Origin of the sequence: Allobosea sp. RAF48 (assembly GCF_052114025.1) — a bacterium.
Lineage (GTDB): Bacteria > Pseudomonadota > Alphaproteobacteria > Rhizobiales > Beijerinckiaceae > Allobosea.
Window position 1 is genome coordinate 1 of record NZ_JBFRDZ010000003.1, and the last position, 446,763, is coordinate 446,763.

The window sequence follows — 446,763 nt, forward strand, 5'->3', positions numbered from 1 at the left end:
GCGACTGCGACGACACGCGCGCCGGATACCTCTTCTGCGATATTTCAGAGATCGATCCCGCCGAGCTCTTCTACCGGCTGCGCGTGATATGCGATGACGGCAAGCAGATACTTGTCGCCGTGATGCATTCCAGCGATCGGTATCTCGCGGTCACAGGGCGGGAAAGCCCTGAGGCAGCCTGAACAGCAAAAGGCCCCTCCAGCCGGAGCGGACGGGGCCGTGTCTGAACTGATGCTGTCAAATTTGCTGCGGTAGTGGGATCGGAAGCACCCTGCCCGACTGCATCAAAAGGCCGCTTTGGGACGCAGCGTCACGAAGCGGGATTCTCTGCAGATTGGCCTCATCGTGGGCCTGGACTAATGCCGTCTCTGACGTCGCACGACTGCTGCAGCACCGCAGTTCGCTTAGGAGATGATCAATGCTATTCGAGGGCGGTTTTACGTTTGCGAATTTTGTCGTCGACGCATTCGCTGTTTTTATGTTTATCCTCTGGTTCTGGCTCTTCATAACCGTAGCGAGCGACCTCTTTCGGCGTCACGACGTATCTGGCCTGAGCAAAGTCCTTTGGATCATCGCGCTAATCGTATTGCCTTACTTTGGTGTGTTCGCGTACTTGCTTACTCAGGGACGAGGCATGGCCGAGCGTAACTTAGAGCGAGCGCAGCATGCACGCGAGGAACTTCGGAAGGTCGTCGGCTTTAGCGCTGCCGACGAGATTGAGAAGCTCATCAAGTTGAAGGCAGCGGGGACCATAACTGAAGCTGAATACGCGAGCCTGAGGCGCCAGCTCGTTTCCTGACGTTCGGCATCTAGCAGCGGTCGGTGAACGGTTTTCGGTTGGCGCTTTGGTCGTAGCTTACGCCGTCGAAGCGAAAAGGCCCGGCCCCCTTTCGGAGACCGGGCCAAGGTTAGGGAGGAAACGTCCGAAGGCAGCCGGTTAGGCCGGCAAGTCCATCTTGCGGCGTTCAGCCGCTCGAGTTCCTCATGGGCTTCGACCTGATCCTCGGACGAAGCTAACAAGCAGGTCCCAGCGATCTCCCAGCCAGACGAACGCTCCCACAGCGATTGGAGCGACCCAAATCAGGAAGCGACCTAGCCGACCGCCGACGCGGGCGAGCATGACGCCGTTGCGGATGATCGCTGTATCGGTCTTGAGCCCAGCCACACTCGTTCTGAGGCGGGTGATATCGGAGCGCATCTCCGTCATGGCCTCGCCACGCTGCGAGCCTTGGTCGAGCAGGAGGACGGTACGTTTCATGATGGTGCTCCGATGTGAGGGAAGCGGCGAACCCGGCCGCTGCGGGATCAGGGTCGAGCTGCTGCGATCGCCGCCATGAACTGCTGGTAGAAGCCGGCGATCTCTTCCCAGTGGTCGGTGATGTTGACCGTACGGCGCGCGTTCATCAGGTCGTCAGGGCCGCCTGTTGGCAGGTAGAAGGCCAAGCCCCTGCCCTGCCCGTTCCAGCGGCCGTCCAGCAGGCCGACAAACATCAGCTCGGCGGCGAAGACAGGATCCAGGGCGCGATCAGGATCTGCCGCGATCCCCTCGCGATCGTAGTTGTCGAACCACGTGAGCTGGACGATGCCGCGCCCGTAGTAGACATGGCCCCACGGTCCGGCCGGCTTCGAATAGCCCTTGTTCGGATAGTGCTTGGCGACATAGGCGCGAGCTTCGGCATCGGACTTCTTGAAGCCCTCGCGCACCGGCACCATGCCGGCGCCGACCTCGCGGCGCGCAGTCGCCAGACCATATGCAACCCGCGTCGCAGCCGGCTCGATGAAGGAGGCCGAGGCTGCGTTTCAGATCGGCATCTTCGAGGAGATGGAGGCTGAGTTCCGCCAGCGCGCCGAAGCCGAGGATCGGGCCGGGAGGCTTCTCTGATGCCTCCCCTCCAAATGAAGGACGCCACGATCCCGGTTCTGCCTCATGCTCCACTCGCCATCCGATGCGTTGCGTTGGCGGGTGCGCGGGCTGCCGGCGTTTGCTTAGCTCCCAGGCCCCGAGCGTCGGCAGCCAATTCCGATCGAATTTACATCTACCGCTGGGATCGCTGCAGCCGGAAGGGCCAGCGCTGCCGCGTGTTCGCGCGTGGCACCATGAATTCCGTCGGCCTCGAATTCGAAGACGGCTTCCGCATGGTCTCCTCCGGCAACGCGCTGAGGAGGTCATGACGATGGCCCGGACGCTCCCTGCCCGATACCCGCCGCACGGCGCCTGGCCGGCGCTCTTGCGCGCTGATTCCGCTGCCGCGTATTTCGACTGCAGCGACACCAAGGAGTTCTTCCGGCGTGTTGCAGCGGGCGAGGCCCCTCGCCCCTGCGACATGATCGGGAAAGGTGCGAAGCGCGAACCGATCTGGACGGTTGATTCCTGCAGGTCTTTCATAAGGGCTCGCTTCGAGCACGACGCTCCTCGCGCCCTTAAAGCTGAAGACGTTGCGGAGTTGATCTGATGAAGCCGCGGCAGCGCCCCCGATACGTGACCAAGAAGTGGCTCAGCGGAGCCAGGAAATGGGCATTTTACTTCGGGGTGCCGTCTTGGGCCCGCGCGAAGGGTTGCCCAGTGGAGAACCGCGCGCTGGGTTTCGAGCGCGACGCTGCCTACGACCTCGCCGAGACCGTTTGCCTTCCCCAATTCGATTCATGGCGGACCGAAGGAATGTCCGACATGGTCCCGGCCCGCACGATCGAAGGGACCTTCGATTGGTTGATCAAGACCTACCGCGACGACAAGCGCTATCTGAACCTCGACGAGGGCACGAAGAAGCTGCACGAGAACGGCTTCGGCCTGGTCGCCAACCACAGCTTGAAGGATGGCCGGCGCTTCGGCTCCCTTCGCTTGGAAAGCATCACCCCGCGCGCGGCTGATCGCCTGCTCGAGGCCATCTCGACGGTCAAAGAGGAAGACGAGGACGGCAACGAGGTCATTCGCTCGCGGCAGACGACGGCGAACCACGCGATGAAGTCTTGCCGGCGGGCATGGAACGTTGCCTATCGCGCCGAGCCCGACATCGTGCCGAAGGAGAACCCGTTCGCGAAGATGGGGCTCAACGACGTCTCGAAGGAGACGCCGGCCGCCACATACCAGGAGCTGCTCGATTTTGTCGCCGCATGCGACGCGAACAATCGATCGTCGATCGGCACGGCGGCCCTGATGACGTGGGAGTGGCTTCAGCGCGAGCGGCACATTTTCATGGATTTCGTAGTGGACCACTACCGGCCGAAGTCGAACCCCGACGCCGTCCTGGTCGTACATCCGAAGACGGGGAAGCAGGTCTGGTGGCCGCTGTACGATCCGGAGCAGCGGGAGCGCGTTCCGCTCTTCCCGGCCCTGATGGCTCGCCTCGATGCGATTCGGTCGAACCGGATTGGCGGCCTGATGCTGGTCCGAGACTGGAAGGACGAGAAGAAGGGCGCCCCGGTGCCCTGGGCTAGCGATTCGGGGGACCTCTCCTACCTCAGCCATCAGGCCAAGAAGATCTTCGCCAAGGCCGGGCTTCGCCCCGAGCTCACCTTCGCATCGTTCCGGCACGGCGGCCTGACCGAGGCCGGAGACAGCGACATGACCGACCGCGAGATCATCGCCCAGTCGGCCCATAGCTCGCCGAAGGTGCTCAACCGCTACGTCAAAAAGACGATGAAGCAGGTCGCCAGCGGCGCCAGAAAACGGACGGCCACCAGAACGAAAGAGGCCGATCCGTCAGAATGAGCAAGAGCATCCTTGTCAGAATGGCGATTCGAACAAAGGAAGATTCCTCAATGAAAACAATGGCGAGCCCGGCAGGATTCGAACCTGCGACCGATAGCTTAGAAGGCTATTGCTCTATCCAACTGAGCTACGGGCCCGAAAGCGAAGGGAGGGCCCCTCGCCTGTCGTCATCGCGTCAATGCGTCCACTGACCGACGCGCGTATACTTGAAATTGTCCGAGTAGGAGACCGAGCGGCGCTTCGGCTCATGCGGCTGCTCGACGCGGAAAGGAATGCCATTGCGCGTGGCATAGGCGACGGCTTCCGCCTCGTTGTCGAACCAGAGCCTGAGCTGGCTCTTCATGTCCGACGAAGAGGTCCAACCCATAAGAGGCTCGATCTCGCGCGGCCGCTCCGGCTCGTATTCGAGCAGCCAGCGCTCGGTTTTGGCGGTGCCGGACTGCATGGCCGTACGGGCCGGTCGGTAGATACGTGCGGTCATGAATAGCGCTCGGCCGTCACCAGATTTGCTCCGGCCCGGGAGCCGGGCCGTATTGTACCGGTCTGGAATGGTCGGGGCACCAGGATTCGAACCTGGGACCCTCTGCTCCCAAAGCAGATGCGCTACCGGGCTGCGCTATACCCCGACAGTCCGCAAGTGTATCGTATCACTCGCAAAACCATCACGACAGTTCCAAAACCACCTGCCGCAACGCGGAACGAAATAGCATCGTCGGGACGGTTTGGGAACAGGAAGTTCCCATTAACGCCCAGCGATGTTTTCCGGCCGTTTGTCTCGTCCCTCCATCGCTCTTGGGAACGAGCATCGCTCCCCTCCCATGTAACCCGGCGGCCGACGCTATCGCCGCTCGAGAAGCGGCTCGCCTCTTGCGGAAGGCGGCGGCCTTCGGCGGGCGCCGGTGGCGCACTCCTTGAAGCGCTCGGCTCCACGCCACAAGGAACGCGCCGATATGAAACAGGTCGCACCGTTCCGGCACAGCCGGGGTCCTGCCGAAGCCTCACCGATCAACGCCTGGATCAGAGTGCTCGTTGTGCTCGTCCTGGCTGCGTACATCGCGCGTGCAGCCCTGCATCTCCACCAGCTTCTCATAGCTGCAAAGCCCTGAAGGAACGCGCCATGAAACGAGGAAATCCGCTCTCGCGCGCTGCGCGCCTGGCAAAGACGAGGCGCGAGCAGGAAGAGGCCAGAAGAGAGCGCGAGAAGCACTTCCCCAAGCCGCACCTTGTGCGGGAGGTCGACCCGTCGAACAGGGACGAGAACGACGAATCGGAGAAGCCGCGGCAGGCCCTGACAGCGGAAGCGGACGGATCCCACGTTCGCCGGGAGCTGCCGCGTTCGCTGCGCTGGCGCATCCCGGGCGTCGTCCCCGCCTCGTCGTGGGAGAACGTGATCTTCGCCTTCGTCCCCGCACGGTAGCGCAACCCGAAGCCTGGCCGGCCGTTCACGAAGTTTTGCGGGCGGCCGTCACGAAGCGGGCTTTATTCGCCAGCAGCCCCCGCCTCGCCGCCTCTCAGCGTTTGAACAGCGGATGCTCGACCTTGTCTCCAGGCTTGAGGCCAAGCTGCTTGCTGACGCCGCCATTGATCTCGAGCACCGACAGCACCGGCTCGCCGGCGGGAATCGTGCGCGTCGAAAGCGGCTCCGTCCGCTCCGCGATGCGCGCGATGGTGCCGTCCGCTCGAATGAACAGCATGTCGAGCGAGATGTAGGTGTTCTGCATCCACATCGCCACCGGCTCGCTGGCGCCGAAGTCGAACAACATACCCCGATCGGCCGGCATGTAGTTGCGGAACATCAGCCCCTTCGCGCGCTGGTCGGGCGTGCGCATCACCTCGACCTGGAAGGCATGCCGCGTGCCGCCGCTCACGATCACGAGCGGTTCGAGCCCGGCGCCGGCTGAGGCAGGCTGGCTCTGGGCGGCGGCGGGCATCAGCGCCATCAGGACGAGAACGATTGCGGCGAAAGCGGTCTTGAAGGCGTGCATCGCGTCCCAACTCCATGGCGGCCATCGCCATTCTCATGCTTTAGAAGCGGCGGATGGCGAATCTTCGGCAGATGGCCGTGTCCGCCATCTTCCGGTCAAGCCTTTCCTCGTCATATGAATGCAGGACGCTGCCTCCCAGAGTTCGGCGGCTTTCTTTCGCTATCCGCTCGCGGCAGTTTCGCCCGGCCAATGAAGCAGGAGTCCCTTATGTCGATCGCGCGCCTTCGTCGGCCGACGCATCTCACCGGCACGGCCTTGACGGCCGTCCTCATCGCCTTTGCGTCTCCCGTCTGGGCCGCCGATTTCCAGATCGACAACGTCAAGATCGATCTCGGCCGGATGGTGATCAATGCGCCGAAGATCACCGTCAAAGGCTCTACGCTGGAGAAGGATGTCTTCCTCGCCCTGTTCACCAGCACCGCCGGTGATTCGGCGGCGGCGCGCGCGGGCCGGCTGAATGCGACCGAGATCAGCGCACCCGAGCTGACCATGGTGCAGAATTTCGGCGATCAGAAGCAGACGACGACCTATCGCGACATCCGCCTCACCGACATCCGCGAAGGCAGGATCGGCCACGGTGAATCCGCCAGCGGAACGATCGTCGGCGACGGTGGCGCCACCGGCCCGATCAAGGGCGAGCTGAAGCGCACGGCCTTCGACGCCTTCGACCTGCGCCAGAGCGCGCGGGTGCTGACCGAGAAGGCTGCGCCGGRCGTCGAGGAGAAGATGTCGCCGCTGATCGGCAGCTTCGAGCAGGACGGCTACACCCTTGACATGGGCAAGGCCGGCAAGGCGTCGCTGGGCAAGACCACTGCGCGCGGTTTCGCCGCCAAGGTCGGCCCCGAGCCACTGCTCGACGTCGTCAACCAGCTCGCCGCCGCCTCCGAGGAGGTCGAGAAGAAAGAGGCCGGCAAGAAGGACGGCAAGGCCGAGCAGAGCGAGGAGAAATCCGCGCAGAAGAGCGACGCCGAGAAGCGACTCGGTCTGTCCATGCTCTCGCTCTTCGACATGTTCGAATATGGCAGCGGCGAGGCTCGCGACTTCGCCATGACCGTTTCTGCCCCGCCGCAATCGGACACCAAGCCGGATGCGGTCGACATCAAGATCGCCCGCATGGCCTTTGGCGAGAATACGCCGGCCAAGTCGGGCTTCGCTCTCGAAGGTTTCCGCTTCAGCTCCGGCCCCGCCAAGGGCGGCATCGACACGATCAGCTATTCCGGCTTCTCCTTCGCGCCGGTCTTCCGCGAGTTGCGCGCAGCGCTGACGGAGCCTGACAAGCCGATCGAAGAGCTCGACTTCCGCCGCTTCATCCCGACCATCGGCACGGTGCGCCTCGCCGGGATCTCGATCGACGCGCCGCCGGCCATCACCGGCAAGGACGCGATCAAGATCGCGCTCGGCACCTTCGAGCTCAAGGCCGGCGAGCAGCTCAACGGCATCCCGACCAGCCTCGCGCTGACCATCGACAAGCTGGTGACCCCGATCGTCGACACGGCCGGCAACCCGGCCGCCAAGGACATGATCGCGATGGGCATCCGCTCGCTCGATCTTTCGGCCAAGCTCGACTTGGCCTGGGAGGCGGCGAAGAACGAGCTCGCCATCCGCAGCCTGTCGCTGGGCAGCGCCGGCCTCGTCCAGCTTGACGCCTCCGGCACGCTCGGCAACGTCACGAAGGACCTGTTCTCCAGCGATMTCGCCCTCGCCCAGGTCGCCGCGCTCGGCGCCACCGCGCGCAATCTGCAGGTCAAGCTGCAGAATTTCGGCCTGGTCGAGAAGATGATCGAGAACGAGGCCCGCAAGTCGAAGCGCAAGGTCGAGGAAGTCCGCCAGCAGTATGCGATGATCGCAAGCCTCGGCCTTGCCGCGATCCTCGGCCCCTCCGACGCCGCCAAGACGCTGACCGCGGCGGTCTCGCGCTTCGTCGCGAAGCCCGGCACGCTCAACGTCCAGGCCAGCGCCAAGTCGCAGACCGGCCTCGGCCTCGCCGACGTCATCACCATGACCGAGCCGACGGAAATCTTCGACAAGATCGACCTGAAGGCCGATGCCCTCTGATCTGGAGGGCGTCATCGCTGCCGAGGATCGCGACTGGCGCCCCTCGCGCCTGCAAGGATGGTGGGCAGGACTGCCCGCCGTCCCGCGCGGCTGGCTGCGCAAACGGCTGAACCCGAACAACCAGACCCGGCTACACTTGGCGCATCTCCTTGCACGGCGGCCGGGGCAATTCGTCTTCGGCCGCTACACCTATGGCCGCCCGAAGGTGCGCTTCCCCGAAAGCGGGGCGAGGCTCGCCATCGGCCGCTACGGCTCGATCGCCGACGGCGTCGAGATCCTGCTGGGCGGCAATCACCGGCTCGACTGGGCGACGACCTACCCCTTCCCCGCGCTGCCTCGCCTCTGGCCGGAGACGGCGGGCGTGAGCGGCCACGACACCACGCGTGGCGACGTCGTCATCGGCCACGATGTCTGGCTCGGCTCGCAATGCATGATCCTGTCCGGCCTCCGCATCGGCCATGGCGCCGTGGTGGCGGCCCGGGCCGTCGTGACGCGCGACGTGCCGCCCTATGCGATCGTCGCGGGCAATCCGGCCCGCGTCGTCAGGCTGCGCTTCGGCGAGGCAACTGTCGCGGCACTTCTCGAGAGCCGCTGGTGGGAGCTTCCGCGCGAACGGCTCGCCCCCCTCCTTCCGCTCCTCATGAGCGAGCGGATCGGGGAGTTCGTCGCCGCGGTCAGGACGCGCGCAGCAACCGGCGCTTGAGGTTGAGCGCCGGCTTCTCGACCAGGAACCAGGACAAGGCCGCGATCACGAAGGTCGCAACCATAGAGGGCCACAGCAGCGCAACCGCGCCAAGGGCCGGAAACAGCGCGTGCAGAGCCTGCTGCACCGGCCAGCCATAGAGATAGACGCCGTAGGACAGGTCTGCCGGCGGCTCTACCGAGCGGCGCGTCAACGCCGGGGCGAGTGCGATCACGAGAACGCCCCAGGCCGTGACGAGATAAAGCGCCGCCTTGTAGAACGGCGTGTAAGCGAGCGGCACCAGCGCGAGAAGCGCGAGCGCCAGCAGCGGCAGCGAGAGCGTCACCCGCTCGCGATAGAGATAGATGACGCCGCCGGCGAGGAAGATCAGCGGCAGGCGCAGGGCCGTCTCCGTGCCCTTCGGTCCGTGGGGCATCAGCACCTCGCGCAGGACCACCGCCATGGTGAGGGCAGCAAGCGCGGCCAGGGCCAGCCGCGGCCTGGCGAGCAGGCCGGCGAGACCCGCGACCAGAACCCCGAGATAGCAGAGCGTCTCGTATTTCAGCGTCCAGACCGTCCCCATCGGGAATTGCAGCGGATTGCCCTCGAACACGCCCGGCAGGGCGGCTGCGCTCTTGAAGCTGGTCAGCGTCGCGCTGATGAAGCGCCACAGCCGCGGATCGCTGAAATACGCCGCCCGGTCGAGGTTCGTCATCAGCGCGCCGAGCACGAGGGCCACGATCAGCGTCGCCGCAATCAGGCCGGGCGCGATGCGCAGCACCCGCGCCAGCACATAGTCGCGCCAGCCACGTCGCAGGAAGCTCATCGTGACGAGGAAGCCGGAGATCGCGAAGAAGCCGTTGACGGCATGCTCGCCCAGCGTGAAGCCCGTCGTCGCGAACCAGGGCTCCTGCTCGAGCCGCCCGTCGGTGACGCTGAAGGCGTGCGAGATCACCACGGCCACGGCCATGACCAAGCGCAGCACGCCGAAATTGTTGTGCGGATTGGCGAGCGCTTTCGCGACACGCGGCGCACGCCCGATCATGGCGAAACCTCCAGCCCCTCATGCGCCAGCGCCGTCCTGCCGCGACGCCAGGCCCGCGCCCCCGCGACCGAGCCGGCATGGGCGCTCATCTTCTCGCGGTTGAGCAGAAGGCCGTAGCCGATCGCCTTGCCGAAATTCTCCAGCGTGCGGATCGGGCCCGGCTCCGGCAGGCGGTATTTGCGGGCGATATAGCCTTCCGACCAGGCCAGATGCCAGCGTGCCTTGAACCGGCGCTGCGGCGATGGCGCGCTCGAGCGACCGCGGCCATGCCGCGCCTCGGCACGATGGACATGGATCAGCGCATGGCCGGCATCGCGCATGCGCCGGCACAGGTCGTCATCCTCGTAGAACAGGAAGATCGCCGGGTCGAAGCCGCCCAGCGCGACGAACAGCTCGCGCCGGATCAGCAGGCAGGCGCCGGAGAGGAAGGGCAGGCAGGCGTCGCCTTCCGGCACGACCATGCCACCGCTGCGGTTGAGATGATCAGGCGAGAGCAGCGAACGTGGCTGCAGGAAGACCCGGCCCGAAGGCTCGATGATACGCGGCGCCAGCATCCCGGCATCGGGATAGCGCCCGGCCGCTTCCAGCAGCGCTGTGGCCGCGCCCGGGCGTAGTTCCAGATCGGGATTGACGATCAGCACATACGGCGTGTCGGCCGCGGCGATACCGATATTGTTGCCGCGTCCGTAGCCCTCGTTGCGGGCGTTCGCGATCACTCTTGCGCCCTTCGCCGCGGCGACGCTGCGGCTTTCGTCCTGGCTGGCATTGTCGACGACGATCGCCGGCACGCCCTCGGCCGCCAGCGCATCAAGGCAGGCGGGCAGAACCTCGGCGCTGTCGTAGCTGACGACGATGGCGGTGATGGCGGCGGCGGGCATTGCGGCCTTGTGGCCTCGACACTGCGCGGGACGCAAGCGAATTCACAGCATCGGACCGAAAAGCGGAATCCGGCTTTCGGAGGAATCCGTTGCTTTCACAAAGAGCTAGTTGCCGCGCTGCGTTCGGCATGACGCACGGCGATCTAGCGCCGGGCGAGCGCGCCGATCTCGCCTTGCACGCGCTCGCGCTCCGCCGTGTCGCAGCGGTGCGGCGCCTTGTAGGATTTCACCGCGTAGCCGGCATTGGCCTCGATGAAGCGCTGGCGGTCCTGCCGGTCGAGCCGGGCGATGATGCGGCCGCGGTCGACGCGCAGGCCGCAATCATAGGCGCGCGAGACCGTCGCGGCGGCATACTCCACGGTGCCTGGCGGCGGGCCGGCCACGCTGGTGCACCCGGCAATCCCGAGGAGCATCAGCCCCGCGGCGAACAGCTTGGCAGTGGTCATGAAATCGGCAGCCGCTCAGGAGGCGTCGAAGTTCCCGCCGCGGATGCGGCCCATCCGTTCCTTGAGCTGCCCCCGCTCCTCGACCGTGCAAGGCTCGGGGCGGATACCCTGGTTGACGGTCTCGGCCTCGGACACGCTGACATAGGCAGAACGGGCAGCGGCAAGCTGTTCGTCACTCGCCCCGCGCGCCTTCTCCGCGGCGAGGAAGCGATCGAGCGTGCCGCGCTGCGGCTTGGCCGCCTTGCAGGCCGTCGCGCGCGAGACGGTCGTGGCCAGCGCCGAGGCACGCCCGGCGCTGGTATCGGCTTCGCCGGCGACGCAGGCGCCGAGCGGCAGCGCAAGAAGGCAGGCGAGCGACAGGGCTCGCCCGGCAGGCAGCGAAGGCATGGTGGTCAGCCGTTCTTCTCGGGCAGGTTGACGCGCAGATGCGCCTCGCGCAGCTGCTTCGGCGTCGCCTCGGCCGGCGCGCCCATCAGCAGGTCGACCGCCTGCTGGTTCATCGGGAACAGCGCGACCTCGCGCAGGTTCGTCGCGCGCGCCAGCAACATGATGATGCGGTCCACGCCCGCCGCCATGCCGCCATGCGGCGGGGCGCCGTACTGGAACGCGCGATACATGCCGCCGAAGCGCTCGATCACCGTCTCCTCGCCATAGCCGGCGATCTCGAAGGCCTTCACCATTGCCTCGGGGCGGTGGTTGCGGATGCCGCCGGAGGCCAGCTCGAAGCCGTTGCAGGCGATGTCGTACTGGAAGGCCTTGAGCGAGAGCGGGTCTTCCTCGGTCAGCGCCTTCAGACCGCCCTGCGGCATCGAGAAGGGGTTGTGCGAGAAATCGACCTTCTTCTCGTCCTCGTTGTACTCGAACATCGGGAAATCGACGATCCAGGCGAAGGCGAAGACGTTCTCGTCGATCAGGTTGAGCTCCTGGCCGACCTTGTTCCGGGCGCTGCCGGCGAACTTGTAGAACTTGTCCGGATCGCCCGCGACGAAGAAGCAGGCGTCGCCGCCCTTCAGCCCCATCTGCTTGATGATCGCGGCGACGCGCTCAGGCCCGATGTTGTTGGCGATCGGCCCCTGGCCCTCGCCGTCTTCCTTGACCATCAGGTAGCCGAGGCCGGGCTGGCCCTCGCCCTGCGCCCAGGAGTTCATCCGGTCGCAGAAGGCGCGCGAACCGCCGCCCGGCGCAGGGATCGCCCAGACGCGGTTCTTCTCGCCCTCGAGGATGCGCGCGAAGACCTTGAAGCCCGAGCCGCGGAAATGCTCGGAGACATCCTGCATCACCAGCGGGTTGCGCAGGTCGGGCTTGTCGGAGCCGTATTTGGCGATCGACTCGGCATAGGGAATGCGCGGCCAGTTCTTCTGGACGGTGCGGCCCTCGGCGAATTCCTCGAACACGCCGGTGATCACCGGCTCCATCGTCGCGAACACGTCCTCCTGCTCGACGAAGCTCATCTCGACGTCGAGCTGGTAGAACTCCCCCGGCAGGCGGTCGGCGCGCGGATCCTCGTCGCGGAAGCAGGGCGCGATCTGGAAATAGCGGTCGAAGCCCGCCATCATCAGGAGCTGCTTGTACTGCTGCGGCGCCTGCGGTAGCGCGTAGAACTTGCCCGGATGCAGGCGGCTCGGCACCAGGAAGTCGCGCGCGCCTTCCGGCGAGGACGCGGTCAGGATCGGCGTCTGGAACTCCGAGAAGCCCGAATCCTTCATGCGGCGGCGCATCGAGTCGATGACCTTGGTGCGCAGCATGATGTTGTTGTGCAGCTTCTCGCGACGCAGGTCGAGGAAGCGGTACTTGAGGCGGGTATCCTCGGGATATTCGAGATCGCCGAAGACCGGCAGCGGCAATTCGGCCGAGGGACCGAGCACCTCGATGCCTGTCGCGAAGACCTCGACCGCACCGGTCGGCAGGTTGGCGTTCTCGGTGCCGGCGAGACGGGGCTTGACCTTGCCGTCGATGCGCACGACCCATTCCGAGCGCAGCGTCTCGGCATCCGCAAAGGCCGGCGAATCCGGATCCACCACTACCTGCGTCATGCCGTAATGGTCGCGCAGGTCGATGAAGAGCACGCCGCCATGGTCGCGGATGCGGTGGCACCAGCCGGAGAGGCGAACGGTCTGACCGATGTCGCTCTCGCGGAGCGCGCCGCAGGTGTGGGAACGGTAGCGATGGAGGGTCACGGCACTGTCTTTCGGAAAGGCAATGGAAGCCGGCCAAATCGGGCCGGCCGCAGCTTGCGGGCTAACCACACGCGCGCGCCTAAAATGTCAAGAACGGCCGCGACATCCGGCCCCGGACTCTGCTAAGAGCCGAAGGCCATGCATCTGATCACTGATACCGCCGAGCTCGCCGCCGCCTGCGACCGCCTCGCCGCCCACCCTTTCGTGACGGTCGATACCGAGTTCCTGCGCGAGACGACCTATTATCCGAAGCTCTGCCTGATCCAGCTCGCCTCGCCGGACGAGGCCGTTCTGGTTGATCCGCTGGCGCCCGATCTCGACCTCGCCCCGTTCTTCGGGCTGATGGTCAACGCGTCCGTGGTAAAGGTCTTCCACGCCGCCCGGCAGGATCTGGAGATCGTCTGGCTGCTCGGGCGCGTGCTGCCGGCGCCGCTTTTCGATACTCAGGTCGCCGCCATGGTCTGCGGCTACGGCGACTCGGTCGGCTACGAGCAGCTCGCCAACGATCTCGCCAAGGCCCGCATCGACAAGTCCTCCCGCTTCACCGACTGGTCGCGCCGCCCGCTCACCGAAGCACAGCTCGCCTATGCCGAATCGGATGTCACCTATCTGCGCCAGATCTATCTCGCGCTGAAGGCCGATCTCGATGCGAGCGGCCGCGAGAGCTGGGTCGCCGAGGAAATGGCGGTGCTGACCTCGCCCGGGACCTACGAGGTCAAGCCGGAGAATGCCTGGCAGCGGCTGAAGGGGCGTGTCCGTAAGCCGCGCGAACTGCCGATCCTGATGGAGGTTGCCGCCTGGCGCGAGCGTGAGGCTCAGGGCCGTGACGTGCCGCGTCAGCGCGTTCTCAAGGACGACGCGCTGATGGACATCGTCCAACGCGGCCCACGCACGGTCGAAGCCCTTGCCGAGTTGCGCTCGGTCCCCAACGGCTTCGAGCGCTCGCGCAACGGTGCCGAGGTTCTCGCCGCGATCGAGCGCTCGGCCGCGATCGATCCAAAGACCTTGCCCAGGCTGGAGCGCGAACGCGGCCGGCCGGCCAACGGCGCCGTGCTCGACCTGCTCAAGGTGCTGCTCAAGGCGGTTGCCGATGCCGAGCGCGTCGCACCGAAGATCATCGCCTCGAGCGACGATCTCGAAGCCATTGCCTCGGACGAGCTCTCCGATGTGCCCGCACTCAAGGGCTGGCGGCGGGAAGTCTTCGGCGAGAAGGCCCTGGCACTGAAGAACGGTTCGCTCAGCCTACGCATCCAGCGCGGCCGGGTCGTGGTAAGCTGAAGCTTACGGGAGCCGCACCGTCATTCTCGGGCGAAGCGAAGCGCAGACCCGAGAATCTCCGTCCGGTCGAGGCTCCCGCGGCCACGCGTCACGAGATGCCCGGGTCAAGCCCGAGCATGACGAGCGACTTCCTCAGCCCCCGACCCCGTAGCTCTTCACCAGCGAGCCGGTGACGAGCCCCCAGCCGTCGACCAGCACGAAGAAGATCAGCTTGAATGGCAGGGCCACCGTCACCGGCGGCAGCATCATCATGCCGACTGACATCAGGATCGAGGCCACCACGAGGTCGATTATCAGGAAGGGCACGAACAGCAGGAAGCCGATCTCGAAGGCACGTCGCAGCTCCGAGATCATGAAGGCGGGAACCAGCACCTCGACGCCGACGTCCTGCGGCTGCTGCGGGCGCGGCCCCTGCGACATGTCGAGGAAGAGCGCCAGATCCTTCTCGCGGACATGCCTGAGCATGAAGGTCTTGAAGGGCACGACGCCGCGGTTATAGGCCTCCTGCGGCTGGATCTGCCCCGCGACAAGCGGCTGCACGGCGTTGGTGTAGGCCTCCCGCAGCGTCGGCGCCATGACGAATCCGGTGAGGAACAGCGAAAGCCCGATGATCACGGCATTGGGCGGCGCGGTCTGCGTGCCCAGCGCCGAGCGCAGCAGCGACAGCACCACCACGATCCGGGTGAACGACGTCACCATGATCAGGATCGAAGGCGCCAGCGACAGCACCGTGATGACGGCGATGAGCTGCAGCGCCCGCTCGGCGACGCCGCCACCCTGCCCCAGATCGAGCGACAATGTCTGCGGCAGCGCCGGTGTCGCCTGCAGCGCGAGCAGGAGCGCGGCGGCCAGCAGGGCGCGCCCGAAACGATAGCGTCTCGCTGGTCTGGAACTCGATGTCACACGCGGCTGCCGCTACGCCCGACTCACGCGATCGGACCGCACGAGGCTAGTCACGGCAAAGCGCCGCGCAACCGGTGCGCGGCGCCTCAGGACCGGAGGGCCGACATTCCTGTTGATGGCCGCCGGCAGCGGCATCAACCGAGATCGTTCAGGACTTCGCCTTGGGGTCGCGTCCGAGCAGGCGGGCGAATTCCGCCTCGATGGCATCGACCGAGAAGGGATCGAGCTCCTTCGTCTCGGGCTCGGCCGGCTTGTCGGCCTTGGGCTTCACCTCGGGCTCGGGCTCGGGCACGGCCTCGGGCTTGGCCTCCCGCTCGGGCTCCGGCTTGGCGACGGCTGCGAAAGCCTCCTCGAACTCGTCCTCGTCGATCACCGGCGTGGGCTCGCTCGGCTTGGGAGGCGCAACCGGCGGTGGCGGCTCCGGCGCCTTCATCTCGACCGGCTTCGGCTCGGGAGCCTTCACGGCAGGCGCAGGAGCAGGAGCAGGCACCGGGGGCGCGGCGGGCTTGGGAGCCGTACGCTCCGGCGTCAACCCCAGCGCGGCCGCAAGCTCCGCCTCGACATCGCTCGGGAGCACCGGCTGGCGCGGCAGCGCGGCCGGGACCGGGGCCGGTTCAGGCTTCAGCGTGACCTTCGGCTCGGGCGCCGGTGGCGGCGGAAGCGGCGGTGGCGGCTCGACCGGCTCGGCGGGCGGCTTCGGCGCTTCCGCAACCGGCTTCTCGAAGGGCCTGACCGGCGGCACGGGCGGCTTCACCGGCGGGGCAGCGCTTTCCTGCACCGCTTCGCCCGGCAGATTGGCGGGGCGCACCGCAGAGAACGGGCGCTTCAGCGCCTCCTCGAGCTGGCGGGTCATGTCGTCGAGCTCGCCCGCGCTGACAGCCGGCGGCGGCGCGTGTTCGCGTGCAAAACTCGGGGCTGGGCCCGTTGTGAGGGGCGGGATCGGAGCTGGCGGCGCCGGCGGAACGATAGGTTTCGGCGCCGGCTGTGTCTCGCCACCACCAAGGCCGAGCGCAGCTGCAACTCCCGCGCTCGCGGCGGCAGCAGCGGCGACCTCGCCATGCGTCGGCCCCGAACGCGTCGGCAACGGCGGCAGAACGTCGGGAGCCTCGGCGACGGCAGGCGTCCTGCGCAGTTCGTCGCCGGGGCGCGCAGGCGGTTCGGCCGGCGGAACCAGCGTCTCGAAAGGCGGCAGCGGGCGGTCGGGCAGCGCCGTCTCATTGTAGTTCGGCGCGACCGCGCGGCTACCGCTGCGCATGATATTGGCTTCGACCACGACGTCGGAGGCACCGCCGATCATGACGAGGTGTTCGACATTGTCGCGCCTGATCAGAACGAGCTGGCGCTGGCGGTCGAGATCGTAGCTGTCGACGACACCGAGGCGAGGCTGGCGCTGGCGCCCCCCGGCCTGGCCGCGCAGCCGCAACCGCCCGCCTTGGATCTGCCGCACGAAAAGTCCGAGCAGGGCGAGAAGCACAAGGATGACGACAGAGGCGACGATCACCTTCTGTGCGGTCGAGAGTTCCAATCCGAACAAGCTCTGCAAGGTCTGCCTCATCTGCGAAGACGGCCCCCGGCGGCCGAAGTTCCGCACGAGGTTCAACACCTTAGCTATAGCATAACGCTTTCACCATCGGGAAACATGGTGAACGCGTGGTTAACGCGACCTATGAAATGCCGCAGACTTAACCGGTTGTTAACCATGAGCCCGGCAGGATTTGCCTAGTATCCGGCAGTGCAGCGAGGGGCTGGGCCATGGCGAATGACGGCTTGAGCATCGGCGGCGGCCTGATGCAGGCGCTGAAGCTGCGCATGCAGTACCAGCAGTCGCGCCAGAAGATTCTGGCCGAGAACGTCGCCAATGCCGACAGCCCGGGCTTCCGCCCGGTCGACCTGAAGCAGCCGAGCGTCGACCCGGCCCGCGCCGGCGTGGCCCTCGCCCGCACCAGCGCCGGCCATATGAGCCTGTCCACCGGCAATGGCGGCTTCGACGGCACCGGCGCCCCGCGCTTCGAGACGACCCCGAACGGCAATGCGGTGAACCTCGAGGACGAGATGCTCAAGGTCGCGCAGAACCAGTCGGACTACCAGCTGGCCGCCTCGCTCTACAGCAAGGGTCTCGGCCTGATGAAGATCGCCATCGGCAAGGGACGCTAAAGGATGGGGCGCTGATCATGGATCTGATCAAGAGCATCGCCGTCGCCGCTTCGGGCCTGCGCAGCCAGTCCGGCCGCATGCGCGTCATCTCGGAGAACATCGCCAACGCCGATTCAGGCCCCGAGCGCGCCGGCGCCGAGCCCTATCGTCGCAAGGTCCCGACCTTCCAGCGCCATTTCGACCGCGAGCTCGACGCGCAGCTGGTCGCGCTCGGCAAGGTCCAGCGCGACCAGAGCGCCTTCAAGGTCAAGCATGAGCCGGGCAATCCGGCAGCTGACGCCAAGGGCGACGTGCAGATGCCCAACGTCAATTCGCTGGTCGAGATGGTCGACATGCGCGAGGCCCAGCGCAGCTACGAGGCCAACCTCAACCTGATCTCTTCGACGCGCCGGATGATCCAGCGCACCATCGATATCCTGCGCGCCTGAACCGCGCGGCTCCAGAAGGGGACTGAACCGCCATGGCTACTCCGGGTTTCGCTGCGGGCGCCTACGCCTCCATCCAGGGGGTGGGCGCCGGCAATCTGATGCGCAAGCCGCTCGCCACAAGCGGCACGGAATCAGGCGGGCCGGACTTCTCCGCCCTGCTCGGCAAGGCGCTGGACGCCACGGCCGAGGCAGGCCGCAAGGCCGATACCCAGACCGCCACCGTCGCCGGCGGCCGGGCCGACATCGTCAATGTCGTCACCGCGGTCGCGGAAAGCGAGGCTGCGATCGAGACGCTGGTCGCCGTGCGCGACCGCGTTATCGCCGCCTATGAAGAAATCATGCGGATGCCGGTCTGACGGCCAAGGGATCGAGATAAGATCATGACCTCCGGAGCCATTCTCGACGTCGCCCGCGATGGTATCGTCGTCTTCCTCAAGGTCGGCGGACCGCTGATGGTGATCGCGCTCGTCGTCGGCCTCGCCGTCTCGCTGGTACAAGCACTGACCCAGATCCAGGAACAGACACTCGTCTTCGTCCCGAAGATCGTTGCCGTCTTCGCCGCGCTGATGCTGTTTCTGCCGTTCATGGGTGACGCGCTGGCGGGTTATATGGGGCGAGTCGCCGCCCGAATCGCCACGGGCGGATGAGCCTGTCGCGACTGCAGCCGGCCTTTGCCGGCGCAGGCCCGCGGCACCCGCGCTGGCGGAAAGGTGCCTGCGGCACGATGCAGATCGCGATCCTGCCCGAGATCAGCGCCCTTTTTGTGCTCGTCTTCGCGCGGGTCGGCACGCTGGTCATGCTGATGCCCGGCATCGGCGAGCGCTTTATCTTTTCGCGATCGCGGCTGTCGCTCGCCTTTTTCATCGCCCTGATGATCGTGCCGGTCGCCCGGCCTTCCCTGCGCATCCCGCCCGATGTCTCCGGTATCGTCGCGCTGCTCATCGGCGAGCTGCTGATCGGCCTGATCATCGGCGTCTGCGCCCGGCTGGTGATGGCGTGCCTGCAGACGGCCGGCACGCTCGTCGCCCAGACGATGGGCCTCGGCTTCGCCATGACGGTCGATCCGACCGGCGGCCTGCAGAACCCGTCGATCGGCAATTTCCTGACCATGCTCGGGACCACGCTGATCCTGACGACCGATCTGCACCACATCGCCATCGCGGCGATCCATGAGAGCTACCGCCTGCTGCCGCCCGGCGGCGTGCCCGAGATGCCGGATATCCTGACGCTCGCCGTGCAGTCGGCAGCGCGCGGCTTCGCCCTCGCCGTGCAGATCTCGGCGCCCTTCCTCGTGTTCGGCCTCCTTTTCAATCTCGGCCTCGGCGTGCTGGCGCGGATGATGCCGCAGCTCCAGGTCTTCTTCCTCGCCGTGCCTGCCTCGATCCTCGGTGGCATGCTTGTCCTGCTCGTCGTGGTCGGGGTGATGATGAGCGTCTTCCTCAACGATCTCGGCGCCTTCCTGCGTCAGTTCACGGGGGGCTGAGCACGCCATGGCCGAAGATACCGAGAACGAGGACAGGACAGAGGACCCGACCCAGCGAAAGCTGGACGAGGCCACCGAGAAAGGCGACGTCCCCCGATCGCAGGAGATCGGCACCTTCTTCGTGCTTTGTGGCTTCACGCTTGCGTTGCTGGTCGCCGCGGGCTGGTCGGCGCGCGATGCCATGCTCTCGCTGCGCTCCTTCCTGATGAACGCCCATCAGGTGCCGCAGGACGGCGCTGCCTTCATGCATGTCACACGGCAGGGCGTGCTGACCGGCTTCATGGCGCTGGGCCTGCCCTTCGCCTTCATCCTCTGCGCCGGGCTCGCCGGCGCCCTGCTCCAGCACAAGCCGCTCTGGACCTTCGAGCCGCTGATGCCGAAATTCGACCGCATCTCCCCGATGGCAGGCGCCAAGCGCATGTTCGGCAAGGAGGCCTGGGTCAATTTCGCCAAGGGCCTCGCCAAGACGGCGCTGATCGGCGCGGTGGTCTGGATCACGCTCTGGAACCAGCACGACCGGCTCGAAGCCTTCGTGCAGATGAACGTTTCCGCCCTGATGCCGGCGACACTCTCGCTCGCCATTAAGCTGATGGGCGCGGTGCTCGCCCTCTTCGCCATCGTCGCCATCGGCGATTTCGCCTGGCAGCGCTTCAGCTGGTACCAGCGCCAGAAGATGACGAAGCAGGAAATCAAGGAGGAGTTCAAGAACTCCGAAGGCAATCCCGAGGTCAAGGCGAAGCTGCGCCAGATCCGCGCCCAACGCGTGCGCAAGCGCATGATGGCCGCGGTGCCGAAGGCGACGGTGATCATCACCAACCCGACCCACTTCGCCGTCGCCCTGCAATACGAGCCTGGCATGGCGGCGCCCCTCTGCCTGGCGAAAGGCGTCGACACCATGGCCCTGAAGATCCGCGAAGTCGCCGGCGAGCATCGCGTGCCGATCGTCGAGAACCCGCCGCTGGCGCGCGCGCTCTACGCCACGGTCGACATCGACCAAGAAATTCCTGTCGAACACTATCAGGCGGTGGCCGAAGTCATCGGTTACGTCTTGCGCCTGAAGGGCCGGCGCGCCTAACTCGGCAGCGATGCGAAGAAGGATGGCCGCAACGTTCCCGATGCGGCCCAGCAGCGAACGGACTTCACCGCATGAGCGGCACCACGGCGACCACAATTGATCGCTCCGACAAGCCCGGCCATATCGGCATCATCCTGCTGGTCGCGGGTCTGCTCGTCGGCGCGGCCATCGCGCTCGGCTTCCTCGCCAATGAATGGGCGCAGCCGCTGATCCTTGGGTTGCTGGCCCTTCTTTCGGTCATCGGCGTCTTCGGTCTCTTCGCCTTCGCCATCGGCCTCGTCCAGTTCTCAGGCCGCGCCGCCCGCAACGACCTGACCAAGACGATCGTCGACAGTGCGGACGAAGGCATCGTCGTAACCGAGGGCGAGAACGAGATCGTCTACGCCAACGAGGCCTATCTCGCGCTCGCGGGCGCCACAGGTGCGAACGACCTCAAGCCGGTCGGGCGTCTCCTGACTGGCCGCGCCGACGTCTCGGAGGCGATCTACAGGCTCGCCGCAGCCGCCCGCGAGAACCGCCGGCTGGTCGAGGAGGTCCGTCTCGAGCCTGCTCTCGGTGGGCGCGGCGAGGTCGGCTGGTATCGCGTGCGCGTCACGCCGGTGCGCCGCGAGACCGGCAACGCCACGCTCTGGTCGGTGACCGACATCACGCCCGAGCGCGAGCGGCAGGAAAACGCCTTCCAGGAGCTCCAGCACGCGATCGACTATCTCGACCATGCGCCGGCCGGCTTCATCTCGATCGACGCCGACGGCGAGGTCTCCTATCTCAACGCCACGTTGTCGAGCTGGCTCGACTTCGACCTAGCCCGCTTCGGCTCCGGCGGCCTGCAACTCGACGACATCTGCACGCCGGCCGCTGCCGCGCTGCTCCAGGCGATCCGCGGCCAGCCCGGCGATGTCCGCGTCGAGGTGCTCGACGTCGACCTCAAGCGCCGCAATGGCAACCCGCTGCCCGTGCGGCTGCACCATCAGGTCGCATTCGGGCAGGACGGCCGCGCCGGCCCTTCCCGAACGCTGGTCCTCAACCGCGCGCCCGGCGAGGCCGGCGCCGATCACGGCAGCGATGCCGAAGTCCGCTTCGCCCGCTTCTTCCACTCGACGCCTATGGCCATCGCCACCGTCGACAAGAGCGGGGCGATCCTGCGCTCCAACGCCGCCTTCGCCCGGCTCGCGCCGTCCGGTACGCCGCTTCGGACGATCTACGATCTCGTCGCGCCCCATTCCGGCCTCGAACGCGGCGTTGCCGAAGTCGTGGAGGGCAGCTCCGCAGTGAGCCCGCTGGATCTCGCCCTCGCCGGCGAGGACGGGCGCTCCGCCAAGCTCTACCTCGCGCCGGTCTCCGCCTCCGAGGACGGCGACGGCGAGCGTGCCATCGTCTATGCGCTGGAGACCACGGCCGAGCGCAAACTGCGCGACAACATGGACCAGGCCGGCAAGATGCAGGCCGTCGGCCAGCTCGCCGGCGGCATCGCGCACGATTTCAACAACGTGCTGCAGGTCATCATCAACGCCTCCGAGTTCCTGCTCGCGAGCCACCGGCCGACCGACCCGTCCTTCCCGGACATCATGCAGATCAAGCAGAACGCCTACCGCGCCGCTGCGCTGGTGCGGCAGCTGCTCGCCTTCTCGCGCCGCCAGACCCTGCGCCCGCAGGTGCTGGAGCTCGGCGAGGTGCTCTCCGACCTCTCGCTGATGCTGAAGCGCGTCGTCGCCGACAAGGTGACGCTCGACGTCCGCCAGGGTCGCGACCTCTGGCCGGTCAAGGCGGATCTGGGGCAGCTAGAGCAGGTCATCGTCAACCTCGCCGTCAACGCCCGCGACGCCATGCCTGATGGCGGCAAGCTGACGGTCCGCACCCGCAACGTCGCCCGCGAGGACTGCGTGAGCTTCAGCCACGCCGGCCTTCCCGCGGACGACTATGTCCTGCTCGAGGTCGAGGACACCGGCACCGGCATCCCGCAGGAGCATCTCGACAAGATCTTCGAACCGTTCTTCACCACCAAGGAGGTCGGCAAGGGCACGGGTCTCGGTCTTTCGATGGTCTACGGCATCGTCAAGCAGACCGGCGGCTATGTCTTCGTCGATTCCACCATCGGCAAGGGCACGGCCTTCCAGATCTTCCTGCCGCGCCACGTCCCGAGCCAGGAGGAAATCGCTGCCGAGGTCGCCGCCAAGGAGGCACCGAAGAAGCTCGCCGCCGACCATACCGGCGCCGGCGTCATCCTGCTGGTCGAGGACGAGGATGCAGTGCGCGCGCTGAACGCCCGCATGCTGGTCTCGCGTGGCTACACCGTCCACGAAGCCGCATCCGGCGTCGAGGCTCTCGATCTCTTCCTGAAGAATGACGGCCAGATCGACCTGGTCGTCTCCGACGTCGTCATGCCCGAGATGGACGGCCCGACGCTGCTCGGCGAGCTGCGCAAGCGCAACCCGAACACGAAGGTCGTCTTCGTCTCCGGCTATGCCGAAGAGGCCTTCCGCAAAAATCTGCCGGAAGGCGAAGACTTCCACTTCCTGCCCAAGCCGTTCACGATGAAGCAGCTCGTCGAGACGGTGAAGGCGGCGATGGGCTGAAGGCGCCGGTCGTCATCTCCGGAGCAGGCCGGTGGCCTGAGCCCGGGATCGACGAGCGCGACGATGTTCAGGACGCCGTCATGCTCGCCCTTGTGGCGAACACGGCGCTTACCCAGCGAAGACGTGGATGGTCGGGACAAGCCCGACCATGACGCGAAGCGGGCTTCAGCGCGCCGGAACCGCGCCGGCCTCATCGTCCTGGCGCGAAGCCAGCGCACTCACCCCGATCAGCGCCAGGATCGTCACCACGGCCGAGAGGCTGAGATAGTAACCGACGAAGGGCAGGCCCTTCTCGGTCGCGAGCCAGGTCGCCACGTAAGGAGCGAGCGAGGCGCCGACGATCCCACCCAGGTTGAAGGTGAGCGAGGCGCCCGTGTAGCGCACGGCCGTCGGGAACATCTCGGCCAGCGCCGTGCCGAGCGGTCCGTAGGTGAAGCCCATCAGCGACAGCCCGACGACGAAGAAGGCGAGCACACCGAGCGTGCTGCCAGAGCCGAAGAGCGGCGCCAGCAAGAAGCCGAAGATGGCAATGCCGAGCGTCGTCGCCAGGAGGGTCTGGCGCCGGCCGAAGCGATCGGCGAGCACGGCCGAGACCGGGATGGTCAAGCCGAAGAACACGACGCCGATCATCTGCAGCGGCAGGAACTGGTCGCGCGAGAAGCCGAGCTTGGTCGTGCCCCAGCTCAGCGAGAACACGGTCATCAGGTAGAACAGCACGAAGGTCGCGAGCGCCGCGAAGGTGCCGCAGAGCAGCGCGAGCTTGTGTTCAGCGAAGATGCTGATGAAGGGCACGCGCACCCGCTCATGCTTGTCCATCGCCTTGCGGAAGGCCGGGGTCTCGCTGATGCGAAGGCGGACATAGAGCCCCATGAAGACCAGCAGCGCGCTGGCGATGAACGGGATACGCCAGCCGAAGCTGAAGAACTGCTCGTCGGTCAGGAGCGCATCGAGCGCAAGGAAGCTGCCGGTCGCAAGGATGAACCCCACGGGCGCGCCGAGCTGCGGGAACATGCCGTACCAGGCGGACTTGCCCGGAGGGGCGTTCTCGGTCGCCAGCAGCACTGCTCCGCCCCACTCGCCGCCGAGTCCCAGCCCCTGCCCGAGCCGGCAGAGCGCCAGCAGCAGCGGCGCGAGTACGCCGACGGCGGCATAGGTCGGCAGCATGCCGATGGCGACGGTCGAGAGCCCCATCGTCATCAGCGCCGCGACGAGCGTCGCCTTGCGGCCGATCCGATCGCCGAAATGGCCGAAGATGGCGGCGCCGATCGGCCGCGCGAAGAAGGCGATCGCGAAGGTCGCGAAGGACTGGAGCATCGCGGAGGTAGGATCGCCGCCCGGGAAGAACAGCTTCGGGAACACGATCACCGCAGCCGTCGCATAGATGTAGAAGTCGAAGAACTCGATCGTCGTGCCGATCAGGCTGGCCAGCAGGATACGGCGCGGCGAGTTCGGGGCCTTTTGGGCGGGGGCGAAGGACACGTTGGCAACTTTCGAAAACAAATGGAGATTCCGGGCGCAATAACAGGAAACAGCAGGCGCCGGGATGGGAAACGCAGCGCCTTGATATGCACATAGCGCATGCAAGAACGATTCAACGAAATTCAGACCGATAAAATAGCATGACTAGAAACATAAAAGCCCCTCCTGACACAAGCTGACACCTGGAACAAAAAAAGAACTTGCCGGCCAGAACAAAGCGTGACCATCCTCATGTCAAGACGCATTGAGATGTCCCCCTCGCCCTGCCATAAGGAGCCCGAACCGTGAATCAGGCGAATCTCAAACTCGTGGAAGGCTCCTCGATGGATAAGGCCAAGGCGCTCGATGCAGCGCTCTCCCAGATCGAACGCGCCTTCGGCAAGGGTTCGATCATGCGGCTCGGCAAGAATTCGCCCTCAATCGAGATCGAGACGATTTCGACCGGTTCGCTCGGTCTCGACATCGCGCTCGGCGTCGGCGGCCTCCCCAGGGGCCGCGTCATCGAGATCTACGGACCGGAATCCTCGGGCAAGACCACGCTCGCGCTCCACACCATCGCCGAGGCCCAGAAGAAGGGCGGCGTCTGCGCCTTCGTCGATGCCGAGCACGCGCTCGATCCGGTCTATGCCCGTAAGCTCGGCGTCAATCTCGACGACCTCCTGATCTCGCAACCCGATACCGGCGAGCAGGCGCTGGAGATCACCGACACGCTCGTCCGCTCCGGCGCGATCGACGTGCTCGTGGTCGATTCCGTCGCCGCGCTGACGCCGCGCGCCGAGATCGAGGGCGAGATGGGCGATGTCCAGCCGGGCCTCCAGGCCCGCCTGATGAGCCAGGCCCTGCGCAAGCTCACCGCCTCGATCTCGCGCTCGAACTGCATGGTGATCTTCATCAACCAGATCCGCATGAAGATCGGCGTGATGTACGGCTCGCCGGAGACCACCACCGGCGGCAACGCGCTCAAGTTCTACGCCTCGGTGCGCCTCGACATCCGCCGCGTCTCGACGCTCAAGGAGCGCGACGAGGCGACCGGCAACCAGGTTCGCGTCAAGGTCGTCAAGAACAAGGTCGCGCCGCCCTTCAAGCAGGTCGAGTTCGACATCATGTTCGGTGAGGGCATCTCGAAGGTCGGCGAATTGATCGATCTCGGCGTCAAGGCCGGCATGGTCGAGAAATCCGGCGCCTGGTTCTCCTTCGACAGCCAGCGCCTCGGCCAGGGCCGCGAGAACGCCAAGACCTTCCTCAAGAACAACCCTGACATGGCCGCCAAGATCGAGGCCACGATCCGCCAGAATTCCGGCCTCGTTGCCGACCGTATCCTCGACCAGGCGGAACCGACCGACGACGATCTCGACGAGGGTGAGGCCTGAGCCTGAGCGCTCCGGCACGGAACGATGCAAGGGCGGCCTTCGGGCCGCCCTTTTCGTTTGAGAATAAGGCCTTGCCGGGTGTGCGCTGCATCAAGCTTTCTGGACAGCGGCGAGCCGCCTGACTAGAACCGGACCTTCCCGCCGGGCGCGCCCGGTCTCCTGCCCAAGATTCAGAGCGCAAACAGCGATGAGCGGCGTCAACGATATCAGGTCGACCTTCCTCGACTACTTCAAGTCCAACGGCCATGAAGTCGTGCCGTCGAGCCCGCTCGTGCCGCGCAACGACCCGACGCTGATGTTCGCCAATTCGGGCATGGTGCAGTTCAAGAACGTCTTCACCGGGCAGGAGAAGCGTCCCTATTCCCGGGCCACCACCGCCCAGAAATGCGTGCGCGCCGGCGGCAAGCACAACGACCTCGACAATGTCGGCTACACCGCACGCCACCACACCTTCTTCGAGATGCTGGGGAACTTCTCCTTCGGCGACTATTTCAAGGAGCAGGCGATCCACCACGCCTGGACCCTGGTCACGCGCGAGTTCGGCCTGCCCAAGGACAAGCTCCTCGTCACGGTCTACTCCGAGGACGACGAGGCGCATGGCCTCTGGAAGAAGATCGCCGGCCTGACCGACGACAAGATCATCCGCATCCCGACTTCGGCCAATTTCTGGCGCATGGGCGACACCGGCCCCTGCGGCCCCTGCTCGGAGATCTTCTTCGATCACGGCGACCATATCTGGGGCGGCCCGCCCGGCTCGCCCGAAGAGGACGGCGACCGCTTCATCGAGATCTGGAACCTCGTCTTCATGCAGTATGAGGAGGCCGCGGGCGGCATCAGGACCGACCTGCCCCGCCCCTCGATCGACACCGGCATGGGCTTGGAGCGCATCGCCGCCGTGCTCCAGGGCACGCATGACAATTACAATATCGACCTGTTCCGCGCCCTGATCGGCGCCATCGCCGACCTGACCTCGGTCGATGCCGACGGGCCGATGAAGGCGAGCCATCGCGTCATCGCCGACCATCTGCGCTGCTCGTCCTTCCTGATCGCCGACGGCGTACTGCCCTCCAACGAGGGCCGCGGCTATGTGCTGCGCCGGATCATGCGCCGCGGCATGCGCCATGCGCAGCTCCTCGGCGCCAAGGAACCCCTGCTCTACAAGCTCGTCCCGGCGCTGACCCGCGAGATGGGCCGCGCCTATCCCGAATTGCTCCGCGCCGAGGCGCTGATCACCGAGACGCTGAAGCTGGAGGAGACCCGCTTCCGCACCACGCTGGCGCGCGGCCTCACCCTGCTCGACGACGCCTCGAAGGACCTGAGCGCCGGCCAGAGCCTCAAGGGCGACGTCGCCTTCACGCTCTACGACACCTACGGCTTCCCGCTCGACCTGACGCAGGACGCGCTGCGCGCCCGCGAGATCACGGTCGATACGGAGGGCTTCGACGCCGCCATGCAGCAGCAGAAGGCCAAGGCGCGCGCCGCCTGGGCCGGCTCCGGCGAGGCCGCGACCGAAACCCTCTGGTTCCCGCTGCGCGACAAGCTCGGCGCCACCGAATTCCTCGGCTACGACACCGAGACCGCGGAGGGCGTTGTCACCGCGCTGATCCGCGACAATGCCGAGGTCCAGTCCCTGAAGGCCGGCGAGAGCGGCTTCATGCTGGTCAACCAGACGCCGTTCTACGGCGAATCCGGCGGCCAGGTCGGCGATGCCGGTCTGGTCAAGGCGCCGGACACGGTGGTCGAGGTCAGCGACGTCCAGAAGAAGCTCGGCGATGTCTTCGCCCACAGCGTCACGGTCAAGCAAGGCGAGCTCAAGCTCGGTGCGGCCGTCGAGCTGATCGTCGACCATGAGCGCCGCACCGCGATCCGCGCCAATCACTCGGCGACACACCTGCTGCACGAGGCGCTGCGCCTCGTCCTCGGCGACCATGTCGCGCAGAAGGGCTCGCTGGTCTCGCCCGATCGTCTGCGCTTCGACTTCTCGCACCCCAAGCCGATCAGCGAGGAGGAGCTGCGCGAGGTCGAGGAGATCGCCAACGCGATCGTGCTGAAGAACGAGCCGGTGACGACCCGCCTGATGAGCGTCGACGAGGCCATCGCCTCCGGCGCTCGCGCCCTCTTCGGCGAGAAGTACGGCGATGAGGTCCGCGTCGTCGCGATGGGCACGAATCCGGCCGGCCGGGCCTATTCGGTCGAGCTTTGCGGCGGCACCCATGCCACCCGCACCGGCGATATCGGCCTGGTCAGCATCGTCGGCGAAGGCGCCGTCGCGGCTGGCGTGCGCCGCCTCGAGGCCATGACCGGCAATGGCGCACGCCTGCGCCTCAACGAGGAATCGCGCCTGCTCGAAGGACTGGCGGGCCTCCTCAAGGTCCCGGCCTCCGAGGCCGGCAACCGGCTCGCCGCGCTGATCGAGGAGCGCCGCAAGCTCGACCGCGAGCTCACCGAAGCCCGCAAGAAGCTCGCCATGGGCGGCGGCGGCGCGGCCGAGGATCCGGTGCGCGAGATCGCGGGCGCGAAGTTGCTCGCCCGCGCCGTCACCGGCATCGAGATGAAGGATCTCAAGAGCCTCGCCGACGAGGCCAAGGCGCGTGTCGGCTCCGGCGTCGTCGCCATCGTCGGCGTCGCCGATGACGGCAAGGCCGGCGTCGTCGTCGGCGTCACCCCCGATCTGACCGAGCGCTTCGATGCGGTGGCGCTGGTGCGCGCGGCCTCCGAGCAGCTCGGCGGCAAGGGCGGTGGCGGCCGGCGCGACATGGCCCAGGCCGGCGGCCCGGACGGCAGCAAGGCGCAGGCTGCGCTCGACGCCGTCGCGGCCGCGATGGGCTGATGACGATCGGCGGGACAGGCCAGGCGCTCTCCCGCCGCGCTTTGCTGCTGGCTGCCGGCCTCTGGCCGGCCGCTGCCTTGGCGCAGAAGAAGATGCCGGCGCCCGCGGACGAGCCCGCCATGTCGGCGGCTCGGACCATCGTTGCCGGCGCACCGCTCAGCGTCTTCCTCACCCGACCACCGCAGGGTGCACGCCTCGCCATCGCCCGCCCCGACGATGCCGCAAGCACCGCCATCGTCGTGGTCGAGCCGCGGAACACGGTCCCTGCCCTGCCCACGCCCGGCCTGGCCGGAACCTATGAGCTGCGCCTGACCGTCGAGAAGGACGGGGCGCCGGTCATCCTGCTGCGTCAGCCGCTCGTCACCACCGAGCCCGGCGCGACGCTCGCCGCCCCCGCCCGCGTCGGCCGCGGCCAGACGCTCCCGGTCCGCGGCATCGGGCCGAACGGCGAGCAGGATCGTGTCGTGCTGGTTCCCGCCGGCGCTCCCGCCGAAGCGGAAGGGCCCCGCTTCTTTCCGGCGGAGAATGTCGAGGCGGTGCTGGAGGCGCCGGAGCAGTCCGGCCCCTACGAGCTGCGCTATGTGATGAACGCCCCGATCAGCGGACCGCGCATCCTCGCCCGCCATCGCGTCATCGTGGAGTGACGCGGACTGCCGCACTCGGCAGCAGCAGCCGTTCGGCGGGCGCCTCAGCCCATCGCTTCGCGCTTCTTGAGCAGCTCGTTGAGCAGATCCTGCTGCTCGTTGAGCCGCGTCGCCAGGCGCTCCTCGGCGGCGGCGCCTGACACGCCCGTCGCCTGCTCCATCAGCTCGGCGATATTCCTCCGGGCAATGGCGATCCGCTCATCGAGCTCCATCTGCGAAGCGTTCTCAGGCATCCCAGCTCTCCGTATCGGCCAGTCTTCTTCAGAATGCGGCGACAGTCAGCGCCCCTCGCCCGCGGGATAGGGCTCGCCATCCCTGTGCACGAGGCGCCTATCCGCATCGGCGCTCATCATATCGATATAAGAGCAAGCGGTCACGTCGTCCGGCGGTCGAGAACGCCCGGAGGGCCCGCGCGTTCCATCCGTTGCGCAAGGCGCCAACGAAAAAGCCCGGCCTTTCGGCCGGGCTTGATGACGTACGCGGGGAGGCAGTCTCAGGCCGCCATCGCCTTCTTCATGTTCTCGCTGACCTTCTCGAGGAAGCCGGTGGTCGAGAGCCACTTCTGCTCGGCGCCGACGAGCAGGGCGAGATCCTTGGTCATGTCGCCTGCCTCGACGGTGTCGACCGTGACCTTCTCGAGCAGCGAGGCGAACTTCGCGAGCTCGGCGTTGTTGTCGAGCTTGGCACGGTGGGCGAGGCCACGCGTCCAGGCGAAGATCGAGGCGATCGAATTGGTCGAGGTCTCGCGGCCCTTCTGGTGCTCGCGGTAGTGGCGGGTCACCGTGCCATGCGCGGCCTCGGCCTCGACGGTCTTGCCGTCAGGCGTCATCAGCACCGAGGTCATCAGACCGAGCGAACCGAAGCCCTGCGCCACGGTGTCGGACTGCACGTCGCCGTCGTAGTTCTTGCAGGCCCAGACATAGCCCCCGGACCACTTCATCGCCGACGCCACCATGTCGTCGATCAGGCGGTGCTCGTAGGTGATGCCGAGCTTGTCGAATTCGGCCTTGAACTCCTTCTCGTAGATCTCCTGGAAGATGTCCTTGAAGCGGCCGTCATAGGTCTTGAGGATGGTGTTCTTGGTCGAGAGATAGACCGGGTACTTGCGGATCAGGCCGTAGTTCAGCGACGCCCGCGCGAAGTCGCGGATCGAATCGTCGAGATTGTACATCGCCATGGCGACGCCGGCGTCCGGGGCCTTGAAGACTTCCTTCTCGATCACCGCGCCGTCCTCGCCGACGAACTTGATCGAAAGCGTGCCCTTGCCCGGAAACTTGAAGTCGGTGGCGCGGTACTGGTCGCCATAGGCGTGGCGGCCGATCACGATCGGCTGGGTCCAGCCCGGCACGAGGCGCGGCACGTTCTTGCAGATGATCGGCTCGCGGAAGATCACGCCGCCGAGGATGTTGCGGATCGTGCCGTTCGGCGACTTCCACATCTGCTTGAGCTTGAATTCCTCCACGCGCGCCTCGTCCGGCGTGATGGTCGCGCACTTCACGGCGACGCCGTGCTTCTTCGTGGCGTTGGCCGCGTCGATCGTGACCTGGTCGTTGGTGGCGTCGCGGTTCTCGACGGAGAGGTCGTAGTAGTCGAGCTCGAGGTCGAGATACGGGAAGATCAGCGTGTCCTTGATCTTCTGCCAGATGATCCGGGTCATCTCGTCGCCGTCCATGTCGACGACCGGGTTGGCGACCTTGATCTTGCTCATGCGATGACCCCTGTTCTCTCCAGATAGAACGATCCGAAACTGCGGCTTTCGGCCACGGTCCCCGGCTGGTCGCTTCCTAGCGGGTTCGGGCCGGCGGGGGAAGCGCAGCTTTCGGGCAATCTGTCGCCCCCCTGCCGGTCATGTTGCACCGCCGCAAAATCGGCACCTTCCCAGCCTAACCTGATCTGCCGCTCGTCATAGCGACAGGACGAACGACGTGTTTCGCTTCATATCTGCCCGCAGTGCTGCCTGGAAACCGGCGGCCCTGCTCCTTGCCACCTCACTCTCTCCCGCTCCGGCGCCGGCTCAGGACGCTCTGCAGGAAGCTGCCGTGCAGTTGCCGATCCCACGCGCAGCCCTGCAGGATCCCGATGCCGCGGAGATGGAAGCCGCCGTCACGGCCGACTCCAGCAGCGATGCGGTCCTCTTCAATCCGGCACTCGCGGCGCTCGGCCGCGCCAACGCCAACTCCGGCGCTCACCTGCGTGCCCGGGCTCCGATCCCGGTCGACATCATCCGCAACGGCTTCGCGGCGCGGCAGGATACGATGAGCGCCGCCCAGGACCGGTCTGTCGGCTTCAAGCTTGGCCAGGATGTCTTCTCGCTCTCGACCACGCTCTCCGCTCCGGCAAGCGCCGGTGCAACGCGTGATGCGCGGCTGAACTGGCGGCTCGCCCAGCCTATCGGCACGGGGCCGGGATTCATCTGGGGCGTTGCCACCGGTGGCGGCGGCTCGCTCTACGGCAATCCCGAGCAGATCGGCGAAGCGCTGATCGGCTATCGACAGGAGTTGCTCCCCCACCTCACCCTGACCTCCCAGCTCGCGATGGCCGGCAACTACGTCTTCGCCGCCGGCGACGGTCTCCACACGGCATTGACGCCGGAGATGAAGCTCTCGATCGATCTCGCCAAGCTCGCCGACCTGCCCTGGCAGACCTCCTTCGATGTGACGCTGGCGCGCAAGCTTCCGCTCGTCGCCTCCGACTACGAGACGCGTGGCCAGGCCATGCTCTCCCTCAAATACAAGCTCCAGTAGCCGGCCCGGCCGCCATTGCATGGCGGCCTGCACGGGGCCGCCTTTCCCGTTGCCGAAGGCCGCACTAGCCTTCGGTCCATGACACAATCGACCTCGACCAAATTCGCTCTCGTCACCGGCGGCACGGGGGGCATCGGCGCAGGCGCCGCCCTCGCTTTGGCCCAGGCCGGCTACGACGTTCTCGCCACGGGCCTGACCGAGGAGGAAGTCGTGGCGTCGCCGGCCCACCCGGCCATCCGCCACGCCCGGCTCGACGTGACCAGCGACGACCAGGTCGCTGCCATCGTCGCGACCTGTCCGCGCCTTGACGCGCTGGTGAACTGCGCCGGCATGATCCAGCGCGGCGGCAAGGAATTCGAGATCGACGCCTTCCGCCTGACCATAGAGGTCAACCTCAACGGCACGATGCGGATGTGCATCGCCGCCAAGGACAAGCTCGCCGCCAATGGCGCGGACAAGGCCGGCGGCGCCATTGTCAACATCGCCTCGATGCTGACCTTCCACGGCTCGCCCTTCGCCCCCGGCTATGCGGCCTCCAAGGGCGGCATCGGCCAGCTCACCAAATCGCTCGCTGCCGCCTGGGCACCGGAGGGCATCCGCGTCAACGCGGTGGCGCCGGGCTGGATCGAGACCGAATTGACCCGGCCGCTGGTCGAGGACGCCGAGCGCTCCGCCCCGATCCTCGCGCGGACGCCAATGGGTCGCTGGGGCAAGCCGGGCGATGTCGGCGGCGCCATCGCCTTCTTGTTGTCCGATGCGGCGCAATTCGTCACCGGCGCGATCCTGCCGGTCGATGGCGGCTATCTCGCAGTCTAGAAAAGCGCTTCCGTCTCAATAGCTTGGATGGAAGCGTTGAATCGGATTGAGCACCACTTGAAGCAGAACATCAGCACGGGAGAGACGCCATGAACACGACGAGCCCGATGCCCGTCGCGGCCACGCAGGAGGAGCGCTGGACGCCCTATCGCCACCCGCAACCGAAGGAATCGCCGCCGGAGCTGATCGTCCCCAATGTGATCCCCACCGACGACCGCGTCTGGGTGCCGGTGGACGACAATGTCTGGTTCCGTCCCCTCCTCTTTTGCGTCTCGCGGGGATACTGGATGAACCTGCTCAAGGTGCGCCGCGCCGGCGTGCTCTCGCGCCATCGTCACCCACTGCCGGTCCATGGCTATGTGCTCAAGGGCAAGTGGCGCTACCTCGAGCATGACTGGGTCGCGACCGAAGGCGCCTATGTCTACGAGGCGCCGGGCGAGACGCATACGCTGGTGGTCGATCCCGATGTCGAGGAGATGATCACCATGTTCCAGGTCAACGGCGCGATGATCTATGTCGACCCGGACGGCAAGTGCCTGGGCTATGACGACGTCTTCACCCGCATCGACAAATGCAGGGCGCACTACGCGGGCAATGGGCTGGGCGCCGAATACGCAGACCAGTTCATCCGGTGAGCGGCGCCGGCGCCCGGCTGCGACCGATGCCCGGCCGCTGAAGCAATTGCTAAACGATATCTGGGCTAGTCACCGGAGAAGCTGAAGTCTGCGCCCGCTCGACGGAGAAACATTTATGCGGCTCGTCATCGCCCTACTGATCTCGATGTCGGCTGCCTTCTCCACCTCCCCGGCCGGGGCACAGTCGGATTTCTACACGCCGACGACCGCCGAAATCGCCGGTGGGCGCCCCGGAACGGTGATCCGGACGGAAACCCTGAACGGAACGCCTGAGGGCGCAACCGCCTATCGGATGCTCTATCGCTCGCTCGGGCTCGACGGAAAGCCGATCGCCGTGTCCGGCGTCGCGATCGTCCCCTCAGGCCCGGTTCCGCCGGGGGGCCGTCCGATCGTGGCCTGGGCTCATCCGACGACCGGCGTCCAGCCGCAATGCGGACCATCGCGCGCCGGCGACATCTTCCAGTCCATCCAGGGCCTGCGCGCGATGATCGCGCGCGGATACATCGTCGCGGCGACGGACTATCCGGGCCTCGGCGCGCCGGGGACACATCCCTATCTGGTCGGTGAGAGCGAGGGCCGGTCCGTGATCGACTCGGTGCGGGCGGCCCGTCAGCTTGCCGGCGCCTCCGCCGGGCGACGCTTCGCCGTCTGGGGTCATTCGCAGGGGGGACACGCGGCGCTGTTCACCGGCATTCTGGCGAAACGCCTGGCCCCCGAACTCAATCTGGTCGGCGTCGCGGCCGCCGCCCCTGCGACCGAGCTCGGCCCGCTCCTGGCCGACGACATCGACACCGATGGCGGCCGCAATCTGACCGCGATGACCCTCTGGTCATGGACGCGCGTCTACAAGGCCCCCCTGACGAAGATCATCTACGAGCAGGCGATCCCGGTCGTCGACACGCTCGCCGCGGACTGCATCGAAAGCCTGCCCGACATCCTGAGCCGGTTGCGCCCGACCAAGGCGCTGGAGCGCAAGTTCCTCATTGACGAAGACTTTGCCGCCCGCCAGCCCTGGCACTCTCTTCTCGACCGGAATTCGCCCGGTCTCGTGCCGCGCGGCATCCCAGTCTTTCTCGCGCAGGGCACGGAGGACACGCTGGTCAGACCGCAGGTCACGCGCAACTATGCAGACAAGCTCTGCGCCGCCGGAAGTGCGGTGCGGTTCGAGGCCCTGCAGGGCGTGGGCCATCTGCCGGCAGCCCAGGACAGTGCCGCCGCTGCGGTGGACTGGATGGAACAGCGCTTCAAAGGCGCGCCGCCACCGAGCGACTGCACCCCGCTCAAATGAGGATTCGCGCTCTGCCGCGATGCTCCGTCTCGGGCAATCCGGCGAAGCCGGCTACCGGCTGAGCTTGGCGAGTTCCACCGCGGCACGCAGCTCGATATGGGCCAGCACCTCGTCGAGCCGCGGATCGTCGGTCGTCTCGCGCCGGAGCGCCAGCGCCGTGCGCAGCCTCTCCAGCTCGGAAGGCAGCACCCGGCCGGCGAGCAGCGCCGCCTTCAGCCGGTCGAGCCCGTCGAGCAGATCGTGCCCGCGCCGGGCCTGCCGGCGCTTGCGCTCCTGCGTATCCTCCTGCGCCTGCACCGCCAGCAGCGTATCGAGCGGCCCAGTCGCGCCGACCCCGCTGCTGCGGCTCGCCGTGGCGGAATCCTGCGTCGGAAGCGCGAAGGAAGCGCCGCTCGAGCGCCTTGCGGAACTGGCCGGGCCGGCGTTCGAAACGGGCGCGCGCTGGTCGATCCTGATCATCGGCGGCCTCGTGTAATGGAATTCCCAACCTCGCCCGGCATGGTTAACAGCCGGTAAATTGCCCGGCAGAAACTGCCGCCCCGGCAGGAAGCGCAGCGTCGGCAAGTCGAAGCCGACAATGGCGCATAACTCCAAATGACTGACAAACAAGGCTTTTCAATTTTGAGCTGACTGGCACGCCGCTCGCAAGGGCCGACGGACTTTAGAACTGTCCCCTGGTGCCGCAGCATGTTCCGCAACTCCGCCCTGTCGACTCTGCTGAAGCCGCTGGCCGCCCTGCTGGCCGTGGCGATCGGCTTGTCGTCGCAGCCGGTGTTCGCGCTCTCGCGCATCAAGGATCTCGCCGCGGTCGAGGGCGTGCGCACCAACCAGCTGCTCGGCTACGGCATCGTCGTCGGCCTCAACGGCACCGGCGACACGCTCAACAATACCCCCTTCACCAAGCAGTCGCTGCAGGCGATGCTCGAGCGCCTCGGCGTCAACACGCGCGGCGCCAACATGCGCACCGCCAACGTCGCCGCCGTGATGGTGACCGCCAACCTGCCCCCCTTCTCCACTCAGGGCACCCGCGTCGACGTCACCGTCTCGGCCATGGGCGATGCCAAGTCGCTGCAGGGCGGCACGCTGCTTGTCACCCCGCTGCTCGGCGCCGACGGCGAGGTCTATGCGGTGTCGCAGGGACCTGTGGCGATCTCCGGCTTCTCCGCTGAAGGCGAGGCCAGCAAGATCACCCGCGGCGTGCCGACCGTCGGCCGCATCGCCAATGGCGGCGTGGTCGAGCGCGAGATCGACTTCGCCCTGAACAAGCTCTCGACGCTGCGCCTGTCGCTGCGCAACCCCGACCTGACCACGGCCCGCCGCATGGCCGCCGCGATCAACGACTTCGTCGGCGGCGACTCCGCCGAGCCGACCGACCCCTCGACCGTCGTCCTGCAGATCCCGCCCCGCTTCAAGGGCAACATGATCCGGCTGCTCACCGACATCGAGCAGCTGCGCATCGAGCCCGACCAGCTCGCCCGCATCGTCATCGACGAGCGCTCCGGCATCATCGTCATGGGCAAGGACGTGCGCGTCTCAACCGTCGCGGTCGCTCAGGGCAACCTCACCGTCACGATCAGCGAAACGCCGCAGGTCAGCCAGCCCAACGAATTCGCCCGCGGCCGCACTGTCGTGACGCCGCAGACCAGCGTCAAGGTCGACACCGGCGGTGGCAACAAGCTCGCCCTCGTCAAGGAAAGCGTGACCCTGGCCGAGCTCGTCGACGGGTTGAACGCGCTCGGCATCGGCCCGCGCGACCTGATCTCCATTCTCCAGGCCATCAAGTCGGCAGGCGCCCTGCAGGCCGAAATCGAGGTGATGTGATGACCGCCGCTCTCGCCCTCCCCGCCGCCAATCTCGCGCTCGGCATCGCCGGGAAAGTCGCCAACGGCATCGCCGACGCGCTCGACCCGGCCAAGGCCAAGCTCAAGAAACAGGCGGATGATTTCGAGACGATGTTCCTCGAGCAGATGACCGACCGCCTGACGGCGAGCGACGGCACCGAAGGGCCGCTCGGCGAGAACGGTACCGGCGGCGGCATCTGGCGCTCGCAGCTCAGCCAGCAATACGCCAAGCAGATCCAGAAGGCCGGCGGCGTCGGCCTTTCCGACCAGATCATGCGCGACCTGATCAATCTTCAGGAGCAGTCCGCGTCCGGAGCACAGAATGTCAGTGGCTAACCTGATCCTGGATGAGAGGCCGCGCATCGCCGATGCGCTGAGTGCGCGTGCGCTGATCGAGGCCGTGCTGGAGGCGCTCGGAGCCTTGTCGCATCTCGTCGGCGAAGAGACTGAACTCGTCCGCGCAGGCCGCCTGCCGGAGGCGATGACCCGCGAGCCGCGCAAGACCGAGCTCGCCGGCATCTATATGCGCGGCGTCGAGCAGGTGAAGCTCAACGCGGTCGCTCTCGCCCGCTTCGCGCCCGATCAGGTCAAGCGCCTGAAGAACGCCCACCTCGCCTTCCAGAACCTGATCGAGACCAACCAGATCGTGCTGGCGACAGCTCGTGCCGTTTCGGAATCCGTCATCCGCGACCTGGCCGCCGACGCCAACAGGCCCATGCGCGCGAATGGCTATGGCCCCGCCGCCTCCGTCGGCGCCGGCGCCTTCGCCCGGCCGAACTCCGGCCCGCTCGTCGTCTCGCGGAGCCTGTGAGACGCAGTTCGCTCCAGGCGGTAACTCGCCTTGCGTATCCGGCGCGGCTGCGCCGGAAGCCCTCAATATTTACCTAATTCCCTAACGGCAGATTCAATCTTTTCTGTCACGATCGGCAGTGTCGGGCAGGTGTGTCCTGCTTCCGGCAACCGAGAAGACCGGCGCAACGGCGTCGCGAACGGCTCCAGAAGGAGTGGTCATGGAATTCGGCAACGCACCCAGAATCGTGGCGCCGACCGCCGGCCCGCCGGTTACCCGCTCCGACGTTACCGCGCAGCCGGGCAGCGTCGCTGTCGACCTTCCGCCCGAGAAGACCGTCCAATCCGCTTCAGCCGGCGCAGCGGTGAATGTCGAGGTTCGTGCGGAGGCTCGCGATGCGCAGAGCCGTGCAAACGGCGAACGCCGCGCCTTCTTCAATGACCAAAATGGACGCACCGCCAACCGCACCGTCGACGAGACCGTGGAACGCAAGCTCGTCATCGACCCGCAGACCCGGGCGGTCGTGCTGCAGAAGAAGGATCGCGACACGGGCGAGACGATCTCGCAGCTGCCCGACGAGGTCCTGCTGAAGCTGCGCGCCTATTCCCGCGAACTCAGCGATCGGGCGCGCGAGACCGAGGAAGAACGCCACCAGGTCGAACGCACGGCCTGACGTCTCGCTCGTTCCATCCCGATTGCCGACGGCATGTCGCCCGCGCCCCGCGCGGGCGTTTTTGCGTCGGCGCACCGCCGCCTGTTCAGGCGTTCCGAGACCATTAGCGCCTGCTTAACCATGGTCCGACGAGCCCCGCCTTGCGCTCAATTTGCGGAGGGAAATTTACCGGTTGTTACGGGCTGGCGCTCCAGGGTCGCCCCGTCCTGGCCAGAACGGCCCGGACGCCAGAAGGCATCCTACCAGAAGGTAAAAACAGATGGCCGTCTCTCTCAATGCGGGCGTGCGCAACGCGCTCTCGTCGCTGCAGTCGATCACCGCCCAGGCCCAGGCTTCCCAGTTCAAGCTGGCGACGGGCAAGAAGGTGAACTCGGCAGTCGACAATCCCGTCAACTACTTCACCGCCGCTTCGCTCAATGACCGTTCCAGCCAGCTCACCGGCTTGCTCGACGGCATGTCGAACGGCATCCAGACCATCCAGGCGGCCTCCAAGGGCATCGACGGCATCACCAAGCTGGTGAGCTCCCTGCAGTCGACCATCAAGCAGGCGCAGTCGGACGCGGCTCAGAACCGCCCGACCAAGGCCGGCACGGCCCTCGCAACGGCCGGCGAGCAGGTCGCGACCTCGAAGAGCCTCAAGGACGTCGCGCTCGACAAGAAGCTTGTCGACGTGACCGGCGGCACTGCCGCCACCGCCGACGCTGCGACCGCAACCAGCTCGGGTGACGTGGGCATCGCCGACGACGCCGACGGCGTGCGCGCTGCTATCTCGATCAAGGCGGGGTCTACGACCTACACCGCCTCCTTCGACGCCAAGAACGCCTCGGTTCGTGACGTCGTCAACGAGATCAACAAGTCGGGCGTCGCCACCGCCTTCGTCGACGAGAAGGGCCAGCTCAACGTCAAGGGCACCGGCTCGGATGATGTCGAGTTCGGCTTCGGCACCGCCGCCGTGACGGCGGCTTCCGCTGGTAATCCCACGTCGGCGGAAATCGATACGGCCAACACTGCCGCTATCACCGCCGCCGGTACCGGCACCAGCAACACCGCCATCGGCTTCCTGGCCGCTGACGCCACCACCGCCGGCGCGATCAAGGGGCAGAGCATCACCTCGGCGGTGCGCTCGAACCTGATCGACCAGTACAACGACCTGCGCGGCAAGATCGACGATCTCGCCAAGGACTCGAGCTTCAACGGCATCAACCTGCTGAAGGGTGACCGTCTGTCGATCCAGTTCAACGAGAAGGCCGGCAAGAACCAGACCAAGCTCGACATTCAGGGGTCGGACGTCACCTCCGACAACCTGGGTATCGCCCAGGCTGGCAACACCCAGCTCGCCGGCCAGGTCAACTTCCAGAACGACTCCGACCTCGAATCCGCGACCAAGGCTCTCACCGGCGCCCTGACCTCGCTGAAGTCGCTGTCGTCCAGCCTCGGTGCCAGCCTCTCGGTCGCGCAGACCCGTCAGGACTTCACCAAGGACATGGCGGACGTGCTGAGCACCGGCGCCTCCAATCTGGTTAACGTCGACGCCAACTCGGAAGCCGCCAACCTGCTCGCGCTGCAGACCCGTCAGCAGCTCTCGCAGACGGCGCTATCGCTTTCGAACCAGAGCGACCAGGCGGTCCTGCGCCTGTTCTGATCTTCGGTCCGCAGAAGCGGATCAGCCCGCAGAACGCGGGGCGAAGTCAAAGAGCGGCGGAGCTTCGGCTCCGCCGCTTTTTCGTTTGGGCGCGGCAACGGGATCGGCGCCGCGATTAACCTTTTGTTATCCCTAACGCGGGATGATCACCCCTGAAATCAGGTTGCATCGCGCCGGAGTCGCGCGTTCAGGGGACCGAAGATGGCCAGCACGATCCTTTCCAGCGGTGTCCGCAACAACCTGCTGACGCTGCAGCAGACCACGGCCCAGCAGAGCGTCATCCAGAACCGCCTCGCCACCGGCAAGAAGGTCAACTCGGCGATCGACAACCCGGTGAACTACTTCACCGCCCTGTCACTGAACGATCGCTCCAGCCAGCTCACCGGCTTGCTCGACGGCATCTCGAACGGCATTCAGACCATCCAGGCAGCCTCCAAGGGCATCGACGGCATCACCAAGCTCGTCCAGTCGCTGCAGTCTACGGTCAAGCAGGCCCAGGCCGATGCCGCGCAGAACCGTCCGACGAAGGCCGGCACGACTCTCGCCACGGCGACCGAAGCGGCGGTGACGAGCAAGAGCCTCAAGGACATCGCCCTCGACAAGCGCGTGGTCGACGACAACGGCGCCGGCGCCAATGCCGCAACCGCTACGTATTCCGGTAATGTCGGCGGTCCGGTTCTCGCCGCGGGCGACGAGGCGACGACCTCAATCACGCTGACCTCGGGCTCGACGACCTATACCGCCAGCTTCCTCAGCACGAACGCCACCGTTCGCGACGTCGTCAACGAGATCAACAAGTCGGGCATCGCGACCGCCTTCGTCGACGAGAAGGGCCAGCTCAACGTCAAGGGCGTTGGCTCCGAAAAGGTTCAGTTCGGTATCGGCACCGCGACCTTCACACCGGCCGCGCCCGGCGCCCCGACCGCGGCTGAAATCGCCGGGGCCGGCGCCACAGCCCTGACCACGGCCTCCGGCGTCGCCAGCGACAACACCGATTTCGGCTTCGCGCTGACCGACAATACCGCCGCCGGCACCACGATCGTCGGAGCCAGCATCACCTCCGCGGTGCGCTCGAACCTGATCGATCAGTTCAACGACCTGCGTAACAAGATCGACGACCTCGCCAAGGACTCGAGCTTCAACGGCATCAACCTGCTGGCCGGCGACCGTCTGACCATCCAGTTCAACGAGAAGACCGGCAAGAACCAGACCAAGCTCGACATCCAGGGCTCCAACCTGACCTCGGACAATCTCGGCATTCCGAAGGCCGTCAACACACAGCTCACGGGCTTCGTCAATTTCCAGAACGATGCCGACCTGGACAAGGCCACCCAGTCCCTGACCGGCGCCCTCACCTCGCTGAAGTCGCTCTCCTCGACGCTGGGCTCCAACCTCTCGGTCGCGCAGACCCGGCAGGACTTCACCAAGGAGCTGTCCAACCTTCTGACGACCGGTGCGGGGAACCTCGTCCTGGCCGACCCGAACGAGGAAGGCGCGAGCCTCCTGGCGCTCAACACCCGCCAGCAGCTCTCGCAGACCGCGCTCTCGCTGGCGAACCAGGCCGACCAGGGCGTGCTGCGCCTCTTCGGCTGACGCCTTCGGGTCAGGTTCGCCCCCCTCCCCTCCGCCAGAAGGCAGGACAGACATGGCTCTCAAGGTCGAGCTCAAGCCGCGCGAACGGATCATCATCGGACAGGTGGTGATCCGCAACGACGAGCAGCGCACGCGCTTCTTCATCGAAGGCGACGCGCCGATCCTGCGGGAGAAGGACATCCTGACCGCAGCAACCGCCGACAGCCCGGCCAAGAAGATCTACTTCGCCATCCAGCTGATGTATCTGGCGCAAGACCCGACGCACCAGCACGAGATCTTCTTCGAGCTCGTGCGCGATTTCGCCCAGGCCGCACCCAGCGCTCTGCCGCATATTCACGAGATCAATAACTGCATCTTAAGCGGGGATCTCTATAAGGCTCTCAAGGCAGCCAAGAAGCTGATCGCCTACGAAGCGGAACTGATCGAGCATGCAAAACGGGTTTAACGCCTACGCCGCCGCCGCCAAGACCGCCCAATCCGTCGTTTCACCCCGCGAGCTCGAAGCCTCCCTCCTGATCAAGGCCGCTACCCGCCTCCAGATCGTCGCCGACGACTGGGCCGCGCGCGAGCGCGAGCTCGACGAAGCCCTGACCTATAACCGCAGGCTCTGGACGCTGCTCGTCTCGGCCGTGATCGCAGAGGACAATCCGCTGCCGGTCGGCATCAAGCAGAACATCCTCAGCCTCGCCAATTTCATCTTCAACCACACCTTCAAGCTCGCGGCCGATCCGCAGCCTCAAGGTGTCGGCATCCTGATCAACATCAACCGCGACATCGCGGCCGGCCTGCGCGGCCGCTGACGGGTTACCCAAAGCAGCTCACGAGATCGCAAGCGAAAACGCCGCCCGAAGGGGCGGCGTTTTCGCTTGTAGCCAGGCGAGTGCGGCGTTCAGAGGAAGTTCGTGAGCGACAGCTTCGAGAGCATCGAGGTCACCTGATAGCTCGCCTGAAGCTGCGTCTGCAGCGACAGGATCTGCGTCGCGACGTCCTCGGTCGAGACGTTCTCGATGCCCGAGAGCGTCGTCGTCAGGTAATCCTTCGTGCTCTGGTGGCGCTCCTTGGCGCTGGCGAGCGCCGTCTGGGCGGAGCCCAGCTCGGTGATGATCTCCGCCGGCTTCTGGGTGCTGCCCCCAAAACCCAGCTTCTCGCTGACGCGGGACGTCATCGCCTCGTAGCGCGCCTGCGAATTGGCGTCGCCGGCCGGGAAGTTCTCGACCGCCATGATCGCGAACTGCGCGAGGCCGACGCGGAACGCCTCCTCATTCGCCCGGGCGCCTGTCCCGACCGTTTGCCCCTGGTCGATCTGGACCGTCGAGGTGCTGCGCGCCGGATCAGCGCCGTCATCGCCGCGATACCAGATCACGGTCGTCGCCGCGGCACCCGCATTGGTCGGCGCAGCTGTGGCCGTGTCGAAGGGCGGTCCCGGTACCCGCTTGGGCGGATTGTTGAGGCTGCCCGCGAAGAAATCCTGGGCCGCAACCTGCGAGGAGGCGGCCGAGAGCGTCGTCTTCGCCTCCTTGCCGAGAGCCGCGTTGATCGAGTTGCGCAGATTGGCCGCCGTGGCGTTGGGATCGGCGCCGATCTCGAAGGAATCGGTATCCGAGCCGGTCGTTCCCGTGGCGCGGGCCGTGAGGACGATTTCCTCCTGCGTCCCGTCCGGCAGGTTGAGCTTGAGCCGCACCGTGTCGCCCGCCACCGGCTGCGACGCGACGTTGACGGAGACATCCGCCGGCGGCCCGGGATTGAACGTCGTCGCCAGCGCTGCGGAGCTGCCGGAAATGCCGGCGATCTTGAAACCATAGGGATGAACGGTCGCCTCTTCGGCGATGGTCGCCGTCGTGCCGGCGCCGCCGGCCGTCAGCCGCCCGAGCCCGGAACCGAAATCGGCCTGCCGGCGCTCGTCGATCAGCTGCTTCAGCCCGGCCTTGCCGGCACCGTCGCCATTGATGATCTCGTCGAAGCCGGCGGCGGGCTGCGTGTCCGAGGTCTTGCCGGAGAAGAGGTAGCGGCCGTTGACCGAAATGTTCAGCAGGTCGAGCGTCTGCTTGAACTTCTCCTCCGCCAGCACCTGCGGCGAGGACCGCCCGCTGGCGCTCGGCACATAGCTGTTGGAGCGCGTGTCGTTGCGCGTCTCGCTGGTGAGTTTCGCGAAGTTCTCGACCGACGTCGTCTGCAGCTTCACGTTCACATTGCTCAGATCGATGCCGCTCAGCCAGGAGTTGAGGGTGGAGATCTTGGCATTGAGATCGAGGCTGACGCGCCGATCGATGCCGAGGTCGCCATAGCTCGTGCTGCGCTGCTTGGTGTCGAGCTGGCGCTGGAGATCGTCGAACTGGGCGCGGGTCGAGACGAATTCGTTGGGCTTGGCCGCGCGATAGGCACCGGTTCCATAGGCGGTGATGGTCATGGCGGGCTCACACTCTCAGCAGCACGTCCATCATCTCCTTCACGGTGGAGATGATGCGGGCATTGGCGGCGTAGGCGGTCTGCAGCTCGATCAGCATCGACATTTCCTGATCGACATTGACCTGTGCGGTCTCCTGGAAGCGACTCTGGATCGAGGCGAGCGCGACCTGCTGGCCCTCATCGAGGCGCTTGGCGGCCTCGACAGCCTGTCCCTGGGACGAGACCACGCGCTGAACGAAATTGCCGATCGTCGTGYTCGAGGTCGCGCCGTTGCCGTCGAGACCGACCGTGTTGGTGAAGGAACGCTGGCTCTGCGTCAGCCGGTCCAGCATCAGCTTCGGCCGGGTGACATCGCCCTGCGCCGTCGCCGGCGACGTGCTGTAGACCGCGAGCAGCGAGCGATCCGCGACGAGCGCCGGATTGACCGCGATCCGCGATGCGAAGCCGACGGTCTGCGAGCCGCCTTCATAAGAGCCGGTGAAGGGGACGCCCGCCGAGCCATCGACGAAGAAGGGCAGTTCCGGCGTGCCGCCTGCCGAGGACAGCGCCGTGTTGGTCGGCCGCGACGTCAGGCCGATCACGTCACGCGTGCCCGCAGCACCATCGTCGACGATGCTCAGCACCGAGCCGGTGTTGGAGACCGTGAAGCCGGGGCCGACGGCCGCCTGGATCTGAGCCGCGACCGAGGCCGGACCGCCGGAGAAATCGATGCCGACCACGCGGTTGTTGGCATCGCCACCAGCCGAGGCCGGCAAAGGCAGCGAGGAGGCGGAATCGACGCGAACGAAGGTGAAACGCTGGGTCTGGCCGCCCGGCGTCACCTTGTAGTCGAGCGTCATCGTGTTGCCGGACTGCAACCCGGCCATGTCGACCTCGAGGCCGGAGGCCGCGCCGGCCGTCACGGCCGTGCCGGCGATCTCGCGGTCCGAGAGCGCCTTCGACATCTGCGCCGCGATCTCGTCGAGCTGGGCCTGCGCCTGCACCAGCGTCTTGTCGCGCAATTCGATGTTCGCCGCGATCTCGCCCGAGCGGAAGATGCGGTTGGCGATCGCGTCCGAGACGTTGCCGGACGAATCCTTCATCGTGATCGTGCCGACGCCGCGCTTTGCCGGGTCGGCGTTCCACTGGTCATCAGGGCCGAGCCCGCTATGCTCGTCGAAGCCGAAGGTGACGGAGGGCTGGCCGTCGAAGAGCTGCGTGCCCGATCCGGTGACGACCGAGACCGAGCCCCGCGCATCCTCCGTCGTCTTGATGTCGACGTATTGCGAGAGCTCGGACAGGATCAGATCGCGCTGATCTTTCAGAGTGGCCGTCGAGCTGTTGTTCGGCGCCGCGACGATGCGGGAGTTGACCTTGGTCAGCGCGCCGAGCAGGTCGTTCACCTTGGTGACGGCATTGGCGATGCCGTTCTCGGCCTGGGCGCGCAGGGCCTGCACGCCGTTCGAGAGCGTGTTGAGCTGCCGGGCCAGCTGCGTCGCATTGTCGATCACCTGCGAGCGCAGGCTGTAGGATGACGGGTCGTTCTGCAACGACTGCAGCGCGCCGGTGAACTTGCTGAAGATCGTGTCGAGCGCTGTCGAGCTGCCCGGCGCGCCGTAGAGCTTGTCGAGGTTCGATAGCGCGCTCGCCCGCGTTGAGGTGTAGGCGGCGCCCGAGGCTTCCTGCCAGAGCTGATGCTGGACGATCTTGTCGAGCAGGCGCTGGACCTGCGTGTTCTGCACACCGATCGTGAGCCCGGACAGGCTGTCGGCAGTCGATACCGACCGCCGGACATAGCCCGTCGTCCCGGCATTGGCGACGTTTTGCGAGACGACGCCGATGCCGACCTGCGTGGCATTGAGCCCGCCGATCGCCGTGTTGAGGGAAGTACTCAGACCCATCGCCAACTCCTGTCGCTAGCCGCGGCCCTTCTGGGCCGCTCTCAACCCGGATGTGCTGCTCAGCGGATGATGTTGAACACGGAGGTCAGCATCTCCTGCGCGGTGGTGATGACCTTGGTGTTGGCCGAATAGGCCTGCTGGGTGACGATCATCTTCGAGAACTCATCGGCGATGTCCGTGTTGGACTGCTCGACCGAGCCGCCAACGAGCTGCGAAGTGCCGAGGCCGATGATCGGCGGGCCGGATTCGATCGTCTCCTCGAAGGCACCGCCATCGAGCCGCTTCAGGGAGTTGTCGGCGTTGAAGCGCGCCACCGAGAGCTGGGCGAGCGCAACGACCTGACCGTTGCTGAACGTCCCGATCACCTGCCCCTCGGCCGAAACCGAGACGCGATCCAGCGTGCCGGCGGTGTAGCCGTCCTGACGGATGCTGCGCGCATCGATCTGGCCGCTGACGTCGCCGTTCTGTGTCAGGCCGTTGCCACCGGTGGTGAGGTTGATGCCGGTGACGGTCGTCCCGCCGATCGTCATCGTCGGCAGCGCGATATTGCCACCGGCCGGATTCGTCATCTGCCCTGTCGCATCGAAGGTGATCGAGGTGTTGGCGTTGCGATAGGCGACTGCGGCGCCGGCCGCCCCGGTGTTCTCGGCGACGAACAGGTTCCAGGTATCGGTCGTCGCCGGCGGGCCGGCCGAAGCATTCGTGGTCTTGGCCCAGCGCAGCTCCACGCTCGTCGCCTTGCCGAGCGTGTCGTAGACCGTCACGGACCCGCCAGGGATCGACTGGCTCAGGAAGCTCGTCATGTCGCTGCCGATGACGACGCCGGCGCCGCCCTGGGTGGTCGAGAGTGGGTTGGACGTGAAACCCGCCGGGCTCAGCAACTCCGAGCCCGGAACCGTGCTGTCGGCCTTGTTGGTCTTCGGATAGGCCGGGATGTTGGCGCGATACTCGATCGAAGTCGTCGCCTTGGCCGGGAACTGCTCCTTGGTGATGCGCAGCACGTCCGGCTGGGTGCCGATGAGCTGGCCGGTCACCTGGTCGATCTTCAGGCCCTTGAGGTAGTAGCCCGCGCCGTTGACCAGATAGCCGTTGGCGTCGAAGTCGAAGTCGCCGCGGCGGGTATAGAGGTTCTTGTTGGCGAACTGCGTGTTGGCGCCCACGCCGCTCGAGCGTTGATCGACCACGAAGAAGCCATCGCCGTTGATGGCGACGTTAGTGTCGATGCGGGTCGGGTTCAGGTCGCCCTGGATCGAGTTGGTCGCCCGGCTGTAGGCCGCGACCGAACCGGCGATCTGCCGGTTGAGCGCAGCATCGGGCACCAGATCGGCGAAGCTGGTATCGACGCGCTTGTAGCCAGCCGTCCGCGAATTGGCGATGTTTCCGGAGATGTTCTCGAGCGCATAGGACTGCGCCGTCATCCCCGAAACCGCTGTCGTCAGCGCACTGAAAACACCCATGGAACCCTCACCTCGACCGGCGCCCCCCAAGGGCAGCCCACAACTCGAGGCTTGATCTGCATGGCGCATGCCATAGGTGTATTCGTTTTATTTCAGAGGGTTACATCGTTTACGAAGGGTTTTCCGGCAGTCCTGACCGGGCAGATTCGCCTGCGGCCGGCAGAATTTGCCGGGCTCAGGCCTCGTTGTTCTTGCCAGCGCGCCAGGAAGCGAGATCGCCCGCAACTTCGGCGAGCGTCGGCGGCTTCGCCTCGACGAAGGGCAGCGGCCGACAGACCTCGAGCGCAGCAAGCCCGATGCGGGCGGTCAGCATGCCGTTGATCACGCCCTCGCCGAGCTTGGCCGAGAGCCGCGCCGCGAGCCCCTGCCCGACGACCTGCTGAATCACCGCATCGCCCGCTGCGATGCCGCCGGTCAGGACGAGATGGTTCATCACCTGCCGCGCCAGCCTGAGCAGGCCGAGCGTGCCGGGCCGCCCCGCATAGATGCCGGCGATCGAACGCAGCAGGCGGGCGCAGGCGACCAGCACGAAGACGACATCGACCAGCGCCCGCGGGCTGACCGCCGTGACCAGCGAAACCCGCCGCGCTGCCTGCGCAATCTGCGCCTGGGCCATCGCGTCGAGCGGCACGAGCAGGTTGCGTTCCGCCACCGTCAGCATGTCGCGCGCCGCGAAGAGCTGCGGCAGCGCCTCCTGCAGCGCCGCCCGGCCCTGCGCCGTCTGCGGCCGGGCCTTGTAGAGACCAACGAGCTCTTCCGTGATTGCTCGGCCCTCGTCCGGAGTCCCGCCCGCGAGCGCCAGTGTCGCGCGCTCGCGCAGGGCCTCGACCTTCCGTTCGCGCAGGATGTCGCGCAGAACCCGCGCCAGCATGACGAGCAGCGCCAGCGCGGCGATGGCGGCGCAGACCAGCGCCGCATAGCCGAGCACCGGATTCTGGCTCATCAGCGCCGAGATCGTGTTCTCGACCCAGACGCCCGCCGCCAATGCCAGGAAGCCGGAGAGCCCCGCGACGAACAGCGAGCCCCAGGAGAAGCCGCGCTTCGCCGCCGGGGCGGCCACCGGCACGATGGTGTCGATCGGCTCGCTCTCCGGCAGGATCGCGACATCGCCGCGCCGAATGGCGCTCTCGCCGACGACTTGCTCCTGCCCCGGTTGGTCGAGGCGGATCGCGCGCGGTGCCTTGGTCATGGCCGGAATCTGCTCATGACAGCCTCCCTATGCCAGCCTGTCGCCGATCAGGAATTCCAGCGCGCGGTCGAGGCGAATCTGCGGCGGCGGCTTCGATCGCCCGCCCGCATCGGGCGCGACCAGCGGGGGCCGGAAGCGGGGCGCCCTCACCTGCCAATGCGCCTTGGGGTCGAAGATCGCCTCCGGCCGCTCCGGCAGATCGCCCGGAAAGATCGCCGCTTCCGCGACGCCGTCGAAAACCTGTCCGTCGATCTCCTCGCCCGCCTCCGGCACGCCGGCGATCGCCGGCAGCTCCTCGCGGCCCTGCTTGATCCTGACCTCGTCCGTCGCGCGCACCGCCGCAAGCGCCATCGACTCGACCCTTGCGCCCGCACCCTGCGCCCGCGAAAGCGCCCGCCCGACCAGATGCGCCATCACCGCCGCCAGCCGGTCATGACTGCTGTGATGGATGTGGTCTGCCTTGGTCGCAGCGAAGAGCACGCGCTCGATGCGCGGCGCGAACAGGCTCGACAGCCAGGAATTGCGGCCGACCGAGAAGGCGGCGAGCGCCTGCCCCAACGCGGTCTCGAGATCGGCCAGCGCGGGGGCGCCGGCATCGAGCGCCGCCAGCACGTCGACCAGCACGATCTGCCGGTCGAGCCGGGCGAAGTGATCGCGGAAGAATGGGGTGACGACGACGCGCTTATAGGCCTCGAAACGCTCCGCCATCAGGCCGGCGAGCGTGCCGGCCCTGGGCTCGCGATCATGACCGAGATCGAGCGGCGCGAAGGTCAGCGCCGGCGAGCCTTCGAGATCGCCCGGCATCAGGAAGCGCCCCGGCGGCGTCACCGCCACCGCCTCGGGATCGGCCCGGAGGCGCGCGAGATAGCTTTTGAACAGGTCGCTCGCCGCCTCGGCCACGAGCTCGTCCGGCGGCCCGTCCGGATCGCGCGCCGGGAGATCGGTGAGCCAGGCCTCGGCGGCAGCGCGCCGGTGCGCCTTGCGCGCATCCGCCACGGCCTGCGCCGACCATGTCTTGTAGTCCTGTCCGATCAGGGCAAGGTCGAGCAGCCACTCGCCGGGATAGTCGACGATGTCGAGCGTCAGCGTCGCCGGGCCTTTGAACCACCCGGAGGCGCGCTCATAGTCGATCTCGACGCGCAGCTCCGCGATGCGCTTCGTCGAGTCCGGCCAGCGCCTGTCGGCCCCGGTCATAGCGGCGCGATGCGCCTCGTAAGGAAAGCGCGGCACGTCCGGGTCGGGCTGCGGCACCAGGCGCACGCGGGCGATGCGGCCTTCCGAGGCTGCCTTCAGTACCGGCAGCCTTGCCCCTTCCATCAGGTTCTGGATCAGCGCCGTGGTGAAGACCGTCTTGCCCGAGCGCGACAGGCCGGTGACGCCGATCCGCAAACGCGGCCGCGCCAGCCCGAGCAGGCTGTCGCCAAAGGCGAGCGCCGCATTGCGGGCACTGTCGAGATAGGAGGTTTCGCTCATGAAGAGGAGGCGCGGAGAGAGCGCCCGAGGCTTCGCCGAGGCAAGCCGGCCGGCGCGGTTGCCGAGTGCCGGAGCGGAACGGACATGAGTCCGCGGGCACAGGAAACACAGGCAGCCGCGCTGTACGGTCGCGTCAGTAGAAGTACCGGGTATTCTCTCACTCGTCGGGACCTTCGCCGAGCGAGGCCGGAGTGACAAAGCGGTCGAGCCTGCCGCCGCGCTCGGCCACGTCGCGCCAATCCTCGACGGCGAAGTCGAGCACGGCAAGGCCGCAGGTCGGGTATTTCTGGCTCATCCGCGCCGCTGCATAGCGGTCGCCATGGCCGGTCAGAAGCGTCGCAAGTTCGGCGAAGCCAGGATTGTGACCGACCATCAGCAGAGTGCGGACATCGCCTTCGACGTCCTGCACGACATCGAGGAGGCGCTCCACCTTGGCTTCGTAAATGCGCGGCTCGTAGTGCGTCGCAGGCTTCTCCGGCAGCATCGGCGCCACCAGCTCCCAGGTCTCGACCGTGCGCTTGGCAGGTGAGATCAGCACGAGGTCCGGCAGCAGCAGCTCATCGGCGAGATAGCGCCCCATCACGGGGGCGGCCTCCCGGCCGCGCGCAGCAAGGGGGCGGTCGCGGTCGGCCACACCGGCGGGCCAGTTGGACTTGGCGTGGCGCAGAAGCATGAGGCGTCGCATGGGAAGAACCTAGCGATGCCGTCGATGATTTGCGAGGGTCAATCGCCCTCGATTTCCTCTCCCGGCTCGTAGCGCAGCAGATCGCCCGGCTGGCATTGCAGCACGGCGCAGATGCGCGACAGCGTATCGAAGCGCATGCCGCGGACCTTTCCCGATTTCAGCTGCGAGACCTGCTGCTCGGTCAGGCCGATCCGCTGGGCGAGTTCCTTCGAGCGCATCTTGCGACGCGCCAGCATGACATCGAGTTCGACGACGACGGGCATGGCGCCGGCTTACACGAAACTTTGATTCTCGTCCGACAGCCGGATCGCTTCCCGCAGCACATGGCCGAAGGCGATGAGCGTTGCTCCAGCAGCCAGCGCGGCGAAGATGCCGGGATCGAGCATGACCGCAATCTGCCTGTGGCCTGCGGGGTTGTCGAAGGTGAGCGCCATGCTCTGCACCGCGCGGACGATCGGGGTCGCGGCGCCGAAGCCAGCCAGAAGCCAGCCGACGCTCAGCAGCCCTGCAGCGTTCTCCTCGACGAGAACCCTCCCCTCGCCGAACGCCCGAAACAGCCTCCCCAGCCGCAGCATCGCCAGAATGAAGAGCCCGGCCGGGATCCAGGCGAGAGCGAACGCCGTCCAGTAGCCTCTCGCCGAAGGGGCGACCGGAGCATTGTCGATCCCGATCCCGATCGTACTCCGGGCATGGCGAGTGAGCGCTTCCGCATCGGTCCACAGCCAGATGAGACCGAAGAGCATGAGCAATCCTGCGGCATAGCTGAAGGCGCGTGCCCACAGGCTGACACTGCGCAGGCGGCCGGCCGCCTGCCGGGAAAATGCGGTCATAGGCAGGGATGATGTCGGCACGATTATTCCCTCGATTGACAAAATTAAACTAATAGATGAATTTTTGAATGTCAAAGCCAATATCAGAAGGACATCATGCGTATCGCCCCGCCCGTCTGCCTCGTCCTTGCAGGCCTGCTGGCCGCCTGCGGCCACGTCCCGCTGACGTCGCTGCCGAAACTGTCGAAGATCGATATCCGGACGACGCAACTCACCGACCTGCGCGCCGGTATCAGCCTGCCCGCCGACATCCGTCCGCTTCCGGGCGGCGTCACCATGACGATTGTCGCCTTGCCCAAGGACGGCGGCCGTCATGAACGCAAGGTCGTACTGGAGGAAGTGCGGGACGCGAACGAGCTCGCGAAGCTACCGGTCCTAGCGGCTCCCGGGCGCCGCTTCACCGTGTTCAGGCTGAGCGACGGCGACGCCGCCCGCATCAGTGCATTCCGGGAGGAAATGTTCGTCGGACCGCAGAACAGCGGCAATCGCGGCAGCCTGGCCCTGATGGCCGAAAAGGCCTGCCGGCTCGGCGACCTCTTGGGCAAGCCGATCCCGATGACGAGCTATCTGAAGACATCCGAGACGCAGGACTATGTCCTGCTGACCCGCGATGTCGATCTGGGCGAGGCCGTCCGCTCGGTCGATCCCAAGCTCGATCTGGCGACGGCGATCCCGCCCTGCGATGCGGTCGCCGGCCTCAGCGGCTCTCGCGCCGCGCCATGAAGGCGAGTTTCTCGAACAGCGAGACGTCCTGCTCGTTCTTGAGCAGCGCGCCGTGCAGCGGCGGGATCAGCTTGCGCGGGTCGCGCTCGCGCAGCACCTCCGGCCCGATATCCTCGGCGACGAGCAGCTTCAGCCAGTCGAGCAGTTCCGAGGTCGAGGGCTTCTTCTTGATACCGGGCACCTCGCGCACCTCGAAGAACAGGCGCAGCGCCTCCTCCATCAGCCGCTTCTTGATGCCAGGGAAATGCACCTCGACGATCGCCTGCATCGTCTCGGCATCGGGGAAGCGGATGTAGTGGAAGAAGCAGCGCCGCAGGAAGGCGTCCGGCAGCTCCTTCTCGTTGTTGGAGGTGATGATCATCACCGGCCGCTGCGCCGCCCTGATGGTCTCGCCCGTCTCGTAGACATGGAACTCCATGCGATCGAGCTCGAGCAAGAGGTCGTTCGGGAACTCGATGTCGGCTTTATCGATCTCGTCGATCAGCAACACGGGCCTGGCCGGCGAGACGAAAGCTTCCCAGAGCTTGYCGCGCTTGATGTAGTTGGCGATGTCCGAGACCCTGCTGTCGCCGAGCTGGCTGTCGCGCAGGCGGCTCACCGCATCGTATTCGTAAAGACCCTGCTGCGCCTTGGTCGTCGACTTGATGTGCCAGGTGATGAGCGGCGCCCCGAGCGCCGCCGCCACCTCCTCCGCCAGCACGGTCTTGCCGGTTCCCGGCTCACCCTTCACCAGCAGCGGGCGCTCGAGCCGGATCGCGGCATTGACCGCGACGGTGAGATCCTCGGTCGCGACATAGTTCTCGGTGCCGGCAAAGCGCATGGACAGTCCTTCTAAACGAACCGGCGGACGCTACCCCATCCCAGTCGGCGGCGGAAACGGCTTTTCGCGGGGCGACCTGAACCCTCTTGCGTAAGGGCTCGGCAGGTAAGGCAAATTCCTCACCGCCATAGCGATTCCAAGGTTGTGTTGCGCCGCGGCGAAACGCAAGAATTGCCGGACCAATTCCGCTCGCTCGAATCGCAGGATCGCCCTTTGGCCGGAACAGTCGATCCCTCCTTCTACAAGGACGCCGTCGTCGTGCTCGCGACGGCAGGGGTGATCGTGCCGCTGGCCAAGAGCCTGAAGGTCAATTCGATCATCGCCTTCATCGCCTGCGGAGCCCTGGTCGGCCCCTATGGTCTGGGCGGCCTCGCGGCCAAGCTTCCCCTGCTGAGCACGGTCACGGTCTCGAATGCCGAGGCGCTGGCCGGCCCGGCGGAGCTCGGCGTCGCCTTCCTGCTCTTCGTCATCGGGCTCGAACTCTCCTTCGAGCGCCTGATGACGATGAAGCGCCTCGTCTTCGGGCTCGGCCTCGGCCAGGTCGGGCTGAGCGCCGCAGCCATCGGCCTTGCCGCCTATGCCGCCGGCCAGCCGGCGGCGGCCTCCCTCATCATCGGCTTTGGCCTCGCTCTCTCCTCGACCGCGATGGTGGTCGAGCTGCTCGCCGCCAAGAGGCGCATGACGACCTCGGCGGGCCGCACCAGCTTCGCGATCCTGCTGTGCCAGGACCTCGCGGTCATCCCTCTGCTTTTCCTGATCAGCGTGCTCGACGCGCAGAACGGCTCAGGCTCGCTGCTCGTGGGCCTGGCGCAGGCCTTCGTCCAGGCTTTCGCCGCCATCGCCACCATCATCGTCATCGGCCGGTTGGCGCTGCGCCCGCTCTTCCGCCTGGTCGCCTCGACCGAGTCGACCGAGAGCTTCATGGCAGCGACGCTTTTGACCGCGCTCGGCACTGGGCTGATCGCGGCGGCGGCCGGCTTGTCGATGGGGCTCGGCGCCTTCATCGCCGGGCTGCTGCTCGCCGAGACGGAATTCCGCCGCGCCATCGAGGTCACCATCGACCCGTTCAAGTCGCTGCTGATCGGCGTCTTCTTCCTCACCGTCGGCATGGGCGTGAACCCGGCCGAGATCGCGGCCAATCCCGGCGCCATCATCGCTGTCGCGGTCGGGCTGCTGCTGGCCAAGGCCGCGATCATCTTCATCCTCGCCCGCCGCTTCCGGCTGTCGGCCGCGACGGCGCTCGAAACCGCGATCATGGTCGCGCCAGGCGGCGAGTTCGCCTTCGTCCTGCTCAATGCCGCGACCGGCACGGGGCTCATCGACCATCGGGCAACCAGCATTGTGCTCGCCGCCGTGTCGCTGACCATGGTCGCATTGCCGCTGCTTGCCCGGGTAGCCCGCCATCTCGCGCAGAAGCTGGCGCCCCCCGTCATCTTGCCCGACGAGGCGGCGGTGCTGCCTCCCACCGACCATGCACCACGCGCGATCGTGGTCGGCGGCGGGCGCGTCGGCCGGCTCGTCGCCTCGATGCTCGACGAGCACGGCAAGTCCCACATCGTCGTCGATTCGGATGCCGCGCTGATCACCGCCCAGCGCCGCGCCGGCCGCCCGGCCTTCTACGGCGATGCGAGCAAGCCGGAATTCCTGCGTCTCTGCGGCCTGGAGGAAGCAACGGCCTTGATCGTGACGATCGACAATTCGCGCGCTGTCGACGCCATCGTCCAGGCCGCCCGCACGCTAAGCCACGATATCGTCATTGTCGCCCGCGCCCGCGATGCGGCCCATGCCCGCCATCTCTACGAGATCGGCGTCAACGATGCCGTGCCTGAGACGATCGAGGCGAGCCTGCAGTTATCGGAAGCGGCGCTGGTCGGTCTCGGCGTGCCGATGGGTCTCGTCATCGCCTCGGTCCATGAGCGGCGCGACGGCTTCCGCGCTCAGCTCAAGCCGGCAGGCGCCGCGAAAGCCCCTGCCGTTCCGCGCCACGCCCGCTCGCGAAGGTTGTGAAGCTGGCGGCTCCCGCCTCGCGCGGCAGATAGCCGGCCTGCTGCGCCACGCGCCTGATATGGCCGTAGAACTGCGCCGCGCTGCTCGCCCAGCTGTGCCGGCCAGCCAGTTCGAGGCAGGTCTCGTGCGGCACCCTGAGCGCCTGCATGGCGGCGCTGCGTAAATCCTCGTCGAGCACCGCCGCGCCACTGCCGGCGAAGACATCGCGCGGTCCCTGAACGGGGAAGGCGGCGACCGGCAGGCCGCTCGCCGCCGCTTCCAGCAGCACGATGCCGAAGGTGTCCGTCAGGCTCGGGAAGATGAAGACATCCGAAGAGGCATAGATCGCCGCCAGTTCCTCGCCTTCCTTCACCCCCAGAAAATGAACGTCGGGATAGGCGCGCTGGAGATCGCTGCGCGCCGGCCCATCGCCGACCACGACCTTGCTGCCCGGCAGCCGCAGCGACAGGAAGGCGTCGAGATTCTTCTCCACCGCTACGCGCCCGACGCTGAGAAAGATCGGCCGCGGCAGATCGAGCACGCTCTGCGGGCGCGGATGAAACAGGCCGAGGTCGACGCCGCGCCCCCAGCGCACCAGATTCTGGAAGCCATGCTGGCGCAGTTCGTCCTCCACTGTCGCCGTGGAGACCATCACGGCGGCGGCAGGATCATGGAAGCGGCGCAGCAGCCGATAGCTCCAGCTCTCCGGAATCGGCCAGCGGGCGGCGATATATTGCGGGAAGCGCGTATGATAGCTGGTCGTGAACGGGCGCTTCTGGGCAAGGCAGACGGCGCGCGTCAGCCAGCCGATCGGCCCTTCCGTCGCGATATGGATATGGTCCGGCCCGAATTCGGCAACGCGCGCCGCCAGCGCACGGCGCGTCGCCAGAGCCAGGCGGATATCCGGATAGCTCGGCAGGCCGATCTGGTGGAAACCTTCCGGCGTCAGCGCCTGTGCGGTCACGCCGAAATCCGGCGCCGCCGCGATCATCCGCTCCAGCGAGCGCACGACCCCGTTGATCTGCGGGCGCCAGGCATCCGTTGCGACGAGGACGCGCATCAGTGCGCTTTCCGCTCAGCCGTTTCCGGCTGAACGCCAAGAATGCGCGCCAGCTCAAAGGGCCGGAGCTTGCTCCGGGCCGCCTCGGCCAGTTCCGGCACGGCGACTGGGTGGGTAGGCACGACGACCGGCACCGCCGTTTCGCCCTTCAGGCGGCCTTGCGGCCAGCGGATCAACTCGAAGCGCCCGTCATGGTGCTCGACGAAGGCCGTGCAGCTTTCGACCCAGTCGCCGGTGTTGATATAGGTCAGCCCCTCGATCTCGCGATAGGCAGCATGGTGGATGTGGCCGCAGATCACACCGTCGGCATTGTGCCGTCGCGCTTCGCTGGCAAGGCAGGTCTCGAACTCGCCGATATAGTTCACGGCGTTCTTGACCTTGTGCTTGGCCCAGGCCGAGAGCGACCAGTGCGGCAGCCGCAGGAAGCGCCGGACCTTGTTGATCACCATGTTGAGCCCGAGCGCGACCGTGTAGGCCCAGTCGCCGAGCAGGGCGAGCCATTTGGCGTTGCGCACCACGAGATCGAACAGGTCGCCATGGATGACGACCAGCCGCTTGCCGTCCGCCGTCTCATGGACGATGTCGTCGACCAGCGTGATGCCGCCGAACTGCAGCCCCGTGAAGTCCCGCAGGAAATCATCGTGATTTCCGGTGACGTAGATCAGCTTTGAGCCCTTGCGCACCTTGCGCAGCAGCTTCTGGACCACGTCGTTATGCGCCTGCGGGAAGTACCAGCCGCTCTTCAGCCGCCAGCCGTCGATAATATCGCCGACGAGGTAGATGGTCGGCGCATCATAGGCGCGCAGGAACTCCAGGACGAGGTCGGCCTGCGCTCCGCGCGTCCCCAGATGCAGATCCGAGATGAAGATGCTGCGAACCTGCTTCGCGTCGTCCTCGTCGGCCATTCCGGAGAGCCCCCGCTGTTGCGATGCTCCGGGCGTGTGTCTGATTTGCGTTGCGCTTTGATGACGGCGCGTCCAATCCATGGTCAGGCTTGCCGATGCGCATGGGCCGAAGGCGCCTTGCCGAGCTTACGGAGAAACGTGATGGATCTTGGAATTTCCGGCCGCACCGCCATCGTCTGCGCCTCCAGCAAGGGGCTTGGCCGCGGCTGCGCCGAGGCCCTGGCCCAGGCCGGCTGCACCGTCGTCATCAACGGCCGCGACGCCACGACGCTCGAGGCCACCGCCAGCGCCATCCGCGCGGCCACGGGCGCAACGGTCATCGCCGTCGTCGCCGACGTTTCGACCAAGGCCGGGCAGGACGCTCTGCTGGCGGCCGCTCCCAATCCCGACATTCTCGTCAACAACAATGGCGGCCCGCCGCCGAAGCCCTTCCGCCAGGTGACGCGTGAAGGCCTGCTGGAAGGCGTGGTGCAGAACATGGCGACGCCGCTGGAGCTGGTTCAGCGCGTCATCGACGGCATGATCGAGCGTCGCTTCGGCCGCATCATCAACATCACCTCGGCGAGCGTCGTCACGCCACTGACCGGCCTCGACGTTTCCTCGGCCGCGCGCGCGGGCCTCACCGCCTTCCTCTCGGGCGTGGCCCGCGAGGTGGCGCATGCCAACGTCACCATCAACAACATCCTGCCGGGTGTGTTCGACACCGACCGGATCAAGACAGCGACCAACAAGGTCGCCGAAATGCAGGGCATCAGCATCGAGGAAGCGACCAAACGGCGGCTCGCCGCCGTGCCCGCCGGCCGCCTCGGCACGCCCGACGAGTTCGGCAAGCTCTGCGCCTTCCTCGCCAGCACCTCTGCCGGCTACATCACCGGCCAGAATTTCCTGATCGACGGCGGAGCCTTCCGCGGCACCTTCTGAGCCGCGCGTCGCCGGCCTGACGGGGTTGCAGAGTTCACGCTTCGCCTCCCTGCTTCGACGTGGTCTAAGGAGGAACGGTTTCGCCCGAAACCGTTCCCGCCCTCCCGTCGCGCGCTCCGTTGTCCCCTCTTCTCGGCATCACCCTCAAGCTGATCTCGGCGCTCGCCTTCACGCTGATGTCGGCCGCGATCAAATCGATCTCGACGCGCTATCCGACGGGCGAAATCGTCTTCATCCGTTCCTTCTTCGCGATGATTCCGCTGCTCATCTGGCTCGCCTGGCGTTCCGAGCTGCCGGCGGCGCTGAAGACCAGCAATCTGCGCGGCCATCTCAAGCGCGGCATCATGGGCTCGACCGGCATGTTCTGCGGCTTCGCGGCCCTGCAGTTCCTGCCGCTCTCGGAGGCTGTCGCCATCGGCTATGCCGCGCCGCTCGCCGTGGTGGTGCTCGCCGCACTCGTGCTCAAGGAAAAGGTGCGCATCTATCGCTGGACGGCCGTGACGATCGGCTTCGTCGGCGTGCTGATCATGCTCTCGCCGCATCTCGGCGCTGGCAGCCACCCGGTCGGCGGCAATGCCGCGATCGGCGCGGCGCTGGGTCTGGCCGGCGCGTTCTGCTCGGCCTTTGCCTCGGTCGAAGTCCGGCTTCTCACCCAGACCGAGCGCACGGGCGCCATCGTGTTCTACTTCATGCTGCTGACCAGCCTGCTCGGTCTCTCGACCATCCTGCTCGGCTGGAACATGCCGGATCTCAAGGACGCGGCGCTGATGGTCGTCATCGGCATCCTCGGCGGGCTCGGCCAGATCCTGATCGTGCAGGCCTACCGCTATGGCGACGCCTCGCTGATCGCGCCCTTCGAATACTCGACCATGCTCTGGGCGGTGGCGATCGGCTGGCTCTGGTTCGGCGAATGGCCGGCCACCGCGATCCTGATAGGCGCCTTCATCGTCATCAGTTCCGGCATCTATGTGATCCTGCGCGAGCGCCAGCTCGGCCTCGCCCGGCGCGAGCAGCGCGAAGTCGGCCCCAGCCGCATCACCTGAGCGTCAGGCGCGCGCTTCGGCAGCCCGCAGTCCGATGCGATGTCGAAAGCATGGGTCACCGTTGCCGCGTCCCATCGAACGCACGGCGGTCCAGCGCCGGGCTTCGGCATTGTTCGCTTGTTCAAACGATCGTCCGCCGTTACAAACGGCCTCACAGTCGAAAGGGGCCGAATTCATGGGAATCGAGACGAAAGAGCGCGGCGGGCGGGAGCTTGAATCCGGGGCTCAGGTGATCTCGGGCCAGCTCGGCAAGACGATCCAGCGCCTGCGCAAGGCGTATAATTTCTCGCTCTCGGACCTCGCCGAACAGTCGGGCGTCGCCAAGTCGATCATCAGCCAGATCGAACGCAACGAGACCAACCCGACACTGGCGACGATCTGGCGGCTTTCGCAGGCGCTCGACATTTCGATCGAGCGAGTCCTCTCCAGCGGCGAGGAAGAGCCCTTCATCGAGAAGACCACGCGTGCCGACACGCCGATCCTGGTCTCCGAGGACGGCAAGCTGCGCCTCGCTATCATCGGCTGGATCAAGACCGTCGAATGGCTGCAATGGTACGACGTCTCCGCCGAGCCCGGCGGCGAGCTCGACTCCGAAGGCCACCAGCGCGGCTCGATCGAGTCGCTCTCGGTCACGGCCGGCGAATTCGAGGTCGAGGTCGGCGACATCATCCAGCGCGCCAAGGCCGGCGAGACGCTGCGCTATCGCTGCGACCGCCGCCACGTCGTTCGCTGCGTCGGCAACGAACCCGGCCACGCCCTGATGGTCTGCATCCTCAAGGCTGCGGTGATGGAGTAGCCCGCTGCCGCCCCGGCTCGGCCGGGCTGGCGGTCGGCGCGCGGCATCGGAAGGCTCGTATCCCGAGCCAACCGCCCCGTCTGCCATCAGCATCGCTGGGCAGAAGCGTCGGCGCATTGCCTGATCGGCGCACAGCTTGGTCCCACAAGCTGTAATTAACCTATCTGCCCCAGATTGCCCGCGCTGGGGAGCTGGGAGCGTTCGATCATGTCTGGAACCGGACGCAGGGGCTGCTGACGACGGTACCGATGGACCTTGCTACCCTCTGGTATTTGACGACCGGCACGCTGCTTGTCGCCACCGCTATGACTCTCTGGGAGCGCAACGCGCAGACGCAGCGCTCGCGCGAGCTCGGACTCTGGGCCTCGGCCTACGCCGCGTTCGCCCTAGGCTGCATCCTGGCGATGAACCGGAGCGTCCTTCCCGGCGTATCCGGCCCTGCCCTCACCAATGTCGTCATGATGCTCGGCTATCTGCTGGTGCTTCAGGGAATCTTGGCTCTCGATGGCCGGAAACTGCATCCCGCCCTCATGACCGGCCTGCTGGTGGCCATCGGCGCCGCCTGGCTCCTGGCCGGAGCCGGAGCGGTGGGCCTGTTCTGGAACCATGTCAGCTCATTTCCGATCGCGGTTATCTCCGCGCTGACCGCGTTAGCACTTCTTCGCAGCCGCACCGCGAGACGGCTGCGCTCTCGCCCGGTCGCGATCACCGTCTTCGCCTGCCACGCCCTGTTCTATGCCGGCCGCACCTTCGCGGTCCCCGTCATGACCTCGATCTACGGCAGCGACGTGCTGAGCACCGTGGCCGAGATCACGATGTACGAGGCCGTGCTGTTCACTGTCGCGATGTCGATGTCGATGCTGGCTCTCATCCGTGAGGAGGATCGGGCGCGCCTTCTTGCGACGACCCGCACCGACTTCCTCACCGGGCTCAACAACCGCCAGGGCTTCTTCGAACTCGCCCCCAGAAGCCTCAGCCGACACGGCAAGGGCACCGCACACTCGCTGCTCGCCATCGACCTCGACCACTTCAAGGCCATCAACGACCGCTACGGACACGAGGCCGGCGACCACGTGCTGAAGCTCTTCGCCAGCATCGCCAACGAAATCGCCGGGGCCGAGGCGACGAGCGCGCGTCTCGGCGGCGAGGAATTCGCGATCCTGCTCCCGAATACGAACGGCGAGGACGCCCGCGCCATCGGGCAGAGCATCGCCCGGCGCTTTACCGAGACGGCGGCACGGCGCGACGGGCTCGCGATTCCGGCGACGATCAGCATCGGCCTCGCCGAGGCCAAGGCGCAGGAAGCTGATCTGGTCGCCTTGCTCGCGGCGGCTGATCACGCCCTCTACCGAGCCAAGACACTGGGCCGCAACCGCATCGAGAGCGCCAAGCCCGGGCAGGTCGCCAAGGCCGCCTAAGGGTCTTGTGCTCGCTCTGAGCGCTCCACCGCTCCTCACGTGGACCATCAGGGCCTTGAAGCGCATCAGGCGACGTTAAGCGCACCGCCGGCCCCGATTCGGACGTCGCTACTTCGTCTGCGGTCGCGGCGGGCCATCCACCGCCGGCAGCGACTTCAGATACTCCGCCATCGCCATCCGGTCGGCATCGGGGAGTTGCGCCATGTTGCGCACCACCGCCCCCATGGAACCGCCGACGCTGTCGAAGGTCGGGGTGAAGCCGGTCTTGAGGAGTTCGGCGATCTCCTCCTTCGACCACTTCGCCAGGCCTTTCTCGGACTGGGTGATGTTCGGCACCCAGCCCTTGCCTTCCGGGTCCGGACCGCCGGCGAGGCGGGTCGCCGGAATGATCGCGCCGAGCGCGTTGCGGGCCGAATGGCACTCGGCGCAGTGGCCGGGGCCGTTGACGAGATAGGCGCCGCGGTTCCAGGCCTCGCTCTTCGTCGGATCGGGCCGGAATGGCGCGCCCTCGAAGAACAGCAGCTTCCAGCCGCCGACGATGCGCCGGATGTTGAAGGGGAATGGCAGGTCATGCGGCGGGGCCCTGCCCTCCACCGGCGCCAGCGTGCGGATATAGGCGAAGAGATCGGCCAGCGCCCTGGGCGGCATCATCCGGTAGGAGGTGTAGGGAAAGGCCGGGTAGAGATGCTGGCCGCGCGGCGAGACACCGGCCGCCATCGCATCGACGAAGTCCTGCACGCCCCAGTTGCCGATTCCGTCGCGCGTATGCGGCGAGATGTTGGGCGCATGGAAGGTGCCGAAGGGGGAGGCCAGCGCCAATCCGCCGCCGAGCCTCAGTTTGTCGTCCTGGCCGGGCGTCGCGTGGCACGAGGCACAGCCCCCCGCCGAGAACAGCAGCTTGCCGTTCTCGATATCGGCCGCCGGCAGCGCACCGATTTCTGGGGATGGCGAGACGACGCGCGGATCGGTGAGGACATAGAAGCCGGCGAAAGCAAGAGCCGCCAGTACGACGAGGGTCACGAACAGGCGGCGCAGCAACAGCATCGGCATCTCCAAGGCGTAATCAGCAGGGCGGTTCAGTTGGCCTGGGCAGGCCGCCAGCTTCGAACCGCGGCAGTTCTAACGTGGCGCAGCCGCAAGGGCTCCCGCAAGTCGGGAAAACGAGGTCATGAAAAAGCGGGCGGCCAATGTTGGCGCCCGCTTCCGGCTCTCCGCCTAGGCGGACCGCCTCACTTCTTGATGCGATAGGCCTCATGGCAGGCGCCGCAGTTCTTGGTGGCCGCGCCGAAGGCGGTGCGGAAACCGTCAAGGCTGGCCACGTTCGCGCCGGCTGCGGCATCGCTCTCGAACTTCACGAAGGCCGCCTTGAAGCCGGCCTGATCCTCCCAGATCTTCGGCGAGGCCGTCGTTTCGCCGCCAGTCTTGGAGCTGTCGGGGAACAGGGCCGGCACCTTCTTGGCGGTGTCGGCATAGGTCTTGAAGACCGCCTGCGCCTTGGTGGCGTCAAAGGGAGCTTCGCCCTTGGCCATGGCTGCGCCTTCGCGCGTGGCAGCGCCGAGCGCCTTCATCGCCTGCTGGCGCTCCGCGATGGGGTTTGACTGCGCCAGGACGGCGGTGATGCCAAGCCCGAGGCCGGCGAGCACGAAAGCGGTGCGGATCATTCAGTTTCCCTTTGAGACCAGCCGCTCCGAATGGCACGGCTTAGAACGCGTCCAAATCAAACGATGATCACAACACATCCAAATAGCTTTTGCGTGAACGAGCTTGCAAAACCGCAAGTCGCCCCTTGCATCAAAGCCGATAACCCGCCTCCTTCAGCGCGGTGAACACCTTGAGCGGCGTCGCCGGCATGTCCATTGCCTTGATGCCGGCGGCACGGTCGAGCGCATCGACCATCGCGTTCATCACCGCCGGGCAGGCGCCGATCGCCCCCGCCTCGCCCGCGCCCTTCACGCCGATGGCGTTGGTGATGCAGCGGACATTGCGCGTCTCGAAATGGAAGTTCGGGATGTCGACCGCGCGCGGCAAGGCGTAGTCCATGAAGGTCGCGGTCAGCATCTGCCCGTCGGGATCGAAGCGGATCTCTTCCATCAGCGCCTGGCCGATGCCCTGGGCCGAGCCGCCATGGACCTGGCCCTGCAGCATCAGCGGGTTCAGCGTCACGCCGAAATCATCGACCACGACATAGTTCAGGATCTCGGTCGCCCCGGTGCCGGGGTCGATCTCCAGTTCGCAGACATGAGTGCCGTTGGGATAGGTCGCCTCCGGCGGCGTCCAGCTCTGATGGACCTTGAGCATGGTCGGCGTCGCGCCCGGCAACGCTGCGATGGCGGCGAGGTCGAGCGACTTGTCGGTGCCGACGATGCGGACCGCACCATTGGCGACCTCGAGATCGCCCACCGCCGCCTCGAGCTTCTCGGAGGCGAGCTGCTTGAGGTTGTCGGTCAGGATCTCAGTCGCCTTGTTCAACGCCGCGCCTCCAACGGGGATCGAGCGTGAGCCGCCGGTGCCGGAGCCGGTCTCGACCCGGTCGGTATCGCCCTGCACCACGCGGATGCGGTCCATCGGAATGTCGAGGTGCTGCGAGACGAGCTGCGAATAAGCCGTCTCATGCCCCTGCCCGTTCGACTGCGTGCCGATCAGCACGGTGACGGTCCCGTCCTTCTCCAGAATCACGGTCGAGCTTTCCGGGCCACCGCCGCCGCAGGCCTCGATATAGCTGGCCATGCCGATGCCGCGGATCTTGCCGGCCTTGGCCGAAGCCTTCTGGCGGGTCTTGAAGCCCTTCCAGTCGGCCACGTCCATGGCGCGTCGCATATGGCCCTCGAACTCGCCGGAATCGTAGACCGGGCCGGTCTGCGTCTTGTGCGGCATCTCCGACGGCTTGACGAAGTTCTGCGCGCGCACCGCATCCGGCGTCTTGCCGGTCTCGCGGGCGATGGCGTCGACCAGCCGCTCGATCAGATAGGCAGCCTCCGGGCGCCCCGCGCCGCGATAGGCATCGACCGGTGTCGTGTTGGTCAGCACGCCGCGGAAGACGACGTGCACGGCCGGAATGTTGTAGCAGCCCGGCGTCATGGTGGTGCCGACCCAGGGGATGAAGGGCCCATACTGCGAGAGATAGGCGCCCATCTCGGCCGAGAGATCGACCTTGAGTCCGATGAACCTGCCCTTGGCGTCGAGCGCCATCGTCGCCGTCGTCAGATTGGCGCGGCCATGGGTATCGGCGAGGAAATGCTCGTTGCGGTCAGAGACCCAGCGAACCGGGCGCTTCAGCTTCTCGGCCGCGATCATCGCCAGCGGATATTCGCGGTAGAGGAAGATCTTGGTGCCGAAGCCGCCGCCGACATCCGGGGTCACCACGCGGATGCGCTTCGGGTCGACCTTGAGCACGTAGTTGGCGATCAGGTCGCGCATGCCGTGGCTGCCCTGGCTGCCCAGCGTCAGCGTCCAGCGCTTCTCGGCCTTGTCGTACTCGGCGATGCAGGCGCGTGTCTCCATGTAGTTGGAGGCGAGCCGGTTATTGACGACGGTCAGCGAAACCGTGCGCGCGGCCTTCGCGAAGGCCTTCTCGGTCCTCTCGCGATCGCCCTGCTCGGCCTCGAAGGCGACATTGCCCGCCCGATCGGCCCAGACCTGCGGCGCGCCGTCCTCCAGCGCCTCCGCAATCCCTGTCACCGCCGGCAGCGGGTCCCAGTCGATCTCGATCGCTTCGGCCGCGTCGCGCGCCTGCGCCAGCGTTTCGGCGACGATGAAGGCCACGGCCTCGCCGACATGGCGGACGGTGTCGGTCGGCAGCACGGGGACCGGGAGGGATTTAGACATCTCGCCCGAGACGGTCGTGACGTGCCCCTTGCAAGGCAGGTCGCCATACTCAGCGACATCCTTGCCGGTCAGGATCAGCTTCACGCCCTTCAGCTTCCGGGCGGTCTCGATGTCGCCGATGCTGAAGCGGGCATGGGCATAAGGCGAGCGCAGCACGAAGGCGTGCAGCGCACCCTCCGCGGCGATGTCATCGGTATATCGGCCAGTGCCGGTCGTCAGGCGTTGATCTTCGACCCGCCGCACCGGCTGGCCAAACCCGAATTTCATGGGACGCATGAGGCATATCCTCAGTTAGGTCTAATGAAAGAGTGAAGCAGAAATCGCGCGACGTCAGCCCCGGCATGTGCCGCGCCGGGGTGCGCCGCACGCATCGATCTCAGCGCGGCATGCGGACCGCCGTCTCCGAGAGTGAAACCATGGTATTGTAGTTGTTGACGATCCAGTTGGCGTCATTGGCCGCCCCGCGGCGGACATCGCCCTTGCTCTTGGCGAGCTTCTCGCTGAAGTCGCGCAGCTTGCCGAGCCAGGAGCTCGCCCTGCTCTCGATGAAGGGCACGCCGCCCGGGTTCTTCTCCTTGAAGGCGTCCATCTCGCGGATCGCCTCGGCATAGTCGGCGATGGCGGCGTTGAAGGCCTTGAGATCGACGATCGGCTGCTCGTTGCTCGGCATCAGGTCCATCGCGGCGCGCGCGTTGATCATGATGTTGCGCACCTGCCAGCGGACGGAACGCCCCTCGCGCTGCTCCACCGAGGCGAGTTCGCGCTGATCGAGCCCGCGCTTGTAGACGCGCATCAGCGCGTCGAGCTTGGCGCGCTCCTCCAGGAAGGTCTTGGCCGCCGGCACCATCGCCGCGTGTAGCTTCTGCCCCTCGGTGAGGTTGTCGTCGCGATAGTCCTTGCGGTCGTAGTAGCGCTCCGCGCGGGTGATCAGCGGCGCCAGCTCCTGATAGGCCTTGATGTAGCGGCCCATGGTCTCGTCGATCGCCGGCAGCTTCGGCTCGCGCGCCATCGCCTCCTCGGCCTTGTTGATCTCGCCGGTCACGTCATAGAGGCTGTAGAGCCCGTAGGTGATGTAGCGCTCCTTGCCGGTCGGGCCCTTCTTCATATCGACCCAGCTGCCGTAGCGCTCCCAGGACTGGATGGCGCGCAGCGTGCGGTTCATCAGCGCCGTATAAGCGTTCGACTTGGTGATCGCGGCCTGGAGGTCGTCATCCTGCGCCTTGCTCGCGCTGCCCGCCGGAACGGTCGCCGCACCTTGTGCCCAGGCGCCCGCTGGCGCGGCGAGGACGAGGGCGGCGGCGCAGGCCGCACCCCGGAGAAATGCTCGGGTCGTCATGTATCCAGTTCCGTCGTCTGCGGCATGTCGCGCGGATCGGGCACTCGCCGTCAGTCTTCAGCGATCGGCTCGCCATGCATCAGCCAGTCCTTGAAGCCGCCGGCATAATGGCTGTCGATGTCGAGACCGGCCGATTGCGCGAACTCCAGCGCCCGCCGCGAGCGGACGCCGGCAGCGCAGGAAAGCACGACCCGCTTGCCCGGCTCGTTCGGCAGGTCGGCCGGATCGAACTGTGAGAGCGGCCGCGAGACCGAGCCCGGGATATGCCCGGCCGCGAATTCATGCGGTTCGCGCACATCGACGAGCAGGATGGAGCCGTCGCTCAGCCCCGCCTTGATGGCGTCGATATCGAGGTCGTTCACGATCATGGCCAGCATCTCCCGCTCGGTCCCGTTGATCCGTCCAGATAGGGCGGCGCGGCAGGGTATGCCAGCAGGAGGATGGCGGTGTCGGTCGAAAAGGCGGCAGCCGCGGACGGACGGTCCGCGGCTGCGTGATGGTTGAAGGTTCAGCCCTGCGGCGGGATGCGCAGCACCCAGCCCGGCAGGATCAGGTCGGGGTTCTTCACCGGCGGCGTATTGGCCTTGACGATCTCGGTGTATTTCGCGCCCTGGCCCTTGCCGTAATGCTCCTCGGCGATCTTCCAGAGCGTGTCGCCCTTCTTAACCGTGTAGAAGACGGCGGCCGGCGCCTCCTTGGTGACCGCGAGGTCCGATTCAACCTGTGCCACGCCTGTGGTGTTGCCGAGCGCGAGGATGATCTTCTCGGCCTGCTCGGTCGAGACGGCGTTGCCGGAGACCTTGACCTTGTCGCCGTCGATCTGGATGGCGACGTCGGAAGGCAGGCCGTGCCCTGCCAGTTCCTTCTGCAGGTCATCGGCCGTCGCGGCCTTGGCCGAACCGGAACCGAAGATCTTGGCGCCCGCGTCCTTGATGAAACTGAACAAACCCATGGAATGCCCTCCTTGTCTCGGGTGGCTATCAAGCCCTGTCGCGGCGCCCTGCGCAAGCCGTGGCGGAAAAGGTGTTTTCTTCCGACCCGACCATCGATTGCGCGGAAAGGGCTCCAAGAGCCCTTTCCTGCTCGCCGCGCGGCTGGCAAGAACGCGGTATTCAAACCGGAGTTCCCCATGCTCAGTCTCGCCCAGGCACAGACCATCCTCCAGGTCGCGCTCGCCCATGCCGAAGCCAACGGCTTCAAGCCGCTCGCCATCGCCGTCCTCGACGCGCGCGGCGCGCAGAAGGCCTTTGCGGCCCAGGACGGCACCAGCCTGAAGCGCGGCGAGATCGCGCTCGGCAAGGCGCATGGCGTCGTCGCGCTCGGCGTCGGCTCGCGCGCACTGCACAAGATGGCGCTTGACCGCCCCTATTTCGTCGAGGCGGCCACCCATGCAGTCGGCGGCTCGCTGGTGCCGGTTCCCGGCGGCGTGCTGATCCGCTCGTCCGAAGGCGCGGTGCTCGGCGCCATCGGCATCTCCGGCGACACCTCCGACAACGACGAAGCCGCGGCCTGTGCCGGCATCGCTGCGGCGGGCCTCAACGCGGACACCGGGGCCTAATCCCCCGTTTTTGCACTTGCCATTCGGCCCCCGAAGGCTCATTTCCTCCCGGAATCTGAGTTCGTTATACCGTACAGTTTGGACCGGATCGAAGGTAGGACCATGAGCGAAGCGGCAGCGGCCAACGAAAACGAAGTCATCACCACCGACGTCGTCATCATCGGCGCCGGCCCCTGTGGTCTCTTCGCGGTCTTTGAGCTCGGCCTGCTCGACATCCGCGCGCATCTCGTCGACATCCTGCCGAAGGTCGGCGGGCAGTGCGCGGAGCTCTATCCGGAAAAGCCGATCTACGACATCCCCGGCTTCCCGCTGGTCACCGGTCAGGCGCTGGTCGACAACCTGCTCGAGCAGATCAAGCCGTTCGGGCCGACCTTCCACCTCAACCAGATGATCGAGTCGGTCGAGCCGACCGGCACGGCCGCGGCACCGCGCTTCCGCGTCACCACCGACGCCGGCACGGTCTTCGATACGAAGACGGTCGTCATCGCAGCCGGCGGCGGCTCCTTCCAGCCGAAGAAGCCGCCCATCCCCGGCATCGAGTCCTATGAGAACGGCTCGGTCTTCTACGCCGTGCGCAAGATGGAAACCTTCCGCGGCCGCAACATCCTGATCGTCGGCGGCGGCGACTCCGCCCTCGACTGGACGCTGAACCTCCAGCCCATCGCGAACCGCGTCACGCTGATGCACCGCCGCGACGATTTCCGCGCCGCGCCGCACTCGGTCGAGCAGATGCGTACGCTCGTCGCCGAGGGCAAGATGGACATGAAGCTCGGCCAGATTACCGGCCTGAAGGGCGAGAACGGCAAGCTCGAGGCAGTCGTCTGCCGCGGCACCGACAACGAGCCCTTCGACATCGCCTGCGATACGCTGCTGCCCTTCTTCGGCCTGACCATGAAGCTCGGCCCGATCGCCGACTGGGGCCTGAACCTCCACGAGAACTTGATCCCGGTCGATACCGAGAAGTTCGAGACCAGCGTGCCCGGCATCTTCGCCGTCGGTGACATCAACACCTATCCGGGCAAGCTCAAGCTCATCCTCTCGGGCTTCCACGAAGCCGCGCTCTGCGCCCAGAAGGTCCACCGCTATGTCTATCCGGAGAAGCGGCTGACCTTCCAGTACACGACCTCCTCCAGCAGCCTGCAGAAGAAGCTCGGCGTCGCCTGAGCGGCGCTTTCCGGAGGCTGCGGATGATCTGCGGAGCCACGCCGTCATCCCCGCGTGACCCGGGATCCCACCGAAAGGCGCGGCGCTCTCTGATGGCTCTCCGCTTCGCTTCGGCCGGGATGACCCGCATTGCCGTGAAAGCACGGCTCGCTGGATAAATTGAATGCAAAAAGCCGCGGCCAGGGCCGCGGCTTTTTCAATGAGCGATCGTTTCGCGCTGAATCTGGGCAGCGGCTGTGCCGCTGCGCGCCGCGCTCTGCGCCGAGACGAGGCCGAGCGAACTACGCACGCTCTCGGAAGGCCCGGCCAGCACCGGCCCGTTGCCTTGCGGGGCGGCGACGATCTGCGGCGCGTCGCGCTCATCCATCGGCGGCAGCGGCAAATGATCCTCCGGCTCGTCCGGTCCGATCCGCGCCTTGAGCTCAGCGAGCGCGCCCCAGAGCGGCTGGAAGGTGAACCGGATCTTGTGCGTGCCGGCTGGCACCTGCACCGCGCGGAACAGCACATTGGCCTTCAGGATCTCAGTCTCGACCCCATCGACCTCCACCTTCCACCAGGGGTGCCAGATGTCGTTGAGCACGACGAATCCGGCCGCTGGCGTCGTCACCTCGATCTCGACGAGCACGTTGCGATATTGCGTGAGCTTGACATCGGCCTGCACCGCGACAGGCCCCTCCGGCGTCGCGACGGGCGGCTCGACATCGAGCAACACGGCCTGCTGCGGATCGGTATCCGGCCAGCGGCCCGAGAGCTTCATGCTCTCGAAATCGGCGAACTGCCAGCCGCCTACGAACTGCACCCGCGGCAACGCGTGCGGGTTTTCGTAGACATAGCCCTCCTTGGTTCGCGCAACCAGATTGAGATCGCCGCTCCGCAGCGAATGGTCGACCTGATCGATCGGCACCGGCGAGGCGATGTAGCGCAGCCCGAGCAGGTTCGCGAGCCGGCAGCGATAGGATGGGAAGAGCGGCGTGAACTTGCGGTCCGCCGGCTTCGCGATGCCGTCGCCCGTGCCCACGGCCTCGGAGAAATCCTCCAGCCGCAGAGGGTTGTAGCCGAGCGTGTGGTCGAAGCCGTGGACCATGCCGGCATTCGGCCACTCGAAGCCCATGCCGAGCAGCTCGACCCGGTCGCGACGCGGCGAGCCGGCCGGCTGGGACGTCAGATGCTTCAGCACCGCAATCGTCTCGTTCTTCGTGCCGGGCTCCAGCACGTCGTACATCTGCGGCGGCAGCGCCGTGGATTCGTTCGGGCCGTTGTTGAAGCCGAGATCCGCCGCGACCACGCCGGTGACCAGCACGGCGGCGGCAACCGGACCGAGCGCGCTGCGCCAGCGCTGCAGGATGAGGAAGGCGCCGCCCGCGACTACGAACCAGCCCAGCGCCAGCGCAACCGGCTTCCAGGCATCGGCGAGATGGCCCGCGCCGCGCGAGACGACGAGCGCAAGGACGACCGTGGCCAGAACCACCCCCGCGCCGATCAGGAGATCGCGGCGGAACGAGGTCCCCTCCTCCGCCGTCAGGATGCGATGCAGCACATAGCCGGAGAGCACCGCCGCCAGCCCGCCGATGAGGAAGGTCGCGTCCGCCGGCCGGCGGAACTGCTTCACGCCCGGCAGGTACTCGTAGGCGAAATGGAACAGCGGCGTGTAGCGCCCGAGCGCATAGAGCACCATGAACAGGAAGAGCAGCGTCAGCGGCCGCACCGCCTTGTCCCAGAGCCAGCCGCGCGTCAGCCCCGGCGCGAGCAGCAGCAGCATCGGCAACGCGCCCATATAGACCTGCGCCATATTCTGCGACAGGTAGAGGACCTGCGGGTCGTTGTAGGGCCCCCAGAACTCGACGTTCGGATCCTTGGCGCCGAACAGGTCTCCGATGAAAGCGGTGAGCAGCGACACAGGGTGCAGAGAGCCGCGCCCCGCCACGCCGAAGTCGATCTCGGGCCGCGTCGTCGCCTCGGCGAAGAGCCAGGTCCAGAGCAGCGGCATGATGATGACGGCGAGGCCGACGACGCTGGCGGCAGCGATGGGCAGCAGGCTGGTGCGGAAGGCGGGCCAGCCACCGGATATCCAGTGCGCCACGACCATGCCGAACAGCACATAGCCGCCGAGCAGCGCGACCTGATCCGGCTCCAGCACCATCAGCCCGGCAGCAAGGCCAGCGAAGACACCGGAGAGAATCGAGGAACGCTGCAGCATCCGCGCCGTCAGCCAGAAGGCGATGGCGAAGAAGGCGAGGCTCGCGATCTGGCCGACATGCTGCACCCTCCACGCGGCCGAGGCGCCGAAGGCGAAGACCAGCGCCGCCATCAACCCGCCGGCCGGGTGCCAGCCGCGGTCGCGGAAGAACATGATGAGCGCGAGGCCACCTGCGAGCAGATGCGCCAGCACATAGGCGTCAACATCACGGAAGCTTGGAGTCGGCGTTAGCAGGGCGAGCAGGATCGCGGGCGAGAAGATCAGCGACTGCGGATCGGCGATCTGCGGCGAGCCGGCGAAAACGTTGTGGTTCCAGAAGGGCGACTGGCCGGAATGGAGCGCGTTCGCAAGGAACTGAACCTGCGCCTGGAAATGCGCCTTCGCGTCGAACGGAATCGTCACCGACCCCGAAAGCCAGGGCCAGCACAGGATGCCCCATGCCACGACGAAACCTATGGCCGCCAGCAGGTAGCCGGCGCCCCTTGCATCCACGCGTCTCAAATGGACCCCCACGGTCCTCGGCACGAACGGTCCCGTTCTGGGATCCTGTCTCCAGCCTGTCAGTGGGACGGACCTTGCTGTCGCGCACCTGAACCGAATCTGAACGCAATCCCGCATCCGTGAGCGGAGCTGAGGACAAGCTGAAGAAAGCGGAAATCCGGGTGACTATGTCGCCGTCACGGCTCTCCAAAGCGCAATCCCCGTCATGGTCGGGCTTGTCCCGACCATCCACGTCTTCGCCGGTCGAAGACCGTGTTCAAGACGTGGATGCTCGCCACAAGGGCGAGCATGACGGCGGTGGCGGCTCAGCGCGCCGCCGCGGCGAGCCAGCCGGCCAGCGCCTGACGCTCCGCCGGCGTCATGCCGGAAAGATTGTTCGGCGGCATCGCATGGGTCATCACCGCCTGCGTGCGGATGGCGCGGGCATGGATGGCGATCTGCTCTGGCTCGTGCAGCAGCACGCCCTTCGGCGCGATCTGGATGCCCGGCCAGGAAGGCTCCGGCGCATGGCACATCGCGCAGCGCCCCGTCACGATGTTGGAGACCTCGGCCGGCGGCAGCGTCATGCCGGCCATCAGGACGGGTTTCGGCACCTTCCGCGGCACCAGGCCGAGCTGCTCGCGCCCACCCGGCGAGGACGACATCGCCACCCAGAAGGCGAACCAGAGAGCCAGGATCGCCACCGCCCAGTACCACCAGGGCGATTTCGCATGGTCGCCATGCCGGACATTGAAGAAGTGCCGGATCAGCGCACCGGCCACGATCACCAGCGCCACCAGGAGCGGAATCGCGGCCGAATTGGCATAGGTCACCGGGTAGTGGTTCGACAGCATCAGGAACAGCACCGGCAGGGTGATGTAGTTGTTGTGCGTCGAGCGCTGCTTGGCGGCCTTGCCGTATTTCGGATCGGGCTTTTCGCCGGCGACCAGCGCCGCGATCACCTTCCGCTGCCCCGGCATGATGTTGAAGAAGACGTTGGCGGTCATGATGGTGGCCATCAGCGCGCCGGTATGGATCAGCGCGCCGCGCCCGGAGAAGACGTTGGCGAAGGCCCAGCTCGCCGCCACGACATAGCCGAAGCCGACCAGCCCGAGCAGCACGTCGTATTTGCCGAGCGGCGACCGGCACATCAGGTCGTAGACCAGCCAGCCGAGGACGAGCGCCGCGATGCCGATCGCGCCCGCCGCAAAAGGCGAGAGCTGCATCACTGCCGGGTCGATCAGGTAGAGCTCCGACTGGGCGTAATAGACCCAGACCAGCAGGAAGAAACCTGAGATCCAGGTCCAGTAGCTCTGCCATTTGTGCCAGGTCAGTTCGGCCGGCATCACGGGGGGCGCGACCATGTATTTGCGCATCTCGTAGAAGCCGCCGCCATGAACCTGCCAGGCCCGGCCGCCGGTGCCGGGCGGTATGTCCTGCGCCGGCTTCAACGAGGCATCGAGATGGATGAAGAAGAAGGAGGCACCGATCCAGGCGATCGCCGTGATGACATGGAGCCAGCGCAGCATCATGCCGCCCCATTCCATCAGATAGGCTTCGAGCATGGCGCTGGCTCCGCGAGGGCTGGTGGTGATCCCGAATCCGGAGGATGCCGCTCCGGCACCACGAAGCTAACCTGCTTTCGCCCCGCCCGAAATCGCCCGGATGCCTCGGAGATTTGACATCCGGGAACATGATCTTATCGCAAAAGCCGATATCCATTGTCGCGGATGCCGCTTTACAGTCACGTAGAGCGAAGTGGCCCCGGAATCGGCGCTCGCCGGACACCGGTGCTTTCAGGAGAACGGCAGGGAATGGGACGTCTCTCGACGCATGTGCTCGATACGGTCAACGGCCATCCCGCCGCCGGCGTCGCGATCACGCTGGAACGCCTGAACCCAGATGGCTCGCGCGAGCGGCTGGCACAGGCCGTCACCAATGCCGATGGCCGCACCGACGCTCCACTGCTCACCGGCACGCTCGCGCCCGGTACCTACGAGCTCAATTTCGCCATCGGCGCCTATTTCCGCAGTCTCGGCACCTCCCTGCCGAAACCCGCCTTCCTCGATCTTGTCCCGATCCGCTTCGGCATCGCCGAGCCGGAGGGGCACTATCACGTCCCGCTCCTGGCCTCGCCCTGGAGCTACTCCACCTATCGCGGCAGCTAGACGACCATGACCCAGACGACCTACCCCCGCGACATGAAGGGCTATGGCCGCAATGCCCCTCACCCGCACTGGCCGGGCGAGGCCCGCGTCGCGGTCCAGTTCGTGATCAACTATGAGGAAGGCGGCGAGAACTGCATTCTTCACGGTGACGCCGCCTCGGAAGCCTTCCTTTCCGAGATAGTCGGCGCCGCGCCCTGGCCGGGCCAGCGCCACATGAACATGGAGTCGATCTACGAATACGGCTCGCGCGCCGGCTATTGGCGGCTGTGGCGCATGTTCACCGAACGCAACCTGCCCGTCACGGTCTTCGCGGTGGCAAGCGCGCTGGCGCGCTACCCCGAGATCGTCGGCTCGATGCAGGAGGCCGGCTGGGAGATCGCGACGCACGGGCTGAAATGGATCGACTATCGCGACGCGCCGAGGGAGCGCGAGCGCGCCGACATCCTCGAAGCCATCCGGATCCAGACCGAGCTTACCGGTGAACGTCCGCTCGGTTGCTATCAGGGCCGCACCTCGGAAAACACGATCCCGCTGACGATGGAGGAAGGCGGCTTCCTCTACACCGCCGACGTCTATGCCGACGAATTGCCCTACTGGCTTGCGGGCCCGAAGGGGCCGCAACTCGCCGTGCCCTATACGCTCGACGCCAACGACATGCGCTTCGCCACGCCGCAGGGCTTCAACAGCGGCGACCAGTTCTTCGCCTATCTGAAGGATTCGTTCGACACGCTCTATGCCGAGGGCGAGACCGCGCCGAAGATGATGTCGATCGGCCTGCATTGCCGCCTCGTCGGCAGGCCGGGCCGCGCCGCGGCGCTCGCCCGCTTCCTCGACTATGTAAAGAGCCACGACAGAGTCTGGGTCGCGACGCGGCTCGACATCGCCCGTCACTGGGTCAGGACGCATCCGCCTACCGACGGCTATGTGCCCTCGAAGCTGCCGAAGGCGCTCTTCGTCGAGGTCTTCGGCCGCATCTGGGAGAACTCTCCGTGGGTGGCCGAAGCGACCTACGACGCTGGGATCGGTGCTGCGCTGGATACCGCCGAAGTCCTGCACGCGGCGATGGTCGCCGCGATGCGCAAGGCCTCGCGCGAGCAGCAGAAGTTCCTGCTCAACGCCCATCCCGACCTCGCCGGCAAGCTCGCCGCCGCCGGTGAGATGACGCAGGAATCGACGCTGGAACAGTCCTCGGCCGGACTGGACCGGCTGACCAGTGACGAACGCGTGCGGTTCACGGCGCTGAACGAGGCCTACAAGGCCCGCTTCGGCATCCCCTTCATCATGGCGGTGAAGGGCGCGACCAAGGCTCAGATTCTGGCGGCTTTCGAAGAGAGGCTGAAGAATACGCCCGAGCAGGAATTCGCGACGGCGTTGGCTCAGGTCGAGAAGATCACGCTGCTGCGGCTGAAGGAATTGCTGCCGGCGGGCTGAGCCCGGCCGCCGTAGCACCGTCAAGCTCGGGCTCGACCCGAGCATCTCGGAAACCAGCTCCCTCCGGCCTCGCGATGCTCGGGTCTACGCTGCTCTTCGGCGGAGAATGACGCGTTCCCGGAACCTCCCCTCCTGCCGCCACGTTGATGAGCCGGGAAAGGAGGCGCGTCCGTGTTCCGCCTGTTGCTGATCATACTCGTGCTGGTCATCGGCTATGATGCCGTTGCACATCAGGGCGCCTATACGCGCGAAGCCTGGAACGCCGTGACTCGGCTGACCGGCTCGGCCATCGAGGGCGCTAAGGGGCTGGGCGAGCGCGCGCGGGACGACACCAACGCTCCCCGCAACTGAGCGTTTCTTCAGGCCGCCGCCCGCCCCTCGACGATCCCCGCGATGGCCTCGAGCATGCGCGTGTCGTCGCCCGCCAGCCCCTCCATCGCCGCCATGCGCTGGATCACCGTGCCAGCAATCGCTTCCTCAACCGTATCCTCGGCATAGGTGTAGAAGATCGTCGCGTGCTGGCCGTCGCGATGGCAGCGACCTTCGATCTGCTGCAGCTGGATTGCGCTGTGGCGCATGTCGTGGACCACCAGCGACCGCTCCCGCTCACCGCCCGGCATTTCGCCGCGATGCAAAGAGATGGACTCCGTGACGGTGAAGATCACCGCGTCGAGCGCGCCGGTCTGGAAGGCGATGCGCGTCTCCTCGTTCTGCGCGCCCGAGCGCTCACCGTTGATCTCGCCGACACGCCAGCCACGGCCTCTCAGTGTCTCGGCCAACATCGCGCTGGTTTCGAGAAAGGCGACGGAGATCGCCACCTGCTCGTCGTTCCCGAGCAGATCCTCGCAGAAATCCGCCGTGCCGGGGATGCGCAGCAAACTGGCCTTCTGGCGGAAGCGCAGATCGGCGGCCCAACCCTGCGGCTTGCGCGTCGAGCCGCCCGCCAGCCCGAGCTCCCGGCGGAACTCCCGCCAGGTTGCCTCGTAGAGCTTGCGCGCGGCGGCATCGAGCGCGACGGGCGCAAGCTCGCGCTGCACCTCCGGCCAGCCGGCAATTTCCTCCGGTCGGCGGCGCAGGCCGATGGCGTTCGCGCCGCGATAGAGCAGATCCGCCATGATCTTCCGGTCGGCCTCGTTCGGCTCCCAGCTCCAGTTCTTCCAGCGGCCCTTGGCTCTGCCGATCTTCAGCCGCTTCATCAGCGTGCGGAAGCCATCGAGATCGGCGGTAGGCATGCCCGCCGCCTTCGCCAGCAGCGGCGCGAGATAGGAGAGCTCGTGCGGCGACTGGCCGGCCGTCGCGCTCATATAGATGGTGAAATCGGCCGCTTCCGCGATCTGCCGGCAGACCAGCCCCTGCTGCGAGTTCGGATTGCGGATGCGGTGCGCTTCGTCGATCACCACGAGCGGCCAGACGCGCTTCGGCCGGCCATGCTTGGCGAGTTCGTTGTTCTTCGCCCGCGTCGAGCGCTTCCGGCTGTCCGCGACTGGGGCCAGCAACGATTTCGTCTTCTCAAAATTCATCAGCGTCACGCGCTTCGCCGGCAGGCCCGACAACGCCATCGTGCGCCGCCATTGCGGGATCGCCCCTTTCGGGCAGATTACCAGCACCTCCTCCTCCGGCATGGCCGAGAGCGCGAGCCAGGCCGAGAGCGTCTTGCCGAGCCCCGTGAGGTCGCCGAGCAGGAAGCCGGATGCCCCCTTCGCCCGCGCGGCCAGGATCGCATCGCGGGCAACGAGCTGGTGCGGATGCGGGGTGAACGTCATGCGGAAGGGAAGATCCTGATCGATGTCTGGCCGCCCGCCCTGCCCGGCGGGCATGGCGCGCCCGGCTCTCTTGGCACTGGCGCAACCGCGCGTCCACCGGCACTGTGCCGGCCGTAAATCCGGGAGACCTTACGACCATGACCCGCGCGCAGGCGATCGCGAAAGCTCAGGACTATTTCGATTCGGGCCGAATGAAGAGCGACCTCGGCCGCCTCGTCGCGATCCCCACCGAGAGCCAGAACCCGGATCGCGCCCCCGTCCTCGGCGAATATCTGGAGCAGGAGATGCAGCCCCTGCTCGAATCGCTCGGCTTCACCTGCCGCACGCTCACCCATCCGAAGGCGCGCGGCCCCTTCCTTTATGCCGAGCGCATCGAGGACGAAGGCCTTCCGACCATCCTCGGCTACGGCCATGGCGACGTGATCCGCGGGCTTGATGCCCAGTGGAGCGAGGGCCTCTCGCCCTGGAAGCTGATCGAGCGCGACGGTCGCTGGTATGGCCGCGGCGTCGTTGACAACAAGGGGCAGCACCTGATCAATCTGAGCGCACTGCGCGCCGTGCTGGAGACCCGCGGCAAGCTCGGCTTCAACGCCAAGTACCTGATCGAGATGGGCGAGGAATCGGGTTCGCCGGGCCTGCGCGAGCTCTGCAGCGAGCAGAAGGAACTGTTCAAGGCCGACATCCTGATCGCCTCGGACGGGCCGCGCCTCAACGCCGAGCGCCCCACCGTGTTTCTCGGCGCGCGCGGCGGCGTCACCTTTGACCTCTCGATCAACGCCCGTGAGGGCGGCCATCACTCCGGCAACTGGGGCGGCATCCTCTCCGACCCGGCGATCCAGCTCGCCCATGCCATCGCCTCGATCACCTCGCCGACCGGCCAGATCCGCATCCATGAATGGGTGCCCAAGGAGCTTCCGCCGGCGGTGCGCAAGGCGCTGATCGGCTGCGAGATCGACGGTGGGCCGGACGGCCCGGCGATCGATCCGAACTGGGGCGAGCCTGGCCTGACGCCGGCCGAGCAGGTCTTCGGCTGGTGCTCCTTCGACGTGCTGGCGATGAAGTCGGGCGTGCCCGAGACGCCGGTCAACGCCGTGCCGCCCAGCGCTTGGGCGCGCTGCCAATTGCGCTTCGTCGTCGGCATCGACCAGAATGATGTCGTGCCGGCGCTGAAGCGGCATCTGCAGCGCCACAACTTCCCCATGGTCGAGGTTTCGCTCAGCCGCTCCGAGATCTTCGGCGCGACGCGCCTCGACCCGGAAGATCCCTGGGTCGACTTCGCCCTGGCCTCGATCGCCGAAAGCACCGGCAAGAAGCCGGCGCTTCTGCCCAATCTCGGCGGATCGCTGCCGAACGACATCTTCGCGGACATACTGGAGCTGCGCACGATCTGGGTGCCGCATTCCTATCCGGGCTGCTCGCAGCATGCGCCGGACGAGCACCTGCCGGTCAGCATCGCCCGCGAGGGCCTGACCGCCATGGCCGGTCTCTACTGGGACATCGGCTCGGGCGAGGCGCCGCCGGTCTGAAACAGCGGACCGAAAAGTGGGATCCACTTTTCGACAAAGTGCGACGCTCGAACAATGAGCCAGATCGCCACCTCGTCTCCGAGAGCACGCGCGGCGGTCTGGCGACCGCTTGAAGGCTATTCCTGCGGCTGACGCGGATCGCGCCCCGGCGGCAGGTCGATCGGCGTCGCCGGAGGCGCTTCCGGCGGAGCGTTGGGAGGCAGTTCCGGCGGAGGCTCGGTCGGGATGCCCTGCGGCTCCTCGTCCGGCGGCGACTCGACCGGGGGAGCCGGCGGAACATTGCCTGGGGTCAGCGGCGGGGCCTCGGGCGGCGGATCGGGAATAGCCGGTGTGTTGCCGGGCGCGGCCTCAAGGCCGTATTTGAGCTGCATCATGCGAAATCTGTCCTTTCGGACAGAAACGCCTCAACCGGAAAAAGGCTCCAACCTGGCTGGCGCTGGTAAGAGGCAACCGCATCCTCAGTCCGGCGAGGAACCTGCCTCATCGTCACGCGCAGGCAGCGGGAGGCGCTCCTGGAGCCGACGTTCCAGCGAATGATCGAGGGCCAGCAGGGCGAGCGCCAGAGCGGTCGCGGTCAGCGTCACCAGCCACTTCCCCAGCCCCGCGGAACAACCCAGCGCAGCCGTCACCCAGATCGCTGCCGCCGTGGTCAGCCCGTGCGGCGCCATCTCGCGATCGCGATGGATGATCAGGCCGGCGCCGAGAAAGCCGATCCCGGTCAGCACGCCCTGCACCACGCGGCTCGCCGCATCGGGATGGAGCGTCTCGCTGAACAGGCCCGCAGCCGCCGCCGTGCCGATTCCCACCAGACCAAAGGTGCGCAGGCCCGCACTCTTGCGGTGAAGGGTCCTTTGCCAGCCGACCGCCACGCCTGCGACGAGGCCGGCCAGCAGCCGAAGCATCAATTCGAGTTCGTCCACGATGCCGTTCGCTCCGCCGTCGCCAGGAAGCGACGATTGCACAGCTGCGAAGCCGCCGAAGCGACCGCGACGGCCGCTCGATCAGCGAAGTGTTTATCCAGCGATGTTCAGGAAAACCGTGGTGGGTGATGTAGGGCTCGAACCTACGACCCGCTGATTAAGAGTCAGCTGCTCTACCAACTGAGCTAATCACCCATACGCCACGAAGCGTCGCCGGTCAGCGGCGTCAGCCGCGTCAGGCAGGGGGCGTGTAGCAAAGCCCCCGCCCCCTGTCCACCCATCCATGACAGATTTTTCAAACTCGGCGGGAAAGGCCCTGCCGAGCTGTGGATAGTCACGCCGCGCGGCGGTTCAACAGGTGATAGAGCACGATCGCGCCGAAGGTCGCAGTGCCGATTCCGCCGAGCTCGTAACCGAAGATCGGCAACTTCAGATCGCCCGCTCCGAGAATCAGCGCCGTCGCGACGGTGATCAGATTCTTCGGCTCGGAGAAGTCGACCCTGTTCTCCACCCAGATCCGGCCAGCCGTGGCAGCGATAAGGCCGAAGACCACGACGGCGAGCCCGCCGAGCACCGCGACGGGGATCGTGCCGATCACCGCGCCGAACTTCGGCGAGAAGCCGAGCGCGAGCGCAATGATGCCGGCGGCGACGAAGACCAGTGTCGAATAGACCCGCGTCACCGCCATCACGCCCATGTTCTCGGCATAGGTGGTCACGCCGGTGCCACCGCCAGAGCCGGCGATCATGGTGCCCAGCCCGTCGGCGAGGAAGCCGCGGCCGATCAGGTGGTCGAAGTTGCGCCCGGTCATCACCGAGATGCCCTTGATGTGGCCGAGATTCTCCGCGACCAGGATGATCGCGACGGGCACGATCAGCGTGATCGCCTTCATGTCGAAGACCGGCGACACGAAATGCGGCAGGCCGAACCAGGAGGCTGCGCCGATCTTGCCGAAATCGATCGGCGGCGCGCCGAAGGTCGGGGCCGAGATCGCATAGAGGATGTAGGCCGCGAGCCCACCGATGAGGATGGGCAGGCGCTGCGGCAATCCCCGCCCGTAGACCGCGACCAGCGCCACCGCGACGACCGTGAACAGTGCGATCCACTTGGTGTAGGGGCTCGCCGAGATCATGCTGATCGCGACCGAGGTCAGGTTGAGGCCGATCGCCGCCACGACAGCGCCGGTAACCACCGGCGGCAGCAGCTTCTCGATCCAGGCCGTACCGACGCCCTGCACGATCAGGCCGATCAGCGCATAGACCGCGCCGCAGGCGATGATGCCGCCGAGCGCCACGCCGATGTTCGGATTGGGACCGGAGCCGGCATAGCCCGTCGCCGCGATGACCACGCCGATGAAGGCAAAGGAGGAGCCGAGATAGCTCGGCAGCTGCCCGCGCGTGATGACGAAGAACAGCAGCGTCGCGATGCCCGAGAAGAAGATCGCGACATTCGGGTCGAAGCCCATCAGCACCGGCGCCAGCACCGTCGAGCCGAACATGGCGACGACATGCTGCAAGCCGGCGATGATCGTCTGCCCCGTAGGCAGCCGCTCGTCCGGCATCACCGCGCCGGAAGTTTTCAGGGTCCAGTTCGGAAAATAGCCCATCGCGATCGCTCCCCAGGGTCGCCGGGGGGCGACCGCACCGGAAGAGCAGATGAAGGCAAGAGACAGGCCAGCGCCAGATCGCGCCGGCGTCATCCACCGGAATCACGGACCTGAACGCGTCATGCTCGGGCTTGGCCCGAGCATCTCGAGCGGAGCGAGGCTCCGGTATTCTTCGCGTCCGGAGATTCTCGGGTCGGCACTTCGTACCGCCCGAGAACGACGCTCTTGAACTTACTCCGCCGCCTGCGCGTGCAGGCGCCCGCCGCGCGCGATCAGCTTGTTGAGCGCCACCAGATAGGCCTTGGCCGAGGCGACCAGTGTGTCCGGATCGGCGCCGCGGCCGGTGACGGAGGAGCCGTCGCGCGAGAGACGCACCGTCACCTCGGCCTGGGCGTCCGTGCCCTCGGTCACGGCATGGACGTCATAGAGTTCCAGCGTCACCTCATGCGGCACGATCGTCTTGATCGCATTGAAGATGGCGTCGATCGGCCCGTTGCCCTCGACCTCCTCGGTGACGTGCCGACCTTCGACATCGAGCTTCATGGTCGCGCGCTGCGGCCCGCGCGTGCCGGCGATCACGGTCAGCGATTCCAGCTTGATGCGGTCATGGGCGGTGGCGATGTTCTCGTCGACCAGCGCCTCGATATCCTCGTCGTAGACATGCTTCTTGCGGTCGGCCAGCGCCTTGAACCGGGTGAAGGCGTCCTCGAGCTGGTTGTCGCCCAGATCGTAGCCCATCTCCTTCAGCTTGGAGCGGAAGGCGGCGCGGCCGGAATGCTTGCCCATCACCAGCGAGGTCTTGGTCACGCCGACCGAGGCCGGGGTCATGATCTCGTAGGTGGTGTTGTTCTTCAGCATGCCGTCCTGGTGGATGCCGCTCTCATGGGCGAAGGCGTTCCGGCCGACGATCGCCTTGTTGTACTGCACAGGGAAGGAGCAGGCGCTCGAGACCGCCTTTGAAGCGCGCATCAATTGTGTCGCGTCGATGCCGGTGTCGTAGGGCAGCACGTCCCCGCGCACGCGCAGCGCCATCACCACCTCTTCCAGCGCGGCATTGCCCGCGCGCTCGCCGATGCCGTTGAGGGTGCATTCGACCTGCCGCGCGCCACCTTCGATGCCGGCCAGCGAATTGGCGACGGCCAGGCCCAGGTCGTTGTGGCAATGCACCGAGAAGATCGCCTTGTCGGCATTCGGTACGCGCTCGCGCACCGCCTTGAACATGGCGCGATACTCGTCAGGCGTGGCGTAGCCGACGGTATCCGGCAGGTTGATCGTCGTGGCGCCGGCCCTGATAGCGGCCTCGACCGTGCGGCAGAGATAGTCGATCGGCGTGCGAGTGGCGTCCATCGCCGACCACTCGACATCCTCGACCAGGTTGCGCGCCTGCGTCACGGTCGCGGTGATGATCTCCAGCACCTGCTCCTGGCTCTTGCGCATCTGGTGCTCCAGATGGATCGGCGAGGTCGAGACGAAGGTGTGGATGCGCGGCTTTACCGCATGGCGCACCGCCTCGCCGGCACGGGCGATGTCGGCGCTGATGGCGCGGGCGAGGCCGGCGACCGTGGCGCGCTTCAGCCGGCGCGCGATCTCCGAGACGGCCTCGAAATCGCCTTCGGAGGCGATCGGGAAGCCGGCCTCGATGATGTCGACGCCCATTACGTCGAGCGCCTCGGCGATCTCCAGCTTCTCCTCGAAGGTCATGGTGGCGCCGGGGCACTGCTCGCCGTCGCGCAAGGTGGTGTCGAAAATCAGCACGCGCTCTTTGGAGGAGCTGTTCTGGGTCGGATTGGTCATGGTCTGCTTCCGGTTTCGGTGCGCCGCGAGATCGGAAAAGGCGGGCGCTGGGTTTGCTGTCGGCGGTTCTCGTCACTCCCCTGAGCGCCCAGGCAGCATGCCCGGCCGGCCCTCAGGGGCAGCTAAGGAGAAGAAGGCCAAGAAGCGAGAACGAAGCGCGTGCGAGGGGAGCGCGAGCGCACATGCTGACGGCCTGCGCAGCGGCGCAGTCCTTCGTCAGGTCATGGCGGGCGGTCGAAACCACGGGCGTTCCTCAAATCGACGGGACAGGATGTAACCGAAAGCAGGTGCCGAGCGCAAGCATGTGTCTCATGCGCGCGCATCAAATGACAGAGACGATCTGTGGATTATGCTGGCGCGGTGCGATTCGGCCGGCGGTCGCGCCATGCTGGAAGCCGGCCGCGTGCTGCCGGAGACCCGCGCCGATGATGCGCTATGACCGCCCCGCCATTGGACTCGCCTTCTGCCTCACCGGCCTCGCCGGCTTCGTCGATGCGCTCGGCTTCATCAGCCTCAGCGGCTTCTTCGTCTCCTTCATGACCGGCAACACCACCCGCCTTGGCATCGAACTGGCCGGGCGCCATGCCGGCGGCATCGTTCTGGCCGCGACGATCCTCGGCCTTTTCGTCCTCGGCGTGGTCTGCGGGTCGCTCATCGGCCATTTCGGCAGGCAACAGCGGAAGGCGGCGGTACTCGCCTTCGTCACCGCGGTGCTGATCTTCGCAGCCAGCCTCGACACCATCGGGCTCAGCACGGCCGCGGCCGGCATGCTCGCCTTGGCGATGGGCGCGGAGAACTCGGTCTTCCAGCGCGACGGCGAGGTCACGATCGGCCTGACCTACATGACCGGCACGCTGGTGAAGATGGGGCAGCGCCTCGCCGGCGCCCTGCTCGGCGGGCCGAAGCTCGCTTTCCTGCGCCATCTCGTGCTCTGGCTCGGCCTGCTCAGCGGCGCCGTCGTTGGAGCCTTCTCGCACAGCCGTATCGGCCTCGACGCGATCTGGCTGGCCGCCGCTGCGGCTGCCGTGTTCACGGTGCTGGCGTTCTTCATGCCGGAGCGCGGATAGGCCCGACCTCGTCGGGTCTTTGGTTCTTTCCCCGACATGAGAGCAATGCTAGAACATTCCCTAACGTCATCCCGTCAAACGATGTCCAACTGCTCGAACAGATCGGTGCAGCGGAAACGACTGCACGAGACGCCAGGGGGCAATCATGCAGCAGACGATCTTCGGCGCGCTCATCGTCATCGGCCTCTCGGTGCCCACGGCGCTCACGGCGCAAACGGCACCGTCGCAGGAGAAGCTGCGTCGCGGCGAGTACCTCGCGAGCATCATGGATTGCGCCGGCTGCCATACGCCGGGCATCTTTCTCGGGAAGCCCGATATGCAACGGCGGCTCGCGGGATCCGAGGTGGGCTTTCACATTCCGGGCCTCGGCACCTTCTTTCCGCCCAATCTCACGCCGGACAAGGAGACGGGGCTCGGCTCCTGGTCGGAGGCTGACATCGTCAAGGCAATCCGTCTGGGGACCCGGCCCGACGGCCGCGTCCTGGCACCTGCCATGCCCTACAATGGCTATGGCAAGCTGACCGATGCCGATGCTTTCGCGCTGGCCGCCTATCTCAAGAGTCTCAAGCCGGTTACGAACCGGGTCCCGGCGATCGTCGGCCCCAACGAAAAGGCGACCGCGCCATATCTCGCCGTCAACATGCCGCAATAGGCGGCCGGTCGGACAGCGCGATTTCACCGATCCCGAGAATCAGACATCGTCGGGCGGTCTTGTCTCCGCGGAGCTTTCCGATGCGCCATCTGCCCGTCCTTGCACTCTGCGCCATCCTGCTATCGGCCTGCCAGACTTCGACCGTCAGCACGCCCTCCGCCCCGCCGCCGGAACAGGCTGCGCCGGGCGTGACGCCCAGCACCTTCCGCATGCCGACGGGCACGGGCTGCTCCGGAGAGGTCGAGCGCTTCCAGGCGGTGATCGACAACGATCTTGCCACCGGCCACACCACCAAGGGCGTGCATGACCGGGTCAGCGGCGAGATTTCGCGCGCCCGCTCGACCTGCGCGGCCGGCAACGACGCGGGCGCGATCAGCCAGCTCCACGCGACCAAGGCGAGGTTCGGTTATCCGGGCTGAGACAGCCGCTCGGGACCGGTTGAGGGAACACGCCGATGAAACGCCTGATAGCCACTGCCACCGTCGCAGCAGCCGTACTAGGGCTCGGCATCCCGGCATCCGCATTCGCCTTCTCCGCCTCATTTTCCTGGAAGGGAATAGGCGCTTGCGGCGGAATCTCGCCCGCCTTCGTGGTCCGAAACGCTCCGAAAGGCACGAAGAGACTGCGCTTTGCCATGCGCGACTACGACGCGCCCAATTTCCGGCATGGCGGCTCGACAGTCGCCTATGACGGCAAGGGGCGAGTGGCGCAGGGGGCAATCAGCTATGTCGGCCCCTGCCCTCCGACGGGGCAGAGACATCGCTATATCTGGACGATCGAGGCGCTCGACAAAAGCGGTGCCGTCCTTGTCCAGACCGAGGCTCAGGGCTCGTTTCCGCCCTGAGCGCGGCGGTTCGCCATGCTCCCGCTCAGGCGGCCAGCCCCCGCTTCTCGAGCAGCGCATCCGGGGTCGGCAACCGGCCGCGGAAGAGCGTATAGGCCTCGGCAGCGTCGCGCGTGTCGCCGGCCGAGTAGATGTAGCGCTTCAGCTTTTCGGCGAGCTGAGCTGAGAACACGTCGCCCGTCTCGATGAAGGCGTTGAAAGCGTCGGCGTCCATCACCTCCGACCAGAGATAGCTGTAGTAGCCGGCCGAATAGCCGTCGCCCGAGAAGACATGGGTGAAGTGCGGCGTGCGGTGGCGCATGATGATCTCACTGGGCATGCCGATGCGCGCGAGTTCCGCCGCCTCGAAGGCGAGCGGATCGACCTCCGCCGGCTCCTCCAGCGAATGGAAGGCGAGATCGACCAACGCCGAGGAGGTGTACTCCACGGTGGCGAAGCCCTGGTTGAAGGTCTGCGCCTTCTCGATCTTGTCGATCAGCGCCTCCGGGATCGGCTCGGCCGTCTCGGCATGCAGGCAATATTCGCGCATCACCTCGCGCGTCAGGAACCAGTGCTCGTAAAGCTGCGAGGGCAGCTCCACGAAATCGCGCGCCACTGCCGTGCCGGCGAGCGAGCCATAGGTCACGTCCGAAAGCAGCCCATGCAGCGCATGGCCGAACTCGTGGAAGAGCGTGCGCGCATCGTCGAGCGAGAGCAGCGCGGGCTTGCCCTCCGCCGGCTTCGCGAAATTGCAGACATTGACGATGATCGGCCGGGTCTCGCCGTCGAGCTTGCGCTGGCCGCGGAAGGCACTCATCCAGGCGCCCGAGCGCTTCGAGGAGCGGGCGAAGTAGTCGCCGATGAACAGGCCGATATGGCGCCCGGAGCCGGTCTCCGTCACCTCGAAAATGCGGACATCCGGGTGATAGCCCGCGAGCTCCGGCTGCTCGGCGAAGGAAAGCCCAAAGAGCTTGCCGGCGACGTCGAAGGCGGCCTGCCTGACGCGGTCGAGCTGCAGATAGGGCTTCAGCACGGCTTCATCGAGCGCAAAGGTCTTCTGCCTGACCTTCTCGGCATAATGGCGCCAGTCCCAGGGGCGGATCGGCCCGTTCTCGCCCTCGTCCTGGGCGAGCGCCGCGAGATCGGCCGCCTCGCGCGCCGCCCGCGCCTTGGCCGGCTTCCAGACCAGCTCCAGCAGCCCGCGCACATGCTCCGGCGTCTTCGCCATGGCGTCGTCGAGCTTGAAATGCGCGAAGGTCGGATATCCCAGCAGCTTCGCCTTTTCGGCCCGCAGCGTCACCATCTCCGCGACGATCGCACGGTTGTCGCTCTCGCCGCCATTCTCGCCGCGCTTGCTCCAGGCGATGAAGGCTTCCTCACGCAGATCGCGGCGGGTCGAGAAAGTCAGGAAAGGCTCGATGATCGAGCGCGACAGCGTCACCGCATGCTGGCCCGGCTTGCCGCGATCGGCCGCAGCGCGCGCCATCGCCGCCTTCAGGAACTCTGGAAGACCGGCGAGCCCGGCCTCGGCTTCGATGAACAGGGCATAGGAGGATTCATCCTTCAGCACGTTCTGGCTGAACTGGGTACCGAGCGCGGCCAGCCGCTCGTTGATCGCAGCAAGTCGCTTCTTGCCCTCGGGGTTCAGCTTCGCACCCGAGCGGATGAAGCCCTTATAGGTCCGCTCCAGCAGGCGCGCCTGCTCGGCATCGAGGCCGAGCATATCGCGCGCGGCATTGACCGCGTCGACGCGGGCGAAGAGCCCCTCATCCATCATGATCGCCGACCAGTGCCGCGAGGAGATCGGCGACATCTCGCGCTCGATCGCCTGCAGCGCCTCGTTCGTGTCGGCGCCGGTCAGGTTGTAGAACACGCCGCCGACGCGGCTGAGCGCACGCCCTGCCCGCTCCAGCGCTTCGATCGTATTGGCGAAATCGGGCGCAGCCTTGTCGCCGACGATCGCGGCGATCTCGGCCCTGTGCTTGGCGAGCGCCGCGTCGAAGGCCGGTCGGATGTGCTCCGGCTTGATCGCAGCGAAGGGCGGCAGGCGGAACGGCGTTTCCCAGCGCGTGGCGAAGGGGTTCTCAGCCGGCAGCGCGAGAGCCTCGGGATAAGCGGATTCAGTAGAGGTCATCGGATCACTTTCGTGAGGCAGGCGGACAAGGCAGCTCTGAACCGTTTGGATTGTCAGCCCTCATCCTGAGGAGCCGCGAAGCGGCGTCTCGAAGGATGCTCCAGATGATTCCGGAGCCTCCTGAAGCATCCTTCGAGACGGCCCTATGGGCCTCCTCAGGATGAGGGCTTTACGAATGACCGAACAAGTTCAGGCACCGCCGAACATATGTGCGAGATAGCGGCGCATGAAGGGCGGCATGTCGTGCTTTTCCGTCTCGGCGAGGTCGCGCACGATCACGATGTCGGAGAGTTCCTCCTCTTCGAGATGCTTCATCCGCTCCAGCATTAGTACGCGCGCCGCCTCCGCCGGCAGGTCGATGTGGACCTCGCGCATGAAGGCGATGCGCCCCTGCTCGATCACCGCCGTCCAGCCCTCGCCCACATCGAGTTCCTCGACGTGCAGGCCCGTCTCCTCCGCGAGCTCGCGCGTGACGCTTCCGGCCAGGTCGAGCCTGCCGTCGGGGCGGGCATCCTCGCGGTCGGGCGTGCCGGCGGCGAAATAGACCTTGCCTGCATTGGCCGTGTGCTCGCCCATCTTGCCGCAGAGGAAGGCGCCGTCCTTGGCCCGAAGCGCCGCCATGGCGAAACCGTTGCGGATCACCGGGCCGGGATGGCCGACGTCGCGCCAGGTCATGAAGGCGGCATAGTCGGTCTCGAAATAGCCGGCCTCGAACACGCCGTCGCGGATCGCGGCGCGGTGCTGCAGCATGACGCGACCGTTGAACATGGCCGGCTTGCCAGCACTGATCCTGGCCCAATGCGCTTCGATGTCTGCGGCGCTCTCGCGCGCAAAACGCCAGTCATAGGACTCGATCTTGGCATCGACCTGCGACAGCCGGACGATCGTGCCGTTCTCGACGCCGTCGCTCACAGCAACACGCCCTCGCTGACCACGATGGCCGAACCGCCGATGCGCGCCGAGACGAGTGCGCCGTTCCGCACGCTCAGTTCCAGCGCGATCTGCGAAGGCCGGCCCATCTCGTAGCCTTGTTCGACGACGAAGCGATGGTCGCCGTCATCCGGCTTGTCATAGGCCATGACGGCACCAGCGAAGGCCGCGACCGCGCCGCCCRTCGCCGGATCCTCACCGATTCCGGTCCCGGGCCAGAACATTCGGGCATGAAAGGCGTTCCCGGCCTCTGCAGTCTCGGCGCTGTAGAGGAAGGCACCGCCCGCGCCGATCGCCGCTTGCCAATGCGCGGCCTCCGGCCTTGCGCGGCCCACGGCCTCCCGCGTCGCCACGGGCACGCAGAGGAACGGCACGCCGGCAGAAAAGACCGTCGGCCTGTGCGCTGCAAAGCCGAGATCGCTGGACTGAAGCCCGAGCGCTGCCGCGATCGCGCCGGCAGTCGCCGCCTCCCCCACCTGCTCCGGCAGACGCGGCAAGGTGAAGATCGCATGCCCGGCATGGCTGCCGGTGATCTCGACGGCGCAGGAAACCGGCCCGATCGTCTCCTCCAGCACCAGCATATCGGCGGGCGCGCCCGCGGCATGGTCGGTGAGCGCGAGCCAGACGGCGGTGCCAACAGTCGGATGGCCGGCGAAGGGGAGTTCGGCGCCCGGCGTGAAGATGCGGACAGAAGCGCGATGCCCCTGCTTCTCAGGCGGCGAGACGAAGACCGTCTCCGACAGATTGAACTCGCGCGCGATGGCCTGCATCGCCTCCGTATCGAGCCCTTCCGACTGGAGCACCACCGCCAGCGGATTGCCGGCATGGCGGCGCGTGGTGAAGACGTCGAGCGTGACGAAGCGGCGTTTCATCGGGGTCACCCTGCGGGAATTTCGAGGTCGATCGTGAGCGGACAGTGGTCGGAAGCCTTCGGACGGTCCCAGCCGACACGCGGGTAGCGGTCGGCGCAGGTCGCCAGCCGCGCCATCGAGCGGTCAGGCGCACGCGGATCGAGCGGCACGCGATACGGCAGACCGCTCCGGATCATCTGCATGGCGGGCTGCGGATTGGCCGCCGCCAGTGCCGGCGAAAGCAGGATGTGGTCGAGCGGCATATGGCTGTCGATCAGCTTCTCCTGGTCCTCAGACCAGTAGCGCCGGAAATGCGTCCAGCGTTCATGCGCCGGCAACGTCTCCATCGGATCGACGGCAAAATCGTCCAGCAAAGGTTCGATGCCGCTCGCGCCCTCGTCGGCCCGCTCGGCGCGCGGCCCAAGGCTGTAGCGATAGCCGTTGAGATCGCCCAGTACGATCCAGTTCGTCTCGCGCCAGCCGCCGCCGAAGCGTTGCTGGATCAGCCATTTCACCGCCCGCGCCTCGGCGCGGCGGACGGGCAGCGTCATTTCCCGGCCATCCTCGCGGCCGTTATTCATCGACTTGAAGTGGCAGCCGAACAGGCTGAGCCGCCTTCCGCCTAGGGTCAGCTCCACCTCAAGGCAGTCGCGCGCGAAGACCTTGCCATGCGGCCCGATGCCGAGCCTGGCGAGCTCACGGTCATGCACGCCGGCTTCTGCGAAGGTCAGGTCCTTGTGCGAGCGCACCTTGAGCTGCCCCGGGCCGAACAGGTCGCGCCGCGCCGCGAAGCCGATGTCGATGCTGCGGCGGTCGTTGCCGTCGATCAGCGTGAAATGGCCGTAGCGATGGTCGGCGATGCGATGGACGTAGTTGGCGAAGAAGGCCTGCAAACTCGCGAGCGAGTCGACCTCCTGCAGCATCCAGAGATCGGCCTGCGCCTCGGCGATGGCGAGCGCGGTCATCTGGCGCTTGTCGTCCTCCAGCGCCACGGCGAGAGAGCGCTCCACCGCGTCGCGCTCGTCGGAGCGGGGGAAATGGAACAGCGACATCGCTGCCGCCGTCTCCGTGCGCCCGCCCGGCTCGAAGCGGTGGCGCGTCAGCAGGTTCTCGACGTTGAAGGTGCCGACACGCAGCCTCATCGAAGGACACTCTTCGAGCTCTCACCCTGAGGAGCCGCGAAGCGGCATCTCGCAGGATGGTCCAGATGGTTCCTGAACCTCCTGGGACATCCTTCGAGACGTGCCTTGCGGCGCTCCTCGGGATGAGGGCTGAGGGAAGTCCGCCGCATCGACGTCAGATCGCCTGGGGCTCGAAGACCTGCGAGGGCGTGACGAACTCGTCCTGCGCCGCGACGGTCAGGATCTCGCGCGAGCCCGCCTCCTTTGTGCGCTTCAGCAGCCCGTAGATCGAGGACGACGCCTTCGACAGCGCGGCCGCGGCCGATTCCTCGCGCAGGTAATGGGTGAAGAACAGCGCCGCGATCGCATCGCCTGCGCCGTTGACGCTGACGTCGAGCTTCGGCGTGCGCACCCGCCAGGTCCCCTTGGCGTCCGCCGCCATGAGGTCGATCGAACCGGCCGGCGTTTCCTCGGTCACGAGCGAGGTCACCATCACCACCTTCGGCCCGGCGTCGCGCAGAGCCTCGACGGCGCGGTGCGCATCGGCGACGGTCTTCACCTCGATATCCGTCAGCAACTCCAGCTCGAACTGGTTGGGCGTCACGATATCCGCGGCAGGCACTGCCTGCTCGCGCATGAACTCCGGGATGCCGGGGCGCACGAAGATGCCGCGGCCGACATCGCCGATCACCGGGTCGCAGCAATAGAGCGCCTTCGGATTCGCTGCCCGCACCTTTTCGACTGCGGACAGGATGGCGTGGCCGATATCGGCAGAGCCCATGTAACCGGAGATCACGCCATCGCAGCTGGCGAGCACGCCGCGCTCGGCGATGCCCTCCATCACCTCATCGATCATGCCGCCATCGAAGACGCGGCCCTTCCAGTTGCCGTAGCCGGTATGATTCGAGAACTGCACCGTGTGGATCGGCCAGACTTCGACGCCGAGCCTCTGCATCGGGAAGGTCGCCGAGGCGTTGCCCACATGGCCATAGGCGACATGGGACTGGATCGAGAGAATATTCATGGTCCGAAGCGATACCCCGTTCACGATGAGCCCGCGAACCTAACGGCTCTCGCGCAAGGCGCAAATCGAAAGCGGTGATGTCCGCGATCAGCGCGAAGGCTGGGGCATCGACAGCCGGGCCACGCCGGCCGTGTCCGTGAACTGGGTGAGGCTTTTCACCTTGCCGTCGGCGATGGTGAAGATGTCCATGACCTCGAAGGAGCCGGTGCGGCCAGTCGGCCTGCACTCGACATCGGCGCGCCAATGCAGCATCGCCCGGTCCCCATCGACCGTCAGCGCCAGCTCTTCGATGTTACGGAACACATAGGTCGCGATCAGCCCGGCCATCTGCTCGCGCACGGCGGAATGCCCGTCCGGCTCGGCAAAGACCTCGGCCGCCTGCGGTCCGCCGGCGAGCCGGTAGCTGCAATCGGGATGGAGGTATTCCATCAGGGCATCGAGATCGCCCCGATGGCGGGCAGCGTAGGCATCGCGGATCAGGGCTTCGACGGCGGCGCGTCCTGTCATGTCGCCTCTCCTTACGTCAGCGCCGCACTGTCGCGCCGCCGCCCCGGCAAGTCCAGCGTGCAGTTGAAAGGCGTGCAAAAAGGAAAAGGACCCACCGCGACGAAGCGCAGGTCCCTTGTCATCGCTGGGACAGAAAGCAGCGCATGGCCTGCGGGACAGTCACTCGCGCGGCGCGACATTCACCATCGTGGTGGCCAGCAGATAACGCAGCCCTTCCGGCCGATAGTCCAGCTCAACCTCGCCATGGAACTTCTGCGACATGACGCGCTCCACCAGCCGCGAGCCAAAACCCTGGCGGCGCGGCTTCACGACGGGAGGGCCACCGCTTTCACGCCATTCGAAGCGGAAGGCGTCCTCGCTCTGCGGACGCCCGATCGACCAGCCGATCGAGACCTCTCCGGCCTCCACCGAGAGCGCACCGTACTTCACTGCATTTGTCGCGAGTTCGTTGACCGCGAGGGCCAGCGTCATCGCCTGATCGGCCGGCAATCGCAGCAGCGGCCCCTCGATGCGGATCGTGCCGAGGCCCGAGCGATGCGGCGCCAGCGCCCCTTCGACCACCGTGCGGATCGGCGCGCTGCTCCAGCTCGACTGCGTCAGGATCGAATGGGCCTCGCCGAGCGTGGCGATGCGCTCGCTCAGGACTGATTGCGCCTCTTCGAGCGTTTCCGCCGAGCGGAAGGTCTGGCTGGCGATCGCCGCGATCATCGCGAGCGTGTTCTTCATGCGGTGGGCAAGTTCGGCGTTGAGCAGGCGGCCGTTGCGCTCGGCGAGCATCTTGCCGGTCGTCTCCATCACCGTGTCGATCATGCCGAGAACCCGGCCGGCCTCGTCCCGGATCGGACTGTAGCAGAAGGTGAACCACACCTCTTCGGGATGGCCGTATCGATTAATGGTGAGCGGGAAGTCTTCGATGAAGGTCGCCTCGCCGGCCAGCGCTTTGGCCGTCATCGGGCCGATCTCTTCCCAGACCTCGGACCAGACCTCATGAAAGGAGCGGCCGAGGGCGGGCGGCTTGTCGCCGAGGATAGACCGGAAGGCATCATTGTGGATGGTGATCAAATCCGCGCCCCAAGCGATGCATTTGGGGAAGTGCGAGTTGACCATCATGCCGACCGCCGTCTTCAGGGCCACCGGCCACTGGCCGATCGGCCCAAGCGGGGTCGTGCTCCAGTCATAGTCGCGGATGGCGGCGGCCATCTCGCCGCCGCCATCCAGAAATGCCGTATCGCTGCTCACCTGATCCCCCCAGCGCGAATCCGCGCAGCATGCACTGGATGCAGATTGCACGCGACATCAAATGACAGCTCTAAGCCAAATGCATGGCTCAGGAGCCGGAGGCTGCCTTCTTGGCGAAGCTGTCGATGAAGGTCTTCGACAGGTCGACATTGGAGTTGGTCAGCTCCGGGTCGAGCAGCTTCAGCGAGTCATACATGCTCTTCATGGCGTCGGGCGTGGAGATGCCAGTGCGCGAATAGCTCTCCTGCGAGTTCTTCACCGCGCGGATGTAGAGCGGCTTGTCGCCGAGCAGGAACTCTTCCGGCACGAGGTCGGCAACCTCTTCAGGCTTCGCGGTTTCCAGCCATTTCAGCGACTTCATGAAGGCGTTGACCAGCTTCTGCGTCGTGATCGGGTTCTTCTCGGCGAAGTCGTTCTTGAGATAGAGCACCGCCGCCGGGTTCGAGCCGCCGAACAGCGCCTTGGTGCCGGCCTCGGTGCGGGTGTCGATCAAGGAGACGATGTCGCCGTCGGCCTCGAGCTTCGAGGTCACCGGATCGAGATGCGAGATCACGTCGACCTGCTTCTGCTTGATCGCCGCGACCGCGCTCGCGCCGGCCCCGACACCAATGATCGGCGCGTCCGTCGCCTTCAGTCCGGCCTTGACCATGGCGTATTGCGCGGTCAGCGCCGTCGAGGAGCCCGGCGCCGTCACGCCGATCTTGAGTCCCTTGAAATCGGCCGCCGATTTGACCTTGTCGGCGAGGTCCTTGCGCACTGCGATGGTGATCGCCGGGAAGCGGCCGAGCTCGATCACCGCGCGGATGTCCTGCCCTTTGGCCTGCATGCGGATGGTGTGCTCATAGGCGCCGGTCACGACATCGACCGAGCCGCCGACGAGCGCCTGCAGCGACTTCGCGCCGCCGCCGAAATCGTTGATCTCGACGTCGAGCCCCTGCTCCTTGAAGAAGCCCTTCTTCTCCGCGACGGTGAGCGGCAGGTAGTAGAGCAGCTGCTTGCCGCCAACGCCGAGTGTAAGCTTCGGCTTCTCCGCGTTCTGGGCGAGCGCATGGGATGCCGCGCCGAGCGCGGTCGAAAGAGCAAGCGCAGCCAGCGCGCTGCGGCGGGACAAGAGCATAGGCGTTCCTCCGGTTTGGATCCTGCTGGCGCTTCTGACGGGCGCGCATTTGCGTCGAACATAGGCTAGATTGAACGGCGGGAGCAAGAATCCCGAGCCAGCCGGCAAAGCGCCGCCGCCTGGCATGTCCACGCATGTCTACCCGTTGCATCTGCAAGACGAGGGCCGACCGTGAACGAGATGCGCATCGCCATATTCGTGTTTGTCTGCCTGATGGCAGCCTCTCTGGGCGCACTGTTCTCCTACGAGCGGCTTCCGGAGCATCAACGGCTGGACGACACGCAGAAGGTCTTGCATCTAATCGCCAATATTTTCGTCGTGATGACGTCTCTGGTGCTCGGCCTGATGATCACCTCGGCGAAGAGCAGATTCGACGGGGTCAACCGGGACGTTCACAGCTACGCCACCGAGCTGATCCTGCTCGATCGGATGTTGTTCCTCTATGGCCCGGAGGCCGGCGAAACCCGCCAGGGGCTTGTCGCCTATACCGAGCGCGCCGCGAACGGCCATTGGACTGCTGAAGGCGGGCTGTCGGACACAACATCCGAACGGTTGCTCGAGAATGTCGGAACCCGCCTGCGCGCCTTCGAACCGAACCGCGCCTCTCAGCTCTCGATCTGGAACGACATGCGCGAACAATATCGCAAGGTGCTGGAGCTGCGCTGGAGCCTTGTGGAACAGGCCGAGGGTTCGCTGCCGCGGCCGCTGATGCTGATGGTCGTCGCCTGGCTGGTCCTGATCTTCGCGACCTTCGGCTTCCGCGCCCCGCGGAACGCCGTGGTCGTGACCTGCTTCATCGCGGCTGCGGCGCTGATCGGCGGAGCGATCTACCTGATCGTGGACATGGACGGACCCTTCGAAGGGCCGATCCAGGTCTCGCCCGCTCCCCTGCAGAGGGCGCTGACGGAAATGCGCCGGTAGAACAGCCAAAAAAGCCCACCGGCCGGAGCGGCGGGGTGCCCGCCCCGCCGACCCGCATGGCCCTGGCCGTCCGTAGCTCAGCCCGCCGGCACTGCGGGAACGAGGCCGTGACGGACCATGACCTCCCTGACCGCGGCGGGATCGGGCGGCCCGCCACCGACCAGCAAGCCGGCGATCTCACGAAAATATCCCGGCCCCAGCACGCCGGGCGACAGGATGCAGAGGCAACTCGCCGCCTGGTCGCTGTCGTTCCGGAAGCCGTGGATGACGCCGCGCCGGATGAAGGCCGACTGACCGGGCCTCAAGGCGACGTCGCGGCCGTCGATCGTGAACGTCAAGGTTCCGTCGAGACCGTAGACCGTCTCGTCCCAGCTCTCGTGATGGTGAGGCACGGGAACCTTTCCCTTAGGAGCCACGGTCATCCGAAAGACGTCGACGCTGCCTTCGGTTTCGTCCTTGTCGTGCAGGAACTCCAGGAGCAGCCCACCGATGCTGATCGTTTCGGCCACCGGAACCTCCCACTCTTGAGCGCGATGCTCCGATCCTAGCGAGCTGACGTTGAGGAAGCCATGGTTTCCGCCACGGCCTCGGCCGCCATCAGGCCACCGTCGTCGAGCTCTGCCCCGGCCGCCAGACCAGCAGCCGCTTCTCGACCAACGTGACCAGCGCGTCGATGGCGATGACGAAGATCGCCAGGATCAGCATGCCCGAGAACACGCCGGTGACGTCGAAGACGCTCTCCGCCTCATGGATCTTGTAGCCGAGCCCCGCCGAGGAGCCGAGATATTCGCCGACCACCGCGCCGACCAGCGCGAAGCCGACCGAGGTGTGCAGCGAGGAGAACATCCAGGTCAGTGCCGAGGGCCAGTAGACATGCTTGAAGAGCTGGCGCTCGTTCATGCCGAGCATGCGCGCATTGGCCAGGATCGTCGGCGAGACCTCGCGCACGCCCTGGTAGACGTTGAAGAACACGATGAAGAAGACGAGCGTGAAGCCGAGCGCCACCTTCGACCAGATGCCCAGCCCGAACCAGAGCGCGAAGATCGGCGCCAGCACGACGCGCGGCAGCGCATTAGCCGCCTTGATATAGGGGTCGAACACCTGAGAAAGCAGCTCGCGCCGCGCGAAGGCGAAGCCGAACAGGATGCCCGCGAGCGAGCCGATGACAAAGGCGAGCACCGTCTCGGTCAGGGTGATGCCGAGATGCCAGTAGATGTCGGCGCTGGTGAGCTGCTTGAAAGTGCGCGTCAGCACCGCGACCGGCGTCGAGAAGAAGAACTGGATCGTCTTGACGTCGCCGAACAGGCTCGTGGTCGTCGCGACATGCCAGAACAGCAGAAATGCGATCATCACCAGGATCTGGAGCGAGATGAGCTTCATGCGCTTCATGATGCGTCTCCTCCGACCAGCTCGCGTCCCTCGCCCATCGCATAGGCCTTCTGCACCTCGACGCGCAGCGAGGTCCAGATGTCGCGATGGATCTCGTGGAAGGCCTTTTCCAGCCGGATGTCGGCGATGTCGCGCGGGCGCGGCAGGTCGACCTTGTAGTCGGCGACGATCCCCGCCGCCGGGCCGGCCGACATCACCACCACCCGGTCGGAGAGCGCGATCGCCTCTTCGAGGTCGTGGGTGACGAACATCAGCGCCTTGCGGTCGCGCGACCAGAGATCGAGCAGGAGGTTGCCCATGATCTGCCGGGTCTGCGCGTCGAGTGGCCCGAAGGGCTCGTCCATCAGCAGGATCTCGGGATTGCGGATCAGCATCTGGGCGAGGCTGACGCGCTTGCGCTGGCCGCCCGAGAGCATGTGCGGATAGCGGTCGACGAAGGTCCGCAGGCCCACGCGGCCCAGCCATTCGCGGGCGCGCTGATCCGCCTCGCGCTCGGGCACGCCCATCGGCTCCAGCGCGACCTTGACGTTGTCCAGTGCCGTCTTCCACGGCATCAGCGCGTCCTGCTGGAAGAGATAGCCGGCGCGGCGGTTCAGGCCCGCAAGCGGCTTGCCGAAGATGCCGACCGAGCCGGCCGAGGGCGAGAGCAGTCCAGCCGCCGCGTTGAGCAGCGTGGACTTGCCGCAGCCTGTCGGCCCGACGATCGAGACGAACTCGCCGGGATGGACCTTGAGATCGATGCCCTTGACCGCCTGATAGCGACCGCCATCGGCGAGATGGAAGGTGATGTCGACACCACCGAGCGCAACCGCCGGATCCCCCGACGAAACCGGCGCTTTCCCCGCATGAGCATGCGGGCGATCCTGCAACTCCATGAAATCCGTTTCCTCGTCGGCAGCCTTGCGCCGTGCCGGCAGCTTTTCTGTATTGCCGAAATTAATAGGCGATCGTTCCGGGAAGGCAACGCCGCCACGCACTGCGGCTGCCCGTCGCTTGCATCGTTCCGCCGACACAGCCATATGCCTGAGCCGACCCGACCCCGCAGGAGCCGAGCCGAACGCCATGGCCGACATCGAACAAGCCATGAAGGCGCTCGTCGAGTTCATGCAGGCCAATCAGCAATGGGCGATCCCGATCGTCTTCGCGGTCGCCTTCGCCGAATGCGTCGCGATTCTCTCCTGGCTCGTCCCGGCCACAGTATTCTTCACCACCTTCGGCGCCGTCGCAGGCGCTTCGGGCCTCAACCTCGTCCCGCTGGCGCTGGCGGCTTCGCTCGGCGCCGGTGCCGGCTTCTGGGTGTCCTACTGGGCCGGGCTCGTCCTCGGCCCGCGCGTCCACGACTACTGGCCCTTCACCAAGAACCCTGAACTCCTGGACCGCGGCCACGCCTTCTTCGAGAAGTGGGGCATCGCCAGCATCCTGATCGGTCACTTCTTCGGGCCGTTGAGGGCGGTGATCGCGATCGTGGCGGGCATCGTCGCCATGCCGTTCTGGGCGTTCCAGCTCGCGAACTGGGGTGCCTCCTTCGCCTGGGGCTTCGGGCTGCTCTACGGCGTCGGCCGCGTCAGCGAGTTTCTCGCCCGCTGAACGCGCCCCGAACCTGACTGCCCGGTGAACGCAGCATTCGGCATCTGTTCAATTCGAAAGGCGTCTATTCGCATCGTCGCATCGCGGCGCGCCACCATCATCGGCGAGCCCCGCGCGGCGCGCTGAACGGCCCCGCGCCGCCAGCGTCGTCCGGCAGAGGGACCCGGCCCCTGTCGAACGCGATGATCCGGGCCGACCCAGTGAGGTCTTGCCATGACGATGTCCCGTTTCCTGCTCCCCCTCGTCGCGCTCGCCGCCATGGGCGGCCAGGCTTTCGCCCAGACCGTGACGCAGCCAGCTCCCGCCGCGAAGCCCGCCGCACCTGTCACGGCGCCCGCCGCCCCGGCAACGCAGGGAGCCCCCGCAACCAAGCCGGCGACACCCGCCGCCCAGCCCGCGGCTGCCCAGGCCAAAAAGATCAATATCAACACGGCGACCGCCGCCGAGCTCGACACCCTCAAGGGCATTGGCGAGGTCCGCGCCAAGAAGATCATCGAGGAACGCGGCAAGGCGAAGTTCAAGGATTTCGCCGATCTGGTGAAACGCGGAACCCTGCCCTCGAACGTCGAGGCCGAGATCAAGGACAAGGTCACCTTCTGACCGACGAAAAGGCCTCCGGCGCCCTGCGCCGGAGGCCTTCGCCGATTTCGGCATCGATCGCGGCTCTGCCGGCGCTTACAGCAGGCCGAGAACGATCGCCAGCATCATCGCCAGAGACAGCGCCAGCACCGTCCGGATCACGGCCGGCGCTTCGAAGATCCGCAAAAGTTCCATCGCAGCCTCCCCAGGCAGCAGGCAAACACGATCCGTCTCACGCAAGAAATTCAGTAGACGAGCAGATCGACCGCGATCCACGCAATCACGGCCAAGGCGAGCCCCGCGACCAGCACAGTCAGGACCGGCCGCCCCAGGAAACCCTGCCTCGCCTCGACGGGCGTCTCCACCGCCGGGTGGGCATCGCTGTGATCGGCGGCCCGCAACGGTGGCAGCGGGTTACCCCCGCGCAGCCTCTCCAAATCCTGTTCGGGCACTCTGGGTCGAACGTCGACCGTCATGACCGTCTCCCATGATGTTTCCCTGGCCTTTCGGCCCTGCACCGGAAGTGAAACTCCTGTCGGCCCGCGGTGTTCCTGCGTCCGCCTAAACGCAGCGGGCGGCAGCCTTCCGGCCGCCGCCCGCAAAGATCCGAAGACGTTCGGTATCAAGCAGTTACGAGAACAAGCGGAATCAAACCCGCAACCACTTGAATCAAACTCTCAAGCCTGTGCCTCTCACGTCATTCCCGGGCGCCGCGGAGCGGCGACCCGAGCTTGACGGAGATCGAAAGGGCTCAGTTCTTCGACTTGTCGACGAGAGCCTTGGCCTTGATCCACGGCATCATGTCGCGGAGCTTGGCGCCGACTTCCTCGATCGGGTGGGCGGCGTAGCGGGCGCGGGTCGCCTTGAACGAGGTCTGGTTGACCTTGTTCTCCAGCATCCAGTCGCGCGTGAACTTGCCCGACTGGATGTCGGTCAGCACGCGCTTCATCTCCGCCTTGGTCTCGGCCGTGATGATACGCGGGCCGGTGACGTACTCGCCGTACTCGGCGGTGTTCGAGATCGAGTAATTCATGTTGGCGATGCCGCCTTCGTAGATCAGGTCCACGATCAGCTTCACCTCGTGGAGGCACTCGAAATAGGCCATCTCGGGGGCGTAGCCGGCCTCGGTCAGCGTCTCGTAGCCGGCCTTGATCAGCTCGACCAGGCCGCCGCAGAGCACGACCTGCTCGCCGAACAGGTCGGTCTCGCACTCTTCCTTGAAGGTGGTCTCGATGATGCCGGCGCGGCCGCCGCCATTGGCCGAGGCGTAGGAGAGGCCGAGGTCATGGGCGTTGCCGGTGGCGTCCTGATGGATCGCGATCAGGGTCGGCACGCCGCCGCCGCGCTGATACTCGGAGCGGACGGTGTGGCCGGGGCCCTTTGGGGCGACCATCAGCACGTCGAGGTCCTTGCGCGGCTCGATCAGGTTGAAGTGGACGTTGAGACCGTGCGCGAACAGAAGGGCGGCGCCCTCCTTCATGTTGGCGTGCAGCTCGTCGCGATAGATGTCGCCCTGCAGCTCGTCGGGGGTCAGCATCATCATGATGTCCGACACCTTGGCCGCCTCGGACGGCGTCATCACCTTGAAGCCGGCATCCTCAGCCTTCTTGCGCGTGGCCGAACCGGCCTTCAGAGCGATGATGACGTCCTTGACGCCGGAATCGCGCAGGTTCAGCGCATGGGCATGGCCCTGCGAGCCGTAGCCGACGATGCAGACCTTCTTGCCCTTGATCAGGTTGATGTCGGCATCACGATCGTAATAGACGCGCATGGGTGTCTCCTTTGTCACGCGTTGTTCGTCTTCCGGCCCGGATCGTTCTGCGCCGTGCCGTAGAGGGTGAGAAACTGCTCGGTTGCGCGCTCCGCGTCGCGCGCGATTTCGGCCCTGCTCAAGGTCAGCGTATCGCCGAGCAGCAGCCGGATCTGGACGTCGCGGCCCGCGAGACCGAAGAAGGTGCGGAAGGCCGTCTCTGTATCGTCGAAGGCGATGAGACCCGCTTCGCGGCCGGCATCGAGCACCGGCTTGAGGCGCTCGCCGATGGCGAAGCGGCCATTGGCCAGCACGATCGAGCCGAGATTCCCGTCGCGGGACGCCGCCTGGCTGACGGCGACGCGGTTGAGCGCGATCGAAGTCGGGCTTGAAATCACGTCCAGCCAGTTCGCAGCGAAGCCCTTCAGGCTCTCGCGCAGGGTGCCGGCGTCGAGATTCTGCCGGTCGTAATTGCCTGCCCTCACCTTTGAGGCTTGCCACTGCACCGTCGCCGTCAGCAAGCCCTCGCGGTCGCCGAACCACTTGTACAGCGTTTCCTTGGAGCAGCTGGCGCGCCGCGCCACGGCGGTCATGGTCAATCCGCTGCCCTTCTCCACCATCAGGCTGAGCACGGCATCAAGCACGGCCTGCTGGCGCACCGTCAGCGCCTCGCCTTGTGCCTCTGCCTGAGCCTGCGTCATGGGTTCGGAGAAATCCAGTACCGTACGTTACGGTTCAGTCGTCTAGCGCAGCCGCCGCATGCGGGCAAGCGTTTTTCGGGGCTGGCGGCAAGCCGGAGAGGAATTATCTCTGAGGCCCTGTCGCCTGAAGAACGGAACCGCCCATGACCCTGCCGAGCGCCCCCGAGATTCTCGCCTTCTGGCGCGAGGCCGGCCCCGAGAAATGGTTTGCCAAGGACGAAGCCTTCGATGCGGAGATCACCCGGCGCTTCCTGCCCATTCATGAGGCCGCGGCAGCCGGCAAGCTCGACGCTTGGGAGGAAACCCCGGAAGGCGTCTACGCGCTGCTGATCCTGCTCGATCAGTTCCCGCGCAACATGTTCCGCGGCAGCCCGCGCGCCTTCGCGACCGATGCGCAGGCCCTCGCCGTTGCGGAACGCGCGATCGCACGCGGCTTCGACGACGCCTACGAGGCGCCGGAGAGGCGCTTCTTCTACATGCCCTTCATGCATTCCGAAGAGCTGGCCGATCAGGAGCGCTGCATTGCGCTCTGCGCCGCGGCCGAGGACCCCGAAGGCGTGAAATACGCCGAGGTCCACCGCAACATCATCCGCGACTTCGGCCGCTTCCCCCATCGCAACGAGGTGCTGGAGCGCGACACGACGGCGGAGGAAAAGCGCTTCCTGATGGAAGGCGGCTTCGCCGGCTGATTAGAGCCTCGATCTGCAAACGAAGCACGGTCATCCCGGACGGCGCGAAGCGGCGATCCGGGATGACCTCGCGTTTCCGCGAAGAGTGAGGATAGGAGCCTCAGCCGCCCTGCTGGCTCGCCATCCGCTGCACGAAGATCGCGGCGATCGTCAGAATGAACCCCGCCCACCAGAGCGGGGAGCGCAAGCTCCTGCCGCTCCCCATCGGTTCGGCCGGCGCCCGGCCGGACAGGCGCATCAGCACCGGCATGGCGAGGCAGGCAAAGCCGACGAGGCCGAGCCCGAGCGCGATCAGGCTGAGAACCTCTGGCGTAAGCGCCATGCTCACATAGCCTCGGGGCCGCGGCTCATCGCGGCGATGCCGGTGCGCGAGACCTCGGTGAGTCCCACCACGGTCATCAGCTTGATGAAGCGCTCGATCTCTTCGGTCGAGCCGGTGAGTTCGAAGACGAAGGAGGTGAGCGAAGCATCGAGCGTGCGTGCACCGAAGGCGGAGGCCAGCCGCATCGCCTCGACGCGGTGCTCGCCCTTGCCGACGACCTTGACCAGGGCGAGCTCGCGCTCCAGCGCCTCGCCCTGCTCGGTCAGGTCGACGACGCGGTGGACCGGGACGAGCCGGTCGAGATGCGCCTTGATCTGGTCGATGACGCTGGCRGTGCCGGAGGTCACGACCGTGATGCGCGAAAGGTGTTTCTCATGCTCGGTCTCGGAGACGGTGAGGCTCTCGATATTGTACCCGCGCCCCGAGAATAGCCCGGCGATGCGGGCAAGAACGCCCGGTTCGTTGTCAACGATCACCGCCAGGGTATGGCGCGCGCTCGGCTGGGCCTTCGGGGCATTCGGATAATGGGTGGCGGGCTTCGACATGACGGACCTGTAGGCGGGTTGGAGCAGACGATTGGCGAAAGGGAAAGCTCAGGAGAGACGGAGGTCGACGAGGGCGGGCTCGTCCACCTCGTCCTGCGTTACGATCCAGGGCTCGGCCAGCGCGGCGGCAAGCCACTCGCGATAGGCGGGAAGCGCGAGGATCGCCCGCATGTAATCCTGCGAAACGGGGTCGACGGCGATGCCATAGGTATCGAGGCGGGTGACGACCGGCGCGAACATCGCATCCGCCGCCGAGAAGGCGCCGTACAGGAACGGCCCATCGCCAGCAGCACCGAAGCGCTCGCGCGCCTGCCGCCACAACCCGGTGACCCTCTCGACGTCGCGGGCGACGCCCGGACCGCGGTCGCGGCCCGCAAAGCGCTTGCCCAGATTCATCGGGCAGGTACTGCGTAGCGCCATGAAGCCCGCATGCATCTCACTGGAGACGGCACGCGCATGGGCGCGGGCCGCGATGTCGCGCGGCCAAATCCCGGCCTGCGGATGCGTGTCATGGAGATACTCGCAGATTGCCAGCGTCTCCCAGACGGCGATATCGCCATCGACCACCATCGGCAGGGTACCGCCGCTGCCGGGCGCCGCGGCGAAGACGGTCTCCTTGAAACCGGGCTCGTCGAGCGGCACGAGCTGCTCGGTGAAGGCGATCCCCTTGGCGCGTAGCAGCAGCCAGGCCCGCAGCGACCAGGACGAGTAGCACTTGTTGCCGATGAGCAGCTTCATGCGGCCACGCTCTCCACTTCGCCGGCGAAATCGAGCGCCGCCGCGACATGGAGCGCGGTGGTGTCGAAGACGGGAACCGTGAAATCCGCCTGAGAGACCAAAAGCGTGATCTCCGTGCAGCCGAGGATCACGCCATCGGCGCCCTCCTCCCGCACCGCGCGTTCGACGACCGCGCGATAGCACTCGCGCGACGCCGGCTCGACGCGGCCGCGGCACAGCTCGTCATAGATGACGCGGTGAATCTCGTCGCGCTCCTGCGGCTGCGGCACCAGCGCCTCGACGCCGAAGGCCTTCAGCCGGTCGCGATAGAAGTTCTGTTCCATGGTGAAGCGCGTCGCCAGCAGCAGCGGTCGGCGCGACGGCGTGGCGCGGATCGCCCGCGCCGTCACATCGGCCAGATGCAGGAAGGGCAGCTTGGTCGCGCTCGTGATCCGGTCGGCCACCTTGTGCATGGTGTTGGTGCAGAGCACGAGGCAGGAAGCGCCGCCGCGCTCCAGCCGGCGTGCGCTCTCGGCCAGCGCCGCGCCTGCCGCCGCCCAGTCACCCTGAGCCTGCATCTCGGCGATACCAGCGAAGTCGACCGAATGCAGCAATACATCGGCCGAGTGCAGTCCGCCCGCACGCGCGCGCACGCCCTCGTTGAGCAGCCGGTAGTAGACCGCGGTCGACTCCCAGCTCATTCCGCCGATCAGACCGATCGTAGCCATGTCGTTTCCTTTGCCATGCCGCCAGCGTCATTCTCGGGCGGAGCGAAGTTTCGCCCGAGAATCTCTTCGAGGGCGGAACGCCCCGTCGGCCTGAGATGCGCGGGTCAAGCCCGAGCATGACGATGCTTCGTCAAACGAGCTGCTTGCCCTTGGCGTCGATGATCTGGCCGGTATCGCCTTCGAAATCGGGCAGGATCATCTCGTTATGCGCCTTGCCCGACGGGATCATCGGGAAGCAGTTCTCTTCCTTGGCGACATGGCAGTCGAAGATCACCGGGCCGGGCGTCTCGATCATCTCCATGATCGCGGCGTCGAGCTTGGCCGGGTCGTCGCAGCGGATGCCGTGGCCGCCATAGGCCTCGGCGAGCTTCACGAAGTCCGGCAGCGACTGCGAATAGCTCTCCGAATAGCGCCCGCCATGCAGCAGTTCCTGCCATTGGCGCACCATGCCCATATACTCGTTGTTGAGGATGAAGACCTTGACCGGCAGCCGGTACTGCACCGCCGTCGACATCTCCTGCATGTTCATCAGGATCGAGGCCTCGCCGGCGACGTCGATGACCAGCGCCTTGGGATGCTTCATCTGCACGCCAATGGCCGCCGGCAGGCCGTAGCCCATCGTGCCAAGGCCGCCCGAGGTCATCCAGCGGTTCGGCTCCTGGAACTGCAGGTACTGCGCCGCCCACATCTGGTGCTGACCGACCTCGGTCGTGATGTAGGTGTCGCGATCCTTGGTCAGCGCATGGAGGCGCTCCAGCGCATATTGCGGCTTGATGATCGTATCGGATTGCTTGTAGGCGAGGCTCTTGCGACCGCGCCAGCCTTCGATCTGCGTCCACCAGGTGGCGAGCGCGGTCTTGTCGACCTGCGGGCTGCTCTCGCGCCAGATCCGCACCATATCCTCGAGCACATGGGCGCAATCGCCGACGATGCCGATATCGGCCTTGACCGTCTTGTTGATCGAGGACGGGTCGATGTCGATATGGATCTTCTTCGAGCGCGGCGAGAAGCCGTCGATCCGGCCGGTGATGCGGTCGTCGAAGCGCGCGCCGATATTGATCATGACGTCGCAGTCATGCATCGCCAGATTGGCCTCGTAAGTGCCGTGCATGCCGAGCATGCCGAGCCACTGCTTGTCTGCGGCCGGAAAGGCGCCGAGCCCCATCAGCGTCGAGGTAACCGGGAAGCCCGTCAGCCGAGCGAGCTCGCGCAGCAGCGCCGAGGCGTGCGGGCCGGAATTGATGACGCCGCCGCCGGTATAGAAGACCGGTTTCTTGGCGCCTGCCATCAACTCGACCGCCGCCTTGATCTTGGCGAGGTCGCCCTTGACCACCGGGCGGTAGGTCTTGTGCTGGTTGTCGCGCGGGCGGCTATAGGTGCCGGTCGCGAACTGGATGTCCTTAGGGATGTCGATGACGACCGGGCCCGGACGACCATTCGCCGCGACATAGAACGCCTCGTGCAGCACGCGCGGCAGATCGTGGATGCTCTTCACCAGATAGTTGTGCTTGGTGCAGGAGCGGGTGATGCCGACCGTGTCGCATTCCTGGAAGGCGTCTGAGCCAATCAGATGCGTCGGAACCTGGCCGGTGATGACGACGAGCGGGATCGAGTCGAGCAGCGCGTCGGTCAGGCCGGTGACAGCGTTGGTCGCGCCGGGGCCGGAAGTGACGAGCACGCAGCCGACCTTGCCGGCGCCGGAGCGCGCATAGCCCTCGGCGGCATGGACCGCTCCCTGCTCGTGGCGGACGAGCACGTGCTTGACCTTGTCCTGCTGGAAGATCGCATCGTAGATCGGGAGTACGGCGCCGCCCGGATAACCGAACAGGTGCTCGACACCCTGGTCCTGAAGCGCGCGGACGACCATCTCGGCGCCGGTCATCATCTCGCTCATTACGCTCTCCTGAGGCTGATCTTCTGGTCTGTCTGGGAATTTAGGCAATAAAAAAGGCCCTCGGAGGGGCCTGGGCGTGCGCTGGCGTCGGGGACGCCCGGTTGTGAAACCGGCCCCTACCAGCGCACCTCTACGATAATAAGCTTGCGCATCGCGCTCACGGTCCTTAGCGGAAGTTGCGGAAACGCTAGCGGAGAGCGTCGTGTCGGTCAAGCGCCAACAACATGGTTACCGGCCGATCTGCGGCACACACAAAAATCAGGTGCCGTTACGGAACGATTTCTCAATGCGTCCCTCGTAGTATCCGCGAGCTCGAACCGGGACGGACATGTACTACGAAGTCCACAGCGAGAATATCGCAGCACGCAGCCATGCGGCGCAGATCGCAGAGATCCTGCAGCGGTTCGCATTGCACGGCCATGGCGATGGCCCGGTCGCCTATGAAGCGTTCTCCGAAGAGATCCTGCCCCTGTTCGGGAAGGATCTCATGATCTTGGAACCCACGGGCGACGGCGATTACCGGTGGCTGCATTTCGGGCGCGAGATCGTACGCTATTCCGGCGCCACGCGTCTGGGACAGCGCGTCTCCGGCATGCGCCCGCAGGTTGCCCGCTTCACCATCGACAGCCTTGACCAGGCTCTGGCCGAAAACCGGCCGCTCTACACCGTGCATCGCTCAAGCGGCACGGTGCGCGTCGCGCTCTGGGAACGGTTGCTCCTCCCGACGATCGCGCAGGATGGGCGCCGCTTCGTCATCGCCTTCAGCCGGCCGCTGCAGTTCCGCGAGGATCTGCTGAACGCCGTGCTGGAAACCTCGCCGAGCGGCATCGTGGCGCTGAGGGCCATCCGCGACAATATCGGTGGAATCGAACAGACCGTCATCGTCACCGCCAACCGGCGCGCAGCCGAACTCAGCGGGCGGCCGGACGTCGATCTCCTGGATACGGACGGCCGAGAGAGCCTGCCCTTCCTCTCCGACCCGTCGATCTGGCAGCGCTGCGTCTATGCGATGAACCTCCAGCGCGCCGACGTGCTGGAAACCTCCTTCACCCAGCAGGGCAAGACCCTCTGGCTGCGCATCGCCATCGCCCCGCTGGGGGACGGGCTGCTGCTGACCCTCACCGACATCACCGACCTCACCGTCGCCAACCAGACGCTGCAATTGCGGGCCGCCACGCTCGCGCTGGAGATCGGCCGCGAGCGGGCGACTCGGCGCGCGCTTTCGGAGGAGATCGGCCAGCGCGAGGAGCGCGAGCGCGAGCTCAGGCGCCTGGCCGAGACCGACCCGCTCACGGCGCTGCTCAACCGCCGCTCCTTCACCGAGAAGGCCAATGCCGCCATCGCGGCAAGCGAGGCGGACGGCTCCGCTGTCGCGCTCATCATCGTCGATCTCGATCATTTCAAGCAGGTCAACGACAGCTATGGTCATCCGGCCGGCGATGCCGTGATCCGCGCCTTCGCCGATCTTCTGCTCGGGCAGTTTCGCAACGAGCACAATCTCGTCGGACGCTTCGGCGGCGAAGAGTTCGCCATCCTGCTGCAGGACTGCGACCTGGCCTCCGCTGCTTCGAGCGCACGCCAGATCCAGGACACCCTGCTCACCCGCTCCATGCCCGTTTCGGAGACGCTGGCGCTCTGCGTCACTGCCAGCCTCGGCATCGCCGCGCGTCATCCCGGCGAAGCCCTAGCATCCCTGACGGCGCGGGCGGACCAGGCGCTCTACCGGGCCAAGAACGAAGGCCGCAACCGGTTGGGCCTGGCGGCTCCGCCGGAGACCATCGTGGCGGCCGCCTGATCAGATCGCCAGCTCCTCGCAAGCGATCTCCAGCGCCGCGGCCGGCGCGACCGCCCGCCAGCCCGTCATCTGATGGCGGAACCAGGTCACCTGCCGCTTGGCATAGGCGCGCGTATCGGCCTGCCCGCGCCTGATCGCCTCCTCCAGCGTGATCTCGCCACCGAGATGGGCAATCAGCCCCGGCACGCCATGGGCGCGCATGATCGGCAGCAGCGGATCGAGCCCGCGCGCCTTCAGCCGCGCGACCTCGTCGAGCGCACCTGCCGCGATCATCGACTCGAAGCGCCGGTCGATCTGTCGCCGGACCGTCTCCCGCTCCGGATGGATGAACAGCCGCAGCAGCCCCTCCTCGCCAAGCGGACCGGGCTCGCGCTCGCCCTGAAAGCTTGCGAGCGAGCGCCCGGTCGCGCGAAAGATTTCGAGCGCCCGCATGACCCGCATCCGGTCGGTCGGCCTTAGCCGCTCCGCCATCAGCGGATCGCAGGCAGCAAGCTCGGCATGGAGCGCGGCCGTATCCAGCCCATCGGCGTGAGCGCGAAACGCGGCCCGCACGCCCTCGGGAACCGCCGGCATCGCCGAGAACCCCTCGGTCACGGCCTTGAAATAGAGCCCCGTGCCGCCGACCAGGATCGGCAGCGAGCCCCGCGCCTGCAGATCCTCCAGCAGCTTCGCCAGATCCTCGGCATAGCGCATCGCGGAATAGTTCACGGCGCCGTCGACATGTCCGTACAGGCGGTGCGGCACCATCGCCTCCTCCGCCTCGCCCGGCCGTGCCGTCAGGATGCGCAGATCGGCATAGACCTGCATGGAATCCGCGTTGACGACGGTGCCGCCGGTGCGGCGCGCGATCTCGATCGCCAGCGCGGACTTGCCGCTGGCGGTCGGACCTGCGATGAGCACCGCCCTGACCTGTCCTTCCGCCTGTCCCACTGGTCCTCGCATGCTTGTCGCCACACTCGTATCCGCCCACGGCCAGGCGCTGGTCGACGAGGCCCTTCTCGCCCGCCTCACCCGCACCATTCCGGGAGCCGTCCGCACCGCCGCGCTCGACGGCACGATCGCCGCCGACCTCTTCGCGGAAGCCGCCGACGCGCGCAAGCTCGAAGCCGATATCCGGACGGCATTGGAAGGCGCCGCGATCGACGTCATCGTCCAGCCGGTAGCGACACGCCGCAAGGCGCTGTTTCTCGCCGATATGGATTCGACCATGATCGGCCAGGAATGCATCGACGAACTCGCCGCCGTCGTCGGGCTCAAGGAGCATGTCGCCGCGATCACCGAACGGGCGATGCGCGGCGAGATCGATTTCGAACCGGCACTGCGCGAGCGCGTTGCGCTGCTCAAGGGCGTGCCGCTCTCGGTCGTCGACGAGATCATCCGCGACCGCATCACCCTGACGCCCGGCGGGCGCGAGCTCGTCCGCACCATGCGCGCCAACGGCGCCTACGCCGCCCTCGTCTCGGGCGGCTTCACCGTGTTTACCGGCCCGATCAGCGCGACGATCGGCTTTGACGAGCATCGCTCCAATCTGCTGCTGGCCGATAGCGGCATCCTGCGCGGCGAGGTCGCCGATCCCATCCTCGGCAAGCAGGCCAAGCTCGACGCCCTCATCGAGTTGCGCGCGCGGTTCGGCTTGACGCCTGAAGCGACGCTGGCTGTCGGCGACGGCGCCAACGATCTTGCCATGCTCGGCGAAGCCGGGCTGGGTGCAGCCTTCCGCGCCAAGCCGGCGGTTGCCGCGGCGGCCGACGCCAGGCTCGACCATGCCGATCTCACCGCCCTGCTCTACGCCCAGGGCTATGCCGGCCGCGAGTTCGTCCGGGCCTGATCCACACATCGGAAAGCGCGTGTCATCCCGGCTCTCCCTCCGGTCGCCCGGGACGGCCTGCCCGTCAGAAAACCCGCTCAGTCGACGATGAAGAGCTTCGCGCCGGTCTTGGTCGCCGAGCGATGGGCTTCGGCGCCGTCGGCGACCTGATAGCTCATGCCGGCTCTGAGCGGCATCACGCGCCCGTCCGCGAGCGTGGTCTCCATCTCGCCCTCCAGGCACAGGATGATGTGGCCCTTGGAGCACCAGTGGTCGGCGACATAGCCGGGCGAGTACTCGACCATGCGCACGCGGATACGGTTCTCCTCCGGCCCGAAATACTGGACGCGCCAGATCGCTTCCCCGCTGTCGCCGGCATGGTGCTCGGGCGGGATCGTCGACCAGTCCGTGGTGACGAAGGGAATCGCGCTGATCTTCATCTGGCCTCTCCCGGCGCTTCCGGATTTCCGGAGCAGCGTCGCGAAGCTCTAGCCATGTTCCAGCGCCCTGCGCCAGCGCGCTCCCCTCGTCGCCGGTCTGCAATCACGACATGCGAAGCACGGGCCGGACTGCCCTCGTATCCAGGTCCGCCTCGACCTCACGATTACGGAATGCCACCCTTCCCGAGCGACGGGACTCGGAATGTGCTCCGATCGAGAGGAGATATGCCTTGAACGACCAGCCCCTTGTCGGTTGCGATGCTCGGCTGTTGTTGCGTGCGGATACCGCTGTTCGGAGCAGCAGGAACAAGTCTGGACGATGACAGCACACATTCCGGGTGCGGTTCGCAGGGCCGCGGAGCAGCGGGCTTGTCCTCCGCCATCGCCATCGGACCGGCAGAGATCGTCAACAACGCGATCGACAGAAAACGCATCATCATTTTCGTCCCTCTCCAGGTGTTGACGGTACGATCGACGTCGAGACGGCCCTGAAGCCGAACACCACCGGTCGCTCCAGAAGCTGTTTGAGGGCGAACTCGTTGCTGTCGGCCCGGCTGTAAGTTCCCCCTGGCCCGCCGCTCAGCAGCGCCGACACGCGATCCTCGAGGCTTTTGATGCGCGCCTCGCTCGAGGATGCAGCTCCGGCTCCGACAGGTTCGGCCTCAGCAGGCGGAACTGCAGCGCGGGCGGATGCGCCGAGCGCGAAGTCACGGGTTTTGCGATGCTCGATCTCGCGGGTCATGAAGACGCGGTTGACCAGCCTGAGCTGAATCTTGGCCGTGTAAGCGCCATCCTTTGTCGCGAGAACACGTTCGTTGACAGCGAACGCCATGACGCGTCGAAGAAATTCATCGCGGCAATATAGCTGCGTCGGGGGGTCCTTACACCAGATATCAAGGCGGGCCGCTGCAATACCTGCGGAAACGCCATAGGTTTCCGATATCGGGATCTTGATTTCTTCGGCGTCGTTTCGGCCGCTGGAAAGGCCGAATGTCAGACCGACACTATCGATAAGGCTAGAAGCCTTGACGGATTTATTTATCGTAATGCCCGGAAACAATGCCAGAGACAGCTTGATTTTATCGCTGACATCGCCGGCATCGACCTCATAATTGCTTTGTTTCCTGATCTTTTTTCCGTTCTCAAGCTCGACCGTTCTGCTGAATGTCGGCCGCTTGAGATTTGCCTCCCGCTTCAGGTCTTCGCGGAGGCTGATATGCGCGATTCTGACCGCCTTGCCTAAAATCGCTTGGCTTTCATCGGCATCTTCGATCACCGCCCAGACATCGCCGACATGGAGATCTTCCTCCGGCGGAAACACAGGGGTGATCCCCAGCTTGGCGATGCTGCTGTTCCACGACGCAGCAATCGACGCCGCCGTAACCGGCTCTTCCTCTCGAAACGTCAGGTACTGCCAGATTGCGATGCCTGCCGCAAAAAGGGCGACGCCCACGAGGCTCACCTGCGCCGAGGCAAGCGTCTTGATACGCTTCCAGATGGCGACTTCGCCTGGAACTGTTTGAGCTGCGCTCGTCCCCCTTCCGCCTGGGTGCCAAGACGATGGCTCCGACGGCGGCACAGGAGTTTCTGCTGGGGGCCGCTCATCGGGCATGCAGCACATCCAGGCAAGAAATGCAACCTATAGATGATTAATGCAACCGATCGATCTGTCAACCGCCCTTACGTCAACAAAAAAGGAGCCCTGTGAAGGGCTCCTTTCCAACCAGCAGATCGCCATGTCGGCAGAGACGACCGACGAGGTATCTCAGTTCATCGAGACGGCAACGAAGCGGACCTCGCCCTGGCCGTTGGAGACGAGCAGGAGGGCGGACTTTTTGCCCTCCTTCTTGAGGGTGTCGAGTCGCTTGGTCACGTCCTGCGGAGCGTTCACCGGCTCCTGGCCGACCTCGACGATCAGTTCGCCGACGAGGATGCGCTTGTCGGCGGCGTTCGAGTTGGCGTCGACCTTGGTGATGAGCACGCCCTTGAGGCCGTCCTTGATCGAGTAGCGCTTGCGCAGCTCATCGGTCTGCGCCGAGAGCTCGAGGCCGAGCGCGCTCGTCACTGCCGGCTTGGGCGCCTCGGCGGCCGGCTTGTTCGCCGACGCCGCCTGGACCTTCTCGCCATCCTCGAGGCGGCCCAGCTTGACCGTCCTGACCTCTTCCTTGCCCTTGCGGATCACTGCGATCGGCACATCCTTGCCCACCGGCGTCGCCGCGACGATGCGCGGCAGGTCGCGCGAATCCTTCACGTCCTTGCCGTCGAACTTGACGATGACGTCGCCGGTCTCGATCCCGGCGGGCTTGGCCGGGCCCTTGTCGTCGACGCCAGCGACGAGCGCGCCACGCGCCGTGCCCAGGCCGAGCGCTTCGGCGGTCGCGTCATCGACGGTCTGGATGCGCACGCCGAGCCAGCCGCGCCGCGTCTCACCGAACTCCTTGAGCTGGTCGACGACATTGGTCGCCAGCGTCGAGGGCACAGCAAAACCGATGCCGACCGAGCCGCCGGTCGGCGACAGGATCGCCGTGTTGATACCGATGACCTCGCCCGCCATGTTGAACAGCGGGCCGCCTGAATTGCCCTTGTTGATGGCCGCATCGGTCTGGATATAGGTGTCGTACGGGCCCTGGCTGATGTCGCGGTTGCGGGCGGAAACGATGCCCGAGGAAACCGAGCCGCCGAGGCCGAACGGGTTGCCGATCGCCATCACCGGGTCGCCGATCCGCATTTTGTCGGAATCGCCGAACTTGACGGCCGGCAGCGGCTTGTCGTGCTTCACGCGCAGCACGGCGAGGTCGACCTTGGTGTCCTTGCCGATGACCTCGGCCTTGAGCCTGAGCCCGTCGTTGAAGATCACCGTGATCTCGTTGGCATCACCGATGACGTGGTTGTTGGTGACGACGATGCCCGACGGATCGACCACGAAACCGGAACCGGCCGATTGCGAGCGGCGCTGCTGCGGCGCCTGGCGCTCGCCCTGCTGGTTGCGGCGGTTGAAGAATTCCTCGAACAGGTCGCCGAAGGGGGTGTCCGGGCCGAGCTGAGGCAGCTGCGGCAGGTTGCGGCCCTTCGTGTCGTTGGTGGTGACAGCCGAGATGTTGACCACCGCCGGCATGACCTTGTCGACGAGATCGGCAAGGGAAGATTGCCCTTGCAGCAACGGAGTGTTGGCCTGCGCGTGCCCCGGCGTCAGAACCGGCGACGCCAGCAACGCGAGGCCAGCGACGCCGGCAGCGAGAGCGATGCGGACGGACCGGACTGCGGGAACGGATTTCGATGCCATATGAATCCTCATGACGGAAAGATGCGGGCCGATCGATCCAGGCAGGCGCGCGCGTTGATTGAACTCCAAAATGCGGCGGAAGGGCGACACACGATCATGTCAGTGAACACGATCGCGTGCCCTATGCCGTCATTCTACCAGCTACCACGCGCGAACCATACCAGGAACACACCCAGCACCGCCGAGCCGAGGCCGATGAGCCGCATCCGATCCGGCGGGGTTTCCGCCGCGCTTCGCAGGGCATCCTTCGCCAGATGCGGGATCGCCGCGAAAAGGATGCCCTCGATAGCGAAGACCAGGCCGAGCGCCGCGACGAAATCAAGCATCCGCGTCGCTCGCCATGATCAGGGCCGGGCCGGTGCAGGCGTGGCAGGCGTCGCCGGAGCTCCCGCCTGACCATCCTGACGCTGCGCGTTCGGACCGTTGAAGTAACGGAAGAACGGTGAATCCGGCGTCAGCACCATCCGGGTGTCTCCTGGCTTGATGCTGGCCTCATAGGCCTGCATCGAGCGGTAGAAGGAGAAGAACTCCGGATCCTTGCCGAAGGCTTCGGCGAAGACCTTGTTGCGTTCGGCCTCGCCCTCGCCCCGGATCACATCCGAGCGCTGCTGCGCCTCGGCGACGATGACGGTGGCGTCCCTTTCGGCCCGCGCCTTGATCTCCTGCGATTGCTGGCCGCCGAGCGCGCGGGCTTCCGCGGCCTCGCGCTGACGTTCGGTCTGCATCCGCTGGAACACCGCCGCCGAGTTCGCCGCCGGCAGGTCGACGCGCCGGAGCCGAACATCGACCACCGTCATGCCGAAGCGCGCCGCCTCACGGTTCACGTCGTCGCGGATGCGGTTCATCAGCCGCGAGCGTTCGGTGCGCACCACCGAGGTGAAGGTCGCTTCCGCCAGCACCGAGCGGACATTGCCGTTCACGATCGAGGCGAGCTGCGAGTTCGCACGAGGGATGTTGTTGACCGCCTGGTAGAAGCGCAGCGGATCGGAGATGCGATAGCGCGAGAAAGCATCCACCACGAGACGCTTCTGGTCCGAGGCGATGATTTCCTGCGCCGGCAGGTCGAGATCGAGGATGCGGTTGTCGAGCAGCGTCACCGTCTCGATCGGCGCGAACCACTTGAAGTAGAGGCCGGGCGCAGTCTTGACGGCACGCACCGCGCCGAGCCGGAGCACGATCGCCGACTGCGTCTGCGAGACCACGAAGGTGCAGGCATAAAACACGACTGCGACGGCGGCGACGACGACCAGCAGCGCCGCGCGAAGGTAGGAACCGTTCATCGGTTGGCCCCTCCCTGCAGACGGGAGCCCTGGGCCTGTCGGCCCGCATTGAGCTGGTCGAGCGGCAGATAAGGCACCACGCCCTGCCCACCCGCGGGGTTGTCGAGGATGATCTTGTCAGTCCCGCCCATCACGCGTTCCATCGTCTCCAGGAAGAGACGCTCGCGCGTCACGCCCGGAGCATTCTTGTATTGCTCGTAAACCGCGTTGAAGCGGCTCGCCTGACCGCGCGCCTCGGCAACGGTCTGTTCCTTGAAGGCTTCCGCCGACTGGACGAGCTGGGCCGCCCGGCCACGCGACTCCGGCACGACGCGGTTGGCATAGGTCTGCGCCTCGTTGCGCAGGCGCTCCTGGTCGGCGCGCGCCGCCTGGACGTCGCGGAAGGCGTCGATGACCTGCTGCGGCGGATCGACCTTCTGGAGCTGGACGAGACGAATCTGCACGCCCGCATTGTAGCCGTTGAGCGTCTCCTGCATCAGCTGGCGCACCTCGGTCTCGATCGCGCCACGGTCAGTGGTCAGCACCGGCTGGATGTTGCGGCGGCCGATGATCTCGCGCATCGCGCTCTCGGCCACGGCCTTCACCGTACCCGGCGGATCCTGGATGTTGAAGACGTAGTTCTCGGGCGCGGCGGGATCGATCTGCCACTGCACGATGAAATCGATGTCGACGATGTTCTCGTCACCGGTGAGCATCAGGCTCTCTTCGATGACGTCGGTCTGGCGCGAGGTACGCACCGATTCGACCGTGCGGAAGCCAACCTCCGTGGTGATGACGTTCGTCACCTGCGGCTTGATCACGCTGCCGATCGGATAGGGCCAGTTCCAGTTGGCGCCCTCGCCCGTCTTGCCGGCGAAGCGCCCGAAGACGACGTTGAGGCCGACCTCGTTGGGCCGCACGAAATAAATGCCGGACCCGAGCCAGATCAGCACGAGCACCAGAAGGCCGAGCACGAGCCCGCGCCCGCCGATATTGCCGCCCGGTATCAGGTTCTTCAGCCGATCTTGGCTGCGCCGCAGGATTTCCTCGAGATCGGGCGGATTGCCGTTGCCTCCGCCTGAGCCGCCCCCCCATGGGCCGCCACCACCGCTACCCCCGCGCTGGCCCCAGGGTCCACCCCCGCCGCTGCCACCGCCGCTCTGATTGCTCCAAGGCATTCCCGAGCCGATCCCTTCCGTTCTGTCGAGGCCGAGCCATAGGCGAATAGCGGCCGCTTGTCAGCGCCTTCGGCTGAAGACGCTGGGCTGAGTTGGTCATGGGCCACGGATTCGTCAACCGCGCAAGCCATTCATCGTGAACGGAAAGCGGCGATCAGCCGCGCCTGCGGTAGGTGACGAAGGTATAAGGATACTCGTTGTCCGCATCGGCATGGTGATGCTCGTTTGCTCCGGCCTCGAAGGCGCCGCGCTCCCAATCGGGGAAAAGCGCGTCTCCGGCCGGCTCGGCATGGACCAGCGTCAACTCCAGCCGGTCGGCGAAGGGCAGCGCCTGCCGATAAACCTCAGCGCCGCCAGCGACCGTGACGGAATCCGCGCCGCTCGCTGCTGCCACCTCCTGCCCCGTCGCCAGAGCCTCGTCGAGCGAATGCGCGACCCTGACGCCGTCCGGGGCGAAGCTCCGATCGCGGGTCAGCACGATGATCTCGCGCCCCGGCAGCGGTTTGCCGATGGAGAGGAAGGTCCTGCGCCCCATCAGCACCGGGCGGCCCATCGTCAGCCCGCGAAACCGCTGCAGATCCTTCTTGAGCCGCCAGATCAGGCGGTTGTCGTCGCCGATCACGCCATTGTCGGCAACGGCCGCGACCACCACGATCGGGCGCTTCTCCATGGCTTCAACCCTCCGCGCCCAATCGCCTGAGCGCCTCGCCCTCCAGCCGCTTCACCGTCCACTCGTCCTGCGCCTTGGCGCCGATCGACCGGTAGAAAACGCGCGAAGGCTCGTTCCAGTTCAGCACCCACCAGGCGAGGCGCGGCAGATTTTCTGCGACGCAGCGACGTGCCAAGCCGGCGATCAGCCCCTTGCCGATGCCGCGCCCCCGCTGTCCCGGCCGGACGTAGAGGTCCTCCAGCCAGATGCCGTGGCAGCCCGAGAAGGTCGAATAGGTGTAGAACCAGACTGCGAAGCCGACCGGTTCGCCATCCCATTCGGCAATGTCGCAGAAGACCTTCGGATTCGCGCCGAACAGCGCCTCGCCGATCTCCGCCTCGGTCGCGACGACCTCGTGCAGCAGTTTCTCGTATTCGGCCAGTTCCTTGATGAAGGCGAGCACGAGCCCGGCCTCGCCGGAGCGGGCGGAGCGGATGTTGAGGGTCATGCTGCGATCGGCGCCTTGATAGTGGGGTGGGAGTCGTAGTCCGGGATCGTCACGTCCCCGAACTGGAAATGCTCGAGCCGCGACACTGCCGGATTGAGCGAGAGCTTCGGCAGCGCCCGGGACTCGCGCGAAAGCTGCAGCGGGGCCTGATCGAGATGAGTATCGCCGAAGGAATGGAGGAATTCGCCTGCGCCCAGCCCGGTCACCTGCATCACCATATGGGTCGGCAGCGCATAGCTCGCGACATCGAACGGTCTTCCGGTCACCGCTGTTTGGCCCAGAATCGCTTTGATGGCGGTATCTCCACTGCAGGACTAAGCGAAAGAATCGGCTGCAACCAAGATTACGGTTACACCACAGCTAGGGCTTGTGCACATGGGTTGCCCCGCGCGCCCATCGAAATACGGCGTGAGCGGCACGGTCGGGATTGGCTCTAATAGTCTCGCGAAGGCGCGTGCGAGCAGAATGGCAGAGCGATGCTCGATTCACGTAAATCGTCACACGCTTAAGCCCGCTCGGCTCGGTACATCAGCATTCAAGCCCCAGCACGAGGCCGGGGCTCAACAGTGCGTCGTTGAATTTCGGTTGGAGGCGAGACGCGAACCGGTACCGCAGATCGCTTCACGCGATCTGCGGGAGGAGTTTGTCGACGGACGCCTTGGCGTCGCCGTAGAACATCCGCGTGTTCTCCTTGTAGAAGAGCGGGTTCTCGATGCCGGAATAGCCCGTGCCCTGCCCGCGCTTGGAGACGAAGACCTGCTTCGCCTTCCAGACCTCGAGCACCGGCATGCCGGCGATCGGCGAGTTCGGGTCCTCCTGCGCCGCCGGATTGACGATGTCGTTCGAGCCGATGACGATCGCGACGTCCGTCTCGGGGAAGTCTTCGTTGATCTCGTCCATCTCCATGACGATGTCGTAGGGCACCTTCGCCTCGGCGAGCAGCACGTTCATGTGGCCCGGCAGGCGCCCGGCGACCGGATGGATCGCGAAGCGCACGGTCTTGCCGGCGGCGCGCAACTTGCGCGTCAGCTCCGAGACCGATTGCTGGGCCTGCGCCACCGCCATGCCGTAGCCGGGCACGATGATGACGCTGTCGGCCTCGTTCAACGCCGCCGCAACGCCGTCGACGTCGATCGCGATCTGCTCGCCCTCGATCGCCTGGGCCGGACCGGTGGTGTTGCCGAAGCCGCCGAGGATGACCGAGATGAAGGAGCGGTTCATCGCCTTGCACATGATGTAGGACAGGATCGCGCCCGACGAGCCGACCAGCGCGCCGACGACGATCAGGAGATCGTTGCCCAGCGTGAAGCCGATCGCCGCCGCCGCCCAGCCCGAATAGCTGTTCAGCATGGAGACCACGACCGGCATGTCGGCGCCGCCGATGCCCATGATCAGGTGGTAGCCGATGAAGAAGGCCAGCAGCGTCATCAGGATGAGCGCCCAGATGCCGGCGCCCTTCACATAGAGGATCAGCAGCAGGATCGAGAGGATGGCGGCACCGGCGTTCAACAGATGACCGCCCGGCAGCTTCTTGGCCTTGCCGTCGACCTTGCCGGCAAGCTTCCCGAAGGCGACGATCGAGCCGGTGAAGGTGACCGCGCCGATGAAGACGCCGAGGAAGACCTCGACCTTCAGGATGCTGATCTCGACCCCGGTCTTGTGCGCCAGCACAGCGGCAAAGCCGGTCAGCGCCTCACGCGCGGCCGGCTCCAGCGCCTGGACCGCACCGAGCTCGAGATGGGCGTTGAAGCCGATCAGCACGGCTGCGAGGCCGACGAAGGAGTGCAGCGCCGCGACCAGCTGCGGCATCTCGGTCATCTGCACCTTCATCGCCACCTGCCAGCCGATGGCGGCCGCGATGGCGAACATGATGATGACGAGCCAGAGCTTGCCGCTGCCCGGCCCGAAGACCGTCGCGACCATGGCCAGCGCCATGCCGACGATGCCGTACCAGACCGCACGCTTGGCGCTCTCCTGATTGGACAGGCCGCCGAGCGACAGGATGAAGAGGATGGCGGCGGAGATATAGGCCGCGGAAACGATACCGATGCTCACCTCAGAGCCCCCCTCAGGACTTCTGGAACATGGCGAGCATCCGGCGCGTGACCAGGAAGCCGCCTACGATATTGATGGATGCGATCAGTACCGAGACCATCGCCAGGATGGTGACGAGCCAGCCCGAGGAACCGATCTGCAAGAGCGCGCCGAGCACGATGATGCCGGAGATCGCGTTGGTGACCGCCATCAGCGGCGTATGCAGCGAATGCGACACGTTCCAGATCACCTGGAAGCCGACGAAGCAGGAGAGCGCGAACACGATGAAATGGCTCATGAAGCTCGCCGGCGCATAGGCGCCGACGACCAGCATCACGACCGTTCCGACGGTCAGCAGCGTCAATTGCGAGCGGGTCTGCGCCTTGAAGGCAGCCGCCTCCAGAGCGAGCTTCTCCTCGCGGGTCGGCTCCTTGGCCTTCTCCTTCGGCTTCTGCGCCGCGATCGCGGCGACCTTGGGCGGCGGCGGCGGGAAGGTGACGGCGCCCTGATAGGTCACCGTCGCGCCGCGGATGACGTCGTCCTCCATGTTGTGGACGAGCTTACCGTCCTTGCCGGGCGTCAGATCCGTCATCATGTGACGGATATTCGTCGCGTAGAGCGTCGAGGACTGGGCTGCCATCCGGCTCGGGAAGTCGGTGTAGCCGATGATGACGACGCCGTTCGGGGTAACGGTGCGCTGGTCGGGCTTGGTCAGTTCGCAATTGCCGCCGCGCTCGGCGGCGAGATCGATGATGACGGAGCCGGGCTTCATCGCCTCGACCATGTCCTTGGTCCACAGCACCGGCGCATCTCGGCCGGGGATCAGCGCGGTCGTGATGACGATGTCGATCTCGGGAGCGAGCTCGCGGAACTTCTTGAGCTGCGCCTCACGGAACTCGGGGCTCGACGGCGCGGCGTAGCCACCGGTCGTGGCGCCATCCTGCTGCTGGCCCTTGAAGTCGAGGAAGACGAACTGCGCGCCCATCGATTCGATCTGCTCGGAGACCTCCGGGCGCACGTCGAAGGCATAGGTCACGGCGCCCAGCGCGGTCGCCGTGCCGATCGCGGCGAGGCCCGCGACGCCCGCGCCCACCACCAGCACCTTGGCCGGCGGCACCTTGCCGGCGGCCGTGATCTGGCCGGTGAAGAAGCGGCCGAAATTGTTGCCGGCCTCGATCACGGCGCGATAGCCGGCAATGTTGGCCATCGAGGACAGGGCGTCCATCTTCTGGGCGCGCGAGATGCGCGGCACCATGTCCATGGCGATGACGTTGGCGCCCTTGTCCTTGCAGAGCTCCATCAGCTCCTTGTTCTGCGCCGGATAGAAGAACGATATCAGCGTCTTGCCGGCCTTCAGGCGCTCGGCTTCCGCCGGCTCGGGCGGCCGCACCTTGGCGACCACGTCCGCCTCGTCCCAGAGTGCGGAGGCTGTCTCGACCACCGTCACGCCAGCAGCGCGGTAGGCATCGTCGGTGAAGCCCGCAGCGACGCCCGCCCCGGTCTCGACCAAGCAATCATAGCCGAGCTTCTGGAGCTGCAGCGCGCTCTCGGGCGTCATTGCAACCCGCGCCTCGCCAGCCAGAACTTCCTTCGGTGATCCGATCCTCACGGTGCCCCCTCTGGTAAATTGGCGTTGTGACGGATGAAAGCCCCATCACAGCCAAACGATTTTTGGTCGCGTTCCACCTTCGGCAGATACAGGCGATGGACCGCGACGGGAACCGCTGCCTTTCACCTGCCAATTCGTCAAGTCGCCGAAGGGTTCGTAGCTGGCTGCAGATTCGCGATCGTCCGCAAGGCTCCGTCCAGCATCGTCCCGTCCTCGTCGGCGAGCGCGGCGCGAACCAAGCGGTTCAGCCAACCGGCCGCATCCGGCAGGCTGGACAGCATCGGCACGGCAGCGAGGACGCGATCGAACTTCGACAAGCCCCTCGCGTGAGTATCCGAATAGCCTTTCACCAGGCGCCTGCTTGCGAGCACTTCGACGGCGAGGTCGTAATCTTGGCTTATGAGTTTCTCGGCGCGCTCCAGCCACCCGTGGATGTGCTCCATTTCGCGCTGATGGCGCAGTAGGCTGCGGCGAACCGGACGCAAGGCCGATATCCCATAGAGCAGCAGGAACCAGGAGACCGTGCCGGTGCGTACGCGCCGTCCACGATCGGTCAGACGCCCCAGACGGCGTAGCAGGCCGGGGCGCTTTTCCATGCTGCGGCCGAGGGCAGCGGGCAAGGAGCCCACGATCTCCTCGATGCGCGGATGCATGAACTCGGTCATGTAGAGGACCTGGTCGGGCTTGCGCCCGGTCTCGCGATCGATCCGGGCGAAGCGAGCGGGGCGGGTCTTCAGATCGGCAACCCGGATGACGTCGTCATAGCTCATCGCGGCGGCGAGATACTTGGCCGCAGCCGCCGCGAACGCATAGGCCTTTTCAGCGCCACCGGCCGCGCGGTCCCGCTCAAGCAATCGCGATAGTTCCGCCAGATATTCGGCTCCATAGGCCGTATCCTGGTAATCGACGCAGCGCCGCAAGCCGGCGAAGAGGATCGGGTGCAACGGCTCGGGAAACCCGTCATGGAGCCGGCCGAGCAGTGCATCAAGTTTCGGGGCTCCGACGCTGCGTGGAGGCGGCAGCAGCGTTTTTCCGACAGGCTGCGGCAATTCGATCGTTCGTCCTGCCGCCCGCTCCGCCGCCGCCGCGAAGGCGCGCAGGCTGGGCTCGACGCCCTTCCCCCCGGCGCGTATCGCCTCCTCGAAGGCGCTGCGCGGAAAGGGCAATGCAGCCGCGCCGGCCAGCGCGCCGAACAGAGCGGCCGAAATCACGCTGCCATTGCGCTCCGCCAGCGCCTGCATGTCGAACAGAACGGAGCGCTGCGCCGCTATGGCAACCGCGGCCGTCACCGTACCGGGGTCGGCGATCCCGCCGCCCGGCTTCTCCTTTTCCGCCACGGCGAAGGAGCGATGGGTCGAGGCGATCAAGGTCGTCCGCTCCGGCGTTACGAAGCCACGCAGAAGCGAGCGGCCCGCTTCCATGAACTCGGCCGCCATCACCACATCGACGTCGCCCGGCGTCGGCGTCAGCGACAGCACCGGCAGGCGCCCCGCGCGCGCCGGGAGCATTTCTATGTAATAGATCGTCGCACCGGTCCGCTGGGCGACGCCTGGAACCGAGGTGGATTGCGCGACCCAGCCTTGCCGCTCGGCCAGGTCGACGATCCAGTCGCAGAGCACGCCGCCGCCCTGGCCGCCCATGGCGAGGATCGCGATCGAAATCGGCCGTTCATGCCGTTCGCCGGCTGCGGCGGGGGAAGCGATGTCGGTCATGGCGGTTCAACCGAAAACGATGCGGCGACGGTCGCGCCGGCGCTGCAGGAAGCCGATCACAGCGCTCCGAACCCGGGAGAGCAGCCGGTCGCGCAAGGACGGGTTGTGGATGATCTCGGCGCGGTAGAAGGAGGGGCAAAGCACCGCCGCCTCGGCGACCTCGCCGCAATTGCCGCAGCCGACGCAGCTATTGTCGATCGACGCCACGGGATCGTCCCTCAGCGGATCGTCGGTTTCCTTGACCGAGAGCGAAGGGCAGCCGGACAGGCGGATGCAGGCGTGATCGCCGGTGCAGACGTCCTCATCGACCCCGAAGCGCTCCTTGACCATGCGCCGGCCGTCCTTCACCGCGCGATTGAACAGCGGCTTTTCGCGGCGCTGGCGGTTCAGCATGCATTCCGAGGAGGCGACGATGACCTTCGGGCCCGGTTCGGTCGAGGTGAGCGCCTCCTTCAAGGTATCTCGCATCCGGCCGACATCGTAGGTGCGCTCGATCTGGCGCACCCAGCCCGCGCCGATCCCCTTCACCGCCTGGACGATCGAATGCTTGGTCGAGCGCGTGTCGCTCGTCGCGCGCGACGACAGGATGTCCTGCCCGCCGGTCGCCGCAGAATAGAAGTTGTCGACGATCAGGATGACCTGATCCTGCTTGTTGAAAACCGCATTGCCGACGCTCGATGTCAGGCCGTTATGCCAGAAGCCGCCATCGCCGAGCACCGAGATCGGCTTCTTGCCGGCCGGCACGTTGAAGGCGGAGGCAGAAGCGCCCGCGAGCCCGTAGCCCATGGTCGTCCCGCCGAGATTGAACGGCGGCAGGATCGAGAAGAGATGGCAACCGATATCGGACGAGATATGGTGCGGACCGAGCTCCTTCTCGACGAGCTTCATCGCCGCGAAGATCGGCCGCTCGGGGCAGCCGATGCAGAAGCCGGCGGGGCGCGGCGGCACGACCGTTGCCAGTTCCTTGACCTCGGGGGTCATGAGGACCGCATCGGCATTGGGCGGTGGCGCCCGGTTGCCCAACAGCGGACGGGCATGAGCGGCCAGAAAGGTATCGATGCCCTTGGTCAGCACGGCCGCCGTATAGTCGCCGCCGAGCGGCAGCACGTCCTTGCCGGCAAGCGTCGCGGATAGCCCGTGCTGGCGCAACACCATGCCGACGGCCTGTTCCAGATAGGCGGGATGGCCTTCTTCGACCATGAGCACGGCGCGCTTGCCGGCGCAGAACGCCGCGACTTCCCCGTCGACCAGCGGATAGGTCACGTTCAGCACGTAGAGCGGCACGGCGGTTTCGCCATAGGCGTCGGCCAGGCCAAGATATTGCAGGGCGCGGATCACGGAATTGTACATGCCGCCCTGCAGGATGATGCCGACATCCCCTGCGGCCGGCCCGAAGAACTCGTTCAGCCGATGCGTGCGGATGTACTCGACGGCAGCGGGCCAGCGCTCCTGCAGCTTCTGCCGATCCTGGAGCATCGAGGCCGGCGGCAGCACGACGCGGTCGACGTCGCGCCGCGGCTGTTCCAGGGCCTCCCGCAGCGGGAAGGGTGGCGGCTTGTTCGCCTTGGCGACGAAATGGCCATGGACATGGCAGGCACGAATCCGCACCTGCAGCATGACCGGCGTATGCGACGCCTCCGACAGGGCGAAGCCGTCTTCCACCGACTTGACGATGGATTCGAGATTGGGGCGCGGATCCAGCAGCCAGATCTGCGATTTCATCGCGAAGGCGTGGCTGCGCTCCTGCGGGATCGAGGAGCCCTCGCCATAGTCTTCGCCGAGAATGATCAGCGCACCGCCATTGACGCCGCTGGAGGCGAGATTGGTCAGCGCGTCGGAGGCGACATTGGTGCCCGCCGTCGATTTCCACGTCACCGCGCCGCGCAGCGGGTACATCACCGATGCCGAGAGCGTCGCTGCGGCGGCCGCTTCCGAGGCGGATGACTCGAAATGAACGCCGAGCTCGTCGAGGACATCCTTGGCGTCCGCGAGCACATCCATCAGATGCGAGATCGGCGAACCCTGATAACCGGCGACATAGGCCACACCGGACTGCAGCAAGGCCTTGGTCAGAGCGAGGATACCTTCGCCGCGGAAGATTTCCCCTTCCGTCAGGCGCAGATCCTGCACTTCCTTCGCGAAGGACCGTTCGGCCATGGCGCTCCCCTTATCGCGCTATCGAATATTTATATGCACGTTCATCTAATAAGCACCGTCGACTGTCAATTGGTACCTTTATGCGCATCGGCATGCCGGTACCTCGGCGCTATCGGCCTCAAAGGGGTCAGGAAACGTGACAGGCAGATCGCCTCCCAAGGAGATAAACGCGCCATTCTGCATCGTGTCATCGAATTTATTTGCATTATCATATTTATCGGCGACAATCGCCCGGTGGCCTGCATGCTGTCGGCTGCAAGACAGAAAAAGGGGATGCTGACATGAACGCTTCGGCGCTGATCTCGGGCGTCGCCACGGCCATCGCGTCGGGCGCCATATCGGTGGTGGATCTCACCGCGCCGCTCGGGCCGGACACGCCGGTGCTCTATCTGCCGCCCCAGTTCGGCAAGAACACGCCGCATTTCAAGATGCACGAGATCTCGGCCTATGACGGCAACGGTCCCTGGTGGGCCTGGGGCTGGATGGAGCTCGGCGAGCATACCGGCACGCATTTCGACGCACCCAGTCACTGGATCTCCGGCAAGGATCGGCCGGACAACACGACGGACAAGCTGCCGCCGCGCGATTTCGTGGCACCCGCCGTGGTGATCGATTGCAGCCGCGCCGTCGCGGAAGATCCCGACTTCCTGCTGACGGCCGCTGGCGTGCGGGCCTGGGAAGCCGAGCATGGCGAGATCGAGCCCGGTTCCTGGGTGCTGATGCGCTCGGATTGGCACCACCGCAACACGAATGCCCAGGCGTTCCTCAATGCGGACGAAAACGGCCCGCATTCGCCTGGTCCGAGCGTCGACTGCATCGAGCTTCTCCTGTCGCGGGGTGCGATCGGCTTCGGCAGCGAATGCGTGGGCACCGACGCTGGCGGTGCCGCCGCTTTCGAGCCGCCTTTCCCCGCGCATGCGCTGATGCTCGGCCAGGGCAAATATGGGCTGGCCAGCCTCTGTCATCTCGACAAGCTGCCACCGAAGGGATCGCTCCTGCTGGTGGCGCCTTTGAAGATCGTCGGCGGAACGGGTAGCCCGGTGCGCGTTCTGGCGCTGACCCCGGCGGGCTGAGTGCCGGGGTTGCCTGCGCCGGAAACTCCGGTACCTATGCCGTTAAGCTTGAGCATGCGGACCCGATTTCTTGGCCAGTGACGTCAAACGCAAGAGCGTTCCGCGGCCCGCTTCCCGGCGGGCCGCCACCGGCGACGCGACCCGGCACCGTCCTCCGACCATCGGGGAATTCGGGCTGGAGAATTTCGCGCCCTATCTGATCAATCGCACCGCGATGCTGTGGAATGCGCGCATGCTCCAGGCCGTCCGCGGGTTCGGGCTGACCACCACCAAGATGCGTGCGCTCGCGGTCCTGAGCATCTACCCGTCCCTGACGGTGAACGAACTCGCCCAGTATGCCGCGACCGAGCAATCGACCATGAGTCGCACGCTCGACGCGCTGGAGAGGCAAGGCTTCGTCAGCCGCCAGATTCATGAACAGGACGGGCGCGTGCGCAGCATCGCCATCACCGCTGCCGGGGCTGCCTTCTTCCAGCAGTTCTGGCCGACGATGCTGACCATGCATGCGGACCTGATGGAGGGCGTCGACGAGGCGGAGTTCGCGGCCTTTGCCGCGACCCTGCACAAGCTCCTCGCCAACCTCGCCCGCTGACAATCAGCCGGCCCGCCAGCGGATTTGTTGCCCGATTCCCGAAGCCTGCGCCTTGCGAAGGGCGCAAACGGCCGCCGCCATGTCCTCGACAGCCATGCCGAGGGATTTGAAGACCGTGAGCGCGTCGGGGCCGGACCGGCCGGGCCGGGAACCGACCAGAACCTCGCCGATCTCGGCGCGGACGTGATCCTCGCCGATCACCTCTTCTCGCATCGGCAGCAGCAATTCACCGCACTCGACCATCGCCTGCGCCCGCGAATCCACGAAGAACTCGGCCGACGAGACGATGTCCGAGCCGAGCTCACGCGCCTGGGGCGAACTCGCGCCGACGGCGTTGACGTGGCAACCTGCCTTGAGCCAATCGAGCCGCAGCAGGGGCTCGCGGGCGCCCGTGACCGTGCAGATGATGTCGGCCTCGACAACAGCGCCTTCGATGCTCGAGGCCAGGCGGCACCCGGTTTCCCCGGCCAGCTGCTCGGCCTGCTCGGGAGAGCGGGCCCAGATGACGATCTCGGCCCGCGGCAGGGCGAAGCGCAAGGCTTCGATATGGGCCCGAGCCTGCGTTCCGCTTCCGAGGATCGCGATCCTCAGGGCGTCCGGGCGCGCCAGGGCCAGCGTCGCGACCGCGCTGGTTGCCGCCGTTCGCAAGGCGGTGATCGCCGTCGCGTCGACGAGCGCCAGCGGTTCGCCCGTCGTCCCGTCATGAAGCAGGATGGCGCCCTGATGACTGTCGAGGCCGCGCGCGCGATTGCCCGACGCGACCAGCACGTCCTTCAGGCACCAGACCGGCGCGTCGCCGCCCCGAAACGCCGGCATCAGCCCCATCAGCGGCGCGTCCGTCCCCGGCTTGAGCTGGAGGCGTGGAAACTGTTCGCACTCTCCGCGCGCGAAGGTTTGCAGCGCCTCGCGCACCGCCCCGATGCAATCCTCCATCGTGAGCGCGGCGCGAACGTCCATTCCATCGAGGATCAGCATCGTCAAAGCCCCGCTTGCTTGTCCTGCCAGCGCGCCTGCGCGATCGCGAAGGACGGAGCGGCCACGGCGAGCGTGCGCAAGGGAATGCCCCCCGGATGCGCCAATCCAATCGGCAGATCCTGGAGGCGGGTGCCTCCCGCGGCTGCGGCCATGACCTCGCCGAGCATGGCGGTCAGTGCGATACCGCGCCCGTTGCAGCCGATCCCACCGAGGAAACCCGGCCCAAACTCGTAGAGATGCGGCAGGAAATCGGTCGTCATCGCCGCGGTGCCGCGCCAGACGAAAGCGGCCTCGGGCCTTTCCGGCAGGGCGAGTTCGCGCCGGAGGCGCGCGACGATCATGCGCGCCATGCGCTCTTCGGCCCTGACCGGCAGCATCGCCATGCCGCCGCTGATCAGGCGGTTGTCGCGGTCGAGACGGTAGGTCAGGAGGTTCGCGCGCGTATCAGCGATGGGATTCCGGCGGGGCGAAATCCTGCGGACGGTCTCCTCGTCGAGCGGCTGCGTAGCGACCTGATAGACCGTGAGCGGCACGGTCGACCGGCCGAGGCGGCGCGCCACGCCCTGCTCGAAGGCATTGGTGCAGAGCAGCACCTGACCGGCTTGAACCTTGCGTCCCCCGCAGACGAGGCGCCAACCGCTTCCCGAACGCTCGACGCTGTCCACCGGGCAGCCCTCATGGATATGCCCCCCGGCGGCGATCACCGCACCAGCGAGGCCATAGGCATAGTTCAGGGGATGGAGCATGCCGCCGCTCGCGTCGAACAGGGCGCCGGCGCAATGCTGCAGCCCGGAACGACCGCGCGCGCTCGCCTCGTCCAGCATGACGACCGGCCTGCCGAGTTCCTGCCAGGCTTCGGCACGGCGCGAGAGCATCTCCGCCGTCCCAGGCGAATGGGCGACTTGCATCCAGCCGACCTGCTCCGCGTTGCAGGCGATATCGTGGTCGCGGATCGTCGCGAAAACCCGGTCGGCACCGGCGCCGATCATGGTGAGGAGGTGCTCTCCACGCTCCCGTCCAAGCCGCGCGATGACGGCGGCCGGATCGGCCTTGGCGAAGTTCGGGACGACGAACCCGGCGTTGAGGCCGCTGGCCCCCGAGCCGATCGCATCCGCCTCCAGCACGACCAACCTGGCGCCTGTCCTGGCAAGATGCAGCGCCGCGGTCAGGCCGGTAAAGCCGGCACCGATGACCGCGATATCCGCGGTGATATCCGCCGCGAGCGTGCTGGTGTTCGGTCGCGGTGCGGCCGTGCTCCACCAGACCGTCCTTCGGTATTGTGGCGTCGCCGGATCGTATCGCCTCGCTGGCGTCATCGCGTCGTGAACTCCGGCAGATCGAAGGCGGTGACAGGGGGAAGCTCCCCCGTCCAGGGAGCGATCTCGACGAGGCAGCTTTGCGCGCTGCAGCCCTGGGACAGGGTGGAGGCCGGCTCGTCGAGCGTCAGCACGTTCGGGTTGCCGTGCCGGTCGAGCCCCGTCGCAGGATCAGGGTCGTACCAGGCGCCGGTGCAGAGGCGCGCGACGCCCGGCATGATCTCGTCGCTCAGGATCGCCCCGGCCAGGCAGCGTCCGCGATCGTTGAACAGCTCGACCACTTGCCCTTCGGCTATGCCGCGGGCGGCCGCGTCGGCCGGGTTCAGATAGACTGGCTCGCGCCCGGCGATCTTGCCGGCGCGGCTATGGGGGCTCGCGTCGAGCTGGCTGTGCAGCCGCCGCGCCGGTTGATCGGTCAGCAGATGCAAGGGGAAACGCTTCGCTTTATCGGCGCCCAACCACTCTGTGGGTTCCCGCCAAACCGCGTGGCCCGGACAATCGGGCAATCCAAAGCCGGCAACCCGCCGCGAGTGGATCTCGATGCGGCCGGACGGCGTTCCCAGCGGGTTGCGCTCCGGATCGGCAACGAAGGCCGCGAGCATCGTCGCCGGGCGATCATGCGCCGTCAGATCGACGAGCCCCGTTCGCCAGAAGCTCTCGAACTCGGGCAGCGTGATGTTACGCCCCTGATTGATCTTGCGGCTTTCGTCATAGAGGCGACGCAGCCAACCCATCGTGTCGAGGTTTTCGGTGAAGGTTTCGGCGCAACCCAGCCGGGCGGAGAGCGCCGCGAAGATATCGTAATCGTCGCGGGCTTCGTTCTCGGGAGGCACGGCGCGCTTCATCGCCACGAGAAAGGCTTCCAGTGTCGCGGAGCCGATATCGTCGCGCTCGAGTGTCGTCGTGGCGGGCAGGACAATATCGGCGCGCTTGGCCGTCGCGGTCCAGTACTGCTCGTTGACCACGATCGTCTCCGGCTTTTGCCAGGCCCGCCTCAGGCGGTTGAGATCCTGATGATGGTGGAAGGGATTGCCTCCCGCCCAGTAGATCAGGCGGATGTCGGGATAGGCGAAGCTCCCACCGTCATAGGTGAAGGGTTCACCCGGCCCGAGCAGCATGTCGGCGATCCGCGCGACGGGAATGAAGTCGGGAATGCCGGGGCGTCCTTGCGAGAGTGTCGGCCCCTTCACCCTGGCATGCGCGCTGCCCACCAGATTGGCGGCGCCGTAGCCGAGGCCGAAGCCGCCGCCGGGGCGACCGATCTGCCCGAGCATGGCTGCCAGCGAGATCACCGCCCAGAACGGCTGCTCGCCATGGCTGGCGCGCTGCATCGACCAGGAGACGTTGAGCATGGTCCGCGACGCGGCCATGCGCCGCGCCAGCGCGGTAATCGTCGCCGCCGGCACGCCACTGATCGCCTGCGCCCATTCGGGAGTCTTGGCGATGCCGTCGGAGGCTCCCGTCAGATAGGACGCAAAGGCGTGGAAACCGACGCAGAAGCGCTCGAGGAAGTCGTGATCGACGAGGCCCTCCGAGAACAGGACGAAGCCGAGCGCGAGCATCACGGCCGTGTCGGTGTTCGGCCTGCACGGAAGCCATTCGGCTCCCGCCTGCGCTGCGCCGATATTGTCGCGGACGGGGCCGATATTGACGAATTGCACGCCGGCCTCGCGCATCATGGCGAGACCATGCGCCACGCCGTGCAGCGCGACGCCGCCGGCGTTCATCTGCGCATTCTTCACCGGCACCCCGCCGAAGGTGACGAAGAGCTCGGTATGCTCAGCCATCACCTCCCAGGAGGTATGGCTCGCCATGAGCTCGTCCATGCTGGCGACGATGTGTGGCAGCACCACGTTAGCGGCGCCGAGGCTGTAGGAGTCGACATGTCGGACATAGCCGCCGGCGGCGTTGAGGAAGCGGTGCACCTGGCTCTGCGCATGGTGGAAACGCCCCGCGCTCGACCAGCCATAGGAACCGCCGAAGATCGCGCTGTTGCCGAAACGCTTGCGGACACGCTCGATTTCGCAGGCGACGAGGTCGAGCGCCTCGTCCCAGGGGACCTCGACAAAAGCGTCCTGCCCGCGTCGTTCCGGTGACGCGCCAGGTCCATCGCGCAGCCAGCTTTCACGGATCGCTGGCCGCCGCACCCGCAGGCGCTTCAATGCGGGATCGAGTTGGTGCAGGCCGATCGGGTTCGGGTCGGGATCGCGCCGGAACGGAGCGATGGCGGGATCGGTCCCGGTCCGCGGCTCGACTTCGTAGAGCCCCCAATGCGACAGCGTGTAGTTCGTCATGGCCCTCTCAGCCGGTCGGCCCGGGCCGCGAGCACGGCCCGGGTCCGTCCGGAACCTAGCCCCCTATGTGTCAGCCATCGATCTGCTTGAACAGCTTCTGCATGTCTTCGGTCGAGAAGCTGCGGTCGATGACGAGATTGGAGCCCTCGACACGCCAGGCCAGGGCCGGACCGCTGACGTCGCCGTTAGCGTCGAACTCAACCGGCCCGGTCGCCCCGAAATACTTGATCGGCGCGCCCTTCGCGATCAGCGCGAGCGCCTTCTTGAACTCGGCAGGACCGGTCGAGACCGCTTCTCCCCCCGCCACATGGCTCTTGCGGATCGCGTCGCGGATGGAGGTTCCCGAGAGGTCCGGAGCGATGTTCATCGCGAGGCCCAGCACCATCACCGCGTCGTAGATATTGTAGATGCCTGGGCCGGCCGCGCTCGCCTTGAACTCGGCCTCGAAGGCTTCTTTGAAGACGTTGACGGAAGGTCCAGCGGCCGAGGCATTGTCCGTGCCGAACGCCTTGGCGAGGTATTTCTCGCCGACCGCCTTGACGAAGTCCGGGCTGCGCAGGGCGTTGTTGAGGATCAGGTTCTGCGTGCCGCCGAGCGATATCCATTCGCGCGCGATCGTTGCGCCATCCTGCGGGAAGGCGACGAGGAACATCGCATCCGGCTTCTCGGCAAGCGCGGAGGCGACCTCGGCCCGGTAGGAGGCCTGGTTCTCGTTGAAGCCGACGGTCTTGACCACCTTGCCTCCGAACGCCTCGGTCGCGCGCGTGAAGTCCTTGACCAGGCTCGTGCCGTAATCGGTGTTGACGTAGATCATCGCGATGCGCTTCCAGCCGCGCTCGGCCGCGATTTTCGCCGGCGGGTAAGCGAGGTTCTTCACAGTCGGAAAGGTTCGGAAGAAGAAGCCGCCGGTCTTCCCCTCCTGCGCCATCGTCGTGAGGATCGGCGCGGACGAGCAGCAGGCGATCTGCGGAATCTTGGACGGCACCGCAACCGAGGTCAGGACGGGAATGGTGACGCCGCTGGAGATCGCCGCGGTCAGCGCCGCGACCCGCTCGACCTCCACGAGGAACTTGGCGGCGTCGACGCCGACATTGGGCTGCCCCTGATCGTCCCGCAGCACAAGCTGCACCTGGCATCCCTTGACGCCGCCGCCGGCATTGATGTGCTGCACGGCGAGTTGGGCGCTGTTGGCGATGTTCTTGCCCACCGCTCCCATCGATCCTGTGAGCGACAGGACGCCGCCGATCTTGACCGGGCAGGACACGCTCTGAGCCAGAACCTGCGACGGCGCCAGCGCTGACCCGGCAGCGCCTACCGCGCAGGCGAGCAGCAGGCTCCTGATTATGCTCGACATGGCTTTCCCCTCTTTTATGCCTTGGTCGAAACGGCTTCCCGACGGCCCTCCGGACGCGTCGGGTTACCAGAGATGATCTTGCATCATTTGATCATAAGAGCACACAAACGCCATGGGGTAAAGCGGCCGCCACGCACCCTCTGGAAGTATGATATCAGCCTGATATTTATGCGGTTTTGTGCGCGAGAGTCGCCGTTCGACTTTGGCTTTCATCTCTAATCCGAACGCAGCGAAGCGAGCCTTCGCGCGCTCGGGAGCCAAGCGACGGCTTGTCCCGGCATGGCTAGCGTCCTATGCTGCAAATCGAAGCATCGTTTGATCAAAAAGTGATCTGGAATGGCCATCGATTTCCTTGAGCCGGTCTCGTCGCGCTCGACGATCCAGGACGGAGTCTACAGGCAGCTGCGGCATGCACTGATGTCCGGACATTTCGAACCCGGGCAGACGCTGACGATCGCCTTTCTGGCGGAGACGTTCCAGACGAGCCACATGCCGGTGCGCGAAGCACTGCGTCGCCTGACCGCGGAGAATGCGCTCGTCGTGGTCGCCAACGGATCGGCCAAGGTGCCTACCGTCAGCCTCGCCGGCCTGAACGATCTGTGCCTCACGCGCATCGCGCTGGAGACGCTTGCCGCGAAGCTCGCCACCGAGCGCAGCACGGCGGAAGACCGCAAGCGCTTCGCCGCGCTGATGCTGGAGCATGAGGCCGCCACGGCCGAGCGCAACCTCGCCAAGATGCTCGGCCGGAACCAGGAATTCCACTTCGCCGTCTACGACAGCTGCGGCTCGCCCGTGGTGGTGCAGTTCATCCAGACGCTCTGGCTGCGCTTCGGCCCCTATATGCGCATGCTGTCGAACTATATCGAGCCCCTGCTCGTGTCCGACAGCTACAGGCCTAGCTCCCATCATCGCGACCTCGTGGCGGCGATCGAGGCCGGCGATGCGCGCGCGGCCGCCAAGGCGGTGAAGGGCGACATCGAGACGACGCAGGATCTCCTGCGCCGGCTGTGTCGCGACGAGGTCGAGAATTCACCGCCGAAGCGCAAGAAAGGGAGCTGAGCCGCGATCGCGTCGCGGCTGGCCTCCATCAGGCGGCGTGACGGGACGTCGTGCTTCGTTCGCCGATCAGGCCGCGAGGGCGCAGCAGCAGCGTCAGCACGAGGATGAGGCCGATGACCACAGACTGGAGCGCGCCGCCATAGGCCTGATATTGCGCGGGAACCAACTGGGCTGTCGCGGCGCCGATCAGGGTCCATAGCGCCCAGACCAGGATCGCGCCCAGGATCGCGCCCTTGTTGTTGCCGCTCCCGCCGATGATCAGCATCGTCCAGATCTGGAAGGTCAGGATCGGCATGAAGTCGGAGGGGCTGACGAAGCCGACGAAGCCGACATAGAGCGCGCCGCCGAGCCCCATCAGCATCGACCCCAGCACGAAGGCCTGGAGCCGGAAAAGGCTGACATCCTTGCCGAGCGTCTGCGCGGCGATCTCGTCCTCTCGGATTGCCTTCAGCACGCGCCCCCAAGGCGACGCGACGATCTTCTGCAGGCCGCCATAGACCAGCGCGACGATCACCAGAACCAGCCCGAGATAGCAGAGATTGTTGACGATGGGCGAGCCGGACAGGCCGCGGGCGGGGTTGGGGATCGATGCGATGCCCATCGCGCCGCCGGTCAGCGGCTCGGCGTTCAGGGCGAGGAGCTGGATCGTCGAGGCGATGCCGAAGGTCGCGATCGCGAGATAGTCGTCGCGCAGCTTGAGCGTGGCCAGGCCGATGATCAGCGCTGCGAAGGCCGAGGCGACCATCGCACCTGCCAGCCCGACCAGCCAGGGAAGCCCGAAGTTGCCGATGAGCTCAGGGCGTGGCGGCGCAGTCAGGATGGCGAAGGCATAGGCGCCGATCGCATAGAAGCCGACGATACCGGCGTTGAAGAGGCCGGTGGAGCCCCACTGCAAATTGAGACCCAGCACGACCACCGCGAAGATCAACGCGACGCTCGTGAAAAAGACGAGATAGGATAACAGACCGATCATTCCGCCCTCACGCGCGTGTCGACTTGGCGAAGAGCCCCTGCGGCCGGAGATACAGCACGAGCAGGAGCAGCAGGAACGGCACCGCAGGCTTGAAGCTTGCGGGAATGACCAGAACGGAGAGGCTCTCGGCCAGCCCGACGATCAGCCCGCCGACGACGGCACCGAAAAGGCTGCCGGACCCGCCGAGCACAGCCGCGGTCAGGACCGCGAGCAGCATGTTGAAGCCGAGCTCCGGCCGGATCTGGACGGTGAGTCCGGTGAAGACGCCGGCGCAGGCCGCCAGCATGCCGGCCAATAGCCAGGTCCAGCGAATGACACTCGCCGTATCGATGCCGCAGGCCTGCGACAGCGCCGGGCTGTCCGCCATCGCGCGCATCGCGATGCCGACGCGGCTCGACTGCAGGAAGAGGTGCAGCGAGAGCACGAGGACGAAGGTCAGGGCCAGCACGAAGACATGATCCGGCATCAGACGGACGTCGGGCAGGATCTCGACCGCGATCTGAAGCTCCTGGCTGTAGTAATGCGCGTCCGGTCCCCATAGCAGCAGGACCAGATTACGCAGCATCAGCGCGACGCCGAAGCTGGCGAAGACCAGCGTGAGAGCCGCGGCCCCCCGCGAGCGCAGCCGGCTGAAGACGAGCCTGTCGACCGCGATCGCGACCAGCCCGGTGCCGATGCCCGCGAGCACCGTCGCCGCGATCAGCGGCAGGCCGAAGGACAGGGGGCCGATCGGCTCGGCCGTTCCCATCAGGCTCACCAGTGCCAGCGCGAGATAGGCGCCGACCGTCAGCATCTCGGCATGGGCGAAGTTCGCGAATTTGAGGATTTGCGCGCTCAGCGAATAGCCGATCGCGCCGAGCGCCAGAATGCCGCCTGTCAGGAGGCCGTCCACAATCGCCTGGCCGATCATGGCGCTCTCCGGGATCCGAGGAAGGCTTCGGCGATCGCGGCGTCATCGAGCAGATCGCGCGCGGTACCCGCCATGTGGTTGCGACCCTCGACCAGGACGTAGCCCCTGTCGGAGACGCGCAGAGCCGCTTTCGCATTCTGTTCGACCATCAGCACGGCGACGCCGCTATCCGCCAGCGCGCGCAGATCGGCCAGAACCTCCTGGACGATCTTCGGCGCAAGCCCCGCCGTCGGCTCGTCGAGCATGATCAGCCGCGGCTCGGTCATCAGGGCGCGGGCCACCGCCAGCATCTGGCGTTGACCGCCCGACAGGACGTTGGCGGCCGAACGCCGATGGCCGGCGAGCGCGGGGAACCGCTCGAAGGCGCGCGCGAGCCGCTCGCGCAGCAGTGCCTTGGGAAGGATGTGCCCGCCTGCGATCAGATTGTCCTCGATCGAAAGCGTGGCGAAGACATTGCCGGTCTGGGGTACGAAGCCGACACCGGCCGCGATGATCGCGTGGGTCGATCGTCCGGTGATGTCATGATCGTCGAGATGGATGGTGCCCCCTTCGATCATGACGAGCCCGGCGAGCGCCTTCATGAAGGTCGACTTGCCGGCGCCGTTGGGACCGACGAGGGTGACGAGTTCGCCAGCGGCGACATCGACCGAAATGTCGTGGACGATCGGCAGACCGCGGCGATAGCTGGCGCGCAGGTTGCGGGTGACGAGAAGCGGCCCGCTCACAGCGCCAGCTCCGTCACATCGCCCAGATAGGCGTCGACCACACGCTGTTCGCGGACGACGTCCTGCGGACTGCCCGAGAAAATCAGCTGCCCTTGCGCCATGACGATGATCGATCCGCAGATCCGCATCACCATGTCCATGTTGTGCTCGACGATGAGGAAGCCGATCCCCCTCGCGTTCAGTGCCACGATCTTCTCGATCAGCGTCTCCAGCAGCGCCGGATTGACGCCGGCCGCCGGCTCATCGAGCAGGATCAGCCGCGGCTCCACCATCATCACCCGCGCAAGTTCGAGCAGCTTCTGCTGACCGCCCGAAAGCACGCCCGCGGGGTCCTGCGCCTTGGCGGCCAGCCCCGTGAAGCCGAGCACCTCCATGGCGCGCTCGCGGCAGCGTCGCTCCTCCTCGCGAACGAGCGACGGCCGAAACCAGTTGTTCCAGAAGCGCTCCCCGGCCTGCGCGACGGGGGCCAGCATGACGTTTTCGAGCACCGTCATCTGCGGGAAGGGGCGCGGAATCTGGAAGGTGCGGGCCAACCCCTCGCGGAAGATCCGATCCGGTCGAAAACCCGTAATCGGCCGGCCGGCAAAGGTGATTTCTCCCGAGCTCGGCCTGACCTCGCCTGCGATCAAGCCGAAGAGCGTGCTTTTGCCGGCGCCATTCGGGCCGATGAGCCCGGTGATCCCGCCATTCGCTATGGAGAAGGTGACGTCGTCGACGGCGCGCAAGGCGCCGAAGCTGCGGGAGAGGCCGCGGGTTGCAAGGATGACGTCGCTCATCTCGTCATGCCGCCCCGAATGGTGAAAGGTCGCTTTCTGGCAGTCATCGCCCGGATCACAGCCGATTGAAGAAGCTGCTCAGGCGATCCATGCCCTCTTCCAGTCTCGCGAAGCCCTCCGAGCCGAAGCAGATGCGCAGATGTCCCTCGCCCGCCGCGCCATAGAAGCTGCCGGCTTCGACGACGACATGGGCCTGCTCGAGGATCATATCGGCGAGAAGCTGGGATGGCAGGCCGGTGCCCGAGATGTCGGGAAACGCATAGATGGCGCCTTGCGGCAGGGCACATCGCACGCCCGGCATCTGGTTCAGCCGCTGCACCACGAAATCGCGTTTGCGGCGATCCTCCTCGACCAGCGCGGCGAGAACGTCGCCCGGCCCGGTGATCGCCGCATGGGCGCCGGCCTGGATGAACGTGTTCACATGCGTGACGTCGTTCGCCGTGATCTTGAGCAGTCCGGCCATGGCCCAGGCGGGCGCGGCGAGATAGCCGATGCGCCAGCCGTCCATCGCGAAGGACTTGGTGAAGGCGAAGGCCGAGAAGGTCCGCTCGGCCATGCCGGGAAGCGAAGCGATGCTGCAGTGCTCCGCCCCGTCATAGACGATGTCCTCATACACCTCGTCGGCGAAGACCAGCAGGTCGTGCCGGCGCGCGAGTTCCGCGAGCCCCTCGAGCTCGGCCCGCGTGAACACCCGCCCCGTCGGGTTTACCGGATTGACGAGCACGATCATTCGCGTCCGGCTCGTGATCCGGCTTTCGATGCGCTCCGGCGCGAGCCTGAAATCATCGGCCGGATCGAGCGCCGCGAAGACGGGCTTGGCTCCGGCGAGCTCGATCTTGCCGATATGCTGCGGGTAATGGGGATCGATCAGGATGACCTCGTCGCCCTGGTCGAGAAGCGCCATGAAGACGGCGAAGGCCGCATGCGTCAGCCCGTTCGTGACGAGAACGGTCTCGGGCTCGGCCGCGATGCCGTTGCGCGCTTGCAGCTTCTCCGCGAGGACATTCCGCAACCGCGCCGTTCCGGGCAAGTCGCTGTAGTGGACATCACCAGCGAGCAAGGCGTCGATCGTGGCCCGCTTGATGTGCTCCGGCGTGTCCGCTGCCGGCCGCCCCAATTCCAGATGAATCAGATCATGGCCGGCACCGCGCAGCGCCGCCGCCTTCTGGTACATGCCGAAGGATTTCTTCGGCGTTCCCGAAATCCGCTGGGCAACGCGCTTCATCGTCCGGCCTCCTCGGATGCGACGGCGCTCGCCTGAGCCCGCCGCGCAACCGCCTCGATCTCGACCTTGATCTCCTCGACCGGAAAACCGCAGAGGATCGTCGTATTGGTCGGCCGCGGATCGACAAACTGTTCACCGAGGACTTTGGATACGGCGAGAACATCGCCGCGCTCGGCGAGGTAGACGCGCACCGACACGATATCGGCGAGGGACGCATCGGCCTGCGCCAACGCTTCCGCGATTGTCTGCAAGGCACGGCGGGCCTGATCCTCGGCCAAGGCCGGAAAGGCCCCGCTCACCGGATCATAGCCAGCCGTCCCCGACACGAAGATCCAGTCCCCGTCGACGAGCGCGCGCGAATAGCCGGCCAGCTCCTCAAACTTCGAACCCGAGTAGATCGCTCGCCGGCCCATGGGCTTCCTATGAGTGCTCGTTTGATCAAATAATCGATTCTGCTTTTAGCATATCCGGAATGACATGCAACGGGTGGAGTGCAGCGTTTTCGGGAGTGAAATGCCGGGAGGCCCGCACAGCTCGCGGTCGCGGCCAAAAGGGCATCAATCGGCACCCCTTCGAGAAGAGATACAATCTCAATGCTCAATCATCTTATTGGAACAAGTGTATTCAGGCGATATTGAGGATATTAACGCCTAATATATAGAATTCACACGCAATACAGACACATACATCCGCGAACTTCAGGCAACTTTATTCGGGAATAAAACTTTGGCGACCCGGCGCATAACTTTCAAAATTGCCGAAGACATTGAGTCATTTGAGATAATTCTCAACATAAAATTCAAAGCAGAAGAAAACCCGCACTTGCGATCGCCATCACCGCTGTCGCGATCCAACCACCTGCAACGAGGGCGCGCGGCAGAACCAGACGCCCCATCACGCGCCGGTTTGTAGCGATCAGCATGATCACCACCATCAATGGAGCCGCAAGCACCCCATTGAGTACGGCACTCCAGTAAAGCGCCTTGACCTCGTCGATGCCGGCGAAGTTGAGGCCGAGACCGGCGACCGTAGCGACGGCGATTGTCGCATAGAAGGCTTTTGCTTCCCGAGGGCGATGGTCCAGCCCCTCGGGCCAGCGAAACGTCTCACTCGTGGCATAGGCGACAGAGCCGGCGAGAACGGGAATGGCGAGCATCCCGGTCGCGATGATGCCGGTGGTAAAGAGTGCAAAGGTATAGGCTCCCGCGATGGGGCGGAGCGCCTCTGCCGCCTGCGCCGAAGTCTGGATATCGGTGATGCCGTGGGCGTTGAGCGTGGCGGCCGTGGCGAGAATGATGAACAAGGCGATCGTGTTGGAAACGCCCATGCCGACCAGAGTGTCGATCCTGATGCGCGTCAGCTCCCCGCCCGCATCCTTGGGGGAAACGAACAACGGCTTGATGTGACGCCGATGCAGTTCCTCGACCTCCTGGCCCGCCTGCCAAAAAAAGAGGTAGGGGCTGATGGTGGTCCCGAGCACGGCAACCAGCGCCATGGCATGGGCGCTATCGAAAGTCAGGTGCGGAACGAAGGCGCCGCGCAGCGCGGCAGCGAGCGGTACGCCGGATATGAAGACGACGGCGACATAGGCGAAGAGCGAGAGCGTCGCCCATTTCAGCACGGCAGCATAGCGCTCATAGCTCATATAGGCTTGCAGCAGTACAGAGAGAACGGCGAACCCGACAGTATAGAGGTGCTGCGAGCCGCCGATCAGAAGCTTGAGCGCAGAACCCATCGCGCCCAGATCGGCGCCGAGGTTGAAGACATTGGCGACGACGAGCAACAACAGCACGCTGCGCAGCAGCCAGGGCGAGTAGTGCCGCCGCAGATTGCTGGCGATGCCGCGGCCGGTCACCGAGCCGATCCGCGCGCTGATCGCCTGAATGGCGACCATCAGGGGAAAGCTGAACAGCATTGTCCAGGCGAGGCCGTAGCCGAACTGTGCGCCGACCTGACTGTAGGTCGCAATTCCGCTGGGATCATCATCGGCAGCGCCGGTCACCAGCCCCGGACCCAGCAGCGCGATGAATCGCCTGCCCGGAGAGGCCGAAGCAGCATCTACGGCGGCTCCTTCGCGAGGAGGCGTGGCCTCCGGCTTCGAAGCGGCGCTCGCACCCGCCGCCTCGTCCGCAGCCACCCCCTGCATCATGTCAGCGCGATTGCGATCATTCATTTTGCGATCCCGGCCCTGCCCGTCGCGTGCACGACCGGCGCGGCACATTCGTCCATGATCGAAGAAGTTGGCTGGACGGCCTGAGGAATCCGCCGGAACTCGCCGGATGCGGCATTGAGGCGCCACGCCTCACGCGGAACCTCCGAGATCGCGGGAATGCCATGGATGCCTCCTGCCGTTACGTCGTGAGACGGGGGTACATGCGTGCTGCGATGGCGACGAGAACAGCGGTCGTTGCCAGCAGCACGGCACAGTCGACAGGCAGTCCGTAACGGCTTTGGCCTCCGACGAGCATCAGCGCCCGCAGCGCGTCAACCTGATAGGTCAGCGGATTTGCCAGGGAAACCGCCTTCAACCAGCCGGGCATGATCTCGATCGGATAGATCGCATTGCTGGCGAAGAAGATCGGCATGGTCAGCACCTGGCCGATACCCATGAAACGCTCACGTGTCTTCACGATGCAGGCGATGATGAGCGAGAAAGTCGAGAAGAGGGCCGACCCCAGCGCGATCAGCCCTGCAACCGCCAGAAGATTGAGCGGATTGAAATCGATCGCGATCCCGAGAAGCCAGGCAAGCAGATAGACCACCGCCGCCTGCGCAAGCCCACGTATACCGGCTGCGGTAGCCTTCCCCAGCACCAGCGCGCTGCGCGGTGCCGGGCTCACCATGTAGCGATGCAGGACGCCCAGATCCCGCTCCCAGATCGCCGCTATGCCGTAGAAGATGGCGGCGAACAGCACGCTCTGAGCCAGGATGCCCGGTGCCAGAAAGTCGAGATAGCGGACATTGCCAGTAGCAAGTCCGCGCACTTGCGCCATGACCTCGCCAAACAGCAAAAGCCAGATCACCGGCTGGATGGCCCGGGTCAGGATTTCGCTGGGATCATGCCTGAGTTTGCGGAACTCCGCATCCGCGACCGCATGGATCTGGGTGAAGAAACCCGCGATCCCGGCCAGACCGGCGCTAGTTTCGTCCGATGGCGCTGCGGCGCGATTGACGCGCATCTCCATAGTCGCCTCCTGTTTCGATGTCATGCCCGGCTATGGCAGCGAAGACATCATCGAGCGTCGCTGTCGGACCGATTTCGGCTTTGAGCTGCGCCGGGGTTCCGACCTTTTCGAGCCGCCCGCGGTGCAAGATCCCGACGCGATCGCAGAGCTCCTCGACCTCCTCCATCACATGTGTCGTAATCAGGATCGTCGTCTCGAAACGCTGCCTCAAATCGCGGATATGGTCCCAGATCGCATTGCGCGCGACGGGGTCGAGCCCCACGGTGGGCTCGTCCATGATCACGAGCGCGGGCCTGTGCAGCGTGCTCTGGGCGATTTCGAGGCGCCGCAGCATGCCGCCGGAATAGTGCTGCGCCAGACGGTCCTCCGCATCGGCTAGCCCAATCATCGAAAGAGCTTCGGCGATCCGTGCGGCGCGCTCCTTTCGGGGGATGAGATAGAGCCGAGCCGACAGCAACAGGTTCTCGTAGCCCGTCAGCGCGCCGTCCGCCGACAGGAGTTGCGGGACATAACCGATACGCGATCGCAGCCGCTGCGGCTCTTTGCGGAGATCGCAACCCGCGACCGACGCATCTCCGCCGGTTGGCGGCAACAGCGTGGTCAACATTTTGATAAGTGTGGATTTACCGGCGCCATTCGGCCCGATCAGGCCGAAAATCTCGCCGTGATTCACGGTGAGATCGACATTGTTCACGACCATGTTCCGGTCAAACGCCTTGCAGAGGCGGACCGTGTCAATCACCGCGCCTTGCGTGTCCGACATGACCAGGCCTTTCTCGCATCATCGCAGCTTCGGCCGAGGCAACGCGTATGACGGCTTTGGCTATCGCCCCCGTCCACGAGCGCGACCACCTGCGATTCCGTGACGCTCCGAAGCGCCGGGCTCAGCAGCACAACTGAACTTTGCACGGTGCCAGGGTGTTCCGTTTGATTTGCGTCAAAACCGACGAGAGACGCGCTGATGGCCCCGCGCTGCTTTCGGCGCGCACAAACGGACGCTGACTATGATCTCGCCGCTGCTTCCGCCTTTTTTGATAGCTGGAATCTGTTCTCGCTTGGTCCCTTGAGCACCGTACGGCGTACGGTCTTCGAAACTCCCGGGCGGCGCTCGGTCAGCGGTTCTTCGATAAGTCCATAGCCTGCGGAACAGATGCTCGTTGAAGTCCTCGTGGGCAGGCACTCCCGGCACCATGCCGCCGCATGAGCCGGGCCAAAACCCTTCACATTAATGGCCGCCGGGCGGTCGCTGGGAAGCGGACATTCCGCCGCTTGTGAACCAAATTCGCTTCAGCACGCCATCCTTGTAGGCATAGTGGTGCCACAATGCGGCCACCGCATGAAACGCCGCCAAGCAGATCAACGCGTTGGCGGCGAGTTCGTGCCAGCCGTTGATCGAGCGACGCAGAGCGCGGTCATCAGCTGCAAAGGACGGTATTTGGACCAAGCCGAACAGGTCCCATCCTCTGGCTGCCACATTGACGACRCCGAGAACCAGGGTGACCGCCAGAACGGCATATAGGAGCCAGTGCACGGCCTGCTCGGCTATCCGGAGAACACCCGTATTGATGGAGGGAAGACGGCGGCCTGATGACACGCGCCACCGAACTCGAACGCCATAGACCAATATCAGCCCCACCCCGGCCGCGATGTGGATGGACCACATGCCATGACGCCATTCACGCGGCAGCAGAGCTTCGCTTTGAGCCATGAGCCACAAAAGCAGCACAAGCGCAGCTGTCAGCCAATGCAGAGCGATGGTAGTCGAGTCATACCGCGTCAGGTCGGAATTATGCTGCATGGTGGTTCCGTTTGTTCTTCACGCGCCGCCGATGAGGATGCCGGTCGCCAGAACAAGCAGACCGCCCAGAATGATCTGGAACATGGCTCGGCCGATCGGCGTCTCCATGTAGCGATTTTGGATCCAGACAATCGCCCAGAGTTCGACGAAAACGACACAGAGCGCGATGATCGTAGCGGTCCAGAATTGAGGGATGAGGTAGGGCAATGCATGCCCGAGTCCGCCCAACGCTGTCATGACGCCGGAAGCGACGCCGCGCTTCCACGGCGGTCCGCGTCCCGAGAGCTTGCCGTCGTCGTGGGCTGCTTCTGTGAAGCCCATCGAGATACCAGCACCGACCGAAGCAGACAGGCCGATCAAGAATGTCGTCCACGTGTTCTGTGTCGCGAACGCGGTCGCGAAGATCGGCGCCAACGTCGAGACCGAGCCGTCCATCAGTCCGGCGAGGCCAGGCTGGACCCATGTCAGGACAAACTGACGCTTGGCGTGCTCCGCTTCAGTCTTCCCTTCGTCGCCGCTCGTCAGGCTGTCTTCGAGAGCCAGTGCCGTCCGCTCATGCTTCGCCTCGGCGGCGGCAAGATCTCCCAGCAGCTTGCGTGTTTCTGCATCGGAGCTGCGGGATGCGGCCAGCCGGTAGAAGGCTTCCGCCTGCCGCTCCATATCTGCGGCTTCCGCCCGGGCGCGCTCCAGCGGCAGCGATTTTACCAGCCATAGCGGCCGCCGCGCATAGAAGCCTTCGACGTGCTCGCGACGAATGGGAATGACCGTGGATCCGAACCGGCGCACATAGAGGTCGAGCAAACTGCGACGGTGCTCATTTTCTTCCGCCGCCATCGCATCGAACATCGCAGCCGAAGCTGGATACCGCTCGCCCAGATTTGCCGCGTAGGCTGCGTAGATGCGGCCGTCTTCCTCCTCGGCGAGAATCGCGAGGGAAAGGACCTCCTGCGGGCTGAGGTCATCGAACCGTCGCCGGGCAGGCCGAAAGAGCGAGAAGAACGCGGGCAAGACGTCACCAACAAACAGGAGTTCTCGACACTCTTTAGAAACATTCTAATGTTGAGTCCAGTCTGGTATCTCCCGGCGCTGGGTGAGGTCGTGCGATACCGAGGCGCGCAAACGGCCGCGGGGGCTCAGGACTCGTTGATCACAGCCAGAAGGTAACGGCAGCCGCGACGCAGGCGGCCGCGAGAAAGTTTGCGGCGCATCGATCGTGGCGAGTTGCGGCGGGCGGCAAGACCCCGAGCTCAGGTTTGCGCCTTTCTGCGATCGCTCAGCAGGAACAAGCACCCATCACGGCATCCGCCCAGGCGGCCGTTCGCGCCTTTGCCGGACGGTCGGATCGTCTCAAGTTGGTCCGCGGTAGCTAGGCTCAGACCGCGACGTCCGCCTTGATGACGGCGTGAGGCAAATAGCCCTCCACTTCAAAGTCCTCGATCCGATAGTCGTCGATGCTGGCTGCCTGCCGCACCAGACGCATTTTCGGGAACGGACGCGGATCACGGCTCAATTGCTCCCGGGCCTGGCCGAGATGATTGAGGTAGAGATGAACGTCTCCCCCAAACCAGACAAAGTCGCCCAGCTTTAATCCCGCCTGTTGCGCAATCATCATTTGAAGGGCGCAACAGTTCACCCAGTTGAACCCTACTCCAAGGAGCAGATCTGCTGACCTTTGGAAGCAAAGAGAATTCAGCCGCCCATCGGAAGTGACGTGGTATTGATAGACCATATGGCAAGGCGGTAAGGCCATTTGACTTAGCTCGGCCACGTTCCAACCGTGAAATAGCATTCGGCGGCTGGACGGATTGTTCCGTAGAGTGCTGATCAGATCCGCGATCTGGTCGTGTTCGCGACCATCAGCGCCCAACCAGCGCCGCCATTGCTTGCCATAGACGGGACCCAGATCGCCCCAACGCGCGGCAAATGCATCATCCTCCGCGATGCGCTTCTCGAATTCGGACTGGCTGATGTCCGTGCCGGTTTCGYGACGGTAGGTGGCGAGCGGCCAGTCGGTCCAGATTCGTACATTCTCGCGGATCAGCGGCTGAATGTTGGTCTGCCCGGTCAGAAACCAGAGCATCTCTTTCACCGCAGTCTTCCAGAAGACTCGCTTGGTTGTAAGAATGGGTACCGTCCCATCCGACAGGTCAAATCGAGCCATGGCGCCGAAGATGGACCGCGTGCCGACGCCGGTACGATCCAGCCGCTCGTCGCCCCGCTCCAGCACGTCGGAAAGAAGGTCGAGATACTGGTATTCCGGGTGCCGCCTGGTCATTCCTGCCTCCTGAAATTGCGCGACCATTGTCGCAGCAACCCTCATCCTCTCGCGAAGTCCTACTTCACAGTTGAAGGCGGACGAACATAGCGGCTCTGCGGCGCCTTGGCCCCCCTTGTCGCTGCGGACATCCCCAGCCTTTGCATGCACTCCCGCCGGCCGACGGCAGGAACGATGCCAGAGGCCCCCGGTTGCCGTCTCCGGAACGCCAGAGGGAGACATTTCCATGCTTTCGCGTAGATCGTTCCTGGCGCTCGCCGTCTCCGGCCCGTTCTGGCTCCTGGGCTATGCGGGCCACGCCCAGGCGCCCGAGACGATCGACCCCGCGCCGCCCCCAGTCTCGATGGACGAGGCCAGGCGAATCGCCCCCGAGAACGGCTTCGTCCGCGTCGAGGAGGCCAAACTCGACAAGGACGCTTGATAAGGTCGAGGGGCGGGACAGCACGGGCGCCGAAATCGAGATTGGCCTGCGCGCCAGTGACGGTGTCGTCATCAAGATGGAGCGCGAGCGTCCGGCCTCCGTCAAGGCGGAACGCAGCTAGCGCATTCTTGAGCGCGACACCGGCGCGCGTGAAGAAAATGCGATCGGATAAGGAGTTGGAGCATTTTCGCGCCGGAAGGAGACGCAGAGATGCGCCAGGGCTCACGCCATTGCGACTGGCCGTGAACGTCCGCATCCGCAAACCCGCCTCAATCCGGGCCGCTCATCGCGGCCTGATTCGTGGGGAATATGTCGATGTGGATGAAAACGACCGGAACCGGCTTGCTGGTCGCGCTCGCGCTGAACGGTCTCATCGCGGTGGCCGGGCATGCGCGGGAAGTGGATGCCATCATTTCGGAAAGCGAAGCCCGGAACATCGCCTGGAGCGCCGGCCTCGTCCATGTCGAGGAAATAACCCGCGCCGACGACCGCTGGGAGATATCCGGCCGCAGCGTCGACGACGACGAGATGATCCTCGACATCGACATTAGAAATGGTCGCATTCTCGATTGAGGCCCGAATGCCGCATTGCCTGTCGAAATCGGCTCAGCACTCTTTCCCCGCGCCGCTGCTGCGCCTATATTCGTCATTGCCACTCGCAAGAGCGGCTATGGCGATAAACGGATTTCGGAATAAGCCTTTCGGACCCGGGGGCAGTACCCGGCGCCTCCACCAAAGCCCTGATCTTTCAGGGTTTTGGCGGGGGCGAAATAGGATCGACGAGGGTGTAAAAGTTGTCCTTTTGCTCGGCATGGTTCCGCCGTTATCGGGCCAAAGCATAGTTGCCAACGACAACAATGCTCGGGTTGCTGTCGCCGCGTAAGCGGTGCTGGTTCCCAAACCAAAGCCCTTGCGCTTAGCCGCGTAAGGCGGGGCCCGGAGGCGCCTGGCAACAGAAGCCTCCACTTTCATTCTGGCCTGCCGGCTGTTCCCGCCGGAGCAGCAAGCGGAAAAACGCACCCGATGTCCAAAGATGTTCTTCGTTACGATCTGATGGTGCAGGAAGCGCTGAAGGGCGTCGTCCGCAAGATCCTGACGGAGGCGGCGCGGGACGGCCTGCCCGGCGAGCATCATTTCTACGTCACCTTCCGGACCGGGGCGCCCGGTGTGCGCTTGTCGCAGCGCCTGCGCGAGAAGCACCCGGACGAGATGACGATCGTCCTCCAGCACCAGTTCTGGGACCTCAGCGTCAGCGACCATGCCTTCGAGGTCGGCCTGTCCTTTTCGGGTGTGCCGGAGCGGCTGCTCATCCCCTTCGATGCGGTGACGACCTTCTTCGACCCCTCCGTGCAGTTCGGCCTGAAGTTCGAGACGCAGGGCGAGCCGGAGGAGGCAGGTGCCCCGCAGTCCGAGTCGGTTGCTGCCCCCGCTCCCGTTCCCACCAAGGTCGTGCCGACCGGCGTGCCCGCGCTGAAGACGCGGGCCTCGGCGGCAGAGGACGCGGACAAGGGCAGCGACGCGGCGATCGGCGAAACCGATGACGACGGCAAGAGCGGCGCCGAAGTCGTCAGCCTCGATTCCTTCCGCAAGAAGACCTGACGGACCTTCCCATGACCGAGACGCGCACCGAAACCGATTCCTTCGGCCCCATCGCTGTGCCTGCGGACCGGTATTGGGGCGCGCAGACGCAGCGCTCTCTGGAGAATTTCCGGATCGGCGGCGAGCGTGAGCGCATGCCGCTGCCGCTGGTTCATGCCCTCGTGCTGGTCAAGAAGGCGGCGGCTCATGTCAACGCCCGGCTCGGGCTGCTCGACCAGCGCGTTGCCGGCGCCATCGGCCAGGCCGCAGACGAAGCGCTCGCCGGCAAGTTCGACAGCCATTTTCCGCTGGTGATATGGCAGACCGGCTCCGGCACCCAGTCCAACATGAACGCCAACGAGGTGCTGGCGAACCGGGCAAACGAGCTGCTCGGTGCCGGCCTTGGCGCCAAGAGCCCGGTCCATCCCAACGACCACGTCAATCGCGGCCAGTCCTCGAACGATGCCTTCCCGACTGCGATGCATATCGCGGCCGTGCTCGAGATCACGCGCAAGCTGCTCCCGGCCCTGCGCAACCTCGAAAAGGCGCTGAACGCCAAGGCCGAGGCCTTCAGGCATCTCGTCAAGATCGGTCGCACCCATCTGCAGGATGCCACGCCCGTCACGCTCGGCCAGGAATTCTCCGGCTATGCGATGCAGCTCCATCTCGGCATCGGCCGGATCGAAGCCGCGCTCGGCGGGCTCTACGCGCTGGCGCAGGGCGGCACAGCCGTGGGCACCGGCCTCAATACCCATCCCGATTTCGCCGTGCTCTTCGCCAAGGAGGTCGCGACGCTGACCGGCCTGCCCTTCCGCACGGCCGAGAACAAGTTCGAGGCGCTGGCAAGCCACGGCGCACTCGCTGCCGCCCATGGCTCGCTGGCTGCGCTCGCTTCCGACCTGTTCAAGATCGCCAACGACATCCGCCTGATGGGCTCCGGCCCGCGCTCCGGTCTCGGCGAGATCAGCCTGCCGGAGAACGAACCCGGCTCCTCGATCATGCCCGGCAAGGTCAACCCGACTCAGGCCGAGGCTCTGACCATGGTCGCGACCCAGGTCCACGGCAACCAGGCGACGATCGGCTTCGCCGCAAGCCAGGGCCATTTCGAGCTCAACGTCTTCAAGCCGGTCATCGCCGCCGCCTTCCTGCAGTCGGTCCGGCTGCTGGCCGACGCGGCCGAAAGCTTCCGCACCAACTGCGTGGAGGGCATCGAGGCCAACGAGACGCAGCTCAAGGAACTGCTGTCGCGCTCACTCATGCTGGTAACCGCCCTGGCTCCGGCGATCGGCTATGACAAGGCGGCGAACATCGCCAAAGCCGCGCACCACAACGGCACGACGCTGCGCGAGGAAGCGCTCAAGGCTGGTGTCGACGCCGATCTCTTCGATAGGACGGTCAAGCCCGAGCAGATGCTCGGCCCGCGCTGAGGGAGCTGCGCTCATGGCCGAGATCATCAATCTCCGCCGCGCCCGCAAGCAGAAGGCGCGCACGGAGGCGGATAAGGCGGCCGAGCAGAACCGCATCAGCTTCGGCCGGACCAAGGCCGAGCGCAGCCTCTCCGAGGCCGAGCGCGACAAGGCCGCCCGCCACATCGACGGGCATAGGCTTGCGCAGGGCGACAAGGACCCGGAGCCGGCATGAGTTCGGAGCGCAAGCGCTCGCTCAGCATAGCAGGCCATCGCACCAGTATCTCGCTGGAAGACGAGTTCTGGGAGGCACTGAAGGAGATCGCCGCCACCGAAGGCCAGCCGGTTTCCGCCCTCGTCGTCGAAGTCGATTCCCGCCGGGGCGAGCTCAACCTCTCCTCGGCCCTGCGCTTGCACGCGCTTTCTCATTACCGGCGGCTCGCCGCTGAGCATCAAGGCAGCGCTGGGCCATGATTACTTCAGCCGCTTGAGAAGAGGCCGGGAATCAAACCCGCGAAGGGTTTGAAGCCCCTCAATTGCGCGGCTGCGCGCCCGGCAGGATCTGCAACGGCGGAGCCGGCTGCTGAACGACGCCTTCCGGAGAGCTGGCGCGCGGCGCGCCCGGCAGGACGAGCGGGCCGGGCTGTGACTGCGGCTGCGGCGGAGCGGCTTGCACGGCAGCCCGCTCCGCAGCGGCTCGCGCACGTTCCTCCAACTCCGCCCTTCGGCGCGCCTCCTGATCGGCACGCGCCTGTTCCGCGCGGCGCAGTTCCTCGGCCCGCTTCTCCTCGGCCTGCCTGCGCTGCTCCTCGGCACGCCGCGCTTCTTCCTGCCGCTTCTCCTCGGCGAGGCGGGCCTCCTCCTGCCCCCTCAGGAATTCGTTGAGCTTGCGCTCGTTCTCACGCATCTCGCGCTCGGCCCGCAGGCGCCGGGCATGCGCCGCCCGCTCGCGCGCATCCGCCTCGAAGGCCTCGACGCGCTCGATCTCGCGCGCCAGTGCCCGCGCCGCCACCGTGTTCGAGAGCGCGCTGACATCGCTCTCACGCCGCAGGTTCGAGAGCGGACCACGCCAGGCGATCCCGATCTGCGGGGCATCGCCGGGCCACCCCTTCGGCAGCGCGCCGATGGGCTTGAGAGCGAGCCTGAGATCGGCATTGAGCGCGCGCAGATCAATGGTGCCGCTCGCCTCCGCCCGCAAGCCGTTGCGCTCGAAGCTGAACGGCTGCAGCCGGATGAGTCCGCCTGCCAGCGTGAACGGCAAGGTTACGTCGCCGAGCGCCCAGGCATCGCGATCGAGAGCCTCGGCCAGCCGGTCCTGCAGTCGCGAGGTATCGCTCTCGGAGGCATCCTCGCCCGTATTGGCAATGATGCGGGCATAGGCGTTCGGATCGAAACGGGCGAGGCGCGTGCCGGAGAGCGACAGGCTGCCGGCTCCGCTCAGGCCCGCGATAAGGCGTGCCGGCGTCTCGCCCGATCCGCCGAACTCGACCTGCCCCGAAGCCTTGCCGCCGATGGCTCCCTTGGTCATCTCCACGATGTCGATCGCGGTCAGGGCCAGCCGCCCGTTGAGTTGAGCGAGCCCGCCATCCCGGCGCAGGCCGAGGCGGCCAGAGATCTGCCCCCCACCAAAGGTACCCTTGATGTCGTCGACCCGCAGCCCGTCCTGATCCGAACGCAACGCGAAGCTGGCATTGCGGATCGCCCCGCCGTCGAAGACCGCGAGCGTGCCGGCCTCGACCGCGATGTCGAGCTCCGGCAACTCGCCGACGCGCCCGAACCGTGCGGTGGACCAGATCGACCCGGGGGCCGACGGCGCCGGTCCCAGCGCCGTCGCGATCAGCTGGCGCAGATCCGCCGCGGGGATCGCGAAACGTCCGGTGTAGCGCCCCTCGCGTGGCAAGGTGAGCGAGCCGCTGGCTGCCATGCCACCGAGATTGGCCGCGATACCGTCGAGCCGAACCGCATCGCCAGTCACCTGCAGTCGCGCATGTGCGTCGAGCACCCCGTCGGGCAGCAGCCGCGCCGGCCCCTCCGCCAGAACCTGGGCCGGCCCTTCGGCTTGCAGCGAGACCTGCGCCCCCCCGGCGCCATCCTCCACCACGAGGGACAGACCCGGCCCTGCCAGCGAGCCGACCATGCGCCCTTTGTCGATGTCGAGCGTGAGCCGGCCAGCTCCGCCCTGCATCGGCGTGGGCAGGCCAAGCGCGGTGAAGGCCTGCCGCCGGTCGGCGAGGTCGAAGCCCAGAGTGGCGCGATTCCAGTTTCCGGCGCGGTCGAGCACGCCCTTGATCGTCAGCTTCCCGGCTGCCGCGTTGCCCTCGGCCGAGAGCGCGGTTTCGCCCGAAGCCGCCCGAGTCAGGCGGAAGCCGCTGTCCAGCCGCGCCAGCCCCTCGCCCGCCCGCATCAACGCCTGCACGGCCGCATCCGGCAGCAGCGGCCCGGCCAGTGCCGTCAGGGTCTCGACCCGTGGCGCACGGATCCGCCCCGAAATCTCCCCGCCCTCGGCCAGCAACGAACCGGCCCCGGTGACGTTGACGCCGCCGAAACCGTTGACCGAGAGCCGGCTCAATCGCCAGGCATCGCCCTCTCGGCGGATATCGAGGCTGGCCGAGCCCGGTGGAGCATTGCGAAAGCGTGCATTGGCCAGCGTCAGATCGAGCGCGATGTCAGGCTGCCTGAACAATCCGCTGAAGCTTGTTCCCGGCGGCAGGGTATCGAGTGCGAGCCCGCTCACCGTAGCCTTGGCCGCGAGCTTGGCCGATCCAGCCTCCCCTGACGCGTCGAGCCGCAAGCCGGATGAACCCGCAACCAGCAGCCGCTGCAACGCGATCCGCCCCGGCGCCCAGGAGCCGACCGCATCGGCATCGATGCGCCCGAGCCCGGCGATGAAATCGGCCATGGCCGGGTCCAATCCGGCCCTGGCCAGAACCAGCGCGATGCGCCGCGCATCATCCGCCTTGAGATTGATGCGGCCCGACGCTCCCTCGCCCCGCAGACCGCCGGACGCCCCGATCAACGCGCCGGCCACGCGGACTGAGGCCGAAGCATCGCTTAATCCGCCGTCATGCAGGCGCCCGCGCAGCGCGAATGTCGAAAGATCCTCGCCGCGCCAGATGACTTGGTCGAGGTCGAGGCCGATGTCGAGAGCGCCCGGCAGGCCAGTAAGCGCCCGCTCGAAGCCCTGGCGTTCCGCCAGCGCCGCCGCCAGTGCATCGGCATCGAGCCGGCGGGCGCGCAACGCCAGCGAGCCAGCTCCGGTTCCCGGCAGATATTGCCCCTCCCCCTCCAGCCTTGCCGCACCGCCGGCGAGGTCGAGCGTGAGACCGGCAAGGTCGAGTTGGCGGCCACCGCCCTTCACCCTGCCCGACAGCGAGACCGCCCCGCCAGGCGACAGGCCGAAGGCGCCGTCGAGCTCGACGCCGATCCGCCCTGGCGCCGTCGGCAGGATCAGGGAGCCGTCGAAATTGAGCTGCAGATCCTCGCCGGTGAGGAAGGCCTTGGCGCGCAGTCTGCCGCTCTCCTCCATCTCGCCGGTCATCACGCGCAGGGATGCGCCGGCCACCTCGCCCTCGAAGCGCCAGGGGCCTGCAAAGCTGACGGCGGAAACCTCCGCGGCGATGGGCGTCAACGTGACCGCCGGCTTGCCCGGCTCTCGCCAGATCAGGGCCGAACGGCTGATCCGCAGCCTGTCGAGCCGCGCCTCGGCCGGAAGGCCCTTGCCGGTCCGCTCCGGCAGGCGGATCGCGCCGGTATCGTCGAGGGAAAGCGAGATCGTGGCCCCGTCGATCTCGGCTTCGGAGAAGCGGAATTCGCCGCGCGCCATCGCGGCCAGCGCCAGTTCGACGGTCACCTGCTCGGCGGCCGCCGCGCTGGTCATGCCATCCCCGCCGCCGATCCGGACGTTCTCCAGCGAGATGCGCGGCGAAGGCAGCAGGCGCAGGCCGATGGCGCCGCCGATCTGCGTCTCGACTCCGAGCGCCTCGCTCAGCCTGGTCTCGATCTGCGGCCGGTAGACGCGCCAGTCGACGAAGCCGGGGCCGATCAGGGCCGCCAGCAGCGCCAGCACCAGCAGGCCGGCCAGAACTGTCAGGCTTTCACGCAACGTCCGCTTTCTATCCCTGTCGCAATGGTGTAGCGCCGCCGGCCCGGAACCGGCGGCCGCCCGCGATCATGCCGGCAAGTCGCGGCAGGATCACGACATTTCGCGAAGGGCGCCCGCAGCGCAAGCCGCGCCGATGTCACAGGACGATGATTTTTCCGGGATTGAGGATGTTCTGCGGGTCGAGCGCACGCTTCAGCGTCCGCATGACCGCGAGCGCTTCCGCCCCGTGCTCCTGCTCGAGATACTTCATCTTCTTCTGGCCGACGCCGTGCTCGCCCGTGCAGGTCCCGCCCATTGCCAGCGCGCGCTTCACCAGCCTGTCGATGAAGGCCTGGACCCGCTCCACCTCGGCCTTGTCGTTGAGATCGACCAGCGGCTGCGTGTGGAAATTGCCGTCGCCGACATGGCCCGCGATCGGCGCGATCAGCCCGGAGGCCTCGATGTCGCGCTTGGTCTCCTCGACGCATTCGGCCAGTTGCGAGATCGGCACGCAGACATCGGTCGCGACCGAGTCGAAGCCGGGCCGCAGCGCCTTCGCCGCCCAATAGGCGTCATGGCGCGCCTGCCAGAGCTTGGAGCGGTCCTCGGCCTTGGTCGCCCATTCGAAGGGACCGCCGCCATATTCCGCCGCGATCTCGCCGAAGCGCTCGGACTGCTCGGCCACGCCGGCTTCCGTGCCGTGGAACTCGACGAAGAGCATCGTCGTCTCCGGCAGGCCGAGCTTGGCATGCAGGTTGACACCGCGGATCATCACGTCGTCGAGCAGTTCGATGCGCGCAACCGGCAGGCCGGTCTGGATGGTCAGGATCGTCGCGTCGCAGGCCGCCTTCACGGATGGGAAAGGGCAGACGCCGGCTGCGATCGCCTCCGGGATGCCATGCAGCTTCAGCGTCACCTCGGTGATGATGCCGAGCGTGCCTTCCGAACCGACGAGCAGGCGGGTGAGGTCGTAGCCCGCGGACGTCTTGCGGGCGCGGGTCGAGGTCTTGACGATGGAGCCGTCGGCCATCACCGCCTTCAGCGCCAGCACATTGTCCTTCATCGTGCCGTAGCGGACGGCGTTGGTGCCGGAAGCGCGCGTCGCGGCCATGCCCCCGATGGAGGCGTCCGCGCCGGGATCGATCGGGAACATCAGGCCCTGGTCGCGAAGATGCTCGTTGAGCTCCTTGCGGGTGACGCCGGCCTCGACCACCACGTCGAGATCCTCGGCGTGGACCGCGATGATCCGCTTCATCTGCGACATGTCGATGCAGATGCCGCCATAGACCGCGTTGACATGGCCCTCCAGCGAGGTGCCGGTGCCGAAGGGGATGACCGGCACGCCATGGGCGGCGCAGAGCTTCACGATCTCGGAGACTTGCTCCGTGCTCTGCGGGAACACCACCGCATCGGGCGGCAAATTCGGGATCCAGGTCAGCGTGTGGCCGTGCTGCTGGCGCACCGCCAGGCTGGTTACGAGCCTGTTGCCGAAGCGCGCGGCCAGCGCCTGCGTCACGGCCCCAACGGCTTCCGGCGACGGGGGCAGCGCTGCAGCAGAGGCAGGGCCGTCATGAAGGGCGGTGGCGGGCAGGCTCATTGTCAAGATCCGGTTTTGGCGCTTAGACTTGGAACAGATCGGTTTCGCAATCGGTTACGGTCCGACATGATCCGGCTTTATTCGTCGGAGCAAGATGCTGACGCCGATTGCGACCGGTGCATACTAGATCACGAGACGAGGAAATGGGCAGCCGCAATTCTGCGACGGCCCCTTGAACGAGGCGCCTGACAGGGAGGGCGATCATGGCAAACGATACACGCGCTCCGGCGCTCTTCTTCTCGCCCTTCGTCTCGTCGGCGATGCGGGTCGAGCCGCAATGGATCGACTACAACGGCCACCTCAACATGGCCTATTATCATGTCCTGTTCGACCGTGCGGTGGACGAAGTCTTCTCGCTCGTCGGCCTGACGCGGGACTATGTCGAGACACGCCATGCCTCGACCTTCACCGCGGAATGCCACATCCTCTACAAGCGTGAGCTGACCGACGGCGATCTCGTCCGCGTCACCGCCCAGCTCATCGACTTCGACGACAAGCGCCTGCACTACTATCTCGAGATGCGCCACGCCCATGAGGGTTGGCTCGCCGCGACGAGCGAGAACCTGTCGCTGCACGTCGATATGGTCCATCGCAGGGTCGTGCCCTTCCCTGCCGACATCCTGGCGAATCTTGCCTTGATGAAGGCGGCCCACAGCATGATGCCGCTGCCAGCCACGATCGGTCGCATCATCGGCATGCCGAAGAAGTCGGCGATCCGCGTCGAGGAAGCGAACGAAGAGCGCGAGCCCGAGGTCGAGACGCGGCACTGAGCGGTGTTGCCCGATCAGGCGTAGCTCGGGATTTCTGCTTCACCTCCGCAGGCGCGCCGCTACGCAGCCTAGCGGCTGCGCGTGACGACGGCATGCATCGCATAGCCGCGATACGGCGCGCCGAGCCGGCATTCGGCTCCGGCAGCTTCCGCCAGCGCCCGCACAGCTCCCGGCAGATCCTCGCGTGGCGTGACATGGAAAAGGGCGAGCCAGCGCAGCAGCACCGCCTTGAACGCCGCCGGAAGCCCGCTCTGGTCGCCGAAATCGACGATATACAATGAGCCGCCCATGTTAAGGCGGCGCAGCGCCTCGGCGACGACACCCTGCCAGGGCGGGATCATCGACAGCGCATAGGAGATCACGATCCGGTCGAAGCCCTCAAGGCCGAACAGCGCCTGAGGATCGAAACCGGTGGCGTCTGCCTCGGCAAGCTGGATCCGATCTTCCAGCTCCGCCCGCGCCACCGAAGCGTGCGCCGTCGCCAGCATCTCGCTGGAGACGTCGAGCCCGTAGCAGGCACAGGACGGGTAGCGTCTTGCGATCTGGATCAGGTTGCGCCCGGTGCCGCAGCCGATCTCCAGCACGGCGGCGCCGGGAGGAGGCTGCAACCCGTCGATAAGCTGGTCGCGGCCGAGCAGATAGAACTTCCGGCTGGCGTCGTAGATATGCCGTTGATGCCGATAGATCCGGTCCATCAACCCGGCGGCCGAGCCGCCCGGCGCCTCGGCCGCGCTCACCGGGCCGCCCCCTTCAGCACATAGAGGTGGAAGCCGCCATAGATCGCCGAGCGGTCCTGCCGGCAGAGATCGCGGCTGCGCTCCTCCTCGTACTGCCACTGATCGAGGATCGCCGCCGGCACCCGGCCCGGCAGCAGCCGCTCGTCGGCCGCCGTGCGGAAGATCACCCGCGCGCCCGGCCGCGCCGTCCGCGTGATCTGCGACCACAGCGCCGTGAGGTCGGCGTCGTTCATCCAGTCCTGCGCATCGAGCAGCACATAGGCGTCGCAGCTTTCGGCTGGTTGGTCTTCGAGAACGGCCGTGATCGCGCTCTGGCGATAGGAGACGTTCGGGGCGCGCTCCTTCACCGCCGCGAAATGCCGCGGCTGCAGATAGGGCGGGAAGGCCGCATCCGGCCCCTCGCCATAGCGCCGGCCGAAAGCCTGCTGGGCGAAGTAGTTCTCCTTCATGTCGAAATCGCAGGCCAACCGCTCAAGCCTCAGCTTCAGCGCGCCGAGGATCCCGTCTTCGCCATCGGCGGCGAGCGCCTTGTACTGTGCCGGCGGGATGCCGAGCCCGTAGAGCGAGGCCGGCTGGCGCACGAGCCAACGCACCAGCTTGCGCTCGAAGACCGGCGCGAGATGCTGCTCGTAGAGCGCACGCTGCTCGGAAAGGTCGCGCGCCGCCAGCATCATCAGCGGGTTGCCGCCCAACGCCCGCGCCAGCACATGGCCCGTGCCGATGAAACGGCCGAGCAGGCCGTAGCGATAGAAGCCCTTAGCGAAGACGTTGATCCGACGCTGGCCGTTAAGGCCCCGCCCCTCCCAGTAGCCGCGCGAGACGGCGTCGAGATGATCAGCGATCTCGCGGTCGTAGACGCCGACGTTGCCGCGCACGTTCGCCCGGCCGAAGAAGCGCAGGAAGTCCTCCTGTCGCTCCATCCGCGCCAGCGCCGCAAGCTTCAACCGGCCGAGCGCGATATGCGCGGCATTGAGATCGACGGCGCTGACGCGGATCGGCGCAGCCGTCAGATAGGAAAGGATGTTGCAGGAGCCCGACGCGATCGCCACGACATGGTCGTCGGCCTTGAGCTGCAGCGCCGCCATGTCGACGACCGGATCTTCCCAGATCTGTGGATAGACCAGGCCGGAGAAGGCGCGGGCGAACAGCCATTCCAGCATGCCCGCCTTCGACAGCTTCTTGCTGCGTCGGACGGCCAATCCCAGGCCCGAGCTCGTCATGCGGCGGGCCGCGCGCGCCGTTTGCGTCGCCTGTTGCGTCACCGGTTTTCCTCCCTTTGCGGGTGGCGGGGCTGCTAGAGGAGTCGCGTGACGGTCAGGTGACGAAGCCCCGGCGATTGCCACGGCCTCGTGAAATCGTCTTGGATCGGCGGGGCTGAAATTCAGCGCGCGAGACGCCATATTGCCGGCACGAGAGCCGATGAGGTGGCCACCGCCCCGGCCGAAAGGAGATCGCAATGGGTCTGATGAGCATGTTCGGCGAGCCGAAGAAGCAGGACGAGACCTTCCCCTTCCAGCTGACTGACGCCGAATGGCGCGAGCGCCTGACGCCCGAGCAGTATCAGATCCTGCGCGGCCACGGCACGGAGCGGGCTGGCTCCTGCGCGCTCAACTACGAGAAGCGCGCCGGCACCTTCTCCTGCGCCGGCTGCGGCCAGAAGCTATTCAGGTCGGGCAAGAAATTCGAGAGCGGCACCGGCTGGCCGAGCTTTGACCAGCCGCTCGAAGGCGCGGTCGAGACCAGCGAGGACCGCAAGTTCGGCATGGTCCGCACCGAGGTCCATTGCGCCAATTGCGGCGGCCATCTCGGCCACGTCTTCCCCGACGGCCCGCCGCCCACCGGCCTGCGCTACTGCATCAACGGCGTGGCGATGAATTTCGAGCCGGAAGCCTAGCAAAATCGCTCCGCCGTCATGGTCGGGCTCGTCCCGACCATCCACGTCTTCGCTGGTCGAAGACGGAGTTCGAGACATGGATGCTCGCCACAAGGGCGAGCATGACGGCCCGCTCTACGAAACGGCCGGCACGGCCCGCCGCGCCAACGCCGCCGCATCTACCATCGGCGGCAAATCCCCGAACTGCCCCGACCAGCCCTCGCCCAAGCGCGTCGCCACAAAGGCATCCGCCACCGCAGCGGGCGCGAACCGCAACAGCAGCGAGGCTTGCAGCGCCAGCGCCAGCTTTTCAGTTAGCCGCCGTGCCTGCCCCTCATTGCCGATCAGTTCCGGCAGCTCGCCTTCCAGTCGCTTCAGCGCCGCATCGTAGCGCCGATCCGCTCCCGCAGCCGTCAACAACTCCGCCCGCAGCACGTCGACCGCCCCTTCCTCGCGCGCCAGCGAACGCAGCACATCGAGACAGATGACATTGCCCGAGCCCTCCCAGATCGCGTTGAGCGGCGCCTCCCTGTAGAGCCGTGCCATCGGGTTCTCCTCGATGAAACCATTGCCGCCATGGCATTCCAGCGCCTCGGTGACGACGGCCGGCGCCCGCCGCGTGATCCAGTATTTCGCGATCGGCGCCCCCACCCGCGCCAGCAGCCGCTCGCCGGCCGACTCCTCCTGCCGGTCGAGCGCCGCGAAGAGCCGGAAAGCCAGCCAGGCAGCGGCCTCTGCCTCTATGGCGAGGTCGGCGAGAACGTTCTGCATGATCGGCTGGTCAATCAGCGCCTTCTGGAAGGCGCGCCGGTGCTGCGCGTGATGCGCCGCGAGCGAAACCGCCATCCGCATCAGCCCGGAGGAGGCTGCGGCGATGTCCAGCCGCGAATTGTGGTTCATCGAGAGACCCGTGCGGATGCCCCGCCCCGGCTCGCCGATCAGACGACCGATGGCGCCGCGGAACTCGACCTCCGATGAGGCATTCGAGCGATTGCCGACCTTGTCCTTGAGCCGCTGGATCGCGACGCCGTTGCGCGACCCATCCGGCAGCCAGCCCGGCACGACGAAGCAGGAGATGCCCTCCGGCGTGCGCGCCAGCGTCAGGAAGACGTCGGAATGCGGCACCGAGAAGAACCATTTCCGGCCGTGCAGCGAAAACGTGCCGTCGCGATTTTCCTCGGCAACGGTCTGTGTCTGGCGCAGATCCGAGCCGCCCTGCGTCTCCGTCATCGCCGTGCCGACGGTCGCGCCGGTCTTGAGATGCGCCGGTCCTTGTCGAGCGTCATAGCGATTGGAGGTGACGAGGGAACCCCACTGCTCCCAAATCAACGCGTCCTGTTTCAGCACCGGCACGGCAGCATAGGTCATGCTGATCGGGCAGCAGATCCCGCTCTCCCCGCCGTACCAGAGATATTGCAGCGCGGCGCGGGCCACCTGCGCGCCGGGCCCCGGACGGTTCCAGGCCAGCGCATGCGTCTCCTGCCCGATGGCGAACCCCATCAGCTCATGCCAGGCCGGATGGAAGGCGATCTCGTCGATGCGATTGCCAAAACGGTCGAAGGCCCGAAGCTCCGGCGTGTGACGGTTGGCGAGATAGGCCAGTTCCTGCACGCGGGCCGAGCCGACCGTGCGCCCCGCCTCCTGCAGCCGCTCGCGCGCCCAGTCGGCCCCGAAGGCCGCGACGATGCCGGGCAGCACCGGATCGGCCAAGAAGGCATCGTAGTCGGCCAGCACAGGCACCTGATTGATGACCTCCCAGCCGCCGGATCGCGACACGACATCAGTCATGGGCGCCTCCTCTCCACACGCGAGCCCTCATCCTGAGGAGCAGCCGCAGGCTGCGTCTCGAAGGATGATCCAGATCGCGGGAGAACCTCAAGGAGGCTATTGAAGCATCCTTCGAGACGGCCCTGCGGGGCTCCTCAGGATGAGGGCTCGATATTTTCAACGCCTTGTCGGTGGGGGGCGCAATCCCGACACTGACGCCCTATATTCGCCGGAGAACGAATCACGCACGAGCAGCTTAGACCCTTGTCCGATACCGACGCCTTTTCCGCTCCCCTGCCCCGCCCCGGCGGGCTGGCCGCGCGCGCTGCCGCGCAGCCGGCGGCCGGCTATCTCGCGGGTCTGAACCCGGAAYAGCGCCAGGCGGTCGAGGCGACGGAGGGACCGGTGCTCGTGCTGGCCGGCGCCGGCACCGGCAAGACCCGCGTGCTCACCACACGCATCGGCCACCTGATCTCGACCAGCCGCGCCTATCCCTCGCAGATCCTCGCCGTCACCTTCACAAACAAGGCGGCGCGCGAGATGAAGGAGCGCGTCGCCCATCTCGTCGGCCCTGTCGCCGAGGGCATGCCCTGGCTTGGCACCTTCCACTCGATCTCGGCCAAGCTCCTGCGCCGCCACGCCGAACTGCTCGACCTGCGCAGCGACTTCACCATCCTCGACACCGACGACCAGATCCGCCTGATGAAGCAGGTGATCCAGGCCGAGAACATCGACGAGAAGCGCTGGCCCGGCCGCATGCTGGCGGGCTTCATCGATAGCTGGAAGAACCGCGGCCTTGCGCCGAAGGACGTCGCGCCGGGCGAGGCAGCCGTCTTCGCCAACGGCAAGGGCGGCAAGCTTTACGCCGCCTATCAGGAGCGCCTGAAGGCGCTGAACGCTGTCGATTTCGGCGATCTCCTGCTGCATTGCCTGACGCTGTTCCGCGACTATCCGGACGTGCTCCAGACCTATCACGACCGCTTCCGCTACATCCTCGTCGACGAGTACCAGGACACCAATACGGCGCAGTATCTCTGGCTGCGCCTGCTCGCGCAGGGCCGCCGCAACATCTGCTGCGTCGGCGACGACGACCAGTCGATCTATGGCTGGCGCGGCGCCGAGGTCGACAACATCCTTCGGTTCGAGCACGATTTTCCAGGCGCGACCGTGATCCGGCTGGAACGCAACTACCGCTCGACCGGCCATATCCTCGCCACCGCCTCCAAGCTGATCGCCCGCAATGAAGGCCGTCTCGGCAAGACGTTGCGCACCGAGGATGCGCTCGGCGAGAAGGTCACCATCACCGGCGCCTGGGACAGCCAGGAGGAAGCCCGCCTCGTCTCCGACGAGATCGAGGCGATGCAGTCCAAGGGCCAGGATCTCGGCCAGGTCGCGGTGCTCGTCCGCATCTCCGCCCAAATGCGCGAAATCGAGGAGCGCTTCGTCCAGGCCGGCGTGCCCTATCGCGTCATCGGCGGCCCGCGCTTCTACGAGCGCGCCGAGATCCGCGACGCGCTCGCCTATTTGCGCTGCGTGGTCTCGCCGACCGACGATCTTGCCTTCGAGCGCATCGTCAACGTGCCCAAGCGCGGCCTCGGCGACGCGACGGTCCAGCTCCTGCACAACCATGCCCGCGCCACCGGCTTCTCGCTGATGCAGTCGGCCCGCGCCGCGGTCGAGAGCGACGAGCTCAAGCCCAAGGCCCGCACGGCGCTGCGCGAACTGGTCGAGGCCTTCGGCCGCTGGTCGGCCCGCGCCGAGCACATGCCGCAGGGTGAGCTCGCCGAGCTGGTGCTGGAGGAATCCGGCTATACCGAGATGTGGAAGAAGGATCGCTCGGCCGATGCCGCCGGGCGCCTCGAAAACCTCAAGGAACTCGTGCGCTCGCTCGACGAATTCCCGGATCTGCCGGCCTTCCTCGAGCACGTCTCGCTCGTGATGGATGTCGCCGACGGCGAGGCGGAAGCCCGCGTTTCGATCATGACGCTGCATGCCGCCAAGGGGCTGGAGTTCGACACGGTCTTCCTGCCCGGCTGGGAGGAGGGCCTGTTCCCCAACCAGCGCGCGCTCGACGAGAGCGGCCGCGCCGGCCTGGAAGAAGAGCGCCGCCTCGCCCATGTCGGCCTCACGCGCGCCCGCAAGAAGCTGAAGCTCTATTTCGCCTCGAACCGCCGCATCCACGGCCTCTGGCAGACCAGCCTCCCCTCCCGCTTCATCGACGAATTGCCGGAGGAGCATGTCGAGGTCGAGCAGGCCCCCACCAGCTATTCGCAGGGCGGCTACGGCGCCTCGCGCTTCGATCGGATGGAGAGCTTCGGCTCCAGCTACAACACGCCGGGCTGGCAGCGCGCGCAGGAGAATCGCGCCAAGAACGGCGGCGGCGGAAGCGGCTTCTCCGAAAGCGGCCGCGGTTTCGGTTCAAGCTCGCGCCAGCGCGGCCCGCTGCTGATCGAGGGCGAGTTGACGGCCAAATCCACCGGCGAATCCGCCTATGGCGAGGGCGCCCGCGTCTTCCACGTCAAGTTCGGCCCCGGCTCGGTCGCCAGCGTCGACGGCAACAAGCTGACAGTCGATTTCGACAAGGCCGGGCGGAAGATGGTGCTGGACTCGTTCGTGCAGAAGGCGGGATGAGTTCTTCATTGCCTTGTCAAGTGGTAACTGCTCAGCGTTTATCACCAGACATGCCGAGAGATTAGTATAGATAGCAGGGTGCTTCACCAATCATCGTTTTGGAGCACCGATGCTCAACAACAGCGCCGACATCATGCGCCGCCTCGAACGCGAGGGTTGGGAATGCGTGCGCGTCACCGGCTCGCACCATGTCTTCAAAAAGCCCGGCGTCCGTGACACTATCGTGGTGCCGCATCCGAAGAAGAGTTTCGGACCCGGCCTTGTGTTGAAAATCTACAAGCAGGCAGGCTGGCCGCGCGACTGACATGACCCACTACGTCGCCATCATCGAGGATGCAGGCCCCGACCATGCCGTCGGCGTCTGGTTTCCCGATCTGCCCGGCTGCTTCGCGGCCGGCGATACGTTGGATGAAGCCCTGCTCAATGCACCGGAGGCCGTCGCGGTCTGGATCGAAGCGCAGGGCGGGGCAGCGCCCCGAGCCCGGACCCCTAGCGAATTGAAGGCCGATGCCGAGACAGCAGCCGAGATGGCTCGGCACGCGATCGCCCTTATCCCGGCGTCGGATGTATCGCTCCAGCCGGCAGCGGAGTAGAAGCGGCGCCTACGCCGCCGACTCTTTGACGAAACGACCGATATGACTCCCCAGATCGCGCTGACCGACGCCGAGGACGATGCTCTTCGCGACGTCCTCCATAACGGCCTGCGAAGCTACAACGACGAGAAGATCGGTCGGAATGATCGCCAGACGCTGACGATCCGCGTCGATGATCCGGAGACCGGCGAGCCGATCGGCGGGCTCGCGGGGCGCACCTCGCTCGGCCTGCTCTTCATCGACACCGTCTATCTGCCGAAGAGCCTGCGCGGCTCCGGCGTCGGCAGCCGCATCCTCGCCATGGCGGAGGAGGAAGGCCGGCGGCGCGGCTGCAGCAAGGCTGTGCTCTATACCATCAGCTTCCAGGCGCCGGAATTCTACAAGAAGCTCGGCTGGCAGGTCTTCGGCGAGATCGCCCCGAAGCCGCCGGGCGCGACCCGGATCTACCTGACGAAAGACCTCTGAGCGCTCGGAGTCCCTTGTAGATTCGAACCCTCATCCTGAGAAGCCGCGTGAGCGGTGTCTCGAAGGATGTTCCAGATGTCTCTGGAGCCTCCTGGACCATCCTTCGAGACGCAAGCCGATGGCTTGCTCCTCAGGATGAGGGCTGCGCGTCTGCGAACGAATGATCAGGCGCCGCCTTCCCGCTCGCGGAACGCCTTCCGCGCCGCCGAGACTTGCGGATAGTAGGTCTCGGCCCAGACCCAGACGCCGCAGAAGGCGGCGCTGAGCTCGCGGCCGAGCTCGGTCAGCGTATAATCGACATGGGGCGGGATCACCGGATGGACGGTGCGGACAACCAGCCCGTCTCGCTCCATTTCCCGCAGCGTCTTGGTCAGCATCTTCTGGCTGATGCCGCCGACCATGCGGCCGACCTCTGTGAAGCGCAGCGTGCCATGCTCCTCGAGCGCCTCCAGAACCAGCATCGTCCATTTGTCCGCGACCTGAGCGATCACCTGCCGCACCAGCGACTCCACCGCGGGGCTCACCGGAGGGATCGCTTCGCTGCGCGCATGCATCGCCGCCATCGCGGTTCGGATCGCCTGCATCGACGCTCTCCTTTTGGTATGTATGGAACCTTTCGGCGCCTTCTTTCCATTGAAGAGTAACGATGCCAACTGGTGTCACGCAACCACGAAAGGGACTTGCGATGAACATTTCCGGCAACACCATCCTGATTACCGGCGGCGGCTCCGGCATCGGCCGAGCGCTGGCCGAGGCGCTGCACGCGAAGGGCAACCAGGTCATCATCGCCGGGCGTCGCGAAGCCGTGCTCGACGAGGTCACCGCCGCCAATCCGGGCATGGCTTCGATGCTGCTCGACATTCAGGACAAGGCCGATATCGAAGCCTTCGCCCGCCAGGCCGTCGAGCGCTTCCCGAAGCTCAACGCCATCATCAACAACGCCGGCATCATGAAGCCCGAGAATGTCCCAGCCGCTGACAATCTCGCCATCGCCGAAGAGACAGTCACGACCAACCTGCTCGGCCCAATCCGCCTGACGACCGCACTGCTGCCGCATCTGTTGAAGCAGCCAAGCGCCACGGTCCTGACCGTCTCCTCCGGCCTCGCCTTCGTGCCCCTGGCGGTGACGCCGACCTACAGCGCGACCAAAGCCGCAATCCATTCCTGGTCGATCGGCCTGCGCGAGCAGCTGAAGGATACGTCTGTCGGGGTCATCGAGATCGCCCCGCCCTATGTCCAGACCGAGTTGATGGGGGCACAGCAGGCCGTCGACCCCGCCGCCATGCCGCTCGCCGACTTCATCGCCGAGGTCATGACGATCCTCGAAACCGGGCCCGACGCCGCGGAGGTCATCGTCGAGCGCTGCAAGCCGCTGCGCTATGCCGAGGCCACGGGCAATTTCGCCAATGTCTTCGCCGCGTTGAACGCCCAGCACGCGTGATGCCCGCGTCATTCTCGCGCGCCGCTCGGCGGCGACCCGAGAATCTCAGGACGGGAAGGCGCTTGTTTCGGAGATGGCCGGGTCAAGCCGGGCCATGACGGCTGCGCTGCACCGCATGACAACCCCGCCCCGCCCTGCTAATGCCACCGCATGCGCGAAGGCCTCCTGCCAGCGACGGTCGCGACCGTCTTCGAACTCTCCACCTCGGGCGAGAAGGCCCGGGCCCTGACCGAATTGCTCGGCGAGATCTTCGACCCGACCGAGACCGCAATTTCGGCTTTCGAGATCGAGGAAGGCGTCACCACGCTTTCGCTGAATGCGCCCTGGAAGGTCGAGATCTACTTCGCCCAGCACCCGGACGAGGAGGCGGTGCGCGACCTGCTGCGCCCGATCATCGGCGATCTCGTCGACACCACGCCCTTCACCACCGTCAACACGCGGGATTGGGTCGCGACCAGCCTCGACGGGCTGAAGCCCGTGCGCGCCGGCCGCGTCATCGTCCACGGTGCGCATGACCGGGATGTCGTGCGGGTCAACGACGTCGCCATCGAGATCGAGGCGGCGCTCGCTTTCGGCACCGGCCATCACGGCACCACCTCGGGCTGCCTGCTGGCGCTGCACGCCGAGCTGAAGAAGCGGCGTCCGCGCCACGGGCTCGACGTCGGCACCGGCACAGGCATCCTGGCACTGGCTCTGGCCAAGCAGATCAAGCGCAAGGTCGTCGCCGGCGATATCGACGCGATCGCGGTCGAGGTCTCCGCTCACAACGCCCGCCTCAACCACGCGCCCAATGCGCTCGATCTCTATGTCGCGCCGGGCCTGCGCCACGCCAAGGCGAACCGGCCCGGCCGTTTCGACCTCGTCTTCGCCAATATCCTCGCGGGGCCCCTGAGGCAGCTCGCGCCCTCGATCGCGCGCGTGCTCTCGCGGGACGGGACACTCATCCTGTCCGGCCTGCTCGCCATGGATGTCGCCGGGGTGGTCTCGGCCTACCGGCACCACGGCATCTATCTCGTCAGCCAGTCGCTGCGCGAGGGCTGGGCGACCCTGGTCATGAAAAAAGGCGGCGCAGCCCCGAGGCTCCGCCGCCCTGCCTGACCTCCGGCGCCAGAGCATCGGGCCTGATAGGCCGATGCCGCTAGAAGCGCGAGGTTGTTACTCGCCAATATGGCCGTACTCGCGCGCGGCCTCGGCCTGGAGGCTACGAGCATCGTGCCAGACGGCGGCGGTGAACTTCGCAGCGTCGACGATCTGCTCGACGATATGCTTGATGATGGTGATCATGGTTCGGGTCCTGTGTGCTATCGGCGCGCGGGCTGGCCGCAGCGGCCGGAAACTCAGCGGTTGAAGGGCAGCGAGACGTCGCTCGACAGCGTCGCGGACGGGTAGCCGCCCAGCACGATCTCGGCCTCGTTGACGAGGAGGTTGCGGGCACGCAGTTCGCGAGCGGCGGAGCGTTTGCGGCTTTCGATCAGCGCGGCATAGAGGCGCTGCATCACGCTCGGCTTGTCGGCTTTGCTGGCCCTGGTTTCGGCCACCACTGCTACGGGCAGCACGTCGGCGTTGTTCAACACATAGGTCATGGGTCTATCTCCGAAAAACGAAGGACAGTCCCGGTCGCTTCCTCGTTCTCTTATGCGACTAAAGTGGGATCATTTCGCACATGCGAGAAGATATGTTCGCATATGCGAGATATGCGAAAAACGCATGCAAGACGCCAATATCCGTTAATGTTTGCGTATATTGCATAACCAAACAGCACAATGCCGGCCTGTAAGGCAGCGCGATCCCACGGAACAGGCATCGCCCGCCGGCGCATTTGCACTGGCGCTTTCGCCGATGGAGCGCGACGATGGGCACACCATAGCATCGGACCGAAAAGTGGAATCCGCCTTTCGGAGAAATTCGACGCGATAACAATTACATAGATCGCCGTGGTCGTTCGACAGCACGCACGACCATCTGAGCCGGACCCCGCCATGACCGAATCGACCCTACCGACCTGCCGCTTCCAGTCCTTCTCCGAGCCCAGCGACCCAAGGCTGGTTGCCGGCCGCGTCGCTGCGCTGCGCATGGCGCTCACGGCGCAAGGTCTCGACGGCTTCGTCATCCCGCGCGCCGACGAGCATCAGGGCGAATATGTCCCGGCGCATATGGCCCGCCTCGCCTGGCTGACCGGCTTCACCGGTTCGGCCGGGAACGCCGTCGTGCTGGCTGACAAGGCCGCTCTGGTCGTCGATGGCCGCTACACCATCCAATCGGCCGAGCAGACCGACACCAAGGTCGTCACGCCCGTGCGCATGGAGCAGACGCCGCTGGAGCGCTGGGTCGAGCAGAACCTGCCGGCTGGGGGCAAGCTCGGCTACGATCCCTGGCTGCATACGGTCGATGGCCTCGCCCGCCTCGAAAAGGCGGCGGCCGCAGCCGGCGGCAGCCTCGTCGCGGTCAAGACCAACCCGATCGACGCGCTATGGAGCGACCGCCCGGCACCGCCGACCGCGCCCGTCAAGGCGCATCCGGCCGCCTTTGCTGGGGAGGACAGCGTCTCCAAGCTCGCCCGCATCCAGAAGGCGCTTGCCGAGGCCAAGGTCGACGCGCTCGTCGTCTCCGATCCGCATGCTCTGGCCTGGGTCTTCAACATCCGCGGCGGCGATGTCGAGCACACGCCCTTGCCGCTCGGCTACGCCATCGTCCCACGGGAGGGGCGCCCGACCGTGTTCCTCGCGCCCGAGAAGATCACCAACGAGGCCGGCGACGCGATCGGCGCGGTCGGCGAGATCGCACCCCCGGCCGAGCTCGAAAACCAGCTCAAGAAGCTCGGTGCGGCCAAGGCCAAGGTCCGCCTCGACGCGACGACCGCCGCGGCGGCCCTGGCGACGCTGATCCGCGATGCCGGCGGCACGCCCGACGCCGGCACCGACCCGATCGCGCTGATGAAGGCGCGCAAGAACGCTGCCGAACTCAAGGGCACCCGCACGGCCCATCTGCGTGACGGCGCGGCGATGACGAACTATCTCGCCTGGCTCGCGCGCGAGGCGCCGAAGGGCGATCTCACCGAGATCGACGCCGTCGCAGCGCTCGAAGCCGAACGTCTCAGGACCGGGCTGCTGAAGGACGTCTCCTTCACCACGATCGCTGGCGCAGGCCCCAACGCCGCCCTCCCGCATTACCGCGTCAGCGAGGCGACCAACCGCCGGCTGGAGCCGGGCATCTTCCTGGTCGATTCAGGCGGCCAGTACGAGGACGGCACCACCGACATCACCCGCACCATCGTCATCGGCGAGCCCACGGCCGAGATGCGCGACCGGTACACCCGGGTGCTCAAGGGCCATGTCGCGATCTCGCGGCTGGTCTTCGTCAAGGGAACCTCCGGCGCGCAGCTCGACGCCTTCGCCCGGCTGCCGCTCTGGCAGGGCGGCTTCGACTTCGACCACGGCACCGGCCACGGCGTCGGCAGCTATCTCTCGGTGCATGAGGGGCCGCAGCGCCTGTCCAAGCTCGGCATCACGCCGCTGGAGCCGGGTATGATCCTCTCCAACGAGCCCGGCTACTACAAGCAGGGTGAATACGGCATCCGCATCGAGAACCTGATCGTCGTCGAGGAGCGCGCGATCCCCGGTGCCGAGCGCACGATCTACGGCTTCGAGACCATCACCTGGTGCCCCTATGAGCGGGCGCTGATCGACACGGCACTGCTCGATGCCGGCGAGATCGCCTGGATCGACGCCTATCACGCCACGGTCTGGCAGAAGCTCAGCCCGCTGGTCACGGGCGGGGCCGAGGAATGGCTGGAGAAGGCCTGCCGGCCGTTGTGACCCGGCGTCAATCTCGGGCGAAGCGCAGCTTCGACCCGTGAATCTCCTGCCGGAAAAGGGGCGAAACCGCAGCCTCTGGTCATGAGATGCTCGGGTCGAGCCCGAGCATGACGGCAGCTCACATCACCATCCGGAACGCCACCACCGCTACCACGCCGACGGCCACCACACCCAGCAGCGGCAGCCGCGTCGCGGCCAATGCCGCAATCGCCGCCGCTGCCGTCTCGGCCCAGCCGGTGGCGAGCGCGCTCGGCGCGATGACGGCGACAAGCACGGCGGGCGGGATCGCATCGAAGGCGGCTTGCGCGCGGGGTGACAGATTAAGCCGTCCGGCGAGCGCGAGCCCGGCGACGCGCGTCGCATAGGTCACGATCGCCATGCCGAGGAAGGCGAGAAGGTTGATCGGATCGACGCTCACGCCTCGACCTCCTTCGTCATCGGAAGCTCCTCCGCGCCGGCCGCGAGCCAGGCCGCCAGCAAACCGCAAAGGGCGCCCGCCGCGACATGCCAGGGCGGCCCGGCAAGGCGATAGGTCACGGCCGAGGCGATGCCCGCCGCCGCCACCGTCCAGAACGTCACCCGTCCCTTCCAGAAGGCCGCGACCAGCGCGATGAAGAGTGCCGTGAAGGCGAAATCGGCGCCCAGCCGCTTCGGATCGCCCAGCACGGCGCCGATGGTCGCCCCCAGCGTCGAGTTGACGAGCCAGCCCAGCACGAAGGGGATGACCATCGCGAACCAGTAGGCCGGCGTGAGCCGGTGGGTGCGGGAGCGCTTCTCGGCCAGCGCCCAGTTCTCGTCGGCCATGTAGTAGAGGCCGAGGAATTTCTGCCAGCGGCTGAAGCCCTCGAGCTTGGGCGCGAGCGATGCCCCCATCAGGACATGGCGGGCATTGATCAGCAGCGTCGAGAAGACCAGCGCCGCGACAGGCGCCGGCGTCGTCCACAGCTCCACCGCTGCAAATTGCGCCCCGCCGGCGAAGACCATGGTGCTCATAAGGAACACCTCCAGCGGCGACAGCCCCTTGCTGGCGGCCACCGCGCCGAAGAGCAGGCCGATCGGCGCCGCAGCCACCGCAGCCGGCCAGATATCGTTCAGGCCGCGCCTGATGTCGTCACGCATCGTGGACATGGTTGGGTTCTTTCGGAAGGGCGCTCAGCCGAGATGCGCCGCGCGGAAGGCGCCGGGCGTCACACCGAAGCGGGCCTTGAAGGCGCGGGTCAGATGCGGCTGGTCGCAGAAGCCGGTCGCCGCAGCGACATCGCCGGGCATCTCGCCGCGTCGCAGCCGCTCGCGGGCGCGCCGCACGCGGACATCGACCAGATAGGCATGGGGCGTCAGCCCCGTCTCCTGCCGGAAGGCACGGATCAGGTGATGGCGCGGCAGGCCGGTGAGCCGGGCGAGATCGGCGAGCGACAGATCCTCTTCGTAGCGCGCCTCGAACAGTTCGCGCGCCCTGGCGACGGGGCCGGCCTCGGCTCCGACGGGGCGGACCGAGAGATCGGCATGGCGCGCCAGGCAGAGCGCATAGAAGCGCAGAAGCATCTCCTCGCTGGCCAGCAGATCCTCGCCGTCCTCGATGGCATGATGCGCGGAGGCGAACAGCGCAGCCCCATCGGGGTCCTCGACCAGCGGCTGCGGAAAGAACGGCGTGCCGACACTGTCCCGGCCGCTGAGCGAGGCCGCGACCTCGCGGATCAGCCCGACCTCCGGATAGGTCATCCGGTAGCTGTAGCCCCGCCCGTAGGGCTCCCCGTCATGGGTCTCGAGCGGATTGACGAAGGCGATCTGGCTCGGGCGTGCGTAATGGCGCTCGCCCCGGATCCGGAAGGTCTCGCAGCCGGCCTCGATGATGCCGATCACATAGCTTTCATGCTGATGCGGCGCGTAGGCATGGCGGCGGAAGGTCGCGGCGAGGCAATCCAGCCCGTTGAAGCGCTCGGCCGGAAACAGCTTCGCCCGCTCGCCGGCGACGAGCGGTTCGAGGCCAAATGTCTCGCCTTGTGTGACTGCTTCCATGGCGCGAGCATAAACGCTCTCGCGGCGCTGCTGTCTTGAAGAAAAGTGATCGGGCGCATCACGCGCCCGATGTGTTTCGTTGCCCGGCGATGGGATTCACGGTTCGGCCGGAGCACCTTTTCGAGCCCTCGTCCTGAGGAGGCCCGAAGGGCCGTCTCGAAGGGCGATCCAGATGTCTCCGGAACCCTCTGAAGCATCCTTCGAGACGCAAGCCGTCGGCTTGCTCCTCAGGATGAGGGCTCAGATGCTCGAACAGCGATCTCAGATGGCGTGGGAGGCGCTGCCGGCACCGACCCGCTCGGGGCTCTTCGCGCCGAGCAGCAGCACGCCGAGCCCGCCGACCAGGGTCGCGACGGTGGCATAGGCGATCACACCGAGCGTGCCGAAACCGTCGACCAGGAGCCCGCCGAAGATGGCGCCACTCGCAATCGCGACCTGGAAAGCCGCAACGAGCAGGCCGCCGGCAGATTCGGCCTCCTCTTCCGGTGCGACGCGCACCAGCCAGGTCTGGAAGCCCACCGGCAGCGCGCCGAAGGCGAAGCCCCAGAGACCGACAGCGACCGCCGAGGCGATCGGCGAGGCGCCGGCGAACAGCAGGCTCACCCCCATCAGCGCGATCGCGAAGGCGCCGAAGATCACCGAGGCCTTGGCGCTGCGGGCCGTGATCGCCCCGCCCAGGAAGTTTCCGAAGAAGCCGCCGACACCATAGGCCAGCAGGACGAGCGAGATCGCCTCGACCGAAAGCTTGGGGATCTGCTCCAGGAACGGTCGCACATAGGTGAAACCGGCGAAGTGCCCGGAGATCACCACGACGATGCCGGCCAGGACGAGCGCGATGCTGGGCTGGCCGAGCAACCGGAAGAGCGTGCGGATGTCGGGCGAGCCGCGCGCCGGCAGCCGCGGCAGCACCGCCATCTGGATGACGAGCGTCGCCACGCCGATCAGAGCCGAGAGCCAGAACACGACGCGCCAGCCCCAGAGGTTGCCGACATAGGCGCCGATCGGCGCCGCGCTCACCGTCGCAACCGAAACGCCGGTGAAGATCAGGGACATCGCCTTGGGCAGGGCGCTCGGCGGCACGAGCCGCATCGCGGTCGCCGCCACCATCGACCAGAAGGCCCCGAGCCCGATGCCGAGCAGGACACGCGCGAAAAGCAGCGTCGGCAGATTGGTGGCGACTGCGGCGAGCGCGCTGGAAACGATCAGCAGCCCGGTCAGCGACCAGATCACGAGGCGCCGGTCGATGCCGCGCGTCACGATGGCGGCGGCGAGGCCGGCGATGGCGCCGACGACCGCCGTTGCGGTGACGGCCTGCCCGGCGGCTCCGACGGAAACGCCGACATCGGCGGCCATCGGGGTCAACAGGCTGGCGGGCAGGAACTCGGCGGTAACGAGGCCGAAGACGCCGAAGGTCAATGAGACGACAGCGGGCCAAGCCGGCTTTTCGCGCGCATCCTCGGCGGTGTCGTCGAATTCAAGTGCAGTGGCAGATAGGGAATCTGACATGGGGGTCTCCATGAAGTCGCCGGAAGATGGGCGTGGCCTCGTGGAGTTTCCATGCTATATCATCCGCATCTCATGACCGTTCGTCCAGGATTGCCATGACCGCTTCCGCCGACCACCTGACAGAGATGCTCCGGGGCCTGAGACTCGACGGCGTCGACTACAGCCGCTGCCAGTTGGCCGCGCCCTGGGGCGTCGCCTTCCCCCCGACCAATGAAGCCTATTTCCACTTCATTTCGCGCGGCCGCTGCTGGCTGAAGACGCAGGCCGGCGAATGGCTGGAACTCGCCGATGGCGACGCCGTGCTGCTGCCACGCGGCGGCGGCCATGTCCTGGCGAGTTCGCCAGAGGTCGTCGCCTCCCCGCCCTGCGACTGCCGGGTGCGCGAAACCTATGGCAATATCTTCGATGTCGAGGGCGGCGGCACCGGCGAGCATATGCTGCTCTTCACCGGCCGCATGACCTTCAATGTCGATCTCGACCACCCGCTGCTGCGGTTGATGCCTGACCTGATGCGGATGAGCGATTTCATCGCCAACGAGCCGGGCATCCCGCATCTGCTGGAGGCGATGGGCCGCGAGGTCGCGATGGACCGGGTCGGTGCGGGCGGCATCCTCGCCCGCCTCGCCGATGTGCTGGCCGCGGCGATCATCCGCGCGTGGGTCGAACGCGGCTGCGGCGCCGCCAAGGGCTGGGTCGCAGCCGCGCGCTGCCCAACAATCGGCAAGGTGCTGGCGGCCATCCACGCCCATCCCGAGGCGGACTGGACGGTCGAGAGCCTCGCCGAGCTGATGGGCGCTTCCCGTTCGGGTTTCGCCGAGCGCTTCGCCGAGGTCGTCGGCGAGACTCCGGCCCGCTATGTCGCGCAGGTCAGGATGCATCAGGCCCGGCAATGGCTCGCCCGCGACAAGCTGCGGATCGCGGTGGTCGCGCAGCGCCTCGGCTACGAGTCAGAGGCTTCCTTCAGCCGCGCCTTCAAGCGCATCACCGGCACGGCACCGGGCCAGGTGCGGGCGGCGGGCGAGGCGCAGCCGGCCGCGATGTTCACGCCGCCGGCGGAAGCGGCGGAGTAGCTGACAGGCGACCCAGTTGTCGTCATGCTCGCCCTTGTGGCGAGCATCCACGTCTTGAACACGACCCTCGACCACGAAGACGTGGATGGTCGGGACAAGCCCGACCATGACGGCAACCGTTGCGGTCATGGGTTCCGCGCTCAGGTCCCGGCGCTTCCACCCACCAGATCGAACCAGCCGGCCTCGTCGATCACTTCGACGCCGTGCTTCGCAGCGTCCTTGAGCTTGGAGCCCGCCCCCGGTCCGGCCACGAGCAGGTCGGTCTTCGACGACACCGAGCCCGCGACCTTGGCGCCGAGCCGCTCGGCCATCGCCTTGGCCTCGTCGCGGGTCATCCGCTCCAGCGCGCCGGTGAACACCACGACCTTGCCGGCGACTGGGCTCGCCGAGGCCACCGCCTCCAGCGGCTGAGGCCAGACCTGCGCCAGCAGGCGGTCGAGCAATTCCTCGTTATGCGGCTCGCCGAAGAACTCGATCAGCGCCTCGACCACTGTGGGGCCGACGCTATCGATGGCGTCGAGCTCCTGGCGCTCGGGCGAGGCCTCGTCGGCAGCCGCGATGCCGGCTGCCCGCAGCGCCTCGAACGAACCGTAATGCCGCGCCAGCAGCCGCGCGGTCGTCTCGCCGATATGGCGGATGCCGAGCCCGAAGATGAAGCGGTTGAGCGGCGGCCGGCGCCGATCCTCGATCGCGTCGAACAGCTTCTTCGCGCTGACGGCGCCGAAGCCTTCCTTGTCCTTGAGCTTCTTGAGATTGGCCGCATCGCGCTCGGCCAGCGTGAAGATGTCGGCGGGCTCCTTCACAGGCAGTTCAGGATCGCTGTGAAAGAACTCGATCTGCTTGTCGCCGAGCCCGTCGATATCCATCGCATCACGCGAGACGAAATGCTTCAGCCGCTCGACGGCCTGCGCCGGGCAGATCAGGCCGCCCGTGCAGCGACGCACCGCATCTTCCTTGCCGGTGCGCGGATTGAGCTCCCGCGTCGCATGGCTGCCGCAGGCCGGACAGAGCGTCGGAAACTCATAGGGTTTCGAATCCGCCGGCCGCATCGACAGATCAACCGCCTCGACGCGCGGGATGACGTCCCCCGCCCGCTTCACCGTCACCGTGTCGCCGACGCGAATGTCGGTGCCGTCGCGGATCGGCAAACCCTTGGAATCGAAACCGCGGATATAGTCCTCGTTGTGCAGCGTCGCATTGGTCACGACGACACCGCCGACCGTCACCGGCTTCAGCCGCGCCACCGGCGAGAGCGCGCCGGTGCGGCCCACCTGGATGTCGATCGCTTCGAGAACGGTTGTCGCGAGTTCCGCCGGGAATTTGTGCGCGATCGCCCAGCGCGGCGCCCGCGAGACGAAGCCGAGCCTGGCCTGCAGCGCGAGATCGTCGACCTTGTAGACCACGCCGTCGATATCGTAGCCGAGCGTCGCGCGCTGGCTCTCGATCAGCCGGTACCGCGCGATCAGCTCCTCCACGCTCTCGCAGCGCTTCATCAGCGGGTTCGTGCGGAAACCCCAGCGTTTGAACGCCTCGACCACGCCCATCTGCGTCGGCGCCGGCAACACCGGCATCTCGCCCCAGGCATAGGCAAAAAACCGCAGGGGCCGCGAGGCCGTGACGCTAACGTCGAGCTGGCGCAGCGAGCCTGCCGCGGCATTGCGCGGATTGGCGAATTCGGGCTGCCCCTTCTCGCGCTGGCGTTCGTTGATCCCCGCAAAATCGGCATGACCGAGATAGACCTCGCCGCGCACTTCGGCGATCTCAGGCACATCCGGTCCGGCGAGCGTTCCGGGGATTTCGGAGATGGTGCGGGCATTGAGGGTGACGTCCTCGCCCTCCTCGCCATCGCCGCGCGTCGCAGCCGAAACCAGCTCGCCCTTCTCGTAGCGTAGCGAGAGCGATAGGCCGTCGATCTTCGGCTCGGCGGTGAAGGCGATGCCGCCCTCCTCTTCCCTGCGGCCGAGGAAACGGTAGACCCGGCCCGCGAACTCGGCCACGGCCTCATCAGAGAAGGCGTTGTCGAGCGAGAGCATCGGCACACGGTGCCGGATCTTGGCGAATTTGCCTGAAGGCTTGGCGCCGACCTTGCCGCTGACGCCGCCGGTTTCCTTCAGCCCTGGAAAAGCCTCCTCGAGCGCGACCAGACGCCGACGCTTCGCGTCATAGGCCGCGTCGTCCATGATCGGCTGATCGTCCTGGAAATAGGCGTCGTTCGCGGCCTGCACCTGCGCTGCGAGCTGCTCGTGCTCGGCCTTCGCCTTGCGCGGCGTCAGCTCGGCAACGGGCGTTTCGGAGAGGGCGGTGTCGTCGGAGTCGCTCATGGCACAGCATTAGGCGAGATGGCGGTGACGAGGAAGGGCAGGAACCGCTGCCTCGCGCCGCTCCAGCCCCGCGGCCCTCATCCTGAGGAGCAGGCCATCGGCCTACGTCTCGAAGGATGCTCCAGATGGCTCCGGACCGCCTGGAACATCCTTCGAGACGCCGCAGGCGCGGCTCCTCTGGATGAGGGCTCGGGGGGCCAATCCTCACATCCGCGAGATGCCTTGCGACAAATCCGGCTTTCGCGCGTATAGTTTAGGCGCTGGGAATTGGAAGCTCGACGCCATCGGCCGTTGACGCCAAGGACACGTCGACAGCCGTGGTGAACCGGGCCGGAACCGGGAGGCTCGCCATGGCCAATGTTGACGGCACCGTACATGACATCGTCACGCTCTCGCAGCCGCGCATCAAGACCATCACCACGAGGGATTTGCGCGAGGCGCTGCAGCGCGGCTGGGAAGACTTCATGGCGCAACCGAGCCATCTCGTCTTCATCGCCGTGATCTATCCCATCGCCGGCATCCTGCTGGCGCAGCTCACCGTGAGCTACAACATCTTCCCCCTGCTCTTCCCGCTGCTCAGCGGCTTCGCGCTGATCGGCCCCTTCGCCGCAATCGGGCTCTATGAGGTGAGCCGCCGCCGCGAGAAGGGGCTCGACTCGTCCTGGTCCCACGCACTCGAAGTGCTGCGCTCGCCGTCGATCGGGCAGACCGTCCTTTTGGGCGCGATGCTGACCGGGCTCTTCCTCGCCTGGCTGTTCAGCGCCTGGTTCCTCTATCGCGGGATCCTCGGCCTGCCGGCCGACGTCTCGACCGCAGATTTCCTGCGTGCCGTCTTCACCACGGCCGATGGCTGGATCATGATCGTCATCGGCAACTCGCTCGGGCTGCTCTTCGCGATCGCCGCCTTCGCGATCTCGGTGGTGTCGTTCCCGCTGATCATCGACCGGCATGTCGATGCGCCCACGGCGATCCGCACCTCGATCGCCGCCGTCGAGGCCAATCCGCGCGTGATGATGTATTGGGGCCTGATCGTGACCGGGCTTCTGGTGCTCGGTTGCCTGCCGGTGCTGGTCGGGCTGGTCGTGGTCATGCCGGTTCTCGGCCACGCCACCTGGCATCTCTATCGCAAGGTCGTGGGCTGACCGGCCGGCCTGGGGTCGAGCGCGCCACGGGCGCGCGCTCCTGTCGATACGGGAACTTTTTGCCCCCAAAAGGGGTTCACTCCCTGCCAGATCGAGCCTGACGGCTCCATTTAGTCAGGGGGTTTTTCATGAACAACATCATTTATATCGTCGGCCTCGTCGTCGTCGTCCTCGCCATTCTCTCCTTCCTCGGCCTGCGCTGAGGCGGGGGACCGGAAGCGCCCACCCAACGGGCGACGGCTTGAAGCGCACCGATCTTCAAAGAAATAGCGCCGTCATCCCGGGCTTGACCCGGGATCCATCATAGAGCGCAGAGCTCTACGATCGATCCCGGATCGGCGCTGCTGCGCAGCTTGTCCGGGCTGACGGCGCTTTGTGTAAAGGCTGAAGCTCAGCCGCGAGGGCCGCCGCGCGGCTTGCCCTTGCCGAACGGCTTGCCGCCGGCCGGGCGCCCGCCCTCTGGCTTGCCAGCGAAAGGCTTGCCCTTCCCAGCATAGGGCTTCTTGAAGCCGCCACCACCGGGCTTGCCGTCGTCGCGGCGCGGCGGACGCGCGTCGTCGCGCGCGGGCCTGCTGTCGGCGCGATAGGGCTGGCGGTCCTCTCCCCGCGGCGCGCGTTGATTCGCGTCCCGGGGCTCGAAGCGTGGCCGCTGCGGCCTGTACTCGCCAGCCACCTTATCATCGCCCCAGCTCTTCCGCGGCGCGGCCGGACGCTCGGCCTTGTCGGCGAAGGATTTCGCCGGACGCCGCTCGTCCGCTTCCGCCATCTCGATCACGATCTTGTCGCGATCGGGGATGCGCACGGATTCGTAGAAGCGCTCGGCCACCTCGGCATCGATCTCGACCTTGGTCTCACGATCAAAGATGCGGATCGCGCCGACCTCGTCGCGCGTGATCCGGCCGCGCCGGCACAGCATCGGCAGCACCTGGCGCGGATCGGCGCCCTGCTTGCGACCGATGTCGAGCCGGAACCAGACGGTATCCCCGCGTGGCCCTGCCGGCTTGCGCGGCCGCTCGCCATCCTCGCCTTCGTCGCGCCCCGCGCCGAAGGGCCGACGCTTGGCGGCATAGTCCTCGTTCGAACGAACCGGACGGCGCTCGTCTCGGCCGAAGCCGGGATCGCCGACCTCTTCGGCCGCCGGCAGCCGCGCCCGATAGAGCCTGACCAGCGCCGCAGCGATGTCGCGCGCCTCGCGGCCGGCCATCAGCGCCTCGATCATGCCGACATCGTCTTCGCCGGTCTCGCCACTGAGCATCGGGTCGGCCAGCAGGCGCTCCTGATCGAGCGCGCGGATCTCCTCCGGCGTCGGCGGGCCGATCCACTCGGCCTCGACCTTGCCTTCCATCAGCAGGCGCTCGGCCTTGCGCCGACGCGACTGCGGCACCAGCAGGACGCTCGTGCCCTTGTTGCCGGCGCGGCCGGTGCGGCCCGAGCGATGCTGCATCACCTCGGAATCATTAGGCAATTCGGCATGGATGACGAGGTCGAGTCCCGGCAGGTCGATGCCGCGCGCCGCAACATCGGTCGCGACGCAAACCCGCGCGCGTCCGTCGCGCAGCGCCTGGAGCGCCGCATTGCGCTCGTTCTGGCCGAGTTCGCCGGACAGCGCGACCGAAGTGAAGCCGCGCTCCAGCAGGATCGCCTCGAGATGGCGCACCGCATTGCGGGTGTTGCAGAAGACCAGCGCCACCGGCGCATTATGGAAGCGCAGCAGGTTGACGACCGCGAGCTCGGCTTCCTTCGGGAAGACGCGCACGGCCTTGTAGGCGATGTCGGCATGGCCGCGGCGGGTCGCTTCGACCTCGATGCGCAGCGCATCGCGCTGGTAGCTCTGCGCGAGCTGGACGATCGCCTTCGGGAAGGTCGCCGAGAACAGCAGGCTGCGGCGCTCCGCCGGCGTGGTCTTCAGGATGTATTCGAGATCGTCGCGGAAGCCGAGATCAAGCATCTCATCGGCCTCGTCGAGCACGACAGCCTTCAGAGCGGAGACGTCGAGGCGGCGGCGCTCGATATGATCGCGCAGGCGGCCGGGCGTACCGACGACGATATGGGCGCCCTCGTCGAGCAGCATCGCCTCGCGGCGCGGGTCCATGCCGCCGACGCAGGAGATCACCCGCGCACCGGTCTGAGCATAGAGCCAGGCGAGCTCGCGCTGCACCTGCAAGGCAAGCTCGCGCGTCGGCGCGATGATGAGAGCAAGCGGCTCGGCGGCGGGGCCGAGCTTCTCGGCGGTGCCCAGCAGGGTCTCGCCGATCGCGAGACCGTAGGCGATGGTCTTGCCGGAGCCGGTCTGCGATGAGACCAAGAGGTCGCGCCCGCGGGCGGCCTCTTCGATCACGGCGCTCTGCACCGGCGTCGGGTCGGAGTAATTGCGATCGGCGAGCGCGCGCGCGAGCGGCGGGCTCGTGAGGGAAAAGGACATGCGATAAGGGCCTAAAGGTTTGCGGCGTAAGATGAATTAACGGCGCGAAGCGTGGCGATGGGTTCAGGCGGCATTTGGTAATCGGACCGAAAAGTGGGTCTCACTTCTCAGAAAATCCGATGCCAAAACAAATAATTAGGTCGCCCCCAGGGGCGTCCAGCAGGACGCATGGCGATCTAACGGGCAGCTGCACCATCGGATGACAGCAGCTCATAAAGCAAAGCGACACAAAAGGAAATGCGGCATTCCCGCGCCCTGCGCAGGGCCGGGCCGGGCCGGACGCGCCTTGCCGGCAAGGCGGCGGGCCCACTAGCTTCCCAGCTTCACCGAACGTGCAAGATGCCGCAGCGGAGAACAGCCATGGTCCTGCAGTCCCGCCGCATCGGCGCCTACGAGATATCGATCCTGCATGACGGCGTCTTCGAGGCCCCGCTCGATGTGCTGATCCACGCCGACGGCGCGGCCGCTCGCGACGAGGCGCTGGCGCGTTGGGGCAAGCCGAAGATCAACATCGTCGTGAACTGCTTCGCGCTGAAGGGATCGGATGGCATCACGCTGATCGATGCTGGCACCGGCCCCTCCTGGGGCGCCGCGATGGGCCATGCCCCTGAGGCCATGGCCGCCGCCGGGATTACACCAGAGGATGTCGCCCGCGTGCTGATCACGCATCTTCATGGCGACCACGCGCTCGGCCTGTTCGACGGCGATGCAGCCCGCTTCCCGAATGCCGAGATCATCGTGCCCGAGGCCGATTTCGGCTTCTATGGCGACGAGGCCAATCGCGCACGGGTGCCGGAGAAGAAGCACGGCGCTTTCGCCATCACGGCAACGCTGAAGAAGCTCTATGCCGGTCGCATCCGCTCCGTTCCGGCCGGCGAGGCGCGGCCCGGCATCAGCTTGCTCCCCCTGCCCGGCCACACCTTCGGCCATAGCGGCTATCTGATCGAAGGCGAGAACGAGAGCCTGCTGCTCTGGGGCGATGCGCTGCATCTCTCCGACCTCCAGGCCTTGGAACCGGATATCGGCTTCGTCTACGATCTCGACGCTGCGACTGCGCTAGCCTCCCGCCGCGGCATCCTGGAACGCGCCGCGCATGAGAACTGGTTGGTTTGCGGCGGCCATGTTGAGGGCTTCCGGCGGGTGGTCAAGAAGGGCGCGGGCTACGAATTGGTCGCCGCGTAGGTCATCAACCGTCGTCATTCCGGGCAAGCGAAGCGCAGATCCGGAATGACGACTTCAGAGAATTCGCTTCAGCCGCGCAATCCCGCCGCTTCCAGCAGGCGCCCGGCCGCGGCGCGCGCCTCCTCGGTGATCGAGGCTCCGGCAAGCATCCGCGCAATCTCCTCGCGCCGCGCCTGCTCGGCCAGCACTGTGACGCGCGTCACCGTCCGCACGGCTTCGCCTTCCGCCGATTTGGCGATCAGGAAATGCTGACCGGCCTTGGCCGCGACCTGCGGCGCATGGGTGACCGAGATCACCTGCACGCGTCCGGCCAATCGCGCCAGCCGCTCGCCGATCGCATCTGCGACGGCGCCGCCGACGCCCGTGTCGATCTCGTCGAAGACCAGCGTCGGGGCCGAGCCGCGCTCGGCCAGCACGACCTTGAGCGCCAGCATGAAGCGCGAGAGCTCGCCGCCCGAGGCGACTTTCATCATAGGCCCCGGCCGCGTGCCCGGATTGGTCTCGACCCAGAACTCGACCCGGTCGAAGCCCTCTGGCCCACGCGCGGCCTCATCGCTCTCGACCCGGGTGATGAAACGCGCCCGCTCCAGCTTGAGCGGCGGCAATTCGGCCTTCACGGCGGCATCGAGCCGCGCCGCCGCCGCCTTGCGCGCCTCCGATAAGACCTGCGCCCGCGCGAGGAAAGTGCCCTCCGCCTCGTTCAGCTCGGCTTCCAGTCGCGACAAGGATGATTCGCTCTCGTCGAGCGCCGCGAGGTCGCTCGCCATCGTGGCAGCCAGGACCGCCAGCCCATCGACCGGCACGTCGTATTTGCGTCCCGCCGCACGCAACGCGAAGAGCCGCTCCTCGATCCGCTCCTGCTCGCGCGGGTCGTATTCGGCGGCGCGCATCGCCGCAGCAAGCGTCTCCCCCGCCTCCTCCAGCGCGACGATGGCGGTGTTGAGGGCGGCGATCGACGGATCGACCAGCCCGGGCGCCTGCCCGGCCCGGCGCTCCAGCCGGCGCAGAACCGCGGCGAGCGTGGCAACAGGCGATGCCTGCCCGCCGACCGCCTCATGCGCATCGATGAGGTCGCGCGCCACCTTCTCCGCCTGCATCATCGACTGGCGGGTGGCGGCGAGCGCGTCTTCCTCGCCCCGCTGCGGCGCGAGCTTGCCGAGCTCCTCGACGGCATGGCGCAGAAAATCCGCCTCCTTGCGCGCCGCTTCGACCCGCATGCGCTGCGACTGCAGGGCCTGCCGCGCCCGTTTCAGCGTCTCGCTGGCCTCGGAGACGGCTTCCGCCTGCCTCTCCAGATCACCGAAGCCGTCGAGTATGGCGCGGTGCTGCGCCGGATCGGTCAGCGCACGGTCGTCATGCTGGCCGTGGATCTCGACGATCGCCGCGCCAACCATGCGCAGGATCTGCACTGAAACCGGCTGGTCGTTGATGAAGGCGCGCGTGCGCCCGTCGGCATATTGCACCCGGCGCAGGATCAGGTCGCCGTCGGTGTCGATTTCCTGGGCATGGGCCAGCTTGCGTGCGGCGTGGTCGAGCGGCAGATCGAAAACGGCGCTGACCTGCCCCTGCGCCTCGCCGTGGCGGACGAGCGAACCGTCGCCGCGCCCGCCGAGCGCAAGCGCGAAACCGTCGAGCAGAATCGACTTGCCCGCGCCCGTCTCGCCCGTGAGGACGCTCAAGCCCTCACGGAAGCCCAGATCGAGCCGGTCGATCAGAACGATGTCGCGAATGGAGAGCTGCGCCAGCATCGGCGCTCAGCTCGGTTTCCGGTGCCGGCAGCGTCGCCCGAGGCCCGTCATGGACGCCTCGTCAGCGCCCACCGAACCCGAGAAGACCGCCGACCGTGCGCTGGAAGCCGTCGAAGGCACGGCTGATATAGGAGCCGCGATCCTCGCGCGGCTCCAGGCCGCCGCTCTGCAGCAGCTTGTAGGCGTCCTTGTACCAGGGGCTGTCCGGGAAGTTGTGGCCGAGCACGGCCGCGGCGGTCTGCGCCTCGTTGGTGATGCCCATCGCCATATAGGCCTCGGTCAGGCGCATCAGCGCCTCCTCGACATGGCGCGTGGTCTGGTACTTGATGATCACCTCGCGGAAGCGGTTCACCGCGCCGGTGTAGTTGCGCTTCTCGAGGTAGTAGCGCCCGGCGTTCATCTCCTTGCCGGCGAGCTGGTCGCGCGCCACCAGGAGCTTCTCCTTGGCGTCCAGCACGTATTCCGACTTCGGGTAGTTCGCGATGAGCTGCTCGAAAGCCTGGATCGCCTGAACCGTGCGCTCCTGATCGCGTGTCGTGTCAGGGATCTGGTTATAATAGGACATTGCCATGATGTACTGCGCGTAGGCAGCATCGGGGCTGGCCGGGTTCTGGGCGATGAAGCGCTTGGAGGCGGTGATCGCCTCTTCCCACTTCGAGGCCTGGAAATTGGTGTAGGCCGTCATCAGCAGGCCCTTGCGTGCGTAGGGCGAGAACGGCGCCGCCTTGTCGATACCCTCGAACTTCTTGGTCGCGCCTTCGCTGTCGCCGTTCTGCAGGCGTGCGAGACCCTCGTTGTAGAGCTTGTCGGCGGGCTCGGGCGGCGTGAGGTCCGGCTTGTAGACCTCGGGCTTGTCGAAGGGATTGAGCGACGACAGCGTATCGCAGCCGCCGAGCAGCATGGCGGCGCCCAGCGCCAGGGCGATGCCCTTGCGCGGATACTGGCCGCGATGGATTGCCGGAAGGCTATGCCGCTTCACGCTCACGTCGTCCGTCCTCTTTCGATCGTCCCAGTTGGCGGGAAGCATGCCTTACCTCAGACGCTTCCACCGCGCCACTGCCGAAAACCGGTCAGGGCGCGATTCCGCCACCGTGCGGCATCTGGGACAAAAACCCGGCGAAGGAAAGGCGAAAAGCGCCGCCGCGACTTTTCAGTGCAGATCCGGCGCGTAGGCAGCCGGCGCGGCTGCAGCCATCTTCACGGCGCGCGGCGTGGCGAAAACCGGCTGGGCCTCGATGATCGCGAAATTGGCGCGGTCGGCGAAGAGCGCTTCGAGAATGCGGACGTTCATGCGATGGCCGCCGCAATAGGAGCGGAACTCACCGATGATCGGATAGCCGGCAAGCGCGAGGTCGCCGATCGCGTCGAGCACCTTGTGACGCACGAACTCGTCGCTGTAGCGCAGCCCCTCGGGATTGATGACCTTGTCTTCGCCAATCGCCACGGTGTTTTCGAGCGAGGCGCCCTGCGCGAAGCCGGCCTTCCAGAGCTGCTCGACATCGCGCATGAAGCCGAAGGTGCGGGCCTTCGAGATCTCGCGGGCATAGGTCTCTGCGTCGAGGTCGAAGATCTTGCGCTGGCGGCCGATCACGGCGCTGTCGAAATCGATCTCGACATCGAGGCGGAAGCCCTGCTCGGCCGGCATCAGCTCGGCGAAGGCGCGGCCGTTCTCGATCCGCACGGGCTGGAGGACCTTGAGATAGCGGCGCGGCGCGTGGAGAGTGACCGTCCCGGTCGTCTGGATCGCGGTGACGAAAGCGGTGGCGCTGCCGTCCATGATCGGCATTTCGGGGCCGTCGATCTCGATCAAGACATTGTCGAGGCCGAGGCCGGCGCAGGCCGACATCAGATGCTCGATCGTCGAGACCGAGGCGGGGCCGCGGTCTCCGATCACGGTGCAGAGCTCGGTGGCGCTGACCTTGTTGTGCTTGGCGTGGATGAGCTGGGGCGGCATGCCCTCGATGCCGGTCCGCAGGAAGACGACGCCCGAATTCGCGCTGGAAGGCTTCAGGCAGATGCTGGCGGGGGCTCCGGAATGCACACCGATCCCGGTCAGGGTCACTGCTGCCCGCAAGGTCGTCTGCCGATCGAAGCTCATTCCGCTATCCAATCCTGATCATCGGACCGCACCCAACCTGCTCTGGGCAGTGGCCGACGCCGACGATGTCTTCCGAGGTTGACGTCAGGTCAGACCTAACGCGCTATCCTCTTGATGCAGCTGCAACATAAGCTCTGGGGGCAACCTCTCAAAATCACGCTTTCTTTCGCTGTGTTACAATCGAAAGCCCGCGGACAGGCGTTTATAACACGCTGAAAGATAACGATTTTCTAACAACGAAAATCCCGCCGCGGAAGACCGCGGCGGGATTTGTTGCAGAACCGTCAAGAACGGCTGGAGCTCAGTTCGCCTGGCGGCGCAGGAAAGCGGGAATCTCCAGGTGGTCTTCCTCGCTGGTGCGAGTCGGCGCGACTCGGCCATGCGGGTCGAGCTGGCCCTGGGCCGGGCGCGAGGCCGGCTGCGGAGCCGGGCGGCGCATATACTCGGCATGGGCAGCGCTCGGCGCGGCCGCCTGCGGCACCGGGGCCTGCGGCGCCTGGCGGACCGGAGCCGGGGCGGGCGCCGGCTCGGCATATTCCTCGTCCTTGCGGCCGAATCCGACCGAGGCCAGCCGCTGCATCAGCGACATCCGCTTCTGCTCGACGGCATTCGGCGGCAGCGGCGCCGGCTGGGCGCCGCGCTGGGCGTTGAGCTGAGCCTGGCCCGGGACCGGCAGATCCTCGACGCGCGGCATGCGGGTCGGGCGGACGGCGCGCTCCGGCATCGGCGGGATGAAGCTGTCGTCGAGATGCAGGTTGTGCTCGGCATGGTGGACCGGCTCCGGAGCCGGAGCGGCGACCATCACCGGGCGGGGCTGCACCGGCTCGATCCGGATGTCGTGCGCGATCGGGGCGATCGGCGCCGGCTCGGCGGCAGGCGCAAGGCGGGTGGTGTCGATCACCGGGATCGATGCCGGCGCCATCTGGGCGACGGGACGGGGAGCGGCGGTAGCATTGCTGCGCAGGCGGGCTTCCTGCTTCAGGCGTTCGGCGACCTGGGCGATGCGGGCTTCCGTCTCGTCGACCTCGCCATGCTGGGAGATCGGCTTGTCGATGCCGGTAGCGACGACAGAGACGCGGACCGTGCCCTCGAGCGATTCGTCGAAAGTGGCGCCGACGATGATGTTGGCCTCGGAATCGACCTCCTCGCGGATGCGGGTGGCGGCCTCGTCGACCTCATAGAGCTTCATGTCGCGCCCGCCGGTGATCGAGATCAGCAGACCGCGCGCGCCCTTCATCGAGACGTCGTCGAGCAGCGGGTTGTTGATCGCGGCCTGGGCGGCGGTCAGCGCGCGCTTCTCGCCCTGCGATTCGCCGGTGCCCATCATCGCCTTGCCCATGCCGCGCATGACGGCGCGCACGTCGGCGAAGTCGAGGTTGATCAGGCCGGGGCGGACCATCAGGTCGGTGATGCAGGCGACGCCCGAATAAAGCACCTGGTCGGCCATGCCGAAGGCGTCGGCGAAGCCGGTGGTCTCGTTGGCGACGCGGAACAGGTTCTGGTTCGGGATGACGATGAGGGTATCGACCGCTTCGTTCAGCTCGCCGATGCCGGCCTCCGCCATGCGCATGCGGCGCTGCCCCTCGAACTGGAACGGCTTGGTGACGACGCCGACGGTCAGTATGCCCATGTCCCGGGCGACGCGGGCGATGGCCGGAGCGGCGCCGGTGCCGGTGCCGCCACCCATGCCGGCGGTGATGAAGACCATGTGTGCGCCCGCCAGGTGATCACGGATCTCGTCGATCACTTCCTCGGCCGCCGCACGCCCGACTTCCGGCTGCGAGCCGGCGCCGAGGCCCTCGGTGACCTGCAGGCCCATCTGGATGATGCGCGGGGCGCGCGAGAGCGCCAGAGCCTGGGCATCGGTGTTGGCACAGACGAAATCGACCCCGTCGAGGCCGGCCTCGATCATGTTGTTGACGGCATTGCCGCCGGCTCCGCCGACGCCGAAGACCGTGATCCGGGGCTTCAGTTCCCGGATGTCCGGGGCTTGCAGATTCATCGCCATGGTTGCCTCTTTTGATCCTGTGTCCGGCGCCTGGCGGGAGCCGTCCCGATTACTACGTTTGACGCCGTGGCTCGCCCCTTCGAACGAGCCGAACTCACTAGAAACTGTCCTTCAGCCACCGCCCGACGCGCGAGAAGTAGCCATCCGTTCCGGTCGCGAAGTAGCGCGCACCGGCAGAACGCGGTTCGAAGTGCTCGACATGGGCGACCTGCGGGTAGACCAGCAGGCCGACCGCCGCCGAGAAGGCCGGGCCCTTGCCCGCTTCCGGCAGACCCTTGATCCCGAGGGGACGGCCGGTACGGACCTGCCCGCCGAGCACGCGGCGCGCCACTTCCGGCAGGCCGGTAAGCTGGCAGGCGCCGCCGGTGAGGACGACGCGCCGCCCGGCCTGGGCCGAGAAGCCGGCATTGGTCAGCCGGTCGCGCACCAATTCGAGAATCTCTTCGACGCGCGGCTTGATGATCCGCACGAGATGCGACTTGGCGAGATGGTTCGGCATGTCGCGCTCGTCGTCGTCGACCTGCGGCACGGCGATCATGTCGCGCTCGTCGGAAGCGCTGGAGATGCAGGAGCCGTGCAGCGTCTTCAGCCGCTCCGCCGCCGAGACGCGGGTGGAAAGGCCGCGCGCCACGTCCATCGTGATGTGGTTGCCGCCCACCGCGATCGCGTCGGCATGGACGAGATGTCCGCCGGAGAAGACGCCGAGGCTGGTGGTGCCGCCGCCGAGATCGACCACGACGACGCCCATCTCGGCCTCGTCATCGACCAGAACGGAGAGGCCGGAGGCGTAGGGCGTCGCCACCACGGCCTCGACCTCGAGATGGCAGCGCTCGACCGCCAGCATGACGTTGCGCGCTGCCGCCGCCTCGCTGGCGACGACATGCATGTCGACCGAGAGCTTGCCGCCGATCAGCCCGCGCGGATCGAGCACGCCCGGCACGCCGTCGAGCGCATAGCCCGTCGGCAAGGCGTGGAGCACGGCCTTGCCGGGGCGGATCGCATGGGTCGCGGCGGTCGCGAGCACGCGCTTGACGTCGCTGTCGCCGACCGAGCCCGAGCGCAGATCGACGCTCGCGGCGTAATGCTGCGAGCCGATGCGCCCGCCGGTCAGGTTGACGATGACCGACTGCACCTCGACCTTGGCCATGCGCTCGGCCGCGTCGACCGAGGCACGAATCGCGCGCTCGGCGCTTTCGAGATCGATGATCGCGCCGCCCTTGAGGCCGAGCGAGCGCTGATGGCCAATGCCGATGATGCGGGCGACATGGGTGCGCCCACGCAGCCGCTCATTGGCCTCGGCCGGGTTCAATTCGGCGATCAGGCAGACGACCTTGCTCGTGCCGATGTCGAGAATCGACAAGGTCGCGCTCTTGCGCGACGACAGCGGACGCATGCGAGGTGTCAGACCCTGGGAGGTGACGTGGTTCATGCCTCGCCTCCCTTCTTCTTGGACTTGCTCTTCAACTGGTCGGCGCGGGCGGCGGCCGCTTCCTCGGAGAGGCGCATCACCACCCGGTCCGGCTGGCGCAGATCGATGGCGAGCACGTCCTTCTCGAGGACGCGGAAATCGCTTTCCAGCGAGACGAGGCGCTGCAGCGCCGCTTCCGGCTTGGTTTCCGGCAGGCGCACATCCATGCCGTTGTCGAGCTTGAGGTTCCAGCGGCGCCCGGAGATCAGGGTCGCGGCGCGAATATGCTGGGCGAAGGGACCCGCCTGGTTGCGCAGCGCCAGATATTCGCCAGCGCGGTTGTTGGCATCCTTGCCGACGACCAGCGGCAGATAGGCGAAGCGGCCGTCATCCATCTTGTCGATCACCGTGCCGTCGGCCGCGATCACGAAAAGCTCCCCCTTAACCTGCCACAGCGCATAGGGATCGCGCTCGGTCAGCGCGATCGAGACTTCGCCCGGATAGAGCTTGCGCACCGCCGCCTCGCGAATCAGCGGCGTCGCTTCCAGCTGCTTGCGGGCTTCGTCGGCGTCGAAGAACACCAGCGAGGTCTTCGAATCGATGCCGGCTGCGACCAGCACCTCCTGCTCCGAGAGCCCCGACAGGCCGGAGATGGTGACGCGGTCAATGCCGAAGCCGAGCACGCGGGCCAGCATGTGGCGCGGCTCGCCGTAATTGTCCTGGAGGTTCTGCCAGTGACCGCCCATGACGAAGCCGGCGCCGAGGCTGAGCGTCAGGAAGCCGAGGGCGAGCCAGGTGCCGAGGCTGCTCGGCACGCGCTGCGACAGCGGCACCGCGATGGCGCTGCGGCGCGTGCGGCGCATCCAGCGGCCCTGCCGCTCGCCGACGAGCAGCTGCGGCCCGCTGTGCCGGACCGGCAGGCGTGCAGCCGGCACCGTGGCCGGGCTACGTCGCTGCGCTGAAACGGGTTTCGCCGTCATCGCTTTCACCGATCGAGGGAGGCGTCCGCCACCATCCATTTGACGAGCTCACCGAAATTCAGCCCCGCATGGGCAGCCAGTTCGGGCACCAGGCTGGTTTCGGTCATCCCGGGCTGCGTATTGACCTCCAGCCAGACGAGCGTGTCGGTCTCGTCGTCGTAGCGGAAGTCAGATCGGCTGACGCCCCGGCATCCGATTGCTTGATGCGCCGTTAACGCACACTCTTCGATCTGCTGGTAAATTTTCGGTAAAATTTGAGCCGGACAGATGTGGATCGAGCCGCCTTTCGCGTACTTCGCATCGTAGTCGTAGAAGTCGCCGGTCGCGGCCTTGATCTCGGTCACGCCGAGCACCCGCTCGCCCATCACGGCGCAGGTCAGCTCACGCCCGGCGATGAAGGTCTCGGCCAGCATCATCTCGCCGCAGGGCCAGTCCGGCCGGGCGATTTCCTGCGGCGGATGCTGCCTGCCCTTCTTCACGATCACGACGCCGACGGAGGAGCCTTCGTCGATCGGCTTGAGCACATAGGGCGGCGGCAGGACATGGCTTTTCGCCGCGGCAAAGCGGGAAACGTTGACGCCGTCGGCGACGGGAACGCCCGCCGCCTTGACCACCGTCTTCGCCCGGTCCTTGCGGATCGCGAGCGCCGAAGCGAGCACGCCCGAATGGGTGTAGGGAATGCGCAGGATCTCCAGAACGCCCTGGATGGTGCCGTCCTCGCCGAAGCGCCCATGCAGGGCATTGAAGGCGACGTCCGGCTTCAGCTTCGCCAGCACCTCGGCGATGTCGCGCTGCACGTCGATGCGGGTGACGCGCAAGCCCTGCCCTTCCAGGGCCCGCGCGCAGGCCGCACCGCTGTTGAGGCTGACCCCCCGTTCAACGGACCATCCCCCCATCAGCACTGCAACGTGTTTGCTCATGCCGGCCCTCGTTCGACGCGATAGCCGTACCTCAGCCGGAGATGGTTAACAGCGCGTTAACCATAAGCTCGCGGTCGTTAACGAGCTCGGAATCAACCGATTTTGGCAAGCAACTGTCGTAACTGTGCACGCTCTTCCGAAGAGAGCGCACTCACCAGCCGCTCCTCGGTCGCGACATGCGAGGCAACGATTCGGTCCGCCAGCGCGAAGCCCGTCGCGGTCAGCACAATGCGCAGCGCCCGGCGATCCGCGGGGTCGGCCCGCCGCTCGATCAGCCCGCGCTTCTGCAGCCGGTCGAGGCGGTTCGTCATCGCCGAGGTCGAGATCATCATGTCCTGCGCGAGTTCGGACGGCGATAGCGCCCGCCCCTCGCCCTGGCGCCGCAAAGTGAGCAGCACGTCGAAACCGGCGAGATCAAGCTCATCGGCCACAAGATTGGCCGAAACGCCGTCCCGCACCCGGTCGGCCGCCCGCCAGAGATCGCCGCAGACCGCCATCACGCTCGTGTCGAGATCGGGCCGCTCCCGCCGCCACTGCGCCAGGATCGAATCCATCGGCCCACCCTGAACGTGGGGTCGCTCCTGACTCATGGCTGCTCCTTGCCAAGTAATTTCATGTCAGATAATTCGATATCGAATTATCTGACATGAAATAAAAATAGCAGCCGCGCTGTCGTGAGCCAAGCTCCACGCGCCTGGGAGGCCGCCATGCCGCTGAACAAGATATTGCTGACCACCATCCTCGTGCCCTGCATCTGGGGCTCGACCTACGTCGTCTTCACTCAGACGCTGCCCGTGGATCATCCGCTGCTCGTCGGCGCGCTGAGGGCTCTGCCGGCCGGCCTTCTGCTGATGGCGCTCGGCGCGGGCCTGCCGCCGCGCGACAAGCTGCTGCCGCTCGCGGCGCTCGGCCTCGCCAATATCGGGATATTCTTCGCGCTGCTCTTCGTCAGCGCGGCGCGCCTGCCCGGCGGACTTGCCGCCACGGTCGGCTCGACCCAGCCGTTGATCGTCGGCCTGCTGGCCTGGCCGCTGCTCGGCCGGCGCCCGGGCCGCGGGCAGATCCTCGCCGCGCTCGCCGGCCTCGTCGGCGTCGCCCTGCTGGTGCTCGATCCGCATGCGCGGCCCGACGCCATCGGCATCGTCGCCGGCCTCGCCAGCGCCGCCTCCATGGCAACCGGAACCGTGCTGATCGAGCGCTGGGGCAAGCTGGGCTCGGCCCTCGCGCTGGCGGCCTGGCAGCTCACGCTCGGCGGGCTGATCCTGCTGCCGGTCGCGCTGCTGGTCGAAGGCCCGCCGCCGATGCCGACTGCCCTGAACGGGATCGGGCTTGGCTATCTCGTCCTGATCGGCACCGCCCTCACCTATTGGCTCTGGGTCAGGGGCATCACCACGCTCGGCGCCAGCGTCGCCTTCCTCGGGCTGCTCAGCCCGACGGTCGCGACCATCCTCGGCGCCGTGCTGCTCGGCCAATGGCTGGGCGCGGTCCAGCTCCTCGGCATCGCGATCATCCTGAGTTCGACGATCGCGGGAATGCTGCTCTCGCGCCGGGCTGCGGCCACAACAGCCGCTACGCCGCAACCCCGAGCCGCTTGATCTCCCACTGGAGCTCGAAGCCGGAATTCTCCTTGACCCGGCGGCGAACCTCCTCGCCGAGCCCCTCGACATCGGCGGCCGTCGCGCCGCCGGTGTTGATCAGGAAGTTGCAGTGCATCTCCGAGACCTGGGCCCCGCCGACCCGCAAACCGCGGCAGCCGGCGGCATCGATCAGCTTCCAGGCCTTGCCGCCATCCGGGTTCTTGAAGGTCGAGCCGCCCGTGCGCTCCTTGATCGGCTGGGCCGCCTCGCGCGCCTGCGTCACCCGGTCCATCTCGGCCTGGATCAGCGCCTGATCGCCCGGCCGCCCCTGGAACAGGGCGGAAGTGAAGATGATGTCGCGGGTCGATGCCGCGCTGTTGCGATAGGTGAAGCCCATCTGCGCGTGGGACAAGGTGACGATCTCGCCCTTGCGGGTGACGCCGCGCGCCTCGACCAGCACATCGGTGGTCTCGCCGCCATGGGCGCCGGCATTCATGCGCAGCGCCCCGCCGATCGAGCCGGGAATGCCGCGATAGAAGGCGAGCCCGTCGAGCGAGGCATCGGCCGCCGCACGCGCCACCTTGACGTCCGGCACCGCCGTTCCGGCCCGCAGCCGGTCACCGCTCTCCAGCTTGATCTCGCCGAAAGCCTTGCCGCCGAGCCTGACCACGACGCCGGGAATGCCGCCATCGCGCACGATCAGATTCGAGCCGAGGCCGACCACGGTGACTGGAACGTCGTCCGGCAGCTTCGAGAGCAGGTAGGCGAGATCCTCGTCATCGGCCGGCGTGAACAGGATCTGCGCGGCGCCGCCGACGCGGAACCATGTCAGCCCCGCGAGGTCCTGATTGGCGAGAAGCCGGCCCCGCAGGTCGGGGGCCGAGGCGCGGATGTCGGAGGAGAGATCTTCGAAGGGCATGGCGTCGCTTTAGCGCATGATGTTCCGGGACGGAACAGGTCGTCATGCTCGGGCTTGACCCGAGCATCTCTCGCCGAAGGAGGCTCCCTCATTCTTCTGTTCGAGATTCTCGGGTCTGCGCTTCGCTTCGCCCGAGAATGACGGTGGAGAACGCGGGGCGCGGTTACCCGTTCAGCGCCTCGAGCTCACCCGGCAGCGCATAAGCCCATTGCGTGATGTTGCCGGCGCCGAGGCAGACGACGTAATCGCCCGGTCCCGCCAGCTCGGCCACCATGCCGGCAAGCTTGTCCGGCGCTTCCAGCGCCAGCGCGTGGCGATGACCGCGCGCCTTGATGCCGGCGATCAGCGAATCGCGGTCGGCGCCGGGGATCGGTGCCTCGCCGGCCGCGTAGGTGTCGGCCACGATCACCGTATCGGCGTCGTTGAAGCAGGCGGCGAAGTCATCGAACAGGCTGGAGAGACGAGTGTAGCGATGTGGCTGCACGATGGCGACGACCTTGCCCTTGGTCGAGGCCCGCGCCGCCTTGAGGACGGCGGCGATCTCGACCGGGTGATGGCCGTAATCGTCGAAGATCAGCGCGCCGTTCCACTCGCCGGTCTTGGTGAAGCGACGCTTGACGCCGCCGAAGCCGGCGAGCGCCTCGCGGATAACAGGCACGGGAATACCGAGATCGTAGGCGACTGCGATCGCAGCGGTCGCATTCAGCGCGTTGTGATGGCCGGGCATCGGCATGACGAGGTCCCGGATCACCTCGTCGCGCCCGCTCTTGCGGTCGCGGATAAGGAGCGTGAACTTCGCCTGCCCGCCCGAGAGATCGATGTCGATCAGGCGGAAATCGGCCTGCGGGTTCTCGCCATAGGTGACGACGCGGCGGTCCTCGATCTGGCCGACCAGACCCTGAACCGTCGGGTGGTCGATGCACATCACTGCGAAGCCGTAGAACGGGAGGTTCTCGACGAAGGAGCGGAAGGCCGCCTTGATCGCGTCGAAGGTGCCGAAATGGTCGAGATGCTCGGGGTCGATATTGGTGACGATCGCGACGTCGGCCGGCAGCTTCAGGAAGGTGCCGTCGGACTCGTCGGCCTCGACCACCATCCAGTCGCTCTCGCCCATGCGGGCGTTGGTGCCATAGGCGTTGATGATGCCGCCATTGATGACGGTCGGGTCGAGCCCGCCCTTCTCCAGCAGCGTCGCGACCAGCGAGGTCGTGGTCGTCTTGCCATGGGTGCCGGCGATGGCGACGCAGCTTTTCAGCCGCATCAGCTCGGCCAGCATCTCGGCGCGGCGCACCACCGGCAGGCGCTGCTCGCGGGCGGCGAGCAGTTCGGGATTGTCGCGCTTGATCGCGGTCGAGATCACCACGACTTCGGCCTCGCCGAGGTTCTCGGCCTTGTGGCCCACGAAGGTGGTGATGCCCTTCTCGGCAAGGCGCTTGACGTTGGCGCCATCGGAGGCATCCGAGCCCTGCACCTTGTAGCCGAGATTGTGCAGGACTTCGGCGATGCCGGACATGCCGATGCCGCCGATGCCGACGAAATGGATGGAGCCGAGCTTCGGCGGCAGCTTCATGGTCCCGAAATCCTATCAGTTCGAAGAATGGGCCGTGGCGATCACGAGATCGGCCAGGCGGTCGGCAGCGTCGGGGATGCCGGCGCTCTTCGCGTTTGCAGCCATGCTCGTCAAGTGCGCCGGCTGCGCGATGAGCTTGGAGAGCTCGCCGGCGAGGTGCCGCGGCGTGAAATCCGTCTGCAGCATGCGGATGGCGCCGCCCACCCCTTGCAGGAAGGCTGCGTTGGCCGCCTGGTCCTGATCGAGCGAGCCCGGCAGCGGCACCAGGATTGCGGGCCGCCCGATCACCGAAAGCTCCGCGAAGGTCGAGGCGCCGGAGCGCGCGATGACGAGTTGCRCCGCCGCCATCTGCGCCGGCAGATCCTTGAAGAACGGCGCGATCGTCGCCTTGACGCCGAGCGTCTCGTAGATGCCGCGCACACGCTCGTCATCCTCGGCCCGCGCCTGCTGGACGATGGTCAGGCGCGCCCGCTCGCCCTCGGTGAGGAGCTGGATCGCCGGCGGCACGATATCGGCCATGATGCGCGCACCCTGGCTGCCGCCGAAGACGAGCAGCCTGATCTTGCCCTCGCCCGGCGGGTCATAATCATGGCCTGCGGCCTCGATCACGGCCGGGCGCACGGGATTGCCGACATGGCGGCACTTGGTCTGCTGCGCTTCCGTCAAACCGCCGACCTTGGCGAAGCCGGTCGCGATCACGTCGGCCCGGCCGGCGAGGAAACGGTTGGCCCGGCCGATCACGGCGTTCTGTTCGTGGATCAGCGTGCGGACGCCCGCGAGCGAGGCGCCGAGCACCGGCGGCACCGTCGGATAGCCGCCGAAGCCGACGACGACGTCCGGCTTCACCTGCCGGATGATCCGCCGCGCCGCGAAGGTACCCTTGGCGATGTTGAACAGCGCCGCCGCCTTCTGCAGCGGCGAGCGGCCGGAGGGGGTCGCCGCCGGCACGGCATGGACCGCTTCGGCCGGGAAATTGCCGGCATATTCGGCCGCGCGCGTATCGGTCATCAGCACGACGCGCATGCCCCTTGCGTGCAGCGCGTGGCTCAGTGCCTCCGCCGGAAAGAGATGGCCGCCGGTTCCGCCCGCAGCCAGCATGATGAGCTTGCCCGCGGCCATGCTCAGCGCCTGTACGAGCCGAAATCGACCGACCGCGGCCGCCGCCGCGTCAGCGCCAGCAGGAAGCCGGTACCGATCGCGAGCGAGAGCAGCGAGGAGCCGCCATAGGAAATGAAGGGCAGCGTCATGCCCTTGGCCGGCATCATGTGCAGATTGACCATCATGTTGATCGCCGCCTGGATGCCGAAGAGCAGCGCGAGCCCGGTGACTGCGAGACGGATGAACGGGTCCTCCGCCTTCTGCGCGACGAAGAGCGAGCGCAGCACGATCACCGCGAAGAGCATGACCAGCAGCATGCAGACGACGACGCCGAACTCCTCGGCGGTGACCGCGAAGATGAAGTCGGTATGGGCGTCCGGCAGGATGCGCTTCACCGTGCCCTCGCCGGGTCCCTTCCCGAGCCAGCCGCCCTGCGCGAAGCTCTCCAGAGCCGTATCGACCTGGAAGGTGTCGCCCGAGCCCTTGTCCATGAAGCGCTCGATGCGGGCGCGCACGTGCGGCACCAGTTCGTAGGCGACGAGGATGCCGACGGCGCCGACGCCGCCGAGTCCGATCACCCAGAACCAGTGCAATCCGGCGACGAAAAACAGCCCTGCCCAGACCAGGCTGACCAGCATGGTCTGGCCGAAGTCGGGCTGCAGCACCAACGGCACGATCGTGACCGGCAGCAGCAGCAGCGCCAGGATCGTGCCCGGCAGATCCGGCCGGCGGGTGCCCTCGGCAAAGGCCCAGGCGGCCATCACGACGAAAGCGGGCTTCAGGAACTCGGAGGGCTGCACCGAGCCCAGCGGTCCGAGCGTCAGCCAGCGTTTGGCGCCCTTCACCTCGACGCCGAAATAGAGCGTCGCCACCACCATGGCGAGCGAGAGCACATAGATGATCAGCGCCGCGCGCCGCACCTGCCGGGGCGTCATCAGCGAGACGCCGAGGAAGATCACCATCGCCGCGGCAAGATAAGCGGCCTGACGGTTGACGAAATGGAAGGTCGAGAGCCCGAGTCGCTCGGCCACCGGCGGTCCGCCCGCCATCAGCAGCACGACGCCCGACACCATCAGGGCGACGAGGGCGGTAAGGATCAGGCGGTCGATCGACCACCACCAGCGGCCGCTGAGAGAAGGTTCCGCGCGCGAGACCATGACGGGCATCCCATCGACAAATTCTGCGCGGCGAGGCCGCGCCTTGCGAGACGAATCACTCTGTCAATGAATGGTTAACCGATTGATTCCGATGCGTCGGAATGCCGGGCTTCCCACAGCCGCCCGCTATCGCTGCGCCTCGGCGCGGAACGTCGCCGCCATGCCGTTGAGCAGCGCCGCGGCACGGAGCCTGCTCACGGCCGAATGGAGGACGATGGGCCGCGCCGGCAGCGGCGGCAGCTTGAAGCGCGAGCCCGCCTCGACGAGCCCGGCCGGCGCTGCGCATCGTGCCAGCGGCGCAAGGCCAAGGCCCGCACTCGCAGCCGCTGCCACCGAAGCGGCCCCCTCGCCGATGAAGGCCTCTCGCCATGGCGTTCCGGCCGCGTCGAGCGCACCGATCGCCATGCTCCGCAGATTGCATGGCGGCCTCTGGACCGCGAGCGGCAGCGGCTCTCCCTGAAACGGCGAAAAGTCGGGAGCGCAGAACCATCCGAAGCGTGCCTGAGCGAGAATCTCGCCGTCGCGCCGGCTGGCATCGTGGCGCAGGATGATGACCGCATCGAGCTCGCCGGCATCGAACCGCTCGAGCAGCCCGCCCGACAATCCGGTTCGCAGCGAAAGCTTCACCCCGCCAGCCTGCTTGCCGGCGGCCTGGATCGCACGGGTCAACTCGGGGCCAACGAGGTGATGCGTCACGCCGAGGTTGAGCGAAACGGCCTCTTCCGACAGCGCCTCGGCGGCGCGGCGATGCGCAGAAAGGAACTCGCGAGCCGGACCTAGGAAGCGCTCTCCAGCCGCGGTCAGGCTGATGCGGCGCGGCGTGCGCTCGAGCAGGCGCTGGCCGAGATGTGCCTCGAGGCGCTTCAGCCGCAGCGAGACGGCTGCCTGGGTGGTGTTGAGAACCGCAGCGGCCTTCGTGAAGGACCGGAGATCGGCGGCCAGAACGAAGGTTTCGATGGCCTCGGGATCGAGCGAACGGCGAGCATTCATAACAGAACGATATCATTGATATCCGGAACCCGACAGTTCCGATCGCATTGAAAATCGGGCTTCCGTGTGCGGCCGCCACCCGAGAACGAAGTCCATGCCCAGAACCTCCCTCGCAGTCGCATCCGCACCGGATACCCGGCAAGCCGGGACCAACTCCTACATCTGGACCGTCCTGACGGTCGCCGTGGCCACCCAGACGGCAGGTTCACTGGTCTCGCAGGGCGTCTACATCCTCGTACCCTTCTGGCGCGATGCCTATGGCATCTCGCTCGCCTCGGCCTCCCTCGCGGTCACCGTGATGAACGGCACGCAGATCGCGACGATCTACGTGATCGGGCGGGCCATCGATCTGTACGGGGAGCGCATCGTCGTGGGCATCGCCATGCTGGGCATGGCGGCTGCGATGGCCGCGGCTTCCTTCGCGACGGGCTTGACCGGCCTTCTGCTCAGCATGGCCTTTCTCGGCGGCACCTATGCAGCGGTGCAGCCGGGCGGCACGCGGGCCATCATGCGCTGGTTCCCGCCGCGCCACCGCGCACTGGCGACGGGCTTTCGGCAGGCCGCTGTCCCGTTGGGGACAATGATCGCAGCCGCCCTTCTGCCCCTGCTCGTCGTCCATGCCGGCCTGCCGGCGGCAGCCTGGTTCAGCGCCGGCATCTCGCTTCTCGGCAGCCTGCTGTTCCTCGCTTTCTACCGGGAAGGCGAACAGCAGAGTGCCGGCGCAGGCAATCGCGACAAGCCGCTGCCATTGCGCGCGCTGGTTCGGACGGTTGGCCTGAACCCGCGGTTCTGGCCGGTGCTGCGCCTGGGCATCGCGATGTCCGCCTTCCAGTTCACCTTCACCGCCCACGCCATCGGCTACATGGCCGGCTCCCTCGGCCTCGGCATCGTCGGCGCGGCCAGCCTGTTCGCCATTGCGCAGCTCGCCGGCATTCCCGGCCGGGTCGTTCTGCCCTGTCTGAGCGACAGGCTATGGCCCGGCCGGCGGCCCCGCTCATTTGCGGTCATCGCGCTTATCGGCGCGACGACCGTCGCGATCTTCGCCGCGCTGCCGGGCGATACGCCGTCATGGCTCGCAGCCTGCGTGCTGGTCACCTTCGGCCTCTTCGGAATCGGCTGGTTCCCGCTCTATCTGCTGGAGATAGCGGAGATGGCCCCGCCCACATCCGTGGCCTCGACCGTCAGCTTCGCCTCGACGCTCTGCCTGATCGCAATGGCGCTCGGGCCGTGGTTCTTCGGCCTGATCGTCGATCATTTCGGATACGCGGCTGCCTGGACACTGCTCACCGCGCCCGTCGTCATCGTGGCGCTGCCGCTGACGGGGCTGCTCGGGCGTTCGAACGGTTAGAGCAACGAACCCGTCGACGACGTGGATTATTGGATCGCTGTCGGCAGGCAGCCTTCGGAGTTCCCGAACGCCTTCGCCCTTCGCTACCGGGCGGCAACCGACGCCGCGAAGATGCGGGCAACGTCGGCAAGCCGCTGCGCATAGACTTGGGCACTCGGCGGCTCGCCCGTCTTTGCGCCGGCCGCCGCGAACATCAGGCCGGCGATCCAGTCCCCGGTGGGGACGCACGCGCGGGCAAAGGCGATTTCGCCCTGGCTCTCGGCTTCCTGAAGAAGCTGCGCTGCCAGCTTGGCGAATATCTGCTCGAACGCCTGCAACTCGCGCGTCGCGATGGCGTTCATCACCGCCTTCAGCTCGACGAGATGTTCGCCGGTGCCGAAGCTCGCATAGGCTTGCCCATGATGAGCCTGCAGCAGGGCAGCAAGCCGCTCCGGAAACGGGCCCTTGGTCGCGACGACCTCACGGCAACGTGCCTCGACGCGGCGTCCTAGCAGGTCCAGCATCGCCCGAAAGACGTCGTCCTTGCCCTTGAAATGCAGGTAGAGCGTCGCCTTGGCCAGCCCCGCCTCCTTGGCGATGTCGTCCATCGAGCTGCGCTTGTAGCCATAGCGGGCGAACAGCCGCAGCGCCGCCTCGGCGATCTGGTCGACGCGAGCACGAGCGTCGTCGACCGGGAGAGAGCTGGAACTTTCGCGTCTGTCCGACATTGCAGCGTCAGTAGTCTTGACAAAATCCAAACTGCGCGCGACTATCCTAAATAGACTCAAATCGTCTATTTAGTCCAGTCGCGCGACCCAGGGCTACGGATTCATCGCCCGCCATCTGATATGTCAGATCGGGCCATCGAGGGCGAGCCCTCGATCCGCACCATGGTGCCGCGCTGCGTCATGCCAGCATCGGAGGCAGCCATGGTCTCTCTCAAAGTCAACGGGACGACGCATACCGTCGACGTCGACGACGACACGCCCTTGCTCTGGGCCATCCGCGACAATATCGGCCTCACCGGCACCAAATTCGGCTGCGGCGTCGCCCAATGCGGCGCCTGTACAGTCTATATCGATGGCCAGCCGCTGCGCTCCTGCGTGACCCCGGTCTCCGCGGTCGGGACCAGCGAGATCACCACGATCGAGGGCCTCGCCGGCAAGGAGGCGGATGCCGTCCAGGCCGCCTGGATCGCCCGCGACGTGCCGCAATGCGGTTATTGCCAGTCCGGCCAGGTGATGAGCGCCATCGCCCTCCTCAAGGAAAACCGCAAGCCGACCGATCGCGACATCGATCTCGCGATGAACGGCAACATCTGCCGCTGCGCCACCTATGTCCGCATCCGCGCCGCGATCCATGACGCGGCCCGCGCGCTGGAGATCTGAGCCATGACCGCGCATGATCCCGCCCTCTCCCGCCGCACGCTGCTCAAAGGCGCCGGCGCCCTCGTCATCGGCTTCAACCTGCCGCGCAATGCCCGCGCCCAGTCCGGCGCTGCGGCCGGCTACCGGCCCGGCGGCAATGACAGCTTCGCGCCGAATGCCTTCATCCGCGTCGCGCCGGACGACACCGTCACCGTGATCGTCAAACATATCGAGTTCGGCCAGGGGCCGTTCACCGGCCTCGCCACCCTCGCCGCCGAGGAGATGGACGCCTCCTGGAGCCAGATGCGCGCCGAGCATGCGCCGGCCGACGTCAAGCTCTACGCCAATCTCGCGCTGGGGGTTCAGGGCACCGGCGGCTCGACCGCGATTGCCAACAGCTGGGAGCAGATGCGCAAGGCCGGCGCCGCCGCCCGCGCCATGCTGGTCCAGGCGGCCGCCGATGCCTGGAAGGCTCCCGTCTCCGAGATCAAGGTCGAGGCCGGCGTCATCAGCCATGCCTCCGGCAAGCAGGGTCGCTTCGGCGAGTTCGCCGAGGCAGCGGCGAAACTGCCCGTGCCCGAGAACCCGCCGCTGAAGCCGGCCTCTGCTTACCGGCTGATCGGCAAGGAGGGCGCGGTGAAGCGCCTCGACACCGCCGACAAGACGCGCGGCAAGGCTCAGTTCACCATCGATATCTACGCGCCGAACATGCTGACGGTGGTCGTCGCCCGCTCGCCGCGATTCGGCGGCAAGGTCGCCAGCTTCGACGCCTCGCAGGCGCTCAAGGTCAAGGGCGTCGTCGACGTCAAGCAGATCGGCTCCGGCGTCGCGGTCTATGCCAGCGGGATGTGGCCGGCTCTGAAGGGCCGCGAGGCGCTCAAGGTCACCTGGGATGACAGCGAGGCGGAGAAGCGCGGCAGCGCCGAGCTGATCGCCGAATATCGCCGCCTCGCCCGCCAACCCGGCACGATCGCCGGCAGCCACGGTGACGCCGAAGCCGCGCTCGCCAAGGCCGACCGGGTCATCGAAGCCGAGTTCGTCTTCCCCTATCTGGCGCATGCGCCGATGGAGCCGCTCGACGGTTATCTGGAATGGGACGGCGAGAAGGCGCATGCCCGCTTCGGCAGCCAGTTCCAGACCACCGAGCACCAGACCATCGCCACCATCCTCGGCCTGCCGCCCGAGAAGGTGAACCTCGAGACCATGCTCGCCGGCGGCAGCTTCGGCCGGCGCGCGCAGGTCAGCCAGCACCTTGCTGCCGAGCTTGCCATGGCCGCCAAGGCGATCGGCCCGAACCGGCCGGTCAAGATCGTCTGGACCCGCGAGGACGATCTCACCGGCGGCTACTACCGCCCGCTCTTCGTGCACCGCCTCAGGGGTGCGGTGAAGGATGGCAAGATCACCGCCTGGTCGAACACAGTGGTCGGCCAATCCTTCTTCCTCGGCACGCCCTTCGAGTCCTTCGTGGTCAAGAACGGCATCGACGCGACCTCGGTGGAAGGCGCCAACGAGATCTTCTACGAGGTACCGGATTTCCGCTGCGAGGTGCACAACCCCAAGGTCGGCGTGCCCACCCTGTGGTGGCGCTCGGTCGGCCACACCCACACCGGCTATGCCGTCGAGTGCTTCGTCGACGAGTTGCTGCAGGCCGCGGGGCAGGACCCGCTGCAGGGCCGGCTCGCGATGATGGGCGACAGGCATCCGCGCGCCGCAGCTGTCCTCAAGGCGGCCGGCGAGATGGCGGGGTGGAAGGGCTCCGCGCCGGTCGATGGCCGTGCGCGCGGCGTCGCCGTGGTCGAGAGCTTCAATTCGTTCGTCGCCCAGATCGCCGAGGTCTCGATCGGCCCGGAGGGCGAGCCGAAGGTCCACAAGGTCTGGTGCGCGGTGGATTGCGGCGTCGCCGTCAATCCCGACGTCATCCGCGCCCAGATGGAGGGCGGCATCGGCTTCGGCCTCGGCCACGCCCTCTACGGCCAGATCACGCTCGACGGCGGTCGGCCGGTCCAGACCAACTTCCACGAATACCGCTCCTTGCGCATCAACGAGATGCCGGAGGTCGAGGTCAGGATCATCGCCTCCACAGAGAAGCCGACGGGAGTCGGCGAGCCCGGCGTGCCGCCGATCGGCCCCGCCGTCGCGAACGCGCTCGCCGCGCTCGGCCATGGCCGGCCGCGCCAGCTGCCGATGCAGGGAGGCACGGTCTGATGAGCCGAAATCTGATCCTCGCCGCCGCGGCAGCGCTCGCTGTCTGCGTCACCGGCAGCGCGCTGACGCTGGCGCAGAGTGCTGGCCAGCCCCAGCCCGGCGGCACGGCCCTGCGTCCGGCTTCGAGCTTCGCCTCGATTGCCAATCAGCGCGACCGCTCGGTCGCGCTGTTCAACGAGATGGGCAAGGTGCTCATGCATCCGCGCTGCATGAACTGCCATCCGGCGACGGAGCGGCCGCGCCAGGGCGATGCGCGCAAGCTGCACGAGCCGGTGGTCGTACGCGGCAAGGACGGCCATGGCGCAGCCGGGCTGCATTGCGCAACCTGCCACGGAAAGGAGAATTTCGATCCGGCAGGGGTTCCCGGCGACGGGCACTGGGCACTCGCTCCTGCCTCCATGGCCTGGGAAGGCAAGACGGTCGGTCAGATCTGCGAGCAGCTGAAGGACCAGAATCGCAACGGCAGCCGCGACACCGCCGCGCTGATCAAGCACGTCACCACCGACACCCTCGTGCTCTGGGGTTGGAATCCCGGCAAGGGCCGCCAGCCGGCACCGGGCACCGCAGCGGAGTTCGGCGCGCTGATGCAGGCCTGGGCCGACAGCGGTGCTGCCTGCCCGGCGTCGTGAAAGGGTCGGCCCAGCCGGGTTTGAACATCCGCGTTGTCATCCCGGACGCGGCGAAGCGGAGATCCGGGATCCATGCCGGACCTGTTCAGGCATGGATCCCGGGTCAAGCCCGGGATGACCACGCGTTTCCCGCTCGAATCAGCGGGCGCTACGGAGCGGTAGATTTCCCGCCCGCCCCAAAGGGCTCGAAGCCCGGCAACGCTGCGACCAGCGCGCGGAAGCTGTCGCCACGCACCTCGAAATTGGGGAACTGGTCGAAGGAGGCGCAGGCCGGCGAGAGCAGCACCGCGATCTCGCCCTCGCCCGGCTTCGCCAGCGCGTCTCGCGCCGCGTCCGCCACCGCCTTGTCGAGCGTGTCGCTACGCTCATAGGCGACGCGTCCGTCATCGTCGAAGGTCGCGGCGAAGAGGTCGCTGGCTGCCCCGATCAGATAGGCCTTGGCGATGTTCGGGAAATAGCGGCGCAGGGACTCGATACCACCATCCTTGGCCTTGCCGCCGAGTATCCAGAAGATGTCGTGGAAGGAGGTCAGCGCCTTCTCGGTCGAGTCGGCATTGGTCGCCTTGGAATCGTTGATGAAGACGACGCGGCCGATCCGGCCGAGTTCCTCCATGCGATGCGCCAATCCCGGATAGCTCTTGAAGCCCGCTTCGATCTCTTCAGCGCTCAGGCCCAGCGCCGCACAGGCGGCGAAGGCTGCCGCCGCGTTCTGGGCATTGTGTGAGCCGCGCAAAGAGCCGATGCCGGCGAGATTAGCGACGACGCGCGGCTTGCCGCCCCTGACCTCGACGATACGGGTGTCGAGCCGGCCCTGATTGGCGGTGACGCCGGCAAAGACGCCCTCGTCCAGCGGTTGCTCGCCGCTGATCTTCACGAGCGGGCGCCCCCCGGCGGCACGGCGACGCGCCATCTGCTTCGAGGCCTCGTCATCGACCCCGAGCACGGCGATATCCGCTGCTGCGACCAACCGCTCCTTGATCGCGGCGTAGTTCTCCAGCGAGCCGTGCCGGTCGAGATGATCAGGCGTCAGGTTCATCTGGATGCCGACCGTCGGCGCCAGCGTCGGCGCGAGGTCGATCTGGTAGCTCGAGCACTCGATGACATGGATGCGATCAGCCGCCGGTGGCTCCAGCGCCAGCACGGCAGTGCCGATATTGCCGCCCATCTGGACGTCGCGCCCGGCTTCCTTGAGCACATGCGCGATCAGCGCGGTGGTGGTCGACTTGCCGTTGGTGCCGGTGATGCAGATGACCGGCGAACCCGGCGCGGTCTTCGCCCGCTCACGGAAGAACAGCTCGACATCCCCAATGATCTCGACGCCCGCAGCCTCGGCTTTCCCGACGGTCCAATGCGGCTCCGGATGCGTCAGCGGCACGCCCGGCGACAACACGAAGGCAGCGAAGCTCGACCAATCGGCACCCGCCAGATCGACGACAGTGATGCCTTCGGCCGCCGCCTTCTCCCGGCTCTTCTCGCTGTCGTCCCACGCTGAGACATCCGCGCCGCCAGCCTTCAGCGCGCGCGCAGTGGCAAGGCCCGAGCCGCCGAGGCCGAAAAGGGCGACCTTGCACCCGGCGAACACGGTGACGGGCGTCATGCTCTGTGTCTCAGCGCAGCTTGAGCGTGGAGAGGCCGACAAGCGCCAGCACCACGGAGATGATCCAGAAGCGGATCACCACCTGCGGCTCTGTCCAGCCCAGCTTCTCGAAATGGTGGTGGATCGGCGCCATCAGGAAGACGCGCTTGCCGGTACGCTTGAACACCGCGACCTGGATGATCACCGAGAGCGCCTCGACGACGAAGAGGCCGCCGACGATGGCGAGCACGATCTCGTGCTTGGTCGCGACCGCTATGGTGCCGAGCAGGCCGCCGAGGCCGAGCGAACCGGTATCGCCCATGAAAATCTGGGCCGGCGGCGCGTTGAACCAGAGGAAACCGAGGCCGGCGCCGATCACCGCGCCGCAGACCACGGCGAGTTCGCCGGCGCCGGGGATGTGGTGGATCTGCAGGTAGTTGGCGAAGATCGCGTTGCCGACGAGATAGGAGATGAAGCCGAAGGTGCCGGCCGCGATCATCACCGGCACGATGGCGAGCCCGTCGAGCCCGTCCGTCAGGTTCACCGAGTTGCCGGCGCCAACCACCACGAAGGCCGTGACCAGCGGGAACAGGATGCCGAGCGGGATGATAGCTTCCTTGAGGAAGGGCATAGCGAAGCCGGAGCCGATTGCCGGTGGCTGCGTCTGCATGATGAAATAGCAGGCGATCAGCGCGACCACGACCTCGATGGAGATGCGCGCCTTGCCCGAGAAACCCTTGTGCGACTGCTTGGTGACCTTGAGATAGTCGTCATAGAAGCCGATGGCGCCGTACGCCGCCGTCACCCCGAGCACGATCCAGACATAGGGGTTGCGCAGATTGCCCCAGAGCAGCACCGCGGCGAACAGGCCGGACATGATCATCAGCCCGCCCATGGTCGGCGTGCCGCGCTTGGCGAGATGCGTTTCCGGCCCGTCGGTGCGGATCGGCTGTCCCTTGCCCTGCTTGATCCTGAGCCAGGAGATCGCCGCTGGCCCGAAGAAGAAGACGAACAGCAGCGCCGTCGCCGTCGCCCCGCCTGCGCGGAAGGTGATGTAGCGAAAGACGTTCAGGATCGGGAAGGTGCCGGAGAGTTCGGCGAGCCAGACGAGCATGCTTCGTTATTCTCTTAGATCACGATGATTTTGGAGCGATTCGATCCAAAATCATAAAACGTGATCGATTCCAAAAGATGAGAGCGGGATGCGAAAAACTGGTTTCCACTTTTTCGCATCCCGCTCTTGGAGATCAGTCATCGGCAGGCATGGCAGGAAAGCGCGCGAGGATCGCCTTGACGATCGGCCCCATGCGCGAGCCGAGCGACCCCTTCACCGTGATGACATCGCCGGCACGGATCGCATCGAGCACGAGCGGCTCCAGTTCGCCCGCCCCGGGGGCATAAGCCCCCCGCATGGGCGAAGGCAAGCTCTCATAGAGCCCTTTCATCAGCGGCCCGCAGGCGAAAACCTTGTCGATCTTGCTAGCGACCAGAGGATCAGCCAGGCCTCGGTGCAGCTCCGCGCCTGTGGATCCGAGTTCCAGCATATCGCCGAGCACGGCGATGCGGCGGCCCCGCCCCTCGACCGGCAGGCGGCCGAGATTCTCGATCGCAGCGCGCATCGATGCGGGGTTGCCGTTGTAGCTTTCGTCGAGCAGCGTGATCCGTCCGCCCGGCGCCTGCAAAATCTGCCGTGCCCCGCGTCCTGCCGGCGGCTTCAGATCGCCCAGCGCCAGCGCCGCGAGCGCGAGGTCGGCGCCGAGCGCATGGACGACGGCGAGCACACCGAGGGAGTTCAGCACGATATGCTTGCCCGGGCTGCCGAGACGATAGGTGACGGGCTCGCCGAAGACGCGCGCCTCGACCGTCGACATGTCCGGCTTCAGCGCGCAGGAGACGAGCTTCACGTCGGCATCGGGACTTTCGCCGAAGGTGATGATCCGCCCGGCCGGGCCGGACTTGGCGATGTCCCGCAGCAGTTCGGATTGCGGAATGTCGGCATTGACGATCGCCGTGCCGCCCTTCTCAAGCTCCCAGAAGACACCGGCCTTCTCTTCCGCGATGCCCTCCAGCGAGGCGAAAGCGGCCAGATGCACCGGCTGGATCGTGGTGATGATCGCAACCTGCGGGCGCACCATCCGCGCCAGCGGCACGATCTCGCCCGGGCTGTTCATCCCGATCTCATAGACCGCATAGGCCACGTCGCTGGGAGTACGACACAAAGTGAGCGGCACGCCCCAATGGTTGTTGTAGGAGGCGACCGGCGCATGCGTCTTGCCCTGCCGCGAGAGCACGAGGCGCAGCGCCTCCTTGGTGCCGGTCTTGCCGACCGAGCCGGTGACGGCGATGACGCCCGCCTTGAGCTCCGCCCGCCGCGCCGTTCCGGCCCGCTCCATCGCCTTCAGCACGTCCGGAACGACGGCGAGCGCACCGGCGCCCGTGAGGTCCGCCGCATGCGCCTCATCGACCACCGCGAGCGCAGCACCCTTCTGAAGCGCAGCCTTGACAAATTCATGCCCGTCGCGCGCCTCGCCCTTGATGGCGAAGAAGGCGTCACCCGGCTCAACAGTGCGGGTGTCGATCGAGGCCCCCGTCACGGCCGGCGGCACGGCGCCCTCGGGCCGCGCGCCCAGCGCCGCGATCAGCTTGTCTCCGGTCCAGAGAGGGGCGCTCATCCTGCGATCTCCGATAGCGCTTTCCGGACCACGTCGTGATCGGAGAAGGGCAGTGTGCGGTCGCCCACGATCTGGCCGGTTTCATGGCCTTTTCCGGCTATGACCAGCAAATCCCCAGGCATCAGCATGCACACCGCGCTTCTGATCGCCTCCTCGCGGTCGCCGACCTCCAGGAGCTTCGGCGAGGCAGCCATGATCTCGGCACGGATCGTCGCCGGATCCTCGCTGCGCGGGTTGTCGTCGGTAACGATGGCGATATCGGCCTTCTCGGCCGCGATCGCCCCCATCAGCGGGCGCTTGCCCTTGTCGCGGTCGCCGCCGCAGCCGAAGACGCAGATCAACCGCCCGGAAGCATAGCGCCGTAGCGTCGTCAGCACGGCGGCCAGCGCATCCGGCTTGTGGGCATAGTCGACCACGACGAGCCCGCCATTGGCCTCTCCGACGCGCTCCAGCCGCCCGGCCACGCCCTCGAGGCCCGCAATCGCCTGCAGCGCGGCGGCCTTGTCTTCGCCGGTCGCGATCGCAAGCCCGGCTGCGACCAGCGCGTTGCCGGCCATGAAATCGCCCACCAGCGGCAGCGCGACCGAGAGCTTCTGCCCGTCGAAACCGACCGTGAGCCGCTGCGAGAAGCCATCGCGCTCATTGCCAAGCAGCGTCAGCGTCTCGCCCTTGCGGCCGATGCCAATGATCGGATGCCCGCCGGCGGCGGCGGCCTGCGCCGCCTCCTCCGCATAGGGCTCGTCGCGATTGATCACGACCGGCGCACCTTCCGGCAGCAGCTCCCAGAGCCGGAGCTTGGCGGTGAGATAGTCCTCGACGCTGGGATGATAGTCGAGATGGTCGCGCCCGAGATTGAGAAAGGCGCCGGCTTGCAGCCGCACGCCGTCGAGGCGGCGCTGGTCGAGCCCGTGCGAGGAGGCTTCCATCGCGAGATGGGTGATGCCGTCACCGGCGAGTTGATCCAGCGAGGCGTGCAGCGAAAGCGGGTCGGGCGTCGTCAGAGAGCCGTAATCGGCGCCCTTCGCCGTCACCACGCCGATGGTGCCGAGGCTCGCCGCCTCATGGCCGAGTGCCTGGAATATCTGCCGGGTGAAATCCGCGACGGAGGATTTGCCGCTCGTCCCTGTCACCGCGACGATGGTCTGCGGCTGGCGCGGATGGATCTTCGCGGCAGCCAGCGCCAATGCAAGGCGCGGATCGTCGACCTGCGCGAAGGCGACGCCCGCCGGCAGGTCGGCCGGGCGCGGGCCGCCCGAAATAACGGCGACGGCGCCATGCCCCACCGCGTCCATGATGAAGCGCGCACCGTCCGCCTTCGCACCGGCGAGCGCGACGAAGACGTCGTCCCCCGTGACCTTCCGGCTGTCGAAGGCGACGCCGTGCACCTGCTGGCTGGCGGCGTCGACGTCGAAGGTCTCGGGGAAGAGGTTTCCGAGGCTGTATCCGGTCATCGTCATGGTCACCGTGTATAGGCCGAGATCAGCGCGAACCCCAGGCCCCGAGCTTCGCCATCAGCGGGAAGGGCGACGGCGGCGGGTCGAAGCGCGGCGACAGGCCCAGAATCGGGGCGGCACGCTCGATCACCTTGCCGGTGGTGACGCCGGCATTCCAGGCGGCGGTCGAATAGCCGCCGCTCTCGGCATAGCCCTTCGGCTCGTCGTAGATCGCGAGGAAGAGATATTTCGGCTTGTCCGAGGGTGCGATCGCCGTGAAGGTCGTGAAGTTCTTGTTCTTGGCGTAGCGGCCGTTGATGACCTTCTCGGCCGTGCCGGTCTTGCCACCGACGAAGTAGCCGGGAATGTCGGCCTTGCGGGCGGAGCCCTTCTCGCCGTTGAGGCGCATGATGTAGCGCATCGCCTCCGAGGTTTCCGGCTTGATCACGCGCGTCGCCACCTTGCGCGCATCCTCCTCGGTGCGCTTCAGGAAGGTCGGCTTCATCAGATAGCCGCCATTGACCAGCGCCGCGACGGCGGAGAGGGCCTGCAGCGGCGCGACCGCCAGGCCGTGGCCGAAGGCGATGGTCGCGGTGTTGATCTCGCCCCAGCGCTGCGGGACGATCGGGGCGGCGCTTTCCGGCAGCTCCGTCGTCATCCGGTCGAGCTGCATCATCTTCTTGAGGAAGGCCTTGTGGCCCTCGACGCCGACGGCGAGCGCCATCTTGATCGAGCCCATATTGGACGAGTGCAGGAAGACCTCGGGCACCGTCAGGTTGCGGCCGGTGCCGTGGTATTCCTTGATGACCTGGCGGCCGAACCGCATCATGCCGCCGGCGGTCGAGAAGCTCGAATTGATGTTGACCTTGCCGGAATCGAGCGCCATCGCGATGGTCAGCGCCTTGAAGGTCGAGCCCATCTCGTAGACGCCGACATTCATCCGGTTGATGCGGTCCTTCTCCAGCGCGTCGACCGGATTGTTCGGATCGAAATCCGGCAGCGAGGCCAGCGCGATCACCTCGCCGGTGTTCACGTCCATGATCGCGCCGGCCGCCGCGATGGCCTTGAAGCGCTCCATGCCCTTGAAGAGCTCGTCGCGCAGCAGGTGCTGGACGCGCAGGTCGATCGAGAGCTGAACCGGCTTGAGATCGGAGGCCTCGGTCGCAAGGCCGGCGCCGTTGAGGTCCTGCAGCCCCTGCGAGTCGATATATTTCTCGATGCCGGCGATGCCGACATTGTCGACGCTGGCGAAGCCCAGCACATGCGCAGCCGCCGTGCCGTTGGGGTAGACGCGCTTGTTCTCGGGCACGAAGCCGACGCCGGGGATACCGAGCCGGTGCACCTCGGCCTGCTGGCGCGGCGTGATCTCGCGCTTCACCCAGACGAAGCCCTTCTTGGTGCCGAGCTTGTCGCGCAGATCCTTGGCATCGAGATCGGGCAGCACGGCCGTCAGCAGCTCGGTCGCCTCGTCCTTATCGAGGATCTTGCGCGGCTCGGCGAAGACGGAGACCGTACGGATGTCGGTCGCCATCACCTCGCCGTTGCGGTCGGTGATGTCGGGCCGCGCCGCGGAGATGGCGTTGGAGGTCGCGCGGCGCAGGCCGACCTGCTCGTTCGGCAGTGTCGCCAGCATGACGAGCCGGCCGGTAATGGCGATGAACAGCGCCGAGAAGCCGAGGATGACCAGGCCGACGCGCGGCTGGCTCTTCTCGCCGCTCATGCGGAAGACATCACGCAGCCAGGCCAGGCGCCCGCGCTTGACCGCGCCCCCGGCGGCCTCGTGCTGCTGCTCCATCGGGGCCTCGTTCTGTTTCGGTCCGGTCATGGCATCGGCCCCGGCGTCGTCGCGCCCGTCCTGGCGCTCTTCGGCGTTTCGGTCGGGACGCTGAGGCCGAGATCCTCAAGCTTGCGGCCGATGGTGTCGACCTTCGGGCCGCGATTGGGGATATCGGAAGGCTTCACGACCTGCGTCACGACGAAGGGCTGCAGGTCGAGGTGCCGCTCGGCCAGCGCCTGGACCCGGTCGGGCCGGTTCAGGAACTGCCACTCCGCCTTGAGCACCTGGATCGCGTCGCGTTCGCGCTGGGTCTTGGTCTTGAGCTTCTGGAGATGCTCGGCCGCCAGCGTCGTCTCGTATTTGATCGAATAGGCATAGACCGCCGAGGAGACCAGTGCGCCGATGGCAATGACATGCAGGAGCTTGATCACGCTCAGGATCTCCGGCGCGGCTGCGGGTCGGGGACGGTCGAAAGCGCGACGAGCCCGGCATCGGCGCTGCGTGCCGGCGCCTCGTTGCGCTCGGCGGCGCGCAGCTTGGCCGAGCGCGCCCGCGGATTGGCCCGCATCTCGGCCTCGGACGGCGCGACCGCGCCCTTGGCGATCAGCCGGAAGGTCGGCTGCGCGGCAGCCACGGCCGGAGCATGACGCGAGCCGGCCGGCACGCGGCCCGAGCGCTCGGCGAAGAATTGCTTGACGATGCGGTCTTCCAGCGAGTGGAAGGTCACGACGACGAGCCGCCCGCCGGGCTTAAGCACCGTCTCGGCCGCATGCAGAGCCCTGACCAGCTCGCCGAGTTCGTCGTTGACCGCGATGCGCAGCGCCTGGAAGACGCGCGTCGCCGGATGTGCCCCGCCCGGCTCGCCGCGCACGATGCCGGCGACGAGATCGGCAAGCTGCTTGGTGGTGGTGAGCGGCGCCTTGCGGCGAGCCTCGACGACGGCGCGTGCGACGGCGCGCGAGCGGCGCTCCTCGCCATAATGGTAGAAGATGTTGGCGAGGAGCCCTTCCTCGGCCTCGTTGACGATCTCGGCCGCGCTCTGCCCCTGCCCGCTCATGCGCATGTCGAGCGGCCCGTCGAAGCGGAATGAAAAGCCACGCTCGGCCTGATCCAGCTGCATGGACGAGACGCCGATGTCGAGCACGACGCCGTCGAGCGGCGCCATCTTGAAGCGCTCGGCTTCCTCGGCGAGCTCGCCGAAGCAGGCCTGCGACAATGTCAGCCGCCCGTCCATCGCCGCGACGAGATCGGCCCCGCCCGCGATCGCCGTCGGATCGCGGTCGAGCCCGAGCAGGATCGCGCCCGGCGCCGCATCGAGGATCGCCTTCGTGTAGCCGCCGGCTCCGAAGGTGCCGTCGAGATAGCGCCCGCCCGGTTGCGGCGCGAGCGCTTCCAGCACTTCAGCGAGCAGCACGGGCACATGACGAGCCGGTCCGCCAATGGCCGCACCTGGACGGTCGCCACGATCCGTCATGTGCCCGCACCTCCGGCTGGAATGGTCAATCCGCCCAGCGCGCGCTTGACGTCGCGCAGCCGCGTCCGCGCGGCTTCGAGATGGGCGCGGAAACGCTCCGGCTCCCAGATCTGGAATTTGTGGCCATGGCCCACGAAGGTCACCATGTCGCCGATCCCGGCATGCGCCTTCAGCGCCTCGCTCAGCACCATCCGCCCCTCCGTATCGACCTTCAGCACCTCTGAGGTGCCGTTGAGCGCCGTCGAAAGCAGCTCCCATTCGTCCGAGAACGGCGAGAAGCGCGCCAGGATGTCGTCGATCGTGGCCCGCAGCGCGTTGCCGCCGGCGTCCAGCGCCGGCAGGTCGAGCGCCTGATGGACATAGAGCCCCTCGTAGCCGTCCTTCGCAAGGACAGCCCGGAAACTTGAAGGAATGGAAACACGCCCCTTGGCGTCGAGCCGATTGGTGAAGTTCGAGACGAAGCGGTCCGTCAACGCCGCCTCCCGGCTTGCTCCTCACGGCGCCGCAGCACGACGAGGCTGGCGGCGAAAAGACCCCCCGCCGAAGCGGGCAAGACACCTCCTGCAGCCAAATTCCGCGCGGCACACGGACCTTGACCTTTGGATTGCCTGCCGGCTTCGACGGGATGATTTGGGATAGCATGGGCAATAATGGGCGTCAATGGAATCGAGGGTGCGCGAACGCACCTGCGGGGACTCTCCGCCATCACAGCTCGTTAAGGTTAAGTATCCGTAAGCGCGCGGAATTCGGCGCCGCGGCACCCTTCGCCACGGCGACGCACGGCACGACCGCGATGAAAAATTTCTACGGAAGCGCAGCGTCATTCCGGACAAGCTGCAAAGCAGCGCCGATCCGGGAGCCTTCACAAGGCACCCGCGCCCTCCGACGGATTCCGGGTCAACCCGGGAACGACGCCGCACCTCAGGTGAGAGACGGAATGTTCAAGCGTCCCGGGAAGCCGCCAGCAGCGCGTCGCGAACAAGGCCGAGCTGATCGCGCAGCCGCCCTGCATCCGGCGCCGTCGCCCCCAGCGCCTGCCCGATCGCATCCTGGATGCAACGGCCCCGCTCCCGCATCCGCTCGCCCTTCTCCGTCAGCAGGATGCGGACCTGGCGCTCGTCGCGCGCGTCGCGCTCGCGCCGGATGATGCCGGCGGCGTCTAGTCGCTTGAGCAGCGGCGTCAGCGTGCCGGAATCCAGCATCAGCTTCTCGCCGAGCTCCTTCACGGCCAGCCCGTCCTGCTCCCAGAGCACGAGCATCACGAGATATTGCGGATAGGTCAGCCCGAGCTCGGCGAGGACCGGCCGATAGGCCCGGTTGAAGGCATGGCCGACCTGATAGACCGCAAAGCAGAGCTGCTGCTCAAGCCGCGGCATCGCCTCTTTGGCCTCGCTTTGCTCCGTCATCGCATCCTCATCATCAGCAGCTCAGGCAAAGCGGAATTTGCCCGCGCGATCAACCGACCCGTCATTTGCATAAATTGATTGTTGACAATCTAATTGTGCACAATCTAAATGGCAAGCATCGGTTCACCGCAGAGTAGGAGCATCCCATGAAAATCCTCTACACCGCCCATGGTTCCGCCACCGGCGGCCGCGAAGGCCAGGCCGCGACCGATACCGGCAACGTCAAGCTCGTCCTGAACACGCCGAAGGAGCTCGGCGGCGGTGGCGGGGAAGGCACCAATCCGGAGCAGCTCTTCTCGATGGGCTATTCGGCCTGCTTCCTCGGCGCGCTCAAATTCGTCGCCGGCAAGGAGAAGGTGAAGATTCCTGAGGACGCCCGGGTCAGCGCCGATGTCGGCATCGGCCCGCGCGACGACGGGCAGGGATTCGGCATCGCCGCGAAGCTGACCGTCTCGGTGCCGGGCCTCGACAAGGCCGTGGTCGAGGACCTCGTGAAGAAGGCCCACGTCGTTTGCCCCTACTCGCACGCGACGAAGGGCAACATCGACGTCCAGACGACGGTGGCCTGAGGCGAAGCCGTCAAGCGACACGGCGCAGTCATCCCGGACGCAGCGCATGCGCGGTCGCCCGGGACGACGCGGCTCTGAAGAGACGATCGGGAGCGCCGAAAAGGAGGCGCCGGCCGGCAGGCTTGGCTCGACCCGCAACACCGGAAGCGCAGAAAGCCGCGCCTGAGTCCGCCGGAGCAGAATTCGCGACGGTAGAGGTGCCAGTCGGCCTGTAAGCCGGGTTCTGGATGGCCGGAGGATCGCTCCCCCGACGTGACGGCCATTCCTCTGGGACGCGCATTGCTGCGCGCCTCGAGCAACCAACCCGGACGACGGGGCTCAGAAACCAGCCCCTCTCCGCTTGCGCGGAAAGCGTCGTCCCTATTCGGTCTTGCTCCCGGTGGGGCTTGCCATGCCGTCCCCGTTGCCGGGTCCGCGGTGCGCTCTTACCGCACCTTTTCACCCTTACCGACGGGCAGGAGCCGAAGCTCATGGCCGGCGGCGGTTCGATCTCTGTGGCGCTTTCCCTGGGGTCGCCCCCGCCGGACGTTATCCGGCACCGTGTTTCCGTGGAGCCCGGACTTTCCTCCCCCGCGAGCGGGAGCGGCCGTCCGGCCGACTGGCGAGGGGGGAATGCGCGCTGGCGCGGCCGGCGTCAAGCTGGGAAAGCCGCCAGGAAATCGAGCCCTCATCTTGAGGAGCAGCCAAAGGCTGCGTCTCGAAGGATGTTCCAGAGGGTTCCGGAGCCTCCCGAAGCGCCCTTCGAGACGCCATTCCTGACGGAACGGCTCCTCAGGACGAGGGCTCGCGTGAGAAGAAGCAAGCCCGGAACCTGCACGATAGCCGTCAGTTGCGCGCCGTGATGGTGCGCACCTTGGCGCAATAGGTGCGGTTGGCGCCGCTCATCCGGGTCGCCATGTGGCCGCTCTGATATTTCATGATGGTGCGGCAGGTGTCGCCGCCGGCAAGCTTGTAGGCCAGCGCCAGATATTTCATGCCGTAGCGGGCATTGGTCTCGGCATCGAGCAGGCCGCTGGCCCCGCCCGAATAGCCCATGCCGCGGGCGGTCTGGTGGCGGATCTGCATCAGGCCGAGATTTCCGGCATGCGAGGCGCGCGGATTGTAGCGACTCTCGACCCGCACCACCGCATCGGCCAGCGAGAACGGCACGCCGTTGGCTGCTGCATGGCGCGCGACGATGGCCTTGATTCCCTCGGGCCCGGCCGGAGCGGCCGGCGAATGACTTGCGCGAGGCTCGGCCTTCTCTGTCTCGGCATCGGCAGCACGCGCCGCTTCGGCCCTGGCCATCCGCGCCGCCTTGCGCCCGCCCCTGGCGCCCGCCTTCGTGGCGGCCGCACCAACCTGCTCGCCCTGCGCATCCTCGGCCTTCTCGCGGGCGATCTGCGCCTCGCGAACGATGAAGGCTCTGGCGTCCGTTTCCGCGTTCACGAATTCCTCCGCCGAAGCCAAGCCGGAGAGGCTAATCAGGCACACAGCCGCGAGACCACCAGAGATATACCGCATGTTGAACTGAACCCACCTTACGCCACGACTGGCCAATGGGGGCGTTCAATTGATGGTCGAATATGTCGATAATCTGTCCATTAATTAAGAAAAACATGCAATTCAATACATAAACAGGAATTTATTCTATATTTATCTATTTAGTATTTTTATGTATTGAGTCGCCTTGAAAACTTAGCCGGCCCGGCGTCCATAAGAACGAATCAAGCAGGCATCCGAACCGCCCCATTGCCGCCCCATTCCCGGCCGGCGGAACTTTTTTGGCGCGTCAGGCCGCCGCAGCCGCGCCCCTTGCATCAGTGCGGCGGCTCCCCACATCATTCGCCCTTCGGATTCACCAGGGTCATTGCGTTCATGGCTTCCTCTTTCTGGGGTGCACTCGGCGGCGGCGGGCTCGGGCTCGTTCTGGGCGGCCCCCTCGGCGCCCTGCTCGGTGCGGTTGCGGGCCATGTGCTGGTCGATCGCGAGGGGGCGCCTTTCGGCCCGGCGCCGCGCGAGCTCGTCTTCACCACCGGTCTGGTCGCGCTCGCCGCCAAGATGGCGCGCTCGGACGGCGTCGTGACCTGCGACGAGGTCACCGCCTTCCGCCGCATCATCGAGGTTCCGCCGGAACAGCAGCAGCGCATCGAGCATCTGTTCGACCTCGCCAAGCAGACCAGCGCCGGCTTCGAGGCCTATGCCGCGCAGATCGCGGGCGCCTTCAGGGACGAACCCGCACTGCTGGAGGATGTCCTCGACGGGCTCTTCCTGATCGCCGCGGCCGACGGCGCGATCCATGAGGCGGAGCATGCCTATCTGTGCTCGGTCGCCGGCATCTTTGGCATCGAGGAGCGCGATTTCGCTCGGATCGAAGCGCGCCACGTCCGGCGCGCGGATGATCCCTATCTCGTCCTCGGTGCCAGCCGCGAGATGGACGATGCCGAGCTGAAGCGGCACTATCGTCGCCTCGTCGCCGAGACCCATCCCGACCGCGAGATCGCCCGCGGCCTCCCCGAGGAGGCGATCGCCATCGCAACGAAGCGGCTCTCGGCGATCAACGCAGCCTGGGACGCGATCCGGAAGGAACGCGGAATGAGCCGCAACCTCACGCCCGAACCCGCTTGAGCGTTGCTCCTTTTGGAAAACGTGCCGTCATCCCGGACAGGCAGCGAAGCAGCGCCGACCCGGGGTCCATGCCGCCCCCCACGAATGCTCCTGCATGAACCCCGGGTCTTCCTTCGGTCGCCGGGGATGACGGCGTGGTTCGACCGCCATTGTCTCACGCGCTAAAGCCAGGCCCATGACCGACTCAGCAACCCCCGACAGCCGCTTCGCTGCCAAGGTCTTTCCCTCCCCCAATCACGGCGAGCGCAAGCAGCGCGACGGCGCGCCTGGCCGCCGGCCGGACATACTGATCCTGCACTACACCGGCATGCCGGTTGCCGGCGAAGCGCTGCAGTGGCTGTGCAACCCGGTCTCGCAGGTCTCCTCGCATTATTTCGTCTTCGAGAACGGCCACACGCTACAGCTCGTGCCGGAAGGCCGTCGCGCCTGGCATGCTGGCGCCTCGCACTGGGCCGGCGAGACCGACCTCAACTCCTGCTCGATCGGCATCGAGATCGCCAACCCCGGCCATCCCGGCGGCCTCCCCGATTATCCCGAGGAGCAGATCGTCGCGACGCTGAACCTCTGCCGCGACATCTGCGAGCGCTGGGCCATTTCCCCCGAACGCGTGCTCGCCCATTCCGACATCGCGCCGGGGCGCAAGATCGATCCCGGCGAGAAATTCCCGTGGCGGCGCTTCGCCGAGGCCGGCGTCGGCCTGTGGAGCGAGCCTGCCCCGATCCGGGGCGGGCGCTTCTTCGCCCGCGGCGAGAGCGGCCAGCCGGTCGAGGCACTGCAGGCGATGTTCGCCATGCTCGGCTATGGCGTCGCGGTCGACGGCATCTTCGACGAGAAGCTCGAAGCCGTCGTCGCCGCCTTCCAGCGCCACTGGCGGCCGGAGAAGGTCGACGGCGTCGCCGATTCCTCGACGATCACGACGTTGCGAGACCTGCTCGCTGCAACGCAGGGCGCCCGCACGGCCTGAGCGGTGGCTAACCCAAAGATTGCAGGAAGTTAACTCGCCGGCCGATCCGCTTTCTGGCACAGTCGCCGCCAACTGCGCTCGCGCGCAGGCGGGATGGGGAAGCGACCTTGCGCAAATGGCTGATCGGAACGGGGCTCGTCGTGCTCGCAGCAGCCGGCGGCTACTGGGCTTTGCGCCCGGCCGGCGGGGCCGCCAATGAACCACCCTATCGCACCGCAGCGCTCGATCGGGGCCGCATTACCGCCGCAGTGCGCGCCACCGGCACACTGACGCCGGTCACCACCGTCCTCGTCGGTTCCCAGCTTTCCGGCCAGATCGTCGAGATCCTCGTCGACTACAATTCGCAGGTAAAGGCCGGGCAGATCGTTGCTCGCCTCAACAGCGACCAGATCAAGACGCGACGCGACGCGGCACAGTCGGATCTCGAGCAGGCCAGAGCCGATCTCACCGTCAAGCGCGCCCAGCTCGACCGCGCCCGCACCGCCCGGATCAAGGCCGATTCGGTCATCCGCGATCTCGAAGCCCAGCGCGACCGCACCGCCGCCCAACTCGCCGACGCCAAGCGCACCTTCGAGCGCCAGGAGCAGCTCTTCAACCGCAGCACCGGCTCGCAGCAGAATCTCGACACCGCGCGCACGCAGGTCGAGATCCAGACCGCGACGCTCGCCTCGAACGAGGCCCAGCTCGCCTCGGCCCGCGCCGAGCTCAAGGGGCTCGATGCAGACATTCAGCTCGCCGAAGGCCAGGTCCAGTCCGGCACCGCCCTGATCGGCAGCCGCGAGGCCAAGCTGAAGGACATCCTGATCGATCTCGAGCGCACGGATATCCGCTCGCCGGTCGATGGCGTCGTGGTGCAGCGCCAGGTCGATCTCGGCCAGACGGTCGCCGCCTCGCTCTCGACGCCGACGCTGTTCCAGATCGCACAGGACCTGAGGACCATCGACATCTACGCCAATATCGACGAAGCCGATGTCGGCCGGCTGAGGCCGAGACAGCCGGTCTCCTTCACCGTCAACGCCTATCCCAACCGGACCTTCCAGGGACGGGTCGAGATGGTTCGCCTCGGCGCCCAGACCATCCAGAACGTCGTGACCTATACCGGCGTCGTGCGGGTCGAGAACCGCGACATGGCGCTTCTGCCGGGCATGACCGCCAATCTTCAGGTCGTGACCGAAGACCGCTCCGAAGCGCTGCGCGTGCCCAATGCCGCGCTGCGTTTCCGCCCCGCCGGCGCCGCGCTCGCGCCATCCGCTCCCTCCGGCGCCGGTCCCGCTTCCGATGGCTCGGCGAGCGAGCGCGGCCCGCGCGCCGCTGCGGCCTTGCGTGAGCGGATCGAGACCGAGCTGCAGCCGACGGCGGAGCAGAAGCAGGCGATCGCCGAAATCCTGAAGGAGCGCCGCGGCAGTCGCGAGGCGATGGCCGGCCTCTCGCCGGAGGAGCGCCGCGCCGCCATCCGCACGGCGCGCAACGAGCTCGTCGCCAAGATCGGCGCGGTTCTCGACCCCGAGCGCCGCGCCAAGTTCGAGGCGATCATGCAGGAAGGACGCGCCGCCCCGCCCCAGGGCGTTCCGGGACGCATCTATGTGCTCGACGACGCCGGCCAGCCCAAGCCGGTGCCGGTCATGCTCGGGCCGACCGACGGCGCCTTCACCGAGCTTCTCGGCGGCGAGGTCAAGGACGGCATGCAGATCGTGACCGGGGGCGGCCCACGCGCCACGGCGGCACCCGAACCGCCCGCCTCCCGCCCGCGCGGGCCGCGGCTGTTCTGATGACAGCCCGCGATCACATGTGTAGCCCGCGTCCTGAGGAGCCGCGCAGCGGCGTCTCGAAGGATGGTCGGGGTGTTTCCGGAAACATCTGGAACATCCTTCGAGACGCGCCTGCGGCTCGCCTCGGGACGAGCACTGAGTGTAGGCGTCGATCGGAGCACGCACCATGCCCCTGATCGAAACCCGCGACCTTTCCCGTGTCTACGATCTCGATTCCGGCCGCGTCACGGCGCTGGACCGGGTCTCGCTCACGATCGAGGCCGGCGACCTCGTCGCCGTGATGGGGCCATCCGGCTCGGGCAAGTCGACCTTCATGAACCTGATCGGCTGCCTCGACCGGCCGAGCGCCGGCCATTACGTGCTCGACGGCGTCGCGGTCGAGACGCTGTCGAGCGATGGCCTGGCCGAGCTGCGCAACCGCAAGCTCGGCTTCGTCTTCCAGCAATTCAACCTGCTGCCGCGCATCGATGCCTGTGCCAATGTCGAACTGCCGATGGTTTATGCCGGCGTGGCGCGGGCCGAGCGGCGCCGGCGCGCGCTTGCGGCGCTCGGGCGTGTCGGCCTGGCCGAGCGCGCCCATCACCGCCCGATGCAGCTCTCCGGTGGCCAGCAGCAGCGCGTCGCCATTGCGCGCGCACTGGTCAACCAGCCGCGCCTCCTACTCGCCGACGAGCCCACCGGCGCGCTCGACAGCCGTACTGCGCTCGAAATCCTCGCGCTCTTCCAGGATCTGAACCGCGAAGGCGTCACCGTTGTCCTCGTCACGCATGACGCCGAGGTCGCCCGCCATGCGCGCCGGCTGATCCGCTTTCGCGACGGACATCTGCTCAGCGATATCAGGCAGGAGCCGGCCGACGCTCGCACTGCGCTGGAAGCGCTCGATGCCGGCGTCGCCTTGCCTGAGATGGATTTGCCGGAGGCCGCCGCATGAGTCTCGTCGAAGCCCTCCGCTCGGCCCTCTCCGCAATCGGCGCCAATGCGCTGCGCTCGGCGCTGACGATGCTCGGCATCATCATCGGCGTCGCAGCCGTCATCGCCATGGTCGCGATCGGCTCCGGCGCGCGCGAGCGCGTCACCGGACAGATCAAGTCGCTCGGCGCCAATCTCGCGATCATCCAGTCCGGCAACGTCACCCAGGGCGGCGTGCGCCTCGGCGCCGGCGCCTCCTCGACGCTGACCGACGAGGACGCCGCCGCGATCCTGAAGGAAGTCGAGGACACCACCGCCGCCGCGCCCGTCATCGTCACCCGCGCCCAGGCGGTCTATGCCGGCACCAACTGGTCGACGCAGATCACCGCGACCAATCTCGATTTCTTCGCCGCCCGCGAATGGGATCTCGCCGACGGCCGGCTGTTCGAGCCCGAGGAACTGCGCAAGGGCGAGATCGTCGCGGTCATCGGCCAGACCGTGGCGCGCAATCTCTTCGGCGAGGAGAACCCGCTCGACCAGCAGTTCCGCATCCGCAACGTGCCCTTCAAGGTCATCGGCGTGATGGCACCCAAGGGCCAGTCGGCGCTGGGGCAGGACCAGGATGACGTCATCTTCGTGCCGCTCGATACCGGCCGGCGCCGCATCGTCGGCCGCAACTATGCCCGCGACCGCTCGGTGCAGAGCATCATGGTGAAGTTCGCGAACGAGGAGGCGATCAATCCCGGCATCGCCGAGGTCACCGCCCTGCTGCGCCAGCGCCACCGGTTGATGGAGGATCAGGACGACGACTTCATCGTCCGCAACCTCACCGAGATCGCCAACACCGCGACAGCCGCCGCAACCACCCTGTCCTGGCTGCTCGCGGCAGTGGCCGCCGTCTCGCTGCTGGTCGGCGGCATCGGCATCATGAACATCATGCTGGTCTCGGTGACCGAGCGCACCCGCGAGATCGGCCTCAGGCTTGCGGTCGGGGCTCGCCAGAGCGCGGTGCTGATCCAGTTCCTGATCGAGGCGACCACGCTCGCGACCATCGGCGGCGCGGCCGGCGTGGCGCTCGGCATTGCGGCCGCGCTCACCATCGCCCATGTCGCCGGCTGGCCCTCGGTGATCTCGATCGAGACGATCCTGATCGCGGTCGGCGTCTCCGGGCTGATCGGCGTCTTCTTCGGCTTCTACCCGGCGCAGCGGGCCGCAAGGCTCGATCCGATCGAGGCGTTGCGGCGCGAATGAAATTCCAGCCGCCGCGCATGTAACGCAAAGGTCCCTTAACGGACCGGGCTTAGGGTTGCCACATCGGCACAGGAGGGGCGTCTTGAACAGCCAGCAGCTCATCGCGGCGACCCGTCCCCTCTATGATCGCGCCGCCGCCACGGCCTCCATCGGCGCCTGGGAATGCAACCTCTCCAATGAATCGCTGAGCTGGACCGACGGCGTCTACGACCTCTTCGGCCTGAAGCGCGGCTCGGCCATCTACCGGAGCGCGACCCTGGACCTCTACGAGGACCAGTCGCGCCGCGACATGAACAGGCTGCGCAGCACCGCCATCCGCACCGGTCAGGGCTTCGCGCTGGACTGCCGGATCAAGGCAGCGACGGGCGAGAGGCGCTGGATGCGTCTTGTCGTCGGCGTCGGCCATCAGCATGGCCGCCCGCTCCGCATCTTCGGCTCCAAGCAGGACGTCACCGCCGAAAAGGGGCTCTGGACCGAGCTTGCCGGCACGGCGCGCAGCGAACCGCTCACCGGCCATGCCCTGCCGCACAGCTTCGCCGACACGCTACGGCAGATCAGGCACGACCGGCGCTCCGGTCCAGACCGCTTCGCCCTTGCGATCTTCCAGATCGACCGTTTCCAGAACCTGGTCGAAGATTTCGGCAAGGCGGCGAGCGATACGCTCACGCGCGGCATCGCCGAGCGGCTGAAGCGGCTCTTCCCCGATGCGCTGGCGATCGATCCGGCGGGACCTGGCGCCTTCGCCCTGCTGCTGCAAATGCCCGGTGACCGGCACTATCTGGGCACCGTGCTCGACGGCACACGCCGCCTGCTCTGCCGCCCGGTCTCGCACGGCGCGCTCGTGCTCGATTTCAAGCTGTCGATCGGCGCCGCGCTGGTGATGGCGGACCGCTTTCGCCAGCAGCAGGAAATCCTCGCCGAGGCGGAAGCCGCACTCCATGTCGCCGGCATGGCTGGGGGCGACTGCGTCCGCGTCTTCGACGGGCCGGTCACCGCAATCCGCTCCAGGGCCGCCTCGGCCTGATCCGGGCTTCGTCGCGGCTCAGTTGACGTCCGCCTCCGCCAACGCCCGGATGAACACGATCTGCCCGTCGATCGATCGGCCCATCTCGCGCCAGCCATGGCGCCGATAGAAGCGCTCGGCCCGCGTACCCGATCCCGTCGTCAGCCACGCCTGCGCATGCCCCGCCGCCCTCAATTCGGCGAGCGCCGCGTCCAGCAGCGCCCGGCCATGGCCGCGCCCCTCATGCGCGGGGTCGACGAACAGAGCCCAGACCAGACCGCTCTGATGGTTGGCACAGGTGAAGGCCACGATCTCGCCCGCCTCCTCCGCAACCAGGAAGATGGCGTGTTCGCGATACCAGTCGACTTCTTCGGGCGTCACCAGCGAGGGATCGCCGAGGACGTTCTCGCGCACGCCCATGCGGATGGCATGGATGCGCGCGTGGTCGGCAAGGGTCGCTTTCCGGATCACCGAGCCCCCGCCTCAGCGCTTGCGGACGAATTCGGTGCGCAGCACGAGGCCTTTGATAGCGTCGTGGCGGCAGTCGATCTCTTCAGGATTGTCGGTCAGCCGGATCGAGCGGATCACCGTGCCCTGCTTCAGGGTCTGGCCGGCACCTTTGACCTTCAGATCCTTGATCAGCACGACGGAATCGCCATCCGCCAGAACATTTCCGGCGGAATCACGCACTTCGACGTGCGCCGCGGCGGCAGCGGCCGCCGCCGCCTCGGAAGCAGGGCGCCACTCGCCCGTCGCCTCGTCATAGACGTAATTGTCGTTGTCGTCGGTCATGACCGCTCAGTCCGCCATAGGGATGCCGGACAGCCCGGCCCCGCTCGGTTATACGAGCCGGGCCGGAAATTCAACAAACTCCATCTGTAGAAATAAAGAGCCGCCGCCCTGGCCGCCCCTGCCCTACTCCGCCGCCTGAAGCCGATAGGCGGCGGTATCGTAGTTGAGGATCGGCGCGAGCCAGCGCTCGACCTCCTCGATGCTCATCCCCTTGCGCGCCGCATAATCCTCGGCCTGATCGCGCTCGACCTTGGCGACGCCGAAGTAATAGGCGTCGGGGTGGGCGAGATAGAGCCCGGAGACCGAGGAGCCCGGCCACATCGCATAGCTCTCGGTCAGCTTCACGCCGACGCGCCGCTCCGCCTCCAGCAGCCGGAAGAGCGTCTCCTTCTCGGTGTGGTCGGGCTGGGCCGGATAGCCGGGCGCCGGGCGGATGCCGCGATACTCCTCGCGGATGAGATCCTCGTTGCTGAACGCCTCGTCCGGCGCGTAGCCCCAGAACTCCTTGCGCACGAGCTGGTGCATGCGCTCGGCGAAGGCTTCCGCAAAGCGGTCGGCCAGGGCCTTGACCATGATCGAACGGTAGTCGTCGTTGTCGCGCGCGAACTTCTCGGAGATGCGCTCCTCCTCCGCGCCGGCCGTGACAACGAAGCTACCGATATAGTCGGGCGCTCCGCCTTCCGGCGCAACGAAGTCGGAGAGGCACATGTTCGGCTTGCCGTCGCGCTTGGAGAGCTGCTGGCGCAGGCCGTGGAAGGTTGCGAGCGTCTCCTGCCGGCTCTCGCCGGTATAGAGGCGGATGTCGTCGCCGACGGCATTGGCCGGCCAGAAGCCGATCACCGCCTTCGGGTTGAACCAGCGCTCCTCGACGACGCGCTTCAGCATCGCCTGCGCATCTTCCCAGAGCGCGCGCGCCGCCTCGCCCTGCTTCTCGTCCTCCAGGATCGCCGGGAAGCGGCCCTTCAGCTCCCAGGTCTGGAAGAACGGCGTCCAGTCGATCACCGGCACGAGGTCGGCGATGTCGTAGGTCCGGAAGACGCGCGTGCCGAGGAAGCTCGGCTTCGGCGGCACGTAGCTGGCCCAATCCGGCTTGAAGGCGTTGGCGCGGGCCTTGGCCAGCGGCAGGCGCTGCTTGTCCGCCTCCGAGCGGCGATGCGCGTCGGCGACCTTGGCGTACTCGGCCTTGAGCCCATCGACATAGGCTGGCTTCTGGTCCTGCGAGAGCAGGTTCGAAACCACGCCCACCGCGCGCGAGGCGTCGGTGACATAGACCGTCTGGCCCTTCTCATAGGCCGGGTGGATCTTCACCGCCGTATGCACGCGGCTCGTCGTCGCCCCGCCGATCAGCAGCGGGATGTCGAAGCCTTCGCGCTCCATCTCGGAGGCGACCGTCACCATCTCGTCGAGCGAGGGCGTGATCAGGCCGGAGAGGCCGATGATGTCGACCTTCTCCTTGCGCGCCGTCTCCAGGATCTTCTGCGTCGGCACCATCACGCCGAGGTCGATCACCTCGTAATTGTTGCACTGGAGCACGACGCCGACGATGTTCTTGCCGATGTCGTGGACATCGCCCTTCACCGTCGCCATCAGCACCTTGCCGGCAGCGGCGCGCTCGGAGCCGCCGTTGAGGCGCTTCTCCTCCTCCATGAAGGGCATGAGATAGGCGACAGCCTGCTTCATCACGCGGGCGGACTTCACCACCTGCGGCAGGAACATCTTGCCCGCGCCGAACAAGTCGCCGACCACGTTCATGCCGGCCATCAGCGGCCCCTCGATGACGTGCAGCGGCTTCTCCGCCTTCAGGCGGGCTTCTTCCGTATCGACATCGATGAATTCGGTGATGCCGGCGACAAGCGCATGCTCCAGCCGCTTCTCGACCGGCAGTTCGCGCCAGGCGAGATCCTTGCCTGATGCTGCCACAGAACCATCGCCCTTGAAGCGCGGCGCGGCCTCCAGCAGCCGTTCGGTCGAATCCTTGCGACGGTTGAGAACGACGTCTTCGCAGAGCTCCCGCAGCTCGGGATCGAGATCGTCGTAAGAGCCGAGCTGGCCGGCATTGACGATGCCCATGTCCATCCCCGCCTTGATGGCGTGGTAGAGGAACACGGAGTGCATGGCTTCACGCACCTTCTCGTTGCCTCGGAAGGAGAACGAGAGGTTCGACACGCCACCCGAAATATGGGCATGCGGCAGCGTCTCACGGATCGCGCGGGTCGCGTCGATGAAGTCGTTGCCGTAGTTGTCGTGCTCCTCGATGCCCGTCGCCACCGCGAAGATGTTCGGGTCGAAGATGATGTCTTCAGGCGGGAAGCCGGCCTTCTCGGTCAGCAGCTTATAGGCCCGCGTGCAGATCTCGATCTTGCGGGCATAGGTATCGGCCTGCCCGGTCTCGTCGAAGGCCATCACGACCACAGCCGCGCCGTACTGCCGGCAGATGCGGGCATGCTCGAGGAAGGCCTCTTCGCCTTCCTTCATCGAGATGGAGTTGACGATCGGCTTGCCCTGGATCGTCTTGAGACCCGCCTCGATCACCGGGAACTTCGAGGAGTCCACCATGATCGGCACGCGCGAGATGTCGGGCTCGGAGGCGATCAGGTTGAGGAACTCGGTCATCGCCTTCTCGGAATCGAGCAGGCCCTCGTCCATGTTGATGTCGATGACCTGCGCGCCGTTGGCGACCTGGTCGCGCGCCACATCAAGCGCCGCAGCATAGTCGCCGGCGGTGATAAGCTTCCGGAACTTGGCGGAGCCGGTGACATTGGTGCGCTCGCCCACGTTGACGAAGGGGATGGTCTCGTCGAGCGTGAAGGGCTCCAACCCCGCAAGGCGCAGATAGGGCTTCGTCTCGGGAATCTGGCGCGGCGCCTTGCCGGCCACCGCCTGCGCGATCGCTTCGATATGCCCCGGCGTGGTGCCGCAGCAGCCGCCGACGACATTGACGAAGCCGGCATCGGCGAACTCCGCCAGCATCTTGGCGGTCGCCTCGGGCCGTTCGTCATAGAGGCCGAATTCGTTGGGCAGGCCGGCATTCGGATAGGCGCAGATCAGCGTGTCGGCGACACGGGACATATCCTTGATATGCGCCCGCATCTCGCGCGCGCCGAGCGCGCAGTTGAGGCCGACAGTCAGCGGCGCGGCGTGGCGCACGGCGTTCCAGAAGGCCTCGACCGTCTGGCCGGAGAGCGTGCGGCCCGAAAGGTCTGTGATCGTGCCGGAGATCATCACCGGCAGGCGGATGCCCTTGGCGCGGAACACCTCCTCGATCGCGACGATCGCGGCCTTGGCGTTGAGCGTGTCGAAGATCGTCTCGATCAGCAGCAGCTCGGAACCGCCATCGATCAGCCCCCTCACCTGCTCGGCATAGGATTCGCGGACCTGATCGAAGGTGACGGCACGGAAACCGGGATTGTTGACATCGGGCGAGATCGAGAGCGTGCGGTTGGTCGGGCCGATGGCACCCGCGACATAGCGGCGGCGCCCGTCCTCCTTCTGCGCGATCAGTGCGGCCTCGCGGGCAATGCGCGAGCACTCGACGTTCAGCTCATGGACATACGCCTCCATGCCGTAATCGGCCTGGGCAATCGAAGTGCCGGAGAAGGTGTTGGTCTCGACGATATCGGCGCCCGCCCGGAAATAGGCGAGGTGGATGTCGCGCAGCGCCTCGGGCTGCGTCAGCGCGATGATGTCGTTGTTGCCCTTGAGGTCGTGGTTGAAGCCCTTGAAGCGCTCGCCGCGGAAATCCGCTTCCGAGAGCTTGAGGTCCTGGATCTGCGTGCCCATCGCGCCGTCGAGCACGAGGATGCGCTCGCGCGCGGCCTGGCGGAGCGAGCGCTCGATCTCGGCGCCATCGACGGGAGCGGGAATGAAGTCGGACATCAGGCTCACTCCGCCGCCACCGCCTGCGCCGCCGGCTTCTCGGGCTTCAAGCCGACGAGATGGCAGATGGCGTAGACGAGGTCGGCCTTGTTCATCGTGTAGAAATGCAGGTCGGAGACGCCGCGATCGATCAGGTCGAGCACCTGCTCCGCGCAAACGGCGGCCGCCACCAGACGACGCGTCGCCGGATCATCCTCCAGCCCTTCGAAGCGGTCTGCCAGCCATTGCGGCACGCTGGCGCCGGTCTTGCGCGCGAAATTCGCGGTCTGCTTGAAGTTCTGGACGGGAACGATGCCCGGCAGGATCGGGATCTCGATGCCGGCAGCGCGGACCTTGTCGAGATAGCGGAAATAGACGTCGTTATCGAAGAAGAACTGGGTGATCGCCCGCGTCGCGCCGGCATCGACCTTCTTCTTCAGCGCATCGATATCGGCATCGAGCGAGGCGGCTTCCGGATGCTTCTCCGGATAGGCCGAGACCGTCACCTCGAAATCGCCGATACGCTTCAAGCCCGCGACGAGGTCCGAAGTCTGGTGATAGCCGTCCGGGTGCGGCTCATAGGTGGTGCCGAGGCCGCCGGCCGGATCCCCGCGCAGTGCCACGACATGGCGCACGCCGGCATCCCAATAGGAGCGGATGACCTCGTCGATCTCGGCCTTCGAGGCCGAAACGCAGGTGAGATGCGCGGCCGGCTTCAGCGCCGTCTCCTCGACCATGCGCTTGACCGTGGCATGGGTGCGCTCACGGGTCGAGCCGCCAGCGCCATAGGTCACCGAGACGAAGTTCGGGCCGAGCGGCTCGAGCCGGCGCACGCTCTCCCACAGCGCGACCTCCATCTCCGCCGTCTTCGGCGGGAAGAACTCGAAGGAAACGCGGGGACGGCGCGAACCGTGCCGGCTAGGGCGAAAGGCATTCATCACGCAACCTCGAGATTGATCATGCGGGCTGGCGGATCGGACTGCACGCGCCGGTCGCGCCCGCGCCAGAGCATGACCGGCAACTGCCCGGAGCCGCCATCGGCCAGGGTGACTTCGCGGGAAAGATCGCAGGCGAGACCGGCCTCAGTGAACCAGCCGGCGATCTGCTGTCGCGAGAAGCCGAGCCGGCGATGCGCATGCTCGGTCCGCAGAAATTCCATGTCGTGCGGGGCGAAATCGACGACGATCAACCGTCCGCCCGGCGCCAGCATGGCCGCGGCCTCGCGCACGGCCCGGCCGGGATCGTCGAGGAAGTGCAGCACCTGATGGACGACGACGAGGTCGAAGGAATTGCGCGCGAAGGGCAGCGCATAGATATCGCCCTGCCTGAGTTCGACGCGCGACAGCCCCGCCCGCTCCAGATTGGCACGCGCCACCGCGAGCATCGCGTGGTTGGCATCGACGCCGACGGCGCGGCCGAATTTCGGCGCGATCCGCTCCAGCATCCGGCCGGTGCCGGTGCCGAGATCGAGCATCGCGCCCGGCGTCCCCTCGCCGACGGCCTCTTCGACCGCCGCCTCGACGACGTGGTCGGGCACATGCAGGCCGCGCAAACGGTCCCAGTCGCGCGCGACGCTGGCGAAATAGCTCTGCGCTGCCTCGGCGCGGTTCGCCCGGACGGAAGCCAACCTCTCGCGATCGGCCGCGAGCACCGGATCGGCACGATCGAGCCAGGCGGCGAGCGAAGCGGCGAAAGCTCCCCCCGGCCCGGTCTCATCGAGCCGGAAGAAGGCCCAGGCCCCCTCGCGGGACCGTCGGATCAGCCCGGCCTCGGCCAGGAGCTTGAGATGGCGCGAGATGCGCGGCTGCGACTGGCCGAGAATGTCGGTCAGGTCGGAAACGGAAAGCTCGCCCTCGGACAGGAGCGCAAGGATGCGCAGGCGCGTCTCCTCCCCTGCGGCCCTGAGACCTGCGAGAAGAACATCGGAAGACAATGCCGTCGGCTGCCGCACGCAAACGCCTCCCCCGCTCGAAAAAAGATATAAAGATATCTTTATATCGAGAGCATCGTTCGTGCAAGCGGATTGTCGTGCGGAAAACAGGACGACCCACGGAACGAGCCGCAGGGGCAATGCTTCACGTCTCCCCTGGCGGGAGAAGGCGGCAGCGGGTGGCGCTAACGGATGAGGGGTCGCGCCTGTTCCGAGCCTGGTCGCTATTTCCTCCCACGACGCTATCCCGGATAAGCTGCACAGCGGCGCCGACGCGGGACCCATGCCTATCCTGCGCGCGTCCTATCCGACGGAGGGGCTTCGCGAGGCATCGTAGGCCGGAGGGAACTGCGGGTTTCGCATCCCGCGCCGTTGCGGATCCGCTCGATCGCCGCGCGTCCGATAAGACGCGATAACGGTGATCGATCTATTCACGATCGCACCAGAAAGCTCTGATGCGATGAGCGCGTAGGTGGCGAGTTCGCGCTGGCCGAGCAGGCAACTCCCCGCGCTCGCCGGGCGTCCAAGCGGGCGCCCCCCAGATGCCCGTGCGCGCAGCCGGGCAGCGCGAGGTCATCGCTGTGCGACATTCGACATCGACACCACATCGGCGCGCAACCGTCCACTGCGAACGCCGCAAGGCATCCGCGCATCCCTCGGATGCTCAAGCCTGAAACCCCGCAGGCTGGGCCTGGGCGGGGCTTTCGGCGCGCCTATCCAGAAAAGTAAGCAAAACCACGACCCCGGAAATACGGCGGTCAACGTCGCTCCGGTCTTTCGATGTCAGCGAGCGCCTGCCGCGGCCTTGGCCGCGCGCGGCAGGCGGTTCTTCCTTGCAGCAGGAAACGTTCAGAGCAGTTTCAGATCGCCCGCTGCGGTCTTGCCGCGTTCGGTCTTCAGCTCGAAAGAAACCTTCTGCCCTTCCGTCAGCGTCATCATACCGGCTTCCTTGACGGCAGTAATATGGACGAACACGTCCTTGCCGCCTTCCTCCGGCTGAATGAAGCCGTACCCCTTTTCAGTATTGAACCATTTTACGGTTCCGGTCGCCATCGCCACATCCCTCGAAGCCGCGCCCACCGGCCCGCACGCCATGGCGTGCAAGCCGGCAACGGAAGGATTCACCGAAAACCGAAACTTGTCGAGATTAAACACGATGCAGACGAATCAAATATTCGATCAAGACCTTAACACGACGACTTGTGTCATTGCTGCCGCGCGGGACGATCCGCCGAGGTAAATTTCCAATTCGCCGGGGTCGACGACATAACGTCCCTGTTCGTCATGGGCCCCGAGGCTTGAGGCCTCCAGCTTGAATCGCACAGTTTTCGTCTCTCCGGCAGCAATCATGACCTTCCTGAAGCCTTTCAGCTCACGTAGCGGACGCGACAGGCTCGCAACGGGCTGGCGGATATAGAGCTGCACCACTTCCTGCCCGTCGCGCGCACCCGTATTGGTGACGTCGACCGCCACCTCGACCGCGCCGCCGCGCCGCACCGACGAGGCCGAAACGCGCGGATTGGCATAGCTGAAGCGGCTGTAGGAGAGCCCGTATCCGAAGGGGTAGAGCGGCTCGTTGCGCTCGTCCATGAAGATGGACGCGTAACGCTCGCCCGGCTTTTCCGGCCGGCCGGAGGGAAGCTGGCCGTAATAGACCGGAATCTGGCCGACCGAGCGCGGGAAGCTCATCGGCACGCGCCCCGACGGATTGTAGCGCCCGGTCAGGATGTCCGCGATCGCGGTCCGCCCCTCCGTACCACCGTGGAAGGTCTGCAGGATCGCGGCGACATGGTCGTTCGCCCAGGTCAGGATGAGCGGCCGGGCCGTCGCCAGCACCAGAACCACCGGCTTGCCGGTCTTGACCAGAGCCTCGAGCAGTTCCTGCTGCACGCCCGGCAGGTCCAGCTTGGTGCGCGAGGCCGCTTCGCCGATGAACTCGCAATCCTCGCCGAGCATCGCGACGACGAGATCGCTCTCGGCAGCGGCGCGGATCGCGGCCTCCTTGTCGGCGAATTCCGTGCCGCAGTTCTTGGTGAAGGCGGGCTGGTAGGCAACCGAGACCTCCCTCGGCAGCCGCTCGCGCAGCGCGTCCGGCAGGGGGGCGACGACGCGCCGGCCGAGCCCCGCCGGATCGGTCCAGACCCGCTCGTCTTCCGGCACCGCCATGGCGCCGATCACGGCGACCGACTTCACCGTCTCGCGGATCGGCAGCGTCTCATCGGCATTCTTGAGCAGGATCGCACCCTCGCGCGCCGCCTGCAGCGCAACCTCGCGGGCGGCCTGCGTCTGCATCAGGCTCTGCGCGGCGGCGGGATCGACGTCGGGTCTCTCGAACAGGCCGAGATGGAACTTGACGCGCAGCACCCGCCGCACCGCCTCGTTCACCGCCTTCACCGGCACGCGGCCGGCGCGTACCTCGCCGGCGAGGTGCTTGTGATAGACGTCGCCCATCATGTCCATGTCGATGCCGGCGAGCAGAGCCTTGCGCGCAGCTTCGGCATCGTCGCGGGCGATGCCATGCAGCCTGAGCTCGGTAATCGAGCCGAAATCGGAGGTGACGAAGCCGCGGAAGCCCCAGCGGCCGCGCAGGAGATCGGTCAGCATACCCTTATGCGCCGTAGTCGGCACGCCGTTCAGCGCCGTGAAAGCCGCCATCGCCGTCATCGCACCGGCCTCGAAGGCGGCCTTGAACGGTGGCAGATGCAGGTCGAAGAGCTGGCTCGTCGGGATCCAGGTCGCGTTGTAGTCGCGCCCCGCCTCAACGGCGCCATAGCCGACGAAGTGCTTCGGCGTCGTCGCCACCCCGCCACGCTGGTAGCCGCGTGTGCGTGCCGCCGCGACGACGGCACCGAGATAGGCGTCCTCGCCCGCTCCCTCCAGCGCACGGCCCCAGCGCGGATCGCGCGAGATGTCGACCATCGGCGCGAAGGTCCAGTTGATGCCGGCGGCCGAGGCTTCCCGCCCCGTCCAATAAGCGGCCTGCTCGATCAATTCCGGGTTCCAGCTCGAAGCCTGCCCGAGCGGCAGCGGAAAGTAGGTGGAGAAGCCATGGACCGCATCGAGCCCGATGATCAGCGGGATCTTCAGCCGGCTCTCGCGCACGGCCTTCTGAACCGCCAGAACCTCGGCCGGCACGACGAAATTCATCACCGCGCCCATGTCGCCGCTGCGGACCTGATTGACGTCGAAGCCTTCGCCGCGCCCCGAGAGGTGGAGCTGGCCGACCTTTTCCTCCAGCGTCATCCTCCCGATCAGCGCATCGACCTTGCGCTCGATCTCGCGCGCCTCGCGTCCGGTTTTCCAGGCGACGGGCTGCTGGGCGAATGCGATGCCGCTCGGGATCAGCAGCAGGAGGGCCGCGACGAGCCGCAGAAGCATCAAGGATATCTCTCCGAGGAACGCGGGAAGTAGGAGAAGTCTGTGCCCCACGGAATGGTTCCCCTGCCTCCTGGCTCGACCATTGCATAGCCTCTGGCGCTCGCAGCCTCCAGCCGATACAGGGCTCGCCGTGTCCCAGACCGCCATCGCCACCATGCCGCAGCAGCACCGTCTCTACGAAGATCTGCTCGCCCTTCCGCTGGGCACGCTGATGATCAGCATCGGCATCGTCCTCTTTGCCAAGGCGACCCTGCTGACCGGCGGAGCGGCGGGGCTCGCCCTGCTGCTGCAATTCGCCACCGGCGCCGATTTCAGCCCGCTGTTCTTCGTCATCAACCTGCCGTTCTACTGGCTCGCCTTCCGGCGGATGGGCCTCGCGTTCACGCTGCGCACCGTCGCGGCCGTCGCGCTGATCTCGCTCTTCGTCTGGGCGACGCCGGGCTGGTTCCGGATCGAAGCGGTAGCGCCGCTCTATGCCGCCATCGCCGGCGGCGTCGCGATGGGGCTCGGCCTGCTGGCGCTCGCGCGCCACCGCACCGCCATCGGCGGGGTCAACATCCTCGCGCTCTACCTGCAGGAGCGCCAGGGTCTGCGCGCCGGCTGGGTCCAGCTCGGCATCGACGCAGCGATTTTCGCCGCCGCCCTTTTCGTGCTTCCGCCGGACAAGGTCGCCCTGTCCCTGGTCGGCACGCTCGTCCTCAACGCCATCCTGGCGATGAACCACAAGCCGGGCCGCTACATGGCGATCTCCTGACGGAAGGGCGCCCTGTCGTTCGGGAGGTTGCGCCCCATCGTCCGTCATGCGACTCAGCCGAGGAAACTGACAGGAAGCGAACGGCGAGACGAGAACATGGCCCAGCCCCTGACCATCGAAGACCTGCGCCTTCTGGCCAAGCGCCGCGTGCCGCGCATGTTCTACGATTACGCCGATTCCGGTGCCTGGACCGAGAGCACCTATCGCTCGAACGAGACCGACTTCGCCAAGATCAAGCTGCGCCAGCGCGTCGCCGTCGACATGACCAACCGCTCGCTGGCTTCCGAGATGATCGGCCAGCCAGTCGCGATGCCGGTCGCACTCGCCCCCACCGGCCTTACCGGCATGCAGCACGCCGATGGCGAGATCCTCGCGGCCCGCGCTGCCGCGAAGGCAGGCGTGCCCTTCACGCTCTCGACCATGAGCATCTGCTCGATCGAGGACGTGGCGAACCACACCCAGGCGCCGTTCTGGTTCCAGCTCTATGTGATGAAGGACCGCGACTTCATCTCCCGCCTGATCCAGCGCGCCAAGGCTGCCGGCTGCTCCGCGCTGGTGCTGACGCTAGACCTGCAGATCCTCGGCCAGCGCCACAAGGACATCCGCAACGGCCTCTCCGCCCCGCCGAAGCCGACCATCGCCAACCTGATCAACCTCGCCTTCAAGCCGCTCTGGTGCCTGAAGATGCTGGACACGCCGCGCCGGCAGTTCGGCAACATCGTCGGCCACGTCACCGGCGTCGCCGACATGTCCTCGCTTTCCTCCTGGACCGCCAGCCAGTTCGATCCGCAGCTCAACTGGGACGACGTCCAGTGGATCAAGGACCAATGGGGCGGCAAGCTGATCCTCAAGGGCATCCTCGATCCCGAGGACGCCGAGATGGCGGCCAAGAGCGGCGCCGACGCGCTGATCGTCTCGAACCATGGCGGACGGCAGCTCGACGGCGCGCTGTCCTCGATCGAGGCCCTGCCCGGCATCGTCGAGCAGGTCGGCAACCGCATCGAGGTGCTCTTCGACGGCGGCATCCGCTCGGGCCAGGACGTGCTTAAGGCGATCGCGCTCGGCGCCAAGGGCACCTTCATCGGCCGCGCCTTCCTCTACGGCCTCGGTGCCATGGGCGAGCAGGGCGTCACCGCCGCGCTCGACATCATCCGCAAGGAGCTCGACATCACCATGGCGCTCTGCGGCAAGCGGGACATCAGGGATGTCGACGCAAGCATCCTCGTCGGCGGCAAGCCGAGAGCCTGATCCACCCGCGGGGAGACCTATCCTGAGACCACTGGCCTACTATCCGGAGCAGGCCGCGCCGGCGGACCCGCCCCTGACGGCGCGCGTGAGCCTCCCGCAGCGCCTGTTCGCCGGTCCGTCCTTCGCAGACCGTCTGGCGGCCGCCGGCAACCGGCCGGCCGGGTTCGACTATCTGCGCCTCCTGCTCTCGACGCTCGTCATCGTCACCCATGCGGTGGGTGTGGCCTACGGCGTCGGCGAGACGCTTCGGATTTTCGGCGGAGCGCTGCGCCCGGCGGTGGCCCTGATCCTGCCGATGTTCTTCGCATTGAGCGGCTTTCTCGTCGCCGGCAGCCTCGAACGCTGCCGGTCTCTGATCTCGTTCCTCGGGCTGCGGCTGCTCCGGCTGGTTCCAGCCCTCGCTGTGGAGACCTTTGCCGCCGCCATCGTCATCGGCGCGATCTTCACGACGCTGCCGCTGAAGGAGTATTTTGCCAGCCCGCTCTTCCGGCAGTATTTCCTGAACATCCTCGGCGTCGTCCAATTTTCGCTGCCGGGAGTGTTTCTGGACAATCCCTGGGCGGGGCTGGTCAACGGCCAGCTCTGGACCCTACCTTGGGAACTGTATTGTTACCTGATCATTGCCGGCATCACGGCGCTGGGACTATTGCGCCGGAGCGATCGCGCCCTGGCCACGATCCTCGCCGTCCACGCCGTCATTTTCGTCATCTACGTCCTGATCAGGCGTCATCAGCCGGGCGTCACCGTCTCGGGCCCCGTGCTGATCCTCTGCTTTCTCTACGGCATCGGCTTCTATCTGTTCCGGAAGCGGATCGTGTGGAGCAAGGCGCTGTTCGCGCTGTCCCTCGGAGCAACGCTGCTGGGGCTGAGCTTCCCCGGCGGCGACTATCTGATCGCCCTCCCTTGCGCCTATCTCACCGCCTTCATCGGGCTCACCAGGCCGCGCCGCGTCTGGCTGGTCTCGTCGGGCGACTATTCCTACGGCCTGTTCCTCTACGGCTTCCCGATCCAGCAGGCAGTGGTCGCCACCTTCGGCGCGGGAGGCCAGTCCTGGTGGGCCAATGCCGCCATCTCCTGGTGCCTGGCCTTCATCCTCGCCTTCCTCTCCTGGCACTTCGTCGAAAAGAACGCGATGAAGCTGCGCCCCCGCCTCCTCGCCACCGAAACAAGCCTGCTCGCGCGCCTGCCGGGGCCCATTGTCTTCGCCGGATGGTTCCGCTCACGCCGCATCATTGCGGCTCTTGCCATGGGGCTCATCGCCGCCGCGGCAGCCGGCACCTATCTCGCGCTGCGCAAACCGGCCGAGAACTTCCCGCTTCTGGCGAGGCTCGCGGTGATCAACGCCCAGATCGGCGAAGCCGATCCCGACTATGTCTTCATCGCGGGCGACTCCAACGCCGAGATGATCAACTCGACCCATCGCCTCTGCGGCCGCAACGTCGTCAACGCCGGCATCAGCGGCGCCAAGATGACGGATATGAACGGCCATTGGGCGAAGTTTGCCTTTACGAAGAAGCCCAGCACCATCGTCATCCTGGTCGGCACGAACGACCTGCATCGCAAGCGCAATCCCACCCAGCCGAAATACCTCGACGCATTCGAACGCAACACCGACCGGCTCATCGCCAGCGCGGCCGCACTGTCCGCGAAGGTCTTCGTCGCCGCCGTTCCCCCGGCCGAGCCCTCGATGATCAAATATTATGAGCCGGCGGCGGTCGTCGCCCTGTCGGAGCGGCTGAAGCGGGCCTGCAGCCGCAACGCCTGCACGTTCATCGACCCCTTCGCCGGAACCCGCGACGGAGTCGACGGCCTCGCCAAGCCGGACAGCACCCATGACGGCATTCATGTGCGGTCGTACCGGGAGGCCATGGCGTCGGTCGAAGCCGAAATCTGCAGCTGATCGTCCGCTTTCCGAAGCGGGCCCAAAAGCCTCCGGTGGCCCCTCCGGCGCCCTCCCCAAAAGCAAAGCCCGCCGGCGACTGGAGGCGCATCGGCGGGCTCGACGGAAGGCAGCAGCAGGATGAGAGCGCCGCATCGCGCGGCGCCCTCGCGAAACCTCAGCGCGTGAACTTCTTGTACTGGATGCGCTTGGGAATGGTGGAGTCGATGCCGAGGCGACGCTTCTTGTCCTCCTCGTATTCGGCGAAGTTGCCCTCGAACCACTCGACATGGCTGTCGCCCTCGAAGGCGAGGATATGGGTCGCGATACGGTCGAGGAACCAGCGATCGTGGCTGATGATCACGGCGCAGCCGGCATAATCCTCCAGCGCCTCTTCAAGCGCGCGGAGCGTGTCGACGTCGAGGTCGTTGGTCGGCTCGTCGAGCAGCAGCAGGTTGGCGCCGGACTTCAGCATCTTGGCGAGGTGGACGCGGTTGCGTTCACCACCCGAGAGCGAGCCGACCTTCTTCTGCTGGTCGCCGCCCTTGAAGTTGAAGGCCGAGCAATAGGCGCGGGAATTGATCTCGCGCTTGCCGAGATAGAGGATGTCGTTGCCGCCGGAGATTTCCTCCCAGACGTTCTTCTTGTCGTCGAGCGAGTCGCGGCTCTGGTCGACATAGCCGAGCTGGACGCTCTCGCCGACCTTGATCGTGCCGGCATCGGGCTTCTCGACCCCGGTGATCATCTTGAACAGCGTCGTCTTGCCGGCGCCGTTGGGGCCGATCACGCCGACGATGCCGCCCGGCGGCAGCTTGAAGGACAGTCCGTCGATCAGGAGCTTGTCCTGGAAGCCCTTCGACAGGTCCTCGAAATCGACGACGTTGTTGCCCAGCCGCTCGGCAATCGGGATGATGATCTGGGCGGTGTCCGGCCCCTTGTTGTTGGCCTTCTGGACCAGCTCGTCATAGCGCTGGATGCGGGCCTTGCTCTTGGCCTGGCGGGCCTTCGGCGAAGCGGCCATCCACTCGGCCTCGCGCTCCAGTGTCTTCTGACGCGACACGTCCTCGCGGCCTTCCTGAGCCAGGCGCTTCTGCTTCTGCACCGACCAGGCCGAGTAGTTGCCCTCATAGGGTATGCCCTGGCCGCGATCGAGCTCGAGGATCCAGCTCGTGACGTTGTCGAGGAAGTAGCGATCGTGGGTGACGATCAGGATCGCGCCCGGGTAGGTCCGCAGATGGCCTTCGAGCCAGGCGGTGGTCTCGGCGTCCAGATGGTTGGTCGGCTCGTCGAGCAGCAGCAGCTCCGGCTGCTCCAGCAGCAGCTTGCACATGGCGACGCGGCGGCGCTCGCCGCCCGAGAGCTTGTCGACGGCCCAGTCGTCGGGCGGGCAGCGCAGCGCGTCCATCGCCTGGTCGACCTTGGAGTCGAGATCCCACAGCCCCTTCGCCTCGATCTCGTCCTGGAGATTGGTCATCTCGTCGGCGGTCTCGTCCGAATAGTTCATGGCGAGCTCGTTGTAGCGGTCGAGGATCGCCTTCTGCGGCGCGACGCCGAGCATGACGTTCTCGCGCACCGTCAGGGTCTCGTCGAGCTTCGGCTCCTGCGGCAGATAGCCGACGCGCGCGCCCTCCGCGACCCAGGCCTCGCCGGTCCACTCCTTGTCGAACCCGGCCATGATCTTGAGCAGGGTCGACTTGCCCGCGCCGTTGACGCCGAGCACGCCGATCTTGGCGTCCGGATAGAACGAGAGATGGATGTCCTTCAAAACCTGCTTGCCGCCCGGATAGGTCTTGGACAGGCCGCGCATATGGTAGATGAACTGGCGGGACATGAGGCGAGCGGGCTCCGCTTTCAGGCGCTTGGCGACGAGATGTCGGGAAATCTGGCCGCTATGTAGCGAGCGGCAGCCCGCGCCGCAACCGCATCGGGCGGATTGCGGCCGCCGCGCGCCTCCTGAACAATGCGGACCGACCGCGGCAAAGACCTGATCCGAGATGTCAGACCAGAACGGCAAGGCCCTGATCGAGCTGAGGCTGCGCGACGGCGCGCAGCTCTACAACAGCCTCGACCCTTTCCCCTTTCGCGAAGGCGACCTCGCCGCCGAGGCCGAGGAGTACATCCTCGACTGGGCCCGCGATCTGCCGAAGGACCGGCCGATCGCAATCGTGATCCATCTGGAAAAGCCCGACACACACGACAGGCCTCTTCCGGACCTCGCCGCGACCATCACCCGCTGGTTCGCCGGCCGGGCCAGCGCCGAGACGCGGGCGTTGTACGAGCTCTTCCGGGACGGCCGGCTGGCCTTGATGATCGGCTTCGCCGGGCTCGCCGCCTGCCTGTTCCTCAGCTGGCTGCTGACCCGGGGACAGGAGGGCCCCTTCGCGCGCGTCTTCCAGGAGAGCCTGATCATCATCGGCTGGGTCGTGATCTGGCGCCCAGCGGAGATGTTTCTCTACGACTGGGTGCCGATTCTGCGGCGCAGGAAGCTTTACCGGCGCCTCGCCGAGGCGAATGTCGAGGTCAGATTGCCCAAACAGTGAAATGCGGGTCGCGGGCCGCGCCTCGGCGTCAGTTCACAAAACCGCCAGAGCGCTTCCAACGGCCCACCCTTTGCCTGATCGTCGCAGGCAAAGGAAAGCAGGAGCCGTGCGATGAATCTGTCGAGCCCCTTCGCAGCACTGGCATTTGTTGTCGCCGCTATCGCAGGTTTCATCCCCTCGCCCACCCGCGCCCAACCGGGCGAGCCGGGCTGCCGCCCGGAGATGGCGCGCCTCGGCCTGCCGATCCAGCGCGTGCAATTGGCGAAGGACGAGGTCCGGCTCACCTTCGTCGGCCATGCCACCTTCCTGATCGAGACGCCCGGTGGCGTGAAGATCGCGACCGACTACAACGACTATATCCGCCCCCCGGTGACGCCCGACATCGCCACGATGAACAAGGCGCATTCGACCCATTACTCGAACCATCCCGACCCGGGCATCAAGCAAGTGCTGCGCGGCTGGGATCCTGAGGGTAAGGGCGCCGCCCATCATGACGTCACGCTCGGCGATGTTCGCGTCCGCAACGTGCCGACCAATATCCGAACCTATGACGGCGGCACCGATTACGACGGCAACTCGATCTTCGTCTTCGAGATCGGCGATCTCTGCATCGCCCATCTCGGCCATCTGCATCACCCGCTCGAACCCGGCCATCTGCGCGCGCTCGGCCGGGTCGATGTGGTGCTCTTTCCGGTGGACGGCAGCTACACGCTCGACCAGGAAGGCATGGTGGAGGTGCTGAAGTCGCTGCAGGCTCGCGTGATGATCCCGATGCATTTCTTCGGCGGCGGCACGCTGAACCGCTTCCTCGCCCGCACGCAGGATCTCTGGCCGGTCGAGCGCCGCGAGCGCCCGACGATCACGCTGAGCAAGGCCACGCTGCCGGCGACGCCCACCGTGATCGTCCTGCCCGGGCATTAGAAAGCCTCCCGAGCGCCATGGTCGCGAGATGCTCGGGTCAAGCCCGAGCATGACGGCGCCATTTCAGGTGTTGACGCCGCCGTCGATGGCGAAGCCGGCACCGGTGATGAAGCGGCCCTCATCGCTGGCGAGATAGGCGACGGCCCCGGCGATATCTTCCGGCCTGCCATAGGCGGGAATGGCCATGCGCGCGAGCTGCGCCTCCGCGCCCGGACCGTTGGCCGGGTTCATGTCGGTATCGGTCGAGCCGGGATGGACGATGTTGACCGTAATGCCGCGCCGGCCGAGATCGCGCGCCAGCCCTTTTGTGAAGCCGATCAGCGCCGCCTTGCTCATTGCATAGAGCGTGATGTCGGACTCGACCACCCGCTCGGCAAGGCAGGAGCCGATCGAGATGATACGCCCGCCCTCGCCGAGATGCGCAGCCGCGGCCTGCGAGGCCAGCACCACGGCGCGGATGTTCACGGCGAGCGTCGCGTCGATATCGGCGAGGCTCCAATCTGCGACCGGGCCACCGCGATAGATGCCGGCGTTGTTGACGAGGATGTCGAGACCGCCGAGCGCCTTCGTCGCCTCGTTGACCGAACGCTTCACGGCCTCGGCATCGGCGCTGTCGGCGGCGATGGCGACGCCTTTGCGACCGAGCGCCTCGATCGCATTCACGACCTCGGCGGCCTTGTCGGCGGAACGTTCATAGGTGAGCGCGACATCCGCACCTTCGGCAGCCAGCCGCTTGGCGATGGCAGCGCCGATCCCGCGGCTGCCGCCGGTGACGAGAGCACGCTTTCCTGCGAGGCGGGACATGGCAAACTCCATTTATGTGATGATCGATACACAAACGAATGACGTGCTTGCCTGAAGGCGTCAAGCAAAATACATAGTGATCGACACAGAATTATTTCGGAGAGGGGAGCGGCATGGCCGAACGAGGCCGCCCACGCAGTTTCGACCGGCAGGCAGCGCTGGAACGCGCCATGGACGTGTTCTGGGAGCGTGGCTACCAGGCGGCGTCGATGAGCGACCTCACCGACGCCATGGGCATCAATTCGCCCAGCCTCTACGCCGCCTTCGGCAGCAAGGAGGAACTCTATCGCGAGGCCATTGCCCATTTCGCCGCGACAGAGAGCGACGACATCGTCGCCCCCCTGCAGAACGCGCCGACCGCGCGCGCGGCGGTCGAGGGCTATCTCATGGCGAGCGCCGCGACCTTCACCCGGCCCGGCCGCCCGCCCGGCTGCATGGTCGTGCTATCGGCCGTCAATGCGGTCGGCGTCGGCGAGGAAACCGGCCGAATCCTGCGCGAGATGCGGGCCGGCAGCGTCGCCATGATCGAAGAGCGGCTGAACCGGGCGATCGCGGCAGGCGAACTGCCCGCCTCCCTCGATCCGCGCCCGATCGCGAGCTACTACGTCACGGTTCAGCAGGGCATGTCGATCCAGGCCCGGGACGGCGCCTCGCGCACGCTGCTCGAAGCGATCGTGCGCGGCGCCATGGCGGCATGGGACAGCCTGACCCGGGAACATGCGGCAGCCTGACCATTCGCGTTAACGCCTCGCTGATGCTGATCCGAGGCTTTCCTTGCCGTTGCGGCAGATCGCGGCATCCTGCCTGCAATCGGGAGATCGCTCCATGCGCCGCATTGCTGCCCTCGCCTGCCTGCTCGCTGCCTCCACCTTCCTGCCGGTTCAGGCGGAGGCCGCCCGATTCCGTGGCGGCCGCAGCGGCGCCACCACCAAGACCAGCCGCAGCATCGTCATCGTCCCCGGCGCAGCCGCCGCCAATCGCACTCAGGCGGCAGAATCTGACAAACCCGAGCGGGTGCCCTTCCCGCCTTCCAGCGCACCGCGCGAGGAACCCGTTCCGCTGCGCCTGACCGCCAACGAAGGCGACCAGAAGACCTGGTGCCGGACCGAGGTGGTGGTCGGCGGCTTCTGCATCCTGAACTGAGCTGACGCCCGCACTCAGAGGCCGTTTGGGAACTCCAGCCCTCATCCTTAGGAGCCATTCCTGCCGGAAGGGCTCCTAAGGATGAGGGTTCAGTGAATTTTCAAACAGTCTCTCAGCTCTCCCCGCCGATGTCGTCGGGCAAATTCGCCGGGATCTGGCCGGGTCGCTTCGGCTTCGTCAGCGGCGTCGGGGTCGGCGCGTTGTTCCTGAGGAGTTCGCGCCCGGAGTAGAGATCACCCGCCAGCTGAAGGTCGAAGCGCTCGTCGTCGCGGCGGCGCACATCCGCCTCGATCGCGTCGGCCTCATCCTCGGGAACGCCGAGGCATTTCAACAGTGCCGTGCCGAAGACCATCGCCGATTCGAAGGTCTCCCGGATCTGATACTCGACGCCGGCATGGACGAGGTCGAGCGCATGACCTCGGTCATAGGCACGCACGAACAGCTTGGCATGTGGGAATTCGGCCTGCGCCAGCCGCACGATCGCATCCGCGGTCTGCCGCCGGTCGACGCAGACCACGATCACCTCGGCCCGCTCGGCGCCGGCGGCGTGGAGGATGTCGCTCCGCGTTCCGTCGCCATAATAGAGCTTGAAGCCGAACTGCGACGCAGCCCGGATCATCTCGACATCGAAATCGATGATCGAGACGCTGATGCCGCGGGCGAGCAGTGCCTGGCTCGCAACCTGGCCGAAGCGGCCGAAACCGACGATCAGCGCCTGCCCCTTCAGCCCGTCAGCGACCTCAATGCCATCGAGATCGGTCGGCGGCGCAGGCATGAAGCGGTCGAGCGCCAGCGCGAGCAGCGGCGTCAACGCCATCGAGATGATCACGGTGCCGCTGGCGATGGCGGTCATGCGCGAATCGAAGATGCCGGCGGCCGCGGCGGCGGCATAGAGCACGAAGGCGAACTCACCACCTTGCGAGAACAGCGCGACGCGCGTGATCGCCTCGCGCCAGTCCGAGCCGAAGAGCTTGGCAACGATGAAGATGCCGAGCGCCTTGACCGCCGTGAAGCCGATGACGGCGGCCAGGACGAGGCGCCATTCGCGCGCCACGACGCCGAGGTCGAGCGACATGCCGACAGCAAGAAAGAAGAGCCCGAGCAGGATACCGCGGAACGGCTCGATGTCTGCTTCGAGCTGATGGCGGAAGGTGGATTCGGACAGGAGCACGCCGGCCAGAAACGCGCCCATCGCCATCGACAGCCCACCGAGCTGCATGGCGAGCGCCGCGCCGAGCACCACGAGCAGCGCCGCCGCGGTCATCACCTCCCGCGCCTCGGCGGCCGCCAGCACGCGGAACATCGGGTTGAGCAGCCAGCGCCCGGCTGCGATCAGCCCGCCGAGCGCGCCCGCGGCAATGGCGAAGGAGACCCAGGCCTGTTCGTGGCCGCCCCGCTGCGGCGACAGGAACGCGACGATGGCGAGCAGCGGCACGATGGCGAGGTCTTCGAGCAGCAGGATCGAGACCGCCTTCTGCCCCTGCGGTGTCGAGGTCTCGCCACGCTCGTTGAGCATCTGCATGACCACGGCCGTCGAGGACAGCACGAAGCCCATCCCCGCAATGAAGGCGACCTTGACACCGAGGCCGCCGGCCATGCCGAACAGCGTCAGCAGAAAGCCGCAGGCGAGAACCTGCGCGATGCCGAGCCCGAAGATGCTACTCCTCAGGCCCCAGAGCCGTGAGGGCTGCATCTCGAGCCCGATCACGAACAGGAACATCACCACGCCGAATTCGGCGATGTGCAGAATGCCTTCGGGATTGGAAAACAGACCGAGGCCGAAGGGGCCGATCACGATACCCGCGCCGAAATAGCCGAGCACGGAGCCGAGCCCGAGCTTGCGGAAGACCGGCACGGCCACGACACCGGCGCCGAGCAGCGCCACGACCTTGACGAGGTCGCTCGTCAGTCCTGCCTCGGCCGCCATTCGCCCTTCCTTCGCGGCGGGCTCCCTGCGGCCCGCCGTTCAAACTAGCGGGCGCGCCCAATGTTCAACAAGCCAAGCGTTCAACAAAGCAGGTGTTCGATCTGCCCGGACAGTACTAACCCGCCCGGCTGATCCGCCCTTCGAGCGGATAGGCCGGATCGGAATAGCCAGGCGTCGAGGGGTGGCCCGGCGGCACGAGGCTGTCGACCAGCGCCTCGTCCTCCTTGTCGAAACCGGCGTCGAGCGCCGCAAGATAGGCCTGCCATTGCTCGAAGGTGCGCGGCCCAGCGATCGCCGCCGTGACGAAGGCGTTGTTCAGCACCCAGCGCACGGCGAACTGGATCGGGGTCAGCCCCTTCCTGGCGGCATGCTCCTTGAACGTCTGGGCGATGACGAGGCTCTCCTCGCGCCATTCCGCCTGCATGATCCGCCGGTCGCCGCGCCCGGCGCGCGTGCCCTCGGCCGGAGCCTCGCCGGGCGCATACTTCGCCGTCAGCACGCCGCGCGCCAGTGGCGAATAGGAGGCGACGCCGAGGCCGAAATAGCCGCAGGCTGGCAGGTGCTCGACCTCGGGCATGCGATTCATCGCGTTGTAATAGGGCTGGCTGACGACGGGCCGGTCGATGCCGAGCTCGTCGCAGAGCCGGCAGATCTCGGCCAGCCGCCAGGCCCGATAGTTCGAGACGCCGAAATGCCGGATCTTGCCCTGGCGGACGAGATCGGCAATCGCATGCACCGTCTCCTCCAGCGGCGTCTGATGATCCTCCTTGTGGAGATAGTAGATGTCGATCGTCTCCGTGCCGAGCCGGCGCAGGCTGTCCTCGCAGGCGCGCATCATCCAGCGACGCGACAGGCCGCCGCTCATCGGGCCCGGCCCCATCGCATTCGCCACCTTGGTCGCCAGCACCCAGTCGTGGCGATTGGCGGCGATGGCGCGGCCGGTGACCTCCTCCGAGCGCCCCTCGTTGTAGACATCGGCCGTGTCGATGAAGTTGATGCCCGTCTCGCGGGCGCTGTCGACGATCCGGCGCGAGGTCGCCTCATCCGTCGGGCCGCCGAACATCATCGTGCCCAGGCACAACGGCGAGACATTGAGGCCGGAGCGGCCGAGACGGCGATAATCCATGGCAGTCAACCTTCGGATGGGGGAGCGCCGAGCCTGCAGCAGGGCTAGCGGCGACGCCAGAGCCGACGGCGCAGGCGCGCCCTGCGCGGCACGGCCAACAGCAAGGAAACGCTTAATCTTTCGTGACAGGATGGGCCGTCGTCACATGGCAGCCAGATGAACCTCACCCAGCTCGTCAAGAGCCAGACCTTTGCCACCCTGCTGCAGGCGCTCGAAGCGGCGGGCGAGCTGACGGCTGGCCGGACGGTGCAGGCCAGGTTGCTCTCTCTGGAGACGGACGGCACGCCAACGGCCATGATCGGCGACAGCAAGGTCGCCCTCGTCCTGGCCGGCCCGCAGGCGAAGCAGGCGGAGCTACAGCCTGGAGCCACCCTGCTGCTGCGCCTCGACCCTCCCGAGCAACCCGGCGGCGATCTGCGCGCCACGCTGGTCGAGGTGCGTCCGCCCCCGGCCTCGCCCCCAAGCCCGGCAACCTCGCAACCGGCCGTCGCGCTTGCGAGCCTACGACCGGACATGTCGCTGCCGGCCGGCAACCCGGCATCCACCGCGCCAGCACCGGCTCCGGTTCCAACGCCTTTGCCGCCAGCCACCAGCCAGGCGCCGCAATCTGCTCCGACGGCCGCTCCTGCCAATGCGCCCGCACCATCTGCGGGCAGCCTACTTGCCACCTCTTCTCCTGTCTCCCCTGCCGGCTTGGCCGCGCAGCCCGGGGCGCCCCCGGCTGGCCCCGTCATTCCAAACCCCGCGGCGGCGCGCATGCTTGCCGGGCCATTGCTCGGCTCCGTGCTGCAAACCCAGGATAGCCTCGCCCCGCTCTTCGCCAATCTGCGCGGCCTGGCGCAGGGCTCGATCGCACTGACCTTGCCGAAACCCCTGCTGGCGGCCATCGATCGCGTGCTGGCTCAAGCGATGCCCGCTGAACGTCAGCCGGTCACGGCGCTGCGCCTGAAGGAAGCGTTCCAGGGTTCAGGTCTATTCACGGAGGCTCGCCAGGCCGCCGGGGCGCCCACCCCGAGGCAGGGCGATCTCAAGACCAGCCTCCAGGCGCTGCGCGAGACGCTGCAGCCGATCATCGACAGTCTGTCGCCGGGGCCGAAGGCCAGCCAGCTGGACCGCGCCCCCGCTGCGCTCGCGCCCGACCGGCCATCCGACAGCCTGCCGGGCACCGCAGCGGACAACGCCAACCGCACCGCCCCGCCTCGGCGGGATGGCCCGCTGCTGCCCCAGGCCGCCGCCGAGCCGACGCTTTCGCCGGGCGAGAAGCCACTTGCCATTGCTGAGACGCTGCTCGATCAGACCGACGCGGCGCTCGATCGCATAAAGCTCGCCCAATACGCCTCGCTGCCTCTCGATCAGGCACGGCAGGACATCAGCCAGCCGGCGCAGCGCTGGCTTGCCGAGATCCCGATCGCCTTCCAGCACGGCACCGCGATCCTGCCGCTGCAAGTCGAGCGCGAAGCCCCGCGGCGGGATGTCCAGGGTGTAACTCCGCCGCTCTGGCGCATCCGCTTCGCCCTCGATGTCGAGCCGATGGGGCCGCTGCAAGGCGTCGTGACCCTGCAGGCGCGCGATGTCGGCGTGACGCTCTGGGCAGAGCGCGAGGAAACCAGCCGGCTCCTGCGCGGCGCGGCACCCGGCCTCGAAAGCGCCTTGCTCCATGCCGATTTCGCCAGTGGCGCCGTCGATATCCACACCGGCCAGCCCCGCGTGATGCAGCCGACAGCCGGCCAGTTCCTGGACCGCCTGTCATGAGCGCGCCGCAGCCGCCCCGCATCGCCGTCGCGCTCGAATATGACGGGCATGGCGCGCCGCGCGTCACCGCCAAGGGCCGTGGCGAGCTGGCGGAACGCATCGTCGCCACAGCGCGCGAACATGATGTCGCGATCGAGCAGAACGCCATCCTCGCCCAGGCGCTCTCGGCCGTCGAACTCGACGACGAGATTCCGGAGGAGCTTTATCGGGCAACGGCGCAGGTGATCGCCTTCGTGCTGGCGCTGCGCGGCGAACTGCACCGGCTGAACCGCGACGGCCATCGACCTTGACCAGTATCGTCGTCAGGCGCATCGGCCCAGCCGCTTATGCGGAACTGGGCCCGGCTTTCGCGGAGCTCGCCCATCACGCGCTCGAGCCCAATCCGCATATGGCGCCGGCTGCCGTCCGCGCGGCAACCCTGCTCGTCCCCGAGGACGAGATCATCGTGCTCTGCGCCTGGTTCAGCGAAGCGCTCGATTTCGAGCGGCTGGTTGGTGTCTGGGCATTCCGGCGCGAACAGGGCTGGCGCAGCGGCTTCGCCGGCGCCCTCGCCTCGCCGCTCGTGCCACTCTACGAAGTCTCCTCGCTGCCGGTGCTCGACCACGACCACGCGGCGGAGTCTGCCCGGGCGTTGATGCGCTATCTCCTTGCCTCACGCGACCTGCCGCATGTGCTGCTGCTGCCGCTGCTGCCGCTCGACGGCCCCTGCTACGCCGCCCTTTCGGAAGCTTCCCGCCAGACGGGCAGCCGGATCTCAATCTACGAGCGCTGGAGCCGGCCGGTGATGATCCCCCAGCCCGGCGACGATATGGAGCGCTATCTGCGGCGCTCCCTCGGCTCCAGCTACAAGAAGCGGATGCAGCAGTTCCGGGCGGTGGCGAAGCATGGCGCGCTGACCTTCCGCCGTAGCCGCGGCCGCGCGGCGCTCGACGCGCTCGACACCTTCCTCACGCTCGAAGCCTCGGGCTGGAAGGGCGCTGCCGGGACGGCGATTGCCTGCCTGCCGACGGACGCCGCCTATATCCGCCGGATGGCCGAGCTCTTTGCCGGCGCCGACGCCCTGCAGATGGATACCCTGCTGCTCGACGGCCAGGTCCTTGCCATGGGCCTGCTCGTCGAAAGCGGCGACCGCCGCCACTTCCTCAAGATCGCCTATGACGAAGCGCAGGCGCGCCATTCCCCTGGCCGCACCCTGACGATCGCGATGCTGCAGGCTGATCTTGCCGGCACGCCGCCCGCCTTTTTCGACAGCGGCGCCGGTGAAGGCGTCGATGCCGGCACCTATGCCTGGGGCGAGCGCCGCGAGATGGCCAACGCCATCATCCGCATCGGCCCCGGCCGGCCCGGCGCGGCGCAGTTCGCGGCCCTCGGCCGGATGTGGCTGCGGCGCCTGCGGGAGGCAGCCCGAGCCCGACCGGGGCAAGCATCTCCTTCCAAGCGGTCTTGAGAAGCAGGCCGAGGGGAGAGCCCGCACGGCTCCCGCGCTTGACCACCCTTCGCGCTCGCCGATAGAGCCGGAGCGCTACGCAGGAGACGCCAGATGTCCGCCATCGCCCGCATTGGAATCGTCACTGTTTCGGACCGCGCCTCGGCCGGCGTCTATGCCGACGAGGGAGGGCCGGCGATCCGCGACTACATGGCGAAGGTGCTGACCTCTCCCTGGGAAGCCATCGAGCGCGTCATTCCCGACGACCGCAGGCTCATCGCCGAGACCCTGATCGCGCTCGCCGACCGCGAGGGCTGCTGCCTCGTCGTCACCACCGGCGGCACCGGCCCTGCCCCGCGCGACGTCACGCCGGAAGCGACCGAGGACGTGATCGAGAAGCCGATGCCGGGTTTCGGCGAACTGATGCGGCAGGTCAGCCTCGCCAAGGTGCCGACCGCGATCCTCTCGCGACAGACGGCCGGGATCCGCGGCAAGACCCTGATCGTCAACCTGCCGGGCCGTCCACGCGCCATCGCCGAATGCCTCGACGCGGTGATGCCGGCGATCCCCTACTGCATCGACCTGATCGAAGGGCCCTATATCGAGACCGATCCGGCTTTGATCGCGGCTTTCCGGCCGAAGAAATAGAAGCACGTCATGCTCGGGCTTGACCCGAGCATCTCATGCCGGAAGAGGCTCCCGCGCTTCGTCTTACCTGAGATTCTCGGGTCTGAGCTTCGCTCCGCCCGAGAATGACGCTCTCGCCAAAGACCGGGAATGGCGGAATTCACCCCGCCTGCAACTCCTCGCCGATCGCCTGGACGAGCTGCGGGGAGAGCGGATCGGTTGCCGCCGGGAAGCCGCCGATCAGCATGCCGTCGCGGCCGATCAGATATTTGTGGAAGTTCCAGCGCGGCGCCTCGGCCGGTCGCTGCGCTGCCGCCCAGCGATAGAAGGGGTGCGCCTCGGGCCCGCGCACGACGGTCTTTTCGACGAAGGCATAGGTCGCGCCATAGCTCTCCCGCGCCGCCTCGGCGATGGCAGCGCCTTCGAGCGGCTCCTGCCCGCCGAAATCATTGCTCGGCACGGCGACGAGCATCATCCCGCGCGCCTGGTAGCGCTGCCAGAGCTGTTCCAGCGTCGCCATCTGCCCGGCATAGCCGCAACGCGTCGCCGTGTTGACGACGAGGACCGGCCGGTCGCGGTAGTCGGACAGGGCAAGCCTTCCGCCGCCCGGCCGGTCGAAGCCGAAGGCATGGGCGCCGGTCAGAGCCTGCGCCACAGTTGCACGTGCCCCGATACCCGTGGCGAGGGCTCCGGCGATCCCAGCCACGATTTGGCGGCGTGACAGCAGCATGGCTTCTCTCCGGTTTGACCGTCGAACAGGCGGCATCATGCCCCAAAGCAAAAAGCCCCGCAGCCGGTCGGCGCAGGGCTTTGCTTCACGATGGCGAGACCGGGTGCCTCAGCAGGCGAGGACCTTCTTCACCCGCACTTCGAGGTCGCGCAGCTCGTAGGGCTTCACGACATAATGGTCGGCGCCGTTGCTGGTCGCCTCGTCCATCTTGTCGACCGAGCGCTCGGAGGTCGCCATGATGATCTTGATCTGGTTCAGCTCCGGCACGGAACGGATGGCGCGCAGCAGGTCGATGCCGCTCATGCCTTCCATGTTCCAGTCGAGCAACAGCAGATCGTAGCGCTTCTGCTGCATCTTCATCAGCGCCTCGCGGGCGTTCTCCGCCTCGTCGATGTCCTGAAACTCGATCTGCTTCAGGAAATAGGTCGCCAGACCGCGCATGCTCTTCTGGTCGTCGACCACCAGGATGCGGAACTCGCTTCTGGCCTTTGACATAACTTTGCTCCTTACGCGCTCCGCAGATTCGGGCGCTCGCCGATCAGCTGCGCGACCGCCGCGCCGATCTGGCTGAGCGGAACGACCCTGTCGGCGGCTCCTATCTCGAAGGCCGCTTTCGGCATCCCGTTTACCACGCAGGTCTCACCACTTTGGATTAACGTCTCGGCCCCTGCTTTGCGCATGGCTAACAAACCGTCAGCGCCGTCACGGCCCATGCCCGTGAGCAGGATGCCGACCGCATGAGCGCCCAGGCTGCGCGCCACCGAATGGAACATGACGTCGACCGAGGGCGAATGGCCGCTGACGAGCGGGCCCTCCTTCAGGACGCAGACAAGCTCGCCGCGCCGCTCCTCGATTTCGAGATGGCGCAAGCCCCCCGGCGCCACCACGGCCATTCCCGGTCGCAAACGGTCGCCATCCGCCGCCTCGCGGACATCGAGGCCCGTCGCCGTCGCGAGCCGCGTCGCGAACTTTGCCGTGTATCCCGGCGGCATGTGCTGCACCACGACGACCGGCATGCGCAGATGGGCGAGATCACGCATGACCGTCTGGACGGCCGGCACGCCGCCGGTCGAGGCGCCGATCGCGATCAGCGAGGTCTTGCCGGCGCGCGCCGGCTCCTTCGGCGGCGCCGGGCGCGCCGGCGCGGCGATCTGCGCCATCTGGCGGGCGGCGGCGATCATCTTGCGGCTCGCCGCGGCGCGCTGCAGCGCCGCGACCAGATGCTTCATGAAGCCTTCGAGCGTGTGGGTGGTGCCGTCCGGCTTCTCGATAAAGTCGATGGCGCCGAGCTCGAGCGCCTGGATCGTGTTGTCGGCGCCCGGGCCGCCGAAGGCCGAGACGATCAGAACGGGCAGCGGGTCCTGCTTCAGCACCCGCGCCAAGAGCTTGAGGCCGTGCCGACCGGGCAATTCGAGATCGAGCGTCAACACGTCGGGCCGGAGCTCCTGGATGGCATCCCAGCCCTCCTCGGCGCTGCCGGCGACGCCGATCACCTGGAAGCCCGGCGCAGAATCGATGATCTTGGTCATCAGCTTCTGCATCAGGATGGAATCGTCGACGACGAGAACCTTGACCGGTGCTGTGGAGGACGTCGGCATGTTCATCACCAGACCTCCACTTCACCAGCCACGGGCTGGCTCTTGAGCCGGTTGAGATAGGCGATTTCCTGCTCGTGGCCGCTGTCGCGTGCCGTGGGCTGGACGTGCTGAACCCAGGCCCGGCCCGTCGAGGGTTGGTAGTGGATGCGTCGCGAGCGCGTGCCGCCGACATCCCGCGAGACGACGGGAATTCCCTCGACCCTCAGGAACTCATTGACGAAGGCGATGTTGCCGTCGCCGATCGCCAGCATCGTCGCGCCCGAAAGCACCCGCGCCCCGCCGAAAACCTTGGCCTCGAAATTCTGGCGCCGGGCGCCGCGCTTGAGCAGGTCGTTGATCAGGACTTCCATCGCCGTGTCGCCGTAGCGCTCACCGGCGCTGGGATCGGCGTTGCCGTTGTTCTTCGGCAGCAGGAAATGGTTGAGCCCGCCGACGCCGATCTGCGGATCGCGCATGCAGACCGAGACGCAGGAGCCGAGCACCGTCGCGACGATCTCGTCCTTGGCCGAGGTGATCTCGTGCTCGCCGGGCGCGACGGTGATGATCGTCGCTTCGAAGCGCGGATCGAAATAGCGGCGAGAGGACCGGGAGACGCTCATGCTGTCCTCTCATAGATAGTCCGGCCGATCAGGCGCAGATTTGGGTGCGGCTGCGGCAGCGATTCCGAATGGCCGAGATAGAGAAAGCCTCCGGGCGACAAGAGCGCCACGAAGCGATCGAGGATCGAGGCCTTGGTCTGCGTGTCGAAATAGATGAAAACGTTGCGGCAGAAGATCACGTCGAAAGGCCCGCTCATCGGCCATTTCTCGATGAGGTTCAGGCGCTTGAAGGCAATCAGCCGGCGCAGGTCCTCGCTGATCCGGGCTTCGCCTCGCCCCCCGCCGCTCTCCAGCTTGAGCAGTGGCTTCACATCCGCGGGCAGCCGCTCGAACTGCTCCGCCGGATAGATGCCGGCCTCGGCGCGTGCCAGGATGTCAGTGTCGATGTCGGTCGCCAGGATCTTGAAGTCGAGGTCGCCGCGCGCCCCCATCACCTCGCGGCAGGAGGCCGCAATCGAATAGGGTTCCTCGCCCGACGAGCAGGCCGAGGACCAGATGCGGATGCGTCCGCGCCGGCCCGCACGCTCCTGCAGGAGCCGCGGCATCACCTCCTTGCGCAGGTGATCGAAATGATGGCGCTCGCGGAAGAAGGCGGTGTGGTTCGTCGTCACCGCGTTGATCAGCTCGGGCAGTTCCCCCGCCGCCTGCGGCGTCTTCAGGAAGGCGCAGTATTCGGCGACCGAGCCCATGCCGAGCGCCTTGACGCGCCGCGCCAGCCGCCCGCGCGTCATCGCTTCCTTGTGCTCGCGGATGACGATGCCGGCCTGCTCATAGACCAGCGCCGCGATGAACTTCATGTCGTCGCGCGTCAGGGTGATGTCGGCCATTGCGGGCTGGAGCGACGGCAGCATGCTGGGGAGCGATGTCGGCCTGGACATGGTTCAGCCTCCCGTCCGTGCGCCGGCAGCGGCAAGGCGGCGAGGCTGAATTTGCAACGGCATGCGCTGTTCGACCGGGATCGGAGCAGGCGCCCAGCGGCGTGCGCGCGGAGGCTCGCTGCGCACCGCCACGCTGGCGGGGCGGAACGTGTCGACGATCTCGCTCAGCGTGGCGACCTGGTCGGCGAGCTCGCCGGCCGCCTCGACGCCGCGCCCAGCCAGTTCGGCATTCTGCCGGATACCCTTGTCCACCTGCGCCACGCTGCGACTCACTCCTCCCATGCCGCGCGCCTGCTCGGCGCTCACGGCGGAAATCTCGGCGACCGTCTCGGAAACCTTGCCCACCGCGGCGACGATGCGGCCGAGCGTCTCTCCGGTCTCGCGCACGAGGCCAACGCCTTCGGCGACCTGCCCGTTCGAGGTCGCGATCAGCCCTTTGATGTCCTTCGCGGCCTGGGCCGAGCGCTGCGCCAGCGACCGCACCTCCGAAGCGACCACGGCGAAGCCCTTGCCGGCATCGCCGGCGCGGGCCGCCTCGACCGCCGCGTTGAGCGCCAGCAGATTGGTCTGGAAGGCGATCTCGTCGATCACCCCGACGATCTCGGCAATGCGCAGCGAAGAGCTTTCGATCCGCTCGATCGCACCGACCGCCTTGGCGACCACGTTCCGGCCTTCCTGCGCCACGCCCATGGTCGTGCCGGCGAGCTCGCTGGCCTCGCGCGAACGCTCATGGCTGCGTCCGACCGAGGCCGCGATCTCGACCGCCGCTCCCGATGTCTCGCCCAGTTCGGCGGCGACCTTCTCGGTCCGCGCCGCAAGGTCGGTCGCGACGYTGTTCACGTCGATGGCGACATGGCAGACGGAGCCCGCCGTCGCGCGGATCATTTCGATCCGCTCGTCGAGCAGGCCGAGCGCCTGGTTGAGCTCGTGCTGGAGCCGCCCCAGCCGGCCGGAGCGGCCGCCGGCCATGCGGCGGGTCAAATCGCCTTCCGATAGGGCCTCGACCACCGCATCGATATCGGCGAAGACCTCGTCCAGCTGCCCGTTGATCCGGTTCATGCCCTCGGCGATCCGGGCCACCGTTTCGGATTTGCCCTGCGGGGCGATCCGCCGCGAGAAATCGCCTTCGACGGCGGCCTCGATCACCTGCGTGACCTCCCTGGCGACCGCCAGTTCTTCGGTCAGTTCGTGCCAATCCACCGCCGTCCCGAGGCTGCGCCCATCGGCCGTCTCGATGGCCGTCAACGTCAGGCAGACGATGCGGCGGCCGAGCGTCAGGCGAACCGAGGGGCCGGTCGCGAGCCGAGGCTCGGCCCGCACGCGCTCCATCACGCGCCCGAGCATGTCCTTGGCCGAACAGCCCGGAAACGCCGCGCGAAAATCGTCCTGCGCCTCGGCGAAGAAGCGCAACAGGCCCTTGCTGGCATAAATGACCCGTCCGTCCGGATCGCAGATCATGACGTAGGCGCGGCCATGGTCGAGCGCGGAGCGCAGCCGGACAGCTTCCTGCGCCCGATCCTGCAAGCTGGCGAGCGCACGCGACAGCTCGCCGGCCTCGTGGCTTCCACCGACCTCCGGCAGAGCCAGATCCACGTCATCCGCCAGACGCGGCGCGACCCGCGACAGGCTGGCCACGGATCGGCTCGCGCCCCAGGCAGCGAACCCGCCGAGCAACGCCACGGCCGAGACGGCGAGAGCCCCCATGACGGGAGCTCCGGCCCCAGCCGCATAATAGGCAATCCCCCCGGCAAGTGCCGCGGAGCCGACCGCGGTCAGCGGCTGGCTGACCGAGAGTCGCGAAAAGGGGCCGAGCGCGCTGCCCATAGGTCCTGTCGTTTCTTGTTCTGGCCCGCTTGGACGCTACGCTCGGGCTGTGTTTTGAAAGCTGTTCAGGCAGCGCGGCTGGTCTTGAGCTGCGCTTCGCCGCCGCCGTCGCGGATGACCGCGGCCAGATCGAGCAGCGCCACGATGTCGCTGTCGAGCAGGACGAGGCCCTCGATCAGGCCGTGCTCGTCGCGCTCCAGATCCGGCGCCGGACGCACGGCTGAGACCGGCACGTCGACGATGTCCGAGACCGAGTCGACCAGCAGGCCCGCCGTCTTGTCCTCGACATCGACGACGACGATCACATGCGTGGCGGAGGCGTCGGTGACGCCCATGCCGATCGCGGTACGCAGGTCGTAGACCGCGAGGATCACGCCGCGCAGGTTGAGCACGCCGCGCACATGCGGAGCCGCATGCGGCAGCGGGGTCGTCGCCTGCCAGCCCTTGATCTCGCGGACCATGCCGACATCGATGCCGAAGGTGCGGTCGCCGACCTTGAAGGTGACGATCCGCCGCGCCGCCGCTTCCGGCTGCGCAGACGAGAAGTGCTTTTCGCCGAGTTGGAGGGTCATGGTCATCCAGCCATCTTGAGATCTGACACGGGAGTCCGGCCGCCGGACGCGGCAAGCCGCAGCATGGAGTCGATATCCAGGATCAGGGCGACGAGGCCGTCGCCGAGGATCGTCGCCGCCGAGGCGCCGTTGACGGTGCCGTAATTCGCCTCGAGGCTTTTCACGACCACCTGTTGCTGGCCGACGATCTCGTCGACCGCAATGCCGACGTTGTTGCCGCGCTCGTTCTCGGCGATGATCACGATGTTCTCGTTGGTCGTGCCGGTCGAACCCATGACCTCGCCGAGGCGATAGAGCGGCGTCACCTCGCCGCGCCAGCGCAGCACCTCCTGACCGAAGGGCAGCCGCTCGATCGGCGTCGAGGCGAGATGCTGCGTCTCGATGACGGAGGCGATCGGAATGACATAGCGATCGTCGCCGCAGCGGATCACCATGCCTTCGAGCACGGCGAGCGTCAGCGGCAGCGCCAGCGTGAACTTGCAGCCGCGGCCCGGCTCGGAATCGACGCTGATGCGCCCGCCGAGGGACTCGACGTTGCGGCGCACGACGTCCATGCCGACGCCGCGGCCGGAGATGTCGCTGACCGCTTCCGCCGTCGACAGGCCCGCGGCGAAGATCAACTGGTCGATCTCCTCCGGCTGCAGCCGCTCGTCGGCGCCGACGAGGCCGCGCGAGCGGGCCTTGGCGAGCAGCCGGTCGCGGCCGATGCCGCGCCCGTCATCGGTGACGGAGATGACGATGCGGCCGGCGCGATGCTCGGCGATCAACTTGATCGTACCCTCGCGCGGCTTGCCCGCGGCGACGCGTTCGTCCGGCGTCTCCAGTCCGTGATCCATCGAATTGCGGATCATATGGGTGAGCGGATCGGCGAGTTCCTCGATGATCGTCTTGTCGACCTCGGTGTTCTCGCCTTCGAGCACCAGGCGCACTTCCTTGCCCAGCGTCTGGGCGAGTTCGCGCACCAGGCGCGGCATGCGCTGGAACACGGCCTTCACCGGCTGCGCACGCACGGCCATGACATGGTCCTGCAATTCGCGCGTCTGGCGCGAGAGGGTCAGCATGCCCTCGGCGGTCTTGGCATGGACGTCGTAAGGCAGCGAGCGGACGCATTCGACCAGCATCGACTGGGTGATGACGATCTCGCCGACGAGGTTCATCAGCTTGTCGATGCGGTCGAGATCGACGCGCACGCTGACCGCCTGGCGCTGGCGCGCCGAGGTATCCGCAGCCGGGGCACGCGGGGCCGTGCGGGCGGCTGCCGGCGCTTCGGCAACCGGTGCAACGACGGCCGATGCAGCGACGGCAGGGGCGGCGACCGGCAGTATTGCCTGCGCGGGAGCAAGCTCGGGCTGGCTCGTGGCATCGGTCGCCGGGCCAAGCTTGGCCAGGATCGCCGAGAGATCGGCAGCGACCGAACTCGGAACCTCGGAGGCATCGGCAGCCGGCTCGGCGGGAGCCGCTTCGGCCGCGAAGGCGCCTTCGAGTATTTCGATCTCGAATTCTTCGTTCGCCAGGCTGAAGTCGAAGCGCCCGTGCAGTTCCTCGACCGACAATTCGGTACGCAAATCGACCTCGAAGCGCATCCAGCAATCGGTGACGTCGAGGGTTTCGAGCGAGGGAACCTGGCTGAGATCGCAGCGGATCGCGACGACATCGTCGGCGGGCAGCGAGCCGAGTACGACGCGCGGCTCGATCACACGGCGGAACAGGTCGTTCTCCGGCGTGATGCGCAAGCGCAGGTTCCGTCCCGGCTTCTCGGCGGCGGGCGCCGGTGCAGGGATTGCGACCGGCTCGTCGTCCCAGCCGTCATCGGCAGGCGCCGTTGCGGCAACGGTCTTAGCCTCGACCATGGCGAGGAGGTTGCCGAGCGCGGCGATGCCGAGAGGGGCATCGTTATCCCCGGCAGTGGCAGCAAGCACGGCGACAGTGGCGGGAGCGGGAATGGACGCTGGGGCCGGCGCTGCCGGCTCCTTGCCGACCTGCTCCAGCGCGGCCAGCAGATCCGGGCGCTCGGTCCCGGGCTCGGAGTTGCGGGCGGCGGAGACCAGATCGGCGACGGCATCCGCACAGCGCAGGAACAGCGTGAACGGCGCATCCTCGATGGCGACGCGGCCGGACCTCAGATGATCGAGAGAGGCCTCGAAGACATGCGCGAAGCCGACCAGCTCCGTGCAGCCGAAGGCGCCCGCGCCACCCTTGATCGAGTGAATGGCGCGGAAGGCGGCATTGACGTCCTCAGGATCGACGGAGCCCTCGTCGAGAGCCTGGAGCTTCTGCTCCAGCGCGCCGAGGAGTTCTTCGCATTCCTGGAAGAAGGTCTGCTTGAGTTCTGCCAACGGATCCATCGGCCGACCTTCAGTTCTGGTAGCGCGCGACGAGGCCGAGCAGCGTGTTGGGTTCGAAAGGCTTGACCATCCAGGCGCTGGCGCCGGCGCGGCGGCCTTCCGCCTTGATCTCGGCTCCGTTCTCCGTGGTCAGCACGATGATCGGCGTGTTCTGCCCGGCGGGCCGCGAGCGGCAGGCGCGGGTGAACTCGATGCCGTCCATGATCGGCATGTTGAGGTCGGTGATAACGAGATCGGGCTTGAACTGGTCGAACTTGTTCAGGCCGTCCTCGCCGTTCTCGGCCTCCGCCACTTCGTGACCGGCATTGCGCAGAGTCAGGCTGAGCAGGCTGAGCAGGGTCTTGGTATCGTCGATGGCCAGGATTTTCATGCCTGTCACTCCAGAACGAGAGCGCTGTGAGCGGCATCGAAGCCGATCGCCCGCAAGGATTCGCGGCATTCCGAGGAGGCCGCCTTGAGCGTGACCGAAAGCCCCCGCGCCTTAGCGCTGGCAGCTGCGGAATGAAGGAGCTGGATCCACAGGCTCGGCAGCGGCCCGGCTTCCGCGCATTCGACGGCGACGCTTTCCTTCTGTTCCAGCGCTACGAGCAACTGGTTGCGGAACGTCGCAGCCTCGGAACGACCGAGGAAGGGCGGAAGCGAGACGGTGATGACCATGAAGGGCGACCCAGGATTGCCCACGGAGCATCACAACAAACTGGTAAAAACTTCGCTAAATGACGCGACGCCCGTCAAGACTCGTGACGCTTTCGCGACGATTGCGCGGCCGGGCGGCCCGGCTCAGAACATATTGTTGCTGATGGCCCGGGGCACCAGCGTGATCTTGCCGTTCGCCTCCCGGTATTTCCGCGGCATGTTGATGATGCCCGACATATGCAGCCAGAGGTTGTTGGGCGAGATCGGCTTGGTGATGATCTCATGTGCGCCGAGCTTCGCCGCCTGGACGATCGAGCGCCGGTCGGGCCGCTCCATCATCACCAGCACCGGCGCCTTGGCGAAGGGCGAGGTCTTGAAGGAGCGGATCGCGGCCAGGCATTTCACGCTGCCGCCATCCGGCAGATCCCAGTCCAGAATGACGATGTTGGGCTGCTTCTGAATGAAGGTCGTCGCGGCCGAGGACAGGTCCGGCGCCTCGAAGATGCGGTTGAGCTGCGTCTGGTACAGCATCGTGCGGATGATCCGCCGATAGTGCGGGCTCGGGTCGATGAGCAGCACCGACAGGTTCGGGAAGGATGGCGCGATATGCATGGCGCTCGCTCGGGTACTCGCTCACTCGACTCTACAGACGGCCCGACTGACCGCTACACCTTCAGCCCGATGCGGAAGCCGCCCCAGTGCCGCCCCTTCACCAGGATCGGCGCCGACAGGTCCTCCATCACCAGGAACTGCCCGCCGCCCATGTCGCGCCTGTAGCTCTGCAACAGGAAGGGCTTGCGGTTGCGCGCGGCGGCGAGCCCGGTCCGGTCGTCGAAGATGCGCCGGTTGCGGCAATTGGCATTGTTCCACGCCGCATCCCTGCCCTGCGGTTGCGCGTATTTGCGGTTATGCGTCGGCAGGAAGCCGTTGCGGTCGACGGCGGCGCAGAACACGATCCGCCCGTTCGAGCCCAGCAGTTGCTCCTGCAGCGGCGGCAGCAGCCGGTCGGTCAGGCCAACGAAACGGGTCATGTGCTGGACCGGATCGGAGCCTGGCACCGGCCGATAGGCTTCGTCGAACAGATCGGCGAGCGTCACATCGCCCCGCGCCAATGCTGCCTCGAACAGCTCTCCGATCGTGGCTGCCGTCTCCATCACCGTCGCGATCAGTTCGGATTGCGCAGTCCGCACGCCGGAGGCGGCGATCGAGCCCAGAATGCCCTCGCTGATCGTAACCAGCGCGTCGGTGCGCTCGACGGCCTGCTCCAGGGTGTGGGTCGACGCATCAACCCCGGCAACGAGCCCGGCAAGGTCCTGCCCGGCCTTGGCACAGGCCTCGGCATTCTCCCGCGTCGGCCGCGACACCGCCTCGATCTCGCCGATCAGCTCGACGACCGAGCGGCCGAAGCTGTCGAACTCGCCGACCTGCTGCGAGATCATCCGGCTGCCCTCGCGGGCACGCTGTGCCGTCTGCGCATTGTTCTGGCTGCGGCGGGAGAGAGCGTCGACCGCCTTGACCAGAAGGTCGAGCTGCGTCGCGCTCGCCGCTGTCGCTTCCCGCGTCTGCTCGGCCAGCGCCTTCACTGCGGCGGCGATGACGGCGAAGCCCTTGCCGGCCTCGCCGCTGCGCGCCGCCTCGACACCGGCATTGATCGAGAGCAGCTGGATCTCGCGGGTGATCGACTGGATCGCATCGCTGGAGGCACGCGCCTTGTGCGCGTCGCTGACGGCCTGCGCCAGCGCCTGCGACATCGACTGCGCCTCCTCCGAGAGCGTCTCGATATCCGTCTGGGCGGCATTGAGGCCGAGCTTGACCGAGCCGGCGACGCGTTCGAGCCCGCTGCGCACCACCGAGGCCGCAGCTTGCGCCCCCTCGGCCGACTGCCGGATCGCATGGTTGGCGCGCGAGACCTGCTCGACCGCCCCGACGACACGCCGAAGCCCCGCGGTCTGGGTCTCGAATTGCTGGGTCACATCGCCAATTCGGCCGGCCACATCGGTGATCTCGGCACTGAGCTTGCCGAAGCGATCGGCGATCTCGCGCACCGCGCGCTCGGCGCCCGTCTGCGTGTTTGCGACCGGGCAGTCGGCTGTGCTGACGGACGCCGCTGCGTCGTTGAACGACTCGTCCAGGGTCGCCAGATCGGCCTTGAGAGCCAGTGCGTGCATGCGAGGCGTTCCCCGAACCGACGGATTTCCTTCCAGACCGTAGTGAAACGCGGTAAATCGCGGGTTAAGAAGGCATTCCGGGCGTTAAGGGCGCCGGAACTCGGGGGTGAGCCTTCATCGCTGCCGCCGGCTGGCGCGCCAGCGGCCCTTACTAGATCCGGGAGACGCCTCAGCCACGGGAACCCGCTCGACCTTTCGACGTAGACAAAGCAATGCTCAATGATGGCAACCGGCAGCGCTGCCTGCACAAAGCTTCACATCGGAGGACGTCATGACAGAGTTTTCGGTCTTCTCCCGCCGTGCCGTTCTCGGGCTCGGCGTCGGTGCTCTCGCAGCCGCCGCGGCGCCCAGGGTTTGGGCACAGGCCACAGCCCCGGCAGCGCCCACCGGCCCCTTCTCGCTGCCGAAGCGCGCTTATGAGCCCAACGCGCTCGAACCGCATATCGACACGACGACGATGGATATCCACTACAACCGCCACCATGCGGCCTATGTCGCGGCGCTTAACAACGCCGCCAAGGACAATGGCGTCATCGCCAAGGCCTCGGTCGGCGAATTGCTGGCCGACCTCAATCAGCTGCCGGAGAGCGTGCGCACCCTCGTGCGCAACAATGGCGGCGGCCACGCCAACCACACCATGTTCTGGGAGGTGATGGGTCCGGGGGCCGGCGGCGCGCCGACCGGCGACGTCGCCGCGGCGATCACCAAGGACCTCGGCGGCTTTGACAAGTTCAAGGCCGATTTCGAGGCGGCGGGCCTGCGCGTCTTCGGCTCGGGCTGGGTCTTCGTCACCGTCGACAAGGACGGCAAGCTCGCCTTGCTGGCGAAGCCCAACCAGGACAGTCCGATCATGGAGAAGCAGATGGTCCTGCTCGGCAATGACGTCTGGGAGCACGCCTATTACCTGAAGTACCAGAACCGCCGTGCCGACTATCTCAAGAGCTGGTGGAACGTCGTGAACTGGACAAAGGTCAACGAGCGCTATGCCGCAGCCAAGGCCGGCAAGCTCGCGATCTGACGGGCGGCTGACAGGCCCGGTTCAAGCCGGACATTGAGCGCATGCGCGCCGCCGACGGCCGCGCGCATGCGGAAATCACAACGAACGACGTGCTCGGAGGTCAGGCAACCCCGACGCTGCCGTAGACCATGCGGCCCCGATGGAAGGTGGCGCTGCGCTCCGGCAGGCGGGCGACGGCCTCGGCCGAGCAACTGGCGGGGACCAGCGTGAAGGCAGCCTCGTCGCCGGCCTTAGGCCAGGCCCGCTTGCCGCTGTCGTCTAGCGGCAGCACGCCGCCCGTGGCGATCGCCATGGCACGCGACAACCGGAACTCGTCGCTGCCCCTGTAGAGCTGCGCGTAGAGGTTCGCCTTCTCCAGCATGTCGCCTTTGCCGAAGGGCGACCAGTGATCGATCACGCTGTCGGTGCCGGTCATCACGAACACGCCCTTCTCGCTCAGCTGCGGCAGCGGCATCGTCAGGCTTCCCAGCGGCACGGTCGAGGCGATGGTCATCTGCTGCGCCGCCATGCGCCCGATGGTTTCCGCCAACGCGCCTGCGGGCAGCGTGGTGAGGGCGAAGGCGTGGCTGATCGTCACCTTGCCGCGCAAGGCCGGATTCTTCTCGACCGTGTCGATCATGTAGTTGATCGCAGCGACGCCGGCCGGGTTGGTTTCATGCAGGTGGATGTCGACGCCCTTGCCCGAGTCGAGCGCGATCTGGAACATGGCATCCAGCGACTTCTCCATCGCCCCGTCGACATTGGTCGGATCGAGCCCGCCGACATAGGCGGCGCCCATCTTCATCGCCTCCCGCATCAGGCCGTCGACCTTCGAATGCAGCAGGCCGTGCTGCGGGAAGGCGACGATCTCGCAGACGAAGTCGTCGCGATGATTTTCCAGCGCGCGCTGCAGGTGTTCGAGGCTCTTGAGGCCGCTCACCGGATCGATGTTGCAATGGCTGCGCGCCACCGTCGTGCCCTTCGACTGCAGCAGGGCGATCAGCGCCTCGGCGCGCTGCTGCGAGGTCGGCAGGAGCTGGGGCAACAGCTTCTCTTCCAGCGCGATCATGTCGAGGATCGTCTTGCCCTGGCGCGGCCGTGGCGCCTGCCACGGGCCGCTATAGAAGGTCTTGTCCAGATGGATGTGCATGTCGCGCATCGCCGGCAGGGCGAGCTGGCCATGGGCGCGATAGCAGGGCACGCCGGCCGGCAGGGTCGCACCGGCCGGATGCAGCGCCGCGATCTTCCCGGCCTTGATCTCCAGCGTGTACAGCGCCGTGAGGGTGCCCACGACGATCTCGCCGTCGCGCTCGAAGCCGTCCTCCAGCCGCACGTCGGTGAGGCAGTAATGCTGGTCCGTCAGCCTGCTGACACCCGCCTCGGACACCGGACGCGCCTGGAGGGGCGCAGCCGGAGCGGCCTGGGCGGCGCCGCTCGCCAGCCCGGCGACGGCATAGGCGGCGGTGACCTTTCCGGTCTGGCTGAGAAAGGCGCGTCGGCTTTGATGGTGCCCGGTTTCCATGGCGGTTTTCCATTGCCTCGGTGGTTGCGTTTCCTCCTCCGGATGTACGCGCGGGCAGCTCCGCTTGGCAGCGATATTTGCCAATCCTGGCTATTCGAAACGGCAATGCTGCGCGCCAGCCCGCGCTCGGTCACCATTCCAGCTTGCAGAAATCGGCCAATCGCTCGGCCAGCACGATGGCCGCGGCGGGGGCATTGTCGCGGTAGTAGAGCGCAAGCTCGAAGTCCGTGATCTCCGGCAATCCCTCGGCTGCTCCCAGCGTCCGGTGGCCGGGCAAGCGGCAGCTCGCAGGCAGCAAGGTCACGCCCAGCCCGGCCGCCGATGCGGCGGCAAGGGCCGCGAGACTCGCGCTGCTGTAGCTGACGCGCCAGCGAATGCCGAGGCCGTCGAGCGCCTCGCAAAGCTCCTCGCGGTAGAGCCCGTTGAGCGGAAACACGGCCAGCGACACCGGCGAGCGCTCGATCGCCGGATGGGCCCTGCTGTCGAGCCACAGCAATGGCTCCGGCCGGGCGGCCCGGGGCGGCTGGCGGCGGCGCTGCTTGACCAGGATCAGATCCAGCTCTTCGCGATCATAGGCGCTGCGCAGATCGGCGCTGAGGCCGCTGGTGACGTCGAGCCGCAAATGCGGCTGCTCGCGGCTGAACGCCGCCAGCAGATCGACCGTCGGCACCGTGAAGTCCTCGGGCATGCCGAGCCGCAATACGCCGTCGCGCCAGAAGCCGGTCAGCGCATCATGCGCCTCCTCGTTGAGGGCAATGATGCGCCGGGCATAGCTCAGGAGCCTCCCGCCCTCCTCGGTCAATTCGACCTGATGCGAGGATCGCTCCAGCAGTGGCTTGCCGAGCAGCTCCTCCAACCGCCGGACCTGCTGGCTGACGGTCGATTGCGAAAGGGACACGCGATCGGCAGCGCGGGTGAAGCTCAGCGTTTCGCATACCGCGACGAAGCTGAGAAGCAGCTGTGGGCTGAACATCGGATAGCGATTCATTCGCCCACCGCGAGGCACGTCATCGGCCGACTGTCCAGGACCTCGAGGGGAGAGCGCCGCCCAGGCGGCAGGCCGATTGCAGGGTTGGCGAAGCCGCCGGAGCTGTCAACGCCGAAGCAGTGCTCATCCAAGCCTAGGGCGTTGCCGTCGCTTTTGGCGTATCCTGCGGCAAGCTACGCGGCCGAAGCACTCGCCCCTCGGCCAATTCCCACGGAAGCATGCGCGCTTTGGATTGGCGAGGACGGACATCTACCCCATTCKCGATCAAGGATGAGAGGTCCTGGGATGGCTGGAGACGAGCGGGAGGCGTGGCTCAGGAAGCTCAGGGAGGCCCGCCGGCTCATGATGGTTCATTATCTTGCGGACCGTCATGACGAGGGCGACAAGATGAAGAAGCTCGCGGCGGACCTCGAAGACTTCGGCCGGTCCCGAGACTGGCCAATTCCAGACGGAGAGTATTCCCGAACACCCGGCCACTGAGGCCTGGCCGCCGCCCTGTGCGCTGGACCGAGCATCAGCTTGTGGCGGTCTCCGACTGGAGGGCCCAAAGCCGATGACGCCCCGCGAGGATTGGTGGGCCGCGCCGGAGCACCTTACCCAAACAAGATCAATAATTTAAGCTTGAGCAGGAAAGTTGCAGCCGCTGCGACTTTGCTGGCCTTTCGGCCGGCTTCTTTCCCACGTCCGCGTTCGGTATTTGGCCAGTCCGAGATTCACGTCGCGGGCCAGCTTCGTCAGCTTTTCTGATAATCAGCTCTCGACCCGTCCAGGACGTTCCAGCCAAACGATAAAGGCCGGCCCCTTCGAAGACCGGGCATCTCGTGAAATCAACGCCGTTGTCAAGCATCTGGTGGTAGAGTTCAATCTGTAAGCCGCACTGGGAGAAACAGCATGAAGATGCTTGCCGTTACCGCGTGCTGCGCCTTCCTTGCTGGGTGCGCAACCTATGTCCCGCCTCAGCAGAGCGCCGCGGTCTTGGTCACTCGCGACAGCATGCGCACCTATCGGCCACTCCCTCGCGAAGAGCGACGAGTGGACATATGCACCATGACTGAGCAAAACAAAGCCGTCATTTGCCGCTAAGCGACGCGACCCCCGCGGAATCTGAGAGGTGTAGTTGCGTCGAGGCCGCTGACGGGCAGATTCCCAGTCAACATTTGGTAAGATCTGGCCAAAGCTTGACCGCATGCAGTCAACGCACCTGCGGCAGGTGATTCTCCGACCGCTATCGACCCACAACGGCCGTATCGCAAAGAGCTAACTCTCGTGTTTTGGGTTGTCGGGCGTTTCGTCGAAAGCGGCATTGGACGGTTCAAAGGTGTCTTCAGGCAGTTTGCTTCCGGTGATGAACATTCTGTCGCCGACCCTAGTCAAGAAGCGCTTCACATCGGCGGCGTCTTCCGCTGCCTTGGCCGCATTCTGCTCGCGCACGTCCTGATAAAGTTGTTTGCCGGAAAGGAGCTTCCCTCTCTCAGAAATTGAGATGTCAGCAGCCTTGGATCTCTGATCGGCATAGGCCGTGGGATTGCTCCGAAGCAGCTTCGCTAGAAACGTCTTGATCGTCCACATACCACACCATCGCGGGAGTGAGTTAAGGTCGGCTTCCAACCCAGTTCGGACTCTGACATCGGGCCTGATTGACTGGCCGGCACTTGCAGTGAACGCAGTTGCGCCTGCCTTCCGACGCCCCCAATGCCCGGCTGGCGTCGCGCGGAAAAGACATCAAAATAAATTCAATAACTTGCAGGATAATTGGTGGGCCGGGCCGGACTCGAACCGGCACCGGCGCTGTTATGAGCAGCGAGCTCTAACCATTGAGCTACCGGCCCATCACTCGCCTAGCACCGCCCGAGGCCGGCAAGCAAGGCGCCAGCGACCACTTTGAAACGGAAAAGGCCCCGCGCAACTGCGCGGGGCCTTCGTCTTGTCAGCGCGCTGTCGTTCAGGCAGCGCTCGCCATGGCCGGCTTGTCGTGATGCCCGGCTGCGTGCCCCTCGCGGAAGGTGAAGCGAGCGATGTGCTCGGTCAGCGCGCGGGTCTGCTCGTCGGTCAGCGCCAGCGCTGCATTGGTCTCCTCGACCAGCGCCGCGTTCTGATGCGCCATCGTGCCGATGCCGTCGATCTCGGTGTTGATGGCCGAGACGTCGGTCGCCTGGTTGCGCGCGGTCTGCGAGATGCCGTTCATCAGCCCGGTCAGCTCGTTCACCGAGGAGACGATCGCGCCGAACATGGCGGATGTCTCCTCGACCAGGCCGACGCCGACCTTGACGTCGCCATGCGCGGCCTCGACCAGCTTCTTGACGTCGTTCGAGGCATCGGCCGAGCGCTTGGCGAGGCTGCGCACCTCGGTGGCGACGACCGCGAAGCCCTTGCCGGCATCGCCGGCGCGCGCAGCCTCGACCGCCGCATTGAGCGCCAGCAGGTTGGTCTGGAAGGCGATCTCGTCGATCATCGCGATAACCTCGGAGATCTTGCTCGAGGACTGGCGGATGCGCTGCATCGCTTCGAGCGCGGAGGCGACGACCTTCTCACCCTGCTGCGCACGCTGCTCTGCACCCTGCGCCATGCCGGTGGCCTGGGCCGCCTCGCTTGCGGTCTTCTTGACCGTGCCGGCGAAGGCGCCGAGCTGGTTGGTGGCCATCGAGACGGCGTTGCTCTCCTCGCTGGTGCGCTCGGCGAGATCGGTGACGCCGTCAAGGATCTCGCTCGTGGCGCTGCGCACGGCCGAAACCGTTTCGGCAAGACGCGCCAGCGTGCTTTCGAACTCGTCGGCCAGCGCATTGGTGCCGTCCTTGAGCTCGGCGAACGCGCCCTGGTAGAGCCCCTCGATGCGGGCCGAGAGATGCCCGGCCGAAAGCTCCGCCAGAACCTCGCAGGTCTCGGACAGACCGGTCCGGACCGTCTCCAGCAGGGTGTTGACCGAGCCGGCGAGCGCGTTGAGCTCGGCATCCGCGAACTGTGCCGCGACGCGCTGGCTGAAGTCGCCGGCCGCAGCCGCAGCCACCACCACGCCGAAGGCCTCGCCCAGCTCCTGCATCATCTGCCGGCGCTGCTCCTGAGCCCGGGCCTGGTCCTCGATCTTGGCGGCCTCGGCGGCGCGCAACGCAACCGCATTGTCGCGGAAGAGCAGCACGCTCTTCGAGATGTCGGAGATCTCGTCGTTGCCCTTGGTGTCGACCGCAGTCTCCAGCGCACCGTCGGCAATCGCCCTCGTGGCAGCCCAAAGCCGATTGAGGCGTCCGACGATCATCGGCCGGACATAGAACAGCGACAGCGCCAGCGCGATCAGCAGCGAGCCGAGCCCGATGCCTCCGAGCCAGAGCTTGCTCTGGTCGATCAGCGCCCCGCTGGCATCGCCCGAAGCCACGGCCTCGCTGCGCGCCGTGCTGACCAACTCGCCGACCTGGGCGCGAACCGCTTCGGCCGCGACATGGGTCTGCTTGAGACCGGCATCGATCGCGCTGCGGGTAGCGAGATCGCGCTCGCGGATCGCGATCAGCCCGCTCTGCCCCTCGCCGAGATCGATCACGGCGTTGACGGCCTGGGCGCGTGCCGGATTGGCCTGGATCTTGTCCGCCGCGGCGAGGAAGCCGCGAACCTGGCCGAGGATAGCCTTGAAGCGCGCCTTTGCGTTCTCAAGCTTCTCAGGGCTCTCGATCTGCGAAATCTCGCGCAGCAACCCGACCAGCTCGCTGACCTGGAGCTGCAGCGCCTGCGCCGTCTGCAGCGCCGCCAGGTCCTTGTCGATGATGCTGGACAGCGCCTCCTCGACCTCTTTGCCCGTGAGCTGCGTCGCGCTGGCGATGTTCATCTTGACGTTGAACTGCGCATCGCCCGTCTCGAAATCGGCGAGCGCAGTGAAGCCTTCGCGTGCCTTCGAGAGCTTGTCCAGCGCCTCGCCCTGTTCGGAGACGTTGCGCAGCCGGTCTCCGGTCAGGTCGTTGATGTCGTTGATCTGGCGCGACAGCGTGTCGATCGCGGCCTGTGCCTTCGCCTTGTCGACCTGACCCTGCTCGCCGATGCGGCGCAGCAGGTCGATCTGCCGGGCTTCGACCTTGTCGAGATCACCCGTCAGGGCGGAGCGCTGCTGGACAGTCTCGATTTCGCTGAAGCGCGCCGCCAACGCGGTCGACTGGGTCGCGGCCTGCGACAGCTCCAGCGCGAGCTCCACGACCGGCATTTTCTTGCCGACGAGATCGTCGACCGTCTGGTCGACGCGATTGTAGGAGAACCATGCAACCGAGGACGAGACGAGGGTCAGGGCCGTCATCATGCCGAGTGCTGCATAGATCCGTGCCGCAATGCCGATCCGCAACGGCTTGCCCTCACGCGCGGGCTTGGCTTTCGTCATGAAGTCGTACTCCGGATATCACGCAACGCTGAACGAAGAACTCAAGGGAAAACGAATGCTTGCCGGGGCACAGCCGGGAGGTGCCGAACCGGTAGCGCCGTGGCCATGGGAATCCCCTCCCTCCCCTGGCAACGGCCAGGCGACTGGACCCGCATGCGGCATCGAACGGACATGAATTCCCCCGGCCGGGTCTTCCCCGGTCTGTCGTGGCGCAGCATCGTCCGGACGCGCTTAAAGAACGGTTTAAATGGATTCTTTTGAATCACATCGTTCGGGGGCGGCTTCACGCCCCGTTAGGAATTGCGGCGCGCTCAATCCTTGGCCGGTTTCGGCACCGGGCGCGGCCGGCCCTCCTCGTCGATCGCGACGAAGGTGAAGGTCGCGTCGGTAACCTTCTCGTGCAGGGTCGTGCGGAAGCGCTTGGCCCAGGCCTCGACATGGATCTTCATCGAGGTTCGGCCGATCGACTCGATCTCCGTGTAGACGCTCAGCACGTCACCGACCTTCACAGGGTGGATGAAGGTCATCGCATCCACCGCGACCGTGACCACGCGCCCCTGCGCCTGGTCGACACCGGCGATGCCGCCGGCCTGGTCCATCCGCGACATCACCCAGCCGCCGAAAATGTCGCCATTGGCGTTTGTGTCGCCGGGCATGGCAATGGTCCGCACCGTCAGCGTGCCGCGCGGCTCGTTGTCATGGCGATGGTCGGCTTTGGTCATGGGCGTCCTGCAAGGCTTGGCGGAGATCCGCCCGGCGATGATGGCGAGGCGGCCAGCGACAGGCAAGCGCCCCTGCCTCCTTTGCTTCGCGCAAAGTTACCGGCGACAGTCACCGAGGTTTCACCGAAGGGGATCGCCGCCAATGTCCACGCCGGAGCCGATGATCTGCATCTCGCTGCGCTACGCCGATGCGCCGCGCATGTATGACTGGCTGATCGAGGCGTTCGGCTTCGAGAAGCACGCCGCCTACTATTCGGACGATGGCAGGACGCTGCTCCACGGCGAATTGCGCATGGGTGCGAGCTTCGTGATGCTCGGCTCGTCCGACAACAACGCGTTCGGCAAGCTGGTCTCGCGCCCGGCCGAGCTCGGCGGCACCACCGCCTCGCCCTACATTGCGACCGACGACATCGACGCGCGCTGCGAGCGCGCCCGCAAGGCCGGCGCCGAGATCTGCATGGGCCCCACAGACCAGCCCTATGGCAGCCGGGATTTCATCTGCAAGGACCCGGAAGGCCATATCTGGTGCTTCGGCACCTACCGCCCCGCCTCGCCGGCGAGCTGAGCCGGCGGCGCAGGCCGCCGCGACCGCAGCATCAGCCAGCAGACCACGCTCAGATTGACGAGGTTCCAGGCGAGGCCGTTGAGGAAGGCCATCCGGTAGGAGCTGAAATAGTCGAAGATCACACCCGACAGATAGCCGCCGACCGCCATGCCGAGCACCGTCACCGACATGACGATGCCGATCCGCACGCCCGCCTGCTTGGCCGGCAGGTATTCGCGGATGACGACAGCGTACATCGGCACGATGCCGCCCTGGAACAGGCCGAAGATGCCGCTGACGACGTAGAGCGATTGCAGACCGTCGAACCAGAGATAGAGGAAGAGGGCGACGCCCTGCATCAGCGAGCCCAGCGCCAGCGTCGCCGCTCCGCCGATCCGATCCGCGACAAAGCCCGAGCCGATGCGGCTGATGATGCCGAGCAGCATCATCAGCGACAGCATTTCGGCGCCACGGGCGACGCCGTATCCGAGATCGCCGCAGTAGGCGACGATATGCACCTGCGGCATCGCCATCGCGACGCAGCAGGCGAAACCGGCGACGCAGAGCAGGAGCTGGAGCTGGTTGGCACTCAGCCCGAGATCCCCGCGCGCCCCGGCGCTGTGCGCCTCCGCGGCGGCCAGCGTCGCGGCCGTGGGCTGGCGTCGGAAGAACGGAGCCAGCGGCAGCATCACCACCAGCGCCACGACGGCGATGCCGAAATGGGTCGCGCGCCAGCCATGATGGGCCAGCCCCCAGGTGATGACCTGCGGCCAGACCACGCCGGCGAGATAGCTGCCCGAGGCGCCGCAGACCACGGCGAGCCCGCGATGGCGGCGGAACCAGTGCGACAGGTCGGAGATCAGCGGCGAGAAGCCCGCCGCGCTGCCCATCCCGATCAGCAGCCCATGCGCCAGCGCGAACTGCCAGAGCGAATGCGACAGCCCCGCCGCGGTGTAGCCGGCCGCGAGCAGAAAGGCGCCGGCGATGATCGGCACCATGATGCCGTAGCGATCCGCGACACGGCCCATGATGATGTTGCCGGCGCCGAAGCCGAGCATGGCGAAGGTGTAGGGCAGCGAGGCGCCGGCGCGCAGCGTCTCGAACTCGCCCTGCATCGCCGGCAGCACCACCACGACCGACCAGGAGCCAACGCAGGCGACGGTGCCGATCACCAGCGCGACGGCAAGGCGCAGCCAGGCGTAAGGAGAATCGGGTTGGTAGCGGTCGGCAGAATGGGACATGTTTCCTCGGCGGCCACCTGTTTGGAGATGACTCTTCTCCCGGCAGCTTTAGCGACTGGGATGCCCCGGACAAGCGCGCCGGAGGCAGGACGGCCGCGCGACCGCGGCAGGATCGGCCTGCCGACTGCGCTTGACGACCCCGCTCTTTGACGGAACACCGAAGCGGCGGGAGCGCGGGACATGACGAGGATCTGCATCTACGGCGCCGGCCTGATCGGCTGCTATCTCGGTGGGCGCCTCCTCGCCGCCGGCGGCGATGTCCGCTTCGTCGGGCGCCCCGCCATCGGCGAGGTGCTGACGCGCGAGGGGCTGACCGTCTCGCACTATGACGGCCGCAGCTGGCATGTGCCGCCCGAGGCGATCGTCTTCGGCCCGGACGCCACCATGGCGTCCGATGCCGATCTCGTGCTCGTCACCGTCAAATCGGGCGGCACGGCCGTGGCCGCTCGTGATCTGGCAGGAGCGCTGCCGCCTGCCGCCGCCATCGTCAGCTTCCAGAACGGCCTCGGCAACGGCGCCCTGCTCCGGGAAGCCCTGGGCGATCGCACCGTCCTCGACGGCATGGTGCCGTTCAACGTCGTCTCGAAGGAACCGGGTCGGTTCCACCAGGCTTCGGAAGGGCACCTCTATGTGCAGGCCGGCGGCGATGCCGACCAACGCCTCGCGATTTTCGGCCGCGCCGGCCTGACGCTGACCCGACCGGTCGACATGCGCTCCGTTCAGTGGGCCAAGCTGCTGCTCAACCTCAACAACGCCATCAATGCGCTGGCGGGCCAACCGCTGAAGCAGGAACTGTCGCAGCGCGGTTTTCGGCGCTGCCTCGCCGCGGCACAGCGCGAGGCGCTTTCGCTTCTGGACAAGGCGGGCATCGAACCCGCGCGGCTTACGCCATTGCCCGCGCGGTGGATCCCCGCCCTGCTCGAATGGCCCGACCTCGCCTTCGGCGTGCTGGCGCGGCGCATGCTTGCCATCGACCCGAGCGCGCGCTCCTCGATGGCCGAAGACCTCGCGGCCGGCCGCCTCACCGAAATCGACTGGATCAATGGCGAGGTAGTCCGGCTGGCGGCAGGGCTCGGACAAGCCGCCCCCGTCAATGCCCGGCTCTGCGAACTCGTCCATGATGCCGAAGCGCAAAGCCCACGGTCCCCATGGACCGCAGACCAGCTTCTGCAAGCGCTGCGGCGGGCCCCGGGCAAATAGCGCGCCTCGGCTGCGCCGGCGCCAGTGCTCAGCGGAAGATTCGTTCGCCTTCCATGTCGACGATCTGCTGGCCCTTTATCAGCGTGAAGTCTGCGGCTTCGGCCTGCCCCGGGAAGCGGTCGGCGCGGATGAAGCGATGGCTCTTCGTCTCGCCCTCGATCACCTTCTCGATGACGCCGCAGAGCTGGTACTGGCCGCCCTCCTGATAGGGCGTCGCGTGAATGGTGAAGCCGTTGTGCTCGATGCTCTTGACCGGGCCGGCCGGCTTCTCCTCCGCGGCCTTGCGACCGCCGAACAGGGATTTGAAGAAAGACATGGCACCTCCGGATTGCTTGCCGCTGATATAGGACAGGAGCAGCGCCAAGGGGAGCACTGTTTCGGCGCGCCGAAACTGGCCCGCCGCGCTGCCTCGGGCGCTTGAACGACCGTACGGACTTCCCACATCAAATCTGTTCTGGGCGGTCGCAAGACTTGCCGTCGTCGTGCCGCCCAGGCGGCCGCCTCCGGACAGGGAGGTGGCCGTGACATTGATCAAGGTCCTGATGATCGCTGGATTGGCCGGCGTGGCATTTGCGCCCCGCGTCCTCGCCCAGCAGCCTGCGCCGCCGGAGCGGCCTTGTGCCGAACGCGCCCATGTTGCCGGAAAACTCCGCGAGACTTTCGGCGAGCGTATGGTCGGGAGCGGTCTCACCGAGAGCGGCATGCTGTTCGAGCTCTATGTCGGTCCCGCCGGCACCTGGACCTTGCTCGCCACCGCGCCCACCGGCATCAGCTGTCTCGTTGGCGCCGGCGAATCCTGGGAGCCCTTGCCCGCCCCGGATATTTTCGTGGCGCGGTAGACGGCTTGGCAGCGCCACGCCAATCGACTATGGAGGCGCCATCGGGCTTCGTTCCCGTTCGTAAGCGTCTCACGTCAGGCAACGCACCCAACCGGCTCATGGCCGTATCGGGTGCTCCAGAACGGCCTGCCACTTGCGAAAGCCTGACTGATGCCTCGCCTTGTTCTCCGCCGCCTCCCTGCCCGCTACGCCGGGGTGGCCATGCCATTCTTCCTGTCCGTGCTGATGACCTTCGTCGTCTCGGGTATCTCGACGCTGAAAGCGCTGGGCCCGACGGCCGAATTCCTGCAGACTTGGCCCGGCTCCTGGGCCCTGTCCTGGATCGTCGCCTTCCCGACCCTGCTGCTGGTGCTGCCCGTGGTCCGGCGCCTCGTCGCGCTGGTCGTGGCTCCGCCGGCCTGAGTCCGCTACGCGCCGAGGTGCAGCGCGACCTCGCGCCGATGCGGCCTGGCCCGGTGCTCGAAGAGATAGATGCCCTGCCAGGTGCCGAGCGCGAGCCGCCCGCCCATCACCGGAACCGAGAGGGAAACCGGCGTCAGCGCCGCCTTGATATGGGCGGGCATGTCGTCGGGCCCCTCGGCGCGATGGACGAGATAAGCCATCGCCGGATCATCCGCGACCGGCACCAGCCGGCGGAAGAAGGCGTCGAGATCCTGCCGCACGTCTGGGTCGGCATTTTCCTGGATCAGCAGGGAGCAGGAGGTGTGCCGCACGAACAGCGTCAGCAGCCCGCTCGTCTCCTCGCCGGCACGCACGAAGGCCACGGCGCGGTCGGTGAACTCGTAGAGCCCGGCCCCGCGCGTATCGATCGTCAGGATCGTCTGGCGCGGCATTGCGATTTCAACGCTCGGTGAGCGCGAGCTTGGCGCCGAGCGCGACGAAGGCGGCAGCGAAGCTGCGCCTGAGCCACGCCATCACCGCCGGGCGGCCGATGACCTTGTCGCGCATCGCCGCGGCGAAGAGCCCATAGAGCGCGAAGACGATGAAGGTCATCGCCATGAACACGCCCGAGAGCTCCAGCATACGCCCCATCGGACTGGCTTCGTCGGCCGCGATGAACTGCGGCAGGAAGGCGACGAAGAAGATCGAGAGCTTGGGGTTGAGCAGGTTGATGGCCAGCCCGTCGCGCAGCACGAGCCAGGCCGAGCGCGCATCGGCCTTGGTTTCGACCTTGAGCGCGCCATGTTCCTTCAGGGTCTGCCAGGCCATGTAGAGCAGATAGGCGACGCCGGCATATTTCACGATGGCGAAGGCGAGCGCGCTGGCGTGCAGCAGCGCCGCGATGCCCATCATCGCCGCGATCAGATGCGGCACGATCCCGATCGTGCAGGCGATAGCCGCGAGCACGCTCGCTCGGCTGCCGCGCGTGAGGCCGGCGCCAATGGTGTAGATCGCCCCCGTTCCCGGCGAAGCGACGATGATCAGCGAGGTCAGCAGGAATTCTGGGGACATGGCGCCTCCGGCGGCTGGGAGGCGCAGGAGGCCCTCTCTCGCCCGGAAGATCAAGTCGCGCCAGCCCGCGATGACATCAGGCACGTCAGCGCGCCTGCCAGAAATAGAGCTGGCCGGTATGCCTGTTGCCAGCCAGTTTTTCCTCCTGCGCGATGATGGTGGTGCCGTCGAACAGGTCCCAATGGTCGCCATTCGTCCATTGAAAGAACAGAAAGGAACGCCTCTTGTCGCCGCTCGTCTGGTAGCAGTTCTCCAGATAGAGCACGCCCTTCCGGCCGAGCACCTTTGGGGTGACATCCTTGCAGACGCCCTCGATATCGGCCGGGCCATAGGCCCGCTGAACACGCGGAAGCAACTCCGAAGCGCGGATGAAGAGGAGCTGGCTCAGGCCGCCGAGCGGTCTCCCCGAGCCGGGCAGCACTCCCGGGCGAGGCCCGCCCGCCAGCGGCGGAGCGCCCTGGAAGGATGCGCTGATATCCGCATTCATGATGGTCTGGATCGTCGCGTCGTCCTGCGACGGCGTCAGGCGCAGCGTGTAGCCCATGCAGATGGCGCAGCGATTGGTGGCGTCGCCGATCGCGTTCTTCGCCCAGGGGCGGATCGTGGCGAAGCGCTCGGCAAGGGCATCGTAGCTGAACGGAAGCACGGGCAACCTCCTGAGCGCAAGGCAGCGATATCGATGACCGACCGACCGCCAGATCGTCGAGCGGCGGCAGACTGACCAGCCGCCGGCCCGGCCGCATCCTTCGTTCACAGGAGGACCGATCTGGCTCTGGCTTCAGCGCGTGCCAAAAGAAAAGCCCGCCTCCAAAGCATGGAAGCGGGCTCCGTTCTCGATCGGCAGGCGTCGCCGCCCGCCTGCTCGCGATCAGTTGTCGAGGAAGCTCCGGAGCTTCCGCGAGCGGCTCGGATGCTTCAGCTTGCGCAGCGCCTTCGCCTCGATCTGGCGGATGCGCTCGCGGGTGACGCTGAACTGCTGGCCGACCTCTTCGAGGGTGTGGTCGGTGTTCATGCCGATGCCGAAGCGCATGCGCAGCACGCGCTCCTCGCGCGGGGTGAGCGAGGCGAGCACCCGCGTAGTGGTCTCACGCAGATTGGACTGGATCGCAGCGTCGATCGGCAGGATCGCGTTCTTGTCCTCGATGAAGTCGCCGAGATGGCTGTCTTCCTCGTCGCCGATCGGCGTCTCCAGAGAGATCGGCTCCTTGGCGATCTTCAGGACCTTGCGCACCTTCTCCAGCGGCATGGCCAGCTTCTCGGCCAGCTCCTCCGGGGTCGGCTCGCGGCCGATCTCGTGCAGCATCTGGCGCGAGGTCCGCACGATCTTGTTGATCGTCTCGATCATGTGGACGGGGATGCGGATCGTGCGGGCCTGGTCGGCGATCGAGCGGGTGATCGCCTGCCGGATCCACCAGGTCGCATAGGTCGAGAACTTATAACCCCGGCGGTACTCGAACTTATCGACCGCCTTCATCAGGCCGATATTGCCTTCCTGGATCAGGTCGAGGAACTGCAGGCCGCGGTTCGTGTACTTCTTGGCGATCGAGATCACGAGACGCAGATTGGCCTCGATCATCTCCTTCTTCGCCTGCCGGGCCTCGCGCTCGCCCTTCTGGACCATCAGCACGATCTTGCGGAATTCCTGGATCTCCAGGCCGGTCTCGGAGGCGAGCGTGTGCACCTCCTCGCGCAGGTCCTTGATCCGGTCCTTCTCCGAGGCGACGAATTCCTTCCAGCCGCGCGAGCCGAGCTTGGAGACGCGCAGCAGCCATTTCGGATCGAGCTCGCCGCCGACATGCTGCTTGAGGAAGTCCTCGCGGCCGACGCCATAGCTCTCGGCGAGACGCAGCAGGCGCGTCTCATGGCCGATCAGGCGCTTGTTGATGTCGTAGAGCTGCTCGACCAGCGCCTCGATGCGATTGTTGTTGAGCGAGAGCGACTTCACCGCGGTGATGATGTCGTCCTTGAGCTTCTTGTACTTGCGGTCCTGCGACGGCGAGAGCTTGGTGTTCTCCAGCCGGTTGGCGATGTCCTGGTCCTGCAGACGACGCAGCTTCTTGTAGTCGTCGGCGATGGCGTTGAACGTCTCGAGGACGCGCGGCTTGATCTCGGCCTCCATGGCCGAAAGCGACACGTTGTTCTCGATGTCGTCGTCGTCCATCTCGGGCGGAGCTTCGCCCTCGGCGGCCTCAGCCTGCTCGCCTTCCTCGCCCTCCTCCTCGCCGGGGACTGCCGGGTTCTTGCCGTCCGGGCCGGCATAGGTCGCTTCGAGATCGATGATGTCGCGCAGCAGCACTTTGCCGTCGACGAGCTCGTCGCGCCAGATGATGATGGCCTGGAAGGTCAGCGGGCTCTCGCAGAGGCCCGCGATCATCGCCTCGCGGCCGGCCTCGATGCGCTTGGCGATGGCGATCTCGCCCTCGCGGGAGAGAAGCTCCACCGAGCCCATCTCGCGCAGATACATGCGCACCGGGTCGTCGGTGCGCTCGGTCGGCTCGAGGTTGCGCTTGGTCTCGGTCGGAAGCGTCTGGCGCGATGCCTCGACCAGATCTCCGCCCTCGACCTCGTCGTCGTCGCCGCCGGCGGCATCCTTGCGGTTGGCGCGTTCCTCGCCTGCCGCTTCCGGATCCTCGTTGTCGACGACGTTGATGCCCTGCTCGCTGAGCTGGCCGAGCACGTCCTCGATCTGCTCGGAGGAGAACTCCTCCGAGGGCAGCACTTCGTTCAGTTCGTCATAGGTGACATAGCCGCGCTTCTTCGCGAGCTTGATCATCCGCCTTACGGCCTGATCGGTCAGATCGAGCAACGGGCCGTCGGTAGTCGGGGGGGCATCCGGCGCGACCTGATCGGTCTTTTCCCGTTCGCTCGCTTTCGTCGCCATCAATCAGCGCTCCGCACTCGCGCGCCGGCCATGACCAGAAAAGTCATATACCGACGCATAAAAGGGCGGCGCGACCGCAGGCCCGGCGCGCTCACCCACCCAAATCTATTCGCAGATGGCACCAGACGTCGTTGACGAATCGTGAACCACCCCACCAGCCCCGCGCGCATCGAACCTGCGTCCACCATTCGCTGGGCTATCAATCCTCGGACATTGCCTCGGTGCCCTCGATCGCTTCGAGGCGGGCCTTCACGTCCTTGATCCAGGCGAAATTGGCTTCGGTCGCATCGTCAGCCAATGCACGCTCGGCTGCTCTCAACTCGCTATTTAGCGTTCGAGCGCGATGATGCAAGACGATAGCCTGATAAATCGAGTCAAAAACCGATTCAGGATCAGCATCTTGCGCCAGCTTGCGCCGTTCTGCGGGGCCGGTGACAGCCATGAGTTGATTATGGGCCTCCCGCACACGCGGTTGCACCAGCCGATTCGCCAGGATCTCCCGGTCGAGCTTATCCTCGACCGCATCGAGCAGTGCCTGCCGGAAGCGCTCGGCTGCTGGCCCGTCCAGCGAAAGCTCGGCAATTTCGTCGGCGCAGCGCAGGATGAGGTCGGGGTGGCTGGCCAGCGCCAGCAGGATGAAGGCCTCGCGCTGGTCCTCGCCACGCACCTTCGCCACGAGTCGCGACTGGGTCAGCGCGCTCGAGGCCCGCAAGGGACCGGCGAGCCAGGATGGCACCTGCCGGCCGCCCCGCGGGGCTGGTCCGCCCCGGCCGCGCTGGAAGTTTCCGCCCCCGCCGCCACGCTCCTGCCGTGCCGGGGCAGCGCTGGTGAAGAGCTGCGCCAGCCGCTCGTCCATCTCGCGGCGGTAATGCTTGCGGGTCGTCTCGTCGCGGATCTCGGCCAGCGGCTCCTTGAGACGGCGTTCGAAGGCGGCGCGCCGCTCCGGCGTGTCGAGCGGGCTGGCCTCGACCTCGCGCTGCCAGAGCATGTCGACCAGCGGGCGCGCCCCGGCAATTACCTCCGCGATCGCCTGCCGCCCGCCCGACCGGGCGAGATCGTCGGGATCCTGCCCGTCCGGCAGCAGCGCGAAGGAGAGCGACTTGCCGGGCTCCAGGAGCGGCAATGCCAGATCGATGGCGCGGCTAGCCGCCTTGCGCCCGGCCTTGTCGCCGTCGAGGCAGATCACCGGCTCGTCGGCCATCCGCCAGAGCAGGCCGAGCTGGCCTTCGGTAAGCGCCGTGCCGAGCGGCGCCACTGTCTGCGGAAAGCCCGAGAGCGACATGGCGATGACGTCGACATAGCCCTCGACCACGATCACCTGGCTCGTGTCATGCGCCGCCTTGCGGGCATTGTGGTGGTTGAACAGCAGGTGGCCCTTGTGGAAGAGCGGCGTCTCCGGCGAGTTGAGGTACTTCGCCGCCACCTCCGCGCTCATCGCCCGCCCGCCGAAGGCGACGACGCGCCCGCGGGAATCGTGGATCGGGAACATGACGCGGTCGCGGAAGCGGTCGTAGGGCACGGCGATCTCATCGCCATGCACGAGCAGCCCCGCCTCCATCATCAGCTCGGCCGGCACGCCCTTGCCGGCAAGATGGTCGCGCAGCGCGAAGCGGTCGACCGGGCCGTAGCCGAGGCGAAAGCGTGTGCGCGCCTCGCCGTCTAGCCCGCGCGTCGCGAGATAGCGCCGGGCAGCGCCGCCGCGATCGCCCATCAGCTCGGCCTCGAAGAATTGCGCCGCGAGCTCCACGACCTCGTGCAACCCCTTGCGCTTCTCCTCCTGGACCTGCGCCTCCTGCGTGATCTTGGGCAGAATGACGCCAGCCTCGGCCGCAAGCTTCTCGACCGCCTCGGGGAAGGAGAGCCCTTCCGTCTCCATCACGAATTTGAAGATGTCGCCGTTCTTGCCGGAGGAGAAATCGAAGAACGAGGCCTTCTGGTCGTTGACGAAGAAGGAAGGCGTCTTCTCGGCGTTGAAGGGCGAGAGCCCCTTCCATTCGCGTCCCGCTTTTTGAAGGCGCACGCGCTTACCCACGACCGCCGAAACCGGCAGCCGCGCCTTGATCTCCTCAAGGACGGAAGGGGGGAATTTCATCGACCTTATGTGGACCTGCAAAAGCCGAAAGCCAACCGCCGATCGCGCCGGCAGTTGGCTTTCTCCCGTGATTCACAAAGATGATGGCGGCAGCCGAAAAGCGGCTGTCCGGGCAGCTCAGCCGCCCAGCGCCGCCTTCACCATCGGGCTGACCTTGCCGAAATCCATCTGGCCGGCATAGGCGGCGCGGAGGATGCCGATGACCTTGCCCATGTCCTTGACCGCAGTCGCGCCGCTCTCGGCGATGGCCTTGTCGATAGCGGCCTTCACCTCGTCGTCCGACATCTGCTTGGGCAGATAGGATGAGATCACCGCGACCTCGACGCGCTCGCCATCGGCGAGCTCGGGACGGTTGTTGGCGTCGTAGATCGCGATCGATTCCTGGCGCTGCTTGATCATCTTCTGGAGCACGCCGAGGATTTCGTCGGCCGTGGCCTCGCCCTTGCCGGCGCCGCGCGCCTCGATGTCCTTTTCCTTGAGCGCCGCCTGGATCAGGCGGATCGCGCCAACCCTGCCCTTTTCGCCGGCCTTCATCGCTTCCTTCAAATCGCTGGTGAAGCGCTCGCGCAGGCTCGTCATCTCGTTGTTCCTTTTTCTCTTGTGCGGCCTGCGCCAACCTTGATTGACGGGCAGCGCCCGGCTCTTTATGGCTCGCGTTCCAGACCGGCGGAGTGGATTTCTGCAGCCCCGCCCCCGCATTCTGCCGCTGGCGCGGCCTGGACCGAGACATAGACATGACCGCTTCCGAAGGAAACCCCGCCCCAGGCGGCTGGACCGAACCGCACGCGACCGCGCTCCTCGTGCTCGCCGACGGCACGGTGCTGGAAGGCTTCGGCCTCGGCGCCGTGGGCGAAGCGCCCGGCGAGGTCTGCTTCAACACCGCGATGACCGGCTATCAGGAGATCCTGACCGACCCGTCCTATGCCGGGCAGATCATCACCTTCACCTTCCCGCATGTCGGCAATGTCGGCGTGAACGAGGAGGACACCGAGACGGTGAACGCCGCCGCCTCCTCGGGCGTGCGCGGCTGCGTGCTCCATGCCGCCATCACCGAGCCCTCGAACTGGCGCGCCAACCGGCATTTCGACGCCTGGCTGAAGGCCCGGAACATCGTCGGCATCTGCGGCATCGACACCCGCGCACTCACCGCGCTGATCCGCGACAACGGCATGCCCAACGCCATCCTCGCGCACAGCCCGGACGGCGTCTTCGACATCGAGCGGCTGAAGAAGCAGGCGGCGGAGCTGCCCTCCATGGCCGGCCTCGACCTCGTCCCGCTCGTCACCGCCTCGCAGCGCTACGATTGGGATGAGACCCCCTGGGTCTGGCCGGCCGGCTATGGCAAGCGCGAAACCAGCAATTTCAAGGTCGTCGCCATCGACTATGGCGTGAAGCGCAACATCCTGCGCCTGCTCGCCAAGGCCGGTTGCGACGTCACAGTGGTGCCCTCGACCGCAACCGCCGAGGATATTCTGGCCCTCACCCCCGATGGCATCTTCCTCTCCAACGGCCCGGGCGACCCGGCCGCGACCGGCGAATACGCCGTGCCGGTGATCAAGCAGCTGCTGGATCGGAATATCCCCACCTTCGGCATCTGCCTGGGACACCAGATGATGGCGCTCGCCATCGGCGGCCAGACGATGAAGATGAAGCAGGGCCACCACGGCGCCAACCATCCGGTGCAGGACAAGACCACGGGCAAGGTCGAGATCGTCTCGATGAACCACGGTTTCGCCGTCGATCCCGCCAGCCTGCCGGCGAATGCGGTCGAGACCCATGTCTCGCTCTTCGACGGCTCGAACAGCGGCATCGCGCTGACCGACCGCCCGGCCTTCAGCGTCCAGCATCATCCGGAGGCCTCTCCCGGCCCGCAGGACAGCCACTATCTCTTCAACCGCTTCGTCGAGCTGATGGTGGCAGAGAAGGGCAAGAAGGCGGCCTGAAGAGGTCGCTGCTTCAGCGTCAGAACCCTCATCCTGAGGAGCAAGCGAAGCTTGCGTCTCGAGGATGCTTCGGCAGGCTCCGGCGCACGGCAGACCATCCTTCGAGACGGCCGCCATTGCGGCCTCCTCAGGATGAGGGCTCGGTAAGACGCAGTCCCGATTGGAGGCAGGCATGATCCACCAGTTGCGCATCTACGAGATCTTCGAGCGCAACAAGGCGGCCTTCCATGCCCGCTTCCGTGACCATGCCGCCCGCATCATGGGCCGCCACGGCTTCAGGATCGTGGCGATGTGGGAAACGGCTAGCGCCGGGCGGACCGAATTCGCCTATATCCTCGCCTGGCCCGACGCCGAGACGAAGGCCAAGGCCTGGGCGAGCTTCATGGCCGATCCGGAATGGAGCGAGATCAAGCGCGCCACCAAGATCGAGCACGGCGACATGGTCGGCGCGATCGAGGACCGCACGCTGACGCCGACCGACTATTCGCCCCCGCTCGATTGACAGCGTTGCGCCCGCGAGCTTTAAACGGGCCATGACCAGCCTGATGGCCAGCTTCCGCAGCTATTACGCCCCGTCCTCATAGAGGCGGTGGCATTCCCATGTTCAACCGCCGCGCTGGCGGTTGAATTCAGGCAGATCACCCGGCATCGCGGCTCCCACCGGACCAGAGCGATGTCTTCCACGATCAGAGCCGTCACCTCCATCGGCATCATGGGCTTCGGCGCCTTCGGGCGACTGATGGCCCGCCATCTCCAGCCGCATTTTGCATTGCGCATCTGTGACCCGGCCCATCCGCCCGAGCCGGATGCGAGCGGCCAGGGGCTGGTTCCCGCCTCCCCCGCCGAAATCGGGGCCTGCGATCTCGTCATTCTCGCAGTGCCCGTCCCGGCGATCCCCGAGGCGATCGCGTCGCTGCGCGCGCATCTCAAGGCCGGCGCCGTGGTCCTCGACGTCGGCTCCGTCAAGATCGGCCCGGCACGGGCGATGGAGGCGGCCTTGCCGGAGGATGTCGAGATCATCGGCACGCACCCGCTCTTCGGCCCGCAGAGCGCCCGCAACGGCCTCGACGGGCTCAAGATCGCGCTCTGCCCGATCAGGGGCGGCAGCACCCCGCGCATCGCCGCCTTCCTGCGCCGCGTGCTCAAGCTGAAGGTCATCGTGACCACGGCCGACGCCCATGACCGCGAGGCTGCCATGGTGCAGGGCCTGACCCATCTCATCGCCAAGATCCTGGTCCGCATGGAGCCGCTGCCCCGGACGATGACCACTGCGAGCTTTGACCACCTGATGCAGGCGACGGAGATGGTCCGCTACGACGCACCCAACGTCTTCATGGCGATCGAGCGCGCCAATCCCCACGCCAAGGCGGTGCGGGATCGCTTCTTCGCGCTCGCCGACGAGATGCGGCTGTTTCTGGAGCACGGCCAACAGGATATCGCCCCGCCCGACCCCACCCTGCCTCACAAGGTCGCAGAAACCGTGCGGGCCTAGCCTTCTCCGCTCGGCCCGCAGACAATACGAGAAACCTCGAATGCCCCAAAGATGACCGACAACCCCCTCATTCATCCGGGCGCTGCCCACCCTGACCTGCGCGAGCCGATGATCGCCGAGCTGGTCCGCACCTTCTATGAGCGGGCGCGTCAGGACGACCTGATCGGCCCGGTCTTCGCGGCAGCGGTGGAGGACTGGGACGATCATATCGGCAAGATCACCGATTTCTGGAGCGGCGTGATGCTACGCTCCGGCCGCTACAACGGCCGGCCGATGCGTCCGCATCTCATCCTGCCCCTGGAGGGCAAGCATTTCGACCGCTGGCTCGACCTGTTCGAGATCACCGCGCACGAGGTCTGCCCGCCGGATATCGCGCAGGCCTTCATCGTCAGGGCGCGACGCATCGCCGACAGTTTCGAGATGGCCCGCGCCAGCCAGCGCGGGGAGTTCGCCGCTCCGCGGCATAGCTTGCGGTAAATGCAGCTCGTCATTCTCGGGCTTGTCCCGAGAATCTCAGGCCGAAAGAGGTTCCGGCACCTGCTGGTCACGAGATGCTCGGGTCAAGCCCGAGTATGACGCGGATCAAGCAGCCCGCGCCTCCCGGCTCAGGAACGCCTCGATGTCGCCTCTGGCCGCACCGGCCGCCCGCGCAATGCGCTCGGCCAAAGCTGCCGCCGAAGGTCTGAGTGCGCCATGGGGCCGGTCGAGCCAGTAGGACACGGGGTTCAGTGCCTCGCGTGCATCCACGCGCATGATCCGACCCGCCGTGAGCTGCTCGCGCGCCAGCGGCGGACGGGCCAGCGCGATACCGAGGCCGTGCGCCGCAGCATCCAGCACGAGGTTGTAATCCTCGAAACGGCGGTCCTGCGGGCGCGGGCGATAATCCAGCCCCTGCGCCGCGAACCAGGCCTTCCAGCCCGCAGCGTCGGAATCGTGGATCAGCGGCTGGCCGAGCAGTCGCTCGGGAGGCCCCTCCCCGATCAGCGCAGCGAGCTGCGGCGAGGCGATCGGGAAGCACCACTCCTCGAACAACTTGAGCGAAAGCCGGTCCGGCGCGCCGCCGCGTCCGCAACGTATCCCGAGGTCTACACCTTCCTCTTCAAAATCCACCTTGCGATGCTCGACCTGCAGCACGATGCGCAGGGCCGGCATGCCCGCCTCCAGAACCGCCAGACGCGGCATCAGCCACAAGGCGCAAACCGAGGGCGGCGCGCTGACGCGCACCACCGAAGCGCCGCGCGCCTCGCGCCAGCGCTCGGAGGTATCCGCGATCAGCGCGAAGGCCTCCTGCGTGCGCTGGAGCAGGCGCTGCCCCTCCGGCGTCAGCGAGACGCCGCGCGCCTGCCGCAGGAAGACGCGCAGGCCCAGCCAATGCTCGAGCTTGGCGATCTGCCGGCTGATGGCGCCATGGGTCAGGTTCAGCGCCTCGGCCGCCGAAGAGAAGCTGCCGGTGCGCGCGGCGGCTTCGAAGGCGCGCAAGGTGTCGAGCGGAGGGAGGTTCGAGCTGTGATCCATCCTCACAGCTCATGCGCGAATTGTTCGTTTGTCAATCAGCTCGCTGAGGCGTCTATCGGGAGCAACCTTTCGTCACCGATGGATCGACGCCATGTCCTCCTCAAGCTGCGCATCCTCCGCGCCGACCACTTCCGGTTCTCAGCGCCTCGACCCGACGCTGGTCTTCACCGTCACCTTCACGGTCATGGCCTGGGCTTCCTCCTTCCCGGCGATCCGCGCCGGCCTGGCCGGCTTCGGCCCGGCCGAGATGGCTGCGCTGCGCTTCGCGCTCGCCGGCGGCCCCGCCGCGCTCTTCCTTCTCGCGACGCGGGCGAAGCTACCAGAAAGCGCCGATATCTGGCGCTTCCTCGTCGGCGGCGTCATCTTTATCGCGGGTTATGCGCTGCTGCTGAACTTCGGCCAGCGCGTCGTGCCGGCTGGCCCTGCCGCCTTCATCATCAACACCAACCCGATCATGACCGCCGTCCTCGCCATGATGATCCTGGGCGAGCGCTTCAGCCTGATCGCCTGGCTCGGCACCGCCCTTTCCTTCGCCGGCATCGGCGTGATCGCGATCGGCAAGGGGCTCGATGTCGAGATCGGCATGAGCGTGCTGCTGATTCTCGGCGCCGCGTTCTGCAACGCCATCACCACTGTCGTGCAGAAGCCGCTCTTCGCCCGCTACAAGCCGCTCCATGTCGCGGCCTGGAACATGGCGATCGGCGGCTTCGTGCTGCTGCCCTTCCTGCCTTCCGCGATCGCGCAGGCGCAGGTCGCCCCGGCCGTCTCCTTCTGGTCGGTGGTCTATCTCGCCGCCGTGCCGAGCCTGATCGCCTACGGCACCTGGGCGATCACCCTCTCGCGCCTGCCGGCCGCCCGCGCGTCGAACTTCCAATACGCCGTGCCGCCGATGGCGATGCTGATCGGCTTCCTCTGGCTCAGCGAAGTCCCGACGGCCTTCGGCCTGATGGGCGGCGCCATGGCACTCGCCGGCGTGGTGATCGTCAATCTGAAGCGGTAAGGCGCTTTCCTCGGCCTATGTCGTCATTGCGAGGAGCGAAGCGACGAAGCAATCCAGGCGCGGCAGAGCCCTGCGCCTCCTGGACTGCTTCGCTGCGCTCGCAATGAGGGCAGCCCGCTCAAAACCCCTTCGCGGCCAGCGCCTTCTCGTCATCCGCGATGTAGTCGCGGATGATCGGGACGGCGCTCTTGTGCGGCCCGAGCAGCAGTTGGAACACCATGTCGCCGCCGATGTCGAAGGAGATCGAGCAGGCGCAGAGATAGAACTCCCACATCCGCGCGAAGCGCTCGCCCATCATGCCGACCACTTCCTCGCGCCTCGCCATGAAGCGCTCGCGCCAGGCCTCCAGTGTCCAGTGGTAGTGGCGGCGCCAGAATTCGCAGTCCGAGGACCAGAGCCCGGTCTGCTCGACTGCGGCGAACACCTCCGACAATGCCGGCGCATAGCCGCCTGGGAAGATGTACTTCTCGAAGAACGGCCCGGTGAAGCCAGGCGGCCCGGCGCGGCCGATGCAGTGGACGAGTGCGATCCCGTCCGGCGTCAGGAGATCGCGGATCCCCTCGAAATACTCGCCGTAATGCGCGACGCCGACATGCTCCATCATGCCGACCGAGACGATGCGGTCGAACGTCCCGGTGAGCTCGCGATAGTCCTTGTTGACGAAGGTTACGGCATCGCCGACCCCAGCCGCCTCGGCGCGCCTCGCAGCCGCCGCCATCTGGTCGGGCGAGACGTTGAGGCCGGTCACCTTCGCCCCGCAGGCCTTGGCCAGATAGATCGCCAGTTCGCCCCAGCCCGAGCCGATATCGAGCACACGCATGCCGGGCTCGATCTTCAGCTTGGCGGCGATGTGCCGGAGCTTGGCCTTCTGCGCGTTCTCCAGCCCGACATCCGGCGAGTGCCAGTACGCACAGGAATAGGTCATGCTCTCGTCGAGCCAGAGCCGATAGAAATCGGTCGGGATGTCGTAGTGGTGCTTGACCTTCTTGCCCGCGAGGCCGAGCGGGTTGTGCATGCGCCAGCGCCGGATGCGGAAGCGCACCTGCCGGATCACCTTCTGCAGCGGGTGCTTCCGCAGCTCCTTGCGCTGCAGCCAGAACAGCGTCAGCAGATCGTGGATCGTGCCTTCCTCGAAGTCGATCCGGCCATCCATGTAGCCTTCGGCCAAGGCGAGCTCGGGATTGAGGAAAAGCTCGCGCTCGATACGGTTGTCATGGAAGCGCACCGTGACCGAGGGCGCCGTCTTTCGCACGCCGGCGAACAACATCTCGGCTGGACCGGGTCCGAAGACGTGGCGCTTGCCGTCCGGCGTGATGACGGTGAGGCGTCCCTGCCGGACGAACCCCTTGAGCAATCGCGGCAGCAGCAGCATCGGCATCCCCCGTCCCGCGCGCCCCGAGTCGGGGACGCAATCGTGACTTAAGCGGAAACCGCCGCGTCCCGGAACCCCGGCTGTTGCGAAGCCCTGCCGCTTGCGTCTAGTCATCGGGCAACGGTCGTGAGCGACCCCGAGGATCGATACTGCCCATGTCCTGGCGCGATTTCTGGAACGGCGAACATTCCATCTACGTCTCGCCGCGCCACAAGGCGCTGCACTACCACGCCATCGCAAGCGACGTGATCGCACATGTTCCCGCGCCCGACGCCGTCGTGCTCGACCATGGCTGCGGCGAGGCGCTCGATGCGGCACGCGTCGCCTCGGCCTGCGGCAGGCTCTATCTTTGCGAAGCTGCGCCCACCGTGCGTGACAAACTGCGCGCCCAGTTCGGCCGCAAGGTCAACATCACGGTCGTCTCCCCCGAAGAGGTCGAGGCTCTGCCGGAGGCTTCGCTCGATCTCGTCGTCGCCAATTCGCTCGTCCAGTATCTCTCCCGCGACGAATTGAAGGCGCTGCTCGAAACCTGGCGCAGCAAGCTCAGGCCCGGCGGCAAGCTGGTGATAGCGGACGTCATTCCGCCCGACGTCAGCCCGCTCACCGATGCCTCGCAGCTTCTCGGCTTCGCCTGGCGCGGCGGCTTCCTGATGGCGGCGCTCGCAGGCCTCATCCGCACCGCCTTTTCGGACTACCGGAAGCTCAGGGCGCAATACGGGCTGTCGACCTACACCCCGGACGCCATCTCCGAACTGATCGGCGAGGCCGGCTTCGCCGACCTGCAGAGGCCCGCGAATTTCGGCCACAACCCGCATCGGATGACGTTCAAGGCGACGAAGCCCACCTGATCGAAATAGGCCGCGCATCCATTACGGCAAGAATGCTGACTTATACTAAAGTTCCGCTAGGGGAGCGCGCAAAGTAGCTTGATTTGGCGGAGCGAACGTGGCTCTGAGCGCGGCTTGCCCCGAAGGCGTGAGAGCTCCGTGCAGGATCAGTTCAACTGTCCCTATTGCGACGCCACGCTCAAGGCGGGCGTCCTGTCCTGCCGTTGCTGCGGGCGTGACCTGACGCCGGTCCTTCCCCTGCTGCGTCGCCTCGGTGCTCTGGAGGAGCGGCTCACGGCCTTCGAGAAGCGTGCCGAAGAGGACCGCGCCGCACTGGCTGCAAGACCCGTTGCAGCCCTGGAACCTGTAGCATCCGAGAAGGCGGACACGCCTGAGCCTGCCCCTCCGATCGCCCACTCCGTTGCGCGCCGCCGCTACTGGGTGTTGCCCTTCGGCCTGACTTTGCTGCTGCTGGCCTATTGCGCGATCGTCCTTTGGCTCGACCTGCCGCTCTGGGCGCTGCGCCTTGCCTCGATCGCGATCCCCTTCATCACCGGCATGCTCTATTTCGGGCTTCGCCCGCGGCTGATCGCCTTCGATATCGGCATCGCCATCGGTTTCGCGATTTTTTCCGTCGTGACCATGAACGCATTGCTCGGTTGGCACGACAATATACCGCTCCTTCCGCAAGGGCTGGCAGCCTGGCGCGAGACTTCGTTCTATGCGCTGAGCATCGGCGCCTCCATGTTCTCGGGGATGTTGCTGCGCGTGACGCAGGCTGCGCTCACCGCGCGGGGCCTCGTCTCGCTGCCGGAACTGCGGAAGGGGCTGCTGGCCGTGCATGGCAAGGTGCCGATGGAAACGCTGAAAACCATCGAAACCACCATCCTGATGGCCGGTACCATCATTTCTGCCATCGCCGGCCTCATCGCCGGAATCTTGGGAGTGAAATAGGGACGATGATGAAGACTGTGCTCATCCCGCACATTCTGCGTGTTGTTCTCGCCGCCGCTGTGATGTCGACGACGGCACACGCCGCCGAACCGGTTCAGCTCATCACCCGTGAGGAAGCGGGCTTGCCGACCACAGCCAAGGCCCCAGCCAGCACGCGCAACCTCACCCGCGGCCCCAGCATCGACACCTTGCCGACGCCCGACAAGAGTGTTGACGGCAAGCCTTTCCGGCTGGCCGTTCGCTTCATGCCGAGCAACGGCGTGCCGATCGATCCGGCGACCGTGCGCGTCTTCTATCGCCGCCAGCCTCCGGTCGACATCACCGAGCGGATCAAGCCCTTCATCACGCCGGCAGGAATCGACGCGCCCTCAGTCCTCGTCCCCAGCGGAAGCCACATCATCGAGATCGAGGCGACCGACAAGGAAGGCCGCATCGGCCGCCGCCAGCTCACGCTGACGGTCGCCCCGCAGCAGTGAGGAAAACGACCGGGCGGCGTGCCGTCAGGCCGCCCGGTCGGCGAAGCTGAAGAATTTGTGACCGAGGAACGAGAACACCATCACCACGCCGGTGGTGACGATCTGCATCGGCAGATAGGGCAAGCCAGCCCTCGTCACGAAGAAATGCATCAGGATTCCGGTGAGCACGAAGCCGCCGGCTGCGATCAGGGCGAAGCGCCACCCCGCTTGCGCATGGGTGCGCGTGGCGTCGAAGGTCATCCAGCGGTTCAGCGTATAGGAAACCAGCGCGCCGACGACGAAGCCGGCGAGCGTCGCCGGAACAGGATCGATCCGGCCGAGCTCGACGAGCCCGATCAGCACGCCGTAATGCGCGACCGCGGTGAGCCCGCCGGCGACGACATAGGCCATGAGCTGGCGGAACTGGCGCGGATAGCGGCGAAACGGCATCCGCGCTTCCTAGATCATGGACAGCGCGGGGCGAACGATTTTTTCGCCCCGCGCTGCTTCACGAATTATCCGGCGTCGCTGCCGGCAAGGTTGGCGGGCATGCCGCCGACCGGCATATCGAGCCCCTGCTTCAACGTGTGGAGATGATATTCGCGGATGCGCGCGTTCGTCGGGTCGCTGACGAAGGCGCTGCCCCCGATCACGGCGAGACTCGGCGTTGGCGTCTTCGCCGCGTAGGCACAGTCGAAGGCCGGGACCGCGTCGAAGGAGGCGATTTCCTTCCAGGCGGGCCCGACCTCGTAGATCCTGAGCTTGCCGTCCGGCGTCAGATTGGCGAGCCGGCTGCCATTGCTGCTGAGCTCGAACCGGCAGACAGCCTGCTCGCCCGGCACCGGCAGCACATCCTCGGCGGAGAGCGCCTTCGCTTCGGGATCGATCCGGAGCAGCGCGTCATAGGGCGCCTTCAACCCGTAATTGCCGACGAGATGGCGTCCGCCTTCGCGGGACTTGAGCGCGCTGGTGCGCCGTTCGTCGGGATAGGCGAGCTTCCGCGCGCTCCAACCGTCTGCGGCGCCTTTCGCGGCTTTGGACAGCACCAGCAAACCGCCGCCCTCCCCTTCGGTGCAGCCGAAGACATAGCGCCCGCCGCGCGCCGGCGCATAGCCGTGATAGAGCTTGCAGGAAGCTTCCGCTCGCGCCGGGTCGTTGAAGCCTGCGACACGCTTCCAACCGCCATCGTTCTGTGACGCTCGGCCCTGCTCGAGGATCTCGAAGCCGTTGGGACGTGGCGAGGCGCTGCGGTCATCGCCCTTGGCATAGGCGGGGTTGGGCACCGAGATCAACCATTGCCGCGCTCCGAGCGGCACGGCAATGCCATGCTGCGGCGCCGGGCTCGGCCAGATCGTGACCTCGGGTTCCGGCTTGGCCAGGGCGTCGATGGCGAGCATCACCACCTTGGGCTCGCTCTTGCCTTCCCAGGGACGTAAGCCGTCATAGAACAGCGCGAGCTGCCCATGGCCCGAAATGACATGGGCAGGCCGGTCCCCTTTCGTCGAGAAGTCGAGGAGCTTCGGCTCGGCCTTGTCGAGATCGACATGGTCGCCATGCGACTCGGCGATCAGCCCGGTGTCGAGGATGCGCAGCGTCCCCGCGTCGTCTCCCGTCTTGACCACGACGTAGCGCCCGCCGGAAACCGCGGCGAAACCCGGATTGGCTTTTGGCACGTCGAAGCTATGCGTGACCTCGCCGCTGTCGAGGTCGAGGATGCGGACGACCGTTTTTTCGTGGTCGGCGAAGACGAGCCGCCCGCGTAGCAGCGCATGGTCATGCGCAAGGGCCGCGGACGCGAGCAGGCAGCCGACGAGGCCGAAGCCGGCCGCAACGAGGCGAGACGAAGACAAGGGAAAACTCCACTTATTACGCAATGATATAACATTGCATAATAACGACCGACACCTCAACTCGCTTCTGCGGCGAGCGGTGGATAAATCCCGCCCCCTGCGGCGCTTCCGACCGCGCCCCCTGGGTTTCAGCCGAACCGTGTTAGGCCCGCACCTCGAAGACCATGTTGAACGGCGTCTCGGTCGCCCGGCGGAAATGCGAGAAGCCCGCATCCATCGCGACCTTCCGCAGCCGCATCTCGCCGGCCTGCGCGCCGAGGCCGAGCCCGACCTCCTGCGAAAGAGAGGCTGGCGTGCAGATCATGGTGGACGCGCCGTAGAAGATCCGCCCGACCGGGTTCAGATTGTCCTTGAGATGGTCGTGCGCGAAGGGCTCGACGATCATCCAGCTGCCGTCCCGCGCCAGCGACTCCCGCACATGCTTCCCCGCACCGACCGGATCGCCCATGTCGTGCAGGCAGTCGAACATCGTCACGAGGTCGTATTTCCGCTCGGGGAAGTCCTTCGCGGAGGCACGCTCGAAGACGATGCGATCGGCAACGCCCGCCTTCTCCGCCGCCTCGCGCGCCCGCTCGATCGAAGGCCCGTGATAGTCGAAGCCATAGAAGCGCGATTGCGGATAGGCCTGCGCCATCAGGATGGTGGATGAGCCGTGCCCGCAGCCGACATCGGCGACGGTCGCGCCCTGCATCAACTTGGCCTGGACACCGTCCAGCGCCGGAATCCACTCCGCGGTCAGATGCGCGTTGTAGCCGGGCCGGAAGAAGCGCTCGGTTCCCCGGAACAGGCATTTGCTGTGCTCGTGCCAGCCGAGGCCCGAGCCGGTTCGGAAGGCCTCCTCGACCTTCGGCTCGTCGACCCACATCGACTGCACGATCTCGAAGGCACCGGCGAAGAAGGCGGGGCTGTCGTCTTCGGCGAAGGCCATGGCCTGCTCCGGCGAGAGGCTGAAGCTGTCGCTGCCCTCGTCATAGTCGACATAGCCGGCCGACGCCTGGCCGGCGAGCCATTCGCGCACATAGCGTTCTTTGAAGCCTGTCTTCTCTGCCAGTTGCCGGGAGGTGACGGGCTCGCCGTCGCCCATCGCCTTGTAGAGGCCGAGCTGGTCGCCCAGCACGATCAGGGCGCCAGTGACGGAGGCTCCGACGTCACCGACGAGACGCCCCACCAGGGCATCGAGTTTCTGAGGGTCAGCAGCACGCATGGCCATGCTCCTCGGGTTCGGGCGTGGCCGGTGCCGCGTCGCGATCCGGCTCGACGCCATCGCGGAAGAGAGGACGCTAAACCTGCGCCAGACGCTGTCAACGGGGCGAAGTCGAACCCTGCGTCTCGTCGCTGCCTGAAAGCCATTCGGGACCGAGCCGCGGCAGGTTCGGGTCACGCCGCGCGGTCTCGATCACGCTGTCGATCAGCCCGGGAAAGCGCTGGTTCAGCTCGTCGCGCCGGATGCTGAGATAGCGCGACGTTCCCTCCACCCGCATGCGGGTGATGCCGGCCTCGCGCAGCTTGGCGAAGTGGTAGGACAGCAGCGAAGGCGAGGCGAAGGCGGTGAAATGGCTGCAGCGCGCCTTGTCGACCTCGCTGACATCGGCGAGCGCGACGAGGATGCCGAGCCGTATCGGATCCGCCAGCGCCGCGAACACGTCGGCGGGCGCGACATCCTCGATATCGGGGTGGAAGACCGGCTTCATCGCCTCCGAGATAGGCGATGAAGCTGCCGCTGACAATATTCAACATTCATTGAAATTACCCTTGCGGGCAGTGATCGGCACCCTTAAAATTCAACGATCATTGAAGTTTTGAAGCTTGCCTTCGAAACAGCGATCATCCGCAAGGATCATTCCCATGGATACGCGCCTTCTTTCCCTCGCCGGCGGCGCCTTCGCCATCGGCACGGGCAGCCTGATCGTCACCGGCATCCTGCCCCACCTCGCCAACGGCCTGAGCGTTTCTGTCGACACCGCCGGCCTGCTCATCTCGATCTTCGCCCTCGCCTATGCGATCGGCTCGCCGATACTCTCCACCGTGCTCGGCGATGCCGACCGCAAGACGGTGCTGGTCGGCGCGATGACGGTGTTCGGCCTTGCCAATCTCGGTGCCGCCTTCGCCAGCGATTTCTGGGTGGTGATGGCCGCCCGGATCGTGATGGCGCTCTCGGCGGGCGTCTTCATGCCGGCGGCGAACGCAGTCGCCGTCGCGGTCTCCGCGCCGGAGCGGCGCGGCCGCGCCATCGCACTGGTCACCGGCGGTATGACGGTCTCGCTGATTCTCGGCATCCCGATCGGCACGGCCGTGGTCGGTTTCGGCGGCTGGCACCTTGCCTTCCTGATCGTGACGCTGTTCAGCGCGTTGTCTCTGGCGGGCCTTCTCGTCAAGCTGCCCAAGGGCCTGCCGCACAGCACGAACACGCTACGCGAGCGCCTGCAGGTCGCGGGGCGCAGCGATGTGCTGCTGGCGCTGGCAACAACGATGCTTTGGACCACCGGCGCCTTCGTTCTCTACACCTATATCGCGCCCTTCCTGACCAACCATGCCGGTATCGCCGGCCCCTGGCTCGCCGCGGCGCTGGTCGTCTCCGGCATCGGCTCGGCCATCGGCAACCAGCTCGGCGGCATCGCGAGCGACCGCTTCGGCCCGGAGCGGACGCTGACCGTCGTGCTGACCGTGCTGGCCGCGGCGTTGCTCACCGCCTCGCTGATCGCCGTCAACCTGCCGCCGGCACTGGCGATCTACCCGATCCCCTTCGTGCTGCTGATCTGGAGCGCGGCGGGTTGGGCGGGGCACCCCTCGCAGATGTCGCGCCTCGCGGCGATGGCACCGGACGCGGCCGTGGTCGCGCTCTCGCTCAATGCCTCCGCGCTCTATTTCGGCATCGCGGCCGGCGCTGCGCTCGGCCAGCAAGTCATGCGCCATGCCGGCACCTGGCCGCTCGGCTTCGTCGGCGCCGCCTGCGAGATTGCGGCCCTCGCCGTGCTCTTCATCGCCATGCGGCGCAAGCGCCGGCAGCCCCGTTCGCTGGAGATCGATCTCATCGTTCCCGCGCCAAGGCCTGTGCGTTGAGCGACGGGGGAAGCGCTTTTAGCTTCCCCCCGCCGCCTTGGCCGTCTATAGCGAGCGCCTAGCATTCATTCAGACGTTCGCCAGGCCTCCGCTCGCCCGATCGGACCGGCCTTGCGCGCGCCCGCAAGACCGGTCGAGATCATGCCCAAGCGCACAGACATCAAGTCCATCCTGATCATCGGCGCCGGCCCCATCATCATCGGACAGGCCTGCGAGTTCGACTATTCCGGCACCCAGGCCTGCAAGACGCTGAAGGCCGAGGGCTACCGCATCATCCTGGTCAACTCGAATCCGGCGACGATCATGACCGATCCGGACCTGGCCGATGCGACCTATGTCGAGCCGATCACGCCCGAGATCGTCGCCAAGATCATCGAGAAGGAGCGCCCCGACGCGCTGCTGCCGACGATGGGCGGCCAGACCGCGCTGAACTGCGCGCTCTCGCTGAAGAAGATGGGCGTGCTGGAGAAGTTCAACGTCGAGATGATCGGCGCCACGGCCGAGGCCATCGACAAGGCCGAGGACCGCGAGCTCTTCCGCGAGGCAATGACCAAGATCGGCCTCGACACCCCACGCTCGCATCACATCAAGACGCTCGGCCAGGCGCTCGACGCGCTCGAGGATATCGGCCTTCCCGCGATCATCCGCCCCTCCTTCACCATGGGCGGCACGGGCGGCGGCATCGCCTACAACAAGGGCGAGTTCATCGACATCGTCGAGCGCGGCATCGACGCCTCCCCGACCAGCGAGGTCCTCATCGAGGAGAGCGTGCTGGGCTGGAAGGAATACGAGATGGAGGTCGTCCGGGACAAGAAGGACAACTGCATCATCGTCTGCTCGATCGAGAATTTCGATCCGATGGGCGTCCATACCGGCGATTCGATCACCGTCGCGCCGGCCCTGACGCTGACCGACAAGGAATACCAGATCATGCGCGACGCCTCGCTGGCGGTGCTGCGCGAGATCGGCGTCGAGACCGGCGGCTCGAATGTTCAGTTCGCGATCGACCCGGCCACCGGCCGCATGATCGTCATCGAGATGAACCCGCGCGTCTCGCGCTCGTCTGCTCTCGCTTCCAAGGCGACCGGCTTCCCGATCGCCAAGGTCGCGGCGCGTCTGGCCGTCGGCTACACGCTCGACGAGATCGAGAACGACATCACCGGCGGCGCGACCCCGGCCTCCTTCGAGCCGACGATCGACTATGTCGTCACCAAGATCCCGCGCTTCGCCTTCGAGAAGTTCCCGGGTTCCGAGCCGACGCTGACGACCGCGATGAAGTCGGTCGGCGAGGCCATGGCGATCGGCCGCACCTTCCAGGAATCGCTGCAGAAGGCGCTGCGCTCGCTGGAAACGGGCCTTGACGGGCTCGACGAGATCGAGATCGAGGGCTTCGGCCATGGCGACGACCGCAACGCCATCAAGGCCGCGATCTCGACGCCGACGCCGGACCGCATCCTCCACGTCGCCCAGGCCATGCGCTTTGGCTTCAGCGACGAGGAGATCCACGAGAGCTGCAAGATCGATCCCTGGTTCCTCGCCCAGATGCGCGGCATCGTCGAGACCGAGGAGAAGATCCGCAAGTTCGGCCTGCCGCAGACGCCCGGCGCCTTCCGCCAGATCAAGGCGATGGGCTTCTCGGACAAGCGCCTCGCCGCGGTTGCGGGCAAGACCGAGGCCGAGGTCAGGGCGCTGCGCAAGTCGCTCGACGTCCGCCCCGTCTACAAGCGCATCGACACCTGCGCGGCGGAGTTCGCCTCGCCGACCGCCTACATGTATTCGAGCTATGCCATGCCTTTCGCCGGCAAGACGGCGGACGAGGCCAATCCTTCCGATCGCAAGAAGGTCGTCATCCTTGGCGGCGGTCCGAACCGCATCGGCCAGGGCATCGAGTTCGACTATTGCTGCTGCCATGCCTGCTACGCGCTGCGCGACGCCGGCTACGAGACCATCATGATCAACTGCAACCCGGAGACGGTCTCGACCGACTACGACACCTCCGACCGGCTCTATTTCGAGCCGCTGACCGCGGAGGACGTGCTCGAGATCCTCGAGACCGAGAAGCAGAACGGCACGCTGCACGGCGTCATCGTCCAGTTCGGCGGCCAGACCCCGCTGAAGCTCGCGAATGCGCTGGAAGAGGCGGGCATCCCGATCCTCGGCACTTCGCCTGACGCGATCGACCTCGCGGAAGACCGGGACCGCTTCAAGCGCCTGCTCGACAAGCTGCACCTGAAGCAGCCGAAGAACGGCATCGCCTACTCGGTCGAGCAGTCCCGCATCATTGCCGGCGAACTCGGCCTGCCCTTCGTCGTTCGCCCCTCCTACGTGCTCGGCGGCCGCGCCATGGCCATCATCCGCGACGAGGTGATGTTCGAGGACTACCTGCTAGGCACCCTGCCCTCGCTGATCCCCTCCGAGGTCAAGGCCAAGTATCCGAACGACAAGACGGGCCAGATCAACACCGTCCTCGGCAAGAACCCGCTGCTGTTCGACCGCTACCTGTCGGACGCGATCGAGGTCGATGTCGACTGCCTCGCGGACGGCAAGGACGCCTTCATCGCAGGCATCATGGAGCATATCGAGGAAGCCGGCATCCACTCCGGCGATTCGGCCTGCTCGCTGCCGCCGCGCTCGCTCTCGGCCGAGACCATCGCCGAGCTGGAGCGCCAGACCAAGGCGATGGCGCTCGCGCTCGATGTCGGCGGCCTGATGAACGTGCAATACGCCATCAAGGACGGCGAGATCTACGTCCTCGAGGTCAATCCGCGCGCCTCGCGCACCGTGCCCTTCGTCGCCAAGGTCATCGGGCAGCCGATCGCCAAGATCGCGGCCCGCATCATGGCCGGCGAGCCGCTGGCGGGCTTCGGCCTGAAGCCGGCGGTGCTCGACCATGTCGGCGTCAAGGAAGCGGTCTTCCCCTTCGCGCGCTTCCCTGGCGTCGATGTCCTGCTCGGGCCGGAGATGCGCTCGACCGGCGAGGTCATCGGCCTCGACCGCTCCTTCGACACCGCCTTCGCCAAGAGCCAGCTCGGCGCCGGCTCCAAGGTGCCGGTCAAGGGCACGGTCTTCGTCTCGGTGCGTGACGACGACAAGCCGCGCATCGTCCCCTCCGTGCGCATCCTCGCCGATCTCGGCTTCCGTATCGTCGCGACCGGCGGCACGCTGCGCCTGCTGCAGGAACAGGGCATCGACGCAGCGCGGATCAACAAGGTTCTGGAAGGTCGGCCGCATGTCGTCGACGCGATCAAGAACGGCGAAATCCAGCTGATCTTCAACACCACGGAGGGTCCACAGGCGCTTGCGGATTCCCGTTCGCTCCGTCGAACAGCCCTCTTGCACAAGGTGCCCTATTATACCACCTTGGCCGGAGCGATCGCTGCCGCGGAGGGCATCAAGGCCTATTGCAGCGGCGATCTCGAAGTACGATCGTTGCAGTCATACTTCGAACGCGCGGCCTGAGAGGCCGTTCGCGGCGAAGTTCAAAAATTGAGCGGAAGCGCGGAGACACCGACGGTCACTTTACCGCCGGTGGGCCGCGCTTTCGGAGCTTGTGGGACGGAAAGAATGGAAAAGGTTCCGATGACCGCGGGCGGCTTCGCCGCCCTGGAGGCCGAGCTGAAGGACCGCCAGCAGGTCCAGCGCCAGCGCATCATCACGGCGATCGCCGAAGCGCGCGCGCTGGGTGATCTCTCCGAGAACGCGGAATATCACGCGGCCAAGGAAGCGCAGTCGCTCAACGAAGGCCGGATCATGGAACTCGAATCGCTGATCGGCCGCGCCGACATCATCGATGTCAGCAAGCTCGGCGGCGACACGATCAAGTTCGGCGCGACCGTCAAGCTGATCGACGACGATACCGAGGAAGAGAAGAGCTACCAGATCGTCGGCGAGCCGGAATCGGACGTCAGGTCCGGCAAGGTCTCGATCGGCTCGCCGATCGCGCGCGCGCTGATCGGCAAGAAGGTCGGCGATTCCGTCCAGGTCAACACGCCCGGCGGCGGCAAATCCTACGAGGTCGTCAGCGTCGACTTCCGCTGAGCTCAGCATCTCCGCAGACAGCACCATGCTCGCCCTGGTGGCGAGCATTTGTGTTTCGGGCGCGGCCGGTGATGAACGAGCACGGAGATGTTCGGGGCGAACCCGGCGTGGCGACGCCGGGCGTCACCCCATCACGACGATCTTCACCGCCCTGATGATACCGTCCACAGCGACGCTCGCCAGGATAAGGCCCATCACCCGGCTGATGACGCTCGCACCCGCATTGCCGATGACGGCGATGATGCGCGAGGCGCAGAACAGCAATCCGAGCAGGATGGCGAAGATAATCGCAATCTGAACCACGGTCTCGGCCTGTTCGGCGATGCTGAATCTCGAATTGTCGGTGATGGTCATCACGGTCAGCATCGCGCCGGGGCTGGCGATGCTCGGAATTGCCAGTGGATAGACCGCCTTCTCGAGGTCTGAGGAGCGCAGAAGCTTCTGATCCTCCTCAAGTTTCGATTCGCCGAAGATCATCGTCAGCGCGAACAGGAACAGCACGATGTTCCCGGCGATCTGGAAGGAGCTCAGCTCGATATCCATTGCCGTCAGCAGGATCTGGCCGAGCACGACGAAAAACAGCAGCACGAGGAAGGCGACGAGCGATCCCTGAATGGCAATGCGCCGCGCCGCTGCAGCGCTGAGCCCGGCCGTGACCGCCAGGAACACCGGCAGGGTGCCGATCGGATCGATCACCACCCAGAGCTTCACGAATTCCGTCAACCAGCGTTCCATCGAATCCCCCCGCGTCTCGCGCCTCATAGAGCATGCCCGGGCGATAGCGGATATGCAGCCGCACCCCGACACATCTTGGCAACCAAGATCGAGGGAAGATGAGGCGCGGGCCTGCTGCCATGGACTATCTCAGCCGCGCACCTACATTGAAGCGGCAAGCATTTGGAGACCCGGGCCATGATGACGCGTCGACTGTTTCTCGCTTCCTCGCTCGGTGCCGCGGCGTTGGCTCTGGTGCCCGGCATCGCCTCCGCTCAGACCGTGCCGATCGGCGCGATCAAGATCCAGTTCTCGCCAACCGTGACCCAGGCCTGGGGCGAAAATGTTGCGATCGTGAAGAGCGAGCTCGAACGCACGCTCATCGACCTGCTCGGCCCGTCGCTGCAGCGCGGCGCCGGCACGATCCTCGTCGTCAACGTCAGCAGCATCTGGCTGGCGAGCTACGCCGGCGGCGGCGGCAGCGGCAAGCCGTCCGATGGCGGGGCTTCCAATGACTATCTGGAAAGCATCGCGACGCTCTACGATCGCAAAGGCCGCGAGCTTGCAAGTTATCCGATCATGTCGACGGAACTCTCCGGCGGCGCCGGCGCCTGGTATCGGCCGGACGTCGATCAGCTTCGCCTGAAGGCGCTCGCCCGCAACAACGCCTACTGGATCAAGCGCTACGTCGGCTGAATGCAGATCGTTCGGAGCATTTTTGAGCTCTGAGGCACTGCCAACGGCGTCTCGAAGGAGGCTCCGGAGCCAGCTGAATCATCCTGCGGAGTAGCCGAAGGTTGCGTCTTGAAGGATGCGGGGCTGGATGCTCGGAAGCCGCTCAGCCGAAGGGCACGATCGGCTCGTCCTTGACCCGGTCGAGGGCGAGCGCGGTGCGGACGTTGCGGACATTCGGCATGGCCGTCAGTTCCCCGACGAAATCTTGGAAGGCCTTCAGGTCCGGCGCCACGCATTTCAGCGCGAAATCGATGTCCCCCGAGAGCGTCCAGCATTCGCGCACCGTAGCCCATTCGCGGATACGGCCCTGAAACGCAGCGAGATCGGCTTCGGCCTGGCTCGCCAGATGCACGAAAGCGAAGCAAACCACCTCGTAGCCCAGCTTTCGCTCGTCGAGATCGGCATGGTAGCCGCGGATCAGCCCGGCTTCCTCAAGCGCCCTGACGCGGCGCAGGCAGGGCGGCGGCGAAATGCCGACGCGGCTGGCGAGCTCGACATTGGTCATGCGCCCATCGGCCTGGAGCTCGCGCAGGATGCGCAGGTCGATATCGTCGAGTTTCGGACGCACGAAGATCCCCGAAGGCAAAGTATCCTCAAAGAAAAGCCGGGCTGGTGTAGACGGCAGCGACGGGCGATACAAGGCGCATGCCGCAGACGCAGACAGCCATGCACGAAAATCCGACGCCGACCGTCTGGGTCCTGAGCGACGGCAAGGCCGGCGACGAGTTGCAGTGCCTCGGCGTGGCCGAGCGGCTGGGTGCCGCCCCGGAAATCCGCCGGGTGAAGCCGCGCAAGCCGTGGGCCTGGCTGATGCCGCGCGGCCCGATCGATCCACGCGAGGCGCCGGACCGGCCGGGAAGCCCCCTCAGCCCGCCCTTTCCGGAGGTCGCGATCGCCTCGGGACGGCGCGCCGTCGCCTATCTGCGGACGCTGAAGAAGGTCTCGAACGGCGCGACCTATACCGTTTTCCTCAAGGACCCGCGCACCGGCCCCGCCGCCGCGGACCTGATCTGGGTTGCCGGGCATGACCGGCTGCGCGGCGACAATGTCCTCGTCACCACCACATCCCCTCACCGCCTGACACCGCAGAAGCTGGCTGCCGCGCGCGCTGCTCCGCCCGCGGCGGTCGCCGGCCTGCCAAGGCCGCGCGTCGCGGTGCTGGTCGGCGGTGACAGCCGCCATCACCGCTTCACGCCGGCCGATATCGAGCGCTTCGCCGGGCAGCTCGACGCGTTGGCACGGTCGGGCGCGTCCCTGATGGGCTCGCCCTCCCGGCGCACCTCCCCCGCACTGGCCGCCGCCGTCGCAACCGTCTTCGCCCGTCACGGCGGCTGGTGGTGGGACGGTTCGGGCGAGAACCCCTATCTCGCCCTGCTCGCCAATGCCGATGCCATCGTCGCAACCGCCGATTCCACCAACATGATCGGCGAGGCCGCCGCGACGGGCGCACCGATCTTGGTGTTCGAGCCGCAAGGCGGCCATCCCAAGATCGCGGCGCTGATCCAGGCGCTGGAGCGCGAGGGCGTTGTGCATCGCTTCTGTGGACGCCTTGAAGGCGAGGGCTACCAGCCGATAGACTCCACGCCCGTCATCGCCGATGCGATACGGCAGGGCTGGCAGCGCCACCGGGCCGTTCTGGGGCTGGGCGCGGCTTGAGCCCGATGGCTCTTGTTTCGGCGCCGCGCCGCCGTATCTGACGGATCGAAGCCGCGGCGCCCGGCCGCAGGAGAGGAATTGAGACGATGGCCCACACCCACGCCCGCGTCATGATCATCGGCTCCGGCCCCGCCGGCTACACCGCGGCGATCTACGCCGCCCGCGCCATGATGGAGCCGGTGCTGATCTCCGGCATGCAGGCCGGCGGCCAGCTGATGATCACCACCGATGTCGAGAATTACCCCGGCTTCGCCGACGTGATCCAGGGTCCCTGGCTGATGGAGCAGATGCGCGCCCAGGCCGAGCACATGGGCACGAAGATGGTCTCCGACCACATCGCCCGCGTGGACCTCTCGCAGCGCCCCTTCCGCCTTTGGGGCGATGGCGGGGAGACCTATTCCTGCGACGCGCTGATCATCGCGACCGGCGCCCAGGCCAAATGGCTCGGCCTCCCCTCGGAGCAGGCCTTCCAGGGCTTCGGCGTCTCGGCCTGCGCGACCTGCGACGGCTTCTTCTTCCGGAACAAGGAGGTCGTGGTCGTCGGCGGCGGCAACACTGCGGTCGAGGAGGCGCTCTACCTCGCCAACCTCGCGAGCAAGGTCACGCTGGTCCATCGCCGCGACAGCCTGCGCGCCGAGCGCGTGATGCAGGAGCGCCTGTTCAGGCATCCGAAGATCGAAGTGGTCTGGGACAGCGCCATCGCCGAGATCTGTGGCGGCACGCAGCCGCCGAACGTCACCCATCTGCGCCTGACCAATACCAAGACGGGCGCGGCGAGCGAGCTGAAGGCCGACGGCGTCTTCATTGCCATCGGCCACAAGCCGGCGACCGAACTCTTCGCCGACCAGCTCACGATGCGCGAATCGGGCTACATCGATGTCGAGCCCGGCACGACCCGGACGAACGTTCCGGGCGTCTTCGCGGCCGGCGACGTCACCGACGAGCACTATCGTCAGGCGGTCACGGCGGCCGGCCTGGGTTGCATGGCCGCCCTCGATGCAGAGCGTTGGCTCGCTGCGAGCGAGCTCGACCAGCGAGAAGCGGCTGAATAGCCGCTTTTTCCGTACTCATCACCGAATCTGATGGGACGTGTAACCAGATTAAGTACGGATAATGGGCGACATTTGTCACACGGACATTGACGCACCGCCTCTTTATCCCCCATCATGCAAAAAACGCATAGCGGGGGAAGCGCGGTGGATTGGGACCGCATTAGAATCTTTTATACGGTCGCGGAGTCAGGCAGTTTTACCAAAGCTGGCGATGTTCTGGGCTTGAGTCAATCGGCCGTCAGCCGGCAGATCGGGGCGCTTGAGCGGGAGCTGCGCGCGCCGCTGTTCCATCGGCATACGCGCGGTCTGATCCTCACGGAACAGGGCGAATTGCTCTGGCGCGCGGCTCGCGAGATGACGCAGCGCCTGGAGCGGACCCGCTCGCAGCTTTCGGAAACGCGCGAGCACCCTTCCGGCGAGCTCAAGGTGACCGCGACGCGCGGCCTCGGCGGCCACTGGCTGACCCCGCGCCTTGCCGAGTTCATGGATCTCTATCCGGACATCCGGGTCGAGCTCATCCTCACGGATGAGGAACTCGACCTGTCGATGCGCGAGGCCGACATCGCAATCCGCCTGCGCCAGCCGCAGCAGCCGGACCTGATCCAGCGCAAGCTCTTCACGGTGCACTTCCACGTCTACGCTTCGCCTGCCTATGTGAAGCGCTTCGGCGAGCCGAAGACCTATGACGACCTGGACAACCACCGTATCCTGTCCTTCGGCGGCACCTCGCCCTCCTATCTGACGGCGGTGCACTGGCTGGGCACGATGGGGCGCGACCAGCGCAACCCGCGGCCGATCCACCTGACGGTGAACAACATCACCGCGATGAAGCGTGCGGTGGATTCGGGCGCCGGCATCGCGGTGCTGCCCGACTATCTGATCGAGACCGGCTCCCCTCTCGTGCAGCTGATGCGCGAGACCGAGATGCCGCAGCTCGAAAGCTATCTGGTCTATCCGGAAGAAATGAAGTCGGTCGCCCGCGTCCAGGTCTTCCGTGACTTCCTGATCCAGAAGGCCCAACGCTGGACCTACTGACAGCAGGCCTGCCTCTTCTTCGATATGGCAGTTGAATCGGGCGCCTACGGCGCCCGTTTTCAATTCTGGCGGTTTTGTGACCAGGACGGCGCAATCCCTGCGCAAATCCGCACATCGAAAACGACAGATAACCACCAAAAGAGCGAAAACACCCCGTTCAACGACCTAAAATTGTACCCACAAGCGAAGCGAGCGTGCAATGAGTGCATATTTCTCAATCATTTAAGCTCAAATTCGTACCATTTGCCACTATCTCATGCAGATAACGCATGGCGGACCCAAACTATGCTGCATTGCAAAACGGCAGGTGATGCCCGATATTGCACTCACGGTTGTTCGGAACGGGCTCCGCAATCTCCTCCCGGCGTTGAGTTCGTTTCAGCCGTTCCCCTCTGAGATGTTTGGCGGTTTCGCCAGATGTTTCAAACTTTCAAGGCCGGCTCCCCTCGGGGACGCCGGCCCTTTTTTTTGCCCCGCCACTGGCCAGCAAAAAGGCGCCGCCCGGAAAGGCGACGCCTGCGATGGAAGTTTGCGGGAAGCGCCTGCCCCGTCAGGCCGCGAGCTTGGCGGCGATCCCGGCGAACTGATCGAGGAAGCCCTGCAGGAAAGCGCGCGTGCCTTCATTGGCGATGTTGTGCTCGGCGTCGATCAGGCCGTCCTTGAAGGTGATGAAGACCTGCCCGCCAACCACGACGCCGGCAAGGTTGGTCAGGATCATGCGCAGCTCCTGTTGCGACACGGCAGTACCGACCACGCCGGCGCTGGTGCCCGTCACGGCCACCGTCTTGTTGGCCCAGGAATTCCGGCCATAGGGCCGCGAGGCCCAGTCGATGGCGTTCTTGAGCACGGCGGGGATCGAGCGGTTGTGTTCCGGCGTCACGATCAGGATCGCGTCTGCCGCTTCGATCTCGCGTTTCAGCCGGAGCGTCGACTCCGGCCGCTCGGACTCGAGATCCTGGTTGAACATCGGCAGGTCGTCGATCTGGACGAAGGACGCGTCGAAAGCGTTCGCTCCCAGCTTCACCAGCGCCTGGGCCAGCTTACGATTGATCGAATCGCGACGATTGCTGCCCACGATGACGGCGAGCTTGAGTTTAGCCATGATATCTCTCGAAGAAGCGTGGAAATGCCCGAACAGTAGCGGCCCCTGTGCGCGCCTCGCAAGCGACCTCGCTGCAAACGCGCTATTGCGCGATTTCAAGAAAAACAGGTGATTGCGCGGCTCAACGTCGGGCAGGCCGTGCCGCAAGCGGCAGCGCCCCGAACAGGCCGGGCTCGGCGCTCGTGCGCGCCTTCTCGATCGTCAGGATCCTGAGCTTGGTCTCGACGCCGCCATCGGCCGAGAAGCCGCCAGTCTTGCCGCCTGCAGCCAGCACGCGGTGGCAGGGCACGATGATCGGCCAGGGATTCTGGCCGAGTGCGACGCCGACGGCCCGCGCCGCGCCGGGCTCGCCGATGCGCTGCGCCACCTCGCCATAGGTCAACGTCTCGCCCGGCGGGATGGAGAGCGCAACCTCGTAGACTTTGCGGTTGAAGTCGGAGACCATCTCAAGCGCGACCGGCAGATGGGCGAGATCGCGCTTCTCCCCATCGAACAGCGCCCGGATGCCGGCCACGGCCTCGGCGACGAACCCGGTCGCCCCGGCCTCCTCAGCCTCCGGATAGCGCCGCGCCAGCCGTTTGTGCGCCGCATCCTCGTCGCGTTCGGGCAATTGCGCGCCGATGAAGCGCTCGCCTTCCCAGACCAGCGCACAGGTGCCGATCGCGGTGTCGAAGAGATGGAAATGCTGGGTGGCCATGGGCGTTTCGTGCCGTTCCAACTGCATGGTGGCTTCACGCTACCATGGCCCGGCGCGGCTTGGGCACCCGAAACCTGTTCCCCTCACATGAACAGGCGCTCGTTCTCCAACCCCTTGTAGAGCCCGGCAACCTGCTCGCCATAGCCATTGTAGATCAGCGTCGGGCGCCGGTCGCGCGAGCCCAGCACCTGCTCACTCGCCTGGCTCCAGCGCGGATGCGGCACGGCCGGGTTCACATTCGCCCAGAAGCCGTATTCGGAAGCCTGTAGTCCCTCCCAGAAGGTCTTCGGCCGCTCGGCGACAAAACTGATCTTGCGGATCGATTTCACCGACTTGAAGCCGTATTTCCACGGCGTGATCAGCCGGATCGGCGCGCCATGCTGCGTCGGCAATGGCTTGCCGTAGATGCCGGTCACCAAAAGCGGCAGCTCGCTGGTCGCCTCCGCGATCGTCAGCCCCTCGGTATAGGGCCAGGGATACCAGCGCTGCCCCTGGCCGGGCGCGACGCGCGGATTGAGGAAGGTCTCGAAGCGGATGTATTTCGCGCCCGAGAGCGGCTTGGCCAGCGCCACAAAGGATGCGAGCGGGATGCCGGTCCACGGCACCGCCATCGCCCAGGCCTCGACGCAGCGGAAACGGTAGAGCCGCTCTTCCAGCGGCAGCTTGCGCACGAGGTCGTCGAAGCCGATTTCGAAAGGCTTTTCGACCAGACCGTCGACCTGGATCGACCAGGGCCGCGTCGCCAACCGCTGCGAGGCGTCGACGATGTCCTTCGACATGCCGAACTCGTAGAAGTTGTTGTAGTTCGCCGCGTCCTCCGCCTTGGTCAGCGGCACGTCGAGCTTGTAGGCGTCGTTGCGCTTGGCCGGGTAAAGGTCGAGCGTCGGATCGGGCGTGTCCGCTGCCGCAAGGCCAGGCCAGGCTGCCCCCGCGATCAATCCCGCTCCTGCGCTCATCAACTGGCGGCGGTTGAGAAACACGCTCTCCGGCGTGGCCTGGCTTTCCGGCATTTCCCAGCCGGCACGGCGCTTGATCAGCATGACGGACATACTCCGCTTCGTTGGGCCCGTTAGGCCACGAAAGCGAGGTCACGGCAATTCACGAGGGGGAGAGGCGCGAGATCAACCTCCGTCATGCTCGCCCTTGTGGCGAGCATCCACGACTTAAACACGACGCCCGACCAGCGGAGACGCGGATGATCGGGACAAGCCCGACCATGACGCCTGAACTGAAATCAGCCCCGCGCTTCAAGCGCCTTGATGATCGCAGAGCCCATCTCGCTGGTCGAGACGGCGTTGGCCCCCGGCGCAGCGATGTCCTTGGTGCGGGTGCCGGAACCCAGCACGTCGGAAATCGCGCCTTCAAGCCGGTCGGCCGCCTCGCCCGCGCCGAAGGAATAGCGCAGCGCCATGGCGAAGGAGCCGATCATCGCGATCGGGTTGGCGAGGCCCTTGCCGGCGATGTCCGGCGCCGAGCCATGGACGGGCTCGTAGAGCGCCTTGCGCTTGCCCGTTGCCGAATCCTCGGCGCCGAGCGAAGCCGAAGGCAGCATGCCGAGCGAACCGGTCAGCATCGCCGCGACGTCGGAGAGGATGTCGCCGAAGAGGTTGTCGCAGACGATGACATCGTACTGCTTCGGCCAGCGCACCAGCTGCATGGCGCAGTTGTCGGCGAGCACATGCTCGAGCTCGACATCCCCGTACTCGGCGGCGTGCAGCGCGGTGACCGTCTGCTTCCAGAGCACGCCGGTCTTCATGACGTTGTGCTTCTCGGCGGAGGAGACCTTGTTGCGGCGGGTGCGCGCCAGCTCGAAGGCGACGCGCGAGATGCGCTCGATTTCCGGCGTGGTGTAGAGCTGGGTGTCGACGCCGCGCTTGGAGCCGTCCTCGAGCGTGACGATCTCCTTCGGCTCGCCGAAATAGACGCCGCCGGTGAGCTCGCGCACGATCAGGATGTCGAGGCCTTCGACCACCTCCGGCTTGAGCGAGGAGGCCGAGGCCAGTGCCGGGTAGCAGATCGCGGGGCGCAGGTTCGCGAACAGGCCGAGTTCCTTGCGCAGGCGCAGCAGGCCGGCTTCCGGACGATGCTGATAGGGCACATCGGCCCATTTCGGGCCGCCGACCGCGCCGAAGAGCACGGCGTCGGCGTCCTGGGCGAGCTTCATGTCGCCCTCGGAGATCGCCCCCTTGTGCGCATCATAGGCCGCGCCGCCGACCAGGCCCTTCTCGATCTCGAACGAGGCGAGGCCCTGCTTGCCGAACCAGGACACGATCTGCTCGACCTGGCCCATCACCTCGGGGCCGATGCCGTCGCCAGGGAGCAGCAGGAGCTTGTGGGTCGCCATGATCGTCGCCTCGCCTTGTCGCGTGTTTGCGTTGGCGGGGTGATTACGAGCGACTGGCGACGCACGCAAGCGCCGCGATGCAGCCCTGCCCTGTGCGGGCTAGGAGCCGCTTCATAAACTCTCCGAGCCCTCATCCCGAGGGGCGCCGCAGGCGCGTCTCGAAGGATGTTTCAGAAGGCTCGGAAGACATCTGGAGCATCCTTCGAGACGCGGCGCCTGCGGCGCCCCTCAGGATGAGGGCTGAGGGTTTCCAACAGCCTCTAAACGGCTTCAGGTCTTAGGCAGCCTTGCCGTGACCTCGATCTCGACCTTCATCTCCGGCTTCAGCAGCCCGGCGACGACATAGATGCCGGCCGCGGGCCTGATCTCACGGAAGAACTCGCCGCAGACCGTGAGAACCGGTTCGCAATAGCTGCGGTCGGTGACGAAGTACTGTGCTCGCACAGCCTGCGACAGCGACGATCCCGCTTCCTCCAGCACGGAGCTTATCGTGCGGAAGATGTTGCGCGCCTGCTCGGCCGCATCCTCCGGCAGCGTCATGGTCGCGTAATTGTAACCCGTCGTACCGGAAACGAAGACGAGATCCCCGTCGATGACGGCGCGCGAATAACCGAAAGAACGCTCGAAGGGTGAGCCGGTGGAAATGAGGCGGCGCATGGGGTTCTCCGAATGAAACACCGGTCATCCCGGGCGACCGAAGGGAGACCCGGGATCCCTGCCTGAGCCTCTGGCGTCCAGAGTCAGGCATGGATCCCGGGTCGGCACCGCCGACGCGGCTTGTCCGGGATGACGCGGTTCTTCGCCCTGCCGAAAAACCGATGCCACCCGTTTTCTGGAAAGGCTGCTAGACCCGCCCACTCTTCAGCGCGCGCAACACCTTCTCGCCCGGCCGCCCGGTCTGCGGCATGCCGAGCTTCCCCTCGATCTCCTTGATCGCCGTCCGGGTCAGCGACCCCACCGCGCCATCGGGCTCGCCGACATTATAGCCGCGGGAGATCAGCAGGCGCTGGAGCTCGCGCCGCTGCTCACGCGAGAGCGGCAGATCGTCGGTCGGCCACTCGCCCTGAACGCCCGGCTTGCCGCGCAGCCGGTCGGAGAGCAGCGAGATGGCGAGCGCGTAGGAATCCGCGCCGTTGTAGCTGTAGGCCGCGTCGTAGTTCTTGAAGACGAGGAAGGCCGGACCGTTGCGGCCGGCCGGCATCAGCAGGCCGGCATTGCCTGTGCCGTTCAGCGGCGAGCCATCGTATTTCACGATGCCGCGCGCCGCCCATGTCGAGACCGGTTGCTTGGGGTTGCGCCCGGTCGGACCGGAATACCCATCCGGCACGCGCACTTCGTAGCCCCAGGTCGCGCCGGTCACCCAGCCAGCCTTGGCCATGAAGTTCGCGGTCGAATGCAATGCATCGGGAATGGAGTCGACGAGATCGCGCCGCCCGTCTCCGTCGCCATCGACGGCAAGGCGCAGATAGGTCGAGGGGATGAACTGGGTGTGGCCGAAGGCGCCGGCCCAGGAGCCGAACAGCCGTTCGGGGCGCACGTCCCCACGCTGGATGATCTGCAGCGTCGCGATCAGCTCGCCCTTGAAGAAGGCGTTGCGGCGAGGCGCCAAGCATGCGCCAGTGGAAAGAGCCTGCACGAGAGGCATCTTGCCACGCGCCTTGCCGAAATCGCTCTCGACGCCCCAGACGGCCGCAATGGTGTGACGGTCGACGCCGAAGCGCTGCTCGGCCGCCGCAAGGGTCGAAGCATGCTGGCGCATCATCGCGCGCCCCTCCGCCACCTTCTCGTCATCGACCAGCGTGCCGAGATAGTCCCAGATCGGCGTCTTGAACTCCGGCTGGTTGTTCATCGCCTCGATGACCTTCATGTCCGGCTCGACGCCGGCCATGGCCCGGTCGAAGGTCGCGCYCGAYACGCCCTTGGCCGCCGCCTCCGAGCGCAGGCCCGCAAGGCAGGACTGGAAGCTSCCTTGRGCCGAAGCCGTGGAAGCAAGCAGGGCGAGTGGCAAGGCCAGTTGATAGACGCGCATGGTCTCCACCGATTCGGACAGATTCTCGGGCAGGCTAGGTCGCTGTGGTTAATGGAGGTTAACCGTCGAGAATGGCGGCACGAAGAAGCGAATTCCGCTATGGGGAAGCAACCCTTCTTCCCGCGATTCGCCGCCATGTCGCCAGCCGCCATCGAACTCCTAGGCTTCGCCGCCGCGACGCTGACCAGCCTTTGCTGGCTGCCGCAGGCCTGGCGGACGATCCGCACCCGCGACACCCGCGCGATCTCGCTATGGACACAGGGGCTTTTTGCCGCAGGCACTGCGCTGTGGCTGAGCTATGGCATCCAGATCCTCTCCTGGCCGGTCATAGCCGCCAATGCACTCACGCTCTTGCTCGTCCTCCTCATCATCACCATGAAGCTCCGCTTCGGCTGACGGCCGGAACCGCGATGCGGAAAAACCGTTATCTGTCGTCATCGAACAGGCCGTCGCGACGAAAGCCCACGCTGCATGCCCTCCTTGAGTCTTTTTCACGCCAAGGGCTGAGCACGCTCAGCTCTGGCCGACGCTCCAAACCGACGAACCGACTGGGGATACCAGCCTTGAACAAGACGGCACTGATTCTCTGCGGCCTCATGCTCGCACCGGGCGCGGCGATCGCCGGGCCGACTTGCAGCCCGAGCAGCGACACGGCTCGCATCCTCTCCGCCGCCTCGCCGAGCGCCATCCATCGCAGCTGGCAGGGCGGCAAGCAGCTCGGCTATGGCTGGTCGCTGCAGGTCGAGCGCAGCACACGCGATGCCACCGGCACGGAGTACTATGTCGGCGACCTCTATGACGCGGACGGCCACCTCTCGACGCGCAAGGTCTTCGCCGTCGAAAGCGAGTGGGATTGCGGGCCGTAAGGCGCCCCGCAGAACGTCATTCTCGGGTGTAGCGAAGCGTAGACCCGAGAATCTCGGGCAGTATGAGGCTGAAGGAGCCTCCTTCGACGACAGATGCTCCGGTCAAACCCGGGCATGACGTGCCCTTATGCTCACTTGGCCGGCCGCACCCGCAGGATCTTGCCGTTGTCGTCGTCCGTGAGCAGGTAGAGGAACCCGTCCGGCCCCTGGACCACGTCACGGATGCGCTCGCCGATCGTGGTGAGGAGCCGCTCCTCGCCGGTCACCGTTTCGCCCTGCGTCGAAAGCCGGACCAGCATCTGGCCGGCAAGCGCCCCGACGAAGAGCGAGTTCTTCCAGGCCGGCCAGACCGGGCCAGTGTAGAAGGCCGCGCCGGAGGGCGCGATCGACGGGTCCCAGTAGAACAGCGGCTGCTCCATGCCGGGCTTGGCCGTGCCCTCGCCGATCTTCGCCCCGGAATAATCGACCCCGTAGGTGATCACCGGCCAGCCATAGTTCAGCCCGGCCTTGGGCGTGTTGATCTCGTCGCCGCCGCGGGCGCCGTGTTCGGCCGTCCAGAGCTGGCCCGTGTCCGGATGCAGCGCCGCGCCCTGGACGTTGCGATGGCCGATCGACCAGACTTCCGGCGCCCAACCCTGCTTCTTGGGGTTGTCGGCCGGCGCGCCGCCGTCTGGGCGGATGCGAATGACCTTGCCGAGATGATTGGCCGGATTCTGCGCCTGATCGCGCTGGCTGTAGCGGTCCCCAACCGTGACGAACAGTGCCCCCGTCCGATCGAAGACGAGGCGGGAGCCGAAATGCATGTTGGACTCGATCGAGGGCATCTGCCGGAAGACCACCTCGACATTGGTCAGCGCAGTGCTCTGCTCGTTGAGGCGCCCGCGTCCGACGCTGGTGCCGTTGCCGCCTGAACGCGGTTCCGCGAAGGAGAAATAGACGAGGCGGTTCTGCGCGAAGGCAGGGTCAAGCGTCACTCCGAGCAACCCGCCCTGCCCGCGCGCCACCACGCTGGGAACGCCGGTGATCGGGCGGGACAGCTCGCCCTTGGCATCGACGATCCTGAGCCTGCCGGGGCGCTCGGTGACGAGCATGCGCCCGTCCGGCAGGAAGGCGAGCCCCCAAGGATGCTGCAACCCGCTGGCAACGCTCTCGACGGCGAGTTCGCCGCCACTGGAGGGGAAACGCTGCTGGGCTGGCGCCATGCTCGGCTCCATCGCTAAAATCGCACTGAGGATACTGATCCGCAGGATCGGATTGCGCATGGAGGCTCCCAAAAGACGACGCAACTCGCCCAAGAAGCGTCAAGGGCGCGACCGCTAGGCGTGGGCTAGGCGTAGGCCCCGGGCGCTTCGGAGACGACTACATGATGCGCCATCACAATGTCGCTTGCAGGCCGGCATTAGCGAGGCGAGCACTGCTTTGGCAAGCCGGCCCAGTCACGACAATGAAACGCCGCGCCAGGAAATAGCTGCCCACCGCGATCCCGAGCCCTGCCGCCACGTCGACGAAGTAGTGGCCGCCGTCGATCGGCGTTGCGGCGATCATCGTGAGACTCAGGAGCCCGAGCGGCCATCGCGCCCAGCGATTGGCTGCGCTGCCGATCAGCAGCAGCATTCCGACTGCCGCGTGATAGGACGGGAAGGTAATGATCCCCTCGGCTCGCATGAGGTCGAGGCGGAAAGGGGCACCGGACCGCAGGCCCGCCATGTCGACGACATGGACGAACGAAGCCGCCGGCTTGAGATTCGGGTAGTCGGCAGGGCCAAGCCCCAAATGGACGAACATTGCCATCGCCGGCAGGAATCCGGAAATGAGGATCGTTATCACCCCCGCGATCATCATCGCGAGAATGATGACGCGGATCCGTGTTCCCTCACCGCTGAAGCTCAGCACTGCGATCAGCACGATCGCCTGAGGAATGAAGCTCGCATAGGCGAACGAAAACAGTGCTCCGAGCCAGGGACGGGCATCGACGGCTTTGAGATAGGCGAGCCAATCAAGCCCAAGGCTGAGATCTGCTGCGTAGAACGCTCGATCCTGAAGCGGAAAGCCGACTGTCGCGATCAGATAGGACAACATCGGTCCGAGGGCCGTGAAGGCGGTCATCTGCCCGGTGCAATCGAGGGCATCGGACAACCTGCCTTCTCCGCGTCGGCAGCGATAGTACCACGCGCCCGCAGTCAGGCCGGCACCGACCGAGATCGGCAACAGCAGCGACATCGGCGCGAGCGAGACCGTCGAGAACGGCAACCAGCCAAGTGCAACGAGCAATAAGCAGGTGAGCAGCGCCCACGTGATACGATTAGCTCGATTGGCCTCCTGCGCTTCGATTACTGTCTCCAAGACACGCCACCTTCTAGACCGGAGGCCGACGATAGCTCGCGACGCTTAAGTCTCGGTCAACGCACATCGTTAAAAATGCCGCTCGCTGCCGTTTTTGACGCTAGCTCACCGCAACGAGCTCACGACGCAGCGCCACGATCGGCTGGCTTTCGTCCAGCGTCACATCCGCCTCCGTCACCGGCTGGCCGGCCGCCACGTCTCGCTTGAGCTTCACGCCATGGGCAAGTCCGATCGGCAGCGCGCCGCAGGCGCGGCTCGCGGCCGCCGGCATCAGCCTGCCGTAGACGGTGTAGCCGCCCTCGCCGTCCAGCATCTCGCCTGCCTTCAGCGCCCGCTTGGCGACTGCGACGGCATCGCCCCGCCAGCCGCTCGTCGTGCCGGTCGGTTCGGCCCTGAGTGCCGCGTTCAGCACCGAAATCGGCAGTTCGAGGCCGATCAGGTGGAAGGGCTTGTACATCACGGCATAGCGCCCGGTCGCATCGGTCGGCAGGCCGTACTGCCTGAAGCAGGCGGCGGCATAGTCGTTCGGCGCCTTGAGCACGACATAGACGCCCCAGCGCAGATCGCGGAAGACCAGGCGGCCGTCCCGCTCCAGCGAGGACACGACCTCGACCATGCCGTCCCGTTCCAACTGCCCGCCGACGCTGCGTGGGCGCAGCACATGGGCGAGATCGTCGACGCCGCAGGGCGGAAATGCGAGACCCGCCTCCGGCACGTCGAGCTCGCAGGCGTTGGCGATGGCCGCCATCTCGATGGCGGACTTCGTACCGTCAAGGAAGGAATTGAACATCTGCGGGTTCATGCCCGCCGTCTTCGCCGCCTCCGGCGTCAGGCCGTAATGGGCCCAGACGTCGTCGGGCGTGACGTGGTGATAGGCCGGCAGGTACTTCGTGCCCTTGCCGGCGGCGGCGACGGTGAAGCCAGTGGCGCGCGCCCAGTCGACCATCTCGCAGACCAGCGCAGGCTGGTCGCCATAGGCCATCGAATAGACGACGCCGGCAGCCTTCGCCCGCTTCGCCAGCACCGACCCGACCAGCACATCAGCCTCGACATTGACCATGACGACATGGCGCCCGGCCTCGATGGCGGCGAGCGCATGCCGGGCACCTGCGGCAGGATGCCCCGTCGCTTCCAGCAGCACCTCGACGCCATCTGTGCGTGCAGCCTGAACACCATCGTCGAGGAAACGGGTTCGTGCGATCCGCGCCTCGTCCCAGCCGACATTGCGGCAAGCGGCCCGGGCACGCTCGGGGTCGAGATCGGCGATGACCACGACCTCAAGCCCCTCGATATGCGGCACCTGCGACAGGAACATCGAACCGAACTTGCCGGCGCCGATCAGCGCCGCGCGCACCGGCTTCCCGGCCTCGCGACGGGCGGCGAGCTTGGGCATCAGGTTCATGGCTTCACTCCGTCCGGAGCGCCGTCATGCTCGGGCTTGCCCCGTGCATCTCTTCGACGAGATTCCCGGGTCTCCGCTCCGCCCGGGAATGACGCTCGAGGCGCCTTACTCCGGCTTCACGCCGGCATCGGCGATGATCTGCTTCCAGGTCGCGATCTCCTGGGTGTGATAGGGCTTGAACGCCGCCGGATCACGCACCTTGAGCGTGAAGCCGAGCTTCAGGATGGCCTCACGCGTCTCGGGCTTGTTCAGCGAGGCGATGACCGCCTTGGACAGCGTGTCCAGCACGGCATCCGGCGTCTTCACCGGAGCGAAGAAGGCGGCCCAGGAGTCGGCGTCTGCGTTGCTCACGCCCTGCTCGCGCAGTGTCGGGATGTCCTTGGCGCGCGGGTTGCGCTCGGGGCTGGCAAGCGCGAGCGCGCGCAGAGCGCCGCCGTTGATCTGCTCGAGCACGCTCGGCAACGTCGAATTGGCGATGTCGATACGGCCGGCGACGATCTCCTGCACCAGCGGCGCGGCGCCCCGGAAGGGCACATGCGTCATCTTGATGCCGGTGCGCTGCATGAACAGCTCCATTGCGAGGTGCGAGCCGGAGCCCACGCCGGTCGAGCCGTAATTCAGCTTGCCCGGCTCCGCCTTGGCGAGCGCGATCAGCTCCTGGATGTTCTTGGCCGGCAGGTCGTTGCGGACGACGAAGGCATGCTCGAAGGCGCCGACACCGGCGAGCGGCGCGAAATCCTTCACCGCGTCGTAGCCGGGCTCCTTCAGCAGGAACATGTTGTTGCCATGCGTCTGGTTGTTGCCGAAGATGATGGTGTAGCCGTCAGCAGCCGCATGAGCGACAGCGCGCGTGCCGACTGCGCCCGAGGCACCCGCCCGGTTGTCGACGATGACGTTCTGGCCGAAGGCCGTCGACAGATCCTGCGCGACGAAGCGCGCGATCGCGTCTGTCGGCCCGCCCGCCGGATAGGGCACGACCAGGGTGACGACCTTGCTGGGGAAGCTCTGGGCCCGGACGATCGACGGAGCGAAGACGGCGCCGGCCATCAGGCCGAGCGTGGAACGACGGGTCAACGACATGAGCATCCTCCGGAGCGCCCGGTTAGGAGACGGGCCTTGGTTGTGGCGAGAATTAGGGGGAAAGCCTGCCGACGTCCAGCGCGGGAAGGAATGCCAGGATGACGTACCATCCTGCGCTCGGCGCGCTGTAGCGCGGCCGGCCCCTCGGGTAGCGTAAGGTCGCGGCCGATTCGAGCCGCATGCGTGGGGCCTTTTCTGTCTATGCCTAAATCGTTGTTGAGGATGGCCGCGAAGCTTGTCGCGGCCATTTGTGTCTTGCCTGGCCTTGCCGTCGCACAGGATGCGGAAGAGCTCTCGAAGAAGCTCCAAAATCCGGTTTCGCCTATGATCAGTCTGCCCTTGCAGGGCAATTTCGAGTTCCGGGGAGGCGCCAAGAACGATGGCTTTTCCTCAACGACGAATATCCAGCCCGTTATTCCAGTCCATCTGAACCAGGACTGGAACCTGATCGTCCGGACGATCCTGCCGGTCATCCGGCGCGAGCGATATGGCGCGGCCGACGCGGCCGGGGTCGGCGACATCACCCAGAGCTTCTTCCTCACGCCGAGCTCACCCAAGAACGGCGTGATATGGGCGCTGGGCCCTGTCTTTCTCTGGCCCACGGCCTCGAGCGAAAAGCTGGGCTCCGGCAAATGGGGCGCAGGACCCACCGCGCTCCTGCTGGTGCAGGAAGGGGCGTGGACCGTTGGCGGCCTGGCAAACCACATCTGGTCCTATGCCGGGCCGGATGGTCGCAGCGACGTCAGCACGACCTTGCTTCAGCCATTCCTGTCCTACAGCTTCGGGCAAGGGTTCAGCGTCGGTCTCAACACCGAGACGAACTATGATTGGGTCAACCGCAAATGGACCGTCCCGATCAATGTCAGTGCCTCGCAGGTCTTCAATGTCGGCAAACAGGCGATGAGCGCCAGCATCGGCCTCAAATACTATGCCGTCAGGCCCGATGACGCTCCGCGCTGGGGTGTGCGTGCCGTACTGACATTCCTGTTCCCGGAGCGCTGAGATGGGCGCAGGTCAAGGCCTGCGTCGAAATGGCTTTCAGCTGACCTGGAATCCGGCACGCTTGAGGCGCTGGACCGCGACGTCCAGCGCCTGCAGGAAAGCGGAGCGGTCGCGGGCGGAGAACGGCTTTGGCCCGCCGCTCGCCGCCCCCATCGCCCGCAGGTCCTCCATCATGTCGCGCGTCGCCAGCGCCATGCCGATCGAGGCCTCGGAGAAGGGCTTTCCGGTCGAACCGATCACATCGGCGCCGGCCTTGATGCAGCGATCGGCCAGCGGGATGTCGGAGGTGATCACGATGTCGCCGCGCGAGACCCGCTCAGCGATCCAGTTGTCGGCGGCGTCAAAACCGTCCGACACGATGACGCGCTCGAGCCAGGGCTCGCGCGGCACGTTGATGAAGCTGTTGGCGACAACGAAGACCTTGATGCGATGCCGCTCGGCGACCCGGTAGATCTCCGGCTTCACCGGACAGGCGTCGGCATCGACATAGATCGCGATGGTTGCGGCAGCGCTCGTCATGTCTCGGCCTTCGCATGCCGTGACCGCAAGGGCAAACCGCCTCGAATTCATGACCCTTCTGCAAAACATCAAGCAGTTGCGCTTGCGATCATTGCCGCCGAGTCATAAACCACGCGCGCGCCCCACTGGGCGCTCACCATTCCGCTCCTCCGGAGACCAGTCCCATGGCCTTTCTTGCCGATGCCCTGAAGCGCGTGAAGCCCTCAGCGACCATCACGATCACGCAGAAGGCCCGGGACCTGAAAGCCCAGGGCAAGGATGTGATCTCGCTCTCCGTCGGCGAGCCCGATTTCGATACGCCGGACAATATCAAGGAAGCGGCCATCGCCGCGATCCGTCGCGGCGAGACCAAGTACACCCCGGTCTCCGGCATCCCGCAGCTGCGCGAGGCCGTCGCCCGCAAGTTCAAGCGCGAGAACGGCCTCGACTACAAGGCGAGCCAGACCATCGTCTCCACCGGCGGCAAGCACGTCATTTACAATGCGCTGCTCGCCACGCTGAACCCCGGCGACGAGGTCATCTGCGTCTCGCCCTACTGGGTCAGCTATCCCGAGATGGTGGCGCTCTGCGGCGGCACGGCGACCTTCGCCGAGACCTACCTGAAGAACGACTTCAAGCTGCAGCCGGAAGATCTCGAGAAGGCCATCACCCCCAAGACCAAGTGGGTGATCCTGAACTCGCCGTCGAACCCGTCCGGCGCCGCCTACAGCCATGCCGAGATGAAGAAGCTCACGGACGTGCTGATGCGCCATCCGCATGTCTGGATCCTGACCGACGACATGTATGAGCACCTCGTCTATGGCGACTTCCAGTTCGTCACCCCGGCGCAGGTCGAGCCCGCCCTCTATGAGCGGACGCTGACCATGAACGGCGTTTCCAAGTCCTACGCCATGACCGGCTGGCGCATCGGCTACGCCGCCGGCCCGCAGCACCTCATCAACGCCATGGACCTGGTCCAGGGCCAGCAGACCTCGGGCACCTCGGCGATCTCGCAATGGGCCGCGGTCGAGGCGCTCGACGGCACGCAGGAGCACATCCCGGTTTTCAAGAAGGCCTTCGAGCGTCGCCGCGACCTCGTCGTCTCCATGCTGAACCAGACCCGCGGCCTGAAATGCCCGGTGCCGGAAGGCGCCTTCTACGTCTACCCCGATTGCTCCGCCCTGATCGGCAAGACCCTGCCGAACGGCAAGAAGATCGAGACGGACGAGGACCTCGTCATGGGCCTGCTGGAAACGGAAGCCGTCGCGGCCGTGCACGGCTCGTCCTTCGGCCTCGGCCCGAACTTCCGCATCTCCTACGCCACTTCGGACGAGAAGCTGGAAGAGGCCTGCCGCCGCATCCAGCGCTTCTGCGCCGAGCTGCGCTGAGCACAATGATCAAAGGCGCCGCAACGCGCCGCACCCTTCTGGCCGGGAGCCTCGTGCTCCCGGCCTCTTTCGTTTTCGGGCAGGCAACGGCAACGCTCTCCGCACGCGAGGCCTTCGAGGCCGCCCAGGCGAAGCGGATCTTGCTGGTCGATATCCGCGGCGCGCAGGAATGGGCCGATACAGGTCTGCCCCAGGGAGCCGTGCCACTCGACGTCGACGCACCGGCCTTCGAGGTCAGGATCGCCGGGCTTCGCCTCGACAATCCCGGCAAGCGCATCGTGCTGATCGATCGCACCGGCGCGCAGGCGGTTGCCGTGGCGCAGAAGCTGGGCGGACGCGGCTGGCGCGATCTCGCGGCGGTGCGCGGCGGCGTGCTCGGGCCGGGCGGCTGGCTGGCCGAGAAACTGCCGGTGACGGGTTATCGGTAAGGAACGGCCGTCATGCTCGGGCTTGCCCCGAGCATCTCATGCAGAAAAAGGCGCCTCTTCCGGAAAGAGATTCTCGGGTCTGCGCTACGCTTCGCCCGAGAATGACGGCACAGGTCAGCCTTGGCCATGTCCTTTCAACAAATCCGGCCGTCTCTCCCGCGTGATCTTATCCGCCTGCTCGCGCCGCCATTTCGCGATGCGGGCATGGTCGCCGGAGAGCAGCGCGTCCGGCAGGCCCCTGCCCTCCCATTCACGCGGCCGCGTATAATGCGGATATTCGAGCAGCCCGTTCTCGAAGCTCTCGTCCTCTCCCGAAGCCACCTTGCCCATCACGCCGGGGATAAGCCTCACGCAGGCGTCGAGCAGCGTCAGCGCCGCCATCTCGCCGCCGGAGAGGATGTAGTCGCCGACCGAGACCTCGACCAGGTTGCGCCCTTCGATCACGCGCTCGTCGACGCCCTCGAAGCGCCCGCAGACGATGACGAGGCCCGGCCCCGCGGCCCATTCACGGGCCTGCGCCTGCTGCAAGGGCCGCCCGCGCGGTGACATCAGAAGGTGCGGACGTTGATCATCCGTCGCTACCGCCGCATCGATCGCCGCCGCCAGCACGTCGCAGCGCAGCACCATACCGGCGCCGCCGCCGGCCGGGTTGTCGTCGACATTGCGATGGCGGCCGATGCCGTGGTCGCGGATCTGGTGAGTGTCGAGGGACCACAGCCCCTTGCGCAGCCCCTCGCCCGCCAGCGAAATGCCGAGCGGCCCGGGAAACATCTCCGGGTAGAGCGTCAGGATCGAAGCGCGAAAGGGCATGGCCGACCTTGAAATAAGGCAATTGCTTCCAGCCTGTCATCCCGGGCGGAGCGTAGTGGAGACCCGGGATACATGCCGCAACGGTTCAGGCATGGATCCCGGATCGGCGCCGCTCACGCGGCTTGTCCGGGATGACCCGCCAAGATGGACGGCAACTAACTGAAGCGCAGCGCCGGCAAGCCGTCCAGCGCCGTGAAATCGGGAGCCGACGCAATCAGGTTGTCATAAGCAGCGAAGCCGCTCGCATCGAGCAGGGTGAGCAGCGCCACCGCCCGCATGCCGGCACGCCGTGCCGCCTCGACGCCGAGCGGCGCATCCTCGAAGACGATGCAATCGGCGGGGTCGACATTCATCCGCTCGGCCGCAGCCAGGAACATGTCGGGATGGGGCTTGCCGCGAAAACCCTGGCTCGGCGAAACGATGGTGGCGAAACGTCGGCGCAGGTCCAGCGCATCGAGCACCACCTCGATATTCAGCGGCGGCGCGGCAGTACCGACAGCCATCGGCACGCCTGCCGCATCGGCTCGCGCCATCAACTCCAGCAGACCGGCCGTCGCCGCGACATGCGGGCGATAGGCCTCGCGATAGAGCGCTTCCTTGGCATCGCCCATCGCCGCGATCTCGTCGGCGGTCGCATGCGGGAAGTAGGGCCCGACGATCTCGGCCAGCGCCATCCCGGCCGTGCGGGCCGAAAAGGTCTCGCGGTCGAAGGGCAATTTGTTGCTGACGTGCCAGCTTTCCCAGGCGTCGTCATGGAAACGCATATTGTCGACGATGGTGCCGTCCATGTCGAAGATCAGTGCGCGGGCCGGCCTATCGTTTGTCATCGTCGGGCTCGAACAATCCCAGGGGCGGCTCGGCCTCGATCCGGCGCGCCGCGATGTCGATGCGCGGTGCGAAGGCCTTGGTGAAGGGCATCAGGACGGATCGTCCGTCCGGCGTCTCGATGTCGAGCAGGTCGCCCGCACCATAGTTCTCGACCGCTGTGACGGTGCCGAGCACGATGCCGTCCGGCCCGGCCACGCTGCAGCCGATCAGATCGGCCTGCAGGAACTCGTCCTCATCCTCGCCTGCCGACAGCTTGTCGCGCGCGACGAACAGCTCGACGCCATTCAGCGCTTCGGCCGCCTCGCGCGTCGTCACGCCCTTGAGCCGGGCGACGACCACTTCCTTGGCAGGGCGGATATCGGTGATCTCGAAGCTGCGGCCATTGCTGTCGGAGAGCGGGCCGTAACCGGCGATCGCGAGCGGATCGCCGGTAAAGGTCTTGATCCTGACCTCGCCACGCACGCCATGCGGCGCGCCGACGATGCCGAGCAGAATGAGTTCGCTCATGTCAGCACGTCATGCCCGGGCCTGACCCGGGCATCTCATGCAGGAGATTCTCGGGTCGAAGCTGCGCTTCGCCCGAGAATGACGTGCGAGCAGTCAAGCTCACGCCTCGGCGGCTTCTTCGGCAGCCGGAGCAGCGGCCTTCTCGGCCTTCTTCTCGGCGCGCTCCTTGGCCTTCTCACCCGGGACAGCCTTGTTCGGGTTGTTGCGGGCCGGACGCTTGGCAAGGCCGGCGGCGTCGAGGAAGCGCAGGACGCGATCGGTCGGCTGGGCGCCCTTGGCGAGCCAGGACTGGACCTTCTCGATGTCGAGCACGACGCGGTCGGCAGCGTCCTTCGGCTTCATCGGGTCATAGGAGCCGATCTTGTCGATGAAGCGGCCATCGCGCGGGCTACGGGCGTCGGCGACGACGATGCGGTAGTAGGGGCGCTTCTTGGCGCCGCCGCGGGTCAGGCGGATCTTGAGGGACATGGTCTTCTTCCTTTGGTTTGAAGTTTGAAGTCGTGCGTAACGTTGAAGGCTACTTCTTCTTGCCGAACGGGTTGCCGCCCAGTCCGGGCAGGCCGCCGCCGAGGCCTGGCAGCTTCGGCATCATGCCGGCCGGCGGGGTCACGCCCTTCGGCAATCCTGGAAAACCGCCCGGCGGCATCGACGGCAGGCCGCCACCGCCCGCACCGAGCTGTTTCTGCAATTCGGCAAGCTGCGCCGGGTCCATCTTCGACGGATCGGGCATGCCGGCGGGCAGGCCGCCGCCGAGCCCGAACATCGAGCCCAGCTTGCCGAGCATGCCGCCCTTCTGCTTGCTCATCATCTTCATGGCGTCGGCCATGCCGCGATGCATCTTGAGCAGCTTGTTGATCTGCTCCGCCGAGGTGCCGGAGCCGGCCGCGATGCGCTTCTTGCGACTGTTCTTGAGCAAATCGGGATTCTTGCGCTCGGCCGGCGTCATCGAATCGATCGCGGCGATCATGCGCTTGAACATCTTGTCACCGACGCCGGCGCTGGCGAGCTGGGACTGGGCCTGCTTCATGCCGGGCAGCATGCTCATGACGCCGCCGATACCGCCCATCTTCTCCATCTGCTGGAGCTGCGCGCGCATGTCGGAGAGGTCGAACTGACCCTTCGCCATGCGCTGCGCGGTCGCCTGCGCCTGCTCGGCGTCGATCGTCTCGGCCGCGCGCTCGACGAGGCTGACGATGTCGCCCATGCCGAGGATACGGTTGGCGACGCGCGAGGGATGAAAATCCTCGAGCTCGCCGACCTTCTCGCCCGTGCCGACGAGCTTGATCGGCTTGCCGGTGACGGCGCGCATCGAAAGCGCCGCGCCACCGCGCGAATCGCCGTCCATGCGGGTCAGCACGATGCCGGTGAGACCGACGCGGGCATCGAAGGCGCGCGCCGTGTTGACCGCGTCCTGGCCGGTCAGCGCGTCGGCGACGAGCAGCACCTCATGCGGCCCGGTCGCGGCCTTCACCTGCGCGACCTCTTCCATCAGCGTATCGTCGAGCGTCACGCGGCCGGCGGTGTCGAGCATCACGACGTCGTAGCCGCCGAGGCGGCCCGCCTCGATCGCACGCCTGGCGATCTGCACGGCCGACTGGCCGGCGACGATCGGCAGCGTCTGCACGCCGACCTGCTGGCCGAGCACGGCAAGCTGCTCCATGGCGGCCGGGCGTCGCGTATCGAGCGACGCCATCAGTACCTTCTTCTTGTTGCGCTCGGTCAGGCGCTTGGCGATCTTCGCGGTCGAGGTGGTCTTGCCCGAGCCCTGCAGACCGACCATCAGGATCGGCACCGGCGGCACGGCATCGAGGCTGATGACCTCCCCCTCTCCGCCGAGCGTCTCGATCAGGACGTCGTTGACGATCTTGATGACCTGCTGGCCGGGCGTGACCGATTTCAGCACCTCGGCGCCGATGGCGCGCTCGCGCACCTTGTCGGTGAAGCTGCGGACGACCTCGAGCGCAACGTCCGCCTCGAGCAGCGCGCGGCGCACCTCGCGCAGGGCGGCGTTGACGTCCTCCTCGGTCAGCGCACCCCTGCGGGTCAGCCCCGAGAGGATGCCGGAGAGTCTTTCGCTCAGCGTGCCGAACATGCGGACCTGCCTACTTGCCTCAGGGAACCGTCAACGCCAGAACCTCACTGCCAAACGGTTTCGCGCCCGAGGGCGCAAACGCGCTGTCGGACGTTGACCTCCGGGCTCGTGGAAGCGGCTGGCGCGGCCCGGTCGGCTGATGTGGTTTCGGCGATGTCGGCGAAACGGATGCGGCCTTAAAGCCGAACAATGCGGCGAAAGTCAAGGTTGGGATTGGTTTCGCTGCGGATGAACGTGTCTCTGCGGCGCCCGAACCCATCGCCGCAGAAAACAGGTCTGCCGGCTTCCTGCCCGGCAGGACACGATATCACGAGTCTCGGCCGTAGAATGGCCCTGATCTGACGGCATCGCTGCTGCCCCCGATTCGACAGCGATGCCCATGAAGATTGCGACCGCCCTTCCTCTGCTTGCCCTTACCCTCTTCCTGGCCGCCTGCGCCGGCGATCCGCGGCGCGAGGGCCCGCTCGATCACCGCATGGTCGAGAAACTCAACGCCGTTTCGCTTGATCCGGCCCAGGCCGGACGCATCCTCAATGCCTACCGCGCCAGCAACGGCCTCGGTCCCGTCCGGCCGGATCCGCGGCTGATGGCGATGGCACAGCGCCAGGCGGATGCGATGGTCGCAGCGAACGCGCTCTCGCACGACGCCGGCGGCGACTTCACCGCCCGCATCCATGCCGCGGGCATCGACAGCGCGCGGGCGGCGGAGAACCTCGGCGGCGGCTACTTCTCGGTCGAAGAGGCTTTCGACGGCTGGCGCAAATCGCCCGGCCACGATGCCAATCTGCGGATGAAGGAAGYGACCCGCTACGGCATTGCACTGTCCAAGGACCCGCGCACGACCTACCGCGCCTGGTGGGTGCTGGTGGTCGCGGCCGAGCCCGGGCAGCGCGTAACCCTCGATACCGGGCCGCTTATACCCGCCCAAAGGCGTTGACGAGCGGAAATTCCGAGATGACAGGCCGTAGTCCTTGCAGCTAGCAATTGTGTCCTTTCATAGAGGATACGGACTGCAATGGCTAAGTTTTCAGGAATAGCATTCTCGCTAGCCGTCCCATTTCTGATCGCGGGCGTAACGCAAGGTCAAGCACAGCCTTGCATGACGAATTTCAACTCCGCCGGCGTCCCGATGGTCTCGCAGATTACCTATAAGACCTGGGATCTATTCAAGAAGCCGCCGGCCGCTGTGCTCCCTGCGATCGCCAAAGCGATCCAGGCCGATGGCGACTTCATGGACATCCGGACCGACAAGGCCAGCGGCACGATCTCCGCCATGCAGGAAGTGACGGGCTCCGGCCGCCCACAGATCCTGAAGGTGACGGCGCGCAAACAGGCCACCGGCACGCGCGTCGACATCGCCTTTACCGTGCAGCCCGGCCAGATGTCGCCGGAAGGGGCTGTCCGGACAGCCCTCTGCGACTTCCTCGACAGTGCACGCTGAGCCGCCGCGCACCTAGAAAAGAAGGCATCGTCGAAAACGCCGGGCACCAATTTTCAATTCCCGCGGCCCGGCTCTTTACAAGACACCACTTCTGGTGATGGCTCTGGTTTTAACGGAGCCATCATCATGACCTTCGAAGCCTGGGCCGCCTTCGCCGCCGCCACCGCCGTCCTGCTGGTCATCCCCGGGCCGACGATCCTCCTCGTCATCTCCTATGCGCTCGGCCAGGGCTGGCGCACGGCCTTCCCGATCGCCGTGGGCGTCGCGCTCGGTGATTTCACGGCGATGACGCTCTCCATGCTCGGTGTCGGCGCTTTGCTCGCCACCTCCGCCATGGTCTTCACCGCTCTGAAATGGATCGGCGCCGCCTATCTCGTCTGGCTCGGGATCAAGCTCTTCCGCGCCGGCGGCTCTCTCGACGCCAAACCGCGCGAAGATGCCGCGCCCGCCTGGAAGATGCTCGGCCATGCCTGGCTGGTGACCGCGCTCAACCCGAAGAGCATCACCTTCTTCGTCGCCTTCCTTCCGCAGTTCCTCGACACCAAGGGCGATTTCTGGACGCAGATGCTGATCTTCGAGGCGACCTTCATCAGCCTCGCCTTCGCCAATGCCATGGGCTACGCGCTGATCGCCTCGCGCGCCCGGGCCGTGGTCAGCAACCCCCGCGCAATCGGGCTCTTCAACAAAGCTGGCGGCACGCTGCTGATCGGCGCCGGTGTCGCGACGGTCGCGATCCGCTCCGGAAGCAACTGACGCCGCAATGTCGAGCAAGGACAGTCAAACCCTCGGCTTCTATGCCGAGGAAGCCAGCGCCTATGCCGGGCGGGACAGGCAGGCCGAAAACCGCCGCATCGACATCTTCGCCGCAGGGCTTGTTCCCGGCGCCCGCATTCTCGAACTCGGTTGCGGCGGCGGCCAGGACAGCGAGGAGATGCTGCGCCGCGGCTTCGACGTGGTCCCGACGGACGGCTCGCCCGAGCTGGCGAAGCAGGCCGCGCAACGGCTCGGCCGCGAGGTCCGCGTCCTGCTCTTCGAGGATCTGGCCGAGGTCGCGGCCTATGATGGCGTCTGGGCGCATGCCTGCCTGCTGCACGCGCCGCGCCCGGGCCTGCCCGGCATCATCGACCGCATCCGTGCCGCGTTGCGACCGGGCGGCGTCTTCTACGCCAGCTTCAAGGCCGGAGAAGCCGAAGGACGCGACAGCCTCGGTCGGTATTTCAATTATCTCTCATCCGCCGAATTGCGCGACGCCTACGGACCAGCCAGGGGCTGGCAGTCCCTGCAGATCGAGGAGGAGATGGGCTCCGGCTATGACCGCATGGCCACGCGCTGGCTTCATGCCCTGGCGATCAAGGCCCCGGAGACTTGACCCGGCGTTGCGGCGACCTACCTCTTCTGGGCCATGACCCGCCGCAAACTCCTCTCTTTCGTCGGTCTCGGTGCGCTGCTGGCCTCGACCGGCGCCGCCTGGGCCACGATTTCCCGCTCGCGCAACCCCTATTACCAGGGCCCCGTCAGCGACCATTTCAACGGCATCGTCTTCAGCGATGGCCGCTCGGGCAGCAAGGGGCTGCTCGACGTCCTGCGCTGGCAGACGGGCAAGCGCGAGCGTGAGACCTTCCCGCTGCAATATGCGGCGCCGCCGCAGGACAAGCCGCCCGCGCGCGTCGATGGCATTCGCATCGTCCATCTCGGCCACGCCTCGTTTCTCTATCAGGTCGGCGGCCTCAACCTGCTGGTCGACCCGGTCTATTCCGAGCGGGCCAGCCCCTTCTCCTTCATTGGCCCCAGGCGTGTGAACGAGCCCGGCGTCGCCTTCGACGATCTGCCGAAGATCGATACGGTCCTGATCACCCACAACCACTACGACCATCTCGACATCGAGACGCTGGCGCGCATCCATCACCGCGACCAGCCGCGCATGATCATGCCACTCGGCAACGACACCATCGTGCGGGCCCGCATCCCGGACGCCCATGCCGAGGCCCACGACTGGAACGACCGGCTCCAATTGTCGGAAGCCGTCGCGATCACGCTGCTGCCGAGCTATCACTGGTCGGCGCGCGGCGCCTTCGACCGGCGCATGGCGCTCTGGTGCTCCTACGTTCTCGAAGCGGCCGGCACGAAAATCTTCCATATCGGGGACACCGGCTATCACGACGGCTCGCTCTATGAGCGGCTGGGCCGCGAGCATGGGCCATTCCGTCTCGCCGTGCTGCCGATCGGCGCCTATGAGCCGCGCTGGTTCATGTCGGACAACCACATGAACCCCGACGAGGCGGTCAAGGTCATGCAGGCGCTGCGCGCCGAGCAGGCCATCGGGCACCACTGGGGCACCTTCCAGCTCACCGACGAGGGCGTGGAGCGGCCGCCGGAAGCGCTGAAAGTGGCGCTCGCCCAAGCCGGTCTGCCGGAAGAGCGCTTCAGGCCGATGCGGCCGGGGTTGAGCTGGAGCGCGTAGCGCTCACCGCGTCATTGCGAGCGCAGCGAAGCAATCCAGGCGGATCGTGCTCGACATCCACCCGGCCCCCCGCTCCCCGCAATGACGACGCGGCACGAGCGCTCTATTTGGGCTGCACGTAGACGTTGATCTCGAGATTCGGGTCGCCCGGATCATTGAGCTCGCTGACATATTCCTCGAGGAAGGTGTCCTTCACGACGATGCTCTTGGCTTCGAGATAGGCGGTGATCGTCTCATAGGTCGAGTCGATGTCGTCATAGGGCGCCTGGTGCAGGAAGCGCAGCGCCGGCCCTGCGGGCGAGGTTCCCATCCTGAAATCCGCGCCCAGAGACGGCGCTTGCCCACCGGGCGGAATCGCGACCGGCAGCATCGCATCGAAACGAAAGCCGTCATCCGTCGTCTCGACGAACAGCGCGAGCGGCCTGCCCGCGACCGCCAGCCCCGCCCTTTGCGCCTCGGCTCGCAGGGTCTTGATGCTGTTGGAGAGTTTCTGGAACCCCTGATCCCAGGTCGCCTGCCCGGACAGCATCAGCACCGGCTTCGGCGAGAGCACGACCTCGCCGACATCGCTGCTGTCCGTGCCCTTCCCGGCCAATGTCGAATTGGGATCGGGCACGCCGGTCTGCTGCTGCGACGGCGCGGGCGGCAGCGGCTGGCCCGGGGCGGGCAGCGTCGGCGGCGGTTGCACCGGCTGTGGCTCGATCGGCATCGATGGCGTCGGCGCGGGCTGGACAGGTTGCGGCGTCACAGGCCCCTGCAGCGCCGGAGGCGGCTGTACCGGCTGCGGGCTAGACGGCTGCCCGGGCGCAGGCGCCGGCGGCGTCTGTGCCGGGGTGGCCGGCACCTGGGCCGGAGCAGCGCCCGGCGGCGGCGCCAATGGCGCGGACTCGACCGGGCTCGGCGCAGCAACGCGCTGCTGCGCGAAGACCGTTCCACTGGAAACGCTCACCATGCCGGCAAGCGCCAGAACACAAATCCGGGAATACCGCATCGTCACGGCCCTGAGTTTCACGCGATTCGCGCCCTTGCAGCGCAACATAGAATGTCCACCTTTTCACAGGAACGGGATGAGGGTGGCTTTTTCACATCGCCTCGGCCATAGACCCACTATTCATGGGACATGTGACCAAATGAACGCTCTGGCCAATCGCCGGTTCCTGAAGATGAACGGGCTGGGCAACCAGATCACGGTGCTCGACCTGCGCGGCACGAAGCATGTCGTCAGCGAGGCGGAGGCGCGCGCCATCGCTGCCGAGCCCCGCGCCCGCTTCGACCAGCTCATGGTCCTGCACGATGCCGTGGCGCCCGGCACCGACGCTTTCGTGCGCATCTACAACACCGATGGTTCCGAGGCCGGCGCCTGCGGCAACGGGACGCGGTGCGTCGCCTGGGCGATGATCGCCGATCCGCAGATGGGCGACGCCGCCAAGACGAGCCTCGCCCTCCAGACCAAGGCCGGGCTGCTGCCGACGGTGCGCGAGGGTGAAGCCCTCTTCACCGTCGACATGGGTGCGCCGCGTCTCGACTGGGACCAGATCCCGCTGGCCGAGCCCTTCGAGGACACCAGCCGCTTCGAATTGCAGATCGGGCCGATCGACAACCCGATCCTGCACACGCCCTGCGCCGTCAACATGGGCAATCCCCACGCGGTCTTCTTCGTCGACGACCCCTACGCCTACAATCTCGAGCAGATCGGCCCGCTGCTCGAGAACCATCCGATCTTCCCCGACCGCGCCAATATCGAACTCGCCGCGGTGAAGGCGCCCGATCATATCGTCCTGCGCGTCTGGGAGCGCGGCGCCGGCATCACCCAGGCCTGCGGCTCCGGCGCCTGCGCGGCGCTGGTCGCGGGCGTGCGGCGTGAACTTACCGCCCGCAAGGCCACGGTCAGCCTGMCCGGCGGCGACCTCGCGATCGAATGGCGCGAGAGCGACGGCCATGTGCTGATGACCGGCCCGGTCGAATTCGAATGGGAAGGCCGGATCGACCCGGCCCTGATCGAGCGCGCCGCCTGATGGCGCTGGAGGTCGTCACCTTCGGCTGCCGCCTCAACATCGTCGAGAGCGAGGCGCTGCGGCTCCAGGCGCAGGCCGCCGGGCTGAAGGACGCCGCCATCGTCAATTCCTGCGCCGTCACCGCCGAGGCGACGCGCCAGGCGCGGCAGGCCGTGCGCCGCCTGAAGCGCGAGAAGCCGGACCGCCCGGTCATCGTCACCGGCTGCGCCGCGCAGATCGAACCCGCCCGTTTCGCGGCGATGCCGGAGACGGACCGTATCCTCGGCAATGACGAGAAGCTCAATCCCGCGAGCTGGGCCGCGCTTGCCCGCTCCAACAGCCTTGGAAGCGCGGATGCAGCCGCCGCGGACAAGCTCGATGTCGGCGACATCATGGCCCGCACGACATTGCGCGCGCCGGCCACCGGCCGCTTCACCGGCCATACGCGCGGCTTCGTCCAGGTCCAGAACGGCTGCGACCATCGCTGCACCTTCTGCGTCATCCCCTTCGGTCGCGGCCATTCGCGCTCGCTCCCGGCCGATGATGTGGTCGCGCAATGCCGCCGGCTGGTCGAGGCCGGCGCGCGCGAAGTCGTGCTGACCGGCGTCGACCTCACCAGCTATGGCCGCGACCTGCCGAACCAGCCGTCGCTCGGTGCTCTCGCCCAGGCAATTTTTCGGGCGCTCCCCGAACTGCCGCGCCTGCGCCTGTCTTCGATCGACGCGGTCGAGGTCGACGACAGGCTGCGCGACCTGCTCGCGACCGAGGCGCGGCTGATGCCGCATCTGCACCTGTCCCTGCAGGCCGGCGACGACCTCATTCTGAAGCGCATGAAGCGCCGCCACAGCCGCGCCGACGCCGTCCGCTTCTGCGCCGAGATCCGGGCCTTGCGCCCCGACATCGTCTTCGGCGCCGATCTCATCGCCGGTTTCCCGACTGAGGACGAGGCGATGTTCACCGGTTCGCTTGGACTGGTCGAGGAGTGCGGGCTGAGCTTCGTGCACGTCTTCCCCTACTCCGCCCGCCCGGACACGCCGGCCGCGCGCATGCCGCAACTACCCGCCGGCGTCGTCGCGGAGCGCGCCGCACGGCTGCGGCTGGCAGCAGGCGCTGCGCATGAGCGGCATCTCGCCGAGCGCGTCGGCCGGCCGCTCAGCGTCCTGACCGAACGCGGTAACACCGGCCGGGCCGAGGATTTCACGCTGGTCCGCTTTATCAGCGACATCGCGGCCGGTCAGATCGTCAGGACGACCAGCCATACGGCCGATGGCAAGGCCCTTCTCGCGGCCTGAGCTCGGTGTGTCATGTTCGGGCGAGCCGAAGCGCAGACCCGAGAATCGCGGCTCGTGAAAAGCGCGAGAGCCTCATCTTGCGGGATATGCTCGGGTCAAGCCCGAGCACGACGAGCTTGCTCGGGCCAGGATGCGCGCGATCAGGGAAGAATAGCCGCCCCGGTCGCCGATGGGAGGAGGAGGAGAGACCGGGGCGGCGGAGCCTTGCCGGTGCGGCGGGCCCGAACATTAGACGCGGCGAGAGCCGAAAAGGTTCAAACCTTCAGGCGACCACCGAGCCGCGGAGGCGCTGCACCTGGTTGTTGCAATAGCCACGCGGGTTCCAGGCGATCTCCAGCGGCTGGCTGTTGCCTGCCACGTCATGCGCCCGCACCATGATGACCAGTGGCCCGACCTGGTCGGCGGAAACCTCCGCCTCGAAGCGCCGCCAGGCGAAAGGCCCCTCGCCCGGCTGCAACGGGATGTCGTGCCAGTTACCGCCGCCATCGCAGGAAAGCTCGACCGAAGCGAGCGGAATGGCCCCGCTCCAGGCGAAACCGCCGACTGTCAGCGGCTCTCCGTGCTTCACCGTGAAGCCGTCGACCGGGGTGGTGATGAGCGATTTGACCGGCATGTCGGTGATTACCGCGAAATTGGCCGGATCGAACGCCTCGCCCGGCCGCAGCGCCTCGATCGGCATCCGATAGTCGGTGCCGCGCATCTTCTCGCCGTCATGCTCGACCGGGCGCAGGCTGATCCCGTCGAGCCATTTCTGCCAGGCCGAGCCGGGATAGCCCGGCGCGACGATCCGCAGCGGCCCGCCATGCAGGCGCGGCAGCGGCTCGTCGTTCATCGCGAAGGCGATCAGCGTTTCCGGCGCCAGCGCCTTGGCCATCGGCAGGCCGCGCGACAGAGCCGCCTTCTCCGGCCTGCCGATCTGCCGGTCGGGCGCATGATGCCCGGTATAGACGGCGCTCGGTTTCGGGCCGGCATGCTCCAGCACATCCGCCAGCCGCACCCCGGTCCAGCGCGCGCAGCCGACGGCCCCGAGCCGCCATTGCAGCCCATCAGTGGCGGGAGAGAACTGCGAACGCCCGTTGCCGGCGCATTCGAGGACGGCCGTGACTGTGACGGTCTCGAAGCGCTGGCGCAGGCCCGCAATGGTCCAGACGGTCGGGCGCTCGACCTCGCCCTCGATCGTCAGCGTCCAGTCGTGTTCGCCGCCAACCTCCGGCAGATCGCCGTTGTTGCGGATGAAGAAGGAATCGATCGGCGTGATCGCCTGGTCGAGCAGGCCGATGGCCGGCTCGGCATTCAGCGCCTCCTCGTCATAGACATGGAGCCCAGGCTTCAGCCGGCGCAGCAGTGGAAATTCGACGAGACGGCGAGGCAAACGACAATTTTCTCCGTGACGGCTCGCGGCGGCGATTCCCTCCCGCGAAACCCCGCACAGAAGACACGTTGCTGTCCTGACTGTCGACCACGCTGCCGCCGTCCGCTGGATCGCCATGCGCGCTGCCGGGCGCAGGGTGGCGATCCAGTTGCTTGTTCGGCATCGGATTTTTCCGAAAGATGGGCTCCACTTTTCGGCCCGTCGCGCTAGCGCTTGACGACGACCTCCTCGCGCAGCGCGCGGCGCAACACCTTGCCGACATTGGTCTTTGGCAGGGTTTCCCGGAAGAAGATCTGCTTGGGCACCTTGTAGCCCGTCAGGTTCTCCTTGCAGTAGGCGCGCAGCTCCTCCGCCGTCAGCGTCTGGTCCTTGCGCACGACGAAGGCGGTGACGGCCTCGCCGGAATGCTCGTCGGGCAGGCCGATGACCGCCGACTCGAGCACGCCCGGATGCGCGGCCAGAACGTCCTCGACTTCGTTCGGATAGACGTTGAAGCCGGAGACCAGCACCATGTCCTTCATGCGGTCGACGACCTTGATCTGCCCGTCCGGCAGCATCACGCCGATATCGCCGCTGCGGAAGAAGCCGTCCGCCGTCATCGCCTTGGCGGTCTCGTCCGGGCGGTTCCAGTAACCGGCCATCACCTGCGGCCCGCGGATGCAGATCTCGCCGGATTCGCCCAGCGGCATGTCATGGCCCTCGGCGTCGCGTATGGCGATCTCGGTCGAGGGGATCGGATAGCCGATGGTGCCGGTGAATTCCTGGATATCCGGCCGGTTGATCGTCGCGACCGGGGAGGTCTCGGACAATCCATAGCCTTCGATGATCGGGCGCCCGGTCACGGCCTTCCACTGCTTGGCGACCGCGGCCTGCGTCGCCATGCCGCCGGCCACGGCGAAGCGCAGCTCGGAGAAGTCGACGTTCTTGATCTCGGGGTGATTGGCCAGCGCGTTGTAGAGCGTGTTGACGCCGGAGATCAGGGTGAAACGGCTCGACCTCAGCGTCTTGACGAAGCCGGGGATGTCGCGCGGGTTGGCGATCAGCAGGCTCTTGGCGCCGATCCGCAGCAGGAACAGGCAACAGCAGGTCAGCGCGAAGATGTGATAGAGCGGCAGCGCCGTGACCATGACGTGCTGGTATTCGCCGCGCCCTTGGGGCGGCTCCAGCACCCATTCCAGCCAGAGCCCGGCCTGCTGGACGTTCGCCGCGACATTGCGATGCGTCAGCGTCGCGCCCTTGGCCACGCCGGTCGTCCCGCCCGTATATTGCAGGAAGGCGACATCCTGCGACGTCACCGTTACCGGTGTCATCCCTACGCCGCCCTGCAGGATCTGCTGCAGCGGCACGGCGCCCGGCAGATTGAACGGCTTGACGACCTTCTTGATCCGGCGCGCGACGAAATTGACGATCTTGCCCTTGAAACCCATCAGGTCGCCGGCCGTGGCGATGACGATCGCATCGACCTTCAGGTTCGGCTTCGCCTCCTCGACGACATGGGCGAAGTTCTCGATCACCACGAGGACGCGCGCCCCCGCATCGTTGACCTGATGGGTCAGCTCGCGCGCCGTGTAGAGCGGGTTGACGTTGACCACGGTGAAGCCGCCGAGAAGCGTGCCGAAGATCGCCGACGGATAGGCCAGGATGTTCGGCATCATCAGCGCGACACGATCCCCCTTCTTGAGCCCCTTGGCCTGCAGCCACCCGGCGAAGGCCTCGGCTGCGCGCAGGGTCTCCGCGAAGGTGATCGTCTTGCCGAAGCTCTCGAAGGCCTGCCTGTTGGCATAGCGCGCGCAGGACGAACGGATCAGATCGACCAGCGTGCCGATCTTGGCGTCGTCCAGCTCCGCCGGCACCGCCGGTGGATAATGCGCAAGCCACGGCCGCGAATCTTGCGTGGCCTGCGTGGCGCCGATCGCGTTCATCATCTCCTCCCTGTCGCCCGGTTACCCGTCATCGCCGGGTTCCGAGCCTTGTCGACATCGTTGGACTGTCATCGTCATAGAGTGCGGAACAGCGAACCAAGGCGCAAGCGCCGGCTGTTCCGCTCCGCACAACGTTTACATATAAACTATCCGAAAGGGATGAAGGCAAGCGAAACCGGAAGCGGCTGACGAACCGGGATGCGGACGATCTCGCCGGGATGGCGAAACCATGCACCCTTGTGCGTCGTTGGCGTATGCTGATTCCACCGGGAACCGAGGTGTCATCCCGGGCTTGCCCCGCGATCCATGCCAGAGCGCTTCCGATAAAGGTTCGGACATGGATATCGCGGCTCTCCGCTTCCGTCCGGCCGGGACGGCATCCTGGTTACGCATAAGCCTCGGCACGCTCTAATGACCCGGCTTGGTCAACAGCCCGTTGGCCTCGTCCAGCAGGGAGCGAACCTCGTCGTCGCTGGTTTGCGAGAAATCGGAATACCAGCTTCCGACGCCCACGAAGTAACGCGGCATCGTCACGCAAACCACCTCCTCAGCGACGGTCTTCATCGCTTCGCAGATCTCCCGGCTTCCGACCGGAGCCGCGACCACGATGCGGGCCGGATGCTTGTCCCGAAGCGCCATGACCGCGGCCCGCATCGTCGCGCCCGTGGCCAGGCCGTCATCCACGACGATGACGGTCCGGCCCTCCAGATAAAGCGGCGCGCGATCTCCGCGGTAGAGACGCTCGCGGCGAAGCAGTTCCTGCTCCTCTTTGGCGGCCACCTTGTCGATCACGTCCTGGGCGATGCCAAGCGCGGCGATAACGTCCCGGTTCAGGACACGTGTCCCCGCCGTCGCGATCGCGCCCATGGCCATTTCTTCATCTCCGGGAAAGCCGAGCTTGCGCACGACGAGAACGTCGAGCGGAGCCTTCAAGGCTCGCGCAACCTCGAAGCCGACGGGCACTCCCCCTCGTGGCAGCGCCAGGACGACGACATCGCCTCGCTCGCGATACCGGCGAAGCCTGTTCCCCAGCTTTCGGCCGGCCTCACGGCGATCGGAGAAGACGGTGGCCACGTGTCAGCCCTCCCCATGCGCCCGGATGCGCTGCCTTTCGAGATTGCGTCCGGCGGCTTCGGAGCCGGGCCGTCCATCCCGGTCAGACGGCCCGAACAAATTCAGCATTCCACGCGAGCCAGCGATGGGGCCAATACCGAAGGCCGACGCGTCATTCGCAGACATTGCCGAACGCCGAGAAGCTGCCTTTTGCATCCCGCCATGACGGTAGCGATCAATTCCGAAGACGGCGGGAGCCGAAGCTCCCGCCACTGCGGTACGGTTCAGGCGGGTTCCCCGTCAGCGCCCCTGGGCGGAAGCCAGGGCCTGCGCGGAGACGACCGCCTCCGCCGGTTTGCCGGCGAGCTCCGCCAGATGGTCGAAGCGTGCGTTGAACGAGCCGACGCCCGAGGTCGCCGAGCGCAGCTCGACGATCAGCCCGGGCATCTCGGCCTCCGGCACCAGCGCCTTGATCTGGTCCCAGCCGCGCCAGCCCGCTCGCGTATCGTATCCGAGGATCTGGCCGCGCCGGGCAGAGATCAGAGCCGATGCGCGCGACATCGCCTCCGACGGGATGACGACATCGACGGACAGGATCGGCTCGAGCAGGACGGGCTTCGCCTGCGGCATCGCCTCGCTCATCGCCAGCCGCGCCGCCTGCCGGAACGCCATGTCCGAGGAATCGACCGTGTGGTAGGAGCCGTCCGTCAACGTGACCTCGATATCGACGATCGGGAAACCGAGCGGCCCCTTCTCGCAGAAGTCGCGCATGCCGGCCTCGACCGAGCCGATATACTGGCGCGGCACCACCCCGCCGGTGATCTTGTCGACGAAGCGAATGCCGTCCCCGCGGGGCAGCGGCGCGACCTCGATCACGACATCGCCATACTGGCCGTGGCCACCGCTCTGCTTGCGATGCCGGCCGCGCGCGCCGGCGTGACCGCGGATGCTCTCGCGATAGCCGACCTGGGGCGAACGGCTCGCGACAGTCACGCCGTAGCGGCCCGCGAGCTTCTCGAGCGCGACACGCAGATGCATCTCGCCCTGCCCGGTCAGACGGGTCTCGCCCAGCTCAGGGACCTGCGTGACCGAAAGCGCCGCGTCCTCCTCCGTCAATCGCTGCAAGGCTGCGGCCAGCCGGACATCGTCCTTGCGGTCTTTCACCGCGATGGCGACCGCATGGACAGCCTCCGGCGGCGCGATCGCGCTGACGACGCTTGCCCGCTGCTTGCCGAGCATGAAGGATTCCCCGGTCCCGATGCCTTCCAGCTTGGCGAACGCCGCGACCTCGCCCTCCTCGGCCGCCGGCTTGCGGCTTTGCTCAGCGCCCTTGAGCGCCAGCACACCGGCAATGCGGGCCTCCACGCCGCCCGACGATGTCACGGTGTCACCTTCGGCCATCCGGCCGCGCATCACCCGCGCCAGCGAGAGCTTGCCGCCCTGGCTCGAATGCCAGGTCTTCATCACCTGGGCGAGCGGAGGCCCTTCGGCCAGGACCCCGGCGCGCCCGCGGGTCTCGGCGAGCCCCGGCGCCTCGTGCCTGAGTGCCTTCAGGAGCCGTGTCACGCCATTGCCGCGCTCCGCCGCGCCGATCAGCACCGGCACGACATGGCGATGCTGCAATTCGCGGGCGAGATCGTCGAAGATGCGGTCGCGCGGCGGCTCCATGTCACCGAGCAGCTCTTCCATCAGCTCGTCGTCATAGTCGGCGAGCCGCTCGAGCATGGAGAAGCGCGCCTCCTTCTCCCGGCCACTCTCATCGACCGCCAGCGGCACGATCTCGCTCGGCGCATGCTCGCGGTAGATGAAGGCCCGCTCCAGCGCGAGGTCGATGAAGCCGACGGCAATGCCGTTCTTCCAGATCGGGATCTGTCGCAGCAGCAGCGGCGTGCGCGAGGCGCGCTGCAGGATGCCGAGCGTCTCCCGGACCCGGCGCGAGGCCGTGTCGATCTTGTTGAGGAAGAGAAAGCGCGGGATGTCGGCTTCCTCGAGTTCGCGCAGGACCAGTTCCAGCGCCGGCGCCTTGCGGTCATCCGCCTCGCAGACGACGACGGCGGCATCGACCGCCGGCAGAACATGGCGCATCTCGTGCAGGAACTCGACAGAGCCGGGGCAATCGACGAAATGGAAGGTGTCGCCGAGGAATTCGACCGTTGCGACGCTAGGCTCCGTGCTCATCTGATGCGCCCGCGCCTCGGGCGCCGCATCGCCGACCGTATTGCCGTTCTTGGCCGAACCCGTGCGCGAAAGCGCGCCGCAGCGCATCAGGATGCTTTCCAGCAAGGTCGTCTTGCCGCTCTGGAAGGGGCCGACGATCGCGATGCATCGCGGCCCCGCGCGCCTGGTACCGCGGGCCGTGTCTCCTCTGCCATTTTGTGCTGCCATGACGTCCTCCTCCGGGTTGGACCGCGAGGACGAAAGGGCTCGCCCCTCATCGTCGCGGATGAAGGCCAGCGCGGCGGGAAGGAAAGCCCCAAGGCGCCGGTCGGGCGGCGGTCGCACCGGCCCGAGCTGGTCGGGCGGCCGTCGAAGAGGCATAGGAGGGGAGGTTCGCGCCGTTCCGCGGCCAGCGCAAGGGATTTATCCGGGGCGCTGCAGTGACGGCAAAGACCGCGGTCGGCCCCGGGCTCGACAGTCGATCAGGGCTTGGCAAGCCGCTCCATGGCCAGCCGCAGCGGCGCATCGGACACCCGGATATAGCCGAGATAGGGGTGGTCCATATCGATGATGAGCACCAGCGCCCCTGCCACGGATATCGCCGACACGAGGAGGAAGACGACCACCGTCGCGTTTCCCGGCGCAAGCAATCCAAAGGATGTGAAGAGCAGCGCCAGCCAGAAGACGATGAAGACGACGAAAACACCCGGAAATCCTCCCGCCTCGGTTTCCGGCCGCGACCATCGTGTCTCCGCGACTTGCCCGGTCAGCTGGAGGGCCCGTGACTGAAGCCAGCGCTGCCCATCCGTCGTCGGTACCAGGTCCCGCAGGCGATCCTGGATCGGCTCGACGTCCAGCCCGTCATTGAGCGAATCGCTGTTCAGCATGCCGTTGTCGATTTCGAGCTTGCGGTGCTCCACGAGCCGGCGGAGCGATTGGCGCATCTCTGCGGTCTCGGGGCCGTAATGCGCCAGGACCCTATCCAGCACCAGGATGCGCGCAGCAGTCGCCCTCAGCTCGGCCCCCGCATCGTCGAAGGAGCGCTTTGCCGATGCAATCAGAAGGCCCAGCGCCAGCGCCGAGAGTGTTCCGATGATCGCCGTGGCCAGCTTGATGGCATCTCTCGAGTCGGGCGTGAGATGGTGCTCGGGAAGCCGGCTCTTCACGAACATCCCGAACAAGGCCGCGCCGAAGATGACGATGAGCGCGAAAATGCCAATCGTGAACGATTCCATCGCGAACCAGCCCCCCACATCAGCCTTGTCTACGATTCCGGTGGCTCCGCAGACACTCTGGACGCCACCATTTGGCGGACGCGGCCGGGCCCTGACAATCCCCTCGGGTTCGGCCTCAATCCCCGCAACGTTGCCGCGCCCTGCTCAAGGCTCGCCGACCCGGCAAAGAACGCCGAAATGGTGACGGAAATGGCGGCCGTCGAGGACTGCATGACCGCGGTCATCGCCGGGTCCATGGCGATCGGGGTCGAATGGCCGGGCAGGCGTGCGGCCCAACCGATCCCCGGCGCACCCAGCACGGCAGGACGGACGGATTCAGGCTCTCCGCCAGCCCTGCTGGAGCCCGGTCAGGCCGTAGGGCACCAGCGCGAAGCCCGCGAGCGCAACTCGCGCGCCTAGAGGTTCCGCCTCTCCCCGCGCAGCGTCGCCAGCCCGATGCCTGCGGCTTCGAAGCCGCCATCGACCGCCAGCACCTGCCCGGAGATGTAGCTCGCGCGCTCCGAGCACAGGAAGAAGATCGACTCGGCCAATTCCTCCTCCAGCCCGTAGCGGCCAAGCGGAATCGCGTCGCGGTAGTCCGCGCGGATCTCGGGGCTGTGCACGGCCTTGGCCATCGCCGTCTCCACCGGCCCCGGCGCGACCGCGTTGACGCGGATACCGAGGCCCGCGAGCTCCGCCGCCTGCTGCTTGGTCAGATGTGCCAGCGCCGCCTTCGAGGTGCCGTAGGCAACGCGCAAAGTCGAGGCGCGCAGGCCCGAGATCGAGGTGATGTTGACGATAGCGCCGCCGCCATTGTCGGCCATCAGCGGCGCGGCGAGCTGTGTCGCCAGGAACGGGCCGGTGAGGTTGACCGCAAGCACCCGCTGCCACTCCTCATAGGTCGTCTCCAGCAGCGGTTTGAACACCGCCGTGCCGGCATTGTTGACGAGCGCGTCGAGCCGCCCGAAGCGCTTGGCGAGCCCGGCAAAGGCAGCCTCCAGCTGCGCCGGATCGGCGACGTCGCAGGTCAGCACCAGCGTCCGCGCCGGTTGCGCGATCTCGGCCGCGGCCCGCTCGAGCCCCGCCCCGTCGATGTCGAGCAGGCCGACCTGCCAGCCTTCGGCGAGAAAGCGCTTGGCGGTGGCAAGCCCGATGCCGCGCGCGGCACCCGTCACAAGGGCGATCTTGGTGGCTTGGTCGGTCATGGCCTGCGTCCGGTCGATGTGGCGTCTCGGTTCGGGCAAGGCTAAGCATGCCGCGCGGATCGCCAACAAGCGAATAGGCGCCGACGCGCTTTGCCGGCATTGCCGCTCGACAAATCCACCGCGCTCCTGTATGGCCGCGCTCTCAACTGAAAACAGCGCGCCGTAACGCCAGCGTGCCCGCACGCGAACACGGCCATGGAGAGACCCATGAACATCATCGAACAGCTCGATGCCGAGCAGATCACCAAGCTCAGCGACGGCAAGAACATCCCCCAGTTCCAGCCCGGTGACACCGTGCAGGTCAACGTCAAGGTCAAGGAAGGCGAGCGCACTCGCGTCCAGGCCTATGAGGGCGTCGTAATCGCCCGCAACGGCGGCGGCCTCAACCAGAGCTTCACCGTCCGCAAGATTTCCTATGGCGAGGGTGTCGAGCGCGTCTTCCCGCTCTTCTCGCCGAACCTCGACTCGATCAAGGTGGTCCGCAAGGGCAAGGTGCGCCGCGCCAAGCTCTATTACCTGCGCGATCGCCGCGGCAAGTCGGCCCGTATCGCCGAGCGCGTCGAGGCCAAGCCGGCCAAGGGCTCGAAGGCAGCCGGCAAGTAAGCCGCAGCCTCAGTGCAAAGAGATTGAAACGCGGTCCTTCGGGGCCGCGTTTTTTTATTGCCCAGGGCCATCTCGACCCATTCCAGAAACGCATATCGCGACGCAATATCCGCATTTGATATGCATCAATGTCGCATATAAGTAAGATAATCGTTAGCATGCTATTTATATCAGCGTCATGGACCTCGCCCCGCTTCAGGCCGCCTTCACTGCCGAGCTCGCTGCCGTCAACCGGAAGCTGAGGGCGCTCGTCGACGAGCGCGCCCGCGACATGGGTTTGACCCTCTCGCGCGCCCGGCTGCTGATGGAGGTCGCCAAGGAAGACGGCCCGATCCAGTCCGATCTCGCAGGCCTGCTCGACATCGAGCAGCCGACGCTGGTGCGTCTCCTCGACGGCCTCGAACGCAACGGCATGATCGAGCGCCGCGCCGTCGAAGGTGACCGCCGCGCCCGCCGCGTCTTCCTCACGGAGACCGCCCGCGCTCAGGCGCAGGACATCCTGAACTTCCTCGCCGAGCTGCGCGCCGGCATCCTGCAGGGGATCGCACCCGAGGAGCTGGAAGCGGCGCTCGGCGTCCTGCGCCGCACCTCGCGGAACATCGCCGCCGGACGGAGCGTGGCCCCATGAGCGCGCCCGAAACCACGACCGCCCCGGCCGCGCAACCGTTCGGCCTCACCATGCCGCCCGCCCGTGCGCTCGCCTATATGCTCGCCTCGGTAACACTGGCGATGACGCAGCAGGTCGGCCAGAACATCGTCAACACCAATGTCTACCAGATCCAGGGCGAGCTCGGTGCCACCCTCGCCGAGACCAACTGGCTGATCGCCGCCTACATGGCGCCGAACGTCTCGCTCTCGATCGCGCTGATCAAGATCCGGATGCAGTACGGACTGCGCAATTTCGCCGAGATCAGCCTGGCCGGCTTCGTCTTTGCGACGCTGCTTAACCTCCTCTTCGTCCGCGATCTGCAATCGGCCGTGGTGGTCCGCTTCATGAGCGGCATGGCGGCGGCGCCGATGTCCTCCCTCGCCTTCTTCTACATGATCGAGCCGCTGCCGCCCCCGAAGAAGCTTACTGTCGGGATCTCGCTGGCGCTCACCAACACCACGCTCGGCATCCCCGTGACTCGGCTCATCTCGCCCTGGCTGCTCGATATAGGCGGCTTCCACGGCCTGACCCTGTTCGAGATGGGGCTCGCCCTGCTCGCCTTCGGCTTCGTCTACGCATTGCCGCTGACCTCGCCGCCGCGGGTGAAGTGCATCGGCCCGCTCGATCTCGTCAGCTACCTGTTCATCGCCATCGGCTTCGGCTCGATCGCCGTCGTGCTCAGCCTCGGCCGGATCTACTGGTGGTTCGAGGCGCCCTGGCTCGGCTGGCTCCTCGCCTGCGCCATTCTCTGCCTGATGCTGGCCGCGATCATCGAGCTGCATCGCGACAGCCCGCTCATCGACATCCGCTGGCTGACGAGCCCGACGACTCTGCACTTCGCCGGCGCATTGCTGCTGCTGCGCGTGCTCCTGGCGGAACAGACGGTTGGCGCCTCCAATTTCTTCCAGGCCCTCGGCATCCAGAACGAGCAGACGCTGTCGCTCTATACGGTCATCTTCTGCGCGATCCTGGCGGGAGGGTTGACCTGCGCGCTGCTGCTGCGGCCGGGCCGCGAGAACTGGTTCTACGGTGTGGCGCTGGCCTGCGTCTCGCTGGGCGCCTGGCTCGACAGCGGCGCGACCAGCCTGACCCGGCCGCACGACATCTATCTGAGCCAGGCGCTCGTCGCCTACGGCTCGGGGCTTTACCTGCCGACGGCGATGGCGCAGGGCATGGGCAGCGCGATCGCGCGCGGCCCGGTCTATATCCTGAGCTTCATCACCGTCTTCCTGTTCACCCAGAGCATCGGCGGCTTGCTCGGCTCGGCCATCTTCGGCAGCTTCATCACGCTGCGCACCAGCTTCCACTACCATGTGCTCGCCGAGCATTTCGCGATGTCCGATCCGCTCGTCGCCCAACGCATCGGCCAGCTCGGCGGTAGTTACGGCCATGTCCTGACCGACACGGCCCTGACGCGCGCCGAGGGCGTGGCGCTGCTCGCCCAGCAGGCGACGCGGGAAGCGACCGTCCTCGCCTACAACGACGCCTTCCTGCTCATCTCGCTGCTCGCCGGCCTCGCACTGGCCGGACTCTTCCTCCATCTCGCCGTCCTGCGCCTCAAGGCGCTCTCCGCCACCGCCCCTGCTCCCGCAGCCGGCTGATCAATGCACCGACCATGACCCGCCTCTTCCGCTCCCTTTCGACCTACGTCGCCCTGGCCATCGGCCTCGCCGGCCTCGCCGTGATCCTGTTCGCCTGGCGGCTGCCGCCCTTCGCCAGCGCCATCGAGACCACCGAGAACGCCTATGTCCGCGGCCAGGTCACGGTGATCGCACCGCAGCTCGCCGGCTACGTCGCAGAGGTGCCGGTGCAAGATTTCGCCGCGGTGAAGCAGGGCGATCTGCTTCTGCGCATCGACGACCGCATCTATGCGCAGAAGCTGGAGCAGGCCCGGGCCTCGCTCGCTGCCCAGCGTGCGGCGCTCGCCAATTCGGATCAGGCCCGCGCCTCCGCCGAGGCCCGGCTGCGTGCCGCGGTGGCGAATGTCGCCAGCGCCGAGGCCGCACTGCGCACCGCCGAGGCGAACTGGGGCCGCATCGAGCCGCTGCGCGAGCGCGGCGTCGTCAGCCAGACCAGCACCGACCAGAGCCAGCAAGCGCTCGACCAGGCCCGCGCCTCCCTAGCCGCCAGCAATGCCGCTGCAGAAGTGGCGCGGCAGGATATTCAAACCGCCATCGTCAACCGCCAGTCGCTCGTCGCCGCGGTCGAGGGCGCCGAGGCCACCGTCCATCTCGCCGAGATCGATCTCAGCAACACCCGCATCACCGCCCCGCAGGACGGGCGCCTGGGCGAGGTCTCGGCCCGGCTCGGCCAATATGTCTCTGCCGGCACGCAGTTGATGACGCTGGTGCCCGCCCAGACCTGGGTGATCGCCAACTTCAAGGAAACCCAACTGCCCGGCATGCGTGTCGGCCAGCCTGTGACCTTCACGGTCGATGCGCTGCGCCATGCCACGCTCACCGGCAGGATCGAGCGCTTTTCTCCCGCGGCAGGCTCCGAGTTCAGCATCATCCGGGCGGACAACGCCACTGGCAACTTCATCAAGATCGCGCAACGCGTGCCGGTCCGCATCGCCATCGACCCGGGCCAGCCGCTGGCGGAAGAGCTGGCGCCCGGCATGTCGGTGGTCGTCAGCGTCGACACCTCGCGCCGCTAGGCGATCTGGCGTCAGGCCAGCGTCGCAAAGCGCTCCAGCAGAAGCTCCGCGTCGTCAGCGTTCTGATAGAGCCCGAAGCCCAGGCGCAACCTGTCGCCGCGCAGGTCAACGGTGACGCCCGCTTGTGCCAGTCGTTCGTACCAGAGCGGCGCGTCCGCATGGCGGAACGTGAGGAAATTGCCGCGTGCCGGTTCGGAGAGCGGCAGCATGAGGTTCTCCGGCGCGAGTACGCCACAAGGCCGGCGCGCCAGCCCCTCCGTGACGATACCTTGCAAGGCATGGGCGTGGCCGTGGATCGCCGCCGCGTCGAGGCCCTTCGCGCCGAGCCAGTCGAACACCGCCCCCATGCGGTAGAGGCCGGAGGGATCAAAGGTCGCGCCCATGAAGCGCCAGCCGGTCTCGGCATAGCCGACGCCGCCCTGCGGGCCGGAGAGCGCGCCGAACGAGGCGTACCAACCGGTGTCGCGCGGCCGCATGGCGAAGCCGGGCGGGCAGTGCATGAAGCAGGCGCCCTCGCCCGCCATGGCGTATTTGTAGCCGCCGGCGATGTAGAAGGCCTTGTCGGCGATGGCGGAGAGATCGGTCGGCCGCGCCAGGAAGCCGTGATAGCCGTCGATGACGACGAGACGACCCGGCGCGCCGACACCCGCAACGAGCCCCTCCAGATCGGTCAGCGCATAGCCGGAATTGAACTGCACCTGGCTGACGAAGACCATGTCGGGGTCGCCCGCCTTCGCCGCCGCGATCAGCCGCTCCGTCAGGTCTGCGAAGGGCTCGGCCGGCACGACGGTGAGCGTGACCAGCCCCTCCTCCGCCAGCCGCTCGATCTGCCGCCGGAAGGAATGGAATTCGGCGTCATCAGTCAGGATGCGCGGCGTGCGCTCGCGCGGCAGGCAGGACAGCAGCCGGTTGACGAATTCATGGGTGTTGTTGGCCGGCACGAGCCCATCGATGCCGGGCAGGTTGAGATGCCCAGCCACGCCTTGCGCCACCTTCCGCCAGACCGGGCCAAGCACCTCCTCCCACTTGCCATCGACCAGGCGGGCGGCATCGTCCCAGCAGCGCAGATGCGCCTCGCGCGTGACATCGGGCCAGAAATGATGGCTGTGAGCGGCGAAATGCAGTCGATCCGGCCAGTTCTGGCGGAAATGGGAGAAGTCGGCAGCCAGATCGAAGGGCGATCGGTCGAGCCGAGCGGGAACGGTCGTCGCTGGATCGATCGCCATCGTCACGTCCTGTCCGCCTTGTCCGCATGCCAAAATACTTTAAACTTAAAATATAGGCCGCCTTCGCCTCGTCAAGGCGCGCGGCGAGGAGGTCAGAACGATGGGCACCGGCACAGGCGAGCACCACAGCCGCATCGAACCCGGCATGCAGACGGACTTCAAGGAGCGCATGGATTACGGCTCCTATCTTGGCCTCGATCTGCTGCTCGCGGCACAGAAGCCGCTGAGCGACGCCCCGGACGAACTGCTCTTCATCACCATCCATCAGGTCCAGGAGCTCTGGCTGAAGCTGGCGGCGCACGAGCTCGACGGCGCCATCGCGGCGATCCGCGCCGACCAGCTCCAGCCCGCCTTCAAGTCGCTGGCGCGCGTCTCGCGCATCCAGGCCCAGCTCGTCACTGCCTGGGACGTGCTCTCGACGATGACGCCGGCCGACTACCTGGCCTTCCGCGACGCGCTCGGCCAATCCTCCGGCTTCCAGTCCTATCAGTATCGCGCGCTGGAATTCCGCCTCGGCGCCAAGGACCCGCGCATGCTGGCGATGCACCGGCACCATCCCGAGCATTACGCCCATCTGCAGGCGCTGCTGGACGCGCCGAGCGTCTATGACGAGGCGCTGCGCCTGCTCGCCCGGCGCGGGCTGCCGATCCCGGCCGACTGCATCGAGCGCGACTGGAGCGTGCCGCACGTGGCGAGCGAGATGGTGAAGGCGGCGTGGCTCACGATCTATCGGGACACGCAGCACCATTTCGATCTCTACGAGCTCGCCGAGGAACTGGTCGATCTCGAAGACCAGTTCCAGCAATGGCGCTTCCGCCACGTGAAGACTGTCGAACGCATCATCGGCTTCAAGCCGGGCACAGGCGGCTCCAGTGGCCTGAAGTTCCTGAAGACCGCGCTCGAACGCTCCTTTTTCCCGGAGCTCTGGCAGTTGCGCAGCGAGCTGTGACGCGCAGGCTGCTCACCGCCCACCCCTGCGCCGCGGCGATGACGCTCCTGCGACGGCGCCGATTGTCCGGCTTCATTGGAACTGCTACATAGTGGCCATGTCGCCGTGTGAGCATCAGTTGCAGCGCTTCAGCGCCGTGCAGGGAGAGGGCCATCTGCCGCCCCTGCCGACGACGCAGGATTTTGCCGCGCTGCACGACCATGCCCGCCTGCCGTGGCGCTTCTTCGGCCGCTTCACCGCCTCCATCGCCGCGGGCCTTACCGGCGCCTGAGACCGGCCGCTCTTGCGGCCGGCGACAGGCGACTGTTTTGAGCGCGTCGGAATGACCGGCGCAGCGATCCATCGATATTCCAGATCACAGTTCCCAAGACCGAGACCAAGCCATGACTGCGTCAACAGGCCCCCGCACCCTCTACGACAAGATCTTCGACGATCACGTCATCGATCGGCAGGACGACGGCACCTGCCTGCTCTACATCGACCGCCACCTCGTCCACGAGGTCACCAGCCCGCAGGCCTTCGAGGGCCTGCGCATGACCGGCCGCAAGGTCCGTTCGCCGGAGAAGACGCTCGCCGTCGTCGACCACAACATCCAGACGACCGACCGCTCCAAGGGCATCCAGGAAGAGGAAAGCCGCATCCAGGTCGAGGCGCTCGCGAAGAACGCCAGGGACTTCGGCGTCGAGTACTTCAACGAGCTCGACAAGCGTCAGGGCATCGTTCACATCGTCGGCCCCGAGCAGGGCTTCACCCTGCCGGGCACCACGATCGTCTGCGGCGACTCGCACACCTCGACGCACGGCGCCTTCGGGGCGCTCGCCCACGGCATCGGCACCTCCGAGGTCGAGCATGTGCTGGCTACGCAGACGCTGATCCAGAAGAAGGCGAAGAACATGCTCGTCCAGGTGGACGGCACGCCTGCTCCCGGGGTCGGCGCCAAGGACATCACGCTCGCCATCATCGGCGAGATCGGCACCGCCGGCGGCACCGGCTCGGTGATCGAGTACGCCGGCGAGGCCATCCGCGGCCTCTCCATGGAAGGCCGCATGACGGTCTGCAACATGTCGATCGAGGGCGGCGCCCGCGCCGGCATGGTCGCGCCCGACCAGAAGGCCTTCGACTACCTGCAGGGCCGCCCCAAGGCCCCGAAGGGCGAGGGCTGGGACGCCGCCGTCCGCTACTGGGAGACGCTGCGCTCCGACGAGGGCGCGCATTTCGACCGCATCGTGAAGCTGGACGCCGCCAACCTGCCGCCGATCGTTTCCTGGGGCACGAGCCCGGAGGACGTCATCTCGGTGCTCGGCGCGGTGCCCGATCCGGAGCTCATTGCAGACGAGGTCAAGCGCGCCTCGAAGAAGCGCGCGCTCGAGTATATGGGCCTCTCCGCCGGCACGAAGATGACGGAGATCCCGCTCGACGTGATCTGGATCGGCTCCTGCACCAACGGCCGCATCGAGGATCTGCGCACGGTCGCCAAGATCGTCGAAGGCAAGAAGATCCATGACAGCCTGGACTATGCCATGATCGTGCCGGGCTCCGGCCTGGTGAAGCAGCAGGCGGAGCTGGAAGGCCTCGACAAGATCTTCCTCGCCGCCGGTTTCGAATGGCGCGAGCCGGGCTGCTCGATGTGCCTCGGCATGAATCCGGACCAGCTCAAGCCGGGCCAGCGCGCGGCCTCGACCTCGAACCGCAACTTCGAGGGCCGCCAGGGCTATCGCGGCCGTACGCACCTCGTCTCGCCGGCGATGGCGGCGGCGGCGGCGCTGATCGGCCACTTCGTCGACGTGCGCACGCTGGGCTGAGCCACAGAGGCGGGGACCGCATCATGTCGAACGATCCCCGCGAAACCGCACGCGAAGCCGAGGCCAAGGCTGCGCTCGAGCGCGTCAAGCGCGACAGCGAAAGCCTGCTCGGCTCCTCGATGGGCCGGGCGGCACAGCACTTCTCGGGCGCGGACGCGCCCGAGGGCGACAGGGTCGAGCTCTGGGGCCGGCGCATCGGCCGGTCCCTCTCGCTGCTGGGCGTCATCGTGCTGGCCTGGTGGCTCGGCCATCAGCTGAAGATCTGGTGACGGATATGGACGCCGTGGTGAACAAGGGCACGGAAATCGACTGGGATGGGGCCAGGGCCCCGTCGCTGGAGGCGTTGGAGGTGCTGGCGCAGGCCGCCTTCGACCGCCTGCCGGAAGAGTTCCGTGCGCTCTGCGCCGACGTCGTCTTCAACGTAACCGAGTTTCCCGAGGACGACGTGCTGAAGGAGCTGGAGGCGGAAAGCCCCTTCGACCTGCTCGGCCTGTTCAGCGGCGTCGGCCTGCCCCAGCAGGGCTATTCGCCTCAGACCGGCCAGATGCCCAACACCATCCATCTCTACCGCAGGCCGATACTCGACTATTGGGCGGAAAATGACGAGAGCCTGGGCGCCATCGTCACCCACGTGATGGTCCACGAGATCGGCCACCATTTCGGCTTCTCCGACGAGGACATGGAAGCCATCGAACAGGCGGCCGGCTGAGCCGGCCTTCACGCAAGGACAAGAACCATGCAGCCCTTCACCACGCTGACCTCGACGCCCGCCCCGATGAAGGTGGTCAATGTCGATACCGACATGATCATCCCCAAGCAGTATCTGAAGACGATCAAGCGCACCGGCCTCGGCACCGCGCTGTTCTCCGAGATGCGCTACAAGGAGGACGGTTCGGAGAATCCCGATTTCGTGCTGAACCAGCCGGCCTATCGCAAGGCGGAGATCCTCGTCGCCGGCGACAATTTCGGCTGCGGCTCCTCGCGTGAGCATGCCCCTTGGGCGCTGCTCGACTTCGGCATCCGCTGCGTGATCTCCACGAGCTTCGCCGACATCTTCTACAACAACTGCTTCAAGAACGGCATCCTGCCGATCAAGGTCACGCCCGAGCAGCTCGACATGCTGTTCGACGATGCCGCCCGCGGCTCCAACGCGACGCTGACGATCGACCTCGAGAAGCAGACGATCAAGGGCCCGGACGGCGGCGAGATCACCTTCGAGATCGACCCTTTCCGCAAGCACTGCCTGCTCAACGGCCTGGACGACATCGGCCTGACCATGGAGAAGGCCTCGAAGATCGAGGCCTTCGAGGACAAACTGAAGCAACGCGCCTGGGCTTGAGGCCGGCGCTTCGGAGATCCACGTCATGGTCGGGCTTGTCCCGACCACCCACGTCTTGACGCCACCTTCGGGTTCAACGCACGAGACGTGGATGCTCGCCACAAGGGCGAGCATGACGCACWGCGCTAAACCACCAGCCCCTGCACGGGCTTTAAGTCCCCCGTTCCCGGAAACACCTTCTCGGCCAGAACCGGCCCGGACAAGCCGAAGAGATCCGCAACCACGCCCTTCGCGACCGCGCGGATGTCGGTCGTGGGCCTGAGGTCGCGGTTCTGGTAGAGCTGTTCGGGCTTGAGCCCCGGCCAGTCCGTGATCATCCGGCCGCCCTTCACCGCCCCGCCGACGAGGAAGGCGACCGTGCCGGTGCCGTGATCGGTGCCGACCGTTCCGTTGACGGCAGCCGTGCGGCCGAACTCGGTCGCGACCATCACCACCGTATCCTTCCAGACCGGCGCCAGCCCGCGCTCCAGCGCCGCGAAAGCCCCGTCGAGCCCGCCGAGCAGATTCGCCAGACGCCCCTTGGCGCCGCCCTCATTGGCATGAGTGTCCCATCCCTCGAAGGCGAGCGCGGCGATGCGCGGCCCGTCATCGGCACCGACGAGCCCGGCGACACCCTCGGCGATCCGGCGCATGCCGTCGGCCGTATCCGGCCCACCGCCGCCCTTCGGCTCAGCCATGCCGCTGCGCCTTGCTACACCCTCCGTCTCGATCGCCTGCTGCAAGGCTGCGGCGAGGCCAGGATCGCGCTGACCGTAGAGATCGGCCAGCCGCATCGTCAGATCGACGCCGGCCCGCGCCATGCGCGGCGGCGCCCAGCCCAGCACCGGCGCCTGTCCGCGCACCACCAGCGGCGGCACGACGCCGACGCCGAGGACGCCCTTGCGCGAGATGCCCTCCCCGGCCGGCAGGCTCGCGATCAGCCGGTTGAGCCAGCCGTTCTCRGTGTGGCCCGGCCCCGGCTGCCCGCTCTCCAGCACATCCTGCCCATCGAAATGCGAGCGCTCGCGATAGCCCGTCGCGGCGGCGTGGACGATCGCCGCCCGCCCCTCCCGATAGAGCCGGGCGAGATTCGGCATTGCCGGATGCAGGTAGAAGAAGCCGTCGAGTGGCAGCGCCGCCTCGGGGCCGTCCTTGGCGAGCGCGATGCCCTCGCGCAGGCCGGCATAGTCGGGATCGCCGAGCGGCGGAACAGCCGAAAGCCCATCGAGCGCTCCGCGCAGCACCACCAGCAGGAAGCGCGGGTCGCGGCTGCCCGGCGCCGCATAGGCAAATTTGGGCACGAAGGACCAGGCGAAGAGAGCGCCCGCCGCGCCGAGCGCGGCGCGCCGCGACGGTGTCATCCGTTCGCAGTCATCGTCATCGTCGTGGTGATCCATCGGCCTCACCTCCGCTGGAATTCGGGCGACATCAGCAGCAGCGCCAGCGCCTGCGGGCGGCTCTCCGCCCGCGCCACCGCCTGCTTCGTCTCGGGCGAGAGAATCGGACCGAGAATCTCCTCGCTCAGGCCACGCGGGTCCGGCACCGCGTTCGCCGCCTGCCGGCCCCAACCGGCGGCGACATCGATGCGCGTCTTGATGCCTTCGGCCGAGGCCCAGGCGGCATTGGTGTCGGCATAGCCGTTCGGCCCGGAGGGCTGCCAGAAGGGCTGCCCCATCGCCGCCAGCGGCCCGGCGATCTGGCCGAAATCGGGTTGTCGGCCCAGCGCCCGATAGGAGGCGATCAGGAACTCCTGCGGCGAGCGCATCTTGCTTGCCGGCGCCGTCCATGCCGCGTTGCTGCCAATCAGCGCCCGGTACACAGCGGGCAAATCTCCGCCGCTCTGGCGGAAAGTCGCGGCCAGAAGCTCGACGAGCTCGCGCGGAGGATCGTCCGCCACGAAATGGCGTACGAGCTTGGCCGATGAACCGCGCGGTGGCGGGATGGCGGGCGAGGTCTGTCAGGGCCGCAACGCCCTGCGCCCGGCCCGGCTGATCGTAGGAGCGGCCGAGCAGCGGCGTCACGCCCGGCTCGTGCAGGCCGGCGTTGAAGGCGAAGGAGCCGGGAAAGCCGAGCACGCCCTCGCGCCCCACGACGGTCCAGCCGGTGATGATGCGGGCGAGATTGGTGACGTCCGCCTGGCTGTAGCCGCCGGAGACGCCGAGCGTGTGCAGTTCCATGATCTCGCGGGCGAGGTTCTCGTTCAGCCCGCGCCCGCGCCGCCGGCCGGCGGCGGAATTGGGGCCGACGGACTGGCGGTTGTCGAGGAAGTCGAGCATCGCCGGGTGGCTCTCCGCCGCGACCAGCATGTCCTCGAAGCGGCCGAAGACATGGGGGCGGATCGCCTCGCGCTCATAGCTTCCCGCCATGATCCGGGACATGTTGCTCTTGGTCGCGCCGATGCAGAAATGGTTCGACCAGAACATCACCAGCCGTTCGGTGAGGCCGGTCTCGGCCGCGAGCGCCAGATCGACCCGCGCCTTCACCTCGTCGCGATAGGTGCGATAGGGCAGCGCCGGCTCGCTCGACGCCTTCGGAGCCTGCGCCATTTGGCTCTGCGAAGGAGCCGGCTGCGCGTCGGCCTGCGCCGCGTTGGCGACCTGCATGCCCTGAGCGGGCTGCGGCATAGCCATACGCCTGGCCTCGCGCTCCCGCTTCTCATCGTCTTCGAAAGCGTAGAGTGCCTTGCCAATCTCGGCCGCGCCTGAAAGCAGCACGCCCTGAGGCTGCGCGACGACCCCGGCCGCGATCTCGGCCAGCAGCCGGTCCCGCGCCTGCCGGCGTATCACCTCGCCCTGCCACGGCTTCGGCCCGAGACCAAAGCGCAGGAGGGCCACCGCCCCCGCCTTCAGATCGTCCGGTCCCGCCATGCCGCCGGCCTCCGCTGACCATCCCCACCAGCATCCGCAGCGACTATGGCAAAAAAGCAAAGAGATTCATGACAATTCGGCAATGTTCGACGGTGAGGCTCGGCTCGTGGAACATCCAGACAGCCCGCTCCCGACCCCTTCCAGGCATCGCCCCTGTCCGCATTCGGCAGGTTGCAGCCATTCGAAGAACGGGAAGAATTGACGAAACAAAAAGCACCTGATTCAACTCGGCCGAGCTGCCAGATTACCTCGGGAAACGGGACGACTTCGCCTTGATAGCCAGCAATCGCATCGTCCTCTCCAGCGACCACGCCGCCATTCAGCTCCGGCAGGCCATTGCCGCTCATATTGCGACGCAGGGCTGGGTGGTGGTGGACATCGGACCGACGACGCCGGAGAGCACACACTATCCCAAGCACGGCGAAGCGGCGGCGCGGCTCGTCGCCTCCGGCGATTGCCGGTTTGGCATCATCCTATGCGGCACCGGCCAGGGCATCATGATGGCGGCGAACAAGGTCAAGGGCATCCGTTGCGGCGTCTGTGCCGACACATTCTCAGCCCGCATGATCCGCCAGCACAACGATGCCAACATGCTGTCGATCGGCGTGCGCGTGGTGGGCGAAGGGCTGGCGCTCGATATCGTGGATGCGTTCCTGACCGCCCAGTTCGAGGGCGGCCGGCACGCGACGCGGGTGGCGATGATTGAGGCGCTGGAGGAGTAGCGCCGTTCGTTGCTTCCCGCTTCGGGACATGCCCTGTTGCAGGCAACGGACCAATGTCCGGACGCGCGACGTGGCCGACATTTGACGGCATTCGGAATGCGAAGGAACGGCTGGAACGGCCCTCACGAACAGTCCAATCGCGTAATTCAAATTGATCGGCCGTGTCTGCCTTCGCAGTTTCCTCGGCTAAGCTCTGACGCCCAGAAACGTCAAGTGCGCCTTCCCTAGAGAGCTGCTAGGTTCCATTCGCCAGCATAAGAGCACGTACTGAGTTTAGATGCGCTTTGTCTCCGTAGAACCACCTTGACGAGGAGGATTACGATGACGACCGGCTTGCCTTCGAAGACTGTCACCGGAACGATGCCGCAGGGCGATCATGCCCTGGACAGACGCAAGATCCTGCTGGGCGGTACGACGCTTGCCGCCGCCTCCGCCCTCGGCGCGGCGGCGCCAGTCCAGGTGGCGCAGGCGCAGACGGCACCTGCTACGACCTCCGCTCGTCCGCCGAACATCCTTATTATCTGGGGTGACGACATCGGCACCTGGAACATCAGCCACAACAACCGCGGCATGATGGGTTACATGACGCCCGGCATCGACCGGATCGCACGTGAAGGCGTCTCCTTTACCGACTATTACGGCCAGCAGAGCTGCACGGCGGGCCGTGCGGCCTTCATCAGCGGGATGGTGCCGGTGCGCACCGGCATGACCAAGGTGGGCCTGCCCGGCGCCAAGGAAGGCTGGCAGGCCAGCGACCCGACGATCGCCGCCCTGCTCAAGGACAAGGGCTACGCCACAGGCCAGTTCGGCAAGAACCATTTCGGCGACCAGGATGAACACCTGCCGACGCGGCACGGTTTCGACGAGTTTTTCGGCAGCCTTTACCATCTCAATGCGTCGGAAGAGCCGGAGAACTTCGACTATCCCAAGGACGTGGAATTCCGCAGAAAGTTCGGCCCGCGCGGCGTGATCAAGGCAACCGTCGATGGCAAGATCGAGGATACCGGTCCGCTCACCAAGAAGCGGATGGAGACGATCGACGAGGAGACGGTCGCGGCAGCCAAGGATTTCATCAGCCGACAGAAGGCGGCCAACAAGCCGTTCTTCTGCTGGTGGAACGCGACGCGGATGCATTACCGGACACATGTGAAGGCTGCCAACCGCGGCAAGTCGGGCCAGGACGAGTATTCTGACGGCATGGTCGAGCACGACGCCATGGTGGGCGACCTGCTCAAGTTCATGGACGATCAAGGCCTCGCCAACGACACCATCGTCTTCTACTCGACCGATAACGGCCCGCATTACAATGCCTGGCCGGATGCCGGCACGACGCCGTTCCGCAGCGAGAAGAACTCGAACTGGGAAGGCGCCTATCGCGTGCCGGCCTTCGTGCGCTGGCCCGGAAAATTCCCGGCCGGCACGACGCTGAACGGCATCGTGGCGCATGAGGACTGGCTCATCACGCTGCTGACGGCCGCCGGCATGCCGGACGTGAAGGAACGGCTGATGAAGGGCGATACCTTCGCGGGCCGGAAATACCGCGCCCATCCCGACGGCTACAACATGCTCGACTACTTCAGCGGCAAGGTGAAGGAATCGCCGCGCAACGAGTTCTGGTACGTCAATGATGACGGCCAGGTCGTCGCCGCTCGCTACCAGGACTGGAAGGTCGTCTTCCTGGAGAACCGCGGTCAAGCCTTCGGCGTCTGGCGCGAGCCGTTCGTCGAGCTGCGGGCGCCGCTGCTGTTCCACCTGCGCCGGGACCCATTCGAGAAGGCGCAGCACAACTCCAACACGTATAACGACTGGTTCATGGATCGAGCGTTCGTCGTCGTACCGATCCAGGGACTTGCGGCGCAGTTCCTCCTGTCCATGAAGGACTATCCGCCGAGCCAGTCGCCGGGATCGTTCAACCTGAGCAAGATCGAGGCGCAACTGCGAGGCGCCGGTGGCGACTAGTCGTATCGTTCTGCACGTCGCAACGACGGGGCCGTTTCACAATCACAACGATGCCCCGTCATGTATGTCCAACCTCTTGGGGGGAGCCTTCGGCAGCGCACGGGGTGTGCTGCTCGACCCTTGGCAATGTCCGCTTCCCACCACCCCCAACAGGACGCTCGTCCCTACATCACCACCGTGATCGTTTCGGCCGCGCGCGTCAGCCCCGTATAGAGCCAGCGCGCCCGGTGCTCGCGGAAGGCGAAGCTCTCGTCGAAGAGCACCACGTCGTCCCATTGCGAGCCCTGCGACTTGTGCACCGTCAGGGCGTAGCCGAAGGTGAACTCGTCGGTGTGCTTGCGCAGCTCCCACGGCACCTCCTCCTCGGTCCCGTCGAAGAAGTTCGGCAGCACCGAGACCTTTACCGCCTTGGCGCCGGTGTCGTCCTCCGGCGTCACCCGCATGGTGACCAGCCCCTTCTTCGAGGTCTTGATCTCCTGCACGATCCAGGAGCCGCCGTTGAGCAGGCCCTTGCTCTTGTCGTTGCGCAGGCAGACCAGCTTCTCGCCTGCAACCGGGCTGTTGTCCGTGCGGCCCATGAGCTGGCGGATGCGGGCGTTGTAGTTGCGCCGCGTCTTGTTCATCCCGACCAGGACCTGATCGGCCGTCATGACGATCTCGGGATTGACCTCCTCGCGCCGGATCACGCGGCTGGGGCCATAGTCGCCATAGTCGAGCCGGCCGCCCTCGCGCACGATCATCGACATCCGCACGATCGGGTTGTCCGCCGCCTGCCGATGCACCTCGGTCAGCATCACGTCGGGCTCCTGCTCGGTGAAGAAGCCCCCGCCCTTCACCGGCGGCAGCTGCGCCGGGTCGCCCAGAACCAGAACCGGCGTGCCGAAGGAGAGCAGGTCGCGACCCAGCTCCTCGTCCACCATCGAGCATTCATCGATGATGATCAGCTTGGCCTTGGTGGCGGCGCTCTCGCGGTTGAGCACGAAGGTCGGACTCTCCTCCTCGACCCCGCGCGAGCGATAGATCAGCGAGTGAATGGTCTGCGCGCCATGGCAGCCCTTGTTGCGCAACACGAGCGCGGCCTTGCCGGTATAGGCGGCGAAGACGACCTCGCCGTCGACCGCCTCGGCGATATGGCGCGCGAGCGTCGTCTTGCCGGTGCCGGCATAGCCGAACATGCGGAAGAGCTGCGGCTCGCCGGCCTGCAGCCAGCGCGCCACGGCGGTCAAAGCCGCATCCTGCTGGGGCGACCAGCTCATCGCGAGGGAATCGTCGAAACGGGCATGGCGCAAATGGGGCCGAGTCGCCCCGCGAAGGCAAGCGCAACGATGCCGAAACCGATCAGGCCATGCGCAGGCGCCGCACGAAGGCTCCTGCCTCCACCTGAAGCGCATTGATCCGCCGATCGAGTTCGCCGGCGCTCTGAGCACCCATATCGGCCTGCCCCACGGTCTGCAGATTGGCCGTCGCGATCTCGGACATCGCAATGGCGGCCGTCGCAGTCACGTCCGAGATGCGTCCGACCGTCTCGCCGAGCGAGCCGAGAAGCTCGACATGCGATCCCACCATCGTGGCGATCTCGGTGCCGGTCTGCTCGACCGCGGCGACGCTCGCTCCGATGGCAGATACGGCTTGCGCCGCATGGGACAAGGCTTCGTCGGCCTGCGCGATGCGATGGACGATCCGCGCGGCGGCTTCCGACGCCTGGTTCGCCAGGGTCTTCACCTCGGCTGCGACGACGGCGAAGCCGCGTCCTTGCGCACCGGCGCGGGCCGCCTCGATCGTGGCGTTCAGCGCCAGCAGATTGGTCTGGCGCGCGACCGCCTCGATGATGCCGACGACATCGCGGATCTGCGCGGCGTTCTCCGTCAGACGCGAGACCAGAGCGTGGGTTCCTGCCGCTTCGCGGGTTGCGGCCGTGGCCATCTCGGAGACGCGCCTGACCTCGGCATTGATCTGGCCGATGACATGCTCCATCCGCAGCGCGGCCTCGGTCGAACGAATCGCCTCGACGCCGGCTCCATCGACGGAAGCGGCCGCCGTCTCCGTGCTCTTCGAGACCTGATGGACCCGCACCGCCGAGTCCTGCAGCGCCATGCGCAGCACCTCGCTCTCCCGGCCGATCTCGCCGAGCAGCAGGCCGAGCCGTGCCTCGAACTCGTCCGCTATCCGGGCAAGCTCCGTGCTGCGCATCTGCGCGTGGCGTCGCGCATCGCCCGCCTCCGCCTCGCGTGTCACCAGCGTCGCCCTGACTTCGCTGAACTGGCGCACGACGCGGGCGAGCTCGCCGATCTCGTCGGCCCTCCCGCGATAGGGCACCTCGATGACCCGGTCCGAGGCCGCGGCTTCGCCGATCGCCGCCATAAGCCGTCGCAGCGGGCGCGTCAGATGGTTGCGGAGCAGGAGCCAAGTCACGAGACCGCCGCCGAGCGGCAGCAGGCAGGCAAACAGAATGGTCCGGAGGCGGACATTGCCTGCGCGCTCCTCGGCACGGACCGTCGCCTTGCTGGCCCGGCGCGCAAGCTCGTCACGCAAGGCCGATGTCGTCGTGATGATCTGATCGACATTGATGCGCGCATCTTCGGCTCCGGCCTCCAGAAGTGCCGCCTTCGCCGAAACCCGGCGGCCGATGTCGACGATGCCGCGCTGGAAAGCGATGAAGGTGCGGATCCTCGCGTCCAGGGTCGGGTTCGCTTCGCGCAAAGCGGCAGGCAAGGCCGAGATCAGATGCGCGCGGGCCGCATCGACCAGATCGACGGAGCCGTCGAGCCGCTCGAGCATGGCTTCGACCTGCTGCGTTGACATCTCGGGATCGACATTGCTCTGCAACGCGGTGGCGGCGACTCGGCTTGAGAGCAAGGAAGCGCTGCTGGCAAGGCCTATATCGGCAAAGGCCGCAGCATCGATGCGCCGGGCCTCGTCGAAACCGCTCAACGCACTGAAGAGGCCGAGCGCTCCGGCGAGGCTCAGCAACGCGAAGAACGCCATGATCTTCGCCGTCAATCCCAATCGCCTCATGGTCGTCACTACCTCATAGCCGGGGCTCCTTTCGCAGATGCGAACGAACGCAAGGTTAATGCGGATCGACATACCGAAACAAAATCAATATTTTAGCCGATTACATAACGGTACTGACCGCGGCATTCCGTGTCGGCTCCCGCGCCATTGCTCGCGGAGAAGAGGCAGCCTAGCTTCGCGACATGAGACCTCGCGCCACCCAGATTCTCCTGCTCTGCCTCGGCCTTGTTCTGGCTGGCTATGCAGCCTTCGTCCTTTCGCCCTGGCCTTCGACCCTGCTGACGCGGCTTGCCTTCGGCTACGGCGCATCGAAGACCGATGCCGCCCTCGCCAAGCATGTTCCGGCCGATATCCGCGAGCTGCTCGATATCCGCTACGGCGCCGCGGAAGAGGCACGGCTCGATGTCTACCTTCCGCGAGGCGATGCCACGCCGGGCCGACCGACCCTCGTCTGGATCCATGGCGGCGCCTTCGTCGCCGGCGACCGCAAGGATGTCGCGCCCTATCTCAAGCTTCTCGCCGGGCGCGGATTTCCTGCCGTCGCGGTGGGCTACACGCGCGCACCGACAGCCCGCTATCCCGAGCCGGTTCTGCAGGTGAACGAAGCGCTCGGCTTCCTGCAACGCGAAGGCCAGCGCCTCGGCCTCGACCCCAGCCGGGTCGTGCTTGCCGGCGACTCGGCCGGTGCCCATATCGYAGCGCAACTCGCCGCAGGGCTGACCGGCAAGGACTATGCCGAACTGCTCGGCCTGAAGCCGGCCATGGACCCGGCAAACCTGCGAGGCACCGTCCTGTTCTGCGGCGCCTTCGACCCGACGTCGTTCGAGCTGACCGGCCCCTTCGGCGGCTTCATCCGCTCCGTGCTCCTGGCCTATTTCGGTACGTCGAACCCCTTCGACAGTGAACGCATCACCGAAGCGGCGGTGCCTCGCTATGTGACGGAGGCCTTTCCCCGCAGCTTCATTTCAGTCGGCAACGGCGATCCGCTGGCGCCGCAATCCGTGGTGATGGCCCAGGCGCTGCGTGACCACGGCGTCAAGGTCGACACGCTGTTCTTCCCGCCCGAGACCGAGCCGAAGTTGCCGCACGAGTACCAGTTCGATCTCGATCGACCGGAAGGCAGGCTGGCGCTCGACCGGCTGACGACCTTTCTGGCCGGGCTCGGCGGCTGACCGGCCATTGGAGCTATAGACCATGCGCGTCGAGGTGAATGGCGTCCGCCTCTATGTCGACGTCGAAGGAGCGGGCCTGGTTCCGGACGGGCCGCGGATGCGCGAGAAGCCGACGCTCCTGCTCCTGCATGGCGGCCCGGGTGGGGACCACAGCATCTACAAGCCAGGCTTTTCGGCGCTGCGCGACATCTGCCAGATCGTCTACTACGACCATCGCGGCTGCGGCCGCAGCGATGACGGGCCGCGCGAGCACTGGACGCTCGCGCAATGGGGCGATGACGTGAAGGGCCTCTGCGATGCGCTCGGTATCAATAGACCTCTTGTCCTCGGGACCTCCTTCGGTGGCTTCGTGGCCCAGGCCTATGCGACCCGTCATCCCGACCATGCTGGAAAGCTGATCTTGGTGAGCACGGCAGCCAAGGTCGATTTCGAGGAGATTTACGCAGCCTTCGAGCAGTTCGGAGGCAGAGAAGCGGCGACGGCAGCCCGGAACTACTGGTCGGCACCCTCCGATGCGACGCGCGCGGTTTATCGCGAGATCTGCTTGCCGTTCTATTCGGCTCGCAAAAAGGCACGCGACAGGCGCTGGCTGAGCCGCGCGATCATCCGCAACAATACCGGGGAGCATTTCAACGGTCCGGGCAACGAGCACGGCCGCTTCGACTTCCGGGAGGCGCTTGGCCGCGTTTCCTGCCCGGTCCTCGTCATGGCCGGAGACAAGGACCCGGTCACGCCGATCGCCTTCAGCGAAACGATCGCGGCCAGCCTCCCGCCCGGGCAGGTCCGCTTCCTGCGCTTCGCCGATTGCGGCCACGGCGTGGTCACCGACGATCGCGAAGGCGCCTTCCAGGAAATCCGGGACTTCATCCTCGGCTGAAGCGAAGCCGCCCCGTCACAGCACCAGCCGGAGCAAAGGCCGCCCCGGCTTCTGCCGGGCCACCTCGACGAAGCCGGCGCGTCGGAGCACGCTTTCCGGCCCGACATAGAGCCCGTCGGCGCTGCGCTTCTCCCGGTTGTCCATGGCCGCGGCCTCGATCAGCCGCGCACCACTCTCCCGCGCGAAATCGATTGCGCCCTCGATCAGCGCGCCGGTGACGCCCTGCCCGCGAAATCCGCGCCTGACGAAAAAGCAGGAAGCCGCCCAATTGCTGATGTCCTCGGCCGGCGCGTCAGCCAGCGGCGTCGAGGCGCGGCGCGGATTGTTCCACTCGGGGATATCAGCCCGCGGCCCCACCTGCAGCCAGCCCACGGCCTTGTCGTCGGCATAGGCCAGCACGCCCGGCGGCGGCCCCTGCCTCACCCGCTCCTCGAACAATCGGCGCGCCCCCTCGCCGAGCAGCGGCTTGCGCAGGCGCTGCGGCATGCGGAAATGGTTGCACCAACAGCCATAGCAAGGCCCTTGCGGCCCGAAGAGATCCGCCAGATCGCCCCAGCGCCCGGTCGTCAGCGGAAGCACGGCAAAGCCATTCCGGCCCATCACAACCTCTCCTTCGGCGGCCATCCGAGACCGCTGGACAAGGAGCGGACATCGGCAGATCACTAGGCGACACAGCCGGAGACCCGCGCCATGTCGCTCGAAGTCTATGCCGCCTATCTGCTCGCCTGCATCGTCATCATCATCGTGCCCGGGCCGACGGTCACGCTGATCGTCGCCAACAGCCTGAAGCACGGTACCCGCGCCGGCCTCCTCAATGTGGCAGGAACGCAGGCTGGGCTCGCGATCATGGTCGTGGTCGCCGGCATCGGGCTGAGTTCGGTCATCGCCGCGCTCGGCCACTGGTTCGAGTGGCTGCGACTGGCCGGAGCCGTCTATCTGATCTGGCTGGGCTGGAAGATGTTTCGCTCGGCGGGCTCCGGTCTCGACGGTGGCGCGCGGGCGAAGCCGCCGCGCGGCGGCTTCTTCCTGCAGGGCGCGCTCGTCGCTCTCAGCAATCCAAAGACGCTGCTGTTCTTCGGCGCCTTCTTCCCGCAGTTCCTCGATCCGGCACGCGACCACGCCACCCAGATCGCGATCATGGGCACGACCGCGCTGGCCTTCGCCGCGCTCAGCGACGGCGCCTATGCGCTGCTGTCCGGGCGCGCCGGCCATCTGCTCTCGCAGCGGCGCGTCCGGCTCCTGTCGAAGCTCAGCGGTGGGTTTCTGGTCGGCGGCGGGCTCTGGCTCGCCTCGACGCGGGCGAGTTGAGCCACCGACCAACCGCGATCACCAGGCGATCTTTTCGCCCTTGTAGTCGCGGAAGCTGTTGGTCTCCGCCATGCCGGAGACGTCGATGGTGCGGATCAGCCCGCCGGCACTCTGAGCCGGGGTGATGTCGGCACCGCCGCCGCCCATGTCGGTCTGGACCCAGCCGGGATGGAACAGCATCACGCTGACATTGCGCTCGCGCACGCTGTTGCCGAACACGACCATCGCCATGTTCACCGCCGACTTCGACGAGCGGTAGATCAGCGCATTTCCGGGGTTGGCGCCGATCGAGCCCATGCGGCTGGAAATCGTCGCGATCTTGCGCCCCTGCCCAGCCTCGACATTCGGCAGGAAGGCCTGCGCCACCCTGATGGGTGCGTAGACATTGACCTCGAAGACCTCCCGCCAGGCATCGAAATCGACGTCGAGGCCCGTTTGCCGGTCGCGCGGGCCATAGAGGCCGGCATTGTTGAGCAGCACGTCGATGGCGCGACCGGCCAGCGCATTCTTGGCCGCGGCGACGCTCGCATCGGAGGTAACGTCGAGTTCGAGCGGCGTTACCGCTCCGGGGTGCGCGGCGGCGAGTTCGCCGAGCGCCCCGCCCCAAGGTTCGCGCGCCGCGGCGATGACATGGTCGCCCCGGCGCAGCAATTCGATGGTGAGCGCGAGACCGATGCCGCGATTGGCACCGGTGATCATCCAGGTCTGGGGCATGTCCGTCTCCATGGTAGAGGGACGGACCTAAGCCTCAGTCCTTCGCTTTTCCATAGCCGCCCGCCGTCGGCGTGATCACGGTCACCGCCTCGCCGGCCTGAAGCAGCGTCTGGTCGGAGGGCTTCAGCTCCTCGACCTGCCCGGAAAGCCGGCGCACCAGCGTCCTGCCGAGCTGGCCGGGCTCGCCGCCCTTGACGCCGAAGGGCCGCACCCTGCGGTGCGAGGCGAGGATCGCGCAGTCCATCGTCTTGAGGAAGCGGATGGTGCGGCTGGTGCCGTCGCCCGCTGTCCATTCGCCCTTGCCGCCCGAGCCGAGGCGGATATGGAAATCCTCCAGCACGACCGGAAAGCGCGTCTCCAGAATTTCCGGGTCGGTCAACCGCGAATTGGTCATGTGGACGTGCACGCCCGAGGTGCCGTTGAAGCCCGGCCCGGCCGGCGAGCCCGAGCAGATCGTCTCGTAATACTGGTACTGGTCGTTGCCGAAGGTGAGGTTGTTCATCGTGCCCTGCGAGCAGGACATCGCCTGAAGCGCGCCGAACAGCGTGTTCGTCACTGCCTGCGACACCTCGACATTTCCGGCCACGACGGCCGCCGGATAGCGCGGCGCCAGCATCGAGCCTTCGGGCACGACGATCCTGATCGGCCGCAGGCACCCGGCATTCATCGGGATGGCGTCGTCGACCATGACGCGGAAGACGTAGAGCACCGCGGCGCGCGTCACCGGCGCCGGCGCGTTGAAATTGTCCGGCCGCTGCTCCGAGGTGCCGGTGAAATCGACCGTCGCCTCGCGCTTTTCGCGGTCGATGGTGATCTTGACCTTGATCGCGCAGCCCTGGTCCATCGGATAGGTGAACTCGGCATCGTGGAGCTTGGTCAAAAGCCGCGCCACGCTCTCGGCCGCATTGTCCTGGACATGGCCCATATAGGCCTGCACCACGTCGAGACCGAAGGAGCCGATCATCTTGCGCAGCTCAGCCACGCCCTTCTCGTTGGCGGCGATCTGCGCCTTCAGGTCGTTGACGTTCTGCACGACGTTGCGCACCGGATAGCGCGCGCCGGTCAACAACTTGACCAGTTCCTCCTCGCAGAAGCGGCCCCGATCGACGATCTTGAAGTTGTCGATGTAGACGCCCTCTTCCTCGATATTCGTCGCCAGCGGCGACATCGAGCCCGGCGCCGTGCCGCCGACATCGGCGTGATGGCCGCGGCTCGCCACCCAGAACAGGATGTCCCTGTCCTGCGCATCGAAGACCGGCGTGCAGACCGTGATATCCGGCAGATGCGTGCCGCCATTATAGGGCGCGTTGAGGCAGTAGACATCGCCCGGCCGGATCACCGGGTTGTTCGAGATGACCGTCTCGACCGAACGGTCCATCGACCCCAGATGCACCGGCATATGCGGGGCATTGGCGACGAGCGCGCCGGTCTGGTCGAAGACGGCGCAGGAGAAGTCGAGCCGCTCCTTGATGTTCACCGAATAGGCGGTGTTCTGCAGCGTCACGCCCATCTGCTCGGCGATCGACATGAACAGGTTGTTGAAGATCTCGAGCATCACCGGATCGGCCTTGGTGCCGATCGCCGCCTGCTGGACCAGCGCCTTCACGCGGACGAGAACGAGATGGTCCTTGGCCGTGAGCTTCGCGCTCCAGCCCTCCTCGACGACGACGGTCTGGTTCGGCTCGATGATGATCGCGGGGCCGGCAACGCTCTGGCCAGGCAGCATCGCCTGACGCCGGACGATCGCCGCATCGTGCCATTCGCCCTTGGCGAAGAAGCGCGTGCGCTCGGCAACCGCCGGCTCGCCCGCCTGCTCCGAAGCGGCAGCTTCCTCGAACTTGGCGCCGCCGCCGACGGCCTCGACCTCGACGGCCTCGACGACCAGCGCCTTGGTCTCGTCCATGAAGCCGAACCGCGCCTTGTGCGCCGTCTGGAAGGCCTCCTGCATCGCAGCGCGCGTGCCGGCTGGCACGGCGATGGCCGTGTCGGTGCCGGCATAACGGATATGGGCTCTGGTATGGATGGCGATGTCGCCCTCCGCCACGCCCTGCCCCGCGACTTCCGCGCGGGTCTCGGCTCCGAGCTTCTCGGCCACAGCCTCGATCGCCGCCTTGGCCTCGCCGTCGAGCGGGACATCGAGCGCCGCGGTGCGTGTCGAGCGGATTTCGGCGAGCCCCATGCCATAGGCCGAAAGGAGGCCGGAGAAGGGATGCAGCAGCACCGTCTTGATGCCCAGCGCATCGGCCACCAGGCAGGCGTGCTGACCACCGGCGCCGCCGAAGGAGTTCAGCGCGTAGCGGGTGATGTCATAGCCGCGCTGGACCGAGATCTTCTTGATCGCCTCGGCCATATTGGCGACGGCGATCTGGATGAAGCCGTCCGCAACCTCTTCCGGAGAGCGGCCGTCGCCGACCTCCTTCGCCAGCGCCGCGAATTTCGCCCGCACTGTCTCGACATCGAGCGGCTGATCCTGCTTCGGCCCGAAGATCACCGGGAAATAGGACGGAATCAGCTTGCCGACCATCACGTTCGCGTCGGTCACCGCGAGCGGGCCGCCACGGCGATAGGCAGCCGGGCCGGGATTGGCGCCGGCCGAATCCGGGCCGACGCGGAAGCGCGCGCCGTCATAGTGGAGGATCGATCCGCCACCCGCAGCGACCGTATGGATCAGCATCATCGGCGCGCGCATCCGCACGCCCGCAACCTCGGTCTCGAAGGCGCGCTCATATTCGCCGTCGAAATGGGCGACGTCGGTCGAGGTCCCGCCCATGTCGAAGCCGATCACCTTGTCGAAGCCGGCCGAGCGGCCGGTCTCGGCGAGGCCGACGACGCCGCCGGCAGGGCCCGACAGGATGGCATCCTTGCCCTGGAACAGCTCGGCGGCGGTCAGCCCGCCCGAGGACATCATGAACATGAGCCGCGCGCCGGTGCGGGCAACGTCGAGCTCCTCCGAAACCTGCTGCACATAGCGGGACAGGATCGGCGAGAGATAGGCGTCGACCACGGCGGTGTCGCCGCGCCCGACCAGCTTCACCAGCGGCGAGACCTCGTGGCTCACCGAGACCTGCGGGAAGCCGATATCGCGGGCGATGCGGGCCGCGACCTGCTCATGCGCCGAGTAGCGATAGCCATGCATGAAGACGATGGCGACGGCGCGGAAACCGGCATCGTACTGCGTTTGCAGCGCGCTGCGGATCGCCGCCTCGTCGGGCGCGCGCTCGACGGTGCCGTCGGCCAGCACGCGCTCCTCGATCTCGACGACGTGGTCGTAGAGCTGCTCGGGCTTGACGATCTCCTTGGCGAAGATGTCTGGCCGCGCCTGGTAGCCGATGCGCAGCGCGTCGCGGAAGCCCTTGGTGGTGACGAGCAGCGTGCGGTCGCCCTTGCGTTCGAGCAGCGCGTTGGTAGCGACGGTGGTGCCCATGCGCACCTCGCCGACGGCGCCGACCGGAATCGCCTCGCCCGCCTTCAGGCCGAGCAGATCGCGGATGCCCTGCACCGCCGCGTCACGATAGGCGCCGGGATTCTCCGAGAGCAGCTTTCTGGCATGGAGATTGCCAGCCGGATCGCGCCCGATCACGTCGGTGAAGGTGCCGCCGCGATCGATCCAGAAGTCCCAACAGGCTGCCGACATAAGACGTTCTCCCCTCCGCCGCGCCAGCTTCGTACTACGCTGACGTTTCATCGATAAATCGTCGATGAGTTATTGACAAGGCGATTCCGCCGGCTACGATCCCAATTGTGGCTGGAACATGGCTGAGGGGCCGGGCCGGCACGAAAGCGGAGGATGTGACGATGCGAGCAACCCTGGCAACCGGGCGCGCACGCGCTATCGACCTGCGGGAGCGGCGCGCGCCATGATCCGCCGCACGCTCGATACGCTCTATCTCCTGGCCGGGTATCTCGCCGGCTTCTTCCTCGTAGCGATCTTCGTGCTGATGATGCTGCTATCGGTCGGCCGCGAGATCAACCTCAACGTCCCGTCGGGTGACGACTTCACCGGCTGGTCGCTCGTCGCCATGGCCTTCCTCGGCCTCGCCCACACTTTCAAGAAGGGCGAGATGATCCGGGTGGGCCTGCTGCTGGAGCGCCTGCACGGCCCCGCCCGCCGCATCGCCGAACTGACCTCGCTCACTATCGCAGCAGCCTTCCTCGCCTATTTCACCTGGCAGGCAGGGCGGCTCGCCTATGACTCCTGGCAGTTCTTCGACATGTCGACCGGCGTGATCTCGGTCCCGCTCTGGATTCCACAGCTTGGCATGGTCGCCGGGTTGGCGATCCTGCTTCTCGCAGTCGTCGAGGAGTGGGTCATCGTCGCGCGTGGCGGCAAACCGACCTACGAACCCGCGCCGCCGAAGACGACGGAGGAACTGATCGAGCGCGTCGCGCAAGGCGGAGGCGTCTGACGATGAGCCTGCCGCTTCTCTCCATTGTCCTGCTCGGCTTTCTCGTCCTTATCCTCGCCAGCGGCGTCTGGATCGCCGTGGGCCTCGGCCTCGTCGGCCTGCTCGCGATGCTGCTCGTCACCGACATCCCGATCGGCCAGGTGCTGGCGACGACGGTCTGGAGCGCTTCGGCCTCCTGGACGCTGGCGGCGCTGCCGCTCTTCATCTGGATGGGCGAGATCCTGTTCCGCACGCGGCTTTCCGCACAGATGTTCCAGGGACTTTCCCCCTGGCTGCAATGGCTGCCCGGCCGCCTCGTCCATACCAACATCGTCGGCTGCGGCATCTTTGCTGCCGTCTCGGGTTCTTCGGCTGCGACCTGCGCCACCATCGGCAAGATCGCCTTGCCGGAACTGAAGAAGCGCGGCTACGACGAAGGCATCAGCATCGGCACGCTCGCTGGCTCCGGCACGCTCGGCCTGCTGATCCCGCCTTCGATCCCCATGGTGGTCTACGCCGTCACGGCCAACGTGTCGGTGCTGCAGGTCTTCCTCGGCGGCTTCCTGCCCGGTGCTCTCGTGATGGCGCTCTACATGGGCTACGTCATGATCTGGTCCTGGCTGAATCCGGGCAAGATTCCCCCCCGCGATCCGCCGATGCCGTTCCTGGCGAAAGTGCGCCAGTCGGCCAATCTCGCGCCCTGCCTGCTGCTGATCGCTGCTGTCTTCCTGTCCCTTGTGCTCGGTTTTGCCACCGCGACCGAATGCGCCGCCTGGGGCGTGACCGGCGCTCTCGTCCTCGCCTGGTGGAGCGGCACGCTGACCTGGCAGACCTTCTTCGAAAGCGTGATGAGCGCGACGCGCCTCACCTGCATGATCATGCTGATCCTGGCCGGCGCGGCCTTCTGCACGGCGGCGATGGCCTATACCGGCATTCCGGCCGCGCTGGCGGAGTGGGTCAAGGGCCAGTCGCTCTCGCCGCATATGCTCGTGCTGGCGCTGACCTGCATGTACATCATCCTGGGCTGCCTGATCGACGGCATCTCGATGATCGTGCTGACCGCCGTCATCGTCCTGCCGATGGTCAAGGAGGCAGGTTTCGATCTCGTCTGGTTCGGGGTCTACCTCGTGATCCATGTCGAGATGGCGCAGATCACCCCGCCGGTCGGCTTCAATCTGTTCGTACTGCAGAACATGAGCGGCAAGGACACGATGACGATTGCGAAGGCGGCATTTCCGTTCTTCATTCTGCTGAACATCGCAGTCATCATCATCACGACCTTCCCGCAGATTGTGCTCTATTTGCCGAAGCTCGCCTTCCCGGACTGATCCTCGGCACAAACCATCACAAGCAAGAAGAGAGGGAATGACATGATCAACCGCAGACACATGACCGCCGCGGCCTTCGCCTTCGGGGTCAGCGCGCTCGCCTTCGCCATGCCGGCCTCGGCGCAGACCAAGTGGAACCTGCCCAACGCCTATCCGTCGGACAACCCCCACACCGAGAACCTCGCCCTCTTCGCCAAGGACGTCGAATCGGCGACGGGTGGCAAGCTCCAGATCACGGTCCATGCCAACGCCTCGCTGTTCAAGGCACCGGAAATCAAGCGCGCCGTCGCGTCCGGCCAGGCCCAGATGGGCGAAGTTCTGATGTCGCTGCATGAGAACGAGGACCCGGTCTACGGCATCGACGTCGTGCCCTTCCTGGCCACCAGCTTCGCCGACTCGCGCAAGCTCTACACGGCCTCCAAGGCCGCGATCGAGAAGAAGCTCGATTCGCAGGGCATCAAGCTGCTCTTCATGGTTCCCTGGGCGCCGCAGGGCGTCTACGCGAAGAAGGACATCAACAGCGTCGAGGACATGAAAGGCCTGAAGTGGCGCTCCTACAATGTCGGCACCGCCCGCCTCGGCGAGATGCTCGGCATGCAGGCGGTGACGATCCAGGCGGCCGAGCTGCCGCAGGCGCTGGCGACCGGCGTGGTCAACTCCTTCATGTCGTCGGGCGGCACCGGCTACGACTCGAAAGTCTGGGAATCGCTGACGCATTTCTACGATGTTCAGGCCTGGATCCCGAAGGACGCCACCTTCGTCAACAAGGCCGCCTTCAACGCGCTCGACAAGGCGACGCAGGACGCGATCCTCAAGGCAGCCGCCACCGCAGAGGAGCGCGGCTGGAAGATGTGGGAGGATAAGGCCGGCTGGTATCTCGACCAGTTGAAGAGCAAGGGCATGAAGGTGCAGGCTCCCTCGCCCGAGCTCGCGAGCGGCTTCAAGAAGGCCGGCGACACGCTGACCACCGACTGGCTGAAGAAGGCCGGTGCCGACGGTCAGTCGATCATCGACGCCTACAAGAAGATGTGAGGGTCATCCCGCCCGAGCGCGGGAACCACAACCGAAACCCCTCTCCCATCGAAGTCGGCGGTTGCCGGCTTCGACACTTAAAGGTGTTGATCTCGGGCAAGCCCGAGATCAATGAGGGTCCCCCGCGCATTATCCGGGTTGCAAGCATGCCCTCTGCCCCTGCCGACGACCTCGGCCCGATCGTCTCTTCCGGCCATCTCGCATCCGGAGCCCTGCCGGCGCTCTCGGAATTCGAGTTCGCCATGAATATGACGGTCCATGCCTTCCAGCGCTGGATGATCCGCTGCATGGCGGCGGCCGGCGTTCCCGATCTATCGCCGCTCGACGTGCTGGTGCTGCACAACGTCAATCACCGCGGCAAGCCGAAGAGGCTCGCCGATGTCTGCCTCGTCCTGAATATCGAGGACACGCATCTGGTGAACTATTCGATGAAGAAGCTCGAACGGCTGAAGCTGTTGAAGGCCGGCCGCAAGGGCAAGGAAAAGACCGTCGAGGTCACGCCCGCCGGCGAGGAGGCCTGCCGGCGCTATGCCCAGATCCGCGAGCAGCTTCTGGTCAAGTCCGTGCGCGCAACCGGCGCCGATCCCGCGCGGCTGTCGGAGATCGCCGCAGCGATGCGCTCTCTGTCAGGCCAGTACGACCAGGCGGCGCGGGCGGCGGCGAGTTTGTAGTCAGGCCGCGCCACCCGGCTCCGGCAGGCCCGCGTAGCGTTGGGCATACTCCGCTTCGAGCTTCGCGTGCCGCGACCAGAACCCGCGCCGCGGACTGCCGCTGAGCAAATCCTCCAGCAGGCCGAGATGCATGTGCCAGCCGCCGGAAACGCTGGTCATCTCCGCATTGCTGGGGAGCTTGCGATGCGTCACCACCAGCAGGACCTTGTCGCCTTTCGGGCTCAGCGCGAACTCGACCTCGGATTCCGCCTCGCTGCTACCACCCCAGGTGAAGGCGATGATCCGCGGCGGCTCGCAGCGCGTGATCGCGCCGGTCGCGCGCACGCCGTTCTCGTGCACCTCGCGGTAGGCCGCCGGCGGCGCCTCGTCCGTGATTTCAGAGTGCTTGAACAGGAGCTCGGCCCGCCCACCGACACGTAGGTCGAACGGCCCCGATGCCAGCCACCGGCCGCGCTTGTCCGATTCGGTGATGTAAGACCAGACGCGCTCGATCGGCCCCGGCAGCAGGCGCTCGAAGCGCACGGCTCCGCTTTCCAGCACGGCACCATATTCGCTCATCGCGTGTCTCCCTCGCCCGTCTCGGGCTTTGCGAGTTCCTGTTCCAGCAGATCGAGATGGCGACCCCAGAAACGCCGCACCCGGCGCAGCCAGGCGTCGAAGGCGTCGAGCCCGGCCGGATCGAGCCGGTAGATTCGCTGCTGGCCGCGGACCTCGACCGTCACCAGCCCGGCCTCCCGCAACACCTTGAGATGCTGCGAAATCGCAGGAGGACTCGCGCTGAAGCGCGCGCCGATCTCCCCGGCCGGCAATGCACCTTCCGCCAGCAGCTCGACGATGCTGCGGCGGGTCGGGTCGGCAAGGGCGGCAAAGCGGTCCATGCCGAAAATGATTCCGCCATCACTTAATTAAGTCAACACTTAAATTTCTGACACGCGGCTGCTATGCTGCGACGCAGGATTGCCTCCGGCCGCAGAGTCGGCCAGTGCTGGCACGCCTTTGAGAACCGACGACCCGGACATGACCTCCCGCAACGCCTCGCTCGCCGGCATCGCCATGATGCTCCTCGGCATCCTGCTGTTTTCGCTCAACGACGTGATGGGCAAATGGCTGGTCGCCACCTACACGGTCGGGCAGGTTTTGGTGATGCGCAGCCTGGTCGCGCTCGTCGTCATCATGCCCTTCGTCTTCAAGCAGGGCGTGCAGCGGACCTTGAGGCCGGAACGCCCCGGCCTGCAGGCGCTGCGCGTGCTCTTCGGCTCCGCCGAGGTGGCGTTGTTCTATCTCGCCGTCAGCTATCTGCCGCTCGCGGACACCATGACGATCTGGCTCGCCGCGCCGGTCTGGGTCGTCATCCTCGCGGCATTGCTGCTGGGAGAGCGCGTCGATGGCTGGCGCTGGCTCGCCGTCGCTCTCGGCTTTGTCGGTGTCGCCGTCGCGCTCAATCCTAGCGGCGCGAGCCTGTCGATGCCGGCGCTGATCGCCGTCGTCGGCAGCTTCTTCTTCGCCGCGATGATGATCGCCGGCCGGCAGTTGCGTGGCACGCCGGACGTGACGCTGGTCACCTGGCAGACGCTCGGCGCGCTGCTGATGGGTCTGGCGCTGCTACCCTTCGGCTGGGTGACGCCGAGCCTCAAGGACGCGGCCTTGCTCGGCCTCCTCGGCATCGTCGCCATGACCGCGCATATCTGCGTCACCCGCTCGCTCAAGCTCGCCGAAGCCTCGGTCGTCGTTCCCTATCAGTACACGCTGATCGTCTGGGCGCTGGTTTTCGGCTGGTTCATCTTCGGCGACTGGCCGACGCCGGCAATGCTGTGCGGCGCGGCGCTGATCGTCGCCGCGGGCCTCGTCCTGCTCATCCTCGAACGCCGGGCCGCCCCGGCGCCATCAGTGCTTGAAGCGACGGGAGCCGGCGCTCCCTGATGCCCGCGGACTGACGACAGCCGGCAGGATAAGGGCTTGCCGGAAGCCCCGTTTCGACTCGGTCCGCGCCCCTCAGTAAAGGCGCGTACGATAGCCTTCCTCGAGATTGCGATCGGCCTCGTCGCCATCGACGGCCTTGGTCTGGTCGGCGATGATGCGGCCGAGCGTCGGGAAGCTGTGACGCGGCACCTGCGAGGCCGGATCCCACAGCTTCGAGCGGATCAGCGCCTTGCCGCAGTGAAAATAGGCCTCCTCGACCTCGACGATGAGGCCGGTGACCGGCGCACGCTCCAGCATGGCGGACGGCGCCAGCAAATCGGCATCGCGCGTCGCTCGTCCCTTGCCGTTCACCCGCAGCGTCTCCGGGATGCCGGGCACCATGAAGACGAGGCCGACGCCGGGCGCAGACATGACGTTGCCGAGGGAATCGACCCGGTTGTTGCCGCGCCTGTCGGGGATCAGCAGGGTCTTGTCGTCGAGCACGCGCACGAAGCCGGGCGCGTCTCCGCGCGGGCTCGCATCGGCGTTGCCCTGCGCATCGCAGCTGGCCAGCACCAGGAACGGCGAAAGCGCGATGAAATCGCGGCAGAACCGGTCGAGCCTGCTCAGTACCTTGCCCGTCGCCAGCGGATGGACCGGGCCGATATGGCTGCGCAGGGCATCGGCATCCGCGATGCGCGCGGCCGGGTCATCGAAGCAATTCGTCATGGCGTCTCCCCTATCGACGGACAATCTGTCCGAAGCCGGCGAAGCGCACCAGCTCGGCATCCGACGAGACGCCCCGACGGGTTCGCATGACGGCGCGACTGTGACCGTAAAGACCCCACGGCCCTCCGCAGCGGCAACGAGAAGCATCTTTTCTTGACCCTCGCCCGCGGCATCGCCATCGTGCCGTCTAGCTTTGCCCTCCTGAAGAGGCCTGATTCCATGCGCCGCGCCCTGCTGCGAACCGCCCTCGTCTCTCTCGCTTGCCTGACGGCCTTTGCCGCCGGCGCGACCGGCCGCCGCTACGTCTACCCCTCCGACCGGGCGGAGGAGCGCATTATTCCCTATTCCGGCAACGTTCCCGCCTGCGAGGATCCTGCCGTGCTGGACGAGCTGACGAGCTGGTTCAACTCCCGCGAAGCGAAATTCTGGGGCCCGCTTCGCGCCGTGAGCTATGACCGCATCGGGCAGATCGGCTTTCGCTCCTGGGGCGATGACTTCATTCCGCGCCGCTTCTGCACCGGCCGCATCTTGCTCAACGATGGCAACTTCCACCGCGTCGATTACTCCGTACGCGAGCGTCTCGGCCTCTTCGGATGGACCTGGAACGTCAACTGGTGCGTCAGCGGCCTCGACCGCAACCGGGCCTACGCGCCCGACTGCCAGATGGCGCGCCCCTAACGCGCAGAGCGTGCCATGATGAAGCGCCTCGCACTCGCGGCCCTGTCGCTGCTTTGCCTCGGCGCTGCCGCATCCGCGCAGGGCTTCGGCTCGCGCGGCGGCACGCCGGGCGATTTCGATTTCTATGTCCTGGCCCTGTCCTGGTCGCCGGGCTTCTGCGAGCTCGATGGTGACCGCACCCGCAACCGTGAGCAGTGCGGCGAAAGCAGCGGTCTTCGCTTCGTGGTCCACGGCCTCTGGCCGCAGAACGAGCGTGGCTATCCGAGCGATTGCGGGCCCGCCGGCCGTTCGCCCTCGCGGATCGCGCTGGGCGAGGCCGATGGCTTGTTTCCCAGCGAGAGCCTCGCCCGCTACGAGTGGCGCAAACACGGCACCTGCAGCGGATCAAGCCCGAGTGAGTACTTCCGCGATGTCCGGCGCGCGCGCGACAAGGTGACGATCCCGCCGGTTCTCGCCAAGGCCGATCGCGACCAGAGCTGGACGGCGATCGATCTCGAACGCGCCTTCGTCGCCGCCAATCCCGGCCTGCGCACGGATATGATGTCCGTCGCCTGCAAGCGCGGCGTGCTGCAGGAAGTCCGAATCTGCCTGAGCAAGGACCTCCGCGAGTTTCGCAGTTGCCAGCAGGTCGATCGCTCCGGTTGCCGCGCCCGCGAATTCACTGTCGTCGCGCCGCGCTGAAAGCGGCTGTCATGATGGCCTTTGCCGCTTTCAGGCGCGGGCCGCATGATCTACGAACGCAGCCATGAACTACCGCCACGGCTTCCATGCCGGAAACTTCGCCGATGTGCTCAAGCATGTCGTTCTCACCCGCATCCTGCTGCATCTCGCTGCCAAGCCGGCGCCCTATCGCATCATCGACACCCATGCCGGCAGCGGACGCTACGATCTGGGCTCCGAGGAAGCGCTCCGGACGCATGAGTGGAAGGATGGCGTGGCGCGGGTCGACCAGTCGCCGCTCGCCCCTGCGGTCGAGGAACTGCTCGCCCCCTATCGCGCCGCGCTTGCCGGCATCCGCACGCTTTACGGCCCCGGAGCCTATCCGGGCTCGCCCTGGTTTTGCCGCCACGTCATGCGGCCGGACGATCGACTGATCGCGGCCGAGCGGCATCCGCCGACCTATCAGAAGCTCGTCGAGGCGATCGGTCGCGACAAGCGCTGCAAGGCCCTGGCGATCGATGGCTGGACGGCCTTGAGGGCCAATGTTCCGCCCAAGGAGCGCCGCGGCCTCGTCCTGATCGACCCGCCTTTCGAGCAGAAGGACGAGTTCGCGACTCTCGCCGACCAGTTCATCGCAGCCCATCGCAAATGGCCGACCGGCATCTATGCACTCTGGTATCCGGTCAAGGACCTGCGGGCGGTGGAGGGCATGATGGACGCGATCACCGATGCCGGAATCACCCGGCTCTTGCGCCTCGAGATCGCGGTCGATCGCCCCGAGGCAGCCGGTGGACTCGGTGCGACAGGCCTGTTGATCGCCAACCCGCCATGGCTGCTCGCCAAGGAAGCGGAAATCCTGCTGCCGGCCCTGACCGAGCGGCTCGCGCAGGGGCCGCGACCGCGCTATCTCTGCGAAGCGATCCGGCCCGACGGCTGATCGCCTGCTCTCCCCGAAGGAACCCGTCGATGCTCGTCCTGCGCTCCTCCCCCGCCTCGCCCTTCGGCCGCAAGGTCAAGCTGGCGGCTCTCGAACTCGGGCTGATGGACCGCATCGAGATCGTCGCGGCCGACACGACCGATCCATCTGATCCGCTGCGCCAGCAGAACCCGCTCGGAAAGATTCCGACGCTGATTCTGGAGGACGGCACGACGCTGTTCGATTCGCGCGTCATCCTCGACTATCTCGACCATATCTCTGGCGGCAGGCTCATCCCCAGCGGCCAGGAGCGTTTCCTGCAGCTCCGTCTGCAAGCACTTGCCGACGGCATCGCCGACGCGGCCCTGCTCCAGGTCTATGAAGGCCGCTTCCGCCCGGAAGAAGGGCGCAACCCGAACTGGCTGTCCCACCAGGAAGGCAAGGTGGCGCGCGGCCTCGCCGCGCTGGAGGCAGAGCCGCCCGCCTTCCCGGATCGCCCGCGCATCGGCGAAATCGCGCTGGCCTGCGCACTCGGCTATCTGGATCTGCGCTTCGAGGGAAAATGGCGCGCCGCTCATCCCAAGCTCGTCGCCTGGCTCGACGATTTCGCGGCCCGCGTCCCGGCCTTCGAGACAACACGCTTCAAAGGCTGAACAGTTCGAATAAAGCGCCACATCGGCCATGCCGATGTCTTGATCATTCTGGGCCGCCGGCAGTCAAAAGCTGCCGGCGTTTTTATTGCCGAAGCCTAGCGGAGTATTCCGTCAAGCCGAGGCAACAAAAAACCCGGTGGCCAAGGCCACCGGGTCTCTCAAATCCGACGTGGGTCGGATCAGAACTTGTAGCTGAGGCGAGCGCGGACGACCGAGAAGTCGGTGCCGACCTTGCCGGTGCCAGCAAGCGTGGTGAGGTTCTTGTCGCCGAGGTCGACGTAGAGGTACTCGACGCCAGCGATGATGTTGTTGGTGATGGCGTACTCGAGACCGCCACCGAGGGCCCAGCCGCCGGTGTGGGTGCGATCGGAGGAGAAGCCGATGCCCGGGATCGAGGTCTTCACGTTGCCGTAGGCCCAACCACCGGTGATGTAGGGCATGAACCGGTCGAAGGCGACGCCGAGGCGAGCACGGACGGTGCCGAAGTACTCGGTCTTGACGCTGGCGCCGAAGAAGTTGCCGCCGGAGCTGAGGTCAGCACCCTGGATGTCAGCTTCCGCGCCGACCACGAACTGGCCGATCTGGTAGTTGTAGCCAACCTGACCACCGCCGACGAAACCGTCGAGGTTGCCGATGTTGTTGAAGCCGTTGCTGTTCACGTTGCCCCAGCCGTAGCCGGCGTTGGCACCGACGTAGAAGCCGGTCCAGGTGAAGACCGGAACGTAAACCGGAGCAGCAACCGGGCCCTTGCGGGACGGCAGGTCAGCAGCAGAGGCGGCGCCAGCGGCGACGATGCCGAGCGCGGCAACGCTCGCAAGCAGAAACTTCTTCATGATAAACTCCTTAGTCGTCGCAAGCGCCGGACGAACCGGCAGGTGATTTCGATGGACCCGTTATAGGACAGGGCAACGGCTTTGTCTGTTGCATCGGAAGCACAACTGCCGTGCAGACCACGGCAGAAATGCGGCACGAATGCGATGACTGCACGCAAATAGGTAAAGCCAGGTTAACCACGCTCCCCGCAACAGCCATGCCAAATCGAATACTAATAATGCGCTAACCCTGCTCGATAACCGGAACGGGTCCGGGCGACGAACGCAGGCCGCAGTCTAAGGTTCCGCAATTTCAACGAGATCGGGCCGGAGCTTCCGGCACTAAACTTGCCGCACCGGACCGGACATGCTTAAGCCTTGAAATCTCAAGAAGTGACGGAACCGTGCCTCCTCTCTCGATTTTCATCATCGCGCTGAACGAAGTGGACCGGATCGGGCGCACCATCGAGGCCGCCCGGGCGCTCAGCGACGACATCGTACTGGTCGACTCGGGCTCGACCGATGGGACCCAGGCCCTGGCAGAATCGCTCGGCGCCCGTGTGATCTTCAATCCATGGCCGGGCTACGGCCAGCAGAAGCGCTTCGCGGAAGAGCAGTGCCGCCACGATTGGCTCCTCAACGTCGATGCCGACGAAGTGCTGCCGCCCGATCTCGTCGCCGAGATCGCCGCGCTTTTTGCCAGCGGGCCGCCGCCGGCCGACGCCTACAAGATTCGCATCGCCGAGATCTTCCCTGGAGAGAAGGCGCCGCATCGCTTCGCCTACGCGCTCGCGCCCGTGCGGCTCTATCGCAAAAGCTGGGGCCGCTATTCGCTTTCGCCCGTGCACGACCGCGTCGATCTGCTGCCCGGCACCAAGGTCGGGCGGCTGAAGGGGACGATCCATCACTTCTCCGTCCGTTCGCTCGGCGAGCAGATGGAAAAACTCAATGCCTATAGCGATGCCCAGGCTGATGATCTCGACGCCCGCGGCGAGACGCTCTCGGCATTCAGGCTCTTGGCTGAATTTCCCGCCAATTTCGTCAAGGCCTATATCGGCCGTCGCCATGCGCTGCGCGGCGTCTACGGTTTCATGACCGCCATGAACTACGCATTCTACCGCTATCTGCGCGCAGCCAAGCACTGGGAGCGCCGGCTGCAGCGGCGCTCTTCCGTCAAGGGCACGGTGACGCCCGGCGACCGGCCCTCCTCTGATGACTGAGGTCGCGCTGGTCACGGGCGGTGCGAGGCGAATCGGCCGCGCGATCGTCACGCGACTGGCGCAAGCCGGCTACGCCGTCGCGATCCACCATGGGGACAGTCGCGATGAGGCCGAAGCCCTGGCCGCGGAGCTGCGCGGCGCGGGCGCGGTCTGCTGCACCCTCGCAGCCGATCTGGCCGACGCGCAGGCCGTGTCTGCCCTGTTCCCGGCAGCAGAGCAGGCGCTGGGGCCGGTGACGCTGCTGGTCAACAGCGCCGCGAGCTTCGTCGACGACGACGTCCGCTCGCTCGACGTCGCAGCCTGGGATCGCCAGTTCGCTGTCAATCTGCGCGCGCCCTCGCTGCTGATCGGAGCGCTGGCGACGCATTTGCCGGAGCAGGCGAGCGGTGCGGTCGTCAATATCGTCGACCAGCGCGTCTGGAAGCTCACGCCGCAATATTATTCGTACACGCTGACCAAGGCCGCCCTGCTCACCGCGACCCGGACACTGGCGCAGGCGCTCGCTCCACGGATTCGTGTCAACGCGGTCGGCCCCGGCCCGACCTTTCCCAACGCCTATGACGGCGCTGCGCTGATGGAGCAGGAGGCCGCGGCGACCTTGCTCGGCCACAAGGTCTCTCCGGATGAGATCGCCGAGGCCGTGCTCTATCTCGCGAGAGCGCGCTCGGTCACCGGCCAGATGATTGCCGTCGATGCCGGCCAGCATCTCGGCTGGCGTACGCCCGACATCGTCGGCTGATTCTCAGGCACCATCGTCGGGCCGATAGGGAGCACGCCCGCTCGCCAGCGCCGAGTCGAGCAGTTCGAGCCGGTCCTGCCCCCAGAACAACTCGCCATCGAGCACATAGCTCGGCGCCCCGAAGACGCCGGCCTCAACGGCCTGGCCCAGCGCGGCCTCGTAGCGTTGCCTGATCGGCGGACTATCGGCAGCCGCAACCAGAGCCGGCCCATCGAGCCCAGCCCGATCCGCGCAAGCCAGAACTGCCTCAGCCCGGCGCATGTCTTCGTCGCGTGCCCAGACACCCGCCATCACATCGCTGATGAAGGCAAAGGGATCGCCGCCATCCGCCAGAATCGCGATCGTCATCCGGTCGGCCTGGGAAGGATCGAAAGGAAAATGCTGCGGCTGCAGAACGAGCGGCAGGCCGCGCCGCTCGCGCCAGCGCTGAAGATCGACAAGCCTGTAGCGTTGCCGCACGGGGTGCCGTTTCGGCAGGGGCAATCCGCCCGTTTCGTCGAAAACCGAGCGCAGTGGTATCGGCCGGTAATCGACGGTGCAGCCATGCCGGCGCGCGATGTCATGGAAGGCCGCGTTGCCGAGATAGGTCCAAGGCGAATGCAGCGAGAAGTAATAGGTGATCGAACGGGACAAGGCGGCCTCCAAGGCTTCTTCCGGGCGCAGCATCCCTGCACCTCGTGTCGCTCGCAAGGCCGCGCCCCTGCAGAAAACGCAGCCCGGCTCCGCAGGAAGCCGGGCTGCCGGTTTCGTTGGCCTTGCTCAGGCTGCCCTGTTCTTCAGCGCGCCGATGATCGCGGTCAGGATGGCGCCGCCGGCACCTCCGGCGATCAGGTTGGTCAGGACGCCGCCGACGCTGAGATTGCCGCCCTGTGCCGCCGCGCTGATCGCCGGCAGCAAGAGCGGGACGAGTTGGCCGAGTACGCCGCCGCCGACCAGCCCGGAAATCGTGTTGCCCAATGTCCCGAGATCGAAGCTGGGACTGGTCTTGCCGGCCGCATTCCCGCCGATCGCACCGGCGACTAGGTTCATCAGGATCTGTTCCATCTCGGCCCCCGCATGAAATGCATCGCCCGAAGAACGCCTCTGAGCCGGCGAAGCGATGCATTCCGACCAGCCTGGAGCGACGATGACTCCGCTCGCAGGCCGCGACAAGCGCGATGACCGTTCCGTCGACCGTTTCCTGCTCAGTCGAGCACGATCGCCGAGATCAAGCGCCCGTAATCGGGCTCGCCGCGATGGGTGGTGCGCCGATAGCTGAAGAAATGCTTCTCGTCGCCATATGTGCACAGGCCCATATCGACGAAACGGCCAATTCCCGCCTCCTGTGCCTTGAGCATGATGAAGGCCGGCAGATCGAACAGCGCATGGGCCGGCCGCTCGGACGGTGTGAAGAAGCGAGCATAGGTCCGGTTCTCTGCCTTGAAGCGCTCGATGAATTCCGGCCCCACCTCATAGGCCTTGGCGCTGATGGTTGGCCCGAGCACGGCCGTGACGCGCTCGCGCCGGGCGCCGAGCTTCTCCATCGCAGTCACGGTCGCACCGACGATGCCGCTGAAGGCCCCCTTCCAGCCGGCATGGGCGGCACCGACGACCCGCGCCTCGCTGTCGGCGAAGAGGATCGGCCCGCAATCGGCAGTGCTGACGCCGAGCGCGACATGCGATGCGGTCGTGACCATCGCATCGGCCTTCGGCCGCTCCCCAGGCCACGGGCCGGTGACGACCTCCACATCGGCAGAATGCACCTGATAGAGGCTGACGAGGTGTGTCGGCTCGACCGCGAGGTGCTGCGCCATCCGCATCCGGTTCTCGGCGATCGCGGCCGGATCGTCGGAGGAGCCCATACCGCCGTTCAAGGAAGCGTAGATGCCGGTCGAGACGCCGCCTTCGCGGGTGAAGAAAGCGTGGCGGATGCCGGGCTCTCCGGCGAGTTCGCGGGCGGTGATGAACATGGCTCGAGTCCGGTTTGAGCGAAGCCGAGAGGCTTGCTGAAGTCAGCCCAGATCTGGCAGTCGATGAAGGTCAAATCCGGGCAAGGGCGGCAGGTTCCGATGCGATAACGCGAGAACCTTGAACAAATCGCCCATGCCCGTCTCGCCGGGCGCGAGCAACCGATCGAAGGCGGCGGAGATCGCCGCGCGTTGGGCAGCATCGGCCTTGAGCGACAACGCCTGCGCCCGCTGCGGGAGACCCAGCGCCAAGAGGAAATCGCGCTGGTTCGCGGGGCCGTGCAGTGCCGCGCCCGCCTTGAGCGCTGCCTGCCCGATCCGCTCGAAATCGACATGGACGGTGAGGTCGGCCTCGCCTGGCTCGGCCAGCGGATCGACGAATTCATGCCGCTTCATCGCCTGCAGTGTATCGCCGAAGCCGGAGCGTGCCGAGCCATAGTCGATAAAGAGCGCCGCACCGCCCTCCGTCGCGACATGGCCGGCGACCTGCGCGACGATGTCGAGCGCGAGGGTCGGCTGCTCGAAAGTCGTTCCGGCTGGAGCGGCGGCGTCCAGAGCATCCTCCTTTCCTGCAGCCAGGCCGAATGCCAGATGGCCGGCAGCATCCAGTCCCACCAGCCGCTCGCGCCAACCCTCGGGCGTCATCACGAACTGGTCGAGCGGCAGCGCATCTAGAAATTCGTTGGCGATGACGATCGCCGGGCCGGACAGCGCCTCGGCGACGTTGTCATGCCAGACCGGTTCGCTTCCCTTCAGGGTCGCCGCCTGGCGCTGGCGCAGAACCGGGCTGGTTTCGACGAGATGGACAGAGGCCGCCTCGCGGAAGCCGGGCACGATCCGCATCGCCCGCAGCATGTCGGCCATCAGCGTGCCGCGCCCCGGGCCGAGTTCGACGACGCGCAGCTGCGAGGGCGCGCCCATCGCCTGCCAGAGATGGGCGGCCCAGAGTCCGATCAGCTCGCCGAACATCTGGCTTATCTCCGGCGCCGTGGTGAAGTCGCCGTCGCGTCCGAAGGGGTCGCGCGTCATATAGTAGCCATGGCGGGGATGGCCGAGCGCCAGCGCCATATAGCGGCCGATCCCGATCGGCCCCTCCTGCCGGATCAGATCGACGATCTCGGCCTTGAGCGTGCTCACGCACGCACCTCCCCTGGCACCGCGCTCCGGCTGCGCAGCACGAGCCAGAGCCCGGCGAAGAACACAGGCAGCGACAACAGCATGCCCATGGTGATGCCGCCCGAAAGCGCATTGACGGAGGTGCCGAACAGGAAGCCGAGCTGCGGATCGGGCTCGCGGAAGAACTCGCAGACGATGCGGGCGAGCGCGTAGCCCATGCCGAAGGTGCCGGCGACGAGGCCTGGCCGCCTGAAGCCACCGAAGCGGACGACGAGATTCACCAGGATGAAGAGCAGCAGGCCCTCGCCAAGCGCCTCATAGAGCTGGCTCGGATGGCGCGGCACCGGCCCGCCATTGGGGAATATCATTGCATAGGGAAAGTCCGGCGCCGGCCGGCCCCAGAGCTCGCTATTGATGAAATTGGCGATACGGCCGAGGAAAAGCCCGATCGGCACCACCGCCGCCGCCAGATCGAACACCGACAGCGCCGGATAGCCGCGCCTCCTGGCGAAGAGCCATAGGCCCAGCGTCGCGCCGATCAAACCGCCATGGAAGGACATGCCGCCCTGCCAGATCGCGAGGATATCCTGCGGGCGCTCGAGATAGCGCGGCAGATCGTAGAACAGCACGAAGCCGATCCGCCCGCCGAGCACGACGCCGAAGGCGACGAAGAGCAGCATGTCGTCGAGCTCGACCGGCTGCGGCCGCGCCCGCCCGCCCCACAAACCGTCGGAGGCGACGAGCCGGCGCGCATACCACCAGCCGCCGAGGAGGCCGACGACATAGGCCAGCCCATACCATTTGATCGCGAGCGGCCCGATCTGGACCGCAACGGGATCGATCATCGGGAAGGGAATGGCGAAAACGGGCATGGGCGGGGTCCGGTAGCGGGCGCACGGTGATGGCCGCGCGCTCGCTCAATGGTCAAGGAAAAAGGCTTGCCCGTGGCACGCTGTCTCAGAGTTTGACGATCAGCTTGCCGAAGTTCTTGCCTTCGAGCAGCCCGATGAAGGCCTCGGGCGCGTTCTCCAGCCCCTCGACGATGTCTTCCTTGTATTTGACTGCGCCTTCCGCGATCCAGCGCGCCATATCCTCGCGGAAAGCTGCCCCCTGCGCTGCGACGAACTCGCGCTGGATGAAGCCGCGGATCGTCAGGCTCTTGGACAGGACCTGGCGCATCAGCACCGGCAGCCGGTCCGGCCCCGGGAAATCGCCGGTGGCATTGTACTGCGCGACGAGGCCACAGACGGGAATCCGGGCGAAGGTGTTGAGCAGGGGGAAGACGGCATCCCAGACATGACCGCCGACATTCTCGAAATAGACGTCGATGCCATCCGGGCAGGCAGCCGCGAGCTTCCCGGCCATGTCGGGATCGCGATGGTCGATGACCGCATCGAAACCGAAGGTCTCGCGCACGAAGGCGCATTTCTCGGGGCCGCCGGCGATGCCGACCGCCCGCGCGCCCTTGAGCCGTGCGATCTGGCCGACTGCCGAGCCGACAGGCCCGCTCGCCGCCGCGACCACGACCGTCTCGCCGGGCTTGGGCTGGCCGATGGTGAGCAGCCCGGCATAGGCGGTGAAGCCGGGCATGCCGAGCACGCCGAGCGCCGTCGTCACCGGCGCGCTCTTCGGATCGAGCTTGCGCAGCTGTGCACCGTTCCCCACCGCATGCGATTGCCAGCCGGAATAGGACAGGACGGTGTCGCCGGGCTTGAAGGCAGGATCGCGGCTTTCGAGCACCTCGGCGACCGTGCCGCCCTCCATCACTTGCCCGATCTCGGTCGAGGCAGCGTAGGATTTTGCCGCGCTCATCCGCCCGCGCATATAGGGGTCGAGCGAGAGATACTGGACCTTGAGCAGCACCTGCCCTTCGGCGATCGCCGGGATGGCGGCGTGCTCCAGCCGGAAGTTCTGCGGGCTGGGGCGCCCTTCCGGGCGAGAGGCGAGAACGATCCGAACGCTGTCAGACTGGGACATGAGCTTCGATCCTTGATGAATGCGCGGCATGGGCCGGTCACTTCCATATTGGCCCGGCCTTGCTCGTGCGACAGCCCCCCGACCTGCATTCCGAGGCGACGGCGAGCACATCTGCGGCATGGCGAGGTCGTCCCCGAACCGCCTTCAGCTTTGATCGCGACGCTCCCTCACCCGCTCGAAAGCCGATGGCCGCGACCGCCCGCGCCACGCGGCGATGACCGCATCGGCATTGGCCTGGATGTCCCGCGTCCCGTCCACTTCGACATCGTAGAGACAATAGGAGTGGATGCGAAAATAGTCGCGCCGCGCATCGCCGACCGGCCGGTCGCCTCGCGCCAGCTCGCGGCGCTCCAGCTCGGCAAGCTCGCAATGCACGCCGACAAAGAACACGTCCTGCCCGGCGAGCATATCGGCGAGCCGGAGCAGCCAGTCCTCGCTCTCCATGATGTGCTCGACGATGAGATCGTTGCCGGCCTCGACATAGGCGAGGAGCGAGCGCTCGAAGCCGAGGAAGAAAGCCTCCCGCATCCTCCCCCAATCGAATTCCCCGCTCTTGATCCGCGCCGTCGGCAGCACGCCCGAATCACGCAGATGGTCGATCGAGATCTGCCAGAAGGGCGTATCGATCCGACGCTGCAGCGCCTGCGCCAACGAGGACTTGCCACTGCTCGATGCGCCGTTGAGCAGGATGATTCGGCCGGGTCTGGCTGGCATCACGCCTCGCCTTCCGGCATCGCATCGCTTTCGAGCGCCGCCAGCAACTCTTTCAGAAGTTCCGCCAGAGCTGCTCGTTTGGAAGGGCTGAGGCTTTCGAGGAACCGGGCCTCGCTTGCCATATCGGCGCGGAGCGCCTCCTCGGCCCGCTGGAAACCCAGCTCGGTCAGGACGACGAGGAGGCTCCGCCCATCCTTCGCCGATCTCTCGCGGCGCACCAGCCCGGCCTTTTCCAGCCGCCCCAGCCGGTGTGTCAGCCCACCGGAGGTGATCATCAGGGAGCGATAGAGCGCCGTCGGCGTGAGCCGATAAGGCGGCCCGCTGCGACGCAAGGTGCTGATGACGTCGAACTCACCGCGATCGAGTCCGAAACCTGCGAACGTCTCTTCAATGCTTGGCCGGACGAGATTGGATAAGCGATACGCCCGCCCCAGGATCGCCGTGGGCGTCGTGTCGAGATCCGGCAGTTCGCGTGCCCATTGAGCCCTGACACGCTCGACATGGTCCATCTTCGTCATCGCCGGCCCCGCCCCTCCACGCTCCCTTCCTCTGCCTCAGCACGACGCCCGCGCCAAGGGATATCTTGACGCAAAGATATCTCTTGGCGATTATCTTGGCGCAAAGATAATTCGAGGAGATCAACATGGCGACGATGATCGACAGCGACATCCTGCGGAGTGGCGCAAGCCGAACTGCCCGCTTCGAAGGCGGCGGCTACGGCTCGCAGGTCTCGTTCTTTCTGGTCGACAACGAACCGGGACAGGGGCCGGGACTGCACGTTCACCCCTATTCGGAAACCTGGGTGGTCCGCGCCGGCGAAGCGGAGTTCACCGTCGGCGCCGAAAGAATTCGGGCGAAGGCCGGCACCATCGTCGTGGGGCCGCCGGGAATCCCGCACAAATTCGTCAATATCGGAACCGGCCGCCTGGAACTGGTCTGCATCCACGCCAGCGAGGCGATCGTTCAGGACTGGATCGGGGAGGATGTCGCAGCCTGAACGCGACCGCGCGTCTCAACGAAACGGGCTGCGCCGGCGACGACAGACGGCCGCCTTCATCAAAGCCGGCTCCGCTTCGACAGCGGCAGCCGATGGCAGATCCTCGTCACCAGCCGCTCGACGCGCGATTGAGCGGGGTTATGGGCCCCGGCCCCGGAGAGGGAGCGGTCATTGTCCGCTTGCCTCGCCGCCGTACACGCCGCGCGTGACCATGACGCTGGCAGGGGCGGACGAAAGGCGGGGAGCGACATGGCGTGATCGCCACCCCCGGATATGCATCAACCGAAGAGTATCAGAGCGACTTGGCCGCAACGCGGCGCGGACGTTTCACCGCCGCATCGCTGCGTGGCGCCTTCGCCTTGGCCGCAGCCTCTTCGGCGTCCCGCGCAAGTCGCAGGGCTCTCAACCTCTCGGTCTTGAGGCGCGTCTGGCTGGACTGGTCCTCGAGCGCCTGCCACGCGACAAGCGTATCTTTCTTGCGCTGCTCGGTCGTCTCGAAAGCCGCCTGCGCCCGAGCCTTGATCTCGTCCAGCTTCATATTGCGACTAGACATGGGAAACTCCTTCTCGGCAGACGACAGCTGATCGATGCGGATCAGATGGAAGGCGGACGCGGCGCTCCGCTGCGTGCCTTGCCGACGGGCAGCTTGCGCTTCGGCGCCGGCAGCAGACCCTCGCGCTGCGCCTGCTTGCGAGCGGCCTTCTTGGCGCGGCGGACCGCCTCGCCCTTCTCCCGCGCGCGACGCTCTGACGGCTTCTCGTATTCGCGGCGCTGCTTCATTTCGCGAAACACGCCTTCGCGCTGCAGCTTCTTCTTCAGGACACGAAGCGCCTGCTCGACATTGTTGTCCCGAACGAGAACTTGCATGACTACCCTTTCCAAAAAACACAAAGGGCCGGGCTTGTTGATCCCGACCCTTCACTCACTGCTGCCGAGAAACGCTGCATCGTGGCGCCAGCATGTGACGCCTCAAATCGCCGTTGTCCCGCCTCTCCAGCGGTTATTCGGCCCGCAGATTATCGGCCGAGCTCTTGCCGGACCGCTTGTCCTGGACCAGCTCGTACGAAATCTTCTGACCTTCGCGCAGATCGCGCAGGCCGGCACGCTCTACCGCGCTGATATGGACGAACACGTCCTGCCCACCATCGTCAGGCTGAATGAAACCAAAACCCTTGGTCGCATTGAACCACTTAACTGAACCCGAAGCCATCGGCGCCTCCCGCAAGCGCGCTTATTCAAGCCGCATGGATCACATGCGGCGGCGAATTCGATAAAAGGAAGAGTTCATCAGCGTGTCGCGCTCAAAAAAGGCGCGAATGGCCAAGTCATCAGGCCTAAATCGAGATTAACAATTAGAACGCCATCAACATGATGTCAAACCGAGATCAGATCGACGTTCGAAGGAAAACGGCCCCCTGCCCTCGGCGGGATAGAAGACAACGTTGAGAAACCATCGTCGGTTTTCGCGCGACGTTAAGCGGACCAGGGGCCGCAACGGTGCGAACACCGCCATCGCGGCGCTGCTCCTGACATGACGAAGCCGCCGCGACACCCTACATGGACATCATGAATCGCGAACGTCAGGACGATCTGCCTCAGGACGAGTTCGAGGACGAGGAGGACAGCCTCCCCGCTCCGGACCCCGCGCTCGATCTCGGCGACACAGCGCCCGGCGCGCTCAAGGCCGGCATCGAGGTCATCCAGCAATTCGCGAAGCATTTGCCGAACAAGCCGGGGGTCTACCGGATGTTCGATCGGGCCGGCGAGGTGCTCTATGTCGGCAAGGCCAAAAGCCTGAAAAACCGCGTGACCTCCTATGCCCGCGGCATGGCGCACACCAACGCCGTCGCCCGGATGATCGCCGAGACGGCGAATATGGAGTTCGTCACCACCGGCACCGAGACCGAGGCGCTGCTGCTCGAGTCGAACCTGATCAAGCAGCTCAGGCCGCGCTACAACGTGCTGCTGCGCGACGACAAGTCGTTCCCCTATATCCTGCTGACCGGCGACCATGACGCGCCCGCGATCCTGAAGCATCGCGGCTCGCGCCACCGCAAGGGCGACTATTTCGGCCCCTTCGCCTCGGTCTGGGCGGTGACGCGTACCATCGACGCACTGCAGAAGGCGTTCCTGATCCGCACCTGCTCGGATTCCTTCTACGAGAACCGCACCCGCCCCTGCCTGCTTTTCCAGATCAAGCGCTGCGCCGGCCCCTGCACCGGCGAGATCTCGATCTCCGACTATCAGGCGCTCGCCGGCCAGGCCCGCGACTTCCTCTCCGGCCGCTCCTCCGCCGTGAAACAACTGCTATCGGCGCGGATGCAGGAAGCCGCCGAAGAGCTGGAGTTCGAGAAGGCCGCACGCTACCGCGACCGCCTCGCGGCGCTCTCCGCAGTGCAGGCCGGGCAGGACATCAATACTCAGGGCGTGGAAGAGGCCGATGTCTTCGCCATCGACGAGCAGGCCGGGCATTTCTGCGTCGAGATCTTCTTCTTCCGCAACCACCAGAACTGGGGCAACCGCGCCCTCTTCCCGCGCGCCGACCGCTCGCTGACCCCTGCCGAGGTGCTCGCCTCGGTGGTCGCCCAGTTCTACGACGACAAACCGCCGCCGCGCCTCGTTCTGCTCTCGCACCCGGTCGAGGAGATCGAGCTGATTGGCCAGGCGCTCTCGGCCCGCGCCGGCCGCAAGGTCGAGGTCGCCCATCCCAAGCGCGGCGAGCGCGCCGACCTGATGGCGCATGCCGTCAAAAACGCCCGCGAGGCGCTTTCCCGCAAGCTCGCCGACAATGCCGGCCAGAGCGCCCTGCTGGCCGCGCTCGGCACCGCCTTCGGCATAGAAACTGCGCCGCGCCGGGTCGAGGTCTACGACAACTCGCACATCATGGGCACGAACGCGGTCGGCGGCATGATCGTCGCCGGGCCGGACGGGTTCATGAAGAGCCATTACCGCACCTTCAACATCTCGACCGACACCATCGCCGGCGACGATTTCGGGATGATGCGGGAGGTGCTGACGCGCCGGTTCGCCCGGCTCGCGAAGGAAGCCGGGATCTCTCTTAGCCCTGATGCTGAGGAGGCCGCGGCGGCGCCCGTCTCGAAGGAGGCTCCAGAGGGCGATGGAGCCTCCACCAGCATCCTTCTGGGCGCACCTGACGGCACTCCCCAGGCCGAGGGCCCGCAGAAGAAAAGCCGCAAGACGGCAAAGCCGCGTAAAGACGAGGATGGCTTCCCCTCCCGGCCCGATCTCGTCATCGTCGACGGCGGCAAGGGGCAGTTCGAGGCGGCGCGCAAGATCATGGCCGAGCTCAACGCCAGCGACATCCCGCTCGTCGCCATCGCCAAGGGCGCCGACCGCAATGCCATGCGCGAGACCTTCCACATGGCCGGACGAGAGCCCTTCAAGCTGCAGCCGCGCGATCCCGCGCTCTATTTCATCCAGCGCCTGCGCGATGAGGCCCACCGCTTCGCCATCGGCACGCACCGCGCCAAGCGCAAGCGCGAGACGATGAAGAACCCGCTCGACGAGATCCCCGGCATCGGCCCGTCGCGCAAACGGGCGCTGCTTCTGCATTTCGGCACGGTGAAGGCGATCCAGCGCGCCAAGCTCGACGACCTCATGCGCACCCCCGGCGTGAATGCGGCCACCGCCAAGGCCGTCCATGATTTCTTTCACGATGCCTGAAACTAATGGCGCCCTCGCGGTTTTGCGTGTTGACGCTATGGCAGCGGGGTTGCTTTGGTGCTCGACGTGACGATTCTTCCTGACGCCATCAGGCGGCGTGGCCCGTGGTCGCTGCCCAACCTCCTCACTTACGGGCGGATCCTGGCGATCCCGGCCCTGGTGGCGATTCTGTTCTGGCCGCGCGACGACTGGATGCGCTGGCTCGCGCTGGGAATCTACACCGTCGCCGCCATCACCGATTATCTCGACGGCTACATCGCCCGCGCCTGGAGCCAGCAATCGGCCATCGGCCGCATGCTCGATCCGATCGCCGACAAGCTCCTCGTCGCCGCCCTGCTGCTGATGCTCGTCTATACCGGCCAGATCGAGGGCTGGACGCTCTGGGCCGCGATCGTGATCCTCTGCCGCGAGATCCTCGTTTCGGGGCTGCGCGAGTTCCTGGCCGACCTCAAGGTCAGTGTCCCCGTGAGCAAGGTCGCGAAATGGAAGACGACGGCGCAGCTCTTCGCGCTCGGCTTCCTGATCGCCGGCCCGGCCGGCGACAAGGTCCTCCCCGGCAACACCATGATCGGCATCACCCTGCTTTGGCTCGCAGCCGGCCTGACGATCTATACCGGCTGGGACTATTTCAACGCCGGCATCCGCTATCTCGTCGAAGAAGACGAGCGCATTCCATGAGCACGGCTGTCGCCACCGCAGCGGCGGCCACCCGCGCGGTCCGCCTCGTCTATTTCGCCTGGGTGCGCGAGCGCGTCGGCCTGCCGGAAGAAACGCTCGATATCCCCGCCGACCTTGCGACCGTCGCCGACCTCGTGCGCTGGCTTAAGGCACGGGGCGAGAACTACGAGGCGGCATTCGCCAACGAGGCCGTGGTGCGCGCCGCTCTCGATCAGGTTCACGCCAAGCCGCAAAGCCCGCTCGGCGCTGCCCGCGAGATCGCCTTCTTCCCGCCGATGACCGGCGGCTGAGGCCGCCATGACACCTCTTATCCGCATCCAGCGCGAGGATTTCGAGCTCTCGGACGAGATCGCGGCGCTCAGCCACGGCCGCGCCGACATAGGTGCCCTCGTCTCGTTCACCGGGCTTTGCCGCGACGAGAATGGCAGCCTCGCCGCGCTCGAGCTGGAGCATTATCCCGCCATGGCCGAGGCTGAGATCGGCCGTGTCGCGGCCGAGGCCGCTGCGCGCTGGCCGCTCATGGGGCTCGTCGCGATCCACCGCTATGGGTTGATCCGCCCTGGCGAGCAGATCGTTCTGGTGCTCGCGGCCTCCGCACACCGCCGCGCCGCCTTCGAGGCTGCCGATTTCATGATGGACTACCTCAAGACGCGCGCTCCGTTCTGGAAGCGCGAGCACCGCGCGGACGGCACGCTCGGGGGCTGGGTCGAGGCGAAGACGGATGACGACGATGCGGCGAGACGCTGGGAAGAGACACCCTGAAGTGCTGAAAGGCTGCGCTCTCGCTGGCGGTCTGACGCTACTGCCGGCCCTGGCCCTGGCGGCAGCGCCGGAGCCGAAGACGTTTCGCGATTGGATGGCCGGCTGCGACAATCTCAAGAGCTGCACCGCCCTGTCGCTGCCGCCGGAGAGCGCCGACACCGTCGCCTATCTGCGCCTCGAACGCCCGGCCGGGCCTGACGGCACAGTCAGCCTCGTGCTGCGCTTGCGCGGCGACTGGAAGAAGCCGCCGACCGCGCTTCAGCTCAAGCTCGACGGCGCCCCCTTCCCTGCCGGCGGCAAGGCTCTCCCGGCGGCGGCCGACGGCGACATGGTCTCGCTATCCTTCCAGCCTGCCGAGATCGCGACGCTGGTTGAAGCCGCCCGCAAGGCGACGAAGCTCACAATATCTGCGCCCGGCGTGACGGCGAGCATCTCGTTGTCGGGCTCGGTCGCCGCGATGCTCTGGATCGACGAGCAGCAGGGCCGGCTGAACACGACCTTGGCCCTCGTCCGCAAGGGCAGCGGCACCACCGTTCCGGCTGCCCCAACGCTGCCGATCGTCCTGGCAAAGCCCGCCGCCGGCACGCTGTCGGAGAAAGACGGGAAGGCGCTCGCTGCAACGCTGCGCAAGCAGATCAAGCAACGCGACGCCGATCTCTGCGAGGATGACGAAATGCTGGTCGAGGCCGATGCTGCCTGGCCGCTCGACGGCGACCGCCGTCTCGTCGGCCTCGCCTGCTCACGCGGCGCCTACAACGTCTCCACCGGTTTCTGGATGGTGGAGCGCGGCGATGTCGCAGCCGCGAAGCCGGTTGCCCTGCCGGAGGGCGAGGGCGACGCGAAGAACATGCTGACCAATGCCGATTTCGACGCGAAGACCGGCCGGCTGAGTTTTTTCGCCAAGGGCCGCGGTCTCGGCGACTGCGGCGCCACCGGCGGCTACGCCTGGACCGGCACCGCCTTCGTCCAGACCGAATTCAGCATGATGGGCGAGTGCCGCGGCATCGGCGCCGATGACTGGATCACGCTCTACCGCAGCGAGGTCAAGTAGCGCGCGTCATTCTCGGGCGGAGCAAGGCTCCAGCCCGAGAATCTCGTGGCGCGGCGTCGCTGGCTTCCGAGATGCCCGGGTCAGGCCCGGGCATGACGGCACTGCCTCACGCCGCCTTCGACTGCGGGCGCACCGCGGCGGAGTAGTCTTCCATGATTACCTTGCCCATATTGCCGGTGATGAAGCTGTACGGCCCGACCTCGGAGACGAGCGTCACCTCGGCGGCCGAGCCGGTGATGAAGCACTCGTTGAAGCCTTCCAGCTCCTCCGGGCGGATGCGCCGCTCCACCACCTCGAAGCCGCGCTGCTTGCACAAATCGATCACCGACTGGCGGGTGATGCCATTGAGGAAGCGGTCGGCCAGCGGGGTGTGGACCACGCCGTCCTTGATGAAGAAGATGTTGGCGCCGGTGCATTCGGCGACATTGCCTTCCCAGTCCAGCATCATCGCGTCGGCGTAGCCGGCGCGCTCGGCCTTATGCTTCGACAGCGAGCAGATCATGTAGAGGCCCGCCGCCTTGGCATGGACCGGCGCGCAGGCCGGATCCGGCCGGCGATAATCGGCAACGTCGAGGCGCACGCCCTTCAGCTTCTGCGCCATGTCGAACATGCTCGGCCATTCCCACACCGCGATCGCGGTATGGATCTTGTTGTTCATGCCCGACACCGCCATCATTTCCGAGCCGCGCCAGGCGACCGGGCGGAGATAGGCGTCCTTGAGCCCGTTCTCCTTCAGGCAGAGATACTTGGCCTCGTCCAGCTCGGCGACCGAATAGGGGATCGTGAAATCCATGATCTCGGCCGACTTGTGGAAGCGCTGCGAATGCTCCGCGCACTTGTAGATGACGCCATCATAGGCGCGCTCGCCCTCGAACACGCAGGAGCCGTAGTGGAGCCCGTGGGTCAGTACGTGAATCTTGGCGTCCTTCCACGGCACGAGCTTGCCGTCGAACCAGATGACGCCGTCGCGCTGGTCGAAAGGAATGACTGACATGGACCTTCTCCTGGGTGCTTCCTCGCTCCGAACTCCGGCACAGCCGATTTGGGAACGCAAGCATGGGTCTAAAGCTGCGCTGCGACGATTGGCTTTGAAATAATCGTTCGCTCAGCGCCCTTGACCGGTAATCTTCCGTCTGAGATATGTCAATAAGGCTGACCCAAATTTTTGGAAGCGTGCTTTTGACCTTGTCTGAACCTCGCCCTGACGACGCCCCCCTCAAGCCCTCGTCCGAGGCCGTTCCGCACGACCTGATCGAGCTGCTTTTCTTCGCCTATCGCGATTTCGTCGGAGACCCCGACAGGATACTGGCGGATTACGGCTTCGGCCGGGCGCATCACCGCGTCCTCCATTTCGTCCAGCGCTGCCCCGGCCTGACCATCGCCGAGTTGCTGGACATCCTGCAGATCACCAAGCAGAGCCTGAACCGCGTCCTCAAGGAGCTGGTCGAGAAGGGCTATATCGAGCAGCGCACCGGCCGGCAGGACAAGCGCCAGCGCCATCTCCACACCACTGCCGCCGGGCAGGACCTGGCGCTTCGCCTGGTCCGGCTCCAGGCCAAGCGCATCAACCGGGCGCTCGAGGGCGTCGGCCCCGAAGCAGCGGCAATCGCCGCGCGGTACCTTTCCGCCCTGATCGATCCCTCGGAGCGGCCGAAGGTCGAGCGCCTGCTGATGAAGCCCTGACAAGCGACCCGTCTCGCGCATTGTGCTATGGCAGCCGGGCACCGTGATCGCTCCCGGCCCGGAAGCAGGAGGAAGGCGCAAGCATGATCGCCAGCGAGACCTTAGCGAAGCCGGCCCGCAAGCCGCTGCCCGACGAGGCGCCGCATGTCCTCGTCGTCGACGACGACCGCCGCTTGCGCGATCTGCTCGCCCGCTTCCTCGGCGATAATGGCTACCGCGTCACCACCGCGGCCAATGCGGCGGAGGCCGACACGCGGCTCGGCAACCTCGTCTTCGACGCGATCGTGCTCGATGTGATGATGCCTGGCGAGAACGGTTTCGACTTCGCCCGCCGTTTCCGCGGCGGCTCCGCCGTGCCGATCCTGATGCTGACCGCCCGCGCCGATGGCAAGGACCGGATCAACGGTCTCGAGATCGGTGTCGACGACTATCTCGCCAAGCCCTTCGAGCCGCGGGAGCTGCTGCTTCGCCTCGGCAACATCCTGAAGCGAACCGTCGTCGTCGAAGCTGCCCAATCCGGCACGCGCCCCGATTTCGTCCGCTTCGGCCCGTTCATCTACGGGCTGGCTCGCGGCGAGCTGCGCAAGGGCGAAGAGACGATCCGGCTGACCGAGCGCGAGCGCGAGATCCTGACGGCGCTCGCCGAGCGCGCCGGCGAGGTCGTCCCGCGCGAGGAGCTGGCGGCGCAAGGCTCGGCCGCAAACGACCGCACGGTCGACGTGCAGATGAACCGGCTGCGCCGTAAGATCGAGCGTGATCCGGCCGATCCGCTCTATCTCCAGACCGTGCGCGGCGTCGGCTACAGGCTGGTGACGGACAGGACGTGACTTCGCTTCACCACGGCGGCAAAGCTCAATCGGCGCTTCGCTCGGCCGCGGCCATGCTGCGTCCCGTCCTCGCCTGGCTCGAAATGCTCTGCGGCCATATCGGCAGGTTCCTGCGCCCGGCGCTCAGGAGCATCGGCCGCCCGCTCCAGATCATCGCGCGCTACATGCCCAAGGGGCTCTATCCCCGAGCGCTCGTCATCGTCATCGCGCCGGTGGTGCTGCTGCAATCAGTGATCGCCTACGTCTTCATGGAGCGGCACTGGCAGCTCGTGACTCAGCGCCTGTCCTCCGCGGTCTCCGCAGATATCGCCATGCTGATCGATGTCTACGAGAGTTATCCGCAGGATGCCGACACCACGACGCTCTCGCGCATCGCCGCCGAACGACTCGGCATGGACGTCGATATCATACCTGATTCCGACCTGCCGGCGCCGGGGCCGCGCCCCTTCTTCTCGCTGCTCGACAACGCGCTTTCGACCGAGCTCAGCCAGCAGGTTGCCCGCCCCTTCTGGCTCGACACGGTCGGCCGCTCCAGCCTGATCGAGATCCGCATCAAGCTCGGCAAGGACGTGATGCGCATCCTGACCCGGCGCAATGCGGCCTATGCCTCCAACAGCCACATCTTCCTGCTCTGGATGATCGGCACCTCTCTCATCCTGCTCACCATCGCGGTGCTGTTCCTGCGCAACCAGATCCGCCCCATCCTCAAGCTCGCGGATGCGGCGGAGGCCTTCGGCAAGGGCCGCGACGCCGATTTCCGCCCGCGCGGCGCGCGCGAAGTCCGCCGCGCGGGCAACGCCTTCATCGAGATGAAGCGGCGCGTCGAGCGCTCGATCGGCGAGCGCACGACGATGCTGAACGGCGTCAGCCACGACCTGCGCACCATCCTCACGCGCTTCCGCCTCTCGCTTGCCCTGATGGAGCGCTCTTCGGAAATCGAAGCGCTCGAGAAGGATGTGGACGAGATGAGCCGGATGCTCGAGGACTATCTCGCCTTCGCGCGCGGCGATGCCGGCGAGGTGCCGGTCGAGACCGATATCCGCTCCCTGCTGGAAGAGCTGAAGTCGGATGCCGAGCGTCAGGGCCACCAGACCGAGCTTGAGGTCGTCGGCGACCCGCTGGTCGTCATTCGCCCGGACGCCTTCCGGCGCCTCCTGACCAACCTCGTCTCCAACGCCGCCCGCTATGGAGACCGCATCGCCATCCGCGCCACGCACGATGCGCGCTATTTGATCGTGATGGTCGACGATGACGGGCCGGGCATCCCTCCCGACCAGCGCGAGGAGGTCTTCCGCCCCTTCTTCCGCCTCGACGAAGCGCGCAATGTCGACGGCGGCGGCACGGGCCTTGGCCTTGCGATCGCGCGCGACATCGCCCGCGCCCATGGCGGCGACATCATGCTAGGCGACTCGCCGCTCGGTGGCCTGCGCGCGACGGTGCGCCTGCCGGTCTGACCAAAAAATCCGCTCGACGCCGACCGACCCGTAACCATAGGTATTCGCGAAACTCATTGGGGCCGGTCATGCGGACGTTCCGGATCGCTGCAGCATTCCTTGCAACCTCTTTTCTCCTTTCGGCGACAGCGGCGCGCTGCGAAGAGGTTGTCGATCTCGGCGGAGGTCTCTTTGGCGGCGGCCGCGCGCTCCTCAACAAGCCCACGGGAAAGCCTCGTGCCGGGCTGGTCCTGTTGACCGGCGGCGACGGCTATATCGGCATCGGCTCCGACGGGAGCGTCGAGCGCAGCGCCAACTGGATCGTCCGGACCCGCGACGCCTATCTGGGCAGCGGCATCGCCAGCATCACGCTCGATGCCAACGCCGACCCGGCAAAGGCCGTGGAGTACATGCGCGCTATCGCACCGCGCGTCATCGTCGTGGCGATGAGCCGCGGTGCTCTCAAGGTCGCCGGCACTCTACCCGCGAGGCCCGACGGCATCGTCTTCGCTTCCTCGATGCTGGACGAGGCACGCGGCATGATTGGCGACCCGTCCCGCCTGCCGCCGACGCTCATCATCCATCACCGACAGGACACCTGCCGCGTGACGCTGCCGGAATCGGCCACCGCCTTTCAGCAATGGACCGGCGGCAAGGCGCGGCTGCTCTGGATCGACGGCGGCTCCTCGACCGGTAACCCGTGCCAAGCCCGTGCCCATCATGGCTTCATCGGCCGCGAGGGGCAGGTCGTCTCCGCCATATCCGGCTTTGCCGGCTCGCTGCGCTAGGAATCTCCGCCGATCGGCGCAAGCTGCGGCAAGCGCGTGACGGCATGGTCGATGAAGGCGCGCACGCGCGGCGCCGGCTGGCGCCCGCCCGGCATTACCAGTTGCACCGGCAACGGCGGCGGCTCGAACTCCGGGAGCAGACGCACCAGCGTTCCCGCTGCAAGGTCGTCCGCGGCCTGATAGGAGAGCACCCGCGCCAGCCCCCGTCCGGCGCGCGCTGCGATCAGCACCGATTCCACCTCGTTGACGATGAGCCGCGGCGTCAGCACGACCCCACTGCCGCGGCGCGGCCCGCCGAAACGCCAGTTCAGGGTCTGGTTGGCGGCAACACTCGCAATCGTCTCATGGGCCGCGATATCGGCCGGACGGCGCAACAGCGGAGAACGGGCGAGATAGGACGGCGCCGCGACGAGGATGCGCCGGACCTCCCCGACCTTGCGCATCAGCAGGCCCGAATTCGGCAGCGGCCCGATCCGCACCGCGAGTTGCAGATCCTCCTCGATCAGGTCGAGATTCCGGTCGGCCAGCACGAGCTCGACCTGCACCTGCGGATAGAGATCAAGGAACTCGGACACCAGAGGCGTGACATGCCGCCGGCCGAAAGCGAGCGGCGCGGTGATCCTCAGCAACCCGCTGACAGGCTCGGTCGCAGCGACGCCCAGCGCCGCATCGTAATCGGCCAGAAGCCGCCGGGCTGTCGTCGCAAGCTCCCTGCCGGCATCGTTCGGCGTCAACCGCCGGGTCGTGCGTGCGATCAGTTGCGAGCCGACGCGCTCTTCCAGCGCCGCGAGTGCGCGCGTCACCGCCGGGCGCGACTTGCGCAGGCGTCGCGCAGCTCCGGCAAGGCTGCCGGCATCGACGATCGCCACGAAGATCGTGAGCTCCTCGATCCGATCCACGTCACTGTTCCGAAAATTGAAATTCTGATTTTGAAAGATAGCAGATTTTGCCGGATCATCGAAACGATGATCATGCTGCCGACGAGCAGGAGCATCGTTATGCCGTCGACCGAGATCGTCCTTCACGGCACGCCTCTTTCGGGCCACGCCCACCGCGTCGAGCTGCTGCTGCGTGCCCTCGGGCTGGCCTATCGGTTCGAGCCGGCGCCCGCCGAGGTCCGGCAGAGCCCGGCCTTTCGCAAGCTCAATCCGCTCGGCCAGATTCCCGTCCTGCAGGATGGCGATCTGACGCTCGCCGACAGCAACGCGATCATGGTCTATCTTGTCAGGCGGTACGCCCCGGACAGCGCCTGGCTGCCCGGCGATGCCGTCGGTGCAGCCCATGTGCAGCGCTGGCTCTCGATCGCGGCCGGCGAGGTCATGCATGGCCCCTCCGTTGCGCGGCTGATCACGCAATTCGGCCTGGACGACGACAAGGCGCGCGCCAAGCGGATCGCTGCACGGCTCCTTGCCTTCATGGAAGAGCATCTGGCCGAGCGCGACTACCTGGCGGCTCTTCACCCGACCATCGCCGATCTGGCCTGCTACTCCTACGTCGCTCACGCGCCGGAGGGAGGCATCTCGCTCGCGCCCTACCCGGCCGTGCGCCGCTGGCTTGCCCGCATCGAGGCCCTGCCCTTCTTCAAGCCGATTCCGCCCTCCCCCTTGCCTGTGGAGCGCGACGACGATGCAGCCTGACGGTCCCTTCCATTCCGGCGAACTCGCGGCGCAGGCCCGGGCCGGCGTCTTCACGCGCGGTGCGGGCATACGCGGCTTCATGCCAGATCAGCACCGCGTCTTCTTTGGGCAATTGCCCTGGCTCTTCGCCGGCGTGCGCGATCGGAACGGCTGGCCGCTGGCGACAGCGTTGACGGGCGAGCCCGGCTTCGTGACCAGCCCGGATCCCACTCGCTTGTCGATCGCAGCCTCGCCGTCCCCTGGCGATCCCGCGTTCGAAGGCTTTCGGCCGGGCGTCCCCATCGGCCTGCTCGGGCTGGAATTCGAGACCCGCCGCCGCAACCGCGCCAATGGCCGGATCGAAGCGGTCGGCTCCGATGGCTTCACGGTTTCGGTCACCCAAAGCTTCGGCAATTGCGCCAAATATATCCAGGCGCGCAGTCGGGCTCAGGACGGCAGCGACCTCGGCGAACGACCCACCGGCTTGTCCGGTCTCGATGCCGCAGCCCGGGCGTTGATCGCCAATGCCGATACGCTATTCGTCGCCAGTGCTGCGGCTCTCGAAACACCGCTGGGAGGCGTCGACATCTCCCATCGCGGCGGCCGGCCCGGCTTCGTGCGGATCGACGGCGATACGGTGACCATCCCGGATTTCGCCGGCAACAACTACTTCAACACACTCGGAAACCTGCTGGAGCAGCCGCGCGCTGCCCTGCTCCTCGTCGATTTCGAGACCGGCACGACACTGCAATTGCAAGGCGTGGCCGAGATCGTCTGGGACGGGCCGGAGCTTGCGGGGCTGGAAGGCTCGCAGCGCCTGTGGCGCCTCCACGTCACCCGTGGCTGGCGTCGCCCCCATGCGCTGGCCTTGCGCTGGTCGGCGCCGGAGTTCGCGCCGACCACGTTGCAGACCGGTCTGTGGGCGGCCGCCGCTTGACCGTCGTCGGCTAGTACAGCCTTCCGCCGTTCGGAACGCCGTGGCCCGGCCCGATCAGCACGACCTCGCCCTCGGAGTCGGGGATACCGAGGGTCAGCACCTCCGACATGAACTTGCCGATCTGGCGCGGCGGGAAGTTTACCACCGCGAGCACCTGCCGGCCCGGGAGGTCCTCGGGCCGGTAGCGCCTGGCGATCTGCGCCAAGGATTTCTTACGGCCGATGGTGCCGCCGAAATCGATGACGAGCTTGATCGAGGGCTTGCGCGCCTCGGGATAGGGCTCGGCCTCGACGATCGTGCCGACACGGATGTCGACCTTGAGGAAATCGTCGAAGCCGATCGGCGCGGCCGGTTCAGCAGATGTGCTCAAAATTCCTCCCACCCCTTGTCGCGGGCATCCGCATCGGCCTTGTGCGCGGCGGCGGCGCTGCCGCTATAGGCCTTGCTGGCGGCCCGCGGTACGGCAGGTCGGGGCGCAGGTGCGGGAGCCGACTGAGCGACGGCCGCCTGCATCGTCCGCGCCATCGCCTTGAGCCCGGCGACGTCGCTGCCGAGCTGGAAGCGCGCGACCAGCGCCGACAGGCGGTCGGCCTCCTGCGACAGCGAATGGGCGGCGGCGGTGGACTGCTCGGCCATAGCGGCGTTCTGCTGCGTCGCCTGATCCATCTCGCCGACGGCCGAGTTGACCTCCTGCAAGCCCGAGGCCTGCTCCTGCGCGGCCCCCGCGATCTCGGCGACGAGGCCGGTGACGCGCGTGATCTCGGAGGCCATGCGCTGGAGCGCGCCGCCGGTCTGGCCGACGAGGGCGACGCCCTTCTCGACCTCGATCGCCGAAGCGTCGATCAGCGTCTTGATCTCCTTGGCGGCGGAAGCCGAGCGCTGCGCCAGCGCCCGCACCTCGGAGGCAACGACCGCGAAGCCCTTGCCGGCATCGCCGGCGCGCGCCGCCTCGACCGAGGCGTTGAGGGCGAGCAGATTGGTCTGGAAGGCGATCTCGTCGATCACGCCGACGATCTGCGAGATCTCCTGCGCCGACTTCTCGATGCCGCCCATCGCCGTCACGGCATCGCGCACGATGCTGGTCGACTGTTCTGCCTCGGTCTTGACCTGTTCGGTCGCGTGGTTGGCAAGGCGTGCGCTCTCGGCGGTCTGGCGCACCGTGGCCGTGAGTTCGTCGAGCGCGGTCGCGGTCTCCTCGACCGAGGAGGCCTGCTGCTCGGTGCGGCCGGCGAGGTCGTCGGCGGCCTGGCTGATCTCTGTCGAGCCCGCCTTCATGCTCTCGGTATTGGTCGCGATCTGGCGCATCGCATCCTGCAGCTTGGCGATGGCGGCGTTGAAGTCGTCCTTGAGCTTGACGTACTCGGCGCTGAAGGCCGCATCGATCCGGTAGGTCAGATCGCCGCCGGAGAGCCGCTCCAGCCCGGTACCGAGAGCCTGCACCACGCCGGCCTGAACGCGCGCGTGGTCGGCGCGCTCGGTCTCGTTGCGGCGCCGTTCGCCATCCGCGGCGCTGCGGTGGTCGGCTGCTTCCTCCTCGGCGCGCAGCTTGTCGGCCTCCATCGCTTCCTTGGCGCGGGCCGCATCGCGGAAGACGACGAGGGAACGCGCCATCGAACCAACCTCATCAGAGCGCTCCTGATGCTCGATCGCAGTGTCGAGATGCCCCGAGACGAGGCCGTCCATCGAGTCCTTCAGCGAATGCAGCATGCCGTTGGCGCGGCGGCTCAGCACCAGGACCAGGCCGAGCATGAGAAGACCGAGCGGCACGAGCACCTTCGCGACACCCGCGAGCATGCTCGTGAAGACGGCATCGACATCCTCCACATGCAGGCCGGAACCAACCACCCACTGCCATTTCGGAACACCGACGACATAGGAGATCTTGAGGGAAGGCTCCTTGTCGCCGGCCTTGAGCCAGCCATAATCCAGGAAGCCTTCGCCTTTCGCCTTCACCAACGCGATCATGTCCTGGACGAAGAACTTGCCGTCCGCGTCCTTGAGCGGCTTCATGTCCGTCGACTGGATCTTCTTGTTGGCATGCAGGACGCTGATTCCGTCGTAGTTGACGAGGAAGTAGTAGTTTCCATCGTCGAAGCGCGCATTGCCGAGGGCCGCCATGGCCATCTTCTTGGCGTCGTCTTCCTTGAGCTCGCCGGCCTCGACCCGCGCCAGGTAGCCTTTCACCGTCGTGGCCGCGGCCTCGACGAGATTCTTCATCTCACCGCGCTTCAGCGCGATCATTTCGTTGCGGGCGGCATTCAACGTGTAGCCGACACTGCCGACGGCGATCAGCACGGCCAGGGCTGCGATCAGGGCGAATGAGCGGCTGATCGACAGGGTCGCAAGCTTCTTGAAGAAAGACATACGCGTTTCCTGCGCGGGAGGGACCTTCCACCTCGCGCAAATTGACTAAAACGCGCTTAACATCGACCCATTTCGGCCACATTTGCGTCGCTGCGAGGCAGCGGCGCCCCGGCTCAGATCGCCGGCGCGTAGTCCTCGTTGTCCTCGCCGCGCTCCGGGGCGCGTTCGCGCCGGCGCGCCTTCAACGGCCGGCCGGAACAGATCGCCCGCGCCAGCCCTCTGAAGGGCGCCGTCAGGCGATGCACGTCCTCCGCCCGGGCCATGATGCAGCTGGCGAGCTTCAGTTCGCGATCGAGCCGCGCCATGGTCTTCGACAGCTCAGGCTCGTCGTCGTGGAGCCAGGTTTCGGATACCCGCGCCATCAGCAGCACCGCGCCCTGCACGCGCAAATGTCCGAGCGCATCCTCGGTCGGGATGCCGGCGGAAGCCAGCATGTAGCGCCAGGAATTGACCGCACCGCGGTTAAGGGCCGCCAGGGCCAGCGGATCGCGTCGGATGACCGGCACGATCTTGCGCAGGCCCGCCTTGTACGGCGCCATCGCATCGAGCCGGCGCATCACCAGATCGAACATGCGCTCCTTGGCGGGCTCCCCCGCCAGATCCTCCGACGTGCCGGCCAGAACCGCGTCGTCGACGAGGCGCGTCACCCCGCCCAGCATCGCGAGCTTGGAGGGGAAGAGCCCGCGCAGCTGCGCCAGAGTCAACTCGGCCTCGCCGGCGATATCCGGCAGCTCGATCTGATCCCACGGCCGCTCCGCGGCGAGCCTCATCAGCGCATCGACGGCGCGCTTGCGCGGCTCGACCGCCTTGGCCCCGGGCGTGGGCTCGGCGCCTGTCGGCGGCGTGGAAACGGGTTTGCGGACCATGGGGACAGCTCCTCTCGCTTCGCGTCGAAAGGAGGTTAGGCCGCTATCGTGGCGGGTGGAAGGCCGATCAGCCCGAAAGCTCGCCGGCGCGACGTTTCGCAGCAGCGACCGCCTTGTTCATCAGCGGCTTCAGGCCATCGTCCGCCATCAGCACTTCGAGCGCGGCAGCCGTGGTGCCACCCGGCGAGGTCACGTTCTGGCGCAGCGTTCCCGGCGGCAGCGGCGACTGGAACAGCAGCTCGCCCGCCCCTTCCACCGTCGCCCGCGCCAGCCGCTCCGCCACATCGGCGGGCAGCCCCGCCGCAGCCCCGGCGGCAGCCAGGCACTCGACCAGATGGAAGACATAGGCCGGGCCGGAACCGGAGACGGCGGTGACGGCGTCGATCAGCCCCTCATCGCCGAGCCACTCGACCTTGCCGATGCTGCCGAGCAGCGCGTCGGCAGTGGCGCGCTGCGCGGCGCTCACTCCCTTGCCGGGCGCGGCCGCGGTCACGCCGCGCTGAACCGAGGCTGGCAGGTTGGGCATGGCGCGAATGATCGCGGCCGCGCTCGGCAGGCGCGCCGCGAGGTCGCCCAGCGTCTTGCCGGCGAGGATCGAGATCAGCAGCGTCCGGGGATGGATGAAAGCCTGGACGGCCGGAGCGGCGGTGTCCAGCATCTGCGGCTTGGTCGCGAGGACGACGACATCTGCTGCCGGAATTTCCTTGGCGGAAGGGTTGAGCCGCATTCCCTTCTCACCGGCGAGTTCGACCATCTCGTCCGACGGCTTGGGATCGATGATGCTGATGCCCGCCGGGTCCATGCCGATGCGCAGCCAGCCTTCCAGCATCGCTCCGCCCATCTTGCCCGCGCCGATCAGGACGAGCGATTGCGGAAGGGAATTCGACATGGCGGTTCTCGTCGCTTGGGACCAGGGCGTCATGCCCGGGCTTTGCCCGGGCCATCTCAGGACCAGAGCCTGCAAGAGATGGCCGGGTCAAGCCCGGCCGTGACGGCAATGCGGCTGCTCAGGCTTCGCCGACCGTCTCCAGGATGGCTCCCTCCATGCCTTCCTTGGCCGTCTTCCCGGCCCAAACCACGAACTGGAAGGCCTGGTAATAGCGCTCGCAGGCTTCGACGGCCGTCTTGACCAGTGCGGCCGCTTGCTCGTCGGTCGGCTCGGCGCCACCGGAGAGCAGGAGCGCATGGCGGTACATCACCACGCTCTCGGTGCTCCAGAGGTCGAAATGACCGAGCCAGAGTTGCTCGTTGACCAGGCTCACGAGCTGCAGCACCTCGCCGCGCCGGCGCTCCGGCACCTTGAGGTCAAAGGCGCAGGCGATATGCAGCGCCTCGACCTCCGCGAGCCAGGTGATCGCGACGTGATACTCCGACCATCCACCGGTCACGGCGACCGAAAGCTCGTCCTCGCTGTCGCGGTCGAAGTTCCAGCCGTTGAGGGCGGCGAGGCGCTCGAACAGGTCGAGCGGGTTGGAAGGCCGATCCAGCTCGGCATCCATATCGAGGTCCATCATGCCCTAGGATCCACCTTCCGGGGCAGGTGCCCCGGCGCGTTCGAGAAGAGGAACACGGCGACTGGAAAGCCGAAGGAACGCAACACACCTCCGGGACGCTCCCGGGAGAGCGGCCCATCCGTCGGCCAGAGGCGAATCCGCCCGACGAATCAATTCTTTCCACCGACGATAGCGCAGGCGCTGTGACGCTCCCAACACAGCGTGAAGCTCCGCGGATTCGGCCGGCGGGCTCAATCCCCCTGGGATGCTGTCCACAACACATGGCTGTGGACATGACGCAACGACGTGAAGACCGTCGTTCGAGCGGACCCGTCAGGACTTGTCGGTCAGGCCTTGCCCAGCTTCTCCTCGAGCGCGGCGAGGCGCGCCGCGAGCTTGTCGTTCTCCTCGCGGGCGATCAGCGCCATCTCGCGCACCGCCTCGAACTCCTCGCGGGTGACGACGTCGAGATCGCGCAGCAGGCGCTCGATCTGGGTCTTCACGACGGTCTCGACCTCACGGCGCACTCCCTGCGCAGCTCCGGCCGCATCGGTGGCGAGGCGGGCGATGTCGTCGAGGATGCGGTTGCCGGGGTTCACCATGGCTCTCTCCCATCGGGGCGAAACTCTCTTGCCAAAGCCTATAGGCAGCGCGGACCGGAGCCGCAATCGCCACCGGAGGTCCGGCTTGCTCGCCGGCCATGGCCACGATCAGATGCCCGCCTGGCTTGAGGAGACGCATCATGGCCCTGCATTTTACCCCCGCCGAATTTGCCCGCCGCCGCGAATCCCTCCTTGCCTCCATGCAGGCCGCGCGTCTCGACGCACTCCTTCTGTTCCAGCAGGAATCGATGTTCTGGCTGACCGGGTATGACACCTTCGGTTTCTGCTTCTTCCAGTGTCTCGTCGTCAGGGCCGACGGCACCATGGCGCTGCTGACCCGCTCGGCAGACCTCCGGCAGGCGCAGCTCACCTCCAACCTCACCGACATCCGCATCTGGAAGGACGGCCGCGACGCCAATCCGGCCAGCGACCTCCTGGCGCTCGCGCGCGATCTCGGCCTCTCCGGCAAGCACATCGGCGTCGAGTTCGAGTCCTATGGTCTCGTCGCCTCGAACTACCGCAAGCTGGACGCCGCCTTTACCGGCCAGGCCGAGCTCGTCGATGCCTCGACGATCGTCACGCGGCTGCGCGCCGTGAAATCGGCCGAGGAGATCGTTTATGTCCGCCGCGCCGCGACGCTCGCGGATGCGGCCGATCGGGCGGCGCTCGACGCGATCCGGGCCGGTGCCGACGAAGGCGAGATCCTCGCCGCCCAGCACAATGCGATCTTCGCGGGCGGCGGCGACTATCCGGCCAACGAATTCATCATCGGCTCGGACAGAGACGCCCTGCTCTGCCGCTACAAGTCCGGCCGGCGCAGGCTCGGCGCCAACGACCAGATCACGCTCGAATTCGCCGGCGTCGATCGGCACTACCATGTCGCCGCCATGCGTACGGTCGTGGTCGGCGCCCCCCGCCCGCTGCACCTCCCCTATCATGCCGCCGCCCGCGACGCGCTGCTCGCCTGCGAGGCCGCACTGAAGCCCGGCAGCACCGCCGGAGATGTCTTCGCGGCGCACGCCCGCGTCTTCGACGAGCACGGCCTCGCACAGCACCGGCTCAATGCCTGCGGCTATTCGCTGGGCGCCAAATTCACGCCTTCCTGGATGGACTGGCCGATGTTCTACGAGGCCAATGACTGGGCGATCGTTCCGGGCATGGTGATGTTCGCCCACATGATTCTGATGGATTCCGACAGCGAGACCGCCATGTGCCTGGGCCGCACCTATTTGGTGGGCACTGAGCGCGCCGAGGCGCTGAATTTACCTGATCTGGACCTCGTCCTCCGTTGAGCCTAGAAAAGGCGCACAGGGAATCTCGAAGCAGTCCACAGCCCAAAGGGCGGGAGGCGTCATGATCAACCGTTTGAGCGGCCTCGTTCTGGGGCCGGTTTTTGCGCTGGCGCTCGCCGGATGCCAGGAAACCAGCCAGACCGCGTCGCGTCCGCGCGTCGATGCACCGGGCGTTCCGGTCTCGGTCCAGAGCATCTCCGGAGCGCCGGAAGACGTCACCACCAGCTTCGCCGGACTGCTCGGCGAGGCCGCGGCCGAGCGCAAGATGGAGATCGTACCCGGCAACAAGCCGGCGCGCTTCCGCGTCAAGGGCTATCTCACCGCCCAGCCGACGGAGGACGGCCAGACGTCGCTCGCCTTCGTCTGGGATGTGTACGACTCGACCAAGCAGCGCGCCCAGCGTGTTCAGGGCGAGAGCATCGGCAAGCGCAGCAGCGGTTCCGATCCCTGGGCCGGCATCGACCGGACGATCGTCGCCAAGGCCGCCTCCGATTCGATGGATGCGATCGCGAGCTTCCTCGTCACCACCCCGGCTGTCGAGACTCTTGGCGGCGACAAGGACAAGAAGGCCGACAAGGTGAAGCCCGGAACCAAGGTCGCCGCAACCACCGACAAGAAGAAGAGCTGAACACGGTCGCTCAGCCCCTTGGGCGACGCTACGTCAGTGGATTCCGGGTCACGCCGGCGCCGCGAGCGCTTTTTGAGCAGCGATATTGCAGCGCAGCGGTCGACTCCATGTCATCGCACTGTTAAGAGCCGTTCGAATTGAGCCGGCCTAGCCGGCTCGTGCCCCGCCTTGTCCAACGGTGCGCCACGGCATGCCCTCTCATTTCAAAGTCGTCGCCGGCAACTCCAACCGGCCACTTGCAGAAGCCATCTGCAGCCATCTCAGCATTCCCCTCGCCAAGGCCACGGTGCGGCGCTTTGCCGACATGGAGGTCTTCGTCGAGATCCAGGAGAATGTGCGCGGGCAGGATGTCTTCGTCATCCAGTCCACCTCATTCCCCACCAACGACCACCTGATGGAGCTGCTGATCATCACCGATGCGCTGCGCCGCTCCTCGGCGCGCCGCATCACGGCGGTGATCCCCTATTTCGGCTATGCAAGGCAGGATCGGCGTGCCTCAGGCCGCACCCCGATCTCGGCCAAGCTGGTCGCCAACCTCATCGCCCATGCCGGCGTCGACCGCGTGCTGACGCTCGACCTCCACGCCGGCCAGATCCAGGGCTTCTTCGACATCCCGACCGACAACCTGTTTGGCGCCCCGCTCATGGCGCGCGACATCAAGGACCGGCTGGAGTGGAAGAACGCCATGGTCGTCTCGCCGGACGTCGGCGGCGTGGTCCGCGCCCGCGCGCTCGCCAAGCGCATCGACGCACCGCTGGCCATCGTCGACAAACGCCGTGACCGGCCGGGCGAATCGGAAGTCATGAACATCATCGGCTCGGTCGAGGGCCGCTCCTGCATCCTGATCGACGACATCGTCGACTCGGGCGGCACGCTGGTGAACGCCGCCGAGGCCCTGCTCGAGCAGGGCGCCAAGGAGGTCTTCGCCTACATCACCCATGGCGTGCTCTCGGGCGGCGCGGTCGCCCGCATCGCTTCCTCCAAGCTCAAAGAGCTGGTCATCACCGACTCGATCATGCCGACCGAGGCGGTGAAGGTCGCGCGCAACATCCGCGTCATCTCCATCGCCGGGCTGATGGGCGAGGCGATCGAGCGCACGGCGAGCGAGACCAGCGTGTCGAGCCTGTTCGACTGAGGATGGTCACTTGAGTTCCGGCGCGCTCGTCCTGTTTTCCGGCGGCCAGGACTCCACCACCGCATTGGCCTGGGCCTTCGATCGTTTCGACACGGTCGAGACGATCGGCTTCGACTACGGGCAGCGCCATCTCGTCGAGATGGAGTGCCGCCTCGCCATCCGCGAGAAGCTGCCGGCGCTCTCCTCCCGCTATGCTGCGCGGCTCGGCCCCGACCATGTCGTCGATCTGAAAGCGCTCGGCGCGATTTCCGAAACCGCGCTGACGCGCGAGACCGAGATCAGCTTCGCCGAAACCGGCCTGCCGACCACCTTCGTGCCGGGCCGCAACCTGATTTTCCTGACCTTCGCTGCGGCGCTGGCCTATCGGCGCGGCCTGAAGCATATCGTCCTCGGCGTCTGCGAGACCGATTATTCCGGCTATCCCGATTGCCGGGACGATACGATCAAGGCGATGCAGGTCGCGCTCGGCCTGGGGCTCGATCGCCGGCTCGTGCTGCACACGCCGCTGATGTGGCGCGACAAGGCGCAGACCTTCGCGCTGGCGCGGCAACTCGGCGGGCAGACCCTCCTCGACCTCGTCCTTGAACAGACGCATAGTTGCTATCTGGGCGACAGGACGACCCGGCATGGCTGGGGTTTCGGCTGCGGCCATTGCCCGGCCTGCGATTTGCGCGCAAAAGGCTTCGCGGCCTATCTCGTGACACCCGACGACAGCGGACCCTCCTATGATTCGTGATCACCAGCGGCGGCTCGAAGGCATCGTCGCGCTCGTGCTGTTCGGTCTCACCATTCCGGCAGCCAACTGGCTTATCGGCAATGCCGGCACCGTCTGCGTGCCGAACGGCCCCTGCCTCGTGCCGGTCTGGCCGGGGATCATGGCCCCGAGCGGCGTCCTGATGGTCGGGCTTGCGCTCGTGCTGCGCGACCTCGTGCAGCGCCGCCTGGGCACGCTGGCGGGGCTCGGCGCAATCGCCGTCGGCGCCCTGATCTCGGCCCTGCTCGCACCCGCGGCCATCGTGATCGCCTCCGTCTCGGCCTTCCTGCTGTCGGAGCTCGCCGATTTCGCCATCTACACGCCCTTGCAGCGCCGCCGCTTCCTGACAGCGGTCTTCGCTTCCGGCATGGTCGGCCTCGTCGTCGACAGCATCGTCTTCCTGCACCTCGCCTTCGGCAGCCTGGATTTCCTCGCCGGCCAGGTGATCGGCAAGGCCTGGATGGTGCTGTTCGCGCTGCCGCTGATGCATCTGCTGCGCCGCCGCGACGAGCGCTTGGGCCTAGCCGCCGCCTGAGGCGGATAAAGTTTGAATCGGCCCTTCAATCGGCGCTTAAGCCGATTGAGTTAGAATTCGTGTTCTTCGACAAGCCCTTCTCTGTCGGGAACAGCGTGATCAAGCCCTCGGACCGCCTGCAGGCCCTGCAGAACGATATTCTTGAAGACATTGCACGCGGGGAAACCCTCGCCCTGTGCATGAAGCGCCTGTGCCAACGGGCTGAGGCGATCTCGCCCGGCGTGATCTGTTCCGTCGTGACCGTCGACGATCAGGGTTATCTGCAGCCCCTCGCCTCACCGAGTCTGCCCGATCACTATGTCGCCGCACTCGCTGGCACGCCGACAGGCCCGAGCGCCGGCTCCTGTGGCACCGCCATCCATCGCGCCGCCGCCGTCGAGGCGACCGACATCGCGACCGACCCGCTCTGGGCGCCCTATACGCAGCTCGTCCTGCCGCTCGGCCTCAGAGCCTGCTGGTCGACGCCGATCAAGGCGCGGGACGGCCGCGTCGTCGGCGCCTTCGCCTTCTATTTCCGCAAGCCCCGCCGACCGCGAGCGCTCGAGCGCCGCATTGTCGCGACCTGCGTCCATCTCTGCGCCATCGCGATCGAGCACGACGAGGTGCGTGCCCGCAATCACCATCTCGCCTATTTCGACACGCTGACGAGGCTGCCGAACCGGGCCCAGTTCAACGATGCCATCACCGCGATGAGCGCGGCTTCGCGGCGCTACGGGCTGATGCTGATCGATATCGATCATCTCAAGACCGTGAACGATACGCTCGGGCATGCCGCCGGCGACAGCCTGATCGCCAGCGTCGGCGACCGCCTGAACGCCGCCCTGATCGGTTGCCTGTCCTGCCGGATCGGCGGCGACGAATTCGCAATCCTGGTCCCGGATTGCGACAGTCCCGCTCGAATGCGCAGCCTCGCCTCCGCCGCTCTCGCCGCGATTGCCGCGGCGCCGCTCGAACATGACGGGCACAGCATTCAGCCGAGCGTCACGATCGGCGGCGCCCTCGCAGGCGAGGACGGAGAGGACAGCGTGACGCTTCGGCAGAACGCCGATCTCGCGCTGTATCACGCCAAGGAGACCCGCCGCGGCCGCTATGTGCGCTTCCGCCGCAAGCTGCGCAGCGCGATGATGCACCGCACCCGAATCCGCAAGGATGTCGACGGGGCGCTCGGCGGCGAGCGGATCGTGCCGTACTACCAACCGATCATCCGGCTCGACACCGCCGAGATCGTCGGCGTCGAGGCCCTCGCCCGCATGCGGCTGGACGACGGGCGCATCGTCACGGCCGGCGAATTCCAGGAAGCCTTGCAGGACCCCAAGATCGCCCACCGCATCACCACGCAGATGCTGGCTTCGGTCGCGTTCGACATGGCCGAATGGCAAAGCGCCGGCCTGCATATCCACCATGCCAGCCTGAATGTGACCTCGGCCGACTTCCAGAAGGGCGACCTGGCGCAGCGCGTGGCCCGGGCGCTCGACAAGGCCGGCCTGCCGATGCGCCACCTCGTCGTCGAGGTGACCGAGCAGGTCTTCATGGGCGGCCGCAGGGACGGTGTCGCGCGAACGATGGAGGCCCTGCGCGCCTGCGGCATGCAGGTTGCGCTGGACGATTTCGGCACCGGCTTCGCCTCGCTGACCCATCTGCTCGATTTTCCCATCGACATCATCAAGATCGATCGCTCCTTCGTCAGCGCCATCGACAGCGGAGCCCGCAGTGCCGTGATCGTCGAATCGCTGCTGACGATGACACGCCGGCTCGGCATGAAGATCATCGCCGAGGGCATCGAAACGCAGTCGCAGGCTCAGCGTCTCGAGGAGATGGGTTGTCGTTTCGGGCAGGGCTATCTCTATTCGCCGCCGGTTCCGGCGCTGGTCATCCGCGAACTGCTGCAACGCTTCGGCCAGGCAACCTCTGCGACCGCGCTCGAACGCGAAGCCGTCGCGAACGCAGCGTAAAGCGACGGGGTTGAGATTGCGCCGGTTTTCGCCTATGAGCAGCCGCGCGTCCCGCTGACACCCTTGGAGGCTCTGGACGCGCAAACCGATGGCCGCCACGAGGCGGCCTTGTCATTTACGAGTCAAGGACAACACACATGACCGCCGTGAAGCAACTCGAGGCTTCGGCGCGCGCACAGGTCGGCAAGGGGGCCGCCCGTGCAGTTCGCCGCCAGGGCCAGACGCCTGCCGTGATCTATGGTGGGGGCGCTGCTCCCGAAGCCATCGCGCTCGACGCCAACAAGACCCGCCAGCTCATTTTCAATGGCCACTTCCTGACCACGATCTTCGAGATCACCGTCGGCGGCAAGAAGCAGCGCGTCATTCCGCGCGACTACCAGCTCGACCCGGTCAAGGACTTCCCGATCCACGTCGACTTCCTGCGCGTCGCCAAGGGCCAGACCGTCACGGTCCAGGTTCCGATCCACGTCGTCGGCCAGGAGGCCAGCCCCGGCGTCAAGAGCGGCGGTCTGGTCCAGATCGTCGAGCACACCCTCGAAATCACCGTCGAGCCCGACAGCATTCCGGAAGCCTTCGAGGTTTCCGTCGCCGGCCTGAACATCGGTGACCAGGTCGAAGCCAAGGCCATCAAGCTGCCGGCCGGCGCCAAGCTGACCGTCGGTTCGGACGCGACGATCATCACGATCGCCCCGCCGACCGTCGAGGTCGAGCCCGCTGCCGACGCGGCCGCCGAGGCTCCGGCCGAAGCCAAGGCCTGAGAAGCGGCGCCGCCTGGCGCCGCTTCCGCCGCATCCAGTCTACCGAGACGGCCGGGTCCTCCCGGCCGTCTTGCTTTGGCATCGGACCGAAAAGCGGAATCCACTTTTCAGATGGATCCGATGCTGATCCATGAGCCTGCGGAGTCCTCGCCATGCTGATCTTCGCCGGCCTCGGCAATCCCGGCGCGCGCTATGCCCGCAACCGGCACAATATCGGCTTCATGGCCGTCGAGGAGATCGCCCGCCTCCATCGCGCGTCGCCCTGGCGCGCGCGCTTTCAGGCGGAATCATGCGAAGCCACCATCGGCGGCGAGAAGGTGATCCTGCTCAAGCCGCAGACCTACATGAACGAGTCGGGTCGCTCGATCGGCGAGGCCGCACGCTTCTTCAAGATCGCGCCTGCGGACGTCGTCGTCTTCCATGACGAACTCGACCTGGCTCCGGCGAAGCTGCGCGTGAAGCTCGGCGGCAGCAATGCCGGCCATAACGGTCTGCGCTCGACCACGGCCGCGATCGGCAATGACTACCGCCGCGTCCGCATGGGCATCGGACATCCCGGGCTGAAAGAGCTGGTCCACGGCTATGTGCTGAACGATTTCGGCAAGGCCGAGCACCCTTGGGTCGAGGATCTCTGCACGGCCTGCGCCGATCACGCGGCCCTGCTCGCGGCCCATGACGATGCCGGCTTCCAGAACAAGGTGCATCTCTTCATGGACGCGCGCGGCCATGGCGCGGTGAAGCGCCTGGGCGAGAAGAGCGAAGGCTGAGCTGCGCCTCGCGGATCACCCCTGACGCGCACCGGCATCCCGGGCGACCGAAGGGAGACCCGGGATCCAGCCCGAGCCTCTCCGGACAGGTTCGGGCATCATCCCCGGTCGGCGCCGCTGACGCGGCTGGTCCGGAATGCCCCTCGCCCACAAATGCCTCATGAACGCTAAAACGGCAGCTTCGCGCCTGACTTCGCGACCGTCACACGGCTCGTGCTGTAGCTGCCGTCGGCCTGCCGGCTCGCCGTCATCGTGACCTGGGCGCCGGGCTTGAGCTCGCTAGCCTCGGCCGGCGCCGCCATCAGGATGGTTGCCTCAGGCGTAATCGCGACCTTCTGCTCGCCGCCGGGGTAGCTCAGCACGAGATTGGCGCCGTCGACCCGCGACACCGTCTCGGCCACGGTCGCGTTGGTCATGGTCGCGTCAGGCAAAACGGCCCAGGGCCGGTGCCCCTCCCCGGTCCCGCGCAGCGCCTCCGGGAAGATCATGACCTGCACGGCCAGCAGCGTGCCATCCGGCTGCGGCTTCGCGCCGACCCCGATGAAGCTTCCCTTCGCGATGTCAGACGCCTTCGCGGGTACAACCCCGCCGGTGGAGAAACCTGGTGCGAGGGCGACTTTCACCTCCCGCCCGTCAGCGGCCTTGAGATCCAGCGTCGAGCCTTCCATGCGCTCCACCGTGCCACGCAATCGCGTCCCCGGCGCCTGCGCGACGGCCAGGCCTCCGGCCAGAGCGAAGACCGACAGGGTGAGTGCGAAACCGAAACGATTCATGGCGATGCTCCGAACGGCGCAGGCAAACGCGACCGGGCGATCCAGCACCAGCATCCGTGCCGTCGCCATGCACGTTCGCGTGAGCGGCGTATCGGCCATAAGGCGTGCGGCACTTGTCTTTATTGCGCAAGCCCCCCAATAAGGCCGCAACTTTCAAAGCTTCACGCCCGGCGGCCGTTCAGTCCGTCGAGGGCAACGGAACAGGCGATCATGGGCTTCAAATGCGGAATCGTCGGCCTGCCGAATGTCGGCAAGTCGACCCTCTTCAACGCGCTCACGCAGACGGCCGCGGCGCAGGCCGCCAACTACCCGTTCTGCACCATCGAGCCGAATGTCGGCGATGTGGCGGTGCCCGACGAGCGGCTCGAGCAGCTCGCCGCCATCGCCGGCTCGAAGGAGATCATCCCGACCCGGCTGACCTTCGTCGACATCGCCGGCCTGGTGCGCGGCGCCTCGAAGGGTGAGGGCCTCGGCAATCAGTTCCTTGCCAATATCCGCGAATGCGACGCCATCGCCCATGTCGTGCGCTGCTTCGAAGACGGCGACATCACCCATGTCGAGGGCAAGGTCTCGCCGATCGACGATATCGAGACGATCGAAACCGAGCTGATGCTCGCCGACCTCGAAAGCCTCGAGAAGCGCGTCGTCCCGCTCGAGAAGAAGGCCAAGTCCGGCGACAAGGAGGCCAAGGAAGCGGTCGATCTGATGACCCGCTGCCTCGTCCTCCTGCGCGACGGCAAGCCGGCCCGCCTCGTCCAGCTTGCCGCCGAGGAGCGCCGCCCCTTCGAGCTGCTCGGCCTGCTCTCGTCCAAGCCCGTCCTCTATGTCTGCAATGTCGAGGAAGCGAGCGCCGACAAGGGCAACAACTTCTCCGAGCTGGTGAAGAAGCGCGCTGCCGAGGAAGGCGCCGTCGCCGTCGTCGTCTCGGCCAAGATCGAGAGCGAGATCGCGGTGCTGCCGCCCGAGGAGCAGACCGAATATCTCGAAGCGGTCGGCCTCGAGGAGCCGGGCCTGAACCGCGTCATCCGCGCCGGCTACAAGCTGCTCAACCTCGTGACCTATTTCACCGTTGGCCCGAAGGAGGCCCGCGCCTGGACGATCGAGAAGGGCACCAAGGGCCCGCAGGCCGCCGGCGTGATCCACACGGATTTCGAGAAGGGCTACATCCGCGCCGAAACCATTGCCTATGACGACTACGTCGCCAACAAGGGCGAGTCGGGCGCACGCGAGGCCGGCAAGTTCCGCCTCGAAGGCAAGGAGTACGTCGTCGCCGACGGCGACGTGCTGCACTTCCGCTTCGCCACCTGAAAGAGCCCGCAGATGCTGCAGTTCGAGGATTTCGTCACTGGCGAGAGCGTCCTCTCGCACAGCATCGCTGTCTCTCAGGACGATATCGTCGCCTTCGCCTCGCGCTATGACGCCCAGGACTTCCATGTCGACCCGGAAGCCGCCAAGGCGAGCTTCGTCGGCCGCCTGATCGGCTCCGGCTGGCACAGCTGCTCGCTGCTGATGCGGCTGATGGCGGAGAGCTTTCTGCTCGATTCGACCGGCATGGGCGCGCCGGGCATCGAAGAGGTGAAGTGGCTGCGCCCGCTGCTTCCCGGCGACAGCGTGACCGCGCGCCGCACCGTGCTCGAGACCAAGGCCTCGCGCTCGCGGCCCGAAATGGGCCTCGTGCGCTTCCGGCTCGAACTGCTCAACCAGCGCGGCGAGCCGCTGCTGGAGCAGACCAACTGGATCATGTTCGGCCGCAAGGAATCCGGCGTCGCCCCGCAGCCGAAGGGCGACTGGCTCGCCCATTCGCCGCGCTACGAGCCCCCGGCCCTCGAAAGCCCGCTGGAGGCGCCCGCAGAGGCTCCCGAGCCTACCCGCTTCTTCGAGGAACTGGAGATCGGCAGCCGCCACGAGCTCGGCAGCTTCGTCTTCACCGCGGAGGAAATCATCGCCTTCGCCCGCAGCTTCGACCCGCAGCCCTTCCACATGGACGAGGCCGCGGCGCGCGTCAGCCTCTTCGGCCAGCTCGCGGCCTCAGGCTGGCATACGGCGGCAGTCTGGATGGCGACCATGGTCTCGCACCGCAGGCGCCAGCTCGCCGCGACGACCGGACGCCCGGCCCGTCTCGGCCCCTCGCCCGGGTTCAAGAATCTGCGCTGGTCGAAGCCGGTCCTCGCCGGCGACCGCATCACCTATTTCTCCGAGGTGGCGGACAAGCGCGAGAGCGCCTCACGCCCGCAATGGGGCCTGTTCTTCCACCACAACACCGGCATCAATCAGAGGGGCGAAGAGGTCTTCAGCTTCGACGGCTGCGTCTTCGTCGAGCGAAAGCCCTCCTGATCCCAGGACCCCGCCTGCCCGCCTTTTGAGCACGGCAGGCGCGGCCACAACGCGTGGCGTCAGGGCTTCGGTTCGACCAGCTCTGACCTTTGACCTTCGATCGCCTTGAAGGGATTGAGATAGGACTCCCTTGCCTTCGGAGCGGGCAAAGGAGGAATTCTCAGGTTCCAGGTCTCGGTGAGCGTGCGGTCGCCCTGCTTCAATGTCGCGTGCAGATCGGAAGACACGGCCGGGTTCTTGATTCTGACCCGGTACGTCAGACGCCAGCCCTGGATGGCGGGGTTCGGCTGCAGCTCGGTCCCGACGATCTCGACATTGTCGTTGGCGCCGACCTCGGCGGTGATCTGCGCCTGCGGCGAAAGCTTGCGCAACGAAGGCCCCTTGAAGTCGATCAGGAACGCCTGCGTCCCGTCGCCCGCACGAATGAGGTTGGACTGATAGAACTCCCCGGTAGAGCGGATCGTCTGCCAGACATAGGACGTGCCGTCCTTCAAAATCGCAGGCTCGTCCGTCGTCCAGTGGATTCGATAGTCGAACTGCAGCGGCTGGCCGGCCGCCGGCATGCTCTCGGGCACCCAGAAGGCCACGATGTTGTCATTGGTCTCGTCCGCTGTCGGGATTTCGACGAGACGCACGCTGCCCTTGCCCCAGGCATTGGTCGGTTCGATCCAGGCACTCGGACGCAAGTCGTAGCGATCCTTCAGATCTTCGTAGCGCGTGAACGAGCGTCCACGTTGAAGCAGCCCGAAACCTTTCGGATTTTCGGCCGCGAAATTGGTGATAGCCACCGCGGACGGAGGGTTGCTGAGCGGGCTCCAGGTCCATTTGCCGTCGCCGCCACGAATGGCGAGACCGTTGGAATCGTGGATGGCCGGCCGGAAGTTATAGGTCGACGACGGCTGATTGGGGCCGAAGAGGAACATGCTGGTCAAGGGCGCGATGCCAAGCGTCCGCGGCGCCGCCCCCTCGCGCATGAAGACGCGCGCCTTGACGCTCAGCACCGTGTCGGCGCCCGGCGCCAGGGTGAATTCATACGCGCCCGTCGCCCGCGGCGAATCCATCAGCGCATAGAAGGTCAGACGCTGATCCCCGGACTTGGGGCGGCGAAGCCAGAACTCGCGGAAAGCCGGAAACTCCTCGGCAATCGGCAGGCCGGTATCGATGGCCAGGCCGCGCCCCGAAAGACCGTAGATCTGTCCCTTGCCGATGACGCGGAAATAGCTCGCGCCCAGCACGCTCATGACCTCGTCGAGCTTGCCGGCCTGGTTGATCGGATACACCACCCGGAAGCCGGCCCAGCCGAGCTTGCTGGTCTCGTTGCGGTCAAAATGCAGGTCGGCGAAGTCGAAGCGCCCCGCGTCGTAGGGAATCTCGTGCACGGCGCCGTTGACGATCTCGTTGATCTTCACCGGCGTGTTGAACTGCATCCCCTGATGGTAGAAGGCCAGCTTGAAGGGCGTACGCAGCTCGGTCCAGGCAAAGCGGTCGCGCCGGGGCTGCATCTTCTGGTAGTCGGCGAACTGCATCTTGCTGAACACGTCCGGCAGATTGCTGACCGGGGTGACGTGGGGCTTGTCCGCCAGCGCCTTCGCCTTCGCGAGCACATCCTCGAGCCCGAAATCAGCCGGGCGCTTCTGCGCGAAGGCCGGGGTCCCGGCGAGCGTGCCGGCGGCCAGCCAGCCGAGCGCCAGTCCCAATCGCGCGAAGCCCGCCCCGCGCCGGGCCGCTCCGCACCAATCCAATGCTATCGTCAGCATGCGTCCGGCCGAAGAAGAAAACCGGGCCATATTGAAGGCCCCGTTACCAGAACGGGTCGACAAGTTCACATCAGCTCCTTAAAGATGCAGGCTGGCGGGGCGGAGCGCGCCCGTCCCACGTTGGCAGCGGCGCACCCGAGCACAAATGCCCATCATCGATCCAAGGGTCAAGGAATGAGCGTCGTTCTTCCGAACCGCTCCCACGCCGCCCTTCGCCTTTCCCAACCTCAGTGAACGAACTCAGCATGGATAATTCGAACGGTGCGCCGGCCGCGGACGGGCTGGATGCGGTGTCATGCAATGACGAGGCCGATCGGGGCCTGTCCCGGCGCCAGGCGCTAGGCGCCATGGCTTCAGTCGCATTGGCAGCGGGGATGGCGGCAAAGCCCGCTGAAGCGGCGCCGAAACAAGCCCTCAACCTGACCGGCCCCGTCAGCAAGAAGACGTTCATCGACGACCTGATCAAACGCATGACGGTCGAGGAGAAGATCGGCCAGTTGCGCCTGATCAGCATCGGCCCCGAGATGCCGCATGCCAAGCTGATGGATGAGGTTGCAGCCGGGCGCATCGCCGGCTCGTTCAACACCGTCATCCGGCGCGACAATCGGCCGCTGCAGGAAGCGGCCATCAAGCGCAGCCGCCTGAAGATCCCGCTCTTCTTCGCCTATGACGTGGTCCATGGCCACCGCACGACCTTCCCCATCCCGCTCGGGCTGGCGGCGAGCTTCGACATGGCCGCGATCGAGCGCATGGCCCGCGTCTCGGCCGTCGAAGCCTGCAACGACGGCGTGGACATGACCTTCGCGCCGATGGTCGACATCAGCCGCGACCCGCGCTGGGGCCGCACCTCGGAGGGCTTCGGCGAAGACCCCTATCTCGTCTCCGAATGCGCTCGGGCCAGCGTCCGCGGCTTCCAGGGCGACGCCACCGACCGCTCCGACAGCATCATGGCCGTGGTCAAGCATTTCGCGCTCTACGGCGCGGTCGAAGGCGGGCGGGACTACAATACGGTCGATATGAGCCCGCTGCGCATGCATCAGGTCTATCTGCCGCCCTACCGTGCCGCGATCGAGGCCGGAGCCGGCGGCGTTATGGTCGCGCTCAATTCGATCAACGGCGTGCCCGCGACCTCCAACACCTGGCTGATGCAGGATCTGCTGCGCAAGCAATGGGGCTTCGACGGCGTGACCGTCAGCGACCATGGCGCAATCACCGAGCTGACGCGCCATGGCGTGGCGCGCGATGCGCGTGAGGCGGCCAAGCTCGCCATCAAGGCGGGCATCGACCTCAGCATGGCCGATCAGGTCTATCTCGCCGAGCTGCCGGGCCTCATCGCCTCGGGCGAGGTCAAGATGGCCGAACTCGACGCCTGCGTCCGTGAGGTGCTGGGCGCCAAATACGATCTCGGCCTGTTCGCCAACCCGTTCCTGCGCATGGGCAAACCCGCCGACGACCCGGTGAACGAGAAGGCCGACAGCCGCCTCCACCGCCAGCCGGCGCGCGAGATCGCCCGCGAAACCATCGTGCTGCTGGAGAACCGCAACCAGACGCTGCCGCTGAAGAAGACCGGAACCATCGCGCTCGTGGGGCCCCTGGCCGATTCCGGGCTCGACATCCTCGGCAGTTGGTCCGCGCAGGGCGTGGCCGAGCAGGCCGTGACCGTGCGCGCCGGCATCGAGAACGCGATCGAGGGCAAGGCGCGCCTCATTACCGCCCGCGGCTCCAACGTCCTCGACGATCCGAAGGTCGTCGAATACCTGAACTATCTGAACTGGGACAAGCCGGAGGTCATCCAGGATCCGCGCAGCCCCGAGGAGATGATCCAGGAGGCCGTATCGGTCGCGAACCAGGCCGATGTGGTGATCGCGGTCGTCGGCGAGGTGCGCGGCATGTCGCATGAATCGTCGAGCCGCATCAGCATCGAGATGCCCGGTTCCCAGCGCGCCCTGCTCAAGGCCCTCAAGGCGACCGGCAAGCCGCTCGTTGTCGTGCTGATGAACGGCCGTCCGCTCGCCCTCGGCTGGGAAAAGGACAACGCCGACGCGCTGCTGGAGACCTGGTACACCGGAACCGAGGGCGGCAACGCCATTGCCGACGTGCTGTTCGGCGACCACAACCCCTCGGCCAAGCTCCCGATCTCCTTCCCCCGCTCCGCCGGTCAGATCCCGACCTACTACAACCCCCTGCGGATCGGCCGCCCGTTCACCCCGGGCAAGCCGGGCAACTACACCTCGCAGTATTTCGAGGAGGAGCAGGGCCCGCTCTATCCCTTCGGCTTCGGACTGAGCTACAGCCGCTTCACCCTGTCCAACCTGAAGCTCTCGGCGGCCCGGATCACGCGGGACCAACGCCTGACTGCCGAGGCGACGCTGACCAACGAAGGCACCTATGAGGGCGCAAACGTCGTGCAGCTCTACATCGCCGACCCCTACGCCTCGATCGCGCGGCCGATAAAGGAGCTGAAGGGCTTCCAGAAGGTGACGCTCAAGCCCGGCGAGAGCCGCGTGGTCCGCTTCGAGATCGGCAAGGAGCAGCTCAAGTTCATCAATGCCGAGCTGAAGGAAGTCGTCGAGAGCGGACGCTTCGAGGTGCAGCTCGGCCTCGATTCCAGGGACGTGCTGGAGCAACCTTTCATGCTCGACTAGAGCCGGATCCGATCAGGTTGCGCTGCAATCTGATCGGCGCGTGCTCCCGGCCGGCCGCCGTCCCGGCATAGCCGAGCCACTGCAGAACGGAAAAGACGCTGCCGCCTTGATCGCGGCAGCGCGATCACAGGCGCGAGGCGGGTGTTGGCGGCATCCTCAGCGACGACCTCAGCCGACCTTGCCGTAGCCCGCGAATTTGGCGCCGACGCGCTCCATCTCGGCAGCATCGAGGATGACGGGTTCGAGCCCGGCCGCCAGGATGTCGAGATACTGCCCTGCGAGGTTCTCGACCTCGGCCACGATCGTGTGCGCACCGGCCAGCGTCTGGCCGAGCGCGATGACGCCGTGATTGGCGAGGAGCACGGCCTTGCGCCCCTCCAGCCCCTTCACTGCGTTGGCCGCAAGCTCCGGCGTCCCGAATGTCGCGTAGTCGGCGCAGCGCACATCCGCGCCGCCGCAGAGCGCGATCATGTAGTGGAACGCCGGGATGCCGCGCCGCGTGCTGGAGAGCGCCGTGGCGCGCGGCGAATGGGTGTGCACGAGCGCCTGCGCATCCGGCCGGGCCTTGTAGATCTCGACATGGAACGGCCATTCCGAGGAAGGCTTGCGCGCCCCGCTCAGCACCGTCCCGTCGAGCGCCAGATGGATCAGGTCCTCCGGCTTCGTCTTGGCATAGGGCAGTCCGGACGGCGTGATCAGCAGTCCCTCCCCGAAGCGCGCCGAGACATTGCCAGATTTCGACGGGCAGAAGCCCGCACGGTCGATCGCCTGCGCGACCGCGACGATCTCCTGCCGCAGCTCCAACTCGTTCATGCCGTCGCCTTGCTCGCCTGATCGGGGAAGAGATGCGCAAGCCCTTCGGCGCTTGCCGCGCAGACGCCGCGTTCGGTGATGAGCCCGGTGACGAGCCGCGCCGGCGTCACATCGAAGGCCGGGTTGGCCGCACCGCTGCCGGGCGCGACGACGCGGAAGGGACGCACCTCGCCATCCTCCGCAAGCCCGGAAAGATGGGTCACCTCGCGCGCGGCGCGCTCCTCGATCGGGATCTCGGCGAGGCCGTCGCCGATGCTCCAGTCGATCGTCGGCGACGGCAGCGCAACATAGAACGGCACACCGTTATCGTGCGCTGCGAGCGCCTTGAGATAGGTGCCGATCTTGTTGGCGACGTCGCCCGTCGCCGTCGTCCGGTCCGTGCCGACAATCACCATGTCGACTGCGCCGCGCTGCATCAGATGCCCGCCGGCATTGTCGACGATGACGGTGTGCGGCACGCCATGGGCGCCAAGCTCATAGGCCGTCAGCGCCGCGCCCTGATTGCGCGGGCGCGTCTCGTCGACCCAGACATGGACGGGTATGCCGGCATCGTGCGCCAGATAGATCGGCGCCAGCGCCGTGCCCCAATCCACCGTCGCGATCCAGCCCGCATTGCAATGGGTGAGGATGTTGACGACCTGCCCCGTCGGCTTCCGCCCGGCGATCTCGCGGATCAGCGGCAGTCCGTGCTCGCCGATCGCGCGGCAGAGCGCGACATCATCGTCGCAGATCGCCGCCGCCTCGACATAGGCAGCTTCGGCGCGGTTCTCGGCGGGCAGCGCCGCCAGCACGCGCCGCATGCGCGCGAGCGCCCAGCGCAGATTGACTGCCGTCGGCCGGGTCGCCCCAAGCAGCGCGAGCGCCGCCTCCAGCGCGGCGTCGGATGCATCCGCCCGCATCGCCAGCGCGACCCCATAGGCCGCCGTCGCGCCGATCAGGGGGGCACCGCGCACCACCATGGAGCGGATCGCTTCGGCCGCCTGCTCGGCCGAGCCGAGCGCCACGGTCTCGAAACGGAAAGGCAGCCGCGTCTGGTCGATGACCACGACGCGCCAGCCATCCTGCGCGAGCCAGATCGTCCGGTAATGCTGGCCGTTGATCTTCATGGGCTCAAGAGTCGGCGAAAGACACGAGCGTCCGCACGGGCACGCCGAGCCGGCGGATCCTGTCCGCCCCCCCACGATCGGGGAGGTCGACGATGAAGCAGGCCGCGACCACCTCCGCACCCAGCCCGCTCAACAGGTTGACGGCCGCCTCGGCCGTGCCCCCGGTCGCGACGAGATCGTCGACCAGCAGGACGCGCTCGCCCGGCTGCACCGCATCGCGGTGAATTTCGATCTCGTCGGTTCCGTATTCGAGCGCATAGGTCGCCCGCAGCGTCTCGAGCGGCAACTTGCCCTTCTTGCGCACCGGGATGAAGCCTGCGGAAAGCTGATGCGCGACGGCACCGCCGAGAATGAAGCCGCGCGCCTCGATTCCGGCGATCTTGGCGATCTTCAGTCCCGCGAAGGGCTGCACCAGCTCATCGACGGCACGGCGGAAAGCCCGCGCGTCGCCGAGCAGCGTCGTGATGTCGCGAAACACGATGCCGGGCCGAGGATAGTCCGGAATCGCGCGGATGCTGTCGGCTAGGTTCATTGACGTCGTCTCGGACATGGTGACGGACGCCTTGGTCGGACGCCGAGCCGGCTTCGTCAAGGGCGCGGCCATCATTCAGCCCTTGAGCACGCGCCCGGCGACCGCGTCGAGCTTCGCCAGGAGAGCAGGATCGCGGAAGGCGGGCGCGGTGATGATCGCATTGTCGAGGGCCCTGTGCGAGCCGGCCGGGCAAGCATCGCGCTCGGCCGGGAAGTCGGCCGCAAGCCGCGCGACGAGGCGGCGCGCCTTGTCGGCATTCTCATGCAGAACCGCCACGACGGAAGCAACATCGACCGCGCCGTGCAGCTCGTGCCAGCAATCGTAGTCCGTCACCATGGCGACGGTGGCGTAGGTGATCTCCGCCTCGCGCGCGAGCTTGGCCTCCGGCATCGCGGTCATGCCGATCAGGTCGTAGCCGAGGCCGCGATAGGTGATCGATTCCGCATAGGTCGAGAATTGCGGCCCTTCCATCGTCACCAGCGTTCCGCCGCGCACGAAGGGCAACCCCTCCGCTTCCGCAGCCGCTGCGATGCGCCCCTGCAAGCCCGGCCCAACCGGATGGGCGGCGGAGACATGGGCAACGCAACCCTTGCCGAAGAAGGAGCTTTCACGCCGCGTGGTGCGATCGACGAACTGATCGACCAGGACGAACAGCCCGGGATAGAGCTCGGCCTTGTAGGAACCGCAAGCCGAGAGCGAGACGAGGTCGGTCACGCCGGCGCGCTTCAGCACGTCGATATTGGCGCGATAGTTGATCTCGGAAGGCGGAATCGCATGGCCGCGCCCATGCCGCGGCAGAAAGACGATCTTGGTGGAACCGAGGCGGCCGATCCGCAGCGTATCCGACGGTTCGCCCCACGGGCTGTCGATGCGCTCCTCGCGCAAGTCGCTGAGGCCCGGCAGATCGTAGATGCCCGATCCGCCGATGATTCCGAGGACGGCTTCGCTCATGGCTGATTCCCTGTTGCGGGCGCGGAAGGGACCATCTTTCGATGACGGTCGCAATACGGTGCGCAGCGCAACGCCGTCATGCTCGGGCTCGACCCGAGCATCTTCTGCCGAGGAGGCTTCGGCATCTCTGCCTGCCCGCGTTTCGCGGATCTGCGCTTCGCTTCGCCCGAGAATGACGGCCGGATAGCAAAAAGGCCCCGTCTCCGGGGCCTTTCGCAGGATCGTTGTTGAGCACTCAGTGAGCGGGCGAGCCGTCCGGCATGCGCGACCACACCTTCTTCTTGGTGTAGTAGAGCAGGAACGAGAAGGCCACGAGGAAGAGCATGACCTGCATGCCCAAGCGCTTGCGCGCTTCCAGATGCGGCTCAGCCATCCAGACCATGAAGGCTGCGACGTCACGCGCGTACTGGTCGACCGTCTCCGGCACCGGCGACTTGCCGTCCGGGCCCTTGGGGTACTCGATCTGCCCGTCCGAAAGCGGCTTCGGCATCGCGATCAGGTGACCCGGCATATACTTGTTGTAGTTCTGCCCCGGCAGGAGCGTGACGCCGGCAGGCGGCTCCTCATAGCCCACCATCAGCGCATGGATGTAGTCCGGCCCCTGCTCCTGATACTGGGTGAACATGTCGAAGATGAAGGTCGGGAAGCCACGAACATAGGTGCGGGCCTTGGCCAGAACCGAGAAGTCCGGCGGATAGGCGCCGCCCTGGGCTGCGCGCGCCGCCTGCTCGTTCGGGAAGGGCGACGGGAAGCGGTCGGCCGCCCGGCCCGGCCGGTCGAACATCTCGCCCTGGTCGTTCGGGCCGTCCTTGATCTGATAGGTCGCGGCAAGCGCGGCGACCTGCCCGGGCGTGAACTCGGGGCCGCCAGGCTGCGAGAGGTTGCGGAAGGCAACCAGGCTCGCGCCATGGCAGCTCGCGCAGACTTCCTTGTAGACCTTGAAGCCGCGCTGCAGCTGGGCCCGGTCGAACTTGCCGAAGGGGCCGGCGAACGACCAGTTGAGTGCCGGCGGATGAGGCGCACCCTCGGCCGCCTGCGCCGCCGGCTGGAAGAGCGCCAGCGACAGGCCGGCGGCGAGCCCGGTCAGGGCCAGACGAAACGATGTTCTGCTCATGGTTCCGTCAGCCCTTGACGTTCGGTTCGGCAGCGGTGGCGGTCGCGATGCGCGCCGCCGAGCCGTTCTTGGCGGAAGCGGCGAGCACGGCATCGGCGATCGAGGTCGGCAGCGCCTTGGGCCGCTCGAACAGGCCGACGACGAAGAGCGCGACGAAGAAGCCGAAATACAGCACGGTGAAGATCTGCGAGGCGATGACGTAGCCACCTTCCGCCGGCATGGCGCCGAGATAGCCCAGGCCGATGCAGACCAGGACGAAGACCCAGAAGAGCTGACGCGCGATCGGACGATAGGTCATCGACTTGACCTTGGAGGTGTCGATCCAGGGCAGGAAGGCGAGCACGACGATGGCCGAGCCCATGGCCAGCACGCCGCCGAGCTTGTCGGGGATGGCGCGCAGGATCGCGTAGAACGGCAGGAAGTACCATTCGGGGACGATGTGCGCCGGCGTCGCGGCCGGGTTCGCCGGGATGTAGTTGTCGGCGTGGCCCAGGAAGTTCGGCTGATAGAACACGAACCAGGAGAACAGGATCATGAACACGACCATGCCGAAGATGTCCTTCACGGTCGCATAGGGCGTGAAGGGCACGGTGTCCTTCTCGACGTTCTTCACCTCGACGCCCGACGGGTTGTTCTGCCCGACGACATGCAGCGCCCAGATGTGCAGCACGACGACGCCGAAGATCATGAACGGCAGCAGATAGTGCAGCGAGAAGAAGCGGTTCAGCGTCGGGTTGTCGACCGAGTAGCCGCCCCACAGGAAGGTGACGATCGTCTCGCCGATCACCGGCAGCGCCGAGAACAGGTTGGTGATGACGGTGGCGCCCCAGAAGGACATCTGGCCCCAGGGCAGCACATAGCCCATGAAGGCCGTCGCCATCATCAGGAGGAAGATGACCACGCCGAGGATCCAGAGCACCTCGCGCGGCGCCTTGTACGAGCCGTAGTAGAGGCCGCGGAAGATGTGCACGTAGACGGCGACGAAGAACATCGAGGCGCCGTTCGAATGCAGATAGCGCAGCAACCAGCCATAGTTCACGTCGCGCATGATGTGCTCGACGGAGTTGAACGCCAGCATGGAGTTGGCGGTGTAGTGCATCGCCAGGATGACGCCGGTGATGATCTGCGCCACCAGCATGAACACCAGGATGCCGCCGAACGTCCAGAGATAGTTCAGGTTGCGCGGCACCGGATAGGAGACGGCCGAATCATGAGCCAGGCGGATGATCGGCAGGCGGGCGTCGAGCCAGCGTTCGATGCCGGTCTTCGGAACGTAGGAACTGTGACCACTCATGAAGAATGCCTCAAGGCTGTCTCATCTTGGCGGGAAAGCGTCGAGCGCATTGCTCAGCCGATCTTGATCTTGGTATCCGCCGTGAAGGCGTAGGGCGGAACCGGCAGGTTGAGCGGTGCCGGGCCCTTGCGGATGCGGCCGGAGGAATCGTAGTGCGAGCCGTGGCAGGGGCAGAACCAGCCGTCATAATCGCCCTTCGGCTCGCCGGGAGCGTTGCCGAGCGGCACGCAGCCGAGATGGGTGCAGTTGCCATAGACGATAAGGAAGCGCTCGTGCCCGGGCTTGGTGCGCTGCTGATCGGTCTGCGGATCGCGCAGCGTCGCGATATCGACGGCGAGAGCCTCGTCGACCTCCTTCTTGGTGCGATGGCGCACGAAGATCAGCTTGCCGCGCCAGAACAGCTTGATCGACTGGCCCTCGGCGATCGGCGTCAGATCGAGATCGATCGGCGCGCCGGCAGCGACGGTCTGCGCATCGGGAGCGAGCTGGCTGATCAGGGGGACGATGACAGCGCCGATGCCGACGGCGCCTGCGGCCCCGGTCGTAAGCATCAGGAAATCGCGGCGGGTTGTTCCGGTCGATGTATCGGTCGCGTTCGCCACGATCCAATCCTCTTGCACGTCTTGCGAGCTGGAACAGCTCGAAATTGTCGCCTCTCGCCCTCATAGGGGCGCGCCGCGACCGCCGCAATGCGGCGGTGCGTCACCTCGGGCTCTTTGACATGCAGATTGGACGAAGTCTACTGTCGCGAACCACCCGCCCATGCATGGCGCACAGTTCGCAGGCGGGGACCTCAGACCGTGAGCTTTTCCGGATCCGCGGCAGCGAGGAAGCCACCCGATTGCCGCGCCCAGAGCCGGGCGTAGAGCCCGCCGCGCCGGATCAACTCCTCATGGCTTCCGGTGGCCACGATCCGCCCCTGATCGAGCACGATCAGCCGGTCGAGCGCGGCGATCGTCGAAAGCCGATGCGCGATCGCGATCACGGTCTTGCCCTGCATCAGCGCCGCGAGCTGCTGCTGGATCGCTGCCTCGACCTCTGAATCGAGAGCCGAGGTCGCCTCGTCGAGAATCAGGATCGGCGCGTCCTTGAGCAGCACGCGGGCGATGGCGATGCGCTGGCGCTGGCCGCCCGAGAGCTTCACGCCGCGCTCGCCGACGCGCGAATCGAAGCCCTGGCGCCCGTCCTGGTCGCCGAGCCCGAGGATGAAGTCATGCGCCGCCGCCTGTCGCGCGGCCGCGGCGATCTCGTCCTCGCTCGCGCCGATCCTGCCGTAGGCGATGTTGTCGCCGATCGAGCGATGCAGCAGCGAATTGTCCTGCGTCACCATGCCGATCTGCGCCCGCAGGCTGTCCTGCGTGACATGGGCGATGTCCTGCCCGTCGATCAGGATGCGCCCGCTCTCGAGCGGATAGAGCCGGAGCAGCAGGTTCACCAGCGTCGACTTGCCGGCGCCGGACGGTCCGACCAGACCGACCCGCTCGCCCGGCTCGATCTTGAGATCGAGCCCCTCGAACAGCCCGGCGCCCCGGCCGTAGTTGAAGCGGATATTCTCGAAGCTGATCGCTCCCTTGTCGACGACGAGCGGCTGCGCATCCGGCGCGTCGCGCAGATCATGCGGCTTGGCGATGGTCTCCATGCTCTCCTGCACCGAGCCGATGTTCTCGAAAATGCCGCGCACGAGATGGATCAGCCAGCCCGACATCTGCACGAGGCGCAGCACTAGGCCGATCGCGGCCGCGACCGCGCCCGGCGTCATCTCGCCTTGGCTCCAGAGCAGCAGCGCCAGCCAGGCCGTCGCCACGACGAGCAGGCTGTTCATCGTCTGCAGGATCACACTGACGCCGGTGATCAGCCGAGACAGGTTGAGGAAGGAGGCGTTCCACCGCGTCAACGAGTCGCGGACGGCGGAGCGCTCGGCATCGGCGCGCGCGAACAGCTTCACCGTCAGGATATTGGTATAGGAATCGACGATGCGCCCGGTCGTGGTCGAACGGCCGAAGGAATTCGCCTCCGAGCGCTTCTTGGCGCGCGGTACAAAGTAGATGAGCAGCGAGACATAGGCGCCGAGCCAGACGACGACCGGCAGGGCGAGCCAGAGACTGGTCTTGCCGAAAAAGCCGATCGCGACCGTGGCGAAGACCAGCGCGTACCAGAGATCGTCGATGACCTCGATCGTCGCGCCGCGGATCGACTGCCCGGCCTGGATGACGCGGGCGGAAAGGCGTCCTGCGAAATCGTTCTGGAAGTAACCCAGCGCATGGCCGAGCGTGTAGACATGATTGCGCCAGCGGATCTGGTTGGTGATCTGCGGCACCACGACCTGATCGACGATGGCGTGGTTGGCGAAATAGATCAGCGGCCTGACGACCACGAGCAGGAAGGCGGCGCTCGCAAGCAGCCAGCCATGATCCCGGAAGATCGTCTGCGGCGACTGCGTCGAAAGCAGATCGACGAACCAGCCGACCATCAGATACATCGCCGCCTCGATGCCGCTGAAGCCGAGGCCGGTGATCATGATCGCCGCCATCCAGCCCTTCACACCCTTGATGTGGTGCCACATGAAGGGCCAGACGCCATGCGGCGGCGTCTCCTGCTCGTCGAAGGGAGCGAAGACGTCGATTCGGCTTTCGAGCCAGCGGAAGAGCGGAGCGAACATGTCTGCCTTCCCCTGGAGCGGCATCACGACGGTTTCGAGGCATATGGCCCCCGCCTGCGCGAATGGCCAGCCTGCTTGACGCATATCCGGGCGTCACCGCATGACAGGGCCATGTTGCGTCTCGCCCTGTTCCAGCCGGACATCCCGCAGAATGCCGGCACGATGATCCGCATGGCCGCTTGTCTCGGCATCGCCGTCGATATCGTCGAGCCCGCCGCCTTCGACGTCTCGGATCGGCATTTCCGCCGTTCAGGCATGGATTATCTCGAGCGCGCCGCCGTCTCCCGCCACGATTCCTTCGCGGCCTTCGACCAGTGGCGGCGTGACGCCGGGCACCGCCTCGTCCTCGCCGAGACGGACGGCGCGACCCCGCTGCCGGATTTCGTCTTCCAGCCCGGCGACATCGTCCTTGTCGGGCGCGAATCGGCCGGCGTCACGCCCGCGGTGCAGGCTGCGGCCGATGCGAGCCTTCACATCCCGATGCGCCCGGCTTTGCGATCGCTCAATGTCGCGCTTGCGGCTGCGATGGTAATGGGCGAGGCGTTGCGACAGACAGGCGGCTTTCCGCGCCGTGATGGACACGACCATGAACAGACCGAAGCCCGTTGAAGCTGCGCCCGCCGATACGGCTGTCATCGAGGCGATGAAGCCCCGCGCGGCGGCCTGGTTCGAGAATCTCCGCGACCGGATCTGCGCGGCCTTCGAGGAGGTCGAGGACGAGGCGGCGGGCCCGTTCCCTGCCGAGACCGACCGGCCCGGCCGCTTCGTCCGCACGCCCTGGCAGCGCACCAATCACGACGGCGCTCCCGGCGGCGGCGGCGTCATGTCGATCATGAAGGGCCGTGTCTTCGAGAAGGTCGGCGTCCATGTCTCCACCGTCCATGGCAGCTTTCACCCGGATTTCGCGGCCCAGATCCCCGGCGCCTCGGATGATCCGCGCTTTCACGCCACGGGCATCTCGCTGATCGCCCATCCCTGGAACCCGCACGCGCCGACCGTGCACATGAACACGCGCTTCGTCGTCACCACCAAGCCCTGGTTCGGCGGCGGTGCCGATCTGACGCCGGTACTGAATGCCCGCCGCAACCAGGACGACCTGGATTCGCGGGATTTCCACGCCGCGATGCGCCGGCCCTGCGACAACTTCCCGGCCGTGGCGGATTATTCCCGCTTCAAGCAGTGGTGCGACGAGTACTTCTACCTGAAGCACCGCAACGAGCCGCGCGGCATTGGCGGCATCTTCTACGATTATGTCTGGACCGGCGACGTCGAAGCCGATTTCGCCTTCACCAAGGCGGTGGGAGAGGCCTTCCTCGACATCTATCCCAACGTACTCTGCCGCAATATCGGCAAGCCCTGGACCGAGGCCGAGCGCCATGAGCAGCAGGTCCGGCGTGGCCGCTATGTCGAGTTCAACCTGCTCTACGACCGTGGCACGATCTTCGGGCTGAAGACCGGCGGCAATGTCGATTCGATCCTGTCTTCGATGCCGCCGACGGTGCGCTGGCCCTAAGCCAGCATCTGCCGGCTGGCCGCATCGAGCAGTTCGAACTGCGCTTCGGCATCGGCCGGACACCCGGCCTCGATCCAGAGCCGGCGTGCCTCCGCGAGGATCTGCCCGATCCGCTCGCCTTTCGGTACGCCGCGGGCGAGCGCATCCTGCCCTCGCGGCAGGAAGACGGGTGTCCCGGCCAGTTGCCCGATGAGGTCCTGAACGTCGATGCCGGCTTCCTCGCCCGCCGAGGCCGTCAGCAAAACGAGGGCTGCCGCGCCAGCATCGGCTCCGGCGCGGTCGGCGATCTGACGCAGCCGCGCCAGCGACGGCAGCCTCGCCTGTCCGCCCAGCCCTTCCAGCGCCAGCGCGATCCGGTCGATCCGGTCGAATTCCTCGTTCGAGAGCCGCAGCCGCTCGCGCAGGCGCGGTGCATCCTCCCGAACCGACACCGCCAGCGCCGCCAACCGGAAGGTCGGGTGAACGCCATCGCCGCCATCGCCGGCGATGACAACGAAGCGCGAGAGATGCGGCACGGCGCCGATCACCGGCATCAAGAGCCCGGCCCCGGCCATGGCTTCGACCGTGGCGGCGGCTCCGGGAGCAACCAGCAGCTTCATCAACTCCGCCCGGACGCGCTCCCGCGAGAGGCCTGCGAGCCCCTCGCGACCCGCGATGCAGGCACGAAGGCCTTCCGCATCGAGCGCGCCCGCGCCGTAGCGGGCATGGAAGCGGAAGAAGCGCAGGATCCGCAGATAATCCTCGCGGATGCGCGTTTCCGCCTTGCCGATGAAACGCACGCGCCGCCCGGCCAGATCGGCAAGGCCGGTGCTGTAATCATGCAGTTTCCCCCCGCAATCGAGCCCCAGCGCATTGATGGTGAAGTCGCGCCGCAGCGCATCCTCGGCAAAATCCCGCCCGAACACGACCTTGGCGCGCCGCCCGTCGGTCTCGACATCGCGCCGCAGCGTCGTGACCTCGAAGGTCGCGCCGCCCGAGACCAGCGTCACCGTGCCATGCTCGATGCCGGTCGGTACGGCCTTGAACCCGGCCTTCCGGCCACGCCGGATCGTCTCCTGCGGCAGAGCGGTGGTGGCGAGATCGACGTCGTTCGCCGGCTCGCCGAGCAGAAGATTGCGCACGGCGCCGCCGACGATGCGGGTTTCCTCCCCCTCCCCGTTCAGTGCGCTCAGGAGGCGGGCCAGAACCGGCTCGGCCAGGAAGCTGGCGATGGCGTCTTCGCGCTCCCCGGTCATTTGAACCGGCCGGGCACGAGCACCCCATTCTCCATATGTGGCGGCTCGTACGCCCCCTCGCTGCGCGGAGCGATGAAGCCGGTATAGGTGAGCACCGAGATCGCCAGCAGCAGACCGGTGACGGCGAGCCAGAAGGCGTGCCGGCTCCAATGCTCGACGTCGAACGGGTTGCGCCGCTTGACCACGAGGTAGCCCGCGAAGACGCAGAAAGGCAGGACGAAGAGCAGAACCTCTTCGATGATCGCGCGCAGCATCGGTTTCGTCGTTCCCAGGCGCGCTATCCGCGCAAGACAATCCTAACCGGCCAGCCGTTCGTAGAGGTTACGGATCATGCCGGCGGTCGCACCCCAGATATAGCGACCCTCGAACGGCATCGCATAGTAGGTGCGGAAATGCCCCTTCCACTCACGCCCCTCCCGCTTGTGGTTGGCGGGATCGAGCAGGAAGGACAGCGGCGTCTCGAAGGCCTCGTCGACCTCGTGATGGTTGATCGCCAGTGAGAAGGGCGGCTCGATCAGCGCCACCACCGGCACGATGAGGTAGCCCGTTCCGGTCAGATAGGCGTCGAGGAACCCCAGCGTGCGGATGCGCTCACGCGACAGGCCGATCTCCTCCTCCGTCTCGCGCAGTGCGGTCACGACCGGCGAACCATCGACCGCATCGACCCGCCCACCGGGAAAGGCGACCTGCGCGGAATGATTGCGCAGCGCCGCAGCGCGCTGGGTCAGGAGCACGGTCGGGCCGGCCGCGCGCGGCACGATTCCGATCAGCACGGCCGCGGGGACTGCACGCTTCTCGTCCGGAATCGGCACTGGCTGCGGCTGATTCTCGTGGTCGCCGCGCAGGCGGGCGATGACGTCGCCGAGCCCCGGCGGCTCGGTGCGCAACCGCTCGCGCGCCAGCTTGGCGAAAGCCTCGGTGCTGAGGTTCAAAGCTTGGCCGTTCACGTCAAATCTCGATGCCTTCGATCTCGCTCGCCGGCAGCGCCGGGTAGAACCGGCCTTCCGCCGCGACGCCGAACATCGCCTGCCCATCGGCCTCCCGCACCTCGCCGAGCGCAAGCAGATCATAGGTCAGCGCACGCGTCAGCCGGGCCCACAGGCCGCTACGGACATGGACATAAGGCTTCAATCCATCCTTCGCAGCCCGCTGGAAACGCAACGCATGCTCTGGCCCGACGCAGAGCAGATCGTCGACCTGCGTCCGAAAAGCGATGCTCCGTTCGTCCCCTTCGCCGTCGAGCTGCATTTCGACAGCCTGAAACGGCGCATCATCGACCTTGATCCCGACCTTTTCGACTGGGGTCACGAGAAAGTAATCGTCGCCCTCACGCTTGAGCACAGAGGAGAAAAGCTTCACCAGCGCCGGCCTGCCGATCGGCGTGCCGAGATAAAACCAAGTTCCATCGGCGGCGATCCGCATGTCGAGATCGCCGCAAAACGGCGGATTCCAGCGTTCGACAGGGGGCAATCCGCGCGCCTTCCCACTGCCCAGCGCGGCCATCAGCCGGTCCATCGCATTGCCCGGAGCCGTCATCGAAAGGCCCGTCTCCACTTGCCGCGGCATATTGATTGCAACGCGTTTCTGCCTTGAACTCCACATAATCGTGAAGCCGAGATGATGTGTACCATTCCATTCGGCGCTTGAGCCGCCGGGTTGGCCCGTCCACATTCAACCGTGGAACACATCGACCGGTTCGCATGGCGGCGCAACGGCCCGCGACAGTGAAGGAGACCGACATGGCGGCGCAAGCCCGCGCGAGCGAGAGCACTTCCCCCATCGATCTCGACAGCGGGATCGTCGAGGCGGCCGAGGCCGCGCTCGGCGCCATCGGTGCGGCGCGCAAGGAAATCGGCGGGGTCATCTTCGGCCAGCAGGCCGTGGTGGATCTGTCGCTCGTTACCCTGCTCGCGGGCGGCCACGGCCTGCTGGTCGGCGTGCCCGGTCTCGCCAAGACAAAGCTGGTCGAGGCCATGGGCACGGTGCTCGGCCTCGGCGCCCGGCGCGTCCAGTTCACGCCCGACCTGATGCCCTCCGACATTCTCGGCTCCGAAGTGCTCGACGAGAGCAGCGACGGCAAGCGCCATTTCCGCTTCATCAAGGGCCCGGTCTTCGCGCAGCTCCTGATGGCGGACGAGATCAACCGCGCCTCGCCCCGCACCCAGTCCGCGCTGCTGCAGGCGATGCAGGAGCACCACGTCACCGTCGCCGGCGAGCGCTATGATCTGCCCGCGCCCTTCCACGTTCTCGCCACCCAGAACCCGATCGAGCAGGAGGGGACCTACCCTCTGCCCGAGGCCCAGCTCGACCGTTTCCTGCTGGAGATCGATGTCGGCTATCCCGATCGCGCGGCCGAGCGGCGCATCCTGCTCGAAACCACCGGCGCGACCGAATACAAGCCGTCCCCGGCGATGACGGCCGAGACGCTGATGTCGATCCAGCGCCTGGTGCGGCGCCTGCCGGTCGGTGACGCCGTCGTGGATGCGATCCTCGACCTCGTCCGTTCCGCCCGCCCCGGCGACGGCGACGCCGCCATCACCGAAAAGCTGGCCTGGGGGCCGGGTCCGCGCGCCAGCCAGTCGCTGACGCTTGCGGTGCGCGCCCGCGCGCTGGTCGAGGGCCGGCTCGCACCGTCCGTCGACGATGTCGCCGCGCTCGCCTTGCCCGTGCTGAAGCATCGCATCGCGCTGACCTTCGCCGCACGCGCCGATGGCGAGACGGTCGAGCGCGTCATCGGCAGGCTCGTGGAACGGCTGGGATAGGTTGATGCTGCGCACGCGCGTCCTGGGCCCGAACGAGCGGAGACCCGCCAAGCCGGTTCTGACGGAATCGCTCGACCTTGCCGCGCGCCTGCCCCGCCTGATCCTCGAAGCCCGCCGCGTCTCCGCCAGCGTCCACGGCATCCACGGCAGGCGCCGCTCGGGCCCGGGCGAGACCTTCTGGCAGTACCGCCCGCTGGTCGCCGGCGAATCCGCCTCGCGCATCGACTGGCGCCGCTCGGCCCGCGACGGCCATCTCTTTGTGCGGGAGCGCGAATGGGAAGCCTCGCACTCGATCTGGCTCTGGATCGACCGTTCGCCCTCGATGGGCTTCGCCTCCTCGCTGGCAATGGCGCCGAAGGTCGATCGAGCGCTGGTCGCGGGCTTCGCTCTGGCCGAGACGATGGTCGAGGGGGGCGAGCGCGTCGGCCATCTCGGCCTGACGCGGGCGCTGGCCTCGCGCCGCATCGTCGAATTGCTGGCGCAGGCCATTGCCGCCGATAGCCGCGACAGCGAGGCTGACCTCCCGCCGGGCGAGCCACTGCCGCGGCTGGCGGATGCCATCATCATCACCGATGGTCTCTCGCCCTCCGCCTCGCTGGCGCAGCGCATCGCTACCATGGCGTCATCAGGCGCGCGCGGCCACCTCCTGCTGATCGTCGATCCGATCGAGGAAACCTTTCCCTTCACCGGCCAGGCCGAGCTCTTCGATCTGGAGGACGGGCTGACGCTTCGCGTCGGCGATGCCGGCGCCTGGGGCGAGGCCTATCGCCAGCGCTTGGCCGCCCATCGCGACGCGATCACGGAGGCCTGCCGCAAGGCCGGCTGGACCCTGACGCTTCACCGCACCGACCGCCCGGCCAGCGAAGCCGTGCTTCGCATCGCCAGCCTCGTCGCCGCCTCGCGCGGCGCATCGGGTTTTTGAGGGAGCAGCCATGTTCAGCGCCCTCCCCTTGAGCTTCACCGCCCCGCTCGCACTGGCAGCGCTCGCCCTGCTGCCTGCGCTCTGGCTGATCCTGCGCGTGACGCCGCCGAGGCCGCGCCGCATCGACTTCCCGCCGCTGAAGATCATGGCCGACCTCGTCGCCAAGCGGGAATTGCCGGCGCATACGCCCTGGTGGCTGCTCGCGATCCGCATGGCGGTCGCCGCACTCGTCATTCTCGCCGTCGCCGGCCCGATCTGGAATCCGCCGCGCGAAGGTGCACCGCTGCGCGGCCCCGTCCTGATGCTCGTCGACAACGGCTTCGGCGCCGCCGCCGACTGGCCGGACCGCGTCACCGTGGCCGAATCGCGGATCGCTGCGGCGACTCGCGAGGGCCGTCCGGTCGCCGTCGTCGGACTGGCCGAGGCGCCGGCCGCCATCTCACTGGCGGAGCCGCGCGTCGCGCTCGATCGGCTGCGCGCGCTGGCCCTACAACCCCATGCACCGGACCGGGCCGCCCATCTGCCACGCATCGAATCCTTCCTCCAGACGGCACCTGAAGCCGAGATCGTCTGGATTTCGGACGGCCTCGCGGTTTCGGACGACGGCAGCTTCCAGGCCCGGCTGAAGCAACTCGCCGACGCACGGCGGCTTTCGATCCATGCCGGCCCGCCGAACCAGCTCGCCCTCGCCGCGCCCGACAATCTCGCGGGGGCGCTCAGCGTGAAGGTCCTGCGCCCAACGGCGAGCGCTCCCGCCACCGGACAGGTCCGCGCGCTCGACCTCAAGGGTCTGCCGCTCGGCGACACGCCGTTCATTTTCGAGGGCTCCAACCTGCAGACCACGGCGCGCCTCACCCTGCCGATCGAGGTGCGCAACGCCGTCTCGCGACTCGAGATCCTCGGCGAGAACAGCGCGGGCGCCGTCGCCCTGCTCGACGATCGCTCCAAGCGCCGCCGGATCGGCATCGTCTCCGGCGCCACTGCCGACACCGCGCAGCCGCTGCTGTCGCCGACCTATTACATCTCGCGCGCCCTCCAGCCCTTCGCCGAGGTCCGCGAGCCGCGCCAGGGCTCGACCGACCCGGTCGGTGAGCTTCTCGCGCAGAATCTCTCGGTCCTGGTATTGGCCGATATCGGCGCGCTCGATCGCGACACCAGCGCCAAGGTCTCCGATTTCGTCACGCGCGGCGGCGTGCTCTTGCGCTTCGCCGGTGCGCGCCTCGCCGCCTCCTCCGACGATCTGACGCCGGTCCGCCTGCGTCGCGGCGGCCGGACGCTGGGCGGCGGGCTCTCCTGGGAAACGCCCCGCAAGCTAGCGCCCTTCACGCGCGAAAGCCCCTTCTACGGGTTGACGATCAACGACGACATTCGCGTCAGCCGCCAAATCCTGGCGGAGCCCGAGGCCGATCTCTCGCGCAAGACCTGGGCCGCGCTCGAAGACGGAACACCGGTCGTCACCGGCGAGCGCCGCGGCGACGGCCTCATCGCCATGGTTCACGTCACGGCGGATACGACCTGGTCGAACCTGCCTCTCTCCGGTCTCTTCGTGGAGATGCTGCGCAGGGTCGTGAACCTCGCCGGCACCGGCCCCGCGGCGGATGCCCAGAGCGACGAGGTTCGCGTCGAAACGCTTTCGCCGACCCGCGTGCTCGATGGCAGCGGCCGCTTTCGCACCCCGCCGGCGACCAGCCAGCCCGTGCCCCGCAACTATGCGGGGCGTGGCACGCTCGCCCATCCGCCCGGTCTCTACGGTCCGGCCGACGGCATGCTTGCGGTCAATGCTCTCACCCCGAACGACACGTTGGCGGCGCTCGACCTCGCCGGCCTCGGTGCGCCGATCCTGCCGATCGACGAGCCGGTGGCTCGCGATGCCCGCCCGCCCCTCCTGACGCTCGCCCTGCTGCTGCTGATCGTCGATACGTTGGCGACGCTCTGGCTCGGCGGGCGGCTCGGCTTCGGCCGCGCCCGCAAGGCAGCCGCCCCCGCCGCGATCCTCGTCGCGCTGGCCCTGGCCGGCGGCCTCTCGCCTGATCCGGTCCGGGCCCAACCCGCGCCGAACCCGCAAGCGGACACGCGCCCGCCGATCCCGCGCTCGCTTCTCGCCAATGGCGCGGTGACGCGGCTGGCCTATGTCGTCACCGGCGACAAGGCAGTCGACGACATGTCGAAGGCCGGTCTCGCCGGGCTCAATATCGTCCTCGGCGCGCGCACCGCGCTGGAGCCCGGCGACCCCGTCGGCGTCAACGTGGAGCATGACGAACTCGCCTTTTTCCCGGTGCTCTACTGGCCGGTGGTCGCCGGTCGGCCGATCCCTTCGGCCGAAACCCTGCGCAAGCTCGAAGCCTATATGAAGGGCGGCGGCCTCGTGATCTTCGACACGCGCGACGCCATGAGCGCGCGTCCCGGCGGCGGCACGACGCCGGAAGGCGATCAGCTCAAGCGCATGCTGCAGACGCTCGATATTCCCGAGCTCGAGCCACTGCCGCGCGACCATGTCCTGACCAAGACCTTCTATATCCTCGACGAACTTGTCGGCCGCTACGACAGCGGCTCGACCTGGGTCGAGACGCTGCCGCCCGCCGACAGCGACGGCCGGCGCCCGGCACGCGCCGGCGACAATGTCTCGCCCATCATCATCACCGCCAACGACCTCGCCGCCGCCTGGGCCATCGACAAGCGCGGAGAAGGGCTGGTGCCGCTCTCCGGCGCCGATCCGCGCCAGCGCGAGATGGCGCTGCGTGGCGGCATCAACCTCGTGATGTATGCCCTCACCGGCAACTACAAGGCCGACCAGGTCCATGTTCCGGCCCTGCTCGAACGCCTGGGACAATGACGATGTGGAGCGTTTCCTTCGCCCCGCTGGTGCCGCTGCCGCTCCTGATCGGCCTTGCCGTGCTGGCGGCGCTGGCCGCCGGCGCTGGGCTCGTCCTTGCCGGGCGCAGCGCCATCCTGCGCGCGCTCGCGCTCATCGTGCTGACCACGGCTCTGGCCGATCCCTCGCTGGTCTTCGAGGAGCGCGAGCCGGTCAAGGACGTCGTTCCGGTCGTGGTCGATCGCTCGGCCTCGAACCGCCTCGCCGACCGCACCGCCCAGACCGACGCCGCCCTGGCCGAGGTCGAACGCCAATTGCGCGGCATTCCCAATATCGAGCCCAGGATCGTCGAGCTGCGCGACGCTCAAGGAGCGAGCGACGGCACCCGCCTGTTCGAAGCGCTGGCATCGAGCCTTGCCGATGTCCCGTCCGAGCGCGTCGCCGGCGCCATCGCCATCACCGATGGCCTTGCCCATGACACCCCTGCCAATGCCGAGGCGCTCGGCCTGCGCGCGCCGCTCCATGTGCTGACGACCGGCCGCAATGCCGAGATCGACCGCCGCATCGTGCTCGTCGATTCGCCACGCTTCGGCATCGTCGGCAAGGATCAGGTCATCCGCCTGCGCGTCGTGGACAAGAACGGGTCGAGCCGCGCCGGCCTCACCATCCGCCGCGACGGCGAGATCATCGCCCGCCGCGACGTCGCGACCGGCCAGATCGTACAGGTGCCGATCCGTATCGACCGCGGCGGGCCGAACGTCGTCGAGATCGAGGCTGCGCCGCTCGACAACGAGCTGACGCTCGCCAACAACCGTGCGGTCATCACCATCGAGGGCGTCCGGGACAAGCTGCGCGTGCTGCTGGTCTCGGGTGAGCCGCATCCGGGCGAGCGCACCTGGCGCAACCTCCTCAAGGCCGACGCGAATGTCGACCTCGTCCATTTCACCATCCTGCGCCCGCCGGAGAAGCAGGATGGCACGCCGATCAACGAGCTCTCGCTGATCGCCTTCCCGACGCGCGAGCTGTTCCAGGTCAAGATCAAGGAATTCGACCTGATCATCTTCGACCGCTACGCCAACCAGTCGATCCTGCCGCTGCTCTATTTCGAGAATATCGTCCGCTATGTCCGTGACGGCGGCGCATTGCTCGTCGCCGCCGGCCCTGAGTATGCGGGATCGCAGACGCTGGCACGCACCCCGCTCGGCCAGATTCTGCCCGCTCTGCCGGACGGCAGCGTCATCGATGAGGCCTATCGCGCAGAGGTCAGCGAGCCCGGCAAGCGCCACCCGGTCACCCGCGACCTGCCGGGCTCGGAAGTCTCGCCGCCGCGCTGGGGCGAATGGCTGCGCATGGTCGGCGCGCAGGCGCGCGCAGGCGCCTCCCCCGTCATGACCGGGCCCGGCGAGCGGCCGCTGCTGATGCTGGCCCGCGAACAGAAGGGCCGCGTCGCGCTCTTTCTCTCGGATCATGCCTGGCTCTGGGCGCGCGGCTTCCGCGACGGCGGCCCCTATCTCGACCTGCTGCGCCGCCTCAGCCATTGGCTGATGAAGGAACCGGAGCTGGAGGAGGAGGCGCTGCGCGCCACCGCGCGCGGCGGCGCCATCGAGGTCGAGCGCCAGACATTGAGCGACAACCCCGCGCCCGTGACCATTACCGGCCCCGACGGCCAGTCCCGCTCGGTCACGCTCGAGCCGGGACGGCCAGGCCTGTTCACCGCGCGCATCCCGGCCGGCGATCAGGGCCTTTACCGGTTGACGGCCGACAATCTCACCGCCTTCGCCAGCGTCGGCCCCGAGAATCCGCGCGAGCTGATGGAAGTCGTCAGCGACCCCGCTGCGCTCCAGAACCTGGCACAGGCCACCGGCGGCTCCTCGCGCCGCATCGGGCACGAGGGCGATTCCGGCGTCAGCATTCCGCGCATCGTGCCGGTGCGCTCCGGCAGCCAGTTCGCCGGCAATGACTGGATCGGCCTCAGGATCAGCGATTCCGGCATCGTGCGCGGCGTGCAGATCTCGCCGCTCTTCGTCGGGCTGATCGGTCTTGCGATCCTGTTCGGCGCGCTCGTGGCCGGCTGGCTCGGCGAGAGCGGCCGCCGCTTCAAGCGGCAGGCATGACGCGCGCCGAGGTCACGGCGCCGCGGCGTTCGTTCAGCACGCCTTCGACCAGTTCCAGCGCCAGGAAGCGCGCCGGATCGGCCGGGCCCGGCAGAACGAGCTGGCCCGGCGGCAGCACCTTGAAGCCGAAGCGCGCATAGTAGGGCGCGTCTCCGACCAGCATGATCAGGTCGTGGCCGGCCTCACGCGCGGCCTCGATCGAGCGGTTCATCAGCGCGGACCCGATGCCCCTGCCGTCGAAGGCGGGGTCGACCGTCAGCGGCCCGAGCATCAGCGCCTTGTGGCCGCCGGCGAGCACGGGCGTCACTTTCACCGACCCAACGAGGAAGGTGCCGACATGGGCGGCGAAGGAGAGCGCCGCATCGGGCGGCACGCCCTCGCGCAGGCGGAAAGCGGTGCGGGCGAAGCGGCCGGGGCCGAAGGCGCGCTCATGCAGGCGCTCGATGGCGGCGGAGTCCACGGGCAATTCGTGGCGGATGGTCAGCGGCAGGGATGTCATGGCAGCAGGCAGAGCAAGAGAGGCGATCGGCGGAGGCAGGCGCGTGCGGGCGCACTGCCGGAAGGCGCTTTCAGCGCGCCGGTCGTCGCAGGTCGCGGAGGCTGTACCCGTTGCTCATGAAAGGCGCCTGTAGCAGAGCCGGATCGGCCCGTCCATCGCGCTTTCGTCCTACCAGTCGGCCGCGGCCGGCGCGCCCGCGATGATTTCCTCCAGCCGCCGCCTTGTTGCTGGCGTCGTCCCATCCGGCAGGCGATCGAGCGGGAAGAAGCCGGCCTCGGCGATCTCGCGGTCCGGCCGCCGGATGCCTTCGACGGTGAAGGAGCGGATGACGAAGAGCGCGACATGATCCCGGCGCGAGATCCGGCGGTTGAAGAAGATGCCGTGCAGGATCGGCTGCCCGGCGATCCTGATGTTGCCCTCTTCCGCGAGCTCGCGCTCCAGCGCATCCCACATGGTCTCGCCGACCTCGACGCCCCCGCCCGGCAGGTACCAGCCGGGGATATAGCCATGCCGGACGAGGAAGACCTCGCCGCGGTCATTGAGCACCGCCGCACGCACGCCGAACGTCATGCTGCGGGAAAGCCGGAAATAGACATGCAGCACCGCGGTGAGCAGCCGATGCCGAAGCGTCCGCGGCATTTCCGTATCGGTTGGCGGATGGGGCGCCGGCGATTGCATCGGAACGTCTCTCAAGGCTGCATTAATTGTCTATGCAAAAAGCGCATGACGGACCGTCAACCGCATCGCTTGCCCCGCCACAAACGCGCCCCAAATACGGCTCACACAGCCGCCGCATCCGCTAGGAACTATCAACATGCTGCTCTCGTTCATCGTTTCGTACCTGAAGGCCAAGCCGGCCTATGTCTGGAAGCCCGCCGTCACCCTGACCGATTCCCGTATCGTGTCCGAACTGACCGGCGCCGCCAACTGAGCTTTCCGCATCCGCCAGTCGAGGCGCGTCAACGGCGCGCTTGACTGACGGCAGGCGGGAAGGGCAAGCGCTGGAGCGTGTTCAAGCTCGCGCATCTGTCGGACCCGCATCTCGGCCCGCTCGCCGGGTTTTCGCTGCATCAGCTTCTGGGCAAGCGCGCGACCGGTTACGTCAACTGGCGTCGCAAGCGCCGGCACGCCCATGACATGGATATCCTGGCGCGCATCGTTGCCGATATCCACGCGCAGCAGCCGGACCATGTCGCCTGCACCGGCGATGTCGCCCATATCGGGCTGCCAGACGAATTCAAGACCGCCATCGCCTTCCTGGACACGCTCGGACCGCGCGAGACCGTCAGCTTCGTGCCGGGCAATCACGATACCTATGCACGCTCTTCGCTGAAGCCCCTCGCGGGGCTGCTTGCTCCCTGGATCGCCGACGATGAGGGCCATGCCGGCTATCCCTGGTACCGCCGCCGCGGGCCGGTCGCGCTGATCGGCGTCAACAGCGGCGTGCCGACCCTGCCGCTGATGGCGACGGGCCGCATCGGCAGCGAGCAGATGGAGCGGACCGCCGCGCTGCTGGACCGCGCCCGCGACGAGCGTCTCATCCGCGTCGTACTCATTCACCACCCGCCCTATGTCGGCGGCGCGAAACGCGGCCGCGAGTTGGTCGATGCCGCCGCCTTCGAGGTCATGCTGAAGCGCAAGGGCGCCGACCTCATCGTCCACGGCCACAATCACAGCTTCTCATTGGCCTGGCGCCCCGGCCCCGACCATGACGTTCCCATCGTCGGCGTGCCCTCTGCCTCGCTCGGGCCGCTCGGCCATGGCGAACTTGGAACCTGGCACCTGTTCCACATCGCAGGTGACGCTGCAGCGCCGCAGATCAGGCTGGAGCAGCGCGGCTTCGAGCTCGACGGCACGGTCATCCTCCGCCAGGAGATCGCGCTTCACACAAAGCCGACCTAAAGAACTCCGCGTTCCCAAGTATCTGCTGCCATTTACCCGCTTTTCACGCGGGCTTCCTATGCTGCCGCAAGGGAAGGATGCGCAGATGTTTTCCGGAACCCTTGGCAGACGCCAGTTCTTCGTCAGGTCGTGCCTCGTCGGCATTGCCGAGACGGTGTCGCTGTTTATCTGCATAGCGATACAGTACGAGGCGGCTTCAGGCCCACCCGGATCAGGGCGCTACCGGCTGGCCGCGGCCGCCTTGCTGATCAGCCTGTTCTTTAGCTTCAAGCACGTCAGCTTCGCCATTCGCCGCAACCGCGATGCCGGCGGCGGCGATGTCGTGATCGGCAGCTATATCATCGGCATGTGCATGGCGATCGGCTTTCAGACCGAGGCGCTGATCACCCACAACGCCGACGACCCGACGAGCGGCATCGACTATCTCAGCCTGCTTTATCTCGCCCTCGGCGTCATCTGGCTCTATTTGCTGCTGAAGCCTTCGGCGGCGATCGGGGTCGACGCTTCATCCCGCCGCAGCGGTCTTTTCGAGCGCGAACCGGCCGGCGCCGATTCGCAGATGACCCAGGCGATGGAGCAGGCGATCGCCGGCAACGAGCCGATTTCGGCTCCGGTGCGGCCGCAAGGTTTCCTCGGAACGGCGAGGCCGGCGCCGGCCCCGCGCCAACGCACGGAATTTGGCCGGCGCGGCCTGAAGTAAACGACCTGCTCGTCAGCTCAGATGCAGCGTCCGCCGTCGACGGCCAGAACCGAGCCCGTCACCATGTCGGCTTCGTCCGAGCACAGGAACAGCGCCGCATTGGCGATGTCCTGCGGCGTCGAGAAGCGCCCCCACGGAATGGTTGAGGTGAAGGCCTTGCGCCGCTCGGGCGTATCCTCACCCATGAAGGTGGCGAGCAGCGGCGTCTCGCCCGCGACCGGCGCGATCGCGTTGACGCGGATCTTGTCCGGCGCGAGCTCGACCGCCATCGACTGCGAGATCAGGTTCGCCGCGCCCTTCGAGCCGTTGTACCAGGTCAGGCCCGGACGCGGACGCAGGCCCGCCGTCGAGCCGATATTGAGGATGACGCCGCCGCCATGCTCACGGAAATGCGGCACGGTCGCCCGCGCCATCAGATAGATCGACTTCACATTGACGGCGAAGACCCGGTCGAACTCTTCCTCTGTCACCTCGGTCATCGGCTTGTTGCGATGGGTGGTGCCGGCATTGTTCACGACGATGTCGAGCCGCCCGAACTTGGCGATGATCTTCTCGACCGCCTTGTCGACGCTCTTCGCCTTGCCGACGTCGCAGGTCACGGCGAAGGCCTTACGGCCGATCGCCTTCGCGGCTTCCTTGGCCTTGTCGCCGTTGATGTCCAGCACCGCGACGCGCGCGCCTTCGCGCACGAAGGTCTCGGCGATGCCGAAGCCGAACCCCTGCGCCGCGCCGGTCACCAGCGCTGTCTTGCCCTTCAGTCTCATGGTCATTCCTCGTGGTCTCGATTGCCACGATGTTTGAAACGATTGAGCGAGTCGGTAAATGCGCTTTTCCGCGCAGGCGGATACGGAAATCGTATGGCTCGCCGCCGTTCTCGGGCGAGGCGACGCGCAGACCCGAGAATCGCGTTCAGATCGAGCACCGGAGCTTCCACCGTCATTGCGAGCGCAGCGAAGCAATCCAGGTGACCGGGTAGAAGCGTTCAACCCGGTCCCCTGGATTGCTTCGTCGCTTAGCTCCTCGCAATGACGCCGGGTCCTCCGAAAAGAGATGCTCGGGTCAAGCCCGAGCATGACGGCGCGAACTACGCCCCGATCTCCTCGCGCAGCATCTCCAGCTCCAGCCAGCGCTCTTCCGCGTCGCCGATCTCGCGCGCGACCTCTTCCAGCCGCGCCGTCGCCTTGGCGAAGAGCTTCGGGTCCCGGGTGTAAAGATCGCCTGCCACGGCGGTGTTGAGCTTCGCTGCCTCTGCCTGCAACGCCTCGATCTTCTTCGGCAGCGTTTCAAGCGCGTGCTTCTCGTTGAAGGAGAGCTTGCGTTTGGATGTGGCTGCAGTCGGTGCCGCGGAGGCAACCTTCGGCGCCCCAGCCGGCGCCTTCTCCACCACCCGCACTTTCGCGCCGACGCCGCGACCGCGCTGCGCCAGCATGTCGGAATAGCCGCCGGCGAATTCGGCCCAGACGCCGTCGCCATCCGAGATCAGCACTGCCGAAGCGACCCGGTCGATGAAGTCACGGTCGTGGCTGACCAGCAGCACCGTGCCCTGATAGTCAGCCAGCAGCTCCTGCAGCAGGTCCAGCGTCTCGAGGTCGAGGTCGTTGGTCGGTTCGTCCAGCACGAGCAGGTTCGACGGCTTTGCCAAGGCGCGGGCCAGCATCAGCCGCCCGCGCTCGCCACCTGAAAGTGCGCCGACGGGGGTGCCGCGCTGGATCGGCTGGAACAGGAAGTCCTTCATGTAGGAGACGACATGGCGGGGCTGCCCGCCCACCATCACCTGATCCGAACCGCCGCCGGTCAGCGCATCGCCGAGCGGGGTCGCCGGATCGAGGCTTTCGCGGCGCTGGTCGAGCGTGACCATCTCCAGCGCCGTGCCGAGCTTGACCGTGCCGCTGTCGGGCGCGAGCGCGCCGGTCAGCAGATTGATCAGCGTCGTCTTGCCCGCGCCATTCGGACCGACGATGCCGATCCGGTCGCCGCGCGCCACACGCAGCGACAGGTTCTTGACCACCGTGTTGTCGCCATAGGCCTTGGCGACGTCGATGGCCTCAATGACGAGCTTGCCGGAAGTCTGCGCCTCGCTCGCTTCCAGCCGGACATTGCCGGTCGCGGCGCGCGCGGTGCGGCGCTGGTCGCGCAAGGCATGGAGCTCGCCGAGCCGGCGCTGGTTGCGGGTGCGCCGGGCGCTGACGCCGTAGCGCAGCCAGTCCTCTTCGCGGGCGATCTTGCGGTCGAGCTTGTGGCGGTCGAGTTCCTCCTGAGCGAGGACGTCATCGCGCCATGTTTCGAAATCGCCGAACCCCTTCTCCATCCGCCGGGTGACGCCGCGGTCGAGCCAGATCGTCGAGCGCGACAACGAGGTCAGGAAGCGCCGGTCGTGGCTGATCAGCACCATCGCCGAGCGCAACGACTTCAGCTCCTGCTCCAGCCATTCGATCACCGGCAGGTCGAGATGGTTGGTCGGCTCGTCCAGCAACAGGATGTCCGGCTCCGGCGCCAGCACCCGCGCCAGCGCGGTACGGCGCGATTCACCGCCGGACATGGTGGCGGGGTCCTCCTCGCCGGTAAGGCCGAGCTCCGTAATGAGATACTGCGCGCGATAAGCGTCGTCGCCGGGTCCCAGCCCCGCCTCGACATAGGCGAGCGATGTCCTGTAGCCGGTGAAGTCCGGCTCCTGGGGCAAATAACGGATGGTCGCGCCCGGCTGGACGAAGCGCTCGGCATGGTCGGGCTCGACCAGACCCGCCGCAATCTTGAGCAGGGTCGACTTGCCCGAGCCGTTGCGGCCGACCAGGCAGACGCGCTCGCCGGCCGAGACCGCGATCTCGGCGGCTTCGAGCAGCGGCTGTCCGCCGAAGGTGAGCGCGACGTCGCGCAGATGCAGCAAGGGGGCCATGATCCGTCCTGTTTCCGGCCTGCGGGATAGACTGCCGCCGCCGCCCTGTCACGCCCGCAGGCGATGGCACGGCACTTGCCAGAACTTTTCTGCCCCCTATCGTGACGCGGAGCAGCCATGAGTCCGAGAGCCATGCCCAGCGAACGCCCCATCGGGATCGGCCATAATGGCGGCCCGCCGCTGAAGGAGCGCAAGCGCGGCTCCACCACCGGATCAGGCACGATCGGGCGCTATTTCGACTGGCGCTTCGCTCATCGCAAGGCCTGGAAGAAGCCGCGCGAGATCGCCTTGCGCCGCGAGGAGAAGGCCGAGGCGCTCGGCCTGACCTATGAGGAATATTCGCTCGAGATCATGGAGCGCGGCTATTTCCCGCAGCCCGAGCATGTCGAGACGATCAAGTCCAAGCGGGCGCAGCGGCGCAAGGATGGCGGCGTGGTCGGCCATTCGCTCAAGGGCATGAAGCTGAACTAAAGTCCGGCGACGCCGGCTCTACGCTTCGCTCCGGCCGGGATGACCTGCGTTTCGGTGAAAGAGGCGAGCAACCTGGAGCTCACCGGCCGCGTCGGCCGATCACCCGTTCAGCCAGCGCCGCACGAGCCGCGTCGCCGGCTTCTCGAAGCAGCGATAGAGCAGCACCGCCGCCAGTACAGAACCCGTGAGTGCGAGCACGATGAAGAGCGTCGGCGCGTGGAGCCCGATCCGCAGCGAAACCTCCCGCATCCCCCGGATCACGAAGGGATGGACGAGATAGAGCGCATAGGAGGCATCGCCGACCGCCGCCAGCGCCATGATCGGCCTCACCGGCACGATGCCCTCGCGGCCGCAGCCGGCGGCGAGCATCAACAGGACAGCAGCACTGCCCCGCCACAGCACGCCGCTCCAGGGGCCATCCGTGCCCGGCAAATGCGCTGCCGCAACCAGCACGGCGACACCGGCCGCCGCAACCGCGACACGCAGGGCGCCATGCAGACGAAGCCCTCTGCGCCGCGCCATGGCAATGCCCATGCCCGCTGCGAACCCGAGGACGATCGGCTGGCCCCAGAATGCAAAGGGCAGCGACAAGGATCCGCTCAGGCTCTCGATGCCGACCAACACGGCCAGAATCAAAATGACCGCGGGCAAGGTCCAGCGCTTCGGCAGGGCAAGCCCGGCGGCGAACAGCACGTAGAACAGCATCTCGTAATTCAGCGTCCAGCCCAGCGAATAGACCGGCTGGACCAGCCCCTGCGTCGAGACGACCGGCCAGAACAGATAGGAACCGAGGATCTGCGCCAGATTCGGGGCACCCGAATTGAGCAGCGCCGGAACGGCAAGACCGACCAGCAGGAACAGCGTCGTCATCGCCCAGTAGAGCGGCACGATGCGGGCCAGGCGGCGCTTCAGGAATTCGCGCCAGGCGCCCGCACGCCCGAACAGGTCCTGTGAGGCATGGACCATGATGAAGCCGGACACGACGAAGAAGATGTCGACGCCGGCCATCCAGGGCAGCAGGTCGCTGCGGCTGAAGCTCAGGCCTGCCCGTTCGGCCAGCACCGCAGCGTCCGGCTGCACGTGGTGGATCGCGACCATGAAGGCAGCGAGCGCGCGCAGGACCTGGATCGAATAGATGGGCTGCACGCGAACCTGTCGGGAAGCGCTCGGATGAGCGAGGCGCTCAGCCAAACCACAGCCGCTTCGGATCGTCGAGCCCGAAACGGTGGAGATTGGTGGCAATCGCCGCGAGCCCCTGCTCGGCCGCGTCCTTCGTCGTGATGACGTGCAGCGCAAAGCGCGCTGCGAGGTCCTCCATCGGCGGCTTGCCGGCGAAGGCGGCGCGGATCGCGGACTTGTCCGCCAGTGGAAGCAGATGCGGCGCGATCCCACCGGCGATGAAGACGCCGCCCGTCGCCTTGAAGACGAGGGCGAGATCGCCGGCGACACGCGCCAGCAGCCGCCAGAAGCAGACCACCGCCATCAGCGCCGCCGGATCGCCGTCATGGGCGAGGTGGGAGACATCGGCGGCGCTCACCTCCGCCTCCAGCATGCCGGAGGTCCGCGCCACCGCCCTGTGCAGACGCACAAGTCCGTCGCCGCTGAGGAGATGCTCGACCGTGAGGCGCGGTATGCCTTCGCTCAAAGCCGGCCAGATCCGCTGCTCGGTCTGATCCTCCGGACCGATGCCGATATGGCCGGATTCGGTCGGGATCAGCATGCCACGTTCGCCGTGCGTCAGCAGCGCCGCGGCCCCGAAGCCGGTGCCCGGACCCAGCACCAGCCGCACGCCTTCCGGCTCCGGGTCTCCCTCGATCAACGTGGCGACATCCTGCGGACCGAGAACGGCAAGCGAAGCCGCCAGGGCCTCGAAATCGTTGACCAGCAGGCCCTGCGTCAGTTTGAGAGCAGCTGCGATCCGAGGCCCGTCGAGATTCCAGACCGCATTGGTCAATTGCGCCTGCCGGCCGTCGAGCGGCCCGGCGACGGCGAGCACGGCCGAACGGGGCTTCTCCGAAACCTCCGCGAGCACGTCGGAAAATGCGGCCTCCGCAGTCGGGTAGCTGCCGGTGCCGATCCGTGCCAACGGCTGGTGCGGGCTGTCCGGATCGGGGACCAGCGACATCCGGCAGTTCGTGCCGCCGATATCGGCGACCAGCACCGGATAGGATATCGACGGGGGGCGCATCAGAGAGGCTTCCGCCAGGGCGCGAACCAGCCGAGGCCCTCGAGCGTGCCGCGCTCCGGCCGGTATTCGCAGCCGACGAAGCCGTCATAGCCCAGCGCGTCGAGCTCGGCGAAGAGCGTCGGATAGTCCGGCCCAGAGGCGTCGGGCTCGTGGCGGCCATTGGCGCGGGCGATCTGGACATGGCCGACGAGTGGGTAGAGCGCCTTCAGCCGCGCCGAGACATCGCCGTGAATCAACTCGCAATGATACATGTCGAATTGCAGCCGGACGTTCGGCCGGCCGGATTCGCGGACATAAGCCGCCGCCTGATCGAAGTCGTTCAGGAAATATCCCGGCATGTCCTTGCCGTTGATCGGCTCGAGCAGGAGGTCGATGCCGTGCTCCGCCAGCTTGTCGGCGGCGTAGGCGAGCGAGGCGCGATAGGTCTTCTGCGCGGCAGGATCCTTCGGATCGGCGAGCCCCGCCATCATGTGCAGGCGCTTGACGCCGGTCTCGTGAACATAGCTCAGCGCCTTGTCGACCGAGGCCTTGAACTCGTCTTCGCGCCCTGCCAGCGCTGCAATGCCGCGCTCGCCCTTGGCGAAATCGCCCGGCGGCAGGTTGAACAGCGCCTGCTCCAGCTCCCCACCCGTCAGCGCGAGCCCGATCTGCTCGGGGGTATGCTCGTAGGGGAACAGGAATTCCACGGCCTCGAAGCCGGCTTCCTCGGCCGCCCTGAAACGGTCGAGAAAATCCCATTCGGTGAACATCATCGAAAGGTTGGCGGCAAAACGCGGCATGAAGGTCTCTGCGGGCTAAGCGGTAGCAATCACGGCAAGCTAGCGCGCTGAGGCCGCCGCGTCATGACCAAACGCGGCAGGGAGGGGATGCGTTCCGGTGCGGCCGCTCGGCGGCTACTTCTTGTCCGGCTTCGGCGGCGGGTTCGGATCGGCCGCAAAATGCCGGAAGACCATGTCGGGCGAAGAGGTGTTGTGACGCGAGTGGGTGGTGCGCCCCATCCAGATGTCGGTCGCCTTGCCGCCCTGGAAAGGCATCAGAGCCTCCTCGCGCCAGCCCTTGGCGCCCGGCTCGCGCACTGCGATGCGGGCGACATCGTTGTTGAACTCGGTCACGTACATGGAGCGCAGCGCAACGAAGGCCCTGCCACCCGTCACCGGCTTGTCGAGCACGGCATCGAGTACCATCCGGTTCTCGTCGACGCTGTCGAGTCTCAGGCTGCCGGCGGACCCGTCCTTGAAATTCAGCTTGAATGTCAGGGTCTTCGGATCGAACTCGATCTCCCGGATGTTCACCACCGGGCGCCCATCCTGCTCGATCGGCCCGAACAGGAAGGAGGAACCGTAGGAGGAGAAGCCGAGATGCTCCGGCGGCAACGGCCGGGCGCGCCAGTAGCCGTCCTGCGGATAGACGACCAGCACCTCATAGGACTTGTCCTTGCCGAGCTTCCAGAGCTGGACGAGATGCAGCCCCTTCTCCACCCGGTCGCCGACGCGGAAGGTTGTGTCGGCCGGGCGCCAGAAAGTCGGGAAGGTGTAGCCGACCAGCCAGTAATCGATCGTTTCCCAGAAGGTGGTGCGGCGCGGCGGGCTCGGCGGCGCAAAGGACGGATCGCCCTTCATGTCGCAATTCGCCCAGTCGGCATCCCAGTTGTCGCGCACCAGTCCGGCGATATAGGCCGGATGCGCCGCTTCGATCTGGAAGCGCCGGACATCGGGCGAAATTGCCTTGATCGTGACGTTGTCCTTCTCGGCGCAGAGCACGGGCTCGGATTCGTTCCTCACCTCGACGGCAACGTCGCCGGCCGCCAGGGCGGGGCCGGCGAAGCAGGCGAGGATCGCGACGAAGGCGGCGGCGCGAAGGCGCGAAAACGTCATGAGGTCTCGATCTCAGTTCTGAAGAATGGCGTAGACGTCGCCCGAATTGGCCGCGTGAGGCAAGCCGCGCAGATAATCGCCCATGGCGTCTGCGGTCGCGGGCTCGGCGAGTTCGAGCCTCTGGCTCTCGCCGATCGCGACGTTGAAGCGATAGGGGCCGAGCGTCTCCAGCACGGCGAGGCAGGCTTCGGCAACTTCGCGCTGGATCGTCGTGAACTCGAAGGAGATCACCGGCACCGCCTTGGTCAGCCCCGCCAGCACATGCGCCTCAAAGCCCTCGACATCGATCTTGAGAAGCTTGGGCAGCCCGTGACGCAGGATCAGCCGGTCGAGCGTGGTGCAGGGCACGCTGATCTCATGGTCCCAGACCTGCCCCTCCCAGCCCCGCGCACCGGCCGCAGCACCGATGAAGGCGGCCGAGGCCGTCGAGACCGTCGGGTTCGCGCTGTTGATCCTGAGGGCGATCGAGCCCTCGTGATCGCCGCAAGCCGCCGCGATCAGCGTCACCATCGGGTCGCGGCGGTGGATCAGGCGGATGACACGAGCCGGTCCCGGCTGCGGCTCCAGCGCCACGACACGCGCGCCGAGCCTGCGGAACGAGGAAATCCGGTCGCCGACATGGGCGCCGATGTCGAAGGCGAGATCGCCGGGGCGCAGAAAGGCCCCGTAGAGCCGGTCCATCGCCGCGTTGCGCTCCTTGTTGCCATGATAGATGCGCAAGCTGCGCGAAAGTGCCTTCACCGTTCCCTTCGGATAGGCGGTGGCGTTCATGCGCCTTCCCCGTCGCGAATGGCGGCCAACACCGGCGGCATGTCGAAATCCTCGGGGATGCCGCAAAGCCCATGGCGGGCGAGCCAGGCGCCGGCTGCCGGCCATGCGGTCAGCATCGCGAAAGGGATCGCCAGCAGATAGCCCGCCGTCAAGGGCAGCGACCAGATCAGCACCAGAGGCGCGAGCGCGCCGAGCGTGACGAAGAGATAGACCCCGAACAGCAGATGCGGCCACAAGCCCGCAAAGGCGGTGGCGAAGGACAGGGCATGGGCATCGCGCGCCTGCCCATTCCAGCCGATCCGGGCTTTGCCGAAGGCGAGACCGATCATGAACAACGTGGTGCGGAAACTCGAGACGGCGCCCTGCAAGAAGGCGAACACGACCTCGATCAGCGCCGAGAACAGGAAACGCGCCGCGCCGCCATAGCGCCGCACGCCGCCCCGCGTCAGCAGGATATCGGCGAAACCCGCGAGCTTGGGCGAAAGATACATCGCCAGGAACGAGACATAGAGGCAGGCGGCCAGCACTGCCGGATAATCGGAGATCGCCTGGTCCTCTACTGCCTTCAGCGGCAGAAGCGCGATCATCAGCGTCCAGGCCGGCAGACCGAGAAACATCAGGATCGCCCAGACGAGCTGGA

At 66.6% G+C, this 446,763-nt stretch carries 435 protein-coding genes, 4 tRNA genes, 2 other RNA genes and 1 pseudogene (1 of these 442 only partly in view); 189 read left to right on the plus strand and 253 right to left on the minus strand.

All coding sequences use genetic code 11. The annotated features are described in order from the left end of the window. Nucleotides 1–182, plus strand: a 182-nt coding sequence (locus AB4Z10_RS06185; protein ID WP_441469517.1) for a hypothetical protein, incomplete at its 5' end; no start/stop codon positions are given. 236 nt (nt 183–418) lie between these two features. Beyond that, the gene (locus tag AB4Z10_RS06190; protein ID WP_441469518.1) at nt 419–799 is read left to right on the plus strand and encodes an SHOCT domain-containing protein; all 381 of its coding nucleotides are present in this window, start codon (nt 419–421) and stop codon (nt 797–799) included. A 183-nt stretch (nt 800–982) separates the two neighbouring features. Here the strand turns inward: AB4Z10_RS06190 and AB4Z10_RS06195 are convergent, their stop codons facing one another. Together AB4Z10_RS06195 and AB4Z10_RS06200 are read right to left on the minus strand one after the other, a co-directional pair. Further along, nucleotides 983–1,258, minus strand: a complete 276-nt coding sequence (locus tag AB4Z10_RS06195) for a hypothetical protein (protein ID WP_441469519.1) — start codon at nt 1,256–1,258, stop codon at nt 983–985. 47 nt (nt 1,259–1,305) lie between these two features. Continuing rightward, on the minus strand, nt 1,306–1,713 hold the full coding sequence (locus tag AB4Z10_RS06200; protein WP_441469520.1) for a hypothetical protein: 408 nt from the start codon (nt 1,711–1,713) through the stop codon (nt 1,306–1,308). Here AB4Z10_RS06200 and AB4Z10_RS06205 point away from each other — a divergent pair. Both AB4Z10_RS06205 and AB4Z10_RS06210 read left to right on the plus strand, forming a co-directional pair. Next, complete coding sequence (locus AB4Z10_RS06205) at nt 1,712–1,882, plus strand: hypothetical protein (protein ID WP_441469521.1); 171 nt, start codon at nt 1,712–1,714, stop codon at nt 1,880–1,882. The two genes, AB4Z10_RS06200 and AB4Z10_RS06205, sit on opposite strands and share 2 nt — an antisense overlap. 570 nt (nt 1,883–2,452) lie before the next feature. After that, on the plus strand, nt 2,453–3,709 hold the full coding sequence (locus tag AB4Z10_RS06210; RefSeq protein ID WP_441469522.1) for a hypothetical protein: 1,257 nt from the start codon (nt 2,453–2,455) through the stop codon (nt 3,707–3,709). Between the two features lie 60 nt (nt 3,710–3,769). Here AB4Z10_RS06210 and AB4Z10_RS06215 read toward each other — a convergent pair. From AB4Z10_RS06215 to AB4Z10_RS06225, 3 genes are all read right to left on the minus strand, one after another. Beyond that, a tRNA-Arg gene (locus AB4Z10_RS06215) sits at nt 3,770–3,846 on the minus strand. A gap of 38 nt (nt 3,847–3,884) precedes the next feature. Then, nucleotides 3,885–4,190 (minus strand): ETC complex I subunit, encoded by a 306-nt coding sequence (locus tag AB4Z10_RS06220; protein ID WP_441469523.1) that lies wholly within the window; start codon nt 4,188–4,190, stop codon nt 3,885–3,887. 68 nt (nt 4,191–4,258) lie between these two features. Then, nucleotides 4,259–4,335 (minus strand) — tRNA-Pro (locus AB4Z10_RS06225). Between the two features lie 491 nt (nt 4,336–4,826). Here AB4Z10_RS06225 and AB4Z10_RS06230 point away from each other — a divergent pair. Continuing rightward, on the plus strand, nt 4,827–5,126 hold the full coding sequence (locus tag AB4Z10_RS06230) for a hypothetical protein (protein ID WP_441469524.1): 300 nt from the start codon (nt 4,827–4,829) through the stop codon (nt 5,124–5,126). 94 nt (nt 5,127–5,220) lie between these two features. Here the strand turns inward: AB4Z10_RS06230 and AB4Z10_RS06235 are convergent, their stop codons facing one another. Beyond that, a complete protein-coding gene (locus AB4Z10_RS06235; protein WP_441469525.1) occupies nt 5,221–5,694 on the minus strand; it encodes a DUF192 domain-containing protein in 474 nt (157 codons plus the stop codon). Between the two features lie 207 nt (nt 5,695–5,901). Between AB4Z10_RS06235 and AB4Z10_RS06240 the strand changes: the two genes are divergently transcribed. Beyond that, complete coding sequence (locus tag AB4Z10_RS06240) at nt 5,902–7,749, plus strand: hypothetical protein (RefSeq protein WP_441469526.1); 1,848 nt, start codon at nt 5,902–5,904, stop codon at nt 7,747–7,749. Next, nucleotides 7,739–8,452 carry a CatB-related O-acetyltransferase gene (locus AB4Z10_RS06245; RefSeq protein ID WP_441469527.1) on the plus strand — a complete coding sequence of 238 codons (714 nt, stop codon included), beginning with the start codon at nt 7,739–7,741 and terminating at the stop codon, nt 8,450–8,452. Before AB4Z10_RS06240 ends, AB4Z10_RS06245 begins: the two co-directional genes overlap by 11 nt. Here AB4Z10_RS06245 and AB4Z10_RS06250 read toward each other — a convergent pair. From AB4Z10_RS06250 to aspS, 5 genes are all read right to left on the minus strand, one after another. Beyond that, on the minus strand, nt 8,424–9,476 hold the full coding sequence (locus AB4Z10_RS06250; RefSeq protein ID WP_441469528.1) for an acyltransferase family protein: 1,053 nt from the start codon (nt 9,474–9,476) through the stop codon (nt 8,424–8,426). The genes AB4Z10_RS06245 and AB4Z10_RS06250 overlap by 29 nt on opposite strands. Continuing rightward, nucleotides 9,473–10,354, minus strand: coding sequence for a glycosyltransferase family 2 protein (locus AB4Z10_RS06255; RefSeq protein ID WP_441469529.1), 882 nt, complete (start codon nt 10,352–10,354; stop codon nt 9,473–9,475). Before AB4Z10_RS06255 ends, AB4Z10_RS06250 begins: the two co-directional genes overlap by 4 nt. 143 nt (nt 10,355–10,497) lie before the next feature. Further along, complete coding sequence (locus AB4Z10_RS06260; protein ID WP_441469530.1) at nt 10,498–10,800, minus strand: hypothetical protein; 303 nt, start codon at nt 10,798–10,800, stop codon at nt 10,498–10,500. A 15-nt stretch (nt 10,801–10,815) separates the two neighbouring features. Beyond that, complete coding sequence (locus tag AB4Z10_RS06265; protein ID WP_441469531.1) at nt 10,816–11,187, minus strand: hypothetical protein; 372 nt, start codon at nt 11,185–11,187, stop codon at nt 10,816–10,818. Nucleotides 11,188–11,192: 5 nt separating this feature from the next. After that, nucleotides 11,193–12,977: an aspartate--tRNA ligase gene (gene aspS, locus AB4Z10_RS06270; RefSeq protein ID WP_441469532.1), complete on the minus strand. Its 1,785-nt coding sequence runs from the start codon at nt 12,975–12,977 to the stop codon at nt 11,193–11,195. Nucleotides 12,978–13,115: 138 nt separating this feature from the next. Here aspS and rnd point away from each other — a divergent pair, with 138 nt between their 5' ends. Then, on the plus strand, nt 13,116–14,255 hold the full coding sequence (rnd, locus tag AB4Z10_RS06275; RefSeq protein WP_441469533.1) for a ribonuclease D: 1,140 nt from the start codon (nt 13,116–13,118) through the stop codon (nt 14,253–14,255). Nucleotides 14,256–14,387: 132 nt separating this feature from the next. Here rnd and fliP read toward each other — a convergent pair whose 3' ends face one another. Together fliP and AB4Z10_RS06285 are read right to left on the minus strand one after the other, a co-directional pair. Beyond that, a complete protein-coding gene (fliP, locus tag AB4Z10_RS06280; RefSeq protein ID WP_441469534.1) occupies nt 14,388–15,158 on the minus strand; it encodes a flagellar type III secretion system pore protein FliP in 771 nt (256 codons plus the stop codon). A gap of 148 nt (nt 15,159–15,306) precedes the next feature. Beyond that, a complete protein-coding gene (locus tag AB4Z10_RS06285; RefSeq protein WP_441469535.1) occupies nt 15,307–16,701 on the minus strand; it encodes a hypothetical protein in 1,395 nt (464 codons plus the stop codon). Between the two features lie 209 nt (nt 16,702–16,910). Between AB4Z10_RS06285 and flgB the strand changes: the two genes are divergently transcribed. From flgB to cckA, 7 genes are all read left to right on the plus strand, one after another. Next, nucleotides 16,911–17,312 carry a flagellar basal body rod protein FlgB gene (gene flgB / locus AB4Z10_RS06290; protein ID WP_441469536.1) on the plus strand — a complete coding sequence of 134 codons (402 nt, stop codon included), beginning with the start codon at nt 16,911–16,913 and terminating at the stop codon, nt 17,310–17,312. Nucleotides 17,313–17,329: 17 nt separating this feature from the next. Continuing rightward, nucleotides 17,330–17,740 (plus strand): flagellar basal body rod protein FlgC, encoded by a 411-nt coding sequence (gene flgC / locus AB4Z10_RS06295; protein ID WP_400508392.1) that lies wholly within the window; start codon nt 17,330–17,332, stop codon nt 17,738–17,740. Nucleotides 17,741–17,772: 32 nt separating this feature from the next. Then, the gene (locus tag AB4Z10_RS06300) at nt 17,773–18,096 is read left to right on the plus strand and encodes a flagellar hook-basal body complex protein FliE (RefSeq protein ID WP_441469537.1); all 324 of its coding nucleotides are present in this window, start codon (nt 17,773–17,775) and stop codon (nt 18,094–18,096) included. A gap of 24 nt (nt 18,097–18,120) precedes the next feature. After that, nucleotides 18,121–18,387, plus strand: a complete 267-nt coding sequence (fliQ, locus tag AB4Z10_RS06305) for a flagellar biosynthesis protein FliQ (RefSeq protein WP_441469538.1) — start codon at nt 18,121–18,123, stop codon at nt 18,385–18,387. A 77-nt stretch (nt 18,388–18,464) separates the two neighbouring features. Continuing rightward, nucleotides 18,465–19,223 carry a flagellar biosynthetic protein FliR gene (fliR, locus tag AB4Z10_RS06310; protein WP_441470023.1) on the plus strand — a complete coding sequence of 253 codons (759 nt, stop codon included), beginning with the start codon at nt 18,465–18,467 and terminating at the stop codon, nt 19,221–19,223. A 7-nt stretch (nt 19,224–19,230) separates the two neighbouring features. Continuing rightward, nucleotides 19,231–20,298 carry a flagellar biosynthesis protein FlhB gene (flhB, locus tag AB4Z10_RS06315; RefSeq protein ID WP_441469539.1) on the plus strand — a complete coding sequence of 356 codons (1,068 nt, stop codon included), beginning with the start codon at nt 19,231–19,233 and terminating at the stop codon, nt 20,296–20,298. A gap of 71 nt (nt 20,299–20,369) precedes the next feature. Next, nucleotides 20,370–22,871, plus strand: a complete 2,502-nt coding sequence (cckA, locus tag AB4Z10_RS06320; protein ID WP_441469540.1) for a cell cycle histidine kinase CckA — start codon at nt 20,370–20,372, stop codon at nt 22,869–22,871. 165 nt (nt 22,872–23,036) lie between these two features. Here the strand turns inward: cckA and AB4Z10_RS06325 are convergent, their stop codons facing one another. Beyond that, nucleotides 23,037–24,350: an MFS transporter gene (locus AB4Z10_RS06325; RefSeq protein WP_441469541.1), complete on the minus strand. Its 1,314-nt coding sequence runs from the start codon at nt 24,348–24,350 to the stop codon at nt 23,037–23,039. A 323-nt stretch (nt 24,351–24,673) separates the two neighbouring features. On the opposite strand from AB4Z10_RS06325, the gene recA reads away from it, so the two are divergent. The 3 genes from recA to AB4Z10_RS06340 all read left to right on the plus strand — a co-directional run bounded on the left by recA (nt 24,674) and on the right by AB4Z10_RS06340 (nt 29,194). Then, nucleotides 24,674–25,720: a recombinase RecA gene (gene recA / locus AB4Z10_RS06330; RefSeq protein WP_441470024.1), complete on the plus strand. Its 1,047-nt coding sequence runs from the start codon at nt 24,674–24,676 to the stop codon at nt 25,718–25,720. A gap of 187 nt (nt 25,721–25,907) precedes the next feature. Beyond that, the gene (alaS, locus tag AB4Z10_RS06335) at nt 25,908–28,550 is read left to right on the plus strand and encodes an alanine--tRNA ligase (RefSeq protein WP_441469542.1); all 2,643 of its coding nucleotides are present in this window, start codon (nt 25,908–25,910) and stop codon (nt 28,548–28,550) included. Then, nucleotides 28,550–29,194, plus strand: a complete 645-nt coding sequence (locus tag AB4Z10_RS06340) for a hypothetical protein (protein WP_441469543.1) — start codon at nt 28,550–28,552, stop codon at nt 29,192–29,194. The genes alaS and AB4Z10_RS06340 overlap by 1 nt, the downstream gene beginning before the upstream one ends. Before the next feature lie 44 nt (nt 29,195–29,238). Here the strand turns inward: AB4Z10_RS06340 and AB4Z10_RS06345 are convergent, their stop codons facing one another. Both AB4Z10_RS06345 and AB4Z10_RS06350 read right to left on the minus strand, forming a co-directional pair. Continuing rightward, nucleotides 29,239–29,427 (minus strand): hypothetical protein, encoded by a 189-nt coding sequence (locus AB4Z10_RS06345; protein WP_055728979.1) that lies wholly within the window; start codon nt 29,425–29,427, stop codon nt 29,239–29,241. A 260-nt stretch (nt 29,428–29,687) separates the two neighbouring features. After that, on the minus strand, nt 29,688–30,902 hold the full coding sequence (locus AB4Z10_RS06350) for an NADP-dependent isocitrate dehydrogenase (RefSeq protein ID WP_441469544.1): 1,215 nt from the start codon (nt 30,900–30,902) through the stop codon (nt 29,688–29,690). A gap of 331 nt (nt 30,903–31,233) precedes the next feature. Between AB4Z10_RS06350 and AB4Z10_RS06355 the strand changes: the two genes are divergently transcribed. The 4 genes from AB4Z10_RS06355 (at nt 31,234) to AB4Z10_RS06370 (ending at nt 34,677) form a co-directional block, all read left to right on the plus strand. After that, nucleotides 31,234–31,938, plus strand: coding sequence for a hypothetical protein (locus tag AB4Z10_RS06355; RefSeq protein WP_441469545.1), 705 nt, complete (start codon nt 31,234–31,236; stop codon nt 31,936–31,938). Nucleotides 31,939–32,016: 78 nt separating this feature from the next. Continuing rightward, nucleotides 32,017–32,754, plus strand: a complete 738-nt coding sequence (locus AB4Z10_RS06360; RefSeq protein WP_441469546.1) for an SDR family NAD(P)-dependent oxidoreductase — start codon at nt 32,017–32,019, stop codon at nt 32,752–32,754. A gap of 89 nt (nt 32,755–32,843) precedes the next feature. Further along, on the plus strand, nt 32,844–33,389 hold the full coding sequence (locus AB4Z10_RS06365; protein ID WP_441469547.1) for a 2,4'-dihydroxyacetophenone dioxygenase family protein: 546 nt from the start codon (nt 32,844–32,846) through the stop codon (nt 33,387–33,389). A 115-nt stretch (nt 33,390–33,504) separates the two neighbouring features. Next, on the plus strand, nt 33,505–34,677 hold the full coding sequence (locus AB4Z10_RS06370) for an alpha/beta fold hydrolase (protein WP_441469548.1): 1,173 nt from the start codon (nt 33,505–33,507) through the stop codon (nt 34,675–34,677). Between the two features lie 51 nt (nt 34,678–34,728). Here the strand turns inward: AB4Z10_RS06370 and AB4Z10_RS06375 are convergent, their stop codons facing one another. After that, nucleotides 34,729–35,136, minus strand: a complete 408-nt coding sequence (locus tag AB4Z10_RS06375; protein WP_441469549.1) for a flagellar assembly protein FliX — start codon at nt 35,134–35,136, stop codon at nt 34,729–34,731. 228 nt (nt 35,137–35,364) lie between these two features. Here AB4Z10_RS06375 and AB4Z10_RS06380 point away from each other — a divergent pair, with 228 nt between their 5' ends. From AB4Z10_RS06380 to flaF, 8 genes are all read left to right on the plus strand, one after another. Continuing rightward, nucleotides 35,365–36,498: a flagellar basal body P-ring protein FlgI gene (locus tag AB4Z10_RS06380; protein ID WP_441469550.1), complete on the plus strand. Its 1,134-nt coding sequence runs from the start codon at nt 35,365–35,367 to the stop codon at nt 36,496–36,498. Beyond that, complete coding sequence (locus AB4Z10_RS06385; protein ID WP_441469551.1) at nt 36,498–36,854, plus strand: rod-binding protein; 357 nt, start codon at nt 36,498–36,500, stop codon at nt 36,852–36,854. The genes AB4Z10_RS06380 and AB4Z10_RS06385 overlap by 1 nt, the downstream gene beginning before the upstream one ends. Beyond that, complete coding sequence (locus AB4Z10_RS06390; protein WP_441469552.1) at nt 36,841–37,329, plus strand: hypothetical protein; 489 nt, start codon at nt 36,841–36,843, stop codon at nt 37,327–37,329. Before AB4Z10_RS06385 ends, AB4Z10_RS06390 begins: the two co-directional genes overlap by 14 nt. 199 nt (nt 37,330–37,528) lie before the next feature. Next, a complete protein-coding gene (locus AB4Z10_RS06395; protein WP_441469553.1) occupies nt 37,529–37,981 on the plus strand; it encodes a hypothetical protein in 453 nt (150 codons plus the stop codon). A 259-nt stretch (nt 37,982–38,240) separates the two neighbouring features. Next, nucleotides 38,241–39,623, plus strand: a complete 1,383-nt coding sequence (locus tag AB4Z10_RS06400; RefSeq protein WP_441469554.1) for a flagellin N-terminal helical domain-containing protein — start codon at nt 38,241–38,243, stop codon at nt 39,621–39,623. A 201-nt stretch (nt 39,624–39,824) separates the two neighbouring features. Further along, the gene (locus AB4Z10_RS06405; RefSeq protein ID WP_441469555.1) at nt 39,825–41,216 is read left to right on the plus strand and encodes a flagellin N-terminal helical domain-containing protein; all 1,392 of its coding nucleotides are present in this window, start codon (nt 39,825–39,827) and stop codon (nt 41,214–41,216) included. Between the two features lie 52 nt (nt 41,217–41,268). Then, entirely contained in the window at nt 41,269–41,661 is a 393-nt protein-coding gene (gene flbT, locus AB4Z10_RS06410; protein WP_441469556.1) for a flagellar biosynthesis repressor FlbT, read from the plus strand. Beyond that, the gene (gene flaF, locus AB4Z10_RS06415) at nt 41,645–42,016 is read left to right on the plus strand and encodes a flagellar biosynthesis regulator FlaF (protein WP_441469557.1); all 372 of its coding nucleotides are present in this window, start codon (nt 41,645–41,647) and stop codon (nt 42,014–42,016) included. Before flbT ends, flaF begins: the two co-directional genes overlap by 17 nt. 89 nt (nt 42,017–42,105) lie before the next feature. On the opposite strand, the gene AB4Z10_RS06420 is transcribed toward flaF, so the two are convergent. The 8 genes from AB4Z10_RS06420 to AB4Z10_RS06455 form a co-directional block, all read right to left on the minus strand. After that, complete coding sequence (locus AB4Z10_RS06420) at nt 42,106–43,623, minus strand: flagellin (protein ID WP_441469558.1); 1,518 nt, start codon at nt 43,621–43,623, stop codon at nt 42,106–42,108. A gap of 7 nt (nt 43,624–43,630) precedes the next feature. Further along, entirely contained in the window at nt 43,631–45,502 is a 1,872-nt protein-coding gene (gene flgK, locus AB4Z10_RS06425; RefSeq protein WP_441469559.1) for a flagellar hook-associated protein FlgK, read from the minus strand. Nucleotides 45,503–45,561: 59 nt separating this feature from the next. Then, the gene (locus tag AB4Z10_RS06430; protein ID WP_441469560.1) at nt 45,562–46,959 is read right to left on the minus strand and encodes a flagellar hook protein FlgE; all 1,398 of its coding nucleotides are present in this window, start codon (nt 46,957–46,959) and stop codon (nt 45,562–45,564) included. Between the two features lie 175 nt (nt 46,960–47,134). After that, on the minus strand, nt 47,135–48,148 hold the full coding sequence (locus AB4Z10_RS06435) for a YcjF family protein (protein WP_441469561.1): 1,014 nt from the start codon (nt 48,146–48,148) through the stop codon (nt 47,135–47,137). A 27-nt stretch (nt 48,149–48,175) separates the two neighbouring features. Next, on the minus strand, nt 48,176–49,621 hold the full coding sequence (locus tag AB4Z10_RS06440; protein WP_441469562.1) for a YcjX family GTP-binding protein: 1,446 nt from the start codon (nt 49,619–49,621) through the stop codon (nt 48,176–48,178). Between the two features lie 157 nt (nt 49,622–49,778). Continuing rightward, nucleotides 49,779–50,306, minus strand: a complete 528-nt coding sequence (locus AB4Z10_RS06445; RefSeq protein WP_441469563.1) for a SixA phosphatase family protein — start codon at nt 50,304–50,306, stop codon at nt 49,779–49,781. Nucleotides 50,307–50,344: 38 nt separating this feature from the next. Continuing rightward, entirely contained in the window at nt 50,345–50,569 is a 225-nt protein-coding gene (locus tag AB4Z10_RS06450; protein WP_441469564.1) for a helix-turn-helix domain-containing protein, read from the minus strand. Between the two features lie 9 nt (nt 50,570–50,578). Next, nucleotides 50,579–51,217, minus strand: coding sequence for a DUF2975 domain-containing protein (locus AB4Z10_RS06455; protein WP_441469565.1), 639 nt, complete (start codon nt 51,215–51,217; stop codon nt 50,579–50,581). A 15-nt stretch (nt 51,218–51,232) separates the two neighbouring features. On the opposite strand from AB4Z10_RS06455, the gene AB4Z10_RS06460 reads away from it, so the two are divergent. Beyond that, nucleotides 51,233–51,859: a hypothetical protein gene (locus AB4Z10_RS06460; RefSeq protein ID WP_441469566.1), complete on the plus strand. Its 627-nt coding sequence runs from the start codon at nt 51,233–51,235 to the stop codon at nt 51,857–51,859. Here the strand turns inward: AB4Z10_RS06460 and AB4Z10_RS06465 are convergent. Further along, a complete protein-coding gene (locus tag AB4Z10_RS06465) occupies nt 51,834–52,679 on the minus strand; it encodes an AAA family ATPase (RefSeq protein WP_441469567.1) in 846 nt (281 codons plus the stop codon). The two genes, AB4Z10_RS06460 and AB4Z10_RS06465, sit on opposite strands and share 26 nt — an antisense overlap. A gap of 213 nt (nt 52,680–52,892) precedes the next feature. Here AB4Z10_RS06465 and AB4Z10_RS06470 point away from each other — a divergent pair, with 213 nt between their 5' ends. After that, the gene (locus AB4Z10_RS06470) at nt 52,893–54,686 is read left to right on the plus strand and encodes a cation:proton antiporter domain-containing protein (protein WP_441469568.1); all 1,794 of its coding nucleotides are present in this window, start codon (nt 52,893–52,895) and stop codon (nt 54,684–54,686) included. On the opposite strand, the gene AB4Z10_RS06475 is transcribed toward AB4Z10_RS06470, so the two are convergent. Beyond that, nucleotides 54,622–55,725, minus strand: a complete 1,104-nt coding sequence (locus AB4Z10_RS06475; protein ID WP_441469569.1) for a glycosyltransferase family 4 protein — start codon at nt 55,723–55,725, stop codon at nt 54,622–54,624. The two genes, AB4Z10_RS06470 and AB4Z10_RS06475, sit on opposite strands and share 65 nt — an antisense overlap. Continuing rightward, nucleotides 55,725–56,630: a UDP-2,3-diacylglucosamine diphosphatase gene (locus AB4Z10_RS06480; protein WP_441469570.1), complete on the minus strand. Its 906-nt coding sequence runs from the start codon at nt 56,628–56,630 to the stop codon at nt 55,725–55,727. Before AB4Z10_RS06480 ends, AB4Z10_RS06475 begins: the two co-directional genes overlap by 1 nt. Nucleotides 56,631–56,771: 141 nt before the next feature. Between AB4Z10_RS06480 and AB4Z10_RS06485 the strand changes: the two genes are divergently transcribed. The 4 genes from AB4Z10_RS06485 (at nt 56,772) to AB4Z10_RS06500 (ending at nt 60,808) form a co-directional block, all read left to right on the plus strand. Continuing rightward, nucleotides 56,772–57,551 carry an SDR family oxidoreductase gene (locus AB4Z10_RS06485; protein WP_441469571.1) on the plus strand — a complete coding sequence of 260 codons (780 nt, stop codon included), beginning with the start codon at nt 56,772–56,774 and terminating at the stop codon, nt 57,549–57,551. 119 nt (nt 57,552–57,670) lie between these two features. Beyond that, nucleotides 57,671–58,594, plus strand: coding sequence for a DMT family transporter (locus AB4Z10_RS06490; protein WP_441469572.1), 924 nt, complete (start codon nt 57,671–57,673; stop codon nt 58,592–58,594). A 175-nt stretch (nt 58,595–58,769) separates the two neighbouring features. Further along, on the plus strand, nt 58,770–59,390 hold the full coding sequence (locus AB4Z10_RS06495) for a helix-turn-helix domain-containing protein (RefSeq protein ID WP_441469573.1): 621 nt from the start codon (nt 58,770–58,772) through the stop codon (nt 59,388–59,390). 248 nt (nt 59,391–59,638) lie between these two features. Beyond that, complete coding sequence (locus tag AB4Z10_RS06500) at nt 59,639–60,808, plus strand: GGDEF domain-containing protein (RefSeq protein WP_441469574.1); 1,170 nt, start codon at nt 59,639–59,641, stop codon at nt 60,806–60,808. 108 nt (nt 60,809–60,916) lie between these two features. On the opposite strand, the gene AB4Z10_RS06505 is transcribed toward AB4Z10_RS06500, so the two are convergent. The 6 genes from AB4Z10_RS06505 to lysM all read right to left on the minus strand — a co-directional run bounded on the left by AB4Z10_RS06505 (nt 60,917) and on the right by lysM (nt 66,921). Next, complete coding sequence (locus AB4Z10_RS06505) at nt 60,917–61,846, minus strand: c-type cytochrome (protein ID WP_441470025.1); 930 nt, start codon at nt 61,844–61,846, stop codon at nt 60,917–60,919. A 191-nt stretch (nt 61,847–62,037) separates the two neighbouring features. Beyond that, the gene (locus AB4Z10_RS06510) at nt 62,038–62,469 is read right to left on the minus strand and encodes a c-type cytochrome (protein WP_441469575.1); all 432 of its coding nucleotides are present in this window, start codon (nt 62,467–62,469) and stop codon (nt 62,038–62,040) included. Nucleotides 62,470–62,599: 130 nt separating this feature from the next. Continuing rightward, a complete protein-coding gene (locus tag AB4Z10_RS06515) occupies nt 62,600–64,909 on the minus strand; it encodes a xanthine dehydrogenase family protein molybdopterin-binding subunit (RefSeq protein ID WP_441469576.1) in 2,310 nt (769 codons plus the stop codon). Nucleotides 64,910–65,009: 100 nt separating this feature from the next. Then, nucleotides 65,010–65,969, minus strand: a complete 960-nt coding sequence (locus AB4Z10_RS06520; RefSeq protein WP_441469577.1) for a YiiG family protein — start codon at nt 65,967–65,969, stop codon at nt 65,010–65,012. 50 nt (nt 65,970–66,019) lie between these two features. Next, on the minus strand, nt 66,020–66,337 hold the full coding sequence (locus tag AB4Z10_RS06525) for a rhodanese-like domain-containing protein (protein WP_149133446.1): 318 nt from the start codon (nt 66,335–66,337) through the stop codon (nt 66,020–66,022). Between the two features lie 140 nt (nt 66,338–66,477). Then, entirely contained in the window at nt 66,478–66,921 is a 444-nt protein-coding gene (gene lysM, locus AB4Z10_RS06530) for a peptidoglycan-binding protein LysM (protein ID WP_441469578.1), read from the minus strand. 177 nt (nt 66,922–67,098) lie between these two features. Between lysM and AB4Z10_RS06535 the strand changes: the two genes are divergently transcribed. Next, nucleotides 67,099–67,527 carry a GlcG/HbpS family heme-binding protein gene (locus AB4Z10_RS06535; protein ID WP_441469579.1) on the plus strand — a complete coding sequence of 143 codons (429 nt, stop codon included), beginning with the start codon at nt 67,099–67,101 and terminating at the stop codon, nt 67,525–67,527. 102 nt (nt 67,528–67,629) lie between these two features. Then, nucleotides 67,630–68,691, plus strand: a complete 1,062-nt coding sequence (locus AB4Z10_RS06540) for an NAD(P)/FAD-dependent oxidoreductase (RefSeq protein WP_441469580.1) — start codon at nt 67,630–67,632, stop codon at nt 68,689–68,691. Between the two features lie 196 nt (nt 68,692–68,887). On the opposite strand, the gene AB4Z10_RS06545 is transcribed toward AB4Z10_RS06540, so the two are convergent. Both AB4Z10_RS06545 and AB4Z10_RS06550 read right to left on the minus strand, forming a co-directional pair. After that, complete coding sequence (locus AB4Z10_RS06545; RefSeq protein ID WP_441469581.1) at nt 68,888–71,380, minus strand: hypothetical protein; 2,493 nt, start codon at nt 71,378–71,380, stop codon at nt 68,888–68,890. Between the two features lie 314 nt (nt 71,381–71,694). Continuing rightward, nucleotides 71,695–72,933, minus strand: a complete 1,239-nt coding sequence (locus AB4Z10_RS06550; RefSeq protein ID WP_441469582.1) for a urate hydroxylase PuuD — start codon at nt 72,931–72,933, stop codon at nt 71,695–71,697. A 249-nt stretch (nt 72,934–73,182) separates the two neighbouring features. Between AB4Z10_RS06550 and uraH the strand changes: the two genes are divergently transcribed. From uraH to AB4Z10_RS06565, 3 genes are all read left to right on the plus strand, one after another. Further along, a complete protein-coding gene (gene uraH / locus AB4Z10_RS06555; RefSeq protein WP_441469583.1) occupies nt 73,183–73,536 on the plus strand; it encodes a hydroxyisourate hydrolase in 354 nt (117 codons plus the stop codon). A 6-nt stretch (nt 73,537–73,542) separates the two neighbouring features. Further along, nucleotides 73,543–74,967 (plus strand): allantoinase PuuE, encoded by a 1,425-nt coding sequence (puuE, locus tag AB4Z10_RS06560; RefSeq protein WP_441469584.1) that lies wholly within the window; start codon nt 73,543–73,545, stop codon nt 74,965–74,967. 171 nt (nt 74,968–75,138) lie between these two features. Continuing rightward, nucleotides 75,139–75,318, plus strand: a complete 180-nt coding sequence (locus tag AB4Z10_RS06565) for a hypothetical protein (protein ID WP_441469585.1) — start codon at nt 75,139–75,141, stop codon at nt 75,316–75,318. Nucleotides 75,319–75,326: 8 nt separating this feature from the next. Here AB4Z10_RS06565 and AB4Z10_RS06570 read toward each other — a convergent pair whose 3' ends face one another. Next, a complete protein-coding gene (locus tag AB4Z10_RS06570) occupies nt 75,327–76,730 on the minus strand; it encodes an SNF2-related protein (protein ID WP_441469586.1) in 1,404 nt (467 codons plus the stop codon). A 137-nt stretch (nt 76,731–76,867) separates the two neighbouring features. On the opposite strand from AB4Z10_RS06570, the gene AB4Z10_RS06575 reads away from it, so the two are divergent. Beyond that, a complete protein-coding gene (locus tag AB4Z10_RS06575; RefSeq protein WP_441469587.1) occupies nt 76,868–78,256 on the plus strand; it encodes a M20 family metallopeptidase in 1,389 nt (462 codons plus the stop codon). A 116-nt stretch (nt 78,257–78,372) separates the two neighbouring features. On the opposite strand, the gene AB4Z10_RS06580 is transcribed toward AB4Z10_RS06575, so the two are convergent. The 5 genes from AB4Z10_RS06580 to AB4Z10_RS06600 form a co-directional block, all read right to left on the minus strand. Beyond that, nucleotides 78,373–78,630: a hypothetical protein gene (locus AB4Z10_RS06580; RefSeq protein WP_441469588.1), complete on the minus strand. Its 258-nt coding sequence runs from the start codon at nt 78,628–78,630 to the stop codon at nt 78,373–78,375. Between the two features lie 84 nt (nt 78,631–78,714). Further along, nucleotides 78,715–79,176: an MgtC/SapB family protein gene (locus AB4Z10_RS06585; protein WP_441469589.1), complete on the minus strand. Its 462-nt coding sequence runs from the start codon at nt 79,174–79,176 to the stop codon at nt 78,715–78,717. Nucleotides 79,177–79,295: 119 nt separating this feature from the next. Beyond that, a tRNA-Lys gene (locus tag AB4Z10_RS06590) sits at nt 79,296–79,371 on the minus strand. Between the two features lie 139 nt (nt 79,372–79,510). Further along, the gene (locus tag AB4Z10_RS06595; RefSeq protein ID WP_441469590.1) at nt 79,511–80,782 is read right to left on the minus strand and encodes a solute carrier family 23 protein; all 1,272 of its coding nucleotides are present in this window, start codon (nt 80,780–80,782) and stop codon (nt 79,511–79,513) included. 231 nt (nt 80,783–81,013) lie between these two features. Next, the gene (locus AB4Z10_RS06600; protein ID WP_441469591.1) at nt 81,014–82,576 is read right to left on the minus strand and encodes a 2-isopropylmalate synthase; all 1,563 of its coding nucleotides are present in this window, start codon (nt 82,574–82,576) and stop codon (nt 81,014–81,016) included. A gap of 425 nt (nt 82,577–83,001) precedes the next feature. Between AB4Z10_RS06600 and AB4Z10_RS06605 the strand changes: the two genes are divergently transcribed. The 4 genes from AB4Z10_RS06605 (at nt 83,002) to AB4Z10_RS06620 (ending at nt 85,139) form a co-directional block, all read left to right on the plus strand. Next, entirely contained in the window at nt 83,002–83,643 is a 642-nt protein-coding gene (locus AB4Z10_RS06605) for a YoaK family protein (RefSeq protein WP_441469592.1), read from the plus strand. A gap of 145 nt (nt 83,644–83,788) precedes the next feature. Beyond that, nucleotides 83,789–84,295, plus strand: coding sequence for a c-type cytochrome (locus tag AB4Z10_RS06610; protein WP_441469593.1), 507 nt, complete (start codon nt 83,789–83,791; stop codon nt 84,293–84,295). Nucleotides 84,296–84,375: 80 nt separating this feature from the next. Further along, the gene (locus AB4Z10_RS06615; protein ID WP_441469594.1) at nt 84,376–84,714 is read left to right on the plus strand and encodes a hypothetical protein; all 339 of its coding nucleotides are present in this window, start codon (nt 84,376–84,378) and stop codon (nt 84,712–84,714) included. Between the two features lie 35 nt (nt 84,715–84,749). Beyond that, nucleotides 84,750–85,139, plus strand: coding sequence for a YbhB/YbcL family Raf kinase inhibitor-like protein (locus tag AB4Z10_RS06620; protein ID WP_441469595.1), 390 nt, complete (start codon nt 84,750–84,752; stop codon nt 85,137–85,139). Nucleotides 85,140–85,164: 25 nt separating this feature from the next. Here the strand turns inward: AB4Z10_RS06620 and AB4Z10_RS06625 are convergent, their stop codons facing one another. The 8 genes from AB4Z10_RS06625 to AB4Z10_RS06660 form a co-directional block, all read right to left on the minus strand. Continuing rightward, nucleotides 85,165–87,252, minus strand: coding sequence for a M3 family metallopeptidase (locus tag AB4Z10_RS06625; protein ID WP_441469596.1), 2,088 nt, complete (start codon nt 87,250–87,252; stop codon nt 85,165–85,167). Between the two features lie 189 nt (nt 87,253–87,441). Next, entirely contained in the window at nt 87,442–88,164 is a 723-nt protein-coding gene (locus tag AB4Z10_RS06630) for an NUDIX hydrolase (RefSeq protein ID WP_441469597.1), read from the minus strand. After that, nucleotides 88,161–89,054 carry a PhzF family phenazine biosynthesis protein gene (locus AB4Z10_RS06635; protein ID WP_441469598.1) on the minus strand — a complete coding sequence of 298 codons (894 nt, stop codon included), beginning with the start codon at nt 89,052–89,054 and terminating at the stop codon, nt 88,161–88,163. Before AB4Z10_RS06635 ends, AB4Z10_RS06630 begins: the two co-directional genes overlap by 4 nt. A 5-nt stretch (nt 89,055–89,059) precedes the next feature. Continuing rightward, a complete protein-coding gene (locus AB4Z10_RS06640; protein WP_441469599.1) occupies nt 89,060–90,175 on the minus strand; it encodes an endonuclease/exonuclease/phosphatase family protein in 1,116 nt (371 codons plus the stop codon). Nucleotides 90,176–90,329: 154 nt separating this feature from the next. Continuing rightward, the gene (pdxY, locus tag AB4Z10_RS06645) at nt 90,330–91,178 is read right to left on the minus strand and encodes a pyridoxal kinase PdxY (protein ID WP_441469600.1); all 849 of its coding nucleotides are present in this window, start codon (nt 91,176–91,178) and stop codon (nt 90,330–90,332) included. 87 nt (nt 91,179–91,265) lie between these two features. After that, a complete protein-coding gene (locus tag AB4Z10_RS06650) occupies nt 91,266–91,685 on the minus strand; it encodes a nuclear transport factor 2 family protein (RefSeq protein WP_441469601.1) in 420 nt (139 codons plus the stop codon). 159 nt (nt 91,686–91,844) lie between these two features. Further along, nucleotides 91,845–92,924, minus strand: coding sequence for a sensor histidine kinase (locus AB4Z10_RS06655; protein ID WP_441469602.1), 1,080 nt, complete (start codon nt 92,922–92,924; stop codon nt 91,845–91,847). A gap of 88 nt (nt 92,925–93,012) precedes the next feature. Then, on the minus strand, nt 93,013–94,035 hold the full coding sequence (locus AB4Z10_RS06660) for an ABC transporter substrate-binding protein (protein ID WP_441470026.1): 1,023 nt from the start codon (nt 94,033–94,035) through the stop codon (nt 93,013–93,015). A 186-nt stretch (nt 94,036–94,221) separates the two neighbouring features. Between AB4Z10_RS06660 and AB4Z10_RS06665 the strand changes: the two genes are divergently transcribed. Continuing rightward, complete coding sequence (locus AB4Z10_RS06665; protein WP_441470027.1) at nt 94,222–94,962, plus strand: bestrophin-like domain; 741 nt, start codon at nt 94,222–94,224, stop codon at nt 94,960–94,962. Nucleotides 94,963–95,039: 77 nt separating this feature from the next. Here AB4Z10_RS06665 and AB4Z10_RS06670 read toward each other — a convergent pair whose 3' ends face one another. The 3 genes from AB4Z10_RS06670 to AB4Z10_RS06680 all read right to left on the minus strand — a co-directional run bounded on the left by AB4Z10_RS06670 (nt 95,040) and on the right by AB4Z10_RS06680 (nt 97,226). Next, nucleotides 95,040–95,471 (minus strand): cupin domain-containing protein, encoded by a 432-nt coding sequence (locus AB4Z10_RS06670; protein WP_441469603.1) that lies wholly within the window; start codon nt 95,469–95,471, stop codon nt 95,040–95,042. 88 nt (nt 95,472–95,559) lie between these two features. Then, on the minus strand, nt 95,560–96,351 hold the full coding sequence (locus tag AB4Z10_RS06675; RefSeq protein ID WP_441469604.1) for an ABC transporter permease: 792 nt from the start codon (nt 96,349–96,351) through the stop codon (nt 95,560–95,562). Continuing rightward, nucleotides 96,348–97,226 (minus strand): ABC transporter ATP-binding protein, encoded by an 879-nt coding sequence (locus AB4Z10_RS06680; protein ID WP_441469605.1) that lies wholly within the window; start codon nt 97,224–97,226, stop codon nt 96,348–96,350. The genes AB4Z10_RS06675 and AB4Z10_RS06680 overlap by 4 nt, the downstream gene beginning before the upstream one ends. Before the next feature lie 187 nt (nt 97,227–97,413). Between AB4Z10_RS06680 and AB4Z10_RS06685 the strand changes: the two genes are divergently transcribed. Together AB4Z10_RS06685 and AB4Z10_RS06690 are read left to right on the plus strand one after the other, a co-directional pair. Next, on the plus strand, nt 97,414–97,938 hold the full coding sequence (locus AB4Z10_RS06685; protein ID WP_441469606.1) for a DedA family protein: 525 nt from the start codon (nt 97,414–97,416) through the stop codon (nt 97,936–97,938). Between the two features lie 213 nt (nt 97,939–98,151). After that, a complete protein-coding gene (locus AB4Z10_RS06690) occupies nt 98,152–98,538 on the plus strand; it encodes a ComEA family DNA-binding protein (RefSeq protein ID WP_441469607.1) in 387 nt (128 codons plus the stop codon). Between the two features lie 224 nt (nt 98,539–98,762). Here the strand turns inward: AB4Z10_RS06690 and AB4Z10_RS06695 are convergent, their stop codons facing one another. The 3 genes from AB4Z10_RS06695 to AB4Z10_RS06705 all read right to left on the minus strand — a co-directional run bounded on the left by AB4Z10_RS06695 (nt 98,763) and on the right by AB4Z10_RS06705 (nt 100,968). Next, entirely contained in the window at nt 98,763–98,993 is a 231-nt protein-coding gene (locus AB4Z10_RS06695; RefSeq protein ID WP_441469608.1) for a hypothetical protein, read from the minus strand. Between the two features lie 275 nt (nt 98,994–99,268). Continuing rightward, a complete protein-coding gene (ilvC, locus tag AB4Z10_RS06700; protein ID WP_441469609.1) occupies nt 99,269–100,288 on the minus strand; it encodes a ketol-acid reductoisomerase in 1,020 nt (339 codons plus the stop codon). 14 nt (nt 100,289–100,302) lie between these two features. Beyond that, nucleotides 100,303–100,968 (minus strand): TetR/AcrR family transcriptional regulator C-terminal domain-containing protein, encoded by a 666-nt coding sequence (locus AB4Z10_RS06705; protein ID WP_441469610.1) that lies wholly within the window; start codon nt 100,966–100,968, stop codon nt 100,303–100,305. A 143-nt stretch (nt 100,969–101,111) separates the two neighbouring features. Here AB4Z10_RS06705 and AB4Z10_RS06710 point away from each other — a divergent pair, with 143 nt between their 5' ends. Next, nucleotides 101,112–101,657, plus strand: a complete 546-nt coding sequence (locus tag AB4Z10_RS06710; RefSeq protein ID WP_441469611.1) for a DUF924 family protein — start codon at nt 101,112–101,114, stop codon at nt 101,655–101,657. 100 nt (nt 101,658–101,757) lie between these two features. On the opposite strand, the gene AB4Z10_RS06715 is transcribed toward AB4Z10_RS06710, so the two are convergent. From AB4Z10_RS06715 to AB4Z10_RS06735, 5 genes are all read right to left on the minus strand, one after another. Continuing rightward, nucleotides 101,758–101,979 carry a hypothetical protein gene (locus AB4Z10_RS06715; protein WP_441469612.1) on the minus strand — a complete coding sequence of 74 codons (222 nt, stop codon included), beginning with the start codon at nt 101,977–101,979 and terminating at the stop codon, nt 101,758–101,760. A gap of 2 nt (nt 101,980–101,981) precedes the next feature. Next, a complete protein-coding gene (ilvN, locus tag AB4Z10_RS06720; protein ID WP_441469613.1) occupies nt 101,982–102,524 on the minus strand; it encodes an acetolactate synthase small subunit in 543 nt (180 codons plus the stop codon). A 48-nt stretch (nt 102,525–102,572) separates the two neighbouring features. Further along, nucleotides 102,573–103,262: a glutathione S-transferase family protein gene (locus AB4Z10_RS06725; RefSeq protein ID WP_441469614.1), complete on the minus strand. Its 690-nt coding sequence runs from the start codon at nt 103,260–103,262 to the stop codon at nt 102,573–102,575. Further along, nucleotides 103,259–103,969 (minus strand): aspartate/glutamate racemase family protein, encoded by a 711-nt coding sequence (locus tag AB4Z10_RS06730; protein ID WP_441469615.1) that lies wholly within the window; start codon nt 103,967–103,969, stop codon nt 103,259–103,261. Before AB4Z10_RS06730 ends, AB4Z10_RS06725 begins: the two co-directional genes overlap by 4 nt. Before the next feature lie 130 nt (nt 103,970–104,099). Further along, the gene (locus tag AB4Z10_RS06735) at nt 104,100–105,863 is read right to left on the minus strand and encodes an acetolactate synthase 3 large subunit (protein ID WP_441469616.1); all 1,764 of its coding nucleotides are present in this window, start codon (nt 105,861–105,863) and stop codon (nt 104,100–104,102) included. 328 nt (nt 105,864–106,191) lie between these two features. On the opposite strand from AB4Z10_RS06735, the gene AB4Z10_RS06740 reads away from it, so the two are divergent. Next, nucleotides 106,192–107,658 (plus strand): GGDEF domain-containing protein, encoded by a 1,467-nt coding sequence (locus AB4Z10_RS06740; protein WP_441469617.1) that lies wholly within the window; start codon nt 106,192–106,194, stop codon nt 107,656–107,658. On the opposite strand, the gene miaA is transcribed toward AB4Z10_RS06740, so the two are convergent. After that, the gene (miaA, locus tag AB4Z10_RS06745) at nt 107,659–108,600 is read right to left on the minus strand and encodes a tRNA (adenosine(37)-N6)-dimethylallyltransferase MiaA (protein ID WP_441469618.1); all 942 of its coding nucleotides are present in this window, start codon (nt 108,598–108,600) and stop codon (nt 107,659–107,661) included. On the opposite strand from miaA, the gene serB reads away from it, so the two are divergent. Continuing rightward, nucleotides 108,599–109,486, plus strand: coding sequence for a phosphoserine phosphatase SerB (serB, locus tag AB4Z10_RS06750; protein ID WP_441469619.1), 888 nt, complete (start codon nt 108,599–108,601; stop codon nt 109,484–109,486). The genes miaA and serB overlap by 2 nt on opposite strands. A 77-nt stretch (nt 109,487–109,563) precedes the next feature. Here serB and AB4Z10_RS06755 read toward each other — a convergent pair whose 3' ends face one another. The 13 genes from AB4Z10_RS06755 to AB4Z10_RS06815 all read right to left on the minus strand — a co-directional run bounded on the left by AB4Z10_RS06755 (nt 109,564) and on the right by AB4Z10_RS06815 (nt 124,294). Then, nucleotides 109,564–109,905, minus strand: a complete 342-nt coding sequence (locus AB4Z10_RS06755) for a DHCW motif cupin fold protein (RefSeq protein ID WP_441469620.1) — start codon at nt 109,903–109,905, stop codon at nt 109,564–109,566. Between the two features lie 436 nt (nt 109,906–110,341). Continuing rightward, nucleotides 110,342–111,358, minus strand: coding sequence for a hypothetical protein (locus AB4Z10_RS06760; protein WP_441469621.1), 1,017 nt, complete (start codon nt 111,356–111,358; stop codon nt 110,342–110,344). 312 nt (nt 111,359–111,670) lie between these two features. Next, nucleotides 111,671–113,188, minus strand: a complete 1,518-nt coding sequence (locus tag AB4Z10_RS06765; RefSeq protein ID WP_441469622.1) for a DegQ family serine endoprotease — start codon at nt 113,186–113,188, stop codon at nt 111,671–111,673. Nucleotides 113,189–113,322: 134 nt separating this feature from the next. Next, nucleotides 113,323–113,514: a DUF2065 domain-containing protein gene (locus tag AB4Z10_RS06770; RefSeq protein WP_400506061.1), complete on the minus strand. Its 192-nt coding sequence runs from the start codon at nt 113,512–113,514 to the stop codon at nt 113,323–113,325. A gap of 18 nt (nt 113,515–113,532) precedes the next feature. After that, the gene (gene hflC / locus AB4Z10_RS06775; RefSeq protein WP_441469623.1) at nt 113,533–114,468 is read right to left on the minus strand and encodes a protease modulator HflC; all 936 of its coding nucleotides are present in this window, start codon (nt 114,466–114,468) and stop codon (nt 113,533–113,535) included. Continuing rightward, the gene (gene hflK, locus AB4Z10_RS06780) at nt 114,465–115,625 is read right to left on the minus strand and encodes an FtsH protease activity modulator HflK (RefSeq protein ID WP_441469624.1); all 1,161 of its coding nucleotides are present in this window, start codon (nt 115,623–115,625) and stop codon (nt 114,465–114,467) included. Before hflK ends, hflC begins: the two co-directional genes overlap by 4 nt. Nucleotides 115,626–115,779: 154 nt before the next feature. After that, nucleotides 115,780–116,295, minus strand: coding sequence for a dihydrofolate reductase (locus AB4Z10_RS06785; RefSeq protein ID WP_441469625.1), 516 nt, complete (start codon nt 116,293–116,295; stop codon nt 115,780–115,782). A 4-nt stretch (nt 116,296–116,299) separates the two neighbouring features. Beyond that, nucleotides 116,300–116,782: a GNAT family N-acetyltransferase gene (locus AB4Z10_RS06790; protein WP_441469626.1), complete on the minus strand. Its 483-nt coding sequence runs from the start codon at nt 116,780–116,782 to the stop codon at nt 116,300–116,302. Beyond that, nucleotides 116,779–117,048: a thymidylate synthase gene (locus AB4Z10_RS06795; RefSeq protein ID WP_441469627.1), complete on the minus strand. Its 270-nt coding sequence runs from the start codon at nt 117,046–117,048 to the stop codon at nt 116,779–116,781. Before AB4Z10_RS06795 ends, AB4Z10_RS06790 begins: the two co-directional genes overlap by 4 nt. Nucleotides 117,049–117,403: 355 nt before the next feature. Beyond that, a complete protein-coding gene (pntB, locus tag AB4Z10_RS06800; RefSeq protein ID WP_441469628.1) occupies nt 117,404–118,837 on the minus strand; it encodes a Re/Si-specific NAD(P)(+) transhydrogenase subunit beta in 1,434 nt (477 codons plus the stop codon). 13 nt (nt 118,838–118,850) lie between these two features. Continuing rightward, the gene (locus AB4Z10_RS06805; protein WP_441469629.1) at nt 118,851–120,425 is read right to left on the minus strand and encodes a Re/Si-specific NAD(P)(+) transhydrogenase subunit alpha; all 1,575 of its coding nucleotides are present in this window, start codon (nt 120,423–120,425) and stop codon (nt 118,851–118,853) included. Between the two features lie 137 nt (nt 120,426–120,562). After that, nucleotides 120,563–122,137, minus strand: a complete 1,575-nt coding sequence (locus tag AB4Z10_RS06810) for an indolepyruvate oxidoreductase subunit beta family protein (protein WP_441469630.1) — start codon at nt 122,135–122,137, stop codon at nt 120,563–120,565. Nucleotides 122,138–122,143: 6 nt separating this feature from the next. Continuing rightward, nucleotides 122,144–124,294 (minus strand): thiamine pyrophosphate-dependent enzyme, encoded by a 2,151-nt coding sequence (locus AB4Z10_RS06815; RefSeq protein ID WP_441469631.1) that lies wholly within the window; start codon nt 124,292–124,294, stop codon nt 122,144–122,146. Between the two features lie 281 nt (nt 124,295–124,575). On the opposite strand from AB4Z10_RS06815, the gene AB4Z10_RS06820 reads away from it, so the two are divergent. After that, a complete protein-coding gene (locus AB4Z10_RS06820; RefSeq protein WP_441469632.1) occupies nt 124,576–125,367 on the plus strand; it encodes a cyclase family protein in 792 nt (263 codons plus the stop codon). A gap of 70 nt (nt 125,368–125,437) precedes the next feature. Then, a complete protein-coding gene (locus AB4Z10_RS06825; RefSeq protein WP_441469633.1) occupies nt 125,438–125,959 on the plus strand; it encodes a MarR family winged helix-turn-helix transcriptional regulator in 522 nt (173 codons plus the stop codon). Nucleotides 125,960–125,962: 3 nt separating this feature from the next. On the opposite strand, the gene AB4Z10_RS06830 is transcribed toward AB4Z10_RS06825, so the two are convergent. The 4 genes from AB4Z10_RS06830 to AB4Z10_RS06845 all read right to left on the minus strand — a co-directional run bounded on the left by AB4Z10_RS06830 (nt 125,963) and on the right by AB4Z10_RS06845 (nt 131,898). Further along, on the minus strand, nt 125,963–126,934 hold the full coding sequence (locus AB4Z10_RS06830; protein ID WP_441469634.1) for an ornithine cyclodeaminase family protein: 972 nt from the start codon (nt 126,932–126,934) through the stop codon (nt 125,963–125,965). Between the two features lie 2 nt (nt 126,935–126,936). Then, nucleotides 126,937–128,250, minus strand: coding sequence for an NAD(P)/FAD-dependent oxidoreductase (locus tag AB4Z10_RS06835; protein WP_441469635.1), 1,314 nt, complete (start codon nt 128,248–128,250; stop codon nt 126,937–126,939). Beyond that, a complete protein-coding gene (locus AB4Z10_RS06840; RefSeq protein ID WP_441469636.1) occupies nt 128,247–130,544 on the minus strand; it encodes a molybdopterin guanine dinucleotide-containing S/N-oxide reductase in 2,298 nt (765 codons plus the stop codon). The genes AB4Z10_RS06835 and AB4Z10_RS06840 overlap by 4 nt, the downstream gene beginning before the upstream one ends. Before the next feature lie 70 nt (nt 130,545–130,614). Beyond that, nucleotides 130,615–131,898 carry an ABC transporter substrate-binding protein gene (locus AB4Z10_RS06845; RefSeq protein ID WP_441469637.1) on the minus strand — a complete coding sequence of 428 codons (1,284 nt, stop codon included), beginning with the start codon at nt 131,896–131,898 and terminating at the stop codon, nt 130,615–130,617. Between the two features lie 336 nt (nt 131,899–132,234). On the opposite strand from AB4Z10_RS06845, the gene AB4Z10_RS06850 reads away from it, so the two are divergent. Continuing rightward, the gene (locus AB4Z10_RS06850) at nt 132,235–132,957 is read left to right on the plus strand and encodes a GntR family transcriptional regulator (protein ID WP_441469638.1); all 723 of its coding nucleotides are present in this window, start codon (nt 132,235–132,237) and stop codon (nt 132,955–132,957) included. A 28-nt stretch (nt 132,958–132,985) separates the two neighbouring features. On the opposite strand, the gene AB4Z10_RS06855 is transcribed toward AB4Z10_RS06850, so the two are convergent. The 12 genes from AB4Z10_RS06855 to AB4Z10_RS06910 form a co-directional block, all read right to left on the minus strand. Next, nucleotides 132,986–133,930, minus strand: a complete 945-nt coding sequence (locus AB4Z10_RS06855) for a branched-chain amino acid ABC transporter permease (protein WP_441469639.1) — start codon at nt 133,928–133,930, stop codon at nt 132,986–132,988. A 7-nt stretch (nt 133,931–133,937) separates the two neighbouring features. Next, entirely contained in the window at nt 133,938–134,840 is a 903-nt protein-coding gene (locus AB4Z10_RS06860) for a branched-chain amino acid ABC transporter permease (RefSeq protein WP_441469640.1), read from the minus strand. After that, nucleotides 134,837–135,565, minus strand: coding sequence for an ABC transporter ATP-binding protein (locus tag AB4Z10_RS06865; protein WP_441469641.1), 729 nt, complete (start codon nt 135,563–135,565; stop codon nt 134,837–134,839). The genes AB4Z10_RS06860 and AB4Z10_RS06865 overlap by 4 nt, the downstream gene beginning before the upstream one ends. Then, a complete protein-coding gene (locus AB4Z10_RS06870; protein WP_441469642.1) occupies nt 135,562–136,341 on the minus strand; it encodes an ABC transporter ATP-binding protein in 780 nt (259 codons plus the stop codon). Before AB4Z10_RS06870 ends, AB4Z10_RS06865 begins: the two co-directional genes overlap by 4 nt. Before the next feature lie 55 nt (nt 136,342–136,396). Beyond that, the gene (locus AB4Z10_RS06875) at nt 136,397–137,566 is read right to left on the minus strand and encodes a pyridoxal phosphate-dependent aminotransferase (RefSeq protein ID WP_441469643.1); all 1,170 of its coding nucleotides are present in this window, start codon (nt 137,564–137,566) and stop codon (nt 136,397–136,399) included. Then, nucleotides 137,563–137,979: a RidA family protein gene (locus AB4Z10_RS06880; protein WP_441469644.1), complete on the minus strand. Its 417-nt coding sequence runs from the start codon at nt 137,977–137,979 to the stop codon at nt 137,563–137,565. The genes AB4Z10_RS06875 and AB4Z10_RS06880 overlap by 4 nt, the downstream gene beginning before the upstream one ends. Nucleotides 137,980–138,365: 386 nt before the next feature. Further along, nucleotides 138,366–139,739, minus strand: a complete 1,374-nt coding sequence (locus AB4Z10_RS06885) for an NRAMP family divalent metal transporter (RefSeq protein WP_441469645.1) — start codon at nt 139,737–139,739, stop codon at nt 138,366–138,368. A 178-nt stretch (nt 139,740–139,917) separates the two neighbouring features. After that, a complete protein-coding gene (locus AB4Z10_RS06890) occupies nt 139,918–140,751 on the minus strand; it encodes an ABC transporter permease (RefSeq protein WP_441469646.1) in 834 nt (277 codons plus the stop codon). Further along, on the minus strand, nt 140,705–141,514 hold the full coding sequence (locus AB4Z10_RS06895) for an ABC transporter ATP-binding protein (protein ID WP_441469647.1): 810 nt from the start codon (nt 141,512–141,514) through the stop codon (nt 140,705–140,707). Before AB4Z10_RS06895 ends, AB4Z10_RS06890 begins: the two co-directional genes overlap by 47 nt. Before the next feature lie 462 nt (nt 141,515–141,976). After that, the gene (locus AB4Z10_RS06900; protein WP_441469648.1) at nt 141,977–142,549 is read right to left on the minus strand and encodes a cytochrome b; all 573 of its coding nucleotides are present in this window, start codon (nt 142,547–142,549) and stop codon (nt 141,977–141,979) included. An 18-nt stretch (nt 142,550–142,567) separates the two neighbouring features. Further along, nucleotides 142,568–143,557: an iron exporter MbfA gene (gene mbfA, locus AB4Z10_RS06905; RefSeq protein ID WP_441469649.1), complete on the minus strand. Its 990-nt coding sequence runs from the start codon at nt 143,555–143,557 to the stop codon at nt 142,568–142,570. 364 nt (nt 143,558–143,921) lie between these two features. After that, nucleotides 143,922–144,824 carry a thymidylate synthase gene (locus AB4Z10_RS06910; RefSeq protein ID WP_441469650.1) on the minus strand — a complete coding sequence of 301 codons (903 nt, stop codon included), beginning with the start codon at nt 144,822–144,824 and terminating at the stop codon, nt 143,922–143,924. 226 nt (nt 144,825–145,050) lie between these two features. Here AB4Z10_RS06910 and AB4Z10_RS06915 point away from each other — a divergent pair, with 226 nt between their 5' ends. The 7 genes from AB4Z10_RS06915 (at nt 145,051) to AB4Z10_RS06945 (ending at nt 148,703) form a co-directional block, all read left to right on the plus strand. Further along, on the plus strand, nt 145,051–145,245 hold the full coding sequence (locus tag AB4Z10_RS06915; RefSeq protein ID WP_441469651.1) for a hypothetical protein: 195 nt from the start codon (nt 145,051–145,053) through the stop codon (nt 145,243–145,245). Nucleotides 145,246–145,587: 342 nt separating this feature from the next. Next, nucleotides 145,588–145,818, plus strand: coding sequence for a hypothetical protein (locus AB4Z10_RS06920; protein WP_441469652.1), 231 nt, complete (start codon nt 145,588–145,590; stop codon nt 145,816–145,818). A 38-nt stretch (nt 145,819–145,856) separates the two neighbouring features. Beyond that, nucleotides 145,857–146,212: a transfer-messenger RNA gene (gene ssrA, locus AB4Z10_RS06925) on the plus strand. A gap of 56 nt (nt 146,213–146,268) precedes the next feature. Beyond that, entirely contained in the window at nt 146,269–146,844 is a 576-nt protein-coding gene (locus tag AB4Z10_RS06930; protein WP_441469653.1) for an SspB family protein, read from the plus strand. An 11-nt stretch (nt 146,845–146,855) separates the two neighbouring features. Further along, nucleotides 146,856–148,250, plus strand: a complete 1,395-nt coding sequence (gene fumC, locus AB4Z10_RS06935; RefSeq protein WP_441469654.1) for a class II fumarate hydratase — start codon at nt 146,856–146,858, stop codon at nt 148,248–148,250. Between the two features lie 13 nt (nt 148,251–148,263). Then, nucleotides 148,264–148,464 (plus strand): DUF4169 family protein, encoded by a 201-nt coding sequence (locus AB4Z10_RS06940; protein WP_441469655.1) that lies wholly within the window; start codon nt 148,264–148,266, stop codon nt 148,462–148,464. Then, nucleotides 148,461–148,703 carry a ribbon-helix-helix domain-containing protein gene (locus tag AB4Z10_RS06945; RefSeq protein ID WP_441469656.1) on the plus strand — a complete coding sequence of 81 codons (243 nt, stop codon included), beginning with the start codon at nt 148,461–148,463 and terminating at the stop codon, nt 148,701–148,703. The genes AB4Z10_RS06940 and AB4Z10_RS06945 overlap by 4 nt, the downstream gene beginning before the upstream one ends. A gap of 58 nt (nt 148,704–148,761) precedes the next feature. Here AB4Z10_RS06945 and AB4Z10_RS06950 read toward each other — a convergent pair whose 3' ends face one another. Continuing rightward, nucleotides 148,762–152,331, minus strand: coding sequence for an AsmA family protein (locus AB4Z10_RS06950; RefSeq protein WP_441469657.1), 3,570 nt, complete (start codon nt 152,329–152,331; stop codon nt 148,762–148,764). 136 nt (nt 152,332–152,467) lie between these two features. Further along, nucleotides 152,468–153,907, minus strand: coding sequence for an FAD-binding oxidoreductase (locus tag AB4Z10_RS06955; RefSeq protein WP_441469658.1), 1,440 nt, complete (start codon nt 153,905–153,907; stop codon nt 152,468–152,470). Nucleotides 153,908–154,110: 203 nt separating this feature from the next. On the opposite strand from AB4Z10_RS06955, the gene AB4Z10_RS06960 reads away from it, so the two are divergent. Beyond that, nucleotides 154,111–154,677 (plus strand): thioesterase family protein, encoded by a 567-nt coding sequence (locus AB4Z10_RS06960; RefSeq protein WP_441469659.1) that lies wholly within the window; start codon nt 154,111–154,113, stop codon nt 154,675–154,677. A 68-nt stretch (nt 154,678–154,745) separates the two neighbouring features. On the opposite strand, the gene AB4Z10_RS06965 is transcribed toward AB4Z10_RS06960, so the two are convergent. Together AB4Z10_RS06965 and AB4Z10_RS06970 are read right to left on the minus strand one after the other, a co-directional pair. Further along, nucleotides 154,746–155,414, minus strand: coding sequence for a class I SAM-dependent methyltransferase (locus tag AB4Z10_RS06965; protein WP_441469660.1), 669 nt, complete (start codon nt 155,412–155,414; stop codon nt 154,746–154,748). Beyond that, complete coding sequence (locus tag AB4Z10_RS06970) at nt 155,411–156,676, minus strand: BtaA family protein (RefSeq protein ID WP_441469661.1); 1,266 nt, start codon at nt 156,674–156,676, stop codon at nt 155,411–155,413. The genes AB4Z10_RS06965 and AB4Z10_RS06970 overlap by 4 nt, the downstream gene beginning before the upstream one ends. Nucleotides 156,677–156,879: 203 nt before the next feature. Here AB4Z10_RS06970 and msrB point away from each other — a divergent pair, with 203 nt between their 5' ends. Beyond that, the gene (gene msrB, locus AB4Z10_RS06975) at nt 156,880–157,308 is read left to right on the plus strand and encodes a peptide-methionine (R)-S-oxide reductase MsrB (RefSeq protein WP_441470028.1); all 429 of its coding nucleotides are present in this window, start codon (nt 156,880–156,882) and stop codon (nt 157,306–157,308) included. A gap of 114 nt (nt 157,309–157,422) precedes the next feature. Here msrB and AB4Z10_RS06980 read toward each other — a convergent pair whose 3' ends face one another. Then, nucleotides 157,423–159,075: an acyl-CoA dehydrogenase family protein gene (locus AB4Z10_RS06980; protein WP_441469662.1), complete on the minus strand. Its 1,653-nt coding sequence runs from the start codon at nt 159,073–159,075 to the stop codon at nt 157,423–157,425. 219 nt (nt 159,076–159,294) lie between these two features. Between AB4Z10_RS06980 and AB4Z10_RS06985 the strand changes: the two genes are divergently transcribed. The 4 genes from AB4Z10_RS06985 (at nt 159,295) to AB4Z10_RS07000 (ending at nt 162,743) form a co-directional block, all read left to right on the plus strand. Beyond that, nucleotides 159,295–161,685, plus strand: coding sequence for an ATP-dependent helicase (locus tag AB4Z10_RS06985; protein ID WP_465247580.1), 2,391 nt, complete (start codon nt 159,295–159,297; stop codon nt 161,683–161,685). Nucleotides 161,686–161,794: 109 nt separating this feature from the next. Next, nucleotides 161,795–161,989 carry a type II toxin-antitoxin system HicA family toxin gene (locus AB4Z10_RS06990; protein WP_441469664.1) on the plus strand — a complete coding sequence of 65 codons (195 nt, stop codon included), beginning with the start codon at nt 161,795–161,797 and terminating at the stop codon, nt 161,987–161,989. 1 nt (nt 161,990) lies between these two features. Next, nucleotides 161,991–162,278 carry a type II toxin-antitoxin system HicB family antitoxin gene (locus AB4Z10_RS06995; RefSeq protein ID WP_441469665.1) on the plus strand — a complete coding sequence of 96 codons (288 nt, stop codon included), beginning with the start codon at nt 161,991–161,993 and terminating at the stop codon, nt 162,276–162,278. Nucleotides 162,279–162,320: 42 nt separating this feature from the next. Then, nucleotides 162,321–162,743, plus strand: coding sequence for a GNAT family N-acetyltransferase (locus AB4Z10_RS07000; protein WP_441469666.1), 423 nt, complete (start codon nt 162,321–162,323; stop codon nt 162,741–162,743). A 164-nt stretch (nt 162,744–162,907) separates the two neighbouring features. On the opposite strand, the gene AB4Z10_RS07005 is transcribed toward AB4Z10_RS07000, so the two are convergent. Continuing rightward, nucleotides 162,908–163,327, minus strand: a complete 420-nt coding sequence (locus tag AB4Z10_RS07005; protein ID WP_441469667.1) for a winged helix-turn-helix transcriptional regulator — start codon at nt 163,325–163,327, stop codon at nt 162,908–162,910. Between the two features lie 101 nt (nt 163,328–163,428). Between AB4Z10_RS07005 and AB4Z10_RS07010 the strand changes: the two genes are divergently transcribed. Both AB4Z10_RS07010 and AB4Z10_RS07015 read left to right on the plus strand, forming a co-directional pair. Next, a complete protein-coding gene (locus tag AB4Z10_RS07010; protein ID WP_441469668.1) occupies nt 163,429–164,184 on the plus strand; it encodes an SDR family oxidoreductase in 756 nt (251 codons plus the stop codon). A 150-nt stretch (nt 164,185–164,334) separates the two neighbouring features. Continuing rightward, complete coding sequence (locus AB4Z10_RS07015) at nt 164,335–165,282, plus strand: 50S ribosomal protein L11 methyltransferase (RefSeq protein ID WP_441469669.1); 948 nt, start codon at nt 164,335–164,337, stop codon at nt 165,280–165,282. A gap of 57 nt (nt 165,283–165,339) precedes the next feature. Here the strand turns inward: AB4Z10_RS07015 and AB4Z10_RS07020 are convergent, their stop codons facing one another. Both AB4Z10_RS07020 and AB4Z10_RS07025 read right to left on the minus strand, forming a co-directional pair. Further along, on the minus strand, nt 165,340–165,468 hold the full coding sequence (locus AB4Z10_RS07020; RefSeq protein WP_441469670.1) for a hypothetical protein: 129 nt from the start codon (nt 165,466–165,468) through the stop codon (nt 165,340–165,342). A gap of 53 nt (nt 165,469–165,521) precedes the next feature. After that, a complete protein-coding gene (locus tag AB4Z10_RS07025) occupies nt 165,522–165,767 on the minus strand; it encodes a hypothetical protein (protein ID WP_441469671.1) in 246 nt (81 codons plus the stop codon). Nucleotides 165,768–166,163: 396 nt separating this feature from the next. Here AB4Z10_RS07025 and AB4Z10_RS07030 point away from each other — a divergent pair, with 396 nt between their 5' ends. Beyond that, nucleotides 166,164–167,999, plus strand: coding sequence for an aminopeptidase P family protein (locus AB4Z10_RS07030; protein WP_441469672.1), 1,836 nt, complete (start codon nt 166,164–166,166; stop codon nt 167,997–167,999). Between the two features lie 118 nt (nt 168,000–168,117). On the opposite strand, the gene AB4Z10_RS07035 is transcribed toward AB4Z10_RS07030, so the two are convergent. The 4 genes from AB4Z10_RS07035 to AB4Z10_RS07050 form a co-directional block, all read right to left on the minus strand. Continuing rightward, nucleotides 168,118–168,417 carry an AzlD family protein gene (locus AB4Z10_RS07035; protein ID WP_149133317.1) on the minus strand — a complete coding sequence of 100 codons (300 nt, stop codon included), beginning with the start codon at nt 168,415–168,417 and terminating at the stop codon, nt 168,118–168,120. Continuing rightward, entirely contained in the window at nt 168,414–169,127 is a 714-nt protein-coding gene (locus tag AB4Z10_RS07040; RefSeq protein WP_441469673.1) for an AzlC family ABC transporter permease, read from the minus strand. Before AB4Z10_RS07040 ends, AB4Z10_RS07035 begins: the two co-directional genes overlap by 4 nt. Nucleotides 169,128–169,151: 24 nt before the next feature. Continuing rightward, nucleotides 169,152–170,015, minus strand: coding sequence for an AraC family ligand binding domain-containing protein (locus AB4Z10_RS07045; RefSeq protein WP_441469674.1), 864 nt, complete (start codon nt 170,013–170,015; stop codon nt 169,152–169,154). A 261-nt stretch (nt 170,016–170,276) separates the two neighbouring features. Continuing rightward, the gene (locus tag AB4Z10_RS07050; RefSeq protein ID WP_441469675.1) at nt 170,277–171,521 is read right to left on the minus strand and encodes an MFS transporter; all 1,245 of its coding nucleotides are present in this window, start codon (nt 171,519–171,521) and stop codon (nt 170,277–170,279) included. Nucleotides 171,522–171,616: 95 nt separating this feature from the next. Here AB4Z10_RS07050 and AB4Z10_RS07055 point away from each other — a divergent pair, with 95 nt between their 5' ends. After that, entirely contained in the window at nt 171,617–172,591 is a 975-nt protein-coding gene (locus tag AB4Z10_RS07055) for an AraC family transcriptional regulator (protein WP_441469676.1), read from the plus strand. Nucleotides 172,592–172,731: 140 nt separating this feature from the next. On the opposite strand, the gene ligA is transcribed toward AB4Z10_RS07055, so the two are convergent. Beyond that, entirely contained in the window at nt 172,732–174,912 is a 2,181-nt protein-coding gene (ligA, locus tag AB4Z10_RS07060) for an NAD-dependent DNA ligase LigA (RefSeq protein ID WP_441469677.1), read from the minus strand. 350 nt (nt 174,913–175,262) lie between these two features. On the opposite strand from ligA, the gene AB4Z10_RS07065 reads away from it, so the two are divergent. Then, nucleotides 175,263–176,054, plus strand: a complete 792-nt coding sequence (locus tag AB4Z10_RS07065; RefSeq protein ID WP_441469678.1) for a DUF2189 domain-containing protein — start codon at nt 175,263–175,265, stop codon at nt 176,052–176,054. 391 nt (nt 176,055–176,445) lie between these two features. Here the strand turns inward: AB4Z10_RS07065 and AB4Z10_RS07070 are convergent, their stop codons facing one another. After that, complete coding sequence (locus tag AB4Z10_RS07070; protein ID WP_441469679.1) at nt 176,446–178,476, minus strand: DEAD/DEAH box helicase; 2,031 nt, start codon at nt 178,474–178,476, stop codon at nt 176,446–176,448. Between the two features lie 360 nt (nt 178,477–178,836). Between AB4Z10_RS07070 and aidB the strand changes: the two genes are divergently transcribed. Continuing rightward, complete coding sequence (gene aidB / locus AB4Z10_RS07075; protein ID WP_441469680.1) at nt 178,837–179,658, plus strand: AidB family quorum-quenching N-acyl homoserine lactonase; 822 nt, start codon at nt 178,837–178,839, stop codon at nt 179,656–179,658. 68 nt (nt 179,659–179,726) lie between these two features. Here aidB and recN read toward each other — a convergent pair whose 3' ends face one another. The 8 genes from recN to AB4Z10_RS07115 form a co-directional block, all read right to left on the minus strand. Then, nucleotides 179,727–181,406: a DNA repair protein RecN gene (gene recN, locus AB4Z10_RS07080; protein WP_441469681.1), complete on the minus strand. Its 1,680-nt coding sequence runs from the start codon at nt 181,404–181,406 to the stop codon at nt 179,727–179,729. Between the two features lie 61 nt (nt 181,407–181,467). Next, entirely contained in the window at nt 181,468–182,391 is a 924-nt protein-coding gene (locus AB4Z10_RS07085) for an outer membrane protein assembly factor BamD (RefSeq protein WP_441469682.1), read from the minus strand. A 165-nt stretch (nt 182,392–182,556) separates the two neighbouring features. Continuing rightward, nucleotides 182,557–183,504 (minus strand): UDP-3-O-acyl-N-acetylglucosamine deacetylase, encoded by a 948-nt coding sequence (lpxC, locus tag AB4Z10_RS07090; RefSeq protein ID WP_441469683.1) that lies wholly within the window; start codon nt 183,502–183,504, stop codon nt 182,557–182,559. Between the two features lie 301 nt (nt 183,505–183,805). Then, nucleotides 183,806–185,512: a cell division protein FtsZ gene (gene ftsZ, locus AB4Z10_RS07095; protein ID WP_441469684.1), complete on the minus strand. Its 1,707-nt coding sequence runs from the start codon at nt 185,510–185,512 to the stop codon at nt 183,806–183,808. Between the two features lie 97 nt (nt 185,513–185,609). Then, complete coding sequence (gene ftsA / locus AB4Z10_RS07100; protein ID WP_441469685.1) at nt 185,610–186,941, minus strand: cell division protein FtsA; 1,332 nt, start codon at nt 186,939–186,941, stop codon at nt 185,610–185,612. Next, a complete protein-coding gene (locus tag AB4Z10_RS07105; RefSeq protein ID WP_441469686.1) occupies nt 186,938–187,939 on the minus strand; it encodes a cell division protein FtsQ/DivIB in 1,002 nt (333 codons plus the stop codon). Before AB4Z10_RS07105 ends, ftsA begins: the two co-directional genes overlap by 4 nt. Continuing rightward, nucleotides 187,906–188,820, minus strand: coding sequence for a D-alanine--D-alanine ligase (locus AB4Z10_RS07110; protein WP_441469687.1), 915 nt, complete (start codon nt 188,818–188,820; stop codon nt 187,906–187,908). Before AB4Z10_RS07110 ends, AB4Z10_RS07105 begins: the two co-directional genes overlap by 34 nt. A gap of 92 nt (nt 188,821–188,912) precedes the next feature. Continuing rightward, nucleotides 188,913–189,410 (minus strand): MarR family winged helix-turn-helix transcriptional regulator, encoded by a 498-nt coding sequence (locus AB4Z10_RS07115; RefSeq protein WP_441469688.1) that lies wholly within the window; start codon nt 189,408–189,410, stop codon nt 188,913–188,915. Nucleotides 189,411–189,527: 117 nt separating this feature from the next. Here AB4Z10_RS07115 and AB4Z10_RS07120 point away from each other — a divergent pair, with 117 nt between their 5' ends. After that, nucleotides 189,528–190,415 (plus strand): EamA family transporter, encoded by an 888-nt coding sequence (locus tag AB4Z10_RS07120; protein WP_441469689.1) that lies wholly within the window; start codon nt 189,528–189,530, stop codon nt 190,413–190,415. Here the strand turns inward: AB4Z10_RS07120 and murB are convergent. The 5 genes from murB to AB4Z10_RS07145 all read right to left on the minus strand — a co-directional run bounded on the left by murB (nt 190,390) and on the right by AB4Z10_RS07145 (nt 196,131). Next, complete coding sequence (gene murB / locus AB4Z10_RS07125; protein ID WP_441469690.1) at nt 190,390–191,316, minus strand: UDP-N-acetylmuramate dehydrogenase; 927 nt, start codon at nt 191,314–191,316, stop codon at nt 190,390–190,392. The two genes, AB4Z10_RS07120 and murB, sit on opposite strands and share 26 nt — an antisense overlap. A 163-nt stretch (nt 191,317–191,479) precedes the next feature. After that, nucleotides 191,480–192,886 (minus strand): UDP-N-acetylmuramate--L-alanine ligase, encoded by a 1,407-nt coding sequence (murC, locus tag AB4Z10_RS07130; RefSeq protein WP_441469691.1) that lies wholly within the window; start codon nt 192,884–192,886, stop codon nt 191,480–191,482. Nucleotides 192,887–192,901: 15 nt separating this feature from the next. Further along, on the minus strand, nt 192,902–194,005 hold the full coding sequence (murG, locus tag AB4Z10_RS07135) for an undecaprenyldiphospho-muramoylpentapeptide beta-N-acetylglucosaminyltransferase (protein ID WP_441469692.1): 1,104 nt from the start codon (nt 194,003–194,005) through the stop codon (nt 192,902–192,904). A gap of 2 nt (nt 194,006–194,007) precedes the next feature. Then, complete coding sequence (locus AB4Z10_RS07140; RefSeq protein WP_441469693.1) at nt 194,008–195,141, minus strand: FtsW/RodA/SpoVE family cell cycle protein; 1,134 nt, start codon at nt 195,139–195,141, stop codon at nt 194,008–194,010. Between the two features lie 126 nt (nt 195,142–195,267). After that, nucleotides 195,268–196,131: a LysR family transcriptional regulator gene (locus tag AB4Z10_RS07145; RefSeq protein ID WP_441469694.1), complete on the minus strand. Its 864-nt coding sequence runs from the start codon at nt 196,129–196,131 to the stop codon at nt 195,268–195,270. Between the two features lie 94 nt (nt 196,132–196,225). Between AB4Z10_RS07145 and AB4Z10_RS07150 the strand changes: the two genes are divergently transcribed. Next, a complete protein-coding gene (locus tag AB4Z10_RS07150) occupies nt 196,226–197,479 on the plus strand; it encodes an MFS transporter (RefSeq protein WP_441469695.1) in 1,254 nt (417 codons plus the stop codon). Nucleotides 197,480–197,562: 83 nt separating this feature from the next. Here AB4Z10_RS07150 and AB4Z10_RS07155 read toward each other — a convergent pair whose 3' ends face one another. Next, nucleotides 197,563–198,186 (minus strand): TetR/AcrR family transcriptional regulator, encoded by a 624-nt coding sequence (locus tag AB4Z10_RS07155; RefSeq protein WP_441469696.1) that lies wholly within the window; start codon nt 198,184–198,186, stop codon nt 197,563–197,565. Nucleotides 198,187–198,387: 201 nt separating this feature from the next. Here AB4Z10_RS07155 and AB4Z10_RS07160 point away from each other — a divergent pair, with 201 nt between their 5' ends. The 3 genes from AB4Z10_RS07160 to AB4Z10_RS07170 are packed head-to-tail and all read left to right on the plus strand — an operon-like array spanning nt 198,388 to nt 201,659. Next, nucleotides 198,388–198,846 (plus strand): (2Fe-2S)-binding protein, encoded by a 459-nt coding sequence (locus AB4Z10_RS07160; protein ID WP_441469697.1) that lies wholly within the window; start codon nt 198,388–198,390, stop codon nt 198,844–198,846. 3 nt (nt 198,847–198,849) lie between these two features. Continuing rightward, nucleotides 198,850–201,030, plus strand: coding sequence for a xanthine dehydrogenase family protein molybdopterin-binding subunit (locus AB4Z10_RS07165; RefSeq protein WP_441469698.1), 2,181 nt, complete (start codon nt 198,850–198,852; stop codon nt 201,028–201,030). Next, complete coding sequence (locus tag AB4Z10_RS07170; RefSeq protein WP_441469699.1) at nt 201,030–201,659, plus strand: Isoquinoline 1-oxidoreductase subunit; 630 nt, start codon at nt 201,030–201,032, stop codon at nt 201,657–201,659. Before AB4Z10_RS07165 ends, AB4Z10_RS07170 begins: the two co-directional genes overlap by 1 nt. 148 nt (nt 201,660–201,807) lie before the next feature. Here the strand turns inward: AB4Z10_RS07170 and murD are convergent, their stop codons facing one another. The 9 genes from murD to AB4Z10_RS07215 form a co-directional block, all read right to left on the minus strand. After that, nucleotides 201,808–203,256 (minus strand): UDP-N-acetylmuramoyl-L-alanine--D-glutamate ligase, encoded by a 1,449-nt coding sequence (gene murD / locus AB4Z10_RS07175; RefSeq protein WP_441469700.1) that lies wholly within the window; start codon nt 203,254–203,256, stop codon nt 201,808–201,810. Between the two features lie 10 nt (nt 203,257–203,266). Beyond that, a complete protein-coding gene (mraY, locus tag AB4Z10_RS07180; protein ID WP_441469701.1) occupies nt 203,267–204,349 on the minus strand; it encodes a phospho-N-acetylmuramoyl-pentapeptide-transferase in 1,083 nt (360 codons plus the stop codon). 133 nt (nt 204,350–204,482) lie between these two features. After that, nucleotides 204,483–205,907, minus strand: coding sequence for a UDP-N-acetylmuramoylalanyl-D-glutamyl-2,6-diaminopimelate--D-alanyl-D-alanine ligase (locus AB4Z10_RS07185; RefSeq protein WP_441469702.1), 1,425 nt, complete (start codon nt 205,905–205,907; stop codon nt 204,483–204,485). Further along, the gene (locus AB4Z10_RS07190; RefSeq protein WP_441469703.1) at nt 205,904–207,358 is read right to left on the minus strand and encodes a UDP-N-acetylmuramoyl-L-alanyl-D-glutamate--2,6-diaminopimelate ligase; all 1,455 of its coding nucleotides are present in this window, start codon (nt 207,356–207,358) and stop codon (nt 205,904–205,906) included. The genes AB4Z10_RS07185 and AB4Z10_RS07190 overlap by 4 nt, the downstream gene beginning before the upstream one ends. A gap of 28 nt (nt 207,359–207,386) precedes the next feature. Then, entirely contained in the window at nt 207,387–209,135 is a 1,749-nt protein-coding gene (locus AB4Z10_RS07195) for a peptidoglycan D,D-transpeptidase FtsI family protein (RefSeq protein WP_441470029.1), read from the minus strand. Between the two features lie 26 nt (nt 209,136–209,161). Then, complete coding sequence (gene ftsL, locus AB4Z10_RS07200; protein WP_441469704.1) at nt 209,162–209,548, minus strand: cell division protein FtsL; 387 nt, start codon at nt 209,546–209,548, stop codon at nt 209,162–209,164. A 2-nt stretch (nt 209,549–209,550) separates the two neighbouring features. Continuing rightward, nucleotides 209,551–210,591, minus strand: a complete 1,041-nt coding sequence (rsmH, locus tag AB4Z10_RS07205; RefSeq protein WP_441469705.1) for a 16S rRNA (cytosine(1402)-N(4))-methyltransferase RsmH — start codon at nt 210,589–210,591, stop codon at nt 209,551–209,553. Continuing rightward, entirely contained in the window at nt 210,588–211,064 is a 477-nt protein-coding gene (locus AB4Z10_RS07210) for a division/cell wall cluster transcriptional repressor MraZ (RefSeq protein WP_441469706.1), read from the minus strand. The genes rsmH and AB4Z10_RS07210 overlap by 4 nt, the downstream gene beginning before the upstream one ends. A gap of 468 nt (nt 211,065–211,532) precedes the next feature. Then, entirely contained in the window at nt 211,533–211,997 is a 465-nt protein-coding gene (locus AB4Z10_RS07215) for a MarR family winged helix-turn-helix transcriptional regulator (protein ID WP_441469707.1), read from the minus strand. A 146-nt stretch (nt 211,998–212,143) separates the two neighbouring features. Here AB4Z10_RS07215 and AB4Z10_RS07220 point away from each other — a divergent pair, with 146 nt between their 5' ends. Continuing rightward, nucleotides 212,144–212,566 (plus strand): organic hydroperoxide resistance protein, encoded by a 423-nt coding sequence (locus AB4Z10_RS07220; protein WP_441469708.1) that lies wholly within the window; start codon nt 212,144–212,146, stop codon nt 212,564–212,566. 196 nt (nt 212,567–212,762) lie between these two features. On the opposite strand, the gene rnpB is transcribed toward AB4Z10_RS07220, so the two are convergent. Next, nucleotides 212,763–213,168: RNase P RNA component class A (gene rnpB, locus AB4Z10_RS07225), an RNA gene on the minus strand. A gap of 223 nt (nt 213,169–213,391) precedes the next feature. Further along, nucleotides 213,392–213,994 carry a lytic transglycosylase domain-containing protein gene (locus AB4Z10_RS07230; RefSeq protein ID WP_441469709.1) on the minus strand — a complete coding sequence of 201 codons (603 nt, stop codon included), beginning with the start codon at nt 213,992–213,994 and terminating at the stop codon, nt 213,392–213,394. A gap of 429 nt (nt 213,995–214,423) precedes the next feature. On the opposite strand from AB4Z10_RS07230, the gene AB4Z10_RS07235 reads away from it, so the two are divergent. The 6 genes from AB4Z10_RS07235 to AB4Z10_RS07260 all read left to right on the plus strand — a co-directional run bounded on the left by AB4Z10_RS07235 (nt 214,424) and on the right by AB4Z10_RS07260 (nt 221,090). Further along, nucleotides 214,424–215,173: a TerB family tellurite resistance protein gene (locus tag AB4Z10_RS07235; protein WP_441469710.1), complete on the plus strand. Its 750-nt coding sequence runs from the start codon at nt 214,424–214,426 to the stop codon at nt 215,171–215,173. A 175-nt stretch (nt 215,174–215,348) separates the two neighbouring features. Continuing rightward, nucleotides 215,349–216,137, plus strand: a complete 789-nt coding sequence (locus tag AB4Z10_RS07240) for an N-acetylmuramoyl-L-alanine amidase (protein WP_441469711.1) — start codon at nt 215,349–215,351, stop codon at nt 216,135–216,137. A gap of 107 nt (nt 216,138–216,244) precedes the next feature. Continuing rightward, nucleotides 216,245–217,906 (plus strand): efflux RND transporter periplasmic adaptor subunit, encoded by a 1,662-nt coding sequence (locus tag AB4Z10_RS07245; RefSeq protein ID WP_441469712.1) that lies wholly within the window; start codon nt 216,245–216,247, stop codon nt 217,904–217,906. 166 nt (nt 217,907–218,072) lie between these two features. Further along, nucleotides 218,073–218,837 (plus strand): ABC transporter ATP-binding protein, encoded by a 765-nt coding sequence (locus AB4Z10_RS07250; protein WP_441469713.1) that lies wholly within the window; start codon nt 218,073–218,075, stop codon nt 218,835–218,837. Further along, complete coding sequence (locus AB4Z10_RS07255; protein ID WP_441469714.1) at nt 218,834–220,066, plus strand: ABC transporter permease; 1,233 nt, start codon at nt 218,834–218,836, stop codon at nt 220,064–220,066. Before AB4Z10_RS07250 ends, AB4Z10_RS07255 begins: the two co-directional genes overlap by 4 nt. Before the next feature lie 82 nt (nt 220,067–220,148). Further along, nucleotides 220,149–221,090 carry a sensor domain-containing diguanylate cyclase gene (locus AB4Z10_RS07260; protein WP_441469715.1) on the plus strand — a complete coding sequence of 314 codons (942 nt, stop codon included), beginning with the start codon at nt 220,149–220,151 and terminating at the stop codon, nt 221,088–221,090. 18 nt (nt 221,091–221,108) lie between these two features. Here the strand turns inward: AB4Z10_RS07260 and AB4Z10_RS07265 are convergent, their stop codons facing one another. The 7 genes from AB4Z10_RS07265 to AB4Z10_RS07295 all read right to left on the minus strand — a co-directional run bounded on the left by AB4Z10_RS07265 (nt 221,109) and on the right by AB4Z10_RS07295 (nt 231,024). Next, nucleotides 221,109–221,540, minus strand: a complete 432-nt coding sequence (locus tag AB4Z10_RS07265) for a GNAT family N-acetyltransferase (RefSeq protein WP_441469716.1) — start codon at nt 221,538–221,540, stop codon at nt 221,109–221,111. Between the two features lie 12 nt (nt 221,541–221,552). Then, entirely contained in the window at nt 221,553–221,861 is a 309-nt protein-coding gene (locus AB4Z10_RS07270) for an alkylphosphonate utilization protein (protein WP_441469717.1), read from the minus strand. A gap of 123 nt (nt 221,862–221,984) precedes the next feature. Then, nucleotides 221,985–225,737: a methionine synthase gene (gene metH / locus AB4Z10_RS07275; protein WP_441469718.1), complete on the minus strand. Its 3,753-nt coding sequence runs from the start codon at nt 225,735–225,737 to the stop codon at nt 221,985–221,987. A gap of 5 nt (nt 225,738–225,742) precedes the next feature. Beyond that, nucleotides 225,743–226,654, minus strand: a complete 912-nt coding sequence (metF, locus tag AB4Z10_RS07280; protein ID WP_441469719.1) for a methylenetetrahydrofolate reductase [NAD(P)H] — start codon at nt 226,652–226,654, stop codon at nt 225,743–225,745. After that, entirely contained in the window at nt 226,654–227,667 is a 1,014-nt protein-coding gene (locus AB4Z10_RS07285; RefSeq protein WP_441469720.1) for an ArsR/SmtB family transcription factor, read from the minus strand. Before AB4Z10_RS07285 ends, metF begins: the two co-directional genes overlap by 1 nt. 828 nt (nt 227,668–228,495) lie before the next feature. Next, entirely contained in the window at nt 228,496–228,699 is a 204-nt protein-coding gene (locus tag AB4Z10_RS07290) for a cold-shock protein (RefSeq protein WP_441470030.1), read from the minus strand. Between the two features lie 126 nt (nt 228,700–228,825). After that, on the minus strand, nt 228,826–231,024 hold the full coding sequence (locus AB4Z10_RS07295; RefSeq protein WP_441469721.1) for a glycoside hydrolase family 3 N-terminal domain-containing protein: 2,199 nt from the start codon (nt 231,022–231,024) through the stop codon (nt 228,826–228,828). Between the two features lie 154 nt (nt 231,025–231,178). On the opposite strand from AB4Z10_RS07295, the gene AB4Z10_RS07300 reads away from it, so the two are divergent. From AB4Z10_RS07300 to AB4Z10_RS07310, 3 genes are all read left to right on the plus strand, one after another. After that, complete coding sequence (locus AB4Z10_RS07300) at nt 231,179–231,778, plus strand: YitT family protein (protein ID WP_441470031.1); 600 nt, start codon at nt 231,179–231,181, stop codon at nt 231,776–231,778. Between the two features lie 96 nt (nt 231,779–231,874). Next, nucleotides 231,875–233,026, plus strand: a complete 1,152-nt coding sequence (locus AB4Z10_RS07305; protein WP_441469722.1) for an alpha-hydroxy acid oxidase — start codon at nt 231,875–231,877, stop codon at nt 233,024–233,026. An 85-nt stretch (nt 233,027–233,111) separates the two neighbouring features. Then, nucleotides 233,112–234,926, plus strand: a complete 1,815-nt coding sequence (locus tag AB4Z10_RS07310) for an acyltransferase family protein (protein WP_441469723.1) — start codon at nt 233,112–233,114, stop codon at nt 234,924–234,926. 157 nt (nt 234,927–235,083) lie between these two features. Here AB4Z10_RS07310 and ettA read toward each other — a convergent pair whose 3' ends face one another. Then, on the minus strand, nt 235,084–236,736 hold the full coding sequence (ettA, locus tag AB4Z10_RS07315) for an energy-dependent translational throttle protein EttA (RefSeq protein WP_441469724.1): 1,653 nt from the start codon (nt 236,734–236,736) through the stop codon (nt 235,084–235,086). Nucleotides 236,737–236,899: 163 nt separating this feature from the next. Between ettA and AB4Z10_RS07320 the strand changes: the two genes are divergently transcribed. Next, on the plus strand, nt 236,900–237,445 hold the full coding sequence (locus AB4Z10_RS07320; RefSeq protein ID WP_441469725.1) for a hypothetical protein: 546 nt from the start codon (nt 236,900–236,902) through the stop codon (nt 237,443–237,445). 111 nt (nt 237,446–237,556) lie between these two features. Further along, nucleotides 237,557–238,366, plus strand: coding sequence for an MBL fold metallo-hydrolase (locus tag AB4Z10_RS07325; protein WP_441469726.1), 810 nt, complete (start codon nt 237,557–237,559; stop codon nt 238,364–238,366). A gap of 63 nt (nt 238,367–238,429) precedes the next feature. On the opposite strand, the gene AB4Z10_RS07330 is transcribed toward AB4Z10_RS07325, so the two are convergent. Next, entirely contained in the window at nt 238,430–239,170 is a 741-nt protein-coding gene (locus AB4Z10_RS07330) for a 3-oxoacyl-ACP reductase family protein (protein ID WP_441469727.1), read from the minus strand. A 113-nt stretch (nt 239,171–239,283) separates the two neighbouring features. Between AB4Z10_RS07330 and AB4Z10_RS07335 the strand changes: the two genes are divergently transcribed. Further along, the gene (locus AB4Z10_RS07335; protein ID WP_441469728.1) at nt 239,284–239,901 is read left to right on the plus strand and encodes a TetR/AcrR family transcriptional regulator; all 618 of its coding nucleotides are present in this window, start codon (nt 239,284–239,286) and stop codon (nt 239,899–239,901) included. 94 nt (nt 239,902–239,995) lie between these two features. Further along, on the plus strand, nt 239,996–240,313 hold the full coding sequence (locus AB4Z10_RS07340) for a hypothetical protein (protein WP_441469729.1): 318 nt from the start codon (nt 239,996–239,998) through the stop codon (nt 240,311–240,313). A gap of 112 nt (nt 240,314–240,425) precedes the next feature. Here AB4Z10_RS07340 and AB4Z10_RS07345 read toward each other — a convergent pair whose 3' ends face one another. Together AB4Z10_RS07345 and AB4Z10_RS07350 are read right to left on the minus strand one after the other, a co-directional pair. Then, entirely contained in the window at nt 240,426–242,240 is a 1,815-nt protein-coding gene (locus AB4Z10_RS07345; RefSeq protein ID WP_441469730.1) for a monovalent cation:proton antiporter-2 (CPA2) family protein, read from the minus strand. A 115-nt stretch (nt 242,241–242,355) separates the two neighbouring features. Then, the gene (locus AB4Z10_RS07350; protein WP_441469731.1) at nt 242,356–243,366 is read right to left on the minus strand and encodes an aldo/keto reductase; all 1,011 of its coding nucleotides are present in this window, start codon (nt 243,364–243,366) and stop codon (nt 242,356–242,358) included. 156 nt (nt 243,367–243,522) lie between these two features. Between AB4Z10_RS07350 and fliK the strand changes: the two genes are divergently transcribed. The 4 genes from fliK to mog all read left to right on the plus strand — a co-directional run bounded on the left by fliK (nt 243,523) and on the right by mog (nt 247,192). After that, the gene (gene fliK, locus AB4Z10_RS07355) at nt 243,523–245,118 is read left to right on the plus strand and encodes a flagellar hook-length control protein FliK (protein WP_441469732.1); all 1,596 of its coding nucleotides are present in this window, start codon (nt 243,523–243,525) and stop codon (nt 245,116–245,118) included. Then, a complete protein-coding gene (locus AB4Z10_RS07360) occupies nt 245,115–245,408 on the plus strand; it encodes an EscU/YscU/HrcU family type III secretion system export apparatus switch protein (RefSeq protein ID WP_441469733.1) in 294 nt (97 codons plus the stop codon). Before fliK ends, AB4Z10_RS07360 begins: the two co-directional genes overlap by 4 nt. Next, nucleotides 245,405–246,565: a GNAT family N-acetyltransferase gene (locus AB4Z10_RS07365; RefSeq protein ID WP_441469734.1), complete on the plus strand. Its 1,161-nt coding sequence runs from the start codon at nt 245,405–245,407 to the stop codon at nt 246,563–246,565. The genes AB4Z10_RS07360 and AB4Z10_RS07365 overlap by 4 nt, the downstream gene beginning before the upstream one ends. A gap of 93 nt (nt 246,566–246,658) precedes the next feature. Continuing rightward, entirely contained in the window at nt 246,659–247,192 is a 534-nt protein-coding gene (gene mog, locus AB4Z10_RS07370) for a molybdopterin adenylyltransferase (protein WP_441469735.1), read from the plus strand. Nucleotides 247,193–247,331: 139 nt separating this feature from the next. Here the strand turns inward: mog and AB4Z10_RS07375 are convergent, their stop codons facing one another. From AB4Z10_RS07375 to AB4Z10_RS07430, 12 genes are all read right to left on the minus strand, one after another. After that, nucleotides 247,332–247,901, minus strand: coding sequence for a glutathione peroxidase (locus tag AB4Z10_RS07375; RefSeq protein WP_441469736.1), 570 nt, complete (start codon nt 247,899–247,901; stop codon nt 247,332–247,334). Between the two features lie 108 nt (nt 247,902–248,009). After that, nucleotides 248,010–248,396, minus strand: a complete 387-nt coding sequence (locus AB4Z10_RS07380) for a response regulator (protein WP_089174559.1) — start codon at nt 248,394–248,396, stop codon at nt 248,010–248,012. A gap of 11 nt (nt 248,397–248,407) precedes the next feature. Then, nucleotides 248,408–249,505, minus strand: a complete 1,098-nt coding sequence (gene cheB, locus AB4Z10_RS07385) for a chemotaxis-specific protein-glutamate methyltransferase CheB (RefSeq protein ID WP_441469737.1) — start codon at nt 249,503–249,505, stop codon at nt 248,408–248,410. Further along, the gene (locus AB4Z10_RS07390; RefSeq protein ID WP_441469738.1) at nt 249,505–250,098 is read right to left on the minus strand and encodes a chemoreceptor glutamine deamidase CheD; all 594 of its coding nucleotides are present in this window, start codon (nt 250,096–250,098) and stop codon (nt 249,505–249,507) included. Before AB4Z10_RS07390 ends, cheB begins: the two co-directional genes overlap by 1 nt. Continuing rightward, nucleotides 250,095–250,976 (minus strand): CheR family methyltransferase, encoded by an 882-nt coding sequence (locus tag AB4Z10_RS07395; RefSeq protein ID WP_441469739.1) that lies wholly within the window; start codon nt 250,974–250,976, stop codon nt 250,095–250,097. The genes AB4Z10_RS07390 and AB4Z10_RS07395 overlap by 4 nt, the downstream gene beginning before the upstream one ends. Before the next feature lie 3 nt (nt 250,977–250,979). Next, the gene (locus AB4Z10_RS07400; protein WP_441469740.1) at nt 250,980–252,800 is read right to left on the minus strand and encodes a methyl-accepting chemotaxis protein; all 1,821 of its coding nucleotides are present in this window, start codon (nt 252,798–252,800) and stop codon (nt 250,980–250,982) included. Nucleotides 252,801–252,865: 65 nt separating this feature from the next. Next, nucleotides 252,866–253,378, minus strand: a complete 513-nt coding sequence (locus tag AB4Z10_RS07405; RefSeq protein ID WP_149133215.1) for a chemotaxis protein CheW — start codon at nt 253,376–253,378, stop codon at nt 252,866–252,868. After that, nucleotides 253,375–255,717, minus strand: coding sequence for a chemotaxis protein CheA (locus AB4Z10_RS07410; protein ID WP_441469741.1), 2,343 nt, complete (start codon nt 255,715–255,717; stop codon nt 253,375–253,377). The genes AB4Z10_RS07405 and AB4Z10_RS07410 overlap by 4 nt, the downstream gene beginning before the upstream one ends. A gap of 10 nt (nt 255,718–255,727) precedes the next feature. Then, nucleotides 255,728–256,087 (minus strand): response regulator, encoded by a 360-nt coding sequence (locus AB4Z10_RS07415; protein ID WP_265054221.1) that lies wholly within the window; start codon nt 256,085–256,087, stop codon nt 255,728–255,730. 5 nt (nt 256,088–256,092) lie between these two features. Next, the gene (locus tag AB4Z10_RS07420) at nt 256,093–256,398 is read right to left on the minus strand and encodes an STAS domain-containing protein (RefSeq protein ID WP_441469742.1); all 306 of its coding nucleotides are present in this window, start codon (nt 256,396–256,398) and stop codon (nt 256,093–256,095) included. 99 nt (nt 256,399–256,497) lie between these two features. Then, complete coding sequence (locus AB4Z10_RS07425) at nt 256,498–256,965, minus strand: response regulator (RefSeq protein ID WP_441469743.1); 468 nt, start codon at nt 256,963–256,965, stop codon at nt 256,498–256,500. A 53-nt stretch (nt 256,966–257,018) separates the two neighbouring features. Then, on the minus strand, nt 257,019–258,521 hold the full coding sequence (locus AB4Z10_RS07430) for a methyl-accepting chemotaxis protein (protein ID WP_441469744.1): 1,503 nt from the start codon (nt 258,519–258,521) through the stop codon (nt 257,019–257,021). A gap of 271 nt (nt 258,522–258,792) precedes the next feature. On the opposite strand from AB4Z10_RS07430, the gene AB4Z10_RS07435 reads away from it, so the two are divergent. Further along, on the plus strand, nt 258,793–259,539 hold the full coding sequence (locus AB4Z10_RS07435) for a superoxide dismutase (RefSeq protein ID WP_441469745.1): 747 nt from the start codon (nt 258,793–258,795) through the stop codon (nt 259,537–259,539). A 100-nt stretch (nt 259,540–259,639) separates the two neighbouring features. Here AB4Z10_RS07435 and AB4Z10_RS07440 read toward each other — a convergent pair whose 3' ends face one another. Beyond that, nucleotides 259,640–261,040: an amidohydrolase family protein gene (locus AB4Z10_RS07440; RefSeq protein ID WP_441469746.1), complete on the minus strand. Its 1,401-nt coding sequence runs from the start codon at nt 261,038–261,040 to the stop codon at nt 259,640–259,642. 130 nt (nt 261,041–261,170) lie between these two features. Then, the gene (locus AB4Z10_RS07445; RefSeq protein ID WP_441469747.1) at nt 261,171–262,013 is read right to left on the minus strand and encodes a LysR substrate-binding domain-containing protein; all 843 of its coding nucleotides are present in this window, start codon (nt 262,011–262,013) and stop codon (nt 261,171–261,173) included. Between the two features lie 300 nt (nt 262,014–262,313). Here AB4Z10_RS07445 and AB4Z10_RS07450 point away from each other — a divergent pair, with 300 nt between their 5' ends. After that, complete coding sequence (locus tag AB4Z10_RS07450; protein ID WP_441469748.1) at nt 262,314–262,508, plus strand: hypothetical protein; 195 nt, start codon at nt 262,314–262,316, stop codon at nt 262,506–262,508. Between the two features lie 777 nt (nt 262,509–263,285). Here the strand turns inward: AB4Z10_RS07450 and AB4Z10_RS07455 are convergent. The 4 genes from AB4Z10_RS07455 to AB4Z10_RS07470 form a co-directional block, all read right to left on the minus strand. Next, nucleotides 263,286–263,597 carry a hypothetical protein gene (locus tag AB4Z10_RS07455; protein WP_441469749.1) on the minus strand — a complete coding sequence of 104 codons (312 nt, stop codon included), beginning with the start codon at nt 263,595–263,597 and terminating at the stop codon, nt 263,286–263,288. A 184-nt stretch (nt 263,598–263,781) separates the two neighbouring features. Beyond that, nucleotides 263,782–263,857, minus strand: a tRNA-Ile gene (locus AB4Z10_RS07460). 113 nt (nt 263,858–263,970) lie between these two features. Continuing rightward, a complete protein-coding gene (locus tag AB4Z10_RS07465) occupies nt 263,971–266,379 on the minus strand; it encodes a methyl-accepting chemotaxis protein (RefSeq protein WP_441469750.1) in 2,409 nt (802 codons plus the stop codon). Between the two features lie 311 nt (nt 266,380–266,690). Beyond that, on the minus strand, nt 266,691–267,101 hold the full coding sequence (locus AB4Z10_RS07470; RefSeq protein ID WP_441469751.1) for an acyl-CoA thioesterase: 411 nt from the start codon (nt 267,099–267,101) through the stop codon (nt 266,691–266,693). A 142-nt stretch (nt 267,102–267,243) separates the two neighbouring features. On the opposite strand from AB4Z10_RS07470, the gene AB4Z10_RS07475 reads away from it, so the two are divergent. Then, on the plus strand, nt 267,244–267,666 hold the full coding sequence (locus tag AB4Z10_RS07475) for a VOC family protein (protein ID WP_441469752.1): 423 nt from the start codon (nt 267,244–267,246) through the stop codon (nt 267,664–267,666). Here AB4Z10_RS07475 and AB4Z10_RS07480 read toward each other — a convergent pair. Next, nucleotides 267,639–268,886, minus strand: a complete 1,248-nt coding sequence (locus tag AB4Z10_RS07480; RefSeq protein ID WP_441469753.1) for an MFS transporter — start codon at nt 268,884–268,886, stop codon at nt 267,639–267,641. The two genes, AB4Z10_RS07475 and AB4Z10_RS07480, sit on opposite strands and share 28 nt — an antisense overlap. Nucleotides 268,887–269,066: 180 nt before the next feature. Here AB4Z10_RS07480 and AB4Z10_RS07485 point away from each other — a divergent pair, with 180 nt between their 5' ends. Next, nucleotides 269,067–270,086 carry a 2-dehydropantoate 2-reductase gene (locus AB4Z10_RS07485; protein WP_441469754.1) on the plus strand — a complete coding sequence of 340 codons (1,020 nt, stop codon included), beginning with the start codon at nt 269,067–269,069 and terminating at the stop codon, nt 270,084–270,086. Nucleotides 270,087–270,114: 28 nt separating this feature from the next. Here the strand turns inward: AB4Z10_RS07485 and AB4Z10_RS07490 are convergent, their stop codons facing one another. Beyond that, nucleotides 270,115–270,402, minus strand: a complete 288-nt coding sequence (locus tag AB4Z10_RS07490; protein WP_441470032.1) for an HlyU family transcriptional regulator — start codon at nt 270,400–270,402, stop codon at nt 270,115–270,117. 205 nt (nt 270,403–270,607) lie between these two features. Between AB4Z10_RS07490 and AB4Z10_RS07495 the strand changes: the two genes are divergently transcribed. Both AB4Z10_RS07495 and AB4Z10_RS07500 read left to right on the plus strand, forming a co-directional pair. Then, the gene (locus tag AB4Z10_RS07495) at nt 270,608–270,925 is read left to right on the plus strand and encodes a hypothetical protein (protein ID WP_441469755.1); all 318 of its coding nucleotides are present in this window, start codon (nt 270,608–270,610) and stop codon (nt 270,923–270,925) included. Nucleotides 270,926–271,075: 150 nt separating this feature from the next. Beyond that, nucleotides 271,076–271,327, plus strand: a complete 252-nt coding sequence (locus AB4Z10_RS07500; RefSeq protein ID WP_441469756.1) for a DUF2798 domain-containing protein — start codon at nt 271,076–271,078, stop codon at nt 271,325–271,327. Nucleotides 271,328–271,332: 5 nt separating this feature from the next. On the opposite strand, the gene AB4Z10_RS07505 is transcribed toward AB4Z10_RS07500, so the two are convergent. From AB4Z10_RS07505 to AB4Z10_RS07530, 6 genes are all read right to left on the minus strand, one after another. After that, on the minus strand, nt 271,333–271,758 hold the full coding sequence (locus AB4Z10_RS07505; RefSeq protein WP_441469757.1) for a secondary thiamine-phosphate synthase enzyme YjbQ: 426 nt from the start codon (nt 271,756–271,758) through the stop codon (nt 271,333–271,335). 7 nt (nt 271,759–271,765) lie between these two features. Continuing rightward, on the minus strand, nt 271,766–272,377 hold the full coding sequence (locus tag AB4Z10_RS07510) for a LysE family translocator (RefSeq protein ID WP_441469758.1): 612 nt from the start codon (nt 272,375–272,377) through the stop codon (nt 271,766–271,768). Nucleotides 272,378–272,462: 85 nt separating this feature from the next. Next, complete coding sequence (locus AB4Z10_RS07515; protein WP_441469759.1) at nt 272,463–273,023, minus strand: hypothetical protein; 561 nt, start codon at nt 273,021–273,023, stop codon at nt 272,463–272,465. 222 nt (nt 273,024–273,245) lie between these two features. Next, nucleotides 273,246–275,258 carry an RNA polymerase sigma factor RpoD gene (gene rpoD / locus AB4Z10_RS07520; protein WP_441469760.1) on the minus strand — a complete coding sequence of 671 codons (2,013 nt, stop codon included), beginning with the start codon at nt 275,256–275,258 and terminating at the stop codon, nt 273,246–273,248. Between the two features lie 199 nt (nt 275,259–275,457). Beyond that, complete coding sequence (gene dnaG, locus AB4Z10_RS07525; protein ID WP_441469761.1) at nt 275,458–277,350, minus strand: DNA primase; 1,893 nt, start codon at nt 277,348–277,350, stop codon at nt 275,458–275,460. A 117-nt stretch (nt 277,351–277,467) separates the two neighbouring features. After that, a complete protein-coding gene (locus tag AB4Z10_RS07530) occupies nt 277,468–277,929 on the minus strand; it encodes a GatB/YqeY domain-containing protein (protein ID WP_441469762.1) in 462 nt (153 codons plus the stop codon). A gap of 155 nt (nt 277,930–278,084) precedes the next feature. Between AB4Z10_RS07530 and carA the strand changes: the two genes are divergently transcribed. The 4 genes from carA to AB4Z10_RS07550 all read left to right on the plus strand — a co-directional run bounded on the left by carA (nt 278,085) and on the right by AB4Z10_RS07550 (nt 281,262). Next, nucleotides 278,085–279,293, plus strand: a complete 1,209-nt coding sequence (gene carA, locus AB4Z10_RS07535; RefSeq protein WP_441469763.1) for a glutamine-hydrolyzing carbamoyl-phosphate synthase small subunit — start codon at nt 278,085–278,087, stop codon at nt 279,291–279,293. A gap of 172 nt (nt 279,294–279,465) precedes the next feature. Beyond that, the gene (locus AB4Z10_RS07540; protein ID WP_441469764.1) at nt 279,466–279,795 is read left to right on the plus strand and encodes an NIPSNAP family protein; all 330 of its coding nucleotides are present in this window, start codon (nt 279,466–279,468) and stop codon (nt 279,793–279,795) included. A gap of 171 nt (nt 279,796–279,966) precedes the next feature. Continuing rightward, nucleotides 279,967–280,785 carry a prephenate dehydrogenase/arogenate dehydrogenase family protein gene (locus tag AB4Z10_RS07545; protein WP_441469765.1) on the plus strand — a complete coding sequence of 273 codons (819 nt, stop codon included), beginning with the start codon at nt 279,967–279,969 and terminating at the stop codon, nt 280,783–280,785. Between the two features lie 51 nt (nt 280,786–280,836). Beyond that, the gene (locus AB4Z10_RS07550) at nt 280,837–281,262 is read left to right on the plus strand and encodes a group III truncated hemoglobin (protein ID WP_441469766.1); all 426 of its coding nucleotides are present in this window, start codon (nt 280,837–280,839) and stop codon (nt 281,260–281,262) included. Nucleotides 281,263–281,367: 105 nt separating this feature from the next. On the opposite strand, the gene AB4Z10_RS07555 is transcribed toward AB4Z10_RS07550, so the two are convergent. Further along, nucleotides 281,368–282,300 carry a LysR substrate-binding domain-containing protein gene (locus AB4Z10_RS07555; protein ID WP_441469767.1) on the minus strand — a complete coding sequence of 311 codons (933 nt, stop codon included), beginning with the start codon at nt 282,298–282,300 and terminating at the stop codon, nt 281,368–281,370. A gap of 91 nt (nt 282,301–282,391) precedes the next feature. Between AB4Z10_RS07555 and AB4Z10_RS07560 the strand changes: the two genes are divergently transcribed. After that, nucleotides 282,392–283,300: a DMT family transporter gene (locus AB4Z10_RS07560; protein WP_441469768.1), complete on the plus strand. Its 909-nt coding sequence runs from the start codon at nt 282,392–282,394 to the stop codon at nt 283,298–283,300. Between the two features lie 118 nt (nt 283,301–283,418). Here AB4Z10_RS07560 and AB4Z10_RS07565 read toward each other — a convergent pair whose 3' ends face one another. Then, the gene (locus AB4Z10_RS07565) at nt 283,419–284,678 is read right to left on the minus strand and encodes a class I SAM-dependent methyltransferase (RefSeq protein ID WP_441469769.1); all 1,260 of its coding nucleotides are present in this window, start codon (nt 284,676–284,678) and stop codon (nt 283,419–283,421) included. 149 nt (nt 284,679–284,827) lie between these two features. On the opposite strand from AB4Z10_RS07565, the gene AB4Z10_RS07570 reads away from it, so the two are divergent. From AB4Z10_RS07570 to AB4Z10_RS07580, 3 genes are all read left to right on the plus strand, one after another. Next, nucleotides 284,828–285,520, plus strand: a complete 693-nt coding sequence (locus tag AB4Z10_RS07570) for a class I SAM-dependent methyltransferase (protein WP_441469770.1) — start codon at nt 284,828–284,830, stop codon at nt 285,518–285,520. Between the two features lie 138 nt (nt 285,521–285,658). Then, the gene (locus AB4Z10_RS07575; protein WP_441469771.1) at nt 285,659–286,453 is read left to right on the plus strand and encodes a hypothetical protein; all 795 of its coding nucleotides are present in this window, start codon (nt 285,659–285,661) and stop codon (nt 286,451–286,453) included. 5 nt (nt 286,454–286,458) lie between these two features. After that, nucleotides 286,459–286,929, plus strand: coding sequence for a hypothetical protein (locus tag AB4Z10_RS07580; RefSeq protein WP_441469772.1), 471 nt, complete (start codon nt 286,459–286,461; stop codon nt 286,927–286,929). Nucleotides 286,930–286,953: 24 nt separating this feature from the next. Here AB4Z10_RS07580 and AB4Z10_RS07585 read toward each other — a convergent pair whose 3' ends face one another. The 4 genes from AB4Z10_RS07585 to AB4Z10_RS07600 all read right to left on the minus strand — a co-directional run bounded on the left by AB4Z10_RS07585 (nt 286,954) and on the right by AB4Z10_RS07600 (nt 290,449). Then, the gene (locus AB4Z10_RS07585) at nt 286,954–287,358 is read right to left on the minus strand and encodes a GtrA family protein (protein ID WP_441469773.1); all 405 of its coding nucleotides are present in this window, start codon (nt 287,356–287,358) and stop codon (nt 286,954–286,956) included. Between the two features lie 65 nt (nt 287,359–287,423). Continuing rightward, nucleotides 287,424–288,758: a hypothetical protein gene (locus AB4Z10_RS07590; RefSeq protein WP_441469774.1), complete on the minus strand. Its 1,335-nt coding sequence runs from the start codon at nt 288,756–288,758 to the stop codon at nt 287,424–287,426. A gap of 142 nt (nt 288,759–288,900) precedes the next feature. Beyond that, nucleotides 288,901–289,962 (minus strand): class I SAM-dependent methyltransferase, encoded by a 1,062-nt coding sequence (locus AB4Z10_RS07595; RefSeq protein WP_441469775.1) that lies wholly within the window; start codon nt 289,960–289,962, stop codon nt 288,901–288,903. A 97-nt stretch (nt 289,963–290,059) separates the two neighbouring features. Next, the gene (locus tag AB4Z10_RS07600; RefSeq protein WP_441469776.1) at nt 290,060–290,449 is read right to left on the minus strand and encodes an ArsR/SmtB family transcription factor; all 390 of its coding nucleotides are present in this window, start codon (nt 290,447–290,449) and stop codon (nt 290,060–290,062) included. Nucleotides 290,450–290,603: 154 nt separating this feature from the next. Here AB4Z10_RS07600 and AB4Z10_RS07605 point away from each other — a divergent pair, with 154 nt between their 5' ends. The 3 genes from AB4Z10_RS07605 (at nt 290,604) to greA (ending at nt 295,856) form a co-directional block, all read left to right on the plus strand. After that, nucleotides 290,604–291,818, plus strand: a complete 1,215-nt coding sequence (locus tag AB4Z10_RS07605) for an MFS transporter (protein WP_441469777.1) — start codon at nt 290,604–290,606, stop codon at nt 291,816–291,818. Nucleotides 291,819–291,959: 141 nt separating this feature from the next. Then, a complete protein-coding gene (gene carB, locus AB4Z10_RS07610) occupies nt 291,960–295,277 on the plus strand; it encodes a carbamoyl-phosphate synthase large subunit (RefSeq protein WP_441469778.1) in 3,318 nt (1,105 codons plus the stop codon). 105 nt (nt 295,278–295,382) lie between these two features. Next, a complete protein-coding gene (greA, locus tag AB4Z10_RS07615) occupies nt 295,383–295,856 on the plus strand; it encodes a transcription elongation factor GreA (RefSeq protein WP_441469779.1) in 474 nt (157 codons plus the stop codon). A gap of 123 nt (nt 295,857–295,979) precedes the next feature. On the opposite strand, the gene AB4Z10_RS07620 is transcribed toward greA, so the two are convergent. Continuing rightward, nucleotides 295,980–296,591 (minus strand): MarC family protein, encoded by a 612-nt coding sequence (locus AB4Z10_RS07620; protein WP_441469780.1) that lies wholly within the window; start codon nt 296,589–296,591, stop codon nt 295,980–295,982. A 177-nt stretch (nt 296,592–296,768) separates the two neighbouring features. Between AB4Z10_RS07620 and AB4Z10_RS07625 the strand changes: the two genes are divergently transcribed. After that, complete coding sequence (locus AB4Z10_RS07625) at nt 296,769–297,266, plus strand: hypothetical protein (RefSeq protein WP_441469781.1); 498 nt, start codon at nt 296,769–296,771, stop codon at nt 297,264–297,266. A 142-nt stretch (nt 297,267–297,408) separates the two neighbouring features. Here AB4Z10_RS07625 and AB4Z10_RS07630 read toward each other — a convergent pair whose 3' ends face one another. Beyond that, nucleotides 297,409–297,873, minus strand: coding sequence for an Lrp/AsnC family transcriptional regulator (locus AB4Z10_RS07630; protein ID WP_441469782.1), 465 nt, complete (start codon nt 297,871–297,873; stop codon nt 297,409–297,411). 77 nt (nt 297,874–297,950) lie between these two features. On the opposite strand from AB4Z10_RS07630, the gene AB4Z10_RS07635 reads away from it, so the two are divergent. The 3 genes from AB4Z10_RS07635 to AB4Z10_RS07645 all read left to right on the plus strand — a co-directional run bounded on the left by AB4Z10_RS07635 (nt 297,951) and on the right by AB4Z10_RS07645 (nt 301,048). After that, nucleotides 297,951–298,961, plus strand: coding sequence for a mitochondrial fission ELM1 family protein (locus AB4Z10_RS07635; RefSeq protein WP_441469783.1), 1,011 nt, complete (start codon nt 297,951–297,953; stop codon nt 298,959–298,961). Nucleotides 298,962–299,047: 86 nt separating this feature from the next. Continuing rightward, nucleotides 299,048–300,013 (plus strand): thioredoxin-disulfide reductase, encoded by a 966-nt coding sequence (trxB, locus tag AB4Z10_RS07640; RefSeq protein ID WP_441469784.1) that lies wholly within the window; start codon nt 299,048–299,050, stop codon nt 300,011–300,013. A 144-nt stretch (nt 300,014–300,157) separates the two neighbouring features. Further along, nucleotides 300,158–301,048 (plus strand): LysR family transcriptional regulator, encoded by an 891-nt coding sequence (locus AB4Z10_RS07645; RefSeq protein ID WP_149133170.1) that lies wholly within the window; start codon nt 300,158–300,160, stop codon nt 301,046–301,048. 550 nt (nt 301,049–301,598) lie between these two features. On the opposite strand, the gene AB4Z10_RS07650 is transcribed toward AB4Z10_RS07645, so the two are convergent. From AB4Z10_RS07650 to AB4Z10_RS07675, 6 genes are all read right to left on the minus strand, one after another. Then, complete coding sequence (locus tag AB4Z10_RS07650; protein WP_441469785.1) at nt 301,599–302,150, minus strand: NADPH-dependent FMN reductase; 552 nt, start codon at nt 302,148–302,150, stop codon at nt 301,599–301,601. Nucleotides 302,151–302,271: 121 nt separating this feature from the next. Then, complete coding sequence (locus AB4Z10_RS07655) at nt 302,272–302,847, minus strand: methylated-DNA--[protein]-cysteine S-methyltransferase (RefSeq protein WP_441469786.1); 576 nt, start codon at nt 302,845–302,847, stop codon at nt 302,272–302,274. Between the two features lie 83 nt (nt 302,848–302,930). Next, a complete protein-coding gene (msrP, locus tag AB4Z10_RS07660) occupies nt 302,931–303,887 on the minus strand; it encodes a protein-methionine-sulfoxide reductase catalytic subunit MsrP (protein ID WP_441469787.1) in 957 nt (318 codons plus the stop codon). A 194-nt stretch (nt 303,888–304,081) separates the two neighbouring features. Beyond that, a complete protein-coding gene (gene leuB, locus AB4Z10_RS07665; RefSeq protein WP_441469788.1) occupies nt 304,082–305,191 on the minus strand; it encodes a 3-isopropylmalate dehydrogenase in 1,110 nt (369 codons plus the stop codon). 270 nt (nt 305,192–305,461) lie between these two features. Continuing rightward, nucleotides 305,462–305,848, minus strand: coding sequence for a RidA family protein (locus AB4Z10_RS07670; RefSeq protein ID WP_441469789.1), 387 nt, complete (start codon nt 305,846–305,848; stop codon nt 305,462–305,464). A gap of 187 nt (nt 305,849–306,035) precedes the next feature. Next, entirely contained in the window at nt 306,036–307,220 is a 1,185-nt protein-coding gene (locus AB4Z10_RS07675; RefSeq protein ID WP_441469790.1) for a lytic murein transglycosylase, read from the minus strand. Between the two features lie 135 nt (nt 307,221–307,355). On the opposite strand from AB4Z10_RS07675, the gene AB4Z10_RS07680 reads away from it, so the two are divergent. Both AB4Z10_RS07680 and AB4Z10_RS07685 read left to right on the plus strand, forming a co-directional pair. Then, nucleotides 307,356–307,616: a SemiSWEET family sugar transporter gene (locus tag AB4Z10_RS07680; protein WP_441469791.1), complete on the plus strand. Its 261-nt coding sequence runs from the start codon at nt 307,356–307,358 to the stop codon at nt 307,614–307,616. Between the two features lie 167 nt (nt 307,617–307,783). Then, nucleotides 307,784–308,086 carry a hypothetical protein gene (locus tag AB4Z10_RS07685; RefSeq protein WP_441469792.1) on the plus strand — a complete coding sequence of 101 codons (303 nt, stop codon included), beginning with the start codon at nt 307,784–307,786 and terminating at the stop codon, nt 308,084–308,086. A 131-nt stretch (nt 308,087–308,217) separates the two neighbouring features. On the opposite strand, the gene AB4Z10_RS07690 is transcribed toward AB4Z10_RS07685, so the two are convergent. The 4 genes from AB4Z10_RS07690 to AB4Z10_RS07705 all read right to left on the minus strand — a co-directional run bounded on the left by AB4Z10_RS07690 (nt 308,218) and on the right by AB4Z10_RS07705 (nt 312,911). Continuing rightward, a complete protein-coding gene (locus AB4Z10_RS07690; protein WP_441469793.1) occupies nt 308,218–309,348 on the minus strand; it encodes a PQQ-dependent sugar dehydrogenase in 1,131 nt (376 codons plus the stop codon). Nucleotides 309,349–309,460: 112 nt separating this feature from the next. Beyond that, nucleotides 309,461–310,429 carry a phosphatase PAP2 family protein gene (locus tag AB4Z10_RS07695; RefSeq protein WP_441469794.1) on the minus strand — a complete coding sequence of 323 codons (969 nt, stop codon included), beginning with the start codon at nt 310,427–310,429 and terminating at the stop codon, nt 309,461–309,463. 100 nt (nt 310,430–310,529) lie between these two features. Then, nucleotides 310,530–311,831, minus strand: coding sequence for an NAD(P)H-dependent oxidoreductase (locus tag AB4Z10_RS07700; protein WP_441469795.1), 1,302 nt, complete (start codon nt 311,829–311,831; stop codon nt 310,530–310,532). Nucleotides 311,832–311,936: 105 nt separating this feature from the next. Next, entirely contained in the window at nt 311,937–312,911 is a 975-nt protein-coding gene (locus tag AB4Z10_RS07705; RefSeq protein ID WP_441469796.1) for a Bug family tripartite tricarboxylate transporter substrate binding protein, read from the minus strand. A 324-nt stretch (nt 312,912–313,235) separates the two neighbouring features. Here AB4Z10_RS07705 and AB4Z10_RS07710 point away from each other — a divergent pair, with 324 nt between their 5' ends. Then, on the plus strand, nt 313,236–313,913 hold the full coding sequence (locus AB4Z10_RS07710; RefSeq protein WP_441469797.1) for a hypothetical protein: 678 nt from the start codon (nt 313,236–313,238) through the stop codon (nt 313,911–313,913). Between the two features lie 36 nt (nt 313,914–313,949). Here the strand turns inward: AB4Z10_RS07710 and AB4Z10_RS07715 are convergent, their stop codons facing one another. After that, nucleotides 313,950–314,432, minus strand: coding sequence for a YaiI/YqxD family protein (locus AB4Z10_RS07715; RefSeq protein WP_441469798.1), 483 nt, complete (start codon nt 314,430–314,432; stop codon nt 313,950–313,952). A 164-nt stretch (nt 314,433–314,596) separates the two neighbouring features. On the opposite strand from AB4Z10_RS07715, the gene AB4Z10_RS07720 reads away from it, so the two are divergent. Next, a complete protein-coding gene (locus AB4Z10_RS07720; RefSeq protein ID WP_441469799.1) occupies nt 314,597–315,799 on the plus strand; it encodes a pyridoxal phosphate-dependent aminotransferase in 1,203 nt (400 codons plus the stop codon). A gap of 5 nt (nt 315,800–315,804) precedes the next feature. Then, nucleotides 315,805–316,227 carry a rhodanese-like domain-containing protein gene (locus tag AB4Z10_RS07725; protein ID WP_441469800.1) on the plus strand — a complete coding sequence of 141 codons (423 nt, stop codon included), beginning with the start codon at nt 315,805–315,807 and terminating at the stop codon, nt 316,225–316,227. A 114-nt stretch (nt 316,228–316,341) separates the two neighbouring features. Here the strand turns inward: AB4Z10_RS07725 and trmD are convergent, their stop codons facing one another. From trmD to ffh, 5 genes are all read right to left on the minus strand, one after another. Continuing rightward, nucleotides 316,342–317,037: a tRNA (guanosine(37)-N1)-methyltransferase TrmD gene (gene trmD, locus AB4Z10_RS07730; protein WP_441469801.1), complete on the minus strand. Its 696-nt coding sequence runs from the start codon at nt 317,035–317,037 to the stop codon at nt 316,342–316,344. Between the two features lie 155 nt (nt 317,038–317,192). Further along, complete coding sequence (locus tag AB4Z10_RS07735) at nt 317,193–317,864, minus strand: HAD family hydrolase (protein ID WP_441469802.1); 672 nt, start codon at nt 317,862–317,864, stop codon at nt 317,193–317,195. Next, nucleotides 317,851–318,372 (minus strand): ribosome maturation factor RimM, encoded by a 522-nt coding sequence (rimM, locus tag AB4Z10_RS07740; RefSeq protein WP_441469803.1) that lies wholly within the window; start codon nt 318,370–318,372, stop codon nt 317,851–317,853. The genes AB4Z10_RS07735 and rimM overlap by 14 nt, the downstream gene beginning before the upstream one ends. A gap of 99 nt (nt 318,373–318,471) precedes the next feature. Further along, nucleotides 318,472–318,840: a 30S ribosomal protein S16 gene (rpsP, locus tag AB4Z10_RS07745; protein WP_441469804.1), complete on the minus strand. Its 369-nt coding sequence runs from the start codon at nt 318,838–318,840 to the stop codon at nt 318,472–318,474. Between the two features lie 49 nt (nt 318,841–318,889). Next, a complete protein-coding gene (ffh, locus tag AB4Z10_RS07750) occupies nt 318,890–320,464 on the minus strand; it encodes a signal recognition particle protein (protein ID WP_441469805.1) in 1,575 nt (524 codons plus the stop codon). Between the two features lie 379 nt (nt 320,465–320,843). On the opposite strand from ffh, the gene AB4Z10_RS07755 reads away from it, so the two are divergent. The 5 genes from AB4Z10_RS07755 (at nt 320,844) to AB4Z10_RS07775 (ending at nt 324,366) form a co-directional block, all read left to right on the plus strand. Continuing rightward, entirely contained in the window at nt 320,844–321,401 is a 558-nt protein-coding gene (locus AB4Z10_RS07755) for a CAP domain-containing protein (protein ID WP_441469806.1), read from the plus strand. A 162-nt stretch (nt 321,402–321,563) separates the two neighbouring features. Further along, nucleotides 321,564–321,905 (plus strand): hypothetical protein, encoded by a 342-nt coding sequence (locus tag AB4Z10_RS07760; protein WP_441469807.1) that lies wholly within the window; start codon nt 321,564–321,566, stop codon nt 321,903–321,905. Nucleotides 321,906–322,031: 126 nt separating this feature from the next. Further along, a complete protein-coding gene (locus tag AB4Z10_RS07765) occupies nt 322,032–322,658 on the plus strand; it encodes a LysE family translocator (protein WP_441469808.1) in 627 nt (208 codons plus the stop codon). 7 nt (nt 322,659–322,665) lie between these two features. Further along, a complete protein-coding gene (locus tag AB4Z10_RS07770) occupies nt 322,666–323,274 on the plus strand; it encodes a class I SAM-dependent methyltransferase (RefSeq protein WP_441469809.1) in 609 nt (202 codons plus the stop codon). 33 nt (nt 323,275–323,307) lie between these two features. Then, nucleotides 323,308–324,366: an MBL fold metallo-hydrolase gene (locus AB4Z10_RS07775; protein WP_441469810.1), complete on the plus strand. Its 1,059-nt coding sequence runs from the start codon at nt 323,308–323,310 to the stop codon at nt 324,364–324,366. A gap of 103 nt (nt 324,367–324,469) precedes the next feature. Here AB4Z10_RS07775 and AB4Z10_RS07780 read toward each other — a convergent pair whose 3' ends face one another. Then, nucleotides 324,470–325,378: a GyrI-like domain-containing protein gene (locus AB4Z10_RS07780; RefSeq protein WP_441469811.1), complete on the minus strand. Its 909-nt coding sequence runs from the start codon at nt 325,376–325,378 to the stop codon at nt 324,470–324,472. A 118-nt stretch (nt 325,379–325,496) separates the two neighbouring features. Between AB4Z10_RS07780 and dapF the strand changes: the two genes are divergently transcribed. Next, complete coding sequence (gene dapF, locus AB4Z10_RS07785; RefSeq protein WP_441469812.1) at nt 325,497–326,381, plus strand: diaminopimelate epimerase; 885 nt, start codon at nt 325,497–325,499, stop codon at nt 326,379–326,381. Further along, the gene (gene mtaB, locus AB4Z10_RS07790; RefSeq protein ID WP_441469813.1) at nt 326,381–327,652 is read left to right on the plus strand and encodes a tRNA (N(6)-L-threonylcarbamoyladenosine(37)-C(2))-methylthiotransferase MtaB; all 1,272 of its coding nucleotides are present in this window, start codon (nt 326,381–326,383) and stop codon (nt 327,650–327,652) included. The genes dapF and mtaB overlap by 1 nt, the downstream gene beginning before the upstream one ends. 262 nt (nt 327,653–327,914) lie before the next feature. On the opposite strand, the gene AB4Z10_RS07795 is transcribed toward mtaB, so the two are convergent. From AB4Z10_RS07795 to AB4Z10_RS07815, 5 genes are all read right to left on the minus strand, one after another. Continuing rightward, complete coding sequence (locus AB4Z10_RS07795) at nt 327,915–329,024, minus strand: sulfite oxidase (RefSeq protein ID WP_441469814.1); 1,110 nt, start codon at nt 329,022–329,024, stop codon at nt 327,915–327,917. Nucleotides 329,025–329,230: 206 nt separating this feature from the next. After that, entirely contained in the window at nt 329,231–330,946 is a 1,716-nt protein-coding gene (locus AB4Z10_RS07800) for an AMP-binding protein (protein ID WP_441469815.1), read from the minus strand. A gap of 408 nt (nt 330,947–331,354) precedes the next feature. Then, on the minus strand, nt 331,355–332,020 hold the full coding sequence (locus AB4Z10_RS07805) for a phosphoribosyltransferase (RefSeq protein WP_441469816.1): 666 nt from the start codon (nt 332,018–332,020) through the stop codon (nt 331,355–331,357). A 279-nt stretch (nt 332,021–332,299) separates the two neighbouring features. Further along, nucleotides 332,300–334,384, minus strand: coding sequence for an elongation factor G (locus tag AB4Z10_RS07810; protein WP_441469817.1), 2,085 nt, complete (start codon nt 334,382–334,384; stop codon nt 332,300–332,302). Between the two features lie 254 nt (nt 334,385–334,638). After that, on the minus strand, nt 334,639–335,391 hold the full coding sequence (locus AB4Z10_RS07815; protein WP_441469818.1) for a bestrophin-like domain: 753 nt from the start codon (nt 335,389–335,391) through the stop codon (nt 334,639–334,641). Between the two features lie 210 nt (nt 335,392–335,601). Here AB4Z10_RS07815 and AB4Z10_RS07820 point away from each other — a divergent pair, with 210 nt between their 5' ends. Continuing rightward, nucleotides 335,602–335,790, plus strand: coding sequence for a hypothetical protein (locus tag AB4Z10_RS07820; protein ID WP_441469819.1), 189 nt, complete (start codon nt 335,602–335,604; stop codon nt 335,788–335,790). On the opposite strand, the gene AB4Z10_RS07825 is transcribed toward AB4Z10_RS07820, so the two are convergent. Continuing rightward, the gene (locus AB4Z10_RS07825) at nt 335,787–336,575 is read right to left on the minus strand and encodes an SDR family NAD(P)-dependent oxidoreductase (RefSeq protein WP_441469820.1); all 789 of its coding nucleotides are present in this window, start codon (nt 336,573–336,575) and stop codon (nt 335,787–335,789) included. The two genes, AB4Z10_RS07820 and AB4Z10_RS07825, sit on opposite strands and share 4 nt — an antisense overlap. Before the next feature lie 207 nt (nt 336,576–336,782). Here AB4Z10_RS07825 and rplS point away from each other — a divergent pair, with 207 nt between their 5' ends. The 4 genes from rplS to AB4Z10_RS07845 all read left to right on the plus strand — a co-directional run bounded on the left by rplS (nt 336,783) and on the right by AB4Z10_RS07845 (nt 340,483). Beyond that, complete coding sequence (gene rplS, locus AB4Z10_RS07830) at nt 336,783–337,178, plus strand: 50S ribosomal protein L19 (RefSeq protein WP_441469821.1); 396 nt, start codon at nt 336,783–336,785, stop codon at nt 337,176–337,178. Between the two features lie 178 nt (nt 337,179–337,356). Then, a complete protein-coding gene (locus AB4Z10_RS07835; protein WP_441469822.1) occupies nt 337,357–337,806 on the plus strand; it encodes a MarR family winged helix-turn-helix transcriptional regulator in 450 nt (149 codons plus the stop codon). Then, entirely contained in the window at nt 337,803–339,428 is a 1,626-nt protein-coding gene (locus tag AB4Z10_RS07840; protein ID WP_441469823.1) for an efflux MFS transporter permease, read from the plus strand. Before AB4Z10_RS07835 ends, AB4Z10_RS07840 begins: the two co-directional genes overlap by 4 nt. A gap of 14 nt (nt 339,429–339,442) precedes the next feature. Next, on the plus strand, nt 339,443–340,483 hold the full coding sequence (locus AB4Z10_RS07845) for an HlyD family secretion protein (protein ID WP_441469824.1): 1,041 nt from the start codon (nt 339,443–339,445) through the stop codon (nt 340,481–340,483). Between the two features lie 11 nt (nt 340,484–340,494). Here AB4Z10_RS07845 and AB4Z10_RS07850 read toward each other — a convergent pair whose 3' ends face one another. Next, nucleotides 340,495–341,709 (minus strand): aminotransferase class V-fold PLP-dependent enzyme, encoded by a 1,215-nt coding sequence (locus tag AB4Z10_RS07850; RefSeq protein ID WP_441469825.1) that lies wholly within the window; start codon nt 341,707–341,709, stop codon nt 340,495–340,497. A 100-nt stretch (nt 341,710–341,809) separates the two neighbouring features. Between AB4Z10_RS07850 and kynA the strand changes: the two genes are divergently transcribed. From kynA to leuD, 6 genes are all read left to right on the plus strand, one after another. After that, entirely contained in the window at nt 341,810–342,658 is an 849-nt protein-coding gene (gene kynA / locus AB4Z10_RS07855) for a tryptophan 2,3-dioxygenase (protein WP_441469826.1), read from the plus strand. 118 nt (nt 342,659–342,776) lie between these two features. Further along, nucleotides 342,777–342,929 (plus strand): hypothetical protein, encoded by a 153-nt coding sequence (locus AB4Z10_RS07860; protein ID WP_156134498.1) that lies wholly within the window; start codon nt 342,777–342,779, stop codon nt 342,927–342,929. A 112-nt stretch (nt 342,930–343,041) separates the two neighbouring features. Beyond that, nucleotides 343,042–344,460: a 3-isopropylmalate dehydratase large subunit gene (gene leuC / locus AB4Z10_RS07865; protein WP_441469827.1), complete on the plus strand. Its 1,419-nt coding sequence runs from the start codon at nt 343,042–343,044 to the stop codon at nt 344,458–344,460. Nucleotides 344,461–344,483: 23 nt separating this feature from the next. After that, nucleotides 344,484–344,729 carry a hypothetical protein gene (locus AB4Z10_RS07870; RefSeq protein WP_441469828.1) on the plus strand — a complete coding sequence of 82 codons (246 nt, stop codon included), beginning with the start codon at nt 344,484–344,486 and terminating at the stop codon, nt 344,727–344,729. A 5-nt stretch (nt 344,730–344,734) separates the two neighbouring features. Beyond that, nucleotides 344,735–345,169, plus strand: a complete 435-nt coding sequence (locus AB4Z10_RS07875) for a metallopeptidase family protein (protein WP_441470033.1) — start codon at nt 344,735–344,737, stop codon at nt 345,167–345,169. 27 nt (nt 345,170–345,196) lie between these two features. Further along, a complete protein-coding gene (gene leuD, locus AB4Z10_RS07880) occupies nt 345,197–345,799 on the plus strand; it encodes a 3-isopropylmalate dehydratase small subunit (RefSeq protein WP_441469829.1) in 603 nt (200 codons plus the stop codon). A 125-nt stretch (nt 345,800–345,924) separates the two neighbouring features. On the opposite strand, the gene AB4Z10_RS07885 is transcribed toward leuD, so the two are convergent. After that, nucleotides 345,925–347,139: a DUF1501 domain-containing protein gene (locus AB4Z10_RS07885; RefSeq protein ID WP_441470034.1), complete on the minus strand. Its 1,215-nt coding sequence runs from the start codon at nt 347,137–347,139 to the stop codon at nt 345,925–345,927. Nucleotides 347,140–347,180: 41 nt separating this feature from the next. Continuing rightward, nucleotides 347,181–348,645, minus strand: a pseudogene (locus tag AB4Z10_RS07890) (DUF1800 domain-containing protein). Nucleotides 348,646–348,917: 272 nt separating this feature from the next. On the opposite strand from AB4Z10_RS07890, the gene rpiB reads away from it, so the two are divergent. Together rpiB and AB4Z10_RS07900 are read left to right on the plus strand one after the other, a co-directional pair. Beyond that, nucleotides 348,918–349,367 carry a ribose 5-phosphate isomerase B gene (gene rpiB, locus AB4Z10_RS07895; RefSeq protein WP_441469830.1) on the plus strand — a complete coding sequence of 150 codons (450 nt, stop codon included), beginning with the start codon at nt 348,918–348,920 and terminating at the stop codon, nt 349,365–349,367. A gap of 321 nt (nt 349,368–349,688) precedes the next feature. After that, nucleotides 349,689–351,326 carry an arylsulfatase gene (locus AB4Z10_RS07900; RefSeq protein WP_441469831.1) on the plus strand — a complete coding sequence of 546 codons (1,638 nt, stop codon included), beginning with the start codon at nt 349,689–349,691 and terminating at the stop codon, nt 351,324–351,326. Nucleotides 351,327–351,490: 164 nt separating this feature from the next. Here the strand turns inward: AB4Z10_RS07900 and AB4Z10_RS07905 are convergent, their stop codons facing one another. Next, nucleotides 351,491–352,582, minus strand: a complete 1,092-nt coding sequence (locus AB4Z10_RS07905; RefSeq protein ID WP_441469832.1) for an ATP-dependent DNA helicase — start codon at nt 352,580–352,582, stop codon at nt 351,491–351,493. Nucleotides 352,583–352,664: 82 nt separating this feature from the next. Further along, a complete protein-coding gene (locus AB4Z10_RS07910) occupies nt 352,665–354,326 on the minus strand; it encodes a methyl-accepting chemotaxis protein (RefSeq protein ID WP_441469833.1) in 1,662 nt (553 codons plus the stop codon). A gap of 197 nt (nt 354,327–354,523) precedes the next feature. On the opposite strand from AB4Z10_RS07910, the gene AB4Z10_RS07915 reads away from it, so the two are divergent. Then, nucleotides 354,524–355,513 (plus strand): alpha/beta hydrolase, encoded by a 990-nt coding sequence (locus AB4Z10_RS07915; protein WP_441469834.1) that lies wholly within the window; start codon nt 354,524–354,526, stop codon nt 355,511–355,513. Nucleotides 355,514–355,535: 22 nt separating this feature from the next. Then, nucleotides 355,536–356,390, plus strand: a complete 855-nt coding sequence (locus AB4Z10_RS07920; protein ID WP_441469835.1) for an alpha/beta fold hydrolase — start codon at nt 355,536–355,538, stop codon at nt 356,388–356,390. Nucleotides 356,391–356,405: 15 nt separating this feature from the next. Here AB4Z10_RS07920 and AB4Z10_RS07925 read toward each other — a convergent pair whose 3' ends face one another. Next, a complete protein-coding gene (locus tag AB4Z10_RS07925) occupies nt 356,406–356,990 on the minus strand; it encodes a GNAT family N-acetyltransferase (RefSeq protein ID WP_441469836.1) in 585 nt (194 codons plus the stop codon). Between the two features lie 90 nt (nt 356,991–357,080). Here AB4Z10_RS07925 and AB4Z10_RS07930 point away from each other — a divergent pair, with 90 nt between their 5' ends. After that, entirely contained in the window at nt 357,081–357,698 is a 618-nt protein-coding gene (locus AB4Z10_RS07930) for a LysE family translocator (RefSeq protein ID WP_441469837.1), read from the plus strand. 18 nt (nt 357,699–357,716) lie between these two features. On the opposite strand, the gene AB4Z10_RS07935 is transcribed toward AB4Z10_RS07930, so the two are convergent. After that, nucleotides 357,717–358,412, minus strand: a complete 696-nt coding sequence (locus tag AB4Z10_RS07935) for an SDR family oxidoreductase (protein WP_441469838.1) — start codon at nt 358,410–358,412, stop codon at nt 357,717–357,719. Nucleotides 358,413–358,446: 34 nt separating this feature from the next. Further along, complete coding sequence (locus AB4Z10_RS07940) at nt 358,447–362,046, minus strand: hydantoinase B/oxoprolinase family protein (protein WP_441469839.1); 3,600 nt, start codon at nt 362,044–362,046, stop codon at nt 358,447–358,449. Nucleotides 362,047–362,269: 223 nt separating this feature from the next. Between AB4Z10_RS07940 and AB4Z10_RS07945 the strand changes: the two genes are divergently transcribed. The 4 genes from AB4Z10_RS07945 (at nt 362,270) to AB4Z10_RS07960 (ending at nt 365,828) form a co-directional block, all read left to right on the plus strand. Beyond that, on the plus strand, nt 362,270–362,818 hold the full coding sequence (locus AB4Z10_RS07945) for a TRAP transporter small permease (RefSeq protein WP_441469840.1): 549 nt from the start codon (nt 362,270–362,272) through the stop codon (nt 362,816–362,818). A 2-nt stretch (nt 362,819–362,820) separates the two neighbouring features. Further along, nucleotides 362,821–364,125, plus strand: a complete 1,305-nt coding sequence (locus tag AB4Z10_RS07950; RefSeq protein ID WP_441469841.1) for a TRAP transporter large permease — start codon at nt 362,821–362,823, stop codon at nt 364,123–364,125. Between the two features lie 42 nt (nt 364,126–364,167). Then, a complete protein-coding gene (locus tag AB4Z10_RS07955) occupies nt 364,168–365,157 on the plus strand; it encodes a TRAP transporter substrate-binding protein (protein ID WP_441469842.1) in 990 nt (329 codons plus the stop codon). A 146-nt stretch (nt 365,158–365,303) separates the two neighbouring features. Beyond that, nucleotides 365,304–365,828 (plus strand): winged helix DNA-binding protein, encoded by a 525-nt coding sequence (locus AB4Z10_RS07960; protein ID WP_441469843.1) that lies wholly within the window; start codon nt 365,304–365,306, stop codon nt 365,826–365,828. Here the strand turns inward: AB4Z10_RS07960 and AB4Z10_RS07965 are convergent, their stop codons facing one another. Together AB4Z10_RS07965 and AB4Z10_RS07970 are read right to left on the minus strand one after the other, a co-directional pair. Then, nucleotides 365,829–366,386: an SRPBCC family protein gene (locus AB4Z10_RS07965; protein WP_441469844.1), complete on the minus strand. Its 558-nt coding sequence runs from the start codon at nt 366,384–366,386 to the stop codon at nt 365,829–365,831. Continuing rightward, entirely contained in the window at nt 366,383–366,706 is a 324-nt protein-coding gene (locus AB4Z10_RS07970; protein ID WP_441469845.1) for an ArsR/SmtB family transcription factor, read from the minus strand. The genes AB4Z10_RS07965 and AB4Z10_RS07970 overlap by 4 nt, the downstream gene beginning before the upstream one ends. A gap of 139 nt (nt 366,707–366,845) precedes the next feature. Between AB4Z10_RS07970 and AB4Z10_RS07975 the strand changes: the two genes are divergently transcribed. Next, complete coding sequence (locus AB4Z10_RS07975; RefSeq protein ID WP_441469846.1) at nt 366,846–367,748, plus strand: DMT family transporter; 903 nt, start codon at nt 366,846–366,848, stop codon at nt 367,746–367,748. A gap of 72 nt (nt 367,749–367,820) precedes the next feature. Here AB4Z10_RS07975 and AB4Z10_RS07980 read toward each other — a convergent pair whose 3' ends face one another. Then, entirely contained in the window at nt 367,821–368,456 is a 636-nt protein-coding gene (locus tag AB4Z10_RS07980) for a pyridoxamine 5'-phosphate oxidase family protein (RefSeq protein ID WP_441469847.1), read from the minus strand. 153 nt (nt 368,457–368,609) lie between these two features. On the opposite strand from AB4Z10_RS07980, the gene AB4Z10_RS07985 reads away from it, so the two are divergent. From AB4Z10_RS07985 to AB4Z10_RS08000, 4 genes are all read left to right on the plus strand, one after another. Then, nucleotides 368,610–369,134: a hypothetical protein gene (locus tag AB4Z10_RS07985; protein ID WP_441469848.1), complete on the plus strand. Its 525-nt coding sequence runs from the start codon at nt 368,610–368,612 to the stop codon at nt 369,132–369,134. 18 nt (nt 369,135–369,152) lie between these two features. Beyond that, nucleotides 369,153–369,815 carry a ribonuclease T2 family protein gene (locus tag AB4Z10_RS07990; RefSeq protein ID WP_441470035.1) on the plus strand — a complete coding sequence of 221 codons (663 nt, stop codon included), beginning with the start codon at nt 369,153–369,155 and terminating at the stop codon, nt 369,813–369,815. A gap of 64 nt (nt 369,816–369,879) precedes the next feature. Further along, the gene (locus AB4Z10_RS07995; protein ID WP_441469849.1) at nt 369,880–370,731 is read left to right on the plus strand and encodes a 23S rRNA (adenine(2030)-N(6))-methyltransferase RlmJ; all 852 of its coding nucleotides are present in this window, start codon (nt 369,880–369,882) and stop codon (nt 370,729–370,731) included. A 29-nt stretch (nt 370,732–370,760) separates the two neighbouring features. Beyond that, nucleotides 370,761–371,363 (plus strand): glutathione S-transferase, encoded by a 603-nt coding sequence (locus AB4Z10_RS08000; protein ID WP_441469850.1) that lies wholly within the window; start codon nt 370,761–370,763, stop codon nt 371,361–371,363. Nucleotides 371,364–371,542: 179 nt separating this feature from the next. Here AB4Z10_RS08000 and AB4Z10_RS08005 read toward each other — a convergent pair whose 3' ends face one another. After that, nucleotides 371,543–372,196, minus strand: coding sequence for an outer membrane protein (locus AB4Z10_RS08005; RefSeq protein ID WP_441469851.1), 654 nt, complete (start codon nt 372,194–372,196; stop codon nt 371,543–371,545). A gap of 383 nt (nt 372,197–372,579) precedes the next feature. On the opposite strand from AB4Z10_RS08005, the gene AB4Z10_RS08010 reads away from it, so the two are divergent. Together AB4Z10_RS08010 and AB4Z10_RS08015 are read left to right on the plus strand one after the other, a co-directional pair. Then, nucleotides 372,580–373,395 (plus strand): glycosyltransferase family 2 protein, encoded by an 816-nt coding sequence (locus AB4Z10_RS08010; RefSeq protein WP_441469852.1) that lies wholly within the window; start codon nt 372,580–372,582, stop codon nt 373,393–373,395. Further along, entirely contained in the window at nt 373,388–374,134 is a 747-nt protein-coding gene (locus tag AB4Z10_RS08015; RefSeq protein ID WP_441469853.1) for an SDR family oxidoreductase, read from the plus strand. Before AB4Z10_RS08010 ends, AB4Z10_RS08015 begins: the two co-directional genes overlap by 8 nt. 3 nt (nt 374,135–374,137) lie before the next feature. On the opposite strand, the gene AB4Z10_RS08020 is transcribed toward AB4Z10_RS08015, so the two are convergent. The 8 genes from AB4Z10_RS08020 to AB4Z10_RS08055 all read right to left on the minus strand — a co-directional run bounded on the left by AB4Z10_RS08020 (nt 374,138) and on the right by AB4Z10_RS08055 (nt 380,396). After that, the gene (locus AB4Z10_RS08020) at nt 374,138–374,767 is read right to left on the minus strand and encodes a 2-hydroxychromene-2-carboxylate isomerase (RefSeq protein ID WP_441469854.1); all 630 of its coding nucleotides are present in this window, start codon (nt 374,765–374,767) and stop codon (nt 374,138–374,140) included. Between the two features lie 126 nt (nt 374,768–374,893). Then, nucleotides 374,894–375,178, minus strand: coding sequence for a hypothetical protein (locus AB4Z10_RS08025; RefSeq protein ID WP_441469855.1), 285 nt, complete (start codon nt 375,176–375,178; stop codon nt 374,894–374,896). 140 nt (nt 375,179–375,318) lie between these two features. Then, nucleotides 375,319–376,083 (minus strand): peptidoglycan editing factor PgeF, encoded by a 765-nt coding sequence (gene pgeF, locus AB4Z10_RS08030; RefSeq protein ID WP_441469856.1) that lies wholly within the window; start codon nt 376,081–376,083, stop codon nt 375,319–375,321. Nucleotides 376,084–376,125: 42 nt separating this feature from the next. Then, nucleotides 376,126–377,217: a class I SAM-dependent methyltransferase gene (locus tag AB4Z10_RS08035; RefSeq protein ID WP_441469857.1), complete on the minus strand. Its 1,092-nt coding sequence runs from the start codon at nt 377,215–377,217 to the stop codon at nt 376,126–376,128. After that, nucleotides 377,214–378,068 (minus strand): prolipoprotein diacylglyceryl transferase, encoded by an 855-nt coding sequence (gene lgt, locus AB4Z10_RS08040; protein WP_441469858.1) that lies wholly within the window; start codon nt 378,066–378,068, stop codon nt 377,214–377,216. Before lgt ends, AB4Z10_RS08035 begins: the two co-directional genes overlap by 4 nt. 85 nt (nt 378,069–378,153) lie before the next feature. Further along, the gene (locus AB4Z10_RS08045) at nt 378,154–379,173 is read right to left on the minus strand and encodes an NADP-dependent oxidoreductase (protein WP_441469859.1); all 1,020 of its coding nucleotides are present in this window, start codon (nt 379,171–379,173) and stop codon (nt 378,154–378,156) included. 144 nt (nt 379,174–379,317) lie between these two features. Next, nucleotides 379,318–379,887 carry a chloramphenicol phosphotransferase CPT family protein gene (locus AB4Z10_RS08050; RefSeq protein WP_441469860.1) on the minus strand — a complete coding sequence of 190 codons (570 nt, stop codon included), beginning with the start codon at nt 379,885–379,887 and terminating at the stop codon, nt 379,318–379,320. Further along, nucleotides 379,887–380,396 carry a MarR family winged helix-turn-helix transcriptional regulator gene (locus AB4Z10_RS08055; RefSeq protein ID WP_441469861.1) on the minus strand — a complete coding sequence of 170 codons (510 nt, stop codon included), beginning with the start codon at nt 380,394–380,396 and terminating at the stop codon, nt 379,887–379,889. Before AB4Z10_RS08055 ends, AB4Z10_RS08050 begins: the two co-directional genes overlap by 1 nt. A gap of 134 nt (nt 380,397–380,530) precedes the next feature. Between AB4Z10_RS08055 and AB4Z10_RS08060 the strand changes: the two genes are divergently transcribed. Beyond that, nucleotides 380,531–380,884, plus strand: a complete 354-nt coding sequence (locus tag AB4Z10_RS08060) for a cupin domain-containing protein (RefSeq protein WP_441469862.1) — start codon at nt 380,531–380,533, stop codon at nt 380,882–380,884. A 292-nt stretch (nt 380,885–381,176) separates the two neighbouring features. Here AB4Z10_RS08060 and AB4Z10_RS08065 read toward each other — a convergent pair whose 3' ends face one another. The 3 genes from AB4Z10_RS08065 to AB4Z10_RS08075 all read right to left on the minus strand — a co-directional run bounded on the left by AB4Z10_RS08065 (nt 381,177) and on the right by AB4Z10_RS08075 (nt 382,094). Beyond that, nucleotides 381,177–381,437, minus strand: coding sequence for a hypothetical protein (locus AB4Z10_RS08065; protein ID WP_441469863.1), 261 nt, complete (start codon nt 381,435–381,437; stop codon nt 381,177–381,179). 41 nt (nt 381,438–381,478) lie between these two features. Beyond that, complete coding sequence (rpsU, locus tag AB4Z10_RS08070) at nt 381,479–381,751, minus strand: 30S ribosomal protein S21 (protein ID WP_441469864.1); 273 nt, start codon at nt 381,749–381,751, stop codon at nt 381,479–381,481. 133 nt (nt 381,752–381,884) lie between these two features. Then, nucleotides 381,885–382,094, minus strand: a complete 210-nt coding sequence (locus tag AB4Z10_RS08075) for a cold-shock protein (RefSeq protein ID WP_441469865.1) — start codon at nt 382,092–382,094, stop codon at nt 381,885–381,887. Between the two features lie 356 nt (nt 382,095–382,450). Here AB4Z10_RS08075 and uvrC point away from each other — a divergent pair, with 356 nt between their 5' ends. The 5 genes from uvrC to AB4Z10_RS08100 are packed head-to-tail and all read left to right on the plus strand — an operon-like array spanning nt 382,451 to nt 387,059. Further along, nucleotides 382,451–384,568, plus strand: coding sequence for an excinuclease ABC subunit UvrC (gene uvrC / locus AB4Z10_RS08080; RefSeq protein WP_441470036.1), 2,118 nt, complete (start codon nt 382,451–382,453; stop codon nt 384,566–384,568). Between the two features lie 57 nt (nt 384,569–384,625). Then, nucleotides 384,626–385,246 (plus strand): CDP-diacylglycerol--glycerol-3-phosphate 3-phosphatidyltransferase, encoded by a 621-nt coding sequence (gene pgsA / locus AB4Z10_RS08085; RefSeq protein ID WP_441469866.1) that lies wholly within the window; start codon nt 384,626–384,628, stop codon nt 385,244–385,246. Continuing rightward, nucleotides 385,243–385,536: a molybdopterin converting factor subunit 1 gene (moaD, locus tag AB4Z10_RS08090; RefSeq protein ID WP_441469867.1), complete on the plus strand. Its 294-nt coding sequence runs from the start codon at nt 385,243–385,245 to the stop codon at nt 385,534–385,536. Before pgsA ends, moaD begins: the two co-directional genes overlap by 4 nt. A gap of 7 nt (nt 385,537–385,543) precedes the next feature. Then, nucleotides 385,544–386,008: a molybdenum cofactor biosynthesis protein MoaE gene (locus AB4Z10_RS08095; protein ID WP_441469868.1), complete on the plus strand. Its 465-nt coding sequence runs from the start codon at nt 385,544–385,546 to the stop codon at nt 386,006–386,008. 1 nt (nt 386,009) lies between these two features. Then, on the plus strand, nt 386,010–387,059 hold the full coding sequence (locus AB4Z10_RS08100; RefSeq protein ID WP_441469869.1) for a DUF1176 domain-containing protein: 1,050 nt from the start codon (nt 386,010–386,012) through the stop codon (nt 387,057–387,059). A 106-nt stretch (nt 387,060–387,165) separates the two neighbouring features. Here AB4Z10_RS08100 and AB4Z10_RS08105 read toward each other — a convergent pair whose 3' ends face one another. Further along, nucleotides 387,166–388,053: a branched-chain amino acid aminotransferase gene (locus tag AB4Z10_RS08105; RefSeq protein ID WP_441469870.1), complete on the minus strand. Its 888-nt coding sequence runs from the start codon at nt 388,051–388,053 to the stop codon at nt 387,166–387,168. Between the two features lie 146 nt (nt 388,054–388,199). Here AB4Z10_RS08105 and AB4Z10_RS08110 point away from each other — a divergent pair, with 146 nt between their 5' ends. The 4 genes from AB4Z10_RS08110 to AB4Z10_RS08125 all read left to right on the plus strand — a co-directional run bounded on the left by AB4Z10_RS08110 (nt 388,200) and on the right by AB4Z10_RS08125 (nt 391,790). Next, nucleotides 388,200–388,742, plus strand: coding sequence for a MarR family winged helix-turn-helix transcriptional regulator (locus AB4Z10_RS08110; protein WP_441469871.1), 543 nt, complete (start codon nt 388,200–388,202; stop codon nt 388,740–388,742). Nucleotides 388,743–388,825: 83 nt separating this feature from the next. Further along, entirely contained in the window at nt 388,826–389,569 is a 744-nt protein-coding gene (locus AB4Z10_RS08115; RefSeq protein ID WP_441469872.1) for a response regulator, read from the plus strand. A gap of 53 nt (nt 389,570–389,622) precedes the next feature. Beyond that, nucleotides 389,623–391,023, plus strand: coding sequence for an ATP-binding protein (locus tag AB4Z10_RS08120; RefSeq protein ID WP_441469873.1), 1,401 nt, complete (start codon nt 389,623–389,625; stop codon nt 391,021–391,023). Between the two features lie 68 nt (nt 391,024–391,091). After that, nucleotides 391,092–391,790, plus strand: a complete 699-nt coding sequence (locus AB4Z10_RS08125) for an alpha/beta fold hydrolase (RefSeq protein ID WP_441469874.1) — start codon at nt 391,092–391,094, stop codon at nt 391,788–391,790. Here AB4Z10_RS08125 and AB4Z10_RS08130 read toward each other — a convergent pair. After that, nucleotides 391,787–392,689: a LysR family transcriptional regulator gene (locus AB4Z10_RS08130; protein ID WP_441469875.1), complete on the minus strand. Its 903-nt coding sequence runs from the start codon at nt 392,687–392,689 to the stop codon at nt 391,787–391,789. The two genes, AB4Z10_RS08125 and AB4Z10_RS08130, sit on opposite strands and share 4 nt — an antisense overlap. A gap of 99 nt (nt 392,690–392,788) precedes the next feature. On the opposite strand from AB4Z10_RS08130, the gene AB4Z10_RS08135 reads away from it, so the two are divergent. Both AB4Z10_RS08135 and AB4Z10_RS08140 read left to right on the plus strand, forming a co-directional pair. After that, complete coding sequence (locus tag AB4Z10_RS08135) at nt 392,789–393,427, plus strand: glutathione S-transferase (protein ID WP_441469876.1); 639 nt, start codon at nt 392,789–392,791, stop codon at nt 393,425–393,427. Further along, nucleotides 393,417–394,343 carry a pyridoxamine 5'-phosphate oxidase family protein gene (locus AB4Z10_RS08140; RefSeq protein ID WP_441469877.1) on the plus strand — a complete coding sequence of 309 codons (927 nt, stop codon included), beginning with the start codon at nt 393,417–393,419 and terminating at the stop codon, nt 394,341–394,343. Before AB4Z10_RS08135 ends, AB4Z10_RS08140 begins: the two co-directional genes overlap by 11 nt. A 10-nt stretch (nt 394,344–394,353) precedes the next feature. On the opposite strand, the gene AB4Z10_RS08145 is transcribed toward AB4Z10_RS08140, so the two are convergent. The 6 genes from AB4Z10_RS08145 to AB4Z10_RS08170 all read right to left on the minus strand — a co-directional run bounded on the left by AB4Z10_RS08145 (nt 394,354) and on the right by AB4Z10_RS08170 (nt 399,668). Further along, the gene (locus tag AB4Z10_RS08145; protein WP_441469878.1) at nt 394,354–394,713 is read right to left on the minus strand and encodes a tRNA-binding protein; all 360 of its coding nucleotides are present in this window, start codon (nt 394,711–394,713) and stop codon (nt 394,354–394,356) included. Beyond that, entirely contained in the window at nt 394,710–396,707 is a 1,998-nt protein-coding gene (locus AB4Z10_RS08150) for a methyl-accepting chemotaxis protein (protein WP_441469879.1), read from the minus strand. Before AB4Z10_RS08150 ends, AB4Z10_RS08145 begins: the two co-directional genes overlap by 4 nt. Before the next feature lie 113 nt (nt 396,708–396,820). Next, nucleotides 396,821–397,573: a TetR/AcrR family transcriptional regulator gene (locus tag AB4Z10_RS08155; RefSeq protein ID WP_441469880.1), complete on the minus strand. Its 753-nt coding sequence runs from the start codon at nt 397,571–397,573 to the stop codon at nt 396,821–396,823. Nucleotides 397,574–397,640: 67 nt separating this feature from the next. Then, the gene (proC, locus tag AB4Z10_RS08160; RefSeq protein ID WP_441469881.1) at nt 397,641–398,462 is read right to left on the minus strand and encodes a pyrroline-5-carboxylate reductase; all 822 of its coding nucleotides are present in this window, start codon (nt 398,460–398,462) and stop codon (nt 397,641–397,643) included. A 118-nt stretch (nt 398,463–398,580) separates the two neighbouring features. Then, on the minus strand, nt 398,581–399,087 hold the full coding sequence (locus AB4Z10_RS08165) for a type III secretion system chaperone family protein (protein ID WP_441469882.1): 507 nt from the start codon (nt 399,085–399,087) through the stop codon (nt 398,581–398,583). Between the two features lie 326 nt (nt 399,088–399,413). Continuing rightward, complete coding sequence (locus AB4Z10_RS08170) at nt 399,414–399,668, minus strand: accessory factor UbiK family protein (protein ID WP_441469883.1); 255 nt, start codon at nt 399,666–399,668, stop codon at nt 399,414–399,416. Nucleotides 399,669–399,808: 140 nt separating this feature from the next. Here AB4Z10_RS08170 and AB4Z10_RS08175 point away from each other — a divergent pair, with 140 nt between their 5' ends. The 8 genes from AB4Z10_RS08175 to pth all read left to right on the plus strand — a co-directional run bounded on the left by AB4Z10_RS08175 (nt 399,809) and on the right by pth (nt 407,489). Next, complete coding sequence (locus AB4Z10_RS08175; RefSeq protein ID WP_441469884.1) at nt 399,809–400,960, plus strand: M24 family metallopeptidase; 1,152 nt, start codon at nt 399,809–399,811, stop codon at nt 400,958–400,960. 61 nt (nt 400,961–401,021) lie between these two features. Continuing rightward, nucleotides 401,022–401,588 (plus strand): hypothetical protein, encoded by a 567-nt coding sequence (locus tag AB4Z10_RS08180; RefSeq protein ID WP_441469885.1) that lies wholly within the window; start codon nt 401,022–401,024, stop codon nt 401,586–401,588. 190 nt (nt 401,589–401,778) lie between these two features. Continuing rightward, nucleotides 401,779–402,723, plus strand: coding sequence for a ribose-phosphate pyrophosphokinase (locus AB4Z10_RS08185; RefSeq protein WP_441469886.1), 945 nt, complete (start codon nt 401,779–401,781; stop codon nt 402,721–402,723). A gap of 10 nt (nt 402,724–402,733) precedes the next feature. Continuing rightward, nucleotides 402,734–403,459, plus strand: coding sequence for a 7-cyano-7-deazaguanine synthase QueC (gene queC / locus AB4Z10_RS08190; RefSeq protein ID WP_441469887.1), 726 nt, complete (start codon nt 402,734–402,736; stop codon nt 403,457–403,459). Beyond that, on the plus strand, nt 403,449–404,012 hold the full coding sequence (locus AB4Z10_RS08195; protein ID WP_441469888.1) for a VUT family protein: 564 nt from the start codon (nt 403,449–403,451) through the stop codon (nt 404,010–404,012). Before queC ends, AB4Z10_RS08195 begins: the two co-directional genes overlap by 11 nt. Before the next feature lie 59 nt (nt 404,013–404,071). Continuing rightward, entirely contained in the window at nt 404,072–405,964 is a 1,893-nt protein-coding gene (locus tag AB4Z10_RS08200; protein WP_441469889.1) for a putative bifunctional diguanylate cyclase/phosphodiesterase, read from the plus strand. A gap of 137 nt (nt 405,965–406,101) precedes the next feature. After that, nucleotides 406,102–406,722, plus strand: coding sequence for a 50S ribosomal protein L25/general stress protein Ctc (locus tag AB4Z10_RS08205; RefSeq protein WP_441469890.1), 621 nt, complete (start codon nt 406,102–406,104; stop codon nt 406,720–406,722). A gap of 152 nt (nt 406,723–406,874) precedes the next feature. Beyond that, entirely contained in the window at nt 406,875–407,489 is a 615-nt protein-coding gene (gene pth, locus AB4Z10_RS08210; RefSeq protein WP_441469891.1) for an aminoacyl-tRNA hydrolase, read from the plus strand. Between the two features lie 167 nt (nt 407,490–407,656). On the opposite strand, the gene AB4Z10_RS08215 is transcribed toward pth, so the two are convergent. Further along, nucleotides 407,657–408,316, minus strand: a complete 660-nt coding sequence (locus tag AB4Z10_RS08215; RefSeq protein ID WP_441469892.1) for a hypothetical protein — start codon at nt 408,314–408,316, stop codon at nt 407,657–407,659. A 156-nt stretch (nt 408,317–408,472) separates the two neighbouring features. Here AB4Z10_RS08215 and ychF point away from each other — a divergent pair, with 156 nt between their 5' ends. Together ychF and AB4Z10_RS08225 are read left to right on the plus strand one after the other, a co-directional pair. Next, entirely contained in the window at nt 408,473–409,570 is a 1,098-nt protein-coding gene (gene ychF, locus AB4Z10_RS08220) for a redox-regulated ATPase YchF (protein WP_441469893.1), read from the plus strand. A 12-nt stretch (nt 409,571–409,582) separates the two neighbouring features. Next, nucleotides 409,583–410,596 carry a MaoC family dehydratase gene (locus AB4Z10_RS08225; protein ID WP_441469894.1) on the plus strand — a complete coding sequence of 338 codons (1,014 nt, stop codon included), beginning with the start codon at nt 409,583–409,585 and terminating at the stop codon, nt 410,594–410,596. Between the two features lie 59 nt (nt 410,597–410,655). Here the strand turns inward: AB4Z10_RS08225 and AB4Z10_RS08230 are convergent, their stop codons facing one another. Continuing rightward, nucleotides 410,656–412,353 (minus strand): glucan biosynthesis protein G, encoded by a 1,698-nt coding sequence (locus AB4Z10_RS08230; protein ID WP_441469895.1) that lies wholly within the window; start codon nt 412,351–412,353, stop codon nt 410,656–410,658. Nucleotides 412,354–412,598: 245 nt separating this feature from the next. Here AB4Z10_RS08230 and bglX point away from each other — a divergent pair, with 245 nt between their 5' ends. Next, complete coding sequence (gene bglX, locus AB4Z10_RS08235; protein WP_441469896.1) at nt 412,599–414,998, plus strand: beta-glucosidase BglX; 2,400 nt, start codon at nt 412,599–412,601, stop codon at nt 414,996–414,998. Nucleotides 414,999–415,166: 168 nt separating this feature from the next. Here the strand turns inward: bglX and AB4Z10_RS08240 are convergent, their stop codons facing one another. From AB4Z10_RS08240 to AB4Z10_RS08275, 8 genes are all read right to left on the minus strand, one after another. Beyond that, nucleotides 415,167–415,811, minus strand: coding sequence for a class II aldolase/adducin family protein (locus AB4Z10_RS08240; protein ID WP_441469897.1), 645 nt, complete (start codon nt 415,809–415,811; stop codon nt 415,167–415,169). Beyond that, nucleotides 415,808–416,917 carry an S-methyl-5-thioribose-1-phosphate isomerase gene (gene mtnA, locus AB4Z10_RS08245; protein WP_441469898.1) on the minus strand — a complete coding sequence of 370 codons (1,110 nt, stop codon included), beginning with the start codon at nt 416,915–416,917 and terminating at the stop codon, nt 415,808–415,810. The genes AB4Z10_RS08240 and mtnA overlap by 4 nt, the downstream gene beginning before the upstream one ends. 4 nt (nt 416,918–416,921) lie before the next feature. Next, a complete protein-coding gene (locus AB4Z10_RS08250; protein WP_441469899.1) occupies nt 416,922–417,467 on the minus strand; it encodes an adenine phosphoribosyltransferase in 546 nt (181 codons plus the stop codon). Nucleotides 417,468–417,524: 57 nt separating this feature from the next. Continuing rightward, nucleotides 417,525–418,400 (minus strand): S-methyl-5'-thioadenosine phosphorylase, encoded by an 876-nt coding sequence (locus AB4Z10_RS08255; protein WP_441469900.1) that lies wholly within the window; start codon nt 418,398–418,400, stop codon nt 417,525–417,527. Between the two features lie 235 nt (nt 418,401–418,635). After that, complete coding sequence (locus AB4Z10_RS08260; protein WP_441469901.1) at nt 418,636–419,514, minus strand: cytochrome c1; 879 nt, start codon at nt 419,512–419,514, stop codon at nt 418,636–418,638. A gap of 7 nt (nt 419,515–419,521) precedes the next feature. Further along, nucleotides 419,522–420,808 (minus strand): cytochrome b, encoded by a 1,287-nt coding sequence (locus AB4Z10_RS08265; protein ID WP_441469902.1) that lies wholly within the window; start codon nt 420,806–420,808, stop codon nt 419,522–419,524. A 53-nt stretch (nt 420,809–420,861) separates the two neighbouring features. Further along, nucleotides 420,862–421,410, minus strand: a complete 549-nt coding sequence (gene petA / locus AB4Z10_RS08270; RefSeq protein WP_441469903.1) for a ubiquinol-cytochrome c reductase iron-sulfur subunit — start codon at nt 421,408–421,410, stop codon at nt 420,862–420,864. 191 nt (nt 421,411–421,601) lie between these two features. Continuing rightward, complete coding sequence (locus tag AB4Z10_RS08275) at nt 421,602–423,467, minus strand: ABC transporter ATP-binding protein (RefSeq protein ID WP_441469904.1); 1,866 nt, start codon at nt 423,465–423,467, stop codon at nt 421,602–421,604. Nucleotides 423,468–423,578: 111 nt separating this feature from the next. On the opposite strand from AB4Z10_RS08275, the gene AB4Z10_RS08280 reads away from it, so the two are divergent. Both AB4Z10_RS08280 and hemF read left to right on the plus strand, forming a co-directional pair. Next, nucleotides 423,579–424,076: a tRNA (cytidine(34)-2'-O)-methyltransferase gene (locus AB4Z10_RS08280; protein ID WP_441469905.1), complete on the plus strand. Its 498-nt coding sequence runs from the start codon at nt 423,579–423,581 to the stop codon at nt 424,074–424,076. A 34-nt stretch (nt 424,077–424,110) separates the two neighbouring features. Next, nucleotides 424,111–424,980, plus strand: coding sequence for an oxygen-dependent coproporphyrinogen oxidase (gene hemF / locus AB4Z10_RS08285; RefSeq protein ID WP_441470037.1), 870 nt, complete (start codon nt 424,111–424,113; stop codon nt 424,978–424,980). On the opposite strand, the gene AB4Z10_RS08290 is transcribed toward hemF, so the two are convergent. From AB4Z10_RS08290 to AB4Z10_RS08305, 4 genes are read right to left on the minus strand one after another with little or no spacing between them, the layout of a single operon-like run. Beyond that, nucleotides 424,977–426,215: a CCA tRNA nucleotidyltransferase gene (locus AB4Z10_RS08290; protein WP_441469906.1), complete on the minus strand. Its 1,239-nt coding sequence runs from the start codon at nt 426,213–426,215 to the stop codon at nt 424,977–424,979. The genes hemF and AB4Z10_RS08290 overlap by 4 nt on opposite strands. After that, entirely contained in the window at nt 426,212–426,469 is a 258-nt protein-coding gene (locus AB4Z10_RS08295; RefSeq protein ID WP_441469907.1) for a DUF6111 family protein, read from the minus strand. Before AB4Z10_RS08295 ends, AB4Z10_RS08290 begins: the two co-directional genes overlap by 4 nt. A 42-nt stretch (nt 426,470–426,511) precedes the next feature. Next, nucleotides 426,512–427,162, minus strand: a complete 651-nt coding sequence (locus tag AB4Z10_RS08300; protein WP_441469908.1) for a CoA pyrophosphatase — start codon at nt 427,160–427,162, stop codon at nt 426,512–426,514. Between the two features lies 1 nt (nt 427,163). Beyond that, on the minus strand, nt 427,164–427,751 hold the full coding sequence (locus AB4Z10_RS08305) for a DUF1285 domain-containing protein (protein ID WP_441469909.1): 588 nt from the start codon (nt 427,749–427,751) through the stop codon (nt 427,164–427,166). 203 nt (nt 427,752–427,954) lie between these two features. Between AB4Z10_RS08305 and AB4Z10_RS08310 the strand changes: the two genes are divergently transcribed. From AB4Z10_RS08310 to AB4Z10_RS08325, 4 genes are read left to right on the plus strand one after another with little or no spacing between them, the layout of a single operon-like run. Further along, nucleotides 427,955–428,977, plus strand: a complete 1,023-nt coding sequence (locus AB4Z10_RS08310; RefSeq protein WP_441469910.1) for an AAA family ATPase — start codon at nt 427,955–427,957, stop codon at nt 428,975–428,977. A 4-nt stretch (nt 428,978–428,981) separates the two neighbouring features. Further along, complete coding sequence (locus AB4Z10_RS08315; protein WP_441469911.1) at nt 428,982–429,899, plus strand: DUF58 domain-containing protein; 918 nt, start codon at nt 428,982–428,984, stop codon at nt 429,897–429,899. A gap of 10 nt (nt 429,900–429,909) precedes the next feature. Further along, nucleotides 429,910–432,732: a DUF4159 domain-containing protein gene (locus AB4Z10_RS08320; protein ID WP_441469912.1), complete on the plus strand. Its 2,823-nt coding sequence runs from the start codon at nt 429,910–429,912 to the stop codon at nt 432,730–432,732. Between the two features lie 2 nt (nt 432,733–432,734). Further along, nucleotides 432,735–434,825 (plus strand): hypothetical protein, encoded by a 2,091-nt coding sequence (locus AB4Z10_RS08325; protein WP_441469913.1) that lies wholly within the window; start codon nt 432,735–432,737, stop codon nt 434,823–434,825. Here the strand turns inward: AB4Z10_RS08325 and AB4Z10_RS08330 are convergent. After that, the gene (locus AB4Z10_RS08330) at nt 434,809–435,324 is read right to left on the minus strand and encodes a GNAT family N-acetyltransferase (protein WP_441469914.1); all 516 of its coding nucleotides are present in this window, start codon (nt 435,322–435,324) and stop codon (nt 434,809–434,811) included. The genes AB4Z10_RS08325 and AB4Z10_RS08330 overlap by 17 nt on opposite strands. Nucleotides 435,325–435,492: 168 nt before the next feature. Then, nucleotides 435,493–435,963 (minus strand): NUDIX domain-containing protein, encoded by a 471-nt coding sequence (locus AB4Z10_RS08335; protein WP_441469915.1) that lies wholly within the window; start codon nt 435,961–435,963, stop codon nt 435,493–435,495. A gap of 369 nt (nt 435,964–436,332) precedes the next feature. Here AB4Z10_RS08335 and AB4Z10_RS08340 point away from each other — a divergent pair, with 369 nt between their 5' ends. Both AB4Z10_RS08340 and AB4Z10_RS08345 read left to right on the plus strand, forming a co-directional pair. Beyond that, entirely contained in the window at nt 436,333–437,226 is an 894-nt protein-coding gene (locus AB4Z10_RS08340) for a metallophosphoesterase family protein (protein ID WP_441469916.1), read from the plus strand. Continuing rightward, nucleotides 437,123–437,926: a hypothetical protein gene (locus tag AB4Z10_RS08345; RefSeq protein WP_441469917.1), complete on the plus strand. Its 804-nt coding sequence runs from the start codon at nt 437,123–437,125 to the stop codon at nt 437,924–437,926. The genes AB4Z10_RS08340 and AB4Z10_RS08345 overlap by 104 nt, the downstream gene beginning before the upstream one ends. A 17-nt stretch (nt 437,927–437,943) precedes the next feature. Here AB4Z10_RS08345 and AB4Z10_RS08350 read toward each other — a convergent pair whose 3' ends face one another. Together AB4Z10_RS08350 and AB4Z10_RS08355 are read right to left on the minus strand one after the other, a co-directional pair. Beyond that, the gene (locus AB4Z10_RS08350) at nt 437,944–438,690 is read right to left on the minus strand and encodes an SDR family oxidoreductase (RefSeq protein WP_441470038.1); all 747 of its coding nucleotides are present in this window, start codon (nt 438,688–438,690) and stop codon (nt 437,944–437,946) included. 320 nt (nt 438,691–439,010) lie between these two features. Continuing rightward, a complete protein-coding gene (locus tag AB4Z10_RS08355) occupies nt 439,011–440,819 on the minus strand; it encodes an ABC-F family ATP-binding cassette domain-containing protein (protein WP_441469918.1) in 1,809 nt (602 codons plus the stop codon). 117 nt (nt 440,820–440,936) lie between these two features. On the opposite strand from AB4Z10_RS08355, the gene AB4Z10_RS08360 reads away from it, so the two are divergent. After that, a complete protein-coding gene (locus tag AB4Z10_RS08360; protein WP_441469919.1) occupies nt 440,937–441,290 on the plus strand; it encodes a hypothetical protein in 354 nt (117 codons plus the stop codon). Between the two features lie 99 nt (nt 441,291–441,389). Here the strand turns inward: AB4Z10_RS08360 and AB4Z10_RS08365 are convergent, their stop codons facing one another. The 6 genes from AB4Z10_RS08365 to mdoH form a co-directional block, all read right to left on the minus strand. Further along, nucleotides 441,390–442,436, minus strand: a complete 1,047-nt coding sequence (locus AB4Z10_RS08365) for an acyltransferase family protein (RefSeq protein ID WP_441469920.1) — start codon at nt 442,434–442,436, stop codon at nt 441,390–441,392. A 37-nt stretch (nt 442,437–442,473) separates the two neighbouring features. Then, nucleotides 442,474–443,478 (minus strand): glucokinase, encoded by a 1,005-nt coding sequence (locus AB4Z10_RS08370; protein WP_441469921.1) that lies wholly within the window; start codon nt 443,476–443,478, stop codon nt 442,474–442,476. Continuing rightward, entirely contained in the window at nt 443,478–444,257 is a 780-nt protein-coding gene (gene otnI, locus AB4Z10_RS08375) for a 2-oxo-tetronate isomerase (RefSeq protein ID WP_441469922.1), read from the minus strand. The genes AB4Z10_RS08370 and otnI overlap by 1 nt, the downstream gene beginning before the upstream one ends. A 114-nt stretch (nt 444,258–444,371) precedes the next feature. Further along, nucleotides 444,372–445,352, minus strand: a complete 981-nt coding sequence (locus AB4Z10_RS08380; RefSeq protein ID WP_441469923.1) for a hypothetical protein — start codon at nt 445,350–445,352, stop codon at nt 444,372–444,374. A gap of 12 nt (nt 445,353–445,364) precedes the next feature. Beyond that, a complete protein-coding gene (locus AB4Z10_RS08385) occupies nt 445,365–446,123 on the minus strand; it encodes an FkbM family methyltransferase (protein ID WP_441469924.1) in 759 nt (252 codons plus the stop codon). After that, nucleotides 446,120–446,763, minus strand: the 3' portion of a protein-coding gene (gene mdoH / locus AB4Z10_RS08390; protein WP_441469925.1) for a glucans biosynthesis glucosyltransferase MdoH. Its footprint extends 1,186 nt past the window's final position; 644 of the gene's 1,830 nt are visible here — the last part of the coding sequence; its start codon lies off the right edge, out of view — the gene reads right to left on this strand; the stop codon is at nt 446,120–446,122. Before mdoH ends, AB4Z10_RS08385 begins: the two co-directional genes overlap by 4 nt.

Coding starts and splice junctions, on each gene's coding strand:
- AB4Z10_RS07710 (WP_441469797.1), top strand. CDS start 313,236: ATGATCAGTCTGCCCTTGCAGGGCAATTTCGAGTTCCGGGGAGGCGCC.
- AB4Z10_RS06250 (WP_441469528.1), bottom strand. CDS start 9,476: ATGATCGGGCGTGCGCCGCGTGTCGCGAAAGCGCTCGCCAATCCGCAC.
- AB4Z10_RS08325 (WP_441469913.1), top strand. CDS start 432,735: ATGTGGAGCGTTTCCTTCGCCCCGCTGGTGCCGCTGCCGCTCCTGATC.
- ligA (WP_441469677.1), bottom strand. CDS start 174,912: ATGAGCGACTCCGACGACACCGCCCTCTCCGAAACGCCCGTTGCCGAG.
- AB4Z10_RS07295 (WP_441469721.1), bottom strand. CDS start 231,024: ATGCTTCTGCGGCTCGTCGCGGCCCTCCTGCTGCTGATCCCGAGCGGC.
- AB4Z10_RS07965 (WP_441469844.1), bottom strand. CDS start 366,386: ATGAGCGAATATGGTGCCGTGCTGGAAAGCGGAGCCGTGCGCTTCGAG.
- AB4Z10_RS07625 (WP_441469781.1), top strand. CDS start 296,769: ATGATGACGCGTCGACTGTTTCTCGCTTCCTCGCTCGGTGCCGCGGCG.
- AB4Z10_RS06930 (WP_441469653.1), top strand. CDS start 146,269: ATGTCCAAAGATGTTCTTCGTTACGATCTGATGGTGCAGGAAGCGCTG.
- rplS (WP_441469821.1), top strand. CDS start 336,783: ATGAACATCATCGAACAGCTCGATGCCGAGCAGATCACCAAGCTCAGC.
- AB4Z10_RS07975 (WP_441469846.1), top strand. CDS start 366,846: ATGACCTCCCGCAACGCCTCGCTCGCCGGCATCGCCATGATGCTCCTC.
- AB4Z10_RS07595 (WP_441469775.1), bottom strand. CDS start 289,962: ATGCGTGCTGCTGACCCTCAGAAACTCGATGCCCTGGTGGGGCGTCTC.
- AB4Z10_RS06475 (WP_441469569.1), bottom strand. CDS start 55,725: ATGCGCGTCCTCGTCGCAACGGATGCCTGGCGCCCGCAGATCAACGGG.
- AB4Z10_RS08185 (WP_441469886.1), top strand. CDS start 401,779: ATGCCCTCTCATTTCAAAGTCGTCGCCGGCAACTCCAACCGGCCACTT.
- AB4Z10_RS08310 (WP_441469910.1), top strand. CDS start 427,955: ATGGCGGCGCAAGCCCGCGCGAGCGAGAGCACTTCCCCCATCGATCTC.
- AB4Z10_RS07920 (WP_441469835.1), top strand. CDS start 355,536: ATGCGCGTCGAGGTGAATGGCGTCCGCCTCTATGTCGACGTCGAAGGA.
- AB4Z10_RS08125 (WP_441469874.1), top strand. CDS start 391,092: ATGCGGACGTTCCGGATCGCTGCAGCATTCCTTGCAACCTCTTTTCTC.
- hflC (WP_441469623.1), bottom strand. CDS start 114,468: ATGAACGGTTCCTACCTTCGCGCGGCGCTGCTGGTCGTCGTCGCCGCC.
- AB4Z10_RS08315 (WP_441469911.1), top strand. CDS start 428,982: ATGCTGCGCACGCGCGTCCTGGGCCCGAACGAGCGGAGACCCGCCAAG.
- hflK (WP_441469624.1), bottom strand. CDS start 115,625: ATGCCTTGGAGCAATCAGAGCGGCGGTGGCAGCGGCGGGGGTGGACCC.
- flgB (WP_441469536.1), top strand. CDS start 16,911: ATGGCGAATGACGGCTTGAGCATCGGCGGCGGCCTGATGCAGGCGCTG.
- AB4Z10_RS07870 (WP_441469828.1), top strand. CDS start 344,484: ATGTCGAACGATCCCCGCGAAACCGCACGCGAAGCCGAGGCCAAGGCT.
- flbT (WP_441469556.1), top strand. CDS start 41,269: ATGGCTCTCAAGGTCGAGCTCAAGCCGCGCGAACGGATCATCATCGGA.
- AB4Z10_RS06740 (WP_441469617.1), top strand. CDS start 106,192: ATGTACTACGAAGTCCACAGCGAGAATATCGCAGCACGCAGCCATGCG.
- AB4Z10_RS06730 (WP_441469615.1), bottom strand. CDS start 103,969: ATGGCTACGATCGGTCTGATCGGCGGAATGAGCTGGGAGTCGACCGCG.
- alaS (WP_441469542.1), top strand. CDS start 25,908: ATGAGCGGCGTCAACGATATCAGGTCGACCTTCCTCGACTACTTCAAG.
- AB4Z10_RS07250 (WP_441469713.1), top strand. CDS start 218,073: ATGCCCCTGATCGAAACCCGCGACCTTTCCCGTGTCTACGATCTCGAT.
- AB4Z10_RS07725 (WP_441469800.1), top strand. CDS start 315,805: ATGATCAAAGGCGCCGCAACGCGCCGCACCCTTCTGGCCGGGAGCCTC.
- AB4Z10_RS06230 (WP_441469524.1), top strand. CDS start 4,827: ATGAAACGAGGAAATCCGCTCTCGCGCGCTGCGCGCCTGGCAAAGACG.
- AB4Z10_RS08240 (WP_441469897.1), bottom strand. CDS start 415,811: ATGAACGAGTTGGAGCTGCGGCAGGAGATCGTCGCGGTCGCGCAGGCG.
- lgt (WP_441469858.1), bottom strand. CDS start 378,068: ATGCCCGTTTTCGCCATTCCCTTCCCGATGATCGATCCCGTTGCGGTC.
- AB4Z10_RS08385 (WP_441469924.1), bottom strand. CDS start 446,123: ATGAACGCCACCGCCTATCCGAAGGGAACGGTGAAGGCACTTTCGCGC.
- AB4Z10_RS06610 (WP_441469593.1), top strand. CDS start 83,789: ATGCAGCAGACGATCTTCGGCGCGCTCATCGTCATCGGCCTCTCGGTG.
- AB4Z10_RS07770 (WP_441469809.1), top strand. CDS start 322,666: ATGTCGAGCAAGGACAGTCAAACCCTCGGCTTCTATGCCGAGGAAGCC.
- AB4Z10_RS06885 (WP_441469645.1), bottom strand. CDS start 139,739: ATGAATGATCGCAATCGCGCTGACATGATGCAGGGGGTGGCTGCGGAC.
- AB4Z10_RS07970 (WP_441469845.1), bottom strand. CDS start 366,706: ATGGACCGCTTTGCCGCCCTTGCCGACCCGACCCGCCGCAGCATCGTC.
- AB4Z10_RS07115 (WP_441469688.1), bottom strand. CDS start 189,410: ATGAGTCAGGAGCGACCCCACGTTCAGGGTGGGCCGATGGATTCGATC.
- AB4Z10_RS06835 (WP_441469635.1), bottom strand. CDS start 128,250: ATGACGCCAGCGAGGCGATACGATCCGGCGACGCCACAATACCGAAGG.
- AB4Z10_RS06420 (WP_441469558.1), bottom strand. CDS start 43,623: ATGACCATCACCGCCTATGGAACCGGTGCCTATCGCGCGGCCAAGCCC.
- AB4Z10_RS06375 (WP_441469549.1), bottom strand. CDS start 35,136: ATGATCAGGATCGACCAGCGCGCGCCCGTTTCGAACGCCGGCCCGGCC.
- AB4Z10_RS07415 (WP_265054221.1), bottom strand. CDS start 256,087: ATGAAAATCCTGGCCATCGACGATACCAAGACCCTGCTCAGCCTGCTC.
- AB4Z10_RS07325 (WP_441469726.1), top strand. CDS start 237,557: ATGAATCTGTCGAGCCCCTTCGCAGCACTGGCATTTGTTGTCGCCGCT.
- AB4Z10_RS08275 (WP_441469904.1), bottom strand. CDS start 423,467: ATGTTCGCTCCGCTCTTCCGCTGGCTCGAAAGCCGAATCGACGTCTTC.
- AB4Z10_RS08120 (WP_441469873.1), top strand. CDS start 389,623: ATGCTGCGTCCCGTCCTCGCCTGGCTCGAAATGCTCTGCGGCCATATC.
- msrP (WP_441469787.1), bottom strand. CDS start 303,887: ATGCTGATCAAGCGCCGTGCCGGCTGGGAAATGCCGGAAAGCCAGGCC.
- AB4Z10_RS06350 (WP_441469544.1), bottom strand. CDS start 30,902: ATGAGCAAGATCAAGGTCGCCAACCCGGTCGTCGACATGGACGGCGAC.
- AB4Z10_RS07825 (WP_441469820.1), bottom strand. CDS start 336,575: ATGACCGACCAAGCCACCAAGATCGCCCTTGTGACGGGTGCCGCGCGC.
- AB4Z10_RS06220 (WP_441469523.1), bottom strand. CDS start 4,190: ATGACCGCACGTATCTACCGACCGGCCCGTACGGCCATGCAGTCCGGC.
- bglX (WP_441469896.1), top strand. CDS start 412,599: ATGGATAATTCGAACGGTGCGCCGGCCGCGGACGGGCTGGATGCGGTG.
- AB4Z10_RS07435 (WP_441469745.1), top strand. CDS start 258,793: ATGACAGAGTTTTCGGTCTTCTCCCGCCGTGCCGTTCTCGGGCTCGGC.
- AB4Z10_RS06685 (WP_441469606.1), top strand. CDS start 97,414: ATGGCCGACATCGAACAAGCCATGAAGGCGCTCGTCGAGTTCATGCAG.
- AB4Z10_RS06785 (WP_441469625.1), bottom strand. CDS start 116,295: ATGGAGAAGCGCCCGATCGTGGTGGTCGCGGCCGTTGCCGACAATGGC.
- AB4Z10_RS07065 (WP_441469678.1), top strand. CDS start 175,263: ATGGCCAATGTTGACGGCACCGTACATGACATCGTCACGCTCTCGCAG.
- AB4Z10_RS07390 (WP_441469738.1), bottom strand. CDS start 250,098: ATGAGCGTCTCCCGGTCCTCTCGCCGCTATTTCGATCCGCGCTTCGAA.
- AB4Z10_RS08165 (WP_441469882.1), bottom strand. CDS start 399,087: ATGATGGACCTCGATATGGATGCCGAGCTGGATCGGCCTTCCAACCCG.
- rpsU (WP_441469864.1), bottom strand. CDS start 381,751: ATGCAAGTTCTCGTTCGGGACAACAATGTCGAGCAGGCGCTTCGTGTC.
- miaA (WP_441469618.1), bottom strand. CDS start 108,600: ATGCGAGGACCAGTGGGACAGGCGGAAGGACAGGTCAGGGCGGTGCTC.
- otnI (WP_441469922.1), bottom strand. CDS start 444,257: ATGCCGCGTTTTGCCGCCAACCTTTCGATGATGTTCACCGAATGGGAT.
- AB4Z10_RS06500 (WP_441469574.1), top strand. CDS start 59,639: ATGGACCTTGCTACCCTCTGGTATTTGACGACCGGCACGCTGCTTGTC.
- AB4Z10_RS07735 (WP_441469802.1), bottom strand. CDS start 317,864: ATGACAAACGATAGGCCGGCCCGCGCACTGATCTTCGACATGGACGGC.
- AB4Z10_RS06710 (WP_441469611.1), top strand. CDS start 101,112: ATGACCCTGCCGAGCGCCCCCGAGATTCTCGCCTTCTGGCGCGAGGCC.
- AB4Z10_RS06650 (WP_441469601.1), bottom strand. CDS start 91,685: ATGACAGGACGCGCCGCCGTCGAAGCCCTGATCCGCGATGCCTACGCT.
- AB4Z10_RS07145 (WP_441469694.1), bottom strand. CDS start 196,131: ATGAATGCTCGCCGTTCGCTCGATCCCGAGGCCATCGAAACCTTCGTT.
- AB4Z10_RS08260 (WP_441469901.1), bottom strand. CDS start 419,514: ATGAGCAGAACATCGTTTCGTCTGGCCCTGACCGGGCTCGCCGCCGGC.
- AB4Z10_RS07550 (WP_441469766.1), top strand. CDS start 280,837: ATGACCGACAACCCCCTCATTCATCCGGGCGCTGCCCACCCTGACCTG.
- AB4Z10_RS06430 (WP_441469560.1), bottom strand. CDS start 46,959: ATGGGTGTTTTCAGTGCGCTGACGACAGCGGTTTCGGGGATGACGGCG.
- ftsA (WP_441469685.1), bottom strand. CDS start 186,941: ATGAACCACGTCACCTCCCAGGGTCTGACACCTCGCATGCGTCCGCTG.
- pdxY (WP_441469600.1), bottom strand. CDS start 91,178: ATGAATATTCTCTCGATCCAGTCCCATGTCGCCTATGGCCATGTGGGC.
- AB4Z10_RS06235 (WP_441469525.1), bottom strand. CDS start 5,694: ATGCACGCCTTCAAGACCGCTTTCGCCGCAATCGTTCTCGTCCTGATG.
- AB4Z10_RS06640 (WP_441469599.1), bottom strand. CDS start 90,175: ATGAGGCTGCGTGTCGGCACCTTCAACGTCGAGAACCTGCTGACGCGC.
- AB4Z10_RS07605 (WP_441469777.1), top strand. CDS start 290,604: ATGGATACGCGCCTTCTTTCCCTCGCCGGCGGCGCCTTCGCCATCGGC.
- AB4Z10_RS06810 (WP_441469630.1), bottom strand. CDS start 122,137: ATGACCGACATCGCTTCCCCCGCCGCAGCCGGCGAACGGCATGAACGG.
- AB4Z10_RS06765 (WP_441469622.1), bottom strand. CDS start 113,188: ATGGCATCGAAATCCGTTCCCGCAGTCCGGTCCGTCCGCATCGCTCTC.
- AB4Z10_RS06770 (WP_400506061.1), bottom strand. CDS start 113,514: ATGCTTGATTTCGTCGCGGCGCTCGGCCTGGTCTTCGCTATCGAGGGC.
- AB4Z10_RS07290 (WP_441470030.1), bottom strand. CDS start 228,699: ATGGCGACCGGAACCGTAAAATGGTTCAATACTGAAAAGGGGTACGGC.
- AB4Z10_RS08380 (WP_441469923.1), bottom strand. CDS start 445,352: ATGACGTTTTCGCGCCTTCGCGCCGCCGCCTTCGTCGCGATCCTCGCC.
- AB4Z10_RS07445 (WP_441469747.1), bottom strand. CDS start 262,013: ATGTTCAGCCCACAGCTGCTTCTCAGCTTCGTCGCGGTATGCGAAACG.
- AB4Z10_RS07620 (WP_441469780.1), bottom strand. CDS start 296,591: ATGGAACGCTGGTTGACGGAATTCGTGAAGCTCTGGGTGGTGATCGAT.
- AB4Z10_RS07555 (WP_441469767.1), bottom strand. CDS start 282,300: ATGGATCACAGCTCGAACCTCCCTCCGCTCGACACCTTGCGCGCCTTC.
- AB4Z10_RS08360 (WP_441469919.1), top strand. CDS start 440,937: ATGAGTCCGAGAGCCATGCCCAGCGAACGCCCCATCGGGATCGGCCAT.
- AB4Z10_RS08175 (WP_441469884.1), top strand. CDS start 399,809: ATGGCCCTGCATTTTACCCCCGCCGAATTTGCCCGCCGCCGCGAATCC.
- AB4Z10_RS06550 (WP_441469582.1), bottom strand. CDS start 72,933: ATGCTCGAAGCCTATCTGATGGAATGGGGCGGCATGATGCTGCGCTGG.
- AB4Z10_RS06435 (WP_441469561.1), bottom strand. CDS start 48,148: ATGACCAAGGCACCGCGCGCGATCCGCCTCGACCAACCGGGGCAGGAG.
- AB4Z10_RS07490 (WP_441470032.1), bottom strand. CDS start 270,402: ATGTCTTTCTTCAAATCCCTGTTCGGCGGTCGCAAGGCCGCGGAGGAG.
- rsmH (WP_441469705.1), bottom strand. CDS start 210,591: ATGACGGATCGTGGCGACCGTCCAGGTGCGGCCATTGGCGGACCGGCT.
- AB4Z10_RS07055 (WP_441469676.1), top strand. CDS start 171,617: ATGACCGCTTCCGCCGACCACCTGACAGAGATGCTCCGGGGCCTGAGA.
- AB4Z10_RS07110 (WP_441469687.1), bottom strand. CDS start 188,820: ATGAGCAAACACGTTGCAGTGCTGATGGGGGGATGGTCCGTTGAACGG.
- metF (WP_441469719.1), bottom strand. CDS start 226,654: ATGAATGCCTTTCGCCCTAGCCGGCACGGTTCGCGCCGTCCCCGCGTT.
- AB4Z10_RS07900 (WP_441469831.1), top strand. CDS start 349,689: ATGACGACCGGCTTGCCTTCGAAGACTGTCACCGGAACGATGCCGCAG.
- AB4Z10_RS06580 (WP_441469588.1), bottom strand. CDS start 78,630: ATGATGCAGCTCAAATACGGCCTTGAGGCCGCGCCCGGCAACACACCG.
- AB4Z10_RS06245 (WP_441469527.1), top strand. CDS start 7,739: ATGCCCTCTGATCTGGAGGGCGTCATCGCTGCCGAGGATCGCGACTGG.
- AB4Z10_RS06400 (WP_441469554.1), top strand. CDS start 38,241: ATGGCCGTCTCTCTCAATGCGGGCGTGCGCAACGCGCTCTCGTCGCTG.
- AB4Z10_RS06480 (WP_441469570.1), bottom strand. CDS start 56,630: ATGGCCGACGAGGACGACGCGAAGCAGGTTCGCAGCATCTTCATCTCG.
- AB4Z10_RS08265 (WP_441469902.1), bottom strand. CDS start 420,808: ATGAGTGGTCACAGTTCCTACGTTCCGAAGACCGGCATCGAACGCTGG.
- AB4Z10_RS07585 (WP_441469773.1), bottom strand. CDS start 287,358: ATGCCGTTTCGCCGCTATCCGCGCCAGTTCCGCCAGCTCATGGCCTAT.
- AB4Z10_RS06990 (WP_441469664.1), top strand. CDS start 161,795: ATGCTCAACAACAGCGCCGACATCATGCGCCGCCTCGAACGCGAGGGT.
- AB4Z10_RS07455 (WP_441469749.1), bottom strand. CDS start 263,597: ATGTGGACGATCAAGACGTTTCTAGCGAAGCTGCTTCGGAGCAATCCC.
- AB4Z10_RS08135 (WP_441469876.1), top strand. CDS start 392,789: ATGCCGTCGACCGAGATCGTCCTTCACGGCACGCCTCTTTCGGGCCAC.
- AB4Z10_RS06940 (WP_441469655.1), top strand. CDS start 148,264: ATGGCCGAGATCATCAATCTCCGCCGCGCCCGCAAGCAGAAGGCGCGC.
- AB4Z10_RS07945 (WP_441469840.1), top strand. CDS start 362,270: ATGATCCGCCGCACGCTCGATACGCTCTATCTCCTGGCCGGGTATCTC.
- AB4Z10_RS06255 (WP_441469529.1), bottom strand. CDS start 10,354: ATGCCCGCCGCCGCCATCACCGCCATCGTCGTCAGCTACGACAGCGCC.
- mtaB (WP_441469813.1), top strand. CDS start 326,381: ATGGCGCTGGAGGTCGTCACCTTCGGCTGCCGCCTCAACATCGTCGAG.
- AB4Z10_RS07485 (WP_441469754.1), top strand. CDS start 269,067: ATGACGAGGATCTGCATCTACGGCGCCGGCCTGATCGGCTGCTATCTC.
- ychF (WP_441469893.1), top strand. CDS start 408,473: ATGGGCTTCAAATGCGGAATCGTCGGCCTGCCGAATGTCGGCAAGTCG.
- AB4Z10_RS07235 (WP_441469710.1), top strand. CDS start 214,424: ATGGCTTCCTCTTTCTGGGGTGCACTCGGCGGCGGCGGGCTCGGGCTC.
- AB4Z10_RS07565 (WP_441469769.1), bottom strand. CDS start 284,678: ATGCCGATGCTGCTGCTGCCGCGATTGCTCAAGGGGTTCGTCCGGCAG.
- AB4Z10_RS08195 (WP_441469888.1), top strand. CDS start 403,449: ATGATTCGTGATCACCAGCGGCGGCTCGAAGGCATCGTCGCGCTCGTG.
- AB4Z10_RS07560 (WP_441469768.1), top strand. CDS start 282,392: ATGTCCTCCTCAAGCTGCGCATCCTCCGCGCCGACCACTTCCGGTTCT.
- AB4Z10_RS07430 (WP_441469744.1), bottom strand. CDS start 258,521: ATGCACGCACTGGCTCTCAAGGCCGATCTGGCGACCCTGGACGAGTCG.
- AB4Z10_RS07140 (WP_441469693.1), bottom strand. CDS start 195,141: ATGGTCTCGCGCGCGGAACCTTCTCTCAGCGGCCGCTGGTGGTGGTCG.
- AB4Z10_RS06850 (WP_441469638.1), top strand. CDS start 132,235: ATGGCCATCGATTTCCTTGAGCCGGTCTCGTCGCGCTCGACGATCCAG.
- AB4Z10_RS06675 (WP_441469604.1), bottom strand. CDS start 96,351: ATGAAGCGCATGAAGCTCATCTCGCTCCAGATCCTGGTGATGATCGCA.
- AB4Z10_RS07775 (WP_441469810.1), top strand. CDS start 323,308: ATGACCCGCCGCAAACTCCTCTCTTTCGTCGGTCTCGGTGCGCTGCTG.
- AB4Z10_RS07510 (WP_441469758.1), bottom strand. CDS start 272,377: ATGTCCCCAGAATTCCTGCTGACCTCGCTGATCATCGTCGCTTCGCCG.
- rimM (WP_441469803.1), bottom strand. CDS start 318,372: ATGAGCGAACTCATTCTGCTCGGCATCGTCGGCGCGCCGCATGGCGTG.
- AB4Z10_RS08155 (WP_441469880.1), bottom strand. CDS start 397,573: ATGGTCCGCAAACCCGTTTCCACGCCGCCGACAGGCGCCGAGCCCACG.
- AB4Z10_RS07255 (WP_441469714.1), top strand. CDS start 218,834: ATGAGTCTCGTCGAAGCCCTCCGCTCGGCCCTCTCCGCAATCGGCGCC.
- AB4Z10_RS07005 (WP_441469667.1), bottom strand. CDS start 163,327: ATGCAGGCGATCCGAACCGCGATGGCGGCGATGCATGCGCGCAGCGAA.
- AB4Z10_RS07905 (WP_441469832.1), bottom strand. CDS start 352,582: ATGAGCTGGTCGCCCCAGCAGGATGCGGCTTTGACCGCCGTGGCGCGC.
- AB4Z10_RS08110 (WP_441469871.1), top strand. CDS start 388,200: ATGTCAATAAGGCTGACCCAAATTTTTGGAAGCGTGCTTTTGACCTTG.
- AB4Z10_RS06570 (WP_441469586.1), bottom strand. CDS start 76,730: ATGACGTTCACCCCGCATCCGCACCAGCTCGTTGCCCGCGATGCGATC.
- AB4Z10_RS07800 (WP_441469815.1), bottom strand. CDS start 330,946: ATGAACGCGATCGGCGCCACGCAGGCCACGCAAGATTCGCGGCCGTGG.
- AB4Z10_RS06195 (WP_441469519.1), bottom strand. CDS start 1,258: ATGAAACGTACCGTCCTCCTGCTCGACCAAGGCTCGCAGCGTGGCGAG.
- AB4Z10_RS07015 (WP_441469669.1), top strand. CDS start 164,335: ATGCGCGAAGGCCTCCTGCCAGCGACGGTCGCGACCGTCTTCGAACTC.
- recN (WP_441469681.1), bottom strand. CDS start 181,406: ATGCTGGCGCAGCTCTCCATTCGCGACATCGTTCTGATCGACCGGCTC.
- AB4Z10_RS06525 (WP_149133446.1), bottom strand. CDS start 66,337: ATGATCGTGAACGACCTCGATATCGACGCCATCAAGGCGGGGCTGAGC.
- flgC (WP_400508392.1), top strand. CDS start 17,330: ATGGATCTGATCAAGAGCATCGCCGTCGCCGCTTCGGGCCTGCGCAGC.
- AB4Z10_RS06510 (WP_441469575.1), bottom strand. CDS start 62,469: ATGATCCGCACCGCTTTCGTGCTCGCCGGCCTCGGGCTTGGCATCACC.
- AB4Z10_RS08180 (WP_441469885.1), top strand. CDS start 401,022: ATGATCAACCGTTTGAGCGGCCTCGTTCTGGGGCCGGTTTTTGCGCTG.
- AB4Z10_RS08115 (WP_441469872.1), top strand. CDS start 388,826: ATGATCGCCAGCGAGACCTTAGCGAAGCCGGCCCGCAAGCCGCTGCCC.
- AB4Z10_RS07690 (WP_441469793.1), bottom strand. CDS start 309,348: ATGCGCAATCCGATCCTGCGGATCAGTATCCTCAGTGCGATTTTAGCG.
- AB4Z10_RS06300 (WP_441469537.1), top strand. CDS start 17,773: ATGGCTACTCCGGGTTTCGCTGCGGGCGCCTACGCCTCCATCCAGGGG.
- AB4Z10_RS06495 (WP_441469573.1), top strand. CDS start 58,770: ATGGGAATCGAGACGAAAGAGCGCGGCGGGCGGGAGCTTGAATCCGGG.
- AB4Z10_RS06535 (WP_441469579.1), top strand. CDS start 67,099: ATGCTCAGTCTCGCCCAGGCACAGACCATCCTCCAGGTCGCGCTCGCC.
- carB (WP_441469778.1), top strand. CDS start 291,960: ATGCCCAAGCGCACAGACATCAAGTCCATCCTGATCATCGGCGCCGGC.
- flaF (WP_441469557.1), top strand. CDS start 41,645: ATGCAAAACGGGTTTAACGCCTACGCCGCCGCCGCCAAGACCGCCCAA.
- recA (WP_441470024.1), top strand. CDS start 24,674: ATGGATAAGGCCAAGGCGCTCGATGCAGCGCTCTCCCAGATCGAACGC.
- AB4Z10_RS06460 (WP_441469566.1), top strand. CDS start 51,233: ATGCGTATCGCCCCGCCCGTCTGCCTCGTCCTTGCAGGCCTGCTGGCC.
- AB4Z10_RS07600 (WP_441469776.1), bottom strand. CDS start 290,449: ATGAAGCCGGTCTTCCACCCCGATATCGAGGATGTCGCGCCCGCCGAC.
- ilvC (WP_441469609.1), bottom strand. CDS start 100,288: ATGCGCGTCTATTACGATCGTGATGCCGACATCAACCTGATCAAGGGC.
- AB4Z10_RS07020 (WP_441469670.1), bottom strand. CDS start 165,468: ATGATCACCATCATCAAGCATATCGTCGAGCAGATCGTCGACGCTGCG.
- AB4Z10_RS08290 (WP_441469906.1), bottom strand. CDS start 426,215: ATGACCGGGGAGCGCGAAGACGCCATCGCCAGCTTCCTGGCCGAGCCG.
- AB4Z10_RS07050 (WP_441469675.1), bottom strand. CDS start 171,521: ATGTCAGATTCCCTATCTGCCACTGCACTTGAATTCGACGACACCGCC.
- AB4Z10_RS07930 (WP_441469837.1), top strand. CDS start 357,081: ATGTCGCTCGAAGTCTATGCCGCCTATCTGCTCGCCTGCATCGTCATC.
- AB4Z10_RS07025 (WP_441469671.1), bottom strand. CDS start 165,767: ATGACCTATGTGTTGAACAACGCCGACGTGCTGCCCGTAGCAGTGGTG.
- AB4Z10_RS07875 (WP_441470033.1), top strand. CDS start 344,735: ATGGACGCCGTGGTGAACAAGGGCACGGAAATCGACTGGGATGGGGCC.
- AB4Z10_RS08075 (WP_441469865.1), bottom strand. CDS start 382,094: ATGGCTTCGGGTTCAGTTAAGTGGTTCAATGCGACCAAGGGTTTTGGT.
- puuE (WP_441469584.1), top strand. CDS start 73,543: ATGACCCAGACGACCTACCCCCGCGACATGAAGGGCTATGGCCGCAAT.
- rpoD (WP_441469760.1), bottom strand. CDS start 275,258: ATGGCGACGAAAGCGAGCGAACGGGAAAAGACCGATCAGGTCGCGCCG.
- AB4Z10_RS07305 (WP_441469722.1), top strand. CDS start 231,875: ATGGCCCAGCCCCTGACCATCGAAGACCTGCGCCTTCTGGCCAAGCGC.
- AB4Z10_RS07160 (WP_441469697.1), top strand. CDS start 198,388: ATGGTCTCTCTCAAAGTCAACGGGACGACGCATACCGTCGACGTCGAC.
- AB4Z10_RS08335 (WP_441469915.1), bottom strand. CDS start 435,963: ATGCCGCGGACGCTTCGGCATCGGCTGCTCACCGCGGTGCTGCATGTC.
- AB4Z10_RS07650 (WP_441469785.1), bottom strand. CDS start 302,150: ATGGCTAAACTCAAGCTCGCCGTCATCGTGGGCAGCAATCGTCGCGAT.
- AB4Z10_RS07220 (WP_441469708.1), top strand. CDS start 212,144: ATGAAAATCCTCTACACCGCCCATGGTTCCGCCACCGGCGGCCGCGAA.
- AB4Z10_RS07540 (WP_441469764.1), top strand. CDS start 279,466: ATGATCCACCAGTTGCGCATCTACGAGATCTTCGAGCGCAACAAGGCG.
- leuB (WP_441469788.1), bottom strand. CDS start 305,191: ATGGCGACCCACAAGCTCCTGCTGCTCCCTGGCGACGGCATCGGCCCC.
- AB4Z10_RS06620 (WP_441469595.1), top strand. CDS start 84,750: ATGAAACGCCTGATAGCCACTGCCACCGTCGCAGCAGCCGTACTAGGG.
- pgeF (WP_441469856.1), bottom strand. CDS start 376,083: ATGTTCATCACCGCCCGCGAACTCGCCGGAGAGCCCGGCATCCGCCAC.
- AB4Z10_RS06915 (WP_441469651.1), top strand. CDS start 145,051: ATGCTTTCGCGTAGATCGTTCCTGGCGCTCGCCGTCTCCGGCCCGTTC.
- AB4Z10_RS08140 (WP_441469877.1), top strand. CDS start 393,417: ATGCAGCCTGACGGTCCCTTCCATTCCGGCGAACTCGCGGCGCAGGCC.
- AB4Z10_RS07700 (WP_441469795.1), bottom strand. CDS start 311,831: ATGAACCTGATGCCCAAGCTCGCCGCCCGTCGCGAGGCCGGGAAGCCG.
- carA (WP_441469763.1), top strand. CDS start 278,085: ATGACCGCTTCCGAAGGAAACCCCGCCCCAGGCGGCTGGACCGAACCG.
- AB4Z10_RS06875 (WP_441469643.1), bottom strand. CDS start 137,566: ATGAAGCGCGTTGCCCAGCGGATTTCGGGAACGCCGAAGAAATCCTTC.
- hemF (WP_441470037.1), top strand. CDS start 424,111: ATGAAGCCCCGCGCGGCGGCCTGGTTCGAGAATCTCCGCGACCGGATC.
- AB4Z10_RS06840 (WP_441469636.1), bottom strand. CDS start 130,544: ATGACGAACTACACGCTGTCGCATTGGGGGCTCTACGAAGTCGAGCCG.
- AB4Z10_RS07240 (WP_441469711.1), top strand. CDS start 215,349: ATGACCGACTCAGCAACCCCCGACAGCCGCTTCGCTGCCAAGGTCTTT.
- AB4Z10_RS07190 (WP_441469703.1), bottom strand. CDS start 207,358: ATGACCGGATACAGCCTCGGAAACCTCTTCCCCGAGACCTTCGACGTC.
- AB4Z10_RS07345 (WP_441469730.1), bottom strand. CDS start 242,240: ATGGCGGCCGAGGCAGGACTGACGAGCGACCTCGTCAAGGTCGTGGCG.
- AB4Z10_RS06190 (WP_441469518.1), top strand. CDS start 419: ATGCTATTCGAGGGCGGTTTTACGTTTGCGAATTTTGTCGTCGACGCA.
- AB4Z10_RS06380 (WP_441469550.1), top strand. CDS start 35,365: ATGTTCCGCAACTCCGCCCTGTCGACTCTGCTGAAGCCGCTGGCCGCC.
- trmD (WP_441469801.1), bottom strand. CDS start 317,037: ATGCCCTTTCGCGCTTCGATCCTGACGCTCTACCCGGAGATGTTTCCC.
- cheB (WP_441469737.1), bottom strand. CDS start 249,505: ATGAACATGCCGACGTCCTCCACAGCACCGGTCAAGGTTCTCGTCGTC.
- AB4Z10_RS07040 (WP_441469673.1), bottom strand. CDS start 169,127: ATGTCCACGATGCGTGACGACATCAGGCGCGGCCTGAACGATATCTGG.
- AB4Z10_RS08225 (WP_441469894.1), top strand. CDS start 409,583: ATGCTGCAGTTCGAGGATTTCGTCACTGGCGAGAGCGTCCTCTCGCAC.
- AB4Z10_RS07350 (WP_441469731.1), bottom strand. CDS start 243,366: ATGGATTATCGCCGTCTCGGCCGCTCCGGCCTCAATGTCTCGCCGTTG.
- AB4Z10_RS08205 (WP_441469890.1), top strand. CDS start 406,102: ATGACCGCCGTGAAGCAACTCGAGGCTTCGGCGCGCGCACAGGTCGGC.
- AB4Z10_RS06955 (WP_441469658.1), bottom strand. CDS start 153,907: ATGAGCCTGCCCGCCACCGCCCTTCATGACGGCCCTGCCTCTGCTGCA.
- AB4Z10_RS06870 (WP_441469642.1), bottom strand. CDS start 136,341: ATGAGCGACGTCATCCTTGCAACCCGCGGCCTCTCCCGCAGCTTCGGC.
- AB4Z10_RS07500 (WP_441469756.1), top strand. CDS start 271,076: ATGCCTCGCCTTGTTCTCCGCCGCCTCCCTGCCCGCTACGCCGGGGTG.
- AB4Z10_RS06370 (WP_441469548.1), top strand. CDS start 33,505: ATGCGGCTCGTCATCGCCCTACTGATCTCGATGTCGGCTGCCTTCTCC.
- AB4Z10_RS07330 (WP_441469727.1), bottom strand. CDS start 239,170: ATGTCCCGCCTCGCAGGAAAGCGTGCTCTCGTCACCGGCGGCAGCCGC.
- AB4Z10_RS07450 (WP_441469748.1), top strand. CDS start 262,314: ATGGCTGGAGACGAGCGGGAGGCGTGGCTCAGGAAGCTCAGGGAGGCC.
- rnd (WP_441469533.1), top strand. CDS start 13,116: ATGCATCTGATCACTGATACCGCCGAGCTCGCCGCCGCCTGCGACCGC.
- AB4Z10_RS07165 (WP_441469698.1), top strand. CDS start 198,850: ATGACCGCGCATGATCCCGCCCTCTCCCGCCGCACGCTGCTCAAAGGC.
- AB4Z10_RS06605 (WP_441469592.1), top strand. CDS start 83,002: ATGATGCGCTATGACCGCCCCGCCATTGGACTCGCCTTCTGCCTCACC.
- AB4Z10_RS08025 (WP_441469855.1), bottom strand. CDS start 375,178: ATGGAACAGATCCTGATGAACCTAGTCGCCGGTGCGATCGGCGGGAAT.
- AB4Z10_RS06485 (WP_441469571.1), top strand. CDS start 56,772: ATGGATCTTGGAATTTCCGGCCGCACCGCCATCGTCTGCGCCTCCAGC.
- AB4Z10_RS07425 (WP_441469743.1), bottom strand. CDS start 256,965: ATGCATATCGCGCCATCCTTCCCGAACCTGTCGGTGCTGCTCATCGAC.
- AB4Z10_RS06890 (WP_441469646.1), bottom strand. CDS start 140,751: ATGGAGATGCGCGTCAATCGCGCCGCAGCGCCATCGGACGAAACTAGC.
- AB4Z10_RS06365 (WP_441469547.1), top strand. CDS start 32,844: ATGAACACGACGAGCCCGATGCCCGTCGCGGCCACGCAGGAGGAGCGC.
- AB4Z10_RS07715 (WP_441469798.1), bottom strand. CDS start 314,432: ATGACGAGCGCTGCCGCAACCATCGCGATCTATGTCGATGCCGACGCC.
- AB4Z10_RS06695 (WP_441469608.1), bottom strand. CDS start 98,993: ATGACGGTCGACGTTCGACCCAGAGTGCCCGAACAGGATTTGGAGAGG.
- AB4Z10_RS08055 (WP_441469861.1), bottom strand. CDS start 380,396: ATGGACCATGTCGAGCGTGTCAGGGCTCAATGGGCACGCGAACTGCCG.
- cckA (WP_441469540.1), top strand. CDS start 20,370: ATGAGCGGCACCACGGCGACCACAATTGATCGCTCCGACAAGCCCGGC.
- AB4Z10_RS07395 (WP_441469739.1), bottom strand. CDS start 250,976: ATGTCCAGGCCGACATCGCTCCCCAGCATGCTGCCGTCGCTCCAGCCC.
- murD (WP_441469700.1), bottom strand. CDS start 203,256: ATGACGCCCGTCACCGTGTTCGCCGGGTGCAAGGTCGCCCTTTTCGGC.
- AB4Z10_RS06665 (WP_441470027.1), top strand. CDS start 94,222: ATGCGCATCGCCATATTCGTGTTTGTCTGCCTGATGGCAGCCTCTCTG.
- AB4Z10_RS06600 (WP_441469591.1), bottom strand. CDS start 82,576: ATGACCAATCCGACCCAGAACAGCTCCTCCAAAGAGCGCGTGCTGATT.
- rpsP (WP_441469804.1), bottom strand. CDS start 318,840: ATGTCCCTCAAGATCCGCCTGACCCGCGGCGGCGCCAAGAAGCGCCCC.
- lysM (WP_441469578.1), bottom strand. CDS start 66,921: ATGGGTTTGTTCAGTTTCATCAAGGACGCGGGCGCCAAGATCTTCGGT.
- AB4Z10_RS07765 (WP_441469808.1), top strand. CDS start 322,032: ATGACCTTCGAAGCCTGGGCCGCCTTCGCCGCCGCCACCGCCGTCCTG.
- leuD (WP_441469829.1), top strand. CDS start 345,197: ATGCAGCCCTTCACCACGCTGACCTCGACGCCCGCCCCGATGAAGGTG.
- AB4Z10_RS08065 (WP_441469863.1), bottom strand. CDS start 381,437: ATGTCTAGTCGCAATATGAAGCTGGACGAGATCAAGGCTCGGGCGCAG.
- AB4Z10_RS08255 (WP_441469900.1), bottom strand. CDS start 418,400: ATGAGCGAAGCCGTCCTCGGAATCATCGGCGGATCGGGCATCTACGAT.
- AB4Z10_RS06200 (WP_441469520.1), bottom strand. CDS start 1,713: ATGGTGCCGGTGCGCGAGGGCTTCAAGAAGTCCGATGCCGAAGCTCGC.
- AB4Z10_RS07680 (WP_441469791.1), top strand. CDS start 307,356: ATGTCGCCAGCCGCCATCGAACTCCTAGGCTTCGCCGCCGCGACGCTG.
- AB4Z10_RS07195 (WP_441470029.1), bottom strand. CDS start 209,135: ATGGAGCAGCAGCACGAGGCCGCCGGGGGCGCGGTCAAGCGCGGGCGC.
- AB4Z10_RS06705 (WP_441469610.1), bottom strand. CDS start 100,968: ATGACGCAGGCTCAGGCAGAGGCACAAGGCGAGGCGCTGACGGTGCGC.
- msrB (WP_441470028.1), top strand. CDS start 156,880: ATGAGCATGTTCGGCGAGCCGAAGAAGCAGGACGAGACCTTCCCCTTC.
- AB4Z10_RS07840 (WP_441469823.1), top strand. CDS start 337,803: ATGAGCGCGCCCGAAACCACGACCGCCCCGGCCGCGCAACCGTTCGGC.
- AB4Z10_RS08060 (WP_441469862.1), top strand. CDS start 380,531: ATGGCGACGATGATCGACAGCGACATCCTGCGGAGTGGCGCAAGCCGA.
- AB4Z10_RS06690 (WP_441469607.1), top strand. CDS start 98,152: ATGACGATGTCCCGTTTCCTGCTCCCCCTCGTCGCGCTCGCCGCCATG.
- AB4Z10_RS06205 (WP_441469521.1), top strand. CDS start 1,712: ATGCCGGCGCCGACCTCGCGGCGCGCAGTCGCCAGACCATATGCAACC.
- AB4Z10_RS07995 (WP_441469849.1), top strand. CDS start 369,880: ATGAACTACCGCCACGGCTTCCATGCCGGAAACTTCGCCGATGTGCTC.
- AB4Z10_RS07845 (WP_441469824.1), top strand. CDS start 339,443: ATGACCCGCCTCTTCCGCTCCCTTTCGACCTACGTCGCCCTGGCCATC.
- AB4Z10_RS06210 (WP_441469522.1), top strand. CDS start 2,453: ATGAAGCCGCGGCAGCGCCCCCGATACGTGACCAAGAAGTGGCTCAGC.
- greA (WP_441469779.1), top strand. CDS start 295,383: ATGGAAAAGGTTCCGATGACCGCGGGCGGCTTCGCCGCCCTGGAGGCC.
- AB4Z10_RS08105 (WP_441469870.1), bottom strand. CDS start 388,053: ATGTCAGTCATTCCTTTCGACCAGCGCGACGGCGTCATCTGGTTCGAC.
- AB4Z10_RS08170 (WP_441469883.1), bottom strand. CDS start 399,668: ATGGTGAACCCCGGCAACCGCATCCTCGACGACATCGCCCGCCTCGCC.
- leuC (WP_441469827.1), top strand. CDS start 343,042: ATGACTGCGTCAACAGGCCCCCGCACCCTCTACGACAAGATCTTCGAC.
- AB4Z10_RS07215 (WP_441469707.1), bottom strand. CDS start 211,997: ATGACGGAGCAAAGCGAGGCCAAAGAGGCGATGCCGCGGCTTGAGCAG.
- AB4Z10_RS07470 (WP_441469751.1), bottom strand. CDS start 267,101: ATGACCAAAGCCGACCATCGCCATGACAACGAGCCGCGCGGCACGCTG.
- AB4Z10_RS06980 (WP_441469662.1), bottom strand. CDS start 159,075: ATGACTGATGTCGTGTCGCGATCCGGCGGCTGGGAGGTCATCAATCAG.
- AB4Z10_RS07475 (WP_441469752.1), top strand. CDS start 267,244: ATGTCCACGCCGGAGCCGATGATCTGCATCTCGCTGCGCTACGCCGAT.
- serB (WP_441469619.1), top strand. CDS start 108,599: ATGCTTGTCGCCACACTCGTATCCGCCCACGGCCAGGCGCTGGTCGAC.
- AB4Z10_RS07170 (WP_441469699.1), top strand. CDS start 201,030: ATGAGCCGAAATCTGATCCTCGCCGCCGCGGCAGCGCTCGCTGTCTGC.
- AB4Z10_RS06450 (WP_441469564.1), bottom strand. CDS start 50,569: ATGCCCGTCGTCGTCGAACTCGATGTCATGCTGGCGCGTCGCAAGATG.
- mog (WP_441469735.1), top strand. CDS start 246,659: ATGTCCGCCATCGCCCGCATTGGAATCGTCACTGTTTCGGACCGCGCC.
- moaD (WP_441469867.1), top strand. CDS start 385,243: ATGAGCACGGCTGTCGCCACCGCAGCGGCGGCCACCCGCGCGGTCCGC.
- AB4Z10_RS07655 (WP_441469786.1), bottom strand. CDS start 302,847: ATGGCCACCCAGCATTTCCATCTCTTCGACACCGCGATCGGCACCTGT.
- fliR (WP_441470023.1), top strand. CDS start 18,465: ATGCAGATCGCGATCCTGCCCGAGATCAGCGCCCTTTTTGTGCTCGTC.
- murC (WP_441469691.1), bottom strand. CDS start 192,886: ATGAAGCTGCCGCCGAAGCTCGGCTCCATCCATTTCGTCGGCATCGGC.
- AB4Z10_RS07105 (WP_441469686.1), bottom strand. CDS start 187,939: ATGGATGGTGGCGGACGCCTCCCTCGATCGGTGAAAGCGATGACGGCG.
- AB4Z10_RS08320 (WP_441469912.1), top strand. CDS start 429,910: ATGTTCAGCGCCCTCCCCTTGAGCTTCACCGCCCCGCTCGCACTGGCA.
- uvrC (WP_441470036.1), top strand. CDS start 382,451: ATGAATCGCGAACGTCAGGACGATCTGCCTCAGGACGAGTTCGAGGAC.
- fliQ (WP_441469538.1), top strand. CDS start 18,121: ATGACCTCCGGAGCCATTCTCGACGTCGCCCGCGATGGTATCGTCGTC.
- AB4Z10_RS06860 (WP_441469640.1), bottom strand. CDS start 134,840: ATGATCGGCCAGGCGATTGTGGACGGCCTCCTGACAGGCGGCATTCTG.
- AB4Z10_RS07185 (WP_441469702.1), bottom strand. CDS start 205,907: ATGAGCGCCCCTCTCTGGACCGGAGACAAGCTGATCGCGGCGCTGGGC.
- AB4Z10_RS07440 (WP_441469746.1), bottom strand. CDS start 261,040: ATGGAAACCGGGCACCATCAAAGCCGACGCGCCTTTCTCAGCCAGACC.
- AB4Z10_RS08355 (WP_441469918.1), bottom strand. CDS start 440,819: ATGGCCCCCTTGCTGCATCTGCGCGACGTCGCGCTCACCTTCGGCGGA.
- AB4Z10_RS08350 (WP_441470038.1), bottom strand. CDS start 438,690: ATGAGACTGAAGGGCAAGACAGCGCTGGTGACCGGCGCGGCGCAGGGG.
- AB4Z10_RS07670 (WP_441469789.1), bottom strand. CDS start 305,848: ATGCGCCGCCTCATTTCCACCGGCTCACCCTTCGAGCGTTCTTTCGGT.
- AB4Z10_RS07030 (WP_441469672.1), top strand. CDS start 166,164: ATGACCGAATCGACCCTACCGACCTGCCGCTTCCAGTCCTTCTCCGAG.
- AB4Z10_RS06680 (WP_441469605.1), bottom strand. CDS start 97,226: ATGGAGTTGCAGGATCGCCCGCATGCTCATGCGGGGAAAGCGCCGGTT.
- AB4Z10_RS06855 (WP_441469639.1), bottom strand. CDS start 133,930: ATGATCGGTCTGTTATCCTATCTCGTCTTTTTCACGAGCGTCGCGTTG.
- AB4Z10_RS07340 (WP_441469729.1), top strand. CDS start 239,996: ATGCGCCGCATTGCTGCCCTCGCCTGCCTGCTCGCTGCCTCCACCTTC.
- AB4Z10_RS06735 (WP_441469616.1), bottom strand. CDS start 105,863: ATGAGCGAGATGATGACCGGCGCCGAGATGGTCGTCCGCGCGCTTCAG.
- AB4Z10_RS08045 (WP_441469859.1), bottom strand. CDS start 379,173: ATGTCCCAGTCTGACAGCGTTCGGATCGTTCTCGCCTCTCGCCCGGAA.
- pth (WP_441469891.1), top strand. CDS start 406,875: ATGCTGATCTTCGCCGGCCTCGGCAATCCCGGCGCGCGCTATGCCCGC.
- AB4Z10_RS08230 (WP_441469895.1), bottom strand. CDS start 412,353: ATGCTGACGATAGCATTGGATTGGTGCGGAGCGGCCCGGCGCGGGGCG.
- AB4Z10_RS06405 (WP_441469555.1), top strand. CDS start 39,825: ATGGCCAGCACGATCCTTTCCAGCGGTGTCCGCAACAACCTGCTGACG.
- AB4Z10_RS07720 (WP_441469799.1), top strand. CDS start 314,597: ATGGCCTTTCTTGCCGATGCCCTGAAGCGCGTGAAGCCCTCAGCGACC.
- AB4Z10_RS06820 (WP_441469632.1), top strand. CDS start 124,576: ATGAACGCTTCGGCGCTGATCTCGGGCGTCGCCACGGCCATCGCGTCG.
- AB4Z10_RS06715 (WP_441469612.1), bottom strand. CDS start 101,979: ATGGCGCTTACGCCAGAGGTTCTCAGCCTGATCGCGCTCGGGCTCGGC.
- AB4Z10_RS06790 (WP_441469626.1), bottom strand. CDS start 116,782: ATGACCCTCAACATCCGCTCCGCCCGCTCCGGCGAGGCCGGGCTCGTG.
- AB4Z10_RS07480 (WP_441469753.1), bottom strand. CDS start 268,886: ATGTCCCATTCTGCCGACCGCTACCAACCCGATTCTCCTTACGCCTGG.
- AB4Z10_RS08150 (WP_441469879.1), bottom strand. CDS start 396,707: ATGTCTTTCTTCAAGAAGCTTGCGACCCTGTCGATCAGCCGCTCATTC.
- metH (WP_441469718.1), bottom strand. CDS start 225,737: ATGTCCGACTTCATTCCCGCTCCCGTCGATGGCGCCGAGATCGAGCGC.
- AB4Z10_RS08000 (WP_441469850.1), top strand. CDS start 370,761: ATGCTCGTCCTGCGCTCCTCCCCCGCCTCGCCCTTCGGCCGCAAGGTC.
- AB4Z10_RS08250 (WP_441469899.1), bottom strand. CDS start 417,467: ATGTCCGAGACGACGTCAATGAACCTAGCCGACAGCATCCGCGCGATT.
- proC (WP_441469881.1), bottom strand. CDS start 398,462: ATGTCGAATTCCCTTCCGCAATCGCTCGTCCTGATCGGCGCGGGCAAG.
- AB4Z10_RS06260 (WP_441469530.1), bottom strand. CDS start 10,800: ATGACCACTGCCAAGCTGTTCGCCGCGGGGCTGATGCTCCTCGGGATT.
- AB4Z10_RS06440 (WP_441469562.1), bottom strand. CDS start 49,621: ATGAGCGAAACCTCCTATCTCGACAGTGCCCGCAATGCGGCGCTCGCC.
- AB4Z10_RS07335 (WP_441469728.1), top strand. CDS start 239,284: ATGGCCGAACGAGGCCGCCCACGCAGTTTCGACCGGCAGGCAGCGCTG.
- AB4Z10_RS07375 (WP_441469736.1), bottom strand. CDS start 247,901: ATGCTGCTGTCACGCCGCCAAATCGTGGCTGGGATCGCCGGAGCCCTC.
- AB4Z10_RS07940 (WP_441469839.1), bottom strand. CDS start 362,046: ATGTCGGCAGCCTGTTGGGACTTCTGGATCGATCGCGGCGGCACCTTC.
- AB4Z10_RS07950 (WP_441469841.1), top strand. CDS start 362,821: ATGAGCCTGCCGCTTCTCTCCATTGTCCTGCTCGGCTTTCTCGTCCTT.
- AB4Z10_RS07580 (WP_441469772.1), top strand. CDS start 286,459: ATGATGAAGACTGTGCTCATCCCGCACATTCTGCGTGTTGTTCTCGCC.
- ettA (WP_441469724.1), bottom strand. CDS start 236,736: ATGTCCCGCCAGTTCATCTACCATATGCGCGGCCTGTCCAAGACCTAT.
- AB4Z10_RS07120 (WP_441469689.1), top strand. CDS start 189,528: ATGCCGCTGAACAAGATATTGCTGACCACCATCCTCGTGCCCTGCATC.
- AB4Z10_RS07545 (WP_441469765.1), top strand. CDS start 279,967: ATGTCTTCCACGATCAGAGCCGTCACCTCCATCGGCATCATGGGCTTC.
- AB4Z10_RS06540 (WP_441469580.1), top strand. CDS start 67,630: ATGAGCGAAGCGGCAGCGGCCAACGAAAACGAAGTCATCACCACCGAC.
- AB4Z10_RS08095 (WP_441469868.1), top strand. CDS start 385,544: ATGACACCTCTTATCCGCATCCAGCGCGAGGATTTCGAGCTCTCGGAC.
- AB4Z10_RS06755 (WP_441469620.1), bottom strand. CDS start 109,905: ATGAAGATCAGCGCGATTCCCTTCGTCACCACGGACTGGTCGACGATC.
- AB4Z10_RS07270 (WP_441469717.1), bottom strand. CDS start 221,861: ATGACCGACGACAACGACAATTACGTCTATGACGAGGCGACGGGCGAG.
- AB4Z10_RS06880 (WP_441469644.1), bottom strand. CDS start 137,979: ATGGGCCGGCGAGCGATCTACTCGGGTTCGAAGTTTGAGGAGCTGGCC.
- AB4Z10_RS08280 (WP_441469905.1), top strand. CDS start 423,579: ATGTTGCGTCTCGCCCTGTTCCAGCCGGACATCCCGCAGAATGCCGGC.
- AB4Z10_RS07635 (WP_441469783.1), top strand. CDS start 297,951: ATGCCGCAGACGCAGACAGCCATGCACGAAAATCCGACGCCGACCGTC.
- AB4Z10_RS07570 (WP_441469770.1), top strand. CDS start 284,828: ATGTCCTGGCGCGATTTCTGGAACGGCGAACATTCCATCTACGTCTCG.
- AB4Z10_RS07410 (WP_441469741.1), bottom strand. CDS start 255,717: ATGGATCCGTTGGCAGAACTCAAGCAGACCTTCTTCCAGGAATGCGAA.
- AB4Z10_RS07320 (WP_441469725.1), top strand. CDS start 236,900: ATGTCAGACCAGAACGGCAAGGCCCTGATCGAGCTGAGGCTGCGCGAC.
- fumC (WP_441469654.1), top strand. CDS start 146,856: ATGACCGAGACGCGCACCGAAACCGATTCCTTCGGCCCCATCGCTGTG.
- AB4Z10_RS06615 (WP_441469594.1), top strand. CDS start 84,376: ATGCGCCATCTGCCCGTCCTTGCACTCTGCGCCATCCTGCTATCGGCC.
- kynA (WP_441469826.1), top strand. CDS start 341,810: ATGGGCACCGGCACAGGCGAGCACCACAGCCGCATCGAACCCGGCATG.
- AB4Z10_RS07820 (WP_441469819.1), top strand. CDS start 335,602: ATGACCGCGGTCATCGCCGGGTCCATGGCGATCGGGGTCGAATGGCCG.
- AB4Z10_RS07150 (WP_441469695.1), top strand. CDS start 196,226: ATGCCCAGAACCTCCCTCGCAGTCGCATCCGCACCGGATACCCGGCAA.
- AB4Z10_RS06845 (WP_441469637.1), bottom strand. CDS start 131,898: ATGTCGAGCATAATCAGGAGCCTGCTGCTCGCCTGCGCGGTAGGCGCT.
- AB4Z10_RS07850 (WP_441469825.1), bottom strand. CDS start 341,709: ATGGCGATCGATCCAGCGACGACCGTTCCCGCTCGGCTCGACCGATCG.
- murB (WP_441469690.1), bottom strand. CDS start 191,316: ATGCCCTTCGAAGATCTCTCCTCCGACATCCGCGCCTCGGCCCCCGAC.
- AB4Z10_RS06345 (WP_055728979.1), bottom strand. CDS start 29,427: ATGCCTGAGAACGCTTCGCAGATGGAGCTCGATGAGCGGATCGCCATT.
- AB4Z10_RS06895 (WP_441469647.1), bottom strand. CDS start 141,514: ATGTCGGACACGCAAGGCGCGGTGATTGACACGGTCCGCCTCTGCAAG.
- AB4Z10_RS08305 (WP_441469909.1), bottom strand. CDS start 427,751: ATGACGGCTCCGGGCAATGCGATGGACCGGCTGATGGCCGCGCTGGGC.
- AB4Z10_RS07955 (WP_441469842.1), top strand. CDS start 364,168: ATGATCAACCGCAGACACATGACCGCCGCGGCCTTCGCCTTCGGGGTC.
- AB4Z10_RS07360 (WP_441469733.1), top strand. CDS start 245,115: ATGAGCGCGCCGCAGCCGCCCCGCATCGCCGTCGCGCTCGAATATGAC.
- trxB (WP_441469784.1), top strand. CDS start 299,048: ATGGCCCACACCCACGCCCGCGTCATGATCATCGGCTCCGGCCCCGCC.
- AB4Z10_RS07935 (WP_441469838.1), bottom strand. CDS start 358,412: ATGCCCCAGACCTGGATGATCACCGGTGCCAATCGCGGCATCGGTCTC.
- AB4Z10_RS06520 (WP_441469577.1), bottom strand. CDS start 65,969: ATGACGACCCGAGCATTTCTCCGGGGTGCGGCCTGCGCCGCCGCCCTC.
- aidB (WP_441469680.1), top strand. CDS start 178,837: ATGGTCCTGCAGTCCCGCCGCATCGGCGCCTACGAGATATCGATCCTG.
- AB4Z10_RS07530 (WP_441469762.1), bottom strand. CDS start 277,929: ATGACGAGCCTGCGCGAGCGCTTCACCAGCGATTTGAAGGAAGCGATG.
- AB4Z10_RS07810 (WP_441469817.1), bottom strand. CDS start 334,384: ATGGCAGCACAAAATGGCAGAGGAGACACGGCCCGCGGTACCAGGCGC.
- ffh (WP_441469805.1), bottom strand. CDS start 320,464: ATGTTCGGCACGCTGAGCGAAAGACTCTCCGGCATCCTCTCGGGGCTG.
- AB4Z10_RS07465 (WP_441469750.1), bottom strand. CDS start 266,379: ATGACGAAAGCCAAGCCCGCGCGTGAGGGCAAGCCGTTGCGGATCGGC.
- AB4Z10_RS07760 (WP_441469807.1), top strand. CDS start 321,564: ATGACGAATTTCAACTCCGCCGGCGTCCCGATGGTCTCGCAGATTACC.
- AB4Z10_RS06395 (WP_441469553.1), top strand. CDS start 37,529: ATGGAATTCGGCAACGCACCCAGAATCGTGGCGCCGACCGCCGGCCCG.
- fliK (WP_441469732.1), top strand. CDS start 243,523: ATGAACCTCACCCAGCTCGTCAAGAGCCAGACCTTTGCCACCCTGCTG.
- AB4Z10_RS06830 (WP_441469634.1), bottom strand. CDS start 126,934: ATGCTGATCCTCGATGGAATGGACGTTCGCGCCGCGCTCACGATGGAG.
- AB4Z10_RS06340 (WP_441469543.1), top strand. CDS start 28,550: ATGACGATCGGCGGGACAGGCCAGGCGCTCTCCCGCCGCGCTTTGCTG.
- dnaG (WP_441469761.1), bottom strand. CDS start 277,350: ATGAAATTCCCCCCTTCCGTCCTTGAGGAGATCAAGGCGCGGCTGCCG.
- lpxC (WP_441469683.1), bottom strand. CDS start 183,504: ATGAGCTTCGATCGGCAGACGACCTTGCGGGCAGCAGTGACCCTGACC.
- AB4Z10_RS07960 (WP_441469843.1), top strand. CDS start 365,304: ATGCCCTCTGCCCCTGCCGACGACCTCGGCCCGATCGTCTCTTCCGGC.
- AB4Z10_RS07000 (WP_441469666.1), top strand. CDS start 162,321: ATGACTCCCCAGATCGCGCTGACCGACGCCGAGGACGATGCTCTTCGC.
- AB4Z10_RS06945 (WP_441469656.1), top strand. CDS start 148,461: ATGAGTTCGGAGCGCAAGCGCTCGCTCAGCATAGCAGGCCATCGCACC.
- AB4Z10_RS07155 (WP_441469696.1), bottom strand. CDS start 198,186: ATGTCGGACAGACGCGAAAGTTCCAGCTCTCTCCCGGTCGACGACGCT.
- AB4Z10_RS07380 (WP_089174559.1), bottom strand. CDS start 248,396: ATGTCAAAGGCCAGAAGCGAGTTCCGCATCCTGGTGGTCGACGACCAG.
- AB4Z10_RS07705 (WP_441469796.1), bottom strand. CDS start 312,911: ATGTCGTTGACCCGTCGTTCCACGCTCGGCCTGATGGCCGGCGCCGTC.
- AB4Z10_RS06575 (WP_441469587.1), top strand. CDS start 76,868: ATGACCCGCGCGCAGGCGATCGCGAAAGCTCAGGACTATTTCGATTCG.
- AB4Z10_RS06390 (WP_441469552.1), top strand. CDS start 36,841: ATGTCAGTGGCTAACCTGATCCTGGATGAGAGGCCGCGCATCGCCGAT.
- mtnA (WP_441469898.1), bottom strand. CDS start 416,917: ATGAAGATCAACGGCCAGCATTACCGGACGATCTGGCTCGCGCAGGAT.
- AB4Z10_RS06360 (WP_441469546.1), top strand. CDS start 32,017: ATGACACAATCGACCTCGACCAAATTCGCTCTCGTCACCGGCGGCACG.
- AB4Z10_RS07405 (WP_149133215.1), bottom strand. CDS start 253,378: ATGACCATGACCCTCCAACTCGGCGAAAAGCACTTCTCGTCTGCGCAG.
- AB4Z10_RS08050 (WP_441469860.1), bottom strand. CDS start 379,887: ATGCCAGCCAGACCCGGCCGAATCATCCTGCTCAACGGCGCATCGAGC.
- AB4Z10_RS06385 (WP_441469551.1), top strand. CDS start 36,498: ATGACCGCCGCTCTCGCCCTCCCCGCCGCCAATCTCGCGCTCGGCATC.
- AB4Z10_RS07070 (WP_441469679.1), bottom strand. CDS start 178,476: ATGTCCTTTTCCCTCACGAGCCCGCCGCTCGCGCGCGCGCTCGCCGAT.
- AB4Z10_RS06445 (WP_441469563.1), bottom strand. CDS start 50,306: ATGCGACGCCTCATGCTTCTGCGCCACGCCAAGTCCAACTGGCCCGCC.
- AB4Z10_RS07925 (WP_441469836.1), bottom strand. CDS start 356,990: ATGGGCCGGAATGGCTTTGCCGTGCTTCCGCTGACGACCGGGCGCTGG.
- AB4Z10_RS07505 (WP_441469757.1), bottom strand. CDS start 271,758: ATGCCGCGCCAGACGATCCTGACGATCGATACGCGCGGGGCCGGGCTC.
- AB4Z10_RS07980 (WP_441469847.1), bottom strand. CDS start 368,456: ATGACGAATTGCTTCGATGACCCGGCCGCGCGCATCGCGGATGCCGAT.
- AB4Z10_RS08015 (WP_441469853.1), top strand. CDS start 373,388: ATGACTGAGGTCGCGCTGGTCACGGGCGGTGCGAGGCGAATCGGCCGC.
- AB4Z10_RS08330 (WP_441469914.1), bottom strand. CDS start 435,324: ATGACATCCCTGCCGCTGACCATCCGCCACGAATTGCCCGTGGACTCC.
- AB4Z10_RS08295 (WP_441469907.1), bottom strand. CDS start 426,469: ATGCTGCGCGCGATCATCGAAGAGGTTCTGCTCTTCGTCCTGCCTTTC.
- AB4Z10_RS08370 (WP_441469921.1), bottom strand. CDS start 443,478: ATGCGCCCCCCGTCGATATCCTATCCGGTGCTGGTCGCCGATATCGGC.
- AB4Z10_RS08005 (WP_441469851.1), bottom strand. CDS start 372,196: ATGAAGAAGTTTCTGCTTGCGAGCGTTGCCGCGCTCGGCATCGTCGCC.
- AB4Z10_RS06960 (WP_441469659.1), top strand. CDS start 154,111: ATGGCAAACGATACACGCGCTCCGGCGCTCTTCTTCTCGCCCTTCGTC.
- AB4Z10_RS07010 (WP_441469668.1), top strand. CDS start 163,429: ATGAACATTTCCGGCAACACCATCCTGATTACCGGCGGCGGCTCCGGC.
- AB4Z10_RS07815 (WP_441469818.1), bottom strand. CDS start 335,391: ATGGAATCGTTCACGATTGGCATTTTCGCGCTCATCGTCATCTTCGGC.
- AB4Z10_RS07990 (WP_441470035.1), top strand. CDS start 369,153: ATGAAGCGCCTCGCACTCGCGGCCCTGTCGCTGCTTTGCCTCGGCGCT.
- ftsZ (WP_441469684.1), bottom strand. CDS start 185,512: ATGGCGATGAATCTGCAAGCCCCGGACATCCGGGAACTGAAGCCCCGG.
- AB4Z10_RS06515 (WP_441469576.1), bottom strand. CDS start 64,909: ATGCGTCCCATGAAATTCGGGTTTGGCCAGCCGGTGCGGCGGGTCGAA.
- flhB (WP_441469539.1), top strand. CDS start 19,231: ATGGCCGAAGATACCGAGAACGAGGACAGGACAGAGGACCCGACCCAG.
- AB4Z10_RS06595 (WP_441469590.1), bottom strand. CDS start 80,782: ATGGGCTATTTTCCGAACTGGACCCTGAAAACTTCCGGCGCGGTGATG.
- mraY (WP_441469701.1), bottom strand. CDS start 204,349: ATGCTCGTCTGGCTCGCCGAACTCTCCGGCACCTTCCCGATCCTGAAC.
- AB4Z10_RS07300 (WP_441470031.1), top strand. CDS start 231,179: ATGCCGCAGCAGCACCGTCTCTACGAAGATCTGCTCGCCCTTCCGCTG.
- AB4Z10_RS06995 (WP_441469665.1), top strand. CDS start 161,991: ATGACCCACTACGTCGCCATCATCGAGGATGCAGGCCCCGACCATGCC.
- AB4Z10_RS07835 (WP_441469822.1), top strand. CDS start 337,357: ATGGACCTCGCCCCGCTTCAGGCCGCCTTCACTGCCGAGCTCGCTGCC.
- uraH (WP_441469583.1), top strand. CDS start 73,183: ATGGGACGTCTCTCGACGCATGTGCTCGATACGGTCAACGGCCATCCC.
- AB4Z10_RS06815 (WP_441469631.1), bottom strand. CDS start 124,294: ATGGCCGAACGGTCCTTCGCGAAGGAAGTGCAGGATCTGCGCCTGACG.
- AB4Z10_RS06725 (WP_441469614.1), bottom strand. CDS start 103,262: ATGAAGCTGCTCATCGGCAACAAGTGCTACTCGTCCTGGTCGCTGCGG.
- AB4Z10_RS06625 (WP_441469596.1), bottom strand. CDS start 87,252: ATGACCTCTACTGAATCCGCTTATCCCGAGGCTCTCGCGCTGCCGGCT.
- AB4Z10_RS06265 (WP_441469531.1), bottom strand. CDS start 11,187: ATGCCTTCGCTGCCTGCCGGGCGAGCCCTGTCGCTCGCCTGCCTTCTT.
- AB4Z10_RS08215 (WP_441469892.1), bottom strand. CDS start 408,316: ATGCTGGTGCTGGATCGCCCGGTCGCGTTTGCCTGCGCCGTTCGGAGC.
- AB4Z10_RS07045 (WP_441469674.1), bottom strand. CDS start 170,015: ATGGAAGCAGTCACACAAGGCGAGACATTTGGCCTCGAACCGCTCGTC.